This window comes from Streptomyces sp. AM6-12, assembly GCF_044327085.1.
In the GTDB taxonomy this organism is placed as follows: Bacteria; Actinomycetota; Actinomycetes; order Streptomycetales; family Streptomycetaceae; genus Streptomyces.
Window position 1 is genome coordinate 1751852 of the sequence record NZ_JBIQWN010000001.1, and the last position, 456900, is coordinate 2208751.

At 71.8% G+C, this 456900-nt stretch carries 380 protein-coding genes, 7 tRNA genes, 3 rRNA genes, 5 pseudogenes and 2 riboswitches; of the genes and pseudogenes, 129 read left to right on the forward strand and 266 right to left on the reverse strand.

From position 1 onward, the window contains the following. Nucleotides 1-238 precede the first annotated feature (238 nt). The gene (locus tag ACE4Q9_RS07825; protein WP_397983504.1) at nucleotides 239-982 is read left to right on the forward strand and encodes a GntR family transcriptional regulator; all 744 of its coding nucleotides are present in this window, start codon (nucleotides 239-241) and stop codon (nucleotides 980-982) included. Between the two features lie 6 nt (nucleotides 983-988). Here ACE4Q9_RS07825 and ACE4Q9_RS07830 read toward each other — a convergent pair whose 3' ends face one another. The 12 genes from ACE4Q9_RS07830 to ACE4Q9_RS07885 form a co-directional block, all read right to left on the reverse strand. Next, nucleotides 989-2557, reverse strand: a complete 1569-nt coding sequence (locus tag ACE4Q9_RS07830) for an MmgE/PrpD family protein (RefSeq protein ID WP_397983505.1) — start codon at nucleotides 2555-2557, stop codon at nucleotides 989-991. Nucleotides 2558-2718: 161 nt separating this feature from the next. Then, a complete protein-coding gene (locus ACE4Q9_RS07835; RefSeq protein WP_397983506.1) occupies nucleotides 2719-3087 on the reverse strand; it encodes a nuclear transport factor 2 family protein in 369 nt (122 codons plus the stop codon). Nucleotides 3088-3139: 52 nt separating this feature from the next. Continuing rightward, the gene (locus ACE4Q9_RS07840; protein ID WP_397983507.1) at nucleotides 3140-4090 is read right to left on the reverse strand and encodes a diacylglycerol/lipid kinase family protein; all 951 of its coding nucleotides are present in this window, start codon (nucleotides 4088-4090) and stop codon (nucleotides 3140-3142) included. Nucleotides 4091-4274: 184 nt separating this feature from the next. Further along, a complete protein-coding gene (locus ACE4Q9_RS07845) occupies nucleotides 4275-5471 on the reverse strand; it encodes a cytochrome P450 (RefSeq protein ID WP_397983508.1) in 1197 nt (398 codons plus the stop codon). 223 nt (nucleotides 5472-5694) lie between these two features. Further along, nucleotides 5695-7188: an MFS transporter gene (locus tag ACE4Q9_RS07850; RefSeq protein ID WP_397983509.1), complete on the reverse strand. Its 1494-nt coding sequence runs from the start codon at nucleotides 7186-7188 to the stop codon at nucleotides 5695-5697. 95 nt (nucleotides 7189-7283) lie between these two features. Further along, nucleotides 7284-8765, reverse strand: a complete 1482-nt coding sequence (locus ACE4Q9_RS07855) for an MFS transporter (RefSeq protein ID WP_397983510.1) — start codon at nucleotides 8763-8765, stop codon at nucleotides 7284-7286. A 52-nt stretch (nucleotides 8766-8817) separates the two neighbouring features. Next, nucleotides 8818-9828 (reverse strand): ketoacyl-ACP synthase III family protein, encoded by a 1011-nt coding sequence (locus tag ACE4Q9_RS07860; protein ID WP_397983511.1) that lies wholly within the window; start codon nucleotides 9826-9828, stop codon nucleotides 8818-8820. A 132-nt stretch (nucleotides 9829-9960) separates the two neighbouring features. After that, a complete protein-coding gene (locus tag ACE4Q9_RS07865; protein WP_397987152.1) occupies nucleotides 9961-10728 on the reverse strand; it encodes a thioesterase II family protein in 768 nt (255 codons plus the stop codon). A gap of 29 nt (nucleotides 10729-10757) precedes the next feature. Then, nucleotides 10758-11756: an LLM class flavin-dependent oxidoreductase gene (locus tag ACE4Q9_RS07870; RefSeq protein ID WP_397983512.1), complete on the reverse strand. Its 999-nt coding sequence runs from the start codon at nucleotides 11754-11756 to the stop codon at nucleotides 10758-10760. 38 nt (nucleotides 11757-11794) lie between these two features. Continuing rightward, complete coding sequence (locus ACE4Q9_RS07875; RefSeq protein ID WP_397983513.1) at nucleotides 11795-13396, reverse strand: fatty acid--CoA ligase; 1602 nt, start codon at nucleotides 13394-13396, stop codon at nucleotides 11795-11797. Nucleotides 13397-13430: 34 nt separating this feature from the next. Next, nucleotides 13431-19118: an SDR family oxidoreductase gene (locus tag ACE4Q9_RS07880; protein WP_397983514.1), complete on the reverse strand. Its 5688-nt coding sequence runs from the start codon at nucleotides 19116-19118 to the stop codon at nucleotides 13431-13433. 11 nt (nucleotides 19119-19129) lie between these two features. Beyond that, nucleotides 19130-19438: an acyl carrier protein gene (locus tag ACE4Q9_RS07885; protein WP_397983515.1), complete on the reverse strand. Its 309-nt coding sequence runs from the start codon at nucleotides 19436-19438 to the stop codon at nucleotides 19130-19132. 143 nt (nucleotides 19439-19581) lie between these two features. Here ACE4Q9_RS07885 and ACE4Q9_RS07890 point away from each other — a divergent pair, with 143 nt between their 5' ends. The 12 genes from ACE4Q9_RS07890 (at nucleotide 19582) to serS (ending at nucleotide 31722) form a co-directional block, all read left to right on the forward strand. Then, entirely contained in the window at nucleotides 19582-21213 is a 1632-nt protein-coding gene (locus ACE4Q9_RS07890) for an aldehyde dehydrogenase family protein (protein ID WP_397983516.1), read from the forward strand. A gap of 27 nt (nucleotides 21214-21240) precedes the next feature. After that, nucleotides 21241-22383 carry an acyl-CoA dehydrogenase gene (locus tag ACE4Q9_RS07895; protein ID WP_397983517.1) on the forward strand — a complete coding sequence of 381 codons (1143 nt, stop codon included), beginning with the start codon at nucleotides 21241-21243 and terminating at the stop codon, nucleotides 22381-22383. Nucleotides 22384-22518: 135 nt separating this feature from the next. Then, on the forward strand, nucleotides 22519-23814 hold the full coding sequence (locus tag ACE4Q9_RS07900; RefSeq protein WP_397983518.1) for an aspartate aminotransferase family protein: 1296 nt from the start codon (nucleotides 22519-22521) through the stop codon (nucleotides 23812-23814). 2 nt (nucleotides 23815-23816) lie between these two features. Then, complete coding sequence (locus ACE4Q9_RS07905; RefSeq protein WP_397983519.1) at nucleotides 23817-24299, forward strand: type II toxin-antitoxin system RatA family toxin; 483 nt, start codon at nucleotides 23817-23819, stop codon at nucleotides 24297-24299. Nucleotides 24300-24320: 21 nt separating this feature from the next. After that, a complete protein-coding gene (locus ACE4Q9_RS07910) occupies nucleotides 24321-24854 on the forward strand; it encodes a hypothetical protein (protein ID WP_397983520.1) in 534 nt (177 codons plus the stop codon). Further along, entirely contained in the window at nucleotides 24851-25399 is a 549-nt protein-coding gene (locus ACE4Q9_RS07915) for a flavin reductase family protein (protein WP_397983521.1), read from the forward strand. Before ACE4Q9_RS07910 ends, ACE4Q9_RS07915 begins: the two co-directional genes overlap by 4 nt. Then, entirely contained in the window at nucleotides 25396-26376 is a 981-nt protein-coding gene (locus ACE4Q9_RS07920; RefSeq protein WP_397983522.1) for a VlmB-like protein, read from the forward strand. The genes ACE4Q9_RS07915 and ACE4Q9_RS07920 overlap by 4 nt, the downstream gene beginning before the upstream one ends. Next, nucleotides 26373-27380 carry a beta-ketoacyl-ACP synthase III gene (locus tag ACE4Q9_RS07925; protein ID WP_397983523.1) on the forward strand — a complete coding sequence of 336 codons (1008 nt, stop codon included), beginning with the start codon at nucleotides 26373-26375 and terminating at the stop codon, nucleotides 27378-27380. The genes ACE4Q9_RS07920 and ACE4Q9_RS07925 overlap by 4 nt, the downstream gene beginning before the upstream one ends. Before the next feature lie 35 nt (nucleotides 27381-27415). After that, the gene (locus tag ACE4Q9_RS07930; protein ID WP_397983524.1) at nucleotides 27416-27646 is read left to right on the forward strand and encodes a phosphopantetheine-binding protein; all 231 of its coding nucleotides are present in this window, start codon (nucleotides 27416-27418) and stop codon (nucleotides 27644-27646) included. Further along, nucleotides 27646-28866 (forward strand): beta-ketoacyl-[acyl-carrier-protein] synthase family protein, encoded by a 1221-nt coding sequence (locus ACE4Q9_RS07935; protein ID WP_397983525.1) that lies wholly within the window; start codon nucleotides 27646-27648, stop codon nucleotides 28864-28866. Before ACE4Q9_RS07930 ends, ACE4Q9_RS07935 begins: the two co-directional genes overlap by 1 nt. Before the next feature lie 110 nt (nucleotides 28867-28976). Next, nucleotides 28977-30461, forward strand: coding sequence for an APC family permease (locus ACE4Q9_RS07940; protein WP_397983526.1), 1485 nt, complete (start codon nucleotides 28977-28979; stop codon nucleotides 30459-30461). Next, complete coding sequence (serS, locus tag ACE4Q9_RS07945) at nucleotides 30445-31722, forward strand: serine--tRNA ligase (RefSeq protein ID WP_397983527.1); 1278 nt, start codon at nucleotides 30445-30447, stop codon at nucleotides 31720-31722. The genes ACE4Q9_RS07940 and serS overlap by 17 nt, the downstream gene beginning before the upstream one ends. A gap of 76 nt (nucleotides 31723-31798) precedes the next feature. Here serS and fabI read toward each other — a convergent pair whose 3' ends face one another. The 6 genes from fabI to ACE4Q9_RS07975 form a co-directional block, all read right to left on the reverse strand. Beyond that, nucleotides 31799-32566: an enoyl-ACP reductase FabI gene (gene fabI, locus ACE4Q9_RS07950; RefSeq protein ID WP_397983528.1), complete on the reverse strand. Its 768-nt coding sequence runs from the start codon at nucleotides 32564-32566 to the stop codon at nucleotides 31799-31801. Next, the gene (gene fdxA, locus ACE4Q9_RS07955; RefSeq protein ID WP_397983529.1) at nucleotides 32563-32889 is read right to left on the reverse strand and encodes a ferredoxin; all 327 of its coding nucleotides are present in this window, start codon (nucleotides 32887-32889) and stop codon (nucleotides 32563-32565) included. The genes fabI and fdxA overlap by 4 nt, the downstream gene beginning before the upstream one ends. Before the next feature lie 28 nt (nucleotides 32890-32917). Further along, a complete protein-coding gene (locus ACE4Q9_RS07960) occupies nucleotides 32918-34291 on the reverse strand; it encodes an MFS transporter (protein WP_397983530.1) in 1374 nt (457 codons plus the stop codon). Nucleotides 34292-34435: 144 nt separating this feature from the next. Beyond that, nucleotides 34436-35536: a fatty acid desaturase family protein gene (locus tag ACE4Q9_RS07965; protein WP_397983531.1), complete on the reverse strand. Its 1101-nt coding sequence runs from the start codon at nucleotides 35534-35536 to the stop codon at nucleotides 34436-34438. Nucleotides 35537-35833: 297 nt separating this feature from the next. Further along, nucleotides 35834-35983, reverse strand: a complete 150-nt coding sequence (locus ACE4Q9_RS07970) for a hypothetical protein (RefSeq protein ID WP_397983532.1) — start codon at nucleotides 35981-35983, stop codon at nucleotides 35834-35836. Nucleotides 35984-36020: 37 nt separating this feature from the next. Continuing rightward, nucleotides 36021-37028 carry a DUF2156 domain-containing protein gene (locus tag ACE4Q9_RS07975; protein WP_397983533.1) on the reverse strand — a complete coding sequence of 336 codons (1008 nt, stop codon included), beginning with the start codon at nucleotides 37026-37028 and terminating at the stop codon, nucleotides 36021-36023. Nucleotides 37029-37204: 176 nt separating this feature from the next. Between ACE4Q9_RS07975 and ACE4Q9_RS07980 the strand changes: the two genes are divergently transcribed. The 4 genes from ACE4Q9_RS07980 (at nucleotide 37205) to ACE4Q9_RS07995 (ending at nucleotide 40294) form a co-directional block, all read left to right on the forward strand. Continuing rightward, nucleotides 37205-37298, forward strand: a tRNA-Gly gene (locus ACE4Q9_RS07980). Nucleotides 37299-37585: 287 nt separating this feature from the next. Continuing rightward, on the forward strand, nucleotides 37586-38383 hold the full coding sequence (locus tag ACE4Q9_RS07985) for a BTAD domain-containing putative transcriptional regulator (protein ID WP_397983534.1): 798 nt from the start codon (nucleotides 37586-37588) through the stop codon (nucleotides 38381-38383). A 154-nt stretch (nucleotides 38384-38537) separates the two neighbouring features. Further along, nucleotides 38538-40082, forward strand: coding sequence for an acyl-CoA carboxylase subunit beta (locus tag ACE4Q9_RS07990; RefSeq protein ID WP_397983535.1), 1545 nt, complete (start codon nucleotides 38538-38540; stop codon nucleotides 40080-40082). Nucleotides 40083-40093: 11 nt separating this feature from the next. After that, on the forward strand, nucleotides 40094-40294 hold the full coding sequence (locus ACE4Q9_RS07995; RefSeq protein WP_397983536.1) for an acyl-CoA carboxylase subunit epsilon: 201 nt from the start codon (nucleotides 40094-40096) through the stop codon (nucleotides 40292-40294). Nucleotides 40295-40375: 81 nt separating this feature from the next. On the opposite strand, the gene ACE4Q9_RS08000 is transcribed toward ACE4Q9_RS07995, so the two are convergent. The 3 genes from ACE4Q9_RS08000 to ACE4Q9_RS08010 form a co-directional block, all read right to left on the reverse strand. After that, entirely contained in the window at nucleotides 40376-40828 is a 453-nt protein-coding gene (locus ACE4Q9_RS08000; protein WP_397983537.1) for a DUF6299 family protein, read from the reverse strand. Nucleotides 40829-40919: 91 nt separating this feature from the next. Continuing rightward, nucleotides 40920-41318: a RidA family protein gene (locus tag ACE4Q9_RS08005; protein ID WP_397983538.1), complete on the reverse strand. Its 399-nt coding sequence runs from the start codon at nucleotides 41316-41318 to the stop codon at nucleotides 40920-40922. Beyond that, nucleotides 41315-42448, reverse strand: coding sequence for an acyl-CoA dehydrogenase family protein (locus ACE4Q9_RS08010; RefSeq protein WP_397983539.1), 1134 nt, complete (start codon nucleotides 42446-42448; stop codon nucleotides 41315-41317). Before ACE4Q9_RS08010 ends, ACE4Q9_RS08005 begins: the two co-directional genes overlap by 4 nt. A gap of 150 nt (nucleotides 42449-42598) precedes the next feature. Here ACE4Q9_RS08010 and ACE4Q9_RS08015 point away from each other — a divergent pair, with 150 nt between their 5' ends. Continuing rightward, nucleotides 42599-44191, forward strand: coding sequence for an AMP-binding protein (locus tag ACE4Q9_RS08015; RefSeq protein WP_397983540.1), 1593 nt, complete (start codon nucleotides 42599-42601; stop codon nucleotides 44189-44191). A 15-nt stretch (nucleotides 44192-44206) separates the two neighbouring features. Next, nucleotides 44207-45025, forward strand: coding sequence for a PaaX family transcriptional regulator C-terminal domain-containing protein (locus tag ACE4Q9_RS08020; protein ID WP_397983541.1), 819 nt, complete (start codon nucleotides 44207-44209; stop codon nucleotides 45023-45025). 7 nt (nucleotides 45026-45032) lie between these two features. Here the strand turns inward: ACE4Q9_RS08020 and ACE4Q9_RS08025 are convergent, their stop codons facing one another. Continuing rightward, nucleotides 45033-45443: a hypothetical protein gene (locus ACE4Q9_RS08025; RefSeq protein WP_397983542.1), complete on the reverse strand. Its 411-nt coding sequence runs from the start codon at nucleotides 45441-45443 to the stop codon at nucleotides 45033-45035. Nucleotides 45444-45746: 303 nt separating this feature from the next. Here ACE4Q9_RS08025 and ACE4Q9_RS08030 point away from each other — a divergent pair, with 303 nt between their 5' ends. Next, nucleotides 45747-46049 carry a hypothetical protein gene (locus tag ACE4Q9_RS08030; RefSeq protein ID WP_397983543.1) on the forward strand — a complete coding sequence of 101 codons (303 nt, stop codon included), beginning with the start codon at nucleotides 45747-45749 and terminating at the stop codon, nucleotides 46047-46049. 262 nt (nucleotides 46050-46311) lie between these two features. On the opposite strand, the gene ACE4Q9_RS08035 is transcribed toward ACE4Q9_RS08030, so the two are convergent. From ACE4Q9_RS08035 to ACE4Q9_RS08045, 3 genes are all read right to left on the reverse strand, one after another. Continuing rightward, the gene (locus ACE4Q9_RS08035; protein WP_397983544.1) at nucleotides 46312-46533 is read right to left on the reverse strand and encodes a hypothetical protein; all 222 of its coding nucleotides are present in this window, start codon (nucleotides 46531-46533) and stop codon (nucleotides 46312-46314) included. A 414-nt stretch (nucleotides 46534-46947) separates the two neighbouring features. Continuing rightward, nucleotides 46948-49491: a bifunctional salicylyl-CoA 5-hydroxylase/oxidoreductase gene (locus tag ACE4Q9_RS08040; RefSeq protein WP_397983545.1), complete on the reverse strand. Its 2544-nt coding sequence runs from the start codon at nucleotides 49489-49491 to the stop codon at nucleotides 46948-46950. A gap of 6 nt (nucleotides 49492-49497) precedes the next feature. Further along, nucleotides 49498-50325, reverse strand: coding sequence for an enoyl-CoA hydratase family protein (locus tag ACE4Q9_RS08045; protein WP_397983546.1), 828 nt, complete (start codon nucleotides 50323-50325; stop codon nucleotides 49498-49500). Between the two features lie 307 nt (nucleotides 50326-50632). Here ACE4Q9_RS08045 and ACE4Q9_RS08050 point away from each other — a divergent pair, with 307 nt between their 5' ends. Continuing rightward, on the forward strand, nucleotides 50633-51136 hold the full coding sequence (locus ACE4Q9_RS08050; protein ID WP_397983547.1) for an ATP-binding protein: 504 nt from the start codon (nucleotides 50633-50635) through the stop codon (nucleotides 51134-51136). Here ACE4Q9_RS08050 and ACE4Q9_RS08055 read toward each other — a convergent pair. The 5 genes from ACE4Q9_RS08055 to ACE4Q9_RS08075 form a co-directional block, all read right to left on the reverse strand. Further along, entirely contained in the window at nucleotides 51096-52559 is a 1464-nt protein-coding gene (locus ACE4Q9_RS08055; protein ID WP_397983548.1) for an amino acid permease, read from the reverse strand. The two genes, ACE4Q9_RS08050 and ACE4Q9_RS08055, sit on opposite strands and share 41 nt — an antisense overlap. 185 nt (nucleotides 52560-52744) lie before the next feature. Then, on the reverse strand, nucleotides 52745-53755 hold the full coding sequence (argF, locus tag ACE4Q9_RS08060) for an ornithine carbamoyltransferase (RefSeq protein WP_397983549.1): 1011 nt from the start codon (nucleotides 53753-53755) through the stop codon (nucleotides 52745-52747). A gap of 87 nt (nucleotides 53756-53842) precedes the next feature. Next, nucleotides 53843-55066: an arginine deiminase gene (locus ACE4Q9_RS08065; protein ID WP_397983550.1), complete on the reverse strand. Its 1224-nt coding sequence runs from the start codon at nucleotides 55064-55066 to the stop codon at nucleotides 53843-53845. A gap of 202 nt (nucleotides 55067-55268) precedes the next feature. Then, nucleotides 55269-57809, reverse strand: coding sequence for a polynucleotide kinase-phosphatase (locus tag ACE4Q9_RS08070; RefSeq protein WP_397983551.1), 2541 nt, complete (start codon nucleotides 57807-57809; stop codon nucleotides 55269-55271). Then, on the reverse strand, nucleotides 57806-59269 hold the full coding sequence (locus ACE4Q9_RS08075) for a 3' terminal RNA ribose 2'-O-methyltransferase Hen1 (RefSeq protein WP_397983552.1): 1464 nt from the start codon (nucleotides 59267-59269) through the stop codon (nucleotides 57806-57808). The genes ACE4Q9_RS08070 and ACE4Q9_RS08075 overlap by 4 nt, the downstream gene beginning before the upstream one ends. A gap of 103 nt (nucleotides 59270-59372) precedes the next feature. On the opposite strand from ACE4Q9_RS08075, the gene ACE4Q9_RS08080 reads away from it, so the two are divergent. Continuing rightward, nucleotides 59373-60296 carry an LLM class F420-dependent oxidoreductase gene (locus ACE4Q9_RS08080; RefSeq protein ID WP_397983553.1) on the forward strand — a complete coding sequence of 308 codons (924 nt, stop codon included), beginning with the start codon at nucleotides 59373-59375 and terminating at the stop codon, nucleotides 60294-60296. Nucleotides 60297-60392: 96 nt separating this feature from the next. Here ACE4Q9_RS08080 and ACE4Q9_RS08085 read toward each other — a convergent pair whose 3' ends face one another. The 4 genes from ACE4Q9_RS08085 to ACE4Q9_RS08100 all read right to left on the reverse strand — a co-directional run bounded on the left by ACE4Q9_RS08085 (nucleotide 60393) and on the right by ACE4Q9_RS08100 (nucleotide 63134). Then, the gene (locus ACE4Q9_RS08085; protein WP_397983554.1) at nucleotides 60393-60893 is read right to left on the reverse strand and encodes a DUF6099 family protein; all 501 of its coding nucleotides are present in this window, start codon (nucleotides 60891-60893) and stop codon (nucleotides 60393-60395) included. Nucleotides 60894-61075: 182 nt separating this feature from the next. Beyond that, complete coding sequence (locus tag ACE4Q9_RS08090) at nucleotides 61076-61408, reverse strand: nucleotide pyrophosphohydrolase (protein WP_397983555.1); 333 nt, start codon at nucleotides 61406-61408, stop codon at nucleotides 61076-61078. Further along, nucleotides 61392-62600: an AAA family ATPase gene (locus tag ACE4Q9_RS08095; RefSeq protein ID WP_397983556.1), complete on the reverse strand. Its 1209-nt coding sequence runs from the start codon at nucleotides 62598-62600 to the stop codon at nucleotides 61392-61394. The genes ACE4Q9_RS08090 and ACE4Q9_RS08095 overlap by 17 nt, the downstream gene beginning before the upstream one ends. Before the next feature lie 126 nt (nucleotides 62601-62726). Continuing rightward, nucleotides 62727-63134 carry a cell division protein SepF gene (locus tag ACE4Q9_RS08100; protein WP_397983557.1) on the reverse strand — a complete coding sequence of 136 codons (408 nt, stop codon included), beginning with the start codon at nucleotides 63132-63134 and terminating at the stop codon, nucleotides 62727-62729. 204 nt (nucleotides 63135-63338) lie between these two features. Between ACE4Q9_RS08100 and ACE4Q9_RS08105 the strand changes: the two genes are divergently transcribed. From ACE4Q9_RS08105 to meaB, 4 genes are all read left to right on the forward strand, one after another. Further along, complete coding sequence (locus ACE4Q9_RS08105) at nucleotides 63339-65102, forward strand: hypothetical protein (RefSeq protein WP_397983558.1); 1764 nt, start codon at nucleotides 63339-63341, stop codon at nucleotides 65100-65102. Nucleotides 65103-65267: 165 nt separating this feature from the next. Continuing rightward, nucleotides 65268-67067, forward strand: coding sequence for a methylmalonyl-CoA mutase family protein (locus ACE4Q9_RS08110; RefSeq protein WP_397983559.1), 1800 nt, complete (start codon nucleotides 65268-65270; stop codon nucleotides 67065-67067). Further along, nucleotides 67067-69241, forward strand: coding sequence for a methylmalonyl-CoA mutase (gene scpA, locus ACE4Q9_RS08115; protein WP_397983560.1), 2175 nt, complete (start codon nucleotides 67067-67069; stop codon nucleotides 69239-69241). The genes ACE4Q9_RS08110 and scpA overlap by 1 nt, the downstream gene beginning before the upstream one ends. A gap of 7 nt (nucleotides 69242-69248) precedes the next feature. Next, nucleotides 69249-70256, forward strand: coding sequence for a methylmalonyl Co-A mutase-associated GTPase MeaB (meaB, locus tag ACE4Q9_RS08120; protein WP_397983561.1), 1008 nt, complete (start codon nucleotides 69249-69251; stop codon nucleotides 70254-70256). On the opposite strand, the gene ACE4Q9_RS08125 is transcribed toward meaB, so the two are convergent. After that, nucleotides 70249-70938: an ANTAR domain-containing protein gene (locus tag ACE4Q9_RS08125; protein WP_397983562.1), complete on the reverse strand. Its 690-nt coding sequence runs from the start codon at nucleotides 70936-70938 to the stop codon at nucleotides 70249-70251. The two genes, meaB and ACE4Q9_RS08125, sit on opposite strands and share 8 nt — an antisense overlap. 940 nt (nucleotides 70939-71878) lie before the next feature. Here ACE4Q9_RS08125 and ACE4Q9_RS08130 point away from each other — a divergent pair. Together ACE4Q9_RS08130 and ACE4Q9_RS08135 are read left to right on the forward strand one after the other, a co-directional pair. Further along, nucleotides 71879-73213, forward strand: coding sequence for a PP2C family protein-serine/threonine phosphatase (locus ACE4Q9_RS08130; RefSeq protein ID WP_397983563.1), 1335 nt, complete (start codon nucleotides 71879-71881; stop codon nucleotides 73211-73213). A 116-nt stretch (nucleotides 73214-73329) separates the two neighbouring features. Further along, the gene (locus ACE4Q9_RS08135; protein ID WP_397983564.1) at nucleotides 73330-74391 is read left to right on the forward strand and encodes an MASE1 domain-containing protein; all 1062 of its coding nucleotides are present in this window, start codon (nucleotides 73330-73332) and stop codon (nucleotides 74389-74391) included. Nucleotides 74392-74448: 57 nt separating this feature from the next. On the opposite strand, the gene ACE4Q9_RS08140 is transcribed toward ACE4Q9_RS08135, so the two are convergent. Then, nucleotides 74449-75390 (reverse strand): amidohydrolase family protein, encoded by a 942-nt coding sequence (locus ACE4Q9_RS08140; protein WP_397983565.1) that lies wholly within the window; start codon nucleotides 75388-75390, stop codon nucleotides 74449-74451. 58 nt (nucleotides 75391-75448) lie between these two features. Between ACE4Q9_RS08140 and ACE4Q9_RS08145 the strand changes: the two genes are divergently transcribed. Next, the gene (locus ACE4Q9_RS08145; protein WP_397983566.1) at nucleotides 75449-76213 is read left to right on the forward strand and encodes a MarR family transcriptional regulator; all 765 of its coding nucleotides are present in this window, start codon (nucleotides 75449-75451) and stop codon (nucleotides 76211-76213) included. A 50-nt stretch (nucleotides 76214-76263) separates the two neighbouring features. Continuing rightward, nucleotides 76264-77034 (forward strand): maleylpyruvate isomerase N-terminal domain-containing protein, encoded by a 771-nt coding sequence (locus ACE4Q9_RS08150; RefSeq protein WP_397983567.1) that lies wholly within the window; start codon nucleotides 76264-76266, stop codon nucleotides 77032-77034. A 41-nt stretch (nucleotides 77035-77075) separates the two neighbouring features. On the opposite strand, the gene ACE4Q9_RS08155 is transcribed toward ACE4Q9_RS08150, so the two are convergent. The 4 genes from ACE4Q9_RS08155 to ACE4Q9_RS08170 form a co-directional block, all read right to left on the reverse strand. Then, entirely contained in the window at nucleotides 77076-77726 is a 651-nt protein-coding gene (locus tag ACE4Q9_RS08155) for an HAD family hydrolase (protein ID WP_397983568.1), read from the reverse strand. A gap of 183 nt (nucleotides 77727-77909) precedes the next feature. Continuing rightward, nucleotides 77910-78098 (reverse strand): hypothetical protein, encoded by a 189-nt coding sequence (locus ACE4Q9_RS08160; protein WP_397983569.1) that lies wholly within the window; start codon nucleotides 78096-78098, stop codon nucleotides 77910-77912. A gap of 119 nt (nucleotides 78099-78217) precedes the next feature. After that, nucleotides 78218-78715 carry a sigma-70 family RNA polymerase sigma factor gene (locus ACE4Q9_RS08165; RefSeq protein WP_397983570.1) on the reverse strand — a complete coding sequence of 166 codons (498 nt, stop codon included), beginning with the start codon at nucleotides 78713-78715 and terminating at the stop codon, nucleotides 78218-78220. Between the two features lie 276 nt (nucleotides 78716-78991). Then, a complete protein-coding gene (locus tag ACE4Q9_RS08170; protein WP_397983571.1) occupies nucleotides 78992-79141 on the reverse strand; it encodes a hypothetical protein in 150 nt (49 codons plus the stop codon). A gap of 569 nt (nucleotides 79142-79710) precedes the next feature. Here ACE4Q9_RS08170 and ACE4Q9_RS08175 point away from each other — a divergent pair. Continuing rightward, the gene (locus ACE4Q9_RS08175) at nucleotides 79711-80028 is read left to right on the forward strand and encodes a hypothetical protein (RefSeq protein WP_397983572.1); all 318 of its coding nucleotides are present in this window, start codon (nucleotides 79711-79713) and stop codon (nucleotides 80026-80028) included. Between the two features lie 74 nt (nucleotides 80029-80102). On the opposite strand, the gene ACE4Q9_RS08180 is transcribed toward ACE4Q9_RS08175, so the two are convergent. Then, nucleotides 80103-82610 (reverse strand): SdrD B-like domain-containing protein, encoded by a 2508-nt coding sequence (locus tag ACE4Q9_RS08180; protein WP_397983573.1) that lies wholly within the window; start codon nucleotides 82608-82610, stop codon nucleotides 80103-80105. A gap of 242 nt (nucleotides 82611-82852) precedes the next feature. Between ACE4Q9_RS08180 and ACE4Q9_RS08185 the strand changes: the two genes are divergently transcribed. Then, a complete protein-coding gene (locus ACE4Q9_RS08185; RefSeq protein WP_397987153.1) occupies nucleotides 82853-83590 on the forward strand; it encodes a hypothetical protein in 738 nt (245 codons plus the stop codon). A 40-nt stretch (nucleotides 83591-83630) separates the two neighbouring features. Here ACE4Q9_RS08185 and ACE4Q9_RS08190 read toward each other — a convergent pair whose 3' ends face one another. Beyond that, nucleotides 83631-84974, reverse strand: a complete 1344-nt coding sequence (locus tag ACE4Q9_RS08190; protein WP_397983574.1) for a right-handed parallel beta-helix repeat-containing protein — start codon at nucleotides 84972-84974, stop codon at nucleotides 83631-83633. An 87-nt stretch (nucleotides 84975-85061) separates the two neighbouring features. On the opposite strand from ACE4Q9_RS08190, the gene ACE4Q9_RS08195 reads away from it, so the two are divergent. Continuing rightward, nucleotides 85062-86243, forward strand: a complete 1182-nt coding sequence (locus ACE4Q9_RS08195; protein WP_397983575.1) for a Dyp-type peroxidase — start codon at nucleotides 85062-85064, stop codon at nucleotides 86241-86243. Nucleotides 86244-86404: 161 nt separating this feature from the next. Here ACE4Q9_RS08195 and ACE4Q9_RS08200 read toward each other — a convergent pair whose 3' ends face one another. Then, entirely contained in the window at nucleotides 86405-87142 is a 738-nt protein-coding gene (locus tag ACE4Q9_RS08200) for a DUF4232 domain-containing protein (protein WP_397983576.1), read from the reverse strand. Between the two features lie 183 nt (nucleotides 87143-87325). On the opposite strand from ACE4Q9_RS08200, the gene ACE4Q9_RS08205 reads away from it, so the two are divergent. After that, entirely contained in the window at nucleotides 87326-88717 is a 1392-nt protein-coding gene (locus tag ACE4Q9_RS08205; protein WP_397983577.1) for a hypothetical protein, read from the forward strand. Nucleotides 88718-88889: 172 nt separating this feature from the next. Then, on the forward strand, nucleotides 88890-89927 hold the full coding sequence (locus ACE4Q9_RS08210; protein WP_397983578.1) for an NlpC/P60 family protein: 1038 nt from the start codon (nucleotides 88890-88892) through the stop codon (nucleotides 89925-89927). Nucleotides 89928-89958: 31 nt separating this feature from the next. On the opposite strand, the gene ACE4Q9_RS08215 is transcribed toward ACE4Q9_RS08210, so the two are convergent. After that, a complete protein-coding gene (locus ACE4Q9_RS08215; protein ID WP_397983579.1) occupies nucleotides 89959-90498 on the reverse strand; it encodes a phenolic acid decarboxylase in 540 nt (179 codons plus the stop codon). A gap of 137 nt (nucleotides 90499-90635) precedes the next feature. Here ACE4Q9_RS08215 and ACE4Q9_RS08220 point away from each other — a divergent pair, with 137 nt between their 5' ends. Then, nucleotides 90636-91169: a MarR family winged helix-turn-helix transcriptional regulator gene (locus ACE4Q9_RS08220; protein ID WP_397983580.1), complete on the forward strand. Its 534-nt coding sequence runs from the start codon at nucleotides 90636-90638 to the stop codon at nucleotides 91167-91169. 218 nt (nucleotides 91170-91387) lie between these two features. Here ACE4Q9_RS08220 and ACE4Q9_RS08225 read toward each other — a convergent pair whose 3' ends face one another. Then, on the reverse strand, nucleotides 91388-91987 hold the full coding sequence (locus ACE4Q9_RS08225) for a TetR/AcrR family transcriptional regulator (RefSeq protein ID WP_397983581.1): 600 nt from the start codon (nucleotides 91985-91987) through the stop codon (nucleotides 91388-91390). 111 nt (nucleotides 91988-92098) lie between these two features. On the opposite strand from ACE4Q9_RS08225, the gene ACE4Q9_RS08230 reads away from it, so the two are divergent. Beyond that, nucleotides 92099-92668, forward strand: a complete 570-nt coding sequence (locus tag ACE4Q9_RS08230) for a hypothetical protein (RefSeq protein WP_397983582.1) — start codon at nucleotides 92099-92101, stop codon at nucleotides 92666-92668. 208 nt (nucleotides 92669-92876) lie between these two features. Here the strand turns inward: ACE4Q9_RS08230 and ACE4Q9_RS08235 are convergent, their stop codons facing one another. Beyond that, on the reverse strand, nucleotides 92877-93998 hold the full coding sequence (locus tag ACE4Q9_RS08235; RefSeq protein WP_397983583.1) for an FAD-dependent oxidoreductase: 1122 nt from the start codon (nucleotides 93996-93998) through the stop codon (nucleotides 92877-92879). Nucleotides 93999-94351: 353 nt separating this feature from the next. Here ACE4Q9_RS08235 and ACE4Q9_RS08240 point away from each other — a divergent pair, with 353 nt between their 5' ends. Then, on the forward strand, nucleotides 94352-94897 hold the full coding sequence (locus tag ACE4Q9_RS08240) for a peptidase inhibitor family I36 protein (protein ID WP_397983584.1): 546 nt from the start codon (nucleotides 94352-94354) through the stop codon (nucleotides 94895-94897). 180 nt (nucleotides 94898-95077) lie between these two features. Continuing rightward, complete coding sequence (locus tag ACE4Q9_RS08245; protein ID WP_397983585.1) at nucleotides 95078-95860, forward strand: NmrA family NAD(P)-binding protein; 783 nt, start codon at nucleotides 95078-95080, stop codon at nucleotides 95858-95860. Between the two features lie 96 nt (nucleotides 95861-95956). Here ACE4Q9_RS08245 and ACE4Q9_RS08250 read toward each other — a convergent pair whose 3' ends face one another. Further along, a complete protein-coding gene (locus ACE4Q9_RS08250) occupies nucleotides 95957-97285 on the reverse strand; it encodes a class I SAM-dependent RNA methyltransferase (protein WP_397983586.1) in 1329 nt (442 codons plus the stop codon). Nucleotides 97286-97462: 177 nt separating this feature from the next. Further along, nucleotides 97463-99619, reverse strand: a complete 2157-nt coding sequence (locus tag ACE4Q9_RS08255) for an APC family permease (protein WP_397983587.1) — start codon at nucleotides 99617-99619, stop codon at nucleotides 97463-97465. Nucleotides 99620-100040: 421 nt separating this feature from the next. On the opposite strand from ACE4Q9_RS08255, the gene ACE4Q9_RS08260 reads away from it, so the two are divergent. Both ACE4Q9_RS08260 and ACE4Q9_RS08265 read left to right on the forward strand, forming a co-directional pair. Then, nucleotides 100041-100712: a potassium channel family protein gene (locus tag ACE4Q9_RS08260; RefSeq protein ID WP_397983588.1), complete on the forward strand. Its 672-nt coding sequence runs from the start codon at nucleotides 100041-100043 to the stop codon at nucleotides 100710-100712. Further along, entirely contained in the window at nucleotides 100712-101386 is a 675-nt protein-coding gene (locus tag ACE4Q9_RS08265; RefSeq protein WP_397983589.1) for a potassium channel family protein, read from the forward strand. Before ACE4Q9_RS08260 ends, ACE4Q9_RS08265 begins: the two co-directional genes overlap by 1 nt. A gap of 191 nt (nucleotides 101387-101577) precedes the next feature. Here ACE4Q9_RS08265 and ACE4Q9_RS08270 read toward each other — a convergent pair whose 3' ends face one another. The 7 genes from ACE4Q9_RS08270 to ACE4Q9_RS08300 all read right to left on the reverse strand — a co-directional run bounded on the left by ACE4Q9_RS08270 (nucleotide 101578) and on the right by ACE4Q9_RS08300 (nucleotide 108249). After that, on the reverse strand, nucleotides 101578-102375 hold the full coding sequence (locus tag ACE4Q9_RS08270; RefSeq protein WP_397983590.1) for a DUF3159 domain-containing protein: 798 nt from the start codon (nucleotides 102373-102375) through the stop codon (nucleotides 101578-101580). A 3-nt stretch (nucleotides 102376-102378) separates the two neighbouring features. After that, the gene (locus ACE4Q9_RS08275; protein ID WP_078967283.1) at nucleotides 102379-102777 is read right to left on the reverse strand and encodes an OB-fold nucleic acid binding domain-containing protein; all 399 of its coding nucleotides are present in this window, start codon (nucleotides 102775-102777) and stop codon (nucleotides 102379-102381) included. A gap of 68 nt (nucleotides 102778-102845) precedes the next feature. Further along, the gene (locus ACE4Q9_RS08280; RefSeq protein WP_397983591.1) at nucleotides 102846-103559 is read right to left on the reverse strand and encodes a response regulator; all 714 of its coding nucleotides are present in this window, start codon (nucleotides 103557-103559) and stop codon (nucleotides 102846-102848) included. Then, a complete protein-coding gene (locus ACE4Q9_RS08285) occupies nucleotides 103553-106147 on the reverse strand; it encodes an ATP-binding protein (protein ID WP_397983592.1) in 2595 nt (864 codons plus the stop codon). Before ACE4Q9_RS08285 ends, ACE4Q9_RS08280 begins: the two co-directional genes overlap by 7 nt. A gap of 194 nt (nucleotides 106148-106341) precedes the next feature. Beyond that, nucleotides 106342-107106 carry a DUF3710 domain-containing protein gene (locus tag ACE4Q9_RS08290; RefSeq protein ID WP_397983593.1) on the reverse strand — a complete coding sequence of 255 codons (765 nt, stop codon included), beginning with the start codon at nucleotides 107104-107106 and terminating at the stop codon, nucleotides 106342-106344. A 1-nt stretch (nucleotide 107107) separates the two neighbouring features. Then, the gene (gene dut, locus ACE4Q9_RS08295; protein ID WP_397983594.1) at nucleotides 107108-107668 is read right to left on the reverse strand and encodes a dUTP diphosphatase; all 561 of its coding nucleotides are present in this window, start codon (nucleotides 107666-107668) and stop codon (nucleotides 107108-107110) included. After that, nucleotides 107665-108249 (reverse strand): PaaI family thioesterase, encoded by a 585-nt coding sequence (locus ACE4Q9_RS08300; protein WP_397983595.1) that lies wholly within the window; start codon nucleotides 108247-108249, stop codon nucleotides 107665-107667. The genes dut and ACE4Q9_RS08300 overlap by 4 nt, the downstream gene beginning before the upstream one ends. 58 nt (nucleotides 108250-108307) lie before the next feature. Between ACE4Q9_RS08300 and ACE4Q9_RS08305 the strand changes: the two genes are divergently transcribed. Next, a complete protein-coding gene (locus ACE4Q9_RS08305; protein WP_397983596.1) occupies nucleotides 108308-108790 on the forward strand; it encodes a DUF3093 domain-containing protein in 483 nt (160 codons plus the stop codon). An 84-nt stretch (nucleotides 108791-108874) separates the two neighbouring features. Here the strand turns inward: ACE4Q9_RS08305 and ACE4Q9_RS08310 are convergent, their stop codons facing one another. The 4 genes from ACE4Q9_RS08310 to ACE4Q9_RS08325 form a co-directional block, all read right to left on the reverse strand. Beyond that, a complete protein-coding gene (locus ACE4Q9_RS08310; RefSeq protein WP_397983597.1) occupies nucleotides 108875-109789 on the reverse strand; it encodes a hypothetical protein in 915 nt (304 codons plus the stop codon). A gap of 13 nt (nucleotides 109790-109802) precedes the next feature. Further along, a complete protein-coding gene (locus tag ACE4Q9_RS08315) occupies nucleotides 109803-110099 on the reverse strand; it encodes a DUF4193 domain-containing protein (protein ID WP_037654155.1) in 297 nt (98 codons plus the stop codon). A 414-nt stretch (nucleotides 110100-110513) separates the two neighbouring features. Continuing rightward, nucleotides 110514-111761, reverse strand: coding sequence for a sensor histidine kinase (locus ACE4Q9_RS08320; RefSeq protein ID WP_397983598.1), 1248 nt, complete (start codon nucleotides 111759-111761; stop codon nucleotides 110514-110516). Between the two features lie 6 nt (nucleotides 111762-111767). After that, nucleotides 111768-112421 (reverse strand): response regulator transcription factor, encoded by a 654-nt coding sequence (locus tag ACE4Q9_RS08325; RefSeq protein WP_111580853.1) that lies wholly within the window; start codon nucleotides 112419-112421, stop codon nucleotides 111768-111770. Nucleotides 112422-112830: 409 nt separating this feature from the next. Here ACE4Q9_RS08325 and ACE4Q9_RS08330 point away from each other — a divergent pair, with 409 nt between their 5' ends. After that, nucleotides 112831-113004, forward strand: a complete 174-nt coding sequence (locus ACE4Q9_RS08330; protein ID WP_164932606.1) for a hypothetical protein — start codon at nucleotides 112831-112833, stop codon at nucleotides 113002-113004. A gap of 137 nt (nucleotides 113005-113141) precedes the next feature. On the opposite strand, the gene ACE4Q9_RS08335 is transcribed toward ACE4Q9_RS08330, so the two are convergent. Both ACE4Q9_RS08335 and ACE4Q9_RS08340 read right to left on the reverse strand, forming a co-directional pair. Beyond that, nucleotides 113142-113957, reverse strand: a complete 816-nt coding sequence (locus ACE4Q9_RS08335; RefSeq protein ID WP_397983599.1) for an inositol monophosphatase family protein — start codon at nucleotides 113955-113957, stop codon at nucleotides 113142-113144. Nucleotides 113958-113965: 8 nt separating this feature from the next. Beyond that, nucleotides 113966-115093, reverse strand: a complete 1128-nt coding sequence (locus ACE4Q9_RS08340) for a ferrochelatase (RefSeq protein WP_397983600.1) — start codon at nucleotides 115091-115093, stop codon at nucleotides 113966-113968. 171 nt (nucleotides 115094-115264) lie between these two features. Here ACE4Q9_RS08340 and ACE4Q9_RS08345 point away from each other — a divergent pair, with 171 nt between their 5' ends. Continuing rightward, nucleotides 115265-116515 carry an MFS transporter gene (locus tag ACE4Q9_RS08345; RefSeq protein WP_397983601.1) on the forward strand — a complete coding sequence of 417 codons (1251 nt, stop codon included), beginning with the start codon at nucleotides 115265-115267 and terminating at the stop codon, nucleotides 116513-116515. Beyond that, nucleotides 116463-117794, forward strand: coding sequence for a D-arabinono-1,4-lactone oxidase (locus ACE4Q9_RS08350; protein ID WP_397983602.1), 1332 nt, complete (start codon nucleotides 116463-116465; stop codon nucleotides 117792-117794). The genes ACE4Q9_RS08345 and ACE4Q9_RS08350 overlap by 53 nt, the downstream gene beginning before the upstream one ends. Here the strand turns inward: ACE4Q9_RS08350 and ACE4Q9_RS08355 are convergent. After that, on the reverse strand, nucleotides 117718-118506 hold the full coding sequence (locus tag ACE4Q9_RS08355; RefSeq protein ID WP_397983603.1) for a hypothetical protein: 789 nt from the start codon (nucleotides 118504-118506) through the stop codon (nucleotides 117718-117720). The two genes, ACE4Q9_RS08350 and ACE4Q9_RS08355, sit on opposite strands and share 77 nt — an antisense overlap. Before the next feature lie 479 nt (nucleotides 118507-118985). On the opposite strand from ACE4Q9_RS08355, the gene sepH reads away from it, so the two are divergent. Further along, nucleotides 118986-120029, forward strand: coding sequence for a septation protein SepH (gene sepH / locus ACE4Q9_RS08360; RefSeq protein WP_397983604.1), 1044 nt, complete (start codon nucleotides 118986-118988; stop codon nucleotides 120027-120029). A 69-nt stretch (nucleotides 120030-120098) separates the two neighbouring features. On the opposite strand, the gene ACE4Q9_RS08365 is transcribed toward sepH, so the two are convergent. Further along, on the reverse strand, nucleotides 120099-120950 hold the full coding sequence (locus ACE4Q9_RS08365) for a sulfurtransferase (protein ID WP_397983605.1): 852 nt from the start codon (nucleotides 120948-120950) through the stop codon (nucleotides 120099-120101). 346 nt (nucleotides 120951-121296) lie between these two features. On the opposite strand from ACE4Q9_RS08365, the gene ACE4Q9_RS08370 reads away from it, so the two are divergent. Continuing rightward, the gene (locus ACE4Q9_RS08370) at nucleotides 121297-122088 is read left to right on the forward strand and encodes a VOC family protein (protein WP_397983606.1); all 792 of its coding nucleotides are present in this window, start codon (nucleotides 121297-121299) and stop codon (nucleotides 122086-122088) included. 813 nt (nucleotides 122089-122901) lie between these two features. Here ACE4Q9_RS08370 and ACE4Q9_RS08375 read toward each other — a convergent pair. The 5 genes from ACE4Q9_RS08375 to ACE4Q9_RS08395 all read right to left on the reverse strand — a co-directional run bounded on the left by ACE4Q9_RS08375 (nucleotide 122902) and on the right by ACE4Q9_RS08395 (nucleotide 128765). After that, nucleotides 122902-123552 carry a thymidine kinase gene (locus ACE4Q9_RS08375; protein ID WP_397983607.1) on the reverse strand — a complete coding sequence of 217 codons (651 nt, stop codon included), beginning with the start codon at nucleotides 123550-123552 and terminating at the stop codon, nucleotides 122902-122904. 55 nt (nucleotides 123553-123607) lie between these two features. Beyond that, nucleotides 123608-124798, reverse strand: coding sequence for an alkaline phosphatase family protein (locus ACE4Q9_RS08380; RefSeq protein ID WP_397983608.1), 1191 nt, complete (start codon nucleotides 124796-124798; stop codon nucleotides 123608-123610). Next, on the reverse strand, nucleotides 124798-125394 hold the full coding sequence (locus ACE4Q9_RS08385; RefSeq protein ID WP_397983609.1) for a DUF5998 family protein: 597 nt from the start codon (nucleotides 125392-125394) through the stop codon (nucleotides 124798-124800). The genes ACE4Q9_RS08380 and ACE4Q9_RS08385 overlap by 1 nt, the downstream gene beginning before the upstream one ends. Nucleotides 125395-125608: 214 nt before the next feature. Continuing rightward, nucleotides 125609-125827, reverse strand: a complete 219-nt coding sequence (locus ACE4Q9_RS08390) for a hypothetical protein (protein ID WP_397983610.1) — start codon at nucleotides 125825-125827, stop codon at nucleotides 125609-125611. A 10-nt stretch (nucleotides 125828-125837) separates the two neighbouring features. Then, the gene (locus ACE4Q9_RS08395) at nucleotides 125838-128765 is read right to left on the reverse strand and encodes a GNAT family N-acetyltransferase (protein WP_397983611.1); all 2928 of its coding nucleotides are present in this window, start codon (nucleotides 128763-128765) and stop codon (nucleotides 125838-125840) included. Nucleotides 128766-128910: 145 nt separating this feature from the next. On the opposite strand from ACE4Q9_RS08395, the gene ACE4Q9_RS08400 reads away from it, so the two are divergent. Continuing rightward, nucleotides 128911-129192, forward strand: coding sequence for an HPr family phosphocarrier protein (locus ACE4Q9_RS08400; protein WP_037654141.1), 282 nt, complete (start codon nucleotides 128911-128913; stop codon nucleotides 129190-129192). Nucleotides 129193-129523: 331 nt separating this feature from the next. Here ACE4Q9_RS08400 and ACE4Q9_RS08405 read toward each other — a convergent pair whose 3' ends face one another. From ACE4Q9_RS08405 to ACE4Q9_RS08420, 4 genes are all read right to left on the reverse strand, one after another. After that, complete coding sequence (locus ACE4Q9_RS08405; RefSeq protein ID WP_397983612.1) at nucleotides 129524-130210, reverse strand: GntR family transcriptional regulator; 687 nt, start codon at nucleotides 130208-130210, stop codon at nucleotides 129524-129526. Between the two features lie 197 nt (nucleotides 130211-130407). Beyond that, nucleotides 130408-131151, reverse strand: a complete 744-nt coding sequence (locus tag ACE4Q9_RS08410) for a M23 family metallopeptidase (RefSeq protein WP_397983613.1) — start codon at nucleotides 131149-131151, stop codon at nucleotides 130408-130410. A 13-nt stretch (nucleotides 131152-131164) separates the two neighbouring features. Next, nucleotides 131165-131325, reverse strand: a riboswitch (cyclic di-AMP (ydaO/yuaA leader). 275 nt (nucleotides 131326-131600) lie between these two features. Then, complete coding sequence (locus ACE4Q9_RS08415; RefSeq protein WP_397987154.1) at nucleotides 131601-132971, reverse strand: M16 family metallopeptidase; 1371 nt, start codon at nucleotides 132969-132971, stop codon at nucleotides 131601-131603. Nucleotides 132972-132988: 17 nt separating this feature from the next. Next, complete coding sequence (locus tag ACE4Q9_RS08420) at nucleotides 132989-134383, reverse strand: M16 family metallopeptidase (protein ID WP_397983614.1); 1395 nt, start codon at nucleotides 134381-134383, stop codon at nucleotides 132989-132991. Between the two features lie 318 nt (nucleotides 134384-134701). On the opposite strand from ACE4Q9_RS08420, the gene ACE4Q9_RS08425 reads away from it, so the two are divergent. Continuing rightward, on the forward strand, nucleotides 134702-137161 hold the full coding sequence (locus ACE4Q9_RS08425; protein ID WP_397983615.1) for a DNA topoisomerase (ATP-hydrolyzing) subunit A: 2460 nt from the start codon (nucleotides 134702-134704) through the stop codon (nucleotides 137159-137161). On the opposite strand, the gene ACE4Q9_RS08430 is transcribed toward ACE4Q9_RS08425, so the two are convergent. Both ACE4Q9_RS08430 and ACE4Q9_RS08435 read right to left on the reverse strand, forming a co-directional pair. Beyond that, the gene (locus ACE4Q9_RS08430; RefSeq protein WP_397983616.1) at nucleotides 137158-138285 is read right to left on the reverse strand and encodes a CobW family GTP-binding protein; all 1128 of its coding nucleotides are present in this window, start codon (nucleotides 138283-138285) and stop codon (nucleotides 137158-137160) included. The genes ACE4Q9_RS08425 and ACE4Q9_RS08430 overlap by 4 nt on opposite strands. Nucleotides 138286-138601: 316 nt before the next feature. Further along, nucleotides 138602-139765, reverse strand: coding sequence for a citrate synthase/methylcitrate synthase (locus ACE4Q9_RS08435; protein ID WP_397983617.1), 1164 nt, complete (start codon nucleotides 139763-139765; stop codon nucleotides 138602-138604). Nucleotides 139766-139887: 122 nt separating this feature from the next. Here ACE4Q9_RS08435 and ACE4Q9_RS08440 point away from each other — a divergent pair, with 122 nt between their 5' ends. The 3 genes from ACE4Q9_RS08440 to ACE4Q9_RS08450 all read left to right on the forward strand — a co-directional run bounded on the left by ACE4Q9_RS08440 (nucleotide 139888) and on the right by ACE4Q9_RS08450 (nucleotide 143912). Continuing rightward, nucleotides 139888-141150: a citrate synthase gene (locus ACE4Q9_RS08440; RefSeq protein WP_397983618.1), complete on the forward strand. Its 1263-nt coding sequence runs from the start codon at nucleotides 139888-139890 to the stop codon at nucleotides 141148-141150. 119 nt (nucleotides 141151-141269) lie between these two features. Continuing rightward, the gene (locus ACE4Q9_RS08445; protein ID WP_397983619.1) at nucleotides 141270-142211 is read left to right on the forward strand and encodes a sucrase ferredoxin; all 942 of its coding nucleotides are present in this window, start codon (nucleotides 141270-141272) and stop codon (nucleotides 142209-142211) included. A gap of 36 nt (nucleotides 142212-142247) precedes the next feature. After that, a complete protein-coding gene (locus ACE4Q9_RS08450; protein ID WP_397983620.1) occupies nucleotides 142248-143912 on the forward strand; it encodes an ATP-binding protein in 1665 nt (554 codons plus the stop codon). A gap of 21 nt (nucleotides 143913-143933) precedes the next feature. On the opposite strand, the gene ACE4Q9_RS08455 is transcribed toward ACE4Q9_RS08450, so the two are convergent. The 3 genes from ACE4Q9_RS08455 to ACE4Q9_RS08465 all read right to left on the reverse strand — a co-directional run bounded on the left by ACE4Q9_RS08455 (nucleotide 143934) and on the right by ACE4Q9_RS08465 (nucleotide 146764). Beyond that, nucleotides 143934-144986 carry an ABC transporter substrate-binding protein gene (locus ACE4Q9_RS08455; protein ID WP_397983621.1) on the reverse strand — a complete coding sequence of 351 codons (1053 nt, stop codon included), beginning with the start codon at nucleotides 144984-144986 and terminating at the stop codon, nucleotides 143934-143936. Nucleotides 144987-145095: 109 nt separating this feature from the next. Further along, complete coding sequence (locus tag ACE4Q9_RS08460; RefSeq protein WP_397983622.1) at nucleotides 145096-145959, reverse strand: ABC transporter permease; 864 nt, start codon at nucleotides 145957-145959, stop codon at nucleotides 145096-145098. Continuing rightward, a complete protein-coding gene (locus ACE4Q9_RS08465; RefSeq protein WP_397983623.1) occupies nucleotides 145949-146764 on the reverse strand; it encodes an ABC transporter ATP-binding protein in 816 nt (271 codons plus the stop codon). Before ACE4Q9_RS08465 ends, ACE4Q9_RS08460 begins: the two co-directional genes overlap by 11 nt. 157 nt (nucleotides 146765-146921) lie before the next feature. Here ACE4Q9_RS08465 and ACE4Q9_RS08470 point away from each other — a divergent pair, with 157 nt between their 5' ends. After that, complete coding sequence (locus ACE4Q9_RS08470; protein ID WP_397983624.1) at nucleotides 146922-147614, forward strand: response regulator; 693 nt, start codon at nucleotides 146922-146924, stop codon at nucleotides 147612-147614. A gap of 18 nt (nucleotides 147615-147632) precedes the next feature. On the opposite strand, the gene ACE4Q9_RS08475 is transcribed toward ACE4Q9_RS08470, so the two are convergent. The 6 genes from ACE4Q9_RS08475 to ACE4Q9_RS08500 all read right to left on the reverse strand — a co-directional run bounded on the left by ACE4Q9_RS08475 (nucleotide 147633) and on the right by ACE4Q9_RS08500 (nucleotide 155516). Further along, nucleotides 147633-149237 carry a cation acetate symporter gene (locus ACE4Q9_RS08475; RefSeq protein WP_397983625.1) on the reverse strand — a complete coding sequence of 535 codons (1605 nt, stop codon included), beginning with the start codon at nucleotides 149235-149237 and terminating at the stop codon, nucleotides 147633-147635. Then, complete coding sequence (locus ACE4Q9_RS08480; RefSeq protein WP_397983626.1) at nucleotides 149234-149782, reverse strand: DUF485 domain-containing protein; 549 nt, start codon at nucleotides 149780-149782, stop codon at nucleotides 149234-149236. The genes ACE4Q9_RS08475 and ACE4Q9_RS08480 overlap by 4 nt, the downstream gene beginning before the upstream one ends. A 70-nt stretch (nucleotides 149783-149852) precedes the next feature. After that, nucleotides 149853-150551 carry a response regulator gene (locus tag ACE4Q9_RS08485; RefSeq protein ID WP_397983627.1) on the reverse strand — a complete coding sequence of 233 codons (699 nt, stop codon included), beginning with the start codon at nucleotides 150549-150551 and terminating at the stop codon, nucleotides 149853-149855. Then, nucleotides 150548-151699, reverse strand: coding sequence for a sensor histidine kinase (locus ACE4Q9_RS08490; protein ID WP_397983628.1), 1152 nt, complete (start codon nucleotides 151697-151699; stop codon nucleotides 150548-150550). Before ACE4Q9_RS08490 ends, ACE4Q9_RS08485 begins: the two co-directional genes overlap by 4 nt. Further along, nucleotides 151696-152247 carry a DUF1453 domain-containing protein gene (locus ACE4Q9_RS08495; protein WP_397983629.1) on the reverse strand — a complete coding sequence of 184 codons (552 nt, stop codon included), beginning with the start codon at nucleotides 152245-152247 and terminating at the stop codon, nucleotides 151696-151698. The genes ACE4Q9_RS08490 and ACE4Q9_RS08495 overlap by 4 nt, the downstream gene beginning before the upstream one ends. A gap of 1145 nt (nucleotides 152248-153392) precedes the next feature. Then, a complete protein-coding gene (locus ACE4Q9_RS08500; protein ID WP_397983630.1) occupies nucleotides 153393-155516 on the reverse strand; it encodes a type IIA DNA topoisomerase subunit B in 2124 nt (707 codons plus the stop codon). Nucleotides 155517-155955: 439 nt separating this feature from the next. Between ACE4Q9_RS08500 and ACE4Q9_RS08505 the strand changes: the two genes are divergently transcribed. Then, a complete protein-coding gene (locus tag ACE4Q9_RS08505) occupies nucleotides 155956-156189 on the forward strand; it encodes a hypothetical protein (protein WP_397983631.1) in 234 nt (77 codons plus the stop codon). A gap of 109 nt (nucleotides 156190-156298) precedes the next feature. Here ACE4Q9_RS08505 and ACE4Q9_RS08510 read toward each other — a convergent pair whose 3' ends face one another. From ACE4Q9_RS08510 to ACE4Q9_RS08535, 6 genes are all read right to left on the reverse strand, one after another. Then, nucleotides 156299-157195 (reverse strand): serine protease, encoded by an 897-nt coding sequence (locus ACE4Q9_RS08510; protein ID WP_397983632.1) that lies wholly within the window; start codon nucleotides 157193-157195, stop codon nucleotides 156299-156301. 142 nt (nucleotides 157196-157337) lie between these two features. Then, on the reverse strand, nucleotides 157338-158873 hold the full coding sequence (locus ACE4Q9_RS08515) for an RNA polymerase sigma factor (protein WP_397983633.1): 1536 nt from the start codon (nucleotides 158871-158873) through the stop codon (nucleotides 157338-157340). A gap of 407 nt (nucleotides 158874-159280) precedes the next feature. Next, entirely contained in the window at nucleotides 159281-160168 is an 888-nt protein-coding gene (locus ACE4Q9_RS08520) for a FadR/GntR family transcriptional regulator (protein WP_397983634.1), read from the reverse strand. Nucleotides 160169-160333: 165 nt separating this feature from the next. After that, nucleotides 160334-162532 carry an ATP-binding cassette domain-containing protein gene (locus ACE4Q9_RS08525; protein ID WP_397983635.1) on the reverse strand — a complete coding sequence of 733 codons (2199 nt, stop codon included), beginning with the start codon at nucleotides 162530-162532 and terminating at the stop codon, nucleotides 160334-160336. Nucleotides 162533-162673: 141 nt separating this feature from the next. After that, the gene (locus tag ACE4Q9_RS08530; RefSeq protein ID WP_397983636.1) at nucleotides 162674-163432 is read right to left on the reverse strand and encodes an NUDIX domain-containing protein; all 759 of its coding nucleotides are present in this window, start codon (nucleotides 163430-163432) and stop codon (nucleotides 162674-162676) included. 106 nt (nucleotides 163433-163538) lie between these two features. Then, complete coding sequence (locus tag ACE4Q9_RS08535; RefSeq protein ID WP_397983637.1) at nucleotides 163539-165077, reverse strand: DUF4192 family protein; 1539 nt, start codon at nucleotides 165075-165077, stop codon at nucleotides 163539-163541. 133 nt (nucleotides 165078-165210) lie between these two features. Between ACE4Q9_RS08535 and ACE4Q9_RS08540 the strand changes: the two genes are divergently transcribed. Both ACE4Q9_RS08540 and ACE4Q9_RS08545 read left to right on the forward strand, forming a co-directional pair. Then, on the forward strand, nucleotides 165211-167391 hold the full coding sequence (locus ACE4Q9_RS08540; RefSeq protein WP_397983638.1) for a RecQ family ATP-dependent DNA helicase: 2181 nt from the start codon (nucleotides 165211-165213) through the stop codon (nucleotides 167389-167391). A gap of 793 nt (nucleotides 167392-168184) precedes the next feature. Further along, on the forward strand, nucleotides 168185-168799 hold the full coding sequence (locus ACE4Q9_RS08545) for a hypothetical protein (RefSeq protein ID WP_397983639.1): 615 nt from the start codon (nucleotides 168185-168187) through the stop codon (nucleotides 168797-168799). Between the two features lie 176 nt (nucleotides 168800-168975). Here ACE4Q9_RS08545 and ACE4Q9_RS08550 read toward each other — a convergent pair whose 3' ends face one another. From ACE4Q9_RS08550 to ACE4Q9_RS08565, 4 genes are all read right to left on the reverse strand, one after another. Beyond that, the gene (locus ACE4Q9_RS08550; protein ID WP_397983640.1) at nucleotides 168976-169599 is read right to left on the reverse strand and encodes a hypothetical protein; all 624 of its coding nucleotides are present in this window, start codon (nucleotides 169597-169599) and stop codon (nucleotides 168976-168978) included. Between the two features lie 69 nt (nucleotides 169600-169668). Next, entirely contained in the window at nucleotides 169669-170370 is a 702-nt protein-coding gene (locus ACE4Q9_RS08555) for a ribonuclease HII (protein ID WP_397983641.1), read from the reverse strand. Nucleotides 170371-170698: 328 nt separating this feature from the next. Further along, nucleotides 170699-172141, reverse strand: a complete 1443-nt coding sequence (locus ACE4Q9_RS08560) for an MFS transporter (RefSeq protein ID WP_397983642.1) — start codon at nucleotides 172139-172141, stop codon at nucleotides 170699-170701. A 167-nt stretch (nucleotides 172142-172308) separates the two neighbouring features. Further along, entirely contained in the window at nucleotides 172309-172968 is a 660-nt protein-coding gene (locus tag ACE4Q9_RS08565) for a TetR family transcriptional regulator C-terminal domain-containing protein (RefSeq protein WP_397983643.1), read from the reverse strand. A 263-nt stretch (nucleotides 172969-173231) separates the two neighbouring features. Here ACE4Q9_RS08565 and ACE4Q9_RS08570 point away from each other — a divergent pair, with 263 nt between their 5' ends. After that, a complete protein-coding gene (locus ACE4Q9_RS08570; protein ID WP_397983644.1) occupies nucleotides 173232-177314 on the forward strand; it encodes a type I polyketide synthase in 4083 nt (1360 codons plus the stop codon). 161 nt (nucleotides 177315-177475) lie between these two features. Here ACE4Q9_RS08570 and ACE4Q9_RS08575 read toward each other — a convergent pair whose 3' ends face one another. From ACE4Q9_RS08575 to ACE4Q9_RS08585, 3 genes are all read right to left on the reverse strand, one after another. Then, entirely contained in the window at nucleotides 177476-178381 is a 906-nt protein-coding gene (locus tag ACE4Q9_RS08575) for an ADP-ribosylglycohydrolase family protein (RefSeq protein WP_397983645.1), read from the reverse strand. Nucleotides 178382-178393: 12 nt separating this feature from the next. Beyond that, a complete protein-coding gene (locus tag ACE4Q9_RS08580) occupies nucleotides 178394-179053 on the reverse strand; it encodes a histidine phosphatase family protein (RefSeq protein ID WP_397983646.1) in 660 nt (219 codons plus the stop codon). 181 nt (nucleotides 179054-179234) lie between these two features. After that, nucleotides 179235-179840 carry a YdbC family protein gene (locus ACE4Q9_RS08585; protein WP_397983647.1) on the reverse strand — a complete coding sequence of 202 codons (606 nt, stop codon included), beginning with the start codon at nucleotides 179838-179840 and terminating at the stop codon, nucleotides 179235-179237. 150 nt (nucleotides 179841-179990) lie between these two features. Here ACE4Q9_RS08585 and ACE4Q9_RS08590 point away from each other — a divergent pair, with 150 nt between their 5' ends. Next, on the forward strand, nucleotides 179991-180524 hold the full coding sequence (locus tag ACE4Q9_RS08590) for a TerD family protein (protein ID WP_397983648.1): 534 nt from the start codon (nucleotides 179991-179993) through the stop codon (nucleotides 180522-180524). Nucleotides 180525-180652: 128 nt separating this feature from the next. Here the strand turns inward: ACE4Q9_RS08590 and ACE4Q9_RS08595 are convergent, their stop codons facing one another. Both ACE4Q9_RS08595 and nrdR read right to left on the reverse strand, forming a co-directional pair. Beyond that, nucleotides 180653-183550, reverse strand: a complete 2898-nt coding sequence (locus tag ACE4Q9_RS08595) for a vitamin B12-dependent ribonucleotide reductase (protein WP_397983649.1) — start codon at nucleotides 183548-183550, stop codon at nucleotides 180653-180655. A gap of 164 nt (nucleotides 183551-183714) precedes the next feature. Next, the gene (nrdR, locus tag ACE4Q9_RS08600; protein WP_397983650.1) at nucleotides 183715-184287 is read right to left on the reverse strand and encodes a transcriptional regulator NrdR; all 573 of its coding nucleotides are present in this window, start codon (nucleotides 184285-184287) and stop codon (nucleotides 183715-183717) included. A 608-nt stretch (nucleotides 184288-184895) separates the two neighbouring features. On the opposite strand from nrdR, the gene lexA reads away from it, so the two are divergent. Then, nucleotides 184896-185675, forward strand: coding sequence for a transcriptional repressor LexA (lexA, locus tag ACE4Q9_RS08605; RefSeq protein WP_037663236.1), 780 nt, complete (start codon nucleotides 184896-184898; stop codon nucleotides 185673-185675). Between the two features lie 118 nt (nucleotides 185676-185793). On the opposite strand, the gene ACE4Q9_RS08610 is transcribed toward lexA, so the two are convergent. From ACE4Q9_RS08610 to ACE4Q9_RS08625, 4 genes are all read right to left on the reverse strand, one after another. Next, nucleotides 185794-187779, reverse strand: coding sequence for an ATP-dependent DNA helicase (locus tag ACE4Q9_RS08610; protein WP_397983651.1), 1986 nt, complete (start codon nucleotides 187777-187779; stop codon nucleotides 185794-185796). Between the two features lie 87 nt (nucleotides 187780-187866). After that, nucleotides 187867-188532, reverse strand: coding sequence for a GNAT family N-acetyltransferase (locus ACE4Q9_RS08615; protein ID WP_397983652.1), 666 nt, complete (start codon nucleotides 188530-188532; stop codon nucleotides 187867-187869). 31 nt (nucleotides 188533-188563) lie between these two features. Next, nucleotides 188564-190519: an IucA/IucC family protein gene (locus ACE4Q9_RS08620; protein ID WP_397983653.1), complete on the reverse strand. Its 1956-nt coding sequence runs from the start codon at nucleotides 190517-190519 to the stop codon at nucleotides 188564-188566. A 107-nt stretch (nucleotides 190520-190626) separates the two neighbouring features. After that, complete coding sequence (locus tag ACE4Q9_RS08625) at nucleotides 190627-192198, reverse strand: diaminobutyrate--2-oxoglutarate transaminase family protein (RefSeq protein WP_397983654.1); 1572 nt, start codon at nucleotides 192196-192198, stop codon at nucleotides 190627-190629. Between the two features lie 305 nt (nucleotides 192199-192503). On the opposite strand from ACE4Q9_RS08625, the gene ACE4Q9_RS08630 reads away from it, so the two are divergent. Continuing rightward, nucleotides 192504-193733, forward strand: coding sequence for a trypsin-like serine peptidase (locus tag ACE4Q9_RS08630; RefSeq protein WP_397983655.1), 1230 nt, complete (start codon nucleotides 192504-192506; stop codon nucleotides 193731-193733). A 110-nt stretch (nucleotides 193734-193843) separates the two neighbouring features. On the opposite strand, the gene hflX is transcribed toward ACE4Q9_RS08630, so the two are convergent. The 6 genes from hflX to miaA all read right to left on the reverse strand — a co-directional run bounded on the left by hflX (nucleotide 193844) and on the right by miaA (nucleotide 202415). Continuing rightward, a complete protein-coding gene (gene hflX / locus ACE4Q9_RS08635; RefSeq protein ID WP_397983656.1) occupies nucleotides 193844-195334 on the reverse strand; it encodes a GTPase HflX in 1491 nt (496 codons plus the stop codon). A gap of 214 nt (nucleotides 195335-195548) precedes the next feature. Then, nucleotides 195549-197135 carry a M1 family metallopeptidase gene (locus ACE4Q9_RS08640; protein ID WP_397983657.1) on the reverse strand — a complete coding sequence of 529 codons (1587 nt, stop codon included), beginning with the start codon at nucleotides 197133-197135 and terminating at the stop codon, nucleotides 195549-195551. A gap of 181 nt (nucleotides 197136-197316) precedes the next feature. Then, a complete protein-coding gene (locus tag ACE4Q9_RS08645) occupies nucleotides 197317-199509 on the reverse strand; it encodes a RelA/SpoT family protein (protein ID WP_397983658.1) in 2193 nt (730 codons plus the stop codon). Nucleotides 199510-199792: 283 nt separating this feature from the next. Further along, on the reverse strand, nucleotides 199793-200662 hold the full coding sequence (gene dapF / locus ACE4Q9_RS08650) for a diaminopimelate epimerase (protein WP_397983659.1): 870 nt from the start codon (nucleotides 200660-200662) through the stop codon (nucleotides 199793-199795). A gap of 82 nt (nucleotides 200663-200744) precedes the next feature. Further along, on the reverse strand, nucleotides 200745-201374 hold the full coding sequence (locus ACE4Q9_RS08655; RefSeq protein WP_397983660.1) for a hypothetical protein: 630 nt from the start codon (nucleotides 201372-201374) through the stop codon (nucleotides 200745-200747). 102 nt (nucleotides 201375-201476) lie between these two features. Further along, nucleotides 201477-202415: a tRNA (adenosine(37)-N6)-dimethylallyltransferase MiaA gene (miaA, locus tag ACE4Q9_RS08660; protein WP_397983661.1), complete on the reverse strand. Its 939-nt coding sequence runs from the start codon at nucleotides 202413-202415 to the stop codon at nucleotides 201477-201479. 252 nt (nucleotides 202416-202667) lie between these two features. Here miaA and ACE4Q9_RS08665 point away from each other — a divergent pair, with 252 nt between their 5' ends. Further along, nucleotides 202668-202952 carry an antitoxin gene (locus ACE4Q9_RS08665; protein WP_397983662.1) on the forward strand — a complete coding sequence of 95 codons (285 nt, stop codon included), beginning with the start codon at nucleotides 202668-202670 and terminating at the stop codon, nucleotides 202950-202952. Between the two features lie 19 nt (nucleotides 202953-202971). On the opposite strand, the gene ACE4Q9_RS08670 is transcribed toward ACE4Q9_RS08665, so the two are convergent. Continuing rightward, nucleotides 202972-203685 carry a class III extradiol dioxygenase subunit B-like domain-containing protein gene (locus ACE4Q9_RS08670; RefSeq protein ID WP_397983663.1) on the reverse strand — a complete coding sequence of 238 codons (714 nt, stop codon included), beginning with the start codon at nucleotides 203683-203685 and terminating at the stop codon, nucleotides 202972-202974. A gap of 284 nt (nucleotides 203686-203969) precedes the next feature. Continuing rightward, the gene (gene miaB, locus ACE4Q9_RS08675) at nucleotides 203970-205496 is read right to left on the reverse strand and encodes a tRNA (N6-isopentenyl adenosine(37)-C2)-methylthiotransferase MiaB (RefSeq protein WP_397983664.1); all 1527 of its coding nucleotides are present in this window, start codon (nucleotides 205494-205496) and stop codon (nucleotides 203970-203972) included. Nucleotides 205497-205737: 241 nt separating this feature from the next. Here miaB and ACE4Q9_RS08680 point away from each other — a divergent pair. The 3 genes and pseudogenes from ACE4Q9_RS08680 to ACE4Q9_RS08690 form a co-directional block, all read left to right on the forward strand. Beyond that, nucleotides 205738-205848: pseudogene (locus tag ACE4Q9_RS08680) on the forward strand (hypothetical protein); the annotation flags it as partial. 306 nt (nucleotides 205849-206154) lie between these two features. Further along, on the forward strand, nucleotides 206155-206514 hold the full coding sequence (locus ACE4Q9_RS08685; protein WP_397987155.1) for a DUF6204 family protein: 360 nt from the start codon (nucleotides 206155-206157) through the stop codon (nucleotides 206512-206514). Between the two features lie 78 nt (nucleotides 206515-206592). Further along, complete coding sequence (locus tag ACE4Q9_RS08690) at nucleotides 206593-207033, forward strand: MarR family winged helix-turn-helix transcriptional regulator (RefSeq protein ID WP_397983665.1); 441 nt, start codon at nucleotides 206593-206595, stop codon at nucleotides 207031-207033. A gap of 30 nt (nucleotides 207034-207063) precedes the next feature. Here ACE4Q9_RS08690 and ACE4Q9_RS08695 read toward each other — a convergent pair whose 3' ends face one another. Next, complete coding sequence (locus ACE4Q9_RS08695; RefSeq protein ID WP_397983666.1) at nucleotides 207064-207495, reverse strand: MazG nucleotide pyrophosphohydrolase domain-containing protein; 432 nt, start codon at nucleotides 207493-207495, stop codon at nucleotides 207064-207066. Between the two features lie 174 nt (nucleotides 207496-207669). On the opposite strand from ACE4Q9_RS08695, the gene ACE4Q9_RS08700 reads away from it, so the two are divergent. Continuing rightward, nucleotides 207670-208668, forward strand: coding sequence for a TAXI family TRAP transporter solute-binding subunit (locus ACE4Q9_RS08700; RefSeq protein WP_397983667.1), 999 nt, complete (start codon nucleotides 207670-207672; stop codon nucleotides 208666-208668). Here the strand turns inward: ACE4Q9_RS08700 and ACE4Q9_RS08705 are convergent. Continuing rightward, entirely contained in the window at nucleotides 208658-210058 is a 1401-nt protein-coding gene (locus ACE4Q9_RS08705; protein WP_397983668.1) for an ATP-binding protein, read from the reverse strand. The genes ACE4Q9_RS08700 and ACE4Q9_RS08705 overlap by 11 nt on opposite strands. Nucleotides 210059-210068: 10 nt before the next feature. Then, nucleotides 210069-210755: a response regulator transcription factor gene (locus ACE4Q9_RS08710; RefSeq protein WP_397983669.1), complete on the reverse strand. Its 687-nt coding sequence runs from the start codon at nucleotides 210753-210755 to the stop codon at nucleotides 210069-210071. 293 nt (nucleotides 210756-211048) lie between these two features. Between ACE4Q9_RS08710 and ACE4Q9_RS08715 the strand changes: the two genes are divergently transcribed. From ACE4Q9_RS08715 to ACE4Q9_RS08750, 8 genes are all read left to right on the forward strand, one after another. Beyond that, nucleotides 211049-211825 (forward strand): amino acid ABC transporter ATP-binding protein, encoded by a 777-nt coding sequence (locus tag ACE4Q9_RS08715; protein WP_397983670.1) that lies wholly within the window; start codon nucleotides 211049-211051, stop codon nucleotides 211823-211825. An 82-nt stretch (nucleotides 211826-211907) separates the two neighbouring features. Continuing rightward, the gene (locus tag ACE4Q9_RS08720) at nucleotides 211908-212738 is read left to right on the forward strand and encodes a glutamate ABC transporter substrate-binding protein (protein ID WP_397983671.1); all 831 of its coding nucleotides are present in this window, start codon (nucleotides 211908-211910) and stop codon (nucleotides 212736-212738) included. Nucleotides 212739-212814: 76 nt separating this feature from the next. Further along, nucleotides 212815-213480, forward strand: a complete 666-nt coding sequence (locus tag ACE4Q9_RS08725; RefSeq protein ID WP_397983672.1) for an amino acid ABC transporter permease — start codon at nucleotides 212815-212817, stop codon at nucleotides 213478-213480. Beyond that, the gene (locus ACE4Q9_RS08730) at nucleotides 213477-214412 is read left to right on the forward strand and encodes an amino acid ABC transporter permease (protein ID WP_397983673.1); all 936 of its coding nucleotides are present in this window, start codon (nucleotides 213477-213479) and stop codon (nucleotides 214410-214412) included. Before ACE4Q9_RS08725 ends, ACE4Q9_RS08730 begins: the two co-directional genes overlap by 4 nt. A 179-nt stretch (nucleotides 214413-214591) precedes the next feature. After that, complete coding sequence (locus ACE4Q9_RS08735) at nucleotides 214592-216187, forward strand: FAD-dependent monooxygenase (RefSeq protein ID WP_397983674.1); 1596 nt, start codon at nucleotides 214592-214594, stop codon at nucleotides 216185-216187. A gap of 298 nt (nucleotides 216188-216485) precedes the next feature. After that, nucleotides 216486-216533, forward strand: a complete 48-nt coding sequence (locus ACE4Q9_RS08740) for a hypothetical protein (RefSeq protein ID WP_309506048.1) — start codon at nucleotides 216486-216488, stop codon at nucleotides 216531-216533. A gap of 68 nt (nucleotides 216534-216601) precedes the next feature. Further along, a complete protein-coding gene (locus ACE4Q9_RS08745; protein WP_397983675.1) occupies nucleotides 216602-217147 on the forward strand; it encodes a cysteine dioxygenase in 546 nt (181 codons plus the stop codon). Continuing rightward, entirely contained in the window at nucleotides 217144-217557 is a 414-nt protein-coding gene (locus ACE4Q9_RS08750) for a rhodanese-like domain-containing protein (protein ID WP_397983676.1), read from the forward strand. Before ACE4Q9_RS08745 ends, ACE4Q9_RS08750 begins: the two co-directional genes overlap by 4 nt. 85 nt (nucleotides 217558-217642) lie before the next feature. On the opposite strand, the gene recX is transcribed toward ACE4Q9_RS08750, so the two are convergent. From recX to ACE4Q9_RS08780, 6 genes are all read right to left on the reverse strand, one after another. Further along, nucleotides 217643-218455, reverse strand: coding sequence for a recombination regulator RecX (gene recX / locus ACE4Q9_RS08755; protein WP_397983677.1), 813 nt, complete (start codon nucleotides 218453-218455; stop codon nucleotides 217643-217645). A 2-nt stretch (nucleotides 218456-218457) separates the two neighbouring features. Beyond that, nucleotides 218458-219579, reverse strand: coding sequence for a recombinase RecA (gene recA / locus ACE4Q9_RS08760; protein WP_397983678.1), 1122 nt, complete (start codon nucleotides 219577-219579; stop codon nucleotides 218458-218460). A gap of 257 nt (nucleotides 219580-219836) precedes the next feature. Then, complete coding sequence (locus tag ACE4Q9_RS08765) at nucleotides 219837-221111, reverse strand: AI-2E family transporter (protein WP_397983679.1); 1275 nt, start codon at nucleotides 221109-221111, stop codon at nucleotides 219837-219839. A 135-nt stretch (nucleotides 221112-221246) separates the two neighbouring features. Then, nucleotides 221247-221441 (reverse strand): DUF3046 domain-containing protein, encoded by a 195-nt coding sequence (locus tag ACE4Q9_RS08770; RefSeq protein WP_397983680.1) that lies wholly within the window; start codon nucleotides 221439-221441, stop codon nucleotides 221247-221249. Between the two features lie 167 nt (nucleotides 221442-221608). Next, a complete protein-coding gene (locus ACE4Q9_RS08775; RefSeq protein WP_397983681.1) occupies nucleotides 221609-222721 on the reverse strand; it encodes a 4-hydroxy-3-methylbut-2-enyl diphosphate reductase in 1113 nt (370 codons plus the stop codon). Nucleotides 222722-222898: 177 nt separating this feature from the next. Further along, entirely contained in the window at nucleotides 222899-224371 is a 1473-nt protein-coding gene (locus tag ACE4Q9_RS08780) for a hypothetical protein (protein WP_397983682.1), read from the reverse strand. 214 nt (nucleotides 224372-224585) lie between these two features. Between ACE4Q9_RS08780 and ACE4Q9_RS08785 the strand changes: the two genes are divergently transcribed. From ACE4Q9_RS08785 to ACE4Q9_RS08820, 8 genes are all read left to right on the forward strand, one after another. After that, complete coding sequence (locus ACE4Q9_RS08785; protein ID WP_397983683.1) at nucleotides 224586-225569, forward strand: ACP S-malonyltransferase; 984 nt, start codon at nucleotides 224586-224588, stop codon at nucleotides 225567-225569. A gap of 61 nt (nucleotides 225570-225630) precedes the next feature. Then, the gene (locus ACE4Q9_RS08790) at nucleotides 225631-227481 is read left to right on the forward strand and encodes an acyl-CoA dehydrogenase (protein WP_397983684.1); all 1851 of its coding nucleotides are present in this window, start codon (nucleotides 225631-225633) and stop codon (nucleotides 227479-227481) included. Further along, a complete protein-coding gene (locus ACE4Q9_RS08795; RefSeq protein ID WP_397983685.1) occupies nucleotides 227478-228575 on the forward strand; it encodes a 3-oxoacyl-ACP synthase III family protein in 1098 nt (365 codons plus the stop codon). Before ACE4Q9_RS08790 ends, ACE4Q9_RS08795 begins: the two co-directional genes overlap by 4 nt. Then, on the forward strand, nucleotides 228572-229498 hold the full coding sequence (locus ACE4Q9_RS08800; protein WP_397983686.1) for an SDR family NAD(P)-dependent oxidoreductase: 927 nt from the start codon (nucleotides 228572-228574) through the stop codon (nucleotides 229496-229498). The genes ACE4Q9_RS08795 and ACE4Q9_RS08800 overlap by 4 nt, the downstream gene beginning before the upstream one ends. Nucleotides 229499-229508: 10 nt before the next feature. Further along, complete coding sequence (locus ACE4Q9_RS08805; RefSeq protein WP_397983687.1) at nucleotides 229509-230600, forward strand: beta-ketoacyl-ACP synthase III; 1092 nt, start codon at nucleotides 229509-229511, stop codon at nucleotides 230598-230600. Further along, complete coding sequence (locus ACE4Q9_RS08810) at nucleotides 230597-230866, forward strand: acyl carrier protein (RefSeq protein WP_397983688.1); 270 nt, start codon at nucleotides 230597-230599, stop codon at nucleotides 230864-230866. Before ACE4Q9_RS08805 ends, ACE4Q9_RS08810 begins: the two co-directional genes overlap by 4 nt. Then, nucleotides 230863-232086, forward strand: coding sequence for a beta-ketoacyl-[acyl-carrier-protein] synthase family protein (locus tag ACE4Q9_RS08815; protein ID WP_397983689.1), 1224 nt, complete (start codon nucleotides 230863-230865; stop codon nucleotides 232084-232086). Before ACE4Q9_RS08810 ends, ACE4Q9_RS08815 begins: the two co-directional genes overlap by 4 nt. A 135-nt stretch (nucleotides 232087-232221) precedes the next feature. Beyond that, a complete protein-coding gene (locus ACE4Q9_RS08820) occupies nucleotides 232222-233226 on the forward strand; it encodes a hypothetical protein (protein ID WP_397983690.1) in 1005 nt (334 codons plus the stop codon). A 102-nt stretch (nucleotides 233227-233328) separates the two neighbouring features. Here the strand turns inward: ACE4Q9_RS08820 and ACE4Q9_RS08825 are convergent, their stop codons facing one another. The 3 genes from ACE4Q9_RS08825 to ACE4Q9_RS08835 are packed head-to-tail and all read right to left on the reverse strand — an operon-like array spanning nucleotide 233329 to nucleotide 235425. Next, nucleotides 233329-233637 (reverse strand): AzlD domain-containing protein, encoded by a 309-nt coding sequence (locus tag ACE4Q9_RS08825; RefSeq protein WP_397983691.1) that lies wholly within the window; start codon nucleotides 233635-233637, stop codon nucleotides 233329-233331. Then, nucleotides 233634-234461: an AzlC family ABC transporter permease gene (locus ACE4Q9_RS08830; protein ID WP_397983692.1), complete on the reverse strand. Its 828-nt coding sequence runs from the start codon at nucleotides 234459-234461 to the stop codon at nucleotides 233634-233636. Before ACE4Q9_RS08830 ends, ACE4Q9_RS08825 begins: the two co-directional genes overlap by 4 nt. A 22-nt stretch (nucleotides 234462-234483) precedes the next feature. Further along, on the reverse strand, nucleotides 234484-235425 hold the full coding sequence (locus ACE4Q9_RS08835) for an AraC family transcriptional regulator (RefSeq protein WP_397983693.1): 942 nt from the start codon (nucleotides 235423-235425) through the stop codon (nucleotides 234484-234486). Nucleotides 235426-235534: 109 nt separating this feature from the next. Between ACE4Q9_RS08835 and ACE4Q9_RS08840 the strand changes: the two genes are divergently transcribed. Together ACE4Q9_RS08840 and ACE4Q9_RS08845 are read left to right on the forward strand one after the other, a co-directional pair. After that, nucleotides 235535-240502, forward strand: a complete 4968-nt coding sequence (locus tag ACE4Q9_RS08840; protein ID WP_397983694.1) for an ATP-dependent helicase — start codon at nucleotides 235535-235537, stop codon at nucleotides 240500-240502. A gap of 547 nt (nucleotides 240503-241049) precedes the next feature. Beyond that, nucleotides 241050-241895, forward strand: coding sequence for an Fpg/Nei family DNA glycosylase (locus ACE4Q9_RS08845; RefSeq protein WP_397983695.1), 846 nt, complete (start codon nucleotides 241050-241052; stop codon nucleotides 241893-241895). Nucleotides 241896-241964: 69 nt separating this feature from the next. Here ACE4Q9_RS08845 and ACE4Q9_RS08850 read toward each other — a convergent pair whose 3' ends face one another. From ACE4Q9_RS08850 to ACE4Q9_RS08895, 10 genes are all read right to left on the reverse strand, one after another. Continuing rightward, a complete protein-coding gene (locus ACE4Q9_RS08850; protein WP_397983696.1) occupies nucleotides 241965-242252 on the reverse strand; it encodes a hypothetical protein in 288 nt (95 codons plus the stop codon). Between the two features lie 59 nt (nucleotides 242253-242311). Continuing rightward, nucleotides 242312-242782 carry a Dps family protein gene (locus tag ACE4Q9_RS08855; RefSeq protein WP_397983697.1) on the reverse strand — a complete coding sequence of 157 codons (471 nt, stop codon included), beginning with the start codon at nucleotides 242780-242782 and terminating at the stop codon, nucleotides 242312-242314. A gap of 185 nt (nucleotides 242783-242967) precedes the next feature. After that, nucleotides 242968-243342, reverse strand: a complete 375-nt coding sequence (locus ACE4Q9_RS08860) for a helix-turn-helix domain-containing protein (RefSeq protein ID WP_070026017.1) — start codon at nucleotides 243340-243342, stop codon at nucleotides 242968-242970. A 109-nt stretch (nucleotides 243343-243451) separates the two neighbouring features. After that, nucleotides 243452-243997 carry a CinA family protein gene (locus ACE4Q9_RS08865; protein ID WP_397983698.1) on the reverse strand — a complete coding sequence of 182 codons (546 nt, stop codon included), beginning with the start codon at nucleotides 243995-243997 and terminating at the stop codon, nucleotides 243452-243454. Further along, nucleotides 243994-244869, reverse strand: coding sequence for a CDP-diacylglycerol--glycerol-3-phosphate 3-phosphatidyltransferase (pgsA, locus tag ACE4Q9_RS08870; RefSeq protein WP_397983699.1), 876 nt, complete (start codon nucleotides 244867-244869; stop codon nucleotides 243994-243996). Before pgsA ends, ACE4Q9_RS08865 begins: the two co-directional genes overlap by 4 nt. Beyond that, nucleotides 244866-246338: a 30S ribosomal protein S12 methylthiotransferase RimO gene (gene rimO / locus ACE4Q9_RS08875; protein ID WP_397983700.1), complete on the reverse strand. Its 1473-nt coding sequence runs from the start codon at nucleotides 246336-246338 to the stop codon at nucleotides 244866-244868. The genes pgsA and rimO overlap by 4 nt, the downstream gene beginning before the upstream one ends. A 92-nt stretch (nucleotides 246339-246430) precedes the next feature. Next, nucleotides 246431-247273 (reverse strand): helix-turn-helix domain-containing protein, encoded by an 843-nt coding sequence (locus tag ACE4Q9_RS08880; RefSeq protein ID WP_397983701.1) that lies wholly within the window; start codon nucleotides 247271-247273, stop codon nucleotides 246431-246433. Between the two features lie 335 nt (nucleotides 247274-247608). Then, nucleotides 247609-250410, reverse strand: a complete 2802-nt coding sequence (locus ACE4Q9_RS08885) for a DNA translocase FtsK (protein ID WP_397983702.1) — start codon at nucleotides 250408-250410, stop codon at nucleotides 247609-247611. Between the two features lie 124 nt (nucleotides 250411-250534). Then, nucleotides 250535-251215 (reverse strand): two-component system response regulator, encoded by a 681-nt coding sequence (locus ACE4Q9_RS08890; protein ID WP_397983703.1) that lies wholly within the window; start codon nucleotides 251213-251215, stop codon nucleotides 250535-250537. A gap of 274 nt (nucleotides 251216-251489) precedes the next feature. Further along, a complete protein-coding gene (locus tag ACE4Q9_RS08895; RefSeq protein WP_397983704.1) occupies nucleotides 251490-256949 on the reverse strand; it encodes a HAMP domain-containing protein in 5460 nt (1819 codons plus the stop codon). A gap of 409 nt (nucleotides 256950-257358) precedes the next feature. Here ACE4Q9_RS08895 and ACE4Q9_RS08900 point away from each other — a divergent pair, with 409 nt between their 5' ends. Beyond that, nucleotides 257359-260121, forward strand: a complete 2763-nt coding sequence (locus ACE4Q9_RS08900) for a SpoIIE family protein phosphatase (RefSeq protein ID WP_397983705.1) — start codon at nucleotides 257359-257361, stop codon at nucleotides 260119-260121. A 73-nt stretch (nucleotides 260122-260194) separates the two neighbouring features. Here the strand turns inward: ACE4Q9_RS08900 and ACE4Q9_RS08905 are convergent. From ACE4Q9_RS08905 to thyX, 8 genes are all read right to left on the reverse strand, one after another. Further along, a tRNA-Thr gene (locus ACE4Q9_RS08905) sits at nucleotides 260195-260267 on the reverse strand. Nucleotides 260268-260351: 84 nt separating this feature from the next. Further along, nucleotides 260352-261014, reverse strand: coding sequence for a DegT/DnrJ/EryC1/StrS family aminotransferase (locus tag ACE4Q9_RS08910; protein WP_397987156.1), 663 nt, complete (start codon nucleotides 261012-261014; stop codon nucleotides 260352-260354). Between the two features lie 114 nt (nucleotides 261015-261128). Continuing rightward, nucleotides 261129-261245: ribosomal RNA gene (gene rrf / locus ACE4Q9_RS08915) — 5S ribosomal RNA — on the reverse strand. Between the two features lie 76 nt (nucleotides 261246-261321). Further along, nucleotides 261322-264442, reverse strand: a 23S ribosomal RNA gene (locus ACE4Q9_RS08920). A 280-nt stretch (nucleotides 264443-264722) separates the two neighbouring features. Next, nucleotides 264723-266247 (reverse strand): 16S ribosomal RNA (locus tag ACE4Q9_RS08925). Together the 16S, 23S and 5S rRNA genes form the textbook arrangement of a ribosomal RNA operon. A gap of 485 nt (nucleotides 266248-266732) precedes the next feature. Further along, nucleotides 266733-268418 carry a ribonuclease J gene (locus ACE4Q9_RS08930; RefSeq protein WP_397983706.1) on the reverse strand — a complete coding sequence of 562 codons (1686 nt, stop codon included), beginning with the start codon at nucleotides 268416-268418 and terminating at the stop codon, nucleotides 266733-266735. A gap of 204 nt (nucleotides 268419-268622) precedes the next feature. Continuing rightward, nucleotides 268623-269522: a 4-hydroxy-tetrahydrodipicolinate synthase gene (gene dapA / locus ACE4Q9_RS08935; RefSeq protein WP_397983707.1), complete on the reverse strand. Its 900-nt coding sequence runs from the start codon at nucleotides 269520-269522 to the stop codon at nucleotides 268623-268625. 237 nt (nucleotides 269523-269759) lie between these two features. Further along, a complete protein-coding gene (gene thyX / locus ACE4Q9_RS08940; protein ID WP_397983708.1) occupies nucleotides 269760-270488 on the reverse strand; it encodes an FAD-dependent thymidylate synthase in 729 nt (242 codons plus the stop codon). A gap of 196 nt (nucleotides 270489-270684) precedes the next feature. Between thyX and ACE4Q9_RS08945 the strand changes: the two genes are divergently transcribed. Both ACE4Q9_RS08945 and ACE4Q9_RS08950 read left to right on the forward strand, forming a co-directional pair. After that, complete coding sequence (locus tag ACE4Q9_RS08945; RefSeq protein ID WP_397983709.1) at nucleotides 270685-270921, forward strand: hypothetical protein; 237 nt, start codon at nucleotides 270685-270687, stop codon at nucleotides 270919-270921. Nucleotides 270922-271011: 90 nt separating this feature from the next. Then, the gene (locus tag ACE4Q9_RS08950) at nucleotides 271012-271569 is read left to right on the forward strand and encodes a hypothetical protein (RefSeq protein ID WP_397983710.1); all 558 of its coding nucleotides are present in this window, start codon (nucleotides 271012-271014) and stop codon (nucleotides 271567-271569) included. A 171-nt stretch (nucleotides 271570-271740) separates the two neighbouring features. Here the strand turns inward: ACE4Q9_RS08950 and ACE4Q9_RS08955 are convergent, their stop codons facing one another. The 5 genes from ACE4Q9_RS08955 to rpsO form a co-directional block, all read right to left on the reverse strand. Next, nucleotides 271741-272196 (reverse strand): hypothetical protein, encoded by a 456-nt coding sequence (locus ACE4Q9_RS08955; RefSeq protein ID WP_397983711.1) that lies wholly within the window; start codon nucleotides 272194-272196, stop codon nucleotides 271741-271743. Between the two features lie 14 nt (nucleotides 272197-272210). Next, on the reverse strand, nucleotides 272211-272963 hold the full coding sequence (gene dapB / locus ACE4Q9_RS08960; protein ID WP_397983712.1) for a 4-hydroxy-tetrahydrodipicolinate reductase: 753 nt from the start codon (nucleotides 272961-272963) through the stop codon (nucleotides 272211-272213). 51 nt (nucleotides 272964-273014) lie between these two features. Then, nucleotides 273015-274394 (reverse strand): M16 family metallopeptidase, encoded by a 1380-nt coding sequence (locus ACE4Q9_RS08965; RefSeq protein ID WP_397983713.1) that lies wholly within the window; start codon nucleotides 274392-274394, stop codon nucleotides 273015-273017. After that, nucleotides 274391-276607 (reverse strand): polyribonucleotide nucleotidyltransferase, encoded by a 2217-nt coding sequence (locus tag ACE4Q9_RS08970; protein ID WP_397983714.1) that lies wholly within the window; start codon nucleotides 276605-276607, stop codon nucleotides 274391-274393. Before ACE4Q9_RS08970 ends, ACE4Q9_RS08965 begins: the two co-directional genes overlap by 4 nt. Nucleotides 276608-276941: 334 nt before the next feature. Next, nucleotides 276942-277229 carry a 30S ribosomal protein S15 gene (gene rpsO / locus ACE4Q9_RS08975; protein ID WP_030177470.1) on the reverse strand — a complete coding sequence of 96 codons (288 nt, stop codon included), beginning with the start codon at nucleotides 277227-277229 and terminating at the stop codon, nucleotides 276942-276944. 282 nt (nucleotides 277230-277511) lie between these two features. Between rpsO and ACE4Q9_RS08980 the strand changes: the two genes are divergently transcribed. Beyond that, complete coding sequence (locus ACE4Q9_RS08980) at nucleotides 277512-277805, forward strand: DUF397 domain-containing protein (protein WP_397983715.1); 294 nt, start codon at nucleotides 277512-277514, stop codon at nucleotides 277803-277805. An 84-nt stretch (nucleotides 277806-277889) separates the two neighbouring features. Here the strand turns inward: ACE4Q9_RS08980 and ACE4Q9_RS08985 are convergent, their stop codons facing one another. Both ACE4Q9_RS08985 and eccD read right to left on the reverse strand, forming a co-directional pair. Further along, on the reverse strand, nucleotides 277890-279380 hold the full coding sequence (locus ACE4Q9_RS08985; RefSeq protein ID WP_397983716.1) for a PQQ-binding-like beta-propeller repeat protein: 1491 nt from the start codon (nucleotides 279378-279380) through the stop codon (nucleotides 277890-277892). A 64-nt stretch (nucleotides 279381-279444) separates the two neighbouring features. Continuing rightward, nucleotides 279445-280938, reverse strand: coding sequence for a type VII secretion integral membrane protein EccD (gene eccD, locus ACE4Q9_RS08990; protein WP_397983717.1), 1494 nt, complete (start codon nucleotides 280936-280938; stop codon nucleotides 279445-279447). A gap of 306 nt (nucleotides 280939-281244) precedes the next feature. Here eccD and eccCa point away from each other — a divergent pair, with 306 nt between their 5' ends. Further along, the gene (gene eccCa / locus ACE4Q9_RS08995) at nucleotides 281245-285210 is read left to right on the forward strand and encodes a type VII secretion protein EccCa (RefSeq protein ID WP_397983718.1); all 3966 of its coding nucleotides are present in this window, start codon (nucleotides 281245-281247) and stop codon (nucleotides 285208-285210) included. 189 nt (nucleotides 285211-285399) lie between these two features. Here the strand turns inward: eccCa and ACE4Q9_RS09000 are convergent, their stop codons facing one another. The 7 genes from ACE4Q9_RS09000 to eccB form a co-directional block, all read right to left on the reverse strand. Continuing rightward, entirely contained in the window at nucleotides 285400-285702 is a 303-nt protein-coding gene (locus ACE4Q9_RS09000; protein ID WP_397983719.1) for a WXG100 family type VII secretion target, read from the reverse strand. 31 nt (nucleotides 285703-285733) lie between these two features. Further along, entirely contained in the window at nucleotides 285734-286072 is a 339-nt protein-coding gene (locus tag ACE4Q9_RS09005; protein ID WP_397983720.1) for a WXG100 family type VII secretion target, read from the reverse strand. An 80-nt stretch (nucleotides 286073-286152) separates the two neighbouring features. Further along, nucleotides 286153-287352: a S8 family serine peptidase gene (locus ACE4Q9_RS09010; RefSeq protein ID WP_397983721.1), complete on the reverse strand. Its 1200-nt coding sequence runs from the start codon at nucleotides 287350-287352 to the stop codon at nucleotides 286153-286155. A 28-nt stretch (nucleotides 287353-287380) separates the two neighbouring features. Then, a complete protein-coding gene (locus ACE4Q9_RS09015) occupies nucleotides 287381-289078 on the reverse strand; it encodes a hypothetical protein (RefSeq protein ID WP_397983722.1) in 1698 nt (565 codons plus the stop codon). Then, nucleotides 289078-289509: a hypothetical protein gene (locus tag ACE4Q9_RS09020; RefSeq protein ID WP_397983723.1), complete on the reverse strand. Its 432-nt coding sequence runs from the start codon at nucleotides 289507-289509 to the stop codon at nucleotides 289078-289080. The genes ACE4Q9_RS09015 and ACE4Q9_RS09020 overlap by 1 nt, the downstream gene beginning before the upstream one ends. A gap of 153 nt (nucleotides 289510-289662) precedes the next feature. After that, the gene (gene mycP / locus ACE4Q9_RS09025; RefSeq protein WP_397983724.1) at nucleotides 289663-290910 is read right to left on the reverse strand and encodes a type VII secretion-associated serine protease mycosin; all 1248 of its coding nucleotides are present in this window, start codon (nucleotides 290908-290910) and stop codon (nucleotides 289663-289665) included. A 10-nt stretch (nucleotides 290911-290920) separates the two neighbouring features. Beyond that, on the reverse strand, nucleotides 290921-292450 hold the full coding sequence (gene eccB, locus ACE4Q9_RS09030; protein WP_397983725.1) for a type VII secretion protein EccB: 1530 nt from the start codon (nucleotides 292448-292450) through the stop codon (nucleotides 290921-290923). 363 nt (nucleotides 292451-292813) lie between these two features. Between eccB and eccE the strand changes: the two genes are divergently transcribed. The 3 genes from eccE (at nucleotide 292814) to ACE4Q9_RS09045 (ending at nucleotide 298046) form a co-directional block, all read left to right on the forward strand. Further along, nucleotides 292814-293986, forward strand: a complete 1173-nt coding sequence (gene eccE / locus ACE4Q9_RS09035; protein ID WP_397983726.1) for a type VII secretion protein EccE — start codon at nucleotides 292814-292816, stop codon at nucleotides 293984-293986. 5 nt (nucleotides 293987-293991) lie between these two features. After that, on the forward strand, nucleotides 293992-294759 hold the full coding sequence (locus ACE4Q9_RS09040; RefSeq protein ID WP_397987157.1) for a hypothetical protein: 768 nt from the start codon (nucleotides 293992-293994) through the stop codon (nucleotides 294757-294759). 311 nt (nucleotides 294760-295070) lie between these two features. Continuing rightward, nucleotides 295071-298046, forward strand: coding sequence for an SCO5717 family growth-regulating ATPase (locus ACE4Q9_RS09045; protein ID WP_397983727.1), 2976 nt, complete (start codon nucleotides 295071-295073; stop codon nucleotides 298044-298046). 85 nt (nucleotides 298047-298131) lie between these two features. Here ACE4Q9_RS09045 and ACE4Q9_RS09050 read toward each other — a convergent pair whose 3' ends face one another. From ACE4Q9_RS09050 to rimP, 9 genes are all read right to left on the reverse strand, one after another. Beyond that, nucleotides 298132-299079 (reverse strand): bifunctional riboflavin kinase/FAD synthetase, encoded by a 948-nt coding sequence (locus ACE4Q9_RS09050; protein WP_397983728.1) that lies wholly within the window; start codon nucleotides 299077-299079, stop codon nucleotides 298132-298134. Nucleotides 299080-299219: 140 nt separating this feature from the next. Further along, on the reverse strand, nucleotides 299220-303104 hold the full coding sequence (locus ACE4Q9_RS09055; RefSeq protein WP_397983729.1) for a trypsin-like peptidase domain-containing protein: 3885 nt from the start codon (nucleotides 303102-303104) through the stop codon (nucleotides 299220-299222). A 358-nt stretch (nucleotides 303105-303462) separates the two neighbouring features. Then, on the reverse strand, nucleotides 303463-304368 hold the full coding sequence (gene truB, locus ACE4Q9_RS09060; protein ID WP_397983730.1) for a tRNA pseudouridine(55) synthase TruB: 906 nt from the start codon (nucleotides 304366-304368) through the stop codon (nucleotides 303463-303465). Then, nucleotides 304365-304817 (reverse strand): 30S ribosome-binding factor RbfA, encoded by a 453-nt coding sequence (gene rbfA / locus ACE4Q9_RS09065; protein WP_397983731.1) that lies wholly within the window; start codon nucleotides 304815-304817, stop codon nucleotides 304365-304367. Before rbfA ends, truB begins: the two co-directional genes overlap by 4 nt. A 66-nt stretch (nucleotides 304818-304883) precedes the next feature. Beyond that, a complete protein-coding gene (locus tag ACE4Q9_RS09070; protein ID WP_355152423.1) occupies nucleotides 304884-305177 on the reverse strand; it encodes a DUF503 domain-containing protein in 294 nt (97 codons plus the stop codon). A 633-nt stretch (nucleotides 305178-305810) separates the two neighbouring features. Continuing rightward, the gene (gene infB / locus ACE4Q9_RS09075; protein ID WP_397983732.1) at nucleotides 305811-308849 is read right to left on the reverse strand and encodes a translation initiation factor IF-2; all 3039 of its coding nucleotides are present in this window, start codon (nucleotides 308847-308849) and stop codon (nucleotides 305811-305813) included. Nucleotides 308850-308993: 144 nt separating this feature from the next. Then, entirely contained in the window at nucleotides 308994-309290 is a 297-nt protein-coding gene (locus tag ACE4Q9_RS09080) for a YlxR family protein (protein ID WP_397983733.1), read from the reverse strand. Nucleotides 309291-309401: 111 nt separating this feature from the next. Then, the gene (nusA, locus tag ACE4Q9_RS09085; protein WP_397983734.1) at nucleotides 309402-310388 is read right to left on the reverse strand and encodes a transcription termination factor NusA; all 987 of its coding nucleotides are present in this window, start codon (nucleotides 310386-310388) and stop codon (nucleotides 309402-309404) included. Between the two features lie 2 nt (nucleotides 310389-310390). Continuing rightward, nucleotides 310391-310897: a ribosome maturation factor RimP gene (rimP, locus tag ACE4Q9_RS09090; protein WP_397983735.1), complete on the reverse strand. Its 507-nt coding sequence runs from the start codon at nucleotides 310895-310897 to the stop codon at nucleotides 310391-310393. Nucleotides 310898-311123: 226 nt separating this feature from the next. Between rimP and ACE4Q9_RS09095 the strand changes: the two genes are divergently transcribed. From ACE4Q9_RS09095 to ACE4Q9_RS09105, 3 genes are read left to right on the forward strand one after another with little or no spacing between them, the layout of a single operon-like run. Then, nucleotides 311124-311642 (forward strand): hypothetical protein, encoded by a 519-nt coding sequence (locus ACE4Q9_RS09095; RefSeq protein WP_397983736.1) that lies wholly within the window; start codon nucleotides 311124-311126, stop codon nucleotides 311640-311642. Next, nucleotides 311639-312160: a ferritin-like domain-containing protein gene (locus ACE4Q9_RS09100; protein WP_397983737.1), complete on the forward strand. Its 522-nt coding sequence runs from the start codon at nucleotides 311639-311641 to the stop codon at nucleotides 312158-312160. The genes ACE4Q9_RS09095 and ACE4Q9_RS09100 overlap by 4 nt, the downstream gene beginning before the upstream one ends. A gap of 49 nt (nucleotides 312161-312209) precedes the next feature. Beyond that, nucleotides 312210-313118, forward strand: a complete 909-nt coding sequence (locus ACE4Q9_RS09105) for an aminoglycoside phosphotransferase family protein (protein WP_397983738.1) — start codon at nucleotides 312210-312212, stop codon at nucleotides 313116-313118. 16 nt (nucleotides 313119-313134) lie between these two features. Here the strand turns inward: ACE4Q9_RS09105 and ACE4Q9_RS09110 are convergent, their stop codons facing one another. The 10 genes from ACE4Q9_RS09110 to ACE4Q9_RS09155 all read right to left on the reverse strand — a co-directional run bounded on the left by ACE4Q9_RS09110 (nucleotide 313135) and on the right by ACE4Q9_RS09155 (nucleotide 320183). Next, a complete protein-coding gene (locus tag ACE4Q9_RS09110) occupies nucleotides 313135-313875 on the reverse strand; it encodes a class I SAM-dependent methyltransferase (RefSeq protein ID WP_397983739.1) in 741 nt (246 codons plus the stop codon). Nucleotides 313876-313964: 89 nt separating this feature from the next. Next, on the reverse strand, nucleotides 313965-315668 hold the full coding sequence (locus ACE4Q9_RS09115; RefSeq protein ID WP_397983740.1) for a proline--tRNA ligase: 1704 nt from the start codon (nucleotides 315666-315668) through the stop codon (nucleotides 313965-313967). Nucleotides 315669-315750: 82 nt separating this feature from the next. Beyond that, nucleotides 315751-316281 carry a GNAT family N-acetyltransferase gene (locus tag ACE4Q9_RS09120; protein WP_397983741.1) on the reverse strand — a complete coding sequence of 177 codons (531 nt, stop codon included), beginning with the start codon at nucleotides 316279-316281 and terminating at the stop codon, nucleotides 315751-315753. Nucleotides 316282-316300: 19 nt separating this feature from the next. Beyond that, nucleotides 316301-317149, reverse strand: coding sequence for a GNAT family N-acetyltransferase (locus ACE4Q9_RS09125; RefSeq protein ID WP_397987158.1), 849 nt, complete (start codon nucleotides 317147-317149; stop codon nucleotides 316301-316303). 139 nt (nucleotides 317150-317288) lie between these two features. Beyond that, a complete protein-coding gene (locus ACE4Q9_RS09130) occupies nucleotides 317289-317663 on the reverse strand; it encodes a hypothetical protein (protein ID WP_397983742.1) in 375 nt (124 codons plus the stop codon). A gap of 40 nt (nucleotides 317664-317703) precedes the next feature. After that, the gene (locus tag ACE4Q9_RS09135) at nucleotides 317704-317997 is read right to left on the reverse strand and encodes a hypothetical protein (RefSeq protein WP_397983743.1); all 294 of its coding nucleotides are present in this window, start codon (nucleotides 317995-317997) and stop codon (nucleotides 317704-317706) included. A 330-nt stretch (nucleotides 317998-318327) separates the two neighbouring features. Further along, a complete protein-coding gene (locus ACE4Q9_RS09140) occupies nucleotides 318328-318585 on the reverse strand; it encodes a DUF397 domain-containing protein (RefSeq protein WP_397983744.1) in 258 nt (85 codons plus the stop codon). A gap of 83 nt (nucleotides 318586-318668) precedes the next feature. Then, nucleotides 318669-319085 (reverse strand): hypothetical protein, encoded by a 417-nt coding sequence (locus ACE4Q9_RS09145; RefSeq protein ID WP_397983745.1) that lies wholly within the window; start codon nucleotides 319083-319085, stop codon nucleotides 318669-318671. 4 nt (nucleotides 319086-319089) lie between these two features. Continuing rightward, nucleotides 319090-319347, reverse strand: coding sequence for a DUF397 domain-containing protein (locus tag ACE4Q9_RS09150; protein WP_397983746.1), 258 nt, complete (start codon nucleotides 319345-319347; stop codon nucleotides 319090-319092). Further along, nucleotides 319344-320183, reverse strand: coding sequence for a helix-turn-helix transcriptional regulator (locus ACE4Q9_RS09155; RefSeq protein ID WP_397987159.1), 840 nt, complete (start codon nucleotides 320181-320183; stop codon nucleotides 319344-319346). The genes ACE4Q9_RS09150 and ACE4Q9_RS09155 overlap by 4 nt, the downstream gene beginning before the upstream one ends. Nucleotides 320184-320352: 169 nt before the next feature. On the opposite strand from ACE4Q9_RS09155, the gene ACE4Q9_RS09160 reads away from it, so the two are divergent. Then, nucleotides 320353-320739: an ATP-binding protein gene (locus ACE4Q9_RS09160; RefSeq protein WP_397983747.1), complete on the forward strand. Its 387-nt coding sequence runs from the start codon at nucleotides 320353-320355 to the stop codon at nucleotides 320737-320739. Between the two features lie 22 nt (nucleotides 320740-320761). Here the strand turns inward: ACE4Q9_RS09160 and ispG are convergent, their stop codons facing one another. The 7 genes from ispG to ACE4Q9_RS09195 form a co-directional block, all read right to left on the reverse strand. After that, nucleotides 320762-321919, reverse strand: coding sequence for a flavodoxin-dependent (E)-4-hydroxy-3-methylbut-2-enyl-diphosphate synthase (gene ispG / locus ACE4Q9_RS09165; protein ID WP_397983748.1), 1158 nt, complete (start codon nucleotides 321917-321919; stop codon nucleotides 320762-320764). 194 nt (nucleotides 321920-322113) lie between these two features. Further along, nucleotides 322114-323418: a M50 family metallopeptidase gene (locus ACE4Q9_RS09170; protein ID WP_397983749.1), complete on the reverse strand. Its 1305-nt coding sequence runs from the start codon at nucleotides 323416-323418 to the stop codon at nucleotides 322114-322116. Continuing rightward, nucleotides 323415-324686 carry a 1-deoxy-D-xylulose-5-phosphate reductoisomerase gene (gene dxr / locus ACE4Q9_RS09175; RefSeq protein WP_397983750.1) on the reverse strand — a complete coding sequence of 424 codons (1272 nt, stop codon included), beginning with the start codon at nucleotides 324684-324686 and terminating at the stop codon, nucleotides 323415-323417. The genes ACE4Q9_RS09170 and dxr overlap by 4 nt, the downstream gene beginning before the upstream one ends. Before the next feature lie 214 nt (nucleotides 324687-324900). After that, the gene (locus ACE4Q9_RS09180; protein ID WP_397983751.1) at nucleotides 324901-326838 is read right to left on the reverse strand and encodes an acyl-CoA dehydrogenase family protein; all 1938 of its coding nucleotides are present in this window, start codon (nucleotides 326836-326838) and stop codon (nucleotides 324901-324903) included. A 381-nt stretch (nucleotides 326839-327219) separates the two neighbouring features. After that, the gene (locus ACE4Q9_RS09185) at nucleotides 327220-328665 is read right to left on the reverse strand and encodes an aldehyde dehydrogenase family protein (protein WP_397983752.1); all 1446 of its coding nucleotides are present in this window, start codon (nucleotides 328663-328665) and stop codon (nucleotides 327220-327222) included. 129 nt (nucleotides 328666-328794) lie between these two features. Then, on the reverse strand, nucleotides 328795-330384 hold the full coding sequence (locus ACE4Q9_RS09190) for a PucR family transcriptional regulator (RefSeq protein ID WP_397983753.1): 1590 nt from the start codon (nucleotides 330382-330384) through the stop codon (nucleotides 328795-328797). Nucleotides 330385-330477: 93 nt separating this feature from the next. Then, complete coding sequence (locus tag ACE4Q9_RS09195) at nucleotides 330478-332604, reverse strand: ATP-binding protein (RefSeq protein ID WP_397983754.1); 2127 nt, start codon at nucleotides 332602-332604, stop codon at nucleotides 330478-330480. 247 nt (nucleotides 332605-332851) lie between these two features. Here ACE4Q9_RS09195 and gabT point away from each other — a divergent pair, with 247 nt between their 5' ends. Beyond that, nucleotides 332852-334186 carry a 4-aminobutyrate--2-oxoglutarate transaminase gene (gene gabT / locus ACE4Q9_RS09200; RefSeq protein WP_397983755.1) on the forward strand — a complete coding sequence of 445 codons (1335 nt, stop codon included), beginning with the start codon at nucleotides 332852-332854 and terminating at the stop codon, nucleotides 334184-334186. A gap of 411 nt (nucleotides 334187-334597) precedes the next feature. Further along, complete coding sequence (locus ACE4Q9_RS09205) at nucleotides 334598-335272, forward strand: phosphatase PAP2 family protein (RefSeq protein WP_397983756.1); 675 nt, start codon at nucleotides 334598-334600, stop codon at nucleotides 335270-335272. On the opposite strand, the gene ACE4Q9_RS09210 is transcribed toward ACE4Q9_RS09205, so the two are convergent. From ACE4Q9_RS09210 to ACE4Q9_RS09245, 8 genes are all read right to left on the reverse strand, one after another. Continuing rightward, a complete protein-coding gene (locus ACE4Q9_RS09210; RefSeq protein WP_397983757.1) occupies nucleotides 335211-337025 on the reverse strand; it encodes a chitinase in 1815 nt (604 codons plus the stop codon). The genes ACE4Q9_RS09205 and ACE4Q9_RS09210 overlap by 62 nt on opposite strands. A gap of 85 nt (nucleotides 337026-337110) precedes the next feature. Next, nucleotides 337111-337569 carry a hypothetical protein gene (locus tag ACE4Q9_RS09215; RefSeq protein ID WP_397983758.1) on the reverse strand — a complete coding sequence of 153 codons (459 nt, stop codon included), beginning with the start codon at nucleotides 337567-337569 and terminating at the stop codon, nucleotides 337111-337113. Nucleotides 337570-337693: 124 nt separating this feature from the next. Further along, entirely contained in the window at nucleotides 337694-339124 is a 1431-nt protein-coding gene (locus tag ACE4Q9_RS09220; RefSeq protein ID WP_397983759.1) for an NAD(P)/FAD-dependent oxidoreductase, read from the reverse strand. A 55-nt stretch (nucleotides 339125-339179) separates the two neighbouring features. Beyond that, nucleotides 339180-339980, reverse strand: coding sequence for an ABC transporter permease (locus tag ACE4Q9_RS09225; protein WP_397983760.1), 801 nt, complete (start codon nucleotides 339978-339980; stop codon nucleotides 339180-339182). Continuing rightward, a complete protein-coding gene (locus tag ACE4Q9_RS09230) occupies nucleotides 339981-340910 on the reverse strand; it encodes an ABC transporter permease (RefSeq protein ID WP_397983761.1) in 930 nt (309 codons plus the stop codon). It abuts the gene before it with no gap. After that, the gene (locus ACE4Q9_RS09235) at nucleotides 340910-342055 is read right to left on the reverse strand and encodes an ABC transporter ATP-binding protein (RefSeq protein ID WP_397987160.1); all 1146 of its coding nucleotides are present in this window, start codon (nucleotides 342053-342055) and stop codon (nucleotides 340910-340912) included. The genes ACE4Q9_RS09230 and ACE4Q9_RS09235 overlap by 1 nt, the downstream gene beginning before the upstream one ends. Before the next feature lie 8 nt (nucleotides 342056-342063). Continuing rightward, complete coding sequence (locus ACE4Q9_RS09240) at nucleotides 342064-343311, reverse strand: PotD/PotF family extracellular solute-binding protein (protein ID WP_397983762.1); 1248 nt, start codon at nucleotides 343309-343311, stop codon at nucleotides 342064-342066. Nucleotides 343312-343417: 106 nt separating this feature from the next. Further along, nucleotides 343418-344953 carry a gamma-aminobutyraldehyde dehydrogenase gene (locus tag ACE4Q9_RS09245; protein WP_397983763.1) on the reverse strand — a complete coding sequence of 512 codons (1536 nt, stop codon included), beginning with the start codon at nucleotides 344951-344953 and terminating at the stop codon, nucleotides 343418-343420. 209 nt (nucleotides 344954-345162) lie between these two features. Between ACE4Q9_RS09245 and ACE4Q9_RS09250 the strand changes: the two genes are divergently transcribed. Further along, entirely contained in the window at nucleotides 345163-345720 is a 558-nt protein-coding gene (locus ACE4Q9_RS09250) for an NADAR family protein (RefSeq protein WP_397983764.1), read from the forward strand. Between the two features lie 197 nt (nucleotides 345721-345917). Here the strand turns inward: ACE4Q9_RS09250 and ACE4Q9_RS09255 are convergent, their stop codons facing one another. Then, on the reverse strand, nucleotides 345918-346658 hold the full coding sequence (locus ACE4Q9_RS09255; protein WP_397983765.1) for a DUF4190 domain-containing protein: 741 nt from the start codon (nucleotides 346656-346658) through the stop codon (nucleotides 345918-345920). Nucleotides 346659-346983: 325 nt separating this feature from the next. Between ACE4Q9_RS09255 and ACE4Q9_RS09260 the strand changes: the two are divergent. Further along, nucleotides 346984-348128, forward strand: a pseudogene (locus ACE4Q9_RS09260) (adenosine deaminase). A 20-nt stretch (nucleotides 348129-348148) separates the two neighbouring features. Then, complete coding sequence (locus tag ACE4Q9_RS09265; protein WP_397983766.1) at nucleotides 348149-348832, forward strand: glycerophosphodiester phosphodiesterase; 684 nt, start codon at nucleotides 348149-348151, stop codon at nucleotides 348830-348832. A 24-nt stretch (nucleotides 348833-348856) separates the two neighbouring features. On the opposite strand, the pseudogene ACE4Q9_RS09270 reads toward ACE4Q9_RS09265, so the two are convergent. Beyond that, nucleotides 348857-349092 (reverse strand): annotated as a pseudogene (locus tag ACE4Q9_RS09270) (hypothetical protein); the annotation flags it as partial. Nucleotides 349093-349338: 246 nt separating this feature from the next. Between ACE4Q9_RS09270 and ACE4Q9_RS09275 the strand changes: the two are divergent. Genes ACE4Q9_RS09275 through ACE4Q9_RS09295 form a run of 5 tightly spaced genes read left to right on the forward strand, consistent with a single transcriptional unit; the run spans nucleotide 349339 to nucleotide 353799 of the window. Beyond that, nucleotides 349339-349662, forward strand: coding sequence for a hypothetical protein (locus ACE4Q9_RS09275; protein ID WP_397987161.1), 324 nt, complete (start codon nucleotides 349339-349341; stop codon nucleotides 349660-349662). 30 nt (nucleotides 349663-349692) lie between these two features. Further along, complete coding sequence (locus tag ACE4Q9_RS09280) at nucleotides 349693-350670, forward strand: GNAT family N-acetyltransferase (protein WP_397983767.1); 978 nt, start codon at nucleotides 349693-349695, stop codon at nucleotides 350668-350670. Beyond that, nucleotides 350667-351983, forward strand: coding sequence for an ABC transporter substrate-binding protein (locus ACE4Q9_RS09285; RefSeq protein WP_397983768.1), 1317 nt, complete (start codon nucleotides 350667-350669; stop codon nucleotides 351981-351983). Before ACE4Q9_RS09280 ends, ACE4Q9_RS09285 begins: the two co-directional genes overlap by 4 nt. Then, on the forward strand, nucleotides 351980-352933 hold the full coding sequence (locus ACE4Q9_RS09290) for a carbohydrate ABC transporter permease (RefSeq protein ID WP_397983769.1): 954 nt from the start codon (nucleotides 351980-351982) through the stop codon (nucleotides 352931-352933). Before ACE4Q9_RS09285 ends, ACE4Q9_RS09290 begins: the two co-directional genes overlap by 4 nt. Beyond that, nucleotides 352930-353799 (forward strand): carbohydrate ABC transporter permease, encoded by an 870-nt coding sequence (locus tag ACE4Q9_RS09295; RefSeq protein WP_397983770.1) that lies wholly within the window; start codon nucleotides 352930-352932, stop codon nucleotides 353797-353799. The genes ACE4Q9_RS09290 and ACE4Q9_RS09295 overlap by 4 nt, the downstream gene beginning before the upstream one ends. Here the strand turns inward: ACE4Q9_RS09295 and ACE4Q9_RS09300 are convergent. From ACE4Q9_RS09300 to ACE4Q9_RS09310, 3 genes are all read right to left on the reverse strand, one after another. Further along, on the reverse strand, nucleotides 353792-354247 hold the full coding sequence (locus ACE4Q9_RS09300) for a hypothetical protein (protein WP_397983771.1): 456 nt from the start codon (nucleotides 354245-354247) through the stop codon (nucleotides 353792-353794). The two genes, ACE4Q9_RS09295 and ACE4Q9_RS09300, sit on opposite strands and share 8 nt — an antisense overlap. A 9-nt stretch (nucleotides 354248-354256) precedes the next feature. Further along, complete coding sequence (locus ACE4Q9_RS09305; RefSeq protein WP_397983772.1) at nucleotides 354257-355444, reverse strand: spermidine/putrescine ABC transporter substrate-binding protein; 1188 nt, start codon at nucleotides 355442-355444, stop codon at nucleotides 354257-354259. A 162-nt stretch (nucleotides 355445-355606) separates the two neighbouring features. Next, complete coding sequence (locus ACE4Q9_RS09310; protein WP_397983773.1) at nucleotides 355607-357043, reverse strand: gamma-aminobutyraldehyde dehydrogenase; 1437 nt, start codon at nucleotides 357041-357043, stop codon at nucleotides 355607-355609. 205 nt (nucleotides 357044-357248) lie between these two features. On the opposite strand from ACE4Q9_RS09310, the gene ACE4Q9_RS09315 reads away from it, so the two are divergent. The 4 genes from ACE4Q9_RS09315 to ACE4Q9_RS09330 all read left to right on the forward strand — a co-directional run bounded on the left by ACE4Q9_RS09315 (nucleotide 357249) and on the right by ACE4Q9_RS09330 (nucleotide 361371). Then, a complete protein-coding gene (locus ACE4Q9_RS09315; protein WP_145485556.1) occupies nucleotides 357249-357767 on the forward strand; it encodes an Lrp/AsnC family transcriptional regulator in 519 nt (172 codons plus the stop codon). Beyond that, nucleotides 357752-359134, forward strand: a complete 1383-nt coding sequence (locus tag ACE4Q9_RS09320) for an aspartate aminotransferase family protein (RefSeq protein ID WP_397983774.1) — start codon at nucleotides 357752-357754, stop codon at nucleotides 359132-359134. Before ACE4Q9_RS09315 ends, ACE4Q9_RS09320 begins: the two co-directional genes overlap by 16 nt. Before the next feature lie 192 nt (nucleotides 359135-359326). Beyond that, a complete protein-coding gene (locus ACE4Q9_RS09325; protein WP_397983775.1) occupies nucleotides 359327-360067 on the forward strand; it encodes an ABC transporter ATP-binding protein in 741 nt (246 codons plus the stop codon). Beyond that, the gene (locus tag ACE4Q9_RS09330) at nucleotides 360049-361371 is read left to right on the forward strand and encodes a hypothetical protein (RefSeq protein ID WP_397983776.1); all 1323 of its coding nucleotides are present in this window, start codon (nucleotides 360049-360051) and stop codon (nucleotides 361369-361371) included. Before ACE4Q9_RS09325 ends, ACE4Q9_RS09330 begins: the two co-directional genes overlap by 19 nt. A gap of 128 nt (nucleotides 361372-361499) precedes the next feature. On the opposite strand, the gene ACE4Q9_RS09335 is transcribed toward ACE4Q9_RS09330, so the two are convergent. The 11 genes from ACE4Q9_RS09335 to rpsB form a co-directional block, all read right to left on the reverse strand. Beyond that, nucleotides 361500-362297: a maleylpyruvate isomerase family mycothiol-dependent enzyme gene (locus tag ACE4Q9_RS09335; protein ID WP_397983777.1), complete on the reverse strand. Its 798-nt coding sequence runs from the start codon at nucleotides 362295-362297 to the stop codon at nucleotides 361500-361502. Between the two features lie 24 nt (nucleotides 362298-362321). Next, complete coding sequence (locus tag ACE4Q9_RS09340) at nucleotides 362322-363338, reverse strand: ABC transporter ATP-binding protein (RefSeq protein ID WP_397983778.1); 1017 nt, start codon at nucleotides 363336-363338, stop codon at nucleotides 362322-362324. Beyond that, nucleotides 363338-364939 carry an ABC transporter permease gene (locus ACE4Q9_RS09345; RefSeq protein ID WP_397987162.1) on the reverse strand — a complete coding sequence of 534 codons (1602 nt, stop codon included), beginning with the start codon at nucleotides 364937-364939 and terminating at the stop codon, nucleotides 363338-363340. Before ACE4Q9_RS09345 ends, ACE4Q9_RS09340 begins: the two co-directional genes overlap by 1 nt. Nucleotides 364940-364986: 47 nt before the next feature. Next, the gene (locus ACE4Q9_RS09350) at nucleotides 364987-366057 is read right to left on the reverse strand and encodes a thiamine ABC transporter substrate binding subunit (protein WP_397983779.1); all 1071 of its coding nucleotides are present in this window, start codon (nucleotides 366055-366057) and stop codon (nucleotides 364987-364989) included. Nucleotides 366058-366127: 70 nt separating this feature from the next. Further along, nucleotides 366128-366234: riboswitch (TPP riboswitch) on the reverse strand. A 72-nt stretch (nucleotides 366235-366306) separates the two neighbouring features. Then, complete coding sequence (gene rlmN, locus ACE4Q9_RS09355) at nucleotides 366307-367413, reverse strand: 23S rRNA (adenine(2503)-C(2))-methyltransferase RlmN (RefSeq protein WP_397983780.1); 1107 nt, start codon at nucleotides 367411-367413, stop codon at nucleotides 366307-366309. A 108-nt stretch (nucleotides 367414-367521) separates the two neighbouring features. After that, nucleotides 367522-368298 carry a VOC family protein gene (locus ACE4Q9_RS09360; protein WP_397983781.1) on the reverse strand — a complete coding sequence of 259 codons (777 nt, stop codon included), beginning with the start codon at nucleotides 368296-368298 and terminating at the stop codon, nucleotides 367522-367524. 233 nt (nucleotides 368299-368531) lie between these two features. Next, on the reverse strand, nucleotides 368532-369794 hold the full coding sequence (locus tag ACE4Q9_RS09365) for a phosphatidate cytidylyltransferase (RefSeq protein WP_397987163.1): 1263 nt from the start codon (nucleotides 369792-369794) through the stop codon (nucleotides 368532-368534). A 140-nt stretch (nucleotides 369795-369934) separates the two neighbouring features. Continuing rightward, entirely contained in the window at nucleotides 369935-370492 is a 558-nt protein-coding gene (frr, locus tag ACE4Q9_RS09370; RefSeq protein ID WP_397983782.1) for a ribosome recycling factor, read from the reverse strand. Between the two features lie 187 nt (nucleotides 370493-370679). Then, nucleotides 370680-371438, reverse strand: a complete 759-nt coding sequence (gene pyrH, locus ACE4Q9_RS09375) for a UMP kinase (protein WP_046421052.1) — start codon at nucleotides 371436-371438, stop codon at nucleotides 370680-370682. Nucleotides 371439-371642: 204 nt separating this feature from the next. Next, nucleotides 371643-372479 (reverse strand): translation elongation factor Ts, encoded by an 837-nt coding sequence (tsf, locus tag ACE4Q9_RS09380; protein ID WP_397983783.1) that lies wholly within the window; start codon nucleotides 372477-372479, stop codon nucleotides 371643-371645. 159 nt (nucleotides 372480-372638) lie between these two features. After that, nucleotides 372639-373574 (reverse strand): 30S ribosomal protein S2, encoded by a 936-nt coding sequence (rpsB, locus tag ACE4Q9_RS09385; RefSeq protein WP_397983784.1) that lies wholly within the window; start codon nucleotides 373572-373574, stop codon nucleotides 372639-372641. Between the two features lie 273 nt (nucleotides 373575-373847). Between rpsB and ACE4Q9_RS09390 the strand changes: the two genes are divergently transcribed. Further along, a complete protein-coding gene (locus ACE4Q9_RS09390) occupies nucleotides 373848-374417 on the forward strand; it encodes a peptidoglycan DD-metalloendopeptidase family protein (protein WP_397983785.1) in 570 nt (189 codons plus the stop codon). Between the two features lie 19 nt (nucleotides 374418-374436). On the opposite strand, the gene ACE4Q9_RS09395 is transcribed toward ACE4Q9_RS09390, so the two are convergent. From ACE4Q9_RS09395 to ACE4Q9_RS09410, 4 genes and pseudogenes are all read right to left on the reverse strand, one after another. Continuing rightward, on the reverse strand, nucleotides 374437-374991 hold the full coding sequence (locus ACE4Q9_RS09395) for a TetR/AcrR family transcriptional regulator (protein WP_397987164.1): 555 nt from the start codon (nucleotides 374989-374991) through the stop codon (nucleotides 374437-374439). A 65-nt stretch (nucleotides 374992-375056) separates the two neighbouring features. Further along, nucleotides 375057-375899: an RNA polymerase sigma factor WhiG gene (whiG, locus tag ACE4Q9_RS09400; protein WP_397983786.1), complete on the reverse strand. Its 843-nt coding sequence runs from the start codon at nucleotides 375897-375899 to the stop codon at nucleotides 375057-375059. A 325-nt stretch (nucleotides 375900-376224) separates the two neighbouring features. Further along, the gene (gene dprA, locus ACE4Q9_RS09405) at nucleotides 376225-377400 is read right to left on the reverse strand and encodes a DNA-processing protein DprA (protein ID WP_397983787.1); all 1176 of its coding nucleotides are present in this window, start codon (nucleotides 377398-377400) and stop codon (nucleotides 376225-376227) included. Further along, nucleotides 377397-378056: pseudogene (locus ACE4Q9_RS09410) on the reverse strand (ATP-binding protein); the annotation flags it as partial. The pseudogene ACE4Q9_RS09410 and the gene dprA, both read right to left, overlap by 4 nt. Before the next feature lie 354 nt (nucleotides 378057-378410). Here ACE4Q9_RS09410 and ACE4Q9_RS09415 point away from each other — a divergent pair. Continuing rightward, complete coding sequence (locus tag ACE4Q9_RS09415; protein WP_397987165.1) at nucleotides 378411-379028, forward strand: HNH endonuclease; 618 nt, start codon at nucleotides 378411-378413, stop codon at nucleotides 379026-379028. Here ACE4Q9_RS09415 and ACE4Q9_RS09420 read toward each other — a convergent pair. From ACE4Q9_RS09420 to ACE4Q9_RS09500, 17 genes and pseudogenes are all read right to left on the reverse strand, one after another. Then, nucleotides 379025-379588 carry a DUF6262 family protein gene (locus ACE4Q9_RS09420; protein ID WP_397983788.1) on the reverse strand — a complete coding sequence of 188 codons (564 nt, stop codon included), beginning with the start codon at nucleotides 379586-379588 and terminating at the stop codon, nucleotides 379025-379027. The genes ACE4Q9_RS09415 and ACE4Q9_RS09420 overlap by 4 nt on opposite strands. Then, nucleotides 379585-382191: a tyrosine-type recombinase/integrase gene (locus ACE4Q9_RS09425; RefSeq protein ID WP_397983789.1), complete on the reverse strand. Its 2607-nt coding sequence runs from the start codon at nucleotides 382189-382191 to the stop codon at nucleotides 379585-379587. The genes ACE4Q9_RS09420 and ACE4Q9_RS09425 overlap by 4 nt, the downstream gene beginning before the upstream one ends. Then, entirely contained in the window at nucleotides 382188-383381 is a 1194-nt protein-coding gene (locus ACE4Q9_RS09430; RefSeq protein ID WP_397983790.1) for a tyrosine-type recombinase/integrase, read from the reverse strand. Before ACE4Q9_RS09430 ends, ACE4Q9_RS09425 begins: the two co-directional genes overlap by 4 nt. Nucleotides 383382-383506: 125 nt before the next feature. Further along, a pseudogene (locus ACE4Q9_RS09435) lies at nucleotides 383507-384493 on the reverse strand (YifB family Mg chelatase-like AAA ATPase); the annotation flags it as partial. Next, a complete protein-coding gene (locus ACE4Q9_RS09440; protein WP_397983791.1) occupies nucleotides 384494-384856 on the reverse strand; it encodes a YraN family protein in 363 nt (120 codons plus the stop codon). A 127-nt stretch (nucleotides 384857-384983) separates the two neighbouring features. Then, on the reverse strand, nucleotides 384984-385292 hold the full coding sequence (locus tag ACE4Q9_RS09445) for a DUF2469 domain-containing protein (RefSeq protein WP_014675276.1): 309 nt from the start codon (nucleotides 385290-385292) through the stop codon (nucleotides 384984-384986). 56 nt (nucleotides 385293-385348) lie between these two features. Beyond that, nucleotides 385349-385870 carry an NUDIX hydrolase gene (locus tag ACE4Q9_RS09450; RefSeq protein ID WP_397983792.1) on the reverse strand — a complete coding sequence of 174 codons (522 nt, stop codon included), beginning with the start codon at nucleotides 385868-385870 and terminating at the stop codon, nucleotides 385349-385351. After that, complete coding sequence (gene lepB / locus ACE4Q9_RS09455) at nucleotides 385860-386642, reverse strand: signal peptidase I (RefSeq protein ID WP_397983793.1); 783 nt, start codon at nucleotides 386640-386642, stop codon at nucleotides 385860-385862. The genes ACE4Q9_RS09450 and lepB (ACE4Q9_RS09455) overlap by 11 nt, the downstream gene beginning before the upstream one ends. 111 nt (nucleotides 386643-386753) lie before the next feature. Beyond that, nucleotides 386754-387761: a signal peptidase I gene (lepB, locus tag ACE4Q9_RS09460; RefSeq protein WP_397983794.1), complete on the reverse strand. Its 1008-nt coding sequence runs from the start codon at nucleotides 387759-387761 to the stop codon at nucleotides 386754-386756. Further along, nucleotides 387649-388740, reverse strand: coding sequence for a signal peptidase I (lepB, locus tag ACE4Q9_RS09465; RefSeq protein ID WP_397983795.1), 1092 nt, complete (start codon nucleotides 388738-388740; stop codon nucleotides 387649-387651). Before lepB (ACE4Q9_RS09465) ends, lepB (ACE4Q9_RS09460) begins: the two co-directional genes overlap by 113 nt. Continuing rightward, nucleotides 388733-389431, reverse strand: coding sequence for a signal peptidase I (lepB, locus tag ACE4Q9_RS09470; RefSeq protein WP_397983796.1), 699 nt, complete (start codon nucleotides 389429-389431; stop codon nucleotides 388733-388735). Before lepB (ACE4Q9_RS09470) ends, lepB (ACE4Q9_RS09465) begins: the two co-directional genes overlap by 8 nt. Nucleotides 389432-389476: 45 nt before the next feature. Continuing rightward, complete coding sequence (gene rplS / locus ACE4Q9_RS09475; protein WP_397983797.1) at nucleotides 389477-389827, reverse strand: 50S ribosomal protein L19; 351 nt, start codon at nucleotides 389825-389827, stop codon at nucleotides 389477-389479. 135 nt (nucleotides 389828-389962) lie between these two features. Further along, a complete protein-coding gene (gene trmD / locus ACE4Q9_RS09480) occupies nucleotides 389963-390796 on the reverse strand; it encodes a tRNA (guanosine(37)-N1)-methyltransferase TrmD (protein WP_397983798.1) in 834 nt (277 codons plus the stop codon). After that, on the reverse strand, nucleotides 390796-391392 hold the full coding sequence (gene rimM, locus ACE4Q9_RS09485; protein WP_397983799.1) for a ribosome maturation factor RimM: 597 nt from the start codon (nucleotides 391390-391392) through the stop codon (nucleotides 390796-390798). Before rimM ends, trmD begins: the two co-directional genes overlap by 1 nt. Nucleotides 391393-391550: 158 nt before the next feature. Then, on the reverse strand, nucleotides 391551-391790 hold the full coding sequence (locus tag ACE4Q9_RS09490) for an RNA-binding protein (protein ID WP_029385578.1): 240 nt from the start codon (nucleotides 391788-391790) through the stop codon (nucleotides 391551-391553). 5 nt (nucleotides 391791-391795) lie between these two features. Then, nucleotides 391796-392215: a 30S ribosomal protein S16 gene (gene rpsP / locus ACE4Q9_RS09495; RefSeq protein WP_145485580.1), complete on the reverse strand. Its 420-nt coding sequence runs from the start codon at nucleotides 392213-392215 to the stop codon at nucleotides 391796-391798. A gap of 280 nt (nucleotides 392216-392495) precedes the next feature. Next, nucleotides 392496-393092: a hypothetical protein gene (locus ACE4Q9_RS09500; protein WP_397983800.1), complete on the reverse strand. Its 597-nt coding sequence runs from the start codon at nucleotides 393090-393092 to the stop codon at nucleotides 392496-392498. 526 nt (nucleotides 393093-393618) lie between these two features. Here ACE4Q9_RS09500 and ACE4Q9_RS09505 point away from each other — a divergent pair. Continuing rightward, complete coding sequence (locus ACE4Q9_RS09505; protein WP_397983801.1) at nucleotides 393619-394458, forward strand: class I SAM-dependent methyltransferase; 840 nt, start codon at nucleotides 393619-393621, stop codon at nucleotides 394456-394458. A 43-nt stretch (nucleotides 394459-394501) separates the two neighbouring features. Here ACE4Q9_RS09505 and ftsH read toward each other — a convergent pair whose 3' ends face one another. The 6 genes from ftsH to ACE4Q9_RS09535 all read right to left on the reverse strand — a co-directional run bounded on the left by ftsH (nucleotide 394502) and on the right by ACE4Q9_RS09535 (nucleotide 404226). After that, nucleotides 394502-396445 (reverse strand): ATP-dependent zinc metalloprotease FtsH, encoded by a 1944-nt coding sequence (ftsH, locus tag ACE4Q9_RS09510; protein WP_397983802.1) that lies wholly within the window; start codon nucleotides 396443-396445, stop codon nucleotides 394502-394504. 141 nt (nucleotides 396446-396586) lie between these two features. Further along, the gene (gene ffh, locus ACE4Q9_RS09515) at nucleotides 396587-398140 is read right to left on the reverse strand and encodes a signal recognition particle protein (protein ID WP_397983803.1); all 1554 of its coding nucleotides are present in this window, start codon (nucleotides 398138-398140) and stop codon (nucleotides 396587-396589) included. A gap of 99 nt (nucleotides 398141-398239) precedes the next feature. Then, nucleotides 398240-400699 (reverse strand): [protein-PII] uridylyltransferase, encoded by a 2460-nt coding sequence (locus ACE4Q9_RS09520; RefSeq protein WP_397983804.1) that lies wholly within the window; start codon nucleotides 400697-400699, stop codon nucleotides 398240-398242. Between the two features lie 67 nt (nucleotides 400700-400766). After that, nucleotides 400767-401105 carry a P-II family nitrogen regulator gene (locus ACE4Q9_RS09525; protein WP_397983805.1) on the reverse strand — a complete coding sequence of 113 codons (339 nt, stop codon included), beginning with the start codon at nucleotides 401103-401105 and terminating at the stop codon, nucleotides 400767-400769. Beyond that, entirely contained in the window at nucleotides 401102-402478 is a 1377-nt protein-coding gene (locus tag ACE4Q9_RS09530) for an ammonium transporter (RefSeq protein ID WP_397983806.1), read from the reverse strand. Before ACE4Q9_RS09530 ends, ACE4Q9_RS09525 begins: the two co-directional genes overlap by 4 nt. Before the next feature lie 272 nt (nucleotides 402479-402750). Further along, nucleotides 402751-404226 (reverse strand): hypothetical protein, encoded by a 1476-nt coding sequence (locus ACE4Q9_RS09535; protein WP_397983807.1) that lies wholly within the window; start codon nucleotides 404224-404226, stop codon nucleotides 402751-402753. Nucleotides 404227-404729: 503 nt separating this feature from the next. Between ACE4Q9_RS09535 and ACE4Q9_RS09540 the strand changes: the two genes are divergently transcribed. Continuing rightward, nucleotides 404730-405392 carry a bifunctional DNA primase/polymerase gene (locus tag ACE4Q9_RS09540; protein ID WP_397983808.1) on the forward strand — a complete coding sequence of 221 codons (663 nt, stop codon included), beginning with the start codon at nucleotides 404730-404732 and terminating at the stop codon, nucleotides 405390-405392. 181 nt (nucleotides 405393-405573) lie between these two features. Here ACE4Q9_RS09540 and ftsY read toward each other — a convergent pair whose 3' ends face one another. Further along, nucleotides 405574-406779 carry a signal recognition particle-docking protein FtsY gene (gene ftsY / locus ACE4Q9_RS09545; protein WP_397983809.1) on the reverse strand — a complete coding sequence of 402 codons (1206 nt, stop codon included), beginning with the start codon at nucleotides 406777-406779 and terminating at the stop codon, nucleotides 405574-405576. Nucleotides 406780-406950: 171 nt separating this feature from the next. Between ftsY and ACE4Q9_RS09550 the strand changes: the two genes are divergently transcribed. Then, the gene (locus ACE4Q9_RS09550) at nucleotides 406951-408438 is read left to right on the forward strand and encodes a cytosine permease (RefSeq protein WP_397983810.1); all 1488 of its coding nucleotides are present in this window, start codon (nucleotides 406951-406953) and stop codon (nucleotides 408436-408438) included. A 346-nt stretch (nucleotides 408439-408784) separates the two neighbouring features. After that, entirely contained in the window at nucleotides 408785-409123 is a 339-nt protein-coding gene (locus ACE4Q9_RS09555; RefSeq protein ID WP_397983811.1) for a hypothetical protein, read from the forward strand. 238 nt (nucleotides 409124-409361) lie between these two features. Here ACE4Q9_RS09555 and ACE4Q9_RS09560 read toward each other — a convergent pair whose 3' ends face one another. The 4 genes from ACE4Q9_RS09560 to ACE4Q9_RS09575 all read right to left on the reverse strand — a co-directional run bounded on the left by ACE4Q9_RS09560 (nucleotide 409362) and on the right by ACE4Q9_RS09575 (nucleotide 415738). Continuing rightward, entirely contained in the window at nucleotides 409362-410780 is a 1419-nt protein-coding gene (locus ACE4Q9_RS09560; protein WP_397983812.1) for a sugar porter family MFS transporter, read from the reverse strand. A gap of 249 nt (nucleotides 410781-411029) precedes the next feature. Further along, a complete protein-coding gene (smc, locus tag ACE4Q9_RS09565) occupies nucleotides 411030-414638 on the reverse strand; it encodes a chromosome segregation protein SMC (protein ID WP_397983813.1) in 3609 nt (1202 codons plus the stop codon). A 241-nt stretch (nucleotides 414639-414879) separates the two neighbouring features. After that, nucleotides 414880-415083, reverse strand: a complete 204-nt coding sequence (locus ACE4Q9_RS09570) for a hypothetical protein (protein ID WP_023546484.1) — start codon at nucleotides 415081-415083, stop codon at nucleotides 414880-414882. A gap of 373 nt (nucleotides 415084-415456) precedes the next feature. Beyond that, on the reverse strand, nucleotides 415457-415738 hold the full coding sequence (locus ACE4Q9_RS09575) for an acylphosphatase (protein ID WP_397983814.1): 282 nt from the start codon (nucleotides 415736-415738) through the stop codon (nucleotides 415457-415459). A gap of 133 nt (nucleotides 415739-415871) precedes the next feature. Between ACE4Q9_RS09575 and ACE4Q9_RS09580 the strand changes: the two genes are divergently transcribed. Next, on the forward strand, nucleotides 415872-417323 hold the full coding sequence (locus ACE4Q9_RS09580) for a CAP domain-containing protein (RefSeq protein WP_397983815.1): 1452 nt from the start codon (nucleotides 415872-415874) through the stop codon (nucleotides 417321-417323). Between the two features lie 66 nt (nucleotides 417324-417389). Here the strand turns inward: ACE4Q9_RS09580 and ACE4Q9_RS09585 are convergent, their stop codons facing one another. Then, complete coding sequence (locus tag ACE4Q9_RS09585; RefSeq protein WP_397983816.1) at nucleotides 417390-417974, reverse strand: flavodoxin family protein; 585 nt, start codon at nucleotides 417972-417974, stop codon at nucleotides 417390-417392. Nucleotides 417975-418078: 104 nt separating this feature from the next. Between ACE4Q9_RS09585 and ACE4Q9_RS09590 the strand changes: the two genes are divergently transcribed. Further along, nucleotides 418079-418474 carry a winged helix-turn-helix transcriptional regulator gene (locus ACE4Q9_RS09590; protein ID WP_397983817.1) on the forward strand — a complete coding sequence of 132 codons (396 nt, stop codon included), beginning with the start codon at nucleotides 418079-418081 and terminating at the stop codon, nucleotides 418472-418474. Here ACE4Q9_RS09590 and mutM read toward each other — a convergent pair. From mutM to recG, 8 genes are all read right to left on the reverse strand, one after another. Further along, on the reverse strand, nucleotides 418447-419307 hold the full coding sequence (mutM, locus tag ACE4Q9_RS09595) for a bifunctional DNA-formamidopyrimidine glycosylase/DNA-(apurinic or apyrimidinic site) lyase (RefSeq protein ID WP_397983818.1): 861 nt from the start codon (nucleotides 419305-419307) through the stop codon (nucleotides 418447-418449). The genes ACE4Q9_RS09590 and mutM overlap by 28 nt on opposite strands. Nucleotides 419308-419430: 123 nt before the next feature. Continuing rightward, nucleotides 419431-420270, reverse strand: a complete 840-nt coding sequence (gene rnc, locus ACE4Q9_RS09600) for a ribonuclease III (protein WP_397983819.1) — start codon at nucleotides 420268-420270, stop codon at nucleotides 419431-419433. 7 nt (nucleotides 420271-420277) lie between these two features. Then, nucleotides 420278-420451 (reverse strand): 50S ribosomal protein L32, encoded by a 174-nt coding sequence (gene rpmF, locus ACE4Q9_RS09605; protein WP_003951102.1) that lies wholly within the window; start codon nucleotides 420449-420451, stop codon nucleotides 420278-420280. 2 nt (nucleotides 420452-420453) lie between these two features. Further along, nucleotides 420454-421098, reverse strand: coding sequence for a YceD family protein (locus ACE4Q9_RS09610; protein WP_397983820.1), 645 nt, complete (start codon nucleotides 421096-421098; stop codon nucleotides 420454-420456). A 153-nt stretch (nucleotides 421099-421251) separates the two neighbouring features. Next, nucleotides 421252-422463: a cell division initiation protein gene (locus tag ACE4Q9_RS09615; RefSeq protein WP_397983821.1), complete on the reverse strand. Its 1212-nt coding sequence runs from the start codon at nucleotides 422461-422463 to the stop codon at nucleotides 421252-421254. A 64-nt stretch (nucleotides 422464-422527) separates the two neighbouring features. Beyond that, nucleotides 422528-423007 carry a pantetheine-phosphate adenylyltransferase gene (gene coaD / locus ACE4Q9_RS09620; protein WP_397987166.1) on the reverse strand — a complete coding sequence of 160 codons (480 nt, stop codon included), beginning with the start codon at nucleotides 423005-423007 and terminating at the stop codon, nucleotides 422528-422530. A 26-nt stretch (nucleotides 423008-423033) separates the two neighbouring features. Next, the gene (gene rsmD, locus ACE4Q9_RS09625; RefSeq protein ID WP_397983822.1) at nucleotides 423034-423621 is read right to left on the reverse strand and encodes a 16S rRNA (guanine(966)-N(2))-methyltransferase RsmD; all 588 of its coding nucleotides are present in this window, start codon (nucleotides 423619-423621) and stop codon (nucleotides 423034-423036) included. Nucleotides 423622-423718: 97 nt separating this feature from the next. Beyond that, nucleotides 423719-425947 carry an ATP-dependent DNA helicase RecG gene (recG, locus tag ACE4Q9_RS09630; protein WP_397983823.1) on the reverse strand — a complete coding sequence of 743 codons (2229 nt, stop codon included), beginning with the start codon at nucleotides 425945-425947 and terminating at the stop codon, nucleotides 423719-423721. Between the two features lie 201 nt (nucleotides 425948-426148). Here recG and ACE4Q9_RS09635 point away from each other — a divergent pair, with 201 nt between their 5' ends. Next, nucleotides 426149-427984, forward strand: a complete 1836-nt coding sequence (locus tag ACE4Q9_RS09635) for an HSP90 family protein (RefSeq protein ID WP_397987167.1) — start codon at nucleotides 426149-426151, stop codon at nucleotides 427982-427984. Next, nucleotides 427977-430832: a tetratricopeptide repeat protein gene (locus ACE4Q9_RS09640; protein ID WP_397983824.1), complete on the forward strand. Its 2856-nt coding sequence runs from the start codon at nucleotides 427977-427979 to the stop codon at nucleotides 430830-430832. The genes ACE4Q9_RS09635 and ACE4Q9_RS09640 overlap by 8 nt, the downstream gene beginning before the upstream one ends. Before the next feature lie 251 nt (nucleotides 430833-431083). Here the strand turns inward: ACE4Q9_RS09640 and ACE4Q9_RS09645 are convergent, their stop codons facing one another. After that, nucleotides 431084-432790, reverse strand: a complete 1707-nt coding sequence (locus ACE4Q9_RS09645) for a DAK2 domain-containing protein (RefSeq protein WP_397983825.1) — start codon at nucleotides 432788-432790, stop codon at nucleotides 431084-431086. Nucleotides 432791-433045: 255 nt separating this feature from the next. Between ACE4Q9_RS09645 and rpmB the strand changes: the two genes are divergently transcribed. Then, nucleotides 433046-433231 (forward strand): 50S ribosomal protein L28, encoded by a 186-nt coding sequence (rpmB, locus tag ACE4Q9_RS09650; protein ID WP_004924906.1) that lies wholly within the window; start codon nucleotides 433046-433048, stop codon nucleotides 433229-433231. 107 nt (nucleotides 433232-433338) lie between these two features. Here the strand turns inward: rpmB and ACE4Q9_RS09655 are convergent, their stop codons facing one another. Further along, on the reverse strand, nucleotides 433339-433815 hold the full coding sequence (locus ACE4Q9_RS09655; RefSeq protein ID WP_397983826.1) for a MarR family winged helix-turn-helix transcriptional regulator: 477 nt from the start codon (nucleotides 433813-433815) through the stop codon (nucleotides 433339-433341). Nucleotides 433816-433859: 44 nt separating this feature from the next. On the opposite strand from ACE4Q9_RS09655, the gene ACE4Q9_RS09660 reads away from it, so the two are divergent. Then, nucleotides 433860-434774 (forward strand): alpha/beta hydrolase, encoded by a 915-nt coding sequence (locus ACE4Q9_RS09660; RefSeq protein ID WP_397983827.1) that lies wholly within the window; start codon nucleotides 433860-433862, stop codon nucleotides 434772-434774. Nucleotides 434775-434817: 43 nt separating this feature from the next. On the opposite strand, the gene thiD is transcribed toward ACE4Q9_RS09660, so the two are convergent. Both thiD and ACE4Q9_RS09670 read right to left on the reverse strand, forming a co-directional pair. Beyond that, nucleotides 434818-435612 carry a bifunctional hydroxymethylpyrimidine kinase/phosphomethylpyrimidine kinase gene (gene thiD / locus ACE4Q9_RS09665; protein WP_397983828.1) on the reverse strand — a complete coding sequence of 265 codons (795 nt, stop codon included), beginning with the start codon at nucleotides 435610-435612 and terminating at the stop codon, nucleotides 434818-434820. Further along, a complete protein-coding gene (locus tag ACE4Q9_RS09670; RefSeq protein ID WP_148025275.1) occupies nucleotides 435609-436574 on the reverse strand; it encodes a thiamine-phosphate kinase in 966 nt (321 codons plus the stop codon). Before ACE4Q9_RS09670 ends, thiD begins: the two co-directional genes overlap by 4 nt. Nucleotides 436575-436828: 254 nt before the next feature. On the opposite strand from ACE4Q9_RS09670, the gene ACE4Q9_RS09675 reads away from it, so the two are divergent. Both ACE4Q9_RS09675 and ACE4Q9_RS09680 read left to right on the forward strand, forming a co-directional pair. Continuing rightward, complete coding sequence (locus tag ACE4Q9_RS09675) at nucleotides 436829-437062, forward strand: Lrp/AsnC family transcriptional regulator (RefSeq protein WP_037654619.1); 234 nt, start codon at nucleotides 436829-436831, stop codon at nucleotides 437060-437062. Nucleotides 437063-437082: 20 nt separating this feature from the next. After that, nucleotides 437083-437613, forward strand: a complete 531-nt coding sequence (locus ACE4Q9_RS09680) for a DUF3515 domain-containing protein (protein WP_397983829.1) — start codon at nucleotides 437083-437085, stop codon at nucleotides 437611-437613. A 13-nt stretch (nucleotides 437614-437626) separates the two neighbouring features. Here the strand turns inward: ACE4Q9_RS09680 and ACE4Q9_RS09685 are convergent, their stop codons facing one another. From ACE4Q9_RS09685 to ACE4Q9_RS09695, 3 genes are all read right to left on the reverse strand, one after another. Beyond that, nucleotides 437627-438784: a D-alanine--D-alanine ligase family protein gene (locus ACE4Q9_RS09685; protein ID WP_397983830.1), complete on the reverse strand. Its 1158-nt coding sequence runs from the start codon at nucleotides 438782-438784 to the stop codon at nucleotides 437627-437629. 124 nt (nucleotides 438785-438908) lie between these two features. Further along, nucleotides 438909-439919 (reverse strand): NAD(P)H-dependent glycerol-3-phosphate dehydrogenase, encoded by a 1011-nt coding sequence (locus tag ACE4Q9_RS09690; protein WP_397983831.1) that lies wholly within the window; start codon nucleotides 439917-439919, stop codon nucleotides 438909-438911. Beyond that, entirely contained in the window at nucleotides 439916-440686 is a 771-nt protein-coding gene (locus tag ACE4Q9_RS09695) for a lysophospholipid acyltransferase family protein (RefSeq protein ID WP_397983832.1), read from the reverse strand. The genes ACE4Q9_RS09690 and ACE4Q9_RS09695 overlap by 4 nt, the downstream gene beginning before the upstream one ends. Nucleotides 440687-440850: 164 nt before the next feature. Between ACE4Q9_RS09695 and cofC the strand changes: the two genes are divergently transcribed. Both cofC and ACE4Q9_RS09705 read left to right on the forward strand, forming a co-directional pair. Continuing rightward, nucleotides 440851-441489: a 2-phospho-L-lactate guanylyltransferase gene (gene cofC, locus ACE4Q9_RS09700; RefSeq protein WP_397983833.1), complete on the forward strand. Its 639-nt coding sequence runs from the start codon at nucleotides 440851-440853 to the stop codon at nucleotides 441487-441489. Between the two features lie 97 nt (nucleotides 441490-441586). Next, nucleotides 441587-441790 carry a hypothetical protein gene (locus tag ACE4Q9_RS09705; protein WP_397983834.1) on the forward strand — a complete coding sequence of 68 codons (204 nt, stop codon included), beginning with the start codon at nucleotides 441587-441589 and terminating at the stop codon, nucleotides 441788-441790. A gap of 81 nt (nucleotides 441791-441871) precedes the next feature. On the opposite strand, the gene ACE4Q9_RS09710 is transcribed toward ACE4Q9_RS09705, so the two are convergent. The 4 genes from ACE4Q9_RS09710 to leuC all read right to left on the reverse strand — a co-directional run bounded on the left by ACE4Q9_RS09710 (nucleotide 441872) and on the right by leuC (nucleotide 445188). Beyond that, nucleotides 441872-442519, reverse strand: a complete 648-nt coding sequence (locus ACE4Q9_RS09710; RefSeq protein ID WP_397983835.1) for an HU family DNA-binding protein — start codon at nucleotides 442517-442519, stop codon at nucleotides 441872-441874. A 136-nt stretch (nucleotides 442520-442655) separates the two neighbouring features. Continuing rightward, nucleotides 442656-442886 carry a hypothetical protein gene (locus ACE4Q9_RS09715; RefSeq protein ID WP_360739798.1) on the reverse strand — a complete coding sequence of 77 codons (231 nt, stop codon included), beginning with the start codon at nucleotides 442884-442886 and terminating at the stop codon, nucleotides 442656-442658. 277 nt (nucleotides 442887-443163) lie between these two features. Then, nucleotides 443164-443757, reverse strand: a complete 594-nt coding sequence (gene leuD, locus ACE4Q9_RS09720; protein ID WP_397983836.1) for a 3-isopropylmalate dehydratase small subunit — start codon at nucleotides 443755-443757, stop codon at nucleotides 443164-443166. Nucleotides 443758-443763: 6 nt separating this feature from the next. After that, nucleotides 443764-445188 carry a 3-isopropylmalate dehydratase large subunit gene (leuC, locus tag ACE4Q9_RS09725; protein WP_397983837.1) on the reverse strand — a complete coding sequence of 475 codons (1425 nt, stop codon included), beginning with the start codon at nucleotides 445186-445188 and terminating at the stop codon, nucleotides 443764-443766. Nucleotides 445189-445375: 187 nt separating this feature from the next. Between leuC and ndgR the strand changes: the two genes are divergently transcribed. Next, complete coding sequence (gene ndgR, locus ACE4Q9_RS09730; RefSeq protein WP_046427375.1) at nucleotides 445376-446092, forward strand: IclR family transcriptional regulator NdgR; 717 nt, start codon at nucleotides 445376-445378, stop codon at nucleotides 446090-446092. Between the two features lie 88 nt (nucleotides 446093-446180). On the opposite strand, the gene ACE4Q9_RS09735 is transcribed toward ndgR, so the two are convergent. Then, on the reverse strand, nucleotides 446181-446717 hold the full coding sequence (locus ACE4Q9_RS09735) for a DUF4188 domain-containing protein (RefSeq protein ID WP_397983838.1): 537 nt from the start codon (nucleotides 446715-446717) through the stop codon (nucleotides 446181-446183). A gap of 43 nt (nucleotides 446718-446760) precedes the next feature. On the opposite strand from ACE4Q9_RS09735, the gene ACE4Q9_RS09740 reads away from it, so the two are divergent. Next, complete coding sequence (locus tag ACE4Q9_RS09740; RefSeq protein WP_397983839.1) at nucleotides 446761-447405, forward strand: MerR family transcriptional regulator; 645 nt, start codon at nucleotides 446761-446763, stop codon at nucleotides 447403-447405. Nucleotides 447406-447459: 54 nt separating this feature from the next. Here ACE4Q9_RS09740 and ACE4Q9_RS09745 read toward each other — a convergent pair. The 9 genes from ACE4Q9_RS09745 to ACE4Q9_RS09785 all read right to left on the reverse strand — a co-directional run bounded on the left by ACE4Q9_RS09745 (nucleotide 447460) and on the right by ACE4Q9_RS09785 (nucleotide 451767). Beyond that, a tRNA-Glu gene (locus tag ACE4Q9_RS09745) sits at nucleotides 447460-447532 on the reverse strand. Nucleotides 447533-447560: 28 nt separating this feature from the next. Then, a tRNA-Gln gene (locus ACE4Q9_RS09750) sits at nucleotides 447561-447632 on the reverse strand. Nucleotides 447633-447652: 20 nt separating this feature from the next. Next, nucleotides 447653-447725 (reverse strand) — tRNA-Glu (locus ACE4Q9_RS09755). A 28-nt stretch (nucleotides 447726-447753) separates the two neighbouring features. Continuing rightward, nucleotides 447754-447826: transfer RNA gene (locus ACE4Q9_RS09760), tRNA-Glu, on the reverse strand. Nucleotides 447827-447847: 21 nt separating this feature from the next. Further along, nucleotides 447848-447919, reverse strand: a tRNA-Gln gene (locus ACE4Q9_RS09765). Nucleotides 447920-448011: 92 nt separating this feature from the next. Continuing rightward, nucleotides 448012-448743, reverse strand: a complete 732-nt coding sequence (locus ACE4Q9_RS09770; RefSeq protein ID WP_397983840.1) for an HAD family hydrolase — start codon at nucleotides 448741-448743, stop codon at nucleotides 448012-448014. Between the two features lie 151 nt (nucleotides 448744-448894). Next, nucleotides 448895-450385 carry a glutamate--tRNA ligase gene (gene gltX / locus ACE4Q9_RS09775; protein ID WP_397983841.1) on the reverse strand — a complete coding sequence of 497 codons (1491 nt, stop codon included), beginning with the start codon at nucleotides 450383-450385 and terminating at the stop codon, nucleotides 448895-448897. Next, nucleotides 450378-451163 (reverse strand): fumarylacetoacetate hydrolase family protein, encoded by a 786-nt coding sequence (locus tag ACE4Q9_RS09780; RefSeq protein ID WP_397983842.1) that lies wholly within the window; start codon nucleotides 451161-451163, stop codon nucleotides 450378-450380. The genes gltX and ACE4Q9_RS09780 overlap by 8 nt, the downstream gene beginning before the upstream one ends. Nucleotides 451164-451572: 409 nt before the next feature. Next, nucleotides 451573-451767, reverse strand: a complete 195-nt coding sequence (locus ACE4Q9_RS09785) for a hypothetical protein (protein WP_397983843.1) — start codon at nucleotides 451765-451767, stop codon at nucleotides 451573-451575. Between the two features lie 583 nt (nucleotides 451768-452350). Between ACE4Q9_RS09785 and ACE4Q9_RS09790 the strand changes: the two genes are divergently transcribed. Beyond that, nucleotides 452351-456454 (forward strand): nitrate- and nitrite sensing domain-containing protein, encoded by a 4104-nt coding sequence (locus ACE4Q9_RS09790; protein WP_397983844.1) that lies wholly within the window; start codon nucleotides 452351-452353, stop codon nucleotides 456452-456454. 9 nt (nucleotides 456455-456463) lie between these two features. Then, entirely contained in the window at nucleotides 456464-456877 is a 414-nt protein-coding gene (locus ACE4Q9_RS09795; protein ID WP_023546525.1) for a roadblock/LC7 domain-containing protein, read from the forward strand. Nucleotides 456878-456900: the final 23 nt, after the last annotated feature.

Here is a 456900-nt window from a genome sequence, read left to right on the forward strand (position 1 = left end):
CTGGCCACTAATGGTGTAGACCAGTACGGTGGAGCTTGGCCTAGACCTTTCGGGGTGTCAAGGGTGGTCCGGGCGGCGGATGGAGGCCGTTACGAGAAAGTCACCGGAGGGGTTTCGTCCGGTTCTCCGCCATCCCCCGGCCCGGTCCGTCCCTTTCGCCCGGTCCGTTCAGTTGGACTAGACCATAGGGCACTTGCTCGCTATAACGGGAGCCCACCGACACGGCCGGAAGGCAGGCATGACCACCGATGTCAGCGGCGCGCGCGTGCCGAAGTACTACCGGATCAAGCAGCGGCTGCTCGCCATGACCGAGGCGCTCCAGCCCGGCGCGGCGGTACCGGCGGAGCGTGTGCTCGCCGAGCGGTTCGACACCTCTCGGACGACCGTGCGGCAGGCGCTCCAGGAGCTGGTCGGGGAAGGGCGGCTGGACCGGATCCAGGGCAAGGGTACGTTCGTGGCGCAGCCGAAGCTGTACCGGACGCTGCAACTGACCTCGCACACCGAGGACATGCGGGCCCAGGGGCTGTCGCCCGCCTCGCAGGTGCTCGATGTCGGGGAGGTGCCCGCGGACGAGCGGCTGGCGGGGCTGCTGGGGGTCGCCGTGGGGGAAAGGGTGCTGCGGATCGAGCGGCTGCGGCTGGCCGGCGGGGAGCCGATGGCGATCGAGACGACGCATCTGTCGGCGCGGCGGTTTCCGGGGCTACAGGGGGTGCTGGCCTCGTGTCCGTCGCTGTACACGGCGTTGGCGGAGGTGTACGGGGTGCGGTTGTCCTCGGCCGACGAGACGATCGAGACATCGCTGTCGACGCCTCGGGAGGCGGCGCTGCTGGCGACGGACGTGGGGTTGCCGATGCTGCTGATGTCCCGGCACTCGCGGGATGCGCAGGGGGTGCCGGTGGAGTGGGTGCGGTCGGTCTACCGGGGGTCGCGGTACAAGTTCGTGGCGACGCTGCGGCGGCCGGCGGGGTGGGGCGCGCGGTAAGCGGCGTCAGTCCAGGAACGCCGTCTCTATCCAGCGCCGGACCGCCGAAGGGCGCATGCGGTGGAGGCGGTCCACCGTGTCGGCGACCTCCTGGGGGCCGCCCACGGAAAGGAACTTCTCCCGTACGAGGTCGGTGTGGGAGGCGCGGGTGTCGGGGCCCGCGGCGCCGATGGGGATCAGACGGGTGCGGGAGACCGTACGGCCGTCGGTCAGGCGGACGGTGACGCGGGCGCCGGTCGCCTTGGTGGAGCGGGAGAAGTCGCGGTTGTCGGCACGGACCGCGCCGACCAGGTCCACCAGTTCGTCGCCGCCGAAGCCGCGCAGCCACGGCACCGCCAGCTCCCCCGCCTCCCGTACCGCCTCCCCGAACGGGGCGTCCGACAGGAAGAGTTCGCGGGTCATCTCGGTGTCGTGCTCCAGCCGGATCCGCTTGGCCAGCGCCCAGCGGTCGAGGTCGTCCACGGCGGGCGAGGAGAAGTCGTCCACGGAGAACTCACCGGTGAGCAGGGTGGTCGCCACGGGGTACGGCACGTCCAGGACCAGCGCGCCGAGCGGGGAACCCGGCCCGGTGACGTAGCGGGCGGCCCGCTCCCCCGCGAACAGGGTGTACAGAGACGCCTCCACGACGACCTCGGCCACGTCCTGCGGGCGCAGCGGGCCCAGTTCGCGGTGGATCTCGGCCGCGCAGTCCACGGCCGCGTCGATGCCGGGGCCGCCGGGGTGCATCTTGAAGGAGAGGGTGTCGGTGTGCCAGCGCCGGCCGAGGCCCTTGGCGACCGCCTGCGGCAGCGGGACGGTGGCGAAGCGGGCGAGGAAGCCGTCGCTGTGCTCCATGATGTCGGGTGCGCCGCGCAGCCCGGCGTACGCCGCGTCACAGGCGTCCATCGCGGTGCGCACCGGCGTGAAGGTGTTGAACAGCCGGGCGTCACTGGCCAGGAAGGCGCGCATCAGGGGCCAGTTGGGCATGGCGAAGGCCAGTCCGAAGGCGTTCTCGTACAGGCTCGCGGAGGCCCGGTCGGCGTGCAGTCGCCCGGCGACCGCGCCGGCCAGATGGGTGTGCACGGCGCTCTGGCCGCGCAGCGGTCCCAGGGTCGCGGAGGCGGTGATGCGGGCCGCGCACTCGTTGGCCACGACGACCGAGGTCAGCAGGGAGAGACCGTCCAGGCGGCGGGCGTAGGCGAAGGCGAGGGGCACGGCGACCGTGGAGTTGGACAGGTGCCCGGCGTACGCGGTGTCGTCCAGGTTGAGCCAGGAGCCGAGCGCGGCGAAAACCCCGGCGGCCTGACGGGGGTCGCGCTGCATGGGGTGCCCGAAGGCGGCCACCAGCTTGCGGCCCAGGGGGTGCTGGAGTCCGGCCCGGATGGAGGCGATCTGCGAGAGCACCTGGCTCGCGGCGAGCTTGAGCACCCGGCACGGCACGGCCTGCGGGCGCAAGGTGGCGGCCCAGTGCGACAGTTCGCGCAGCGGGGTGTCCGTGCCGGCAAGGTGGCGGGCGGCCGGGGACGACGCCTCGGCCTGCTCGGCCCAGTCGTCGCACAGCGCCCGGGCGACGCTCTCCGCGAGGACGGCGGTCATGGCGGGTACCTTCCGTGCGTGCGTCGAAGGGGAGGACCGCGGCGCCCGGCACATCGAAGTGGAGGACCACGGTCCCCGGCACGTCGAGGTGGCGGACGCCGGTCCCCGACACGGGTGCGGGAGCACCGGATCGACCGGTGCTCCCGCGACGCGTGCCGGTGTTACGCGGCCGGGACCTTGTCCAGGAAGCCGTAGACGGCCTTGATCTTGCCGGCCTCGTCGGCGACGAGGACGTCGAAGCCGATGGCGACCGGCTCGGCGCCCGGCTCGGTCACCAGGCCCCACTGGAAGCGGGCCTGGTTGTGGTGGGCGTCGACGGTGCCGTGCAGCTCGAAGGAGAGGCCCTTGAACTGGTCGCGGGCGCCGGCCACCACAGCCGCGAAGCCCTCGTGACCCTCGACCGCGGCCAGCGGGTCGATGTACGGGGCGTCGGCGGTGAACAGCTCGGCGATGGCCGCGGCGCGCTTGTCGGCGTCCGCCTCGTTCCAGATGGCGAGGTAGCGGGTGACGGTGGTGGTCAGGTCGCTCATGCGGGCGATCTCCTTTTTGGGTGGTGCTTCTTCGGTTCTTCGGACGGTTGGTTCAGGGGGTGGCAGGCGCCCACACGGGGAGGGCTCCGGGGAGCACCTCGAAGGTGGCCGCGGCGCCGATGCCGGGTTGGTACTCACCGTCGTGCTCCAGCGGGAGGCGGCGGCCGTCGGTGCGTTCCACGGTGATCCGGCGGCCCCGTGCGTACACGGTCGCCGGATGGGTCATGTGGGCGGCGTTCAAGGTCAGTTCGGGGACCTCGGCCGCCGTGATGTCGCCGCCGATGACGCAGACGTCGAGCAGTCCGTCGTCGAGCAGCGAGTCGGGCAGCACGTGGAAGCGGCCGCCGCGGTAGGGGCCGCCGCCGACGTTGGCGAGGACGGTGGGGCCCTCGTGCACGATCCGTCCGTCGACCGTGACCCGGCCGGGGTACGGCTCGTACCCGTCGGCGGTGTCGGCGAAGGCGCGGACATAGCGTTCGCGACCCTTGAGCGGCACCTGCTTCGCGGTGATCAGCGCGTCCGCGATGACCCCCGAACAGGCGCCCAGGTACACGCAGTTGCGGGTCTCCATCAGGCGTGCCAGGTCGAGCCTGCGCAGCCGGGCGGTGCCGCCGACGCCGTGGTCGGTGAGGATCGCCTTGAGCGCCTCGCTCCAGGGCCGCTCGCCCCACAGCATCTTGTAGCCGGAGTTGCCGGTGCCGCCGGGCACCACCGCGAGGCTGGCCCCGTGGTCGGCCGGCACCAGTCCCTGGACGGCCTCGCGGACCGTGCCGTCGCCGCCGATGGCGACGATCAGGTCGGGGGCGTCGTCGGTGCGCTCCAGGGAGCGGCGTACGGCGACGGTCGCGTCCCCCGGTCCGCTGGTCTGGTGGACCTCGGCCCGCTCCAGGTAGGACGCGCACAACTCCCTGACCTGGCGCACGAGTTCTGGGCTGTGACTGCCGGAGGCCGGGTTGGCCAGGATCAGGGCCCTGGTGGGTCCGGGGGCTGCGGTGTCTGCCATGACGGGCGCTCTCCTCACGTCGGACGCACCGGCGGTGGACGGAACACGGATGACTCTGCCAAGCGGTCCTGACCTGGCACTGACACGCTACTGACGCGTTGTCATGCACCCTCCGGGGCCCGTACCGGACGACCGCCCCGGTGACGGGTACCCGCACCGGGCCCGCCATCGGGGCGCTCCGGCGTCACCAGGTGACCGGCAGCTCCTGGAGCCCGTACACGATCGTGTTCTCGCGGAAGCGGACGTCCTCCGGCTCCACCGCCAGGCGCAGCGACGGGAAGCGGGTGAACAGGGCCTTGAGGCAGACCTCAAGCTCCATCCGGGCCAGGGAGGCGCCCGGACACAGATGGGGGCCGAAGCCGAAGGCGAGGTGGCCGGAGGCGTTGCGGTGGATGTCGACCTCGCCGGCGCCGGGGTAGACCGATTCGTCGTGGTTGGCCGCGGGGATGGCGACGATCACGCCGTCCCCCTTGCGGATGGTCGCGCCGCCCAGTTCGACCTCGGCCACGGCCGCCCGCACCTGGTTGTCCTGGGAGATGGACCAGTAGCGCAGCAGCTCCTCCACGGCCGGCTTGAACAGGCTCTCGTCCGCGCGGAGTTCGGCGAGCTGGGCGGGGTCGCGCAGCAGGCTGAGGACGCTGAGGCTGATCTGGTGGGCGGTGGTCTCGTGCCCGGCGACGAGGAAGAACCTGGCCATGGCCACCAGCTCCTGGTGGGACAGCTCGCCGGTGCCGACGTACTTGGTGGCGAGCCGGCTGATCAGGTCGTCCCGCGGTTCGGCGGTGCGCCGGGCGACGAGCCCGTCGAGGAACTCGGTCATCGCGGTGAACGCCGCGTACGTCTCCTCGGGCCCGGCCTCCTGGGAGAGGATGACCTGGCTCTGCTCGGTGAAGTCCGCCTCGTCCTGCTCGGGCACGCCGAGCATGCGGGCGATGACCAGTGAGGGCAGCCGGATGGCGAAGTTCGCCACCAGGTCGACCGGCTTCGGCCCGCGCGCCAGCTCGTCCAGCAGGCCCTCGACGAGGAGTTCCACCTCGGGGCGCAGGGCGCGGGTGCGGCGGGCGGTGAATTCGGTCAGGGCCATCCGGCGCAGCCTGCCGTGCTCCGGGTCGTCCATGCGGCTGAAGGACATCACGCCCGGCTCGGGCGGCAGCTGGATGCGGATCGGGAAGCCGGGCTGCTGGTCGTCGGCGCTGAACCGGTTGTCGTTGAGCACCTGGCGCACATCCGCGTGCCGGGTGACCAGCCAGGCCTCGCCGCCTCTTATGCGCACTCTCGACGGCGCTTGCCCGCGCAGTTCCGCGTAGGCGTCCGGCGGCCCGTAGGGGCACGACCGGGGCATGGGCCAGTCCGGCAGGGTTCGCTGCTCACATGCGGACATTCGGGGTTCCCTCCGTTGGCTGAAACTCAGCGTTGGAAGCACATCCTGGTGAGCGGCGCTGACGGAAATCTGACGGGTTACTGACTCGTTATCAGCTGGTAAACGTCTGCTTTTCCGGGGGCAAAACGGGTGGCGGGCGGGCGGTTGGCGGACGGTGCGGAAAAACGGAACGGGGGCCGGCGCGCTCGGCGCCGACCCCCGTCGGGGCGGAGTGCGGGGCGGGTCAGGCGGCCGCGGCCACCGCGCCCGCCTCCGCCGCCTTCGGCCGCGGCAGCAGCTGCACCAGGCAGGCGACCGCGACGCAGATCCCTGCCTGGACCAGCAGTCCGGTGCTGAAGGCGTGGGCGTAGGAGTGCGCGGTGACGTGTGGTCCGGCGACGCCGAAGAAGACCACGCCGAGCACCGCGATGCCGATCGCGTTGCCCATCTCCTGGGCCGTGGAGAACACACCGGACGCGGCGGCCGCGTGGTGCGGGGCGACGCCGGCCAGGACCAGCGAGGCGAGCGGGGCGATCACGAAGCCCATGCCGAGACCGGCCACGACCATGGCCGGAATGCACCAGGCCACGTTCCCGGTGCTGTCCAGGTGCCATGCGGTTTCGGCCAGCCCCAGGTTGCCGACCGCCTGGAGCACCGCGCCGAGCGCGAGCACCTGCTTGCCGAGCTTGGCCGCGACCTTGGGCGACTGCGCGGAGCCGAGGAAGAAACCGAGGCCGAGCGGCATGAACAGCAGCCCGGACTTGAGCGCGGACAGGCCGCGGCCCTCCTGGAGGTACAGCGCGAGGACCAGGAAGAAGGAGGCCATCGCGGCGAAGAACACCAGCAGGGAGACGACGCCGATGCCGAACGCGCGGTCCTCGAACAGGCTCGGGTGGATCAGCGGCGACCCGTCACGGGCGGCCTTGCGGCGCTGGGTCCACCAGAACGCGGCCAGCAGCGGCACGGCCGCGATCAGGCACTCCCACGTCCAGGTCGGCCAGCCCTGCTCGCGGCCCTGGACCAGCGGCAGCACGATGGCGGTGAGACCGGCGGTCACCAGGACCACACCGGTCCAGTCGAGGCCGGTACGGCCCTCCGCGCGGGATTCGGGGACCAGCTTCGGGGTGAGCAGCAGGACGACGGCGCCGATGGGGGCGTTGATCAGGAAGATGGTCCGCCAGTCCCAGCCGAAGAGGTCGGCCTTGATCAGCAGACCGCCGATCAGCTGGCCGAACACCGCGGAGGCGCCCATCGTGATGCCGTACGCGTTGAACGCGGCGACCCTGGCCTTGCCGGTGTAGGCGGTGGTCAGGATGCCGAGGACCTGCGGGATGACCAGCGCGGCGGCGGCGCCCTGGACGGCGCGGGCCGCGATCAGCTCGGCCATGTTCGGGGCGATGCCGCAGGCCAGCGAGGCCACTGCGAACAGGGCCAGGCCGACGGCGAACACCTTGCGGCGGCCGTACAGGTCGCCGAGCCGGCCGCCGGTGATGAGCATCGCGGACAGACCGATGTTGAAGGTCGCCGCCACCAGCTGGATCTCGGCGCTGGTGGCGTGCATGTCCCGCTGGAGCGAGGGGATGGCCACATTGACGATGAAGAAGTCGATGTTGGCGATGAACAGGCCGAGCAACACCACGAGGAGAGCTCCCCAGGCGGGCTTGCCGCCGGTTTCCCCCTGGTCCGTTGCCGGCACGGACTCGGCAGTTCTGCCGGTCGGTTCCGCTTCGGTGGTCATGGTCGAACTCCTCTGTGGTGCGCTGAGGGCGCGTCCGTCGGCGGACGCGCGGAACGGGGCCGGCGGCGGGCCCGCGCACGGGCCTGCCGCACGGCTCAGGACGTGGGCGCCTTCTTGGGCGGGCGCGGGAACAGCTGGACCAGGGCGGCCACCCCGAGCGCGAACGGCACGAGCAGGTAGACGCTGGCCCGGAAGGCGTCGGCGAAGGCGTCGGGGCCGGTGCCGCGGCCGAGGACGTGGTAGAAGACCACGCCCACCAGCGCGACGCCGATCGCGCCGCCGACCTGGTTGGCCGTGGACAGCACGCCGGAGGCCGCGCCCGCGTAGCGCGGGTCGGTGCCGGCGAGGGCCACGGTGGCCAGCGGTGCCATCACCATGGCCATGCCGGCGCCGCCGACCAGCAGCCCCGGCACCAGCCAGGCGACCGGGCCGTGGGTGCCGATGTGCTCCACGGCGGCGTACAGCCCGATCAGGCTCGCCGTCAGCACCAGCGCGCCGACCGCGAGGGTCTGCCGGCCGAGCACCGCGGCGATCTGCTTGGCGGTCAGCGAGACGCCGAGGAAGCCGACGCCGAGCGGCAGGAAGACCAGGCCGGAGTCGAGCGCGCTGAGCCCGCAGCCCTGCTGGAGGTAGAGAGCGAGCACCAGGAAGAACGACGCCATGCCCGAGTAGTAGACGACGGCCGTGCTCACCCCGACGGTGAAGGAACGCTGGCGGAACAGCGCCGGGTTGACGAGCGGGCCGCGGTCGGCCGCCGCCAGCCGCCGCTGGTAGAGCGCGAACAGGGCGAGCAGCACCGGGGAGGCGGCCAGGCACACCCAGGTCCACTCCGGCCAGCCCTCCTGCTGGCCCTCGGCGAGCGGCAGGACGACGGCGACCAGGCCCGCGGAGACCAGCAGCATGCCGAGCGGGTCGAGGCGGGACTTGCCCTGTGCCCTGGACTCGGGCACCACGCGGGGCGCGAAGACCAGCGCGGCGATGCCGATGGGCACATTGACCAGGAAGCAGGTGCGCCAGCTGAGCCCGGCGATGTCCAGGTGGATCAGCACACCGCCGATGAGCTGCCCGAACACCCCGGCGAGCCCCATCGTCAGCCCGAAGGCGTTGAAGGCGCGGACGCGGGCGGGCCCGCTGTAGACGGTGCCGATGATGGCGAGGACCTGGGGGCCCATCAGAGCGGAGGCGAGGCCCTGGGCGACGCGGGCCGCCACCAGCTGCCCGGCGGTGGGCGCGCTGCCGGCCCAGGCCGAGGAGAGGGTGAACAGGGCCACGCCGATCAGGAACATCCGGCGGCGGCCGTAGAGGTCGCCGAGCCGGCCGCCGGTGATCAGTCCGGCCGCGTACGCGAGCGCGTACCCGGCGACGATGAACTCCACGGCGGACGAACTGGCGTGCAGGTCACGCTGGGTGGCCGGGATCGCCACGTTGACGATGAACACGTCGAGGGTGATGACGAAGGTGCCGATCAGGATGATCGGCAGCATCGCCCAGTGCGGGCCCGCGGGCTGCGCTGGTGCGGCGGCGGGCGGGTTCCCGTTCTGCTCCGGGGCGGCTTCCCGGGGTTCTTGTAGGGCCATGACGGCCGTTCCTTTCATCGGTCGGCGGGGGACTGAGGAGCCGCCCCTCCCGTCACCAGGACGGGGTGTGCAGGATCTCCAGTACGGCTGCGGAGAAGCTGAAGCCCGCCCCGGCCGCGACGACGAGGACGAGGTCGCCCGGTCCGACGGCGCGCTCCAGGACGAGGTGTTCGAGGCCGAGGAACTGGTCGCCGGGGCCGACGTGCCCGTACTTGCGGCCGACTTCCCAGGTGCTCTGCTTCTCCGTGAAGCCCAGCAGGTCGAAGTTCTCGGGGGTCTTGTTGCGGTGGACGTGCGGGGTGACGACGCGGGAGATGTCCTCGGTGGTCACGCCGGCCTCGGCCAGCACGCGCTTGGTGGTGGACATCAGGGCGGCCTCGTAGCGCTCCCAGGAGCCCTCGGCCTCCGGGGTGGCCGCGTGCTGCCTGCCGCGTTCGATCAGCCGTACCTCGGGGCCGGGCTGGAGGGCGAAGGGTTCCAGGCCCCGGTTCCAGCGCTCCAGCGAGTTGTCGGCGCCCAGGGTGGCGGCGATCACCCGGGCGAAGCCGGTGCGCCCGGACACCAGCAGGGCGCTGCCGCCGTCCGCGAAGATCAGGTTCATCTGGATGTTCCAGCGGTCCACCCAGGGCGCGGCGAACCGGTCGCCGGTGGTGAGCAGCACCTCGGTGGCGAGGCCGGAGGTGATGTAGCCGGCGGCCAGGCTCAGGGAGCCGACGGCGGCGTTGCAGCGCTGCTGGAGGTCGAAGCCGGGGACGCCGGGGCCGACGGTCTCGTTCGCGACGTAGGCCGCGGCGGGCCACATGTCGTGGCCCTGGTAGCTGCCGGAGGAGTGCAGGACGAGGCCGACGTCCGCGGGTGCGATGCCGGAGCGTTCGACGGCGAGGCGGCCCGCGCGTACGGCCATCTCGGGGCCGGAGAGTTCGTCGGAGACGGCGATGTTCTCGAAGCCGAGGTCGCGGTGCTCCTCGTCCACGAGGCCCTCGGCGGCGGCCTGGGCCACCGTGATCGTGTCCGGTATCCATGACCCGGCCGACGCGATGAAGAGGTCTTTGTCGAATCTCATGCTGCTGCTTCTCTCTCGGATGGGTGGCCTCGGCAGTACGTCGGGGAGAGACCGACGAGCGCCGTGTCGGCGGGCCGTCTGTCACCTTCTCGCAGCCCGCTGACACGGCGCTGACGCGCGCCCTTCCCCCGGTCAGCTCACGGCGGTGGCCACGGTCCGCTGGAGCCGGTGTGCGAAGTGGGCGGTGACGGCCTGCGCGTGCGTGTCGATGTAGAAGTGGCCGCCCTCGTACTCGTTGTGTCCCAGGTACGTCGGGGTGCGCGCGGCCCAGTGGGTCATGGCGTCCGGGGTCTCCTGGAGCGGGTCGCTGCGACCGCCGTAGGAGGCGAGCGGGCAGCTGACGCCGGCGCCGTCGTCGTCGTAGTCCCCGGCGACCCTGAGGTCGGAGCGCAGGGCGGGCACGACCAGGGCGAGCATCTCGGGGTTGTCGTAGACCTCGGCCGGGAAGGAGCCCAACTTCTTTATCCACTCGATGAGTTCGGGCTCCGGCATCCGGCTCTGCTCCTCGGTCGGCTTGAAGAAGCCGATCGGCGACCAGCCGGACATGCCGATCATCGCGGGGGCCGGGCCGCCCTCCTCCTCCATACGGATGGCGAGCCGGAAGGCGAGCTGCGCCCCGAGGCAGTGCCCGAAGAAGGCGAACGGGCGGTCGTCCAGGTCGTCGAGGACCGCCTCGTGCAGGGCTTCGAGCAGCGGCCAGAAGTTCTCGTACGTCTCCTCCTCGCGACGGTTGTGCCGGCCGGGGAGGGTGACGGCCTGCGGGGAGATGTCCGGCGGCAGCAGGCGTTCCCAGTCGCGGTAGATGATGGCGCCGCTGCCCGCGTGGGGCAGCAGGAACAGCCGGATGGAGGCGTCGGGCGAGGGCTCCACGGGGTGGAACCAGTGTCCCGCGCTGGACATCTGGCTGCCGGCGGTGCCGATGGCAGTGGTCACGACTGCGTACTCCCTACGGTGGGTGCGGGGCCGAGGGCGCGTACCGCGGGCAGCAGCACCTCGGCGATCTCCTTCAACTGGGGCTCCGGGTCGAGGGATCCGATGCGGATCACCAAGTGCCGGGCGCCGGCCCGGACATAGCCGGCGAGCCACTGCGCGCACTTCTCTGCGCTGCCCCAGGCGTACGCCTGGATGGTGCGCATCTGCTCCAGCGAGCGGCCGTAGTAGTGGCTGATGTAGTGCTCCAACTCGGCCTCGGCGGCGGTCTCGTCGCTGTTCACGGTGACCGTGGCGTACAGGCCGGGGACCACCGTGCGCCCGGCCTCGGCGGCGAGTTCGCCGAGGCGGGCGGCGGCGCGGCCGTAGGCGTCGACGTCCGGCAGGAAGGGGAGCCAGCCGTCGTAGCGGGTGGCGGCGCGGGCGAGCACCTTGGGGGTGTCGCTGCCGGCCAGCCACAGCGGCGGCCCGCCGGGCACGGCGGGCGAGGGCAGCCGGTCCAGGTTCTCGGCCTGCCAGAACCTGCCCTCGAACTCGGTGGGTTCGCCGTCCTCGCCGGAGCGCCAGGCGGCGCGCCAGAGCGCGGCGATCTCGTCCAGGCGGCCGACGCGGCCCTGGAAGGAGGCGCCGACGGACTCGAACTCGGCCTCGGTCTCGGCCATCGGGAAGCCCGAACCCAGGCCCAGGATCAGCCGGTCGGCGGCCACGTGGCTGAGGCTCGCGATCATGTTGGCGCCGATGAGCGGGTGGCGCAGGGCGGGGGTGAGGGCGGCGGTGCCGACGGTGATGCGGCGCGTCGCGGCGGCGGCGGCCGACAGGACGACCAGGGGGTCGAGGCGGGGGCGGGCGGTGAGGGAGTCGCCGGCCCACAGGGAGTCGAAGCCGAGGGCTTCCGCGTTCCGGGCGAAGTCCAGCAGCGGGGCGGCGGCGTAGGTGCCGTTGATGGCCTGCTCGCGGGTGGGCAGGAGGATGCCGATCCGCAGCGGTTCGGTACTCATGAACGTGTCACTCTCCGCGGGGAGGTCGGGGAACGTGGTCATACGGCACTCCCGGCAGCGGTCCTGGTCTCCGCCGTCAGCCGCTCGCGCACCGCGCGGCGCAGGATCTTGCCCGAGGGGTTGCGGGGCAGGGAGTCGGCGAAGTGGTAGGTGCCGGGGATCTTGTAGTCGGCGATCCGGCCGCGCAGCGACAGCAGGAGTTCGCGGGGGGTCGCCCGGGCACCGGGGCGCAGGACGACCACCGCGTGCACGCTCTCGCCCCAGCGGTCGTCGGGCAGCCCCACCACGGCCGCGTCCTCGACCGCCGGGTGCGCGGCGAGGGCCTTCTCGACCTCAGCCGGGTAGATGTTCTGCCCGGCGACGATGATCGTGTCGTTGATGCGGTCGCACAGGTGGAGGTAGCCGTCCTCGTCGAGGAAGCCGGCGTCGCCCATGTGCAGCCACTCCCCCACCAGGGTGCCGGCGGTGGCCTCGGGCAGGTTCCAGTAGCCGAGCATCCGGGCGGGGGTGCGCACACAGACCTGGCCGATCTCGCCGGGCGGCAGGCTCTCGCCGTCGGGGCCGACCACCTTGATCTCGTTGCCGGGGCAGGGCAGGCCCACCGAGACCAGCCGGGTGCTGCCGGTGTGGTGCTCGCCGGGCGGCAGGCAGACCGCGACGCTGCCGGTCTCGGTGCTGGCGTAGATCTGCGCGAACTCGCAGCGGTAGGTCTCCAGGCACTGCTTGAGCAGCGTCTCGGACATGGGCGCCGCGCCGTAGGCGATCTTGCGAAGGGAGGTGAACGCCTCGGGTCCGGCGCCGCGTTCGGCGGCCATCGCCTGGAGCATCGCGGGTGCGGCGAAGGTGGTGGTGACGCCGTGCTCGCGGATGAGGCGGACGGCTTCCTGCGGGTCGAACTGCGGCATGATCACATTGGTGCCGCCGGCGTTGAAGGTGTGCAGGAACCAGCCGATCCCGGCGACGCCGAAGCCCGGCAGGGAGATCAGGGCGACGTCCTCGGGCAGCCAGTCGATCCAGTCCACACCCTGCGCGCGGCTGGCGTGCGGCAGGGTGAAGAAGCTGCGGTGGGCGAGGATCGCCCCCTTGGGCAGCCCGGTGGTGCCGCTGGTGTAGATCTGGATGACGGCGTCGTCGGGTCCGGTGCCGGGCGCCGGGTCGGTCTCGGGCTGGTCGGCGGCCCAGGCGAGCAGCCCGGCGCCGCGAGCGGGTTCGCCGTCGGCGTCGGTGCCGTCGACCCGGATCACCCGGCGCAGTCCGCGCAGTTGGGACCGTACGGCGGCCACGGTGTCCCAGAACTCGTCGTCCACGAAGATCAGCGTGGCGCCGGAGTCGCGCAGGATGTGGTCGACCTCGTTCGGGGTGAGACGCCAGTTGACCGGCACCAGGACGGCGCCCGCCTTGGCGCAGGCGATCATCACGAGGTAGTAGGTGGCGGACTCGCGGCCGAGGTAGGCGACCCGGTCGCCGCGCCGGACCCCGCTGGTGGCGAGGGCGTGGGCGGCGCGGTTGCTGTCGCGGTGCAGCTTGTCGTAGGTGGTGACGTGCCCCTCGCAGATGATCGCCGGGTGGTCGGGGCGGGTGCCGGCGTGGGCGCGGGCGGAGTGGTGGAGCGTCCAGCGCTCCCTCGGTATGTCGCTCATGGTGGTGTGCCGTCTCTGTCGAACTGTCCGACCGTCACGCCGCCGGCGCCGGGACGAGCTGCCCGTCGATGAACCGGGCGAGCGCGCGGACCGTGGGATGGTCGTGGGTGAGGGAGGCCGGCAGGGGCAGCCGGAACGACTGCTCCAGTGCGGCCTTGACCTGCTGGGCCATCAGGGAGTCCAGGCCCAGCGACACGAACTCGCTGTTCAGGTCCAGCTCATCGCCCTCCTCCAGGTGCAGGACGGCGCCGACCTTCTCGCTCACCACGCCGGTGACGGCGGCGAGCCGTTCGGCGTCGGGGAGCGCGGTGAGGGCGGTCAGGTCGAGGCCGGTGCCGTCCTCGCCGCCCCGGCGGGCGAGCCGGTCGTAGAAGAGGTCGCCGTTGACGCTGCCGGAGACGTAGCGGTCCCAGTCGAACTCGCCGACGATCCGCTGGGTGCGGGGGCGGCCCCAGAGCCGGGCCAGGGTGTCCAGGGCGCGGGTCGGGGAGAAGAAGCGGACGCCGCTGCGTTCGATCTCCTGGCTGAGGTGCTCCTCCAGGCGGGCGGACATGCCGACCCGTGCCCAGGCGCCCCAGTTGACCGACAGGCCCGGCACCCCGCGCCGGCCGCGCCATTCGGCGAGCGCGTCGAGCCCGGCGCTGGCGGCGGCGTAGTGGCCCTGGGTGGCGCCGCCGAGGACGGAGGCGATGGAGGAGTAGGTGACGAAGAACTCCAGCTCGGGGAAGGAGCTTTCGGCGGCCTCGTGCAGCAGCCAGCCGCCGTACGCCTTCGCCGCGAGCTGGGCGTCGATGGACTCCCAGGTCAGCTCGGAGATCAGCTTCTTGTCGTAGGACCCGGCGGCGTGCACGATCCCGCCGAGCGGGCGGGAGCCCGCCTGGAGGTGCCGGACCAGCCGCTCGACGTCTCCCGGCCGGGAGATGTCGGCGCGTACGACGTCGATCTCGGCGTCGGCCGCGAGGTCGGCGAGGACCGGGGCGGCCTCCTCGGTGGCCTTGCCGCTGCGGCTGACCAGGGTGAGGTGGCGGGCGCCGAGCGCGGCCAGTTTGCGGGCGGTGACCAGGCCGAGGCCGCCGAGGCCGCCGGTGACCAGGTAGGTGCGGTCGGGGCGGAGTCCGGCGGGGGTCTCGGCGGCCGGCTCGGGCCGCTCCTCGAGGTCCGCGGGCAGGGTCACCCAGGCCGGTCCCGCCGGGTCGGACAGGGCGGTGCGCAGGGCCTCGCCGGTCTCGTCGAGGCGGAAGTGTTCGGCCGGGTCGTCGTCGCGGCCGGCCGGTACGACGGCGACCGCGGGCACGGTGAGGGTGGCGCGGAAGGTCCCGTCGTGCCGTACGAGGACCTCGTCGCCCGGCGCGAACCCGGTGCCGGCACCGGCGGCCATCACGCTTCCTCGGGCCAACTGGCCCAACAGCGGGGCGGGTTCCGGCTCGCCGGTCTCCTCGGCGCGTTCGGCGCGCCCGGTGTCCAGGGCGGTGCGGGCGTCCTCGGCGGTCAGGCCGACGGCGCTCACCCGGATCTGGACCTCGTCCGCCGCCGGGGCCCGGTCGGTGACCGGCACGAGCACCAGGTCGGACAGGTCGCCGGAGTCGGGGGCGCGCAGCTCGAAACCCCCGGACCAGGTGAGGCTGGCGTCACCGGCGAGCAGCCGGCGCACATAGCGGCGGCCCGGCCGGTGGGCGACCTGGTACTCGCCGGCCGGTTCGGCCCGCCACTCCTCGGCGAGCGGGGCGAGGCCACTGCCGGGGGCGAGGTCGACCAGGGTGGCCCGGTACTGGGCGTACTCGGTGAGCAGCACCCGGCCGAAACCCCACAGGGTGGCGGCTCCCAGGTGGCCGCCGTCACCGGCCGGGTCACCGGGCAGCCACTGGGCGCCCTCGGTGACCAGCCACAGCCTCGGCGGCCGGTGCGCGCTCTCCAACGCGCCGACGAGGGAGAGGAGTTCGCGGTAGTTGTCCTCGCACTCGGCGCGCAGCCGCTCGGTGGACATCGGGCCGGGGCGCCGGCGCCACAGCCGGCAGATGTCGGTGACGGTGGGGTCCTCCAGGGCGGCCTTGAGGTCGGTGAGGTCGGGCAGCCAGGTGACCTTGAGACCGGGTTCGCCGGCCAGTTCGGCGGCGCGTGCGGCCGAGGGGTCGAGGAGGACGACGTGCCGGGCGGCGGGGGCGCCGCCGCGGGCGGGCAGGGCGCGGCGCACCCACTCGGGGCGGTGCAGGAACTGGCGGCGGCCGGCGCGGCCCTCGGGGCGGGCCATGCGCACCCCGAGGAGTTCGGCGACCGGGTCGCCGTTCTCCAGGAGCAGCACGTCGGCGAGGCGCCGGTCCTGTTCGCCGCGGACCCGCGCGAGGACCCGCAGCTGCTCGCCGCGCGGCTTGCGGAAGTGCCGTACGGAGGCGATCTCGCGGGGCACGAACACCGGGCCCTCGGGGTCGAGGACGACCAGCGCCTGCACGGCGGCCTCCAGCAGCTCGGCCGGGACGTGCTCGACGGCACTGGCGTCGCGGCCGGTGAGCTCGCCGGTGACCAGGCCGTCGCCGTGCCGGGCGGCCTTGAGCAGCAGTCGCATGCGGGGGCCCTGGGGGCGGCCGACGGAGGCGAGGTCGGTGTAGATGTCCTCGTCGTCGATGTGCTGGGCGGCCGGGGCGAGCCCCGCGTCCAGCTCGGCCAGTTCGGAGACCGGCACCAGGGGTTCGGGGTCGGCGGCGACCATGGCGGTGGCGTGCAGGTTCTCCTCGCCGCCGACCAGGGTGTACACCTCGACCTCGGCGCCGCCGCCGGGGCGCGGCCGCCACCGGGTGGTGAGCGCGGTGACCGTCTCGGCGGCCAGTTCGAGGGGGGCGAGCAGTTTGAGGTCGTGGACGGCGTTGCGGGCGTGGCCCTGCACCGCGTCCTGCACCGCGAACAGCAGGTCGACGTAGGCGCCGGCGGGCAGCACGGTGCGATCGTCGGCGGCGAGGTCGGCCAGCGCGCCCAGCTCCTCGGCGGTGAACTCGGCGGTGAACTCCCGTACCCCGCTGGCGAATCGCTCCTCGGTGCCGAGCAGCGGGTGGCGGGCGGTGCCGCCGGCGGCGGAGCGGCGGGGGGTGACGGAGGGCAGCCAGTAGCGCTTGCGCTGGAAGGCGTACGTCGGCAGGTCCACCCGCCGGGGGGCGGGGTGCCCGGCGTGGTAGCCGTCCCAGGCGACGGTGAGCCCGGCGGCGTAGTACTCGGCGAGGGCGGTGAGCGTCGTCGCGGTGGTGGTGTCGCGGCGGCGCAGGCTGGCCAGCCAGACGTGGTCCTCGACGGTGACCGAGCGGCGGGCGAGCGCGGTGAGCCCGGCCTGCGGGCCGACCTCGATCAGGGCGTGCCGGCCGCGCCTGGCGACGGCGCGGATGCCGTCGAGGAAGCGCACGGGCTCGCCGATGTGCCGCACCCAGTAGCCGATGTTGCCGATCTCGCGGAAGCGGGCGAGGCGTCCGGTGACGTTCGAGATGAGGCTGATCTTCGGCTCGTGGAACTCGATGCCGTCGAGGGCGGCGCGGAAGTCGTCGTAGACCTCGGCCATCAGCGGGGAGTGGAAGGCGTGCGAGACCTTCAGGCGCTCGACGCGCACGCCCCGCCCGGCGAGGACGGCGCTCACCTCGTCCAGGGCCGCGACGCCGCCCGAGATCACCGTCTGGTCGGGGGCGTTCACCCCGGCGACGGCCAGGTCCTCGTGGCCCTCCAGGAGCGGGGCGACGTCCTCCAGCGGCGCGGAGACGGCGGCCATGCCGCCCTCGGCGGTGACGGCCTGCATCAGCCGGGCGCGGGCGGCGACCAGCCTGACGGCGTCCGGGAGGCTGAACAGGCCGGCCACGGCGGCGGCGACGACCTCGCCGATGCTGTGTCCGATGAGCACGTTGGGCTTCGCGCCCCACGCCATCCACTGCTGGGCGAGCGCGTACTCCAGGGTGAACAGGGCGGGCTGGGTGTACTCGGTGCGGTCGATGGCCTCGGGGTCGGCGGCGGTGCCGAGCAGCAGCTCGCGCACCGAGCGGCCGAGGTGGGCGGCGAACAGCTCGTCGCAGGCGTCGACGTGGGCGCGGAAGACGGGCAGTGCCGCGTACAGGGCGGCGCCCATGCCGGCGTACTGGGAGCCCTGGCCGGTGAACATGAACGCGGTCTTGCGGATGCCGGTCGGACCCTCGTGCTCCCGCTCTGCGGCCTTGTCGAGGAGCTTGACGAGGGCGGCGCGGTCGGCGACGGGGGCGGCGATCCGGTAGGGGTGGTGGGCGCGGGTGGTGTTGGCGCTGTGGCAGAGCGCGGCGATGGACGTCTCGGGCTTCTCGTCCAGCAACGCCCGGTACTGGGCGGCGAGTTCGCGCAGGGCGCCCGCGTTCTTCGCGGAGAGGGTGAACAGCGGGGCGGCGCCGGGGAGTTCGGTCTCCTCGGAGGGGCGCTGCGGCGCCTCCTCCAGGACCACGGCGCCGATCGTCCCGGCGAAGCCGAAGCTGTTGACGACCGCGCGCTTGACCTCGGCCTTCCAGGGCTCGCACGCGGTGGGCACCCGCAGCGGGTACAGGTCCCAGGGGATGCGCCCGGAGGGGCTGTTCAGGTTGATGTGCGGGTAGATGGTGCCCGAGCGCAGCATGAGCACCGTCTTGATGACACCGACGATGCCGGAGGCCGGCTCCATGTGGCCGAGGTTCGTCTTCACCGAACCGACCACCACGGGCTGGTCCTTGGTGTGCGAGTCCACGAACACGTCGCCGATGGCGCCGAATTCGATGGGGTCGCCGAGCGGGGTGCCGGTGCCGTGCGCCTCGACGTAGCTGATGTCCTCGGGCTTGAGGTGGGCCGCCGCCAGCGCGCCACGGATGACCTTCTCCTGGGCGGGTCCGTTGGGCACGGTCAGGCCGGCGCTGTCGCCGTCCTGGCCGACGGCGGTGCCGCGGACCAGGGCGAGCACCCGGTCGCCGTCGCGTTCGGCGTCACAGAGCCGCTTGAGGACGACGATGCCGCAGCCCTCGGCGCGCGCGTATCCGTCGGCGGCTTCGTCGAAGGTCTTGCACTGGCCGTCCGGGGACAGCATCTGCGCGTTGGAGAACATCACCGGGATGCGCGGGTGGTGCAGGGCGTTGACGCCGCCGCACAGCGCGATGTCCGTCTCGCCGCCGCGCAGCGCCTGCACGGCCAGGTGCAGGGCGACCAGCGAGGAGGAGCAGGCGGTGTCCACGCTCATGCTCGGGCCGCGCCAGCCCAGGAAGTAGGAGAGCCGCCCGGAGAGCGGGAACATGGTGATGCCGGAGGCGAGGTGGCCGTCCAGCTCCTCGTACGGCAGCGAGTCCAGCTCCAGCGCGTAGTCGATGGAGCTGGCGCCGATGTAGACGCCGCCGTTGCCGCGGCGCAGCGGCGCGGGGTCGATGCCGGCGTGCTCCAGCGCCTGCCAGGCGGTCTCCAGCAGCAGCCGCTGCTGGGGGTCCATGTACCGGGCTTCCTTCGGGGAGATGTTGAAGAAGCCCGCGTCGAACAGGTCGATGCGGTCGAGGAACCCGCCGGCCGAGGCGCGGATCTTGCCCTTGTCGTCGGGGCCCTCGGGGGTGAACGCCTCGACGTCCCACCGGTCGGTGGGGATGGGGCGGATCCCGCTGCGGCCCTCGCGCAGAAAGTCGTCGAACTCGTCGGGCGAGCCGCTGCCGCCGGGGAACCGCAGACCGATTCCGACGATCGCTACCGGCTCGGGGGCCTGCGCTGATTCCGTACGCGGCATGGAACGACTCCTCAAGCTTCCTGGACGGCCTGGGTCAGGTGGTCGACGAGGTGGGTGATGGTCGGCTCGTTGAAAAGCACGTTGACGTTGATCGACAGGTCCAGGAGCTGTTCCAGGCTCTGGCGTATCTCGGTCAGGCGCAGCGAGGTGAGCCCGAGGTCGAAGTAGGAGATGTCGACGGGGAGGTCCTCGGAATCGTCCATGAGGAGAACGGCCTTGAATTTCCGCAGGACGATTGTCTCGATTTCCTCGGTCAGTTCACTGCGCGGCAGCTCGCGCAACCGCTGGATGGTGCTGTCGACGGGTGACATGCGGCTCATGCAAGCAGCGGCGGCTGACGCCCCACTGACGGCCGTGGCGGGGCGGGTTGGCTGGATCAGTCGGGTGTCAGCGCCGGATCAGATTCCGCTGTCACGCTCGCCTTGCTTCAAGAAATCCACACGCCATATCCGAAAGGCTGAAGATGCTTCGCGAAGCCGCGCAGGAGGAGAGTGCTGAGGCACCTTCCGGATTGAAGAGTTACGACCTCTACATCGCGGGCAAGGACGTCGCCGGCGACGGCTGGGTGTACACCGTCAGCGGGCGTTCGCTGCTGGAAGACGTGTTCACCAGCGTGAGCCTGAAGCGCTCCCTCGAACAGGACCCGGAGTCCGAGGCGGCCAAGCACCCGTACGTGGTGGGGCGTTGCGCCATCGCCGACGACGCCTCCATCGACCTGGCCACCCAGGCGGCCGCCGCTGCCGCCGCCGACTGGGCGGCCGTTCCGCTGGAGCGGCGGATGCGGCTCGGCACCCGGTTCCGCGAGGAACTGATCAAGCACGAGGACGAGTTCCTGCGGATGCTGGTCGCCGAGTCCCACCCGGTCAAGCTCGCTCGCTGGGAGCTGAGCTGCCTGCTCCAGATCTACGCGCCGGGCTCCCTGCGCTGGTACGACAAGCAGATGCGGGTGGAGAAGGAGTACAACGGCCGCCGGCTGATCCTGCACCGCCAGCCCGACGGAGTGGTCGCCTTCAACCCGCCGCAGAACGCCCCGCTGCCGAGCGCCGCGCTGTGCGTGCTGGCGCTGATGGCCGGCAACGCGGTGGTCGTACGGGCCCCGCGCAGCATCGCGCTGTCCACCATGTGGCTGCTGCGCGACATCGTCGCCCCGCTGCTGGAGGAGTTCGACGCCCCGCCCGGCGTGCTCAACGCGGTCTGCTCCAACCCGAAGCAGACCATGGACCGCTGGATCGCGGACCCGCTGATCAACGACATCTTCTACATCGGCGGCAGCCAGGAGGGCCTGCGCTTCGAGCAGCAGTGCGTGGCCCACGGCAAGAAGCCGATCCTCGAACTCGCCGGCAACGACGGCATCGTGGTGTGGAAGGACGCCGACGTGAAGTGGGCGGCCGAGGCGATCACGGAGGCGTTCTACGGCTCCGGGCAGATCTGCATGGTGCCCAACTACGTGCTGGCCCACCCGGATGTCGCCGAGGCGCTGATCGCCGAGGTCAAGGAGCAGGTCAAGGGCATCAAGCCGGGTCTGCCCGAGGAGGAGGACGTGCTGCTGTCGCCGGTGCGGCGCAGCGAGCGGTTCTTCCGGCTGCTGCGCCAGGCGCTGGACAACGGCGCCGAGCTGGTCACCGGCGGCAACCGCACCGAGGTGGACGGCACGGTCTCGGAGACCGGCGTGTTCCTCCAGCCGACGGTGGTGCGGGTGGACGGCCTGGACCGGGCACGGACGTACGACGTGGTCCGCGAGGAGACGTTCTTCCCGCTGATCCCGATCGTGGTGGCCGAGCGCGACCATGACGACGCCCTGCTCGAATCGTTCCTCCAGTTCGTCAACAGCAACGACTACGGGCTGCGCAACTCCCTGTGGTCCCGCTCGGACCACGTGGTCGAGACGTTCGTGCGGCGCACCGTCAACGGCGGCCTGCTGAAGGTCAACGACTCCCACATCGGCTTCCTGCCCTACCTGCCGAGCCACGGCGGCACCGGCCGCACCGGCGGCGCGTTCGGCGAGGCCAACTACCCGATGCTCAAGACCTCCCACGTCCAGGGAGTCAGCATCGCCCGCGACGTGAGCCCGTACGACGCGGTCTTCGGCGCCTGAACCCACCCCGTACCCGGAGGTTTTCCCGTGCGTTCCCTCGATGTCGCCCGGACCGTGTGCGAGCGGTTCCATCCGGGACTGCTCAAGGAACTGGAGCAACTCCCGTACCAGGAACGGGAGAAACCCGGCAGTCCGGTGATCGACCTGTTCCGCATCCACGGCGGTGTGGGCCTGCTGATCCCCGAGAGCTACGGCGGCCACGGCGCGGCCCCGCTGGAGGCGCTGCGGGTGCAGCTGGCCCTCGGCGCGCTCTCGCCCTCGCTGGTCGCGGCCGTCTCCATGCACCACTTCACCGCGGCCATGCTGTACTCGCTGGCCGTCAAGTCGGGCCGGCTCACCGACGCGCAGACCCGGCTGCTGCACCAGATCGTGCCCGACCAGCAGGTGCTGGCCTCCGGCTGGTCGGAGGGCCGTACCGCGCAGAACATCCTCAAGCCGGCGGTGACCGCGCGCCCGGTGGAGGGCGGCTTCCTGCTCTCCGGCTCCAAGAAGCCGTGCAGCCTGTCCCGTTCGATGAGCCTGCTGACCGCCTCCACCGCGATCCACGGCGAGGACGGCGGCGAGCCCGAGCTGGCGCTCGCCCTGGTCCCGGCCGACGCGCCGGGCCTCACGGTGCACCGGTTCTGGGGCAACGACCTGCTGGCCGGCGCCGAGAGCGACGAGGTGCGCCTGGAGGACGTGTTCGTGCCCGGCGAGATGGTGGTGCGGGCCGGCGCGGACGACCCCACACGGCTGGACGACCTCCAGTCCGCCGGGTTCGTCTGGTTCGAGATGCTGATCTCCGCGGGGTACGCGGGCGCGGCGGCGGCGCTGGTCGAGCAGGTGCTCACCCGCAAGCGGGGCAGCGCGGACGCGCGGGCCGCCCTCGCCGTCGACATGGAGGCGGCGCTGGCCCTCCTGGAGGGCGTGGCGCGGGGCACCGGGCGCGAGCCGGGCGACGAGGAGTCGGTGGCGCGGGTGCTCGTGGCCCGGTACGCGGTGCAGAACGCGCTGCCGGGGATCGTGGCGCGGGCGCTGGAGCTGCTCGGCGGGATGGACTTCATCACGAACTCGGCGTTCGCGCAGGCCGCGGCCGCGACGCGGGCGCTGGCCTTCCACCCGCCGTCCCGGATCGCCGCGTCGGAGCCGTTGCTGACGTACTTCGACGGAGGGCCGTTGGTTCTCGCGTAGTTCGTCGGCTGCGGCCCGGATGTGGCTGGTCGCGCCCGCGCGGCGGAGCCGCACATCGAACAGAGCCCCGCGCCCCTTCGGGGGCGCCCATATCACCGGCGTCCAGAAGTCCCCCTCTCTTGGAGTGAGTGACACGTGACCGTCTTGCACGATTCCCCCCACGCGCCCGTCGTCGACGACGAGGCCGAGATCCTCAACCTGTACCGGGCCCACCTGAGCAAGGGGCGGGCCACGCTCGCCGAGTTGTTCGGCAGCCATATGGAGGTGGCGTCCGAGGGCGCCTGGCTCACCACCAGTGACGGTGAGCGCTTCCTGAACGCGGGCGGCTACGGCGTGTTCATCATGGGCGCCCGGCACCCGATCGTCATGGAGGAGGTGGAGCGCCAGCTGCGCACCCACCCCACCGCGACCCGCATCCTGCTGGAGCCGACGGTCGCCCGCGCCGCCGAGGCGCTGGTGTCGGTGCTGCCCGCCGGGCTCGACCGGGTGCACTTCGCGCTGTCCGGCGCCGAGGCGGTGGAGACCGGTCTGAAGCTGGCCCGCGCGGGCGGCTTCAAGCGGACCGTCTCGATGCGCGGCGGCTACCACGGCAAGACGCTGGGCGCCCTGTCGGCCACCGCCAAGGACGTCTACCAGGCGCCGTTCCGCCCGCTGATCCCCGATTTCCTGCACCTGCCGTTCGGCGACGCCGACGCCCTGGAGGCCGAGCTGAGGGCCCATCCGGGCGAGGTCTGCGTGATCCTGGAGCCGGTCCAGGGCGAGGGCGGCGTGATCATCCCGCCCAAGGGCTACCTCAAGCGGGTCGAGGAACTGGTCCGCGAGTACGAGGGCTTCCTCATCCTCGACGAGGTGCAGTCCGGGTTCGGGCGGCTCGGCGAGTGGTGGGGCGCCGACCTCGAAGGCGTCGTACCGGACGTGCTGCTGGCCGGCAAGGCGCTCGGCGGCGGGGTGATGCCGGTGTCCGCGGCCATCGCCACCCGCAAGGCGTTCCGCCCCTTCGACAAGGACCCCTACGTCCACACCGCCACCTTCTCCGGGCAGCCGGTGCTGATGGCCGCGGTGATGGGCGCGGTCCGCGCCGTCAAGGAGGAGCGCCTGGTCACCCGGTCCATGGACCTCGGTGCCCGGCTGCTGCCGCGGATCGCGGAGGTCGCCCACCGCAACATCCCCGAGCTGGTGGTGGACGTCCGCGGCCAGGGGCTGCTCATCGGCGTGGAGCTGGTCGAGGCGGGCCTCGCCGGCGAGCTGCTGATCGAGCTGTTCAACCACGGCGTCGTCGCCAACCACTCCATGAACGGCAGCTCGGTGGTCCGGTTCACCCCGCCCGCCGTGCTGAACGACACCGACCTCGACTACCTCGTCAACTCCTTCGACCTGGCCACCCGAGACCTCATCAAGGGCGCGGCCACTATGCCGGAAGGCGGTAACTGATCGTGCGGCACGTCGAACTGGAAGCCCTGATACCCGCGGAGCAGGCCGAGGAGGTGCTGCACGCCGTACGGCGCTGGGAGAAGTACCCCGACCTCGCGCCGCACGTCAACGCGACCACCGTGCACTCCGCGTACCCCGAGCCCAAGCCCTCCTCCAGCTGGGAGCTGCACTTCCGCAGCGGACTGCTGCGCTGGACCGAGGACGACACGGTGCTGCCGGAGGCGGGCGAGATCCGCTTCGAGCAGTCCGACGGCGACTTCGACTCGTTCACCGGGGTCTGGTCGGTCAAGCAGAACGGCGCGGACGTCGCCGTCCGCTTCGACGCCGACTTCGACTTCGGCATCCCGAGCCTGGAGGGCATCCTCGACCCGATCGCCGAGCGGGTCATCAAGGAGACCGTCGCCTGGGCCCTGACCGGTCTGTACCCGGCCGTGCGCATCCAGGGCGGCATCGAGCTGAACACGCCCGCCACGGTCGGCGCGTAGCACCGGCCGAAGGAGCTGACCATGGACCAGGCGAACCCCTTCGAGACGCCCCGCACGTACTCGCTGCACCGCGCCGAGTACCTGGTGGGCCTCGCGGTCACCACCGGGATGATCATCTACCACTTCGGTGACATCCGCTGGCTGCCGGCGCTCGGGCTGTTCCTGTACATCGACCTGATCGGCTACATCCCCGGCGCCATCGCCTTCCGCAAGAGCGGCGGCCGGCCGATCCACAAGGCGTACTACGTCCTCTACAACGTCATGCACAGCCTCATCACCCAGGGCGCGGTCGCCGCGCTGTGGTGCCTGCTGGTCAAGCCGGAGTGGGCGCTGCTGGTGCTGCCGTTCCATCTCTTCGGCGACCGGGGCCTGTTCGGCAACTTCATGAAGTCCTTCGCGCTGCCCTTCGAGCCGGTGCGCCAGGAGGGTTACCTCCGCCTCCTGGACGACCTGGGCCTGCCGCACCCCAAGCCGGTCGGGCACGCGATGGACCCGGTGCCCGTCGGGCACGTCCCCGCGCGTCCCGTCGTCCGCGAGACGGAGGCCGTACGATGACCACCGCCGCGACCCCGGTGCGCCGGGCGGTGCGCCAGGACCCCGCCGAGCGCCGGCGGGCCCTGTACCACCTGGCCTCCCCGGTGTCCGTGCTCACCACGGGCCCCGAGGAACGGATGCACGGCACCACCGCGAGCACCGTCACCCTGGTCTCGCGCGCGCCCCTGCTGGTCGGGGTGGTGCTGCGGGCGGGCTCGTCCTTCGCCCGCCTCGCCGCCGCCGAGGGCCGGTTCGCGATCAATGTGCTCGGCGGTGAACAGGCCGACGTGGCACGGCGGTTCGCCGACAGCTCCCGGCCCGACGGCAGCGCGGCCTTCGCCGGCCTCGCCTGGACCGCCGACCGCTACGCCCAGGCCCCGCTGATCGCGGGCGCCCTCGCCCACTACGTCTGCCGGTTCCACTCCGCGCACCCCGCGGGCGACAGCGAGCTGCTGCTCGGCCATGTCGTCCGGGCCACCGCGGACGAGGGCCTGCCGCTGCTCAGCTACACCGGCGGGCTGTTCGCCGGTTCCCTGCGTCCGGCGAAGGAGACCGCCGCATCATGACCGCACCCGTTGCCCCCGAGGCCGACTGGGAGAAGGCCCCCGGCCTGCTGGACGGCGCGAAGGAACTCACCCTCGGCCCCGAGGAGTGCGACCTCGCCTACTGGTTCACCTCCGTCGCCCAGGGCACCCTGCGCGACCGGGGTGCCACCGGCCACCACGTGGACGCCCTCACCCCCGACTTCCTGAAGGCCCCCGGCCCGCTGCGCGAGGCGCTGATCCTGGAGTTCGGCTTCCGGGCCCTCTCCGAGGAGCTGGCCACCCGGCTGCTCGGCCACTACGTGACCATCGCGCCCGGCATCCCCGAGATGGAGTTCTACGCCACCCAGCTGATCGACGAGGCCCGGCACGCCCGTGTCTTCCGCCAGCACCTGGTGGACCTCGGCATCCCGCAGAGCGCCCTGCTGCGGGAGATCGAGGAGATGTCCCGGGACTACCGCAAGCGGGTGCTGAACCCGGTGGTGGACTTCACCCTGGACATCGTCCGCGACAAGGCCGACTTCGCCGGCGGCGTCGGCGTGTTCGCCATCATCATCGAGGGCGTCCTCGCCCCCGCGGCCGAGCTGAGCGAGCGCAAGTGGACCCCGCTGTCCCCGGCGACCGGCGAGATCTCCCGCGGCACCGCCATCGACGAGATCCGCCACCTCACCGTGGCCAGCACCATCCTGCGCGACCACCTCGTCGCGCACCCCGAGTACACCCCCCGGCTGCTGGAGATCCTGCGCTCGGGCGTCAGGCTGTGGGACGAGCTGCCGGACCGGGAGTTCGTCATCCACCGCGAGGAGCTGTTCCAGGACGGCATGTTCAAGCACGCCGACCTGATCGGCGACTACGAGGTCTGGCCGGGCGTCCGCCTGCTCGACACCACGCCCGACCAGCGCTACGACATGGCCGAGCAGTGGACCGACGAGATGGCCGAGGTCCGTATGGAGTACATGGGCCTGCCGGTCGAGGTCCTCGCCTCGGGGGCCGGCGCATGAGTACCGGGCGGGCGGCGGTCGTCACCGGGATCGGCTCGTACGTCCCGCCCAACATCGTCACCAACGAGGACCTCTCGCAGCGCCTCGACACCTCCGACGAATGGATCCGCACCCGTACCGGCATCGCCGAGCGGTTCTACATCTCCCCCGGCACCTCCACCGGGGACCTCGCGGTGGAGGCGGGGCTGCGGGCCCTGAAGTCGGCGGGCGACGAGCAGGTCGGCGCGGTGGTGCTCGCCACCACCACCCCGGACCAGCCGTGCCCCGCGACCGCCCCCCAGGTGGCCGCGCGGCTCGGACTCGGCCAGGTGCCCGCCTTCGACGTGGCGGCCGTCTGCTCCGGGTTCCTGTACGGCCTCGCGTCCGCCGCCGGGCTGATCGCCGCGGGGATCGCCGACAGCGTGCTGCTGATCGCCGCCGACGCCTTCACCACGATCATCAACCCGGAGGACCGCACCACCGCCGTGATCTTCGCGGACGGCGCGGGCGCGGTGGTGCTGCGGGCCGGCTCGCCCGACGAGCCCGGTGCGCTCGGGCCGCTGGTGCTCGGCAGCGACGGCGAGCTGAGCCATCTGATCGAGGTCCCGGCGGGCGGCTCCAAGCAGCGCTCCTCGGGCCGCCCGGCCGCCCCGGAGGACCACTACTTCCGGATGCTCGGCCGGGACACGTACCGGCACGCGGTGGAGCGTATGACCAGCGCGTCCACCGAGGCCGTCGAGCGGGCCGGCTGGCGTCTGGACGACGTCGACCGGTTCGGGGCGCACCAGGCCAACGCCCGGATCCTGGACGCGGTCTCGGACCGGCTCGGCATCCCCCCGGAGCGGCAGCTCAGCAATATCGCGCGGGTCGGCAACACCGGTGCCGCCTCGATCCCGCTGCTGCTCGCGGAGGCCACCGCCGACGGCCGGCTCACGGCGGGGGACCGGGTGCTGCTCACCGCGTTCGGCGGCGGGCTGTCCTGGGGCGCGGCCACCGTCGTCTGGCCCGAGCTCCAGACCATCTGACCGATCGTCAGGAAAGACCTTCGAAAGGAACCGACATGCTGGAGCAGCTCAAGGAAATTCTGTCCAACAAGCTCAAGGTGTCGCCCGAGGCCATCACCCCCGAGGCCACGCGGGAGGACATCGAGCTGGACTCGCTGGCCGTCGTGGAGCTGTCGCTGCTGCTGAAGTCCGAGCTGGACCTGGACATCAGCGACGACGACCTGCTCGAAGCCGACACCGTGGCCGACATGGTCCGGCTGATGGAGGAGCGGAGCGCGAAGGTCTGATGGCCGCGATGGACATCGCCGTCACCGGGCTCGGTCTGATCACCCCCGGCGGGATCGGGGTCGGACCGAGCTGGGCGGCGGTCTGCGACGGCAGGCCGGCCGCGGCCCTCGATCCGGTGCTGGCCGACAATCCCGTACAGATCTCCTGCCGGGTGCCCGACTTCGACCCCGAGCGCCTGCTCAGCGCGCGCCGGGCCCACCGTCTGGACCGGTTCGTGCAGTTCGCGCTGGTCGCCGCGCACGAGGCGGTGGCCGACGCGGGCCTGGACCCGCAGACCTGGGACGGCGCCCGCGTGGGCGTGGTCCTCGGCTGCGCCGACGGCGGTCCGGGCACGGTCGAGGAACAGCACCATGTGCTGCGCGAGCAGGGCGCGGACCGGGTGTCGCCGCTGCTGCTGCCGATGCAGCTGCCGAACATGCTGGCCGGTCAGACGGCCATCGAGTTCGGGGCGACCGGACCCAACCTGGTGGTGGCCACCGCGTGCGCGTCCGGCGCGACGGCCATCGGCACCGCCCGGGACCTGCTGGCCCTCGGCCGCTGCGACATCGTGCTGGCCGGCGGCAGCGAGGCCATGATCACCCCGCTGGTCATGGCCGGGTTCGCCCAGATGGGCGCGCTGTCCAGGCGGCACGACGACCCGGCGTCCGCGTCCCGCCCCTTCGACGCCGACCGCGACGGGTTCGTGGCCGGCGAGGGGGCCGGGATCCTGGTGATGGAGCGCGTCGCCGACGCGCGGGCCCGTGGCGCGCACATCCACGGGCGGATCATCGGGTACGGCGCCACGGCCGACGCCCACCACATGACGTCGCCGCATCCCGAGGGCGCCGGCATCGAGGCGGCGGTCCGCGCGGCGCTCGCCGACGCGGGGGCGGACCCCGACGACGTCGAGCACGTCAACGCGCACGGTACGTCGACGCCGCTCAACGACCTGTCCGAGGCACGGATGATCCAGCGGACGCTGCGCGGCGATCCGGTGGTGACGTCCACGAAGGGGGTCACCGGGCATCTGCTGGGGGCGGCGGGGGCGGTCGAGGCCGCGTTCACCGTACTCAGCGTGGAGCACGAAATCATCCCGCCCACCGCCAACTTGGTGATGCCGGACTCCCGGATGGAGATCAAGCTGGCGCAGACCCTGACCGAGATGCCGATCGATCTGGCGCTGAGCAATTCCCTCGGATTCGGGGGGCAGAACACCGCTCTGGCGATCGCGCCCGCCTGAGCAGCCGCCCCGCGTCGCAACAGCCGTCCGCCGAGAACGTTCCGCGGGCGGCTGTCGGCCTTACGTCACCCCCCACAGTCCCCACCTCTCTCCCCATGTCTGGAGCCCCCATGTCCACCACCAGTGGTTCGCCGCCCGTGTCGGGGCGGCTCGGTACGGCGCACATTCTGTTTCTCATCGTCGCCGCCGCGGCACCGCTGTCCGCGATGGTCGGTACGGTCCCGCTCGCGTTCGCGTTCGGGGACGGCGCCGGGGTGCCGGCGGCGTTCCTGTTCGCCGGGGTGACCCTGCTGTGCTTCTCGGCCGGGTACGCGGTCAGCGCCCGGCGCACCGGCGGGTCCGGCGGGTTCTACGCCTCCGTCGCCGACGGGCTCGGCCGGCCCCCGGCGGTCGCGGCCGGATACCTGGCCCTGCTGTCGTACAACTGCGCGACCATCGGACTGGCCGGTGCGCTCGGATACTTCACCCAGCTCGTCCTCGCCGCCCACGGGTTGACGGTGTCCTGGGAGTGGTGCGCGGCGGTCGGGCTGGTGCTGACCGCGGTGCTCGGCTACCGGGAGATCGCGCTCAGCGCCCGCGTGCTGGCCCTGCTGATGCTGGGCGAGATCGGGGTGCTCGCGGCCCTGGACGTGGCGATCCTCGTCCGGCACGGACTGCACGCGCTGCCCGCCGCCTCCTTCTCCCCGCACACCGCCGCCGGCCCCGGCGTCGGTGTCTCGCTGATGTTCGCGTTCGTGTCCTTCATCGGGTTCGAGTCGGCGGCGCTGTACGGCAAGGAGGCGCGCGACCCGGAGCGCAGCGTGCCCCGCGCGACGTACGCGGCCGCCGCGCTGATCGCCGGGTTCTACGCGCTGACCAGCTGGCTCGCGGTGGGCGCGATCGGCCCGGACCATGTGCGCGAGGTCGCGGGCAAGCAGATGGGCGACCTGTTCTTCGGACTCGGCGACGACTTCCTCGGCACCGCGGGCAGCACCATGCTCCAAGTCCTGCTGTGCACCAGCCTGTTCGCGGCGACGCTGGCCCTGCACAGCGCCGCCAACCGCTATGCCCAGGTCCTCGCCCAGGACGGGCTGCTCCCCCGCACCCTGGCCGCCGAGCACGCCCGGCACGGCTCCCCGCACCGGGCGAGCGTCTGGCAGAGCGTGCTGACCGCGCTGGTGCTGGCCGGGTTCGCGGTCGCGGGCCTGGACCCGTACGCCGACCTGACCACCAGCATGCTGGGTCTCGGCACCCTCGGCATCGTCACGCTCCAGGCGCTGGCCGCGCTCTCCGTGCTCGGGCTGCGGCTGCGCGCCGGGCACGGGCACTGGTGGAAGGAGACCCTCGCCCCGCTGCTGGGCTTCGCCGGGCTCGCCGCCTCCGTGTGGCTGGTGGTCGGCAACTTCGACATGCTCACCGGCTCGCCCTCGAAGGTGATCGCCGCGCTGCCCTGGCTGCTGCCGCTGGTCGCGCTCGGCGGGCTCCTCTACGCGCTCCGGCTGCGCACGGCCCACCCGCTGCGCTACCGGCTGCTCGGCACCCGGCACACCGCCGCCCCCGCCACCCCCGACCTCTCCCCCGCCCCGTCAGGAGACCGCCATGCACGATCCCAATGAGCTGATCGAGGCCGGCGAGGACGCCAGGCGCCGCCTGGCCCGCCGCCGCTACGACCTCGACCTGGACGCGGTGGGCGGTGCGCTGCGCGCCCGTTCGGCCGCCAACGCCGAGGTGACCCGGCTGCGCACCGAGCTGAACAGGACGGCAAAGGCGCGCCGTTCGGGCCCGCCCAGCGAGACGGAGAAGGAGGCCGCCCGCGCGCTGCGGGCCGAGGTGCAGCAGGCGGAGGCGCTCGCCCGGGTGGCGGCGCGGGAGCTGACCGAGATGCTGCTCGGCATCCCCAACCTGCCGCTGGACAGCGTCCCGGACGGCGACTCCGAGAAGGAGGCCGTGGAGGTGCGGCGGGGCGGTCCCGCGCCGCGCCCGGCCAAGGGCGCCCGGCACCACGCCGAGATCGGCGAGGCCCTCGGCATCCTCGACCCGCCGACCGCGGCCAAGCTGTCCGGCGCCCGGTTCAGCGTGGCACACGGCGCCGGGGCCCGTCTGGAGCGCGCCCTCGCCGACTTCTTCCTCGACCTGCACACCCGCGAGCACGGCTACACCGAGCAGTCGGTGCCGTTCCTGGTCTCCCGCGACACCATGACCGGCACCGGACAACTCCCCAAGTTCGAAGAGGACTTGTTCCGCACCCAGGTCGGGGAGCGGGAGCTGTTCCTGATCCCGACGGCCGAGGTGCCGCTGACCAACCTGGTCTCCGGGGAACTGCTGGACGCGCGGGCGCTGCCGTACGCCTTCACCGCCCGCACCCCCTGCTTCCGCGCGGAGGCGGGGGCGTACGGCCGCGACACCCGCGGTGTGCTGCGGCTGCACCAGTTCGAGAAGGTGGAGCTGGTACGGATCTGCGCGCCCGAAGAGGCGCAGGAGCAGCTGGAGTTGATGGTCGGACACGCGGAGGAGTGCCTGCGCCGGCTCGAACTGTCCTTCCGAACGGTGCTGCTGCCGGCGGGCGACATGGGCTTCTCGGCGCGGATGACGTACGACATCGAGGTGTGGCTGCCGGGCGGTGACGCCTTCCGGGAGATCTCCTCGGTGTCCGACTGCGGCACCTTCCAGGCGCGGCGCGCGGACATCCGGGTCAAGCGGGCCGACGGCCGCAAGACACCGGCCGCCACGTTGAACGGCTCGGCGCTGCCGATCGGGCGGACGGTGGCGGCGCTCCTGGAGCAGGGCGTGCAGGACGACGGTTCGGTGCTGCTGCCGGACGCGCTGGTGCCGTACACCGGGTTCCGGCGGATCCTGCCGGGCGGCGCGACCGAGTGACACCACGGGAAGGGGGCGGGTGCCGACCCGGCACCCGCCCCCTTCCCGTGTCCGCGCCGAGGGCGCTCGGGGCGTCTCAGGCGCCCATCATGTGCACCCCGCCGTCCACGTGGACGATCTCGCCGGTGGTGCGCGGGAAGAAGTCCGACAGCAGGGCGACGACCCCGCGGGCGGCCGGCTCGGGGTCGGTGAGGTCCCAGCCGGCCGGGGCCCGTCCGGTGGTCCACACGTCGGCCAGTTCGCCGAAGCCGGGGATGGACTTGGCGGCCATGGAGCGCAGCGGGCCGGCCGCGACCAGGTTGCTGCGGATGCCGAACTCGCCCAGGTCGCGGGCGAGATAGCGGCTGGTGGACTCCAGCGCGGCCTTGGCGACGCCCATCCAGTCGTAGTGCGGCCAGGCCACGGACGCGTCGAAGGTGAGCCCGACGACCGAGCCACCGCGCCGCTTGAGGAGCGGGAGGCAGGCGGTGGTCAGGGACTTGAGGGAGTACGCCGAGACGTGCACGGCGGTCGAGACGTCGTCCCAGGTGCCGCCCAGGAAGTCGAAGGCGCCCTGCGGTCCGAAGGCGATGGAGTGCACCACGCCGTCGAGGCCGTCGGTGTGCGCGCCGAGCCGTTCGGCGAGGGTGTCCAGCTGGTCCTGGTCGGTGACGTCCAGCTCGATGACGGGGGCGGGCTTCGGAAGCTTCTGCGCGAACCGCTCGATCAGGGAGAGCCGCCCGAACCCGGTGAGCAGCACCTCGGCGCCCTCTTCCTGGGCGATCCTGGCCACGTGGAAGGCGATGGAGGCGTCCGTGACCACGCCGGTCACCAGGACGCGCTTGCCCGCGAGGATGCCGCTCATGCCGTCACCTTCTTGGGCAGGGCCGCCACCAGCGGGGAGTCGTGGTCCTGGGGGCCGAGCGTGCCGCCGCCGCCGGGCGAGCCGAGGGCGGCGAAGAAGTCGGCGTTGGAGGTGGCGTGGTCGTCGCCCCACTCCTCGGGCATGTCGTCCGCGAAGTAGATGGCGTCGACCGGGCACACCGGCTCGCAGGCGCCGCAGTCCACGCATTCGTCCGGATGGATGTACAGGGCGCGGCGGCCCTCGTAGATGCAGTCCACGGGGCATTCGTCGACGCAGGAGCGGTCCTTGATGTCGACGCAGGGCAGTCCTATGACGTAGGCCATGCTCAACTCCTTGCTGAGTAAGGGTCGTTCACTTCAGGGACACACCGGTGGTGCGCTCGCCGAGGGTGAGCACCGTGACGGCGAGGACGGCCATGGCGGCGGCGATGACGCCGAACAGTGCGCCGGGGCCGTGCGCGTCGAGGACCGGCAGCAGTGCGAACGGCAGGGCGCCCGCGCTGAGTTTCGACAGCGAGTACGCGGCGCCCGCGGCGGTGGCCCGGATCTCGGTCGGGTACTGCTCGGAGAGGTACACGTGCGACACGCTGGAGAAGACGTTGCTGAACAGGGTGTACGCGAAGCCGCACAGCACGATGAGTTCGGCGGAGGAGGCGTAGGCGAAGCCCAGGCCCGCGACCACCATCGCGGCGGCCGAGACGGCGACGAGGGTACGGCGCTCCACGCGGTCCACGACCGGCAGGACGAGCGCGGAGCCCACCGGGTAGCCGAGGAAGGAGAGCGCGGTGAAGCCGAGCCCGGCGACGACGCCGTAGCCCTTGGCGGCGACGATCTGCGGGGCGAGGGTGCCGAAGCCGTAGTAGCCGACGGTGGACAGGATGCAGAACACCCACAGCACGAGGGTGCGGCGCAGCAGACCGGGCCGGAAGATGTCGCGCAGCCGGGTGTCCCGCGCGGGGCCCGCGGTGTCCTGCCGCGCGGCGGGCGGGGCCGGCGGGAACCCCTGCCGGGCGGCCTCGGCCTCCAGGCGGGCAACGAGCCGGTCGGCCTCCTCGGTGCGGCCGGTGGCGGCGAGCCAGCGCGGGGACTCGATCAGCTGGCGGCGGAGCACCCAGACGACGGCGGAGCCGAGGGCGCCGAGCACGAACAGCCAGCGCCAGCCGGCCACCCCGAGCGGGGACAGCGGCACCAGCCACAGGGCGGCGAAGCCGACCGCGGGCACCCCGCAGAAGGCGAGGGTGTACGCCCAGGCGATGAACCGGCCGCGCTTGGCGGCGGGCAGCACATCCGCCAGATAGCAGTCCGAGAGGGCCTGCTCGGCACCGATGCCGAGACCGGCGAAGAAGCGGGTGACGATCAGCCAGGCGGCGTTCGGCGCGAAGGCGCCGAGCAGGGAACAGGCCGAGTAGATCGCCAGGTTGACCAGGAAGGCCCGACGCCGGCCGAACCGGTCCGCGATCCGGCCGAGCGTCAGGGATCCGATGAACTGGCCGACGAACGCGGAGGCCAGGACGAGTTTGAGCGAGGTCGTGCCGAAGCCGAAGTCGCTCTGGAGCACCTTGCCGATGGTGCCGGAGAGGTTGTTCTCGAAGGTGTCGAAGAACAGACCGACACCGATGACCGCGGTGAGTCTTCGGTGCAGGGGAGTGATCGGCATGCGGTCCAGGCGGGCGCCGATCGGGGCGGGAGCGGTGCGACCGCCGGCCGCGGCGGTGGTCTGGGACATGGGGCTGGCTCCTTGGAAACTGCTGTCGCACGCTGTCGCAGTGCTTCTGGGGAAGGAACCGCCCGGGTCACCGGCGGACCCGGGCGTGCGGCCCGGGGGCCAGGTGTGGGGGTAGGTCAGGGACGGGCAAGGGGAGTTGGGGGATCAGGCCGTTTCCATGGCCTGGCGGCGGATCTGCTCCTCCACGTCACCGCGCCGCACCGGCGCGCTGACCTTGTGCAGGAAGGAGGCGACCTCGCGGTACGAGCGCCAGAAGCCGACCTCGTGGTACGGCACACCGCGTTCGGCGCAGTACTGCATGGTCAGTTCGCGGGCGCGCGGCAGGTTCTTCTGCGGCATGGCCGGGAACAGATGGTGCTCGACCTGGTAGTTGAGGCCGCCGTAGAGGAAGTCGATGAGCAGGCTGGGGCGGATGTTGCGGGACGTGAGGACCTGCCGCTCCAGCCAGTCCAGGGTCTCCTCCTCGCCGTCGCGGACCTCCATGCCCTTGTGGTTCGGGGCGAAGATCATGCCGAAGTACACGCCGAGGGCGGCGTGCTGGACGACGATGAAGGCGACCGCGAGCTCCGGGGACAGGACGGTGAAGACGCAGGTGAGGTAGACGGCGGCGCGCAGCAGGATGAGGGAGGTCTCCAGCGCGGGCCGCTTGGTCTTGCCACCGGTGATGGACTTGACCGCGGTCTTGAGCATCTTGAAGCCCTCGAGCACCAGCAGCACGAAGAACATCACGCTCTGGTAGCGCACCACGAACTTCTGGGTGCCCTTGCGGGTCGGGTACTGCTTGATGTCGAAGATGGCGGTGCGCCGGCCGATGTCCGGGTCCATGTCGAGGTGGTTGGGGTTGGAGTGGTGCCGGTTGTGGTGGTTGACCCACCAGCCGTAGCTGACCCCGTTGACCAGGTTGGCGTGCACGTACCCGACGGCGGACGCGGCCTTCTTGCTGCGGAACATGGCCTTGTGGCCGGCGTCGTGCCACATGAACGCCGACTGGCCGCCGCACAGGCCCATCCACACGGCGGTGAGCAGCTGCCACCAGGTGTCGCCCAGTTCGAAGAAGGCGATGAACCCGACGCCCAGCAAGGCGGTGTTGAGGGCGAGCTTGCCCACGTAGTAGCGCGGGTCCAGATCGAGGAGACCCTCGGCCTTGACCCGTTTGAGCAGTTCGGCGAAGGTGGCCGACGCGCCGGTGCGTTCGCCGCCCGGTGCGGCCGCGGCCACGGCTTCCTGTATGTGCGGACGCTGCATGCGTTGCTCTCCTTGGGAGAAAGTGCCCGATAGCGGGCGGCGGCGCCGCTGCCCCGCGGACCTGCGGACCTGCGGGCGCCGCGAGTCGACTTCAGCTCCCGCGTGGCGTCACCGCCGCGGGCTGTGGCCCGCCCGGCGGACCCGGGCGACGGGAGCGCAGTGCGGCGCTCCCGGACCCGGACCACCGGGCGAACGTGCGTCCAGCGTTCCGTGCGGCACTGATGTGGCACTGATGCCGGTCTGATCGGGCCACCCTCGCCCCGTCGGCCGGCACCGGGCGGCCGCCCGCGCGGCCACTCAGGCGGTCGCCTCGGCGCGCAGCCGCTCGTCCAGGGCACGCACCGCGGCGTCGGCGGTTTCGGCGACCCCGGTGTCGTCGGGGGCGCCGATGACGGCCATCAGCTGCTCGACGACGGCGTGCGAGAGCTCCTCGGTGGACTGGCTCATTTCAGCTTCTCCTGTCTGTCAGTTCACTGATGGGTAGTCAGAACGCCTTGCAGGCGCGGAAGATGTGCGCGAAGCCGGGCAGCGAGGCCTGCGGTCCGTCGAAGGCGACGTACTCGGGGATCAGCACGTCGGGGGCCCACTTCTGCTTGTACGACAGCTGGGTCTGCGCCGGGTACAGCGCCGCGCCCTCGGCCCACAGGGCGTGCATCAGCCACTGGAACGCCGGGCTGTGGCCGTCGAGTTCGTGCTCGGCGTCCAGCCCGGTGAACGGCGTGAAGCCGAAGTGCAGCCAGTCGACGCCCTCGGCGCGGAAGATCTCGATGGCGTGCGCGTTGATGGCCTCCATCAGGCCCGGCGAGCCCTCGGGGATGCGGCGGCTGAGGTCGTGCATCCAGCCGGCCCGGCTGCCGTAGACCGGCGAGTAGGAGATGTAGGCGACCGGCTCGCCGTCGATGGTGCCGCTGAACAGCCGGCGCTGCGCCTGGGCGGGCCCGCCGATCTGGCCGACCAGGAACTCCAGTTGCTGCGCGCCGCCCTTGGAGCCGAGCCACGCCTTGTCGATCACGGCGATGTCGTCGGCGACCTCGGCCGCGTCGACCTCCTGGATCTGGAGGCCGTTGCGCAGGGCGCGGGAGATCTTGTTGCGCAGCTGCATGAACTTGGTGCCGCGCAGCGTGAAGTCCTCCAGGCCGACCGCCCAGGAGGCGCCGATCTGGTTGACGACGCAGCCGCGCGCCGCGTACCGCTCGGCGTCGGCGCGCTGGAGCTGCACCCCGACCAGGCCCAGGCCCTCGCCGCGGACGTGGTCCCGGAAGGCGTCCAGGAGGGTGCCGTAGTCCGCCTCGGCCGCGAACGGGCCGCCGAACTGCACGGCCCAGCGGCCGGTGCGACGGTAGACGACGACACCGTCCACGCCGGGGACGGTGAAGACGCTGTTTCCGCTGTTGAGCGCGAGGAAGGAACTCGGGTTCTCGCTCGCGGTGTGGGTGCGTATCGCGTTGAGAATCAGACTGTCTGTACCGGTCTCGGTGGTGGTCGCGGTCATTCCCTTACCCCTTTCGGGTGCGTATTCCGTCAAAGGGAGTACAGCACCGTAACGTTGCTCCGGAAAAGAGCAGTTGGGCATTCATTTACCTGCGTCAGAACCGCGTCAGCTTTCCGTCAGCCGTCACTGCCAATGTGGTTGACGTGAACGGCACCGGAATCCGGCGCCGGACACGGGGAGAGGTGCCCGGAGTGGCCGATCGGGGACCGTGTGCACCACACTGGTCGGGCCCAGCGGCCCGCGCAGGTTCGAATCCTGCCCTCTCCGCCACGGCCGGAACCATGGCTGGACGCGCTTCCCGCCCCGGACGGTGGGAAATCGCAGGCGTCCGTCCGTGAATTCGGCATCACCAGCCGGCGCCCCCGAGAATACGCTCGGGCGCCGGCACCACCCAGAAGCCGCCGGCCGCCCCCCGTCCCGGCGGAACTAACGCCCCGGCGGGCCGCGGTACAGGTCGAGGCCCGCCGGGGCATGGCGCGTTCGGCGAATTCTTTCTTGCACGGCAGCACCGCTTCGGAAAAACCGTCGGCGAGGAATTGTCAGCTAGGGGGAGAGATATGCTCAGGTTCTCCATTCTCGGGGCGCTGGAGATACGCACCGCCGCCGGTGAGGCGGACGTCTGCGGCGATCTTCAGCGCACTCTGGTGCAGACCCTGCTGGTCAGCGAGGGCCGGCCGGTGTCCGGGGAGAGCCTGGCGGAGGAGATGTGGGGCGAGGCGCTGCCGGACCACCGGGCCAACGCCCTCCAGGCCCACATCAGCCGGCTGCGGCGCAGGCTGCGCGCGCTGGAGCCGGAGCGCCCGGCCTCACGGGTGACCATCCATCCGGCCGGCTACCGGCTCAGCGTCGGCGAGGGCGAGCTGGACGCGGCCGAGTTCGTCCGGGCCGTACGGCAGGCCGAGTCGGCCGGGCCCGAGGACGCCGAGCGCACCGCCCGGATGCTCGGCGAGGCGCTCGCGCTGTGGCGGGGCCCGGTGTTCGGCGGCTTCCCCGGCGGCACCATGTGCCAGCTCGCCGGGGCGCGGTACGAGGAGTACCGGATGCGCGCGATGGAACTGCGCTTCGACGCCGAACTGCGCCTGGGCAGGCACGCGTCCGTACTCGCGGAGCTGGCCGAGGCGCACACCAACCATTCGCTGCGCGAGCGATTCTGCGAGCAGCTGATGGTCGCCCTGTACTGCTCGGGCCGGCAGGCCGACGCGCTCGACGTGTTCCGCCGGATGCGCCGCAGGCTGGACGAGGAGCTGGGGATACAGCCCTCGCCCGCGCTGCGCAAGGTGGAGCTGGCGATCCTCTCGCACGATCCGGCGCTCACGGGTGAGCCGCTGGCTCCGACGGCGCTGCTGCCGGTGTGAGGGGGCCCGGCGCGGGGGTGCGGGGCCGGACCGTAAGCGGCCCGTCAGCGCCCGGTCAGAGCGCGTTGCCACGATCGGCTCCGGGTGCCCCGAGCGGCGGCCCGGCGCGGGCAGCGTCCGATGTCACGTCACCTCACCGCAGAGGCAGGCAGAGATGAAGTCCCACATCGCGGAACTGGCCGGCATACGCGAGAGCGTGCTCGCCGGCCCGAGCGAGAAGGCGACCGAGGCGCAGCACGCCAAGGGCAAGCTGACGGCGCGGGAGCGGATCGAGCTGCTCCTGGACCCGGGGTCCTTCCAGGAGGTCGAGCAGTTGCGCCGGCACCGGGCGACCGGGTTCGGCCTGGAGGCGAAGAAGCCGTACACCGACGGTGTGATCACCGGCTGGGGCACGGTCGAGGGCCGTACCGTCTTCGTCTACGCGCACGACTTCCGGATCTTCGGCGGCGCCCTCGGCGAGGCGCACGCCACCAAGATCCACAAGATCATGGACATGGCCATCGCGGCCGGCGCCCCCCTGGTCTCCCTGAACGACGGCGCGGGCGCCCGCATCCAGGAGGGCGTGACCGCGCTCGCGGGCTACGGCGGCATCTTCCGCCGGAACACGGCCGCCTCCGGGGTGATCCCGCAGATCTCCGTGATGCTGGGCCCCTGCGCGGGCGGCGCCGCCTACTCCCCCGCGCTGACCGACTTCGTCTTCATGGTCCGCGAGACCTCGCAGATGTTCATCACGGGCCCGGACGTGGTCAAGGCGGTCACCGGCGAGGAGATCACGCAGAACGGGCTGGGCGGCGCGGACGTCCACGCCGAGACGAGCGGTGTGTGCCACTTCGCCTACGACGACGAGGAGACCTGCCTGGAGGAGGTCCGCTACCTCCTGTCGCTGCTGCCGGGCAACAACCGCGAGAACCCGCCGCGCGTGGAGTGCTCCGACCCGGCCGACCGGCGCTGCGAGGCGCTGGCCGATCTGGTGCCGGAGGACGGCAACCGGCCGTACGACATGACGAAGGTGATCGAGGAGATCGTCGACGACGGCGAGTACCTGGAGGTCCACCAGCGCTGGGCCCGCAACATCATCTGCGCGCTGGCCCGCCTCGACGGCCAGGTCGTCGGCATCATCGCCAACCAGCCGCAGACCCTCGCCGGGGTCCTCGACATCGAGGCGTCCGAAAAGGCCGCGCGTTTCGTGCAGATGTGCGACGCGTTCAGCATCCCGCTGGTCACCCTGCTGGACGTGCCGGGCTTCCTGCCGGGCGTCGGCCAGGAGCACGGCGGCATCATCCGCCGGGGCGCGAAGCTGCTGTACGCCTACTGCAACGCGACCGTGCCGAGGATCTCGCTGATCCTGCGCAAGGCGTACGGCGGCGCGTACATCGTCATGGACTCCCAGTCGATCGGCGCGGACCTGACGTTCGCCTGGCCGACGAACGAGATCGCGGTGATGGGCGCGGAGGGCGCGGCCAACGTCATCTTCCGCCGTCAGATCGCCGGCGCCGAGGACCCCGAGGCCACCCGCGCCCGGCTGGTCAAGGAGTACAAGTCCGAGCTGATGCACCCCTATTACGCCGCCGAGCGCGGCCTCGTCGACGACGTCATCGACCCGGCCGAGACCCGTGAGGTCCTGGTGCGGTCGCTGGCGATGCTCCGCACGAAGCACGCGGAGAGCCCCGCCCGCAAGCACGGCAACCCCCCTCAATGACGGAGGTCCCCATGCCCGTGTCCACCCCCTCCCCCACTCCGCCCATCCGGGTCGAGAAGGGCGAAGCCACCGACGAGGAACTGGCCGCCCTGACCGTCCTGCTGCTCAGCCGCACCGCCCTCGCGGGCCCCGGCACCGAGGCGTCCTCTCCGGGCACCACCTCCTGGCGCCCGCATTCCTTCCACGCGCCGCACAGCTGGCAGCGGGCGTAGACCACCGGGGCGGCCCAGGGGGCACGTCACCTGGAGAGGTGCCGCCTCCCCTGGGCCCCGCCTCGCGTGTGGCGGCCCGGTTCACCCCTGGGCCAGGGTGATGTCCTGGTCGGCGGTGGCGTGGAACACCGGCAGCGGGACCAGCCCCATCGGACGCAGCTCCATCACCGTGGCCTGGACGTGGGCCGCGCCGGACCGGAGGGTCTCGCTGGTGACGGTGCCGGAGTTGGACCAGGTGTGCGTCGTACCGTCGCACCGCGCGGCGGTGCCGCCGATGCCGTGCCGCACGCGGGGGTCGCGCTGGCTCAGGGAGGACGTGACGAACACCGGTCCGGTGCCGCCGGTGCAGCGGTAGGTGCCGGTCAGGGTGACGGTGCCGTCGGCGGCGAGGCGGCCGACCGTCTCGACGGTGACGGACTCGCCGGGCGCGGCCTGGGCCGGCCCCGCGGCGAGGGCCAGCAGGGCGGCGGCGCCGAGGGCCGCGGCGAGGACGGAGCGGGCCGGGCGGTCGGCGTGGGCTGAGTGGACGGGCATGGATACCTCCAGGTTTGTACCGTTTCGGCGGTCTCCACTGGTACCCGTCACCCACCCCGACGGGTGTGACCGTCACCCGCCCGGTGGCGCGTCACGGCAGTACGGCGAACCCGTCCAGCTCCACCAGTGCCGTTTCGTCCCACAGTCGTACGACCTGAACGACGGCCATCGCCGGGTAGTCCCGGCCCGCCGCCGCCCGCCACAGCCGCCCCAGTTCCCGCGCCTGCGCGCGGTACGCGGCGACGTCCGTGGCGTACACCGTGACCCGCGCCAGATCCGCGGGGGTGCCGCCGGCCGCGCGCAGGGCGGTGAGCAGATTGCCCAGCGCCCGCTCGAACTGCTCGGCCAGGGTGTCGCCGGTGATCTTCCCGTCGGCGTCGAGCGCGGTCTGTCCGGCGAGGAACACCACCCTGGAGCCGGTGGCGACGACGGCGTGCGCGAACCCCGTGGGCGGCGACAGCTCGGGCGGGTTGACGCGTTCGGTCGTCACCGGGCCTCCTGCTCATGGGCGGCGTACAACTCCTTGGCGATGATGCCCCGTTGGACCTCGCTCGCCCCCTCGTAGATGCGCGGCGCCCGCACCTCGCGGTAGAGGTGCTCGAGCAGATGGCCGCACTGGAGGGCGCGCGCGCCGTGCAACTGCACGGCAGTGTCCACGACATACTGCGCGACCTCCGTGGCGAGCAGCTTGGCCATCGCGGAGCGGCGGGGCACATCGGGCGCGCCCTCGTCGTACGCGCTCGCCGCCGCGTACACCATCAGCCGGGCCGCCTCGGTGCGCAGCGCCATCTCCGCGACCTGGTGGGACACCGCCTGGAGGTCCATCAACTTACCCTTGAACGCCTGCCGTTGACGTGTGTGCGCGACGGTCGCGTCCAGCGCCGCCTGCGCCATGCCCACCGCGAAGGCCCCGACGCTGGGCCGGAAGAGATTGAGCGTCCCCATGGCGACGGTGAAGCCCCGGTCGACCTCGCCGAGCACATCCTCGGAGGTGACCGGAACGGCGTCGAAGTCGAGCGCGCCGATGGGGTGCGGGGAGATCATCTCCAGTGCGCGGCCGGTGAGTCCGGGCCGGTCGGCGGGGACCAGGAACGCCGTCACACCGCGGGCGCCGGCGCGTGGTGCGGTGCGCGCGAAGACGGTGTAGAAGTCGGCCTCGGGCGCGTTGGAGATCCAGCACTTCTCCCCCGTCAGCCGCCACTGGCCCGGCCCGCGGGCCTCGGCCGCGAGCGCCAGCGCGGCCGCGTCCGAGCCGGCGTCCGGCTCGCTCAGCGCGAAGGCCGCGACCGCGCCCCCGTCCGCGACCCGCGGCAGCCAGCGCTCGCGCTGGGCCGCGCTGCCGTGCGCGTGTACCGGATGGGCGCCGAGCCCTTGGAGGGCGAGCGCGGTCTCCGCCTCCGTACAGCCCTGCGCCAACGACTCGCGCATCAGGCACAGATCGAGCGCGCCGGACGTGAACAGCAACTCCAACAGGCCGAGTTGGCCCAGCTCGGCCAGGAGCGGCCGGTTGACGCGGCCGGGTGCGCCCTTGTCGGCGAGCGGGCGCAGCCGTTCGGCGGCGAGCGACCGCAGCCGCGCGCACCAGGCCAGCCGCTCCGGTTCGAGTGAGAAAGCGGGCACTGCCGGTCCTCCCTCCGGGACGGACCACGGCGACCGTCCACCCGCACGACGTTATCGCGCACAGTTGACTGCCGTCACCAACACGATACGCTCCAACCACGAGCCCACCAGGAATGCCCGTCCGGACGTCCGTCACGGCAAGGGGGCGCCATGCATCTCTCGGCCCATGTGGACACCTTCGCGCGCGACCACCTCCCGCCGCCACAGGAGTGGCCCGAGCTGCGCTTCGACCTCCCGGAGCTGCGCTACCCCGCCCGGCTGAACTGCGCGGTGGAACTCCTCGGCCACACCGACGGCGCCCGCCCGGCCTTCCGCACCCCGGACGGGCCCGTGTGGACGTACGCCGAGCTGCGCGCGCGGGTCGACCGGATCGCGCATCTGCTCACCGGCGAGCTGGGCGTCGTCCCCGGCAACCGGGTGCTGCTGCGCGGCCCCACCACCCCCTGGCTCGCGGCCTGCTGGCTCGCGGTGCTGAAGGCGGGCGCGGTCGCGGTCACCGTGCTGGCCCAGCAGCGCCCGCACGAACTGGCGACCATCTGCGAGATCGCGCGGGTGGGCCACGCGCTGTGCGACGCGCGCGCGGTGGAGGACCTGGCGAAGGCCCGGATACCGGGGCTGCGCATCACGACGTACGGCGGGGACACCCCCGACGACCTCCTCCGCCGCGCCGCGCCCGCGGCCCCCTACCCGGCGGTGGACACCGCATGTGACGACGTCGCCCTGATCGCCTTCACCTCGGGCACCACGGGTCGCCCGAAGGGGTGCATGCACTTCCACCGGGACGTGCTGGCGATCGCCGACACCTTCTCCCGGCACGTCCTGCGCCCCCGCCCCGACGACGTCTTCGCCGGCAGCCCCCCGCTGGGCTTCACCTTCGGCCTCGGCGGGCTGGTGGTCTTCCCGCTGCGGGCGGGCGCGAGCACGCTCCTGCTGGAACAGTCCGGGCCCCGCCGGCTGCTTCCCGCGATCGCCGAACACCGCGTCTCGGTCCTGTTCACCGCCCCGACCGCCTACCGCGCCATGCTGGACGAGCTGGACGGCCACGACGTCTCCTCGCTACGGCGCTGTGTGTCGGCCGGGGAGAACCTGCCGGCGGCGACCTGGCGGGCGTGGCACGAGCGCACCGGGGTGCGGATCATCAACGGCATCGGCGCGACCGAGCTGCTGCACATCTTCGTCTCCGCCGCGGACGACGGGATAAGACCGGGCACCACGGGCGTGCCGGTGCCGGGCTGGCAGGCACGGGTGCAGCGGCCGGACGGCACCCCGCTGCCCGACGGCGAACCCGGACTGCTGGCCGTGCGCGGCCCGGTCGGCTGCCGTTATCTGGCCGATCCCCGCCAGCGCCAGTACGTGCGCGGCGGCTGGAACATCACCGGCGACACGTACGTCCGCGATCCCGACGGCTACCTCCGTTACGTGGCCCGCGCCGACGACATGATCATATCGGCGGGGTACAACATCGCGGGGCCCGAGGTGGAGGACGCGCTGCTGCGCCATCCGGACGTGGTGGAGACGGCGGTGGTCGGCCGCCCCGACGCGGCACGCGGACAGGTGGCGGTCGCCTACACGGTGCTGCGGGAGGGCGCGCGCCGCGACCCGGAGGCGCTGCGCGCCTTCCTGACCTCGGAACTCGCGCCGTACAAATGTCCGCGCGAGTTCGTCTTCCTTCCCGCCCTTCCCCGCACCGCCACCGGCAAGTTGCAGCGGTTCCGCCTGCGCACCCCTGGTGACCAGGCGTGATGCCGACGACCTAAGATGATCATCGTGTCCGAGCAGCACGCACCCAGGTCTCTCATCGTCACGCTCTACGGCGCGTACGGCCGCTCCATGCCGGGCCCGATGCCCGTCGCCGAGCTGATCCGACTGCTGGCCGCGGTCGGCGTGGACGCGCCCTCCGTCCGCTCCTCGGTGTCCCGCCTCAAGCGCCGCGGACTGCTCCTGCCCGCCCGCACGGAGACGGGCGCCGCGGGGTACGAACTCTCGCCCGAGGCCGTCCAGTTGATGGAGGACGGCGACCGCCGCATCTACGCCGCCGCGCCGCCCGAGGACGCGGGCTGGGTGCTCGCGGTGTTCTCGGTGCCGGAGACCGAACGCCAGAAGCGCCATGTGCTGCGCTCCCGGCTGGCCTCCCTGGGCTTCGGCACGGCGGCCCCCGGCGTCTGGATCGCCCCCTCGCGGCTGTACGAGGAGACCGAACACACCCTGCGCCGACTGCACTTGGACCCGTACGTCGACTTCTTCCGCGGCGAGCACCTGGGCTTCACCCCGACCCCGGAGGCGGTCGCCCGCTGGTGGGACCTGGAGTCGATCGCCAAGGAACACCTGCGCTTCCTGGACACCCACGCCCCTCTCCTCCGGGCCTGGGAACGCCGCACGGACACCCCGCCGGAGGATGCCTACCGCGACTACCTCCTCACCCTCGACTCCTGGCGCCATCTGCCCTACGCCGACCCCGGACTCCCCACCGACCTGCTTCCCGCCGACTGGCCGGGCGTGCGCTCCTCGGCGGTGTTCCGGGCGCTGCACGACCGACTGCGGGACAGGGGCGCGGAGTTCGCGCTGAACCCGACCTGACCTGCCGTCAGATCCGACCGCCGGTGAGCCGGGTGATCGGGCCGTGCGTACGACGCCCCGCCCGGCGCCCGGCGAGATACGACACCGCGGTCACAGCCGCGAGCCCCGCTCCCGCCCCGGCGGCGACGGCCTTCCGGCCGGCGACCATCGTCCACGCCGTCCTGGCCAGGCCGGCGGCCCGTCCGGAGGCGGCGACGACGACCTGCCGACCGGCCTGGACCCGCTCGGCCGCACCGCGCACCACCGCGGCGCCCGTCCCCGCCGTACGCTCCGCCGCGCTCACGGCAGCCGACGCCACGTCATCCGACTTCTCGGCCGCCTTCTCCGCCGCCTGCGACGCCGGAGCGGTCACCTTCGCGGTGGCCCGCCGGGCCTTGGATACCGAATTCTGCTGCGTGTCACTGTTCGTCTGACTCATGAACTCCGCGTTGCCGCTGGCGCGGAGGGCAAACCCGTTCACGGGGTGCCGCCGACGCCGGCCGCCGTCGACGCCGTGGGACGGTGGTCTCGTGACCGATCCGGAGCGCGTCGCGGCGGAGATCGGGGAGGACATCCGAGGGCTCGACGAACGTGCTGCCTCGCGGCGCCACTTCCGTCATGCCGACGAGGGCGGCGGTCTGCGGTACGTCGAAGTGGTGCCCGATCGCGGCGGTCCGGCGTTCGCCTCTTGTCCCGAGGTCCCGCCGCCCGCCCGCCGCGGGCGTACTGCTTGGATCGGATCATGGATCCTGTGGGCGGGGCGGGCGAGGCGCAACAGAAGGCGGCGGTTGCCGTCTGGTTCGGTGGGGCGTCCGTGGGGTGCTGGTTCTGTTGCCCGTTCTGGGCTCTGGTCTCCTGCGGCGCGCTGCCGCTGGCCCTGATCGGCCTGGTGCGGTCCTGGGTCGAGTACCGGGCGTCGGGAGCGGGGCGGGCGAGCAGGCGGCGAGCCGTCGCGGGCGGCGGGTTGTCTCTGCTGGGGGCGACGGCGGCCATCGCCTACCTGGTGTTCCTGGCCCGCCACCCGGAGCTTCCCGTCCAGGGATAGGCGTTCAAGTGGGGCTAGGCCGCCCTGGGGCGCGGCCTGCGGATGTCCGAGGCGGGTGGCTCGGCGTCGTCCGCCGGGAAGGTGTCGGCCTCACCGAAGTCGGGGGCCTGGAAGGGGTTGGTCGCCGGGGGCGGCGACGCCTCGGTAGGGCGGTGGGGCCGGCCTTCCGGGGCGGAGAACAGTGACGTCGAGTCGATGGGAGGGCTCTCTTTCGTGACAGGTCCCCGAGGGGGCCTGGTGTGCCGTGCCGGGCACAGCGGTACTACAGCTTGGTCATCTTGGCGTACGGGCTCAAGATCCGCATCTGCGAGGAGCCGAAGTCGACGAGCGCCGCGACGCCCTCTTCGATGCCGATCACGCGGCCGAGGCCGTACATGTCGTGCGTGACCTGGTCGCCCAGGGCGAAGTGCTTGGGGACCGGCGCGACCGGGGCCTTGAAGGGGCTCGTCGGCAGATGGCGCTTCGGTGCGGAGGGCTTTGTCATGACTCATTATGCGCCTTCGCGCACCCCGTTTGCTGTGGCCGTCGGCACAGTTCGTTGCGGGCACCTCGTGGCATGCCGCTGACCTGCGGTTTCGAGATGTAACGCGACAAAATTGGACCGAGGTCCAACCTCATGGGGGCCGCGGCGATTCGGGCTGTACGCCATCTGGGGGACGCGCGGGCGTGCGAGGCAGGAGCGGCGGGGCAGGGGGCTGCGTGGAGCGGTCCGGGGAAGGCGGGCCGCTGGCGGCCGGCGCCGGGCGGTCGGTGCCACTAACGGACCGCGCCGGGAGAGCGATCGACCTGAATCCCACTTCCGCCAGGAACCACACCGTGTGGTCCCCGCGCCTGCGGGGGTGGTCCCTCCCCCGCGGGAGCGGCGTAGTAGGGCTCGGCGTGCTCCGCGGAGGGGGGATCAGTCGTCCAGTGACAGGCGGGGTTTGGGGGTGTCCGTGCGGCCGGTTTGGGGGCGGCGGTTGCCGGCGTGGTAGGGGGTGGGCCAGTGGATGCCGGGGCCGGTGTAGGACTGTTCGGCGGCGGCGTGCAGGGTCCAGTTGGGGTCGTAGAGGTGGGGGCGGCCCAGTGCGCACAGGTCGGTGCGGCCCGCCAGGATCAGGGAGTTGACGTCGTCCCAGGAGGAGATCGCGCCCACGGCGATCACCGGGACCCGGACCTCGTGGCGGATGCGGTCGGCGAACGGGGTCTGGTAGGAGCGGCCGAACTCCGGCCGCTCGTCGGAGACGACCTGGCCGGTGGAGACGTCGATCGCGTCGGCGCCGTGCGCGGCGAAGGCGCGGGCGATCTCGACCGCGTCCTCGTCACTCGTGCCGCCCTCGGCCCAGTCGGTGGCGGAGACGCGGACCGTCATCGGGCGTTCGGCGGGCCATACCGAGCGGACCGCGTCGAAGACCTCCAGCGGGAAGCGCAGGCGCCGCTCCAGTGAGCCGCCGTACGCGTCGGTGCGGCCGTTGGTGAGGGGGGACAGGAAACTGGACAGCAGGTAGCCGTGGGCGCAGTGCAGTTCGAGCAGGTCGAAGCCGACACGGGCGGCGCGCCACGCGGCCGAGGTGAACTGCTCGCGGATGTCGGTGAGTTGGGCGCGGGTCAGTTCGCGGGGAAGCTGGCTGTCCGGGCGGTAGCGCAGCGGGGAGGGAGCCACGATCGGCCAGTTGCCGCTCGGCAGCGGCTCGTCGATCCCCTCCCACATCAGCTTGGTCGAGCCCTTGCGGCCCGAGTGCCCCAGCTGCACGCCGATCGCCGTGCCCGGTGCCTGCCGGTGCACGAAGCCGGTGATCCGCCGCCACGCCTCCGCCTGGCGGCCGGTGTAGAGGCCGGCGCAGCCGGGGGTGATGCGGCCCTGCTCGCTCACGCACACCATCTCGGTTATGACCAGCGCCGCGCCGCCGAGCGCGCGGGCGCCGAGGTGGACGAGGTGGAAGTCGCCGGGCACGCCGTCGGTGGCCGAGTACATGTCCATCGGCGAGACGACGACCCGGTTGCGCAGGGTCAGCCCGCGCAGCCGGAACGGGGTGAACATCGGGGGCGTGCCGGGCGGGCAGCCGAACTCGCGCTCCACGGACTCGGTGAAGCGGGCGTCGCGCAGCCGGAGGTTGTCGTGGGTGACGCGGCGGCTGCGGGTGAGCAGGTTGAAGGCAAACTGGCGGGACGGCTGGTCCCGGTACCGGCGCACGTTCTCGAACCATTCCAGGCTCGCCCGCGCGGCCCGCTGGGTCGAGGCGACGACGGGCTTGCGTTCCGCCTCGTACGCCGCCAACGCGGCCGGTACGTCCGGCTGTTCACGCAGGCAGGCGGCGAGCGCCAGCGCGTCCTCGACGGCCAGTTTGGTGCCGGAGCCGATGGAGAAGTGGGCGGTGTGGGCGGCGTCGCCGATCAGCACGAGGTTGCCGTGCGACCAGCGGTCGTTGACCACCGTACGGAAGGTCGTCCAGGCGGAGTTGTTGGAGCGCAGGGGGCGGCCGCGCAGCGCCTCCGCGAAGATCTTGGCGCAGCGGTCGGTCGATTCGCGCGGGTCCATCTCGTCGTACCCGGCCGCCCGCCAGACCTCTTCGCGCATCTCGATGATGACCGTGGAGGCGTCCGGCGAGAACGGGTAGCCGTGCAGCTGCATCACGCCGGGCTCGGTCTCGGCGATCTCGAAGCGGAAGGAGTCGAAGGCGAAGTCGGCGGCGAGCCAGATGTAGCGGCAGCGGTGGCCGGTGATCTCGGGGCGGAAGACGTCTGCGTAGGTCTGGCGGGTGGTGCTGTGGACTCCGTCGGCTGCGACGACCAGGTCGTAGGCGGCGGTGAGGTCCCGGACGGGCGGGGCCTGGGTGCGGAACTCGATCCGGACGCCGAGGTCCTGGCAGCGGGTGTGCAGGATCTCCAGGAGGCGGTGCCGGCCGAGGGCGGCGAAGCCGTGGCCGCCGGAGGTGTGGCGGGTGCCGCGGTGGACGATGTCGATGTCGTCCCAGCGGACGAAGTGCCGTTGCAGTGCCTCGTAGACGACCGGGTCGGCGTGTTCGATGCCGCCCAGGGTCTCGTCGGAGAGAACCACGCCGAAGCCGAAGGTCTCGTCGGGGGCGTTGCGCTCCCAGACGGTGACCTCACGGGCGGGGTCGAGGCGTTTGAGGAGGGCGGCGGCGTACAGGCCGCCGGGACCGCCGCCGACGATCGCGACTCGTGGCGGGTGGCCGGCCGCCGCCGACGGTCGCGGAACCACCGAGACCTGCCGCGCCCGCTCAGGCGGCTGCGCGGTCGCCGTGTCCTGCCCCACCCGCTCAGGCGGGTGCGGGGCCGCCGCGACCTGACCAGCCTGCTCGGGCGGGTGCGCGGCCGCCGTGCCCTGACCCGCGCGCTCAGACAGCTGCGGGGCCGCCGCGGCCTGCCCCACCCGCGCGGCGGTGGACGCATCTCGACCGCGGCCCCGCATTGCTGGGGTCGGTGCACCTGACGTCGGCATGAAAGGTCACCTTCCCTGCCATTTGGGGGGCCGTTTCTCCGTGAAGGACGCGTGGAACTCCCGGTAGTCCTCGCCGTTCATCAGCAGCGCCTGCGTCGCCGCGTCCAGTTCGACCGACGCGGCCAGCGGCATGTCCAGCTCCGCCGTCAGCAGCGCCTTCGTCTGGGCGTGGGCCAGGGCCGGCCCGTCGGCCAGGCGGCGGGCCAGCGCGCCCGCGGCCTCGTCGGCATGGCCCTCCTCGGTCAGTTCGCTGATCAGGCCGATCCGCTCGGCCTCGGGGGCGCGGACCGGCTCGCCCAGCATCAGCAGGCGGGTGGCGTGGCCGAGGCCGACGACGCGGGGCAGCAGATAGGCCGCGCCCATGTCGCCGCCGGACAGGCCGACGCGGGTGAAGAGGAAGGCGAAGCGGGCGCTCGGATCGGCGACCCGGAAGTCGGCCGCGAGGGCGAGGACCGCGCCGGCGCCCGCCGCGACCCCGTGGACGGCGGCGATCACCGGGAACGGGCATTCGCGGATCGCCCGTACCACCTGGCCGGTCATCCGGTTGAAGTCGAGGAGCTGGGCGGTGTCCAGGGCGAGGGTGGCGCCGATGATCTCGTCCACGTCGCCGCCGGAGCAGAACCCGCGCCCCTCGCCGGCCAGCACCAGGGCGCGCACCGCGCGCTCGCGGGACAGCTCGGCCAGCAGGTCGCGCAGGTCGGCGTAGGCGCCGAAGGTGAGGGCGTTGAGCTTGTCGGGGCGGGCGAGGGTGACCGTGGCGACCCCGTCGGCGATCCGGAGGCGCAGGTGCTCCCAGTCGGCGGTGCGGCGGGCGGAGCCGGTGAAGGGACTCATGACGTGCGGCCTCCCTTGGGTGGCGGTGCCGTACGTTGCGCGGTCCCTCGAAGCTATCACTTGTTTGTGACTGTCGTCACGAGTGCGCGACAGGCCGGGGAAGCGGTGGGCGACTTCCAGCCGGATCGCGCCGACTGTCACCGGTCTGCTCCAGCGCCGTAACAGCGGGCTCCGGCGGGCGAGGCGGGGCGCCGGGCGGGGTAGGGCGTCCGGTACCGGGGGCGACGGCCTCCGGCGCGGGCCGCCGGCCATTTCGGACGACCGGGCCCGTACCATTCCTACAGTCGAAAGCAGGACAGCCTGCTCCATGAACGGACTCGCCTTGCACGAACGCCCCGCCCGCCCGTCGCCGGGCCACCGCCCCTCGTCGAGTCACCGCGCGACGCCCCTGTGGTCGGCCTCCTGGCGGTTGGCGCTGCCGCACACCACCGCGGCGGTGCCGGCGGCCCGTGCCCTGGTGCGTTCGGCCTTCTCCGAGGTGGCGCACGCCGCCGACCGCGACACGGCGGAGCTGCTCACGGCCGAGCTGGTGGCCAACGCGGTGGAGCACACCGCGGGCCGGGGTCCGATAGAGCTGGTGGTGGAGCTGCTGCCGACCGGCTGCCAGGTCGAGGTGCACGACCCCGACCCCGCGCCGCCCGGCGGGCTGACCCGGCCGGTGCTGGAGGAGCCCGATCCCTGGCAGGAGGGCGGGCGCGGGCTGCTGCTGATCCGCGCCCTGAGCGCCTCCTGCGGACACCGCCCCACCCCGAGGGGCAAGGCGGTGTGGTTCACGCTTCCTGCGGTTCCCGCTCCGCGCCGTCCGCTGTGACACCGGCCCGGTCCGCCGCGGCGGCTAGGTCGCGGCCCAGCGTGGAGTGCCGGCGCCCGTAGGCGACGTACACGGCGAAGCCCACCGCGAGGAACACCGCGAACTGGAGCCAGGTGTGCCAGCCGGTTTCGAACATCAGGTACAGGCAGAAGGCGATGCCGAGCAGCGGGCCCACCGGGTAGAGCGGGACGCGGAAGCTGCGGCTCAGGCCCGGCTCGCGGCGGCGCAGGGTCATCACCGCGAGGTTCACCACGGCCATGATCGCGAGGGTGCCGATGGTGCACAGGTTCATCACCGCGTCGAGCGAGGCGAAGGCCGCCGGGAGCGCGAAGACGACGGCGACGATCAGCGTGCCCGCGACCGGCGTGGAGGTCTTCGGGGAGACCTTCTCGAAGACGCGCGGGATCAGGCCGTCGCGGGACATCGACATCAGGATGCGGGTCTGGCCGTACATCACCGCGAGGACCACGGAGGCGATGGCGACGACCGCGCCGAAGGCGATCACGCCGCCGCCGATGGTGGAGCCGGTGACCTCGTTGACGACGTAGGACAGGGCGGCCGGGCGGCCCGCGACCTGCTTGCCGCCGATGGCGCCGATGGCCGCGAGCGCGACCGCGCAGTACAGCAGCGTCACGATGCCCATGCAGACCATGATCGCGACGGGGATGTCACGGCGGGGGTTCTTGGCCTCCTCGCCGGCGGTGGTGATCGCGTCGAAGCCGATGTACGAGAAGAACGCGGCGGTGGTGCCCGCGCCGATGCCGCCGAGGCCGGCCGGGGAGAACGGAGTGAGGTTCCCGTGCTTGAAGGCGCTGTAGCCGATGGCGCAGAAGGCGATCAGGATCACCAGCTTGACGGCGGCCATGGCGGCGGTCGCGCCGGCGCTCTCGCGCACGCCGCGCACCAGCAGCACGGAGGCCATGGCGATCACGAGCACCGCGGGGAGGTTGACGATGCCGCCGTCGCCCGGCCCCGCCGACAGCACGGCGGGCAGCTGCCAGCCGACGAGGCTGTGCAGCAGCTCGTTGACGTACTGGCTCCAGCCGACCGCGACGGCCGAGATGGAGATGCCGTACTCCAGCAGCAGGCACCAGCCGACCAGGAAGGCGGTGGACTCGCCGAGACCGGCGTAGGCGAAGGAGTACGAGGAGCCGGAGACCGGGATCGCGCCGCCCAGCTCCGCGAAGGAGAAGGCGGTGAACACGCAGGTGATCGCGGCGAGGACGAAGGAGACGACGACGGCGGGGCCGGCCTGGGCGACGGAGTCGGAGAGGCCGACGAAGATGCCGGTGCCGACGATGGCGCCGACGCCGAAGCAGATGAGCTGGAAGAGGCCCATCGTGCGTTGCAGGCCGTGTCCCTCGCGGTCGGCACCGGATTCGGCGACGAGCAGGTGGGGGGACTTGATGCGAGGAGCGGGCATTGCGGGTGGTGCTCGTTTCTGGTGGTGCGGGCGGCCGGATGACGACCGCCGGTGCGAGCGGCGGGTGCGACGGGATGCGTCGCGGGTGCGAGCGACGGGACGACGGTCGCGCCAGTGGCCCCGCCACGTGGGTGGTCGCGAGGCCGCCGATCAGGATAATCCCTGGTCGGGGGCGGTTACCAGGGTCAGCGGCCGAGTGTGGCGACCAGCACGGCCTTGATGGTGTGCAGCCGGTTCTCGGCCTCGTCGAAGACGACGGAGTGCGCCGATTCGAACACCTCGTCGGTGACTTCCAGGGAGGTCAGGCCGTACGCCTCGTGGATCTCGCGGCCGACTCGGGTGCCGAGGTCGTGGAAGGCGGGCAGGCAGTGCAGGAACCGGACGTCCGGATTGCCGGTGGCGCGCAGCACGTCCATGGTCACGGCGTACGGCGCGAGTGCCTTGATCCGCTCGGCCCAGACCTCCTTGGGCTCCCCCATGGAGACCCAGACGTCGGTGGCGACGAAATCGGCGCCGCGCACGCCCTCGGCGATGTCCTCGGTCAGCGTGAGCACCGCGCCGCTGGTCTTCGCCAGCTCGCGGGCGCGGGCCACGATCTCGGGGTCGGGCCAGTACTGCTCGGGCGCCACGATCCGCACGTCCATCCCGAGCAGGGCGCCGGTGACCAGGTAGGAGTTGCCCATGTTGAAGCGGGCGTCGCCGAGGTAGGCGAAGGCGGTCTTTGTCAGCGGCTTGGCGCAGTGCTCGGTCATGGTGAGCACGTCGGCCAGCATCTGGGTGGGGTGCCAGTCGTCGGTGAGGCCGTTGTAGACGGGCACGCCGGCGAACGCGGCGAGCTCCTCGACCTTGGCCTGGCTGTCGCCGCGGTACTCGATGCCGTCGAACATCCGGCCGAGCACGCGGGCGGTGTCCGCCACGGACTCCTTGTGCCCGATCTGTGAGCCGGACGGGTCCAGGTACGTCGTACGGGCGCCCTGGTCGGCGGCCGCGACCTCGAACGCGCAGCGGGTGCGCGTCGAGGTCTTCTCGAAGATCAGCGCGATGTTGCGGCCCCGGAGGAACTGGACCTCGGCCCCGGCCCGCTTGGCGGCCTTCAGCTCGGCGGCCAGCTCGACCAGACCGCGGAACTCCTCCCCGGTGAAGTCCAGCTCCTTGAGGAAGTGGCGGCCGGCGAGGGCGGTCGGGACTGTCGCCATGAGGGCGCTCCAGGGGTACGACTGACAGGACTCTGGAATTCTATACGACCGATAGTAAGTTTATGCAGTCCTGTCCGGTGCGCCTCCTCACACAGGATCCCGTTCCACCGGACAGCTCATGCACCGGGGGCCTCCCCTGCCCCGCCCCAGCTCGCTGCCCGGGATCTCGATGACCTCGATGCCCCGCTTGCGCAGATGGGTGTTGGTGGTGGAGTTGCGCTCGTAGGCGACGACGACGCCGGGTTCGACGGCGAGCACGTTGCAGCCGTCGTCCCACTGCTCGCGCTCGGCCGCGTGCACGTCCTGGGTGGCGGTCAGCACCCGGATCTCGCCGAGCCCGAGGGCGGCGGCGATCGCGCGGTGCATGTGCTCCGGCGGGTGGTCGGTGACCTTCAGCTCCTTCTCGCCCGCCCCCGGCTCGATGGTGTACGAGCGCAGCATGCCGAGCCCGGCGTACTGGGTGAAGGTGTCGCCGTCGACCATCGTCATCACCGTGTCGAGGTGCATGAAGGCGCGCCGCTTGGGCATGTCCAGCGCGACGATCGTCCGGGCGGAGCCGGCCGCGAACAGCTTGTGCGCGAGCATCTCCACGGCCTGCGGGGTGGTGCGCTCGCTCATCCCGACGAGGACCGCGCCGTTGCCGATCACCAGGACGTCGCCGCCCTCGATGGTGGAGGGGTAGTCGGCCTGCCCCTCGGACCAGAGGTGGAAGCGCTCCTCGCGGAAGACCGGGTGGTGCCGGTAGATCGCCTCGAAGTGGACGGTCTCGCGCTGCCGGGCGGGCAGCCGCATGGCGTTGATGGCGACCCCGTCGTAGATCCAGGCGGAGGTGTCGCGGGTGAAGAGGTGGTTGGGCAGCGGGGCGAGGAGGAAGTCGTCCAGCTCCATCACATGGAAGCGGACGGAGGTCGGCTCGGCGTGCGCCGCCAGGAACTCCCGCTTGGTCATGCCGCCGACGAGGGCCTCGGCCAGCTCCCGCGCGGGCAGGTTCTCGAAGGCGGCGCGCAGATGGGCGGTGGCGAGGGGGCCGTACTCCCGCTCGTCGAAGACGCGGTCCAGGACCAGGGTGCGGGCCTCGGGCAGCGCCAGGGTCTCGACCAGCAGATCGCCGAAGAGGTGGACGGCGACGCCCCGGTCGCGCAGCACGTCGGCGAACCCGTCGTGCTCGGCGCGGGCCCGGCGCACCCAGAGGACGTCGTCGAAGAGGAGGGCGTCCTTGTTGCTGGGGGTGAGCCTTTTGAGCTCGAGATCGGGCCGGTGCAGGATGACGCGGCGCAGCCGCCCGGCCTCGGAGTCGACATGGAATCCCATGTGACCATCCTGACCACCGGGGACCGGATTCACCCGCCCCTCGGCCATTTCGGAGCGCTCTTGTTGCGACTTCAGTTCGATCCCCGGCCCCCGACGCTTCTCCTCTCCTTGACGACAAGGGGTGGCCCCCGGCTTGTCCACCTCGGCGCCTGGGGCCACAAGACCGCCGGATACCGGTGACGGCATCCGGCGCGGGGCCGCCCTACAGCCGTGGGTCCACTGGTTCGGACTCCAGGGCCAGGACGCCGAAGACCGCCTCGTGGATCCGCCACAGCGGCTCACCCGCGGCCAGCCGGTCCAGCGCTTCCAGGCCGAGGGCGTACTCGCGCAGGGCGAGGGAGCGCTTGTGGTTGAGGAAGCGGCGGCGCAGGCGGTCGAGGTTGTCGGGGCGGGTGTACTCGGGGCCGTAGATGATCCGGAGGTACTCGCGGCCCCGGCACTTGATGCCGGGCTGGACCAGGCGGCCGTCCGGGCGGTGGGCCAGCGCGGTGAGGGGCTTGACCACCATGCCCTCGCCGCCGCGGCCGGTCATCTCCAGCCACCAGTCGACGCCCGCCGCGACCGACTCGGGGTCGCCCGTGTCGACGTACAGGCGGCGGGTGGTGGCCAGCAGGCCGGTGCCGTCGTGCTCCACCAGGCGGTCCAGCAGCGCCAGTTGCTCGTCGTGCGGGAGCCCGGCGAGGCTGCGGCCCTCGGTGGCGAGGATCTGGAAGGGGGCGAGGCGCACCCCGGCGAGGCCGTCGGTGGGCCAGCAGTAGCGGCGGTAGGCGGTGGTGAACGCGGCGGCGTCCGAGGCGCGTTCGCGCTGCCGGTCCAGCAGCCCGCCCACCTCCACGCCGCGCGACGCAGCCGCCTCCAGCGCGGCCAGCGCGGCCGGGAACACCGCCCCGGCCGCCGCGCCGACGGCCGCGTACTGGCTGCGCAGCAGGCCCGCCGCCTTCAGCGACCACGGCATCAGCTCGGCGTCCAGCAGCAGCCAGTCCGTGTCCAGTCCGGACCACAGACCGGCGTCCGAGACGGCCGTGCGCAGGCCGGCGAGGATCTCCTCCGTCATCGGCTCGTCGTCGAAGAAGGGGCGCCCGGTACGGGTGTACAGCGCGCCCGTGGGCCCCTCCACACCGAACCGCTTCGCCGCCGTCGCCGCGTCCCGGCACACCAGGACCACGGCCCGCGAGCCCATGTGCTTCTCCTCGCACACCACCCGCGCCACCCCGTCCGCCGCGTACTGCGCGAACGCCTCCCGCGGGTGCTCCAGGTAGCCGTCCACCGCGGAGGTGGCCGTCGGCGCCATGGTCGGCGGCAGGTACGGCAGCAGGCGCGGGTCGATCGCGAAGCGGCTCATGACCTCCAGGGCCGCCGCCGCGTTCTCCTCGCGGACCGCGACCATGCCCGCGTGCCGGGTCTCGACCGCCCGGCGCCCCCGCACGTCGGCGAGGTCCAGCGGGCGTCCGTCCGCTCCGCCGGGCGCCTCGGCGCGCAGCGGGCGCGCCGGCTCGTACCAGACACGCTCGGCCGGTACGTCGACCAGCTCCCGCTCCGGCCAGCGCAGCGCGGTCAGCTTGCCGCCGAAGACGGCGCCGGTGTCCAGGCAGATGGTGTTGTTGAGCCAGCTCGCCTCCGGCACCGGGGTGTGGCCGTAGACGACCGCGGCCCGGCCCCGGTAGTCCTCCGCCCACGGGTAGCGCACGGGCAACCCGAACTCGTCGGTCTCGCCGGTGGTGTCGCCGTACAGCGCGTGCGAGCGGACCCGGCCGGAGGTACGGCCTTGGTACTTCTCGGGCAGTCCGGCGTGGCAGACGACGAGCTTGCCGCCGTCGAGGACGTAGTGGCTGACCAGCCCGTCGAGGAACGTCCGCACCCGCGCCCGGAACTCCTCGCTCTCGCCCTCCATCTGGGCGATGGTCTCGGCGAGGCCGTGGGTGTGCTGGACCTTGCGGCCCTTGAGGTAACGGCCGTACTTGTTCTCGTGGTTGCCCGGCACGCACAGCGCGTGGCCGGCCTCGGCCATCGACATCACGCGGCGCAGCACGCCCGGCGAGTCCGGGCCCCGGTCGACGAGGTCGCCGACGAAGACGGCGGTGCGGCCCTCGGGGTGGACGCCGTCCACGTAGCCCAGCTTGCCGAGCAGCGACTCCAGTTCGGCGGAGCAGCCGTGGATGTCGCCGATGATGTCGAAGGGGCCGGTGAGGTGGGTGAGGTCGTTGAAGCGCTTCTCGGTGACGACGGTGGCGCTCTCGGCCTCCTCGACGCCGCGCAGCACATGCACCTTGCGGAAGCCCTCGCGCTCCAGGTGCCGCAGCGAGCGCCGCAGTTCGCGGATGTGCCGCTGGATGACCCGGCGCGGCATGTCGGCGCGGTCGGTGCGGGCCGCGTTGCGCTCGGCGCACACCTCCTCCGGCATGTCCAGGACGATGGCGATGGGCAGCACGTCGTACCGCCTGGCCAGTTCGATCAGCTGACGGCGGCTGTCCTGCTGCACGCTGGTGGCGTCCACGACGGTGCGGCGCCCGGCGGCGAGCCGCTTGCCGGCGATGTAGTGCAGGACGTCGAAGGCGTCGCGGGAGGCGCCCTGGTCGTTCTCGTCGTCGCTGACCAGGCCGCGGCAGAAGTCGGAGGAGATCACCTCGGTGGGCTTGAAGTGCCGTCGGGCGAAGGTGGACTTGCCGGAGCCGGAGGCGCCGACGAGGACCACGAGGGAGAGGTCGGTGACGGGAAGGACCCGTCCGTCAGGTGTTCCGGTCATGCCGCCTTCGCCTCCTTCTCGGCGCGGATGGTGAACAGGGCCAGCTGGGTGGGCGGTCCCACCTCGGGGTCGTCGGGGCCGACGGGCGCGAACTCCACGTCGTAACCGTGCCGTTCGGCGACTTCGGCGGCCCAGGCGCGGAACTCGGCGCGGGTCCACTCGAAGCGGTGGTCGCCGTGCCGGACGTGTCCGGCGGGCAGGGTCTCCCAGCGGACGTTGTACTCGACGTTCGGGGTGGTCACGACGACCGTGCGGGGGCGGGCGTGCCCGAACACGGCGTACTCCAGGGCGGGCAACCGGGGCAGGTCGAGGTGTTCGACGACCTCGCTGAGCACGGCGGCGTCGTAGCCCTTGAGCCGCTTGTCGGTGTAGGCGAGCGAGCCCTGTATCAACTGGACGCGGGACGCCTGCCGTTCGCCCATGCGGTCGAGCTTGAGCCGCCGGGAGGCGATGGTGAGCGCCCGCACCGACACGTCGACGCCGACGATCTCGGTGAAGCGGACGTCCTTCAGCAGTTCCTGCACCAACTGCCCCTGGCCGCAGCCGAGGTCGAGCACGCGGGCGGCGCCGCGGGCGCGCAGCGCGGTGACGATCGCGTCCCGGCGCTGGACCGCGAGCGGGGTCGGCCTCTCCTCCGCCTCGGTCTCCTCGCCGACCGCGTTGTCGATCGCCTCGACCTCGCTGTCGTCGGCCTCGGCGAGCCGCACCAGCTCCAGCGCCTCGCGCGCCTGCCGGGTCAGCGACCAGCGGCGGGAGAGATAGCGGCTGGTGATCAGCTGCTGCTCCGGGTGGCCGGGCAGCCAGCCCTCGCCGGCCCGCAGCAGCTTGTCGACCTCGTCGGCGGAGACCCAGTAGTGCTTGGCGTCGTCGAGGACCGGCAGCAGGACGTACAGGTGGCGCAGCGCCTCGGCGAGGGTCAGCGTCGCGGATTCGAGCACGAGCCGGACGTACCGCGAGGCGCCCCACTGCGGGAACTCGGTGTCCAGCGGCACCGGTTGGGCGTCCACGCGCCAGCTCAGCGGCACGAACAGCCGGTGGACGAGCGGCGCGCCGCCGCGGGCCGGCAGGACGGGGACCTCGATGCGCAGCGGCAGCGGGGCGGCGGCCCGCTCGGGGCGGGCGGCGCACACCCCGCGCATGGCGCTGGAGAAGACGGCGCTCAGCGCGACGGCGAGGAGGGAGGAGGCGGCGTAGGGGCGGTCGTTGACGTACTGCGCGAGTGCCGCGTCGGGGGCGCCGCCGCGGCCCTTGCCCTTGCCGCGCCGCACCAGCGCCGCGGGATCGGTCTCCAGCAGCAGGGCGGCCGTGCAGCGCGCGTCCTCCGCCTCGGGGTAGAAGACGTGCGCGGTTCCGTAGGACGTGGAGAAGCGCTGCGATTTGCCCGGGTGCTTGTGCAGCAGGTACCCGAGGTCGGTGGCCGGGTGGGCGGCGTCGCCGCTGAGGGAGATCGTCAGGAACACGTGTCCGAGTCTGGCGCTCCGGTCACCCCGCTGACCACCGGTTTTCACGCCGCTCGGCGGCCTTCTGCGTGGTTGCGTACGCAACGGCATGCATGATGGACGTATGGATCTCCGAGTCTTCACCGAACCCCAGCAGGGCGCGACCTACGACACGCTCCTGCGCGTCGCCCAGACCGCCGAGGAACTCGGCTACGACGCCTTTTTCCGTTCTGACCATTACCTCCACATGGGCAACGTGGACGGGCTGCCCGGCCCCACAGACGCCTGGATCACTCTCGCCGGCATCGCGCGGGAGACGAGCCGCATCCGGCTCGGCACCCTGATGACGGCCGGCACCTTCCGCCTCCCCGGCGTGCTGGCCATCCAGGTGGCGCAGGTCGACCAGATGTCCGGCGGCCGGGTGGAGCTGGGCCTCGGCTCGGGGTGGTACGAGGAGGAGCACAAGGCGTACGGCATTCCGTTCCCGAAGGAGAAGTTCGGGCGGCTGGAGGAGCAGCTGGCGATCGTCACCGGGCTGTGGGAGACACCGGTCGGCGAGCGGTTCAGCTACGACGGCTCGTACTACCAGTTGCAGGACTCCCCCGCGCTGCCGAAGCCGGCGCAGCGCCGGGTGCCGGTGCTCATCGGCGGTCACGGCGCCAAGCGCACTCCGGCGCTGGCGGCGAAGTACGCCACCGAGTTCAACATCCCCTTCGCCTCCGTGGAGGACAGCGAGCGGCAGTTCGGCCGGGTGCGGGCGGCGGCCGAGGAGCGCGGGCGCAAGGGTGACGACCTGGTGTACTCCAACGCGCTGGTCGTCTGTGTCGGCAAGAACGACGCCGAGGTCAAGCGGCGGGCGGAGGCCATCGGCCGCGAGGTGGAGGAGCTGAAGGCCAACGGTCTCGCGGGCTCCCCGGCGGAGGTCGTGGAGAAGCTGGGCCGCTATGCGGCGGTGGGTTCGCGGCGGGTCTACCTCCAGCTGCTGGACCTGGACGACCTGGCCCACCTGGAGCTGATCGCGTCCGAGGTCATGCCGCAGCTCGGCTGAGGTCCGGCCGACGCCGGCACCGTCGCCCCGCGGGCGGTGCCGCGCGCCCGATGCGGGATCGGTGCGCGAACCGTCGTACAGAACCCCGCGCGGCGGCTACGCGCAGGGGGCGCCCCCGAAGGGGCTGCGCTGGTTGTCGTTCGCCGAGGTCACCTCCTCACGCGCGGCCAGCTTGCGCAGCATCTCGCGGACGCGGTCGCGCGACTCGTCGGCCGCGTCGATCGCCTCCATGCACTGCCAGTACGTCGTCTCGTCCGCCGCGGCGCTGGCCATGCCGACCAGGGCCATGCCGACCTCGCCGAGCAGCCCGCCGAGGCAGAGCAGGGTCTCGCGGGCGTCCTCCAGCCGGGTGAGCTGGGCGGCGCGCAGATCGCCGGGGTCCAGTTCGGGCGGGTCGAGGGCGCCGCAGCCCCGGCCCGCCAGCTCGGTCAGCCCGAGCGCCTCGCCGCGCAGCTCCGGCGGTCCGGAGACCGCGAGCCTGCTGCCGATCGCCTGGGCGAGGGCCTGTGCCTGCCACACCTCCGCCATCAACTCACGTGTGTCCGCGCCGTTCGCCAGGGCTCTCCTGCTGGTGAGGATGAGTCGTACCGCGTCCATCCGTCGCCCCCGTCCCTTCACGCACTCGCTCGTACGTTCACTGACTCTCCTGTCCACTACCCAGAGTGAGGGCCGTTGGTGCGAAAAGCTAGAGGAAGCCCGAAATCTGGGGACAACAATTCGGATTCGACAGGTGAATTGACTGCGGAGAGTGATAACGGAACCGGGGCGTCCGCCTGTTGTCAGTCTCCGGGCGCCGGAAAGCGGTGTTCGTTGCGGTCGATCTTCTCGGACAGGGCGGTCAGCGGGTCGATGTCCAGGACCGCGCAGAACTGGAGGAGATAGGCGAGGACGTCGGCGACCTCGTCGCGGACGCGGTGCGCGGTGGCCGGGTCGGACATCACCCGAGCCGACTCCTCGGGGGTCAACCACTGGAAGATCTCGACCAGTTCGGAGCTCTCCACGCTCAGCGCGGAGGCGAGGTTCTTGGGGGTGTGGTACTGCCCCCAGTTCCGGGCGGCGGCGAACTCGGTGAGCCTGCGCTGGAGTCGGGGGAGGTCAGGGTGTTCCGTCACCCTTCAGGTGTACCACTGTGACACCCTCGGCCCCCGCGCACCAGGAGGCGTCCTGCACCGCCGCGACCAGCCGGATGTGCCCGTGCCCGCCCATCGCGGCCGCGAGGCGCAGCAGGGACCGGCGCTGGGCCGGGTCGAGGGAGCGGTCGAAGCCGTCGGCGAGGACGGTGAGGCAGCGCAGGGCGTCGGGAACCTCGCCGGGCGGGTCCATGGCCAGCACGCCGGGACCGGTCAGCAGCACCAGCGTGAGGGCCAGGTAGCGCAGTTCGCCCTCGCCGAGGCGGGCCAGCTGGGTGCGGTGGCCGTCGCCGCGGTCGAGCAGGGCGCGCACCGTGCCGCCGGCGAGCGGTTCGGCGATCAGGTCGTCCACCGGGCCCGCGCAGCCCGCGCGCAGCGCCTCGACCAGCCGGCCGTGCCGGCGGGCGCACTCGGCGCGGGTGCGCCACAGCACGTCGGCGAGGTTGTCGCAGCCGGGCATCAGGCGACCGGAGCCGGTGGGCACGGGGGTGCGCATGCAGTCCGGGCGGGGGTCGCAGACGAAGACCGAGCGCAGGGCGACGACCATCTGCTCGGCGGCGGCCAGCACCCTGCGCTGTCCGTCCGTCTTGCCGGCCACGCGCAGCGGGAGCAGGGCGGTGCCGAGGCGGTCGTCGGGCAGCGGCGCGCGGGTCACCGGTGCGGTCCCCGCGGTGTGCCAGGCGGCCTGGACGGCGCGGCGCTCCGGGTCGCGCAACGCGGTCTGGAGCAGGACGAGTTCGCCCGCGGTCAGCCGTTCGCCCACGATCCGCGGCTGCGGTTCGGCCTGTACGGCGAGGTCGAGCCGGACCGGGCCCTCGGCGCCGTCGGCCGTACAGCCGATCCGGAAGCCCCGCCGCCCCTCGCCGTCGGGCCGGGCCCGCTCGGGGACGCAGGCGGCCGGGTCGGGGAACGCCTCCACGAGCGGCGCGCCCCCGGCGAGCCGGGCCAGTGCCTCGTACGCGGCCAGCGCGGTCGTCTTCCCCGATCCGCTGGGGCCCGCGAACACCGTGACCGCCCCCAGCGGGAAGCCCGCGCCCCGGTGTCCGGCGAACGCCGACAGCCGCAGCTCGGTGATCCGGGGCCGTACGTCGAGGGACTCGGGCGGCTCCGGCACGGCGGTCCCGCCGAGCACCTCGACTACCGGCGGCTCGGCGGACGCGAAAGGCATGACCATGCCCGGAACGTAGAGCTCCGCCGAGGGGGCGAACCGTTTACCCGGCGGATGTTCCCACGTTCGGGGGCGTTCACGGCAACAACGGGGACCCGGCTTCACCCGGTGGAGCGACGCGAGGGCCCCGGCTCACGCCGTCCCCTCCATCAGCCCGCTGACCTCCGTGCCCGGCGGCGTCAGCAGGAAGACGTTGCGGTCCACCCGGTGCATCCCGCTGCCCAGGCCGAAGACGACGCCGGTGCTGAAGTCGAGGACCCGCTTGGCGACATCGCCCTCGGCGCCGGACAGGTCGAGGAGGACGGGCGCGCCCGCCATCACCGTCTCGGCGACCTCGCGCGCGTCGGCGAAGACATTGACCCGCAGGACCACGAAGCGGCGCCGGGTCTCGGTCTCGTCGTCCGGGAGGGAGCGGTGGTTGACCGCGGAGGGCCACGCGTCGCGGCCCCTCAGTGGCACGACCTGGGCGAGCCCTTCCCACTGTTCATCGGTGACGTCGTAACGGCTCACCGGCTCCCCCCGACCTGACTCGCTTTCCATGCCTGCACCAGCCAATTCTTACGCCAAGTCACCCGTTCGGCCCAACAGCGACACACAGCGACACGGAAGCGGTCGGTCCGGTGGCGCGAACACCGCCCCAATCTTGGCCAGATGTGCGAATATGCCCGCTTCTTACCTCCCTCATACCGGACTCTTCACCGCTGGTCGAGCACCGGTCACGCACCGCCGCTAGCGTCCGGTCCCGTGCACTTGGCAGAAACACAGCAGGTGACGCCCGGCCGGCGGACGCAGTCGGCGGTGTCCGCCGTACCCGGACCGCGCACGGGGTCGCCCGACGGCCCGGCGCAGTGGCATCGCGTCCTCACGGTCCTGGCCGACGTGAGCCTCTTCATCGGCACCCGCTCCCTGTGGACCCAGGCGGCCACGCACCGCCTCGTCCTCGGCGGGGTCATCTCCCTCTGTTACGCGGCGATCCTGGTGACCGGCGTCCTCGCGCTCACCGTCCGCCGGGCCCGTTCACTGGCCCGCCTGGACCTGGTGGTGCTGGCGACCGCGGTCACCCTCGCCCTGTGCGGCTGGGCGCTGAACCACGGCGGCGGCGACGAGGCGCTCCTGACCACGCAGGCCGCCAGGGAACTCGTCCACGGGCACCAGATGTACGACCATCCCTGGCCCTGGCTGTTCCGCATCAGGGGCGTCGCCCTGACCGCGACGACGACCGGCGGGTACGACTACACGTACGGCTATCCCCCGCTCGCGCCGCTGCTCACCGTCCCGTTCCTGTGGCTGGGCCACGGCGGCGCCCCGGCGACGGCGGTGGCCACCCTCGCGCTGATCGCGGGCACGATCGCGCTGTGGCGGATGGTCCCGGCGCAGTGGCGGTCGGCGGTCACGCTGGTCTGCCTCGGCTCCGGTCTGCTGACCAGCTACGGCCGCCAGGGCTACCCGGCGATCCTCGCCCTCGCGCTGCTGATCCCGGTGGTGGTCCGCTGGCCCCGGCTCGGCGCGCGCGGCCGGCTGGGCGCCTTTGGGATCGCCCGTGCCGGCTGCCTCGGCGCGGCCTGCGCGGCCCAGCAACTCCCCTGGTTCGTCGCGCCGTTCCTGCTCGCCGGGATCTACGCGGTGCGCCGGGGCGAGCTGGGCGGCCGCGCGGCCGCGCGCGTGGTACTGCGGATCACCGGGATCGCCGTCCTGGCTTTCCTGCTGGCCGACGCCTATCTGATCGTCACCGAGCCCGGACCGTGGCTGCGCGGCATCGTGCTGCCGCTGACCCAGGGCGCCGTGCTGCACGGCCAGGGCATCGTCGGCATCTCCCTGTACTTCACCCATGGCAGCGACCGGCTCGACTGGTACGGGCACGCGAGCATGCTGCTGGCCGCCGCCCTGCTGGCCCTGTTCGTGCTGTTCGTGCGGCGCCTCGGACCGGCCGCGACCGTGCTGCCCTGGTGCGCGTTCTTCCTGGCGACACGCTCGCAGGACGGCTACTACCTGATGATGACCCCGCTGTGGCTGGCGGCGGCGGTCACCGCGCCCCTGCCGGAGTTCGCGGGCGCCTGGCAGCCCCGGCCGCGCTTCCTGGCGGGCCCGGCACGCAGGCCCGCCCGGCTCGCCGCCGTCCCGGTGCTGCTCGCGCCCGCGCTGATCAGCGCGGTCCTCGCGGCCACCGGAAGCCCGCCGCTGCGGATGGACATCGCGGCGGTACGGCCCCTCGCCCCCGACGCGATCTCCGCGGTGACCCTGAAAGTCGCCAACACCGGCGACGAGGCGCTCACCCCGCACTACATGCTCACCACCGGCCAGGGCATGAGCCGCTACTGGCCGCTCGCCCACGGCCCGGCCACCATCCCGGCGCACACCACGGCGAGCGTCCAACTGCGCGCTCCCACCGGCCGCTTCACGCTCCCGGGGAAGCGGAACACCCGGCTGCGGCTGCGCGCCTTCACCGGCGGACCCCAGACGCTCTCCACCAGGGACGTACGCCCCTCCGAGCTGCGCGTCAAGGGCTGAACGCCGCCCCGCGACCCCCGCGGCCCGGCCGTCGTCCCGGCCGGGCCGCTCCGTCGTACCAGGGCGTTCACCCGCCGGAGCGGCGCGGGCCACAACCGCAAGGGGAGAAAACTCACAAGCGAATGCTCTGCACTCTTTTGAGCCCCCTGGCCTAGCATCCGAGCCATGACGGTCCTGCCTGACGACGGGCTCCCACTGGCCGCCGAGTTCCCTGACGCGACACACGAGCAGTGGCAACGCCTGGTCGAGGGTGTGCTGCGCAAGTCGGGCAAGGAAGTCTCGGGCGCGGCAGCTGAGGACGCTCTGTCCACGACCCTGGAGGACGGGCTGCGCACCCGTCCCCTGTACACGGCGCGCGACACCGCGCCCGACCCCGGTCTGCCGGGCTTCGCCCCGTATCTGCGGGGTGCGCGCCCCGAGGGCCAGATCGCGGGCGGCTGGGACGTACGCCAGCGGCACACGGCGCTCGCCGACGGCGCGGTCCTCGCCGACCTGGAGAACGGCGGCACCTCGCTGTGGCTGGTGCTCGGCGAGGGCGGCATCCCGCTCGCCGACCTGGGCCGGGCCCTGGAGGGCGTCTACCTGGACCTCGCGCCCGTCGTGCTGGACGCAGGGCGGGACACCGAGCGGGCCGCCGAGGCGCTGCTCGGCCTGTACGCGGACAACGGCGTCGAACCGACGGCCGTACGCGGCAATCTGGGCGGCGACCCGCTCGGTTACGAGGCCCGCACCGGCACCGCGCAGGACCTCGCGCCGTACGCCGAGCTGGCCGCGCGCTGCGCCGAGGACTATCCGGGACTGCGCGCGCTGACCGTGGACGCGCTGCCGTACCACGAGGCCGGCGGCTCGGCCGCGCAGGAGCTCGGCGCCTCGCTCGCCACCGGCGTGGCCTATCTGCGGGCGCTGACCGAGGCGGGCCTGAGCATCGAACAGGCCGCCGGTCAGCTGGAGTTCCGGTACGCGGCCACCGCCGACCAGTTCCTGACCATCGCCAAGCTGCGCGCGGCGCGCCGGCTGTGGGCGCGGGTCGCGGAGGTCAGCGGCGCGCCCGGCGCCCAGACCCAGCACGCGGTCACGTCCCCGGTGATGATGACCCGCCGCGACCCGTGGGTGAACATGCTGCGCACCACGGTCGCGACGCTCGCCGCCGGGGTGGGCGGCGCCGACTCCGTGACGGTGCTGCCGTTCGACCACGCGCTCGGCCTGCCGGACGCGTTCGCCCGGCGCATCGCCCGCAACACCTCCACGATCCTGATCGAGGAGTCGTACCTCGCGCGGGTCATCGACCCGGCGGGCGGCTCCTGGTACGTGGAGCGGCTCACCGACGAACTCGCCCAGGCCGCCTGGGAGTTCTTCCGGACCATCGAGCGCGACGGCGGCCAGGCGGCCGTGCTGCGCTCCGGGCGGCTGCGCACCGACCTCGCCACTACCTGGGCGGAGCGCTCCAAGAAGCTCGCCCGGCGGCGCGAACCCATCACCGGGGTCAGCGAGTTCCCGCTGCTGGCCGAGAAGCCGGTGGAGCGCGAGCCCGCGCCGCGGCCGCCGTCCGGCGGACTGCCGCGGGTGCGCCGGGACGAGGCGTTCGAGGAGCTGCGGGCGCGTTCCGACGCCCATCTCGCGGCGACCGGCGCCCGCCCGCGGATCTACCTCGCCACGCTCGGCTCGCCCTCCGAGTACACCGCGCGGGCCTCCTTCGCCGCCAACCTGTTCCAGGCCGGCGGCATCGAGCCGGTCACCGGGGGGACCTTCGAGGACAGCGGCGCCACCGAGGCCGTGCTGTGCTCCAGCGACGCCGGGTACGCCGAACACGCCGAGAAGACCGCCGCGTCGCTGCGCGCCGCCGGCGCCCGGCACCTGTTCCTGGCGGGCCGGGGCGAGTACGCCGGTGTCGACTCGTACGTCTTCGCGGGCTGCGACGCCGTCGATGTGCTGTCCGCGACTCTCGAGCGCATGGGAGTGTCCTGATGGGAATCCCCGACTTCTCCGGCATCGAGCTGGGGACCCCGGTGGCCGGCGGCAGCGCCGAGGAGTGGCAGGCGGCCGTCAAGCGGGCCACCGGCGGCGCCGAGCCGCTGTGGGAGACCCCGGAGGGCATCGGGGTCAAGCCGCTGTACACCGGGCGTGACCTGGAGGGTCTGGACTTCCTGGACACCTATCCGGGCATCGCGCCGTACCTGCGCGGCCCGTACCCGACGATGTACGTCAACCAGCCCTGGACGATCCGCCAGTACGCGGGCTTCTCCACCGCCGAGGAGTCCAACGCCTTCTACCGGCGCAACCTGGCGGCGGGCCAGAAGGGCCTGTCGGTCGCCTTCGACCTGCCCACGCACCGCGGTTACGACAGCGACCACCCGCGGGTGACCGGCGATGTCGGCATGGCGGGCGTGGCGATCGACTCGATCTACGACATGCGGCAGCTGTTCGACGGGATCCCGCTGGACAAGATGACGGTGTCGATGACGATGAACGGCGCTGTGCTGCCGGTGCTGGCGCTGTACATCGTGGCGGCGGAGGAACAGGGCGTACCGCCCGAGAAGCTGGCCGGGACCATCCAGAACGACATCCTCAAGGAGTTCATGGTCCGCAACACCTACATCTATCCGCCGAAGCCGTCGATGCGGATCATCTCCGACATCTTCGCGTACACCTCGCAGCGGATGCCGCGCTACAACTCCATCTCGATCTCCGGGTATCACATCCAGGAGGCGGGTGCGACGGCGGATCTGGAGCTGGCGTACACCCTCGCGGACGGGGTGGAGTACATCCGCGCGGGGCGTGAAGCCGGCCTGGACGTGGACGCGTTCGCGCCGCGCCTGTCGTTCTTCTGGGCGATCGGCATGAACTTCTTCATGGAGGTCGCCAAGCTCCGGGCGGCCCGGCTGCTGTGGGCCAAGCTGGTCTCCCAGTTCGAGCCGGAGAACACCAAGTCCCTTTCCCTGCGCACCCATTCGCAGACCTCGGGCTGGTCGCTGACCGCGCAGGACGTCTTCAACAACGTCACGCGCACCTGCGTGGAGGCGATGGCCGCGACCCAGGGCCACACCCAGTCGCTGCACACCAACGCCCTGGACGAGGCGCTGGCGCTGCCCACCGACTTCTCGGCACGCATCGCCCGCAACACCCAGCTGCTCATCCAGCAGGAGTCGGGCACCACCCGCGTCATCGACCCGTGGGGTGGCAGCGCGTACGTGGAGCGGCTGACGTACGACCTCGCCCGCCGGGCCTGGGCGCACATCCAGGAGGTGGAGCAGGCGGGCGGCATGGCGCAGGCCATCGACGCCGGCATCCCCAAGCTGCGCGTGGAGGAGTCGGCGGCCCGTGTGCAGGCCCGCATCGACTCCGGACGGCAGCCGGTGATCGGCGTCAACAAGTACCGGGTGGACAGCGACGAGCAGATCGACGTGCTCAAGGTCGACAACTCCTCGGTGCGCGCGCAGCAGATCGAGAAGCTGCGCCGGTTGCGCGCGGAGCGGGACGAACAGGCGTGCCGGGACGCGCTGGACGCGCTCACCCGCGCCGCCGAGGGCACCGGGAACCTGCTGGAGCTGGCGGTGCGCGCGGCCCGCGCCAAGGCGACCGTCGGCGAGATCTCCGACGCGCTGGAGAAGGTGTACGGGCGGCACGCGAGCCAGATCCGTACGATCTCCGGCGTGTACCGCAACGAAGCAGGCGAGTCCCCGTCGGTGGACCGCACCCGTGCCCTGGTGGACGCGTTCGAGGAGGCGGAGGGGCGCCGGCCGCGCATCCTGGTCGCCAAGATGGGCCAGGACGGCCATGACCGGGGCCAGAAGGTGATCGCGACGGCGTTCGCCGACCTCGGCTTCGACGTGGACGTCGGCCCGCTGTTCCAGACGCCGGACGAGGTCGCCCGGCAGGCGGTCGAGGCGGATGTGCACGTGGTCGGCGTGTCCTCGCTGGCCGCCGGTCACCTCACCCTGGTACCGGCGCTGCGCGAGAGGCTGGCGGAGGAGGGCCGCGAGGACATCATGGTCGTGGTCGGCGGGGTGATCCCGCCGCAGGACGTGCCCACGCTCCTGGAGATGGGCGCCACGGCCGTGTTCCCGCCCGGCACGGTGATCCCGGACGCGGCGCACGACCTGGTCCGGCGCCTGGCGGCCGACCTCGGCCACGAGCTCTAGGGCTCCGATGGCCCCGATCGATCTCGACACGTACGTGAAGGGTGTGCTCGACGGGAAGCGGGCCCTGGTGGCCCGCGCCATCACGCTCGTCGAGTCCACCCGGCCGCAACACCGGGTGCTGGCGCAGGAGTTGCTGACCAGGCTGCTGCCGCACAGTGGCCGGGCCCGGCGGATCGGCATCAGCGGGGTGCCGGGGGTCGGCAAGTCGACGTTCATCGACGCGTTCGGCACCATGCTGACCTCGCTGGGCCACCGGGTCGCCGTCCTCGCCGTCGACCCCTCCTCGACCCGCACCGGCGGCTCCATCCTCGGCGACAAGACGCGGATGGAGCGGCTTTCGGTCGACCCGGCGGCCTTCGTGCGGCCCTCCCCCAGCGCGGGCACGCTGGGCGGGGTCGCGAAGGCCACCCGTGAGTCGATCGTGGTGATGGAGGCGGCGGGCTACGACGTGATCCTCGTGGAGACCGTCGGCGTCGGGCAGTCGGAGACGGCGGTCGCCGACATGGTCGACTCCTTCCTGCTGCTCACCCTGGCGCGCACCGGCGACCAGCTGCAGGGCATCAAGAAGGGCGTCCTGGAGCTGGCCGACGTGATCGCCGTCAACAAGGCGGACGGCCCGCACGAGCGCGACGCGCGGGCGGCTGCGCGGGAGTTGGCGGGCGCGCTGCGGCTGATGCACGGCAAGGAAGCGTTCTGGACCCCGCCGGTACTGCATTGCAGCGCACGCGAATCCACCGGCCTCGGCACGGTGTGGGAACGGCTGGAGCAGCACCGGACGCTGCTCGACTCGACCGGCCGGCTCACCGCCAAGCGGCGCGACCAGCAGGTCGACTGGACTTGGGCGATGGTCCGCGACGAACTGCTCGGCCGGCTGCACGCGGACCCGGCGGTCCGCGCGGTGGCACCGGAGCTCGAACGGCAGGTCAGGGACGGGGCGTTGACGGCGACGCTGGCGGCGGAACGGATCCTGGGCGCGTTCGAGGGCGGCGCGGGCGGTCCGGGTACGGCTAGCTGAGTCCGCCCCGCTCGCAGATCTGCCGCGCCACTTCCCGGAGTTTGATGTTCTTGTCCTGGGAGTAGCGGCGCAGCACCTTGAAGGCCTGCTCCTCGGTGAGGTCGTGGCTGCCCATGAGGATGCCCATGGCCTCGCCGATGACATGCCGGGTGGCGACGGCCTGCTCCAGCTGGGCGTGGGTGCGGGCACTGGAGAAGGCGACGGCGGCGTGCGAGGCGAGCAGCCAGCCGGCCGTCTCGCTGGCCTCGCCGAAGGCGCCCGGCTCGCGGGAGTAGATGTTCAGGGCGCCGAGGTCCTCCTCCTCGGTGTAGAGCAGGAAGCCCATCATGCTGCCGAGGCCGAGCTTGCGGGCCTCGGACACGTATCTGGGCCAGCCGGGATGGGGCTCACGGAAGTCGGTGATCCGGAACACCCGCTCGTCGCTCTCGGGGCGGGCGACGTCGTAGCAGGGGCCTTCCTGGAGGCGCTCCTGCAACTCGTCGCTGTCGATCACCAGCTGGTCGGTGGGCGCGAGGGTGCGCACGCCCTTGGCGTGCAGGATGAGAATGCCGGCCGCGTCGCAGCCAGGGACGAGCTCGGTGGCGGAACAGGTGATCCGCTCCAGGGTGTCGCTCACCGTGTCCTGTGCCAGCAGCTCTCTGGCCAGCTTGGCCATCCGCTCGGCGAACATGCGCCAGTCCATCGCGCTCCTCTCCACCCCGCCTCCCCAGACCGTCCACCTGCCCTCTTTCCACCATCGCATCCCTGCGGGGGCCTGGCTGAGTGGGACACGAGGGCGGGGGAACGGGGCCCGGGGAAGCGCACGGGTCGAGGGAGCGGGGGTGGGGGGCGGAGAGCGGAGGAGGCGGCGGCGAGATTCGCGCGTGCCCGGTTGTCGGGGCATGGTCCTCGATGCGGATGGAGGCGGCGGACCCGATGGGGGCGGGCCGGGGCCGCTGTCGCGCGGCGCGAGCAGCGCCGCGGGGCTCTCGCGTTCCACCAGCCGGGGTCTGAGCAGGCCATCCTCCCCGGCAGGGGCTCGCCTCCTCGAACGCGGGATGCGGGATGCGGGGAACCGGGCAGTGCCGGCGGTCCGTGCGCGGGGCGGCCGGTCGGTGCGGGGGTTCCCCGATCAGCCACCGCGGGGACCAGCCGGCCGGCCCCACGGCGGGGGCGGCGTCCGGGTACCGCCGGTGGTCGGGATGCGGTGGTGTGGTCGGGCTGCATGCGTCAGACGCCCAGGTGGCGGGGGCCGTGGCGAGGAGGGTGCCGTGGTGGTCGGTGGACGGCCGCCGGCCGGGTCACCTCGACGCCTTCGGTACGGCCCCCGCGTTCGCGTCCGGTTGCCGCCTCAACTGGGCTGATGGAGCGAGGGGTTGCCCCTTCCGCCGCCACCGGGCCCGGCCGTGGCCGGGGGTCCGGGGCGCCGGGGCGGGGCGGGCCTGGGCCGCACCGTTCACGGTCCGTCCGCGTGTCGCTGCGGCGGACGGGCGGCGGGACGGCGCACACTGCCCTATTTTTTGATAGATGACCGAAAGGCCGGTTCCGCCGCTCCACGCCCCGGCCTCTGATGACTCAGGGTCACTCCAGGAGGGCGCGATGTACCGCTCCGAGACCGGACGACCGGCCGCGGGGAGCCCCTGATGGGCGGCACGGAGAACGGGGCGTCGCCGAAGCAGCCGGACGACTCCGACCTGCATGTCCGGCTACGGTCCGAGCTGGGCCGCATGGACGAGCAGATGCGGGGCCTGCTGGACGCCATGGACCGGCTCCAGGGCCTGCTCGACGCGGTGGTGGCCATCACCCGCGAGAACGAGCTGCCCTCGGTCCTGTTCCGCATCGTGACCACCGCCATGGACCTGGTGGGCGCCCGCTACGGGGCCCTCGGCGTGCTCGCCCCCTCCGGCGACGAGCTGGAGCAGTTCATCACCGCCGGTCTCACCGACGAGGAGCGGGCCGCCCTCGCGGGCACCGACTTCCCCCACGGCCGGGGCGTCCTCGGAGAGCTGATCCACCACCCGGAGCCGCTGCGGGTCGAGGACATCGCGGCCCATCCGTCCTCCGTGGGCTTCCCGCCCAACCATCCCTACATGGGCACCCTGCTCGGCGTCGCCGTCAGCGTCCGCGGCGAGATCTACGGCGACCTCTACCTCTCCGAGCGCTCGGACGGGCAGCCCTTCGACGCCGACGACGAGAGCGTGGTCATCGCCCTGGCCGGCGCCGCCGGCATCGCCATCGAGAACGTCCGCCTGTTCGAACGGATCCGCGAGGGCGCCGAGCAGTTCCAGCGCCTGCTCCTGCCCACCCTGCCCGATCTGCGTCCCTTCACCGCCGCCGCGGTCTACCGGCCGGCCGCCGAGCCCAGCCAGCTCGGCGGTGACTGGTACGACGCCATCCCGCTGCGCGGCAACGCGGTGGCGGTCGTCATCGGTGACGTGGTCGGCCACGATCTGCCGGCCGCGGCAGCGATGGCCTCCATCCGCAATATGCTGCGCGCCCTGCTGTTCGACCGGAGCAGCCCGCCCGGCACCATCCTGTCCCAACTGGATCACACCCTTCAGGCCATCGCCGAGAACCCGATCACCACCACCACACTGGCCCGAATCGAACCGGACGAGGCGGGCTGGCGGCTGTCCTGGAGCTCCGCCGGCCACGTCCCGCACCTGGTGGTCGCGCCGGGCCGCCCGGCGGAGTACCTGTTCGCCGAGCCGGGACTGCCGCTCGGCGTCGATCCCGCGGTGTCCCGCCCCGACCACTCCTGTTCCGTGCCACCGGGCGCCACCGTGGTCTTCTTCACCGACGGGCTGGTCGAACACCCCGACCGCCCGATCGACCAGAGCCTGGCCGAACTGGCCGCACTCGCTGACGAGTACGCCTCCCTCCCCCTGGACGATTTCGTCCACGCCCTCGCCGACCACCACCCCAGCGACGGTCACGACGACATGGCCGTCCTGGCCCTGCGCACCCCGCCGGCCTGACCCGGCGCCGCCCCGCCCGCTCCCCTCCGCCGGGCCCGGCCGGCCTCTGCCATGGAGGATCGCCGGGATCCGGCGGATGATGGTGGCCGGGGCGGTGTCGATGCGGAGGTCGCCCCATGACGGTCGCGCGGCATGCAGGACTCCGGCGCGGCGGTGTCGCCGTCCTGGAGATCTGCGCCCTCGCGGCCCTGTACTACGGCTCCGCCAAGCTGGGGCTGCTCCAGCAACTGGTGCGCAGCCAGGTCACCCCCTTGTGGCCGCCGACCGGTATCGCCGTGGCGGCCCTGCTGCTGCGCGGTCCGCGGATCTGGCCCGGCATCGCGCTCGGCGCGCTGCTGGCCAACCTCTCGCTCGGGCCGTCGGGCGCCGCCCTGTTCCTGATCGTCGTGGGCAACACCCTCGCGCCGCTGTGTTCGTACGCCCTCCTGAGGCGTGCGGGGTTCCGCATCGGACTGGACCGGCTGCACGACGCGCTCGCGCTGATCTTCCTCGGCGCCTTCGCCGGGATGCTGGTCAGCGCGACGGCCGGCAGCGGGACGCTGGTCCTCACCGGGGCCCTGGGCCCCGACCGGTTCTGGCCCACCTGGTGGGTCTGGTGGACCGGCGACGCGATGGGCGTGCTGGTGGTGACACCGGTGCTGCTGGTGCTGCGCCGGGCGTGGCCGCCCAGGCCGGTGGTGCCGGCCCGCTGGGCGGAGGTGCTGCTGCTCCTCGCGGCCACCGCGTGCGTCGGGGTCGTCGACACCGGCAGGACCCCCCTCCTCTTCCTCGGCTTCCCGCTGCTGATCTGGGCCGCCTTCCGCTTCCGGCTGGCCGGGGCCGCACCCGTCGCCCTCGCCGTGTCGACCTTCGCGATCATCGCCGCGACCCATGGCTCGGGCCCGTTCGCCGAGCACGGCATGCTCGGCGACATGGTCACCCTCCAGGCCTACAACGCTTCCTCCGCCCTGACCGGCTTGCTCGTGGCGGCGGCCGTCACCGAGCGGGACAGATCGCAGAAGGAGATCGCGCGGGCCTGCGGCCACCTCGCCGATCTGGTGTCCCGGCTCTCCGACACCGGCACCAAGCCGGTGCCGCCCACCACCGCCGCAAGCCCCGCCCCCAGCGTGGAGCGCCAGTACTACCGATCGACCCACCGACCGGCCCCGCCGCCACGCAGACCCGCCGACCCGAGCTGAGCTTGAGACGAAGAGCGCGGCCAGGGACCGTACCCCCTATCTCCGCCGGGCCGGCGGTCAGGCCGCCGCGAGTCTCGGGAAGAGAACCTCCGCGTTGCCCCGGTTGATCGCGTCGAGCTGTCCCGGCTCGAAACCGTCGTAGCCGTCGAGCATCGAGTCGAAAAGGGTGCCGTACTCCTCCGCCGCGAAGGGCCAGTCGCTGCCGTAGAGGACATGGCCGGGAGCGGCGAAGGCGAGCAGGGAGGGCAGGGCGGAGGGGCTGGCGGACAGGGCGGTGTCGAAGTAGAAGCGCCGCAGGTCGGCCAGGACGCCCTCGGGGGTGGTGCCGGGGCGGAACTGGGCGCCGATGGTGAATCGCCAGGCCGCGTAGGGCAGGAAGCCGCCCGCGTGGGAGAGGATCACCTTCATCCGGGTGTGCCGGCTCATCACGCCGTTGAGCGTCATGTGCAGCGCGGTGCGGGTGGTGTCGAAGGGGAAGTCGACGACGGGGCCGGGCAGGCCGTCGAGCATGGGCAGCGGCGAGCCGGTGGGGTGGATGAACACCACGGCGCCCCTGGCGTCCAGCTCGGCCCAGAGTGGGGCGAACTCCTTGTCGCCGAGGTAGCGGCCGTGGACGTTGGACATGAGCACCACGCCGTCGGCGTGCAGTTCGTCCAGTGCGTACGCCGTCTCGGCGAGCGCGCCGTCCACGTCCGGCAGGGGGAGGCTCGCGAACAGTCCGAAGCGGTCGGGGCGGTCCTTGACCAGCTCCGCGGCGTGTTCGTTGACATTCCGGGCCAGCGCGCGGGCCTCCGCGTCGTCGCCGAAATGCGTGCCCGGTGAGCTGACCGAGAGCACGCCGGTGGCGATCGAGCGGCGGTCCATCATCGCGATCGCGCTGTCCGCGTCCCATGCGGGCGTGGGCCAGCCGGCGGCCGTGGCGCCATGCCGCTCCATCACCTCCCGATAGGCACCGGGGATCAGGTGCTGATGGACATCGATGCGTCGAGAAGCAGCCATTCTCTCCTACCCTCCTAACATTTAGCTTGCTAACGATTGCTTTGCTAAAGTAGCAGCCATGAGCGACAGACGCAACAGCCTTCGCGCCGCCGAGCGGCCGACGCCGGACCGCACCCGGTCGAGCGCGGGGACCCCGCAGTCGGCGGCGCAAGGCCCCCCGTCGGCCACGGACGGCCCACGGTCGGCCTCCAAGACCCCCCGGTCGACCACGGACGCCCCCCGCCCGACCGCCGACGCGCCCCGACCGGCCACGGACACCGCGCAGCCCGCAGCGGATCGCGCCCGGTCGGCGGCAGACCCCGACCAGCCGGCGGCGGATCGCGCCCAGCGGACGCCAGGCGCCGACCAGCCGGAAGCGGATCACGCCCGGTCGGCGGCGCACGGTGACATAGGAGCGGAGGAGATCTCCCAGGCGGCCGACGCCCTCTTCTTCGCGATGCGCCGGGCTCGTTCGACCGGCGCCGAGCACTACGGCGGCCTCTCCCTCCCCCAGGTCGCCCTCCTCGAACCCCTGGCCACGGAGAAGGACCTGCCGGTGGGCCGGCTGGCAAGCAGCGCGGGCGTCAGCGTCCCGACCGCGACCCGGATGCTCCAGCAGCTGGAGGGGAAGGGGATCGTCGCCCGGCGCCGCTCCCCCGAGGACGAACGACGCGTTCTGGTCAGCCTCACCGACGACGGCGCCGAGCGGCTCGCCGGGCTCCGGGGCCACCTGCGCGAGCGCCAGGCACGCGCCTACGAAGCGTTCACCCCGGCCGAACGCGCCCTGCTGGTCACGCTGCTGCACCGGCTCACGGATCTGGTCGCCGACACGGGCAGCGGCTGAACCCCTCCGGCCGGTTTGACCGGCCCCCCGCCCCGGTTACCCATGGCCGCATGATCCCCAACGAGGTCGCCGAGACCCTGCCGGAGCTCGTCCCCTTCGTCCGCGCCGTACAGGCGCGGCGGCCCGACGACGGCACCTGGTGCGAGGCGTGGACGGTCCGGGACGTGCTGGTCCACCAGACGGGCAACGCCGGGGAAATGGCCCGCGTGCTGGAGGCGTTCCTCGCGGGCGCGCCCGTCGAGACCCGCGGTTTCGACCGCGAGCTTCCCTACCGCCGCCTCTTGGACGCCGACCTCTGGTCCGCCTTCCTACGCAACTGCGCGCACCTGACGGACATCGCCGCGGCCGCCGCGCGGGACCTCTCGCCGGACACGGAGATCACCTGGACCGGCCGGACCGTGACGGCGCCCTTCTTCGCCGAACACATGCGTGAGGAACTGATCCTGCACCGCTGGGACCTGACCGGAGACGACCGTACGGCGGTACGCGCGCTGGACGAGCCCTGGATGACGGAACACAGCGTGGTCTCCGTCGGCCGCCCCCTGCTGGCTCGTGGCCGCGCCGCCCTGAAGCTCGCCCCGGACGAACGGCTCGAAGCCCGGCTGCGCACTCCCGGCACGGACGACATCGTGCTGACCGCCGACGCCGACACCGCCGGCGTCCGCCTGGCCGCCCCCGAGGGCCCCGCCGCCATCGAGAGCGACGCGGCCACCCGGCTCCTCCTGCTGTGGGGCCGCCGCCCGGCCGACCCCTCCCGCTGGCACAGCGCCGCGGGACCGGAGACCCTGCGCCGGGTGCGGACCCTGCTGGGCGGCTACTGACCGCCGCCTACCCGGCGGCTCGTGAACCCCCGTGCGGAGTTTTACTGTTCGGCGAGGAGCGCGGGCAGCTTGCGCATGTCGTGGAAGACGACGGTGCCGGGCCCCGCAAGGCGCTCGGCGGGCGTCAGTCCGCCTGCGTACCCGAACGCACGCATCCCCGCGGCGCGCGCCGCCCGCACACCGGGCGCGCTGTCCTCGACCACCGCACAGGCGGCGGGCTCGACCCCCATACTCCGGGCGGCGTGGAGGAACAGGTCCGGCGCCGGCTTGCCGCGGGCGACCTCGGCGGCGCTGTAGATGCGGCCCGCGAAACGGTCGTAGAGTCCGGTACGGCCCAAGGTGTGCCGCATCTTGTCGTGTGACCCGCTGGAGGCCACGCAGGTCGGCAGCGTGAGCGTGTCGAGGGCCTCCACCAGCCCGGCCACGGGGGTGAGTTCGGCGTCGACGGCCTGGCGGTGCCGTTCCTCGAACCGCCGCGCCCAGATCGCGGCGGTCTCCGTGCCCAGCCGTTCGGCGACCTGCTCGCGGATCGCGGCGTGCGAGCGGCCGATGAACCGGCCGACCACCTCGTCCTCACTCAACGCCCAGCCCAGTTCCGCGCCGAGGGCGACCTGGAGGCGGACGGCGATGCGCTCGCTGTCGACCAGTACGCCATCGCAGTCGAATATGACGAGTTCGATCGGCTTGATCATCCCGGCAGGATAGACGCCTGCCCGGCGTGCCGCCCCCTCTCCCCCGAGGGGGCGGCACGCCGGGCGTGGTGTCCAGCTGTCGCGGCACTACTCGTCCGAGGCCGGGTCCGTCCCCCGTGCGGATCTGCCCTCGAATCCCCCGCGTGTTCCCTCACCCCGACCGCTGGCCGTACTGACTTACCGTCAGCAGATGGGCAGCGAAAGCGAGTCGCCCGAGACGATTACGGCGTCTCGGTCGTCCTCCTCCAGCTGGTCCTCTACGCGATCCAGCAGCGCCTCCCAGCTCACCGGATCAATCTGCGTCGGGGGCTGCCGAGTTGGTGCCCGGCATGCCGCCGCCGCCTGGCGGAGCAGTTCGAATGTCTGGTACATCCCGCGTATTCCCTCCCGAGGTGCGCGTGTGGGCCTTGTTCTTCTTCCGGGTCGCTAGGACCCAACCTGGGCTCACGGGAGGCGACATGGGCCCCCTCCCGTGAGTCCGAGTAGCGGCACTAGCTCGTCACGTCGCCCAGCACCTCGTCGTAGATCGTTTCCTTGTAGGGCTCCAGGGCCTTGCACACGTCCTTGAACCGGCGGCCCACCGTATGCCGGTCGATCTCGAGGTGGCGCGCGATCTCCGCCTGGTTGAGGCCCTCGATGATGGCGAGCCTGCCGACCGGGTACAGCCGGTCCGTCAACTTCTCGGCGAGGAACCGGTCGATGGCCTTGAGACGGACCTCCCGTGCGTGGTCGCCCTCGTCCGCCTCGACCGGCAGCTCGGGGAACTCGTGCACCGGGGACGAGAGATCGCGGTCCCTGCCGCGCGCCGCGTCCGCGATGACGTCGCGCATCACCTTGCGCGCGAAGGCCCGTCCGCCGTCCCGCCGGTCGAGCACGAAGTCCGGCCTCGACCAGGCGCGCACCAGTTGGAGCACGCAGCTCTGCACCAGGTCCTCCAGCAGGTACTGCATGCGCGCCTGGCGCACCATGCCTTCGAGGAACGGCTTCAAGCGCCCCAGCTCCTCGACCTGTTCCGCCGTGAGTCGTCGGCGGGGCTTGGGCTCCGGGGCGGGACGGGCGCCGGGGACGGGGTCCGGCGGGGTACTCGGTGGGTCGTTCGGCTCCGTCGGCCCTCGAACGTCGGGGGCGTTGCGCATAGGGACCAGTCCTTCCCGTCAGTCAGCCAAGTCGTCACTTCCCTGCGGCAGTTCACCGCTCATCCCTCCATGCCGTGGGGCGGGGTCCGTACGGTGCATTCTCGGCGCACGAGTTCCGGAAGCCGGCGCTCACCCCAGCACCTGGAGCACGAAGACCGCGACGCCGGCGCCCACGAGCAGGGCGACCCCGAGCGGCGGATCGAGAAAGGCGACGTAGGTGACCAGCCCCGCGACGACCAGGATCAGCAGGGCACGTTGAAGCTTGTGGATGGGGTCCATTCGGGCTGCTCCAGGGAGAGTTACGACACCGGTTCCGGTCCGCTGCGACCGGTCACCCGGCACTTCACCTGAGCAGGCCGCACGAGCAGCCCCCGAGGGAGCGCGCCGCAGGGTGACCATCCTCACCTCCCCGCACGCGCCTACCGCACCCCGCCTTCAAAGACGTCGGGGGAAAGCCGTTGTGGAAAGTGAGTAGGCTGCGGTGCCGTTCCTCAGAGATGTCATGCCCATTTGAAAGGCCGCAGTTGAGCACGCCACCGTCGTATCCCGATCCCCGGCAGATGCAGGGGTCGTATCCGCAGGCTCCGGGTCCGTATCAGCAGCCGCAGGCGCCGGGGCCGTATGCCCAGGTGCCGGGGCCGTACGCGCCCGTGCCGGAGTCCTATGCGCAGCCCGGAGCGGTCCAGTACGCGCCCGCTCCGGGGCCGTATCAGCAGGCGCCCGCGTCCGTTCCCGGTCCGTATCAGCACCCGATGCCGGTCGGTGGGGCGATGCAGGCGTGTCAGCTGTGCGGGGCGGGGCCCGCAGCGCAGGTCACGGTGCGGGGGCATCAGGGCATGATCGTGATCATGCGTTCCCTGCGCCGCCGGGGGATGATGTGCCGTCCCTGCGCGCTGGCCACCTTCCGGGAGATGCAGGCCAACACGCTGGTGCAGGGGTGGTGGGGGCCGATGTCCCTGGTCATCACGCCCATCACGCTGCTGATCAATCTCGGTGCCCTGTCCACGATCCGCCGGATACCCGAGCCGGTCGTGGCCGGGCACCGGCCTCCGCTGAATCCGGGCAAGCCGGTGTTCAAGCGGCCGCAGGGCATCGTGGGCCTGGTCCCGCTGCTGGGGGTGCTCGGCATGGTGCTGCTCGTCGTCATCGGCATGGCGGCCGGTTAGGGCGACGAAGAGACTGCGTCGAGGCTGACGGGCCGGTGCTTCGGGCACCGGCCCGTCTTCCGTAGGGTCGGTCGTCAGCGGTGGTGCCTGGCGCGCCACTTGCGGCCCGCGTAGACGCATCCCGCGCCCGCGCAGAGCAGCAGGGCGACCAGGGAAAGGGTCCTTCCCATGCCGGCCAGGCCGGTGCTGGCGAGGGGACCGCCGCCGCCCTGGTTGGTGCCGCCCGGTGCCGGAGCCGGGGACGCCCCGGTGGTCGGCGGCGCCGAGGACGAGGGGGCGGACGCCGTGGGCGACGGGGTGGGAGCCGGCGGCTTGGCCTTGGGGACGTACACGCCGGCGTCGATGGTGTGGTCGACCCCGCCCGGCTTCGCGGGTGCCGTGACCGGCGCCTGGCCGCTGCACAACCGGCCGGTGGTCGGCGGGGTCACGTTGGAGTCGTGGGCCCGGTCGTCGCCGGCCCGCGGGAGGGTGAACCGCAGTGCGGTGGCGGCGGGTCGGCCGGGCACCTCGCTGGTGTCCGCGGTGCACACGTCGAACCGTACGGTGTACTTCGCGCCGGGCGTCAGCTGGTAGTCGGCGCCGACCCCGCCGAAGTAGTACTCGCCGTCGGCATCCGTCTTGGTGCTGGCGACCTGCTTGCCGTGGGCGTCCAGCAGGTCGATCGTCGCGCCCGGCAGCAGCACCTGCCCGGCGTCCTGGATGCCGTTGTGGTCGCCGTCGTACCACACCACGTTGCCGATCTGGACCGGCGCGTTCGCCGCGGCGTACGCGATGTCGCCGAGGCCGCCGGCCTTGCCGAACCCGTTCTGGTTCGGTCCGATGAACTGGTAGGCGTTGGCGGCCGGGTCGTTGCCGGGTCCGGCGCCGGTGGTGATGTCGTAGTAGCCGGTGCCGTCGGTGATGACGTTGCCGGTCGGGTCCATCTGCGTGCTGACGACCCACTGCTGCTGCGGGATGTAGGCGACCGAGCCCAGCGAGGACTCCTGGTGCGGTCCGGGCTGCGTCGCGGAGCCGCCGTTCGGGAAGAAGTCGCCCGGAAAGTACTCGGTGACGCCCGCTGCCTCGGCGCCGTCTACCGCGGGAGCCGCGTGGTCGGGGCAGGCGCCGGTGCCTTCCCAGTCGTACCCGCCGGCGGGCTTGGCGCAGGCCATGTTGATGTCGCCGCCGGACATGCCGTTCTCGGGGTCGTCGTTCGACGGCCTGGGGTCGAGGCCGCCCCAGCTGACGATGTCCATGAACCGGTCGCGGAAGCCGAGGATCAGCGAGCCGTCGCGGGCGAAGGCCATGCTGGCGAGTTCCGGCTGCGGGTCGATCATCGTGCCGTTCAGCTTGAAGCTGTCCCAGTCCTTGAGGCTGCCGTTCCACGGGTTCCAGAAGTGGGACTGCGGGAAGGCGGCGTCGCTGCTGAGCACGTCGCCGCGCTGGTCGGTCAGCGTGTGGGTCAGCACCGGGGCGAACCGCTTGCCGTCGTAGGCGTAGACGACGGCCTTCAGGTCGTCGCGCTTCTGGGTGCTCTCCGCGTCGCACACACCGCCGACGTACAGGGTGTTGTCGTGGGTGGTCAGGCCGAAGGGCCGCCAGTCGCCGGAGGCCGCGCAGCCCGGATCGGGGATCGGCACGGTCGCCTTGGGCGCCGAGGCCCGCGTCCCGGTCGCGTCGAAGCTCACCAGCGCCCGCGTGCGCAGGTTCACCGCGTACAGCGTCGAGCCGTCCTCGGACAGGGCCAGCCCGCCGATGCTCTCCTTGCCCGGCGCGTCGGTGAAGCCCGCGTCCTTGATCAGGCGCGCGGTGTCGTGCGGGGTGACCGAGGCGCCCGGCACCTTCGCGAACAGCTTCGGGGCGCCCCCGCCGGCGGCCGGCACGGTGTAGATCGCGTCGCCGCCGTCGGGGCCGTACCTGGTGTAGCGGCGGGCGAACTCGGCCTGGAAGAGGCGCTGTCGGTCCTTGTCGTAGGCGAGCCCGAAGGTGGTGCCCACCTGGTCCTGGGTGTCGAGTACGGACGGACACGCCGTCTTTTCGGGGCAGTTGCCGCGGGCGCTGGTGCCGAAGGCGACCAGGGAGCGGGTGTCCGTCCCGCTGCCGCCGCTCTGGATCGGCACGAAGTACCGGGAGTTGGGCAGAGCGTAGTCGGCCGCGTCCCAGACGCCGGTGATCACCGAGGCGTCCTTGCCGCCCGAGACGTCCACGAAAGAGGTGAAGCTGTCGAAGTGGTTCGCCGCCGTCGAGGCCGGCGCGGCCCGGAGATAGCCGCTGTAGGGGGCCGGGACGCTGACGTCGACGCGGTACCGGCCGCCGGTCAGTTCGGCCGACGGCTGGACGACGACTTTTCCGGTGGCGTCGGTGACGCCGGTGACGTGATGTCCGGCGGGGTCGGTGACGTCGACCTTCATGCCGCGCTGTGGCACGTCCATGGCCGTGTTGATGACGCCGGTGCCGAAGAAGTCCCGCAGTGTCTCGACGGTCAGTGTGCCGTCGGTGGTGGCGGCGCCGGCCTGCCCGGCGCCCGTCGCGATCGTACCGGTGGCGCCGCCCATCAATAACAGACCGGACAGCCCCACCCGCAGCAGCCTACGTAATGGCATCGCATTCCTTTGCGTTGTCTGCGTCGTCGCCCGACTCGGCGAAATGACGGCAACCCCCGTAAGGAGAGTACAAGTTGACGGGCCGTCATAGAACGGAAACGAGGAAATGGGAGACGCTCGGGCAAAAACTGTTAGCGTCGCGCCGCGTGTGGACCAAGAGACGCGTGCGGACCGGGGAAAACGAGCGGGGCCTTGGGCGGGGAGCGACGGAGGGGCACCGCCGGTGGCCGCGATTACCGTGGATCGCGGGCGGGGTCGCCCTCGCGGTCGCCGCGGCGGCTACGGCGTTCCTCCTCCTCGGCGGCGGTGAGCCGGCCGGCCGGCGACCGCTGACGCCGGACGAGGCGAACCGGCTGGCGGTCACCCGCTTCCTCAACTACCAGGCGGGCGGACGCGCGATGACGATCACCGTGCCGGGCGCCGCCGGCGGGCTGGTCGTCACCGGGTCCGTCGACTACCGCGCGGGGATCGGGTACGGGGTGGTGCGCGGCACCGGACGCGACACGTCCAGCGACGGGCTGATCCAGTGGACGGCCGCCACCGTGCTCGTCCACCCCATGACCGGTGCCCCGGACTCGGCGCCGCCCGTGCCGCCCGCGTCCGGCTGGTACCGCCGCCCGCTCCTGAAGTCCGGCAGCGCGCTGGACAGTTCGCTGGCCATCGCGCTGGGCCTGGGCAGCGACCGGCCGGACAACGCGGAGTTGCTGCCGCAGAACGGCGCGGCGATGGTCGGGCGGGACACGGTGCGCGGTCATTCGGTAGAGATCATGACCGGACCGAACGCTCGTACCGAGTCCGGGAATTCGCCCGGCTCCGAAGCCAATACCGGGGAGGACGTGCGCTATTGGATCGGTGTGGACGGGACGATGTACCGGGTGCGGGTCGGCGTGGCCTCCGAGTCGCGGCCGGTCGTCATCGATTTCGACACCCGGAAATACGTACCCCTCCGGCCCGCCCCCGGCGTTTCAGCTGCGGGGTAGTCGCCCGCTCCCGCGGCCGTCCCGATCGCCGGCCGCCCGCTCAAGAGGTGTGCACCCGCGCCGCGTCGGCGAGCAGAGACGGCGGCGGCAGCGGGACGCTCGTGAGGTCCGGGAGCGCGGGCACGGCCGGCACCTCGGTGGCGCCGGTGGTGGTGGCACCCGGGAACTGCGGCTGCGGGCCGGGCGCGACCACCTCGGTGAACGGGATGCCCCCGGGGGCCGCCGGGGACCGCCAAGTGCCGGACGGCGTAGGTGAGTCGGGAGCGAGCGGACAGGATGCCGTCACCGCGAGCCGCGCGGGCACGGTCGTCCGCAGCGTGTTGCCGTGCAGGCAGTTGCCCTTGCCATGGGTCGCGGTGGGGAACGTCCAGCCGACGTCGACACCGTTGGCGGCGAAGGTGTTGTCCGTGATCCGGTTGCCGTCGGGCGGCACGTCGGCGGTCGCGGTGATCACCAGCCCGGCGTTGGTGTTGTCGGTGATCCGGTTGCGGAGGAACCGGTTGTCGCCGCCGCCGTCGACACCGATGCCGATCCCCCAGCCGCCGTCGGCCTGTTCGGGGGTCCGTGCCTGCTGGTTGTCCGCGATCAGGTTGCCGGCGACGACGGCACCGCGCTGCGGGAGCAGCTTCTCCTGGTGGTCGGAGTCGGTGGTCAGACCGACGCGGTTGCCGGCGAGGCGGTTGCCGACGACGTACAGGTCGCCGCCGGCGTTGGTGCCCTCGTACCCGACCGCGTTGAGCTCGGCGATGTTGTCGCGCACCACGACGCGGCACGGCTTGCACTGCCCGACGTAGATCCCTGAGTCGGCGCCGCCCGAGGTGTAGGAGTGCTCGATGACGCCGTTCTGGGCGGAGAACGCGTAGATGCCGTACAGCCCGTTGCGGGTCGCGGTCACGTACGAGACCAGGAAGGACTTCAGGAAGGTGACGGGCTCGTCCCCGGTGTCGTAGCCGCCGCTGCGGCCCGGCAGTCCGGCGACCGCCGCCGCGGAGCCGGTCACCAGCACACCGTTCTGCGTGTTGTTCCGCACGGTCAAATTCTCCACGGCCACGCCGGGCGCCGCGACGACGACACCGTTCGGCTGGCGCAGCCGCCCGTCGATGACGACCTTGTCGCGGGAGGTGCCGCGCAGGGTGATGCGCGGCGTCCTGAGCCGCACCGACTCGTGGTAGACGCCGGGTGCGACCAGGACCAGGTCGCCGGGCCGGGCCAGGGACACCGCCGCCGAGATGGTCGGGGCGTCGGAGGGCACTCGGATCGTGACCCGCGCGCCCTCCGGCCGCCGGCCCTTGCCCGAGCCGCCGTCGCCGCCACAGCCGGCCACCAGGGCGAGCGCGCCGAGCGCCAACGCCGCCATCACGCGAAGAGGAGCTGATCGAGGCATGGTCCCAGTCTGGCAGCGGCGCGAATTCCGCGCTGGAATACGGGAGTTGACCAGCAGGGGCGTCTCCGGTGTGGCACCCTGCACTCCATGCGCCGAGCCGATCACCGCCCGTCACGCCGCGCGTTCCTCGATGCCACCGGCGCCCTGATGGCCGCCGGTCTCACGGCCGGGTGCACGGCCGAGTCCGCAGGCTCCGGGCGGCACGGCGCCCCGGCGGCACCGGCGTCTCCGGCTCCGGTCCCGGCGCTGGGCCGGCATCAGGCTGGTGTCGCGCTCCCCCAGCCGGCCCAGGGCAATCTGCTGGTCGTGGTGGCCGACCTCGGTACGGGCGTGAGCCCCGGCGCGCTGCTGGCCGAACTCGGCGCGGCCATCCGTACGTTGACGGCGGGGACCGACCCCCGGCTGCTGGGCCTGGCTCCGGGCGACCTCACCGTGACCGTCGGCGTGGGCCCCCGGCTGGTGCGCGCGGCCGGTGCCGCCCTGCCCGGCGCGGCCGACCTGCCCGGCACGACCGACCTGCCGCGGTTCTCCCGCGAACGGATCGCCCCCCACGAGCGCGGCGGTGACCTGCTGCTCCAGATCTGCGCGAGCGACCCGCTGGTCGTCCCGGTCGCCGCCGCCGCGCTCCTGGAGCGGGCCGGTGACCGGGTCCGGGAACGCTGGCGGCAGTCGGGGCGCCGCGGTCCGAACGTGCCCGTGGGCAAGGATCTCGCCGCGCCGCGCAACCTGCTCGGCTTCATCGACGGCATCGTGGGCCCGCACAGCGCCGCCGAACAGCGGCGCGACCTGTGGCTGGCCGGGCCGCCCGCGGTCGCCGGGGGCACCCTCGCCGTCGTACGACGCATGGAGCTGGACCTGCGGCGGTTCGCCGCGCTGTCCGTCGCCGAGCAGGAGGCGGTCTTCGGGCGGCGCCGGGCCAGCGGGGTGCCGCTCTCCGGGGGCACGGTCGCCGCGGGCCCGGACCTCGGCGCCAAGACCCCCGACGGCCGCTACCTCGTCCCCGCGGACGCCCATGCGCGCAGGGCACACGCCACCGTGGTCGGCGTCGGCCTCATGCTCCGCCGCTCCTACAGCATCGACGCGCCCGCCCCCGGTCTGCTGTTCATCAGCTTCCAGAACGACCTGCGGACGTTCACCGCCACGCTCACGCACATGGACGCGGCCGACGCGCTGCTGGGGTTCACGACGACGACGGCCAGTGCGACGTTCCTGATCCTGCCCGGCTTCGACCGCCAACGGGCGCTGGGGAGCGGGTTGTTCGCCAGGTAGTGGGTGAGGTTGTGGGGTGGCGAGGGTGTGGGGGTGGTGCCGTGATGCGGACGCGCGGTCACGCCGGCGACACCGGCGTGGGCCTGCAGCGTGGCGCCGACGCCGGTGTGACCATGGGTGCGTGACGAGCCCCGGCCCGCCACACCCTCCCCCGCAGGGGATCAGAAGTCGTCCGCGCCGTTGCGCAGTTCGGGGGTCCAGTAGCCGGTGAGGGCCTTGGCCGGGTCGACGGCGATGCCGGCGCTGCCGGGCGCGGTGACCGCGATGACCGTCGGGTCGCCGGCGAGCATGACGGAGAACGCCGACACGGGCTCGTTGTCCTCCTCGCGCCCGCCGTCCGACAGCTTGACCAGGGCGTAGGCCGGCTCTCCCGCCGCGAGCACGACCGGCGCCTCCGGCTTGCTCTTGGCGACGGCCGGCACGTCCTGCTTGTGGCTCTCCAGGAACTGGATGTGCGGGAAGCTCGTCATGCGGCAGGAGTGGCCGGAGGTGATCTTCGCCGTGAGGACGATGTGGGTGTACGGCGCGCCGCCCTGCATGGCCGCGGTGATGTGGACGTCCCGTGCGGCGCAGACCGGGGTGGAGGCGTTCACCTGCTCCCCGGACGTGCCGGCCGTGCCGGTGGAGCCGCCGGTGACCTTGGTGCCGCTGGCGGAACCGGCCGAGTCCGAGGAGCCGTTCGCCCCCGTCGAGCCGGAAGCTCCGCTAGAACCGGCCGAGTTGGCCGACCCCGCCGTACCGGACGCGTCGCTCCCCTTGCTGCCCGGCGACTGGGCGGAGACCGAAGAGGCCGGGGTGGGCGCCGACTTGGTGTCCCCTTCGCCCTGGCAGGCGGTGAGGGACAGGGCGAGGGCCGTGCCCGCGGCGGCGAGCAGGGCGGTGCGGCGAAGCGTGTTCATGGAGAGTTCCCCCGTGAGTGGCGTGAGTGGTGAAGGGCCGAGGCTCAGTTGCCTCGGCCGAGGTTCGTGCTGTGCGTGTCCCGCCGTACTCCTCGCCCTTCCCAGCCGTTAGTCGGACGGCGGGATGAGCGGAGGCGGACGGCAGGGCGTGCGGCGCCGTAGGGCAGGGTGCTGCGATACCCCGTGCGGCAGAGTGGTGCGGAGCCGTACGACGAGGCGGTCGCCTGCGCCGAGGAACTGACCGACGCCGGGCTGCTCCAGAGCGACCCCGCCGCCGAGCGGTACCGCTTCCACGACCTGCTCAGGCTCTACGCGGCCGAGCAGGTCGCGGTCGAGGACGGCCCCGAGACCCGCGACGCCGCCCTCGACCGGACCGCCCACTGGATGCTGCGCCGGGCCACCGCCGCCGCGCTGCACTTCGACGTGGAACACGACCGGAGCGCGGCGCCTGGCGACGGACAGGGGCGGGCGACGACGGACCTGCCGGTGACGACCGGTTCAGAGGCACCCTCGCACCAGCAGGCGCCCGTCGACCCGCACGGACCCGTGGACCCGCACGGACCCGTAAACCCGCAGGCGCCCGTGGACCCGCAGGCGCCCGTGGACCCATACGCCACCTCCGACCCGTACGGCACCTCCGCCCCCTACGGCGACCCCGACCCGGACGGAGCCCCCGCCGGCCGTGAGGAGGCGCGGGCCTGGCTGGAGGCCGAGCGTGCCCAGTGGCTCGCCGCGCTGCGCCGGGCCCGTGACACCGGCCGGCACCGGCAGGTCCTGGACGCCGCGCAGGCGATGCACTGGTTCTCCGACCTCAACCAGCACTGGGAGCAGTGGGTGGAGGTGTTCCAGCGCTCCGCCGACTCCGCCCGCCTGCTGGGCAGCAGGCGGGACGAGGCGATCCACCTCAACTACCTCGCCTGGGCCCACAACATGTGCGTCTACGACCCGCACTCCGCCCTGACCGCCGCGGACGCCGCGCTCGTGGCGGCCCGCGAGTGCGGAGACGGCCTTCAGGAAGGCTGGGCCCTCGGCTACGGCGCGGGCGCGCTGCACCGGCAGGGGCGGGTGCCGGAGGCGCAGGCGCGGCTGCGCGCGGCGGCCGACTGCCTGGCCCCGCAGGAGTCCGCGCAGGCGCGGCTGGCCGAGCTGACCATCCTCAACTCCCTGGGCACCCTGCTCCGCCAGGCCGGCGATCCGGCCGGGGCCCTGGAGACCCACCGCCGCAGCGAGCGGATCTGCCGGGCGGGGGTTCCGGGCCGCACGGACGAGCTGATCGCGCTGTATCACGCGGTCGCCCGCCAGCAGATCGGCAACGACCTGGCCGCCCTGGAGCGCTGGGCCGAGGCCGAGGCCCCGCTCCGCCAGGCCCTCACCGCCTTCGAGGACGCCCAGATGCCGGCCTGGGCCGGCCCCGCCCGCCTCGACCTGGGCCATGTCCTCAGCGCCCTGGGTCACCCGGACGCCCGGCCGACGCTGCTCACCGCCCGCGACAACCTCACCGACCTGCGCAGCCCCCGTCAGGCGGAGGCCGCCGCGGCCCTGACGGCCCTGGACGAGGCCAAGGCCACCCGGTGAGGGGCAGCCATCGCACAGCCACTCTTCCTTCCAAACGTTTGATCCAAAGGTAAGAAAGTCATTAAGGTCAGGCCCCAACCCCTCGTTCAGTGCTCACTCAGACCGAGTGACAGCGGCGGGTCCCGCCCACCGCAGGTTCCGGCAGGCGGCTGAAGGAGCAAGGAGTTCCCCTGTGGCCTCCCACCGTCGACCCAAGCAGCCCAGCCGAACGCGTGTCACCGTCCTGACCGGCGCGGCGGCCGCCGCCGTGGCGTTGAGCGCACAGGCCGCCAACGCCGCTCCGGGCGCGAAGCCCGGCAAGGACGAGGTCAGGGCGAAGGTCGACAAGCTCTACGAGCGGGCCGAGCAGGCGACCGAGAAGTACAACGGCGCCAAGGAGCGGCAGCAGAAGCTCCAGAAGGAGATCTCCGCGATCCAGGACGGTGTCGCCCGCGGCCAGCAGGAGCTGAACGCACTGCGGGACGGGCTGGGTTCGCTGGCCAGCGCGCAGTACCGCTCCGGCGGCATCGACGCCTCGGTCCAGCTCTTTCTCTCCTCCGACCCGGACGGCTTCCTGGACAGGGCTGCCACGCTCGACCAGTTGAGCGGCCGGCAGCTCGCCGCCCTGAAGAAGATCCAGGGCAAGCAGCGCGAACTCGCCCAGCGGCGCGCCGAGGCCACCGAGAAGCTCAAGGACCTCGCCACCACCCGCACCGAGCTGGGCGCGAAGAAGCAGGAGATGCAGGGCAAGCTCGCCGAGGCGCAGAAGCTGCTCAACACGCTCACGGCCAAGGAGAAGTCGGCCCTCGCCGAGGAGCAGCAGCGGGCCGGCCGCTCCGCCACCGAGCGGGTGCGGCTCGGCGACGACAGCTCCGCCTCCGGCCGGGCCGCCGCCGCCTTCTCCGCCGCCCGGAGCCAGCTCGGCAAGCCGTACTTCCGCGGCGCCACCGGCCTCGCCTCGTACGACTGCTCGGGCCTGACCTCCTGGGCCTACGCGCAGGCCGGCGTCCACATACCGCGCACCTCGGAGGAGCAGGCGGGCATCGGCACCCGCCTCACCCGGAGCCAACTCCAGGTCGGTGACCTGGTGTTCTTCTTCAACGACCTGCACCACGTCGGCCTCTACGCGGGCAACGGCCAGATCCTGCACGCCCCGCGCACCGGCACGGTCGTACGGTACGAGTCGATGGACACCATCGGCGGCCCGTTCATGTTCGGCGTGCGGGTCTGAACCGCCCCTGAGCGTGCCGGGCCGCCGTCTTTCAGTTGGTGCGGTCGGCGAAGCCCCGGGGCAGGTCCTCGGGGCCCACCGCGACGACGCTCTCGTCGTTCTCGCCGACGTACTCGAACAGGGTGATGCGGGCGAACTCCGGGACGACGTAGATCGGATAGGTGGGTCCGGCGTCCCGGTAGGCGCGCATCTCCTCCAGGTGGTCGTTCTGGTAGAGCACCGTCTTGCCGCCGTCCTGCTCGATCCACTGCGGGAAGAAGATCGTGCCGTGCAGGACCCGCCGACGGGGCAGCACGTTGACGACGACCGAGGTGCCGGTCGGTTCGTTCCAGGACACCTTGTAGACGTCGTCGGCGAGCCGCACCAGGTCGACCTCCTGGTCCTTCACCCAGCGGCCGCCGACCATCCCGGAGTGGATGCGGTAGTCGATGGTCGTGGCGTTCTTCACGTACATCTCGTACTGCCAGCCGTTGGCGTACGTGTAGATGAACCGGTGCCCGACGATGCCGGACAGATCCTGCGGCGGGACGGGGTTCTCGACGGTCGTCGGGGTGTCGTGCTCGGTGGTCATCGTGGTGCTCCTTGCCGTGCTGCGAGCGGTCACCCGCCGGCGTGGGGTTCGGCCGGTCCGGTGCCCTCAACGTGCATGCCACTTTGCCACAAAACCTGTTTGTAACAAAACATTATCTGCTCAGTGCACAATGGAGCATGCGCAACACAAAAAGAGCGGCGGACGGGGTGGCCGGCCGCGGTGCAGCAGGGACACCGGAGGCCGCGCGCGTCGCGGCGGGACTGGGCGGGCTCCTGGGACCGCTGCGGCGTGCCGTCCTGCGCGCCACCCGCAACGCCGAGGGACTGCCCGACCTGCCGGAAGCGCAGATCGAACTGCTGCGGGCGCTGTCCTCCTCGCCCGAGGGTCTCAGCCCCGGCGCCGCGGCCACACGCGTGCGGGTGGCACCGTCCACCGTGAGCAACCTGGTCCGGGCGATGTCCGCCGCACGGCTCGTGGAGCGGGTCCGGCCCGAGCACGACCAACGGGCCGTGGTGCTCACCGCGTCGGACGAAGCCCTGCACCTGCTGGAGCGCTACGACCGGGCCAGCACCAAGGCCCTCACCCGCGTCGTGGAGGAGCTGTCCGACGCCGACCGCGCGGCGCTGCACCAGGCACTACCGGCCCTGAACCGGCTGGTTACGGCACTGGAGACCGGCGACAGCACCCGGCCGGACCCGGCCGGACCCTGATCAGGGGCCGACACGCCGTCGGGCGGGACCCCAGGCCGCGAGATCGGCCGCAGAACGGTGGGCGCCGACCCAGCCGAGGAAGAACCAGGTCGTGCCTGGGATGGCGCGACCGACGGCGGATTCGCGGTGGGCGTCGTCAGCTTGCCGGCGGCGCAGCAGGCGGTGGGCAACCGGGGGCCGGGCAGTGGGATGGCCGCCTGGGACCACCTCAGGCGGGCTCAGCCTGCCGCATGTGCCGCGGAGCGGGCCCGCAGTATTCCTTCGACGCCCTCCATGAACGTCTCGGTGATCAGCCCTGGATCGGAGAGGCACCCCGCGGCCATGGCTCCGTCCCGGAGCATGACGAAGTGCCGCCCTGCCGGCTCGGCAGGCGCGTTTCCGACCTGCGTCAGCAGGCCCGTGACGGTGTCGGAGAACCACTGCCGGTGCGCGAGAACGGCTTGGTGAATCGGATGCGCCGGATCGGGATACTCGGCCGCGGCGTTGAGGAAGGCACAGCCGCGGAAGCCCTCCGACCGGATGCCGTCGGCGATGGCGCGGCCGACCGCGCGCACCTTGTCAGCCGGCGTTCGAGCACCCTCCTGGGCAGCCGACAGCTGCGCCCTGATGCCCTGGTCGGCCTGTTCCAGGTAGGCAAGGACGAGATCCTCCTTGCCGGAGAAGTGGCGGTACAGGGTCGCCCGCGTCACCTGCGCTTCCGCGATGATCCGGTCGACACCGACGGAGTGAATCCCCTCCGCGTAGAAGATCCTTACCGCCGTCCCGAGCAGCCGCGCTCGCGCCTCGGATGTGCCGCTCTCTTTTGTCTTCCGGTTCATGGCACCCACCCTACAACCGAGGGAGAACGTTCGGTCTTGACAGGTCGGCCGACACGCTCGACGATACGACGAGACCGAACGTTCTCCCTCATCGTGAGAGGCGGTTCCGCCATGAACACCGTCACCCAGCCCCTCCCCACCGCCCCGGCAGAGCTCCCCTCAGCTCTGCGCAGGCTGTATCTCCTGCGTTTCGCGTTCGCCGCCGTCCGGGCCGCCCTGCTGTTCACGGCGGCCGACAGGCTGGGCCCGCTCAGCGGCACGCTGCTGGTGCTCTATCCCCTCTTCGACGCGGCCTGCGCGGTGATCGACCTGCGGTCGGCTCGGGCGGCCGACGGCGCGGTAAGGAGGCTGGCCGTGAACATCGCGCTCAGCGTGCTCACCGGCATCGCTCTGGCCGTCGCGCTCACCTCCGGCATCCCGGCGGTCCTGCGGGTCTGGGGCGTCTGGGCCGTCACGGCAGGCATCACCCAACTTGCCGTGGGCCTGGTCCGACGCCGGATGGGAGGGCAGTGGCCGATGCTCGTGAGCGGGGCCATCTCCGCCCTCGCCGGTGCGAGCTTCTTCCTCCAGGCCGGCAAGGACGGAGCCTCGCTCACGAATCTCGCCGGGTACGCCTTCCTCGGCGGCGTCTTCTTCCTCATCTCCGCCCTTCGCCTCGGGGCCACGGAGCGCAAGGACTGAACGCCCGGCGGCTCGCCCCCCGCCGGAACCGGCCTGCGATCTGGGGCCATGCCCTGGTCGGGCGTCGCCCATCGACGAGCGGGGTCCGGGCAGTGCCGTGCAGCCACCGTGCGATCTCCAAGAGTCGAGACGACCGCCGATGATCACGCGATGGCCGTGCCCGTTCCCTGCCGCGTCCGCGGCAAGATCGTGAACCCTGACTGGAATATCAGGAGCGATCGAACAGAGTGACTACGCTCTGCGGCGCTTCCCGGCCGAAGAAGGTCTCCAGGTTTCGCGCCGAGCGGCTGGCGGCGTCGCCACTACGCGGGAAAAGCCGATCTTCGTACGCGGTGAGCGCGATCTCGATGTCGGGTTCCTCGACCAGCTTGCCCGCCAGGTCCGCACCGTCGTACATGGCGAGGTTCGCGCCCTCCCCGGCGAAGGGTGACATCAGATGCGCGGCGTCGCCGACGAGCGTCACGCCGGGCACCCTGTCCCATTCGAGACCGACGGGCAGCGCGTGGATGGGTCGGAGCCGCGGTTCCACGTCGCTCCGCGTCACGAAGGCGGTGAGCAGCGGCGACCAGCCATCGAACTCGTCGGCGAGTCGGCGGAGACCGGCGCACGGGTCGCCGAAGTCGAGCGACCTCATCCACTCCTCGGGCTTGTTCAGCGCCACGTATCCGCGCACGTGCCCGTCGGCGCAGCGATGCGCGATGATGCCTTTGCCCGGCGCGACCGCCATCAGCGTGCCCCTGCCGATCGCGGCCACGCCCGCCCGGCAGTGCCGGTCGTCCGCGGCGAGGGCGATCTCGACGAAGCAGGTTCCGCTGTAGACAGGCCTGGCGGGGGTGAGCAGCGGACGCACCTTCGACCAGGCACCGTCCGCGCCGACGACGATGTCGGCGCGCGTGGCGGAACCTTCCGCGAAGGTGAGGACACAGCCGCCCTCCGGAAGGTACCGGACCGAGGTGACCTTGCGACCCCACCGGACCGTCCCAGGGGCCAACGAGTCGATGATCAGGCGCCTGAGTTCGCCACGGTCCACCTCAGGACGGGCCGAACCGGGGTCCGCAGGCATGTCGAACAGGATCGTGCCGTCGCGGTCGACCACACGCTTGGCGTCCTCGCCCGGACGGACAAGAGTCAGGAACTCGTCGTACAGACCAGCTGCGCGAAGCGCGACCTGTCCGGTCTCCTCGTGGATGTCCAGCAGGCCGCCCTGTGCACGGGTCGTCGCCGAAGCCTCGCCCTCGTAGATCGTCGCGGCGACGCCGTGAGCCTGGAGCACCCGCGCGAGCGTCAGCCCGCCCAGTCCCGCTCCGACAATGGCGATGGTCTTCTGCATGCTGCGCTCCTCTGTATCGCCGGCACGTGCCGGCGATGGTCAGCGCCAGATGCGGGCGGCGTGCCCGATCTCGGCAAGGAGACGCTCACCGATCAGAACCATCTGCATCGATGTACGAGCGACGTCCGGCGGGTGGACCGCGGGACATCGTTTTTCGCGACCTCGCGACTATAGCCCGGCCTGCGCCATCCGCTCGGAAGGCACCGCCCGTCTGCTCTACGCGGGCGCCAACGGTCCCCCGGTTACGGCGACGGCAGGCGACGCGTTCACCCTGTAGGAGGCCCGTCACTCGTTCCGGTCACTGCCCGGCACGACACGCTGATGATCGGTCGGAGTCAGTGGACGATGCCGTAGTGCTCGACGAGAGGCTGGCCCGCCTCGCCGCAGTCGTTTCCCATCGTCCCGACACCGACCGGAAAATCTTTCCCGTGAAGCGTCCGACCGCCGTTCTGGCCGCTGCGCTGCTCGCCGCCGGAGCCCTTGCCACCGCCCCCACCCCCGCATCGGCCACATCGGCCACATCGGCCGGCGACTGTCCTGCCGGAAGCTTCTGCGTGTGGACCGGGCCGGACTTCACGGGCCAACGGGTTGTCTTCAGCGGCGACGACGCGGAGTGGGAAGACAACGTGTCGCGCCAGGACGCCTCCTGGGCCAACCGCGCCCTGTCCGGCCCCGGAGTCAAGGACCACGTCGCCGTCTACAGCGGGCCCGACTACACAGGCAGCATCACTCTCTGCCTCGAGCCCGGCCAGGAGATCTCTGGCAACCGCTCGGCTGCCGGTCGAGGGGTGTCAAGCCGCTGGACGATGTCCTGCCGACCCACGTCCGACCACGCAACGCCCGGTCGATCCCGGTACGTCGCCCTCGGTGGCCCCACTGATATACGCCGCGTCAAATGAGCGTCCTGGCAGTGAATTGGCGACACGGTCCCACGTACAGGGAGGGGCACTTCAGCCTCTTCCACGGTCCCCGCGCACGCAGGGCCGGGGCCACTCGCGGGAGCCGGCGTCTCCTGCGCACTGCGATGCGGCCCCGCCCGCGTCACCGACCTCGTTCAGACCGTCCTCATCCCAGCAGCCATGCCCGTCGACAGCGATACCGTCCTGGTCACCGGAGCCACCGGCCGACAAGGCGGGGCCACGGCCCGCGCACTCCTGGCCGCCGGGATACCCGTACGTGCACTCGTACGCGATCCGCGGTCGAGGCCCGTACGGGCGATCGAGGCGCTGGGCGCGGAACTGGTACGCGCGGACCTTTCCGACCGGACCACCCTCGGCCCGGCACTCGAAGGGGTCCGCGCCGTGTTCTCCGTGCAGATGCCGCCGATGACCGAGACCACTGTGGACTTCGCGGGCGAGCTCACCCAGGCCACCAATCTCCGGGCCCCCGGCTGGGCCGAAGGCCGCTGGACGGCGATGGCCGGCTACTTCCCCACCAAGCAGGCGATCCTGGAGGCGGTACGTGATGCGGGCTTCGCCCGCTGGACGGTGATCAAGCCCGCCTTCTTCATGGAAAACCTTCTCCTGCTGGCACTTCGGGGGCACCGCAGCGGCCTGCTGACGGTACTGAAACCGGATACCGAACTGGCCCTGGACTCCGACCGGTTCCAGCAAGTGGAACTGGAACTGGCCGGCGACCTGCGCACGATGGCACAGATTGCGCAGACCTTGTCCGCCGCCTGGGGCGTGCCCGTGAGCGCGCCTTCCATGAGCCTGGTAGAGGCCCTCGACGCGGGCATGCCGGTCCTCCAGCCCGCCCGGCCCGAATGCGCCCAGAAGCTGGGCATTCCGACCACCACCTTCGCCGAGTGGGCGGATGAGCAGCTGGCAGCCGTGTCCGGCCATGAACCTCCGGCGCGGTGACCTCCGGCAGCGCCCGCCGGGACCGATGCCGGATTCGCCGCGCTCCTGTGCGACGGCCACGGCTTAGCGGGCACCACCGGCTCGCAAAACCGCAGGTCAGGAGCCCTTCGCGGTCGGCTCGAGAATGGCGACGCACTCCACGTGATGCGTCATCGGAAACAAGTCGAACGCCCGCAGCATCCGCACCCGGTACCCGTTCTCCCCGAAGTACCCCAGGTCCCGTGCCAGTGCCGCCGGGTCGCAGGCGACGTAGGCGATGCGGCGGGCGCGCAGGGATGCGAGGTGTTTGACCGTGTCGCGGCCTGCACCGGCGCGTGGGGGGTCGAGGACGATCAGGTCGACCTCGGTGATGCCCGTGCGCGGGAGGACGGATTCGACCTTGCCCTGTTCGATGCGGACGCGGGGGAAGTCGGCCAGGTTGTGGCGCGCGTCCTCGACCGCGCGCTTGCCGGACTCGATGCCGAGGACCGCGCCCTTGTCGCCGAGGCGGTCGGCGAGGGCGCCGGCGAAGAGGCCGACGCCGCAGTAGAGGTCGAGGGCCATCTCGCCCTTGCGCGGGAGCAGGCCCTGCATCACCGCGGTGACGAGGGTGTCCGCCGCCTTCGGGTGGACCTGCCAGAAGCCGCCGGCGCCGACGCGGTGGGTGCGGCCGTCCGCGCGCTCGCGGACGAAGGGGCGGCCGTGGACGCGGTGCACGCCGCCGGTCTTCTCGTCGACCCGCATGACCGAGACCGGCTTGTCCAGCTCGACCAGGGGCAGGCGGCCGCCCGGACGCGGGGTGAGGATCACCTGGCGGTCCTGGGAGCCCGTCGCCGCGATCGCCTCGACCGACTCCATGCCGGCCCACTCGTGCTTCTCGATGCCCAGCTCGGACACGCCCGGCGCCGCGATCATGCAGTGGTCGATGCGCTCGACCTCGTGCGAGCGGTGCCGGCGCAGGCCCGCGTGGCCCTCGGCGTCGACGGCGTACTGCACCCGCGTGCGCCACTGCGGTACCTCGCCGGCGGGCAGCTTGTCGCCCTCGGCCGGGACCACCGTGCCGTCCCAGCCCGCCTCCTCCGGGGTGAGGCCCGCCAGGCGCCTGAGCTGCTCGGCGAGGACGTCCGCCTTCAGCCGGCGCTGAGCGCCCGGCTTGGCGTGCTGCCAGTCGCAGCCGCCGCAGCGACCGGGCCCGGCGAAGGGGCAGGGAGCCTCGATGCGGTCCTTGGACGCCTCCAGGATCCGTACGGCGTCCGCGCGCAGGAACCGCGCGCCCTCCTCGCCCTCGGTCACCTTCGCCACCACCCGCTCGCCGGGCAGCGCGTGCCGGACGAACAGCACCTGGCCCTCGGCGGTACGGGCGATGCAGTGGCCGCCATGGGCGACGGGGCCGATCTCGACCTCGTACTCCTCGCCCACCAGAGACGTGGTCGGTTCTGCCTGCATGGTGGGTGACTCCAGAGGATCGGGTTCGCGGCGGCACAGGGACGGCGGCGAAGGCTGCCGAGCTGCTAAGACGGGTCCGGGGCGGTCGAGCGCAGCCCGGTGGACCGACAACAGCCCACCAGTCTACGGCCTCGCCGCCCCTCCCTCGTACCCCGGCGCCGGTGTCCCGGCGCCCCGTCAGTCCTTCGCCGACGAGCCCGACGTGCCCGCCGAGCCCGGCAAGCCCGAAGACTCCGCCGAGCCGGACGATCCCGCCGAGCCCGAGGGTTCGGCCGGCTCCGACGACCCCGACGGCTCCACCGGCTCCTTGGGCCGCACCGCCGCCGGTCCGCGGCGGACCGCGCCGGGCGCGCTCCACTCCTGGCGCCTGCGGGCCCGCATCTTGGCCGCCTCGGAGGAGGCCAGCTGGTAGGGCACCGAAGTGACCATCACACCGGGCGTGAACAACAGACGGCCCTTGAGGCGCAGGGCGCTCTGGTTGTGCAGCAGGTGCTCGTACCAGTGGCCGACCACGTACTCGGGGATGATCACCGACACCGCGTCGCGCGGGGACTCCTTGCGCAGGCCCTTGACGTACTCGATCACCGGCCGGGTGACCTCACGGTACGGCGAGTCGAGGACCTTCAGCGGTACGTCGATGCCGCGCCGCTCCCACTCCTCGCGCAGCGCCTTGGTCTCGGCCGGGTCCACGTTGACCGTGAGCGCCTCCAGGCCGTCGGAGCGCATCAGCTTGGCGTAGGCCAGGGCCCGCAGCGTCGGGCGGTGGATCTTGGAGATCAGCACCACGGAGTGCACACGGGACGGGCGGACCAGGTCGTCGTCCGGCTCCTCGGGCGCGGCGATCTCCTCGGCGACGCGGTCGTAGTGCTTGCGGATCGCGGTCATGGTCGCGAAGAAGATGCACATGCCCAGCAGGGCCACCCAGGCGCCGTGCGTGAACTTGGTGACCAGGACGACGACCAGCACCAGGCCGGTGAGGAAGGCACCGAAGGTGTTGATCGCCCGCGAGCGCATCATGTGGCGCCGCTTGGCCTGGTCCTTCTCGACCGCGAGGTGGCGGTTCCAGTGCCGGACCATGCCGGTCTGGCTCAGCGTGAAGGACACGAACACGCCGACGATGTAGAGCTGGATCAGGCGCGTGGAGTCGGCGCCGTAGATCACGGTCAGCAGCGCGGCGGCGCCGGCGAGCAGCACGATGCCGTTGGAGAAGGCGAGCCGGTCGCCGCGGGTGTGCAGCTGGCGGGGCAGGTAGCGGTCCTGGGCGAGGATCGAGCCGAGCAGCGGGAAGCCGTTGTACGCGGTGTTGGCCGCGAGGAACAGCACCAGCGCGGTGGCGGCCGCCAAGAGCACGAACAGGAAGCTGCCCTTGCCGAAGACCGCCTCGGCGACCTGGGAGATCACCGGGTTCTGGACGTAGCCGGAACCGATCGGGTGGCCGTTGTGCAGCAGGTCGGTGGCCGGATTCTCGGCCATGCGGACCTTGGTCACCGCGGCCAGCGCGATGATGCCGCAGAACATGGTGACGGCCAGCAGGCCCATCGCCGCGAGGGTGGTCGCCGCGTTCTTGGACTTCGGCTTGCGGAAGGCCGGCACGCCGTTGGAGATGGCCTCGACGCCGGTCAGGGCGGCACAGCCGGAGGAGAAGGCGCGCAGCAGCAGGAAGACCAGCGCGAAGCCCGCGAGGCCCTGGTGCTCGGCCCTGATGTGGAAGTCGGCGGTCGGCGCCCGCATGGTGTCGCCGAGCACCAGGCCGCGGAACGCGCCCCACAGGATCATGACGAAGACGCCGCCGACGAACACGTACGTGGGGATCGCGAAGAGTTTGCCGGACTCCTTGACGCCGCGCAGGTTCATCAGCGTCAGCAGGACGATCACCACGGTCGCGCAGAGCACCTTGTGCTCGACCACGAACGGGATGGCCGAGCCGAGGTTCTCGATGCCGGAGGCGATGGAGACGGCGACCGTCAGCACGTAGTCCACGAGCAGGGCGCTCGCCACCGTGAGGCCGGCCTTGGGGCCGAGGTTGGTGGTCGCCACCTCGTAGTCGCCGCCACCGCTCGGGTAGGCGTGCACGTTCTGGCGGTAGGAGGCGACCACGGTGAACATCAGCACGACGACCGCGACGGCGATCCAGGGGCTGAAGTGGTACGCCGACACGCCCGCGATGGACAGGACCAGCAGAACCTCCCCCGGCGCGTAGGCGACGGAGGACAGCGGGTCGGAGGCGAAGACGGGGAGTGCGATGCGCTTGGGCAGGAGGGTTTCCCCCAGCCGGTCACTGCGCAGTGCGCGCCCGATCAGGATCCGTTTGGGCACGTCGGTCAGTTTGGACACGAGAGAGGATCGTAAGCCTTCGAACTGGCAGCCGCCCACCCTGTCCGCAATATCTTCCCCATGGGTGAACTCCGCGGCGGTGTGATGTACGGATTCCGTGGCGCGGGCTCGGGTCGTGTCTAGATGGCAAACCCCGCCTGTCGCCGACCTCTGGAGGCCCCATGCCGCCGACTCCTGAGCTGATCGGAGCGGTGCTCGCCCTGGTCTGCCTCGGAATCCTGACCGTGTGCAGCGTGCGCAGCATCACTCGAAGACGAGCGGATGAGCCTCTGTAAGCCCGTGTGACGCCCGTGTGAGCCCGGTGCGCGGGGCTACCCAGGGCACGGGGGTGCCCGGTGAGGGTGATGCGTGTGTAGCTTAAGCGACGGTCTGAGAACCTGTTAAGGCCAAGCCAACGACTCTTGACTTCGGAAGGACGGTCGTGCACATCGTCATCATGGGCTGCGGGCGAGTCGGCTCCGCTCTCGCCCAGACCCTGGAACAACAGGGGCACACGGTCGCCGTGATCGACCAGGACCCGACCGCCTTCCGTCGGCTGGGACCGGGATTCGGGGGCCGCCGGGTCACCGGAGTCGGCTTCGACCAGGACACCCTGCGTGAGGCGGGGATCGAGGAGGCGGGCGCCTTCGCCGCCGTCTCCAGCGGCGACAACTCCAACATCATCTCCGCGCGGGTCGCGCGCGAGATGTTCGGCGTGGAGAACGTGGCCGCCCGTATCTACGACCCCCGGCGCGCCGAGGTCTACCAGCGCCTCGGCATCCCGACCGTGGCCACGGTCCGCTGGACCGCCGACCAGATGCTGCGCCGGCTGCTGCCCTCCGGGGCCGAGCCGTTGTGGCGGGACCCGACCGGCGGGGTGCAGCTCGCCGAGGTGCACGCCTCCCCGAAGTGGGTCGGCCACAAGATCAGCAAGATGCAGGAGGACACGGGCGTCCGGGTGGCGTTCCTGACCCGGCTGGGCGAGGCGATCCTGCCGACCTCCCAGACGGTGCTCCAGGAAGGCGACCTCGTGCACGTGATGATGCGGACGGACGACGTGGAGACGGTCGAGGCGGCGTTCGCCGGGGGCCCGGAAGAGGAGGGCGGTCACTGATGAGGGTCGCCATTGCCGGAGCCGGCGCCGTCGGCCGCTCGATCGCCGGCGAGCTGCTGGAGAACGGCCACGAGATCCTGCTCATCGACAAGGCCCCGACCGCCATCTCGGTGGAGCGGGTACCGCAGGCGGAGTGGCTGCTGGCCGACGCCTGTGAGATCACCTCCCTGGACGAGGCGGCGCTCCAGCGCTGCAACGTGGTGATCGCGGCCACCGGTGACGACAAGGTCAACCTGGTGGTGTCGCTGCTCGCCAAGACGGAGTACGGCGTTCCGCGTGTCGTCGCACGGGTGAACAACCCCAAGAACGAGTGGCTGTTCAACGAGGCATGGGGCGTGGACGTGGCCGTCTCCACGCCGCGGCTGATGTCCGCCCTGGTCGAGGAGGCGGTGAGCGTCGGCGACCTGGTGCGGCTGCTGCGCTTCAGCCACGGCGACGCCAACCTGGTGGAGCTGACGCTGCCCGAGGAGTCGGCCCTGGCCGGCACCCAGGTCGGGGATGTGCGCTGGCCCGAGGACACCTCGCTGGTGACCATCATCCGGGGCACCCGCGTGCTGACGCCGTCCCGCGAGGACTCCCTGGAGCCGGGCGACGAGCTGCTGTTCGTGGCGGCGCAGGCCCGCGAGGAGCAGCTGGAGGAACTGTTGTCGGTGCGCAGGCAGGAAGAAGCCTGACGGGCCCGACGGCCTCGGACACGCGGAAGGGCGCCCTTGCCGGCAAGGGCGCCCTTCCGCGTCGTAGCGACGCATACGGTGCGGCGCGGTCACGGTCCGTCCCGGCGGCCGTTCACGGTACGGCGGGCACGGCCGCGGCGACCGCATACGGTACGGCGGTCAGGTCGCGGCGACTCTCTGCGGTGCGGCCCTCACGCCTGCCTGCGATGGCGGCCCGGCATGGTCTCGGTCTCGCCGCCCTCCGCGGCCAGCGCGGCCTTGCGTTCCTTCTCCGCCTTCTCGGCCTGCTCCTCGGCCTCCATCTCCGCGAAGACGTCGATCGGGGCGGGTGCCTTGGCGAGGAAGACCCAGGTGAGCCAGACGGCCAGCAGGAAGGGCGGGATCTTCAGGGCGACGAGGACCCAGCCGAGCCGGGTGGTGTCGGACCACCAGTACAGCGGGAAGAGGATCGCGCACTTGGCGAGCAGGATCAGGCCCCAGGCCCAACTCGACTTCGCGTACGCCTTCTTGCGGCCCGGATTGCGGGTGCGCCAGGAGAGGTTCTCCTTGAAGACCGGGCCCAGCACGACGCCGATCAACGGGACGCCGAGCAGGGTGGTGACGATGTAGGCGAGCGCCAGACCCAGCGTGTAGAGCATGCCGGGCAGGTAGAAGTCCTTGGCGTTGCCGGTGAACATGGCGAACACCACGCCGAAGACCACGCCGAACACGCCGCTGAAGGCGTGCTTGACGGTGTCCTTCATGGCGAGCCGGACCACGACCAGCACCAGGGACACGGCCAGCGCGGCGATCGCCGAGAGGTGCAGGTTCTTGTCGATCGTGAAGATCGCGACGAACAGCAGGCCCGGCACGACCGTCTCGACCATGCCGCGAACGCCGCCGAACGCCTCGAACAGCGCCGCCTCCGTCACCGCACGGGCGTCGCCGTCGCCGGACGCGCCGGGTGGGGTCTGGTCGGTGTCTTCGGTCGGCTTGTCGAGGGACGTCACCGGCTACTCCCGTCCGAGGGGTCGCAGTTCGTACTTCGGGTTGAAAAGCACCCGGCGGCCCCGGCTCAGCGAGATCCGGCCCGATGCGATCAGCTTGCGCCCCGGTTCTATGCCCACGATGGAACGCCTGCCGAGCCACACCACGTCCAGCGCCGCGGAGCCGTCGAACAGCTCGGCTTCCAGGGCCGGGACTCCGGCGCGCGGACGCAGGGTGACCGTGCGCAAGGTACCAGTTACGGTGACGATCTGCCGGTCCTGGCAGTCGCCGATCTTCGTACAACCCGCCGTCTCGGCGTCCTCGCGCAGTTCCTCGGACTCCAGGTCCTCCTGGGAGGTGGAGAGCCGGTCGAGCATGCGCCGGAACCGGCCGGCCGGCTTTTCGGAACGAGGAACAGCACTCATATCTGAAGCGTACCGGGGCCCACCGACAGCGCCGTATCCCCGCTCACACTTCCCCCGTACGGGCCTTGTCACTTCTCGAACCGGTACCCCATTCCGGGCTCGGTGATGAAGTGCTTCGGGTGCGAGGGGTCGGCCTCCAGCTTGCGGCGCAACTGCGCCATGTAGACGCGCAGGTAGTTCGTCTCGGTCCCGTACGACGGCCCCCACACCTCCTGGAGAAGCTGCTTCTGGCTGACCAGGCGGCCGGTGTTGCGGACCAGCACCTCCAGGAGGTGCCACTCCGTGGGGGTGAGCCGGACGTCGCGCCCGCCGCGGTTGACCTTCTTGGCGGCCAGATCGACGGCGAACCCCTCGGTCTCCACGGTGGTCACGTCGTCCTCGCCGGCGCCGACCGGCTCGGCGCGGCGTACGGCGGCGCGCAGCCGGGCCAGCAGTTCGTCCATGCCGAAGGGCTTGGTGACGTAGTCGTCGGCGCCCGCGTCCAGGGCCTCGACCTTCTCGTCGGAGGAGTGGCGCGCGGACAGCACCAGGATCGGCACCCGGGTCCAGCCGCGCAGGCCCCTGATCACCTCGACGCCGTCCATGTCGGGCAGGCCCAGGTCGAGGACGACCACGTCGGGGTGGCGGGAGGCGGCGAGGTCGAGGGCGGTCCTGCCGTCGGCGGCCGCGTCGACGTCGTACTTGCGTGCCTTGAGGTTGATCACGAGGGCGCGCACGATCTGCGGCTCGTCGTCGACCACGAGGACCCGCGTGGGGGTGCGGTCCCCGCTCGGGCTCAGCATAGGGTCTGCCTTTCTGGTTCCGCGCCGGCCGGCCCGCCGTGGGCCGGGGCGGGGGTGGACGCCGTTTCGGTGGACTGTGTCGCCGGCTGCCGCCCGTGGACGCTGCGCAGGCTCAGCACCATGGTGAGGCCGCCGCCGGGCGTGTCCTCCGCGGTCAGGGTTCCGCCCATGGCCTCGGCGAAGCCGCGGGCGACCGCGAGGCCGAGCCCGACGCCCGCGCCGCGCGGTGCGTCGCCGTAGCGCTGGAAGGGTTCGAAGATCCGGTCCTTGGCCGCGTCCGGTACACCGGGGCCGCGGTCCACCACGCGGACCTCCACCCGGTCGGCGAGGGCGCTGGCGGAGACCAGGACGCGCCGGCCGCGCGGGCTGTACTTGACGGCGTTCTCCACCAGGTTGGCCACCGAGCGCTCCAGCAGGCCGGGGTCGGCCAGGATCATCGGCAGGGTCTCGGGCACGTCCAGGTCGACGCTGTCCTCCGGCACGCCGCCCAGGGCCATCGGCACGACCTCGTCCACGTCGATCTCGCGGATCAGCGGGGTGACGGTGCCGGTCTGGAGGCGGGACATGTCCAGGAGGTTGCCGACGAGGTGGTCGAGCCGGTCGGCGCCCTCCTCGATGCCCTCCAGCAGCTCGGCGCGGTCCTCCTCGGACCAGTCGACGTCGGCGGAGCGCAGCGAGGAGACGGCGGCCTTGATCCCCGCCAGCGGGGTGCGCAGATCGTGGCTGACGGCGGCCAGCAGGGCGGTGCGGATGCGGTTGCCCTCGGCGAGGGTCCGGGCGCGCTCGGCCTCCTCCTGGAGGCGCCTGCGGTCGAGGACGACGGCGGCCTGGGCGCCGAAGGCGGCGAGCACCCTGCGGTCCTCGGCGGGCAGTACCCGGCCGGTCAGGGCGAGCGCCATGTGGTCGCCGACGGGCATGTCGACGTCGGCGTCCTCGGGGCGCTCCAGGACGGGCCCGAAGCCGGCCCGGCCCGCGCAGGTCCACGGTTCGACGTCGCTCTGCCGCTCCAGCAGGGCCGCCGACTCCATGGCGAAGGTCTCGCGCAGCCGCTCCAGCAGTTCCTCCAGGCTGGTCTCGCCGCGCAGCACGTTGCCGGCCAGGAAGGACAGGATCTCGGACTCGGCGCGCAGCCGGGCCGCCTGGTGGGTGCGGCGGGCGGCGAGGTCCACCACGGAGGCGACCGACACGGCGACGCCGAAGAAGATCACTATGGCGACGATGTTCTTCGGGTCGGCGATGGTCCAGCGGTGCAGCGGCGGTGTGTAGAAGTAGTTCAGCAGCAAAGAGCCGAACGCCACCGAGGCGAGGGCGGGCAGCAGGCCGCCGAGCAGGGCCGCCGCGACCGTGACGGCCAGGAACAGCAGCATGTCGTTGGCGAGGCCGATGTCGACGGTGTTCAGCAGCAGCGCGAGCACGACCGGGCCGACCAGCCCCATGGCCCAGCCCGAGAGGATCCGGGTCCGGCCGAGCCGGGCGCCGCGGGCCACGGGCAGTCCACGGCCCTTGGCGACCTCCTCGTGGGTGACGATGTGGACGTCGAGGTCGGGGCCGGACTCGCGGGCGACGGTGGCGCCGACGCCGGGTCCGAAGACGTACTGCCAGGCCTTGCGGCGCGAGGAGCCGAGCACGATCTGGGTGGCGTTGACGCCGCGCGCGAAGTCCAGGAGCGCGGCCGGGATGTCGTCGCCGACCACGTGGTGGAAGGTGCCGCCGAGGTCCTCCACCAGGGTGCGCTGGACGGCGAGTTCCTTCGGGGAGGCGGCGGTCAGCCCGTCGCTGCGGGCGATGTAGACGGCGAGCACCTCGCCGCCCGCGCCCTTCTCGGCGAGCCGGGCGGCCCGGCGGATGAGCGTACGGCCCTCGGGGCCGCCGGTCAGCCCGACCACGATCCGCTCCCGCGAACCCCAGATCTTCGAGACCCGGTGCTCGCTGCGGTACTGGTTCAGGTACTCGTCCACCCGGTCGGCGACCCACAGCAGCGCCAGCTCGCGCAGGGCGGTGAGGTTGCCGGGGCGGAAGTAGTTGGAGAGCGCCGCGTCGACCTTGTCGGGCTGGTAGATGTTGCCGTGCGCCATCCGGCGACGCAGCGCCTCCGGGGACATGTCGACCAGCTCGATCTGGTCGGCGCGCCGTACCACCTCGTCGGGCACGGTCTCGCGCTGGCGCACCCCGGTGATGGACTCGACCACGTCGCCGAGTGATTCCAGGTGCTGGATATTGACGGTCGAGATGACGTCGATCCCGGCGGCGAGCAGTTCCCCGACGTCCTGCCAGCGCTTGGCGTTGCGCGAGCCGGGGATGTTCGTGTGCGCGAGTTCGTCCACCAGGGCGATGGCGGGCGCCCTGCGCAGCACGGCGTCGACGTCCATCTCCCCGAAGACGCCCCCGCGGTACTCCAGCTCCTTGCGGGGCACCTGTTCGAGGCCGTGCAGCATCACCTCGGTGCGCGGCCGGCCGTGGTGCTCCACGAACGCCACGACGCAGTCCGCGCCGCGCTCGACGCGCCGGTGCGCCTCGGCGAGCATCGCGTACGTCTTTCCGACCCCCGGCGCCGCCCCGAGATAGATCCGCAGCTTCCCGCGTGCCATGGCTCCATTGTCTTCCGCTCATCCCTGCCTACGCAGCGTCGACCTTACGGCCAACGATGGGGACAAACGGGACGGGGGCAGGCGTATGAGAGCACTTTGACGGAACCCTGATGGGTCGGGGCTCCCCCGCCGCGCGCCGGCGCGAGAAACGGGCCGCACCCCGCGAGGGCGCGACCCGTCCATGCGGAAAGCCGTCAGCGGACTTCGGTGATCTCCGGCCCCCGCTGAAGCTGTCCCATGCCCCCGGAGAACCGCGAGCCCTCTTCCTGCTGGACTCCCTCGGGAACCATCTGGGCGTCGTTCGGGAGCTTGAGGACGATCGGGTCGCGAGGCGCCATCGGGCCCTCGCCGCGGACCACGACCGTGTCCCGGAAGATCTGCTCCAGCAGCCCGGCGGCCTGGGGCTGCACCGCGCCCTGCCCGGAGATCACACCACGCAGGAACCAGCGGGGCCCGTCCACACCGACGAACCGCACCACCTGGAAGCCGCTGGTGCCGTCCGGCAGCTGCACCGGCACCTGGGCCCGCAGCTCCCAGCCGAGCGGGCCCTCGACCTCGTCGACGATGCCGCCCTGCTGGGTGATCCCGGACGCGATCTCCTCACGGACCTCGCCCCAGATGCCCTCGCGCTTGGGCGCGGCGAAGGCCTGGAGCTGGATGGCGCTGTCGTTCAGGACGACGGTCGCGGCGACGATCGCGTCACCCGCGACCTCGACCCGCAACTCCATGCCGTCCACGCCCGGCACGAACAGTCCGCCGAGGTCCACGCGGCCCTCGGCCGGGTCGCGCACCTCGGTGCTGTCCCACGGCCCGTCGGGCCGCGGCTCGGGCTCCAGCCGGACGCGCTCGCGCTCGGCCTCCGCTTCCTCGTCCGCCTCGGTGTCGACGCTGTCGACGACCTGCTCGGCCTCGCCGGCCGCGTCCTCGGCGGCACCCTTCTTGTTGCGACGTCCGAACACGTCACTGTCCTTCCCGGTCGGATACGACCGAAGCGTATCGATTCCCACCCGTCGGGCCGCCCTCGGCGGACCGACCGCTTGTGCCGCTCTCGTCGCCCACCGCGGCATGGCCACCGGTGGACCCGAAGCCCCCTTCGGCCCGCGCCGAGCCGGGAAGTTCCGCGACCTCCTGGAAGCGGACCCTCTCGACTTGCTGGACGACCAGTTGGGCAATCCGGTCGAAGCGCTCGAACCGCACGCTGTCGCGCGGGTCGAGATTCACCACGATCACCTTGATCTCCCCACGGTACCCGGCATCAACCGTCCCCGGGGCATTCACCAGGGCGACACCGCAGCGGGCGGCGAGACCGGAACGGGGGTGCACGAAGGCCGCGTACCCCTCGGGAAGGGCGATCGACACTCCCGTGGGCAGCACGGTCCGCTCGCCGGGAGCCAGTTCGCACGTCTCGGTGGTGCGCAGATCGGCGCCGGCGTCGCCGGGGTGCTCGTACGACGGAAGCGGGACGTCCGGGTCCACGCGCCGGATCAGCACGTCCAGCGGGGGGCGGCCGGCGGCGCTCACGGGTTCACCTCGAAGGCGCGGGCCCGGCGGACGTGGTCGGGGTCGCTCATCGCGGCCTGGATCTCCTCCGGGCGGCCGTGGTCGATGAAGTGGTCGACCTTCACCTCGACGAAGAGTGCGTCGGCGCGGACGGCGACCGGTCCGTCGGGGCCGTCGAGGCGGCCGACGGCGCTGGAGTAGATCTTGCGCCCGGCGACTGCGGTGACCTCGGCCGACAGATGGAGCGTGCTGCCGACCGGAACGGGCCGTACGAAGTCCGTTTCCAGGCGTCCGGTCACGGCGATGGTGCGCAGCAGCCAGTTCAGCGAGCCCAGGGTCTCGTCCAGGGCGGTGGCCAGCACGCCGCCGTGGGCGAGGCCGGGAGCGCCCTGGTGGGCGGCCTGGACGGTGAACTCGGCGGTCAGGGTGACGCCCTCGCCGGCCCGCGCCTCCAGGTGCAGCCCGTGCGGCTGGCCCGGACCGCAGCCGAAACAGTGCTCGTAGTGGGCGCCGAGAAGTTCCCCGGGCGCGGGCGCGTCGGGGTGCCGTACCGGTTTCACCGCGTCGGCCGGGGGCTGAAGACTCATGGAACTACCACTCACGAGCGCAGACCTTACCCGCGCGTCGGGCGCCACAGGATCCCGTGCCAAGCTTGGTTTCATGCAGCACTCCGCCACCCCGTACGAAGAACGCCTCACCGCCCCGCGCTCGTGGTGGCTGATCAGCTTTCTGGTCGGCGTCTCCTTCGCCCTGATCCTGTTCCCGTTCGGCACCCTGCCGATCCTGGGCGGCCTGGTCGGCGGTACGGCCGCGGCCGCGGTGGTCGCCAGTTCGTACGGCTCCCCGCGCATCCGTGTGGTCGGCGACTCGCTGATCGCGGGCGAGGCGAGGATCCCGGTGTCGGCGCTGGGCGAGACGGAGGTGCTGGACCAGGAGGAGACCCGCGCCTGGCGCACCTACAAGGCCGATGTCCGCGCGTTCCTGCTGCTGCGCGCATACATCCCGAGGGCGCTGCGGGTGATCGTCACGGACCCGGAGGACCCCACGCCCTACCTGTATCTGTCGACGCGTGAGCCGGAGCGGCTGGCGGCGGCGATCGAGGCGGCGAAGAAGGCGAACGCCCACAGCCCGGCGGAGAGCTAGGAACCGGCCCCTCGGCGAGTCCGCTGGATGGGGCCAGGGAGGCCGGAGAGGGCCCGGCAGGGGCTTCAGGGGGCTCGGGGCGGGTCAGGGGCCCTTGTGCGGACCGCGCAGTCTCAGGGGCTTGGCAGGCTGCTCCAGGGGCGGCAGCTGCTCCAGCTCCTCCCAGGGCACCTGGATCTTGCGCAGGTCGGCGCGGATGCGGGCGGCGAGTCTTCTGGTGTCCCGGCGGTTCAGGACCGCCCCGACCGCGGCGCCCACCATGAACGGCATCAGTGTGGGCATGTCCCGCACCATCCGCTTCATGATCTGCTGGCGCAGTTCGCGCTTCATGCGGCCGCCGAGGGCCGCGTCGTACGTCGACGGCTTCGTCACGTCGACGCCGCGCTCCCCCGACCAGGAGGACAGGTACGCGGTGCTGCGGACCTTGAGGTTGCCGGGCGGGCGGACGCCGTAGACCTCGTGCAGTTCCGCGATGAGTTTCAGTTCGACCGCCGCGACCCCGGTGATCTCCGTGGCCAGTTCGGTCGGCAGGGCGGGTGGCACGGGCAGCATCGCCGCCGCACCGACCCCGGCCCCGATGGTCGAGGTGCCGGCCGCGGCGCCCGCCACCAGCTTGTCGGCCAGCTCCTCGGGTCCGAGACCGGGGAACTGCCTGCGCAGGGTCGCGAGGTCGCGTACGGGCACCCGCGGGGCGATGTCGATGACACGGTCCGCGAGGTACGCCAGGCCCGCACGAGCGCGGTCGCCGCTCCTGCGGGCGCCTTCCCGGGCGACGGCCCGGGCCTTGCCGCCGATGACCCGTGCCTGTCGCCTGGCGATGGGCACGGGTCGCCGCTTGGGCGCCGGGTGGTCGGCCCGGTCCGCCGTCGGTTCGAGCGGGGCTCCCGCGTCCGGGGAGCCACGCTCGTCGTCACGCGCGCCGAGTGGGTCGTCGAGCGGCCCTTGGTCCGCTTTCCGCAGGGGGAAGCGGCGCTTCCGGGGAGGGGTCGAGCCAGTCATGGCCGACCCGTCCTCAGTCGCAGTCGCGGCAGATCGGCTGACCGTTCTTCTCGCGGGCCAGCTGGCTGCGGTGGTGCACCAGGAAGCAGCTCATGCAGGTGAACTCGTCCTGCTGCTTGGGCAGGACCCGGACGGCCAGCTCTTCGTTCGAGAGGTCCGCTCCGGGCAGTTCCAGGCCCTCGGCGGCCTCGAACTCGTCGACGTCCACCGCGGAGGTGGTCTTGTCGTTCCGTCGAGCCTTCAGCTCCTCCAGGCTGTCCGAGTCGACGTCATCGTCGGTCTTGCGTGGAGTGTCGTAGTCGGTTGCCATATCGCTCTCCCCCTCTGGGTGTCTGCGGTGTCTCCAGCGCACGTAACGCGTGAGAGGCCGGACTTGTGCCCGACCTGAGGCGGAGATTTTGCCTCACATCAAGGGCTGTTACTCAATCGACACCCAACCCGATCCCTCAAGAGTGATCGGCTTGGATGGCGGTGAGGACCGTACACGCTTCGAATACCGCACCTCAAAGGCGCCTCATCGTGTACTTCCCGTGATCAAGAGCCCTGAAAACCAGGACTTTTCAGGCTTTCTGTCCCCTGTCAGGATCACTGACAGTACATGGCCGGAAATCCGCCCATGTGATCGATCACACAGACACAAGCCCATTCGGCCTCTGGAAAATTCCGCGTGAAGCGAACATCTCCCGCGTGTGTCGGTGGTTCGGGTGACTGATCGGGCGGTGGATCACAGGGGAAGTGTCACACGCATCACGAGGCCACCGCCCTCACGGGGCCGCGCCACGATGTGTCCGCCGTGCGCCCTGGCCACGGACCGCACGATGGACAGCCCGAGGCCGACGCCCTTGTCGCTGCCCGTGCGCTCGGTGCGCAGCCGTCTGAAGGGCTCGAAGAGGTTGTCGATCTCGTACGCCGGCACCACCGGACCGGTGTTCGAGACGGTGAGCACCGCCTGTCCGTGCTGGATCTCGGTGTCCACCTCGACCCATCCCGCCTCGGCCACGTTGTACCGCACGGCGTTCTGTACGAGGTTCAGCGCGATCCGCTCCAGGAGCACGCCGTTTCCCTGCACCACGGCGGGTTCGCGCTCGCCGCGGATCTCCACGCCCTTGGCCTCCGCCTCGGTGCGCACCTGGTCGATGGCCTGGGAGGCGACCTCGGCCAGGTCGACCGGTTTGCGCTCCACGATCTGGTTGTCGCTGCGGGCGAGCAGCAGCAGGCCCTCCACCAGCTGCTCGCTGCGCTCATTGGTGGCCAGCAGGGTCTTGCCGAGCTGCTGGAGCTCCACCGGGGCGCCGGGATCGGAGAGGTGCACCTCCAGGAGCGTGCGGTTGATCGCGAGCGGGGTGCGCAGTTCGTGCGAGGCGTTGCCGACGAAGCGCTGCTGGGCGGTGAAGGCCCGCTGAAGACGCTCCAGCATCTCGTCGAAGGTGTCCGCCAGCTCCTTGAGCTCGTCGTCCGGGCCGTCCAGCTCGATCCGGCGGGACAGGTCGGAGCCGGCCACCGCGCGGGCGGTGCGGGTGATCCGGCCGAGCGGCGACAGCACCCGGCCGGCCATCGCGTACCCGAACGCGAAGGCGATCACGGCGAGGCCCAGCAGGGCCAGCAGGGAGCGGCTGAGCAGGTTGTCCAGCGCGGCCTGGCGCTGGTGGTCCACGCACCGGCTGATCGCGTCGTTGAAGTCCGCCAGCGGCAGGCTGGTGGTGTTGATCGCGGGGCAGTTGTCACTGGAGACCTTCAGCTCCTGGAAGCTGACGATCTTGAACAGCGGCTGGTTGCCGGTGCTGATGGCCTGCGCGGCGAGCAGGTAGATGATCGACAGCAGCAGGATGCCGGCGATCAGGAACATGCCGCCGTACAGCAGCGTGAGCCGTATGCGGATGGTGGGCCGCAGCCAGGGCAGGGGCGGCTGGGGGCGCCGGGGGTCCCAGGTGGGCTTGGGGGGCGCCTGCGGATGCGCGGGGGTCGTGGCCATCGCCGGTCAGATCCGGTAGCCGGAGCCGGGCACGGTGACGATCACGGGGGGCTCGCCGAGCTTGCGGCGCAGGGTCATGACCGTCACCCGGACCACGTTGGTGAACGGGTCGGTGTTCTCGTCCCAGGCCTTCTCCAGCAGCTGTTCCGCCGAGACGACCGCGCCCTCGCTGCGCATCAGGACCTCCAGGACCGCGAACTCCTTGGGCGCGAGCTGGACCTCCTTGCCGTCGCGGAACACCTCGCGGCGGTTGGGGTCCAGCTTGATGCCGGCGCGCTCCAGGACCGGCGGCAGGGGCATGCTGGTGCGGCGGCCGAGGGCGCGCACGCGGGCGATCAGCTCGCTGAACGCGAACGGCTTGGGCAGATAGTCGTCGGCCCCGATCTCCAGGCCCTCCACACGGTCGCTGACGTCACCGGAGGCGGTGAGCATGAGCACGCGGGTGGGCATGCCCAGCTCGACGATCTTGCGGCAGACGTCGTCGCCGTGCACGAGCGGGAGGTCGCGGTCGAGGACGACCACGTCGTAGTCGTTGACGCCGATGCGCTCCAGGGCGGCCGCACCGTCGTACACGACGTCGACGGCCATGGCCTCCCGGCGCAGTCCGGTGGCCACCGCATCGGCGAGCAACTGCTCGTCCTCGACGACGAGTACGCGCACGTCCCTTGTCCTTCCTGTGTCCACCCGCGTAGCGCTTCCGGGGCGCGGGCGCGGGCAGGGGTGTTCGTGGAGTGTGACCTCCATCCTGCCCTTTTCGGCCATAAGTCGGCTGTAAGCGGGGTCCGGGCGCAGGGACGGGCGGCCCGGAGCGGGAATACGAGATTTTCTCCGCCGCCGAGGTTTCCCGGATCGGGAGCGGGGGGAGGACGGGTTTACACCCCGCGATCACGCTCTGCATGTGCCGCAGCACCATGCGGTATCACGCGATCCGCTTGTGCAGGGCGGGCGCGGGTGTCCGGCACCGTAGCCGCCCGGCCGGGCGCGCCGGGCATCTGCGAGACGTGATCGTCCTTTCCCACGGCACACCCCCGTGCCACCGACCCACCGACCCAGGACGAGGGGGCGCAGCATGGACGCTTTCACCGCAGGACTCCTCCAGCGCATAAAGACGACCGAGTCCGACCTGTCGCGGGCCCGTGACGAGGGCGACGACTTCCTCGTGGAGGTGGAGCAGGCAGAGCTGGACGACCTGCGCCGCCTCGCCGCCGAACACGGCGTGGAGGTCGGCGCGACCCGCGTCTGATCCGCCCGGAGCCACAGGCTCCGATCCGCCCGAACGCACAGGCACGGCACCGGCACGCGAAAGGACCCCGGCGAATCCAGCGCCGGGGTCCTTTCGCGTCGTCCGGAGGACGCTCCGGAGCGCTCCGGGGGCGGCCGTCAGTCGTGCCAGGCGCCGAAGTCCTCCAGCAGCCCCTGGAGGGGCTCGAAGACGCCCGGCGTCCCCGCGACCGTCAGCTCCCGTGACGGGGCCTGTGCGGGCCGTCCACCGGTCATGGCGCCCGCCTCACGGGCGATGAGGTCCCCCGCCGCGTAGTCCCACGGGTTCAGTCCGCGCTCGTAGTAGCCGTCGAGCCGGCCGCAGGCCACGTCGCACAGGTCGATGGCCGCGGAGCCGCCCCGCCGGATGTCCCGGACCAGCGGGACGATCCGGGCGGCCACCTGGGCCTGGTGGGCCCGCACGTCGGTGACGTAGTTGAAGCCGGTGGAGACGAGCGCCTGGTCCAGCGGGGGCGCGGGGCGGCAGGCGAGCGCCCGTTCGCCCTCCCACGCGCCGGTGGCCCAGGCGCCGCCGCCGCGCACCGCGTGGTACGTCTCGCCGCGCATCGGGGCCGCGACGACCCCGGCGACGGTCTCGCCGTCCAGCTCGGCGGCGATGGACACCGCCCAGGTGGGCAGGCCGTAGAGGTAGTTCACGGTGCCGTCGAGCGGATCGATCACCCAGCGCACGCCGCTGGTGCCGGCGGCGGACGCGCCCTCCTCGCCGAGGAAGCCGTCGTCGGGGCGCTGCCCGGAGATCAGATCGGTGATCAGCTTCTCGGCCGCGATGTCCATCTCGGTGACGACGTCGATCGGGCTGGACTTGGTCCGTGCCACCGCGAGGTCGGCCGGGCGGCCGTCCCGCAGCAGCTCGCCGGCGCGGCGGGCGGCCTCCTGGGCCAGCCGCAGCAGGTCCTGGTGCAGGGCGTCGGTCACGGGTCTCCTCACGCGTAGGGGCTGTCGGCGCCGGCGGCGGCCGGGCGGGGCGTCCGGGCGGGGCAGCAGCCGACCGGGCAGAGGTGGTGGCTCGCGCCCAGGGTGCCCAGGGCGCACGGGGTGATGTCCTGGCCGCGCTCGACGGCTGCGCGCTCCAGGATCAGCTCGCGCACGGCGGCGGCGAACCGGGGGTCGGCGCCCACGGTGGCCGAGCGGCGCACCGGCAGGCCCAGCTCCCGCGCCTTGGCGGTGGCCTCGGTGTCGAGGTCGTACAGGACCTCCATGTGGTCGGAGACGAAGCCGATGGGGGCCATGACGACCGCCGGGACACCGGCCGCGTGCCGCTCCTCCAGGTGGTCGCAGATGTCGGGCTCCAGCCACGGGATGTGCGGGGCGCCGGAGCGGGACTGGTAGACGAGGCGCCAGGGGTGGTCCACGCCGGTGCGCTCGCGGACGGCGTCGGCGATCAGCTGGGCCACCTCCAGGTGCTCCTCGACGTAGGCGCCGCCCTCGCCGTGGGCCTCGACGGGGCCGGAGGTGTCGGCGGCGGCCGTGGGGATGGAGTGGGTGCTGAAGGCGATGTGGGCGCCGTCGCGGACGTCCTCGGGGAGGTCGGCGAGGGAGCGCAGCACGCCGTCGATCATGGGCTCGACGAAGCCGGGGTGGTTGAAGTAGTGCCGCAGCTTGCCGACCCTCGGCAGTTCCAGGCCCTCCGCCTGGAGGGTGGCCAGCGCGTCGGCGAGGTTCTCGCGGTACTGGCGGCAACCGGAGTAGGAGGCGTAGGCGCTGGTGGCGAGGACCAGGATGCGGCGGCGGCCGTCGGCCACCATCTCCCGCAGGGTGTCGGTCAGGTACGGCGCCCAGTTGCGGTTGCCCCAGTAGACCGGCAGATCGAGGCCGTGCTCGGCGAAGTCCTCGCGCAGGGCCTTCAGGAGGGCGCGGTTCTGGCCGTTGATGGGGCTGATTCCGCCGAACTGGAAGTAGTGCTGTCCGACTTCCTTCAGGCGTTCCTTCGGGATGCCGCGTCCGCGGGTGACGTTCTCCAGGAAGGGGACCACGTCGTCGGGGCCTTCGGGGCCGCCGAAGGAGAGCAGGAGCAGGGCGTCGTACGGGGTGGCATCGAGCGCGTCTGGCATGTCTCGATCCTGCCACCCGGTACCGAGGGCCCGGCAACCGCGGGATGAAGAGTCGAGATCCAGCGGGTTTATACCGGATTTTCCCCAGCCGAAACCGAGTGCACTTAGGTTCCCCTAACTCGTAAGCTGTATCCACCGCATTCGCGCCTTACGGACCGCCTCGGAGACCACGTGCCCAGCCCCTACAGAGCCCTCTTCGACGTGCCCGGCACCAGGGCCTTCTCGGCCGCGGGGCTCCTCGGCCGGATGCCGCTGTCCATGATGGGCATCGGCGTCGTCACGATGATCTCCCAGCTCACCGGGCGCTACGGGCTCGCGGGCGCGCTGTCGGCCACCATCGCGCTGTCCGCCGCTGTGCTCGGACCCCAGGTCTCCCGGCTGGTGGACCGGCACGGGCAGAGCCGGGTGCTGCGCCCGGCCACCCTGGTGGCGCTCGCCGCGGCCGCCGGGCTGCTGCTGGCCGCGCACTTCCGGTGGCCGGACTGGGTGCTGTTCGCCTGCGCCGCCGGGATCGGCGCGGTGCCGAGCCTGGGCGCGATGATCCGGGCCCGCTGGGCCGCCCTGTACCGGGGCACGCCCAAGCTGCACACCGCCTACTCGTTCGAGTCGGTCATGGACGAGATCTGCTTCGTCTTCGGGCCGATCATCTCCATCGGCCTGTGCACGATCTGGTTCCCGGAGGCCGGCCCCCTGCTCGCCGCCGTCTTCCTGGCGGCCGGCGTGTGCTGGCTGACCGCCCAGCGCGCCACCGGGCCGGAGCCGCATCCGGGCGAGCGGCACGGCGGGGGCACCGCGCTGCGCTCGCCGGGGCTCCAGGTGCTGGTGGCGACCTTCGTGGCGACCGGTGCGATCTTCGGCTCGGTGGACGTGGTCACGGTGGCCTTCGCCGACGAACGCGGCCACAAGGGCACCGCGAGCGTGGTGCTCGCCCTGTACGCGGCCGGTTCCTGTCTGGCCGGCGCGGTCTTCGGGCTGCTGCGGCTCTCCGGGTCGGCGGAGCGCCGCTGGCTCCTGGGCGTGGCCGCCATGGCCGTGAGTATGATCCCCCTCCTACTGGTCGGAAACCTGCCGCTTCTGGCCGTGGCGCTGTTCGTTGCGGGGCTGTCCATCGCACCGACGATGATCACGACGATGTCCCTCATCGAAAAGCACGTACCTCGCGCGCAGCTCACCGAGGGCATGACCTGGGTGAGCACCGGCCTCGCGGTCGGCGTGGCGCTCGGTTCCTCGCTGGCCGGCTCGGTGATCGACGCCGCCGGGGCGCGCGCCGGGTACGGGGTCCCGGTGCTCTCCGGGGCCGTCGCGGTCGTGGTCGGTTTCCTCGGGTACCGCCGGCTGCGCAGGCCGGTCGCGGGTCGGGGAGGAACCGTTGAGCAGCACGGCGAACGGGAAGACGAGCGGCGCGAACGGCACATGGCGTAACTGGGGCGGGAACATCGCGGCCCGGCCCGCCCGGCAGGTCGCGCCGGCCTCGGTCGGGGAACTGGCGGCGGCGGTGCGCCGGGCGCGGGAGGACGGGCTGGCGGTGAAGGCCGTCGGCACCGGGCACTCCTTCACCTCGATCGCGGCCACCGACGGTCTGTCGATACGCCCTCAACTCTTGACCGGTATACGCACCATCGACCGGGATGCCATGACGGTCACGGTCGAGGCGGGCACCCCGCTCAAGCGACTCAATGCGGCGCTGGCGCGCGAGGGTCTGTCGCTCACCAACATGGGCGACATCATGGAGCAGACGGTCTCCGGGGCGACCAGCACTGGCACGCATGGCACGGGCCACGACTCCGCCTCCCTCGCCGCCCAGATCAAGGGCCTCGAACTCGTCACGGCGGACGGCTCGGTGCTCACCTGCTCCGCTACGGAGCACCCGGAGGTCTTCGCCGCCGCCCGGCTGGGGCTCGGCGCGCTCGGCATCGTCACCGCGATCACCTTCGCCGTGGAGCCGCTGTTCCTGCTCACGGCGCGCGAGGAGCCCATGTCCCTGGACCGGGTCCTGGCCGAGTTCGATCAACTCTGGGCGGAGAACGAGCACTTCGAGTTCTACTGGTTCCCGCACACCGGCAACACCAACACCAAGCGCAACAACCGCAGCGCGGGCCCCGAGCGGCCCCTCGGGCAGTTGTCCGGCTGGTTCGAGGACGAGTTCCTCTCCAACGGCCTCTTCCAGGTGACCCAGTGGGTCGGCCGGGCGGCGCCCGCGAGCATCCCCGGCATCGCGAAGGTCTCCAGCAGGGTGCTGTCCGCGCGGACGTACACCGACATCCCGTACAAGGTCTTCACCTCGCCGCGCCGGGTGCGGTTCGTGGAGATGGAGTACGCCGTGCCGCGCGCGGCCCTGGTGGAGACGCTGCGCGAGCTGAAGGCCATGGTGGAGCGCTCGGGCCTGCGCGTCAGCTTCCCGGTGGAGGTGCGCACCGCACCGGCCGACGACATCACCCTGTCCACCGCCTCGGGCCGGGACAGCGCCTACATCGCGGTCCACATGTACCGGGGCACGCCGTACCAGTCGTACTTCACCGCCGCCGAGCGCGTCTTCACCGCGCACGAGGGCCGACCGCACTGGGGGAAGGTGCACACGCGGGACGCGGAATACCTCGCGCGGGTGTATCCGCGGTTCGCCGAGTTCACGGCGTTGCGGGACCGTCTGGACCCGGAACGTCTGTTCCGGAACGACTACTTGCGGAGGGTGCTGGGGTCGTAGCCGCCCCGGCGGAGCCGCTGGGCGTCGGGGCCGGGGAGGCCTGGTCCCCGCCGTCCTTCCCGTCGGGCGAGGTGCTCGGGGCGGGCGACGAGGAGCCCCCCGTACCGCCGCCGGAGCCGGTGCCGGTGCCAGTGCCGGTGCCCGAGCTGGCCGCCGGGTCCGTGCCGGCGCCCGGAGCCGGGGCGCCGCCGTCGGACGAGTCGCCTGCGCCCGGGGAGGTGTGCGGGGGGAGCCGGCCAGGGTCGTCCGTCCGGTGGACGCCGGAGCCCCGGCCGCCGACGGCGTCGCCGACCGTCGTACCGGTACCGCCGCTGAAGCTGCTGCCGGACACCAGTTCGTACGTCGTGATGCCGCCCATCGTCACCCCGAACACGAGAGCGGCCGCGACCAGCGGACGCCGCCAGCTCTTGACCCGCGCGCGGTAGACGGTGCCGGCGGAGAACTCGCCCTCGGCGGACGGGTCCTGCGCCGGGGACGCGGCGGCCGGTTTCTTCACCACCCGCAACTGCTCCCCGGTCCGCCGGAAGAAGTGCTGGAAGAGAGAGCCGCCGCAGGTGGCGATCACGCTGACGACACCGGCGCCGAGGATCGTGCCGTACACGCCGAAGGAGGAGGCCAGCTTCGCCGCGATGACGGCCGCGAGGGCGCTGCCGGCCACCTGCGCGACGCTCAGGTCGATCCGCTTCCGCTGCGCATCGGGTGTTTCGCGCATACCCGGAACTTGCCTGCCTTTCCCGTACTTGATCGACATCGGGGTACTGATCGCATGGGATAGGGACGTATGCGCGAAACCGATAGTTCCGTTTCCGGGGATTGCGTGAACTTCGCCACGTTCATGATCCACAAAACCGGTTGCGCGCGGCTCGGAGTCATCCCTTGCCGGAAGTTGGGCGGCGCGCCAATCCACGCACGTGGCCCGAATGGAGTACTGTTGCGAGCCCTGGGTCCGGCCTCCCACCAGGGTGTCCGCGGCCACCAAGGACCGCCGGGAGGGGCTAGTTGCACAGGGTGACGGACTTGGTCACTTAGCGTGGCGAACTGGTAACCGTGCCATAACGGCGACCCAGGGCCCGCGCCCGACACGCCGGGCAACTCGGCAAGGTTGTGGCAGGCTGCACCCGGGCAGGCCACACTCGACTAGCGGAAGCAGCGACGCACGTGACGTCGGCAGGCACCACCCGGGAGGTCCCCATGCCCGAACTGCGTGTCGTGGCCGTCTCGAATGACGGCACACGGCTGGTGCTGAAGGCTGCCGACTCTACGGAGTACACGCTTCCGATCGACGAGCGGCTGCGCGCCGCCGTGCGCGGAGACCGGCCGCGTCTCGGCCAGATCGAGATCGAGGTCGAGAGCCATCTGCGCCCCCGTGACATCCAGGCGAGGATACGAGCCGGTGCCACCGCGGAAGAAGTCGCACAGCTCGCGGGCATCCCCGTCGACCGGGTGCGGCGCTTCGAGGGGCCGGTGCTGGCCGAGCGCGCCTTCATGGCCGAGCGGGCCCGCAAGACCCCCGTCCGCCGCCCCGGCGAGAACTCGGGACCGCTGCTCGGCGAGGCCGTCCAGGAACGGCTGTTGCTGCGCGGCGCCGAGAAGGACACCGTGCAGTGGGACTCCTGGCGCCGCGACGACGGCACCTGGGAGGTGCTGCTCGTCTACCGGGTCGCGGGCGAACCGCACTCGGCGAGCTGGACGTACGACCCGCCCCGGCGGCTGGTCCAGGCCGTGGACGACGAGGCGCGCTCGCTGATCGGCGAGTCCGACGACCTCGCCGTACCGGAGCCGAGCTTCCCGTTCGTCCCGCGCATCGCCCGGCTGCCGCGCGAACGCTCGATGGACCGCGCCTTCGACCGGCAGACCGACCGCGAGCGGCCGAGCCTGCCCGCGCAGTCGGCCGAGCCCGCCGAGGAGACCGCCGGCGAACGGGACTCGCTGACCAGCCTGTTGGAGGCGGTGCCGTCCTTCCGCGGCGACATGGTGGTGCCGGAGCGCTCCCCGGAGAGCCCGGACGAGCCCGACGAGGAGGCCGCGGTGGAGGAGCCGCCGGCGCCCGCCGCCTCGGCCGGTTCGGCCTACGCGGATGTCCTCATGCCCCGCTCGGTCAGCAGCCACCGCGACCGGCTGACCGGCGCCACGGACCGCCAGGCCGAGGCCGACGGAGTGCGCCCCGGCCGCCGCGCGGCCGTCCCGAGCTGGGACGAGATCGTGTTCGGCACCCGCCGCAAGAAGCAGGAGTAAACCGTCGCACGACGCCAAGAGGGGCGGGACACCCAGGTGTTCCGCCCCTCTCCTGCGCCGCCCTGGCGGCTACTGCGGGTCGGCGCCCACCGCCACCGGCCGGGAGGGGTCCGCGGACCACTCCGACCACGAACCCACGTACAGGGCCGCCGGGATGCCCGCCACCGCGAGGGCCAGGACCTCATGGGCTCCGGACACGCCCGAGCCGCAGTAGACGCCCACCGGCGCGTCGGAGGAGACCCCGAGGGCCTTGAAGCGGTCCTTCAGCTCGACCGCGGGCAGGAAGCGGCCGTCGGGGCCCACGTTCTCCGTGGTCGGCGCCGAGACCGCGCCGGGGATGTGGCCGCCGACCCGGTCCACGGGCTCCACCTCGCCCCGGTACCGCTCCCCCGCGCGGGCGTCCAGCAGCACACCCGTGCGGGCCAGTTCGGCGGCTCCGTCCGCGTCCAGCAGACCGTCCGGGGCCGGCGCCGGCACGAAGTCGCCCTCGGCCGGATCGGGCACCTCGGTGGACAACTCCCCCGTCCAGGACGGCAACCCGCCGTCGAGGACCCGCACGTCCGGGTGACCCGTCCAGTGCAGCATCCACCACGCGCGGGCGGCGGCCCAGCCCTGCCCGCCGTCGTACACGACGACCGGACGGCTCGCCGACACGCCCGCGCGGCGCATCGCGGCGCCGAACTCGGCGAGGTCCGGCAGCGGATGGCGGCCGTGCTCGCCCGGCGCCCCGGCCAACTCCCGGTCCAGATCGACGAAGACCGCGCCCGGGATGTGCCCGGCCGCGTACTCGGCCCGGCCGTCGAAGGGCGGAGCGCCCGCCGCCTTCGCCAGGCTCAACTGCCAGCGTACGTCCAGCAGGACTGGGGGCGCCTCGCCGGCGAGCGCCTCGGCGAGTTCGGGTGCGGTGATGATGACTGTCATGCCGCCATGCATACGCCAGGGGTGGCCACGGCGTCCAGGTGCGGCTACTCTGCTCGGCCGGGCAGGCTCGATCACGAGCCGTAGGGGATCGAGCACACGCCGTACACCCGGCGAACATCCGTCGGACCTCCGTCGGACATCGTCAGAAAGCGGCGAAAGACGTCAGCCCAGGCATTCTTCCGGAAGACACCGCCGATCCGGCGGCGCGGCGACACGACAGGGCCGTGCGACCGTGGAGGATGCGGACACACCGGTACGGGCGTACGCGCCGGCGGCGTGCACACACCTGCCGGAGAAGCGGAAGCGACACGGCCACCGCACAAGGGGGCCGGGGAGAGAGTGATCGATGACCGAGGCACGGGAGTCGGCCGGTCCGCAGGCGCTGCGCGCGCCCGGCACACCCTGCTGGGTGAGTCTGATGGCGCACCGGCTCACCGCCACCGAGGAGTTCTACGGAGAGCTGTTCGGCTGGGAGTTCCGGCCGGGCCCGCAGCAGCTCGGGCCGTACGTGCGGGCGTTGCTCGACGGGCGCGAGGTGGCCGGCATGGGCCAGCTGCCGCCGGAGAACCTGCTGCCGATCGCCTGGACGCCCTATCTCGCCTCGGCCGACGTGGACCGCACGGCCGAGGCGGTACGGCTGTGCGGGGGCACCGTGGCGGTCGGCCCGCTGGACGCGGCCGAGGCCGGGCGGCTGGCCATCGCGGCGGACCCCTCGGGCGCGGTGTTCGGCATCTGGCAGGCGCCCGCGCATCTCGCCCCGGCGGTCACCGGGGTGCCGGGCGCACCCGCGTGGAACGAGCTGCTGACGTTTGAGACGGAGAGCGTCGCCAAGTTCTACGCGAGTGTGTTCGGGTACGAGACGGAGCCCGTGGTGTCCGCCGGGTTCGACTACGTGACCCTGCGCGTCGGCGGGCGCCCGGTGGCCGGACTGCACGGCGTGGGCCACGGGCTGCCGCGGGACCGGGGGCCGTACTGGGCGACCTATTTCGAGGTGGCCGACATCGCGGAGACACTGCGTCAGGTGACGGGCCTCGGCGGCCTGATCCTCCGCCCGGCCCATGAGGGCCCGCACGGACGGGTGGCCACGGTGGCGGACCCGGAGGGTGCGGTGTTTTCGTTGCTCCAGGAACCACACTGAGCGCCGCGCCGCTGGCCGCTGAGCTGCTGAGTTGCTGAGCGCCGGATGCTGGGCCCCGGCTCGCGCCGAGCGCTGCGGGAGGTTCGGCGAGTGATGGGGGCTCGGCGAGCGGTCGGGCGGCCCGGCGAGTGATGGGGGCTCGGCAAGTGGTTGGGAGGCCCAGAGGCAGGCTGGGAGGCCCGGCGAGCGGTGGGGCCCCGGCGACTGGTCGGAAGGCCCGGCCGCTCCCAACTCACGCCAAGCGCTGCGGGAGAACCGGCGACCAGTCGGGGGGCTTGGCGAACGGTCGCGACGCCCGGCGGCAGGCCGGGAGGTCCGGCGAGCGGTGGGGGCTCCAGCGAATGGTCGGGAGGCATGGCGGCAGGCCGGGAGGCCCGGCGAACGGTAGGGAGGCCCGGCCACTCCCGGCTCGCGCCAAGCACTGCGGGAGACCCGGCGACCGGTCGGAGACTCGGCGAACGGTCGGGAGACCAGGCGAGCGGTTGGGGCCCCGGCGAGCCGGCGGGAGATGTGGTGGCAGGCCGGGAGGCCCGGCGAGTGGTCGAGAGGCCCGGCCGCTCCCAACTCGCGCCAAGCGCTGCGGGAGACCCGGCGACCGGTCGGGGGCTCGGCGAACGGTCGGGACGTCCGGCGGCAGGCCGGGAGGCCCAACGAGCGGCTGGGGCCCCGGCGAGCCGGCGGGAGACGTGGCGGCAGGCCAGGGTCGAACGGTCGGGACGTCCGGCAGCAGGCCGGGAGGCCCGGAGAACGGCTGGGCCCCGGCGAGCCGGCGGGAGGCGGGGCGGCAGGCCAGGAGACCGGCGAACGGTGGGGTCAGGGGGAGGAGACGGGGAGGACGTCCGGGGACAGGGCCGCCGCGCGGGCCGTCGCGGCGGTCATGCGGCGCCGGTGGTGGCGGCGGCACAACACCTCGTAACCGACCTCGTCCGCCGCCTGGTTGACGTCCCCGACGACGACCTGGGCACCCTCGACCACCATCTGGCCACCGACCGTACGGGCGTTGTGCGTGGCGCGGGCGCCGCACCAGCACAGCGCCTCCACCTGGAGCACCTCGATGCGGTCGGCCAGCTCCACCAGCCGCTGCGAGCCGGGAAAGAGCTTGGAGCGGAAGTCGGTGGTGATACCGAAGGCGAAGACGTCCACCCCGAGGTCGTCCACCACGCGCGCCAGCTGGTCGATCTGCACCGGCGCGAGGAACTGCGCCTCGTCCGCGATCACATAGTCGATCCGGCCGCCCTGCGAGAGGTGGTCCACGATGTACACGTAGAGGTCCTGGGCGTCGGCGACCTCCACCGCATCGGTGACCAGGCCGAGACGCGAGGACAGCTTGCCCGCGCCCGCGCGGTCGTTGCGGGTGAATATCATCCCGGCCAGGCCCCGCGCGGAGCGGTTGTGCTCGATCTGGAGAGCCAGCGTCGACTTCCCGCAGTCCATCGTTCCGGAGAAGAACACCAGCTCGGGCATGAGGAGTTGAGCACCTTTCGGTGAGGGGGCGGATGAGGCGGAGAGGGGCGGCGGGTCAGGAACGTACTTCGAGCAGCGGGACCAACTGCTCCACGGGCGTCATCGAACCGTGGTTGCCGACCAGCGCGGACTCCTTGGGCTCCCGCTCGGAGGCGATGATCAGGACGTCGTCGCACGCGGCCGCGATCACATCGCCGAGCCGGTCGTACACCCGCTCATCCACATGCGGCCCGAACCAGCCGGCCTCGATCGCCTCGTCGCGCGAGGCCACCCAGAACTGCTCGCCGAGCACCTCGCGCCAGCAGGTCAGCACGTCGCTCCGGGCGCCCGGCACCGCGTACACATGGCGGGCCCGGCCCTCGCCGCCCAGCAGGGCGACCCCGGCGCTCAGTTCCCAGTCCGTGTCGAAGTCGAAGCGGTGCTCCTCGTCGAACGGCACGTCGATCATGCCGTGGTCGGCGGTCACGTAGAGCGCGCTGCGCGGGGGCAGCTGCTCGGCGAGGCGCTGGGCGAGCCGGTCGACGCACATCAGCTGGCCGCGCCAGGTGTCGGAGGCGACGCCGTAGCGGTGGCCCGCGCCGTCCAGTTCGGCGTAGTACGTGTACACCAGCGAGCGGTCCCCGGCGGCCAGTTGCTCGGCCGCGAGGTCCATCCGCTCCTCGCCGGACAGCCTGCCGTGGAAGGTGCCGCCGCTGAGCGCGACCTTGGTGAGCGGCGTGTGCTGAAACGTCGGCGAGGAGACCTGGGCCGCGTGCACCCCGGCGGCGTGGGCCAGCTGGAAGACGGTGGGGTACGGCTGCCAGCGGCCCGGATCGGTGTACGGCTGCCAGCGGAGCTGGTTCATCAGCGCGCCGGTGGCCGGGTCGCGGACCGTGTAGCCGGGCAGGCCGTGGGCGCCGGGGGGCAGGCCGGTGCCGACGGAGGCGAGGGAGGTCGCGGTGGTCGCCGGGTAGCCGGCGGTGAGCGGCCGGCCGGTGCCGCCGCGCGAGCTGCCGAGCAGCGAGGTGAGGAAGGGCGCCTCGTCGGGGTGGGCGCGCAGCTGCTCCCAGCCGAGGCCGTCGACCAGGAAGACGCAGGCCCGGTCGACCGGGGCCAGCTCCGTGATCGCCGCGGTGGTACCGGGGACGCCCATGCCCGCGGCGAGGGTGGGGAGCAGGTCGGCGAGGGAGCCGGTGCCGTACTCGGGCAGCGGTGCGCCGGACAGGGCGAGGGGTTCCGGGTGGCCCCAGGCGGAGAGCTGGGACATCAGCGGTCGAGGTCCGCGGTCGCCTCGGAAAGGGCCTGTGCGAAGGCGAGCGCCTCGCGCACCGTCTCGGGGCCGTCGCCGGCCTCGCTGACGCGCAGGCTGAGGTCGTCCGCCGTGGAGTTGCCCGTGTAGCCGTGGTCGGCGTCGCAGTTGGGGTCGCCGCAGGCGGCGGGCTCCAGGTCGATCCGGCTGACCGCGCCCCAGCCGATGGTCAGCACGACCTCGCGGGGCAGGGTGCCCGGTGTGTACTGCTCGGGGTTGGCGACCACCCGGCTGAGCACGACGGACGAGATCCGGCCGAGCTTCACGGACTCGGTGGAGGTAGTGGCGTACGGCGTCGGGGAGGTGCCGTCGGCGGCCTGCTCGTCGGTGTGGCTGACGATGAAGCGGTTGGCGGTGAGGACCAGGACGGTCACATGGCGGCGCACCTCGTTCTGGTCGAACGTGGTCTCCTGGTGGACCAGGTACGACCGGATGGGCTCGCCGCCCACGGCGGCCTCCACCGCCTCGGCCACGAGGGCCGGGTAGTAGCCGCTGCGCTCGATCGCCGCTCGCAGCCCCTGGGTCGTCGTACTGGTCTTGGCCATGGCGTCCATCCTAGTGCGTGGACGGGGGCACTCCGGGCCAACGGGGCGTGCGGTGGGAGGGGGGCCGGAGTGTCTCCCGGTCAGGTGCCTTCCCGCTTCTCGGGACGCGGCCCGTGCCGGATCTCCACCCGCTCGACGGCGATCAGACAGGACACGGGTTCGATTCCACCGGCGTCCGCCTCGAACGCGACGAGCACGGGGGGCGCCTGCCCGAGGGACCGGATCAGGCGGCCGGTCTCGTCGGGGGTGGGGGGGGACGGAAGACGGGGTCCTGGAAGGCGAGCGGGCAGGATACGAGGCCGGGGGCGACGAAGACGACTTCCAGGGCGTGGTGGTACGTGAGGTCGTACCCGGCGGCCAGGCGCAGCGCCCCGGCGTCCCAGCCCCGCACCTCCCAGTCCCACCAGCTGCCCTCGGGGAGTCGGTGGCCGGCGATCTCCATGGGGGCGCGCTCAGTAGGCCGGCATGGTGCGCGGGCCGTGGTCGTCGCGGGCGGGCGGGGGTGCGAGCCGTACGGTCGCGCCGAGGACGCTCGCGCCGTGCGGGGCCACGACGACCGGTTCCAGGGTGACGGCGACCACCTCGGGGTGGTCGTCGACCAGGCGGGAGACCCGCAGCAGCAGCTCCTCCAGGGCGGGGGAGTCCACGGGGGTGGAGCCGCGCCAGCCGAACAGCAGGGGCGCGGTGCGGATCGCGCGCACCAGCGAGGTCGCCTCCCGGTCGGTGACCGGGATCAGCCGGTGCGCCGTGTCGTCCAGCAGCTGGGAGGCCGCGCCGGCGAGCCCGAAGGACAGCACGGCCCCGGCCGCCGGGTCGATCACGGCGCGTACGACGGTGTCGACGCCTCGGGGCGCCATCCCCTGCACCACCGGCCGGATCTCCTCCGGCTTGCCGAACAGCTCGGTCAACTCCGCGTACACCCGCCGCAGTTGGTCCTCGTCCGCCAGGTCCAGGCGGACGCCGCCCAGGTCGGCGCGGTGCCGCAGGTGGGGGGCGGTCGCCTTCAGGGCCACGGGGTAGCCGAGGGCACGGGCGGCGTCGGCGGCGGCGTCGGGGGTGGGCGCGGGAAGCGCGCGGCGCACCCGGATGCCGTACTTCGCGAGCAGTTCGCAGGTCTGCGCGTCCGAGATGGTGAGCCCCTCGCCGCGCTCCAACAACTCCCCGATCAGCCGCGCGGCGCCCTTCTCGTCGATGTCCTCGTACTCCGGCACCCGTCCGGGCTCGGCCGCCTCCCGCCGCCACTGCCCGTACCGGACCGCCTCGGCGAGCGCGCGTACGGCGCGTTCGGCGGCGGGGTAGGCGGGGATGAGGCGGGTGCCTTCGGGGGGCGTCGGGGGTGCGGGGGGCGGGGTGGTGCCTGCCGACTCCGCGGTGGGTGCCCTTTCCGCTCCCGCGGTGGACAGCTTTCCCGCTCCCGCGGTGGGCGGCTTCTCCTCACCCGCGGTGCCCGCGGTGCCCGCGGTGCCGGCGGTGACCTCGACGCTGAGGGCCCTGTCCGCGGCCTGTGGTGCCGTACTCGCCGCCGCCGACAACGCCTCAGCCAGCCCGCCCAGCTCCACATGCACCACCAGCACCGGCTTCCCCGGCACCCGGGCGGCGGCCGACCGCAGCGCCTCCGCCAGCTCAGCGTCTCCCGGCGACGCCTCCCCGATCGCGGGTATCGCCGTCACCACGACGGAGTCGTTCGTCTCGTCGGCCAGCGCCGCGCTCAGTGCCCGGTGGAAGTCCTCCGGCGTCGCCCCGGTCGTCAGGTCGAGCGGCCGCGACGGGCGCAGCCCCTCCGCGATGCACCGGTCGTACGTCAGCACGCCAAGGGACTCGGAGTTCCCGAGGATCGCCACCCTGGGCCCGGCGGGCAGCGGCTGCCGGGCGAGCAGCAGTCCGGCGTCGACCAGCTCCGTGATGGTGTCCACCCGGATGACCCCGGCCTGCCGCAGCAGCGCGGAGACCGTCGCGTGCGGCAGCCGCGTGGCGCGCACCGCGTGGCCCTGCGGTGCGGTGCCCGTCCCCTGCACCACGACCAACGGCTTCGCCGCCGCCGTCCGCCGGGCGAGCCGGGTGAACTTGCGCGGGTTGCCGATGCTCTCCAGGTACATGAGGACGACGTCGGTGTCCGGGTCCTCGTACCAGTACTGGAGGACGTCGTTGCCGGACACGTCCGCCCGGTTGCCCGCGGAGACGAACGTGGAGACGCCGGTGACCCCGGTGACACCGCCGCCGCGCCGGTGCAGCCGGGACAGCAGGGCGATGCCGATGGCGCCGGACTGGGCGAACATGCCGATGCGGCCGGGGCGCGGCATCTCGGGGGCGAGGGAGGCGTTCAGCCGTACGTCCGGGGCGGTGTTGATGACGCCGAACGCGTTGGGCCCGATGATCCGCATGCCGTACGCCCGTGCCTGCTGCACGAGCGCCCGCTGCCGCTCCTTGCCCTCGGGGCCGCTCTCGGCGTACCCGGCGCTGAGCACCACGATCCCCTGGACGCCGTGTTCCCCGCACTCGGCGACCACCGCGGGCACGTGCTCGGCCGGTACGGCGACGACGGCGAGGTCCACCGGGGCGCCGACGTCCCGCACACAGCGGTAGGCGGCCACCCCGTCGACCTCGGCGAGGTCTGCGGGGAACGCCCTGTTCACGGCGTACAGCCGGCCCGCGTACCCGGCGTCGCGGATGTTGGCCAGAACGCCGCGGCCGACCCCGCCGAGCGCGCGGCCGACGCCGATGACCGCGACGGAGCCGGGCGCGAGCAGCCGCTGCACCGAGCGCGCCTCGGCCCGCTGCTCGCGCGCGTGCTGCACGGCGAGGGCGCGGTCGGTGGGTTCGAGGTCCAGCTCCAGGCGTACGACGCCGTCCTCGAAGCTGCGCTTCTGGGTGTACCCGGCGTCCGTGAACACCTTGATCATCTTGGTGTTGGCGGGCAGCACCTCGGCGGCGAAGCGGCGGATGCCCCGCTCGCGGGCGACAGCCGCGATGTGTTCGAGGAGGGCGGAGGCGACCCCCCGGCCCTGGTGGGCGTCCTGCACCAGGAAGGCGACCTCGGCCTCGTCGGCGGGACCGGACGCGGGCGCGCCGCCTGCCCCTATGCGGTCGTAGCGCACCGTCGCGATGAACTCGCCGCCCACGGTGGCCGCGAGGCCCACCCGGTCCACGAAGTCGTGGTGCGTGAAGCGGTGGACGTCCTTGGCGGACAGCCGGGGGTAAGGGGCGAAGAAGCGGTAGTACTTGGACTCGTCCGAGACCTGCTCGTAGAAGTGGACCAGGCGGTCGGCGTCGTCGACGGTGATGGGCCGGATGCGGGCGGTGCCTCCGTCCCGCAGCACCACGTCCGCCTCCCAGTGCGCCGGGTACTCGTACCGGCCCTGCGGTTCCGCCGAGGTTCGCATGGGGCCCAGCGTACGGCTCGCGTCCGACAACGGCGCGGGGCAGTCTGTGGAGCACGGCGGAGGGGGTGCGCAGCCCCTCTTCTGGCACGCTTCACGATATGGAACACTGGTCTAGACAACCCTGAACAGTGAAGGGCAGCAACACATGGCTGAGCGCCGCGTCAACGTCGGCTGGGCCGAGGGTCTTCACGCCCGCCCCGCCTCCATCTTCGTCCGGGCCGCCACGGCCGCAGGCATCCCGGTGACGATCTGCAAGGCCGGCGGCACCCCGGTCAACGCGGCCTCCATGCTGGGCGTTCTGGGCCTGGGCGCCCAGGGCGGCGAGGAGATCGTGCTCGCCTCCGACGCCGAGGGCGCGGACGCCGCCCTGGACCGGCTGGCCAAGCTGGTCGCCGAGGGCCTGGAGGAGCTGCCCGAGACGGTCTGAGCGGCCTGGGCGGCGAGTGGCCTGAGCCGTCCGGGGCGGGCCGGGACCGGGCTGACTCCAGGACAGTCCGGGCCGCAGCCGGGCCGGGAAGTCCGGGCCGCAGCCGGGCCGGTTAGTCCGGGCTCTGTACGGGCCGTGTCCGGGTCCGAGAAGTCCGGGCCGGATTCGTGAAGCCGCGTCATCCCTCAGCGGGTGGCGCGGCTTCCGTGTTTTCCGGGCGTCGTCGTATCGGCCACGCCGGGAATTCCGGGTGGGCCGCCTCCAGGAATTCAGGGCGCCCGGAAATACACGCTCGCCGAATATTCCCACCACTTTGTATACGGCACCCGTGTTAATTCCACGCACCGGACATGTTTACGGCATGTTGCGAAGCCCGCGCACGCGCCGCGGCCCCGGGCAGCCGCAGCCGGTGCGCCGCCGTCGCCCGCTCCGTGTGCAGCGCGGTCACCGCGCGGGCGCGCTCACTGTCGCCGCGCGCCACCGCGTCCACGATCGCGCCGTGCTCGGCCCAGGTGCCGGGCGCGTCCGGCGGCGCGTCCACCGTGTACATCCAGGCGATCTTGTGGCGCAGCTGCACGAGTGCCGAGGTCAGCGAGGGGCTGCCGCAGGACTGGGCCAGCGTCTCGTGGAACCAGCCGTCCAGGGCGCGCAGGTCCTCGCTGCCGCCCCTCCTGGCACGCTCCTGGCCCAGCCGGACCAGGCCGCGCAGCACCTTCAGATGGGCCTCGCTGCGGCGCCGGGCGGCCCGCGCGGCGCCGAGCGGCTCCAGGAGCAGCCGCATCTCCAGCAGGTCGGCCGCCTCCTGCTCGGTCGGTTCGGCCACGCAGGCGCCCGCGTGCCGGCGCGTCACCACGAAGCCCTCCGCCTCCAGGGTGCGCAGGGCCTCGCGCACGGGGACGCGCGAGACGCCGTAGCGGCGGGCGAGCACCTCCTCGGTGAGCCGGCTCCCGCGTTCGAGGGCGCCTGCGACGATATCGTCCCGGATCGCCGTGCACACCGATTGCGCCGGAATACGCATGACCGACCTCCGCCTTAATGCCCGCGACACGACGCCGACGACGAACGCGTGTTTTCCGTGACTCTATTCCACCGGGCCGCAATTTCCGACGGCGGGCCTCGATCCATGGATATCTTTTGGACAGGGCCGGGCGAGAACGTCCGGGAAAGGCGAAAGCCCCGGCCGGGTGGGCGGGGCTTTCGGTGCCGTGCGGTCGGTCAGACGTTCACGCCGTGGCCGCGCAGGTACGCGATGGGGTCGACGTCAGAGCCGTAGCCGGGGCCGGTGCGCGCCTCGAAGTGCAGATGGGGGCCGGTGACGTTGCCGGTCGCGCCGGACAGGGCGATCTGCTGGCCCGCGGTGACCTGCTGGCCCACCGTGACCCCGATGGACGACAGATGGCCGTACTGGGTGTACATGCCATCGGCCATGCGGAGCACGATCTGGTTGCCGTACGCCCCGCCCCAGCCGGTGGAGACGACCGTGCCGGCGCCGACCGCGTGCACGGGGGTGCCGGTCATCGCGTGGAAGTCGATACCGGTGTGGGAGCCGGAGGACCACAGGGAGCTGCTCGCCTTGTAGCCGGTGGACACGTAGGAGTGCGCGATCGGGGCGACGAAGGCGTTCAGCCGCTTGCGCTCGGCCTCGCGGGCGGCGCGTGCCCTGGCCTCGTGGGCCTCCTTCGCGCGCACGGCGGCGGCTTTCTCGGCCGCCTCGTGCTCGGCGATCCGCTGCTGGGCGACGGCCTGGGCGTCGATGTGCTCGGCGAGGTCGTCGCTCGCGGTGAGCACCGGGGTGAGGCCGGTCTGCTCGACGGGGGTCTCGGCGGCGAGCGCCGGGGACGCGGCGAGGGTGCCGATGACACCGGTGGTGGTCAGGGCCACGACACCGGCCGCCTGGGCGGTGGTGCGCTTGACCCGGCCGGGCTTGCGGTGCTTCCCGGTGGCGCATGCGAACGCCATGTGCGTGGCTGTTCCTTTCCTTCCCTCTCGCCTACCGGGTTAGCTGACGGGTTCGGAGCAGGAAGGTCTCCTACGGGCCCGGCGCTCGCGCGCGGACGGGCCCGATTCACCCCAGGGACAGGTGGGTCCCCGGCTCCCCTGGCTCGCGCCTCGGGGACTCGGCGATGGCTGTCCGGTGCCGCGGCTGCGGCGCACTGCCCGACGGACAACCCGGACGACGCTAAGCGGACCGGCCGCCAATCCTCAAACAGAAGGCGGCTTTTGTAGCGCATCCCACAGGGCAGACAGGAAACCTCCCCCCTAATCCGGACATCTTGGGAAGGGAGTGGAACGAAGTGGGCCCTGACGACCCGTAGGCCATCAGGGCCCCATCGCCGTCAGGGCCACCCCCTGTCGGGGCCTGATCCGCTGCCCGGGCACCGCCCCCAGGGGGCTGCCCTCGCGGGTGGTTACTCCGCCGCCACCACGGTGACCGCGCCGATGCCCAGCGCCTCGACCGGCGCCTTGATCTGGGACGCGTCACCCACGAGAACCGTCACCAGGCGGTCCACCGGGAAGGCGTTGACGACCGCCGCGGTGGCCTCCACGGTGCCCGTCGCGGCCAACTGCCGGTAGAGCGTCGCCTGGAAGTCGTCGGGAAGGTGCTGCTCCACCTGGTCGGCGAGCGTGCCCGCGACGGCCGCCGCGGTCTCGTACTTCAGCGGCGCGACCCCGACGAGGTTCTGCACGGCGACGTCCCGCTCGGCGTCGGTCAGGCCCTCCGCCGCGAGGGTGCGCAGCACCTTCCACAGGTCGTCCAGCGCCGGACCGGTGTTGGGGGTGTCCACGGAGCCGCTGATGGCCAGCATGGAGGCACCGTTGCCGTCGGGTCCGGAGCGGAGCACCTGCCCGAACGCGCGCACCCCGTAGGTGTAGCCCTTCTCCTCGCGCAGCACGCGGTCCAGGCGGGAGGTGAGGGTGCCGCCGAGGCAGTAGGTGCCGAGCACCTGGGCGGGCCACATCCGGTCGTGCCGGTCCGGGCCGACGCGGCCGATGAGCAGTTGCGTCTGGACGGCGCCGGGCCGGTCCACGATGACGACACGCCCGGTGTCGTCGGCCGTCACGGCGGGCACCGGGCGGGGCGTGCCCGGCGTGCCGGTCCAGGCGCCCAGGGTCTCGCCGAGCAGGGCTGCCAGGTCGATGCCGGTGAGGTCGCCGACCACGACCGCGGTGGCGGTGGCGGGGCGCACATGGCGGTCGTAGAAGGCGCGTACGGCGGCCGCGTCGATCTTCTCGACCGTCTCCTCGGTGCCCTGGCGCGGCCGGGACATGCGCGCGGTGGCCGGGAACAGCTCCTTGGAGAGTTCCTTGGCGGCCCGGCGGGCGGGGCTGGCCAGCTCGTGCGGGATCTCGTCCAGGCGGTTGCGGACCAGCCGCTCGACTTCATTCTCGGCGAAGGCGGGAGCACGCAGCGCGTCGGCGACCAGGCCGAGGCCCTTGGCCAGGCGCGAGGCGGGGACCTCCAGGCTGATCCGGACGCCGGGGTGGTCGGCGTGCGCGTCCAGGGTGGCGCCCGCGCGCTCCAGCTCGGCGGCGAACTCCTCGGCGGAGTGCTTGTCGGTGCCCTCGGAGAAGGCGCGCGCCATGATGGTGGCGACGCCGTCCAGGCCGGCCGGCTCGGCGTCCAGGGGGGCGTCCAGGAGCACCTCGACGGCGACGACCTGCTGGCCGGGTCGGTGGCAGCGCAGCACGGTCAGGCCGTTGTCGAGCGCGCCGCGCTCGGGGGCCGGGAAGGCCCACGGCTTCGCTGCGCCGGCCTGCGGCTGAGGGTGGAAGTCCATGGTGGCGAGCTGCTCGGTCACTTGGCCGTCTCCTCGTTCTCGTTTCCGGCCTCTACGGTGGCCTCCGACTCCGGGTCCTCGGGCAGATCGGCGTCCTCGACGGCCTGCGGGGACTTCGGCTCGTAGACCAGGACCGCGCGGTTGTCGGGGCGCAGCCGGGCCTTGGCGACCTCCCTGACCTCCTCGGGGGTGACCTCCAGGATGCGCTGCACGGCGTTCAGGGCGAGCTGCGGATCGCCGAACAGGACGGCGTAGCGGCACAGTTCGTCGGCGCGGCCGGCGACGGTGCCGAGCCGGTCCAGCCATTCGCGCTCCAACTGGGCCTGGGCGCGCTCCATCTCCTCCGCGGTGGGGCCCTCCTCGGCGAACCGGGCCAGCTCCTCGTCGATGGCCCGCTCGATGACCGGCACCTCGACGTCGCCGGAAGTCTTCACGTCCAGCCAGCCCATGGAGGGCGCGCCGGCCAGGCGCAGCAGCCCGAAGCCGGCCGCGACGGCCGTACGGTCGCGCCGCACCAGCCGGTTGTACAGCCGGGAGGACTCGCCGCCGCCGAGGACGGTCAGGGCGAGGTCGGCCGCGTCGCACACGCGCGTGCCGTCCTGCGGCAGCCGGTAGGCGGCCATGAGGGCGCGCGCCGGGACCTCCTCCACGACGACCTCGCGTAGCTCCTCGCCGATGACGTCCGGCAGGGAGCCGTCACGGGGCGCGGGCTTGCCGTCGTGGGCCGGAATGGAGCCGAAGTACTTCTCGATCCAGGCGAGGGTCTGCTCGGGGTCGATGTCGCCGACCACGGAGAGCACCGCGTTGTTCGGCGCGTAGTAGGTGCGGAAGAACTGGCGGGCGTCCTCCAGGGTGGCCGCGTCCAGGTCCGCCATGGAGCCGATCGGCGTGTGGTGGTACGGGTGGCCCTCGGGGTACGACAGGGCGGTCAGCTTCTCGAAGGCGGTGCCGTAGGGGACGTTGTCGTAGCGCTGGCGGCGCTCGTTCTTGACGACGTCGCGCTGGTTCTCCATGGACTCGTCGTCCAGGGCGGTCAGCAGCGAACCCATGCGGTCGGCCTCCAGCCAGAGCGCGAGCTCCAGCTGGTGGGCGGGCATGGTCTCGAAGTAGTTGGTGCGCTCGAAGCTGGTGGTGCCGTTGAGCGAGCCGCCGGCGCCCTGCACCAGCTCGAAGTGGCCGTTGCCCTTGACCTGCCCGGAACCCTGGAACATCAGGTGCTCGAAAAGGTGGGCCAGGCCGGTGCGCCCCTTGACCTCGTGGCGGGAGCCGACGTCGTACCAGAGGCAGACCGCCGCCACGGGGGTCAGGTGGTCCTCGGAGAGCACCACGCGCAGACCGTTGGCCAGGCGATGCTCGGTCGCTGTCAGGCCCCCGGAGCCTGCCTCGGCTGTGGTCGTGTGACCCATGGGCATGTACGTCCCTTCGCGAGCGGAGGCGGTCGTGAAACCGCGGTTTTCCTGCCGTTCCTGCCACTGTATGCAAAGCGTGCGGGGCCCCGGTGAAGTTCCCGCGGCACGTACGCCGACAGCGGATCGCGTAGCCTGCCTCGCACCCGGATCCGGTGATCGTCCGGGGCACCGGGCGAGCCGCGCGGACCGGGGCGCCGGTCCGGGTTGTCAGTGCCCCGGTCCACAATGGTCCGCGACAGATTTGTCAGACGCTTCAGCACGAGCGAGCCGAAGGGTGCGCGCCCCGAAGGCGAGCGATCAGATCAGGAGGAGCCGGCAGCGATGGCCCGCCGCAGCACGAAGACCCCGCCGCCCGACGATTCGTACGAGGAGAAGATCCTCGACATCGACGTCGTGGACGAGATGCGTGGCTCCTACCTCGAGTACGCCTACTCGGTCATCTACTCGCGCGCCCTGCCGGACGCCCGTGACGGCCTCAAGCCGGTGCACCGCCGGATCGTCTACCAGATGAACGAGATGGGCCTGCGCCCCGAACGCGGCTATGTGAAGTGCGCGCGCGTCGTCGGCGAGGTCATGGGCAAGCTGCACCCGCACGGCGACGCGTCGATCTACGACGCCCTGGTGCGCATGGCCCAGCCCTTCTCCATGCGGCTGCCGCTGGTCGACGGCCACGGCAACTTCGGCTCGCTGGGCAATGACGACCCGCCGGCCGCCATGCGGTACACCGAGTGCCGGATGGCCGAGGCCACGAGCCTGATGACCGAGTCGATCGACGAGGACACGGTCGACTTCGCGCCGAACTACGACGGCCAGGAGCAGGAGCCGGTGGCCCTGCCCGCCGCCTTCCCGAACCTGCTGGTCAACGGCTCCTCGGGGATCGCGGTCGGCATGGCGACCAACATGCCGCCGCACAACCTGCGCGAGGTCGTGGCCGCCGCCCGCCATCTGATCAGGAACCCGAACGCGGACCTGGACGCGCTGATGAAGCACGTCCCCGGCCCCGACCTGCCCACCGGCGGCCGGATCGTCGGCCTGGACGGCATCCGGGACGCGTACGCGACCGGCCGTGGCACCTTCAAGATGCGCGCGACGGTCTCGGTCGAGCCGGTGACCGCCCGCCGCAAGGGCCTGGTGGTCACCGAACTGCCGTTCGCGGTCGGCCCGGAGAAGGTCATCGCGAAGATCAAGGACCTGGTCAACGCGAAGAAGGTCCAGGGCATCGCCGACGTCAAGGACCTCACCGACCGCGAGCACGGGCTGCGCCTGGTCATCGAGATCAAGAACGGCTTCGTGCCCGAGGCCATCCTGGAGCAGCTCTACAAGCTGACGCCGATGGAGGAGTCCTTCGGCATCAACAACGTGGCTTTGGTGGACGGCCAGCCGCTCACCCTGGGCCTGAAGGAGCTGCTCGAGGTCTACCTCGACCACCGCTTCAACGTGGTGCGCAGGCGCAGCGAGTTCCGCCGCGCCAAGAAGAGCGACCGGCTGCACCTGGTCGAGGGTCTGCTGACCGCCCTGGTCGACATCGACGAGGTCATCCGGCTGATCAGGTCCAGCGACAACTCGGCGCAGGCCAAGGAGCGCCTGATGGGGCGCTTCTCGCTGAGCGAGGTACAGACGCAGTACATCCTCGACACGCCGCTGCGCCGGCTCACCAAGTACGACCGCATCGAGCTGGAGGCGGAGAAGGACAAGCTCACCGCGGAGATCGCGGAGCTGACCCGGATCCTGGACTCCGACCAGGAGCTGCGCAAGCTGGTCTCGGCCGAACTGGCCGCCGTGGCCAAGAAGTTCGGCACCGACCGGCGCACCGTCCTGCTGGAGTCCGGCGGCGCCCCGGCGGCCACCGTGCCGCTCCAGGTGGCCGACGACCCGTGCCGGGTGCTGCTGTCCTCCACGGGCCTGCTGGCGCGTACGGCGACCGCCGAGCCGTTCCCCGACCAGGCGGGCGGCAAGCGGGTCAAGCACGACGTGATCGTCTCGGCGGTGCCGGCGACGGCGCGCGGTGAGATCGGCGCGGTGACCTCGTCGGGCCGGCTGCTGCGGATCAACGTGGTCGACCTGCCGCAGCTGCCCGAGGCGACGGGCGCGCCGAACCTCTCCGGAGGCGCGCCGCTCGCGGAGTTCGTCTCCCTGGAGGACGACGAGACGGTGGTCTGCCTGACCACGCTGGACGAGTCCTCCCCCGGTCTCGCGCTCGGTACCGAGCAGGGCGTGGTCAAGCGCGTGGTGCCGGACTACCCGTCCAACAAGGGCGAGTTGGAGGTCATCACGCTCAAGGAGGGCGACCGGATCGTCGGCGCGGTGGAGCTGCGCACCGGCGAGGAGGACCTGGTCTTCATCACGGACGACGCGCAACTGCTGCGTTTCCAGTCCTCGATCGTCCGTCCGCAGGGCCGTCCGGCGGGCGGCATGGCGGGCATCAAGCTCGCCGAGGGCGCGAAGGTCATCTGCTTCACGGCCGTCGACCCGGCCGCCGACGCGGCGGTCTTCACGGTGGCCGGCTCGCGCGGCACCCTGGACGACTCGGTGCAGACGACGGCCAAGCTGACCCCGTTCGACCAGTACCCGCGCAAGGGCCGGGCGACCGGCGGCGTGCGCTGCCAGCGGTTCCTGAAGGGCGAGGACTGTCTGGCGCTGGCCTGGGCGGGCCCGGTGCCGGCGCGCGCCGCGCAGAAGAACGGCACCCCGGCCGAACTGCCGGACCCGGACCCGCGCCGGGACGGCTCGGGCACCTCGCTGCCGAAGACGGTGTCGGTGATCGCGGGGCCGGTCTTCTAGACCAGCCAGTCGCCGCGGGGCTCCGGGCCGGGTTCGTCCTCGGTGCCCTGCACATAGCGCAGGACGCCCCACATGCCGTGCTCGTCGGCGTGCGGGGCGTCGCTCTCGCAGCCCTTCAGCTCCTTGCCGAGCGCCTCGGTGTCGATGCCGGAACCGATCAGCACCAGCTGGGTGCGGCGGGGCTCGGCGGGGGCCCAGGGCTCGGGGTAGAAGCGCAGGAACCGGCCGACGGCGTGCATGGTGTACCGGTTGCGGGTGTCGTTGGGCCCGAGGGCGACGTGGCCCTTGATCCGGTACAGACCCTCGGGTCGGCTGTCCAGGAACCGCATCAGACGGCGCGGGTCCAGGGCGACGTCGGAGGTGAACGACAGGCTGTCGTAGCCGGTGTGCAGGTGTCCGGCGTGGCCGCCCGCGCCGAGGCCGTCCGCGTCGTGGGCGTCGTCGTGGTCGTGCAGGTCGTCGAAGGACAGCTGGCCGATGCGTTCCTCGCTCGGTCGGCAGTCGAAGAGGAACTCCGGGTCGACGCGCCCGTAGGTCGTCGGGACGACGGCGGCCCGGTCGGTCAGCGACCCCGCCAGGGCGAGCACCCGTTCGGGGTCCGCGGCCCGGTCCACCTTGTTGACGACCACCAGGTCGGCGAGGGCGAGGTGCCGGTCGATCTCGGGGTGCCGCGCGCGCGTGTCGTCGAACTCGGCGGCGTCCACGACCTCGACGAGGCCGCCGTAGACGATGCCGGGGTGCTCGCTGGCCAGCACCATCCGCACCAGCTCCTGGGGTTCGGCGAGTCCGCTGGCCTCGATGACGATCACGTCGACACCGGCCTCGGGCGCGGCGAGCTTGGCCAGGTAGACGTCGAGTTCACTGGCGTCCACGGCGCAGCACAGGCAGCCGTTGCCGAGGGAGACGGTGGAGTCGCCGAGGGCGCCCGCGACGGCCAGCGCGTCGATCTCTATGGCGCCGAAGTCATTGACGATCGCCCCGATCCTGCTGCCCGCGCTGCGGTGCAGCAGGTGGTTGAGGAGCGTGGTCTTCCCCGACCCGAGGAATCCGGCGAGGACGACGACCGGGATCTGCGGCTGAGGACGACGGCTGCCGTCCGTGCTGTGCACCAAGCTGTTCCCCAAGGGGCGACCTTTCTCCTGCGAACGGGCTGAGGACCAGGATAAAAGGGCCGTGGGAGGCGGAAGGGCGCCGAGAGCGGGGGCAGCGGGGACACGGGCCGCGGAGGGCGGCTGAAGGGTCCCGGGAGCCGGCGGGGCGCTGGGGACCCATTGCCGGGGGTCGGGAGCCCGCCGCGGGGCGGCGGGGTTCCGCTGCCGCTGCCGGAGCATGGGGGCCTGCCGCCGGAGCGCAGAGGATCCCGCCGCCGGGGCGGACAGCCGCGAAGCAGGGCAGATCACGCGGCGGAAGGACCCGGCGTCCGGCCGGCGGGGCGGCCCGTCAGGCGGCGGGTATCGCGGCCGCCGGTTCGGGGCCCACATAGCGCGCCGCCGGGCGGATGATCTTCGGGTCGGCCGCCTGTTCCAGGATGTTGGCGCTCCAGCCCACCACGCGGGCCGCCGCGAAGGTGGGGGTGAACATCTCCCGCGGCAGACCGCACAGTTCCATGACCACACCGGCGTAGAACTCGACATTGGTGTGGAGTTCGCGGCCCGGTTTCAGCTCGGCGAGGACGGCCTCGACCCGGCGTTCGACCTCCACCGCGAACTCCACCCGCGGGCCGCCGAAACCGAGGGCGATCTCCCGGAGCATCCGGGAACGCGGGTCCTCCGTGCGGTAGACGGCGTGTCCGAAGCCCATGATCCGCTCGCCGGCCAGTACCCGGCCCCGTATCCAGGTGTCGACGCGCTCCGGCGTGCCGATCGCGTCCAGGGTGTCCAGGGCTCGGCTGGGCGCGCCTCCGTGCAGCGGACCGGACAGCGCGCCCACGGCACCGGTGAGACAGGCCGCCGTGTCGGCGCCGGTGGAGGCGATGACGCGAGCCGTGAAGGTTGACGCATTGAACCCATGGTCAATGGTGGAGATCAAGTATTGCTCGATCGCACGGGCCCGGCGCGGATCCGGTACCGAACCGGTCAACATGTACAGGTAGTTGGCCGCGTAGGGCAGATCCTCACGCGGCTCCACGGGATCCAGTCCCTGCCCCAGTCGGTACAGGGCGGTGAGCAGCGTGGGTACGGCGGCGCAGGCGGCGAGGGCGTCGGCGCGGCGCCCGGCGGCGTCCAGGTCGTACAGCGGCCGGAACCCGCGCGCCGCGCCCAGCAGGGACAGCGCGGTGCGCAGGCCGGCCAGCGGGCCGGAGGCGTGGCTGGCGGCGGCGATCGCGGGCAGGCTCGCGCGGACCCCCTCGGGCAGCCGCCGCAGCGCCGCGGTCTCGGCGGCGAAGGTGGCGCCGCGCCCGGCGTCGGGGAGCGTGCCGTGCACGAGCAGGTGCCAGACGTCCTCGAAACGGCGGGTGCGCGCGAGGTCGACCGCGGAGTACTGCCGGTAGTGGTAGAAGCCCTCCCGCCCCCGGACGTCGCCGATCTCGGTCTCGGTGACGACGACACCGGCGAGACCGCGCGGGACGTCGACGAGGGGTGTGGCGGTCCTGTTGATGGCCATGACTGTCCTCCTTTAGCTTGATCCGACTGTCCACTATTGACGAATCAGCTGTCAATATTGATTGAATCAACTCAAGTAGCGACGGGTCATCAAGATGTGCAGAGACCGCTACCGTGGCCCCCATGCGCGATCACGAACCCGCCCCCAACCGACCGGGGCGAAGGCTGACCACCAAGGAAACCGCCGAACTGCTCGGTGTGAAGCCCGAGACGGTGTACGCGTACGTCAGCCGGGGCCTGCTGAGCAGCAAGCGGGAGCCCGGTGGCCGCGCCAGCACCTTCGAGGCGCGCGAGGTGGAGGAACTGGCCCGGCGCAACCGCCGTGAGAGCGCCGGGATTCCGGGCTCCGGCGGCGATCTCTCGGTGCGCACCCGGATCACGCTGATCGAGGCGGACCGTTACTACTACCGGGGCGTGGACGCCACCGAACTGGCCGCCCGCCACCCCTACGAGGAGGTCGCGGAGTGGCTGTGGACCGGCCGGCTCGTGTCCGGTACGGCCTTCGCCGCGCCGGAGGCGACCGTGCGCGCCGCCGGCTGGGCCGTGGAGTCGCTGCCCGAGCACACCTCCCCCATCGACCGGCTGCGGGTCGCGACGATCGCCGCGGCGGCCGAGGACCCGCTGCGCTTCGACCTGTCCGCGGAGGCCGTCCTGAACACGGCGCGCGTGCTCATCCCCACGCTCGTCGACGCGCTGCCGCCCATCGCGAGCGACCCCGGCCGCGACGCGTCGCTGGCCCACCGCCTGTGGTCGCGGCTGACCGCCCGCCCGGCGGACGAGGACGCCGTGCGCGTGCTGGATGTCGCGCTGGCCCTGCTCGCCGACCACGACCTGGCCGCCTCCACGCTCGCGGTCCGGGTCGCCGCGTCCGCGCGGGCGCACGCCTACGCGGCCGTCTCGGCGGGTCTCGGCGTCCTGGAGGGCCCGCTGCACGGTGCCAGCAGCGGGCTGGCCCACCGGCTCCTGCTGGACGTGCTCGAACTGGGCAACGCGGCCCCGGTGATCGCCGGGGAACTGCGCGCGGGGCGCCGCATCCCCGGACTCGGCCACCGCCTCTACACCGGCGAGGACCCCCGTGCGCAGGTCCTGTTCGGCCTGCTGGAGCGGCTCCCGCGCGCGGAGCCGGCCCTACTCGCCGCCCGCGACATCGTCACCACGACCGCCCGGCACACCCCGCTGCACGCTAATGTCGACCTGGCGCTCGCGGTATTCACCTCCTCCTTCGGCATGCCGGCCACCGCCGGCGAGACGATCTTCGCCGTCGCCCGCACGGCGGGCTGGATCGCGCACGCCCTGGAGGAGTACGGCGAGCGCCCGCTGCGCATGCGCCCCGTCGGCCACTACATCGGCCCGCGCCCGCCGCAGCCCTTCCCCGAGGCCGACTGAGACACCGCGCGTCGTCTCCCTGAGCCACGCCCCCTCCGGGAGGCCGCCGCCCTTCCATGAGCACGACACGGGCCCCGGCCGGAAGTCGCCCTCGCCGGAGTCAGGTTAGGCTCACCTCTGTGAGTAGGTGCGCGTCCGTCTCCCTCAGCCTCGACGAGCCCGTTTCGGCGACGGCGGCCACGGCGAGCACGTGGCTGCTCCTGGAGCAGCCCGGCCCGTGGGGTGCCAAGGCGCTCACTTCGAGCCATCTGGACCCGGCGGTCGGCCGCGCGCTGGAGCGGGCCACCGAGGGCACCGGCGTGCGCGTGGCCCTCATCCGGCGCCCCGGCCGCCACGCGGACCCCGGCACCCCCGAGATCCGCCAGGTCTACGCCGCCCACACCGTGCCGGGGCGGACCTGGCTGCGCTCGGCCGCCACGCGCGATCCCCGGCACCTCCTCGACCTGGACCTCGCGGCCCTCGGCGCGGGCGATCACCGTTCCTTCGACGCGGTGCTCGGCGGGCGTCCGCACACCGGCGACCCGCTCGCGCTCGTGTGCACCAACGGCAAGCGCGACCGCTGCTGCGCCCTGCTGGGCCGCCCGCTCGCCACCGAGCTCGCCGCGTCGGGGGAAGAGGGCGTCTGGGAGGTCACCCATCTGGGTGGACATCGCTTCGCGCCGACGGTACTCGTACTGCCGTACGGCTACGCCTACGGCCGTGCCGAGGCACACACCCTCAAGAAGGCCCTGGACGACGTCCGGGAGGGCCGGGTGGCCGTCGCGGGGTGCCGCGGCTGCTCCGCCTTCGAACGCCCAGGTCAGGCGGCCGAACTGGCAGTGCGTGAGGTGGTCGGCGAATACCGGGCGGGAGTGCTGGGCGTCGTGCGGACCGACGGCGCGGCGCCGCGCTGGGCGGTCACCGTCGCCCATGCCGACGGCCGCCGCTGGCGGGTCACCGTGACACGCGGCGTGTCGCTGCCGCCGCGCCCGGAAAGCTGCGGCGCGTCGGTGCTCGGCACGCCGGCGCGGATGACCGTCGTCGCGGTGCGCGAGCTGCGGCCGACGGCGCTGGCGAGCTGAACCGCGCGGCGGGCGCACCCCGTACTGTCGTCCCCCATGAGCCCCACTTTCTCCGCACGCCGTCTGCGCCTCGGGATGCCACGGCGGGTGTTCTCGCAGGTGCTGCTCATGCAGGTGACGATCGCCGCGGGCGTCGCGGTGCTCGTGACCGGCCTGTTCCTGGCGCCGCTGAGCAAACAGCTGGACCACGAGGCGATGCGCCGCGCGCTGGCCATCGCCGAGACCACGGCCCAGGACCCGCAGATCGCCCAGGGGCTGCTCACCACACCGCCGACCGAGGACGGCCCGGTGCAGCGGGAGGCCGAGCGGATCCGGCGGGCCACGCACGCCGAGTACATCGTGGTCCTGGACCGGCACTGGGTGCGCTGGTCGCACCCGACCACCTCGCAGATCGGCCGCAAGGTCTCCACGAGCCCTTCCGAGGCCCTGAAGGGCAAGGAGGTCATGGAGATCGACCGGGGCACCCTGGGACGCTCCGCGCGCGGCAAGGTGCCGCTGTACGACGGCCGCCACCGCCTGATCGGGGCGGTTTCCGTCGGCATCGCCTACGACAGCGTGCGCGCCCGGCTGATCGGCGTCATCCCGGGACTGCTGGCCTACGCCGGGGGCGCCCTCGCGGTGGGCGCGCTGGCGGCCTGGCTGATCGCCCGCCGGGTGCACCGGCAGACCCGTGACCTGGCCTTCTCCGATATCTCGGCGCTGCTCGCGGAGCGCGAGGCGATGCTGCACGGCATCCGTGAGGGCGTCGTCGCCCTGGACCAGGGCGGCCGGATCCGGCTGCTCAACGACGAGGCGCGGCGGCTGCTGGGCATCGGCGACGAGGCCGTGGGCCGCACCCCCGACGAGGCGCTCGGCGAGGGCCGTACCACCGATGTGCTCGCCGGGCGGGTGACCGGCACCGATCTGCTGACGGTGCGCGGGCCGCGGGTGCTGGTCGCCAACCGCATGCCCACCGACGACGGCGGAGCGGTCGCCACCCTGCGCGACCGCACCGAACTGGAGCAACTGGGGCGCGAACTCGACTCCACGCGCGGGCTGATCGACGCCCTGCGCGCCCAGGACCACGAGCACGCCAACCGGATGCACACCCTGCTCGGGCTGCTGGAACTGGAGATGTACGACGACGCGGTGGAGTTCGTCGGGGAGGTGGTCGGGGATCACCGGGTCACCGCCGAACAGGTCACCGAGAAGGTCCAGGACCCGCTGCTGGCCGCCCTGCTGGTCGGCAAGGCGACCGTGGCGGCCGAGCGCGGGGTCGCGCTGTGGGTGTCGGAACGCAGCAGGCTTCCGGACCGGCTGGTCGATTCGCGGGGCCTGGTCACGGTCGTCGGCAACCTGGTGGACAACGCGCTGGACGCGGTCGCGGGCACCCCGCACGCGCGCGTGGAGGTCGAGTTGCGCGTCGAGGGCCGTACGGTCGTGCTCAGGGTGCGGGACACCGGGCCCGGAGTGCCGCTGGACCAGCGGGAGTTGGTCTTCACCGAGGGGTGGTCCACCAAGCAGGTACCGGCGCACGGCAAGCGGGGCCTCGGGCTGTCACTGGTGCGCCGGCTCGCCGAACGCCAGGGCGGCAGCGCGACCGTGGACACCGCGGGCGGGGGCGGTGCCGAGTTCACGGTGGTGCTGCCGGAGGCGCTGCGGGAGCCGGAGCTGGAGCCCGGACCCGGACGGGAGCCCGAGCCCACGGCACGCACCAGTTGACGACGTTGACTGTCCGCCGTACTACTTGACCGCCTTGGCGAACTCGGTCGTGTACGTCTTGCTCAGGTCGACGTTCGCGTTCTTGATGTTGGGGTTGAACGCCTTGAGCACCTTCTCCACGGTCTCCGGGCCGTTCTCCGGCATCACGCCGTCGTCGGTGAACATGGGCAGGGTGGCCTTGATGGACTGGGTGTAGAGCGCCTTGTCGCCCTGGGAGTAGTCGGCGGGCATCTTGGCGGCTATCTCGTCGGCGCTGTGGGTGGACATCCACTTGAGCGTCTTGACGAATGCGTTGACCAACTTTTGGACGGTGTCCTTGTGTCCGTTCACCCAGTCCGTCTGCATGTACAGACTTGACGACGGGTACGGCCCGCCCAGCGCCTGCTGCGAACCCTCGGGGGTGCGCATGTCGAGCAGGATCTTCCCGGCCTTCTTGTCGAGGATCGTCGCCACGGTCGGGTCGGTGGTCATACCGCCGTCGATCGAGCCCCTCTGGAGTGCCGCGATGAAGGTCGGTCCCGCGCCCACTGCGACCGGTGTGAACTCGCTGACGTCCACGCCGTTCTTGACCGCCAGGTACTTGGTGAGGAAGTCGGTGGAGGAGCCGAGCCCGGTCACGCCCAGTTTGCGGCCCTTGAAGTCCTTGGGCGACGCGATGTCGCCCGCGGCCTTGTTGGAGACGACCTCCACCTCGCCCGGCGCGCGTGAGAACTGCACGACCGACTCGACCGACTTGCCCTTCACCTGGAGGTCGAGGGTGTGGTCGTAGAAGCCGACCGCGCCCTGTACCTGGCCGGCGACGAGCGCGGTCTCGGCCTGGACCCCGGCGGGCTCGGACATGAGCTGGACGTTCAGGCCCTCGTCCTGGAAATAGCCCAGACGCTGGGTGAGCATGGCGGGCATGTAGATGACCTTGTCGAGGCCACCGACCATGATCTTGACGCTCTCGCCCTTGCCGCCGCCCCCGCCGGAGCCGGCCGCGGAACCGGCCGTGTCGTTGGCACAGGCGGTGAGCGAGGACAGGGCGAGCAGGCCGGCGGCGGCCAGGGAGGCGTGTCTGGCGGTCTTGCGCATGGCGGTTCACGTCCTTGTGAGAGGGCGGTGCGGGTGAGGTGTGGGGGCTTGGCCCTGCGACGCCCGGTGGTGGCGCGAGCGGGGCCGTCCGGCTGCCGGAACCGGCGGGTCAGCCGTCCGAACCGGCGGGCTTCCAGCGGAAGATGCGCCGCTCGGCGAAGGTCAGCAGGCCTTCGGCGGCGAGGGCGACGACGGCGAGGATGACCATCGCGGCGTACACACCGGCCGCGTTGAAGGTGTTCTGCGACTGCGCGACGAGCAGGCCGATGCCCTTGGTCGCGCCGATGTACTCGCCGACGATCGCGCCGATCAGCGCGAAGCCGAAGCTGACATGGAGGCTGGTGAAGATCCAGGAGGTGGCCGAGGGGATGACGACCTGGAGGGTGACCCTGCGGTCGCTCGCACCCAGGATGCGGGCGTTGGCCACCAGATTGCGGTCCACCTCACGGGCACCCTGGAAGGCGTTGAAGAACACCGGGAAGAAGACCAGCACCACGGCGGAGGCGACCTTGGAGGACGGGCCGAGTCCGAACCAGATCAGGAAGATGGGGGCGAGGACGATCCGGGGTATCGAGTTGAGCACCTTGATGTATGGACCAAGCACCTCGGCGAGCAGGCCGATCCGGCCCAGCGCGATGCCGAGCAGGACACCGGCGACCACGCCCACGAGCCAGCCGAGCAGTGCCTCGTAGAGGGTGTACCAGACCTGCTCGCCCAGGGAGCCGAGCGCGGTGCCGTGCATGACCCAGGTGGATATCTGGTCCCAGATCTTGGAAGGCATCGAGAAGTTGAACGGATCGATGACCTTCGCCCGCGACAGCGCCTCCCACAGACCGAGCACGGCGACCAGGAGCACCACCCGCGCGGAGTTGACCAGGAGCTTGCGGCGGCGGGCGGCTTGGGCCCGGCTCTGCGCGCGGTCGGTCATCTTGGCGGTGCCGGCGACCGGGGTGTCGAGAACCTCAGGCGACATGGGCGGCGCCCCTCTCGCGGGTGATGCGGATCTCTTCGCCGAGCGACTCCCAGATCTCCCGGTAGATCTCGATGAAGTGCGGTTCGAGGCGCACCGACTCGACCTTGCGCGGGCGCGGCAGATCGATCTCGAAGACCTGCTTGACGGTCGCGGGCCCCGCCGTCATCACGACGACCTTGTCGGCCAGCGCGATGGACTCTTCCAGGTCGTGGGTGACGAAGACGACCGAGGCGCCGGTGCCCTCCCACAGCTCCAGCAGTTCGTCCGACATCAACGCACGGGTCTGCACGTCGAGCGCCGAGAAGGGCTCGTCCATCAGCAGGATCTCGGGGTCGTTGACAAAGGTGGCGGCGAGGGCGACGCGCTTGCGCTGGCCACCGGAGAGCTGGTGCGGGTAGCGGTCCTCGAAGGCGGCGAGCCCGACCCGGGCCAGCCACTCGCGGGCCTTCTGCCGGGCCTCCGCCTTGGGGACGCCCCGGAAGCGGGGGCCCGCCATGACGTTCGACAGGACGGTGCGCCAGGGGAAGGTGGCGTCCTGCTGGAAGACGAAGCCGACCTTGTCGCCGACGCCGCGGACCGGCTCCCCGGCGACCGTCACCTCGCCCTCCGTGGGCTCCTCCAGCCCGCTGACCAGGGTCAGCGTGGTGGACTTGCCGCAGCCGGTCGGCCCCACGACGGCCACGAACTCACCGCGTCCCACGGTGAGATCCAGGCCGCGCACGGCCGTGTGCAGTCCCCCGGAGGGGGTTCTGAAGGTCTTGCTCGCGCCCCGCAACTCGATGGCGGGGCCGGTGTGTGCGCTCATGGCCGGGACGGTAGGTCGGCCCGGCCACGAGCAGCAGTCTTGTGTGCACAAGGCGTTCTTTTGCTCGCAAGAAGCTGTTGTGCTCGTTTTGCTCGCGCTACAACTGCGGAGCCGCACAGGCGGGCCGGACGCCCGCCGGCCTTGAAGGAGAGGCCTGATGATTGACGTCCTGGTGGTCGACGACGACTTCCGCGTCGCTGAGATAAACGCCAAATACGTGGGAAAGGTTCCGGGCTTCCGGGTGGCCGCCCGCGCGCACAACGCCGCCCAGGCGCTGGCCGCCGTGGAGCGCGGCGCCATCGATCTGGTGCTGCTCGACCACTATCTGCCCGACCGTACCGGCCTGGAACTCGTCCACCGTATGCGGGAACAGGGCCATGGCGCGGACGTCATCATGATCACGGCGGCCGGCGATGTCGCCACCGTCCAGCAGGCGATGCGCCTGGGCGCCCTGCACTACCTGGTGAAGCCGTTCACCTTCGCCGCGCTCCGCACCCGTCTCGACTCCTATGCCGCGCTGCGCCGCACGGTCGACCGGATGGGCGGCCGGGGCGTGGCGGGCCAGGAACAGGTGGACCGGATCTTCGGGGCGCTGCGCACGGCCCCGGCTCCGTCCGCGCCCGGCCTGCCGAGCGGTCACACCGCGCCCACGACGGACCTGATATGCGACGTCCTGTACGACGCCGACCATCCGCTCTCCGCCCACGAGGTCGCCGCCCGCACCGGCCTGAGCCGCTCCACGGCTCAGCGCTACCTCCGCCACCTGGAACAGGCCGGCCGCCTGCGCCTCTCCCTGAAGTACGGCGACACCGGACGCCCGGAGCACCGGTACGCGTGGGTGGCGCCGTGACGGTGCCGGCCTGGCCCGCTAGACGGCGCCGGCCCCGGTGAGGGAGCGCACCTCCGTCTCGGCGAACTTGGCCTCGTCCGGGATCTCGTCCGAGGTGACCGTGCCCAGCCAGCCGGCGAGGAAGCCCAGCGGGATGGAGACGACGCCCGGATTCTGCAACGGGAAGTACTGGAAGTCGACGCCGGGGAACAGCGAGCCGGGGCAGCCGGACACCACCGGGGACAGCAGCACGAGCCCGAGCGCCGGGACCAGGCCGCCGTACACGGCCCACACCGCGCCACGGGTGGTGAAGCCGGACCAGAACAGCGAGTACATCAGCACCGGCAGATTGGCCGACGCGGCGACCGCGAAGGCGAGTCCGACCAGGTAGGCGACATTGAGGTCGCGGGCCAGCAGCCCGAGCGCGATCGCCACGACACCGATCCCGACGGCGGCGAACCGCGCCACGGTCACCTCACGGTGTGCCCCGCCCTTCCGCCCGTGGTGCGTGCGGCGGAGGGAGGCGTACAGATCGTGGGCCACGGAGGCGGAGGAGGCGAGCGTGATGCCGGCGACCACCGCGAGGATCGTGGCGAAGGCGACGGCGGCGACCACCGCGAAGAGAACCGTTCCGCCAGTGGAGCCCGCGCCGCCGCCCAGGTCAAGGGCGAGCAGCGGCATCGCCGTGTTCCCGGCCGCGTTCGAGGCCCGCAGGGCACCCGGCCCCACGACCGCCGCCGCCCCGAACCCGAGGACGATCGTCAGCAGGTAGAACCCGCCGATCAGGCCGATCGACCACACCGCGGAACGGCGGGCGGCGCGCGCGGTCGGCACCGTGTAGAAGCGGGACAGGATGTGCGGCAGCCCCGCGGTGCCCAGCACCAGCGCGAGCCCCAGGCTGATGAAGTCGAGGCGGGCGGTCCAGCTCCCGCCGTACTTCAGGCCGGGCGCCAGGAAGGCAATCCCGTGACCGCTGCGCTGCGCGGCCGTGACCAGCAACCGGTCGATGTCGCCATGGAACCGCAGCAGAAGGAGCACGGTCAGGGCGAGCGTCCCGCCGAGCACCAGCACCGCCTTCACGATCTGGATCCAGGTGGTGGCCCGCATCCCGCCCAGCGACACATAGATCACCATGAGCGCGCCGACCCCGATGACCGTCCACGCCCGAGCCGGTCCGCTCGTGCGCCCCAGCAGCAGCGCCACCAGGCTGCCCGCGCCGACCATCTGCGCCACCAGGTAGAGCACGGACACCACGACCGACGACATCCCCGCCGCGATCCGCACCGGGCGCTCGTTCATCCGCGCGGCCACCACGTCGGCCAGGGTGAACCGGCCGCAGTTGCGCACCAGTTCGGCGACCAGGAACAGCACCACCAGCCACGCCACGAGAAATCCCACCACATACAGCAGCCCGTCGTAGCCGTACAGCGCGATGAGCCCCGTGACACCCAGGAAGGAGGCCGCCGAGATGTAGTCGCCCGTGATGGCAAAACCATTCTCCATCGGGGAGAACAGCCGGCCGCCCGTGTAGAACTCCTCCGCCGAACCGTGCCTCCGCCGGCTCACCCACGTGGTGATCCCGAGGGTGACCGCGACGAACCCGCTGAACAGCAGCAGCGCCAGCGTCTGATGGCCTCCGGTCACCGCGCACCTCCCCGTGTCTCGCGGGTCAACTCCTGGGTGTCCCAGCGCAGTTCCAGCGCGGCCCTGTCCCGCCGCAGCCGCGCGTGCCGGGCGTAGGCCCAGGTGAGCAGGAACGTGGTGAGGAACTGCCCCAGCCCCGCGAGCATCGCCACGTTCACCGCGCCCACCACAGGGCGTGCCATCAGCCCCGGTGCGGTGGTCGCCGCAACGACATACGCCACGTACCAGCTCAGGAAGACCGCGACCCCCGGCACTACGAACCGCCGGTATCTGCCGCGCACTTCACAGAAGGCCGCGCTGCGCTGCACCTCGACGTACACATCGCGGACGGGATCCGCCGCCGTGTCCCGTTCCCCGCGGGCGGCGGGCACGGCCGGCGCGGACAACCCTGCACCGTACGGCTCGTCCCAGCCCAGGGCTGCCGGGTCGTGCCAGGGGTCCTGGTACCGCCTGTCGCGGGTGGGTGCGCCGTGGTCCCTCCGGTGCTCGGCCGAACGCTCGGGACCGTCCCCTGCTCCGCGGGCACGATCATCGCTTGACTGCATGCCCAAGGATGGACAGACCGGGAAGTTCCTCGACTCTTCTTCTCCGGGACCTTCACCCCATCAGGTGACCTCACCCCGCGGGCGGTCGCACCAGCCCCTTGGCGTAGGCGTAACGCACCGCCTGCGCCCGATCCTTGAGGCCCGTCTTCGCGAACAGGTTGTTGATATGCGTCTTCACCGTCGCGGTCGAGACATGCAGTCTGCGGGCGATGTCCTGGTTGCTGAGACCCTCGGCGATCAGCACCAGGACCTCGGTCTCCCGCACGGTCAGCCCGTCCGGAGGGACCGGAGCCGCAGGCACGACCGCGGCCGGCTGGGGCTCGGCCTGCGACAGCCGCTCCAGCAGACGGCGCTGCACGCTCGGCGACAGCCCCGCTTCCCCCGACAGCACGCTCTCCACGGCCCGGACGATCTCCTCGCCGCCCGCGTCCTTGGTCAGATACCCCCGCGCACCGGCCCGCAGCGCGGGGAACAGGGACTCGTCGTCGGCGTACGTGGTGAGCACCACCACCTGGGTTCCGGGGTACTGCTCCCGGATCCGCCGGGTGGCCTCCACCCCGTCGCAGCGGGGCATCCTGAGGTCCATCAGGACGACGTCCGGGGCGAGTTCCCCGACCAGCCGCACCGCCTCCTCGCCGTCCCCCGCGGCACCGACGACCTCGACCCCCGGCAGCAGTCCGAGCAACATCACGATGCCTTCCCGGACGACGGTCTGATCGTCGGCGACCACCACCCGCGCCGGCTTTTTCTCCTCCTCGGGCTCGGTCATACGGGCACCTTCAGCGTCACCACGAACCCCTCCTCGTCCGGCCCCGCGTCCAGCGAGCCGCCGAGCAGTTCGGCGCGCTCGCGCATACCGAGCAGACCGTACCCGCCGCCGGAGGAGGTGAGGTCGCCGGGCCGTCCGCCCGAGTCGCGTACGTTCAGCGTCACCTGGTGGTCGCTGTAGTCGAGACGCAGGTCCACCTTGGCGCCCTGGGCGTGTTTGCGGACGTTCGTCAGCGCCTCCTGGGCGACCCGGCGCACGGCCTGGGACGCCTCGGCCGGCAGGGGCCTGGGCTCACCCGTGACGGTGACCGCCGCGCCCTCGGCCCCGCTGACGAGTTCGCCGAGGAAGTCCTCCAGGGGTGTCAGTTCGCCCCGCAGCGCGGACAGCGCCTGTCTGGTCTCGGCGAGACCGTCGCGGGCCATGCCGCGGGCGGCCACCACCCGCTCCAGGATCCGCTCGCGGTCGGCGCCCTGCTCGATCAGCAGTCGGGCCGCCTCCAGGTGGACAAGCTGTGCGGAGAGGCTGTGGGCCAGCACGTCGTGGATCTCACGGGCGATCCTGGCCCGCTCGGCGAATGCCGCGGACTCGGCCTCGGCGACTCTCGCGGCCCGCTCCTGGTCGAGCAGCCGCTGCGCGTTGCCGCGCGCTTCGGCGTCCAGCCGCAGGACGTAGCCGGCGAGGGCCATGCCCGTCACCGAGGCGGCGGTGGTCAGCCAGACGTCGTTGTTGAACGCGGAGTACGCGGCGAGGCCCGCCGAGGTGACCGGCGTCGCGGCAGCGAGTGGGAGGCGCTCCAGGGCGGTGATCCCGCAGCCGCACCACAGGACGAGGGCCAGTGCCCTGAATCCGGTGGCCTCGGCGGCGACCGCGATGCCCATGAGCGTGGCCAGCAGGAGAAGGGAGGGAAGCAGCCGGTGCTGATAGGTGGTGCGGAAGAAGGCCCAGGCGAGGAATCCGGCGGCGACGACGCCGGCGAGGGCGGCGACCGCGGTCCAGGCGCCTACATGCTTCTGGTTGTACGCGCCCCACAGCAGCAGGCCGATCACCAGAGCCCTGACCGCCCAGGCGAGCAGGCGGCGGGGGCGGGTGCTTCCGGCGCGGCCGAGCGCTTCTTTGGAGGGCCACCGCGTCCAGGCGTTCCCGGTCACACGCGCTCCCTTCCCGCGGGCCTGCCGTCACCGTACGCCGCGGCGGGGCGGCTCGTGGTGCCGAGGGGCTGGGTGGTCAGAAGCGTACGACTGGCGAGGTTGCTCGCCCGCCAGGTCAGGATCCCGGCGCGGACCAGCAGGGAGGCCGCGAAGCCAAGGAGCAGGGCGGAGCTGGGCTGGTGCAGGCCGAGGGCGGCGCCGATGGCGTAGACGCCGATGCGCAGGGCGATGCCGGCGATCCAGACGGCGGCGCTCGCCTTGGTGCCCTTGCTCCACACCGCGCCGTCCGGCTCCGTCCAGACGTGGGTGGTCCAGGCCCAGCCCGCGCCCATGGCGAGGCCGATGAGGAGTTCCACGGCGAGCAGTGCGGCGGACTCGACACGGTGCTGGGCGTCGAGGATGCCGGGCTCGCGCAGCGCTATGACGCCGAGGATCAGCGGCAGCAGCCACCAGCGGCGGTCCGTGTCGATCGGGCGTGCGCGGAACTGTCGCACCAGCACGAGCGCGACGACGGCCACGACCACCAGCGCGTTGGTGAGCCCCACCATCAGATCCTCCGTGAGTGAGAAGTCGGTTGCCGGGAGCGGCGCTGCCCGACGCTTCGAAGTTACGGAAATTCGCAGGTCGGGAGATCGGAGCCGGGGTGGATCACAGGTGGAGTTCTTCGAGGGAGCGCCTCCACCCAGGGGTGGAGATGAGGCCGGCAGGGTCCGGTCGGGGTGCCTGTGGATGCAGGTGAGGGTGCGGGCTTGGGGTTGATCGGCTGCGGGGGCGCGAGGGCTCGGCGGATCTTGGCGGGGCGAGGGGGGCGAGCCTCGGAGCGGGCGGCAGTCGGAAGGAGTGGCGGTCGGAAGGAGCCGCGGTCGGACAATGCTTGGGCGGGTCCGCCCGACTGCCCAGCTGGCTGGCTGCTGGCTGCTGGCTGCTGGCTGCTGGCTGCTGGCTGCTGGCTGCTGGCTGCTGGCTGCTGGCTGCTGGCTGGGGCAGGTTGAGGGGCGAGGGGGCTTGGGGTGACGGGTGGGCCGGACTGGGGGGGGTGGGGTGGGTGAGAGGCTGGCGGGGACAGCGTGGGCCCGCATCGGCGGACAGGCTGTGTGGGGGCGCGATGCGGGCCTCGTCCAAGGCCGCCGTACCGCAAGGTGAACAACGAGGGTGGCAGACCGGGGCCAGCCTATGCAGGCCCGCGCAGTGAGGTGGACCGGCTCGGGAACTGACGCCTGGGCCGGTCCCTGCACCGGGCCACGCGGAGACGTCCGAGCTCACCGCAGCCCACGCTCGCCCGAGCGCAGCCCCGTGCGAGCCACACCCCATCAGCGCGCCCGATTCGATGCGCGTCGCCTCGTCAGCGCGCCCTCACCCGATCCGGGACGGGGCATGCCGCTCCGGTCCATGGGGTGTTCCCCGCGGGGATCGTGGCGTTGAGGGGCGCCTTGACCGCCACGACGCCCTCTGGACCCTGCCACGACCGCCCCGCCACACGCCCGTCCACGGCCACCCCGCCACACAGCCGTACGGCGGTCCTCCGCCAAACCGCCCCCAGCCAGAGCAATCCCGCCCCAGCGAGATCACTCACCGCGACCAGACCTCCGCAGCGGCCCGCAGCCAGGCCACCCCCCGCAGCCAGAACCCCGCAGCGGCCCGCCCCAGCCAGGTCACGCACTGCGACCCGCCCCGGCCCGGCCCGCCGCAGGTGTCACGCGTCGATACGCGACCGGTCCAGCGTCGCCGCCGAGCTGGAGATGAACTCCTTGCGGGGAGCCACGTCGTTGCCCATCAGAAGGTCGAAGACCTGTTCGGCGGCTTCGAGGTCGGAGAGGTTGATGCGGCGCAGGGTGCGGTGGCGGGGGTCCATGGTGGTCTCGGCCAGCTGGTCGGCGTCCATCTCGCCGAGGCCCTTGTAGCGCTGGATGGAGTCCTTGTAGCGGATGCCCTTGGTCTGAAACTCCATGAGCTTGTCCCGCAGCTCGCGGTCCGAGTACGTGTAGACGTACTTGTCCTGGCCCTTCTTCGGCTGGACGATCTCGATGCGGTGCAGCGGCGGCACCGCGGCGAAGACACGGCCGGCCTCGACCATGGGCCGCATGTAGCGCTGGAACAGCGTGAGCAGCAGGCACCGGATGTGGGAGCCGTCCACATCGGCGTCGGTCATCATGATGATCTTGCCGTAGCGGGCCTGGTCGATGTCGAAGGTACGGCCCGAGCCCGCTCCTATGACCTGGATGATCGCACCGCACTCGGCGTTCTTGAGCATGTCGGTCACGGACGAACGCTGCACGTTGAGGATCTTGCCGCGGATCGGCAGCAGCGCCTGGAACTCGGAGTTGCGCGCGAGCTTGGCAGTGCCGAGCGCGGAGTCGCCCTCGACGATGAACAGCTCGCTGCGGTCGACGTCGTCGCTGCGGCAGTCGGCGAGCTTGGCCGGCAGGGACGAGGACTCCAGGGCGGTCTTCCGCCGCTGGGCGTCCTTGTGCTGGCGGGCCGCGACACGCGTCCTGGCGGCGGCGACCACCTTCTCCATGACGACGCGGGCCTGGGCGGCGGCGTCCCGCTTGGTGGCGGTCAGGAACGCCTTCAGCTCCCTGGTGACCACCTGGTTCACGATGCGGCGGGCTGCCGAGGTGCCGAGCACTTCCTTCGTCTGGCCCTCGAACTGCGGCTCGGCCAGGCGCACCGTGACGACCGCGGTGAGGCCTTCCAGGGCATCGTCCTTGACGATGTTGTCCTCGGCCACGCGCAGCATCTTCTTGGCGCGCAGCACGTCGTTCATCGTCTGGGTGAGGGCCTGCTCGAAGCCGGAGACGTGGGTGCCGCCCTTGGGGGTGGCGATGATGTTGACGAAGGACCTGAGGGTCGTGTCGTAACCCGTGCCCCAGCGCAGCGCGATGTCGACGCCCAGCTCGCGGGCGACCTCGGTCGGGGTCATCTGGCCGTGCTCGTCCAGGACGGGGACGGTCTCCTTGAAGGTGCCCTTGCCGGAGAAGCGGAGCACGTCGCACACCGGCTTGTCGCTCGCCAGGTACTCGCAGAACTCGCTGATGCCGCCGTCGAAGCGGAAGGACTCCTCGCCCTTGCTGCCGCCCTCGCCCAGGCCGTACTCGTCGCGGACGACGATGGTCAGGCCGGGCACCAGGAAGGCGGTCTGCCGGGCGCGCTGGTGCAGCGTGTCGAGGTTGAGCTTGGCGTCCTTGAGGAAGATCTGCCGGTCCGCCCAGTAGCGCACGCGCGTGCCGGTGCGGGTCTTGGGGATCTTCTTGGCCTTGCGCAGGCCGCTCTTGGCCTCGAACTTCGCGTCCGCGCCGGCGCCCGAGAAGGCGCCCGGCACGCCGCGCCTGAAGCTGATGGCGTGGGTGTTGCCGTTGCGGTCCACCTCGACGTCGAGGCGGGCGGAGAGGGCGTTGACCACGGAGGCGCCGACGCCGTGCAGACCGCCGGAGGCGGCGTACGAACCGCCGCCGAACTTGCCGCCCGCGTGGAGCTTGGTCATGACGACCTCGACGCCGGACAGGCCGGTCTTGGGCTCCACGTCCACCGGGATACCGCGGCCGTTGTCGCGGACCTCCACGGACGCGTCGTCGTGGAGGATCACCTCGATGTGGTCGCAGTAGCCGCCGAGGGCTTCGTCCACCGAGTTGTCGATGATCTCCCACAGGCAGTGCATCAGACCGCGGCTGTCGGTCGAGCCGATGTACATGCCGGGGCGCTTGCGCACGGCCTCGAGGCCCTCGAGGACGAGCAGGTGCCGCGCGGTGTAGTTGGAACCGTCGCGGTCTGCTCCTGCCAGCAGCGCTGTGGACGGCACGGACGTATCGGCGGTCACGCGGTTCGCTCCTCGCTGAATTTCAGGTTGCCCCCTTCTGGGTAAGGGGGAGGCTTCGGTTGCCCGTCAGAGGGTACCGAGGCCTGGTAGAGCCGGTGTAACGCCACCCTCGTCGGTTCCACAGACTAGTCCAGACTCGCATGCACGTTCGATCCTTCGATGGGGTGAAGCGCATATCACGTTCCCTTGGAGGCATGAACCATTTAGGCTCCGGGCACGTCCTCATGAACAACCGGCAACCCGGCCGGGAGGATCGAGATACTAGACAGCGCGAACCCGTAAGCACCCCAACACGCACTACGGCACATTCGCCGCCAACCGGCAGCAGACAGCCGCCCCGGAAAGATTTTTTCGAGGAAAAGCCACGAGCGGGAACGTTTTCGGGCTGGTTGGATGTTGACCCTGGTACGACAGCTCGTCGAGCTAGAGAAGAGGCGACGTGACTACTGTTCTGACCCCCGCGAGCCCGCTGACGGCCGCTGATCGCTGCGACCGCTGCGGCGCCCAGGCATACCTGCGCGTCGTCTTGCTCAGCGGCGGAGAGCTGCTCTTCTGCGCCCACCACGGGCGCAAGTTCGAGCCGGAACTCAAGAAGATCGCCGCTGAGATACAGGACGAGACGGAGCGGCTGACGACTGCCCCGAGCAGCACCGCCCCCGAAGAGGAACGCTGAATCTCGCACGTACGACGAGCCAGCACCGGCGCAGGCCGATGAACGGGCGGTCGCTCCGCGAAGGAGCGGCCGCCCGTGCTCATACCCTCATGACGCCCGCGAAGGCCCCTCAGGCCCCCCTGCGGGCCCTCCCGCGGGCTTCCGCGGGCGCTTTTCCGTCCCCGCCGTCGCGGCCTGTCCCCAGGGCACGTACGACCTCGGAGACGCGCGTGTAGACGCCGGGGCTCCCGGCCCGTCCGCAGCCACTGCCCCAGGACACCAGCCCGATCAGCCGCCCGCCTGCCACCAGCGGGCCACCGCTGTCCCCCTGACAGGCGTCCGGACCACCGGCGGCCTCTCCCGCGCAGAGCATGCTCTCGGCCCGGTAGACGCCGTCCGGGCCGCCCGGATAGGCACGGGCGCAGCGGTCGTCGACGAGCACATGCACATCGGCCGCGTGCAGCCGGTGCGCGTAGGCGCCGCCGCCCGTCAGGTCGCCCCAGCCGGAGACCAGGGCCTTGGTGCCCGGCGCGTAGGCCGGGTCGCCGGGGCCCGCCATGCCGATGACCGCGCCCTGCGGCAGCGGCTCGGCGAGCGTGACGACGGCGAAGTCGCCGGAGTTCGTCGCGCTGTCGAAGCCGGGGTTGACCCGGACGGACCGTACGGCGATCTCCTGGCCCTCGTCGGACAGCAGGTCGGTGCGGCCCGCGATGACCTTGAGGTCGCGCACGCGGTCGGGGGGTGCCCCGAGTACGTCGGCGTTCATGCAGTGGGCGGCCGTGAGCACCGTGGTGCGGGCGATCGCCACGCCGCCGCAGAACTGGCCCGCACGGGTGCCTCCGAACCGGTCACGGCTGGACAGCGCCACTGTCCACGGGGCCTGCGAGACATCGATGGGGAATCCCCCCACGACCACGCTCCGGACCGCCGTGGGCGACGCCGGGAACGCGCTCACCAGGGGTATGGCGGTCACGGTGGCCGCGAGGATGAGCGACCGGATCAGTGCGCGGCCAAGGGAACGACGCATGCCGACTCCTCACTCAGGGTGTGAACTGGGAAACCCAGAGTGATCCACATGGTCTGCGCGCGCAGCACGAAGGCCCGGCTCCCGCGAGGGGACCGGGCCTTCGGCGTCGTACGACCGGCCCGCGAGCGGCCGGAGCGGCGGACTAGTCGAGGTAGTCGCGCAGCACCTGGGAGCGCGACGGGTGGCGCAGCTTCGACATGGTCTTGGACTCGATCTGGCGGATGCGCTCACGCGTCACGCCGTAGACCTTGCCGATCTCGTCCAGGGTCTTCGGCTGGCCGTCGGTGAGGCCGAAGCGCATGGAGACGACGCCGGCCTCGCGCTCGGAGAGAGTGTCCAGGACCGAGTGCAGCTGCTCCTGGAGGAGGGTGAAGCTGACGGCGTCCGCAGGGACGACGGCCTCGGAGTCCTCGATGAGGTCACCGAACTCGCTGTCGCCGTCCTCGCCCAGGGGGGTGTGCAGGGAGATGGGCTCGCGGCCGTACTTCTGGACCTCGATGACCTTTTCCGGGGTCATGTCGAGTTCCTTGGCCAGCTCCTCCGGGGTGGGCTCGCGGCCCAGGTCCTGGAGCATCTGGCGCTGCACGCGGGCGAGCTTGTTGATGACCTCGACCATGTGCACCGGGATACGGATGGTGCGGGCCTGGTCGGCCATGGCGCGGGTGATCGCCTGACGGATCCACCAGGTGGCGTACGTGGAGAACTTGTAGCCCTTGGTGTAGTCGAACTTCTCGACGGCACGGATCAGACCGAGGTTGCCCTCCTGGATGAGGTCCAGGAAGAGCATGCCGCGGCCGGTGTAGCGCTTGGCCAGGGAGACCACCAGACGGAGGTTGGCCTCCAGCAGGTGGTTCTTGGCGCGGCGGCCGTCCTCGGCGATGATCTCCAGCTCGCGCTTGAGCTTCGGGGCGAGCTTGTCGGCGTTGGCGAGCTTGTCCTCCGCGAACAGACCGGCCTCGATGCGCTTGGCGAGCTCGACCTCCTGCTCGGCGTTGAGCAGGGGGACCTTGCCGATCTGCTTCAGGTAGTCCTTGACCGGGTCGGCGGTGGCGCCGGCCGCGGCGACCTGCTGGGCGGGCGCGTCGTCCTCGTCCTCGTCGGACAGGACGAAGCCCGCGTTCTCGGCGCCCTCGGGCTCGTCGCCGACCTTGGTGTCCTCGAGGACCTCGTCCTCGAGAATCTCGGCGTCGTCCTTCTTGCCCGTGGTCTTCTTGGCCGCCGTCTTCTTGGCGGTGGTCTTCTTGGCAACCGTCTTCTTGGCGGTCGTCTTCTTGGCCGCCGCCTTCTTGGCGGGCGATGCCTCTTCGGCGGGATCGGCCGGGGTGGCGGACGCCGCGGGGGCGGCCGTGGTGGCGGTGGCCTTCCTGGTGGTCACCGTCTTCGCCGCGACCGTCTTGGTGGCGGTGCGCTTGGCCGGGCTTTTCGCTGCGACGCTCTTTCGGGTGCGCTTGGGCTCTGCTGCACTGACCATCAGCGTCACACCCTCTTCCTCAAGAATCTGGTTGAGGCTGCGCAGTACGTTCTTCCACTGAGTGGCCGGAATCTGGTCAGCTTCGAAGGCCCGACGCACATCGTCGCCGGCGATCTGCCCCTCAGCCTTTCCCCGCTCAATGAGCGCCATGACAGAGACGGACTCGGCGATCTCCGGCGGGAGCGTACGGGATGTGCTGGCCGACACGAACAACCTCTCGGAACGTTGGAAAACGGCTTCCGGCACCGTCCACTGCGGACGGGAACCGACCACCGGCCTGGGGATGGGCCGACGGCGCGGGCGCGGGCCGGGAAGATGCACAGCGCCATGTCTGGCGTCCGTATTCCCTTCGCGGCTGTCACCTCTTAGGTCATCGCGCTGTTCCCATGAGTGTTACGCCCATTCTGCGTGGCCCGAGTCACACCCCGTAAGCGAACAAAGAAGGTCAGATGCGGCCAAAAGATGTCGCCCGGCGCACCACCGGACCCCGCCGGACTCCTGAGGGTCCGGCGGGGTCCGGCGGTGGCGGGTACGACGACAGGCACCTGGGCCCGAAGCGCCATGGGAACCACGAGGGCGCCGCACACCGGCGGACCGCGCCGCCCTTGAGCGGGTCAGTGCTCGCGCGGGGCGGGAACCACCCGTTCCACCTCGGGGTGGGCGGTGAGCAGCTGGCGCATGGCTGCCTCCGCGGCGCCGCCGTCGCCGGTGCCGATGGCGTCGACGATGCGCGCGTGCTGGGCGAGGGACGCGTCGTTCGGCCGGTCGCAGGCCGTGACCGGGCCGCCGGAGACCTGGAGGGCGGCGCCGACGATGCCGGAGAGGTGCTCCAGCATGCGGTTGCCCGCGATCTGGATGAGCAGCGCGTGGAACTCGGTGTCGGCGCGCGAGTACGTGAGCGCGTCGCCCTGTGCCATGGCGTGGCTCATGATCTCGACCATGTCGGACAGGCGCTGCTGCACCTCCTCGCGGCCGTGTCCGGCGGCGAGACGGGCGGCGAGCGGCTCGATGGACCAGCGCAGCTCGCTGAGCTCGCGGCGCTGGTCGTCGCGCTGGGGGCCGAAGGCCCGCCACTCGATGATGTCCGGGTCGAGGAGGTTCCAGTCGCTGACCGGGCGCACGCGCGTGCCGACGTTCGGCCGGGCGCTGACCAGGCCCTTGGCCTCCAGGACGCGGAGGGATTCACGGACGACGGTGCGGGAGACCTCGAAGCGCTGGCCGATCTCCTCGGGCACCAGCGGGCGGTCCGCGCCCAGGTCGCCGGAGACGATCATCTGGCCCAGCTGCTGGACGAGTTGGCCGTGCAGCCCGCGGCCGCGGCTGCCCGCCGGCCGCCGGCTGACCCGGCCCAGCTCGGATTCGCCTCCGTCCCAGGCGGGCGCTCCGACGCGGTCGCCCACCGGGGCTTCGCCGTAGGAGTAGCGGTCGAGTTCGCCCGGACCGACGAGACCTGAGTCGGTGGAACGGGCGGCGGTCATCATGGTGTGCGCAAGGGTACTCACGGATCCTTTGTCGGCGTCGTCTCCAACTCCCTTGAGGTCTTTGGTGAAAAGCACACGAAAGGGTGATCGCTCACCCCGTCGCAATTGACGCCTTATCGGAAAGAAACGAGCCGCCCGCGGGGAGTTGTGGGCACAAGCGGCATCAGAACCGTAAGAGGCGTGGTCTCAGGCCCTGGCGCGCACGGTCGTGAACAGATAAGCGCACAGCAGTGCCGCCAGGGACAACGCCATTGCACCGCCGACGGGTTGGAGGAACAGCCGCGCCACCGCGAGCAGGTACCGGTCCCCTCCGAAGGGCCACGGCAGCAGGAACACCTCCCGCGTCCGCGCCGGGAGATCGGCCACCGTGTGCTCGGCCGGGCCCCGGAACGCCGTGCGCAGGAGGGGTACGACGGCCACGGGTACGGCGAGGACGGCGGCGAGCCCGCCCGAGGTTGACCGGAAGACGCCCGACGCGAGCACGCCGGCCCAGGCGCACCCGGTGCCGAGGGCGAGCCAACTCGCGGCCAGCGGGAGCCAGTCGTCGGGAACCTGGGTCAGCTCCCTGCCGTAGACGAGGTAGAGCGCTTCGGCGTCGCAGCCCGCGACGAGGAAGGCGAGCAGTATGGCGGTCGCGCCGGAGACGAGGAGTTTCGCGGCAAGTAGCCCGAGCCGGCGGGGCACGGTGCCGCGGTCGGCCGCGAGGGCGGGGTGGCGGAACTCGTCCCCGAAGGACAGCGCCCCGAGCAGCCCGGCGGCGAGCGCGGCGGGGGGCAGCGGCAGTTCCCGTGGCCAGGCCGCGAACAGCCGCGCCTGCGGGGTGTGGCCGATTCCGGCCAGCGCCACGGCGGTGAGCACGGACAACACGAGCGCCACGCCGCAGATCAGCCATCCGGTGCCGACGCCCATGGCCCGCCGCAGCTCATAGCGCAGGGGGCGCAGAGGGGTGGGGGCTGGGCGGACGGAGATGGGGGGCGGGAGGGGGGAGTGCGGGTCGAAGGCCCGGACGCTGTCGTCGCCGCCGGTCCGGGGCTCGGGGTCCGCCCGCCATGGCCGACGGACGGCCGGAGTTCTGGCGCCGGGCAGGAGGGTGCGGAGGGCGGAGATACGGGTGGGGGCGATACGGGTGAGGGTGATGAATGTGGAAGTGGTGCGAGTGAGGGCGGTGTGGGTGAGGGTGGTGCGTGTGTCGGTGGTTTCCGGCCGTGCGGGCCGGCGGGGAGTGGTCTCGGCGTCGACGGCCACGCGTGCTCCGGCCCGCGGCGGGGCCGCGGTGGCTTCGGCCGCCGAGGTCGAGGTGGTCGAAAGGGCGGGCGCTGGAGAGGAGTTGGGCCGGGGTGGGCTCTGCGGGAAGGAGGCCGAGGCGGTGGATTCCGTGTGTGCCATGGCGGGCGGCTCCGGGACGGAGAAGCCGAACACGGTCTTCCCGCGCTCCGGTGGCGTACGGCCGGTCGCCGGGCCGCCCGCGGTCGGCGCGCGGTCGGACACTGCGCCGGCTGTACCGGAGCCGGGCCCCATGTCGCCCACTTCGTCGGCGAGTTGGTGGACGAGGATGCCGTGCCGGAAGGCCGTCTCACCGATGACCGCGGTCGTGGTGCCGTACACGGAGAGGCGGTTGCCGTCCTCGCGGACCACCTCGACGGAACGGCGGCCGGTGCGGGCCTCCTTGGCGATCGCGGCCGCGAGGCGCCCCGCGTAGGGGCTGCGCACGGCCACGCGCGGGCGCAGCCGGGTTCGGGCGAACTCCCCGGCCTCCTGGTCGGCGACGAGTCTGCCGGCGTCGAGCGTGATCACCCGGTCGGCGATGTGCGCGGCTTCCCTGGGGTCGCCGGTGGTCGTCAGCACGGTGCCGCCCTGGTCGGCGTGGGCGCGCAGCATGCCGTGCAGCCACTGGGCCTCGGCGGGCGAGAGGCCGGCCGCGGGATCGTCCAGGACGAGCGTGTGCGGGTCGGTCAGCAGGGCACATGCCAGACCGAGCCTGCGGTCCATGCCGCGCGAGAGCGTGCCGAGGCGTTCCTCGCGGAAGCTGACGAGGCCGACCGCTTCGAGGGCCTCGTCGGCGCGGCGCCCCGGCACGCCCGACGCCGCGCACAGCATGCGCAGATGACCGCGGACCGAGCGGGCCGGATGCCCCGGTACGTCGCCGAGCAGCACGCCGACCTCGCGCGCCGGATGGGGGATCCGGTACAGGGGCCGGCCCCTGAAGTAGGTGATGCCGCGACCCGGTCGCAGGGCGAGCATCAGCCTCAGCGCCGTGGTCTTGCCCGCGCCCGCGGCCCCCAGGAGCACGGTGATCTGTCCGGCGCGCGCTTCGAAGGAGACGTTGTCGACGGCGGGCGGCCGCGCCTTGCGGGGGGTGCTGGTCAGTCCGAAGGCTTGGATCACTCGCAGCAAGATAGCGTGCGATGTCTTGTTTTTTGGTGTATGGGACGATTTAAAGAAGAACGCCATGCCCGCGCGCCGGTCCCTGTCCGCCGTTCGGCGCAAGAAGGGCCCGGTTTCCGCCCACGGCCGGGCGCTCGCCGGTCAGACTTCGGGGCGCAGCATCGGCGGGTTCAGCAGCGTGGCGCCACCGGCCCGGAACAGCTGGGCCGGACGGCCGCCCTGGCGTGTGGTGGTGCCTCCCGTCGGAACGAGGAACCCCGGCGTCCCGGTGACCTTGCGGTGGAAGTTGCGCGGGTCGAGGGCCACCCCCCACACCGCTTCGTACACCCGGCGCAGCTCGCCGACGGTGAACTCGGGCGGGCAGAACGCGGTGGCCAGCGACGAGTACTCGATCTTGGAGCGGGCCCGCTCCACGCCGTCGGCGAGGATCTGGGCGTGGTCGAAGGCCAGCGGGGCGACGGGCTCGCCGTCGCGGCCGTAACCGCCCTGCTGGAGCAGTTCCTCGACCGGGGCCCAGCGGGCGTTGCTGGCGTCGCCGCCCGCGCGGGGTGCGGGCAGGTCGGGGGCGAGCGCGAGGTGTGCGACGCTGACCACCCGCATGCGCGGGTCCCGTCCGGGGTCGCCGTAGGTGGCGAGTTGCTCCAGGTGCGCTCCGTTGTCCTGCGCGGGGGCCGAGGGGTCGTGCGCGTGCAGCCCGGTCTCCTCGGCCAGTTCTCGCGCCGCCGCCTGGTTCAGGTCCTCGTCGGCCCGCACGAAGCCACCGGGCAGTGCCCACCGCCCCTGGAAGGGCGGCTCGCCCCGGCGTACCGCCAACGCGCACAGCGAATGACGGCGAACGGTCAGCACGACCAGGTCCACGGTGACGGCGAAGGGCGGAAAGGCTGACGGGTCGTAGGGCATACCGCGATCATAGTCGTCTGCCTGACGATAAACACGTCCTTCCCTGGTGGGCACCGCCGGTGCTTCCGCTTCGTCGCGTTATGGGGCGGGCCGTCTCCCGCCCCGTTCAGGTCGCGGTTTCCTCCGTTCCCTCGGTGCGGATACGGGTGCCCGCCGGGTGCCGGGTGCCCGGCCGCGCGGCGTGGCCGGGGGCCGGACCGGGGCCCGTCGGCCCAAGTCGCCGACCGGGCACGCGGGCGGCGCGGGGGCCGTCCCCGGCGGCGGCGACGGCGGACCGCAGCCGGCGGCGTCGACGGATACGCGCGGCCGGATCCGGCGCGTCGGCCGGTACCGCTTCAGGGGTCGGTGACGCGTCCATCGGGTCCGTCGGGCCTTCGGTCGCCGGTTTCGTGGCCGTCGGATGGGCGGGCTCCGGAGGCGTGACCGTGAGGTTGGCAGGTGCCGGTTCCGCGGCCGTCCGATTCGCGGGCGGCGCCTGGGGGTTCGCGGACGGCGCGTCTCCCTCCGCGGGTTCCGTGCCCGGCGCTCCCCCGGTCCGTGCCGGCCGCAGGCAGCGGCGGATCGACTCCACGTCCAGTCCGTCATTGCACGCCTGGTGCAGGAGGCGCGCGAAAAGGTAGTCCGGGTCGGCTGCCATGGCCATGGCCAGGGCCTCGCGGGCCTCCAGTTCGTCGCCGGTGGACCAGGCGACCCAGCCCGCCAGGGTCAGCGGAGCGGCGGCGTGCTCGGCGTACGGTCCGACGCAGCGGCGGGCCAGGGTGCGCCAGAGCCGGAGCGCCGGGGCCGCCTCGTCGCCCTCCATCCACGCGGCGGCGCGGTCGCGGGTGTTGCGGTCCTGGAGGCCCAGGATCAGTCGTGCCGCCTCGTCGTGTCCGATCAGGCCGTCGTCGCGCAGGTCGGCCGGGAGGGTGCCCGCCACCGGGGGCGCCGAGGCGAGGCGCTGGAGGGCGCGCTCGGCGAGGACGATGGTCTCCTCGGCCACCTCCGCGCGGCCCGCCTCGTCGAGGATGCGGGGCACCAGCGCCACCCCGGCCGCGTCGAGGGCGGCCTCCTGCTCCCGCGCCGCGGCTGCCTCCCAGGGTTGCAGGCGGGCGCGCAACTCCTTGAGCGTCCCCCGGACTTGAAGGCCGGCGTAGGTGGCCGCGGCGGCGAGGACGGAGGTGCCGGGCAGCCCCATCGGCGTACCGTCCTCGGGGCAGCAGCCCTCGACGGGGCAGCAGTACGACCAGTAGCGGCCGTCGGAGACGCACAGTGCCTCGATGACCGGCACGTCGAGGTCGCCGCACTGGACGCGCAGCAGCTGGACGAGGCGGGCGAGACGGCGTTTGACGTCCCGGCCGCGCTCTCCCGGCGCGGGTTCCTGGCAGACGTAGGCCACCATCTGTTCGGGTTTGGCGCCCCGCCGCTCGCTGCCGGTCACCAGGCCCCTGGCCAGTTGCCGCGCGGCCTCTTCCCAGTCCTCTTCGTGCTCGGGGATGCCGAGCCGGGCCCGGCCGCCGAACCTGCCCTTGCCTCCGCTGTCGTGCAGGGCGACCAGGACCATGCTGTCCTCCGGCCGGTAGCCCAGCAGATAGGGGAGGGCGTCGGCCAGTTCGGCCGCGGAGCGCAGGGTGATCTGCGCGGTGGTGTCGCTGTGATTCGTCATGCGCCGACGATCTCGCGGATCCGTCGATCCCGCTCGGGCCTGTGGATAAGTCGAATCAGGGACACGACAAGGCGTCGAGGGTTGTCCACAGATCCGCCGCCGGCCCGCCCGTTCGTCGCTCCCGTCCTGTTGTATGGAACGCATGGAGCACGAGCACACGAGCAACGCGGATCTCCGGGCACGGGCGGACGCCGTCCTCGCCCGGCTCGTCGGGGACGCCACGGGCGCCGCCCGGCTGCGCGAGGACCAGTGGCGGGCGATCGAGGCGCTGGTCGCCGAGCGGCGCCGGGCGCTGGTCGTACAGCGCACGGGATGGGGCAAGTCCGCGGTGTACTTCGTGGCGACCTCGCTGCTGCGGGCCCGCGGCAGCGGGCCGACGGTGATCGTCTCGCCGCTGCTCGCGCTCATGCGCAACCAGGTGGAGGCGGCGGCCCGCGCCGGCATCCACGCCCGGACCATCAACTCCTCGAACACCGAGGAGTGGGAGGACGTGCAGGCCGCCATCGCCGCCGGGGAGGTCGACGTCCTGCTGGTCTCGCCCGAGCGGCTCAACAACCCCGACTTCCGCGATCAGGTCCTGCCCAAGCTGTCCGCGGCGACCGGGCTGCTGGTCGTGGACGAGGCGCACTGCATCTCCGACTGGGGCCATGACTTCCGCCCCGACTACCGGCGGCTGCGCACCATGCTGGCCGACCTCCCGCCCGGCGTCCCCGTGCTGGCCACGACGGCGACGGCCAACGCGCGCGTGACCGCCGATGTCGCCGAGCAGCTGGGCACCGGCGGCAACTCCGACGCGCTGGTGCTGCGCGGCCCGCTGGACCGGGAGAGCCTGAGCCTGGGCGTGCTGCGGCTGCCGGACGCGGCGCACCGGATGGCCTGGCTCGCCGATCACCTCGACGACCTGCCGGGCTCCGGGATCGTCTACACCCTCACCGTCGCCGCCGCCGAGGAGGTCACCGCGTTTTTGCGACAGCGGGGCCACACCGTCGCCTCGTACACGGGCCGGACGGAGAACGCGGAACGGCAGCAGGCGGAGGAGGACCTGCTCGCCAACCGGGTCAAGGCACTGGTCGCCACCTCCGCGCTCGGCATGGGCTTCGACAAGCCCGACCTCGGTTTCGTGGTCCATCTCGGCTCGCCCGCCTCCCCCATCGCCTACTACCAGCAGGTGGGCCGGGCCGGCCGCGGGGTCGAGCACGCGGAGGTGCTGCTGCTGCCGGGCCGGGAGGACGAGGCGATCTGGGAGTACTTCGCCTCGCTCGCCTTCCCCTCCGAGGACCTGGTGCGGCGCACCCTGGACGTCCTCGCCCACGCGGACGGACCGCTGTCGCTGCCCGCGCTGGAGCCCCTGGTCGAGCTGCGCCGCTCCCGGCTGGAGACCATGCTCAAGGTCCTCGACGTGGACGGGGCGGTGCGCCGGGTCAAGGGCGGCTGGCTCGCGACCGGGCAGCCGTGGTCGTACGACGCCGAGCGGTACGCGTGGGTGGCGCGGCAGCGGGCGGCCGAGCAGCAGGCGATGCGGGCGTACGCGAGCACCACCGAGTGCCGGATGGAGTTCCTGCAACGGCAGCTGGACGACGAGGGGGCCAAGCCGTGCGGGCGCTGCGACAACTGCGCGGGGCCGCGCTTCACGGCCGACGCCTCCTCGGCGGCGCTGGACGCGGCGCGCGGCGATCTGGGGCGCGCGGGGGTGGAGGTGGAGCCCCGGCGGATGTGGCCGACGGGGCTGGGCGCCATCGGGATCGACCTCAAGGGACGTATTCCGGCTGGTGAGCAGGTGGCGCCGGGGCGGGCGCTGGGGCGGCTCTCGGACATCGGCTGGGGCAACCGGCTCCGCCCGCTGCTCGCGCCGCGGACGCCGGACGGGCCCGTGCCGGACGACGTGGCCCGCGCCGTGATCGAGGTGCTGGCCGACTGGGCCAAGGGGCCCGGCGGCTGGGCGCCCGGTGCCGGGGGTGCCCAGCCGAGACCGGTGGGGGTGGTCACCGTCGCCTCACGCAGCCGGCCCCTGCTCGTCCACTCGCTGGGCATGCGGATCGCGGAGACCGGGCGGCTGCCGCTGCTGGGGTCCGTGGCGTACGACGAGGACGCGCCCCGGATGTCGCGCAGCAACAGCGCGCAGCGGCTCAAGGCGCTCGACGGCACGCTGGTGGTACCGCCCGCCCTCGCGGCGGCGCTGGCCGGGGCGGACGGTCCGGTGCTGCTGGTCGACGACTTCACGGAGACCGGCTGGACCCTCGCGGTCGCGGCGCGTCTGCTGCGCCGCGCCGGTGCGAAGGGGGTGTTGCCGCTCGTGCTCGCGATTCAGGGTTGACCTGGGTGAGGGACGCCCGGCCCCAGGAGCCAGGGGTTGTTCGCCCCGAGGGCCGGACGGTGATCGGGCCACCGAAAGCAGGGACGATCGGCAATCGGCCTGAAGGTGGGCTGGCGACCCATAGGTCAGGCGTAGTTCGACCCGAGGGCCAGGCGACGACAGACCCGAGGGCCAGGCGCTGATCGTCCCGACGGTCAAGCGGCATTCGACCCCAGGGCCAGACGGCGACCGCCCCGCCCGCCCAAGCAGCACCCGACCCCACCACCAGACCACCACCGCCCCGCCCGCCCAAGCAGCACCCGACCCCACGGCCAGACGGCGATCGCTCCGAAGGCGGGGTGGCGATCGGCGCAAAGGCCAGACGGTGAACGGCCGCCAGGTCGGGCGGCGTTCGGCCGGAAGGCGAGATGGCGTTCGACCGGAAGATCAGACGGTGAACGGCCCCGAGGGCCAGACGGTTACTGACGTTGTAGTCGTGGTGTCGTCGGTGTGAGCCACCCGCCTGCAAGATCAGTAACGGCCTGAGGGCCACGCGGTGTCCGGGGTACCCGTCCTGGAGACGCGCGAGCGCCCCATGCGTCATCCGCCCGAGCCGTGGGTAGGGATATAAGCCACGCACCACCCGATACCCGGCGGCAGCCCCAATTGCTCGTTGCCGCATTCCAGTTCGACAGGAAGAATTGAGATCCGCTCCCCGCACGGCCCGGCCGTGATCCGGTCGGGCTTCGCTGCGGTGCGCGGTCCCCGAATCCGACCTCGCCCGTTGTGTGGGCGCGTAGCCGAAGGGAGGAACGTGACCTTCGGATTCGCCTCGTCCCCGGCGGCCTCGTTGACGACGTCCACCGCTTCCGCCAGCCGTGTGCTGGAGCCGGCGGAGTGGGCCGCCGCGGGAATCCCGCTGCTGCGCAACCCGCGCGAGGTCGTCAGCGGACTGCACGCCCGGCATCAGCCGCGGCCGTCCACCGCGGTCGTGGCCGTCCTCGATCCGGACGAACGGCTGTGCGCCAGCGCGTCGTTCACCCGCCGGGCCGCTCCCGCGGACGGCTGGATGTTCCGCAACGCCCTGCTGTCCCAGCTGCGCCGGGTCATACCGCACGACCTGCGCCGCCGTACCCCGGTGCGCACCGCCGTCCTGCTCTACTGCCGTGAGGGCGACGCGCGTTGGACCGAGGAGGACGGCGCCTGGATGTGGGGGCTGCGCGACGCCTGCACGCTGCACGGGCTGCGGTGCGGTGCGTACATCACGCTGACCCACGACGGCTGGCAGGTGCTGGGCGAGGGGCGCGGTGGCCGCCGTCCGCACGCGCACTCGGCGCCGGAGCCGTTCGCCACGGCGGATGCCCCGCCGCCCGTACCGCGCACCGGCGGACCGGTCTCCGAGGTCCTGCGCCGCGCGGCGGCCCGCTGAGGAACGGCGCGGGTCCGGCAGTCCGACGCGCCTTCACCACCGGAAAACCCCAGGCCGGCACCGGGGAAGGCGGCAACCGCCCCACGGCCGGCGCCGAAAGACGCACGGCATGCCGGAGGGCGCACCGTGCGGTGCCCCCTCGGGCGGCCGCCGGCTCCCGGAGTCCGGCGGGTGGTTCAGGCGCCGGTGCCGAGGGCCGCATTGATCTGCTGCGGGTCGCCGCAGACGATCAGCAGGGCCTTGGCTCGGGCATGGGCCAGCGAGAGGACGTCGGCGGAGGGGGCACCCCCGTTGACGGCCACGACGACCACCGGGCGCGAGGCGGCGCGGGAGGCGATGGCGGCGTCCGTGTAGAAGACGTCGTCACCCGCGTCGTGCTGCGCCCAGTAGGCGGCTTCGCCGAAGGACAGCTCGTGCTCGGCCCACGGATGCTGGGCACCCGTGGTGATCACGAGCACGTCGCCGGGGGCGCGGCCCGAGTCCAGCAGCAGGTCGACGGCCTCCTCGGCGGCGTCGATCGCACCCTCGGCCGAGGCCGGGATCAGCTGGATCTGCGGACCCGCGACCGCGGTGGAGGCAGCGGGACCGGAGGGACCGGGCTTGGCCGGAGCCACGTCACGCGGCGTGCGCTGCACCGGCGGCGTAGGCCGCTGAGGGCCGGGACGACCGGGGCGGGACGGCGCCGCGGGACGGGGGCCGGGTACGGGGCGAGGGGTCGGGGCGGTGCGGCCGCTGGCCGGCGTGACGCGGGGACCCTGGGCACTCTCGTGAATCTGAGGCTCCTCGGGAATGAGAGGCATGAGCTGATTTTTATCAAACGTTGAGGTGGCGCTGATGAACGGGGTGGCACATCAGTGCGATCGGAACCGTCAGAAGTCGAAGCCGAGCTGGCCCTCGATTTCCGGAACGCTTCCGTCCGCCCAGTTGCGGGCCTTCTTGAGGTGCCGCCACTGGGGCAGCGCATCAAGATACGCCCACGACAAACGGTGGTGCGGGGTGGGGCCCCGCTCCTCCAGTGCGGCCTTGTGCACGGGCGACGGATACCCGGCGTTGTCCGCAAACCCGAAGTCTGCATGGTCGACAGCCAGTTCGGCCATCATTTTGTCGCGCTGAACCTTGGCGATCACCGAGGCCGCCGCGACGGCGACGCACGAGCGATCGCCCTTGATCACCGTGCGCACCTGCCACGGGGCACCGAGATAGTCGTGCTTTCCGTCGAGGATCACGGCGTCGGGGCGGACCGGCAGGGCGTCCAGGGCGCGGACCGCGGCGAGCCGCAGTGCGGCCGTCATCCCCATGCCGTCGATCTCCTCGGGGGAAGCATGCCCCAGCGCGTAGGCCGTCACCCACGACCGCAGGATCTCGTCCAGGGCGGTGCGCCGCTTGACGGTCAGCAGCTTGGAGTCGGTCAGGCCCGCGGGCGGTCGACGCAGTCCGGTGATCGCCGCGCAGACGGTGACGGGCCCGGCCCAGGCGCCGCGCCCCACCTCGTCGACACCGGCGATGACCTTCGCTCCGGTCGTGGCACGCAGGGAGCGCTCGACGGTGTGAGTGGGAGGTTCGTACGGCATGGCGCCCTTAGGTTACGCCGCCGGGGGCGCCGGCCGACACCCCGGTCGCCCGGAGAGCGGTGAAAGCGCCAGACGACGGGGCCGTAGCGGAATCCACTTCACCGGATTCGCGACAGCATATCGAGTGGGCCCGTCGTCCTGGTGGCCGCGGGAGGGCGAGAGAGGAGGAGCACCGGCCGTTCCCGGATGCCCGGATTGAACTTCCTCACACCGGCGTTGCCCCGGGGGCACGCACTCGTCGGCCGCCCCGGCCTCGCCCGTCCCACAGGCGGGCCCTCCCGAGTCCGATCGCGTCCGCGAATCACACCTCGGCTCAGGGGTCGGCAGGTCAGGCGGTCTCCTTGCGCGGGACGTACCGGATGCTGAGGATGATGACGGCGAGGAAGCACAGCGCCACCAGGACGACGCTCAGACGCAGGCCGAGCAGGGTGTCGGGCATGCCGATCAGGGAGCCGAGCAGCGCCACGCCCATCGCCATGCCCACCTGGCGGGCGGTGTTGAGGACACCGGAGCCGAGGCCGGCGTAGGCCGGGTCGATGGCCAGCAGCGCGGCGGCGTTCAGGCTCGGGGAGAACACGCCGCAGCCGAGGCCGGTCAGACCGGTGCCGACGGCGAACAGCGGCCAGCTTCCCTGGTCGGTGACGCCCAGGAGCAGGGTGCTGCCGACCAGGGAGGACAGGGCGCCGGTCCACAGCAGGAACCGCGGGCCGCGGTGCACGAGGTGGCGGTTGAGGACGATGGTGCCGAAGACCCAGGCGACGGAGAAGGGCAGGAAGTACACGCCGGTCCGCTCGGCGCTCAGGCCCCACCGCTGCTGGAGGTAGATGGCGAGCATGAACTGGAGCCCGTAGCCGCCGAACTGGAAGGCGAAGCCGTTGGTGACGGAGGCGGAGAAGGCGGCACGGCGGAAGACGGCCGGCGGAAGCATCGGGTGCGGGGAGCGGGCCTCGACGGCGACGAACGCGACGGCGGTCAGCACCGAGACAGCCAGCAGCAGGAGCGGGACAGGGGCGGCCCAGCCCAGCGAACCGCCCTCGATGAGGTAGGCGACGCTCGCGGAGAGGGCGGTGATGCCGGTCAGCTGGCCGGGCAGGTCGGCGCGGGACCCGCGGCGGGGGGTCTCACGGGCGTGGCGCCGGGCGAGGTGGAGGGTGACCAGGCCGACGGGCACGTTGATGACGAAGATCGAGCGCCAGCCGAACAGTTCGGTCAGGGCGCCGCCGCCGAGCGGGCCGGCGACGAGGGCGAGGCCGCCGGTGGCACCCCAGACCGTGATGGCCTTGGCGCGCTCCAGCGGGTCGGGGTAGGTGCGGGCGATGATGGCCAGGGTGGTGGGCAGCAGACCGCCGGCCGCGATGCCCTGGAGGAAGCGGGCCACGACCAGGACGGTCAGGTTCGGGCTGAGCGCGCACAGCAGGGAGGCGGCGGTGAACGCGGCGAGCGAGGAGACGAACAGCCGGCGCGCCCCCCAGCGGTCGCTGATGCTGCCCGCCGTGAGCAGGAGGGCGGCCAGCGGGATGGTGTAGCTGGTGACGACCCACTGAAGGGCCGCCATCGAGCCGTGGACGTCGCGTTCGATGGCGGGCAGGGCGATGTTCAGGGCGCTGCCGTCCAGCAGGATCATGAAGAAACCCAGGCAGACGGCGGCGAGGGCGAGCGCGGTGTGGCGCGCGGCGGGCGCCTGGTCGGCCGACGGTAAGGACGGGGGTGCGGCCGGAGGTGCGGGCGTGGGTGTGGGTGGGGTTACGGCCGGAGGTGGGGGCGGGGTCACGGCCGGAGGTGCGGGCGCGGGCGCGGACGGGGCTACGGCCGCAGGCGCAGGCAGGGCCACGGCCGGAGACGCAGGCGCGGGCGCGGGCGCGGGCGCTGCTACGGCCGCAGGTGTGGGCGGGACTGTCGGCTGCCGCGTCGCGTTCGTCGGTGTGCCGGGGACGGTGGTCATGACGGGAGCCCTCTTTCGGTCGGGATGCGGTGCGGTGCGGTGACGTGCGAGGGCGAGCGGGGTCGGGGGTGGGCCTCAAGCCGCGCCAGGGCACTCTTCGCGGCCTCAGTGGCCCGGCGGAACGCCGACGGGTCCCGCTGGGCACGGGCGAGCACGTAGCCGCCCTCGACCGTGGCGATGACGAGCGAGGCCATGGCCGCGGCATCGGTGTCCGCGCGCAGTTCGCCGTCCCGTACACCCTCGGTGAGCACATCGGCGATGCGCTGGTGCAGCCATGCGAAGAACTCGGCTACGGGAGCCCGGAGTTGATCGTCGGCGACGACGTCGGGGTCCTGGACGAGCCGGCCGACGCGGCAGCCGCCGAGCGGGGCGCGTTCCATGTCGAGGAAGGCACCGAGGCGCTCCAACGCCGTCGTACCGCTGCCGAGCGCCGCCTGAGTGGCACGGCGCAGTTGCTCCGCAGAGTGCCGGATGGCGGCGGCGGCCAGGTCGGCCTTGCCGGAGAAGTGGTGGTACATGCTCCCCTGTCCGGCGCGGGAGCGTTTCTGGATCATCGCCGGGCTGGTGGCCGCGTAGCCGCGTTCCCACAGCAGTTCGGCGGCGGCCTCGACGAGGAGGACCTTGGTCGGCTTCATGCCGGCGGCTGTCGACTTCACACCGTGACCGTACATACTAGTAGGTACAGAACGCAAGGCCGGGCACCCATCCCGCACCGTCACCGCAGCCGACGACCCCGATCGCGCAACGCGGTCCCGCATACCGAGACAATCCCTGAGACACCGATATAAGCCTCGGGGTCAAACTTGGTCGCCGGTGTAACTTTGCATCGCACTTGCACCGCGCACCTCAACCCGCCCCGCCCTCCCTCGGCGCGGCGGTCGTGTTTGTTCTCATCGGCCCTGATCGAAGGTGAACGTACGTGGAGCGCTTCCCGTGCGCAGGTGGCGTCCCCATAGCCGTCGTCGGCATGGGGTGCCGCTTTCCGCGCGCCAACAGCATCGCGGAATTCTGGGATCTCCTGATGGCCAACTCCGAGGCCGTGACCCGGATCCCCGAGGACCGGTTCGACATCGACGACCACTACGCCGGCCGGACTCCCGCACCCGGCAAGACCGTCTCCCGCGACGGCGGCTTCCTCGATGACGCCTTCTCCTTCGACGCGGCGTTCTTCGGGATCTCGCCGGTCGAGGCCAGGAGCATGGACCCGCAGCAGCGGATCCTGCTGCACGTCGTATGGGAGGCGCTGGAGTCGGCGGGGATCGCGCCGGCCGGCCTGGCCGGTTCCCGCACCGGGGTGTTCGTCGGCCAGGCGACCGCCGAGTACGGCGAATCCGGCCGCCCCGCCGAGGGCCCCGGAGTCCGCGACACCGTGGGCGGGCGCCTGCGGGCGGTCACCGCGGGCCGTGTCTCCTACGCGCTCGACCTGCGCGGTCCGAGCCTGGTGCTGGACACGGCGTGCTCCTCCTCGCTGGTGGCGGTGCACGCCGCCCGGCAGAGCCTGCTGACCGGGGAGAGCGACCTGGCGATCGCGGCGGGCGTCAACATCATCGTGTCCCCGCAGGACTCCATCGCGTACTCGCAGGGCGGCATGCTCTCGCCGGACGGCCGGTGCCGGTTCGGCGACGCGTCGGCCGACGGGTTCGTACGCAGCGAGGGCGTCGGCGCGATCGTGCTCAAGCCGCTGCCGGACGCGCTGCGCGACGGCGACCCCGTGCTCGCCCAGCTGCTCGGCAGCGCGGTCACCAACGACGGCCAGGGCAGCGGGCTGTTGCTGAAGCCCGCGGTCTCCGGCCAGGTGCAGATGCTGCGTGAGGCGTGCCGCAGCGCGGGGATCGAACCGGCCCAGCTGGACTACGTCGAGGCGCACGGCACCGGCACGCCGACCGGCGACACCGTGGAACTGCGGGCGCTGGCCGAGGCGGTGGGCCGCGAACGGCCGTTGCGGTGCGGCTCCGTGAAGACCAACATCGGACACGCGGAGGCCGCCGCCGGCATCGCCGGGCTGATCAAGACGGTGCTGATCGCCCGCCACGGCGTCATTCCCGCCTCCCTGCACCTGTCCGACCCGCACCCGCTGCTCGCCGGCGAGCGGCCGGCCGTCCGCGTCGTCACCGAGAACACTCCGCTCGCCAAGGCCGGTCCGCGGGGGCTGCTGGGCGTCAGCTCCTTCGGCCTGTCCGGCACCAACGCCCATGTGGTCGTAGGCGAGTTCACCGATGAGCGGCCACCGGCCGCACAGACCGCGCCGGTGGCCGGGGGCCCCCGTCTCCTGGTCCTCTCCGCCCGTTCGGCCGCGGCGCTGCGGCGCCTGGCGGCGTCGTACGCGGACCACCTCGGACCGGGCGGCGCGGGCCGCGGACAGGCGCTCGGCGACATCTGCGCGACCGCGGCGACGCGCCGCGACGCGGGTCCGCACCGGCTGTGGGCCATCGGTGCCTCACACGACCAACTCGCTTCAGTGCTGAGGGCGTTGGCGTCCGGTGAGCGCACGTCCGATGGCGGATTCGGCGAGGCGGGGTTCACGGGGCCGCGGCGCCGCGTCTTCGTCTTCTCCGGGCAGGGTTCGCAGTGGCTCGGCATGGGCCGCGGCCTGCTCGCCGCGAACGAGGCGTTCCGGACCACGCTGCGCGCCTGCGACCGGGTGGTGCGCGAGGAACTGGGCTGGTCCGTCGAAGAGTTGCTGACGCGGGAGGCCGACCGGTTCCCCGGCGGGGTGGAGTTCGTCCAGCCCACGCTGTGGGCGGTGCAGGTGGCGCTGGCGGCGGCCTGGCGGGATCTCGGCGTGGAGCCGGAGGTGTGCGTCGGGCACAGCATGGGCGAGGTGGCGGCGGCCTGCGTCAGCGGTGCGCTGTCGCTGCGGGACGCGGCGGCGGTGATCTGCCGCCGCAGCCGGCTGATGCGGCGGGTGGCGGGCGAAGGTGCCATGCTCGTCGTGGAGTTGCCCGCCGACCGGGCCCGCGAGGCCGTGGCCCGGACGCCGTCGGTGTGCGTGGCCGCCGAGAACTCCCCCACCTGCACCGTGCTCGCGGGCGACCCGGACGCCCTCGCGGAGCTCTCCGCCCGGCTGGAGGCGGACGGGGTGCTGTGCCGCCCGGTGGACGTCGACGTGGCCTCGCACTCCCCGCAGATGCGCCCACTGCACGCCGAACTGGCGGCAGACCTGGCAGGGTTGTCGCCCCGGGCCGCCGACACCGCACTGTTCTCCACCGTCCGCTGCTCCCCCGTGACCGGTGCCGAGCTGGACGCCGGCTACTGGGCGGACAACCTCTGCGAACCGGTGCGGTTCCACGCGTCCGTACGACAACTCGCCGACCGAAGCGACGGGTTGGAGAGCGTCTTCCTGGAGATCAGCCCCCACCCGGTGCTCACCGCCTCGGTCACCGACACGCTCACGGCCGACGGGGCGCCCGGCACCGCCGTACCGTCGCTGCGGCGCGACACCGACGAGGCGGCCGAACTCCTGCGCGGCGCGGGCAAGTTCTTCGCGGCCGGCGGCCCGGTGGACTGGTCGCGGTGGTACGGCACTCCGGTACGGCCGGTACCGCTCCCCCATTACCCGTGGGAGCGCACCGAGTTCCGGCAGGCACCGGCCGCCCCGCGCCCGGCACCGGAGCCCCTCGTCGGCCGGGTGGATCTTGGCCGGTGGGGCATCGCCGCCTGGGCGGAGCAGTTGGGCGTGGCCGGGGCGGCGGTGTTGCCGCCCGCCGTGCAGATCGCCGCCGTACTCGACGCGGCCGCGCGGCACCTTCCCGAGGCGATGTTCGCGGTACGGGACGTACGGCTCGCCCCCGCCCCCGTCCTGCTCCCCGACCCCGAGGCGGCCGTGCTCGCCATCGCGCTGGAGCGGTCCGGTGACACCTGGCGGGCGGTCGTGGAACTGGAGCAGCCGGACGGCGCCGCGGGGATCTTCTGCTCCTCGGCGCGGCTGTGCCCGGTGGACGACAGCGACGGCCGCCGGGCGCCGGGCGAACTGGACCGTGCCCTGGCCCGCTGCCGGCAGTACCTGTCCGCCGCCGGATTCCGTCGACTCGCCCTCGGCTACGGCCTGGAGCTCGCCGACACGTCCGGCGCGGTGGAGCAGCTGTGGCGACGGCGCGGCGAGGCGGTGGCGCGGATCCGGCCGGCCAAACCGGCGCCGGGGCTGTGGGAGACGGCACTGCTGCCGCTGCTCGCGGCCTGGCCCGAGGCGCGCCGGACCGGGGAGGCGGACCGCGGTTTCCTGCCCACCGGTTTCGAGAGCGTCCAGCTTTACGGTGAGCTGCCGGACGACTTCTGGAGCCTGGCCGCCGTCACCGCGGGGCCCGGCCCGGACGAGGCGCGCGGTGAAGTGCTGGTGCTCGACGGGGAAGGGCGGGTGCTGGCGGAGTTCCGAGGGATCTCCCTGCGCCGTCCGGGGCACCCGCGGTATCCGGGGCACCCGCGGCGTCCGGGACGGCAGGGCCGTCCGGTGGCGTCCTCGCTGGCCGGCGCGCTGCCGGTGCGGCTGCCCCCGCTCGGCGTGTCGCTGCTGGACGCCCCTCTCCTGGGCCCCGCGCGGCCGCTGCTGTCCCGGTTCGCCACCATGATCCGGCCACCGGCGGCCGGGCGGTGGCTACGGCTCGACGAGCACCCGGCGGAACGGTCCGCGCCACGCCCGGTGGAGCGGTCAGCTCCGGGCCCGGTGGAGCAACGCGCCATGATCCCGGCGCACACCGGCGAGGCTCGGGCGACCGCCCCGCACCCGCGGCCCCCGCACGCGGAGCCCCCGTACCCGCACCCCTCGCCCACGGACCCCGCCGGCATGCTGATCGCCGCCGCCTGCGAGGTGCTCGGTGTCGCCAGGGCCGATCTCGACGTGCGCCGGTCGCTGCGCGATCTCGGGCTCGACTCGCTCATGGCCGTCCAGCTGCGCAACCGGCTGAAGACCGGCTGCGGGGTGGACATCACCGCGGGACGGCTGCTGGGCGGGGAGAGCCTGGAGCGGATCGTCCGGGACCTGGCGGTGGGAGCGGCGCCCGTGTGATCCGGGGCGGTCGGCTGATTCCCTGCGGCAGGGCAGCAGTTCAGGGCCGTCGCGCCGAACCGGCGTGACGGCCCCGGCACTTGTCGCGCTGCCGGACCCGCCCCGCACCCACGGACGATCCCCCACGCCAACTACCCGCACCTCAAGCGGACTTCCGCCGGTCAGGCTGCTCCCGGCACCCAGTCGGGCAGTGCCTCGGTCCGCTGTGTCCACTCGGCGGGCGGTGCCCCCGCCTTGCCCGCGGCGAGGACGCCGCCCACGATCGCGCAGGTGGTGTCCACGTCGCCGCCCACCCGTGCCGTCGTCCAGAACGCCGTCTCGAAGTCGCCGAGACCGCGCGCGGCGGACCACAGGGCGAAGGGCACGGTGTCATGGGCGGTCCTACGGCGTCCGCAGCCCAGCACGGCGGCGACGGTGGCGGCGTCGCCGTAGTCGAGCATGTCGCGGGCGCGGCGCAGGCCCTGGCCGACCGCGCTCTTGGGGACGAGCGCGATCACGCCGTCGAGGAGCGCCTCGGGGGCGGGCGGGCCGTCCGGGGAACCGGCCAGGGCCGCGGCCGCCGCCACCGCCATGGCGCCGACCACCGCTTCCCGGTGCTGGTGCGTGGGGTAGGCGGAGATCTCGGCCTGGTGGGTGGCCTGCTCCGGGTCGTCGGCGTACCAGGCGCCCAGGGGCGCGGTGCGCATGGCCGCGCCGCTGCCCCAGGAGCCGCGCCCGTGGAAGAGGGCGGCGGCGGGCCCGCGCCAGTCCTCGCCCTGGCGGACGAGGTTCAGCAGCCGGCTCGCGGTGGGGCCGTAGCCCCGGTCCGGGTCGTGGTGCTCGGCGAAGGAGTGGGCGAGGGCCTCCTGGTCGATGCGCTGGTGGGTGGCGAGCACGGCGAGGACCGAGCAGGCCATCTCGGTGTCGTCCGTCCATGGCCAGGGGCCGGGCGGCAGTTCGCGGCGCTTGAGCAGGGGGTGCCGGGCCGGGACGAAGAACTGGGCGCCCAGGGCGTCGCCGACGGCCAGTCCGCGCAGGCTCGCCAGGGCGCGCTCAAGGCGTCCGCGGGAGGAGAAGTGTGCGGTCATCGCTCCCCCACTCTATCCGGTGGCCCAGTCCGGCACCGGTTCACGCCAGCGCTCGAAGGGCCGGTCGAGGGTGTAGCGGCCGTCCTCCCCGAGGACGAGCATCCGCATCTCGGCGTTGTCCGGATTGGACAGGGATTCGAATTCGGCGACCGTCCAGTGGAACCAGCGCATGCAGAACAGCCGCATCGCGAGGCCGTGGGTCACCAGGAGCACGTTGGGCGGATGGTCGGGGGCCTCGAAGCTGCGGAACAGGCTCTCCAGGAAGCCGCCGACCCGGTCGTAGACGTCGGCGCCGGACTCGCCCTGCGGGAAGCGGAAGAAGAAGTGGCCGTAGGCGTCGCGGTAGGCCTTCTGGAGGCGTACGTCGTCGCGGTCCTGCCAGTTGCCCCAGTCCTGCTCGCGCAGCCGGGGCTCCTCGCGCACGCGTATGAGGTCGGGGTCGAGGGCGAAGGCGCGCAGGGTCTCGTGGGTACGGCGGTACGGCGAGACGTACACGCTCACCCGTTCGGAGCCGAACAGCTCCCGGAGCCTCTCGCCGGTCTCCTCGGCCTGCCGCCGGCCGAGGTCGGTCAGCGCCAGGGCGTGGTCCGGCTCGCGCTCGTACACGGAGTCGTCGGTGTTGCCGGTGGACTCGCCGTGCCGGACGAGGACGATGCGCCGTGGTCGTGCCATGCCGAAACCCTAGATCGGGGGGCGGCGAACCGGTGAATCGTACGGGGCCCATACAGCGCACGTCACACCTCCGAATTCCGGACCGACCGGCTGGTATCTGGTGTCGGACGGTCCAGGACGGCTACGGCTGATGCCAGAGAGTCCGGGACGGCCGGGGCCTGGACGATCGGGACGGCCGGGGTCAGACGATCCAGGACGGCTCCAGGTCGACGATGTCCCCGGAGAGGGCCGCGATGTCCGCCTCGGTCTGGGCGCGCAGGGCGAGGCGCTCGATCCGTTCGGTGCGGTACTTGCCGTGTTCGGCGGCGGCCCGCCACATCGAGAGGATCAGGAACTCCTGCTCGGGGGCCTCGCCGAACATCCCGCGGATCATGCCGGGCGAGCCCGCCATGGCCGGGTTCCAGACCTTCTCCTGCATGAGGGTGAAGTGCTCCACCCGTTCCTCGCGGACCCGGCACAGGGCGAGTCTGAGCAGGTCGGAATCGGTGAAGCGGGGTTCGAAGCCGGTCTTCACGTCGAAGCGGTACTCGAACAGTTTGACCTGGGCGTCTTTGAAGGTGCCCACCTGGGCGGCGGCGAGGCGGTCGTGGGAGCGGGCCATGAAGGAGTCGTAGAAGGCGCGGCTCTCCCAGAAGGCGACGATGTGCGCCACGTCGGGCCGCCGCCGGCTCCAGCCCCCGCCCTGCCCCCGGAAACCCGGCTCTCCGGGAAGCCCCGCCCATTTCCGCTGCCCCCGCTCGAACCCCCGGCGGTCCACCACGGTGCAGCGAATCCACTTGACCAGCACCGCGCCATCGTAAGGCCAGCGGACATGGCGCCGGTCACACTCCGGAGGAGTTCGTCCGCGCGCGTGGAGGCGGGTACGTGGCACGATGGGCAAGGTTCCTCGGCCGCATGGGAGTTGGGGACGAGGTGCGCACAGGGAAGGGGAGGCCCGGTGACCGGTTTCAGCAAGGGGATGCGCAAGGTCGAGGTCGCGCTCAAGTGGGACCCCAGTCCCGCGGGTACGCCGCCCACCGATCTCGACATCATTGCCGCGACCTTCGACGCGCGGGATCCCTACGGAGCCCCGGCGTACCTGGTGCACTTCGACAGCCGCTCGCCCGACGGCACCATCTTCCTCAACCGTGACAGCACCGACGGGCGGGGCTTCGGCTGGGACGAGGTGATGACCCTGGAGGTCGACCGGCTCAGCGAGCGCTACGGCCGTGTGGTGGTGGGTGTCGTCATCCAGCAGCAGCCCGCGCGCCGTACGTTCTCCGGTGTCCTCAACCCCGCGATGCGCGTCCGCGAGGGATACACCGTGCTGTCCGAGGACGACTTCACCTCGGTGCACGACGCCACCGCCGCCACCATCGCCGAGTTCGTGCGCAACGACTCCGGTGAATGGATCTTCCACCCCGGCGTCCACGGCTTCCACGAGGCCCCGGAGGACTTCACACGGGTGATGGGCCGGGCGCACCAGGCCTGACCGCCACGCGGGGTGCGGGCCGCCCTCCGCCTCGGCCGCGGTGGGCCGGCACGGCCGCCCGCCCGACGGCGAAGGGGCGCCGGCCAGTCGGCCGGCGCCCCTCACTTCAGCGGGTCACTCGCGGAGCGTCAGCTGCAACCGCTCGTCGAGCCGCAGCCCTCGCAGATGTAGCAGGAGCCGGCGCGCTGCATCTTGGTGCCGCAGGAGAAGCAGAGCGGGGCGTCGGCCTGGATGCCCAGCTGCATCTCCACCAGCTCGGCGCTGGTGTGGGCCTGCTTCGGGGCGGGCTTCACGGACTCGGCCTCGGCCTTCGGGGCCGCGACGGCCTTCGGCTCCTGGGCGCGGGGCGCCGACTGGGCCAGGCCCTCGACGTCGACCTCGTCGTCGGCCGGCTCGTAGGAACCGGTCTCCAGGTGCCGCTGGCGCTCCTCGGCGGAGTGGATGCCGAGCGCGGAGCGGGTCTCGAAGGGCAGGAAGTCCAGCGCCAGGCGGCGGAAGATGTAGTCCACGATGGACTGCGCCATCCGCACGTCCGGGTCGTCCGTCATACCGGCCGGCTCGAAGCGCATGTTGGTGAACTTCGAGACGTACGTCTCCAGCGGCACGCCGTACTGGAGGCCGACGGAGACCGCGATGGAGAAGGCGTCCATCATGCCCGCGAGGGTCGAGCCCTGCTTGGACATCTTCAGGAAGACCTCGCCGAGACCGTCGTCCGGGTAGGAGTTGGCGGTCATGTAGCCCTCGGCGCCACCGACGGTGAACGACGTGGTGATGCCGGGACGACCCTTCGGGAGGCGCTTGCGGACCGGGCGGTACTCGACGACCTTCTCGACCGCGGTACGGATCGTGTCCTCGGCCTTCTCGGCGATCTCGGCCTTCTCCTCCTCCTTCTTCTTGGCGGAGAGCGGCTGGCCGACCTTGCAGTTGTCCCGGTAGATCGCGAGCGCCTTGACGCCGAGCTTCCAGGCCTCGAAGTAGATCTCCTCGACCTCCTCGACGGTCGCCGTCTCCGGCATGTTGACCGTCTTGGAGATCGCGCCGGAGATCCAGGGCTGGATCGCGGCCATCATGCGGACGTGGCCCATCGGGGAGATGGCCCGCTCGCCCATGGCGCAGTCGAAGACCTCGTAGTGCTCCTGCTTGAGACCGGGGGCGTCGATCACATTGCCGTTCTCGGCGATGTGGGCGACGATCGCCTCGATCTGCTCCTCCTGGTAGCCCAGGCGGCGCAGGGCCTGCGGCACGGTGCCGTTGACGATCTGCATCGAGCCGCCGCCGACGAGCTTCTTGAACTTCACGAGCGCGAGGTCGGGCTCGACGCCGGTGGTGTCGCAGGACATCGCCAGACCGATGGTGCCGGTCGGGGCGAGCACGGACGCCTGGGAGTTGCGGAAGCCGTTCTTCTCGCCGAGGCGGACCACGTCCTGCCAGGCCTCCGTGGCGGCGGCCCACACCGGGGTGTCCAGGTCGTCCATGCGGACGGCCTTGCCGTTGGCGTCCGCGTGCTGCTTCATGACGCGCTGGTGGGCGTCGGCGTTGCGGGCGTAGCCGTCGTACGGGCCGACGACCGCGGCCAGTTCGGCGGAGCGGCGGTAGGCGGTGCCGGTCATCAGCGAGGTGATGGAGCCGGCCAGGGCGCGGCCGCCCTCGGAGTCGTACGCGTGGCCGGTGGCCATCAGCAGGGCGCCGAGGTTGGCGTAGCCGATGCCGAGCTGGCGGAAGGCGCGGGTGTTCTCGCCGATCTTCTGGGTCGGGAAGTCCGCGAAGCAGATCGAGATGTCCATCGCGGTGATGACCAGCTCGACGACCTTCTGGAAGCGCTCGGTCTCGAAGGACTGGTGGCCCTGGCCGTCGTCCTCGAGGAACTTCATCAGGTTCAGCGAGGCGAGGTTGCAGGACGTGTTGTCCAGGTGCATGTACTCGCTGCACGGGTTCGACGCGGTGATCCGGCCGGACTCGGGGCAGGTGTGCCAGTTGTTGATCGTGTCGTCGTACTGGATGCCCGGGTCGGCGCAGGCCCACGCTGCCTCGGCGATCTTGCGGAACAGCGACTTGGCGTCGACCTCCTCGATGACCTCGCCGGTCATCCGGGCACGCAGCCCGAAGTCGCCGCCCGCCTCGACGGCCTTCATGAACTCGTCGTTCACGCGGACCGAGTTGTTGGCGTTCTGGTACTGGACGGAGGCGATGTCGTCGCCGCCCAGGTCCATGTCGAAGCCCGCGTCGCGCAGGACGCGGATCTTCTCCTCCTCCTTGACCTTGGTCTCGATGAAGTCCTCGATGTCGGGGTGGTCGACGTCGAGCACGACCATCTTGGCGGCGCGGCGGGTGGCGCCACCGGACTTGATGGTGCCGGCGGAGGCGTCGGCGCCGCGCATGAAGGAGACCGGTCCCGAGGCGTTGCCGCCGGAGGAGAGCAGTTCCTTGGAGGAGCGGATGCGGGAGAGGTTCAGGCCGGCGCCGGAGCCGCCCTTGAAGATCATGCCCTCTTCCTTGTACCAGTCGAGGATCGACTCCATGGAGTCGTCGACGGACAGGATGAAGCAGGCGGAGACCTGCTGGGGCTGCGGGGTGCCGACGTTGAACCAGACCGGGCTGTTGAAGCTGAAGATCTGGTGCAGGAGCGCGTAGGCGAGCTCGTGCTCGAAGATCTCCGCGTCGGCGGGCGAGGCGAAGTACTTGTGGTCCTCACCGGCCTTCCGGTACGTCTTCACGATGCGGTCGATCAGCTGCTTGAGGCTGGTCTCGCGCTGCGGGGTGCCGACGGCACCGCGGAAGTACTTGCTGGTGACGATGTTGACCGCGTTCACCGACCAGAAGTCGGGGAACTCGACGCCACGCTGCTCGAAGTTGACCGAGCCGTCGCGCCAGTTGGTCATGACGACGTCACGGCTCACCCACTCGACCTCGTCGTACGGGTGCACGCCGGGGGTGGTGTGGATGCGCTCGATGTGCAGTCCCTTGGTGCCCGCCTTGCCGCCCTTGGCTCGGGAACCTCGTGCCGGACCGCTCGCCGTCTCTGTCATGCCGCCTCCCTGATACGGGCAAAACGCCCTGAAGTGCCCCGATGTTCCCGTGGCACGGTGTTCTGTCATGTGTCGCGGGCACCCTCAGCTGCCACCCGCGACAGGTCTTCGGTCGCCGCTTCCCGCGGCCGGAGTCCGGGCCCTCCCCCGGTCTCCCGCGCCGGTCAGTCGGCGGCTTGCGCGGGCTGGGGGACCTGGGAGGTCCCGCTGGTCCCGCGTTCGTCTTCCTGGCTCCCCGCGGCCCGTGGGGCCGCCTTGTCCGTCTCGTCCGCCGCACCCCCGGCGGTGCCGGGCATCGCCTGCCGCAGCTCCGCGATGGCGGCCTCGAAGTCGTCGAGCGAGTCGAACGCCCGGTAGACCGAGGCGAACCGCAGATAGGCGACGAGGTCGAGCTCCTGCAACGGGCCGAGTATGGCCAGACCCACGTCGTGGGTGGTCAGCTCGGCGCTGCCGGTGGCCCGCACCGCCTCCTCGACGCGCTGGCCGAGCTGGGCGAGCGCGTCCTCGGTGACTGGCCGGCCCTGGCACGCCTTGCGCACGCCGTTGATGACCTTGGTACGGCTGAAGGGCTCGGTGACGCCGGACCGCTTCACCACCATGAGCGAGCACGTCTCCACGGTCGTGAAACGACGGGAGCAGTCGGGGCACTGGCGGCGCCTGCGGATCGACGTGCCGTCGTCGGTCGTACGACTGTCGACCACACGGCTGTCGGGGTGCCTGCAGAAGGGGCAGTGCATGATCTCCAACCCTCCTCACAGCAGACTCGATAGCCTCGCCGAGCCCCATGGGCCTCGCGAAGCAGCCCTAAGCATAGGCGATCGTCGAGCCGTCTCCGACCCGGGTCACCACAACTTGTGGGCCGCTGTAGCCATCCAACCACTAGATGTGGGGATCGGCTTATTCCCCGAGGCCGGATCGCGTGTCGCGCGGGCATGGCCGGGGAGGAGCGCTTCACGGGGCGCCGGACGACCCGTCCGGAAGGACACGCGGGGGCGGAGCCGTACCCCTGTGGCGGTTGCGGGGATACCGTGGGCGCCGCACGGAGGACGCGTAGGACTCCGGTGCGGAACGGGCCCCTCGTCCGGGCGGGACGGGTCCCGGATGGCAGACTGGGGAAGCGCTCACGAGGTCGGCGACCCCGACGGGAAAGAGTACAACGCACGACAAAGAGCACTTTGTCCCGCCCCGCTCCCTGCCCGTGCCGCACTCGCACCGCGTCGGCCCATACACCCAAACACGCAATCACAACAGGTGAATCGCACTTTTTCACTCGAACGTGTGTTTGGCGCAACCTTTCGAAAGCAACTACCGTTGTCCAGCAGGGAGACCATCGAGAGGGGCCGACGTGACCACCACCGCAGACAGTGCCACCATCACCGCCCAGGACCGCTCCCAGGGCCGGGTCGAGCCGGTACATGCGATGAACGAAGCCACGAATCCCGAGGGGCCCCGGCGCTCCCTGCCGGGCCGACCTCCAGGCATCCGGGCGGACAGCTCCGGACTCACCGACCGGCAGCGCCGGGTGATCGAGGTCATCAGGGACTCCGTGCAGCGGCGCGGGTACCCGCCGTCCATGCGGGAGATCGGCCAGGCCGTCGGCCTCTCCAGCACCTCCTCCGTGGCGCACCAGCTGATGGCGCTGGAGCGCAAGGGCTTCCTGCGCCGCGACCCGCACCGCCCGCGCGCCTACGAGGTGCGCGGCTCCGACCAGGCCGTGTCGGTGCAGCCCACCGACACCAGCGGCAAGCCCGCCGCGTCGTACGTCCCGCTGGTCGGCCGGATCGCCGCCGGCGGGCCGATCCTCGCGGAGGAGTCCGTGGAGGACGTCTTCCCGCTCCCCCGCCAGCTGGTGGGCGACGGTGAGCTGTTCGTCCTCAAGGTGGTCGGCGACTCCATGATCGAGGCCGCGATCTGCGACGGCGACTGGGTCACCGTGCGCCGCCAGCCGGTCGCGGAGAACGGCGACATCGTGGCCGCCATGCTCGACGGCGAGGCCACGGTGAAGCGCTTCAAGCGCGAGGACGGCCACGTCTGGCTCCTCCCGCACAACGCGGCCTACGAGCCGATCCCCGGCGACGACGCCACCATCCTGGGCAAGGTGGTCGCCGTACTGCGGCGCGTGTGACGCCCGCGGCGAGCGGCCCCCCCGCTCGCTCCCTGACCGGGCCCCGGAACCTCTGCGCCGGTTCCGGGGCCCTGCCTTTGCCTCCGGGATCCTGCCTCGACCCAAGGCTCGGTGGGCCCTACGCGGGGCTTCCGGCCTCCGCCTGCTGCGCCGCCGCGTCGATCGCCGCGAGCGACCTGCGGGCCTGGTTGGGGTCCGTGGTGTACCAGAAGTCCGGCAGGGACGCCTTGAGGTACGAGCCGTACCGCGCCGTGGCAAGACGCTGGTCCAGTACGGCGACCACGCCCCGGTCCCCCGACGCGCGGACCAGCCGGCCGGCGCCCTGGGCCATCAGCAGGGCGGCATGGGTGGCGGCCACCGCCATGAACCCGTTGCCCCCCGCGTCCTCCACCGCCTTCTGGCGGGCGCTCATCAGCGGATCGTCCGGGCGCGGGAAGGGGATCTTGTCCATGACGACCAGCTGGCAGCTGGGTCCGGGTACGTCCACGCCCTGCCACAGCGACAGCGTGCCGAAGAGGCAGGTCTTCGGATCGGCCGCGAAGTTCTTGATCAGCTCGCCGAGCGTCTCCTCGCCCTGGAGCAGGATCGGGTACTCGGGGATGCGCGAGCGCAGTTCCTCGGCGGCGAGCTGCGCGGCCCGCATGGAGGAGAACAGCCCGAGGGTACGGCCGCCGGCCGCCTGGATCAGCTCCGCCAGCTCGTCCAGCATGTCGCCGCGCTCGCCGTCCCGCGCGGGGCGGGCCAGATGCTTGGCGACGTACAGGATGCCCTGCTTGCGGTAGTCGAAGGGGGAGCCGACGTCGATGCCCTTCCACTGCGGCAGGTCCTCGCCCTCGGCGCCCTCGGGGCCGAGCCCCAGCGAGGCGCCCACCCCGTTGAAGTCGCCGCCGAGCTTGAGGGTCGCGGAGGTGAGGACGACCGCACGGTCGGCGAACAGCTTCTCCCGCAGCAGTCCCGAGACGGACATGGGGGCGACGCGCAGGGAGGCGCCGAAGCGGTCGTGCCGTTCGTACCAGACGACGTCCCACTCCGAGCCGTTCAGCACGCGTTCCGCCACGTCGTGGACCGACTCGACCGAGGCCAGGGCCTGCTTGCGGACGGCGTCCTCGTCCTGGACGGACTTGTCGCGGGTGGCGCCGATCGCGGAGATGACCGTACGCGAGGCGTCCCGCAGCGTCATCAGGGCGTAGCCGAGGTCCTCCGGGATCTCCTCCAGGCGGCCCGGCAGGGCCAGCTCCATCAGCCGCTCGAAGCCCTCGGCGGCGGTCTGGAGCTGGTCGGCCGCCTTCTCGTTGACGAGTTTCGCGGCGCGGCGCACGGCCCGGTTGACCTGGCCGGGGGTCAGCTCGCCGGTGGCGACGCCGGTGACACGGGAGACGAGCTCATGGGCCTCGTCCACGATCAGCACCTCGTGCTGCGGCAGCACCGGGGCGCCCTCGATGGCGTCGATGGCCAGCAGCGCGTGGTTGGTGACGACGACCTCGGCGAGCTTGGCGCGCTCGCGGGCCGCCTCCGCGAAGCACTCGGCGCCGTACGCGCACTTGGTGGCGCCCAGGCACTCCCGCGAGGAGACCGAGACCTGCGCCCAGGCGCGGTCCGAGACGCCGGGGGTGAGGTCGTCCCGGTCGCCGGTCTCCGTCTCGTCCGACCAGTCCCGCAGCCGCAGCAGGTCCTGGCCCAGTTTGCTGGTGGGCGCGGCGGCCTCGAACTGGTCGAAGAGGCCGTCCTCCTCGTCCTGGGGCATGCCTTCGTGCAGCCGGTGCAGGCACAGGTAGTTGGAGCGGCCCTTGAGCATCGCGAACTCGGGGCGGCGGCGCAGCAGCGGGTGCAGCGCGTCGACCGTGCGCGGCAGGTCGCGCTCGACGAGCTGGCGCTGGAGGGCGAGGGTGGCCGTCGCCACGACCACTCTCTCCCCGTGCGCGAGCGCGGGCACGAGGTAGCCGAGCGACTTTCCGGTGCCGGTGCCGGCCTGGACCAGCAGATGGGATCCGTCGTCGATCGCCTCGGCGACCGCTTCGGCCATGGTCACCTGGCCGGGGCGCTCCGTGCCGCCGACCGCGGCGACGGCGGCGTGCAGGAGTTCGGGGAGGGAGGGCTTCGTCATAGCCCGACCACCCTACGGCCCGGCACCGACAATCGGAGGCCGTTCACACCCATCGTGCACCCATCGTGAGAACTCGCTCACTCTGCGCTACAGCACATCGCGCAGCACCCGGTCCCGGATCATGAGGGCGGCGCGCTTGTCCGGCAGGTCGACCTCGGCGGCGTACCGGAATCCGGCGCCGAGGAACGCGGCGAGCGAGGGGGTGTTGCGGTGATCGGGTTCGGCCACGACGCGGGCGCAGGCGGGGCGCCGGTCGAGGATCAGGTCGGCCACGGCGCGCAGCAGCGCGGAGCCGAGCCCCCGGCCCCGGTCGCCCGCGGCGCCGAGGAGCAGGTGGATGCCGGTGTCGTGGGGCAGGACCGGGCAGTGCAGGGCCAGCGGGTCGAGGTCGGCGCGGTAGATCTCCCAGTAGCTCATCGGGGTGCCGTCCAGCACGCCGAGGCAGGGCACGCTCCGTCCGTCGCCGTCGAGTTGGGCGCGCAGGTGGTCCGCGGTGCGGTGGCGGGGCCCGGCCAGTTCCCAGAACTCGGCGACGGCGGGGTCGTTCATCCAGGCGTGCACGAGCGGGAGGTCCCGGTCGAGGCGGATGGGGATCAACTGGAAGGTGCCGACGGGGGTCCGGACCGGTTCCCAGGGGGTGCGGACGCCGTCGAGGAGGTCGTCGGCGGTTCCCTCCAGGAGATCACCTGTCATCCCTTCGCCGAAGAGGTCCAGGAACTCGGTGGGGGCGGTGCGCACGTCGGTGGGCGGCACGGCGGGTTCCTCTCTGCTCTGCCCAAGGGCCTTACGGGTGGAGGGGGTTGGCGATGGTGACGTACACGGACTGGGTGTCGACCGGGCCGACGAGTTCGTCGAGACCGTGCAGCCGCGTCAGCAGGTTGGCCTTGCAGCGCAGGACGGGCGAGTCGAGCAGCCGGGCGGGCAGCGGGGTGCGCAGGGCCGCGGGGCCGGTGGCGAGACCGGTGAGGAAGCGGCGGAACGCGGCGAGCAGCAGCCGTTCGTCGGCGAGGCGCTGGGAGCCGAGGGCGCCGATCAGGCCGAACACGTTGTTGACGGCGAGGTAGTAGGCGAAGCGTTCGTCGGCGACCTCGTCGGAGACGAAGGTGTCGCTGTGTTCGCCGATGCCGGGCAGCCGGGCGTCGAGTTCGGCGCGGCGGGAGGCGCGGAAGTAGTAGCCCTGGTTGTCCCGGTAGCGGCCGCCCCTGGGCCAGCCGTCGCGGTCGAGCAGGACGAGGGTGTTCTGCTGGTGCGCTTCGAGGGCGATACCGGCCTCGGCGTCCAGCCAGAGAACGGGGCGGACGACCTGCTCCAGGTAGCGCAGGAACCACTCCGTGGCGACGGCGGCGACGGGACGGCCGGTACGGGCGGCGAGCCGGGCGACGAGCAGCGCGAGCCGGGAGCGCATCGGCGGGACGGGGGCAGTGGCCGTACCGGAGGAGATGGCGGCATCGAAGGCGGTCCCGGCACCGGGGGCGGTCTTCGTACCGGGGGTGGCTCCCATCCGGTCGAGTGGGCGGGGCGAGACGAGTCCGGCGAGGCAGCCGGCGTCGTCGGCCGGGGTGAAGGGGTTGTGCCGGATCATCACGTCGAGGCCGGGCACCGGCCGCCCGTCCGGGTCGTCCACGGCGAGCCACGCCGGGTCGCGCACGATGTCGAAGCCGGGGTGGGCGGCGCTCCACTGCCTGGACAGGCCCGCGCGCAGCAGCCGGTGCACCTCGACGCCGCGCCGCAGCTCCTTGCGCAGGTTCTCGCGGCGGGAGTTGGTGATGCGCAGGCCCAGCGACAGCTTGAGCATGGCGGGCGCGCCGGAGCGGTAGACGGTGCGCACGGAGGAGGTGGGGTGCCAGGCGGGGCCGTGTGCGCCGAGGTCTCTGAGGAGTCCGGCGTCGAACAGGGCGGCGACGGGGGCGCGGTGCCGTGCCTCGCGGGCCTGCCAGGGGTGCAGCGGGAGGGCGGTGTACCCGTCGGGCAGGGGCAGGGCGGTGCCGGCCAGGTGCCGGACGAGGTGGTCGGCGGGGACGGGACGGCCGCGTTCGGTCCAGGCCGACTCGGTGGCGAGCAGACTGGGCGCCACCGCCAGCCAGTGCAGCGGGAAGGAGCCGCGCGACTCCGGGGAGTAGAGGGGGACTTCAGACTCAGTCAGGCCCTCGCGGCTCTTGGGGGTGGGGTGCAGGGGGTGGCCGAGGAGGAGGGCCTGTTCGGCGCCGAGGAAGAGGTCGGGGCCGTCGGCGGGGTGGGCGCGCCGGTGGCGGACGAAGACGGCGGTACGACGCAGGGAGTCGGCGACCCGTGCCACGAGGTCGCCGTCGTCGCCGCCCGTGCTCTCCCTGGTGAGCAGCGCCGCGAGGGTGACGGCGTCGACGGGCCGGGCGGTCTCGGGGGCGTCGGCGAACCGGGGCGGGCCGAAGCGGTGCCAGCCGGTCGGGGACCAGTAGCGGACCGGGACGAGCAGGCGGGTGCCGGTGGCGGGCAGCGCGATGCGCAGGGTGCCGGTCGTCGGGGCGGGCAGGCCGGTCTCCCGTACCCAGCAGCGCAGCAGGTTCTCCACGGCGGCGGCCCCCGCCGCGGCGGCGGCGTCGGGGTCGTCCAGCGCCTCCGGGCCGGGCTCGGTGTGCCGGCTCGGGTCCACGGTCCGCCGGCGCTGCTGCGGAACCGCCTCGGCGTACGGCGCGCCCGTCCCGGCGGCTCCCGGTTCATCGGGGGCTCCGGAACGGCCGTCGGGGGTGGGGGTGGCGTTCAAGACGGCTCCTCGGGGCGTGAGCGGGTCGGGCACGGGGTGTCGACGGGGCCGGGACGGGCGGCCCTGGGGACGCGGCAGTGGGTGGCGCGGGGTGCCTGCCCGCGCGCTCAGTCGGTGCGGCGGACCGGGCCGTGCGCCTCGGCCTCGCGGGCCACCGCCCCCACCGCGTCGGTCAGCCGGTCCAGTACGGCACTCGTCTGCTCGTCGGTGATCGTCAGCGGCGGCAGCAGCCGGACCACCGAGGAGTGCCGCCCGCCGAGTTCCACGATGAGCCCCCGCCGCAGGCACTCGCGCTGGACGGCGGCGGCGAGTCCGGGAGCGGCGGGCCGGGGAGCGCGGGCGGGCTCGCCGGGGAAGGCCACGGCACCGGAGTCGTAGGCACCGGGCTTCACCTGGAGAGGAGCGGCACCGGAGTCGTAACCGCCGGGCTTCCCCTCGAAGGGAGCGGCACCGGAGTCGTAGCCGCCGGGTCCCCCGCCGGCGGGCGCGGCGCCACGGCCGTCACCGACGTGCTCGACGTGGCCCGCCACCGCCCCCGCCGGCTCCACCAGTTCCACCCCGATCATCAGCCCCCGCCCCCGGACCTCCCCCACGCACGCCAACCCTCCGATGTCGGCTCGCAGTTGCGCCATGATCCGCGCTCCGAGCCGGTCCGCGCGCTCCGCCAGGCCGTTCTCCCGGACGTACGCGAGCGTCGCCGTGCCCGCCGCCATCGCGAGTTGGTTGCCGCGGAACGTGCCCGCGTGGGCGCCCGGTTGCCAGACGTCGAGGTCGTCGCGGTAGACGATGACGGCCAGCGGGAGGCTGCCGCCGATGGCCTTGGAGAGGACCATGACGTCGGGGGTGATGCCGCTGTGGTCGACCGCCCAGAAGGCCCCGGTGCGGCCGACGCCGGTCTGCACCTCGTCGGCGATCAGCGGGATGCCGCGGTCGGCGGTGACGCGGCGCATCCGGCGCAGCCAGTCGTCCGGGGCCGGGTGCACCCCGCCCTCGCCCTGCACCGGTTCGAGGATCATCCCGGCGGGCAGCGGCACCCCGGACTTGGGGTCGTCGAGGAGCGACTCGGTCCAGCGCGCGGCGAGTTCGGCGCCGTACGGGCTGCCGACGCCGAAGGGGCAGCGGTAGTCCTGCGGGTAGGGCAGCCGGACGGCCCGGACCTCGGACGCGCCGCCGGAGACGGCCAGCGCGCCCTCGGTCATGCCGTGGTACGCGCCGGTGAAGGCGAGGAGTCCGGTGCGGCCCGTCGCGGCCCGGACCAGTTTGAGCGCGGCCTCGACCGCGTCCGTCCCGGCCGGCCCGCAGAACTGCACCCGCGCCCGCCCGGCGAGACCCGCCGGGAGGGTGCGGAACAGCTCGGTGATGAACGCGTCCTTGACCGGGGTCGCGAGGTCGAGGACCGACAACGGGGCACCGGAATCGAGGACTTGGCGCACGGCGGCCAGGACCACCGGGTGATTGTGGCCGAGCGCGAGCGTGCCCGCGCCGGAGAGGCAGTCCAGGTAGCGGCGGCCGTCCGCACCCTCGATGGTCAGCCCGCGCGCCCGCACGGGCACGATGGGCAGGGCCCGCGCGTAGGTGCGCGCCGAGGACTCGCGCGCCGACTGGCGCCGCAGAATCCCCTCGTGCGCGGCGCCCGCCGGCCCCTGCGTCTCTTCCGCCAACGACTCGGTCACGGCCACGGCTGGCTGTCCTCCCGCTGCATTCAGGCGAGTTGATCCACGGGGCCAAGGACAGACAGCGGGCCCCCCACCGCCTACAACCGCTCACCGTGCCCCGGAGTCACGGCCTGACCCGGACCGATACGCGAGCCCACGCGCCGCTCGTAGCGAAACCGTTGCCGTTCCGGCGAAAGTCCCGGCCGCCGAACGCATAGGGTGTGATGCCGTTCCGAAAGGTCTCTGCACCGGCTCGAACTCTCCGTGAGGAGGCCGCCGGTGCCCTGGCCGAGCGCCGAAGTTCCGTCATCCTACGGGGAGTCACGAGCATGCGATCCATACGGCCGTCGTCCACCACCCGGCGAGAAGGGGGCAAGCGCACCCGCCGCGCCTCGACCTCGCTGGCGGCGGTCGCCCTCGCCTCGGCGCTGGCGCTGACCGCCACCGCCTGCGGCGGCGACGACCAAGCCGACGGCAACCCGTCCGCCTCCGCCGCCGCGATCGGCACCGGCGACGGAAAGATCAAGATCCCGGACGATGTGCGCCGCAAGCTCAAGGAGCACGGGATCGACATCGACAAGTGGAAGAACGGCGCCTGGAAGGACTGGAACCGCAAGGACTGGCTGCGCGAGGCCAACGACTTCATCAACCCGGTCATCAAGGGCCTGTGGGACCCGAACCGGATGCGGCACGCGGGCGACCCGGACAAGGGCGTCGACGACAACGACATCTCCGGTGACCAGGGCGTGACCGACCCGACGCCGCAGCCGGTGAAGGCGCGACAGGTCGCGGCGCCCTACCACGCCAGCGCGGCCACCTCGGGCAAGGTGTTCTTCGACTCCCCCGAGGGCCACATGGTCTGCTCGGGCACGGTCGTGGAGGACCCCGCGCACCCCGGCAAGTCCAACCTGGTGTGGACGGCGGGCCACTGTGTGCACGCCGGCAAGAGCGGCGGCTGGTACCGCAACCTCGCCTTCGTGCCGTCGTACAACAACGCGGCGCAGTCGGTCGGCCAGCTCCAGCACGCCACCCGCGCGCAGATCGCGCCGTACGGCGTCTGGTGGGCGGACGCGGCGCAGACCTCCCAGCAGTGGATCGACAAGGGCGGCGAGACCGGCGGCGACGGAGCACCGTACGACTTCGCGGTCATCCATGTGACGCCGGAGCAGGGCAACGGCGGCAAGTCACTGGAGGAGACGGTCGGCGGGGCGCTGCCGGTGGACTTCGACGCGCCGGCCGTGCCGAAGGTGCCGCACATGACGGCCTCGGGCTACCCGGCGGCGCCGCCGTACGACGGCCAGCTGCTGTACCAGTGCGAGGACAAGCCGGGCCGGCTGTCGATGAACCAGGCCGACCCGACGATGTACCGGATCGGCTGCACCATGACCGGTGGCGCCTCGGGCGGCGGCTGGGTGGAGACCGGCTCCGACGGCAAGCCGGCGCTGGTGTCCAACACCTCGATCGGCCCGGTGACCTCCGGCTGGCTCGCGGGTCCCCGCTTCGGCGATGTGGCCAAGGGCGTGTACAAGTCGGTCAGCGACAAATTCGCCGGGCAGTAGTCCTCGCCATCACGGACCGCGCGACGCTCGTAGGCCGTGACTGTACGACCGTATGACGTAGGCCCGCCGCCCCCCGAGGGGACGGCGGGCCTACGTGCTGCTGCCGTGGGTCAGCCCGCGGAGACCGGTGTGTACGGCGCGAGGTCCGCGGCCAGTTCCTCGTGCACCCGGACCTTGAGCAGGGTGCCCTCCGCGGTGTGCTCCTCGGAGATCACCTCGCCCTCGCTGTGGGCGCGGGCGACCAGCTTGCCGTGGGTGTACGGCACCAGCACCTCGACCTCGACCTCGGGACGCGGCAGCTCCGCGTCGATCAGCGCGAGCAGCTCGGCGATGCCCTGACCGGTGCGGGCCGAGACCGCGATGGAGCGCTTCTCGACGCGCAGCAGCCGCTGGAGGACCAGCGGGTCGGCCGCGTCCGCCTTGTTGATCACGACGATCTCGGGCACGCCGGTGGCGCCGACGTCCCGGATGACCTCGCGCACGGCGGCGAGCTGCTCCTCGGGGGTCGGGTGCGAGCCGTCCACCACATGCAGGATCAGGTCGGAGTCGCCGACCTCCTCCATGGTGGAGCGGAACGCCTCGACCAGGTGGTGGGGCAGGTGCCGGACGAAGCCGACGGTGTCCGCCAGGGTGTACAGGCGGCCGCTCGGGGTCTCCGCGCGGCGCACGGTCGGGTCCAGGGTCGCGAACAGCGCGTTCTCGACCAGGACGCCGGCGCCGGTGAGCCGGTTGAGCAGGGAGGACTTGCCGGCGTTGGTGTAACCGGCGATGGCGACGGAGGGCACCTTGTTGCGGCGGCGCTCCTGGCGCTTGATCTCGCGGCCGGTCTTCATGTCCGCGATCTCCCGGCGCATCTTCGCCATCTTCTCGCGGATGCGGCGCCGGTCCGTCTCGATCTTGGTCTCACCGGGACCACGCGTGGCGAGGCCGCCGCGACCGCCACCCATCTGCCGGGACAGCGACTGGCCCCAGCCGCGCAGCCTCGGCAGCATGTACTGCATCTGGGCGAGCGCGACCTGCGCCTTGCCCTCGCGGGACTTGGCGTGCTGGGCGAAGATGTCCAGGATCAGGGCGGTGCGGTCGATGACCTTGACCTTGACCACGTCCTCCAGCTGGATCAGCTGGCCGGGACTCAGCTCACCGTCGCAGATCACGGTGTCCGCGCCCGATTCGAGGACGATGTCGCGCAGCTCCAGGGCCTTGCCGGAGCCGATGTAGGTGGCCGCGTCGGGCTTGTCGCGGCGCTGGATGACGCCGTCGAGCACGAGCGCGCCCGCGGTCTCCGCGAGGGCGGCCAGCTCCGCGAGGGAGTTGTCCGCGTCCTGCGCGGTGCCGGTGGTCCACACGCCGACGAGCACGACCCGCTCCAGGCGGAGCTGGCGGTACTCGACCTCGGTGACGTCCTCCAGCTCGGTGGACAGACCCGCCACGCGGCGCAGGGCCGCGCGCTCGGAGCGGTCGAACTGGTCGCCGTCCCGCTCTCCGTCGATCTCGTAGCTCCAGGCGACGTCCTCTTCCATCAGGGCATCGGCCCGAAGATTCTCGGGGTGGGCGTGCGCCGTGCGCTTGGCGTCCTGGGAAGGGGAAGAAGAGGAGGTCATTGGATCCTTACGTCGATGGGAGTGCCGTGAGGCCGTCGGTGCGGCGGCCCGGCCGGGCCGCTCGTCCTGGTCAACGCTCGGGTACCCCGGTAGATTCCCGTGTCCCGCGCGGCGCCGACCCGAAGATGTTCGCACGAGCCGCCGCACCGCGTCACCGGGTTATCGCGGCGCGCAGCGGCAGCCGTCACCCTTGTGCGTGCCGAACCTGCCGCGGTCACCGGCGGGCCGGGCGCTTGGTGGCCTTCCCGGACTTGGCGGGCGGGTCGGCCGGTTTCCAGTCGGGGTGGCCCGGCATCGGCGGGGTCTTGTCGCCGTACAGCCAGTCGTGCAGGAAGCCGGTGAGGTCCCGGCCGGCGACCTGGGAGGCCAGCTTGATGAAATCGCCGGTGGAGGCGTTGGCGTCGCGGTGGTCGCGGACCCAGAGCCGCTCCAGCCGCTCGAAGGCCGGGCGGCCGATCTCCTGCCGCAGGGCGTAGAGGGCGAGGGCCGCGCCGTCGTAGACGCTGGGCCGGAAGATGCTGATCTTCTGGCCGGGCTCGGGCAGCTTGGGCCGGGCGGGCGGTCCGCCGGAGGCGCGCCAGCCGTCGGAGGCGCCGTAGGCGGCCTTCATCCGGTCGATCATGGGCTGGTGGCCCTCCTCCTGCGCGTACAGGGCCTCGTACCAGGTCGCGTGCCCCTCGTTCAGCCACACGTCCGACCAGGTGGCGGGGCTGACGCTGTCGCCGAACCACTGGTGGGACAGCTCATGCACCATGACCGACTCCACGTACCACTTGGGGTAGCCGGGCTCGGTGAACAGCTTCTTCTCGAAGAGGGAGAGGGTCTGTGTCTCCAGTTCGAACCCGGTGGTGGCGTTCGCCATGATCACGCCGTACGTCTCGAACGGGTACGTGCCGACCTTGCTCTCCATCCAGGCGACCTGGTCGGGCGTCTTGGCGAGCCAGGGTTCGAGGGTCTTGCGGTCGGCGCTGGGCACCACGTCGCGCAGCGGCAGTCCGTGGGGGCCCTCGCGGCGCGGCACGGCGGAGCGGCCGATGGACACCTGGGCGAGCTCGGTGGCCATGGGGTGCTCGGTGCGGTAGGTCCAGGTGGTGCTGGAGCCGGTGCGCTTCGAGCCGATGGGCAGGCCGTTGGCGACCACCGTGTAGGCGTTGGGCGCGGTGACCCGGAAGGTGAACATCGCCTTGTCGGACGGGTGGTCGTTGCACGGGAAGACCAGGTGGGCGGCGTCGGCCTGGTTCGCCATGACGAGGCCGTCGGTGGTGGGCACCCAGCCGCCGTCGCCCTTCTGGTCCCCGGTGGGCCGGGGGTCGCTGGTGTGCCGCACGGTGATCCGGACCCAGTCACCCCGGCGCAGCGGGTGGGCGGGGGTGACGACCAGGTCCTCCCCCGCACTGGCGAAGTCCGCGGGCACACCGTCGACCTCGACGGAGCGGACGGTGCCGCGCGCGAAGTCCAGGTTGAGGCGGTCCAGGTCGGCGGTGACCCAGGCGTCGATGGTGGTGACGGCCTGGAGCGGCTTGTCGTCGCTGCCGGGGTAGGTCAGGTCAAGGTCGTACGACGCGACGTCGTAGCCGGGGTTGCCCAGTGTGGGGTACAGCCGGTCACCGATGCCGAGCGGCACGGGCGGCGCGGCCGCGCCGAGCAGACACAGGGAGCAGAGGGAGGCGGCGGAGGCGAGCAGGGCGCCCTTACGGCGGCGGAGGGCCGTCCGCTGCCGGGGGGCGGGGGCGGGGGCGGGGGCGGCCCGGTGGTGGGAGGCGGGGCCGGGGGCGGCGCGGTGGCGGGGGGTGAGCAGCATGGACCACGGCTACCAGCGCCCGCGCGCCGTACGGCGGCGACGCGCGCCCGTCCCACCCGAACGGATTGCCTCCGGTGAGCGGGCCGACCGAACGGCGTGCCCCGCGTGAGCAGGACGCCCGGAAGCATGGCCTCGGGTAAGCGGCAGGCCCGAAAGGACCCCTTGCTACGGCGTTCGCTCGCTACGGCGTCCGCGAGGCAGGGGTCTGGTGCCGGGTGCGGCTCACGTCGTACACGCCCGGAACGTCCCGCATGGCGCGCATGAGGGCCGGCAGGCCCGAGGCGTCGGGGAGCTGGAGGGTGTAGGTGTGCCGCACCCGCTGCTCGCTCGGCGGTTCCACCGTGGCGGAGACGATGTCGCCGCCCGCCAGTGCGATGGCCTCGGTGAGGTCGGCGAGCAGACCCCGACGGCCGAACGATTCGGCGACCAGGGTGACCCGGCACGCTGTGCTCTCCCCCCAGCGCACTCCGATCTCGGTGCGCCCCCTGCTCTTCATGTGCGCCACCGCCGCGCACTCCACGCGGTGCACGGTCACCACTCCCCCGCGTACCGGGAAGCCGGTGATCTCGTCGGGCGGCACGGGCGTACAGCAGCCGGCGAGGCGTACGGCGGCGCCGGGGCGGTCGGTGCGGACGTCGGCGCCCTGGGTGCGTCCCGCGGGCCCGGTCTCGTAGGCGTGCCGGTCCGGGAAGTCGGCGTCGGCGCGGTAGCCGGCCGGCTCCTCGGCGGGCGCGCCGCCGCCGGGGTGGGTGGCCAGCCAGCGCTGGATGGCGATGCGCGCGGCCGGGGTGTGGGCGTGCTCCAGCCACTCGCGGGAGGGCTCCGAGGCGGGATCCTGGCCCATCAGGAGTTCGACGGTGTCGCCGTCCTCGAGGACCGTGCTCAGCGTGGCGAGGCGGCCGTTGACGCGGGCGCCGATGCAGGCGTGCGCGTCCTCGCCGTACTGCCCGTAGGCCGCGTCCACGCAACTGGCGCCCTCGGGCAGGCCCAGGGTGCCGCCGTCCGGGCGGAAGACGGTGATCTCGCGGTCCTGGGCGAGGTCCTCGCGCAGGGTGGACCAGAAGGTGTCGGGGTCGGGCGCGGCCTGCTGCCACTCCAGGAGGCGGGAGAGCCAGCCGGGCCGGGTGGGGTCGGCGCGCTCGCCGTCGGCGGGGTCGTCGGGGGCGGGGTCGTCGGGGGCGGCGGTGCCGGAGGCGTAGGGGTTGCCGAGCGCGACGACGCCGGCCTCGGCGACCTTGTGCATCTGGTGGGTGCGGATGAGGACTTCGACCACCTGTCCGTCGGGGCGGGCCACGGCCGTGTGCAGCGACTGGTACAGGTTGAACTTCGGTACGGCGATGAAGTCCTTGAACTCCGAGACCACCGGCGTCATACAGGTGTGCAACTCGCCGAGCACGCCGTAACAGTCGGCGTCCTCGCCCACCAGCACCAGCAGCCGGCCGAAGTCGGTGCCGCGCAACTGCCCGCGTTTACGGGCCACTCGGTGCACGGAGACGAAGTGGCGCGGACGGGTGAGGACTTCGGCGGTGATACCGGCCTCGCGCAGCACCGCCCGCATCTCGTCGGCGACCTCGGCGAGCGGGTCGGCGGTGCGGGCGGCGTTCCGCGCGATGAGTTCCCTGGTGTGCTCGTACTCCTCGGGGTGGAGGATGGCGAAGACCAGGTCCTCCAGTTCGGTCTTCAGGGCCTGGACGCCGAGGCGTTCGGCGAGCGGGATGAGGACGTCGCGGGTGACGCCCGCGATCCGCGCCTGTTTCTCGGGGCGCATCACGCCGAGGGTGCGCATGTTGTGCAGCCGGTCGGCGAGTTTGATCGACATCACGCGCACGTCGCTGCCGGTGGCGACGAGCATCTTGCGGAAGGTCTCGGGTTCGGCGGCGGCGCCGTAGTCGACCTTCTCCAGCTTGGTGACGCCGTCGACCAGGTAGCGGACCTCCTCGCCGAACTGCTCGCCGACCTGATCCAGCGTCACCTCGGTGTCCTCGACGGTGTCGTGCAGCAGCGAGGCCGTCAACGTCGTCGTCTCGGCCCCGAGTTCGGCGAGGATGAGGGTCACCGCGAGGGGGTGGGTGATGTACGGCTCGCCGCTCTTGCGCATCTGGCCGCGGTGCGAGGACTCGGCCAGCACGTAGGCGCGGCGCAGGGGTTCGAGGTCGGCGTCGGGATGGTGGGCGCGGTGCGCCTCCACCACATGGCCGATCGCGTCGGGCAGTCTGTCGCGGGCGGCGGGCCCGAGCAGCGCGGCCCGGCCGAGCCGGCGCAGGTCGATCCTGGGCCGGGACTTCCGGCGCACCGTCGCGGGCGCCACGGCGGCCTTCGCGGCCGTGGGCACTACCGGGACCGGGGTCGAAGGGTTCGTGGCCTCCGCACTCATGGGCACCTCCGGCTCGTGGACCGGCGGACGGATCCCCAGGGCATGCGCGGCGCAGGGCGCCGACGCTCCCCCGTCCGTGCCGGTGCTTGATGCTATCGAGCCCACCACGTGCGGCAGACCGCCTCTCGCCGAGCGTGAAACGGATCACCCATTCGAGCGACGAAAAGGAGGTTTAGATTTTGCGCCACCTGCCCTCCCATCGCCCGTGGATTCGATCCGGCCCCGGTACCGGGAACCCCTGCTCCGGGGTGTCCGAGGCCGCCACGGGGGCGGTTCCAGAAGGTCAGCGAAGCGCGTTTTCCAGCCACTCGGGGTCGATCTCGCCCTCGGCGACGATCACCGCGGGTCCGGTCATCTCGATCTGCCCGTCCGGCCGTTCGGTGATGACCAGCCGGCCGCCGGGCAGGTCCACGGTGTACGTCGCCGGGGTACCGGTGACGGCCGGGTCGGCGCCGTCGCGGCGGGCGGCGGCCACGGCGACGGCGCAGGCGCCGGTGCCGCAGGAGCGGGTCTCGCCGGAGCCGCGCTCGTGCACCCGCATCGCGACATGGCGGGGGCCGCGGTCCACGACGAACTCCACGTTGACACCCTCCGGGTAGGCGCTCTCGGGGCTGACCGGCGGCGGGGTGTACAGGTTTCCGGCGTGTGCGAGGTCGGCGACGAAGGCGACCGCGTGCGGGTTGCCCATGTTGACGTTCCGCGCGGGCCAGTCGCGCTCGCCGACGCGCACCGTGACGTCCCCTTCGGGGAGGCGGGCACTGCCCATGCCGACGGTCACGTCCCCGTCCTTGGCGATGTGCACGCTCTTGACGCCGCCGCGGGTGGCGATGGTCAGATCGCCCTCGGCGGCATGCCCGGCGTGCTGGAGGTAGCGGGCGAAGACGCGGACGCCGTTGCCGCACATCTCGGCGATCGAGCCGTCGCTGTTGCGGTAGTCCATGAACCACTCGGCCTCGCCGGCCATCCCCCGCGCCTCGGGGTGCGCGGCGGAGCGCACCACGTGCAGCACGCCGTCGCCGCCGATGCCGGCCCGGCGGTCGCACAGGGCGGTCACGGCGGCCGGGGACAGCTCGATGGCGTTGTCGGGGTCCGGGACGATCACGAAGTCGTTCTCCGTACCGTGCCCCTTGAGGAAGGCGATCCGCGTGCTCATTCCTCGATCGTACGGGGTGGGTACGACAGCGGTCCTACGGCGGCTGCGGCGACCGTCGGTGCACGGAACCCTGGGCGCGCGGTCAGCGCAGGCGGGCGACCCGCCAGACGGCGAGTACGGCCACCACGGCGACCAGCAGGGCGTAGCCGAGGACGACGCGCCAGTCCGGGCGGCGGCCGGAGCCGCGCGGGGGCAGCCCGGGCCAGGTGTAGCCGACGCGGCGGGCGGCCATCATGCCCCAGCCCGCGGCGCAGCAGCAGATCAGCAGGCCGAGCATCGCGATGACCGCGCCGCTGTCGCCGTCGAAGGCGAGCGGGAAGGCGAACATCAGGGAGCCGACGGCGGACAGTCCCACGATGGGCGCGAGCTGCCAGATACGCAGCCGGCGCTGCGGGCGCAGCTCGACCTCGACCTCGGGGCCGCTGCTGTACATCTCCTCGGGCGCCGGGCCGTCGGCGGTCACGCCGTCCGCGCTCTCGTCGGGCCCGTCCTCGGCGAGCCGGTCCCCGGCTTCTGCCTCGGCCTCTGCGAGGGGATGCGCGCCCTCGGCCGGCCCAAGCTCGCCCGCTGCCCGGAAATCGTCCTGGAGATCGTCCCGGAAGCCGTCTTGAAGGTCTTCCTGCAGACCCTCGTCCCGGTCCGATCGGTCACCCTCGGTGGTGACGTGCTCAGCACCTGATGCGGTGTCGCGAGGGCCGGCCTCCATCGCCACGCGCCCTCCCAACTAGGACTCCACTTGGTCGATCGAAGCACGATGATGGCACGGCGCCGGAGGCGCCGATGACCGGCGGCGCATCCCGATGCCATCACGTGATCAGGCTGTAACCGGTCGTTCGACCAACGTCAGGGCCTGCCGCGGAAGTTCCCCGCGGTCGGCTTCGGCGCCGCTCAGCCAGTGCACACGCGGGTCGCGGCGGAACCAGGAATCCTGCCGGCGCGCGAAGCGCTTGGTGGCGCGTACGGTCTCCGCACGCGCCTCCGCTTCGGTGCACTCCCCGGCGAGCGCCGCGAGTACCTGCTGGTATCCCAGCGCGCGCGACGCCGTGCGCCCCTCGCGCAACCCCTGCGCCTCCAGGGCCCGCACCTCGTCCACGAGACCGGCGTCCCACATCCGGTCGACACGCCGGGTGATCCGGTCGTCAAGCTCCGGGCGGGCCACGTCGACGCCGATCTGGACGGTGTCGTAGACCGAGTCGTGGCCGGGGAGGTTGGCGGTGAAGGGCTGGCCGGTGATCTCGATCACTTCCAGGGCGCGGACGATACGGCGGCCGTTGCCGGGCAGGATCGCGCGGGCGGCCTCGGGGTCGGCGGCGGCCAGGCGGGCGTGCAGGGCGCCGGAGCCGCGCAGCGCCAGTTCCTCCTCCAGGCGGGCGCGGACCTCGGGGTCGGTGCCGGGGAACTCCAGGTTGTCGACGGCGCCGCGGACGTACAGCCCGGAGCCGCCGACGAGGACCGGCCAGCGGCCCTCGGCGAGCAGCGCGTCGATGTGGCCGCGGGCCAGCTTCTGGTACTCGGCGACCGAGGCGGTGACCGTGACGTCCCAGACATCCAGGAGGTGGTGCGGTACGCCGCCGCGCTCCTCGGGCGTCAGCTTGGCGGTGCCGATGTCCATCCCCCGGTAGAGCTGCATCGAGTCGGCGTTGACGACCTCGCCGCCGAGTTGCTGGGCCAGGAAGACGCCCAGATCGGACTTTCCGGCCGCAGTGGGTCCGACGACGGCGATGACGCGGGGGGAGGGGGATGCGCTGCTCACCGCCCCAGTCTCGCAAACCTCGCGGCGGGGTCTCGAACGAGCTACGTGACAAAGCCGGTCGCCGGGTCGTTACCCGAGGTGAGGTGCCGTGTGCGGGCGGTCCGCGACGGTGACCCCGGGCGGCGCGGCCGTACGCACCGCGTGACGCGGGAAACTCCCCGCGCGAGTACCGTATGGAGGGGATATGGGCGTGATTTCACGGCTCCTGGGCAGGGTGTCCGCAGGGAGCCGTTTCGCGAGGGAAGGTTGATCATGGGTCTGTTCGACAACATGAAGGCCAAGCTCGGCCCGGCCAAGGACAAGGTGTCCGACCTCGCGCGCCAGCACGGCGACAAGGTGCAGCAGGGCCTCGACAAGGCCGCCAAGGCCGTGGACGAGCGGACCAAGCACAAGTACAGCGACAAGATCCAGGCGGGCACGGGCAAGGCGAAGGACGCCATGGACCGTCTGGCCCACATGGACGAGCACCCGGAGGGCACACCGGGCGCCCAGCCGAATCCCCCTACGCCGCCGCAGGGGCCGCCGCCGGCCTCGTGAGCCGGTTGGACCGGGTCCGTCAGGCCCAGGTCGCGACCAGGTACCCCACGCCGTACGGCGCGTCCTCGTACAGCAGGCTGCCGTCGAGGTTAGTGCCCTCGGCGGCGCCGGCCAGGATCTGCCAGGGGGCGCGGCCGGAGGACTTCAGGGTGCGGGCGAGGTCGGCGTCCAGGGACCGCAGGGCCGGGAGGTCGGCCGTGGCCAGGGCGCGGGCGGCTGCCGCGTCGTAGGGGGCCGCGCGTTCGTCCAGGTAGCCCGGAGCCTTGACCGTGCGGCAGGCGCTGCCGTCGCCCAGGACGAGAAGGGCCACGCGGCTGGCCCGGTCCGCGAGTTCCCGGCCGGTCTCGGCGCAGCGCGCCGGCGTGCGCGTCTCCTCGGCGCCGAGGCCCTCGATGGGGGCGTCCGCCCAGCCGGTCCGCGCCAGCAGCCAGGCGCCGACGGCCAGCGAGGACGGCAGCTCGCGCGCCGTCGCAGGGTCCTGGCCGGTCCCCAGGCGGACGTCCAGGGCGACGCCGTACCCCCGGAACGAACCCGGCGCGCCCGGCGGGTACGGGCCGCCCTCGCCCGGCCCGGCCGGCCCGACGACCACCAGCAGGTCAGGGCGGGCGGCCGCGAGCACGCCCAGCGCGTCCGTACAGGCCGCGCGCGCGGTGTCCAGTTCGGGTGCGGCGCCCGCGGCGACCTCGGGCACGAGCAGCGGCGGGCAGGGGCAGACGGCGGCGGCGACAAGCATGGTCGGCAGGGTAACCCGGCCGCGGCGGGTGCGGGCAGCCCGGCTGACACCGCACACCTGCGCGCCCGGCGTCAGCCGCGCCTATGACCCGACCAGTGCGTCAGTCCCGTCTCATGGCCCGACCGGCGCGTCAGCCGCGTCTCATGGTCAGCCCGGCGTCAGCCGCGTCCCACCACCCGACCGACCGCCGGTTCCGAGCGGTGGTTCCGGGCGACGGCCCGAGCCGTCGGCCCACTCGACCGCGCACCCGCTGGTCACCCCGTCCGCACCCCTCGAGCGCCGCCTCAGTCGCAGCCGCACCCGCTCGCCGCCGCCGGCAGCGGCGCCGGAACGCCGACCTTCGGCAGGCCCAGCATCACGCCGGCCGGCTTGGCGGCCTCGGCGGCCGTGCGCTTCTCCCAGGCGTCGCCGGCGCGCGTGCGGCGCACGGCGAGGGCCGGCCCCTCGGCGAGGAGGTGGTGCGGGGCGGCGTACGTCACCTCGACGGTGACCACGTCACCGGGCCGTACCTCCTGTTCCGGCTTGGTGAAGTGGACCAGTCGGTTGTCGGGGGCGCGGCCGGAGAGGCGGTGCGTGGCGCCGTCCTTGCGGCCCTCGCCCTCCGCGACCATCAGCTCCAGCGTGCGGCCGACCTGCTTCTTGTTCTCCTCCCAGGAGATCTCCTCCTGGAGGGCGACCAGCCGCTCGTACCGCGCCTGGACGACCTCCTTGGGGATCTGGTCGTCCATGGTCGCGGCCGGGGTGCCGGGCCGCTTGGAGTACTGGAAGGTGAAGGCCTGCGCGAACCGCGCCTCGCGCACGACGTGCAGCGTCTCCTCGAAGTCCGCCTCTGTCTCGCCGGGGAAGCCCACGATGATGTCGGTGGTGATCGCCGCGTGCGGGATCGCGGCGCGCACCTTCTCGATGATCCCGAGGTACCGCTCCTGCCGGTAGGAGCGGCGCATCGCCTTCAGGACGGTGTCCGATCCTGACTGGAGCGGCATGTGCAGCTGGGGCATCACGTTCGGCGTCTCGGCCATGGCGGCGATGACGTCGTCGGTGAAGTCACGCGGGTGCGGGGAGGTGAAACGGACCCGCTCCAGGCCCTCGATCTTCCCGCAGGCGCGCAGCAGCTTGCTGAAGGCCTCGCGGTCGCCGATGTCGGAGCCGTACGCGTTGACGTTCTGGCCGAGCAGCGTGATCTCCGAGACGCCCTCGGCTACCAGCGCCTCGACCTCGGCGAGGATGTCTCCGGGCCGCCGGTCCTTCTCCTTGCCGCGCAGCGCGGGGACGATGCAGAAGGTGCAGGTGTTGTTGCAGCCGACGGAGATCGACACCCAGGCGGCGTACGCGCTCTCGCGCCGCGTCGGCAGCGTGGAGGGGAACGCCTCCAGCGACTCGGCGATCTCGACCTGCGCCTCCTCCTGGACGCGGGCGCGCTCCAGCAGCACCGGCAGCTTGCCGATGTTGTGCGTGCCGAAGACGACGTCGACCCAGGGTGCCTTGCGCACGATGGTGTCGCGGTCCTTCTGCGCGAGGCAGCCGCCGACCGCGATCTGCATGCCGGGCCGGGAGGCCTTGCGCGGCGCGAGCCGGCCGAGGTTGCCGTACAGCCGGTTGTCGGCGTTCTCCCGCACCGCGCACGTGTTGAAGACGACGACGTCCGCGTCGCCGTCGGCGTCCTCCGGCGCCCGCACGTACCCGGCCTCTTCCAGCAGTCCGGCCAATCGCTCGGAATCGTGGACGTTCATCTGGCACCCATAGGTGCGGATCTCGTAGCTCTTGGGTGCGGGCACGTCCACTGCGGGGCTCCGGTCGCTGCTGCTGGTCATGGCTCAAGGGTAGGCGGTCCGGGGGACGGCTTCGCCGCCCCGTTCACCGGGGCGCCCTTCCGGACTGGCCTCTTGGCGACACGTCCTCCGAGCCGCCTGAGCGGCACGCGCCCCCCGAGCCGCAGCGCGCCGTGCTGACCTTCGCCGCTGCCTGCCTGGTGCTCGTCGTGATCCCCGGCCCCGACCAGGCCCTGATGACCCGCAACGCGCTGGCCGGGGGGTGCGGGGCCGGCTGCTGACCATGCTCGGCGGGGTGCTCGGCCTGAACGTCCATGTCGCCGCGGCCTCGCTCGGCGTCTCCGCCCTGCTGCTGGCCTCCGCCACCGCCTTCGCCGTGCCGAAGGTGGTGGGGGCGGCCTACCTGGTCCGGATGGGCTTCGCGACCCTGCGCGGCGCCCGGCGGACTCTGCAGGACGGCACCCCGGACGACGGCGCCGAAGCCGGTACGGCACCCCGTGCGGGCCAGGGCCGCGTACGTGACCAGCGTGGACCGGCTCGGCCGGATACTGCGCCGACCGCGGGTGCGGGCCCGCGTCGAGCAGGTGACGGGGCTGCTGCTGATCGGTTTCGCGGCCCGACGCGCCCTTCAGTAACCCGCGTTGAGCCGGGCGGGAAAAGCCGGTGGAGAACCGCGCCCCGGCATGCCTATGGTCGGCGGATGAACACACGGACCTTCCGCGTCACCGTGCGCGGTGTCTTCGACGGCCTCACCGACGACCAGCGGGCCGCGCTGCTCGCCGAAGCCGCCGCCCATGACGTGCTGCACGCCGCCTTCACCCCCGAGGGCAGCCTGACCTACGACATCGCCGCCCGGCCGGCCTTCGTCTTCCGCTTCTCGGACACCGGGGAGGAAGAGGAGGACATCCTGGAGGCGACCGAGCGCGCCGAGACGGCGGCCGTGGCATGGCTGACCGAGCGTGGCTACGGCTTCAAGAACCTCCGCTCCTCCGCCGAGGACCTCTCCCAGGCCCCGTTGAGCAAACGCCAGCGCCGCGCGGCCCGTTCGCCCGGTACGTGACGCCTTCGCACACATCCACCCCCTAAACTTGACTACTCAAGGAAGTCGCAAGGAGCTGTTTCCGGATGGACACGGACCATGAGTGACGCCCTGGACGCGGCCCTGCGTCTGGTGCGGGCCCAGGCGGCGCTCGTACGGCGGTTCGACGCCCGGCTCGGCGGGCTGCACGGGGTGAGCCTCGCCGACTTCACCCTGCTGCTCCGGCTCGGACAGGCGACAGGCGGCCGGATGCGCCGCGTCGACCTCGCGGAGGCGCTGGGGCTGACGGCCTCCGGGGTCACCCGCGCGCTCGCTCCCCTGGAGCGGATCGGGCTGGTGACCAGGGAACCGGACGCGCGGGACGCGCGCGTGGCCTACGCCTCGCTGACCGGCACGGGCCGGACCCGCCTGACGGAGATGCTGGCCACGGCCGAGGAAACCGCCGAGGACCTCTTCACCGCCCCGGCCTGGCGAGAGGAGGAAATTCCCCTGCTCGCGAGCCTGTTGACCCGACTGGGCGGCACCGGCGCGCGGCCCTGAGCCGCGGCGGCGGCACCCTGGCCGAAGGGGCTACTGGGCGCCCGTACGCGTGGCGTCCTCCCGCGCCGCGGGTATCCAGCCCTGGCGGCGCAGGACCGACGACACGTCCGGTGCCCGGTAGTGCTCGCCCTTGAGGACCTTGCCGTCGGCGCGGCGGCTGACCTGTCCGTCCGGGCCGAGCTTGCTCATGTTGGCGCGGTGGATCTCGGCGATCACCTGGTCCAGGTCGATGCCGTGGACCAGGGCGGTGCCGTACGCGACGTACACCACGTCGGCCAGTTCGTGTGCCAGCTTGTCCAGCGGGCCGTCGACGGAGACCTCGCCGACCTCCGCGGCCTCTTCGGCGAGCATGTCCCAGCGATGGGCGGCCAGTTCGGGCGAGACCTCGGTGGGCGTGCTGCGGGCGTCCAGGCCGAAGGCGCGGTGGAACTCACGGACGAGATCGGCGGGCGAAGTGCTCATGCGTCGACTTTAACGGCCCCCACTGACAACGCCCGCCGCCCGACCGTCTCCTCCGGTCCTGGGCAGACCGTCCCCTCCGGCCCCGGACCGCCGACCGCCTTCCGCCCCCGCCTGCGGCCCACCTCACAGCCCCGGACCTGGTCAGTGTCGTACCTCGGATGGCAGGATCGCCGCATGTCCAAGCTGTTCGCGCGCGTCGGCAGGCGCCGGGCGCTGCCGGCCGTGGCCGCCGGTGCCGTCGTCCTCGGTCTGCTGCTGTGGTGGCTGCTGCCGCTGGGCGAGAAGCCGCCGGGCGGCACGATCGTCTTCAGCACCGGCACGCCCAAGGGCGTCTACCAGGAGTACGGTGAGCGGCTGCGCGCCGAACTGGCCAAGGACATGCCGGGCCTGAAGGTGAAGCTCCTCAACAGCGCGGGCTCCCAGGAGAACGTGCGGCGGGTGGCGACCGGGCAGGCCGACTTCACCATCGCGGCGGCCGACGCGGTGCAGACGTACCAGCTCGGGCACGGCAGCGGCGCACGGAACCTGCGCGGAGTGGCCCGGCTCTACGACGACTACGTGCATCTCGTCGTGCGCAGCGACTCGGACATCCACGGCATCGCCGATCTGCGGCACAAGCGGGTGGCGACCGGACTGCCCGACTCGGGCGTGAAGCTGATCGCCGACCGGGTGCTGCGGGCCGCCGGCATCGACCCGCGCACGGACATCACCCCCTCAGCCGACGGCATAGACACCGGGCCCGGCCGGCTGCAACAGGGCGCGATCGACGCGTTCTTCTGGTCGGGCGGCCTGCCCACCAAGGGACTGGTCACGCTGGCCAGGAAGGGCGCCTTCCGGTTCATCCCGATCGACGCCGACCTCGTCACCAAGCTGCACGCACAGGGCGAGGACACGCGCTACTACCGGGCCACCAACATGCCCGAGTCGGCGTATCCGGGCGTCCAGCACGGCGTCCAGGTGCCGACGGTCGCGGTGTCCAACCTGCTGATCACCCGCGCGGACATGGACCCCCGGCTCACCGAATGGGTGACCCGTACCGTGATCAAGAGCCGCGACGGCATCGGCGCCCATGTCCACTCCGCCCAGCTGGTCGACCTGCGCACCGCCATCTACACCGACCCCCTCCCGCTCCAGGAGGGCGCCCGCCGCTACTACCGCTCGGTCAAGCCCTGAACCTCGGCACCGACACCGTCACCCGCAGTCCCCGCGGCTCGTTGGGACCGTAGGCGATCGAGCCGCCGCCCGCCTCCAGGAGGGCGCGGGTGATGGACAGGCCGAGCCCGGACCCCTTGACGTTCTGGTGGCGGCCGCTGCGCCAGAACCGGTCGCCCACGCGCGCGAGTTCCTCCTCGGTGAGGCCGGGCCCGGTGTCGGTGACGACGACCCTGGAGGTGTCCCCTTCGGACGAGACGGAGACCCGCACGGCGCCGCCCTCGGGGGTGAACTTCACCGCGTTGTCGATCACCGCGTCCAGCGCGCTGGACAGGGTGATCGGGTCGGCCCAGCCGGTGGTGGCCGGGCAGTCGCCGGTCAGCCGGACCCCCTTGGCCTCGGCGGCCGGCGTCCAGGCGGCCAGCCGGTCCTCGGCGAGCGCGCCGATGTCGGTCAGGCTCAGATCGGCCTCGGCGTGCTCGGCGAGCGCCAGGTCGAGCAGGTCGTCCAGGACGTGAGCGAGGCGCTTGCCCTCGGTGCGCACCGAGGCGATCTCCGCGTTGTCCTCCGGGAGTTCGAGCGCGAGCAGTTCGATGCGCAGCAGCAGCGCGGACAGCGGGTTGCGCAGCTGGTGGGAGGCGTCCGCGACGAACGCGCGCTGCTGTTCGAGGACTTCCTCGACGTGGTCCGCCATCTCGTTGAACGAGTGGGCGAGGCGCCGGAGTTCCGGGGGTCCGCCGGCTGCCGCGACGCGGGATTTCAGCCGCCCGGTGGCGATGTCGTGGGTGGTGGCGTCCAGTACCCGTACGGGTCGCAGCACCCACCCGGTGAGCCGCAGTGCGGCGCCGACGGCGAGCAGCATGGCGGCGATCTCGCCGGCCCCGATGAGCAGCCAGCCGTGCAGGATGCGCCCGCGCAGCGGCCCGGTGGGCGAGTCGGTGACGACGACCGCGATCACGTCCCCGTCCCGGATCACCGGTGAGGCGACCACCAGCCGGCTGTCCCGCCAGGGCCATGCCTGCTGCGGGTCGTGGCTGCGCCGGCTGAGCAGCGCCTCGTCGAACGCCTCCCGCACCTCCCCCGCCGGCGGTACGAACCAGTCGCCGGGCGCGTTGGCCATGGCGGAGCCGTTGCGGTAGAAGACCCCGGCACGTATGCCGTAGACGTCGTAGTAGCTGTCGAGTTCGCTGCGCAGGGTCTCCCAGCGCTCGTCCGTGCCGGTGCGCTGGGAGCCGCCGGGGCCCTCGGTGACGAACTGGGCGAGCGCGGCGAAGCGTGCCGTGTCGTCGATCCGGTCGACCACGACCCGCTGCTGCTCGGACGCGGCCATGCTGACGGCGAGCGGGACGCCCAGGGCGAGGAGTACGGCCGCCATCAGAACGATGAGCAGCGGCAGCAGCCGTGTGCGCACGCGATCCCCGCTAGGTGGCCGGGGCGACGAGCCGGTAGCCGACGCCGCGGACGGTCTCGATGAGCGCGGGCAGCCGCAGCTTGGCGCGCAGCGAGGCGACGTGCACCTCCAGGGTGCGTCCGGTGCCCTCCCAACTGGTCTGCCAGACCTCGCTGATGATCTGCTCCCGCCGGAAGACCACTCCGGGGCGCTGGGCGAGCAGCGCCAGCAGGTCGAACTCTTTGCGGGTGAGCTGGACGACCGCGCCGTCCACGCTGACCTGGCGGGTGGGCAGTTCGATGCGCACCGGGCCGAGGTGCAGCAGGTCGTCGCCGGCCTGGGCGGGGTCCTCGTGGGCGGTGCGCCGGCTGACGGCGTGGATCCGGGCGAGCAGTTCCCCGGTGTCGTACGGCTTCACCACGTAGTCGTCGGCGCCCAGGTTGAGCCCGTGTATGCGGGAGCGGACGTCGGAGCGGGCGGTGACCATGATCACCGGGGTGCCGGTGCGTTTGCGGATCTTGCCGCAGACCTCGTAGCCGTCCTGGTCGGGCAGGCCCAGGTCGAGCAGGACCACGCCGAAGCCGTCGCTCTCGGGGACGAGGGCGCGCAGGGCCTCCTCGCCGTTGCGCGCGTGGGTGACATCGAAACCGTGCCTGGTCAGCACGGCGGAGAGGGCCGCGGCGACGTGGTTGTCGTCCTCGACGAGCAGCAGTCTCATTCCGGCCCCCTCCGGTTCAGTGGTCGTACGGACATCGTTTATCCGCCTTGCAGATCATGCGCCCGCACGCGGGCACCATGGCAGTGACGCCGATGGAGCAGGACGTCGTCAAGTGGCTCCCGGTTGCCCGTGGCTTCCGTTATGCGGCCGATACGCATCCTGACGGGTGCCGCTACGAGATGTGCACGGCGGCTACCGGATCGTGATGCTCAGATCTCCCTCAGATGTGATGACGCAGGTCACAGGCCGTCATTACTGTCCTCCGAAACCGAGGAGGACGGAGCCGTGAAGCGATGACCGAAGTATCGGTGGCCAAGGAGGACAAGGCCGCGTCCGACGAACTGGTCGTCCTGAGCAGCGTCAACAAGCACTTCGGCGCGTTGCACGTGCTCCAGGACATCGACCTGACGATCGACCGTGGCGAGGTCGTGGTCGTCATCGGGCCCTCCGGGTCCGGGAAGTCGACTCTGTGCCGCACCATCAACCGCCTGGAGACGATCGACTCGGGCACCATCACGATCGACGGCAAGCCCCTGCCGCACGAGGGCCGGGAGCTGGCGCGGCTGCGCGCCGACGTCGGGATGGTCTTCCAGTCCTTCAACCTCTTCGCGCACAAGACCGTGCTCGAGAACGTGGTGCTGGGTCAGGTCAAGGTCCGCAAGGCCGACAAGAAGCAGGCCGAGGAGAAGGCGCGGGCCCTGCTCGACCGGGTCGGTGTGGGCACCCAGGCCGACAAGTACCCCGCTCAGCTGTCCGGCGGTCAGCAGCAGCGTGTCGCCATCGCGCGGGCGCTGGCGATGGACCCGAAGATCATGCTGTTCGACGAGCCGACCTCGGCCCTCGACCCCGAGATGATCAACGAGGTCCTGGACGTCATGCGGCAACTCGCCCGTGAGGGCATGACGATGGTCGTCGTCACCCACGAGATGGGCTTCGCGCGGTCGGCCGCGCATCGTGTGGTCTTCATGGCCGACGGCCGGATCGTCGAGGAAGCCGCGCCCGAGCAGTTCTTCAGCAACCCGCGCAGCGACCGGGCCAAGGACTTCCTGTCCAAGATCCTGCACCACTGAGGCCGCGGGCGGCCGTCGCAGGCGCCCAGGGGTCGAATTCTCCGACGGGCCTCGTCCCTCACCACTTCGAAGGATGTTCAGCATGCAGCTCCGCAAGGTCACCGCCGCCTCGGCCGCCGTCCTCGCCCTCGGTCTCGCCGCCACCGCGTGCGGCGGTGGCAAGGACGACAACGGATCCTCCGGCGGCAAGAAGATCGCCATCGGCATCAAGTTCGACCAGCCCGGTCTCGGCCAGCAGACGCCCCAGGGCTACGCGGGTTTCGATGTCGACGTGGCCACCTATGTCGCCAGGAAGCTCGGCTACGGCCCCGACCAGATCGAGTGGAAGCAGTCCAAGAGCGCGGACCGCGAGACCATGCTCCAGCGCGGTGACGTCCAGTTCATCGCCGCCACGTACTCGATCACCCCCGAGCGCGAGCAGAAGGTCGACTTCGCCGGCCCGTACCTGCTGGCACACCAGGACGTGCTGCTGCGCGCCGACGAGACGGCCATCAAGGCGCCGAAGGACCTTAACGGCAAGAAGCTGTGTTCGGTCTCCGGCTCGACCTCGGCCCAGAACCTCAAGGCCAAGCTGAACCTCAAGACCGACCTGGTGACCTACCCGACCTACTCGGCCTGTCTCTCGGGTCTCCAGAGCGGCGCCATCGACGCCCTCACCACGGACGACTCGATCCTCGCCGGTTACGCCGCCCAGGCCCAGTTCAAGGGCAAGTTCAAGCTCGGCGGCTTCAAGATGACCAATGAGAACTACGGGATCGGCGTCAAGAAGGGCAGCGACCTCAAGGCGAAGATCAACAAGGCCCTCCAGTCCATGGTCTCCGACGGCTCCTGGGCCGCGGCCGTGAAGAAGAACTTCGGCCCGGCCGACTACAAGAACGAGCCCGCGCCGAAGATCGGCGACGTCAAGAGCTGAGGCAACGCCCTGCCGGTGCGCCGCCGCCCACGGCGGCGCACCGTGGGCATCCCTACACGCGGAAGCGCGGGAGATCGTGTTCGACTTTCTTGGACATTACGACGTACTGGGCGCCTTCTGGACGACGGTGCAGCTCACCCTGCTGTCGGCCGTGGGCTCCCTGGTCTGGGGCACTCTGCTGGCCGCCATGCGGGTGGGCCCGGTACCGCTGATGCGCGGTTTCGGCACCGCCTACGTGAACATCGTGCGGAACATCCCGCTCACGGTGATCATCCTGTTCTCCTCGCTCGGTCTGAACCAGACGCTGGGCATCAGCCTGGGCGCCAAGGGCTTCGACGCGATCAACTTCCGGCTGGCCGTGCTCGGTCTGATCGTCTACACCTCGGCCTTCGTGTGCGAGGCGATCCGGGCCGGCATCAACACGGTGCCGGTCGGCCAGGCGGAGGCCGCCCGGGCCATCGGCCTCAGCTTCTCCCAGGTGCTGGGCCTGGTCGTGCTCCCGCAGGCGTTCCGCGCGACCGTCGGACCGCTGACCAACGTACTGATCGCGCTGACGAAGAACACGACGGTGGCCGCCGCGATCAACGTGGCGGAGGCGGCCCTGCTGATGAAGAAGATGATCGAGAACGAGGCGCAGCTGATGTCGATCTCGGCGGTCATCGCCTTCGGCTTCGTCTGCCTGACCCTGCCGACCGGCCTGATCCTCGGCTGGGTGGGCAAGAAGGTGGCGGTGAAGCGATGACTTCCGTCCTGTACGACACTCCGGGACCGCGCGCCAAGCGGCGCAACGTCCTGTACACGGCGGCCTTCCTGGTCGTCCTCGCGGCCCTCGTCTGGTGGGTTTACAGCGCCCTGAGCGACAAAGGCCAGCTGAACTGGGCGCTGTGGAAGCCGTTCTTCTCCGGCTCCGAGGCGTACAGCACGTACATCTGGCCGGGTCTCCAGAAGACCCTGGAGGCGGCGGCGCTGGCGATGGTCATCGCGCTTCCGCTGGGCGCGGTCCTCGGCATCGCCCGGCTCTCGGACCACACCTGGGTGCGCGTGATCGCCGCGGTCGTGGTCGAGTTCTTCCGCGCGATCCCCGTACTGGTCCTGATGATCTTCGGGCTCGCGCTGTTCGCCCAGTACACCGGCGTCAGTTCGGACGACCGGCCGTTCTACGCGGTCGTCACCGGCCTGGTGCTGTACAACGCGTCGGTGCTCGCCGAGATCGTCCGCGCGGGCATCCTCTCGCTGCCCAAGGGCCAGTCCGAGGCGTCCCTGGCGATCGGTCTGCGCAAGGGCCAGATGATGCGGCTGGTGCTGCTGCCGCAGTCGGTCACCGTGATGCTCCCGGCGATCGTCAGCCAGTTGGTGGTCATCGTGAAGGACACCGCCCTCGGCGGCGCGGTCCTCACCTTCCCCGAACTGCTGAACTCGGCCAACACGATGAGCGGCTACTACGGCAACTTCATCGCCTCGCTCACCGTCGTGGCCGTGATCTACGTGCTCATCAACTTCTCGCTGACCTCCTTCGCGCACTGGCTGGAGGGCCGGCTGCGGCGGGGCAGGAAGTCGGCCGGCGCGGTGCTGGGTGCGCAGGACGTGGCGGACATCGCGGGTACGGCGGCGACCGGCGCGGATCCGGCCGGATCCGTCTCCGGTATCGATGACATCACCGGCACCAAGAAATGACGATCATTTAATTTGCACGATTCGGCCGGGGGCAGTGGCATGATCGCCACTGCCCCCGAGGGTCACTTGACGCATACTCCCCCAATGGGTTGCATACCTTTTGTGATCGTGCACCCGGCCTCACCTTGCTGTTCACCCATCGCCACCGAGGCATCACCGCGGACAGGGGGCGTCGCGCCGTGGACCCGGTGATCATCGTCGGAGCGGGGCCCGTCGGGCTCACGCTCGCCCTGGCGCTGGCCCGCCAGGAGGTGCCGTCCGTCGTCCTGGACGAGGGACCCGGCAAGGAGGAAGCCCGGCCGGCGCGCACCGTCGTGCTGCGCGAGGACACCGCCGCGCTGCTGGAACGGCTGACCGGGGCGGCCCTCGACCACCACGGCGTGCGCTGGACCGGCTGGCGTTCGCTGCGCCGCCGGCAGGTGGTGGGCGAGATCGCCTTCGCCCCGGACGAGCCCGCCCCGGTGCACATCGCCCAGCATGTGATCACCGGCCTGCTGCGGTCGGCCGCCGCCGGCCAGCCGCTGGTGGAGATCGCCACCGACAGCCGGCTGGACGCGATCGAGCAAGAGCCCTCCGGCGTCACCGCGCACACCCGTGGCCCCAAGGGCACCTGGTGGCGCGGGAGTTACCTGGTGGGCTGCGACGGCACCCGCTCGACCGTGCGCAAACTCCAGGACATCCGCTTTCCCGGCCGTACGGCGGTGGAGCGGCACGCGGTCGCCGCGCTGCGCACGGAACTCCCCGGGGAGGGGCAGGCGTTGCTGCACCGGGTGCCGCCATGGCGGTCGTCCGGGCCCTTCGCCGGGGAGGTGACCGCGCGCCCCCTCCCGGACGGCGCCTGGCGCCTGGACTGGCTGCTGCCGCCGGGCAAGGACCTGGTCACGCCCGAACTGCTGGTGGCCCGCATCCGCGAGACCCTCGCGGGCTGGACCGACGGCTCCACACCGCCGTACGAACTGCTGGACACCGGCGTCCACACCGTGCACCACCGGCTGGCCCGGCGGTGGCGCGACGGCCGGGTCTTCCTCGCCGGCGACGCGGCGCACCTGCTCGGCGCGCTGGGCACGCAGGGGCTCGACGAGGGGCTGCGGGACGCCGACAACCTCTCCTGGAAACTGGCCGCCGCCTGGCACCACGGGCCGCACGAGGCGCTGCTCGACAGCTACCAGGCCGAGCGGCGCGCGGTGGTCGCCGCCCGGCTGCGCGCCGCCGACCAGGCACTGCCGGGGCTGCGCGGCGGGGGCGCGCTGCGGCAGATCGTGCCCGGTACGGCCCGCGGCCACGACGCGCTCCTCACCGACGGCCACCTGGGCCGCGGGGCGCTCGGCGCGCCGGGGGCGTACACGGAGTCCCCCCTTACGCCCGGCCGCCTCCAGGGTGAGATCCCGGTGGACACCGGGCCCGGCGCCCCGGTGACCGACGTCCGTGTCACGGCGGAGGACGGCTCCTTCGTCCGCCTCCGCGACCGCCTCGGCCGCGGTTCACTGCTCGTCGTGCTGATCGCTCCCGGCACCGGTGTCTGGGACCGCAAGCACTGGGTGTCCGCGGGGGTGATGCCCCGGCTGGCCGCCGCGGTGACGGCGCTGCCGCACCCCGCCGAGCTGCTGGTCGCCGAGGCGTATCCGGGCGCCCCGGCCCACAGCGTCCTCCTCGTCCGCCCCGACGGCCACCTGGTCACCACCTTCAACGGCGTCCGCCCCGCCGACCTCTACTCGGCAGCGGAGGCGACGGTGGGCGGAGTGGTGCGGGAGGGGGTGGAGGCGGGGGTGGGGTGATGGGGGGCCGGGGGCTGCCGGGGTGGGGGCTCGGGGGCGCTTTGATGAGGCTGAAGTCCGCCCAGGATGCGCGCTGGATGGCAGGGTGAGGCAGGGGCGTGGGGAGGTGAACTCGGTGGTGTGCGGGACGCCGGAGCCGCTGCCGTTCGTTTGCTCGCTCCCCCTCGCTCCCCCGCGCTCGCTCCCCCGCGCCGTCACCCTCCGTCCACATCGTGACCGTCTGTTGACCGGGTTTTCGGTGGCGTGCTGTACTCCCGTCGTGACCGACACCTGTGTGCGCCTGTGGCGGAGGGTCCATATGGACCTCGTCCGCTACGCGGGCTGTGTGTGTCGGCCGTCCTGCTGAATTCGCATCCCCTTTCCTCCGGGCGCCGTCGTGCGCCCGTTCCGCGAACCCTCTTCAGGACGGTGCACGTGTCCCTCTCGTCTGCCTCGACGTCTCCTTCGGCGTCCCCCGCCGCCGGCTCCGCGCCGACCCAGGCGGACCTCCTCGCGTTCGTACGGCGCACGGCGGCCGACGCCGAACTGCTCGCCTCTCTCCCGCTCGATCCGGAGGGCCGCACCTGGGTGCGGCTGGAGGGGCCCGGCGGCAGCGAGGCCTGGCTGATCGGCTGGCCGCCCGGTGCCGGCACCGGGTGGCACGACCACGCCGAATCCGTCGGCGCCTTCCTCACCGCCTCGGGCGAGCTCAAGGAGAACTCGCTCGCCGCCCGGCTGCCCACCGACGGCTGGAAGACCCTGGAACTCACCGAGGGCGTGGACCGCGAACGCCGGCTGCCCGCCGGACAGGGCCGCGCCTTCGGCCGCCACCATGTGCACGAGGTCCTCAACGAGTCCCCCGACCGACACGCGATCTCCGTCCACGCCTACTACCCGCCGCTCCCCCGCATCCGCCGCTACAGTCGCTCGGGCCAGGTGCTGCGCCTGGAGCAGGTCGAACGCCCGGAGGACTGGCAGTGAGCGCCGCCCCGCACCCCCACCCGGTCGGCATCGACGCGTTGCTGGAGCGGGTCCGCACCGGCTACCGGCGCATCGAGGCGCGGGAGGCGTACGACACGGCGCGCACTGGTGAGGCTCTGCTGGTCGACATCCGGTACGCGGCCCTGCGCGAGCGGGACGGGCTGATCCCCGGCGCCGTCGTCGTCGAGCGCAACGAACTGGAGTGGCGCCTCGACCCGCAGGGCAGCCACCGCCTCCCCGAGGCCACGAGCCACGATCTGCGCATCGTGGTGATCTGCAACGAGGGCTACGCCTCCTCCCTCGCCGCGGTCTCCCTCCACCAACTCGGCCTGCACCGGGCCACCGACCTGGTGGGCGGCTTCCAGTCCTGGCGCTCGACCGGTCTGCCGGTGACCCTGCCGGGGGCGTGACGACCGGCGCCCCTGGCAGGTCGACCCGGCACTGAACGCGCTGAGCACGGCGAACGCGACACCGCCGCCGACAGTGCCAGCGCGTTCAGAAGTCGGACGTCTCGCCGAGGAAGTCCGTGTCCTCGCCCTCTTCCTCCAGGGCGCGGCGGACGATGCGCAGGGACATGCCCTCGGAGTAGCCCTTGCGGGCGAGCATGCCGGCGAGGCGGCGGATGCGCTTGTCGCGGTCCAGACCCCAAGTGGCGCGCAGCTTGCGGGCGACGAGTTCCCGGGCGGTCTCCTCCTCCTGGTCGGAGTCGAGCCGTCCGACGGCCTCCTCGATCAGCGCCGAGTCGACCCCCTTGGTGCGCAGCTCCCGTGCGAGGGCCCGCCGGGCCAGCCCCCGGCCGTGGTGCCGGGACTCCACCCAGGCGTCCGCGAACGCGCCGTCGTCGATCAGCCCGACCTCCTCGAACCGCGACAGCACCTCCTCGGCCACGTCCTCGGGGATCTCCCGCTTGCGCAGGGCGTCCGCGAGCTGCTTGCGGGTGCGTGGGGTCCCGGTGAGCAGGCGCAGACAGATCGCCCGTGCCCGCTCAGCCGGGTCCCCTGAAGACTCCCCCTGCTCGGCCCTCGACGAGGAGGGGGTGCCTTCGTCCTCACCGGGCGGCTCCCCGAAGCCGCGCCGTCGGCGGCCGCGCCCCCGGCGACCGGTCGAGCCGCCCCCGTGCGGCTCGCCGCCCCCTTCGCCCGGCCAGGCACCGTCTCCGTACCCGCCCACCCCGTATCCGCCGTCTCCACCGGTCGCGTACGCGTCGTCACCGCCCGGAGCAGGGGCCGGCCAGCCCCCGGTGCCCCTCCCCCGTGAGGCACCGGGGGTGGCGTGCTCGTACTCGGACCAGTCGGTTCGTCGTGTCACGGTCAGCTCTTGGCAGCGGCGGCCTTGGGCTTGGTGGCCTTGGCGGCCTGGGCGGCCGTCTTGGCGGTGTCCTCGGCCGGGGCGGCACCCGCGGCGTCCGCACCGGGCTCGGCCGACGGCTCCTCCGGCCGGACACCCACACCCAGCTTCTCCTTGATCTTCTTCTCGATCTCGTTGGCCAGGTCGGGGTTGTCCTTGAGGAAGTTGCGCGCGTTCTCCTTGCCCTGGCCGAGCTGGTCGCCCTCGTACGTGTACCAGGCGCCGGCCTTGCGGACGAAGCCGTGCTCCACGCCCATGTCGATCAGGCCGCCCTCGCGGCTGATGCCCTGGCCGTAGAGGATGTCGAACTCGGCCTGCTTGAAGGGGGGCGCGACCTTGTTCTTGACGACCTTGCAGCGGGTTCGGTTGCCGACCGCCTCGGTGCCGTCCTTCAGGGTCTCGATGCGGCGGATGTCGATGCGCACCGAGGCGTAGAACTTCAGCGCCCGGCCACCGGTCGTGGTCTCCGGGGAGCCGAACATGACGCCGATCTTCTCGCGGAGCTGGTTGATGAAGATGGCGGTGGTCTTGGACTGGTTGAGCGCGCTGGTGATCTTCCGCAGCGCCTGGCTCATCAGACGGGCCTGGAGACCGACGTGGCTGTCGCCCATCTCGCCCTCGATCTCCGCGCGCGGCACGAGCGCGGCGACGGAGTCGATGACGATCAGGTCGAGCGCGCCGGAGCGGACCAGCATGTCCACGATCTCCAGCGCCTGCTCGCCGTTGTCCGGCTGGGAGAGGATCAGGTTGTCGATGTCGACGCCCAGCTTGCGCGCGTACTCGGGGTCGAGGGCGTGCTCGGCGTCCACGAACGCGACCTGGCCGCCGGCCTTCTGCGCGTTCGCCACGGCGTGCAGCGTCAGGGTCGTCTTACCGGAGGACTCCGGTCCGTAGATCTCCACGACGCGGCCGCGCGGCAGGCCGCCGACGCCGAGGGCCACGTCGAGCGCGGTCGAACCGGTCGAGATGACCTCGATGGGCTCCTTCGACCGCTCGCCCATGCGCATGACCGCGCCCTTGCCGAATTGCCGTTCAATCTGTGCGAGGGCGGCGTCGAGCGCCTTCTCGCGGTCGGTTCCTGCCATGGGTTCCACCCGGTTTGCTTGAGTCGATCGCTTCACGTCAAAGACGCTAGCGCCTGCCACTGACAATGCGTCCCGACATCGGCCCGGCCTGTGGATAACCAGGGTGCATATCTACCCAAACCACGACCTAACCCCCGGTCCACAGCCGCGCCGGAGCCTTCATAAGAATGGATGTTCGATTTTCGTGTCAAGCGACACCCCGAGCGGTGCCAGAGCGAAGACGAACCGGTTGCGCCCCCGAGCCGGGAAGGGCGGCGCTAGCGCCGGGTGCGCGTGGACCTGAGGCGGGCGAGGAGGCCGGGGGTGGTCTGGGGACGCGGGTGGTGTCCGTGTACGCGGGGGTCGTCGGTGACGTCGTAGCGCTTGACGTAGGCGCCCAGGAAGGCCTGAAGGGTGGCCACCGCGGGGATGGAGATCAGCGCGCCGACGGCGCCCAGCAGCGCCGTACCCACGATGACCGAGCCGAAGGCGACGGCGGGGTGGATGTCGACGCTCTTGGCGGTCAGCTTGGGCTGGAGCATGTAGTTCTCGAACTGCTGGTAGATCACGACGAAGACCAGCACCCACACCGCGTACCAAGGGGCGACGGTGAACGCGATCAGCATCGGCAGCGCGCCCGCGAGATAGGTGCCGATGGTGGGGACGAACTGCGAGACCAGCCCCACCCAGACACCGAGCACGGGCGCGTACGGCACGCCCAGGGCTTGCAGCAGGATGTAGTGCGCGATGCCGGAGACGAGCGCCATGAGGCCGCGCGAGTAGAGGTAGCCACCCGTCTTGTCGACGGCTATCTCCCAGGCGCGCAGCACCTCGGACTGGCGCGCGGGCGGCAGCACCGAGCACAGGGCGCGGCGCAGCCGGGGGCCGTCGGCCGCGAAGTAGAACGAGAACAGCGCGATGGTCAGCAGCTGGAAGAGGCCGCCGAGCACCTGCTGGGACACGTCGAGGACACCGGCCGCGCTGTTCTGCGCGTACTTGCGCAGCCAGTCGGAGTGGAGCAGCCCCTCCTGGACGTCGACCCGTCTGAGGTTGGCGTGGAAGGTCTGGTTGATCCAGTGGATGAGCGAGTCCAGGTAGTCCGGGAAGCCCTCGATCATCTTGATGATCTGGCCGGCCAGCATCGAGCCGAGCAGGGTGACGAATCCCGCGGCGGCGATGGTGAGCAGGAAGAAGACGAGGAAGGTGGCGAGGCCCCTGCGCATGCCGCGGGCGGCCATCCGGCTCACCGCGGGCTCGACCGCCAGGGCCAGGAAGAACGCGATCAGGATGTTGATCAGCAGCCCGGTGAGCTGGTGGAAGGCCCAGCTGCCCAGCTGGAAGGCGGCGATCAGCGCGAGCGCGAGCACCATGGCGCGCGGCAGCCAGCGCGGCATGCGGCCGTCCGCCACAGGACCATCCGGCATACGACCGTCGGTCATGCGACCGTCCGGCGTGACGGCACCCGGAGCCGGCGGCCGGTCGGTCGTCGCCGTCGGGTCGGCCGGTGCCGTGGGCCGGGTCGGCTGCTCGGTGTCCTCGTCAGTACGTGCCACGCGCCAAGTCTCGCCCACCCCACCGACAAACGGCGCCCACCTGCGGCTTTCGTGACCGATCAGTGCCGTAGCGTCGACTTCACACTGTACTTACCGGGCATTTCGCCCCATACCGCCGGGGATTCGGCGGCAGGCTCAGCGCCGCTCCCCTGGCACGTCCATGACGGCGCACACCACGCGCCACACGTCCTTGGCGTCCCAGCCGGCGTCCAGCGCCTCGTTCACCGTGCGGCCGCCCAGTTCCGACATCACGTGATCGCGGGCGAAGGTCTCGGCGTACCCCTGACCGAAGTGTTCCGCCATCCGCTGCCAGAAGACCGTCAACCGCATGAATCCCGCTCCATACCCGCTGTGACCTGAACGTTTCCCGCCTCTCGCACCCTCGCTCACCCGCGTCGGACAGGAAGCGCGTGCCTGTACGCAGCGAAGAACGCGTGTACGTAGGAAGCGTAGAACGAGAGCGGGCGTGCGGCGGGGCCCGTGAGCGGGTCGTGCGGTCAGGGCACCGCGGACGAGCGGGGCACCAGAAGTGGCTCCGGGTAGGAGCGGACCTCGCGGCGGATGTGGCTCGCGGGGCCCAGGCCGTTCATGATCCGGCCGATCTCCCGCCGTCCGCGCCCGTCGGGCGTGGCGTCCACGAGGGTGATCGTCGCCGCGTCGATGTCCTGCGGGCGCAGGCTCGTCGGCGTGGTGACGTCGTGCACCCGCAGCTTGGCCTCGGCGGCCTGGGACACGGCGGTCCGGACGGCGGGGGCCGAGCGGCCTCCGGCGACCAGCAGGGTGTCGGACTGGCTCAGCGCGGCGGCGACCGCCGTGTGGAGGTCCTCCATGGTGTAGCACCACTCCGAGGGGTGCTGGCCGCGCAGCCGGGGGTACCGCCGTCGCAGCACCTTGAGGATGGCCGCCACCTCGGAGACGACGGACCCCGGTGTCACCACGAACGCGAGCCGGTCCGGATCGCCGACGGCGACGGCCTCCGCCTCCTGCCGGGAGCGCACCGCGACCGGCGCGGCGCCGGTGGTCCGCGCCCGCCAGGGCGGCGGCCCGGCGGCCTGGGAACCCACGACGACGATCTCGTCCCCCCGGTCCGCTAACCGGTGCAGCGCGCTGTTCGCGTTCCGCGTCGCGGGGCACGCACGGGTCGCCGGGCACCCGCACGACTCCCAGGAGGGGGCGGCGGCCTGCGCGGGCACGGAAGCCGCGGGCGGCCGGGCGTCGGCGGTGGTGGTCGGGGCCATGACGTACAGCAGCCTGCGAGTCCGCAGGACGGCCCGGAAGGAGTCGATCTGCCGGCCCGCCAAGGCCAGCGCCGCCGAGTCCTTCGCGTCCGCCGCCAGGGCCAGGCCGTGATGGCCTCCCTCGGGTCTCTCGTAGGTGACGGCGAAGACCGTGGTCGCGGCGTCGGGCAGGTGTGTGTGCAGACACGTCGCCGGCAGGGCCCGGTTCCGCGGCACGAGCCCGCTGTTGCGGGTCAGTGCCGCGAGCAGGCCGTGGGCGGGGCAGTCGACCCGGCCGCGCGCGGGGTGGGTGAAGGACGTGGCGACCGTGAGAGTGCCGGGAGGGACGCGCAGGGTGGCGCGGAAGACTTCGGACAGGACGCTGCGGTTCATTTTCCTGCTGTCGTACGAAGGGATGAGTGGCCGGGGTACGGCGCTGCCATCCAACCGGCGTGATCGCCCGTCCCTCCACCGCCGGTCCGGTTTTCACCCTCCTGGAGCAGTCGGGCGGGGACGCGGGCGGGGTCTCGTGCTATGGGATCGGACCAGGGGCTCGGCGGCCGGTCCACATCAACGGTCGGTCCCCGCATGCCCGTTGCCGCTGCCGTTGCCACCGCCGCCCTCGCCAGCCCCGTTCCGGTGATCCTGGCCGGTCCTGGAGTGGGCCACGCGCGCGCGGGCCAGCACCGCCGCCGCGGCGGGGTGGGCCGAGTGCGGCCGGAGCGCGGCGTGCAGGGCGCGCAGCCGGTCGTCGGCGCGGGCGCTGTGGATGTGCGGGTACACGTCGAGGAAGTCCTGCCACGTGTTGCAGGCCTGGTCGAGGTGGCCCGCCGAGAGCTGGGTCTCGGCCAGTTCGGCGGCGGCCAGTGCCGCGGACCGCCACTCCTCGGCGGGCCGGTACCGCCGGGAGAGCTGGAAGGCCCGGACGGCGGCGTTCAGATCACCCGCGCTCCTGGCCACGACGGCCTGCTGGAGCGCGAGGGAGCCCTGGTGGAAGGCGCCGACAGAGGTGGCACCGCTCGCGGATCTCTCCAGGCACCGCTCGGCCGAGGTGAGGAGCCCGGCGGCCCCCGATCCACCGGCCGCCGCGCGCGCCACCGCCAACTGGCCGTAGAGGAAAGCCTGCTGGTGCGGGGGTACGTACCGGACGCCGATGTGTACGGCATTCTCGGCGAGGTCCTGGGCCTCGGCGAACCGCCCCAGGGCGTGCGCCTGCACGCTCAGCCCGCGCAGACCGAGCGCCCGCCCTACCGGATCGCCCGCCTCGGCTGCCAGTTGAATGCTCGTCAGGTACAAGCGCTGGGCGGCGACATGGTGGTTCATGTCGAAGTGGGCGAACGCGCACAGGTAGGCGAGCTGGGCGGCCACGGTGAACAACTCGCGTCGTACGGCGGGTTTCATGTCGCATCGCAGCCAAGGCAGCAGCGTGGTCGACAGGTACTGGCGCAGCGGGACGCGGACCGCCCCGGAGCCGAAGGTGCTGTCCGTCCGCGAGAAGAGGGTGAGGAGTTCCCGCGCGGAGGCCACCTGGTTCATACCGATGCGGCCCGGCGGGTCGGAGGCAGGGGCAGGGGCGAAGGCGGGGGCGGGGGCGGCGGGGCCGGTGGCGGGATCCGGCGGCTGCGGTTCGATGGGCGGGAACGGCTCGTGCGGTCCGGCCGCCGTCGGCAGGGCGTAGGGATCGGCCAGGACGAGACCGCATCGGCAGGTGCCGTGCAGTATCCGGTCCAGGCGTGCCACGGCGTCTCCTTCGCCCGTGCTCTCCCCGTCGGGGCTCGGCCGGCCGGGGGCGAGGAGCCCAGTGTCCTCCGCCCGTACCCGCCTGTCGAGGCGTCGCGAGAGGGCCAGCGCGACGAGCTGGGGCACGGGAGGGCGCGGGCGGCTGCCCGCCAGCCAGTGGGCGACCGTCGTGCGGTCGTAGCGGTACGGGGTTCCCTGGGCGGCGCCCAGGGCGTTGACCTCGCGGGCGAGCCGGGCACCGCTCCAGCGCGCCTCGGCCAGGAGTATCCGCAGGGCCTGGTTCGGAGTACGGGGCGATCGCACGTTGCTTGTCCTGTCCCGAGCGACCGGTCGTCAGTACGAACGTTCAACGCCATTTCGTGTTCAACAGGTTCGCCCCCTTGCGGGGCCATATTCACGCCTTCGGTTCCGGCAGGCTCGAAACGCGCCAAGAGCCGCGGCGACCACAGCCCCCGCGGGACCCCCGACCACCACGTGTCCCGCGCGCATCGCCCCCTTGATCGAAGGAAAGTGCCCGATGTCCACCCGTTCCACCCACGGACTTCCTTCCCGGCCCTCAGGGAAGCGTCCCGTTCATCTGTTCCCCGGACAAGGTGACTTCTCCGTCACTTCTCTGGTCCGCGCGGTACGGACCGCCGATGTCGTACGCGACGCCGTAGGCGAGGTTTTCGGAGAACTCGACGGCATAGCCGCCGAACACGATCTGCCCCTCCTTGCGGCGCGGTTGCTGGGCTCCCGGCCTCCGGGCACGCGCGAACTGGCCGAGGCGCCCGCCGGAACGCTGCAACTCGCCGCATACGGTGCCTCGGTGGCGGTCCACCGGGCGCTGAGCCGTGTCTACGGGCCGCCGGCGGCGGTCGTCGGCGTCAGCTTCGGGGAGATCGCGGCGGTCGCCGCCGCCGGGGTGCTCACGGTGGCGGACGGGGCGCGTGCCGCCCTCGACCTCGCGCAGGTCCTGGCCTTCTGTCCGGGCGGGCTGACCGTGCTCGGCTGCCCGGAGGAGCAGGCAGGCAGGCTGCTCGCGGTGGCCGGGGCCGCGGACACGGTGGTGGCGGTGGTCAACGACGACCGCTCGGTGGTGGTCTCCGGCCCGCACGCCGACCTCGTCCGGGTGGAGAAGACGGCGGAGGAACTGGGCGTGTCCGCCGTCCGGCTGCGGCTGCCGTTCTCCTCGCACCATCCCGCGCTCGCCCCGCAGGCCGAGGCGTTCGCCACCCTGCTGCGCGCCTACCCCTGGTCCAAGGCCCGCTGCCCGGTGTTCTCCGCCGTGGCCCGGCGCTCCTACCTGCCGGACGACGATCCCCGGCTGGGCCTGGCGGACTGCCTGGTCAAACCCGCCGTCGTACCCGCCGTGCTGCACCAGCTGCACACCTGCCGCCCGGACATGCTCCTGGAGGCCGGCACGGGGGACGCGCTGGCGACCTCGGCGCGCCGGGTGCTGGACCCGTGCGGCGGCCCGCCGGTCCACGCACCGCTGACGGACCTCGACTTCGCCTGGTGACACCCACCCCCTCGTAGCGCCACCTCCACCGGTGACCCCCTCTTCCCCCGGAGGCCCACCCATGCTCACCGACACCCTGCCCGCCACCGCCTGCGCCGAACTGCACCGGATCCTGCACGGCCCGTGCCCGCCCGAAGTCCTCTCCAGGCTGCGCACCGGAACAACCACCGGCACCGACGCCGGCACCCGCTCGTCCCGCGGTGCCCAACTGCTGCACGTGTTGGGCCTGATGGGGCAGACCCTCCCGCCTCCGGAGAAGATCTTCGAGGACCCGGCGCGGCTCGCCGCCGTCCACGCCTGGGCCGCCGTCACCGACCCGCCGCTGTGCCTGGCCGCGCTGGTGCACCACACGCTCTGCCTCGGGTCCATGATCCAACTCGGCTCGTATCCCGCGTATCTGGCGGAGCGCATGGCGGCCCTGACCGCCGGCCGCGCCAAGGGCGTCTACCTGATCACCGAGGCCGGTCAGGCGAACAGCCATCTGGCGACGCGGACTTGTGCCAGGTACGACCCGGCCGCCAGGGAGTTCGTCCTGGACACTCCGGATCCGGAGGCCGCGAAGTTCGGCAGCGCGGGCACGCTGGACGTCCCCCAGACGGCGGTGGTGCTCGCCCGACTGTTCATCGACGGCACCGACCGGGGGGTCTTCGGCTTCGTGGTCGACCTGACCGACGGCACCGGGCCGCTGCCCGGCATCGAGATCTCCTCGCCGATCGAACTGGGCGCGCTGCCCCTGGACTACGTCCTCGTACGGTTCCGGCGGCTGCGGGTGCCCACGGCCCACTGGCTGGCCGACGGGGCGGCCATCGGCGCGGACGGCACCTTCCGCGACCCGGCCGGATCCACCGAGCGCCGGCTTCAGCGCACCCTGCGGGTGGGCCAGGGGCTGTGGGCGCTCATGCCCGCCGTGGCCGCCGCGACCGCCCGCCAGTCCGCCGTACAGGCCGTCAACTACGCGCGGCAGCGCCGTACGCAGAGCCGGCTGGCACCGGGCGCGCCGCTGCTGTCGTACCGGACCCAGCAGCGCGCGGTGCTCGGCGCGCTGGCCGACGCCTTCGCCCTGACCTGCGCCGCGCACGGGGCCCGCGCCCTGTGGACGCGGTCTCTCGCCGCGCCCTCGGACGGCGACGGTGCCGACACGATGGGGTTCACCCCCTGGACCGCCGTCAACCGGCCGCTCGCCGCGTACAAGGCCGCCACCGTCCGGCTCGCCGCCGAAGTGAGCGCGGAATGCCAGCGCCGGTGCGGCTTCTCCGGCCACCTGGACGTCAACCGGCTGGCCAGCTACCACGGCTTCCACCACGCCTTCGACACGGCGGGCGGGGACAGCCGGCTCATCCTGTACGACATCGGGCGCTCCCTGGTCGAGGAGAGCGCGGGCGCACCCGCACCGGCCGGCGGCGCGGCGCGGCCCCCGTCCGCCTCCCCCTCCTGGTGGCCGGATCTCGCCCGCACCCACCGGGCCAGGCTCACCGCCCACCTCGCGGCGCGGCTGCGCGCCCCGGAGCGCGGTGCCCCGTTCGACGCCTGGAACCCGCTGCTGGAGGACGCGGGCCTGCTCGGCGAGCTGTACGCCGACGGCCTGATGGCCGGGGACGTCGTACGCGTGCTCGGCGAGGTGCGCGACGAGAGCGCGCGCGCCGTCCTGGCCCCGCTGGCCGCCCTGCACGGGGCGATGGCCGCCCGCCGCTGGTCCGCCTCGCTGCTCGCGCACGAGACCCTGCGGCCCGCGGACGTGCGGGCGCTCACCGATGTCATCGACCACCTCTGCGACGGACTGCGCCCGCATCTCCCCCTGCTCACCGAGGCGTTCGTGCACGGCGCCGGGGCGACGGACGCCCCACTGGCCGCGGCCGACTACAACGCCGCGCTGCGGGCCACGCTCACCTGGATCCAAGGAGCCCTCACATGACGTACACCCGCCCTATCGGCGTCCTGGGCATGGGCACCTATCTTCCCTCGACGGTCCGCACCAACGCGGAGGTGGCCGAAGGCGCCGGTGTCACACCGGAATGGATCAGCGAGCGCACGGGGGTCCGCGCGCGCCATGTCGCCGCGCCGGGCGAGGCCGCCTCCGACCTGGCGGCGCACGCGGTCCGCGCGGCGGTGAGGGCCGCCGGGCTCGACATGGCCGACATCGGCCTGCTGATCTGCGGTACCTCGACCCCCGACGAGCTGGGCCCGGCCACCGCCTGCCGGATCCAGACGCTGACCGGAGCCGCCCGCGCGGTCGCGCTCGACGTCAGCGCCGCCTGCTCGGGCTGGCTGTTCGCCGCCAAGGTGGCCCACGACTGGCTGCGCACGGCCGAGGAGGGCACCCGGTACGCGGTCGCCGTCGGCGTCGAGACGTACTCCCGGTTCCTCGATCCGGCCGACCGGGGCACCGCCGTCCTGTTCGCCGACGGAGCGGCGGCCGCCGTCCTCGGACCGGTGGCCGAGCCCGGCGGGTTCGCGCAGTTCCGGCTGGGCTCGGACGGCGCGCTCGCCGACCGCGTGCTCATTCCCGCGGGCGGCAGCCGGAGGCCGGCCAGCGCGGCCACGCTCGCCGGGCGCGACCACTTCATCCGCATGGACGGCCGCGCCATCGGCCGGTTCATCACGGACGTCTTCCCCCGCCTGATCACCGACGCCCTCGACCGGGCGGGGCTGGCCCTGGAGGACGTCGACTGTGTCGTCGCCCACCAGCCAAACCCGGTACTGCTGCGGCGGATCGGGGCCGACCTCGGCATCCCGGACGACCGTCTCGTGGTCGTCGGCGACGAGGTGGGCAACATCGGCGCCGCCAGCACGCCGTACGCCCTGGCACGCGCCGTCGACACCCGGCCGCTGAAACCCGGCGACCGGGTCCTGCTGGCCGCCTTCGGCGCCGGGATGACCTGGGGCAGCGCCCTGCTCACCTGGAGCGGCGCGCCCGCCGTCGCCGCGGACCCGGCGGCCGGCCCGGAAACCGTACCGTCCGCCGCCCGTTCGGCCGGACGGTCCACCTCACAAGGAGCCGCTCGATGAACGCCACGGACCACTCAACGGACATCACGGGCCGCTCGGCCAGCGCCCTGAGCCACTCGGCGAATGCCCTGGCCCACCCGGCGAGCGCCCTGGACCTGTTCCGCCTGGACGACGCGCGCGCGTTGGTGACCGGCGCCTCACGGGGCATCGGCAGGGCGGTCGCCGAGGCACTCGCCGACGCCGGATGCGAACTGGCGCTGACCGCGCGGACCCTGCCCGCTCTGGAGGACACCGTGCGCGCGGTGCAGGACCGGGGCCGCAAGGCCGTCGTCCTGGACGGGGACCTCGCCCAGCCGGGCGTCGCCGAGGCGCTGATCGAGCGGGCGAGCACGGCGCTGGGCGGCCTGGACATCGTCGTCCACAACGCGGGCACCCTGCCGACCGCGGCCGACGGCACCCCCCTGATGGCCCCCCTCCAGCACGCCCGCCAGCAGGACTGGGAGGCAGTCGTCGCCGTCAATCTCAACGCCACGGCCGCCCTGTGCCGGGCAGCGTACCCGCACCTGGCCGCGTCCTCGCGCGCCAGTCTGATCCTGATGTCCTCGGCCGCCGGGCTCGTCGGCGCTCCGATGATGGAGGCGTACGCCGCGACCAAGGCGGCCCAGATATCGCTCACGCGCAGTCTCGCGGTGGGCTGGGCGCGGCAGGGCATCCGCGTCAACGCCCTGTGCCCCGGCTGGGTACGCACCGACATGACCGCCTTCGCCAGCGCGCCGGGCCCGGTGTCCGACTGGCTCACCAGCCATGTGCCGATGGGCCGTTGGGCCGATGTGGACGAGGTGGTCGGAGCCGCGGTCTTCCTCGCCGCCCCCGCCTCCTCCATGGTCACCGGGCACGCGCTCGTCGTGGACGGCGGACTGTCCGTCGCCGACGGCGGCCTGGCCGGTCACCCCAAGCCCCCCTCGCCCTTCGCCGCGGAGTGAGTGACCACCTTTGACTGAAACCCCCCTCACCCTCACGCGCCCGGCGGACACCACCACCGCCGTCATCACCGGCATCGGCGCCTGCCTCCCGCCGCGCGTGGTCGACAACGACACCGTGATCGCGCGCGGCGGGCTGCGCACGGACGACACCTGGATCAGGGAGCGCACCGGTATCGCCCGCCGGCGGCACGCGGACGCCGGCACCAGCACCGGGGACCTCGCCGTCGGCGCCGGCCGGGCGGCCCTCGCCTCGGCCGGAGACCCGCGGCCCGAGACGCTGCTGCTGGCCACCGGCACGCCCGACCACCCCTGCCCGGCCACCGCGCCCGCCGTGGCGCACCGGCTCGGTCTGGACGGCATACCGGCCTTCGACCTCTCCGCGGTCTGCTCCGGCTTCCTCTACGCCCTGGCCATGGCCACCGCGCTGATCCGCGCCGGCAGCTGCGGCACCGTGCTGGTGATCGCCTCCGACACCTACACCACCATCGTCAACCCGCTCGACCGGGAGACCGCGCCGATCTTCGGCGACGGGGCGGGCGCGGTCCTCGTCACCACGGGCCAGGCCGGTGAACCCGGCGCCGTGGGCGCCGTCGACCTCGGGTCCGACGGCGGCGGCGCCGACCTCATCACCATCCCCTACGGCGGCTCCCGGCACCCCCGCCACCTGCCCGGCACCGACCCGGACGGACACTTTTTCCGCATGCGGGGCCGCGCGGTCTACGCGCAGGCGGTCCGCCACATGACCCGGTCCGCCGGCACCGCGCTGCGCGGGGCCGGCTGGGCGCCGGACACCGTACGGGCCTTCGTCGGCCACCAGGCCAACCAGCGCATCCTGGACTCGGTCGCCGACCGGCTGGGGATCGAGCCCGCGCACCGGTTCGGCAACATCGGGGAGCTGGGCAACACCGCGGCCGCCTCCATCCCGCTGGTGCTGGCCGATCCCGCGGTCCACGCCCGCGTCAAACCCGGCGAACGCGCGCTGCTGACCGCCTTCGGCGGCGGTCTGACCTGGGCCTCCGCCACCCTCCACTGGCCGGACGCCGAACCTGTTTCGGAGCGGCCGGCCGACCATCCATCCGCCTCTTCGAGGAGCGACTCGTGAACCGTGTCTACGACCGTCTCGTGACCCTGCTGCACAACAAGTTCGAGGTCCCCGCCGACCGCATCGAGCCCGCCGCCACCCTGGGCGCCCTCGACCTGGACTCCCTCGCCGTGGTGGAGCTGTACGTCACCCTCCAGGAGGAGTGGGGGATCGCGCTGGACGACTCGGCGGCGTCCGCCGAGCTGACCGTCGCGGAGGTGGCCCGCGCGGTGAGCGAGCAACTCGCCCTGGACGGACCGGTGCCGGACGACGGAAGCGGACGGTGAGCGACCGGATCGCCGTCACCGGGCTCGGACTGGTGACGGCGGGCGGGATCGGAACCGGCGCCACCTGGCAGACCCTGTGCGCGGGCCGGCCGGCGGCACGCACCGATCCCGCCCTGGCCGGCGGCCCGGTGACCATGTCGTGCCGCGTGCCCCCGCCGGAGGCGGGTCCGGGCCGGCTCTGGCGGTTCGACCCCGCCACCCGCTTTCTGCTCACCGCCGCCCAAGAGGCCCTGGACAGCGCCGGTTTGGCGCCCGCGCGGTGGGATCCGGCACGGGTGGCGGTGGTCGTGGGCAGCGCGGCGGGCGGGGTCGGCACGCTGGAGGCCCAGCACCGCAAGCTGCTCACCGCCGGTCACGGTGTCCTCTCTCCGATGACGCTGCCCGCGTTCCTGCCCAACATGGCGGCGGGCCAACTTGCCCTGCAACTGGGGGTCACGGGCCCCTCCCTCCAGACCTCCACGGCCTGCGCGTCGGGCGCGACGGCAGCCGTCACGGCCTGCCTGCTGCTGGCCGCCGGTGCCTGCGACATCGCCATCGCCGCCGGGACCGACGCCATGGTGACCCCGCTGTGCGCGTCCGCCTTCGCCAAACTCGGCGCCCTGTCGCGCCGGGACCACGCCCCCGGACAGGCCTCCCGCCCCTTCGACAAGGGCCGCGACGGCTTCGTGCTGGGGGAGGGCTGCGGCGTGCTGATCCTGGAACGCGAGCCGCACGCACGGGCCCGCGGTGCCGCGCCGATGGCGCTGCTCACCGGTCACGGCAGCACCAGCGACGCCCACCATCCCACGGCGCCGCACCCCGAGGGGGCGGGGCTGCGGGCGGCCACCACGGCGGCGCTGGCCGCGGCGGGCGCGGGCCCCGACGACGTCGACCACATCAACGCCCACGGGACGAGCACCCGCCTCAACGACGCGGTGGAGGCGGCCGTGATCAGAGACCTCTACCCCCGCAGGCCCCCCTCGGTCACCTCGGCCAAGGGCGTCCTGGGGCACACCATGGGGGCGGCGGGCGCCATCGAGGCCGCTGTCACCGTGCTGACCATCGTGCACGGGACGGCGCCTCCCACGGCGAACTTCTCCGCGCCCGACGACACCACCGCCGGCCTGCACATCGTCACCGGCGCGCCCCGTTCCCAGCCTGTCCGTCTCGCCCTCAGCCACTCCCTGGGCTTCGGGGGCCACAACACGGTCCTCGCGTTCGCGGCGCCGTCGTACGCGTGACAAGGAAAGGAGGGCAATCTCCGAGACCGTGTCCGAAGAGACCGTCAACCGCGTGAATCCGGTACCCCGCCCCTGAGAGTGGGGCCCGCCCAGGGACCGCTTGCCACGGCCGCATTCCGTCCTACGGTCTGACGCATGGCCGAAACCGGAGCTTCCCCACTCCCCTGCACGCCCCCGGCGCCTTCCCCGCTGTTCAGCGCCGAACAGTTCATGTGGCTCACCGCGCGCGTGCTGGAGCAGCGCCTTTTCGCGTACCACTTCCTGCGCGGCACCCCGGACGCGGTGGAGGCGGCCCTGGACGCCTACCGCAACGAGGACGGCGGTTACGGGCACGCGCTCGACCCCGATCTGCGCGGACCCGTGAGTCAGCCCCTGCACACCGCGCACGCCCTGCGCGTCCTGGACGCCGTCGGGCGCTGCGGCGGACAGCGGGTGGAACGCGTGTGCCGCTACCTGACGTCCGTCTCCACGGCGGACGGCGCACTACCCGCGGTCCATCCGAGCGGGCGCGGGTATCCGGCGGCACCGCTCGTCCACGGCTCTCCGACGGCCTCGGACGCGCCCGTCCAGGCCGGCTCCCGCGGCTCGCTGGCGACCACCGGTCCCGTGGTGGGACTGCTGCACCGAAACGAGGTGTGGCACGCCTGGCTGTTCCGGGCCACCGACTTCTGCTGGCAGGCCGTGGCAGACCTGGAGCTGCCGCGTCCTTACGAGGTGCTGGCCGCGGTGGCCTTCCTGGACTCCGTTCCCGACCGCCCGCGCGCGGAGGCCGCCGCGGACCGGCTGGGCCGCCTGGTGCGCGCACAGCGGCTCGTCGTACTGGACCCGGACCGCCCGGCGCCGCCCGGCCATGCCGCAGGCGTGCACCATGTCCCCCAGCAAGCGGCGCACCGGGGTGCTCCGGGCGCGCGCCACTATCCGCACGATGTCGCCCAGAGCCCCGCCTCACTCGCGCGCGCCTGGTTCACCGACGACGAGATGGCCCGGTCCCTTGACCATCTGGCCGCCGGGCAGCAGGAGGACGGGGGCTGGCCGGCCCGCCGCCGTCCGTGGGCACCGGTCCCCGCCTTCGAAGCGCGCGCCCTGGCGACGATCGAGGCGCTGTGCACCCTGCGGGCGTACGGCCGCTTCGTGGGCTGATCCGGTTCAAACCCGGTGCGGGTTCGCACCTGGTGCCGGTGTCGAAGCCGGGGCCGGGGCGGTTTCGGGGCCGATATACGTGCGGACCCGATGTACGAGGGCTCAGCCGCCGAGGGCGCGGACGCCCGCCGTCACCAGTACGGCCGCGGCGACGACCACCAGGAACGGCGCGCGCAGTACGAGGGCCACGGCAGCCGCTCCCAGCCCCGCGGCCCTGGCGTCCAGCGTCAGCGCGTGCCCCTGGGCGAACGTCTGCTGTGCGGTGAGCGCGGCGAGGAGGGCGACGGGCAGCAGCGCGGCGAGCCGCCGTACGACGGGCCGTTCGATGACGTGGGCCGGTACCAGCAGACCCGCGAGCTTGACGGCGTAGCAGCCGAGCACGGTCAGCCCGATCGCGATCCAGGTGTTCACCGGCCCTCCTCCCCGGCCTTGTCCAACGAGGTCTCCTTCACGCCGTTCGATCCCTCCGGGGTTTCGTGCGGAAATTTCCGCAGAGCGGGGCCGGCCGGCGCGCGGCCTGGGTCTCCTTTTCCGCGCCGCCCCGACATGAACAGGGCGAACGGTGCGGCCAGCGCCGCCACCAGGACCGGCACCCCGGCCGGGAGCACGGGCAGCAGACCGAGGCCCAGCAGCACCGCGAGGCCCGCGACCGCGCGCTCGGTGGCCGTCCTCAGCATCGGCGCGAGCAGGGCCAGGAACACCGCGGGGCCGGCCGCGTCCAGCCCCCAGGCGCGCGTGTCGCCGATGGCCTTGGCGCCCAGGGCGCCGAGCAGGGTGGTGAGGTTCCACAGCACGTAGAGGGTGAGTCCGGTGACCGTGAAGCCGATCCGCGCGGCGCGCCGGGTGGGCTGCGCCAGGGTGACCGCCGTCGTCTCGTCGATCACCCACTGGGCGGCGAACGGCCGCACCGCGCGCGGAAGGGCGAGGAGCTGCGAAAGCCGCAGCCCGTAGAAGGCGTTGCGCACGCCCAGGAAGAAGGCGCCGGCCGCCGCCGTGTACGGGTTTCCCCCGGCGGCCAGGGCGCCGACGAGGGCGAACTGGGAGGCGCCGGTGAACACCAGAAGGCTGAGCGCGCAGGTCTGGAGGAGTCCGAGTCCGCCGCCCGCGGAGGTCACCCCGAAGGCGAACCCGGACAGTCCCACGGCGACACCGACTCCGAGGGCGTCCCGTACGACCGCCGCGTCGGGCTTGGCCGCGTCGTCCGCCATGTCCACTGATGCTGTCTGCTGTGCCACTCGGGGACCGTACGGGCGCACATCAGACCGCGTCTTGTACGTTCTTGCGCTCCAGCGTGTTCGCGCGCCCGCGTACGCCGCCGCGTTCGCGCTGGTAGGCGCCCGGCGGCACGCCGACGATCCGGGCGAAGTGCCGGTTGAGGTGCGGCTGGTCGGTGAAGCCGACGGCGACGGCCGCCTCGGCGGGCCGGGCGCCGGTGTCCAGGAGCAGGCGCGCGCGGCGCACCCGGGCGTCGGTCAGCCAGGCGTGCGGGGGCATGCCGTAGCTGGCGCGGAAGGCCCGCAGCAGCGCGAACGGACTGGTCCCCAGCTCGGTGGCGAGCCGCTCCAGGGTCGGCGGCTCGGCCATGCGTTCCTCGAGCACGGCCCGCGCGCGGGCCGCGATCCGCGCCCCCGCCGTGCGCACCCGCCGCTCGGGCAGCGTGCCGCCGTTCAGCCGGAGCAGCCGGGTGACTGCGACCCGGAGCAGGGTGTCGGCGGCCAGCGCGTTGCCCTCCTCGGCGGCGCGCAGCACCTGGTGGACGAGGCGGCCGGTGGCGGGGTCGTCGAGGACGGGACTGACGAAGCCGGGGCTGCCGCGCAGGGTACTGGTCTCGGCCGCTATCGCCTGCACCACCTCGGGCGCCGGGTAGATCGCGCCGTACCGCCAGCCCTCCGGCACCCCGGCCCGGCCGGTGTGCGGGGTGTCCGGGTTGACCAGCGCGAGGGCCCCCGCGCCCGCGGACACGTCGGAACCGCCGTGGTGGAACACCTCGACGCCGTCCGCGATGGCGGCGATCACGAAGTTCTCGTGGGTGTGTCGGACGAACGTCTTGTGGACGTACCGGGCGCGCAGCAGGTCGACGCGGGGCAGTTCCTCGTAGCACCAGTGCCGCGCCCGCTCCACCGCCCGGCCCGCCCGGTCGCGGGGCGGACGGTCATCGCGGGGCGAGCGGTCATCGCGCGGTCCAGCCGTGCCTGTCATGGGTCCATTGTCCGCCGCTGCGGCCTGGCCCTGCCCCTCACCCGCGCGCCACGACGGGGCGTTTGCCCAGGTCAGCACGATTGTCAGTGGTCGGGTGCAGGATGGACGCATGGTCAGCTCCGCACACCGGGCCCTCGACGGCTTCTCCCCCGCGACCCGCGGCTGGTTCACGGGGGCCTTCTCCGCGCCCACCGCGGCCCAAGCGGGCGCGTGGGAGGCCATTCAGGCGGGTTCGGACGTGCTGGTGGTCGCCCCGACCGGCTCCGGCAAGACGCTGGCCGCCTTCCTCGCCGCCCTGGACCAGCTCGCCTCCACCCCGCCCCCGGCCGACCCGCGCAAGCGCTGCCGGGTGCTGTACGTGTCACCGCTGAAGGCTCTCGCCGTCGACGTCGAGCGCAATCTGCGCAGCCCGCTGACCGGGATCCGCCAGGAGTCCGTCCGCCTCGGTCTGCCGGAGCCCGAGATCAAGGTCGGCATCCGCTCCGGCGACACCCCGGCCGCCGAGCGCCGCGCCCTGTCCACACGCCCGCCGGACATCCTGATCACCACCCCCGAGTCGCTTTTCCTGATGCTGACCTCCGCCACCCGCGACGCGCTCACGGGCGTGGAGACGGTGATCCTGGACGAGGTGCACGCGGTCGCGGGCACCAAGCGCGGCGCCCATCTCGCGCTCACCCTGGAGCGCCTCGACGAGCTGCTGCCGAAGCCGGCCCGCCGGATCGGCCTGTCGGCGACCGTGCGCCCGGTGGACGAGATCGCGCGCTATCTCTCGCCGCGCCGCAAGGTGGAGATCGTCCAGCCGGAGTCCGGCAAGGAGTTCGACCTCTCGGTCGTCGTGCCGGTCGAGGACATGGGCGAGCTGGGGGGCTCCCCGGCCACCGACGCGGCCGACGGCGGGGAACGGCCGTCGATCTGGCCGCATGTGGAGGAGCGGATCGCCGACCTGGTCCAGTCGCACCGCTCCACCATCGTCTTCGCCAACTCCCGCCGGCTGGCCGAGCGCCTGTGCAACCGGCTCAACGAGATCGCGTACGAGCGCGCGACGGGCGAGCCACTGGCGGAGCACCACTCCCCGGCCCAGCTCATGGGCGGCTCGGGCGCGGCCCAGGGCGCGCCCCCGGTGATCGCCCGCGCCCACCACGGCTCGGTGTCCAAGGAGCAGCGCGCACTGGTCGAGGAGGACCTGAAGGCGGGCCGGCTGCCCGCCGTGGTCGCCACCTCCAGCCTGGAGCTGGGCATCGACATGGGCGCCGTCGATCTCGTCGTCCAGGTGGAGTCCCCGCCCTCGGTGGCCTCGGGGCTCCAGCGCGTCGGCCGCGCCGGACACCAGGTGGGCGCGGTCTCCACCGGTGTGGTCTTTCCCAAGTACCGGGGCGACCTGGTGCAGGCGGCCGTGGTGACCGAGCGGATGCGTACGGGCGCCATCGAGTCCCTCAAGGTGCCCACGAACCCCCTGGACGTGCTCGCGCAGCAGCTCGTCGCCATGACGGCCCTGGACTCCTGGCAGTTCGACGACTCGCTCGCCCTGGTCCGCCGCGCGGCCCCCTTCGCCTCGCTCCCGGAGTCGGCGTTCACCGCGGTCCTCGACATGCTCGCCGGCCGCTACCCCTCGGACGCGTTCGCGGAACTGCGCCCCCGCGTGGTGTGGGACCGCGTGGCCGGCACCATCACCGGCCGGCCCGGCGCCCAGCGGCTGGCCGTCACCTCCGGCGGCACCATCCCGGACCGCGGCCTGTTCGGGGTCTTCCTCGCCGGATCCGACCCCAAGAAGGGCGGCGGCCGGGTCGGCGAGCTGGACGAGGAGATGGTCTACGAGTCCCGCGTGGGCGACGTCTTCACCCTGGGCACCAGTTCCTGGCGCATCGAGGACATCACCCGCGACCGGGTCCTGGTCTCCCCCGCGCCGGGCGTGCCGGGCCGGCTGCCCTTCTGGAAGGGCGACCAGCTCGGCCGCCCGCTCGAACTGGGGCGCGCGGTCGGCGCGTTCCTGCGCGAGGTCGGCTCGCTGCCCGAGGACGACGCCCGGCCGCGCCTGCTCGCCGCGGGCCTGGACACCTGGGCGGCGGACAACGTACTGGCGTATCTGCGGGAGCAGCGCGAGGCCTGCGGCCATGTCCCGGACGACCGTACGATCGTCGTGGAGCGCTTCCGCGACGAACTGGGCGACTGGCGGGTCGTCGTCCACTCCCCCTTCGGCGCCCAGGTGCACGCCCCCTGGGCCCTCGCGCTCGGCGCCCGGCTGTCCGAGCGGTACGGCATGGACGCCCAGGTGATGCACGCCGACGACGGCATCGTGCTGCGCCTGCCCGACGCCGACCTGATGGGCCTGGACCTGCTCGACCAGGAGTCTGTGAAGCCGGGCGCGCCCTTCCCCGCGGACAGCGAGCAGGCCCCGGTGGGCGCGGCGGACGTCGCCTTCGACAAGGGCGAGGTCGACCAGGTGGTCACCGAGCAGGTCGGCGGCTCTGCCCTGTTCGCCTCCCGGTTCCGCGAGTGCGCGGCGCGCGCCCTGCTGCTGCCGCGCCGTAGTCCCGGCAAGCGCACCCCGCTGTGGCAGCAGCGCCAGCGCGCGGCCCAACTGCTCCAGGTAGCGAGCGAGTTCGGCTCGTTCCCGATCGTCCTGGAGGCCGTCCGCGAATGCCTCCAGGACGTCTTCGACGTGCCGGGCCTGGCCGAGCTGATGGGCGACATCGAGTCCCGCAAGGTGCGGCTGGTCGAGGTCACCACCCCGGAGCCGTCCCCCTTCGCCCGCTCCCTGCTGTTCGGGTACGTCGCCCAGTTCCTGTACGAGGGCGACTCCCCGCTGGCCGAGCGCCGGGCCGCCGCGCTCTCCCTGGACTCCCGGCTGCTGGCCGAACTGCTCGGCCAGGCGGAGCTGCGCGAACTGCTCGACGCCGAGGTGCTGACCGAGCTGGAGCGCGAACTCCAGTGGCTCACCGAGGACCGCCGGATCAAGGACGTGGAGGGCGTCGCCGACGTACTGCGGCTGCTCGGCCCGCTCACCGAGGCGGAGTTGGTCGCGCGGGGCGCCGATCCGCACTGGGTGCGGGAGCTGGCCGGGGCCCGCCGGGCGATCAAGGTCCGGATCTCCGGCGCCGACCACTGGGCGGCGATCGAGGACGCGGGCCGGCTGCGCGACGCGCTCGGCACCGCGCTGCCCGTCGGCGTGCCCGAAGCGTTCACCGAACCGGTCAAGGACCCCTTGGGCGACCTCCTCGCCCGCTATGCCCGTACGCACGGCCCGTTCACCTCGGCCACCGCCGCCGACCGCTTCGGCCTGGGCGTGGCGATCACCGACGGCGCCCTCCAGCGGCTCGCCGCGAGCGGCCGGGTGGTGCAGGGCGAGTTCCATCCGGCGGGCATCGGCCAGGAGTGGTGCGACGCCACGGTGCTGCGGCGACTGCGCCGCCGCTCCCTGGCCGCGCTGCGGCACGAACTGGAGCCCGTACCGCCCGCCGCGCTCGCCCAGTTCCTGCCGCAGTGGCAGCACATCGGCAAGGGGCACGGTCTGCGCGGCGTCGACGGACTGGTGCGCGCGATCGAGCAGTTGCAGGGCGCCTCCGTGCCCGCCTCCGCGCTGGAGAAGCTGGTCCTGCCGTCGCGGGTGGCGAACTACACGCCGTCGATGCTGGACGAGTTGACCGCCGCCGGCGAGGTGGTGTGGGCCGGCGCGGGCGCCCTGCCCGGCAAGGACGGCTGGGTCTCGCTCTATCTCGCGGACGCGGCACCCCTGTTGCTCCCGCCGCCGCACCCGCTGGAGCTGACGGCGCTGCACCAGTCCGTCCTGGACGCGCTGTCGGGTGGTTACGGCCTGTTCTTCCGGCAGATCGCCGACCAGGTCCGCGCCACCACGCACCCCGACGCCACCGATCCCCAACTGGCCGACACCCTCTGGGACCTGGCCTGGTCGGGCCGGCTCACCAACGACACGCTGGCACCGCTGCGCGCCCTGCTGGGCTCGGGCCGTACGGCGGGTTCGACCGCCCACCGTGCCAAACGCACGGTGCCGCGCGGCCGGTACGGCTCCCTGACGGCCGCGGCGCGTACGGCGTCCCGTACCGGCCCACCGACCGTCGCGGGTCGCTGGTCCCTGCTGCCCGCGGCCGAGCCGGACCCCACCGTGCGCGCGCACGCGCTGGCCCGCACCCTGCTGGACCGGCACGGCGTGGTGACCCGCGGGGCCGTCGCCGCGGAGGGCGTGGAGGGCGGTTTCTCGGCGGTGTACCGGGTGCTGTCCGCCTTCGAGGACAGCGGCCAGGCCAGGCGCGGTTACGTGGTCGAGGGGCTCGGCGCGGCCCAGTTCGCCATGGACGGCGCGGTGGACCGGCTGCGCGCGGTGTCCAACGCGCGGGACCGCGGCGAGCCCCTGCCCGCCCCGGCGACCGTCTTCCCGGCACCCGGATTCACCGATCCGAACGGCTTCCCTGCCACCGACGACGGCCCGCACGGCCACACCGCGTCCCCTTCCGCCGCCGACGCCGGCTTCGCCCACCCCGGTCTCGACGGCGACTTCACCTGGCCGCCGGCCGACCCCGGCGGCCGGGAATCCCCCCGCGACCTCGCCGACCCCTTCGCCGCCCCCGGCTACGGCGGCCCACGGGGCGGGGGAGCCACCGGCTACGGCTCGGGCTCCGCTTGGGGGGACCCCGGCCCGCAGCGGACCCGTGGCCGGGACCGTGCCGCCGACTCCCGTGCCGTCGTCCTCGCCGCGGCCGACCCGGCGAACGCGTACGGCGCGGCCCTGTCCTGGCCCGAGCCGCCGACCGGCGCCGGACACAAGCCGGGCCGCAAGGCGGGCTCCCTGGTCGTCCTGGTGGAGGGCGAGCTGACGCTGTACATGGAGCGCGGCGGCAAGACCCTGCTTGCCTGGCCGATCACCCCGGACACCGGGGCCACGGACGACCCCCGCCTGCGGACGGCCGCCGAAACCCTGGCCGCCGCCGCCCGCGCCGGCTCCCTCGGCACGGTCACCGTGGAACGGATCAACGGCACCTCCGCCCTGACCTCCCCCATAGGAACCCTCCTTGAATCAGCGGGTTTCGTGGCCACTCCGCGGGGCCTGCGGCTGAGAGCGTGAACCGACACGGGCGGACGGCCCAGCCGACGACTTGGGGCCGTGGGCCTCAAGGTCCACGAGGGCTGGGTTCGGGGGGCCTGGGGGCGGGGAGCTGGGCTCGGCGGGCCCCAGGTTCCGGGCCCAGGCCTCGGAGGCGCCGCCCCGAAGGACCGCCAGGCCCGGAGGGCCGCCAGCCATCCAACACGCGCCAGGCCGTCCGGCCGCTGAACCTCGGAGGGCTCGGGCATGGAAATCCTGGGCGTGTGGGGCTTTTAAGCCTCGGGGCTCCAGGCCCACGGAGCCGCTCATACCGAGGCCCGCCGCCAGGCCGGGCAGCGCCAAGGACGGGAGGCCAGCCAAAGGACGGGAGGCCGCCAACCGAATCATCAGACTGGGGACCATCTGGCGGACATGCCCGTCTGAGGACCGGGTCGCACCAAGCCTCGGGGCCAGCCGCACGGACCCAGAAGGCCGCATGGACCGGGACCACAGACGAGTCAGGTGGCGTCCGCCGACCCCCACCGCCCTCCCGCGCCGCCCTCTCTCCCCGCCGTGGCACCCTTGACCCATGCCCGAAGGTGACACGGTCTGGCGGGCCGCGCGGCGGTTGCATGAGGCGCTCGCCGGTGAGGTGCTGTCCCGCAGCGACTTCCGGGTGCCGAAGTACGCGACCGTCGATCTCACCGGCCGTCGGGTACTGAGCACCATCCCGCGCGGCAAACACCTGCTCACCCGGTTCGAGGGCGGCCTCACCCTGCACACGCATCTGCGCATGGAAGGCGCGTGGAAGGTGTACGGCGCGGGCGAGCGCTGGCGCGGCGGTCCGGGGCACCAGATCCGCGCGATCCTCGGCACCGTCGACCGGACCGCCGTCGGCTACCGCCTCCAAGTCCTCGAACTGCTGCGCACCACCGAGGAGGAGCGGGTGGTGGGCCACCTCGGTCCCGATCTGCTCGGCCCCGACTGGGACCCGCAGCGCGCGCTGGCCAATCTGCGCACGGATCCCGCCCGCCCCCTCGGCGAGGCCCTGCTCGACCAGCGCAATCTGGCCGGAATCGGCAACATCTACAAGAGCGAGCTGTGCTTCCTGCTCGGTGCCACCCCCTGGCTGCCCGTCGGCGCGCTCCCCGCGGACCGTGCCGAGAAGCTGCCGGAACTCGCCCGCCGGCTGCTGGAGGCCAACCGCGACCGCCCGGTCCGCCAGACCACCGGCCTGCGCCACCAGGACCTGTTCGTGTACGGCCGCGCGCCCCGCCCCTGTCTGCGCTGCCACACCCCGGTCCGCGTGGCCGACCAAGGCGACGGCTCCCAGGACCGCCCCACCTACTGGTGCCCCACCTGCCAGACCGGACCCGCCCCGGCGCCGGGCGCCCCCCAGCGCTGGCGCGAGCGCCACCGCCGTACCCCCACCTGAAAATCCTGAAGAACCAGACCAACCTGAAGGACAAGCCGGAAAACCTGCCGACCCGGCGAGCCCGACGGCTCACGGATCGGAGACTCCCCCCGGCCGACCCTGCGCGGAAAGCCCATCGGCACCGGCACCGGCCTCCCCCGCCCGCCACGCCGCCGCCCATCTCCCCGGTATCAGCACCCCCGCCGCCTTCCCCCGCGGCGCGCAGTGCACCGGCAGCACGCTGAGCCCCCACCCGCCGGCCGCGACGGCGCCCTCCAGCACTCCCGCGCCCTGTCCGAGGGCGAGCCGCAGCACGGCCCACCACCACACCGCGCCGCACACCAGCGCCACGGCCCAGCGCACCGGCCGCCCCGTCATGCCCACCACCTCCCGCCGGACGCCGGCTCACACCCGCTTTCCGGCGGCACCGGCGGACGCTACGCGTTCTCCGCCTGGAACATCCAGTGATGCTTCTCCAGGTCGGCGGTGATCTGGATGAAGATGTCCTGGGACACCGGGTCCGGTTCCTCGGTCGCGTGGACGCGCTCCCGCATCCGGGTGATGACAGCGCCGAGGGCGTCCACCATCGTCCCGACCGCGTCCCCGTCCTTGATCCAGCCCGATGGGGCGGTCTTGATGCCGCTGGTCGAGGACACCGTGGCGGCGCGGCCGTCGGGCGGGACGCCCAGCGCCGAGGCGCGCTCGGCCACCGTGTCGGAGTGGGTGCGGGCGGAGGCGACCACCTCGTCCAGCTGGAGGTGGACGGAGCGGAAGCGCGGCCCGACGATGTTCCAGTGGATCTGCTTGGCGACCAGGGAGAGGTCGACCAGGTCGACGAGGGCGCCCTGGAGCGCCTCGGCCACGGTCTTCAGGTCCGCGTCGGCCAACGGGCTCTTCACGACGTACATCCGCTTCCTCCGGCGCTCCGGCGGCCCTCACGGCCGGCATGTCCCTCCACCATGACCGCCCCACCGGACTCCGGCAAACGGACGAAGCCCCGGCCGCGCTTCCCGGTTCGCCCGAGAAGCCCGGTCGGGGCCTCGCCATGTCTGGCTGTGTCTGGCCGTGCCCGTCGGGCGCGGTGCCGCGTGTGTCAGGCGGCGACCACGTCCACCGCCTTCGCGGGCGCCTTGATGGTCACCCGTTCCGGTGGCACACCGGTCACCGAGACGGAACCCAGCATCGGACGGACCGGCGTGGGTACGGGCTCGGTGGCCGCGGCGGACTGGGCCAGTTCGGCGAGCGCCAGTTCGTCGCTCACTTCACGCATGAGTTCCGACATCCGTACGTCCAGCGCGTCGCAGATGGCGGAGAGCAGCTCGGAGGAAGCCTCCTTCTGCCCCCGCTCCACCTCGGAGAGATAGCCGAGTGAGACTCGGGCGGACGAGGAGACTTCGCGCAGAGTACGGCCCTGGCGTTGGCGCTGCCGACGCAGCACGTCACCCAGCAGGCGACGGAGCAGAATCATCGGTGGCTCCCTCCTCGGACCGCGTAGCCGCATCCTTCTCGCCCCACCGTACCGCCTCGCGCTGCGGCCGTGCGGGGAGCGATGTCGTGTTCACTCAGGGCTGCAAACATCAAAACCCCCCGTTCCGTTCCGTATCCTGTGCCCGCTCATTCCCGAACTGTTCGCCCGCGATCCGCTCCAGGAGCAGTGCGAGTACGCTCCGTACACTCTCCCTACGGATTTCCGTACGGCTGCCGTTCAACCGCAGGGCCTCCACTTTTCCGCCACCGGCGGAAGCCGCGGCGGCCGTCAGCGGGCCGTCAGCGGCCACGAAGACCGTGCCGACCGGCTGGCCGTCCTGTGGGTCGGGGCCCGCGACACCGGTGGTCGCGATGCCCCAGTCGGCGTCCAGTGCCTTGCGCACCCCGGCCGCCATCTGGGCCGCGACCTGCGGGTCCACCGCTCCGCGCCGCTCCAGCAAGGCCGCGTCGACGCCCAGCAGCCGGTGCTTGAGCTCCGTGGCGTAGGCCGTGACCGAGCCGCGGAACACCTTGGAGGCTCCGGGCACCGCGGTGATCTCCGCCGCCACCAGGCCACCCGTGAGCGACTCGGCGACCGCGAGCGTCTCGCCCCTCACCGTCAGTAGTCGCACCAGTTCGGTGGCCGGGGAACTCACGCTTCCGTCTCCTCCAACGCCGCCGCGCGCTCGGCGATTCCCTGCCTGCGCAGCACAATGGCTTGTCTTACATAGTCGAGACCGGTCACAACGGTCAGCACGACCGCCGCGGCCATCACCCAGAACCGCAGGGTGGCCAGCCATCCGGTCAGCGCCAGCACATACATGCCGACGGCCACGCCCTGGGTCAGGGTCTTCAGCTTGCCGCCGCGGCTGGCCGGGATCACGCCATAGCGAATGACCAGAAAACGCATCAGGGTGATGCCGAGTTCCCGGCCGAGGATCACGATCGTCACCCACCACGGCAGATCGCCGAGGGAGGACAGGCAGATCAGCGCCGCGCCCATGATCGCCTTGTCGGCGATGGGGTCGGCGATCTTGCCGAAGTCGGTGACCAGGTTGTAGGTGCGCGCGAGATGACCGTCGAACAGGTCGGTGATCATGGCGATGGCGAAGGCGGCCCAGGCCAGCGAGCGCCAGGCCGGGTCGTAGCCGCCGTTCGCCAGCATCAGCGCCACGAAGCCGGGCACCAGGACCAGCCGCAGCATGGTCAGCAGATTGGCGACATTCCATACGCTCGCCTGGTTGACCGCCGCCGCCGTGATCTTGCCACCGCGCGCCGGCCTGCCCTCGGTCGCCGCCTCGGTGCCGGCGGCGGACCGGCCGGGAGCAGACCCGGTGGCGGCGGAACGCTCGGAACCGGACCGGTCGAAGCCGGACCCTTCGGCAGCGGACCGCTCGGCAGCGGCTTCACCGGGCGCGGACGCGGAACCGGAGACCTCGGACGCAACGCCGTTGTCAGCGGCGGCGGTGCTCCGCGCGCCCCGCGCGCCGGAGGAGCCGCCCGCGGCGGATGCCGGGACTCCGGTCATCTGCCCGCCTCCTCACTACACGCGAGCGAGCCGGTCAGCGGCTCGGCCACCAGGTCGACACCCTCCGTACCGACCACCTTCGCCTCGACCATACGTCCGACGGCGAGGCCCTCGCCGCTCGTGAGCAGCACCTGGCCGTCGGTCTCGGGCGCCTGGTGCGCGCCGCGGCCGTAGACGCCCTCCTGTTCGTCCAACGACTCCACCAGGACGTGCACGCTCTCGCCGACGCGCTCCTCGGCGCGCTGCGAGACCAGTTCCTCGGCCAGCCGGGAGATGTGGGCCAGGCGCTCGGCCACCACGTCCTCGTCCAGCTTGTTCTCGTAGGTGGCCGCCTCGGTGCCCTCCTCGTCGGAGTAGCCGAAGACGCCGATGGCGTCCAGGCGGGCACCGGTCAGGAAGCGCTCCAGTTCGGCGAGGTCCGACTCGCTCTCGCCGGGGAAGCCGACGATGAAGTTGGAGCGCACACCGGCCTCGGGGGCCTTGGAGCGGATGGTGTCGAGCAGTTCCAGGAAGCGGTCGGTGTCGCCGAAGCGGCGCATGGAGCGCAGCACGCCGGGCGCCGAGTGCTGGAAGGACAGGTCGAAGTACGGCGCGACCTTGGGCGTCGAGGTGAGGACGTCGATCAGTCCGGGGCGCATCTCGGCCGGCTGGAGGTAGCTCACCCGGACCCGCTCGATGCCGTCGATCCCGGCCAGCTCGGGCAGCAGGGACTCCAGCAGGCGGATGTCGCCGAGGTCCTTGCCGTACGACGTGTTGTTCTCGGAGACCAGCATGATCTCCTTCACGCCCTGCTCGGCCAGCCAGCGCGACTCGTTGAGGACGTCGCTGGGGCGGCGGGAGATGAAGGAGCCGCGGAAGGACGGGATGGCGCAGAAGGAGCAGCGCCGGTCGCAGCCGGAGGCGAGCTTCACCGAGGCGACCGGGGCGCCGTCCAGGCGGCGGCGCAGCGGCGCGCGGGGTCCGGAGGCGGGCGCGACGCCCTCGGGCAGGTCGGCGGGGCCATGGCCGGGCAGCGCGACCGAGGAGGCGGAGTCCTGGCGCTCGGCCGGGCTGATCGGCAGCAGCTTGCGGCGGTCGCGCGGGGTGTGCGAGGCGTGGATGCCGCCGGACAGGATGGTCTGGAGGCGGTCGGAGATGTCGGTGTAGTCGTCGAAGCCGAGCACACCGTCGGCCTCGGGCAGCGCCTCGGCCAGTTCCTTGCCGTACCGCTCCGCCATGCAGCCCACCGCCACGACGGCCTGGGTTCTGCCATGGTTCTTGAGGTCGTTGGCCTCGAGGAGGGCGTCGACGGAGTCCTTCTTGGCGGCCTCGACGAAGCCACAGGTGTTGACGACGGCGACGTCGGCGTCCGCGGCGTCCTCGACCAGCTGCCAGCCGTCCGCCTCCAAACGGCCTGCGAGCTCCTCGGAATCCACCTCGTTACGAGCGCAGCCGAGAGTGACGAGTGCGACGGTACGGCGTTCAGGCATGGGCTCAAGAGTACTTTGTCTCACCGACAGCCCATGTCGACGGGTTGGCCGAACTCGGCCGACCCCGTCGGCGGGGCGCGGGGCGGGCCGGATCAGCCCGCGACGGGGTCGCCCTTGGTGTACGTCAGGCGCTCCACGGCGCCGGGCCGGAAGTTGTTCTGGATCTTCTTGCCGTTGACGTACAGCTCGATCGCGCCCGCGTCGCCGAGGATCAGATCGATCTTGGTGCTGTCCTGGAAGGTCTTGGACTGGCCCTTGTCCAGCAGGCCGTCGAAAAGCATCCGCCCGTTGTGGTCCTTGGCCGAGATCCAGCTGCGTCCGCTGGGCGCGCTGACCTGGACCGTCACCTTGTCCTGCGGGGCGGCGGCGATGGCGCTGTCGGTGGGTCCGGGGCTCGGCGCGGTGGACTTCTGCCTGGTCGGCGCGGACGAGGCCGCCTTGCCGGCGGCGGGCGTGGAGCCCTCGGCGAGCTGTGACTTGGCGTCACTGCCGCCGTCGCCGCCCTTGACCGCGTTGAAGCCGACGAAACCGATCACCACGACGATCGCGGCGACCATCGCCGCGGTCCAGTTGGGCCCCCGGCGCTCGGGGCGGATGCGCTCGGCCTCGAACAGGGGCGCGGCCGGGGTGGGCGCGGGCCGGCCGCCGTGCTCGGCGTCGTACTGGGCGACCAGCGGCTCGGGATCGAGATGGACGGCCCTGGCCAGGTTTCGGATGTGGCCGCGCGCATAGACGGCGCCGCCGCAGGGGCCGAAGTCGTCCGCCTCGATGGCGTGCACGATGGCCAGGCGGACACGAGTGGCGCTGCTGACGTCGTCCACGGTGAGCCCGGCCGCGATCCGCGCCTGACGGAGGGCACGGCCCACGGAGATTCGGGCTTCCTGGGACTCGTCTGGGAAGGGACGCTCGTCTTCAGGGGAGTTGCCGAGGGACACGGGGGCGCCTTTCGAGCGTGTAGCCACCTGTGCTGGAAGCTCAGTCTAGGGGGGGTACGAAAGGGTGGGGCAACCGGGCGGGTCGAACTTCTACGCCATCGGAATGGCCCGACACTCCGAGGGCTGGACAGGCGGATACCCCAGGGCGGGACGCTTACCTGTCCTCTCGCTCAACTTGACGTGGGACAAAGGGAAACGGTTGCCCGCCGCTCTCTAACGGGTGGATCACGGCGGGCACGGACGGAGCATGACGGCAGGGTCGGTCACGCCGGAACGGACCCGTCCCGGCGTACGTCACCCGGCCTTCGTGATGCGGAACCGGGCGGCTCTTATTACTATCCCTCGGATTCGCCGCGAATCACGGCGAGCACGCCGTCCAGTTCGTCCGGTTTCACCAGAACGTCACGCGCCTTGGAGCCCTCGCTGGGTCCCACGATGTTGCGGGACTCCATGAGGTCCATCAGCCGGCCCGCCTTGGCGAAGCCGACCCGCAGCTTGCGCTGGAGCATGGACGTGGACCCGAACTGGGTGGAGACGACGAGTTCGGCCGCCTGGCACAGCAGGTCGAGGTCGTCGCCGATGTCCTCGTCGATCTCCTTCTTCTGCTTGGTGCCGACCGTGACGTCGTCCCGGAAGACCGGCGCCATCTGCTCCTTGCAGTGCCGTACGACCGCCGCGACCTCCTCCTCGGTCACGAACGCGCCCTGCATACGGGTGGGCTTGTTGGCGCCCATCGGCAGGAAGAGGCCGTCGCCCTTGCCGATCAGCTTCTCGGCGCCGGGCTGGTCCAGGATGACGCGGGAGTCGGCCAGCGAGGAGGTGGCGAAGGCGAGCCGGGAGGGCACGTTGGCCTTGATCAGACCGGTGACCACGTCCACGGAGGGGCGCTGGGTGGCGAGCACCAGGTGGATACCGGCGGCACGCGCGAGCTGGGTGATGCGCACGATCGCGTCCTCGACGTCGCGCGGCGCGACCATCATCAGGTCGGCCAGCTCGTCCACGATCACCAGCAGGTACGGGTACGGCTGGAGCTCGCGCTCGCTGCCCTCGGGCGGCTTGACCTTGCCCTCGCGCACGGCCCGGTTGAAGTCGTCGATGTGCCGGTAGCCGTAGGCCGCGAGGTCGTCGTAGCGCAGGTCCATCTCGCGCACCACCCACTGGAGCGCCTCGGCGGCCCGCTTGGGGTTGGTGATGATCGGCGTGATCAGGTGCGGGATGCCCTCGTAGGCGGTCAGCTCGACCCGCTTGGGGTCGACCAGGATCATCCGCACGTCCTCCGGGGTCGCCCGCATCATGATCGAGGTGATCAGGCAGTTGATGCAGGACGACTTGCCGGAGCCGGTGGCGCCGGCGACCAGCATGTGCGGCATCTTCGCCAGCGAGTGCATGACGTAGCCGCCCTCGACGTCCTTGCCGAAGGCGACCAGCATCGGGTCGTCGTCCTCGGCGGACTCCGCGAGGCGCAGCACATCGCCGAGGTTGACCATCTCGCGGTCGGTGTTCGGGATCTCGATGCCCACCGCGGACTTGCCGGGAATGGGGCTGATGATCCGCACGTCCGGGCTGGCGACGGCGTACGCGATGTTCTTGGCGAGCGCGGTGATCCGCTCCACCTTCACGGCCGGGCCGAGTTCGACCTCGTAGCGGGTGACCGTCGGGCCGCGGGTGAAGCCGGTGACGGCCGCGTCGACCTTGAACTCGGTGAAGACCTGGGTGAGCGAGGCCACTATGGCGTCGTTGGCCTCGCTGCGGGCCTTGCCGGGGCCGCCGCGCACCAGCAGGTCAAGGGCGGGCAGCGCGTAGGTGACGTCACCGGCCAGCCGCAGCTGCTCCGCGCGCGCGGGCAGCTCGCGGGGCTGCTCGGGGGCCTTCTTCGTGAGGTCGGGTACGAGGGAGCCGGTGTCCTGCCCGGGGAGGGCGGCCGGTACGGGCTTGGCGGCCGGCTTGGCGACCGGAGCCGCGGTCGGCTTGGCGGTCGGCTCGGGCGCCGGGGCGGCGGGCGCTTCCGGGTCCGGCACCGGCGTGGTCTCCTCGCGGTCGCCGGTGCTGACGCCCTGGGTGAGATCGGCGACCAGCGGGGAGGGCGGCATGCCGTGCAGGACGGCACCGTCGAGGGCGGCGGCCGCAGCGGCGGCGACGTCCACGGCGTCCATCCGGCGCCGCGGGTCCGGCTGGGGCACCGCGGAGCGCCTGGGACGGCCACGGCGACGCGAGAGGGCCTCTTCCTCGGCCTGATCGGGGTCGTAGGCCCGAGGCCCGGCCGAGCGCCCGCGGGAGCGCGCGGGCAGCGCCTCGCGCCACTGCTCCTCGTAGCGCTCGTCGTCCTCGCCGAACTCCTCCGGCTCGTGCTCGTGCAGCACGCCGAGGCGCACCCCGAGGGCACGCAGCCGCTGCGGGATGGCGTTCACGGGGGTGGCGGTCACCACGAGCAGCCCGAAGACGGTCACCAGCACCAGCAGGGGCACGGCGAGCATCTCGGTCATGGTGTACGTCAGCGGGGTGGCCGCCGCCCAGCCGATGAGGCCGCCGGCGTCCCTTATGGCCTGCATGCCGTCGCTGCGGGCGGGTGATCCGCACGCGATGTGGACCTGGCCGAGCACGCCGATCAGGAGCGCGGACAGACCGATCACGATCCGGCCGTTGGCCTCCGGCTTCTCCGGGTGCCGGATGAGTCGTACGGCGATCACCGCGAGCAGTATCGGCACCAGCAGGTCGAGCCGGCCGAACGCCCCGGTGACCAGGACCTCCACCAGGTCGCCGACGGGGCCCTTGAGGTCGGCCCAGGTGCCGGCGGCGACGATCAGCGCGATGCCGAACAGCAGCAGCGCCACGCCGTCCTTGCGGTGAGCCGGGTCGAGATTCCTGGCGCCCTGCCCTATGCCGCGGAAGACGGCGCCGACCGCGTGCGCGAGACCGAGCCAGAGGGCGCGCACCAGGCGGTACACGCCCCCGGAGGGGCTGGGCGCCGGCTTCGGCGGTGCCTTCTTGACCACGGCCTTGCGGGCGGGCGCCTTCCTCGCGGGCGCCTTTCCCGCCGGGGCCCGCTTCGCGGCGGCGGCCTTCTTCGCCGGACCCTTCGCGGGAGCGGCCGCCTTCTTCGCGGGCTGCTTCTTGGCTGCGGAGGGACGTGAGGCCATGGGTGTGAGGTTACCGGGGGAGACGACGGTGGACACGTGTGCCCACAGCTTCACCCGTTCGTGTCGCCCTTGCCGGGGCGCGGAGCTGACGCGGGCTCATGGGCAACGGGGGCCTCGGCACGGCTCAGTTGCTCGGCGGCACCGCGGGGCCGCCCGTGCCGGTGCCCGGCTCCAGGGCGTCGAGCGCGCGGCGCAGTCCGGTGAGCTTGCGCTCCAGATGGGCCGCCGTGGCCACCGCGGCCGCGTCCGCCGAGTCGTCGTCCAGCTGTTTGGACAGCGCCTCGGCCTGCTCCTCGACGGCCGCGAGCCGCGCGGACAGCTCGGCGAGCAATCCGGCCGACTCCTTGCCGCCGACCGCGCCCTTGCCGCCGCCCTCCAACTGGAGCCGCAGCAGCGCCGCCTGCTCCCGCAGCTGACAGTTCTTCATGTACAGCTCGACGAACACCGAGACCTTGGCGCGCAGCACCCACGGGTCGAACGGCTTGGAGATGTAGTCCACCGCGCCGGCCGCGTAACCCCGGAAGGTGTGGTGCGGGCCGTGGTTGATCGCCGTGAGGAAGATGATCGGGATGTCGCGGGTCCGCTCGCGCCGCTTGATGTGCGCCGCGGTCTCGAACCCGTCCATGCCCGGCATCTGGACGTCCAGGAGAATGACCGCGAAATCGTCCGTGAGCAGCGCTTTGAGCGCTTCCTCCCCGCTCGATGCCCGCACCAGCGTCTGATCGAGCGCAGAGAGGATGGCCTCCAGCGCCAGCAGATTCTCCGGCCGGTCATCGACCAGGAGGATCTTGGCCTTCTGCACCATGGCCCGCCCTCCTCGCCCCGGCGGTACACCGGGCGCCGCCCCAGGGGACGACTCCCTTTCGCCGCCCGTCCTTGTGCCGGTCATCGTAGCCGCACCCCGCTTGTCGCCACACCCTGTCACCGCGATGTCACCGTGCACACAACGGAAACGAGGCGGGAACCCCGATGGTTCCCGGAACCCCACGTTCCCATACGTCCCCAGTCACCTTAAGCGAACAACTCCGCACACCGGCCAGGGGTTCCCGGGCTGTTCACACAGTGGTCGGCCGATCCCGTCACTTCCCCCCCATCCAGTGCTGGAGCACGCCCAGCAGATTGTCCGAGTCGACCGGCTTGGTCACATAGTCGGACGCGCCCGCCTCGATGGCCTTCTCCCGGTCGCCCTTCATCGCCTTCGCGGTCAGGGCGATGATCGGCAGCCCGGCGAACTGCGGCATCCTGCGGATCGCCGTGGTCGTCGCATAGCCGTCCATCTCGGGCATCATGATGTCCATCAGGACGACCGCCGCGTCGTCGTGCTGCTCCAACACCTCGATGCCCTCGCGGCCGTTCTCGGCGTACAGCACCGACAGGCCGTGCTGCTCCAGGACGCTGGTGAGCGCGAAGACATTGCGGATGTCGTCGTCGACGATCAGCACCTTCTGTCCGCCGAAACGCACCCCTCGCGCGGACTGCGGCTCGCCGTCCTGCTCGGGCGCCGCCGACCGCTGCCCGTCCCGCTGCTCGCCCTGCGGCAGGCTCCGCCTGCGCCGCCGGAAGAGAGCCGCGGGCCCGTTCTGCATCTCCAGGTACGACTTGACCTCGGCCGGCGTCTCGATCTCGGAGGCGGAGAGCTGCGAGGACTGCTCCGCCTCGGAGGCCGCGAGGTCGCCGGCCTCCAGCGGGGGCACCGACTGCTGGTAGCCCTGCGGCGGCAGCTCGCTCGGGTACAGCGGCAGGTACAGCGTGAACGTGGAGCCGCGGCCCGGTTCGCTCTGCGCGTGGATCTCACCGCCGAGCAGCTGCGCGATCTCCCGCGAGATCGACAGGCCGAGCCCGGTGCCGCCGTACTTGCGGCTGGTGGTGCCGTCCGCCTGCTTGAACGCCTCGAAGATCACCCGCATCTTGCTGGCCGCGATCCCGATGCCGGTGTCCGTCACCGAGAACGCGATCAGCTCGCCGTCCGGATCGGTGAGCGACCCGGCCTCCAGCAACTGCTCCCGGATGTTCTGCGGCACATCCGCGCCCGCCGGCCGGATGACCAGTTCCACCGACCCGGAGTCGGTGAACTTCACCGCGTTGGACAGCAGGTTGCGCAGCACCTGGAGCAGCCGCTGCTCGTCGGTGTGCAGCGTCGCGGGCAGCTCCGGCGAGACCCGCACCGACAGGTCCAGGCCCTTCTCCGCGGTCAGCGGCCGGAAGGTGGCCTCCACGTAGTCCACGAGCTGGACGAGCGCGATCCTGGTCGGCGAGACGTCCATCTTGCCCGCCTCGACCTTCGCGAGGTCCAGGATGTCGTTGATCAGCTGGAGCAGATCGGATCCCGCGCCGTGGATGGTCTCGGCGAACTCGACCTGCTTGGGCGAGAGATTGCCCTCGGCGTTGTCGGCGAGCAGCTTGGCCAGGATCAGCAGCGAGTTCAGCGGCGTGCGCAGCTCGTGCGACATGTTGGCCAGGAACTCGCTCTTGTAGCGCATGGAGACCGCGAGCTGCTCGGCACGCTCCTCCAGGACCTGCCGCGCCTCCTCGATCTCGGTGTTCTTCACCTCGATGTCCCGGTTCTGCCGGGCCAGCAGCTCGGCCTTCTCCTCCAGTTCGGCGTTGGAGTTCTGGAGCGCCTGCTGCCGGCTCTCCAGCTCCGCCGAGCGCTCGCGCAGTTGCTCGGTCAGCTCCTGCGACTGCTTCAGCAGCTGCTCGGTCTTGGTGTTGACCGAGATGGTGTTGACGCTGGTCGCGATCACCTCGGCGATCTGGTTGAGGAAGTCTTTCTGGATCTGCGTGAACGGCGTGAAGGAGGCCAGTTCGATCACGCCGAGCACGGTGTCCTCGAACAGCACCGGCAACACGATCACCTGGGCGGGCGGGGCCTCGCCGAGCCCGGAGGAGATCTTCAGATAACCATTCGGCGCGTCCGAGACCAGGATGGTGCGCTTCTCCTGGGCGGCCGTACCGACCAGCGCCTCACCCGGCCGGAACGACGTCGGCATGGAGCCCATCGAGTAGCCGTACGAGCCCAGCATCCGCAGCTCGTAGGCGTCCTTGCCGTCACCGGCGTCCTTGCCCTCCACCAGCGGCATGGCCAGGAAGAACGCGCCGTGCTGCGCGGAGACCACCGGCGTCAGCTCGCTCATGATCAGCGAGGCCACGTCCTGGAGGTCGCGGCGGCCCTGCATGAGCGCGGAGATGCGGGCCAGGTTGCCCTTGAGCCAGTCCTGCTCCTTGTTGGCGATCGTGGTGTCCCGTAGGTTCGCGATCATCTTGTTGATGTAGTCCTGGAGTTCCTGGATCTCGCCGGACGCGTCGACGTCGATCTTCAGGTTCAGGTCGCCGCGGGTCACCGCGGTCGCGACCCGCGCGATGGCGCGCACCTGCCGGGTCAGGTTCCCGGCCATCTCGTTCACCGACTCCGTCAGGTCCCGCCAGGTGCCGTCCACGTCGCGCACCCGCGCCTGACCGCCCAACTGACCCTCGGTGCCCACCTCGCGGGCCACGCGCGTGACCTCCTCGGCGAAGCTGGACAGCTGGTCGACCATCGTGTTGATCGTCGTCTTCAGCTCCAGGATCTCGCCGCGGGCATCGATGTCGATCTTCTTGGTCAGGTCGCCCTTGGCGATCGCCGTGGTGACCATCGCGATGTTGCGCACCTGACCGGTCAGGTTGGACGCCATCTGGTTCACCGACTCGGTGAGGTCCTTCCAGGTGCCCGCCACGCCCGGCACATGCGCCTGGCCGCCCAGGATGCCGTCCGTGCCCACCTCGCGGGCCACCTTGGTGACCTGGTCGGCGAACGAACTCAGCGTCTTGACCATCGTGTTGATGGTGTCGGCGAGCTGCGCGACCTCACCGCTCGCCTCGATCGTCACCTGCCGCGTCAGGTCACCGTTGGCCACTGCCGAGGCCACCTGGGAGATGTTGCGCACCTGCATGGTCAGGTTGTTGGCCATCAGGTTGACGTTGTCGCTCAGGTCCTTCCAGATGCCCGTGACGCCCGGCACGTGCGCCTGGCCGCCGAGCATGCCCTCGGTCCCCACCTCACGGGCCACCCGCGTCACCTGCTCGGCGAAGGACGACAGCTGTACGACCATGGTGTTGACGGTCGTGACCAGCTCCAGGATCTCGCCCTTGGCGTCCACCGTGATCTTCTTCGACAGGTCGCCCTTGGCGACCGCGGTCGTGACCTCGGCGATGTTGCGCACCTGGATCGTCAGGTTGTTCGCCATGAAGTTCACCGACTGGGTGAGGTCCTTCCAGGTGCCGGAGACCCCCTGCACCTCGGCCTGACCGCCCAGGATGCCCTCCGTGCCCACCTCACGGGCCACCCTGGTGACCTCCTGGGCGAACGACGACAGCTGGTCCACCATCGTGTTCAGGGTGTTCTTCAGCTCCAGGATCTCCCCGCGCGCGTCCACGGTGATCTTCTGGGAGAGGTCACCGCCCGCCACCGCGGTGGCCACCTGTGCGATGTTGCGCACCTGGGCCGTCAGGTTCCCGGCCATGCCGTTCACCGAGTCCGTCAGGTCCCGCCACACACCGGCGACGCCGGGCACCTGCGCCTGACCGCCGAGCCGGCCCTCCGTGCCCACCTCACGCGCCACCCGCGTCACCTGGTCGGCGAACGCGGACAGCTGATCGACCATGGTGTTGATCGTGTTCTTCAGCTCAAGGATCTCGCCCCGCGCGTCCACGTCGATCTTCTGCGACAGATCGCCGTTGGCCACCGCCGTCGTCACCTGGGCGATATTGCGCACCTGGGACGTGAGGTTTCCGGCCATGAAGTTGACGGAGTCCGTCAGCTCCTTCCAGGTGCCCGACACGCCGTCCACCCTGGCCTGACCGCCGAGCCGGCCCTCCGTACCCACGTCCCGCGCCATCCGCGTGACCTGGTCGGCGAAGCTCGACAACTGGTCCACCATGGTGTTCACGGTGTTCTTCAGCTTCAGCATCTCGCCGGAGACGTCCACCGTGACCTTCTGCGACAGATCGCCGTTGGCCACCGCCGTCGTCACCTGGGCGATATTGCGCACCTGGCCGGTTAGGTTTCGGAACGCGGTGTTGACCGAGTCGGTCAGGTCCTTCCACGTCCCCGCCGCGCCCGGCACCTGCGCCTGACCGCCCAGCTCGCCCTCGACGCCGATCTCCCGCGCGACCCGCGTCACCTCGGCACCGAAAGACGACAGCTGGTCCACCATCCCGTTGACGGTGTTCTTCAGCTCCAGCATCTCGCCGGCCACGTCCACCGTGACCTTCTGCGACAGATCGCCGTTGGCCACCGCGGTCGTCACGGCGGCGATGTCCCGCACCTGGGTCGTCAGGTTCCGGAACACCGTGTTGACGGAATCCGTCAGGTCCTTCCAGGTACCGGCCGCGCCCGGCACGTTCGCCTGACCGCCGAGGCGGCCCTCCGCGCCGACCTCGTTGGCCACGCGCGTGACCTCGTCCGCGAAGATCCGCAGCGTCTCGGTCATCTGGTTGATCGTCTGGGCGAGCTGCGCCACCTCGCCGCGCGCCTGCACCGTCACCTTCTGCGACAGGTCACCGTTCGCCACCGCCGTGGTGACCTGCGAGATCCCGCGCACCTGGGCGGTGAGGTTGCCCGCCATCGTGTTGACGGAGTCGGTCAGCTCCTTCCACACGCCGGCCACCTCGGGCACCTGCGCGCGACCGCCGAGGATGCCCTCGGTGCCCACCTCACGGGCCACCCGCGTGACCTCCGAGGAGAAGGCCGAAAGCTGGTCCACCATCGTGTTGACGGTGTTCTTCAGCTCCAGCATCTCGCCCGCGACGTGCACGGTCACCTTGCGCGACAGATCACCCTTGGCGACCGCCGTCGTCACCAGGGCGATGTCCCGCACCTGCGCGGTGAGCCGGTCCGCCATCGTGTTGACGGACTCCGTCAGGTCCTTCCAGGAACCCGACATGCCACGCACCCGCGCCTGCCCGCCGAGCTTGCCCTCGGTGCCGACCTCGCTGGCCACCCGCGTGACCTCGTCGGTGAACGTCGACAACTGGTCGACCAGGTTGTTGACGGTACGGCCGACCTTCAGGAACTCACCCCGCAGCGGATGCCCGGTGCCGCCGTCCGGCGCCTGCGTCCGCAGCTCCATGCGCGGCGACAGATCGCCCTCAGCGACCGCGGTGAGCACCCGGCCGACCTCGGAGACCGGTCGTACGAGATCGTCCACCAGCGCGTTGGAGTGGTCGATCGCCGTCGCCCAGGAGCCCTCGCACGCCCCCGTCTCCAGCCGTTCCGTGAGTTTTCCCTCACGGCCCACCATGCGCCGTACCCGCGACAGCTCTCCGGTCAGGTGCAGATTGCGGTCGGCCACCTCGTTGAAGACCGCCGCGATCTCCGACATCACCCCGTCCCCGGAGACCGTCAGCCGCTTGCGGAAGTTGCCGTCACGCATCGACACGAGGGCCGCCAGCAGCCGGTTCAGGGCAGCCGTGTCCACCTCGGTGGTGCCGCCACTCCTGCCCAGGGACGGTCCGCCCTTCGCGCGCGTCTTCGTGCCACGCGTCGCTGCGCCAGACTCCACTGTGTCCCTCCCGGGGATTCGACCCTTACTGCCCTGGCGGGACGCTTCCGTACGGCACGCCGGTGCTCGGCATACCGGTTACGTCCGCGTACCGGTTACTGCTGCGTATGTCTGCCCGACGAGATCCGGCCACACCAAGGTCTGCTGCCCGCCGTTCACGGAACACACGCGGCACGACCCGACCTCCGTCAGAAGCTTGCCCAGTGTTTCACCCTGCCCGAACCAGGCCATAACAGTTCGGCAGCTTCGCACATCGTCCGCACACCCTGGGGGGTAAACACCGGCGACCGGCCCCCGCTCGGACGGCGAAGGTAAGTAACCTTGCATCCGGCTGTCCAGCCGCACCGGTCCCGTCCGGCCTGGGCGGTGGCACCAGTACGAGCGGGCATCGGAGGGGCGGCCGCAGACCATGACCACCGGACTGATCCCGGGGGGACCGCCCCCGGAGCCGCAGCCGACCGACGCGACGATGCCGCAGCAGCGGGTCGAGCCGGCCGGCCCGTCCGTCCTGCCCGTCGACAACCGGCCGAGGAGTTCTGTGATCACCGCGCGCGCGGCCGCCAGTTTCGAGCCCGTAGGACGATCCGTGGCGACCGCCCGGTCCTTCGTCCGCGACACCCTCCAGGGATGGGGCTTCGCCGACATCGTCGACGACGCCGTCGTCCTCACGAGCGAACTGGTGACCAACGCGGTCGTGCACGCCGGCACCCACGCGGAGGTGCTCTGCCTGCGCACCGAGGACGGGGTGCGCGTCGAGGTCTCCGACCACTACCCCGAGCGCGAGGTCCCGCTCCAGAACTCCGCCAGTCCCATGGCCAGCCCCGATCGCGAGGGCGGCCGCGGCCTCCAGCTCTGCGCCGCCCTGGCCACCCGCTGGGGCGTCGACTACACGCCGACCCACAAGCACGTCTGGTTCCAGCTCAACCTGCCCGAACGCGCCGTCGGCACCCGCACCGCCGGCCCCGCCCTCCCCGCCGACCTGCTGCCGGTGGCCGACGGCCGGGTCCGCGTCGCCGTCCTCCAGATCGACCGCAAGGGCGCCATCACCTCGTGGAACGAGGACGCGGAGGACCTCTTCGGCCACCCGGCAGCCGAGGCCGTCGGCCGGCCGCTGACCGAACTCGCCGCCTGGCCGCACACTCCGGGCACCAGCACCGGCATCGCCGAGGCCCTCCAGCTCTCCCGCTGGGAGGGCAGCTACGGCATGCGCGGCGCCGACGGCCGCGTCGTCCAGGTGTACGCCTCCCACCTGCGGGTCCGGGACAACGGCGGCGAGCCCTCCACCGTGTGCCTGCTGGTGCGCGACGAGGAGCGCGCCGTGCTCCAGACACCCACCCGGGTCCCGGCCGGTGACCAGGGCACCGCGCAGGACGGCCAGAGCACCGACCCCTTCGAGGTCTTCATCGGCTCCCCCGCCCCCGACGACCTCGACGGCCTGCTCCAGCGCACCGTGGAACGCGCCCGCGACATGCTCGACGGCGACTCCGCGTTCCTGCTGCTGGCCACCGACGACGAGACCGAGCTGGAGGTGCGCGCCTCCACCGGGCTGCCCTCCGCCCGCCAGCGCTTCGCCCGCGTCCCCGTGGAGGCCGGCCCCGGCCGCTACGGCTCCGCGCGCATGCCCGCCGTCCACGACGACCTCAGCGCCGTCCCCGGCGCCGTCCCCCTGCTCGGCGGCACCGGCATGCGCTCGGTCGTCACCGTCCCGCTCAAGGTCGAGGGCCGGCTCACCGGCTCCCTCGGCGTCGCGGCCGAGGCACCGGGCAGATTCTCCAACGAGGAGGCGCTGCGCCTCCAGTTCGCCGCCGACCGCATCGCCCTGGCCGTGGAATCGGCGCGCCTCGGCGAGCTGGAACGGCTGCGGCGCGGCTCCCTGAGCTTCCTCGTCGAGGCATCCGACCTGCTGGCCGGCACCCTCGACCGCGACCAGACGCTGGCCCTCATGGCCCAGATGACGGTCCCCACCCTGGCCACCTGGTGCGCCGTCTACACCATCGCCGACCAGGCCTCGGACCCGTATCTGTCGTACGTGCTGCACGAGGACGAGGAACTCATCGACGGCATCAAGTCGTTGCTGTCGAAGGTCGCCCCGCCCGACCCGGTGCCGACGCCCGGCGCCCGTGTGTGGACGATTCCGGGCGAGGTCGCCCACCAGGCCGCTCTGCGCACCTCCATGCGCTCCCTGGGCCTGGCCGCGGGGCCCACGCACAGGATCACCGCGGGCATCGGCCCGACCCTCGCCACGGCCTCCGCGGTCGGTGGCGAAACGGTCGTCCTGCCGCTCGTCGCCCGTAACCGCGTCATCGGCATGCTGGTCCTCGGCAAGCCCGCCGACGAACACTTCCGCCAGGAGATCCTGGAGCTGGCCGAGGACCTGTCCCGCCGGGCCGCGCTCGCCCTGGACAACGCCCGCCTGTACTCGGAACGCACAGCCATCAGCCAGGCCCTCCAGCGCAGCCTGCTGCCGCCCGGCACCCCGCACATCGACGGCGTCGAGGTGGAGGTCATCTACCGCGCGGCCGGCGAGGGCAACGAGGTGGGCGGCGACTTCTACGACCTCTTCCCCATCGGCGACGGCGCCTACGGCTTCGCCATCGGGGACGTCTGCGGTACGGGACCCAACGCGGCGGCGGTCACCGGCCTCGCCCGGCACGCCCTGCGCCTGCTGGCCCGCGAGGGCCTCAGCGGCCCCGCCGTCCTGGAACGGCTGAACTCGGCCATCCTCGACGAGGGCGACCGCAGCCGTTTCCTGACGCTCCTTTACGGCGAGCTGCGGCCCCAGCCGGACGGCAGCGCCGAGCTGAAGGTGGTCTGCGCCGGGCATCCGCTGCCGCTGCGCCTGCGCCAGGACGGCACGGTCACTCCGGCCGCCGAACCGCAGCCCCTGCTGGGCGTCATCGAGGACCTGGAGCTGTACGAGGAAACGGTCACCCTGGACGCCGGCGATGTGCTGCTCTGTGTCACGGACGGCGTCACGGAGCGCCGCGAGGGCTCCCGCATGCTGGGCGACGACGGCCTCGCCGACGTCCTCACCGCCTGTACCGGTCTGACGGCGGGCGCGGTCGCGGCGCGCATCATGCGCGCGGTGGAGCGCTTCGCCTCCGACGCCCCGTCCGACGACATGGCCATTCTGGCGATGCGGGTTCCGGGACTGGACCCCAACGAGAGCTGAGCCGGGGCGGCTTGCGGCCGCCCCGGAACACGAAAAAGACCCCACCCGAAAGGGTGGGGTCTTTCTTTTGCCGAGCCCCCAAACGGAATCGAACCGTTGACCTTCTCCTTACCATGGAGACGCTCTGCCGACTGAGCTATAGGGGCTTGTCGTTTTCGAGGTTTCCCTCGCGGCGACAAAGAAACTGTACCCCGAACCGGCCCGTCTTCCCAAATTCGTTCGGGAGCCGGTCAGAAGGCGGGTTGGAGCAGTCCGCCGAGGGCGTTGCAGGCCGCGGCGACGCGCTGCATCTCCCGCTTGGTCAGCGCAGCGTCGACGGGCAGCGCTAGTGTCTCGTCGGCGGCCCGTTCGGTCTGCGGCAGCGATACGCACCGGCGGAATTCAGGCAGCCGGTGCACGGGCGTCTTCACCGGCACCCGGCAGTCGACCCCCCTGGCCCGCAGGGCGCGTGCGAAGGCGTCCCGGTCCGGCCGGCCGTTGCCGGGCACCCGCACCACGTACTGCTGGTAGGTGTGCCCGTCCCCGCCATCCGGGGTCCGTACGCCCTTCAGCTTGGCGTCCAAGTAGGCCGCCCGCTCCCGCCGTTGAGCGGTCTCGTCGTACGGCACCTCGGACTCGCCCTGTTCCAGGACCAGCAGCTCGTGCCGCTGCCCGAGGGCATGCAGCCGCTTGATGTCGGCCCGCCGGCCGAAGCGGTGGACGACAACGACGGCCGCGGTGCGGGGAGTTATCGCCGCCTCGACCGCCGCGGGATCCAGGCAGTAGGTCACGGGGTCTATGTCGGCGAACACGGGGAGCGCGCCGGCCAGGGCAACTGCCTCGGCGACCTCGACGTTCCCGAAGGCCGGTACGACGACCTCGTCACCGACTCCGACACCGGCCGCCCTGAGCATTGCGGAGGTTCCCATGCAAGGGATGCTCGGTGCGCGGGGTGAACGACACGTTACGCAGAACAAAAAAAGGTCGGACCCTGAACCGAAGTTCAGGGTCCGACCTTTTGAATGATTGTTCGGCGGCGTCCTACTCTCCCACAGGGTCCCCCCTGCAGTACCATCGGCGCTGAAAGGCTTAGCTTCCGGGTTCGGAATGTAACCGGGCGTTTCCCTAACGCTATAACCACCGAAACACTATGAAACTATCAACAACCGGCACTTTTGATTGTTCGTGGTTTCAGAACCAACACAGTGGACGCGAGTAACTGAGGACAAGCCCTCGGCCTATTAGTACCGGTCACCTCCACCAGTCACCTGGCTTCCAGATCCGGCCTATCAACCCAGTCGTCTACTGGGAGCCTTACCCCATCAAGTGGGTGGGAGTCCTCATCTCGAAGCAGGCTTCCCGCTTAGATGCTTTCAGCGGTTATCCCTCCCGAACGTAGCCAACCAGCCATGCCCTTGGCAGAACAACTGGCACACCAGAGGTTCGTCCGTCCCGGTCCTCTCGTACTAGGGACAGCCCTTCTCAAGACTCCTACGCGCACAGCGGATAGGGACCGAACTGTCTCACGACGTTCTAAACCCAGCTCGCGTACCGCTTTAATGGGCGAACAGCCCAACCCTTGGGACCGACTCCAGCCCCAGGATGCGACGAGCCGACATCGAGGTGCCAAACCATCCCGTCGATATGGACTCTTGGGGAAGATCAGCCTGTTATCCCCGGGGTACCTTTTATCCGTTGAGCGACGGCGCTTCCACAAGCCACCGCCGGATCACTAGTCCCGACTTTCGTCCCTGCTCGACCCGTCGGTCTCACAGTCAAGCTCCCTTGTGCACTTACACTCAACACCTGATTACCAACCAGGCTGAGGGAACCTTTGGGCGCCTCCGTTACCCTTTAGGAGGCAACCGCCCCAGTTAAACTACCCATCAGACACTGTCCCTGATCCGGATCACGGACCCAGGTTAGACATCCAGCACGACCAGACTGGTATTTCAACGACGACTCCACCCACACTGGCGTATGAGCTTCACAGTCTCCCAGCTATCCTACACAAGCCGAACCGAACACCAATATCAAACTGTAGTAAAGGTCCCGGGGTCTTTCCGTCCTGCTGCGCGAAACGAGCATCTTTACTCGTAGTGCAATTTCACCGGGCCTATGGTTGAGACAGTCGAGAAGTCGTTACGCCATTCGTGCAGGTCGGAACTTACCCGACAAGGAATTTCGCTACCTTAGGATGGTTATAGTTACCACCGCCGTTTACTGGCGCTTAAGTTCTCAGCTTCGCCCCACCGAAATGGAGCTAACCGGTCCCCTTAACGTTCCAGCACCGGGCAGGCGTCAGTCCGTATACATCGCCTTACGGCTTCGCACGGACCTGTGTTTTTAGTAAACAGTCGCTTCTCGCTGGTCTCTGCGGCCACCCCCAGCTCAGACCGTAAAGATCGTCACCAGGTGTGGCCCCCCTTCTCCCGAAGTTACGGGGGCATTTTGCCGAGTTCCTTAACCATAGTTCACCCGAACGCCTCGGTATTCTCTACCTGACCACCTGAGTCGGTTTAGGGTACGGGCCGCCATGAAACTCGCTAGAGGCTTTTCTCGACAGCATAGGATCATCCACTTCACCACAATCGGCTCGGCATCAGGTCTCAGCCGTTATGCAAGGCGGATTTACCTACCTTGCGGCCTACACCCTTACCCCGGGACAACCACCGCCCGGGATGGACTACCTTCCTGCGTCACCCCATCACTCACCTACTAACCGCTTGGTCCGGCGGCTCCACCACTCCCCTCAACTCCGAAGAGATCAGGGCGGCTTCACGGCCTTAGCATCACGATGCTCGATGTTTGACGCTTCACAGCGGGTACCGGAATATCAACCGGTTATCCATCGACTACGCCTGTCGGCCTCGCCTTAGGTCCCGACTTACCCTGGGCAGATCAGCTTGACCCAGGAACCCTTAGTCAATCGGCGCACACGTTTCTCACGTGTGAATCGCTACTCATGCCTGCATTCTCACTCGTCAACCGTCCACAACTACCTTCCGGTGCTGCTTCACCCGGCAGACGACGCTCCCCTACCCATCACAACACCCGTTAGGGCTATATGCTGCAATGACACGACTTCGGCGGTACGCTTGAGCCCCGCTACATTGTCGGCGCGGAATCACTAGACCAGTGAGCTATTACGCACTCTTTCAAGGGTGGCTGCTTCTAAGCCAACCTCCTGGTTGTCTGTGCGACTCCACATCCTTTCCCACTTAGCGTACGCTTAGGGGCCTTAGTCGATGCTCTGGGCTGTTTCCCTCTCGACCATGGAGCTTATCCCCCACAGTCTCACTGCCGTGCTCTCACTTACCGGCATTCGGAGTTTGGCTAAGGTCAGTAACCCGGTAGGGCCCATCGCCTATCCAGTGCTCTACCTCCGGCAAGAAACACACGACGCTGCACCTAAATGCATTTCGGGGAGAACCAGCTATCACGGAGTTTGATTGGCCTTTCACCCCTAACCACAGGTCATCCCCCAGGTTTTCAACCCTGGTGGGTTCGGTCCTCCACGAAGTCTTACCTCCGCTTCAACCTGCCCATGGCTAGATCACTCCGCTTCGGGTCTTGAGCGTGCTACTCAACCGCCCTATTCGGACTCGCTTTCGCTACGGCTTCCCCACACGGGTTAACCTCGCAACACACCGCAAACTCGCAGGCTCATTCTTCAAAAGGCACGCAGTCACGAGATGCAGCAAGCTGCATCCGACGCTCCCACGGCTTGTAGGCACACGGTTTCAGGTACTATTTCACTCCCCTCCCGGGGTACTTTTCACCATTCCCTCACGGTACTATCCGCTATCGGTCACCAGGGAATATTTAGGCTTAGCGGGTGGTCCCGCCAGATTCACACGGGATTTCTCGGGCCCCGTGCTACTTGGGTGTCTCTCAAGCAAGCCGCTGACATTTCAACTACGGGGGTCTTACCCTCTACGCCGGACCTTTCGCATGTCCTTCGTCTACATCAACGGTTTATAACTCGCCCTACGGCCGGCAGACCGTAGAAGAGAGATCCCACAACCCCGCACACGCAACCCCTGCCGGGTCTCACACGCATACGGTTTGGCCTCATCCGGTTTCGCTCGCCACTACTCCCGGAATCACGGTTGTTTTCTCTTCCTGAGGGTACTGAGATGTTTCACTTCCCCTCGTTCCCTCCACTTGCCCTATGTGTTCAGGCAAGGGTGACAGCCCATGACGACTGCCGGGTTTCCCCATTCGGAAACCCCCGGATCAAAGCCTGGTTGACGACTCCCCGGGGACTATCGCGGCCTCCCACGTCCTTCATCGGTTCCTGGTGCCAAGGCATCCACCGTGCGCCCTTAAAAACTTGGCCACAGATGCTCGCGTCCACTGTGCAGTTCTCAAACAACGACCAGCCACCCATCACCCCGAACCCACCAACGAGTCCGAGTGCACTGGGGCCGGCAACTGAGGAAAAGATCATTCCCTCAGACACCCAACAGCGTGCCCGACACCCTCCGCTGCATCCTTCATCCGTTCCACGCCGAAGCAGTACTAGGAAGAGAAGCCATCCGAAGTGTGCCGAGTAGTCAACGTTCCACCCATGAGCAACCGTGCAAGACACTTGCTTGCAGTCGGCTATTGCTCCTTAGAAAGGAGGTGATCCAGCCGCACCTTCCGGTACGGCTACCTTGTTACGACTTCGTCCCAATCGCTGGTCCCACCTTCGACAGCTCCCTCCCACAAGGGGTTGGGCCACCGGCTTCGGGTGTTACCGACTTTCGTGACGTGACGGGCGGTGTGTACAAGGCCCGGGAACGTATTCACCGCAGCAATGCTGATCTGCGATTACTAGCGACTCCGACTTCATGGGGTCGAGTTGCAGACCCCAATCCGAACTGAGACCGGCTTTTTGAGATTCGCTCCACCTCACGGTATCGCAGCTCATTGTACCGGCCATTGTAGCACGTGTGCAGCCCAAGACATAAGGGGCATGATGACTTGACGTCGTCCCCACCTTCCTCCGAGTTGACCCCGGCGGTCTCCCGTGAGTCCCCAGCACCACAAGGGCCTGCTGGCAACACGGGACAAGGGTTGCGCTCGTTGCGGGACTTAACCCAACATCTCACGACACGAGCTGACGACAGCCATGCACCACCTGTACACCGACCACAAGGGGGGCACTATCTCTAATGCTTTCCGGTGTATGTCAAGCCTTGGTAAGGTTCTTCGCGTTGCGTCGAATTAAGCCACATGCTCCGCCGCTTGTGCGGGCCCCCGTCAATTCCTTTGAGTTTTAGCCTTGCGGCCGTACTCCCCAGGCGGGGCACTTAATGCGTTAGCTGCGGCACGGACAACGTGGAATGTTGCCCACACCTAGTGCCCACCGTTTACGGCGTGGACTACCAGGGTATCTAATCCTGTTCGCTCCCCACGCTTTCGCTCCTCAGCGTCAGTATCGGCCCAGAGATCCGCCTTCGCCACCGGTGTTCCTCCTGATATCTGCGCATTTCACCGCTACACCAGGAATTCCGATCTCCCCTACCGAACTCTAGCCTGCCCGTATCGACTGCAGACCCGGGGTTAAGCCCCGGGCTTTCACAACCGACGTGACAAGCCGCCTACGAGCTCTTTACGCCCAATAATTCCGGACAACGCTTGCGCCCTACGTATTACCGCGGCTGCTGGCACGTAGTTAGCCGGCGCTTCTTCTGCAGGTACCGTCACTCTCGCTTCTTCCCTGCTGAAAGAGGTTTACAACCCGAAGGCCGTCATCCCTCACGCGGCGTCGCTGCATCAGGCTTTCGCCCATTGTGCAATATTCCCCACTGCTGCCTCCCGTAGGAGTCTGGGCCGTGTCTCAGTCCCAGTGTGGCCGGTCGCCCTCTCAGGCCGGCTACCCGTCGTCGCCTTGGTGAGCCGTTACCTCACCAACAAGCTGATAGGCCGCGGGCTCATCCTGCACCGCCGGAGCTTTACACCGTCAAGGATGCCCAAGACGGTCATATCCGGTATTAGACCCCGTTTCCAGGGCTTGTCCCAGAGTGCAGGGCAGATTGCCCACGTGTTACTCACCCGTTCGCCACTAATCCACCCCGAAGGGCTTCATCGTTCGACTTGCATGTGTTAAGCACGCCGCCAGCGTTCGTCCTGAGCCAGGATCAAACTCTCCGTGAATGTTTACCGGTAATCCGGTACGACACCACGAGAGCGGAACGGTCGGAGGAATAGTCCGACCGTTCACAGCGTCCTCGCTGTGTTTATTTCAAAGGAACCTCGACCATCGGTGATCCGATGGACGGGGTATCAACATATCTGGCGTTGACTTTTGGCACGCTGTTGAGTTCTCAAGGAACGGTCGCTTCCTTTGTACTCACCCTCTCGGGCTTTCCTCCGGGCTTCCCTTCGGTGTTTCCGACTCTATCAGATCTTTTCTCGATCCGATTTCCTCGGTGCTTTCCAGGTTCCCGCTCTCGCGTTTCCCTTTCCGGCGGTTCCGACTTTATCAGAAGTTCTGAGCCGGATTTCCCGGCCGGTCCGGGGCACCTTGTCCGGCACGTGAAGTGCTGGGGTTCCCAGCCCGGCGGGGTCGTAAACGTACTGGAGCGGGGCGCCCCGATGCAAATCGAGGTGCCCCGCTCCAGGTCCGAGCCGACGGGTCGTCAGACCTCCACGACCACGGGCAGGATCATCGGCCTGCGGCGGTAGTTGTCCGAGACCCACTTGCCGAGGGTGCGGCGGATCAGCTGCTGGAGCTGGTGGGGCTCCACGACACCGTCCTGAGCGGACCGCTCCAGGACCTCGTTGATCTTCGGGACGACCTCGGTGAAGGCCGTGTCCTCGATGCCCGAGCCGCGGGCCTGGATGTGCGGGCCGCCGGTGATCTTGCCGGTGGAGGAGTCCACCACCACGAAGACCGAGATGATGCCCTCGTCACCGAGGATCTTGCGGTCCTTGAGCGCGGGCTCGCCCACATCGCCGACGGAAAGCCCGTCGACGTAGACGTAGCCGGCCTGGACCTTGCCGGAGATCTTGGCCTTGCCCTCGACCAGGTCCACCACCACGCCGTCCTCGGCGATGACGATCCGGTCGTGCGGGACGCCCGTGAGCGCGCCCAGCTCGGCGTTGGCGCGCAGATGGCGCCATTCGCCGTGCACCGGCATCAGGTTCTTCGGGCGGCAGATGTTGTAGAAGTACAGCAGCTCGCCCGCGGAGGCATGGCCGGAAACATGCACCTTGGCGTTGCCCTTGTGGACGACGTTGGCGCCCCAGCGGGTCAGGCCGTTGATCACGCGGTAGACCGCGTTCTCGTTTCCGGGGATCAGCGACGAGGCCAGGATGACCGTGTCGCCGTCGACGATGCGGATCTGGTGGTCGCGGTTGGCCATCCGGGACAGCGCCGCCATCGGCTCGCCCTGAGAGCCCGTGCAGACCAGGACCACCTCGTGGTCGGGCAGGTCGTCCAGCGTCCTGACGTCGACCACCAGGCCCGGCGGCACCTTCAGGTAGCCGAGGTCGCGGGCGATGCCCATGTTGCGGACCATGGAGCGGCCGACGAAGGCGACCCGGCGGCCGTACTCGTGCGCGGCGTCCAGAATCTGCTGGATGCGGTGGACGTGGCTGGCGAAGCTCGCCACGATGATGCGCTTGCGGGCGCCGGCGAAGACCGTGCGCAGCACGCTGGAGATGTCCCGCTCGTGCGGCGTGAATCCGGGGACCTCGGCGTTCGTGGAGTCGCTCAGCAGGAGGTCGATGCCCTCCTCGCTGAGCCGCGCGAACGCGTGCAGGTCGGTGAGGCGGTTGTCCAGCGGCAGCTGGTCCATCTTGAAGTCGCCGGTGTGCACCACCATGCCCGCGGGGGTGCGGATGGCGACGGCCAGGGCGTCCGGGATGGAGTGGTTGACGGCGATGAACTCGCAGTCGAAGGGGCCGATGCGCTCGCGGTTCCCCTCGGCCACCTCCAGGGTGTACGGCCGGATGCGGTGCTCCTGGAGCTTGGCCTCGATCAGCGCGAGGGTCAGCTTGGAGCCGATCAGCGGGATGTCCGGCTTCTCGCGGAGCAGGAAGGGAACGCCGCCGATGTGGTCCTCGTGGCCATGAGTGAGGACGATGCCCTCGATGTCGTCGAGACGGTCCCGGATCGACGAGAAGTCCGGCAGGATCAGGTCGATTCCGGGCTGCTCCTCCTCGGGGAAGAGCACTCCGCAGTCGACGATGAGCAGACGGCCGCCGTACTCGAAGACCGTCATGTTCCGGCCGATCTCGCCGAGACCGCCGAGCGGGGTGACCCTCAGGCCGCCAGCGGGGAGCGGCGGGGGCGGGCCGAGTTCAGGGTGCGGATGACTCAAAAGACTCTCCTCAACCACACGCGCCACGTACCGGTACGGCACGTGGCGCGCATGACGTTCGTGCGAAGCAGTTGTCGTTGGTGGTGCGGGCACCGGTGGCCCGCCGTATTCGGTTGTGGTGTCTTCAGTTGTGAAGCTCCGGGAGCCGCTGGAGCCTTTGGAGCTTCTGGACCACGAGGGTCCGGGTGGTGCTGAAGTCTGTTGCTAGAGCTGTACCCCGCCGGCAGCAAGATCGATCTTGAGCTGGGCGATCTCCTCGGGCGAACACTCGACCATGGGCGAGCGCAGCGGGCCGCCGGGCAGTCCGAGCAGGTCGAGCGCGGCCTTGGTGGTCATGACGCCCTGGGTGCGGAACATGCCGGTGTAGACCGGGAGCAGCTTCTGGTGGATCTCGGTGGCCTTGACGACGTCACCGGAGGTGTACGCATCGACCAGGGCGCGCAGGTCCGGGGTGACCAGGTGGCCGACGACCGAGACGAAGCCGACCGCGCCCACGGACAGCAGGGGCAGGTTCAGCATGTCGTCGCCGGAGTACCAGGCGAGTCCGGACTGGGCGATGGCCCAGCTGGCGCGGCCGAGGTCGCCCTTGGCGTCCTTGTTGGCGACGATCCGGGGGTGCTCGGCGAGCCGGACGAGGGTCTCGGTGTTGATCGGGACGCCGCTGCGGCCGGGGATGTCGTAGAGCATGTTCGGCAGGCCGGTCGCGTCGGCGACGGCCGTGAAGTGCCGGTACAGGCCCTCCTGCGGGGGCTTGTTGTAGTACGGCGTGACGACCAGGAGGCCGTGGGCGCCGATGCGCTCGGCCTCGCGGGCCAGTTCGATGCTGTGGTGGGTGTCGTTGGTGCCGACCCCGGCCAAGACGTGGGCGCGGTCGCCGACCGCTGCCAGGACGGCTCGTACGAGGTCCGCTTTCTCCGCGTCGCTGGTGGTGGGGGACTCGCCGGTGGTCCCGTTGACGATCAGGCCGTCGTTGCCTGCGTCCACCAGGTGGGCGGCGAGCCGCTGCGCGCCGTCGAGGTCGAGTGCGCCGTCCGCCGTGAAGGGCGTGACCATGGCGGTGAGGACCCGCCCGAAGGGGGTCTGCGGAGTCGAGGTCGGAGCCATGGGTAACACGCTACTCGGTGCGCCCTGCGCGGTCTGCCCTTGGGGGTCCGGGCAAATCAGGACAAAAGTGGAACCCGGCACTGCCTGCTCGGGGGTTCAAGCAGTGCCGGGTCCGTTTGATCAGGCTAGATGAACTTCTCTAAATGCCGCAATACGGACACTTCAGGAGGCTGACCCGCACATCCGTTCCGCGCGGTGGAACAGGGCCGTGGGCGGCCCTTTCGTCCAGGGGCCTGGTTACGGGGCGACGCGGCCGTTCGCGTTGTAGGCGGCGTACGTCAGCGGCATGAGCTTCGCCCACTCCGCCTCCATCTTCTCGCCCACCATCTCGATCTCTCGCTGCGGGAAGGAGGGCACCTTGGCCAGTTCGTGCTGGGTGCGCAGGCCGAGGAAGTGCATCAGGGAGCGCGCGTTGCAGGTGGCGTACATCGAGGAGTACAGGCCGACGGGAAGCACCGAACGGGCGACCTCCCGGGCGACACCCTCGGCGAGAAGCTGCTGGTAGGCGGCGTACGACTGCTCGTACGACGCCTCCAGGGTGCCCTTGACGGCGGCGTGCTGCTCCGGGGTGCCCTCGACGAAGACGTACTTGCCGGGGCGGCCCTGCTGTACGAGCTTGCGGGAGGCGTCTGGGACGTAGAAGACGGGCTCCAGCTCCCGGTAGCGGCCGGACTCCTCGTTGTAGGACCAGCCCACGCGGTGCCGCATGAACTCGCGGAAGACGAAGATCGGGGCGCTGATGAAGAAGGTCATGGAGTTGTGCTCGAACGGGCTGCCGTGCCGGTCGCGCATCAGGTAGTTGATCAGGCCCTTGGAGCGCTCGGGGTCCTTCTTCAGCTCGTCCAGGGACTGCTCGCCGGCGGTGGAGACGCGGGCGGCGAAGAGGACGTCGGCGTCCGAAGCGCTGGACTTCACCAGCTCGACGGTGACATCGCTGCGGAACGTGAGCGACTCGGGGGTGGTCACGGGGGTTGGGGTCCTTCCCTCACTTCGGTGGTTCGCGCCCACCTTACGGGGCACCCGCCGGGGCCGGAGCGGGGCCTCACCCCGAAAAACGCGCCGACGATTTTTTCCGACATGGGCACCTTTTGCGGTACTCGATCGTCTGTACCGGTGAGACCCGCACGTTCGATGCTGAAACGGGAAAGGAGTGGCAACCGCGATGTCCCGCCGGCGTGAGCCCGTACCCTTCGCCTTCCTCACCGAGGGCGATACGTTCCGCAGCAATGTGACTCCCCCGCCGCGGCAGCGAGGGTCCTTCGGCGAGATAGCCGGGCGCTGGCTGCTGGCGCTGACCGTCGTGGCCGGGCTGGTGGGTGCGCTGCTCGTCGGCATGCCGGCGCTGTCCACGCCGGCCGATCCGCCGACGCCGCAGTCCCAGGCGTCCCAGGGGCACTGACCCTTACGGCGGTTCCGGGCTGGTGAGCGGGCAGGCGGCCGGATAGCCTCACCGGGCACAGCCCCCGCGAGCAGCGAGTGAGGAACCGCCGTGCCCCTGCCCTTCCTGACGGCCGACCGTCCCTTCGAGGTGGCCTCCGAGAGCGCATTGCCGTACGACGACCGGGACCGCTGGCGGCGTCCCTACCGGCCCGGCCCCTGGCGGGTGGGAGTGGCGGCGCTGGTGCTGATGGTGGCGTCGTTCGTGCTGTTCGCGGTGGTGCTGATCGCGGTGACCGGGTCCTCGTCGTCCGCGGCGGTGGTGCTCGGTATCGGCCTGGTGGTGATCGCCGGCGCGCTGCGGTTGCTGCGGGTGGGGGTGTGGGTGAGTCCGCGGGGAGTACGGCAGGTCGGGTTGCTGAGGACGCGGACGGTGCCGTGGGCGCGGGTGGGGTCGGTGCGGACGGTGCAGCAGCCGGTGCGCTGGCTGGGGATGCCGAGGACGGTGCAGGGGCAGGCCCTGGTGCTGGTCCGGGAGGACCGGGCGGCGGGGGACGCGGGGGTGCTGCTGACGACGGCGTCGCTGGACTTTCTCAACCGGCCGGCGGGGTTTGACCGGGCGGCGGATGCGGTGGAGGCGTGGGCCGCGGAGAACTCACGGGGCCGCTGATTCCGGGGACCCTTGGGGTGGCCTGGGCGGGGGTTGGGTCGCGTGCCGCCCCAGCGGCACGACTGCCCGCGGCTATGGCGGCCGGCCGGAGCGCCCCTTCAGGGGCGCGGGGAACTGCGCGATCAGCCACCGCGCACCCGCGGATGTGAAGTCGACCGGTGCTCCGCGAGGTCAGACGTCCGTCGGGACGCGGCCCGCGTGCAGGGCGATGGCTCGTTGCATGGCCTTGCGAGCGCGAGGCGTGTCGCGGGCGTCGTGGTAGGCGACCGCCAGGCGGAACCAGCAGCGCCAGTCGTCCGGCGACGCCTCCGTCTCGGCCTTGCGGCGGGCGAAGACCTCGTCGGCCGAGTCGCGGTCGATACGGCCGCCCGCCGTGCGCTTGAGCTCGTCCACCGGCAGGCCTCCCTCCGCGTCGAGTTCGGCGGCGAGCTGGTTGGCCCGCCGGACGAACTGGGTGTTCTTCCACAGGAACCACAGGCCGATGACCGGCAGGATCAGCACCGCGATCCCGAAGGTCACGGTGAGGGCCGTACCGGCCTCTATGAGCAGCACGCCGCGGCTGCCGACCAGGACGAAGTAGAAGACCAGGACGGCGGCCGTGACAAGGTAGTTGATCTTCGCGCGCATGGCAGGGGGTGTTCTCAGCTCAGGTCGAGGAAGTGCTCGAGGCCGAAGGTCAGGCCCGGAGTGGTGACCACGCGGCGTGCGCCGAGCAGGATGCCCGGCATGAAGCTGCTGTGGTGCAGGGAGTCGTGCCGGATGGTGAGGGTCTCGCCCTCGGCGCCGAGCAGCACCTCCTGGTGGGCCAGGAGGCCGCGCAGCCGTACGGCGTGCACGGGGACGCCGTCCACGTCGGCGCCGCGGGCGCCGTCGAGCGCGGTGACCGTGGCGTCCGGGGCCGGCACGGTGCCGGCGGCGCGGCGGGCCTCGGCGATGAGCTGCGCCGTGCGCGTGGCCGTGCCGGACGGCGCGTCGACCTTGTTGGGGTGGTGCAGCTCGACCACCTCGACCGACTCGAAGTAGGGCGCCGCGAGCTGCGCGAACTTCATGGTCAGCACGGCCCCGATGGAGAAGTTCGGGGCGATGAGCACGCCGGTTTCCGGGGACTGGCCGAGCCAGCCCGTCAGCTGCGCGAGGCGGTCCTCGGTCCAGCCGGTCGTGCCGACGACCGCGTGGATGCCGTGGCGCACGCAGAAGTCGAGGTTGCCCATGACCGAGGCGGGAGTGGTCAGTTCGACGGCGACCTGGGCGCCGGTCTCCGCCAGCGTCTCCAGCTTGTCGCCGCGGCCGAGGGCGGCCACCAGCTCCATGTCCTCGGCGGCCTCGACCGCCTTGACCGCCTCGGACCCGATCCGGCCCCTGGCCCCGAGGACCGCCACGCGCAGCTTGCTCATCCTTGCTTCCTCACGATCCTTGCTGACTTGCCGACTTGTCGATTCCGAAGGTCAGGCGACGGCGTCGTGCAGTCGCGCGGCCTGTTTGTCCTTGAGCGGGCCGATGACCGACAGCGACGGGCGCCTGCCCAGGATGTCGCGGGCGACCGCGCGGACCTCGTCCGGGGTGACCGCGGCTATCTTCGCCAGCATGTCGTCCACCGACATCTGCTCGCCCCAGCACAGCTCGCTCTTGCCGATGCGGTTCATCAGCGCGCCGGTGTCCTCCAGACCGAGGACCGTGGAGCCGCGCAACTGGCCGATGGCGCGGGCGATCTCGTCGTCGGTCAGCCCGTTGGCGGCGACCTGGTCGAGTTCGTCGCGGCAGATCCGCAGCACGTCGTGCACCTGGCTGGGACGGCAGCCGGCGTAGACGCCGAACAGGCCGCAGTCGGCGAAGCCGGAGGTGTACGAGTACACGCTGTAGGCCAGGCCGCGCTTCTCCCGGACCTCCTGGAAGAGGCGCGAGGACATACCGCCGCCGAGAGCGGTGTTGAGGACGCCCATGGCCCAGCGCCGGTCGTCGGTGCGGGCGAGACCCGGCATGCCGAGGACGACATGGGCCTGTTCGGTCTTGCGGCCGAGCAGTTCGACCTTGCCGGAGGTGCGGATCGTACGGCTGCCGTCGCGCGGGCCGATGGGCTGTGCGTCCGGGTTCTTCAGCGCGCCCGCCTTCTCGAAGGCCGCGCGGACCTGTCGTACGACCTTGTTGTGGTCGATGTTGCCGGCACAGGCGACCACGAGGTGGGTCGGGTCGTAGTGCTTCTTGTAGAAGCGGCGGATGCGGTCGGCGGTCAGGGCGTTGACGGTGTCGACGGTGCCGAGGACGGGGCGGCCGAGGGCGTTGTCGCCGAACATGGTGTGCGCGAACAGGTCGTGCACGCAGTCGCCGGGGTCGTCCTCGGTCATCGCGATCTCTTCGAGGATCGCGCCGCGTTCGACGTCAACGTCCTCCTCGACGATGAGCGAGCCGGTCAGCATGTCGCAGACGACGTCGATGGCCAGCGGCAGGTCGGTGTCGAGCACGCGTGCGTAGTAGCACGTGTACTCCTTGGCCGTGAACGCGTTCATCTCGCCGCCGACGGCATCGATGGCGGCGGAGATGTCCAGTGCGGAGCGGCGCTCGGTGCCCTTGAAGAGCAGGTGCTCCAGGTAGTGCGTGGCGCCGTTCAGGGACGGGGTCTCGTCGCGGGAGCCGACGTGCGCCCAGATGCCGAAGGTCGCGGAGCGGACGGAGGGCAGGGTCTCGGTGACGACGCGCAGGCCACCGGGGAGGGTGGTCTTGCGGACGGTGCCGATGCCGCCGGTGCCCTTGATGAGGGATTGGGTACGGGCGACGGCCCGCGCCTCCGAAGAGGGGCGGGCCGTCACCTGTGAGCTACGGGACGTCACTGCTCGGCGTCGTCCTTCGCCTCGTCGCCGTCCTCGCCCTCGATCACCGGGACGAGGGAGAGCTTGCCGCGCGAGTCGATCTCGGCGATCTCGACCTGGACCTTCTGGCCCACGCCGAGAACGTCCTCGACGTTCTCCACTCGCTTGCCGCCGGCGAGCTTGCGGATCTGCGAGATGTGCAGCAGACCGTCCTTGCCGGGCAGCAGGGAGACGAACGCGCCGAAGGTGGTGGTCTTGACGACCGTACCCAGGTAGCGCTCGCCGACCTCGGGCATCGTCGGGTTGGCGATGCCGTTGATCGTGGCGCGGGCGGCCTCGGCCGAGGGACCGTCGGCGGCACCGATGTAGATGGTGCCGTCGTCCTCGATGGTGATCTCGGCGCCCGTGTCCTCCTGGATCTGGTTGATCATCTTGCCCTTGGGGCCGATGACCTCACCGATCTTGTCGACCGGGATCTTGACGGTGATGATCCGCGGGGCGTGCGGGCTCATCTCGTCGGGCCGGTCGATGGCCTCCATCATCACGTCGAGGATGTGCAGGCGGGCGTCGCGGGCCTGCTTGAGGGCCGCGGCGAGGACGGAGGCCGGGATGCCGTCCAGCTTGGTGTCGAGCTGGAGGGCGGTCACGAACTCCTTGGTGCCGGCGACCTTGAAGTCCATGTCGCCGAAGGCGTCCTCCGCACCGAGGATGTCGGTGAGGGTGACGTAGTGCGTCTCGCCGTCGATCTCCTGGGAGATCAGACCCATGGCGATGCCGGCGACGGGGGCCTTCAGCGGCACACCGGCGTTCAGCAGCGACATGGTGGAGGCGCAGACCGAGCCCATGGACGTCGAACCGTTGGAGCCGAGGGCCTCGGACACCTGGCGGATCGCGTAGGGGAACTCCTCGCGGGTCGGCAGCACCGGCACGAGGGCGCGCTCGGCGAGGGCACCGTGGCCGATCTCGCGGCGCTTCGGGGAGCCGACGCGGCCGGTCTCGCCGGTGGAGTACGGCGGGAAGTTGTAGTTGTGCATGTAACGCTTGCGGGTCACCGGGGAGAGGGTGTCCAGCTGCTGCTCCATGCGGAGCATGTTGAGGGTGGTGACGCCCAGGATCTGGGTCTCGCCACGCTCGAACAGCGCGGAGCCGTGCACCCGCGGGATGGCCTCGACCTCGGCGGCGAGCGTACGGATGTCCGTGACGCCGCGGCCGTCGATGCGCTTCTTCTCCTTGATGACGCGCTCACGGACCAGGGCCTTGGTCAGCGAGCGGTACGCGGCGGAGATCTCCTTCTCGCGGCCCTCGAACTCCGGGAGGAGCTTCTCGGCGGCCAGCGCCTTGACGCGGTCCAGCTCGGCCTCGCGCTCCTGCTTGCCGGCGATGGTGAGCGCCTGGGCGAGCTCGGGCTTGACCGCGGCGGTCAGGGCCTCCAGCACGTCGTCCTGGTAGTCCAGGAAGATCGGGAACTCGCCGGTCGGCTTGGCGGCCTTGGCGGCGAGGTCGGCCTGGGCGCGGCAGAGGACCTTGATGAACGGCTTCGCGGCCTCCAGGCCGGCGGCGACGACCTCCTCGGTCGGCGCCTCGACACCGCCCTCGACCAGCTTGATGGTCTTCTCGGTGGCCTCGGCCTCGACCATCATGATCGCGACGTCGCCGTCCTCCAGGACGCGGCCCGCGACGACCATGTCGAAGACGGCGTCCTCGAGCTCGGTGTGCGTTGGGAAGGCGACCCACTGACCGCGGATCAGCGCGACGCGGACGCCGCCGATCGGGCCGGAGAAGGGCAGACCGGCCAGCTGGGTGGACGCGGACGCGGCGTTGATCGCGACGACGTCGTACAGGTGGTCGGGGTTGAGCGCCATGACCGTACAGACGACCTGGATCTCGTTGCGCAGGCCCTTCTTGAAGGACGGGCGCAGCGGGCGGTCGATCAGGCGGCAGGTGAGGATCGCGTCCTCGGAGGGGCGGCCCTCGCGGCGGAAGAAGCTGCCGGGGATCTTGCCGGCGGCGTACATCCGCTCCTCGACGTCCACCGTGAGGGGGAAGAAGTCGAGCTGGTCCTTGGGGTTCTTGGAGGCGGTGGTGGCCGACAGCACCATGGTGTCGTCGTCCAGGTAGGCCACGGCGGAGCCGGCGGCCTGCTTGGCCAGGCGGCCCGTCTCGAAGCGGATGGTGCGGGTACCGAAGGCGCCGTTGTCGATGACGGCCTCGGCGTAGTGGGTCTCGTTCTCCACTAGCGTTTTCTCCGTTGCTTATCGTCTTTTGTCCCTGGCCTGCCCGTGTGGCAGGGGGACGGTGGTGGAGAAGCGCGCCTGGTGCGGGCCGGTCTTCGATCGAAGCACCCGGGGTTCGCTTCCCCCCGGGGGCCACTACCGAGGACCGGCGGCGGCGTGGTGCGCTTCTCCTCGTCTTGTGTCGTGCGTTCTTGCGTACTGCGTTCTTGCCCGGTGCGTTCTTGCGTTGTGCTACCACACTACAAAGCGTGAGTGACACCGCGCACGTTTCCGCACGTACAGCAAAGGGAGCGGCCCCCGAGTTCTGTCGGGAACCGCTCCCCTCACGGCGTCCTTACTTGGCGCCGGCCGCACCGCGGCGGATGCCGAGGCGGTCGACCAGCGCACGGAAGCGCTGGATGTCCTTCTTCGCCAGGTACTGCAGCAGGCGACGGCGCTGACCGACCAGGATCAGCAGGCCACGACGGCTGTGGTGGTCGTGCTTGTGGGTCTTGAGGTGCTCGGTCAGGTCGGAGATCCGACGGGACAGCAGAGCGACCTGGACCTCGGGGGAGCCGGTGTCACCCTCCTTGGTACCGAACTCGCCGATGATCTGCTTCTTCGTAGCGGCGTCGAGCGACACGCGTACTCCTCATAGTCTGTTGAGGCCACCGAGTGCCCCCGGTCTGCGTCTCGGGGGAGCTTCCGTGACTCGGAAGGCGGGGATCCGCTGCGCGCGGCCTCCAGGGCACGGGGCTCCGGGGGTGCGTACACGAACGGCCGTCACTCAGGGTACCAGGCAGCGGCGGGCCCGTTTCCCCCGGTCGGCGAACCCCTCCGGGGAGCGGCGTGCGGCCACTAGGGTGAGCACCAGGACTGTACGTCACCGGGACCGTACGTTATGTCGGGAAGGGGTCGCCGCGAGATGGCGGAAACGGAAGCCGAGATCAAGGCACGCAAGGAGCGCGAACGCGACGAGCTGTACGCGCTCGACATCTCGGACGTCGAGTGGCACTGCGCTCCGGGCACCGAGGAGCACGAGGAGCGCGTCGAGATCGCGTACCTCCCCGAGGGGGCCGTGGCCATGCGGTCCTCCCTCGACCCGGACACGGTGCTGCGCTACACCGAGGCGGAGTGGCGGGCGTTCGTGCTGGGGGCGCGGGACGGCGAGTTCGACCTGAAGCCGATGGCGCACAACGGGGGGCTGGACGTCCAGTAGGGGCGCCGGGAACGACGGAAGGGGCGGCACACCCTGGGGGTGCCGCCCCTTCCGTCTGCGCGGGCTCGGTTCAGCTGTGCGGGGTCAGTGCTTGAGGCCGGCGGTGCCGACGCCGAACACCGAGACGACCGAGCCTGCCTTGCGCCAGTCGTCGAACTCCAACTGGTAAGGGGCGAAGAACGCGTGGCCCTGCTGGTACAGGATGAACGAGAACTCGGGGTTGTCCTCCACTTTCCCCCCGTACTTGATGTCTCCCTGAGGCACGTGGAACAAGAGATACGGGGTCTCCTTGCCGGTGCGGGGGTTCCAGTCGACGATGGCCGCGGGCTGCACGTCGTCCAGGCTGCTGCGGTAGAGGATCAAGTCGTCGCCGTTCATGCGGACGGGGAGGACGTTCTGGAATGGCCGGCCCTGGAAGGTGGCGACGGCCGTGCCCTTCCGGACGTCGAATGCCGTGATGTGGTTGGCGGGCTTGAAGATGCCGACCGAGTCCTTGCTCATGACGAAGACCCGGTCGCGGCCGACCGCGATGCCCGTGCACTTGTCGACGACTCCGAAGCCGTCCGCGGGGGCGCACTCGGGCTCGTACTTCTTCAGCGAGATGGTGGCCTGGAGCTCGCCCGTGCCGGGGTTCAGGGTGATCAGGTCCGTGACCATGATGTCCCCGGCCGCGATGGCGATCACGGGCGGGTCGGAGGACGGCAGGTACACCCTTTGGACGCCTTTGCTGACCGGATACCGCCAGACGACCCTGCCGCTGCGCGGTTCGAGCTTCTCCACCCGGTAGGTCTTCTCGTCGGCCTGCTTGCAGGTGACCAGGGCCAGCAGGACGGGGCCCCCGACGTAGCCCGTGTCGTGGCACTGGGAGGTGGCGAGGGTGGTGTTCCACAGCCGCCTGCCGCTGTCCATGTCGTACGCGACCGAGCCCTCTCCCCAGGCGACGGCCACGACACCGCGGGTCAGGGCGACGTTCATGACGGAGAAGTCGGCGAAGTCGGCGGACGGCATCTTCTGCTTCCACAGCTGCTTGCCGGTGCCGAGATCGAACACGAGCACTTGGTCGCAGCTGTCCTTCGCCGACTGGACGACGACCGCGGTGCGGCCGTCGACGGTGACGTCATGGCTGACGGCGCAGAGGGGGCCGTCGAGGTGCAGGGTCCAGGCCGTGTTGTCGGGGTCCAGCGAATAGCCGATCTTGTAGCCGGTGATCCGGTTGGAGACGCCCCGCGCGACGATCTTGCCCGTGGCCCAGAGACCGGGCGAGTACCGGAAACGGCCCTTGGGGACCTTCTCCTCGTGGTTGACGACGGTCTGGCCCTCCGGGGAGACGGGCGGCTTCTCCGTGCTCAGGCGGTTGTCGCGCACGTCGTCCGGGGACTGCCGGGCCGGCTTGGCGTCGGCCGGGCCCTTTCGGTCGCCGGACGAGTGGTACCAGAACACACCGGCGCCGACACACAGCACGATCGCCACGGCCGCGGCGATGGCCCCCAGGAGGCGTCGGCGTCGTCGGCTGCGCGACTCGTCGGCCGCCAGCGCGGACTGTGTGTATGCGGACGGGGGCGGGCCGAAGCTCACGCTGCGAGGTCCTTCTCTTCGCCGCCTCGCCGGGGGCGGGCGGTCCGGCGGTACGGGGCCCGGGTCACTTGCTGGTCATCGCGCGGGCGGCCGAGTACACGTCGAACACGGCGAGCGCGAGGGGGACCAGCGTGAGGAGGACGAAGCCCTCGACGATCTCCAGGAACCGTCCCCAGAAGGGGCTCAGGCCCCGGCGCGGGACGATGAGCCCGACGGCCGCCACGAGGGCCGCGCCGCCCGCGATCGCCGCGGCGAGCCAGATGGCGCGGATGTCGAGGCCGGAGCGGTCGCCGGTGAGCGCGTCACGCAGGATGGACTGCGGCGGATTGAGCGCCAGTCCGAGGCCGAGCAGCACGAGCGAGCCGAGCCCGGCCGCCAGGAGCGGGGCGACCTGTCCGGTGTAGCGGAACAGCTGGGCGCGCATCAGCAGGGCCAGGGCCGTGGCGAGGGCGAGCAGCTGGGCCCAGATGTCGTCGGAGAAGCCGAGTACCGCGCAGGAGGCGAGGGCGGTCAGCGCGCAGCCGCCGACGAGCCCGACGAGGATCTCGTGGCCGCGGCGGGCCTGTGCCTCGATCCGCTTCAGGTCGACCGGCTCCTGTACGACGGTCTCCGTGCCGTAGGCGCTGCTCTGGGCGGAGTTCGGCGGCTCGAAGCCGATGGGCAGCCGGGCGAAACGCATGGACATCCCCGGCAGGAAGGCCAGGCCGCCGACCGCGAGGGGCGCGCACAGGGCGGCGATGTCCTTGGGTGTCCAGTGCACGAGGACGGCCGTGAACACCGTGACCAGGCCGAGCGCGGACGCGAGGACGAAGGCGACGAACGGGGCGTCCCCGCCGGGTGTGCACAGGGTCAGTACGACCGAGGCGAGCAGGACGGCCGCGCACGCGAGCAGGAACTGGAGTTTGCCGACGCCCTGGCCGTGCGCCAGGGTGAGGAGGCCGGAGCCGGCCACACCGGCGTTGGGCAGGGCACCGAGGCCCAGGGCGATCGCGGAGCCCCGGTCGTCGTAGACCCGGCCGCGGACGGCGGCGAAGACGACGAGGAGCACTCCGGCGACGCCCGCGAGGACGCCGGGCAGGCTGTGCATGTCGTGCCGGGGGTCGGCCTGCCAGGCGACGAAGGCGAGCAGGGCGGACAGGACGCCCGCGCCGACGAGACCGCCGACGCGGGTGAGGTCGTCGCTCCACAGGGTGCGATGCCGGGTCACCGAGGAGGCGACCGCCTCGGAGACGTCGTCGAAGACGGCCGGCGGCAGCGACTCGGAGAAGGGCCGCAGGGTGAGCAGTTCGCCGTCGAGGATCCGCTGTGCGGCGAAGGAGCGCGCGCTGTCGAGGACGGTGCCGTCCCGGCGCACCAGGTGGTAGCCGACCGGGGCGCCCTCGGCGGGGTCCTGCCGGGAGAGCCGGAGGATCTCCGGGTAGATGTCGGCGACCGGGATGTCGTCGGGCAGCGCGACGTCGATCCGGCTGTCGGGCGCGACGATCGTGACCCGGCAGAAACCGAGCCCCGACCCCGTTCCGGTGCCGGGCAGCGCTGTTCCCGTGGCCGTCGTGCTCACCTCGTACTCCCCCTCAGTGATGATCCTGCGTCCGTGATGTGAAAATCCCGCGCCCCTCCCCGCCTGGAATTCCCGGGAATCGACGCAGCGGGCGCCGACCGGCTCCGCCAGGGGTGGCACGCGATGACGCCTCGCACGGAATACCCCGGTTCACGGGGTTTGTTCGCGTGTGCTCAAGCGAACACCCGGCACCCTACCCCGCACCGCTGACTCATGGAGTCAGTAGGATCACGCGGCGGCCTGCGTCCGTCCGTCAACGGGGGGCGGACCTCATTCTTGGGGCCTGGCAAAGGGAATTGGGGAGCAGTGAGCCACATCGTCGTGAAGCGCCCGCCGCGGGCGCTGCCGTCCGAAGTGCCCACGGGGGAGGTCGTTCTCCAGCCTCCTCCGGAATTGCCGCGGGGGCCGCAGGAAAGCGTCCTCATGCAATTGCTGCCGACGCTCGGTATGGGCGGCTCCGTGGTCTTCTTCTTCACGAACGGGCAGCCGTTCATGAAGATCATGGGCATGGTGATGATCGCGTCGACGGTCGGCATGTCCATCGCGATGATCATCCGCTTCCGGCGCGGTTCGCAGGGCCAACTCGCCGATGTGCGGCGCGACTACATGCGGTATCTGTCGGGGACCCGCGGCGCGGCCGTGGACACCGCGAAGGCACAGCGCGACGCGCAGTACTACCTGCATCCCTCGCCCGAACAGTTGTGGGCGCTGGTCGCCGAGGGCAGCCGGGTCTGGGAACGCAGGCCGGGTGACGAGGACTTCGCCCAGGTGCGCATCGGACTGGGCTCCCAGGAGCTGGCCACCCCCCTCATCGCGCCCGAGACCGGCCCGCCAGGCCGGCTGGAACCACTCACGGCCGGGGCCATGGAGCGATTCCTCGACGTCCACGGCACCCTGAACGATCTGCCGATGGCCGTATCTCTGCGCGCCTTCTACCACGTCACCGTCAGCGGCGACGCGGAGTGCGCGCGCTCGACCGTGCGTGCCCTCACCGGCTCGCTGGCCGCGCTGCACTCCCCCGAGGACCTGATCGTCGCGGTGCTGGCCGGCCGTGAGGCGCTGCCGCGCTGGGAGTGGGTCAAGTGGCTGCCGCACGCCCAGGCGCCGGACGCGGTGGACGGGGCGGGCACCCGGCGGCTGATCGGTCCCGACGCCCGCGAGCTGGAAACGCTGCTCGCCGACCGTCTGGCCGGCCGCCCCCGGTTCCACCCGAGCGGCGCGCCGCTCCTGGAGGAGCCCCATATCGTCGTCGTACTCGACGGGGTGTCCCTGCCGCCGGACTCCGTCCTGTCCAACATGGAGGGGCTGCAAGGCGTCACGGTGATCGAGGTCGTGCCCGGAGAGCCCACCGGCGCCCGCGGCGACCTCGCGGTCGTCGCCCAGAGCGGCCTCCTGCGCCTGGAGTCGGCGGACGGTGAGGTCTACGAGGGCACGCCGGACGCCCTGTCGTACGAGTCCGCCGAGGCCCTCGCCCGGCAGCTGGCCCCGTTGCGGCTGGCCTCCGGCGGTGACGACGACGAACCACTGCTGGCGAACCTGGAGTTCACCGAGCTGCTGAACCTCGGTGACGCGGCGTCCGTCGATCCGCAGCGCACCTGGCGGCCGCGGGGGCTGGCCGAGCGCCTGCGGGTGCCGATCGGTGTCGGTCCCGACGGCCGGCCCGTGATGCTGGACCTCAAGGAGGCCGCGCAGGAGGGCATGGGCCCGCACGGCCTGTGCGTGGGCGCGACCGGTTCCGGCAAGTCGGAACTGCTGCGCACCCTGGTACTGGGCCTCGCGGTCACCCACTCCTCGGAGACCCTGAACTTCGTCCTCGCCGACTTCAAGGGCGGCGCCACCTTCGCCGGCATGGCCCAGATGCCGCACGTGGCGGCGGTCATCACCAACCTGGCCGACGACCTCACGCTCGTCGACCGCATGGGCGACTCGATCCGCGGCGAGCTGAACCGCCGCCAGGAGATGCTGCGCGACGCGGGCAACTACGCCAACATCCACGACTACGAGAAGGCGCGCGCGGCCGGCGCCCCGCTCCAGCCGATCCCCTCGCTCGTGCTGGTGATCGACGAGTTCAGCGAACTGCTGACGGCCAAGCCGGACTTCATCGAGATGTTCGTGCAGATCGGCCGCATCGGCCGTTCGCTGGGCGTGCACCTGCTGCTGGCCTCGCAGCGCCTGGAGGAGGGCCGGCTGCGCGGCCTGGAGACGTATCTGTCGTACCGGATCGGTCTGCGCACCTTCTCCGCGGCCGAGTCCCGCGCGGCGCTCGGCGTCCCGGACGCCTACGAGCTGCCGAACGTGCCCGGTTCCGGTTTCCTGAAGTTCGGCACCGACGAAATGGTGCGGTTCAAGGCGGCGTACGTCTCCGGGGTGTACCGCTCCGGGGGCAGGCAGGGCGCTGCGGCCGGGGGTCCGCTGCCCGTCGAACGGCGCGCGGTGCTGTTCACGGCCGCGGAGGTGCCCGTGCACTACGCGCCGGTGCCGAAGCAGCGCACGGAGTCGGCGGCGCAGGTCGACGACGCGCTCGCGGACACGGTGCTCGATGTGATCGTGCGCCGGCTGGAGGCGCAGGGGCCCGCGGCGCACCGGGTGTGGCTGCCGCCGCTGGACAGCCCGCCCTCGCTGGACGGGCTGCTGCCCAAGCTCACGGCCGTCCAGGGGCGCGGGCTCACCCAGCCGGATTACGAGGGTGCGGGACGCCTTGTCGTACCGGTGGGCCTCGTCGACAAGCCGTACGAGCAGCGCCGTGAGCCGCTGTGGCTCGACTTCTCAGGTGCCGCGGGCCATTTGCAGCTCCTGGGCGGCCCGCAGTCCGGCAAGTCCACCCTGCTCCGGTCGCTGATCTGCTCCTTCGCGCTGACGCACACGCCGCACGAGGTGCAGATCTACGGTCTCGACTTCGGTGGCGGTGGCATGGCGGCGGTGTCCGGTCTGCCGCACGTGGGCGGGATCGCCTCCCGGTTGGACCCTGAGCGGGTGCGCCGTACGGTGGCCGAGGTCTACGGCGTGCTGCGGCGCCGCGAGGAGTACTTCCGGACGTCGGGCATCGCCTCGATCCAGGACTTCCGCACCCGGCGCGCCCGCGGCGAGATCTCGGTCACGGACCAGCCGTGGGGCGACGTCTTCCTGGTCATCGACGGCTGGGGAAACTTCCGCACCGACTACGACAGTCTGGAGCCGGTCGTCCTGGACATCGCCGCGCGCGGCCTCGGTTACGGCATCCACCTGGTGCTGACGGCGTCGCGCTCGATGGAGGTCCGCGCCAACCTCAAGGACCATCTGATGAACCGCCTGGAGTTGCGGCTCGGTGACACCATGGACTCCGAGATCGACCGCAAGGTGGCGGCGAACGTGCCCGCGGGGGTGCCCGGCCGCGGTGTGTCGCCGCAGAAGCTGCACTTCATGGCGGCGGTGCCGCGGATCGACGGCCTGACGTCCGACACGGACCTGGCGGATGCGACGGCCGCGCTGGCGGCCGAGGTCTCCCGGCACTGGCAGGCGCCGGGGGCGCCGCAGGTGCGGATGCTGCCGCGCGAACTCCCCGTGGCGCAACTGCCCGCGGGAGACCGGTTCCCCCGGCAGGGGGTCGCCTTCGGCATCGACGAGAACGACCTGGAACCGGTGTTCGCCGACTTCGAGACGGACCCCTTCTTCATGGTCTTCGGCGAGAGCGAGTCGGGTAAGTCGAACCTGCTGCGGCTCCTGATCAGGCAGCTGACGCAGCGCTATTCGGGCGACGAGGCGAAGTTCTTCGTGGTCGACAACCGGCGTTCGCTGCTGGATGTCACCCCGGCCTCGCATCTGGCCGAGTACATCCCGATGTCCAACGCCATGGACCACCACATGGTGGCCCTCGCCGACCTGATGAAACGGCGTACGCCCACGGCCGATGTGACGGCCCAGCAGCTGCGGGAGCGCAGTTGGTGGCGCGGTCCGACGGTGTACGTGGTGGTGGACGACTACGACCTGGTGTCGACGTCCAGCGGAAACCCGCTGAGCGGCCTCACCGATCTGCTGCCGTTCGCCCGTGACGTCGGCGTGCGGTTCATCATCGCCCGGTCGACCGCGGGCGCGGGCCGGGCATCGTTCGAGGCGTTCATGCAGCGGATGATGGAGCTGGGCGCGCAAGGCGTGGTGCTGGCCGGCGACCCGAGCGAGGGCGACATCCTCGGCGGCGTGCGGCCGCGGCCGATGCCGGCGGGCCGGGGCGTCTTCGTGTCGCGCAGGCGGGGGAAGATGCTGGTGCAGACGGGGTTGGTGGACGCGGAGTACTGAGGATTCCGCGGGAACGGCGGAGGGGCCGGAGCCGGACGCGTTCGTCCGGCTCCGGCCCCTCGGTCGCTTCGCGGCTGCGGCGGTCGGCGACAGTGACGGTGACAGCGGTCGGCGCGCTGTCGGCGAAAACACCGAGGGGTGGGCACCTCCCGCGCGTGCCCACCCCTCGCCGTTCTCGCGGCGTTCGGCTTACTCGAAGTAGCTGGCGCCCTTGAGGTCGCCGCCGCGGTAGTCGCCGCCGGCCGCGTGCACCCGCTGGGTGATGGACATCAGCGCCTGGTGGATGCCACTGGCGTGCTGGTCCCACTTCACGGACTTTCGCTGGAACGCGTCGTACGCCTCGCCGCCCCAGCCCTCGGCCGCGTCGTGTACCGCCTTCTTCAGCGCGCCGAGGTCGTCCTCGAGCTGCTTTGCCACGTTGCCCAGCTCGGTGGTGAGCGCGTCCAACGCACCGTACTTGACAGCCAGGTCCTGATAGTGCGGAGTGGTCATGTCTTCCTCTTTCTCGGGTGATCGATCGTGGTCAGTACAGGTTCAGCGCGGAGGTGCTCGCGCCGGCGTCGACCTCGATCTTGTTGATCGTCGAGTGGAGCTCGTCCTCGAGCTTGGTCTTTTCCTTCTGGTTGAGGTTGATCCCCTGGAGGAAGTCCTCGAGCATGCGGCCGATGGCGGCCATGTGCTCGTTGATCTCGTGCTGCTTGGTCTTGAACGCGTTGGAGCCCTGACCCGTCCAGTGGGTCTCGATCATGTCGATCGTGCCCTGGAGCCGACCGAGGCACTTGGTGACGGAGTCGTAGCGGTCGATGACGTTCTGCTCGAGCTTTTTCGCGTGCTCATCTACAAACTTACGGCCGTCGGCCATTGCGGCACTCCCCTTCGTGAGAGCGAGCTGTGCTTTCTTGACTGCGCATCACCGGGTGGTGACGCCTTTCCTGTGAACCGTCAGGCACGTCGTCGCGACCGGTTCACGGCGAAGGCCGCGCCACCGATCACCACGAGTGCGGCGGCGGCTCCGACGACCCACGTCAGTGTGTTGCCGGACGACTTCGAGCTGGTGTCGGCCGCGGAGGTCGTGCGGCCGGGGGTGGGCTTGGCGGAGGCCGGGGGGGACGATTTCGGCTTGGCGATCCCGTCCTCCACAGCGAGCGGATCGACGTTCGCCGGGCCGGGGTCGTAGTGGGGGTTCTCCAGCACCTTGCGGGGGCGGACGATGCCGTAGCCGAGGTAGTTGCTGGGAGTGTCCTTGGGCCACGTCCGGCTGGCAGTGTCGATCAGCGAGCGGAGGACCTGGTTGGCGGTCCAGTCCGGGTGGGCTGACCAGATGAGTGCGGCGGAGGCCGAGGCGATGGCCGTGGCATCACTGGTGCCGTACCCATGAGGGCAGTACGACTGGAACTTCGCGTTACACCATGCCGGCAAGTTCACGCCAGGGGCCGCCAGATCGACGGAGGAGCCGTGGTTCGAGAACTTTCCCACCGTTGCGGTCTTGTCAACGGCAGAGACGCCGACGACGTAGGGATACGAGGCCGGGTACATGTCCTTGTTGCTCGTCTCGGCGTCATTGCCGGTGCCCGCGAACATCAGCTTGCCCTTGGAGGCTGCGTATTTGATCGCCGCCTGCACGTCGTCGTAGCTGATGTCGTCGGCGAAGGACATGTTGATGATCTTCACGTCACTGTCGGCGATGGCCTTGATCACCGCAGCCGGGTCGGGAGCCTTGTTCTCCTCGGACAAATTCATCCCCCGTACCGCGACCCGGTAGGGCACGATCTTGGCGTCCGGAGCAAGGCCCTTCATTCCGCCACCGTGACCGGTTCCGGCGATGATTTCAGCCATGGTCGTACCGTGGCCGGTGATGTCCTTCGTGGCTCCGTAGGAAAGGGACTTCGGCACTTCGCCGGCCAGCACCTGCCCCTGCAGGGAGGGGGTCGACGGGTTGACGCCCGAGTCGACGACGGCGACCTTGACCCCCTTGCCCGTGCTCGTCTTCCACATCTCGTCGGCCTTCATCGCCGACAGGTACCACTGCTGCGACTGGACGTCGGCGGCAGCCGCGCTGGGGGCCAGGCCCACCGGCAGAGCCATCAGTGCGCCGAGCGCTGCACACGCGGCGGTCAGTCGTCTCGTGCTCGCTGACAACATGCCTCTCGTACGTCCTCGCTTCATCTCGTTACTCGGTCTCCGGCGCCTGCCGCCGGCGCGACTTCTTGTCGTCGCGGTGCCGTGTGGAGCGTCGGGCCGCCGGGCGGCCCGGCACGTGCTCGTCGGAGACACGAGCGCCGTTCCTGACCGTCGGTGTCTTGCCGTTGGGCGCCACGGGCCTACCCGCGGCCTGCGCCTCAGCACCCTCCGGATCGGCCGCCCGGATCACCCCGCGCTGGCCGGGTCGCTCGACGGCACGCGCGTCACGCGCGGCGGGCTCACCGCCGATGACCTTGCCGCGCGGCACCCGCGAGCCGTTGACGCCCTTCGCGGAGGGCGTGGTCGGCCGGCCACCGATGACACCGCCAGTGCGTGCCGCCCCAGTCGGGCCCGTCTCACCGATGCGCTCGCCGGGCACGCCCACGGTCCGAGGCGTGCCGCCGACGATGCCGCGGCCGACCGGGCCCCGGCCCACCGGAGCCTTGCCCATGGGGGACTGCCCCATGGGGGACTGCCCCGTGGGGGTCCTGCCCATCGGCGACACCGGACCGCGCGCGCCCACCTGACCGGGAACGACGGACTGCCGCACCCCACTGATGGGGCCGCGCCCCGCACCGGCTCCGGCCTCCGGTTCCTCGACAGCGGGTACGGCCGTCCGCGACGGCCCGACCGGGCCCCGGACGCCACCCGCTCCAGCGCGTGGCACGGGCATGCCCACCGGTGGGACCACGGGGCCGGTGGGGGAGGGAGCGATCGGCCCCCCACCACCGCCACCAGAACCGGGTGCGGTCGGCGGCGCGACCGGCACCGTCGGCTTCGTGTCCGGAGGCAGGCTGTTGGTGCTGTCGATGTGGGTGCCGACGTGCTGGGCCGGGTCCACGTGGACATGCTGCTCCGGCGGCAGGACCACATGGTGGAGCTTCGTCCCAGGGTCGCTCGCGACTGCACCGGGGCCGGCCGGAGCGGAGACGGCGTGCTCGTGCTCGTGCACCTGCCTGCTCCCGGACCCGTGCGCAAGAGACGTCTGGCCTGCCCCGGCGCCGTTGTCGCTCACCGGGGTTGCAGAAGCCATCGGCACCCCCATGTCCGGCATCTTCCCGAACTTGGGCTCGCTCAGCCCCCGCAGGTTCCCCTCCGAGACCGCGTAGTACGACGCCAGACGGTTCATCTGGTTGATGGCCTCTTGGCGGTGGTTCTCGACCATCTGGGCCTGTATGCCACCCGGATCCAACTTGGCCTGCTCGCCCGGCAGAATGCCCTTGGGCCGGTTGTCACGGGGCGGCATGGAGCTGCGTACGGAGGCGAGTCCCATGCTGGCCGCGGACACCTGGGTGGCCACGTTGTCCGCGAATCCGCCGAGGTCGTAAGCGTGGTTGACGAGGTCGCCGGCCCAGCTGTGGAACGCGGTGGCCGCCTCACCATGCCAGTCGATCCGGCCGATGTTCTGCAGGAGTTCACCGGCGGCGTTCCAGATGGCGTCCCGTGCGTCCCAGAAGCCGTTGGCGGCGTTCTCCAGGTCCTCCGGCTTCGCGGCATGCACCATGTCGATCATGTCGTTCAGCTGGTGGTTCTCGAAGTCGCTGACCGTGCAGCCACCGCCCGCTTTGTTGAGGCTCGGCGCGGCGCACTGGTGCTTGTTCATGGCCAACTGCTCTTGCTTGAACTGCTGGTCGGCCCCCCAGCGATCGAACTGGTGCACGTCCGGCTGCTTGTTGTGATCGCCCATCAGAAGCCCCTGTCGGATCGCTTGCCGACGGTGTGGTTCCGGTGCTGCTGATCCTTCCGCTCATCGCCGTACTTCTCGTTGATCTCCATGCGGATCTCGTGGAACCGCCGCCGCTCGTCGTCGTCCAGATTCGCGAAACCGATGTCCGCGCCGTGCACGGCGATCTGCATCGCCTCGATCTGTAGCGTCAGCGACTTGGAGAGCGTCACGAGGCGGTCGTGGACCCGCGTGTACTGGCTGTGCAGACCGGTGGCCTCGGGGAAGCCGCCGTGGCCGCAGAACGAATCGGCGGCGAGCGTGTGCATCGCCACTTTCTTCGCCGCGCCGGGCGAACGCTCGAAAGTGTCGAGCACCCCGTCCACACGTGTCTTAAAGGTCTTCAGTGCCTCAAGACCGACCTTCAGTCCGCCCGTGCCGTCGTCAGGCCGCACGTCGCGCCACCCCCGTTTCCGTCCCCTGCTCGGGGCGGCAGCGGTCCCCAAGCGTTCGTCTTCGCAACGCAGTCACTGTAGTCAACGTGACTGACACCCCCCAACTGACTTGTGTGACAAGTCTGCTGTGGCCCGGCGGCCTTCACGCATCTTTCACGCCGCTGACCGCCCCGGACCGCCGTCCGCCGTCCTTCTGCGGGCGTCACGGATCGCCACGGCCACCCCCGCCAGGGCCGCCACCAGCACGGCCGCCCCGACGGCCACGTACGTCGCCAGTCGGGCGTTGCGTTCGTCGGCCGTCTCGCCGAGCACCAGCCGGGCCGGGGTCGGCGCCTGGGCGTGACTGAGGCCCTCGTGCGGGTCTGGCTTCTCGATGGTGTGCTCGTCGTCCGTCAGGGCGCGGACCGGGTCGACGACGCCCCAGCCGACCAGCATGTCGTGCCCGGCGACCGAGCGCTCCGCGGTCTGCTCGATCTGGGCGACGATCTCGCGCGCCGTCCAGCCGGGGTGCTTCGCCTTGATGAGCGCGGCGACACCGGCCACGTACGGGGCCGAGAAACTCGTGCCGTTGTCCGAACAGTGGCCGCCCTTGGGCACGGTGGAGATCATGTCGACGCCGGGGGCTGCGACGCCCACGAAGTCGCCGGACTGGGAGAAGGACGCGCGCTCGTTGTTGCGGTCGGATGCGGCGACCGCCAGGACACCCGGATAGGACGCCGGGTACGTCAGCTTGACGTTGCCGTCGAGGCCGTCGTTGCCCGCGGAGGCCACCACCACGATCTGGTGCGCCAGGGCGTCGTCGATCGCGCGGCGCAGGCCGTCGGCCGGCTGTATGGCGTTCGCGGTGTCCTGGGAGATGTTGATGACCTGGGCCTTCACCTTGATCGCGTGCTCGATCGCCTGGGCGAGGGTGGCCGCGGTGCCGTCACCTTCCGCGTCGTTCTGCTTGATGGGAATGATGGTCGCCTCGGGTGCGAGACCGACGAATCCCGTTCCCTGCATGGGCCGGGCGGCGATGATGCCCGCGACGCGGGTGCCGTGTCCGACGGTGTCCGTCGTGCCGTTCGCCTTGCCGCGGTCGATCTTCTGGCCCTTGGTGTTCTTCGCCGGCAGGAAGTTGGCGCCGCTCGACGCGTCCACCACGTGGGCGAGTTGAGGGTTCTGGGTGTCCACGCCGGTGTCGATGACCGCGACGCGCACGTCCTTGCCCTTGGACTGGTTCCACAGCTCGTCCAGCAACACACGCTGGAGGGCCCAGGGGCGCCCGGAGTACACCTTGTTCGGGAAGTTGCACTGGTCGGCGAAGGAGTCGGCGGCGGCCGGCGGGGCCGGAGCGACAGCGGCGGTGCACAGCGTGGCGGCCGCGATCACCGCGGTACGGAGCAGACGCGGGTACGACACGTGGCTCCTCCTACGAACCCTGCGGCTGGCTCGCCGCGGTGGTCGACAGGCGCGGGCCGGTGGGCAGGAACACCGACCACGGTGCCGGGATCGGGGCGGGTTCGAGACCGGCGTACCCGAGCCGGGTCTGGGCCAGTTGGGCCTCTTGCTGGAGTTCCTTGCGCTGCTTGTCCGTCATGCCGTACTCGATGCCCTTGGAGTCGGTGTCGGCGTTCGACTGCATGGCGTAGCGCAGGCCCGTGTCGGTGACGAGGAAGACACCGCCGACCTTGGTGTCCGTGCCCTGGAACTGGCGGTAGAGCTGGCCGGAGCCGGGGGTCACGTAGGCGCTCGACGATCCGGTGGGCAGTTCGGCGGGGAAGTCGCTGCCGGCCCAGGTGCTGAGGGTCGTGTCGCCGTTGCCGGGGGCGACGTGGTCGAGGACGTTGCAGACGGTGTCGCGGCTGCCGCTCGCGGTGCCCGCGTCGTTGACGACCTTCGGGGCCAGACTCGGCCACTTGCGGTCGGCCGCGAACGCGGTCGAACCCGGTACGAAGGCGCCCGCGCTGACGTCGAGCGCCTTGCTCGCCTGGCCGAGACCGACGAGGGCCTTGCTGTTGAGGAGCAGCCTCGCGGTGAAGTCCGAGACGGGCAGGACCTTGCCCTGTTCGACGACGTACAACTGCTGGCGGTCGCCGTTGGGGGCGCGCAGCACCATGCCGACCTTGTTCGCGGCGTCCGGCAGGCTGCCTGGGACGCCGGCGGGCGCGCCCGCGGTTCCCTCGATCCGGGGAAAGGTGATCGGGTCGCCGGAGTGCAGGGTGTCGAGCCAGTCCCGCGAGACACGCTCGGGCTGCCGGCCGGCGCCGACGAGGGTGCGCAGCAGCAGCTCGTCGTCCTTGTCGACCGCGTACGCCGTGCCGTGGGCGTCCACGATGTAGCGCTGCCCGTCCGGGGCGGCGACGTACATGATGTCCCCGCCGGCGAGCTTCTCGCGGGCTCCCTCGGTCTTCTTCCTGTCGCGGGCGGCGAGCACGAACGCCGCCTTCTGGATGGCCCTGCCGCCCGCGCTCGGGCGCTCGCAGACGGCCCAGCGCTTGGGCGCGCCGGCCTCCTGGCTGGAGGGCAGGCGGTCGGGGGCGTACGGGATGCCGATGGTGACGCCGTGCGGGATCTTGCCGTTGTCGAGGATCGACTCGTCGACGGTGACCACGTCGCCCTTGCCGTCGGCGAGGAGAAGCTTCGCCGACGCCATGTTGAGCACGGGGTGCAGCTGGGTCTTGCCGTCGGTCTTGAGGACGACGTACCGGGTGGTCGACTTGCTGGCGATGATCACCTTTTCGCCCGGAGTGTCCCAGCCCTGCGGTGCGGTCGGACGGAACATCCCCCAGGCGCCGAACACGGCCATGACGACCACTCCGACGATGGTGCCGGGCAGGATCGCCCGCAGCGGCTTGGGGGCCGCTTCCTCAGAGCCGTCGGAGGAGGGCTGGACGAACGCCGCGAGCATGCGCTGCTTCGCAAAGGTGTAGGCGTTGAGTTGATCCCGCCGAGATGCCATCTGCCCCTGATTCTCCCCGTGTGGCCGTCCGGATACCGGTCGAAGACCACCGTCTCCGGCACGCCGTTGTCGGACCGAGCCCCTACTATGCCTGGTGGCTGGGCGGTTCCGTGGAGCGGGTAGGGTACCGGGGCCCTCGAGGGCACCGCTCAGGGGCCGCACGGCAGGGAGTTGTAAGGAAAATGGGGGGATGAGTTGAGGGCTTCCGGGACGCGGTCTCGTACGCGCCGGCAAGAACGGGGAACCGGCCCCTCGACGGCCGGTGAGCGGCCGGCGGCAGCTCGGCAAGTGCCGCCCGGGCAACGGCGACTCCCGGATCCGGCGGGTCCGGGCGCCCGCCCGACGCTGTCCGGTTCATTCCGCATGCAACGGCTCGTCCTGCCGGAACTCGCGTTGGCCCTGCTTGTCGTCGGGTGGGTCATCGGCCCGTTCGCCCTGGTGCCCGCCGCGATCGTCGCCGTACTGCTGGTCGCCCTCGCGTTCGTCCGGCGGCGCGGCCGGTCGCTGCCCGAATGGCTGATCACCGCGCGGGAGTTGAAGGCCCGCAAGCACCGGGCCGCGAGCACCCCGATACCGCCGGGCACCGAACCATCGCTGGTGCCCGCGCTCGAATGCGAGCCGAGCCTGCGCACGTACGCGTACGGCGGGCGCGACCGCCGCCCCGTCGGCATCGTCGGTGACGGCACCTTCGTCACCGCGGTGCTCCAGGTGGAGGCCGACGCGACCGCGTTGCGGGCGGAGCGGAGCCGGCAGCCATTGCCGTTGGGGCTGGTGCGGGACGCGCTGGAGGTGGACGGGATACGGCTGGAGTCGGCACAGGTCGTGCTGCACACGCAGCCCGCGCCCGCGCTGCACCTGCCGCAGCAGTCGGTGGCCGTCGCCAACTACCTGCCGTTGCAGGAGCAGACCGGCGCCCCGGCCGTACGGATCACCTGGATCGCGCTGAAGCTGGACCCGGAGGCGTGCGCGGAGGCGGTGGCCGCGCGCGGGGGTGGGCTGCTCGGGGCGCAGAAGTGCGTCGTGCGCGCCGCGGACCATCTGGCGAGCCGGCTGACCGGGGCGGGCTTTAGGGCCCGGGTGCTCGACGAGGAGGAGCTGATCGCCGCGCTCGCCACCTCGGCCTGCGCCAATCCGCTGGTCACCGCGGAGGCGGGGCGCGGCGAGACGCGGGAGCGGCGCACGGAGGAGTCCGCGCGCAGCTGGCGCTGCGACAACCGGCGGCACACCACCTACTGGGTGCGGCGCTGGCCCCCGCTGGGCGGCGGGCGCGGCGAGTCCCTGCCGCAGCTGGTCGCGAAGGTCACGGCGGTGCCGGCGCTGGCCACCACCTTCAGCCTCACCCTCGCGCCCGGCGACCGGCAGGAGGTGTCGCTGTGCGGGCACCTGCGGGTGACCGGCCGCAGCGATGACGAACTCGTCGCGGCGCGGCGGGCGTTGGAGGCGGCGGCCCGCGAGGCCGGTGCCGGTCTGGCCCGCCTCGACCGCGAGCAACTGCCCGGCATGCTGGCCACTTTGCCCCTCGGAGGTGCGCGGTGACGACGATTCCCACGGCTTCCCCCGGCCCGCTTCAGGCGGCGGACGGCACCGGACCGCGCGGCCTCGGCGAGCGGCTGCGGCACGGGCTCGGGCTGCTCGGCCCCCGGCACGGCCGGCACGCGCTGTCCGCCCAGCTGCTCGACGCTCTCGCGCTGCCCATCGGCGACGACGGTGTGGTGGCCGGTGTGGACGCCGAGGGCCAGCCCGCCGTGCTGGGCATCAACCGGCCGACGCCGTACGACGTGGTGCTGATCGGCGGCCTGTGGACGGCGCAGGTACTGGCGCTGCGCGCGGCGGCCACCGGGGCGCGGGTGGCCGTGGAGACCGGCCGGCCGCAGGCCTGGATGCAGATGGTGCACGCCATGGGCGGCGGGCAGAACGGGCTGTCGGTGTACGACGTCGGGCGCGTCCCCCCGCAGGGTGCCTCGGCCGGTACGCCGGTCGTGGTGGTGCGGGACTGCGGCATGCGGCCCCCGCGCGGCCGGGTGGCGTCGGGGCCCTGGCAGTCGGTGCTGACCCTGCTGCCGTATCTCAGCCCGGTCGCGCCCCGGCTGCTGCGCCAGGCCAGGCTCGCCGGTATCCAGCGGGTCTCGCCGGACGAGGCCGCCGAACTCGGCCGCACCATGGGGCTGACGCGCACCGAGGTGGAGTCGCTGCCCGCGCTGCCGGACGGTGTCACCCTGTGGTGTACCGACCGGGACCGGCAATATGTGCTGACCCAACCGACCGACGCCGAGACCGGGTTGCTGGGCACACCGCGACGCATGGACTGAATTGCCCTTGCCTGTTCGGTTTGCTCGTTTTCCCTACCCTTCCCGTTCGCCGGTTCCCTTCCGGTTGCTCCCGGTTTCGTGCCACAACTCGGGGAGCGGGCCGGGGGCTTCGCCCTGCCTTCCGGCCTCGTGTGCGCGAGCCGAGAAGCGGGCGGCCCTGCCAGGGGGCGGCTCGTGGTGATTAGGCTGGGAGCGGGCGTGACGGCAGGACCCGTGGACCGGGCTGCCCCTGACGACTACGGACGACTCGAACGACACGACATGGTCGCCCCGCCACGGCATGAGGGTGCTCGACCACACCAGGAGGAACTGTGAGCAGCGATCGGGACGGGACGCGCGGGGGCTGGGCCACACCCGGCGATGACCAGCCCGACGCGGAGGCCGTCGAGACCACCGGCGAGTTCACCATCGACTACGCTCCCCCGGCCTGGTACACGCAGAACGCGTCCGGCACGGGCGCCGCCGGCAGTTCGATCGGGGGCGCGGGGGGCGTGACCGGCGCGGGCGGGTACGCCGAGCAGGGCGGCACCGACGGGGCGGGGGCCTCGGGAGCTGCGGCTGCCTCCGTTTCCTCCGGCGCGTCCGGGTTTCCGCCGTTTCCCTCGTCGGGGAGTGCGGGGGGCGCGGATGCCGGGGTGGTGCCACCGCCGGTCGGAACCCCGGCCGTTGGCGCCCCGCCGGTCGGAACCCCGCCCGTTGGCGCCCCGCCGGTCGGTGCGCCGTCCGTCGGTACGGCGGCGCACGGGGCGCCGTTCGCTCCGCCGATGCCGCCACCCGTGCCGCCGCAGGCTCCGGTGGGGCCCGCGCGGTCGTTCGGCGATTCCGTTCCGGTGCCCAGCCTGCCCGACGGGTTCGAGCTCCAGCAGCCGCAGGGCCGGCCTGTCCAGCCCGAGGACTCGCCCGTCGAGCCCGAGACGGGCAACGGGGACCTGGAGAGCGGGGCGACCATGCGGTTCTCCGCCGTCGCTCTGAAGCGCGAGATGGCCGAGATCGCCGAACGCGCCGCCGCGCTCCAGAAGGCTGCCGCCGAGTCCGGCACGGAGGAACGGAGCGAGTCCGAGCCCGAGGTGGAGGCCGAGGCGGAGACCGCGAGTGCCGGGGACGGTGCTTCCGGCGTCGCGTCCGGTGCCGGTGGCGAGCGGGACGCGGGGGACGGTGAGGCCGCCGGGCAGGGTGAGGGCGGTGCCTCGCCGGAGAACCCGGAGAGCACGGACGGGAACGGGGGCACGGCCGCCGACGGCGCGGTGACGGGCGACGGCGTGGCGAACGCCGTGGACGCGGACTCCGCGCCGGCTGACTCCGGCCCCGCACCGGATGGCTCCGGCCGGGAAGCGACCGCGCGGGAGGGCGCCGCCGAGAACGTCCGGGACGCCGCCCCGCAGAACCCCGCGCCCCAGGACGCGGCACCGCAGGACGCCGCCCCGCAGAACCACGTACCCCAGAACGTCGCCCCTCAGGACGCCGCCGGGCAGCCCGCTCCCCCGGTGCCGCAGGACTTCCCGGCCGCCTGGACGCCGCCGCCCGCGCCGCAGAACGGTGTGCCCCCGCTGCCGCCGTCGTACCAGCCCGCCGCCCCGGCCCCGGCGAACCAGTGGCCCGCGCAGCAGCCCCTGCCGCCGCAGGCGGGACCGCAGCCACCCGCGCCCCAGCAGCCCGGTCCGGCGCAGGGGCCGCAGCCGCCGTTCCAGCCGCAGGCGCCCCAGCCCGCGCCCGCCGCCTGGAACCAGCCGAACCAGCAGGGGCAGCCCCCGCAGCCCAACCAGCACGGACAGCCCCCGCAGCCCCCGCAGCCGAACCACCCCGGCATGCCCATGGCGCCCGCCCAGCCGGGCCCCCAGGGCGTGCCGCAGCCGAACCAAGCTGGCGGCTACGCCTTCCCGCCGGGACCGGCGCCCCAGCCCCCGGCGCCCAACGCGCCCGCCCAGCAGGGCGGTTACGGCTTCCCGCCGCAGCCCCAGCCCGAGGCCCCGCAGCCCCCCGTCGACCCACGCGCCGGGGCCGCCTGGCCGCAGGCGGTCCAGCACGACCAGCGGCAGCCCACCAACCCCGGTGCCGCGCCGCTGGGTTACACCGCGGCGGTGGAGCTGTCCGCGGACCGGCTGCTCAACAACCGCCGGCAGAAGGCGCGCAGTGGGCGGCCCACGGCGGGCGGGTCCCGGTTCAAGCTCGGCGGCAAGAAGGAGGAGGCCGAGCGGCAGCGCAAGTTGGAGCTGATCCGCACGCCGGTGCTGTCCTGCTACCGGATCGCGGTCATCAGCCTCAAGGGTGGCGTGGGCAAGACCACCACGACCACCGCGCTTGGCTCCACCCTCGCCACCGAGCGGCAGGACAAGATCCTCGCCATCGACGCCAACCCGGACGCCGGCACGCTCGGCCGGCGGGTGCGCCGGGAGACCGGGGCCACCATCCGCGACCTGGTCCAGGCGATCCCGTACCTGAACTCGTACATGGACATCCGCCGGTTCACCTCGCAGGCGCCCTCCGGTCTGGAGATCATCGCCAACGACGTGGACCCGGCCGTCTCGACCACGTTCAACGACGAGGACTACCGGCGCGCGATCGACGTGCTCGGCCGCCAGTACCCGATCATCCTCACCGACTCCGGCACCGGTCTGCTGTACAGCGCCATGCGCGGGGTGCTCGACCTCGCCGACCAGCTGATCATCATCTCGACGCCGTCCGTGGACGGTGCGTCCAGCGCCAGTACGACGCTGGACTGGCTGGCCGCGCACGGGTACTCCGACCTGGTGTCCCGCTCGCTGACCGTGATCTCCGGGGTCCGCGAGACCGGCAAGATGATCAAGGTCGAGGACATCGTGTCGCACTTCGAGACCCGCACCCGCGGGGTCGTGGTCGTGCCCTTCGACGAGCATCTGGCCGCCGGTGCCGAGGTGGACCTCGACATGATGCGGCCGCGCACCCGCGAGGCGTACTTCAACCTCGCCGCGATGATCGCCGAGGACTTCGTACGGCACCAGCAGGCGCACGGGCTGTGGACCAGCGACGGCAACCCGCCGCCGATGGCCGCCCCGCCGATGCCGGGCCAGCAGCAGACGCCGGCCCAGGGCCAGCCCTACCCCCAGCCCTATCCACAGGGACCGGGACAGCAGTACCCCGGCCAGCCCTACCCGCCCCAGGCGCCGCAGCCCCAGCAGCCCTACCCGCCTCAGCAGCAACAGCAGCAACAGCAGCCGGGCCAGCCGGTGCCGCAGCCCTACCCCCCGCAGCCGGGCCAGCCGTACCCCGGCCAGCCCTACCCCCAGGGTCAGCCCCCGCAGCAGCCGTGACCCGGCGGCCGTAGCGGCATGACGAAGGGCGGCCGGTGCTCCACGCACCGGCCGCCCTTCGTCGTCGTAACAAACTCCGCCGCCGCTACCCCTCCGCCGCCACGATCTCCCGGCACCGCTTCACGTCCGCCGCCATCTGTTCGAGCAGCGCCTCCAGCGAGTCGAACTTCGCCTGGCCGCGGACGTAGGCGACGAAGTCGACGGCGACGTGCAGGCCGTACAGGTCGAGGCCGACGCGGTCGATGGCGTACGCCTCCACCGTGCGCTCGGTGCCGTCGAACTGCGGGTTCGTGCCCACCGAGATGGCGGCCGGCATGATCTCGCCTTGGGCGTGCAGATAACCGGCGTACACGCCGTCGGCGGGGGTCGCGGTGTGCGGCAGGGTCTCGACGTTGGCCGTGGGGAAGCCCAGCTCACGGCCGCGCTGGGCGCCGCGCACCACGACGCCCTCCACCCGGTGCGGGCGGCCCAGGATCTCGCGGGCGCCCTCGACGTCGCCCTCGGCGACCAGCCGCCGGGTCAGGGTCGAGGAGAACGGCCGCCCGCCGCCCGCCGCGCCGGACACGTACAGGTCGATGACCTCGACCTCGAAGTCGTAGACCTTGCCCTGTTCGGCGAGGAACTCGACGTTGCCGGCCGCCTTGTGGCCGAAGCGGAAGTTCGGGCCCTCCACGACCGCCTTGGCGTGCAGCTTGTCCACCAGGACCTTGACCACGAAGTCGGCGGGCGACAGCCTGGAGAACTCGCTGGTGAAGGGGAGGATCAGCACCGCGTCGACGCCCAGTTCGGCCATCAGCTCGCAGCGGCGGTGATGCGGGGCGAGCAGCGGCGGGTGGCTGCCGGGGCGCACGACCTCGCTGGGGTGCGGGTCGAAGGTGACGACGACGGCCCGGACGCCCAGCTCGCGGGCGCGGTCGACGGCGTGCTTGATGATCAGCTGGTGGCCGCGGTGGACACCGTCGTAGGAACCGATGGTGACGACGCTGCGCCCCCAGTCCTCGGGGATGTCCTCCAAGCCACGCCAGCGCTGCACTGTGACCGCTCCTCGAACCCGTGTCCGTGTCTACCTTGACGATTGTGCAGGTCTAAGGGTGCCATGCCGGGTGGCCGGGGCCCGCATCGGCGGGGGCGCTGTGACCCGGCGCACGTCGCCGGGGCAGCTCGGGGGCGGTATCAGGCCGGTACCCGCGCGCCCCCGAGGATTTCCAGGGTGCGGCGGGTGCTGGGGCCCACCACGGCGGCCCACTCGTCCGGGGCGTCGGCGAGCCAGCGGGTCATCCGGGCGGCGAAGCCGGGGACGTGCCGGCCGAGGTCGGCCAGGGCGCGGTCGAAGCGGGTGGCGCCCTCGGGGGTGCGGCCCAGGAGCAGCCCGGTGCGGTGGACGAGGGCGCGGACCTCTTCCACGGAACGGGATCCCGATTCCACCGCTCCCCGACCGGCTTCCAAGACCTCCTGAACGGCGCCCGAGGCCGCCGGACCGGTTTCCGGGACGGCCGACCCGGTTTCCGAGACCGCCAAACCGGCTTCCGAGACCGCCGGACCGGTTTCCGAGACCGCCGGACCGGTTTCCGAGACCGCCGCGTGCACCACGGCGACCAGCACCGACGGCTCCTTCTCGCGGGCGAGCAGGAAGTCCAGGAGTTCGGCGCGCGGCGAGCCGGGGACGCGGGTGCCGGGGGCGGCGAGGACGGTGGCGAGGGCGGCCCGCAGCGGTTCGGAGCCTTCCCTGAGCAGGCCGGTGACCAGCGGGAACAGCACAGGGCGGGCGGCGGGGTCGGGTTCCAGCCGGTGCTCGACGGCGGTGGCGATCCGACCGGCGGTCTCCGGGTGCGGGCGTGCCGCCTCCCGCAGCAGGCTCGCGGCGGCGCGGGCGAGGGCCGGGGTGGTGACATCGGCGAGCAGACGGCGCAGGCAGTCGGCCGCCTCCCGGTGCGGGCCGCGCAGCCGGGTGCGGAAGGCGTCCAGGACGGATTCCGGGTGGGTGGGGAGGGCGAGGAGCAGGGCGGTCGCGGGGACGAGCGGATCGCCGTCGGCGAAGTGGCGCAGCGCGTCGGCCAGATGCCGGTCGCGGAACCGCGGGTCGCCGGCCAGGACGGCGTGGGCGCCGCCGTGCAGGGCGTGGTCGGCGGGGCGGGCCAGCACGGCGCGCGCGGCCCGGCACAGCAGCTCGCGGTCCCCGGCCCCGCGCACATGCGGGGCGGCGCGCAGCGCGAGCGTCACCGCGGCCGGGTGCCGGGCGGACCGCTCGTCCCGCGCCCAGCGGTACACGGCCCGGCACAGCGCCGACGGCTCCTCCTCGGCGAGCACGGTGAGCAGCTCCTCCGCGTGCCGGTGCCCGCTCTCGGCCAGCGCCTCCGTAAGAGAGTCCAGCGCGCCGTGCCGATGGGTGTGCAGCAGGGCCTGCGCGGCGGTCGCCACGGTGGCGTGCGGGGCGGCGGGCAACGGCCGCTCGTCCTCGAACCACCGGGTCAGACACGGCTGTACGGCATCGGGCGCGGCCGCCAGCAACCGGGCGACGGCGTCGAGGTACCGCTCCCCCGGCGCCCCCGCGACCGGCCCACCGCCCGCACGCGCCGCACCCGCAGCCGGCACACCCGCGCCCGCCGTACCCGCAGTCAGCGCACCCGCACCCGGCGCTCCCGCGCCCGCACCCGAGGCCGACCCGCCCCCACCGGACGGCCGCGCACGCACCCTCGACGCGCCCGGCGCCGGGTCGGCGAGGACCAGCCGGCGCAGCAGGTCCAGGCGCCCCGCCATGGAAAGGGGCAGGCCGGTCCAGAAGGCGGGCCCGAACTCCACTGGCACCGGCCGCAGTTCGCGCCGCCAGGCCACCACACGCTCGGCGAGCAGCCGCAGCACCTCGGTGTACGGCGTCGCGTCCGGCACCTGTCCCAGGGCCCCGGCGAGCAGTCGGGCGGCCCACCAGGACTCGGTGTCCAGATCCAACGCGTCCACCAACTCGCGCAGCTGGAAAGCGAGTTGGCGGGAGCCCTGGCGGCGGCCGAGGTGCAGCAGGGCCTGGACGACGGGCCCGGCGCGATGGCGCGGCACCGGCGCCGCGTCCGCGTCCGCATCCACATCCACCAGCTCCGCTCCGGAGTCACGGGCGCGGTGCACCAGGGTCTGCACGGCTTCGTCCAGGTCGAGGTGCAGGCCCTGGAGCCAGTCGGCCAGTTCCTCGTGGGCGAAGCGGTAGCCCCGCCCGGCCGGCACGAGCAGGCCCTCGGCGAGCACGGCCGGGGCCCAGCCGGTGCCGCCGCCGAGCCGCTCGGGGGCCTGCCCCCACGGGAACACCGCCTCGAAGGACGCCCGGTCCAGTTCCCCCTGCGCCGCCCCGAGGCTGAGCCGGGCGGCCTCGTGCACCTGTCCGGCGACCCGCGCGGCGAGCCGTCGTACGGCCGTGCCGCGCAGCCCCCGCTCGGCGGCGAGCCGCACCGCGATGCGCAGGCACACCAGGTCGAGATGGGCCGCGAACACCTCGTGCCGGTCGACGGGACCGGCGAACGGCGCCGTCCGCAGTACGGCCCACACCTCCGACAGCAGCCGCAGGGTGAGCGGGTGCCGGGCGTCCCGCGCGGCGAGCAGGCCCTCGGGAAGCCCGTACCGCACCCGCGCCTGCTCGGCCTCCCGCGCATCCAGGTCACCAAGTACGACCGCCCGTGCTGGAGTTGAGGCAAACCCGGCCTGCTCCCAGTACTCCTCCCGGCAGGCCACCACCAGACGGGCGCCGGTCCGCCGTAGCCAGCCGAGGGTGCCCTCGGTCCATTCGGAAAGGCGCCGGGCCAGGGCCGGGGGCATCTCCTCGGGGCCGTCGAGGAGGAGCAGGAGGGGCCGGCCCGCGCGGGCGGTGAGGTGTTCGGGAGTGAGGTCGCCGAGGTCGGGGTCGAGGCGGCGGGCGGCGGCGATGATGCGGGCGGCCCGGCGCAGGGCGCGGTGGGCGGCGTCGGCCAGCGAGCCGTCGCGCTCCTCCAGATCGGCGCCGCGCAGCCACAGCGTCGGCGCGGCGGCGCGGGCGCGGCGAGCGGCCAGCGCCGCGAGTTCCGTCGTACGACCGGTGCCCGGTGCGCCGACCAGACCGAGCACGCACCGCTCGCCCTCGTCCGCGAAGACGGCCAACTCCTCTGCCACCGCGGGGCGTTCGACCGGCTGCACCAGGGCCCTGGGCGGGCCGTCCTGGCCCACCGAGGTGGCGGTCAGTTCCAGGACGCCGGCGAGGTTGAGGTCGGCGCCGTACGCGGGCACGGTGGCCGCGTTGCGGGCGAGCAACTCGGCGAGGGGGCCGTCGGCGGCGCGCGGCGGCACCGCGAAGCCGGCGTCGCGGTGGGGGGCGTGCAGGACGGTGCCGAGGACGCCGAGGACCGCGCCCGTACGCGCGTCCACCACAGGGCCGCCGGCCGCCCCGCCGCCGGGGCGCAGCGCGTCCCGGCCCGCCGTCCCGATGGCCAGCTCCAGCGCGTCGCCGATCAGATGACGGCCGTACGACACCTCGGCGGCGGCCAGCACCCGCGCCTCGCGCCAGATCCCGGCGGCGAGCCGTACGTAGGTGCCGGCCGCGACGCTCGCCCGGCCGCTCAGCGGCAGCGGCGGCACGTCCAGGCCCTCGGTGCGCACCAGGGCCAGGTTCCGGCCGGGCAGCCCGGTCACGTCCTCGGCGCCGACCACGCGGGTGCGGTCCCCGGCGCGCAGCACCAGCCGGTCGAGGCCGTCGACGGCTTCGTGGCTGGTGAGGAGGGTGCCGTGGTGGTCGGCGAGGAAGCCGGTGCCGCGGGTGCGGCCGGCGGGGTCCTGGATGTGAACCAGCGGGTCGGCGGTGCGGGCGTCCGCGAAGGGGGCGGGGTCCGTACGGCGGATGCCCACCAGGGCGCCTACCGGGTGCGGGTGGGACGTGCTGATCACTCGCGCGCCGCGCGCTCCGCCCGAGCCGGCGCTGTCCGCGCGGGCGGCCTCGGTGCGGGCGGCCTCGGTGCGGACGGTCTCCACGTGGCCGGTCTCCGCATGGGCGGCCTCCGTGCGGACGGCCTCCGTGTGGGCGGCGAACGGTCCCGTCGCGTCCGTCATGTCACCCGTGCCGTGCGCCGTGGCCCCGCGGGCGCTGCCGGTTCGCGGGTCTCCTGCCGTCATCGTCCTGCCTTCCCGCCTTGCCCGTGCCTGTGGCGACGGTAGGCGGATGAAGATCGGCGAGGCGGCCGCTCGGGGAACGCGCCCCCTTCCGCTCCCCCGGTTCACTCCGAGCGCCTGCCCGGACGGGTGAATCGGCGGGGGCGGCTGGATAACCCTAGGGGTGGGGGAAGTGGGGGGACCGTGGAGCGGCGGCAGGGGCGTACCCCCGTGCCGGCCGCCGCTCCACGGCAAAGGCCCTCGCGCGGACGAAGGCCACCGCTCAAGCGAAGACCACCGCTCAGGCGAAGGCCACCGCTCAGGCGAACACGGCCAGGCTCTTGGCCTTGCCCTTGTGCAGTTCGACGAGTGCCAGGAAGCGGCCCTCGGGGCCGAACACGGCGACGGGTCCGGCGTCCGCGTACTCGTCGGGCATCTCCAGGCGGACCCCGTTCAGCAGCAGTCTGGCGCGCCTGGCGTCTACCTCCCAGCGCGGGAAGGCGGCCCCGGCGGCCTCGGCGATCGGCATCACGGTCAGCTCCTGCTGGAGCTGGTCCAGCGTCCTCGCCGAGTCGAGCTTGTACGGCCCGACGCGCGTGCGGCGCAGCGCGGTGAGGTGTCCGCCGACGCCCAGGCCGGCGCCCAGGTCGCGGGCGAGCGCGCGGATGTAGGTGCCGGAGGAGCAGACGACGGAGACGACCAGGTCGAGGACGGGGGTGCCGTCCTCGGCGACGGCGTCCCTGACGTCGTACACCGTGAAGGACGAGACGGTCACCGGGCGAGCCGGGATCTCGAAGTCCTCGCCCTCGCGGGCCCGCTTGTACGACCGTACGCCGTCGATCTTGATGGCGCTGACCTTGGACGGCACCTGCATGATGTCGCCGGACAGCTTGGCGATGCCGGCGTCGATGGCCTCGCGGGTCACCCTGGAGGCGTCGGTGGACGAGATGATCTCGCCCTCCGCGTCATCGGTGAGGGTGTCCTGGCCGAGCCGTACGGTGCCCAGGTACTCCTTCTCGGTCAGCGCGAGGTGGCCGAGGAGCTTGGTGGCGCGCTCGACGCCGAGGACCAGCACGCCGGTGGCCATCGGGTCGAGGGTGCCGGCGTGGCCGACGCGGCGGGTCCTGGCGATCCCGCGCATCTTGGCGACCACGTCGTGCGAAGTGAAGCCCGACGGCTTGTCGACGATGACAAGGCCGTCGGGCGTGGTGTGCTTCTGCGTCATTCCGCGGCGTCGCCGTCCGTCTCGTCGTCGGCGGGCTTGCGGTAGGGGTCCGCGCCGCCGGCGTAGGCGGCGCCCGCGGAGGTCTCCCGCACCTTGGCGTCGGACTGCCGGGCCTTGTCGAGGAGGTCCTCGATGGTCCGGGCGGTGTCCGGCAGGGCGTCCGCGACGAAGGTGAGGGTCGGGGTGAACTTCACCCCGGCCGCGCGGCCGACCTCGGAGCGCAGGATGCCCTTGGCGCTCTCCAGGCCCGCAGCGGCGGCCTTCCGCTCCTCTTCGTCCCCGTACACCGTGTAGAAGACGGTCGCCTCCCGCAGGTCACCCGTCACGCGGGTGTCCGTGATGGTGACGTGCGAGCCGAGCCGCGGGTCCTTGATCCCGCGCTGCAGCTTCTGGGCAACCACCTCTCGGATGAGGTCCGCCAGCCTTTTCGCCCGCGCGTTGTCGGCCACTGGTCCAGCTCCCGTTCTTTCCTGATTCCTTGGTCTTTGATCCGCGGTCTTCGTCCGCGGTCCGGGTCAGTCGTCGTCGCCGTGGAAGCGGCGGCGCACGGACAGCAGCTCCACCTCGGGGCGGGCGGCGACCAACCGTTCGCACCGGTCCAGTACGTCCGTGAGGTGCGCCGCGTCTCCGGAGACCACGGCGAGGCCGATGATCGCCCGTCGGTGGAGGTCCATGTGGTCCACCTCGGCCGCGCTCACGGCGTACTTCCGCTGGAGTTCGGCGACGATCGGGCGGACGACGGAACGCTTCTCCTTCAGCGAGTGGACGTCGCCGAGGAGGAGGTCGAAGGACAGGGTCCCCACGTACATGTATGTTGCCGGTTCACCCGCCGGTACGGGATCGATGGCCCCTGCCGGGTGGCCGGGGGACATCAAGAAACGGTACCGCGTGCGGGCCGGTGCCTCGACAGGGTTTCCGCCGCCCACCCCGACTCGGTCGGCTGCGAGGCCGGGAAACGAGCGGATGGCCGCAGGCCAGGGATGGAGCGGAGCCCGAGCATCGAAGCCCCACAGCGCGCGCCGTCCCGAGCGACAGACCGTCGGCCGAGGACGACCGAACCAGGACCCGGAACCGCTGCCCGACCGTGCCACGCGGACCCGCTCGACATCTGAGGCCCCGGCCCAGCGGACCAGGCTCAGAGCCGAACCCACCGGCCACGTGCCCGAAGACCGCTCGGCCGGCCGCGGACCACAGTCCCGGCCCACCACCGGCCAACGGCCGCAAGCCCCCAGCGGGCCAGCGGCTCGAGGGCTGTCGCGGGCCGCAGATGTACCGCCTCGCCCCATCGACAGACCACAAGCCGGACACCCCGGAGCACCGCTCCGAGCCGTCCGGCCCCTGTCCAGCCGACCGAGTCGGGTGGGTGGGCGAAGGAGGGGCGGAAGGAAACGGCACCGCCGGCCGACGGGAACCCCCGTCGGCCAGCGCGCACCGTCACTCCGTCACGCCCGCGGCTTCTCCCGCATCTCGTACGTCGCGATGATGTCGTCGACCTTGATGTCGTTGAAGTTCCCGAGGTTGATACCGCCCTCGAAGCCTTCGCGGATCTCGGTGACGTCGTCCTTGAAGCGACGCAGGCCCTCGATGGTGAGGTTCTCCGCGACCACCTTGCCGTCGCGCAGCAGGCGCGCCTTGGTGTTGCGGCGGACCTCGCCGGACCTGACGAGCACACCGGCGAGGTTGCCCAGCTTGGACGAGCGGAAGACCTCGCGGATCTCCGCCGTACCCAGCTCGACCTCTTCGTACTCCGGCTTGAGCATGCCCTTGAGGGCCGCCTCGATCTCCTCGATCGCCTGGTAGATGACCGAGTAGTACCGGACGTCGACGCCCTCGCGCTCCGCCATCTGCGCGGCACGGCCGGCCGCACGGACGTTGAAGCCGATGACGATGGCGTCGGAGCCCATCGCCAGGTCGATGTCGGACTCCGTGACCGCACCGACACCGCGGTGCAGGACGCGGATGTCGACCTCTTCGCCGACGTCCAGCTGGAGCAGCGAGGACTCGAGGGCCTCGACCGAACCGGAAGCGTCACCCTTGATGATCAGGTTCAGCTGCTGGACCTCGCCGGCCTTGAGCACCTTGTCCAGGTCCTCGAGGGAGACACGGCGCGTGCGCTTCGCGAAGGCCGCGTTGCGCTCGCGGGCGGCGCGCTTCTCCGCGATCTGACGGGCCGTACGGTCCTCGTCCACCACGATGAAGTTGTCGCCGGCACCCGGGACGTTGGTCAGGCCCAGGACCTGGACCGGCGTCGACGGGCCCGCCTCGGACACGTTGTTGCCGCTGTCGTCCAGCATCGCGCGGACACGGCCGTACGCGTCGCCGACCACCATGGTGTCGCCGACCCGCAGCGTGCCTCGCTGCACCAGGACCGTGGCGACCGCACCGCGGCCGCGGTCCAGGCGGGACTCGATCGAGATGCCCTGCGCGTCCTGGTGCGGGTTGGCCCGCAGGTCGAGCGAGGCGTCGGCCGTGAGGATCACGGCCTCCAGCAGCGAGTCGATGTGCAGACCCTGCTTGGCGGAGATGTCGACGAACATCGTGTCGCCGCCGTACTCCTCGGCCACCAGGCCGTACTCGGTCAGCTGACCGCGCACCTTGGTCGGGTCCGCGCCCTCGACGTCGATCTTGTTGACCGCGACCACGATCGGCACGTCGGCCGCCTTGGCGTGGTTGAGCGCCTCGACCGTCTGCGGCATGACGCCGTCGTTGGCCGCGACGACCAGGATCGCGATGTCCGTCGACTTCGCACCGCGGGCACGCATGGCGGTGAACGCCTCGTGACCCGGGGTGTCGATGAAGGTGATCGCGCGGTCCTCGCCGTTGACCTGGGTCGCGACCTGGTAGGCACCGATGTGCTGGGTGATGCCGCCGGCCTCGCCCGCGATGACGTTCGTCTTGCGGATGGCGTCGAGCAGCCGGGTCTTACCGTGGTCGACGTGACCCATGACGGTCACGACCGGCGGACGGACGACCAGGTCCTCCTCGGTGCCCTCGTCCTCGCCGAACTCCAGGTCGAAGGACTCGAGCAGCTCGCGGTCCTCCTCCTCGGGGCTGACGATCTGGACGTTGTAGTTCATCTCGTCGGCCAGGAGCTGCAGCGTCTCGTCGGAGACGGACTGCGTGGCCGTGACCATCTCGCCGAGGTTCATCATGACCGCGACGAGGGACGCCGGGTTGGCGTTGATCTTCTCCGCGAAGTCGGTGAGCGACGCGCCGCGGGAGAGACGGATGGTCTCGCCGTTGCCGCGCGGCAGCATCACGCCGCCGACGCTCGGGGCCTGCATGGCCTCGTACTCCTGGCGACGCTGCCGCTTCGACTTGCGGCCACGACGCGCGGGACCACCGGGACGGCCGAAGGCGCCCTGCGTGCCACCACGGCCGCCGGGACCACCGGGACGGCCACCGAAGCCGGGACGACCGCCGCCACCGGGGCCGCCGCCGAAGCCGCCGCCACCGCCACCGGGACGACCGGCGAAACCGCCGCCGCCACCCGGACGGGCACCGCCGCCACCGCCGCCGGGACGACCGGCGAAGCCGGGACGACCGCCGCCGCCACCGCCGCCGGGACGACCGGCACCGGCCGGACCGCGGCCACCGGGGCCGGGACGCGGGCCGGCAGCGGGACGCTGCGGCATCATGCCGGGGTTCGGACGCGGACCGCCCGGACGCGGGGCGCCGCCCTGCGGACGGGGCATCGAGCCCGGAGTCGGACGGGGACCGCCGGGAGCCTGCGGACGCGGACCGCCGCCCTGGGCGCCGGGCGCCTGCGGACGGGGACCGGCGCCGGGGGCGCCGCCGGGACGCGGGCCACCCTGCGGACGGGGCGCCTGCGGGCGCGCCATGCCGGTGGAGCCGCCGGAGGTGAAGGGGTTGTTACCCGGGCGCGGGCCGGAGGGACGGGCACCCGGACGCGGGGCCTGACCACCGGGACGGGGCGCGCCCTGACCCGGACGGGCCTGACCCTGGCCGGAGGCCGGACGGCCACCGGGCTTGGGGGCGCCGGGACGGGCGCCGCCGGGACGCGGACCCTGCGCGGCCGGGGCCTGCGGGGTCTGGGCGGCGGGGGCGGCCGGCGGAGCGGTGAACTCCGGGGCGGCCGGAGCCGGACGCGGCGCGGGCTTGGGGCCCGGAACCGGACGCGGACCCGGAGCCGGCGCGGAGGCCGCGGGAGCCGCCGGGGCCGCCGGCTGCTGCGCGGCGGGCGTCGGGGGCTTGGGCGCCGGCGGCCTCGGGGCAGCCGGACGTGCCGCCTGCGCCGGAGAGGGCGCGGCGGGCTTGGGGGAAGCCTTGCGCGGGGCGGGCTTGGCGGACTTGCCGCTGCCACCACCCTGGAAGGCGTCGGTCAGCTTGCGTACAACCGGCGCTTCGATGGTCGAAGACGCCGAACGGACGAATTCACCGAGTTCCTGGAGCTTGGCCATGACGACCTTGCTCTCGACACCGAACTCCTTGGCGAGTTCGTAGACCCGGACCTTAGCCACTTCGCTCCTTTGAGGTCCGGGTGAAGCCGGACCGTCGCTAGTTCATGGGCGTACTCATCGCGTACTCATCGAGTGCTCATCGCAATCTCGACCTGCTTTCGACTCGCGAGGTACCAAGCCGCACGGGGTTCCGTGCGGCATGTCTTACGGCGTTGCCTGCTCGGCAACTGTCGCCTGCTCGACGTATCGGCGCAACGCCTTTGTGTCGAGCGCGGCCGGGGCGCGCAGTGCCCTCGGCAACGCCCGGCGGCGTACCGCCTGGTCGACACAGACCAGGGCGGGGTGCACATAAGCACCCCGGCCGGGCAGCGTACCGCGCGGATCGGGGACGCATTCGCCCTCTCTCCGCACGATCCGCAGGAGATCGTTCTTGGCCGCCCGCTCCCGGCACCCCACACAGGTGCGTTCAGGGCATGCTCCGGCATGCGTCCGGCCAGACACGGCTAAGTCTACCTCCCCGCACCGACCTCACCCCTGTGGGGGAAAGATCGAACGGCTGTTGTCCCATTCCAAGCCATCCGCGGCCTGGATCATTCCCTGGTGGCGGCGCGCCTACTCCGCGGGCTGCTCGGTGTCGGGCCGGATGTCGATGCGCCAGCCGGTGAGCCGGGCGGCGAGGCGGGCGTTCTGCCCCTCCTTGCCGATCGCCAGCGAGAGCTGGTAGTCCGGCACGGTCACCCGCGCGGAGCGGGAGGCGAGGTCCACGACCTCCACCTTGCTCACCCGAGCGGGTGACAGGGCGTTCGCCACCATCTCCGCCGGGTCGTCCGACCAGTCGACGATGTCGATCTTCTCGCCGTTCAGCTCGCCCATCACATTGCGGACCCGGCCGCCCATGGGGCCGATGCAGGCGCCCTTGGCGTTCAGACCCGAGCGGGTGGAGCGGACGGCGATCTTGGTGCGGTGGCCGGCCTCGCGGGCGATGGCGGCGATCTCCACCGAACCGTCGGCGATCTCCGGCACCTCCAGGGCGAACAGCTTCTTCACCAGGTTCGGGTGGGTGCGCGAGAGCGTCACGGAGGGTCCGCGCACGCCCTTGGCGACCCGGACCACGTACGACCGCAGGCGCTGGCCGTGCGGGTAGGTCTCGCCGGGCACCTGCTCCTGCACCGGCAGGATGGCCTCCAGCTTGCCGATGTCCACCAGCACGTTCTTCGGGTCGCGGCCCTGCTGGACCACGCCGGTGACGATGTCGCCCTCACGCCCCGCGTACTCGCCGAGCGTCGCGTCGTCCTCGGCGTCGCGCAGGCGCTGAAGGATCACCTGCTTGGCGGTGGTGGCGGCGATGCGGCCGAAGCCCGAGGGGGTGTCGTCGAACTCCCGCGGCTCCTGCCCCTCCGCCAGGTCCTCGGGGTCCTCCTTCGCCCACACGGTCACATGACCGGTCCCCCGGTCGAGCTCCACGCGCGCGTGCCGGCGGCTTCCCTCGGTGCGGTGGTAGGCGATGAGGAGGGCCGACTCGATCGCTTCGACCAGCAGGTCGAAGGAGATCTCCTTCTCCCTGACCAAGCCCCGCAGGGCGCTCATGTCGATGTCCACGGCTACGCCTCCTCCTCTTCCTTGTCCTTCTTGTCCTTGCGGTTGAACTCGACCTGCACGCGCGCCTTGGCGATCTCCGGGAAGGCGATCCGGCGGGTGGTGGCCTTGCGGCCCTTGACGCCGGGGACCTCGGCGTCGAGGCCCTCCTCGTCCACGGCGAGGATGCGCGCGACCAGTTCGCCGCCCTCGGTGAGCTGGAACTTCACGAGCCGGTCCACGGCGCGCACGAAGTGCCGGTGTTCGGTGAGGGAGCGCTCCGCGCCGGGGGTCCCGACCTCCAGGTCGTACGCGGTGTCACCCATCGCGTCGGTCTCGTCCAGCTTCGCCGAGAGCGCACGGCTCACATCGGCGATCGCGTCCAGGTCCGCCCCGGAGTCCGAGTCGACGACCACGCGCAGCACCCGCTTGCGTCCGACGGAGTCGATCGCGATCTCTTCGAGATCCAGCCCCTGGGAGGTGACGAGCGGTTCCAGCAGCTCTCGCAGCCTCTCGCTCTGGGTGGTGCTCATCCGGGTGACTCCTCGGCCGCGTGTGCTGTTGTGGGATGGGTCGCGTGTCTGGTCAAAGGGTATCCGGTCGCGGGGAGTGTTGCCGTCCACCTGTGGACAACCCCGCGCGGGACGGGTGAGGCCGGGCGGTGCCGGTGACTGGTATCGGACACATGCGCGGGTACGGTGATCACGCGCGCTCGCTCGCCGCACTTCTTGTCGTACGAGTTCCCCGAGGACGTCTGCCGTGCCGTACCCCTCGCCACCGCGTTTCCCCTCGGGGCCGCGCGTCCGCAGAAGAACCCTGCTGGCCTCGGCCGCCGGTACCGCCCTGCTCGCGGGCTGCACGTCCGGCGCGGATTCCGGCGACGACGCCTCGGCCACCGCGCGGGCCCGTGCGGCGGCCGCCGCGGACAGCACCGCGCTGCTGGCCCGCTACGACGCCGTGCTCACCGCGTTCCCGGACCTCGCGGAGCGGTTGCGCCCGCTGCGCGCGGAGGTCGCGGCCCATGTCGCCGCGTTCACGGAGGGTTCGACCCCCACGGCGACCCCCTCGGGCTCCGCCTCCCCCACCCCCTCGCCCGCTCCCGTGCCGGCGAGAGGGAAGGACGCCCTCGCCTCGCTGGCCGCCGCCGAGCGGGCGCTCGCCGACCGGCGGGCCAGGGCGCTGCTGGACGTGCCGGGCGAGCCGGCCCGGCTGCTGGCCTCGACGGCGGCGGCCGGTGCCGCGCACGCGTACCTGCTGACGACGGGGGCGGCGAAGTGAGCGACGACGGCGAGAAGGCCGAACTGACCGCCCTCCAGGCCGCGTTGGCGGCGGAGCACGCGGCGGTGTACGGGTACGGCGTCGTCGGCGGCCGGGTGGACGACGGGCGCCGGGGCGAGGCGAAGGCGGCGTACGACGCCCACCGGGCCCGGCGGGACGCCCTGACCCGCGAGGTGCGGGACCTGGGCGGCCGGCCGGTGGCGGCGAGCGCGGCCTACGCCCTGCCGTTCGCGGTGCGCGACGCGGCCGACGCGGTACGGCTCGCCGCGCGGCTCGAGGAGCGGGTGGCCGGGGTCTACGCCGACCTGGTGCGCTCGGCGTCCGGCGCGCGGCGTGCCTCGGCGGCGGAGGCGCTGCGGGAGGCGGCGGTGCGGGCGGTGGCCTGGAGCGGACGGAGCGTAGCCTTCCCTGGGCTCGCCGAGCGGGCGGGCGAGGGGACGGGGACCGGTACGGACACGGGGACCGGTACGGGGGCCGTGGGCGCGGGGCCGTCGGGGTCCGTGTCGCCGGCCCGCTGAGGCTTGCAGGGCCGAGGCTTACAGGACTGAGGAAGGGAACGGCTCGCGCATGGCTTTCGAACCGCCGCGGCGCCTGGTGCGGGCGCTCGGGGAGAGCGCCCCGGCCGGGGACGACTGGCTGGCCGGGCTGCCCGAGCTGGCCGAACGGGCCGTTTCGCGGCGGGAGTTGACCGTCGAGCGGGTGCAGGTGCCGGGGGGCCGCAGCAGCCTGGTGGTGCTGGTGCGGCGGGCGGACGGCGGCCCGGCGGTGCTGAAGCTGGCCCCGCCCAGGGCCCGGCCGGAGAGCGAGCGGGCGGCGCTGGCGCACTGGGCCGGGCGGGGTGCCGTACAGCTGCTGGAGTCGGACGCGCAGGACAGCGCGGAGGGGGCGCTGCTGCTGGAACGGCTGCACCCCGATGTCTCGGTGCGGTCGCTGCCGGAGGCGAAGGCGCTGCTGGAGGCGGCGGGCGCGCTGCGGCGGCTGTGGGTGGAGCCGCCTGCGGACCACGCGTTCGAGACCGTCGCCGAGCGCACCGGGCGGCAGGCGGTGGCGATGCGGGCGGGCGCGGAGCGGGAGCCGGAGGCGGCGCCCCTGGTGGACGCGGCGCTGGCAGCACGGGAGGAGTTGCTCGCGGCGCCACCGGAGGAGCGGCTGCTGCACGGAACGTTCCGGCAGAGCAAGGTGCTCGCCGGGGACCGGCTGCCGTGGCTGGCGGTGGGCCCGGACCCGGTGGTCGGGGAGCACGCGTTCGACCTGGCGCGGCTGGTCCGGGACCGGGTGGAGGACCTGATCGCCTCACCCGCCGGCGCGTCCATCACCCGGCGCCGGATCAAGCGCCTCGCGGAGTCCCTGGAGGTGGACCAGGAACGGCTGCGGGGGTGGACGCTGTTCCGGGCGGTGGAGTCCGGGGTGCGTGCGGTGCGGGTCGGCAGGCCGCGGGACGGGGAGTTGCTGCTGGAGTTCGCCGGGTGGCTTTAGGCGGCGGTGGCGGTGTTCACGGTTTGCGGGTCACCCAGATCATTTCCGCCGGCCAGCGGTGTCCCCAGTCGGGCGGGTCGGTCTGGTTGTAGCCGTTGGGCGTCGCGGGTTCGGGCCGCGGTTCGATGAGGTCGTCGATGACGAGGCCGGCGCCGCGCAGGACCCTGATCCAGTCGCCGTAGGTGAGCTGGTAGCTGGTCGCGCCGTCGTCCTCGGCGATGGCCTGCAGCCCGAAGTAGTCCTGGTGCAGCGTCGTGGTCACGCGGTCGGCGGCTTCGTCGTAGCAGGCTTCGAGCCAGGGGCTGGCGACGTTGAACACCAGACGGCCGCCGCGGCGCAGGACACGTGCGGCCTGCGGGACGGCCAGGTGCGGAGGCGCCCAGCTGAGCCCGCCGTAGTCACAGAACACCAGGTCGAAGGTGTCGGCGGCGAACGGGAGGTGTTCGGCGGCGCCCTGCACCAGTGGGTAGCGGGCCGCTCCCCTCGCGCGGGCCGCCGCGGCGAGCTGGGCCTCGGACAGGTCGAGCCCGACCACGCGGGCCCCCTCGGCGGCGAGCGCCCTGGACCACTGGCCGGCGCCGCAGCCGAGTTCGAGGACGCGCTTGCCGGTGACGTCGCCCAGGGCGCCCAGGTGCGCGTCGGGGATGGCGTACGTGCCCCACAGCCGGGGGGCGGCGCCGATCTGCGGGTCGTGCGCGCGCTGGTAGGCGCTGCTGAACCGATTCCAGAACCGCCGGTTGGCGGGGATGCTGTCCACGCGCCGACTCCAGCACCGCCCGCCGGGTACGGTCAACGCAATTGGCGGTGCCCCCGCACCTCTTCGGGCGCGGGGGCACAGAGCCGGGGTTACGCCGTGAGGCGCGCGAGCGCGTCCTCGACCGAGACTTCCTCGCGTTCGCCCGTCTTGCGGTCCTTCAGTTCCAGGACGCCCTCGGCCGCGCGGCGGCCGGCGACGAGGATCTGGGGGACGCCGATCAGTTCGGCGTCGGTGAACTTGACGCCCGGAGAGACGCCCGCGCGGTCGTCGACCAGGACGCGGACGCCCGCGGCGGCCAGCTTGCCGGCCACGTCGAGGGCCAGCTCGGTCTGGAGGGCCTTGCCGGCGGCGACCACGTGCACGTCGGCCGGGGCGATCTCCTTGGGCCAGCACAGGCCCTGCTCGTCCGCGGTCTGCTCGGCGAGCGCGGCGACGGCGCGGGAGACGCCGATGCCGTAGGAGCCCATGGTGACCCGGACGGGCTTGCCGTTCTGGCCGAGGACGTCGAGCTTGAGGGCGTCGGCGTACTTGCGGCCCAGCTGGAAGATGTGGCCGATCTCGATCGCGCGGTCCAGCTTCAGGCCGGTGCCGCAGGCGGGGCAGGGGTCGCCCTCCTGTACGACCACGACGTCCACGTACTCGTCGACCTCGAAGTCGCGCCCGGCGACGACGTTCTTCGCGTGGGTGTCCGCCTTGTTCGCACCGGTGATCCAGGCGGTGCCGGGGGCCACGCGCGGGTCGGCGATGTACTTCACCTTCTCGCCCAGGCCCTGCGGACCGACGTAGCCGCGCACCAGGTCGGGGCGGTCCGCGAAGTCCGCCTCGGTGACCATCTCGACGGCGGCGGGCGCGAAGTGCTCCTCCACCTTGCCCATGTCCACCTCGCGGTCGCCGGGCACGCCCACCGCGACGATCTCGCCGTCCACCTTGACCAGCAGGTTCTTCAGCGTGTCGGATGCCCGCACGCCGAGCGAGGCGGCCAGCGTCTCGATGGTCGGGGTGCCGGGCGTGGGGATCTCCTCCAGCGCGGGCACGGCGGAGCCGTCGACGGGCTGGAGCGCGTAGTGGACCGCCTCGGTGTTCGCGGCGAAGTCGCAGTTCGGGCAGTCCGCGAAGGTGTCCTCGCCGGCCCCGGCGGGGGCCAGGAACTCCTCCGACTTGGAGCCGCCCATCGCACCGGCGGTGGCCGCGACGATGCGGTAGTCCAGGCCGAGGCGCGCGAAGATCCGCTGGTAGGCCTCGCGGTGCAGGGCGTACGCCTCGGCGAGGCCCTCGTCCGCGGTGTCGAAGGAGTACGAGTCCTTCATCAGGAACTCACGGCCGCGCAGGATGCCGGCGCGGGGGCGGGCCTCGTCGCGGAACTTGGACTGGATCTGGTAGAGGATCACCGGCAGGTCCTTGTAGGACGTGCACTGGTCCTTGACCAGCAGGGTGAAGATCTCCTCGTGGGTGGGGCCGAGGAGGTAGTCGCCGCCCTTGCGGTCCTTGAGCCGGAACAGTTCCTGGCCGTACTCGTCCCAGCGGCCGGTGGCGTCGTACGGCTCGCGGGGCAGCAGCGCGGGCAGCAGCACCTCCTGGGCGCCGATGGCGTCCATCTCCTCGCGTACGACGCGCTCCACGTTGGCGAGGACCTTCTTGCCCAGGGGCAGCCAGGACCAGATGCCGGCGGCGGTGCGGCGGACGTACCCGGCGCGGACGAGGAGCTTGTGGCTGAGGACCTCGGCGTCCGCCGGGTCGTCGCGCAGCGTCTTCGCCATCAACTGGGACATGCGCTGGACCTGTGCGTTGGCCATGGTTCTCGTACTCCTACAGATAACCGGTGATGGCATAGGAGGTTAGCCGGGCTTGCCGGGCGGGCGGAAATCGGTTAACGCCCTATCGCCTGCGCAGCGGCAGCGGGGCCCCCATGACGGCGTACGGGCGCGGGGCGCTCGGGAAGTGGACGCGGCGGGCGAGGTCGACGTAGCCCAGGGAGTGGTAGAGGCCGCGGGCGGGGCTGTCGGTGTCGATCGCGGAGAGGATCGAGCGGGGTTCGGCGGCCGAGTCGGTGATCCGGGTGATCAGGCGGCGGCCGATGCCCCGGTTCTGGTGGTCCGGGTGGACGTGCAGCTCGGTGATCACGAAGGAGTCGTCCAGCCAGGAGTCGTTGCCCGCCGCGCGCAGGTACGGCTCGACGACCGTGGACCACCAGTGGGTGCGGGAGTTCGGCATGCCGTAGACGAAGCCGACGAGGAGCCCGCCGACGCTCGCGCCGAGGGCCCGCGCGCCCGGGAACTGCATGTGCCGCTGGACGATCTGGCGCCGTACGGCGACTTCGTCCGGGCCGAGGCCGAACGCCAGCGCTTGGACCGCCAGGGCCTCGTCCACGCGGGCCGCCAGGTCCAGGGGGCCGATCGCTAGATCCATGCCGGGAGCGTATCCGGGTTCAGAACAGCACACTCATGAAGGCGCCGATCTCCTGGAAGCCCACCCTGCGGTAGGTGCGGCGCGCGGCGGTGTTGAAGTCGTTGACGTACAGACTGACCACGGGGGCGACGTCCGCGAGGGCGTAGCGCAGGACCGCCGCCATGGCCGGGGCGGCGATGCCCTTGCCCCGGTGCTCGGGGGCCACCCACACGCCCTGGATCTGGCATGCCTGGGCGGTGGCCGCGCCGATCTCGGCCTTGAAGACGACCTTGCCGTCCTGGTCGAGCCGGGCGAAGGCCCGTCCGGCGCCGACGAGTTCGGCGACCCGGGCCTGGTAGAGCAGTCCGCCGTCCCCCGCCAGCGGGGAGACGCCGACCTCCTCGGTGAACATGGCCACGCACGCCGGCATGATCGTCTCCATCTCGTCCTTGCGGACGCGGCGGACGTAGGGGTCCGGGGCGATGTCGTCGGGCATGCGGTCGGTGACCATCAGCGGCTGGTGGGGCCGGACGTCGCGGGCCGGGCCCCAGTGGGGTTCCAGGAGCCGCCACAGCGCGGAGGTGGCGTCGGCGGGGCCGACGATGGAGGAGCAGCGCCGCCCGGCCCGCCGGGCACGGTCGGCGAAGCCGCGTACGGCGCGGGGGGTGGCGCAGATCGGGACCAGGTTGGCGCCCGCATAGCACAGGGACGTGAGCATGCCGTCCTCGTACCAGCCCCACATCTCGCCGCCGAGCCGCCAGGGGTCGAGCCCGGCGATCCGGACGCGCGCGGTCACGAAGGCATTCGCGACCGGCTCGCGGTCCAGGACCGCGAGCGCGGCGTCGAGGTCGCTCGGTTCGAGCACCCGTGAGGTGGTCTGGGTCAACAAGTGCGGGGGCCTCACCCTGGGATTGTGCTGGTCGTGGCACTGTACCTCGTGCGAATGCGCTGCGCTCCGGGTCCGTCCGGGCAAGCGGCCCGACGACGGATCTGCTGTTCCGCCGGGGATTATCGGGTGGTCGAATTCGTCACTCGGAGGGCACCCGCGCGAGCGTCAGGCGCCCATCATGCGTGTATTCGATCAGCATCCGGTCATCGACAGAGAACAGCCACACATCCGCACTTGTGTACAGGATGTCCTCGGCACGCCTTTTTACGTGCCCTCCGGGAAGCGCGACAGCCGGGACCGCAGCATTGCCCCAGAAAATAACCCACAGGGTTTCCGGTGAGGCGAGGCTCGCCAGCCAGCCCCGCACCATCTCCGCCGCCTCGCGTCCTCCGGAGGTGAACTCCTGGTCCACGAACGCGGCGGTCTCCCAGTCGATGCCCTCCCAGGCGGAGTGGGGAAACCTGTTCAGGCTGCACGCCTCGAAATCGCCCGATTCCTTTTTCTCGAGAATCATCAGATCCTGACGCTCCTCAGGATTCAGAGCACCCAGGAGATCATCGAGTCGCCGTCTGCCGCTTCCGAAGCATGTCCGCTTCCGTTCCGTCCCACCGTAATGCATAGCGGGCCTCGCCCTTTCCTATGGCCACATCGATGTACGGAGGGGGGCCGGGCAGGGTGACGTCGGTCTGCGGCAGGTACACCTTGCCGGTGACCAGTCGACCGGGTCGGTGTTGTCGTCCTCGACGCAGGCGGACTCCGTCGAAGTCGAACAGCGCGCGGAACCCGCCCGCGTCGCCCGCCGCCCTGGCCACCGCACCGCCGCCGCCCAGCAGCCCCCCGAACTCCATCCCGGACACCGCGGAGTCGCTGACCTCGTCCAGGTCGAAGCCTTGCTCTCACCCGTGGCCATCGAGACCGGCTGGGTCACCGCCAGGTCCACCGTGACCGACTCGATACCGCCGATCGCGGCCGTGGCGAGCGTGGTGCCCGTCATCGTCGCCACCTCGGTCGACACGGCCACGCCCGGACTGCTCGCGAGTTCCACGATCCCCGCCGTGGCGGAGGCCGCGGCGGCCTCCGAGATTCCGGCCGTGAAGACGGCCAGCGCCTGTAATGGCGGCGCCGGTACGGGTCGTTACAGGCGGAGATCGCCTCGCCCTTGGTGTCTAAAACTCCACTCAAGACCGCACGAGCCCCAGGAAGGACTGCCAGCCGGTGGTGGGGACGGAGAGGGTGGGGGCGGTGGTGGGGTTCTGCTTGGAGTCGCGGATGTGGATGGTGGTGGGGCAGGTGGCGATCTCGACGCATTCGCCGCCGCCGCCGCTGCTGTAGCTCGACTTGTGCCAGGTGAGGGCGACTTCGAGGCACTGGCCGCCATCGCCCTGGCTGTAACTGCTCTTGAACCAGGTCAGGTCCGACGGCTTTTCGACGTTCATGTCTCTCCCAGCAACTTGTCTACGAATGCCAGCGATTCGCGCGGGGGCAGGGTCTGGGCACGCAGGATCCCGTTGCACGGTATCTATCGCGGTTTCACCGTCCATTTCTCCGGAACGAGTGGTGCGGGCATCAGGTACGCGGCGAAGGCGATCTGGCACAGGACCTGCAACACCAGCGGCTGGGGATAGTCCGCCCCCACGAGCGGCCACGCGAAGAACACCATCGGGAAGGCCAGCGTCGCCCGGAACGTGGTGACCTCCATCCGCCGGTGAGCCAGGCCCGCGAGGAGGGCGAGGAGCAGCGTCGGTATGCCGGTGATGGCGAGCACGCCCAAGCTGAACCACATGATGTCGGTGTACGAGTCCTCCCGGGACGCGAGGAGCGCGATGACCACCCATGTCACGGCATGCAGGACCACATACGTCAGGACGCATCGCCCGACCCGCTCCAGCACCCGGCGCACGCCAGGACCGGCCGGGGACACCGTGCCTTGCGTCACCGGCTCAGCCATGAACCAGGCCCAGGAACGCCTGCCACGCGGTTGTCGGGACGGAGAGGGTGGGGGCGGTGGTGGGGTTCTGCTTGGAGTCGCGGACGTGGATGGTGGTGGGGCAGGTGGCGATCTCGACGCACTCGCCGCCGTCGCCATCGCTGTAGCTTGACTTGCGCCAGGTGAGGGCGACTTCGAGGCACTGGCCGCCACTGCCACTGCTGTAGCTGCTCTTGAACCACATTAGGTTCGACGGCTTTTCGACGTTCATGTCTCTCCCAGCAACTTTTCTACGAATGCCAGCGATTCGCGTGGGGGCAGGGCCTGGGCACGCAGGATCCCGTACTGCTCCTCTGCCTCCCTGACGGCCTTGCGCTCAGTAAGGAGGCGGCTGTGCTTGTGAGCCTCCACGTAGGCGATCCTGCGCCCTTTCGCCGTCTCGATCAAGGTAAATGGGCCATCGAGCGCGGCGTGCTCCTCCCGAGCATCCGGCATGATCTGGATCTCCACGTTACGCCGTTGCCCGGTGAGCAGGACTTGCTCCAACTGGCCGCGCATCGTCGCCGGTCCACCCCACCCCTTGCGTAGGAGTGCTTCCTCCATCACGAAGCTGATGGTGGGCGCAGGCTTCCGCTCGAAGATCTCCTGCCTGGCCAGTCGCGCGGCAACTCGCTGCTCGATGGTGTCCTCGTCCAACAGGGGTCGCCACATTCTGAAGACAGCCCTCGCGTAGTCCTCCGTCTGTAACAAGCCGTTGATCACCAGCGCGTCGTACACATGCCACCCGACCGCTTCCCTCTCCAGCTTCGCCGCATCCTGGAAGAACGCCGGATACTGCGCCCTGTCCATGTCCTCGATGAAGTCGACCAGCATCCCGCCCGCGCCCAGCACCTCATCCGCCTGCCGGATGAACTTCGCGTTCGGGATGCGCCTGCCCACCTCGTACGACGTGATCGTCGCGGCGGAGTACCCCGTGCGGTCCCCCAACTCCCCGCGGTCCACGCCCGCTCGGAGGCGCACCCGCTTCAGCACCCGTCCGAAGACGAGCGGAATGCCCGAGCCCGGTGCTTTCTGGCCGTCCAGGTCTTCCTGTGCTTCCTCGCTCATGTACACCCCCAATGCCCTCGCGCCGCCCTCGGTCACGGTTGCGCGCGTGTACAGCGGCACCTCGCCCTTGTACAACGCCTGGTGGTCGGGGTGCGGCCGCTGTTCAACGCTACTGAGCGTGCGGGACCGTAACGGCGTGAAATCAGAAATCTCCACCCAGGAATTCGCCATGCGCTTCACCTCCACCCCGCGCGGCGCGCGGCTCGCCCGGCGGCTGGTCTCGCTGCGGCTGCACGAGTGGGGGCATCCGTACGACGGCCGGGTCAACGAGGCCGTCACGCTGATCGCGGCCGAGTTAGCCGCCAACGCCGTACGGCACGGGCACGTACCCGGACGGGACTTCCATCTGCGGCTCGCGGCTCAGGACGGGACCGTACGGCTGGAGGTCTCCGACACCCGGAGCGAGCGGCTGCCCGAGCCCCGGGTGCCGTGCGGGGAGTCCGGGTGGGGGCTGGTCCTGGTGGAGGCGCTCGCGGACAAGTGGGGGGTGGCGCCCCGGCAGCCCGGCAAGACGGTCTGGGCGGAGGTACGGCCGAGTCCCGCCACCGGGCGGTGACGGGACTCGTGATGCCGTACGGTCAGCCCGCGACCGAGACGGAGGGCTCGCCGGACTCGACGCCGTCGTCCTGCATCTTCTCGGCCAGCTTCATGGCCTCCTCGATCAGGGTCTCGACGATCTTGGACTCGGGGACGGTCTTGATGACCTCACCCTTGACGAAGATCTGGCCCTTGCCGTTGCCGGAGGCGACGCCGAGGTCGGCCTCGCGGGCCTCGCCGGGGCCGTTGACGACGCAGCCCATGACGGCGACGCGGAGCGGGACGTCCATGCCGGTGAGGCCCGCGGTGACCTCCTCGGCGAGCTTGTAGACGTCGACCTGGGCGCGGCCGCAGGAGGGGCAGGAGACGATCTCCAGGCCGCGCTGGCGCAGGTTCAGGGACTCCAGGATCTGGATGCCGACCTTGATCTCCTCGACCGGAGGGGCCGACAGGGAGACGCGGATCGTGTCGCCGATGCCCTCGGAGAGCAGCGCGCCGAAGGCGACGGCCGACTTGATGGTGCCCTGGAAGGCGGGACCGGCCTCGGTGACGCCGAGGTGGAGGGGGTAGTCGCACTGGGCGGCGAGCTGGCGGTAGGCCTCGATCATCACGACCGGGTCGTTGTGCTTGACCGAGATCTTGATGTCGCGGAAGTCGTGCTCCTCGAAGAGGGAGGCTTCCCACAGGGCGCTCTCGACCAGCGCCTCCGGGGTGGCCTTGCCGTACTTCTGGAGCAGGCGGCGGTCCAGGGAGCCCGCGTTCACGCCGATGCGGATCGGGGTGCCGTGCTCCTTGGCGGCCTGGGCGATCTCCTTGACCTGGTCGTCGAACTTCTTGATGTTGCCGGGGTTCACCCGGACCGCGGCGCAGCCCGCCTCGATGGCGGCGAAGACGTACTTGGGCTGGAAGTGAATGTCCGCGATGACGGGGATCTGGGACTTCTTGGCGATGGTGGCCAGCGCGTCGGCGTCGTCCTGGGTGGGGCAGGCCACGCGGACGATCTGGCAGCCGGACGCGGTCAGCTCGGCGATCTGCTGGAGGGTGGCGCCGATGTCGGACGTGCGGGTGGTGGTCATGGACTGGACCGAGACGGGCGCGTCTCCGCCGACCGGCACGCTACCGACCTGGATCTGCCGGCTCTTGCGGCGCTCGGCGAGCTTGGTCGGAACGGACGGCATGCCGAGAGAAATCGCAGTCATCTGCTGTGCAACCCCAAGTCGTGGATCAAGATCCGGCCCCGTGCTACGGCGGGCTCCGGCATCCGAGATTACGGCACCGGCGTGTGCGCGGGCACATCCCACCCTGAGAAACCCCCTCTTTGGGGGGCGGCCGGGCGCGGCACGGAAGCGGCCCGGAACCCCAGGGGTTCCGGGCCGCCGTGCGGGCCGTACGGCTAGGAGATCTTGACCGGGTTGACGACGTCCGCGATGAGCACCAGGACGGTGAAGCAGACGAAGATCCCGGCCACCACGTAGGCCACCGGCATCAGCTTGGCCACGTCGAACGGGCCGGGGTCCGGGCGGCGCAGCACGCGGGCCAGGTTGCGCCGCAGCGCCTCCCACAGGGCGCCGGCGATGTGGCCGCCGTCGAGCGGGAGCAGCGGGAGCATGTTGAACAGGAACAGCGAGAGGTTGAACCCGGCGAGCAGCATCACGAACATCGCCACCTGCTGGGAGGCGGGGATGTCCAGGGTGGCGATGTCGCCGGTGATGCGGGCCGCGCCGACGATGCCCATCGGGGAGTCCGGCTGGCGCGGGGCGTTGTCGAACGCGGCGTCCCACAGGGCCGGGATCTTGCCGGGCAGGGCGGCGAGGGAGTCGACGGCGTCGCCGACCCGGTCGGTCATCCAGGTCACGGAGTCGCCGAAGCCCTGCTTCTGGACGCCGGTGGCGGAGCTGAAGCCGAGGAAGCCGGCCTTCACGTACTTGCCCTGCTCGTAGGTGCCACTGGAGTCCTTCTTGGCGACCAGGTTGGTGGCGATCTTCGCGTGCAGGGTCAGCTGCCGGCCGTCGCGCTCGACGACGATCGGCACCTGCTTGCCCGCGCTGTCGCGGATCAGGTCGGAGAGGGTGTTCCAGTCCTTGGTGGGCTTGCCGGCGAAGGAGACGATCTTGTCGCGCTTCTGGATGCCGGCGGCCGCGGCCGGGGAGGCCGGGTCGGACTTCTTGCAGGTGTCGCGGTTCTCGCTCTGCGCGATGACGCAGGGGGAGACGGAGGCGACGGTGGTGGTCTGCTGCTGGATGCCGAAGCCCATGAGCACAGTGAAGAACAGGGCGATCGCGAGGATCAGGTTCATGAACGGGCCCGCGAACATGACGATGACGCGCTTCCACGGCTTGCGCGTGTAGAACATGCGCGTCTCGTCGCCGGGCTGGAGCTCCTCGTAGGCCGCCGAGCGGGCGTCCTCGATCATGCCGCGCCAGGGCGAGGTGGAACGGGCCGAGATCCGGCCCGCGTTGTCCGGCGGGAACATGCCGATCATGCGGATGTAGCCGCCGAGCGGGATCGCTTTGATGCCGTACTCGGTGTCGCCCTTCTTGCGCGACCAGACGGTGGGGCCGAAGCCGACCATGTACTGCGGGACGCGGATGCCGAAGAGTTTGGCCGTCGACAGATGTCCCAGCTCGTGCCACGCGATCGAGACGAGCAGACCGAACGCGAAGACCAGTATGCCGAGGATGAACATCAAGGTCGTCATGCACGCGCCTCCGCGGTCGCCGTCGTGGCTGTGATCTCACGGGCCCGGGTCCGCGCCCAGGTCTCCGCTTCGAGGACGTCCGACACGGTGAGTGAAGTTCCCGTTCCCGGTGTGCCGTGTTCCTCGACCACGCGGGTGACGGTCTCCATGATCCCGTTGAAGGGCAGCACGCCGTCCAGGAAGGCCGCGACGCACTCCTCGTTGGCGGCATTGAACACCGCCGGGGCCGTCCCCGCGAGCCGTCCGACGTGCCGGGCGAGATCCACCGAGGGGAAGGCCTCGTTGTCCAGCGGGAAGAACTCCCAGGTGGAAGCCTTGCTCCAGTCGAAGGCGGGCGCGGCGTCCGGAACCCGTTCGGGCCAGCCGAGGCCGATGGCGATCGGGCCCCGCATGTCGGGCGGCGTGGCCTGGGCGAGGGTCGAGCCGTCGGTGAACTCGACCATCGAGTGGACGTACGACTGCGGGTGCACGACCACCTCGATGCGGTCGAACGGGATGTCGTACAGCAGGTGCGCCTCGATGACCTCCAGGCCCTTGTTGACCAGGGTCGCGGAGTTGACCGTGATCACCGGGCCCATCGCCCAGGTGGGGTGGGCGAGGGCGTCCTGGACGGTGACGTGCGCGAGGTCCGCCTTCGTACGACCGCGGAAGGGGCCGCCGGAGGCGGTGACGACCAGCTTGCGTACGTCGGCACGGGTGCCGGCGGCGAGCGCCTGGAAGAGGGCGGCGTGCTCGGAGTCGACCGGGATGATCTGGCCGGGCTTGGCCAGCGCGGTGACCAGCGGGCCGCCGACGATCAGCGACTCCTTGTTGGCGAGCGCGAGGGTACGGCCCGCCTCCAGGGCGGCGAGGGTCGGCGCGAGGCCGATGGAGCCGGTGATGCCGTTCAGCACGGTGTGGCAGTCGGAGGCGGCCACCTCGGTGGCCGCCCGCGGTCCGGCGAGGATCTCGGGCAGCGGCTCACCGGGGCCGTACGCGGCGGCGAGCGCCTCGCGCAGGGCCGGTACGACGTCCTCGCGGGCGACCGCGACGGTGCGCACCCGCAGCCGGTGCGCCTGCTCGGCGAGGAGCGCGACCCGGCCGCCGTTGGCGGACAGCGCGGTGACGCGGAAGCGGTCGGGGTTGCGCAGCACGAGGTCGATGGCCTGGGTGCCGATGGATCCGGTGGAGCCGAGGACCACCACGTCCTTGGGGCCGTCGCCCGCGAGGGGGTCGTAGACGAGGTGGGGGTCGGCGAGGGGTGCCGGACGGGCAGGGCTGTCGGTCATCCCCCCATTGTGGCCGCACGCGGTGACGGTCTGGACAGGGTGTCCCCTCAGGGAGTACGTCCGAGTGCGGAGTGAGGGTGAGAATCCTGTGAGGGATGGGGGCTCAGGGACACCTCGAACCACCGGTATGTCTTCCCGGACGTCACGATCGGCGCCGGGAAGTACATGAAGATCCACACAGCTCCGGCAGGGACGTACTGCTGAGCGGCACCCGTCAGCCGCCGTAGGGCCTGCGGGCGTTGGCCCGTGAGGAGGGTCCGGGGGTCGCGTCGGCGATCCACGGGCCGTCCTCCGAGGGGTCCACGATCCCCTCCTCCAGCCAGGTGTAGGCGCCGCCGAGGACGCCCTTGACGACCGTGCGGTCGAGGTCGTCGGTGTTGGTCCACAGCCGGCCGAACAGCTCCTCGACGCGGACGCGGGCCTGGCGGCAGAAGGCGTCGGCGAGCTGGTAGGCCTCCCGGCCGTGCTCGTCGCGGGTGCGCAGCCGCTCGGCCCGTACGCAGGCCGCGCTCATCGCGAACAGCTCGGCGCCGATGTCCACGATCCGCCCGAGGAAGCCCTGCTTGGTCTCCATCCGGCCCTGCCAGCGGGACATGCCGTAGAAGGTGGCGCGGGCCAGCCTGCGGGCCGTGCGCTCGATGTAGCGCAGATGGCAGGACAGGTCGACGCCGTGCCGGAACTCGCCGTACGAGGTGGGAAGTTGGCCCGGACCGGCGACGAGCTTCGGCAGCCACCTGGCGTAGAAGACACCGGCCTGCGCGCCCGCTTTCGCCTTCTCCGGCAGGGACTTGGCCGGATCGATGAGGTCGCCGGCGACGGAGAGGTGCGCGTCCACCGCCTCGCGGGCGATCAGCAGGTGCATGATCTCCGTGGAGCCCTCGAAGATCCGGTTGATGCGCAGATCGCGCAGCATCTGCTCGGCGGGCACGGCCCGTTCGCCGCGCGCCTTGAGTGACTCGGCCGTCTCGTAACCGCGCCCGCCGCGGATCTGGACCAGCTCATCGGCCATCTTCCAGGCCATCTCGGAGCCGTAGAGCTTGGCGAGGGCGGCCTCGATGCGGATGTCGTTGCGGTCCTCGTCGGCCATCTGGGAGGAGAGGTCGAGCACCGCCTCCAGGGCGAAGGTGGTCGCCGCGATGAAACCGATCTTGGCGCCGACGGCTTCGTGCAGCGCGACGGGCTTGCCCCACTGCTCGCGCTCCGCCGACCATTCACGGGCGATTTTCAGACACCACTTCCCGGCGCCCGCGCACATCGCGGGCAGCGAGAGGCGGCCGGTGTTGAGGGTGGTGAGCGCGATCTTCAGACCGGCGCCCTCGGGGCCGATGCGGTGCGCGGCCGGCACCCGCACCCGGTGGAAGCGGGTCACGCCGTTCTCGATGCCGCGCAGCCCCATGAAGGCGTTGCGGTGCTCGACCGTGACGCCCTCGGAGTCCGCCTCCACGACGAAGGCGGTGATGCCGCCCTTGTGCCCCTCGGACTTCGGCACCCGCGCCATGACGACGAGGAGATCGGCGACGACGCCGTTGGTCGTCCACAGCTTGACTCCGTCGAGGACGTACTCGTCCCCGTCCGGCACGGCGGTGGTCGCGAGCCGCGCCGGGTCCGAGCCGACGTCGGGCTCGGTGAGCAGGAAGGCGGAGATGTCGGTACGGGCGCAGCGCGGCAGGAAGGCCTGCTTCTGCTCCCGCGTGCCGAACATCTTCAGCGGCTGGGGCACGCCGATCGACTGGTGCGCGGAGAGCAGGGCGCCGACGGCGGGGCTCACGGAGCCGACCAGGGCGAGGGCCTTGTTGTAGTAGAGCTGGGTGAGGCCGAGACCGCCGTACTCCGGGTCGATCTTCATCCCGAGGGCGCCGAGTTCCTTCAGGCCCGCGACGACCTCGTCGGGGATACGGGCCTCGCGCTCGATCCGTGCCGAGTCGATCTCCGTCTCGCAGAAGGCGCGCAGCTTGGCCAGGAACTCCTCGCCGCGCCGCACGGACTCCTCCGCGGGCATCGGGTGCGGGTGCACGAGGTCGAGCCGGAAGCGCCCGAGGAACAGCTCCTTGGCGAAGCTGGGCTTGTGCCAGTCCCGCTCCCGCGCGGCCTCCGCGACCTCGCGGGCCTCGCGCTCGGTGACGGTGCTGCGGTGCTCGGTGGGGGCGGACATGGGATCACCTCGCCGCGAGGAGGAACCGACCGGGGCGGTGCGCTGCCGACCGGGGCTACTGGCTCGTTGGTACCCGAAAAGAAACGCCCCCGCCACCCCTCGCGGGGGCGGGCGGGGCTGTTCGGGTCGTTTCCGGGGGGGCCGGTGACGGCCAGGTGTGCCGCTCGCGTGGCGTCGTCGTCATCGGTCGTCGGACGCTGTCGTCCGCATCCGGCATGGTCCCCCCGGTTCCGTCCGGCTTTCGGAGGGCGCCGGCGTCCATCCCCCGCGAAGGCCCCCGGACGTGCAAGGGAACGGCCGCAGCCCCCGCACAGTGGGCTGCGGCCGTTCCGGTTTCCGACCTGTCCGTGGCAGGTCAGCTCTGGGTGACCCGATGGCAGGTCAGAGGGCGAGGCCCGTCAGGACGAGGACGCGCTCGTAGGTGTAGTCCTCCATCGCGGAGCGGACGCCCTCGCGGCCGACGCCGGACTGCTTGGCACCGCCGTAGGGCATCTGGTCGGCGCGGTAGGACGGGACGTCGCCGATGATGACGCCGCCGACCTCAAGGGCGCGGTGGGCGCGGAAGGCGGCCTGGAGGTCGTGGGTGAACACGCCCGCCTGGAGGCCGTACTTGGAGTCGTTGACCGCGGCGAACGCCTCGGCCTCGCCGTTCACCTTCTGCACGCTGAGGACCGGTCCGAAGACCTCCTCCCGGGCGAGGGTGACGTCCGAGGGCAGGTCGGTGAGGACGGTCGGCGCGTACGAGGCGCCGTCGCGGTCGCCGCCGGTGAGCAGCGTGGCGCCGGCCTCCACGGCCTCCTTGACCCAGGACTCCACGCGCTGGGCGGCGTCCTCGCTGACCAGCGGGCCGACATCGGTCTTGGGGTCGCTCGGGTCGCCGGTGACCTGGGCCTCGACGGCGGCCACGATGCGCGGCAGCAGCCGGTCGTACACCGGGGCGTCCACGATCACGCGTTGCACGGAGATGCAGGACTGGCCGCCCTGGTAGTTGGAGAAGGTCGCGATGCGGTTCGCGGCCCAGTCCAGGTCGGCGTCCGAGGAGAAGTCGCCGAGGACGACGGCCGCGCCGTTGCCGCCCAGCTCCAGCGTGCAGTGCTTGCGCGGCACCGAGTCCATGATCGCGTAGCCGACCTTCTCGGAACCGGTGAAGGAGATGACCGGCAGGCGCTCGTCCTGGACCAGGGCGGGCATCTTCTCGTTGGCGACCGGCAGGATCGACCAGGAGCCGGCCGGCAGGTCGGTCTCGGCGAGCAGTTCGCCGATGACCAGGCCGGACAGGGGGGTGGCCGGGGCCGGCTTGAGGATGATCGGGGCGCCGGCCGCGATCGCCGGGGCGACCTTGTGGGCGCACAGGTTCAGCGGGAAGTTGAACGGCGCGATGCCGAGCACGACGCCCTTCGGGAAGCGCCGGACCAGCGCGAGCCGGCCCTCGCCGCCGCCGTCGGTGTCGAGTCGCTGGGCCTCGCCGCCGTTGAACCGGCGGGCCTCCTCGGCGGCCCAGCGGAACACCGAGGCGGCACGGCCGACCTCACCGCGGGCCCACTTGATGGGCTTGCCGTTCTCGGCGGAGATCAGCCGGCCGATCTCCTCGGTGCGCTCGGTCAGGCGCTTGGCCACGTGGTCGAGGGCGGCGGCCCGTACGTGCGCGGGGGTGGCGGCGAACTCGTCCCGGACGGCGTACGCGGCGGCCACGGCCTCCTCGACCTGGGCGTCGGTCGGCACGCTGACGGTGCCGACGAGCCGGCCGTCCCACGACGAGGTGACGTCGAAGGTGGTGTCGCCGGTGACCTGGCGGCCGGCGAGCCAGAAGGCGTGGGTGGAAGTCATGTGCGATTCCCGGCCTTTCCGCGTTTGGGGGAGTCCTTGGCTTTCGTGCTCCACGGTAGGGCGGCGGGGGCCGGGGGTCGCTTGTCCGTGCCGTAGCAGTAGCCGCCGTGGCCACTACTGATTGGACTACTACTGGTCGGTCGCGGTGGCCTTCAGCGCGAGCCACAGCTCCATGCGCACGTCGGGGTCGTCCAGGGAGCGCCCGAGGATCTCCTCGACCCGGCGCATCCGGTAGCGCAGGGTGTGCCGGTGCACGCCCAGGTCGGCGGCGGCCGCGTCCCACTGACCGTGCCGGGAGAGCCAGGCGCGCAGGGAGGCCACCAGGTCGCCGCGGCCGGTGGCGTCGTGCTCGTACAGCGCGCGCAGCAGCCCGTCGGCGAACGCCTTCACCGCGTCGTCGGCGAGCAGCGGCAGCACGGAGCCGGCGGCCAGCTGCTCGTGCTCGACCAGGACCCGGCCGCGGCGCCGGGCCACCGACAGGGACTGCTCGGCCTGTTTGTAGGCGGCCGCGGCGGCGATGGGACCGGCCGGCGCGGACAGGCCCACGACGAATTCGTCCTCGTCCGCGGCCGTGTGCTCGGGGCTGGTGCGGGCCGCCTCCAGCTCCGCCGCGCGGGCGGCGCAGGCGGCCACCGCCGCGCCGCCGTCCGCGGCCAGGACGACGAGCCGCTCGCCCTCCGGCACCACGAGGACCGCCTCGCCGGAGCGCGCGGCGGCGGCCTCCAGGGTCTCCGCGAGGGTGCCGAGCCGATCGGCGCCGGCCCCGCGCGCCGCGGGCACGGACTCGGCGACGATCATCCGGAACGGCGCGTCCAGCAGCCTGCCGTACAGGTCGCCGGCGACGGCGCGGGCGTGGTCGGGTTCCCCGGCGAGCAGCATGCGCAGGACGGCGGTGCCGATGCGCTGCTCGGCGGCGTGCAGGGAGCGGGAGCGCTCGGTGGTGAGGGTGAGCAGGGCGATGGCGGAATGTACGGCGTACCGCTCGGCGGTGCCCGGCGCGGCGGCGGTGCCGACGGCGAGGGCGGCGCGGGTGCGGCGGCCGGTGCCCAGGGAGTGCAGCTCGACGCGGTCCTCGTGCTCGGGGCCGCCGACCACGGAGGAGGCGGGGGCGGGCCGCTCCCGGAGCCGTTCCACCTCGCCGGTGAGGCGGGCGGCGCGGCGGCCGGCCCAGTCGGGGGCGGCGGCGACGACGGTGCCGGAGGCGTCGTAGAGCGCGGCCCAGCCGTCGACCTGGGCCGCGAGGGCGGTGAGCAGGCCTTCGGGGCCGGCGTTCAGGGCCTGCTTGGTCAGCTCGCGCTGGGCGGCGAAGCCGGCGGTGACGGCGCGGTACTGGTCGGCGGCGATGGCGGCGGAGACGGCCTTGCTGATGGCGAGGAAGGGGGTGCGGCGAGGGACCTCGAGGAGCGGCAGGGGTTCGTTCGCGCAGGCGTCGACGAGGGCCTTGGGGATCTCCTCGTAGTTCACCCCGACGGCGAAGCCGAGCCCGACGACGCCGGCGCCGGCGAGGCGGTGCACGTACCGGCGCATGGCCTCCGGGTCCTCGGCGTCCAGCTTGAGCGCGGTGATCAGGAGGAGTTCGCCGCCCTCCATGTACGGCACGGGGTCGGCGAGCTCGCTGACGTGCGCCCAGCGCACGGGCACGTCGAGGCGGTCGGCGCCGGCCCGGACGGTCAGCTTCAGCGCCGAGTGGTGGACGAGTGAGGCGAGCGTCGGGGGCATGGTGCCTTCACGGTGACGGGGATCTGTCTTGGCCGCCGCGTACCAACGACCACCCTCGATTCTGCCTCACCGTACGATCCCCCGCCGCCGCCTTCACCCCCTCAGATCCACCAGCAACGGCGGCGCGTGCTCCCCCCGCACACTGGTCAACGACAACACGGCGTGCCCGGCGGGAACCCCGTGCGCCAACTCGGAGGCGGACCAGCGTTCGCGTTCTACTTGGCGGACGGTGACGGCGCGGGCGGTGGGCGCCTTGCCGGTGATGGCCCTGCGCACCATGTGGACGGCCTTGCCGGCCGGGGTCTCGGCGATGATCTGTCGGTCGGTGACGTCCCGCGTCTCCGTCCACTCCTTTCCCCACACCTCGGCGAAGTCCTGCCCGTCCCAGGGGGTGAGCCCGGACAGCGCCATCCGGCAGCCGACGGTGCCGAGCAGCGGGCCGCGCAGCGGTCGGGGCACGTCGTCCAGGGTGCGCAGGGTGAGCACCGCGCCGGCGTTCGCCGACCGCAGCCGCTGGATGCCGCGCACGGCCTCCGGGGTGACGACACCGGTGGCGTCGTCCAAAATCAGGCAGGCGAACAGCGACCGGTCCTCGCGGACCGCCACGGCGGCCGTGAACTGGGCGAGCACCAGCCGCGCCAGGATCCGGGAGGCGTCGGCGTGGCCCCGCTGCGGCAGGTCGATGCGCACCCGGACCGGGTGGTCGAGCGCCTTAAGCGAGAACGGCCGGGTGCTCCCGGAGGTGTCGAAGAAGGAGGCGAAGGCGGGCCGGTCGAGCAGAGCGATCCGGTCGGCGAGCACGCTGCCGATGTCGCCGGGGTGGGCCATCTGCCGCTCCCTGGCGTCCAGTTCGCGCAGCAGCGACTCGTGGCTGGTGCCCGTCAGCGCCTTGCGCAGGGCGTTCAGCGGGCCGGCCCCGCCGTCGAGGAGACCGCGCAGCTCGGGCACGGAGGGGAAGCGGCCGTGGACGGCACGGAAGGGTCCGAGCAACTGGGCGAGGATGGTGGTGGAGCGGCGGCTGTCGCTGCCCGGATGCGGGTCGGCCAGGTCGCCGACGAGGGCCTCGGCCAGTATGACGGCGGCTTCGTCGGGGTCGGTCGTGCCGCCGTACAGGTCGAGGTCGTAGGCGGAATCCGGCTGGCCGACGCGGATCACGACGTCGTACGACTCCGCCGGGCCGAGACCCGCGCCGGCCGCGCCGACGACCACGACCGAGGCGCGGCCCGCGAGGGCGTGCAGGCACAGCGACTCGGCGAGCGGCCGAACCAGGGTGCCTGTCTTGCCGGAGCCGGCCGGGCCGACGGCCAGCAGGGAGGTGCCGAGCAGGTCGGGGCCGAGACCGAGACCGGTGCCGCGGTAGTGGTAGGGGTTGCGGGGGTCGTCGGCGGTGGCGCCGAGCCGGACCTGGCCGGTGAGCAGGTCGTGCCTCGCCTGGCGGACGGGCAGGTCGCGCTGGCCGGAGGGGTGCGCGCAGGCGGCGGAGCCGTCCTGCACCACGGCTCCGGTGAACGCGGCCAGGCTGTGCCGCCCCGACCGCACCGCCTGCCAGGCCCGGTCGATCCGGGCGTGGTCCACGTCCCGCATCAGCCCGGCCTTCGCCTCCCGCGCCAGCCGCTCGGCAGCCTCCTGCGCCCCGGCGGCACGAAGGTGGGGGAACTCGGCGGGGTCGTGGTCGGGGGCCGGCGGACGCTCGGACACCGGCAGGGCGGGCCGCCAGGCGGGCGGACCGTACCGGCGCCAGACCTCGCCCCAGCGGCCGAGGCGGCCGACGACGACCAGCACGAAGACGACGACGAGGAGGGAGTAGCCGTCCCACAGGATGGCCTGCGCGACCGCGCTGTCGCTGTTCTGCCAGGAGTCCGGAGCGAGCAGGCGGACCGGCAGCACCCACCAGCTGCCGAGATAGCCGTGCGACAGCAGGGACCACACCAGCCAGGCCACGAGGAAGGCAATCAGCGCGCCGCCGATCAGCTGGTGGCCGGAGGTCCGCTCGGGCTCCTGCCGGGGGCGGCTGCGGTGCCCGAACCGCCAGACTCCGGGCGAGGCCTCGGGGCGGGGTGTACGCAGCCAGGTCAGGAAGGCCGTGCCGTCGGGCCTGGGCGGTGCCCCCGGTGGGGCCGTCGGTCTCGGGGGCGGTGCTGGTGATTCCAAGGGGCGTGCCGGGTGAGGGAGTGGGCCGGGTTGGATTTTGTGCGTGTTGTGGGTTTCGTCGTTGTGCATCCGCCCTGCCCCCTGACCAGCCGTTCCGTCCACCGTCAGCGAGCAATCTAGTGCCTGCGGAGGGGAGTTAGGGGGTTGCGGGGCCGGGTGGGGCGCCGAGGGGCCCGTACGGTCGTACGTTCGCTATGTCCACCACGGACAACCGCGGCACCGCACAACGCCCACATGGAGCATGCCCACCTGTCCGCACCCGTCTTAGCCTGCGAGAAAAGAAGGCAAGCGTCCGTAATACCCCCAGGAGCCCCGCATGACCGCACTTCCGCAGGAGCGCCGCGTCGTCACCGCCATCCCCGGCCCGAAGTCGCAGGAGCTTCAGGCCCGCCGCACCGCCGTGGTCGCCCAGGGCGTGGGCTCCACGCTGCCGGTCTTCGTCACGCGCGCCGGCGGCGGTGTCATCGAGGACGTGGACGGCAACAGCCTGATCGACTTCGGCTCCGGTATCGCCGTGACCAGCGTCGGCGCCTCCGCCGAGGCCGTCGTACGCCGCGCCTCCGCCCAGCTCGCCGACTTCACCCACACCTGTTTCATGGTCACCCCGTACGAGGGCTACGTGGCCGTCGCCGAGGCGCTGGCCGAGCTGACGCCGGGTGACCACGCCAAGAAGTCCGCGCTGTTCAATTCCGGCGCCGAGGCCGTCGAGAACGCCGTCAAGATCGCGCGCGCGTACACCAAGCGGCAGGCCGTCGTCGTGTTCGACCACGGGTACCACGGGCGCACCAACCTCACCATGGCGCTGACGGCGAAGAACATGCCATACAAGCACGGCTTCGGCCCGTTCGCGCCCGAGGTGTACCGCGTCCCGGTCGCCTACGGCTACCGCTGGCCGACCGGTGCGGAGAACGCCGGTCCGGAGGCCGCCAAGCAGGCCATCGACCAGATCACCAAGCAGGTCGGCCCGGACAACGTGGCCGCGATCATCATCGAGCCGGTGCTCGGCGAGGGCGGCTTCATCGAGCCGGCCAAGGGCTTCCTGCCCGCGATCCGCCAGTTCGCCGCGGACAACGGGATCGTCTTCGTCGCCGACGAGATCCAGTCCGGGTTCTGCCGGACCGGGCAGTGGTTCGCCTGCGAGGACGAGGGCATCGTCCCGGACCTGATCACCACCGCCAAGGGCATCGCCGGTGGTCTGCCGCTCGCCGCGGTGACCGGCCGCGCGGAGATCATGGACGCGGCGCACGCCGGCGGCCTCGGCGGCACGTACGGCGGCAACCCGGTTGCCTGCGCCGGTGCGCTCGGCGCCATCGAGACCATGAAGGAGCTGGACCTCAACGCGAAGGCCAAGCGCATCGAGGAGGTCATGAAGGGCCGCCTCACCGCCATGGCCGAGAAGTTCGACGTCATCGGCGAGGTCCGCGGCCGCGGCGCGATGATCGCCATCGAGCTGGTCAAGGACCGCGCCACCAAGGAGCCCGACCCCGAGGCCACCGCCGCGCTGGCCAAGGCCTGCCACGCCGAGGGCGTCCTGGTCCTGACCTGCGGCACCTACGGCAACGTGGTGCGCTTCCTGCCCCCGCTGGTGATCGGCGAGGACCTGCTGAACGAGGGTCTGGACGTCGTGGAGCAGGCGCTGGCCCGCATCTGAGGCCCCGGAATCCGGCTGCGGCAGGCCGTGTGAAGAAGGTGTGCGGGGTGCATGTCGGGACGGGAATCCGTCTGCCCAAGCGCCCCGGCCTGCCGTAGGTTCTACCCAGATGAGAGATACACCCCGTCCACGGGGGACCGTGGACGACCCCAGGCCGGGGCCTCCCCAGCTTCGACCTGGTCGTGCCTTCGCGCACACAACCGGCGCCTGACGCCGGGATCTCCTCACCGATCGGACGGTCGCCGCCCCAAACCCCCCGGGGCGTGCGACGTTCCGGTCCGGACGGCCGCCCCGTGACCACCCCCCCTGTTCCGGGGCGGCCGGCCTCCTTCTCCGGGCCCGCTCGCGCACACGACCCGGTACCGACCCCGGGTACGGCCCCTCCCCCGCCCGCCTGCCAAGCTGGCCCCCGTGTCGCACCCCGCCCGCCCCGGCCGCCGCGCCCTCCTCCTCGGCGTCCCGGCCGTCCTCTTCCTGCTGATCACCTGGCAGGTCGTCGGCCACGGCCCGCTGCTGCGCGCGGACGCCCGGCTCAGCCGGGACCTGGTCCACCCGGACGGGTTCGCGCAGTTTCTCTCCGACCTCGGCGACGTCCAGGTCGCCGTCCCGGTCCTCGTCGCCGCCATCGGGTACGCCCTGTGGCGGGGCCGCGCCGCCGGACACCCGCGCTGGTGGCTGCCGCCCCTCGCGGCCGCCGCCCTGATGGCGCTGCTCCCGGCGCTGGTGGTGCCGCTCAAGGACTGGGCCGCCCGGCCGGGGACCCCCGCCGTGCCCCCGGCCACCGGCTACTACCCCTCCGGGCACACGGCGACCGCCGCCGTGGCCTACGGCTGCGCGACCCTCCTGCTGCTGCCCTGGCTGCGCACCCGCGCCGCCCGCCGCACCGCCCGCGCGCTCTGCGCCGCCCTGGTCCTCGGCACCTCGTACGGCCTGGTCCGCCACGGCTACCACTGGCCGCTGGACGTGCTGGCCGGCTGGTGCCTGAGCGCGGTCCTGCTGACCGCGCTCAGCGCGCTGCCGGGGTTCAGCGGAAGTAGCCGTCGAACGTCTTCTGGAACTCCCAGTCCGAGTAGCGGTCCCAGTTGATCGACCAGGTCATCAGGCCGCGCAGATCCGGCCAGGTGCCATGGGTGGCGTACGAGCCGCAGTTCGTCTTCTTCGTCAGGCAGTCCAGGGTCTTGGTGACCTCGGCCGGAGCGACGTAGCCGTTGCCCGCGTTGGTGGAGGCGGGCATGCCGATCGCCACCTGGTCCGGGCGCAGCGGGGGGAAGACGTTGTCCGGGTCGCCGGCCACCGGGAAGCCGGTGAGGAGCATGTCGGTCATGGCGATGTGGAAGTCGGCGCCGCCCATGGAGTGGTACTGGTTGTCCAGGCCCATGATCGGGCCGGAGTTGTAGTCCTGGACGTGCAGCAGGGTGAGGTCGTCGCGCAGGGCGTAGATCACCGGGAGGTAGGCGCCGCAGCGCGGGTCCTGGCCGCCCCATTTGCCGGTGCCGTAGTACTGGTAGCCGTTCTGCACGAAGAAGGTCTCCGGGGCCATGGTGAGGACGAACTTCGCGCCGTACTTCGCCTTCAGCGTCTTCAGTGCCGAGATGAGGTTGACGATCACGGGCGTGGTGGGGTTCTTGAAGTCCGTGTCGCTGGTGTCCAGGGACAGGGAGTGGCCCTCGAAGTCGATGTCGAGGCCGTCGAGCCCGTAGGTGTCGATGATCTTCGAGACGGAGGCGACGAAGGCGTCGCGGGCCGCCGTGGTGGTGAGCTGGACCTGGCCGTTCTGGCCGCCGATGGAGATCAGCACCTTCTTGCCGGCCGCCTGCTTGGCCTTGATCGCCGCCTTGAAGTCGGCGTCGCTCTCCGCGTTCGGGCAGTCGGTGACCGGGCAGCGGGTGAACTCGACGTCCCCGGAGGTCGGGGAGGTGGGTTCGGCGAAGGCCAGGTCGATGACGTCCCAGCTGTCGGGGACGTCCGCGAGCCGGGTGTAGCCGGAGCCGTTGGCGAAGCTGGAGTGGAGGTAGCCGACGAGGGCGTGCGCCGGGAGACCGGCGGACCCGCCGCCCGGGCCGCCGCCCGACCCGCCGGCGCTCGTCGTCACGACCACCGCCGCCGACCTCGCGGACTCCCCCGCGTCGTCGACCGCCGTGACCTGGAAGCTGTACGCCGTCGAGGCCGTGAGCCCGGTGACGGTGGCCGAAGTCCCGCTCGCGGACTGGACCTTGACGCCATCGCGGTAGACCGCGTACCCCGTGGCGCCGGGCACCGCGGACCAGGACAGGGCGACGGAGGTCGCGGTGACGGAGGAGGCGGTCAACCCGGCGGGTACGGCGGGCGGTTGGGCGGTGCCGCCGGGGCCGGTGAGCGAGAGGTCGTCGGCGTCGTAGGCGCCGGTGCCGTACCAACCGTGGGTGTACACCGTGACCTTGGTGGTCGAGGGTCCGGTGGTGAAGGTGGTGCTCAGCCGCTGCCAGTCCGGGGCCGACTGGGTCCAGGTGGAGACGTCGGTGGTGCCGGTACCGCTCGCGCCCAGGTAGACGTACGAGCCCCGGACGTAACCGGCCAGCGTGTACGGGGAGTTGGGCTGGACGCTCACCGTCTGCGCGCACTGGGCGTCGTCGCTGCCCGCCGGGGTGGCCTGGAGCGCGGAACTTCCGCTGTGCACCGGTGAGTCGACCGTCGTACCGGAGGAGGCGGAGCAGTTCCAGCCGGAGAGGCCGGACTCGAATCCGCCGTTCTGGAGCACGTCCGCGTCGGCCGCGCGGGCGGCCGATGAGAGCGCGGTGAGGCCGGGCACGGCGAGGGCCGCGGCCGTGAGCAGGGCGAGCAGGGGGCTGGAGCGGTCCACAAGAGCCTCCGGGCAGGGGGGAGTTGGAGGGTGGAACGGCACTCAATTTGGTCCAGACCAATCCCGGTGTCAAGACGCACGCGCGCTACTCGTCCTCCTCCGGCCCCAGCACCAGGCGCGCCGCCGCCTCGTGCATCGCCAGTTCCAGCAGCGCCGCGTCGGTCAGCGTGCCCGAGCCGTCCGGCGGCACCAGCCAGCGCACCCCCCGGCTCGCCCGGCCCGGATGCGGTACGACGATCCAGGTGCCGTTCCCCGCGGTGCGCACCCCGGTGCCCAGCCAGCGCTCCGCCGTGCCCGGCGGCACGAAGAACCCGACCCGGTTGTCGCCGAAGTCGGCGAGCACCGGGCCGGGGCGGCCGAGCATCCGGGTCAGCACGTCCAGCGTCGGATGGCCCAGGTGGGCCGGGAGGATCAGCACGTCCCAGGCGCGGCCCGCGGGCAGCAGCGCGACCCCGTGCGGATTGCGCTCCCACTCCCGGCGGCACCCCCGCGGGTCCGGCGCCACGGACGCCAGCCACTCCACCGCCGTCTTCGTCCCGCTCATCGAAAGGCCTCCCGCTCTCCTTTGCGGGCGGCGCGGGCGCGCCGCCTCGGCAGGAGAGAGGGAGGCCGTACCGGAGCATTACGCGGGTTCCGGAACCCCTAGGGAGTGACCTGGGTCACGCGAACTAGCTGTCGAACCCGAGGCCCAGCTTGTCCATCGTGCGCAGCCACAGGTTGCGGCGGCCGCCGTGCGCGTCCGCGCGGGCCAGCGACCACTTGGTGAGGGCGATACCGGTCCAGGCGAACGGCTCGGGCGGGAACGGCAGCGGCCGCTTGCGCACCATCTCCAGCTCGGTGCGCTCGGTGCGCTCCCCGTCCAGCAGGTCGAGCATCACGTCCGCGCCGAAGCGGGTCGCGCCGACACCGAGACCGGTGAAGCCCGCCGCGTAGGCCACCTTGTCCTGGTGGGCGGTGCCGAAGAAGGCCGAGAAGCGGGAGCAGGTGTCGATTGCGCCGCCCCAGGCGTGGGTGAAGCGGACGCCCTCCAGCTGCGGGAAGCAGGTGAAGAAGTGCCCGGCGAGCTTGGCATAGGTCTCGGGACGGTCGTCGTACTCCGCCCGCACCCGGCCGCCGTAGTGGTGGATGGCGTCGTAACCGCCCCACAGGATCCGGTTGTCGGCGGACAGCCGGAAGTAGTGGAACTGGTTGGCGCTGTCGCCGAGCCCCTGCCGGCCCTGCCAGCCGATCTCCGCGAGCTGCCCCTCGCTCAGCGGCTCGGTCATCAGCGCGTAGTCGTAGACCGGGACGGTGTACGAGCGCACCCGGCGCAGCAGGCTCGGGAAGATGTTGGTGCCGAGCGCGACCTTGCGGGCGCGCACGGCGCCGTAGGGGGTGCGGACGGCCATCCCGGCGCCGTACGGCTTGAGGGTGAGCGCGGGCGTGTGCTCGTACACCCGCACCCCGAGCCGGACGCACGCCTGCTTCAGGCCCCAGGCGAGCTTCGCCGGATGCAGCATGGCCACGCCCCGGCGGTCCCACAGGCCCGCCTTGAAGGTCGGCGAGTTCACCTCGGCGCGCACGGCGTCCTCGTCCAGGAAGTCCATCCCGTCCGCGAGGCCCTGCTCCTGGAGCTCCTTGTGCCAGTCGCGCAGCTCCCAGGCCTGGTAGGTCTCGGTGGCGACGTCGATCTCGCCGGTGCGCTCGAACTCGCAGTCGATGCCGTGCCGGGCGATGGCCGCCTCGATCTCGTCCAGGTTGCGCCGGCCCAGCTCCTCCAGCTTGTGGATCTCGTCGGACCAGCGGGTCAGCCCGTTGGCCAGGCCGTGGGTGAGGGAGGCGGCGCAGAAGCCGCCGTTGCGGCCGGAGGCGGCCCAGCCCACCTCGCGGCCTTCCAGCAGGACCACGTCCCGCCGCGGGTCGCGCTCCTTGGCGTTGAGCGCGGTCCACAGCCCGCTGTAGCCGCCGCCGACGACCAGCAGGTCGCAGGTCTCGGAGCCGGTGAGGGCGGGCTCGGGCGCCGGCTTGCCGGGGTCTTCCAGCCAGTACGGGACCGGCTGGGCTTCGGAGAGAGAGGCGATCCAGTTGTCTCGGCCACGATTCATGGCGCTTGGGGCCATGATTTCAACTCCCTACAGAGCTTTTACGCGCATTTCGGCTGCGCGCTTTTCGGTGTTACGCCTTCTGGCTGTTACGGCGATTGTTGATCAGCATCGACACCAGCACCAGCACCACGGCGAGCAGGAACATGGCCGTACCGATCACATTGATCTGAACGGGCGTTCCGCGCTGCGCCGAGCCCCAGACGAACATGGGGAAGGTGACGGTCGATCCCGCGTTGAAATTGGTGATGATGAAATCGTCGAAGGAGAGCGCGAAGGACAGCAGCGCGCCCGCGGCGATTCCGGGTGCCGCGATCGGCAGGGTGACCCGCAGGAAGGTCTGCGCGGGCCCGGCGTACAGGTCCCGTGCGGCCTCCTCCAGACGCGGGTCCATCGACATCACACGCGCCTTGACCGCGGTGACGACGAAGCTCAGACAGAACATGATGTGGGCGATCAGGATCGTCCAGAAGCCCAGCTGGGCGCCCATGTTGAGGAACAGGGTGAGCAGCGAGGCGGCCATGACGACCTCGGGCATCGCCATCGGCAGGAAGATCAGCGAGTTGATGGCGCCGCGGGCGCGGAAGCGGTAGCGGACCAGCGCGAAGGCGATCATCGTGCCGAGGATGGTGGCGCCCAGCGTCGCCCAGACGGCGATCTGGAGGCTGAGCGACAGCGAATTGCACATGTCGGCGACGCCGCACGGCTGTTTCCAGGCGTCCAGCGAGAACTGCTGCCACTGGTAGTTGAAGCGCCCCTTCGGTTTGTTGAAGGAGAACACGGTGACGATGACGTTCGGCAGCAGCAGATACGCGAGGGTGAGAAGTCCCGCGATGACGACGAGATGGCGCTTGAGCCAGTTGACGACGGGCATTTAGACCAGGTCCTCCGTCCCGGACCGGCGGATGTAGATCGTCACCATGGCCAGGATCGCGGCCATGAGGATGAAGGAGAGGGCCGCCGCCGTCGGATAGTCCAGGATGCGCAGGAACTGCGTCTGGATCACATTGCCGATCATGCGGGTGTCGGTGGAGCCGAGAAGTTCGGAGTTGACGTAGTCGCCGGCGGCCGGGATGAAGGTCAGCAGGGTGCCGGAGACCACGCCCGGCATCGACAGCGGGAAGGTCACCTTGCGGAAGGTGGTCGACGGCTTGGCGTACAGGTCGCCGGCCGCCTCGTGCAGCCGGCCGTCGATCCGCTCCAGCGAGGTGTACAGCGGCAGGATCATGAACGGCAGGAAGTTGTACGTCAGTCCGCACACCACCGCGAGCGGGGTGGCCAGCACCCGGTCGCCGGCCGTCCAGCCGAGGAAGTTGGTGAGGTCCAGGATGTGCAGCGAGTTCAGCGCGTGCACCACGGGGCCGTTGTCGGCGAGGATCGTCTTCCAGGCCAGGGTGCGGATCAGGAAGCTGGTGAAGAACGGCGCGATCACCAGGATCATGATCAGGTTGCGCCAGCGGCCCGCGCGGAAGGCGATCAGGTAGGCCAGCGGGTAACCGAGCAGCAGGCACAGCACGGTGGCACCGGCGGCGTAGAAGATGGACCTCAGGAACTGGGGCCAGTACTCGGACAGCGCGTTCCAGTAGGTCGCGAAGTGCCAGGTGACCTTGTAGCCCTCCTCCAGGGAGCCCGTCTGCACGGACGTGGAGGCCTGGTAGACCAGCGGCAGCGCGAAGAAGACGACCAGCCACAGGATGCCGGGCAGCAGCAGCCAGTACGGCGTGAACCGGCCGCGCTTGCGCGGCGGCTTGGCCGCGCCTTCGGCGGGGGCGAGCGGCGGGGGCGCCTCGGTGAGCGTCGACATCAGGCGGCGACCTCTTCCCCGGTGCCCGCGTCGATGGCCTGGTGCGCGTCCAGGCCGAAGGTGTGCGCGGGGCTCCAGTGCAGGACCACGTCGGCGCCGGGGACCAGACGGGCGTCCCGCTCGACGTTCTGGACGTAGACCGAGAGTTCGGCGCAGGCGGGGCTGTCGATGACGTACTGCGTGGAGACGCCGATGAAGCTGGCGTCGGCGATCGTGCCGGTGAGGCGGTTGCGGCCCTCGGGGATGGAGCCCGCGTCGTCGGCGTGGGCGAGCGCGATCTTCTCGGGGCGGATGCCGACCAGCACCTTGCCGTCGGCCGGGGCGGGCGCGCTGCATCGCGCGGCGGGCAGCACCAGCTTGTCGCCGGCGGCCTTGAGCACGATGTCGTCGCCGCTCCTGGTGTCGACCTCGGCCTCGATCAGGTTGGAGGTGCCGAGGAAGTTGGCGACGAAGGTCGTCTTCGGGTTCTCGTACAGGTCGGTGGGGGCGCCGAGCTGTTCGACGCGGCCGCCGTTCATCACCGCGACCGTGTCGGCCATGGTCATGGCCTCCTCCTGGTCGTGCGTGACGTGGATGAAGGTGATGCCGACCTCGGTCTGGATGCGCTTGAGCTCCAGCTGCATCTGGCGGCGCAGCTTGAGGTCGAGGGCGCCGAGCGGCTCGTCGAGCAGCAGCACCTTGGGGTGGTTGATCAGCGCGCGGGCGACGGCGACGCGCTGCTGCTGGCCGCCGGAGAGCTGGTGCGGCTTCTTGCGCGCCTGCTCGCCGAGCTGGACCAGGTCCAGCATGTCCTCGACCTGCTTCTTGACGCTCTTGATGCCACGTCGGCGCAGCCCGAAGGCGACGTTCTCGAAGATGTCGAGGTGCGGGAAGAGGGCGTAGGACTGGAAGACCGTGTTCACGGGCCTCTTGTACGGCGGCAGGTGGGTGACGTCCTGGTCGCCGAGGTGCACGGTGCCGCTGGTCGGCTCCTCCAGGCCCGCGATCATGCGCAGGGTGGTGGTCTTCCCGCAGCCGGAGGCGCCGAGCAGGGCGAAGAAGGAGCCCTGGGGCACGGTCAGGTCCAGCGGGTGTACGGCGGTGAAGGCGCCGTAGGTCTTGCCGATACCGGAGAGGCGGACGTCGCCGCTGTTGTCTGTCGTCATCGTGGTCGTCACGCCCCTGTGAGCTTGGAGAACTTCTGCTGGTAGGCGGTCTCTTCCTTCTGCGTCAGGGCGCGGAAGGGATGGGACTTCGCCTGCATGGCCTTGTCGGGCACGATCAGCGGATTGCTCGCGGCCGACTTGTCGATTTTCGCGAGGTAGGGAACGACTCCCGCAACGGGGCTCACGTAATTGACGTAGGCGGCGAGTTCGGCGGCGGGCTCGGGCTGGTAGTAGTAGTCGATCAGCCGCTCGGCGTTGGTCTTGTGGCGCGCCTTGTTGGGGACCAGCAGGTTGTCGGTCGACGTCATGTAGCCGCTGTCCGGGATGAGGTAGCCGACGTCCGGGTTGTCGGCCTGGAGCTGGACGATGTCGCCGCCCCAGGCGACGCAGGCGGCGATGTCGCCCTTGGCCAGGTCGGAGGTGTAGTCGTTGCCGGTGAAGCGGCGGATCTGGCCCTTGTCGACGGCCTTCTGTAGGCGGGCGATGGCCGCGTCGTAGTCGTCGTCGGTGACCTTCGCCGGGTCCTTGCCGAGGTCCAGCAGGACCATGCCGATGGTGTCGCGCATCTCGGTCAGGAAGCTGACCCGGCCCTTGAGCCTGGGATTGTCCAGGAGGTCGGAGACCGACTTCACCTCGACGCCGTCGAGCGCCTTCTTGTTGAAGGCGATGACGGTGGAGATGCCCTGCCAGGGATAGGAGTAGGCGCGGCCGGGGTCCCAGTCGGGGGCGCGGAACTGGTCCGAGAGGTTGGCGAAGGCGTGCGGCAGGTTGGCCGGGTCCAGTTTCTGGACGTAACCGAGCCGGATCATGCGGGCGGCCAGCCAGTCGGTGAGGACGATCAGGTCGCGGCCGGTGTCCTGGCCCGCGGCGAGTTCCGGCTGGATCTTGCCGAAGAACTCGTCGTTGTCGTTGATGTCCTCGGTGTACTTGACCTGGATGCCGGTCCGCTTGGCGAACGCGTCGAGCGTGGGGTGGTGTTTGCCCGAGTCGTCCACGTCGATGTACTCGGGCCAGTTGGAGAAGTTGACGACCTTCTCCTTGGCCGAGTGGTCGTCGGCGGACACACCGCCCTGGTTCTTGCTCGCGGCGGGGATGCCGCAGGCGCTCAGGGTCCCGAGACCGCCGATCGCGAGGGCGCCCCCGGCGGAGGCGCGCAGCAGCGAACGGCGGGTCGGCGCGGCCCTGCCGCCGCTGAAACTCCGGCGTACGGCGGCCGATTCGACCGGCGTCGGCCGGTCGGGCTCGTAACTTCCCATGCGCGTGGTGGCCTTTCGGGAGGGGAGGGGGTGCCCGGTGGAGGGGACGGGCGTCGTACCCGGTGGAGCGCACCGCGGGCGGGGGTCCCGCGGCCGGGGGCGGCTCCTACCGGTCCCCGAAGATCGTGCGGTGCCAGTCCTTGCGGACCACCGCCGTGTTGTCGAACATTACGTGCTTGACCTGCGTGTATTCCTCGAAGGAGTACATCGACATGTCCTTGCCGAAGCCGGAGGCCTTGTAACCGCCGTGCGGCATCTCGCTGATGATCGGGATGTGATCGTTGATCCAGACGCAGCCCGCCTTGATGTCGCGGGTGGCGCGGTTGGCCCGGTAGACGCTGCCGCTCCAGGCGGAGGCGGCGAGGCCGTACGGGGTGTCGTTGGCGAGCCGGATGCCCTCGTCGTCGGTGTCGAAGGGCAGGACGACCAGGACCGGTCCGAAGATCTCGGACTGGACGATCTCGCTGTCCTGGGCGGCGCCGGCGATGAGGGTGGGCCGGTAGTAGGCGCCCTTGGCCAGGTCGCCGCCGGGGGCCTCGCCGCCGGTGACCACGCGGGCGTAGGAGCGGGCGCGGTCCACGAAGCCGGCGACGCGGTCGCGCTGGGCGTGCGAGATGAGCGGCCCGAGGTCGGTGCCGGGGGCGAACGGGTCGCCGAGCCGCACGGTCTCCATCAGGGCGGCGGTGCGCTCCACGAACGCCTCGTACAGCGGGCGCTGGACATAGGCGCGGGTGGCGGCGGTGCAGTCCTGGCCGGTGTTGATGAGCGCGCCGGCCACGGCCCCGTTGACGGCGGCGTCCAGGTCGGCGTCGTCGAACACGACGAACGGGGCCTTGCCGCCCAGCTCCAGGTGGAGCCGCTTGACGGTGGCGGTGGCGACCTCGGCGACGCGCTTGCCGACGCCGGTGGAGCCGGTGAAGGAGGTCATGGCCACATCGGGGTGCCCGACCAAGTGCTCACCGGCCTCCTTGCCGGTGCCGGTGACGATGTTGATAACGCCGTCCGGCAGGCCCGCGACGGTGGCGGCCTGGGCGAACAGCAGCGAGGTCAGCGGGGTCAGCTCGGCGGGCTTGAGCACGATGGTGTTGCCCGCGGCGATCGCCGGGAGCACCTTCCAGGCAGCCATCTGGAGCGGGTAGTTCCACGGCGCGATGGACCCGACGACACCGATCGGCTCGCGCCGGACGTACGACGTGTGGTCGCCGGAGTACTCACCGGCGGACTGCCCCTGGAGGTGGCGGGCGGCGCCCGCGAAGAAGGCGGTGTTGTCGACGGTGCCGGGGACGTCGAACTCGCGGCTGAGCTTGAGCGGCTTGCCGCACTGGAGCGACTCCGCGCGGGCGAAGTCCTCGGCGCGCTCGGCGAGCACGGCGGCGAAGCGGTGCAGGGCGTCCGAGCGCTCGCCCGGAGTGGCCGACGCCCAGCCCGGAAAGGCCGCGCGGGCGGCGGCGACGGCCGCGTCCACGTCGTCGGTGCCGGCCAGGTCGTAGGTGTGGACCTCGGTGCCGGTGGCCGGGTCGACCACGGCGTGGCGACGCCCCGAGGTGCCCTTGGTCAGACGGCCGGCGATGTACTGAGCGCCTTCCGCGAAACGGTCCGCTGCGGGAAATCGTTCCTGGCTGGCGGTGCCCGGGTTGTGCATGTCGCTCTCCTCCGCCGATCACCCCCGTCCCAGAGGTGGGTGGCGTAGCTCCAGCTCGATTTGAGTGCCGATCCTGACAGAGCTATTAGCCTCCAACAAGTGATTCCGTTGTTGCCTTTTGGTTACGCGACGGAATCTGTCGACCAGGTGTCGAGTCGGGCGAGGAAAAGCCGGACGGAGTGTCAGTGGTGCGTGCCAGACTCGCGTGCATGGGGAGGATCGACGGGCTCGAAGCCCTGGTCAGCGAGGTCCGGGCGGGGTCCCGGATCAGGTACCTGCACTTCTGGGGCCACCGGCCCCGGCCGGACGGCCGCATCGGCGCGAGCTGCCTGAGCCAGTGGTGGCCCTCACCCTTCGTGGTCGACGGCAGGCGGTACGCGACGGCGGAGCACTGGATGATGGCCGCCAAGGCCCGGCTGTTCGGCGACGCCGAGGCCGAGCGTCATGTCCTCGCCGCGGCGCACCCGGCACAGGCCAAGAAGGCGGGCCGGCTGGTCCGCGGCTTCGACGAGGCGATATGGGAGCGGGAGCGGTTCCGGATCGTGGTCGAGGGCAGCGTCCACAAGTTCGCCGCCGACCCGGCGCTGCGCGCGTTCCTGCTGGGCACGGGCGAGCGGGTGCTGGTCGAGGCGAGCCCGGTGGACCGCGTGTGGGGCATCGGCCTGACGGCGGACGACGAGGCGGCGGACGATCCGGCCCGCTGGCGGGGCCTGAACCTGCTGGGCTTCGTGCTGATGGAGGCGCGGGCGGAGCTGGCGGGGAGATAGGTACGGGGGCCGGGGGCTCGGGGCGGCGGGGGCGCAGATGCGGGGGCTCGGGACGCCGGGGGGCTTGAGGCGCCGGGGCTCGGGTGCCGGGGGCTCGGGTACGGCGATGCCCGCCGGACGGGTCCTGCGGTCCGGCGGGCATCGACCGGAGCGTGCGCTCCGGGACGGGACCCGCGCTATGCGGCCCCGTCGCGGGATCAGCGCTGCGCCACCGCCACCGGGACGGAGTGCAGGGAGCCGTAGTACGGATCGGTGTCCCTGCTCTCGTTGAAGGCGGTGACACCGATCACGATCATCAGCACGATCATGCCGATGCCGACGATGATGCCGATGACGCCCATGACCAGACCAGCCTGGGCCTGCCCCTGGTTCGTGGCCTCGCCGCGCTCGACCCGGCGCCGCCCCTTGACGCCGAAGACCACCGCGAGGATGCCCAGCACCACCGAGAGGACGCCGTACAGGCAGAACAGGCAGATCGACAGGATGCCGAGCACCATCGCCGCGGTGCCCATGCCGTTCTGCGGTGCCATCGGCATGCCCGTCCAGCCGTAGCTCCCGGCGGCCGGGTAGCCGGGGTAGCCGGGGTAGCCGTAGCCGCCGGCGGGCGGCGCGGACGCCGGGGGTACACCGGGGCCGGTGGGCGCGATCGGCGGGGGCGGCACCGGCTCACCCGTGCCGGGGGCGCCGAACGCGGGCGGGGTGGGGGCGCCGAAGCCCTGGGCGGGCGGGGCCGGCGGCGCGAAGTTGGGCTGGGCGTACCCACCGGTCGGCAGGTCGGTCACGGTGGCCTGGTCGTGCACGGACGGCGGCTGGACCGGGGGCTGCCCCGCACCCGGCGCGGCGGGCTGGTCCTTGTTCAGCGACAGCCCCTGCTCGGGTGGCGCCCACGGGTCGTGGCCGCCGCCGGCCGCCCCACTCGACTGCGTTCCGTCTGACACGGGTACTTCCCCCTTGGTCGTTCGTCCCGCCATGCTACGGCCTTCCCGCCCCACCCCGGCCGGCCGGTCCCACCGCCCCGGCACCGTCGCCGACCGCCCCGACCAGCCGGTCCTCCGCACTGACACCGGGCTTCCTGACACCGGCGTCCTGGCCCCGGACCTGCTGACACCGGGCCTCCTGACGCCGGGGTCGCCACGGCCGTACGGTTCCCGCCGCCTTCCCCGTGGCCGAACCGCTCGCGCCGCCTCCTCGGCTCCCGGCCGCCCCCTCGCCCCTCGCTCCCCTCACTCCGCCTCGCCCCCTCCCCTCGCCCGCCCGCCTACGATGGCCTCTGACGATCAGCCGATCACCCGCGCCGCGCCCGTAAGGGCCCGTCGGCGCCCTGCCTCGGGGAGGACCCCTTGTCCGACAGTTCCGTACCGGCCGCCGGGCACGCCGACCGCGATCTGCGCGCGTTCATCGCCGGACTGCCCAAGGCCGAACTGCACGTGCACCACGTGGGCTCCGCCTCCCCCCGCATCGTCTCCGAGCTGGCCGCCCGGCACCGCGACTCCAGGGTCCCCAGCGATCCCGAGGCCCTCGCCGAGTACTTCACCTTCACCGACTTCGCGCACTTCATCGAGGTGTACCTGTCGGTGGTGGACCTGATCCGCACCCCGGAGGACGTCCGGCTGCTCACCTACGAGGTGGCCCGCGACCTGGCCCGCCAGCAGGTGCGCTACGCCGAGCTGACCCTCACCCCGTTCTCCTCCACCCGGCGCGGCATAGACGAGCGCGCCTTCATGGAGGCGATCGAGGACGCCCGCAAGAGCGCGGAGGCCGAGTTCGGCACCGTGCTGCGCTGGTGCTTCGACATCCCCGGTGAGGCCGGCTTGCAGTCGGCAGAGGAGACGGTACGGCTCGCCACCGACGACCGGATCCGCCCGGAGGGCCTGGTGTCGTTCGGGCTGGGCGGCCCCGAGATCGGCGTGCCCCGCCCGCAGTTCAAGCCGTTCTTCGACCAGGCCATCGCGGCCGGTCTGCGCTCGGTCCCGCACTCCGGCGAGACCACCGGACCGCAGTCGGTGTGGGACGCGCTGAACGAGCTGGGCGCCGAGCGCATCGGGCACGGCACCAGCTCCGCGCAGGACCCGGCGCTGCTCGCGCACCTCGCCGAGCGGCGCATCCCGCTGGAGGTCTGCCCGACCTCCAACATCGCCACCCGCGCGGTGCGCACCCTGGACGAGCACCCGATCCGGCAGTTCGCCGAGGCCGGGGTGCTGATCACGGTCAACTCCGACGACCCGCCGATGTTCGGCACCGACCTCAACAACGAGTACGCGGTGGCCGCTCGCCTCCTCGACCTGGACGAGCGCGGTGTCGTGGACCTCGCCAAGAACGCGGTCGAGGCGTCCTTCCTGGACGCGGCGGGCAAGGCACGGCTCACGGCGGAGATCGACACGTACACCGCCGCCCGGCTCGCGGGCTGAGGCGCACCACAATGGGGGCCATGCAGACCGTGACCGCCGTGGCCCACCGCGGCGACCCCTACCGCTTCCGTGAGAACACCCTCGACTCGCTGCGCTCCGGTCTCGACCGGGGCGCGGACGCCGTCGAGCTCGATGTCCGGCTCACCCGCGACGGCGTGCCCGTGCTGCTGCACGACGACACGCTCGAACGGCTGTGGGAGGTGGGGCGGCCGCTGAGCGCGCTGTCCGCCGAGGAGGTGCGCGGGCTCACCGGCGGCGGGGTGCCGACGCTGGCCGAGGCGCTCGCCGCGACCGGTGACGGCCGGGTGATGGTGGACCTGTGCGGGCGGGTGACGCGGCGGACGATGGAGCGGATCCTGGACGTGGTCCGGCAGAGCGGGGCCGGGGACCGGGTGTACTACAGCGCGGGCGCGGAGACGATGCTCACCGTGCGCGCCGCCGACCCGGCCGCGGAGATCGCGCTGACCTGGACCACGCTGGCCCCGCCCCGCCCCGCGCTGCTCGCCGCGATCAACCCCCGCTGGCTCAACTACCGCTTCTCCCTGGTCGACCGGGACCTGGTCGCCCGTGTGCACCGGGACGGCCGGCTCGTCTCCGTGTGGACACCGGACACCCGGCGCTCGCTGCGCCGGCTGATGGAGCTGGGCGTCGACTCGATCACCACGAACCGCATCGACGTCCTGCACGACCTGCGCTCCCGCTAGCGAGACGTCCCGGCAACTCCCCCGACCGTAGAGGACGAACGGGTACTTCGCGTCGACGGCGTCGAGCCCGTCCCGCACCCGTCCGGTCCAGCCCGCCAGCCCGGCAGCCATTCCGGCACCCCCACCGCCCGCAACCCGCTTTGTGTCCAGCGCAGTTCGTGCACCAGCGGAAAGGCCGTGGCCCCGCTCAGCACCAGGCACACCACGAAGAAGACCAGCCAGCCGCGAATGCCCTTCAGGAGGGCGGCTCTGTCACTCATGGGCAGAGCCTACGCCTGAGTTGAACGCGTTCAAAACATGGTGGGGGCGAGGGGGCGGTGCCGTCAATCACGCCGCACTCCCCCACATGCCTGTACATTTCGGACGACCGTTTCGAGAGGTGACCGGCAGACGGGGCGAGGGATGAGCGCGGACGGACGTGGCACGGTGGAGACCGGGCTCGCGCGCCTGTGCGCGGCGTCCGGACTCGCCGGGGGCGGCCGGGCCGCGTCTGACCGCTCTTCGAGATCGTCGGCGCCCCCTGCCCCGACGCCCGCCGCACACCCGCGCTCACCGAACTCGCCCTGCCCGGAAGCAACTTCCGTGAACTGCGCCAGATCCCGACCTTCCGCAAGCACGCCGGGCGGCCCCTGCGCGCGGTGCGGCTCCGTGTCGCCGACCAAGCCGCGTTCCGGCCCGTGCGCACCACCGCCGCCATGCTCGCCACCCTCCGCCGCCGCTACCCGGACGACTTCGCCTGGCACCGCGCGGACGGCGCGTATGTCATCGACCTGCTCCCGCCCACACCACCGGCCGCCCGGGCGGGCGACGGCGTACTGCTGTATCCCTGAGCCGCGCCGCCGGGAAGGACGGACCCGTCGATGACAGCAACTCCGGTGACCGGTACGGAGATCCGGGGGTTCCGGCCAGGTGACGGGCCGTCGCTGGTGGCCGCCTGGTGCCGCGGTGCCCCGGCGGATCCGATCGCCCCCGACCGCTTCCGCACCCTCGTCCTGCTCGACGCCAACTTCGACCCCGCGGGACTGCGGGTCGCCGTGGCCGGTGGCCGGGTCGTCGGCGCCGCCTACGCGGTGCGCCGGCTGACCCCGGTCCACGGCACCGACCTGGAGCCGGAGCAGGGCTGGATCCCGTTCTTCTTCGTCGACCCGGCCGCCCGCGGGCAGGGCCTCGGCCGCCGGCTGCTGACCGACTCCCTCGACTGGCTGGGCGCGCACGGCCGTACCACCGTGGACTTCTCCTCGTACACCCCGAACTACCTGCTCCCCGGCCTGGACGCCGAGACCTACCCGGAGGCGGCGAAGCTCCTCGACTCGCTCGGGTTCCGGACGCTGTACGAGGCCGCGGCGATGGACCGCTCGCTCGTCGGCCACCGGATGCCGGACGCCGTCGCCCGCCGCCGGGACGAACTGGCCTCGCTGGGTTACCGGTTCGGCACTCCGGCCGACGACGACCTGGTGGAGCTGATCGCGCTCGCCGGGAGCCGCTTCAGCCGGGACTGGGCGCGGGCGATCCGGGAATGCCTGGCGGGCGGGGCCCCGCCGGACCGGATCGTCGTCGTCCGGGAGCCCGGAGGGCGGCTGGTGGGCTGGGCGATGCACGGGGCGTACGAGTCGGCGCTGGAGCGGTTCGGCCCGTTCGGGGTGCTGGCGGAGATGCGCGGCACCGGGCTCGGCAAGGTCCTGCTCCACCTGGTCCTGGCCCGGATGCGGGCGCACGGCGCGCACGGGGCGTGGTTCCTGTGGACCGGCGAGCGGTCACCGGCGGGCCACCTCTACCGCGACGCCGGCTTCAGCACGACCCGGAGGTTCCGGGTGCTGCGCCGGGAGGCCGCCCGGTGACGCGGCCCCGACCCGGCCTGAACCGGCGGCACTTCGCCCTCGCGCTGCCCTCCGCCCTGCTCACCGCGGGCTGCGCCGCACCCCGCCGGGGCACCGGCCACCCCGGCGACCCGATCGTCCTCACCCTGCTCACGCACTACTCCAGCGGGGTCCTGAAGACGGCACTCCAGGAGCCGGTGGACGAGTGGAACGCCACGCACGACCGGGTCAAGGTCCGGGCGAGAGCGGTGGAGTGCACCGATCTGCTGACCACGGTCATGGTCCGGCAGGCGGCCGGCCAGGGCGCCGACATCATCCAGCCGTACTGCCTGTGGACCGGCCAGCTCGTCCGGGCCGGTGTGCTGCGGCCCGCCCCGCCCGAGCACGCGGCTCAGATCCGGCGCGGCTACAGCACGGCCGCGGTCGGCGCCGCGTCGTACGGGGGGCGCGTCTACGGCTATCCCACCGAGGCGCAGACGTACGCCCTCTACTACAACGCCCGGCTGCTGCGCGCCGCCGGAATCGACCGACCACCGCGCACCTGGCCCGAGTTGACCGAGGCCGCCGAGCGCACCACACGCCGGGACCGGTACGGCAACACACTGGTGCAGGGGTTCGGCCTCTCGCTGTACGACGACTCCACCACCGTCGGCCAGACCCTCGCCCTGCTCAGCGCGGCCGGGGGCACGTTCGTCGCCGCGGACGGCCGGAGCACCGCGATCGACTCGCCGGCCGGGCAGGCGGTGTTCGAGCTGGAGCACCGCCTGGTGAGCCGGGGGGCGAGCGCGCCCGGCGTCAACGTCTACCAGGCGTTCCCCGCCGGTCAGGTGGCCATGGTGATCGGCGCGGGCTGGTGGACCGGTAGCCTGAAACCGCTGATGGGCGCGGGGTACCGGGAGGTCGGCGTCGCCCCCGTGCCCGTCCCCGAGGCCGGCCGGAAGCCCGCCACGCTCGGCACCGGGTTCCTGCTCGGGGTCAACGCGGCCAGCCGGTTCCCGCGCGAGGCATGGGAGTTCCTGCGCTGGCTCAACGCGGAGCGGACGGGCGCGCGGGGCGTGACCCGCATGAGCGCCCTCCAGGTCTCGGTGGGCTCGCTCACCGGTCGGGCCGACGACATGCGGGCGCTGCTCGGCAGGGGCGGGGACCGGAATCTGCGGCCGTTCCTGGACGCGCTGGCGTACGCGGTGCCGGAGCCGAACATGCCGGGCGCACAGCAGGCCAAGTCGCTGCTGCGGGCGAACATCGAGGCGCTGTGGACCGGTCAGCAGTCGGTCGGGGAGGCGCTGCGCAGCACGCGCCGGCAGGTCGATCGGGAGGTGTCGCGCCTGTGGTGAACACGCTCGCGCCGGAGCGGGCCGGGCCTCCCGCCGCCCGCGCCCTGCTGCCGGGGGCCGGCCTCGCGGCCCGCGCCCGGCGCCGCCAGACGGTGGTCGGCTATCTCTTCCTCGCCCCGGTCCTGCTGTTCTTCGCGGCCTTCCTCGTCCTGCCGCTCGCCTTCGCCCTGCTGCTGTCGGTGTCGCGCTGGTCCGGCTTCGACCTCGGGGACATCCGGCCGGTCGGCCTGGCCAACTTCACGGGGCTGTTCGCGGCCGGCTCGACGTTCCTCACGCCGGTCCTCACCAACACGGTGCTGTTCGCGCTGGGCACGGTGGTCATCGCGCTCGCGGGCTCGGTGCTCGTCGCCACCTGTATCGACCGGCTGCGGTTCCAGGGGCTGTGGCGGACGCTGTACTTCCTGCCGATGGTGACGACCGTGGTCGCCGTCGGCAATGTGTGGAAGTACATGTACGAGCCGGGCGGTCTCGTCGACGGCGTCCTCAACGCCCTGGGGTTCGGCTCGGTCGCCTTCCTCCAGGACCCGCGCACGGCGCTGCCCGCGGTGGTCGTCGTACAGGCGTGGGCCTCGGCGGGGTCGGCGATCCTCGTCCTGACGGCGGGGCTGAAGTCGATCCCGCGCTCGTACTACGAGGCGGCGGCGCTGGACGGGGCCGGGCCCGGCACGACCTTCTGGAAGATCACGCTGCCGCTGCTGCGGCCGTCGCTGCTGTTCGTGTGCGTCACCCAATTCCTCACCGGGCTCCAGTCGTTCGCGCTGATCACGGTGATGACCAAGGGCGGCCCCGGCGACGCGACGGCGGTGGCGGCGCTGGAGATGTACCGGCAGGCCTTCTCGTACGGCGACTGGGGTACGGCGAGCGCGGCGGCGTTCGTACTGTTCCTGGTGGTGCTGGTGATCACGCTGGCGCAGTTGTGGCTGTTCCGGCGCAGCGGGGAGGACGCGTGAGAGGCCGCCGCCCGCCGTGGGTGTCGTACCTCCTGGTCGTGACCGGTGCCGTGCTCATGGTGGTGCCGTTCCTCGACATGGTGATGACGTCCTTCAAGGGGCCGGGTGAGTCGGGGAAGCTGCCGTACCGCTTCCTGCCGAAGGGGTTCGGCTTCGGCAACTACCGTGCGGCGCTGGACCAGTTGGATCTGCCGGTGCTGTTCCGCAACAGCGTCACCGCGACGGCGCTGATCACCGGCTCGGTGCTGCTCACCTCGTCGCTCGCCGGTTACGCGCTGGCCAAACTCCGGTTCCCAGGGCGGGACTTCGTCTTCCGGCTGGTGCTGGCGACGATGATGTTCCCGCCGTTCCTCTTCTTCATCCCGCACTTCCTGATCCTGGTGCACTGGCCGCTGGCGGGCGGCAACGACCTGCTGGGGCAGGGCGGGGCGGGGCTGACCGTCAGCATCGTGGCGCTCGCGATGCCGTTCCTCGTCAACGGCTTCGGGATCTTCCTGGTGCGCCAGTTCATGCTCTCCATCCCGGACGAGATCCTGGAGGCCGCCCGCCTCGACGGCGCGGGCGAGTTCACCCTCTGGTGGCGCGTCGTCCTGCCCCAGACCAAGCCGGTCCTCGTCACCCTCGCCCTGCTGACCTTCGTGGACGCCTGGAACGAGTACATCTGGGCCCTGCTGATCTCCACCGCGAATCCGGGCGTGATGACCCTGCCGGTGGGCATCCAGCTCCTCCAGGACTACGTCGATCCCACCCGCACCATGCCGGTCGTGATGGCCGGTCTCGTCCTGAGCGTCCTCCCGGTCCTCGCCCTCTTCCTCCTGCTCCAGAAGCACTACATCCGCGGGGTGATGCTCAGCGGCCTCAAGTGAGGTCCCAGCGCGCGTCCAGATCCGCGCAGCGGACGGTGATCGAGGCGTCGGTGAGCGCGATCTCGTGCGTGCAGCCGCCGTCCGAGTCCGGGAGGATCTCGTCCAGCAGCACGGTGTCGACGAGCAGCCAGTCGAGAGAGCGGTGGTGGTCGACGGCGAAGTGCCGTACACCCGAGTAGACGATGCGCAGCCCCGCCTCGTGCTTCCACCGGTTGGGCGCGAACTCCAGCACCAGCTCGCCGCTCTTGTCGGTGGCGAGGTGGATCCCGGACAGCTCCAGGTCCTTCACACAGCGCGTGGCGCCGGGAATGTCGTAATGCCCCGGATCACAGGCGAAGTTCCGCGCGCCGGGCGGCAACTCGTCGCGGATCCTCGGTAGTTCCTCCAGGTACGCCCTGGGATCCACGAAGAACCCGTGGTTCTGCCAGACTGCGGTGACGTGCTGCATCAGCGTCCTTCACAGGCCCACGATCCGGTTCCAGCGCCGGGCGAACTCCACTCGTTCCGTGGAGGTGATGTCGCGGGCGATGGCGAGGCGGGAGCGCATCGTGGAGTCGGGGAAGATCAGCGGGTTGCCGGCGAGCGCCGCGGTGTCCTTGTCGGAGGAGTCCGCGAGGACCTCCTTGGCGGCCGGGACCGGACAGACGTAGTTGACCCAGGTGGCCAGCTTCGCGGCGACCTCGGGCTGGTAGTAGTAGTCGATCAGGCGCTCGGCGTTGGCCTTGTGCGCGGCGCGGTCGGGGATCATCAGGGAGTCCGACCACAGCTCGGCGCCCTCCTCGGGGACGACGAAGCGGATGTCGGGGTTGTCCGCCTGGAGCTGGATGACGTCACCCGAGTACGCCTGACAGGCCAGCACATCGCCGCTGACCAGGTCCTTGGTGTAGTCGTTGCCGGTGAAGCGGCGGATCTGGCCCCGCCGGACCTGCCGTTCCACCTCGTCGCACATGGTGTGGAAGTCGTGCGCGGTCCAGCGGGTGATGTCCACGCCGTTGCCCTGCATCAGCAGCGCGAAGGACTCGTCCAGGCCGGACAGCAGGGTGACCCGGCCCTTGAGGTCGGGCGCCCACAGGTCCTTGACCGCGCGGATCTCACGGCCGAGCTTCTTGCGGTTGTAGGCGATGCCGGTGATGCCGGACTGCCAGGGCACGGTGAACCGGCGGCCCTTGTCGAAGGCGGGCGTGCGCAGCAATGGGTCGAGGTACTTCGCCACGTTCGGCTGGTGCGCGCGGTCCATCTGCTGCACCCAGCCCAGCCGTACGAACCGGGCGCACATCCAGTCGCTGATGACGATCAGGTCGCGGCCGGTGGACTGGTGGTTCATCAGCGCGGGGCTGATCTTGCCGAAGAACTCGTCGTTGTCGTTGATCTCCTCGACGTACTCCACCCGTATCCCGGTGCGCTTCTCGAACGCCTCCAGGGTGGGCCTGCGGTTCGGGTTCTTGTCGTCGGTGTCGATGTAGAGCGGCCAGTTCGCCCAGGTCAGCCGGTGATCGGCGGACTCGTCGCTCACCGAGCGGTCGCCCGGCCGGACGTAGGCGGCGGGCACTCCACAGCCGGCCAGCGCGCCGAGCGCGGCGGTGCCGCCGAGCGCGCGCAGCAGGGAACGGCGGGAGAGGGACGTACGCGAAGAAGTCTGGGGCACCCCGGAAGGATGCCGCCGACTCGTCCGGACGCACAATCGACGCTGCGTCGAGCGGGGAGCGCCCTGTCCGACACCTTGTCGATCAGCGCAGTTCACCAAAAGGGCGGCCCCCGCACAGGAGGGTGCACCTGTGCGGGGGCCGCCGGGGACGTTCCGGGACGGCTAGCCCAGCGACGTCATCACGTGCTTGATCCGGGTGTAGTCCTCGAAGCCGTACGCCGAGAGGTCCTTGCCGTAGCCGGACTTCTTGAAGCCGCCGTGCGGCATCTCCGCGACCAGCGGGATGTGGGTGTTGATCCACACGCAGCCGAAGTCCATCTTCTTGGACATGCGCATCGCGCGGGCGTGGTCCTTGGTCCACACCGAGGAGGCCAGGGCGTACTCCACGCCGTTGGCATACTCGACGGCCTGGTCCTCGTCCGTGAAGGACTGGACGGTGATGACCGGGCCGAAGACCTCCTTCTGGATGATCTCGTCGTCCTGCTTGACGCCGGAGACCACGGTCGGTGCGAAGAAGTAGCCCGTGTCGCCGACCCGCTTCCCGCCGGCCTCCACGCGCGCGTGCGCGGGCAGCCGCTCGATGAAGCCCTCGACCTGCTTGAGCTGGTTGGGGTTGTTCAGCGGGCCGTAGAGCACGTCCTCGTCGTCCGGCTGGCCGGTCTTCGTCTCCTCGGCGGCCTTGGCCAGCGCGGCGACGAACTCGTCGTGGATCGACTCGTGGACAAGGACGCGGCAGGCGGCCGTACAGTCCTGGCCGGCGTTGAAGAAGCCCGCCATCGCGATGTCCTCGACGGCCTTGGCGATGTCGGTGTCCTCGAAGACGACGACCGGCGCCTTGCCGCCCAGCTCCAGGTGGACCCGCTTGAGGTCCTTGGACGCGGACTCGGCGACCGACATGCCGGCGCGCACGGAGCCGGTGATGGAGGCCATGGCCGGGGTCTTGTGCTCGACCATCAGGCGGCCGGTGTCGCGGTCGCCGCAGATGACGTTGAAGACGCCCTTGGGCAGCACCGAGCCGATGATCTCCGCGATCAGTACCGAGGAGGCGGGGGTGGTGTCGGAGGGCTTGAGGACGACCGTGTTGCCCGCGGCGAGCGCCGGGGCGAACTTCCACACGGCCATCATCATCGGGTAGTTCCAGGGCGCGACCTGGGCGCAGACGCCGATCGGCTCTCGGCGGATGATCGAGGTCAGCCCCTCCATGTACTCGCCGGCCGAGCGGCCCTCCAGCATCCGTGCCGCACCGGCGAAGAAGCGGATCTGGTCGACCATCGGCGGGATCTCCTCGGAGCGGGTGAGCCCGATGGGCTTGCCCGTGTTCTCCACCTCGGCCGCGATCAGCTCCTCGGCCCGCTCCTCGAACGCGTCGGCGATCTTCAGCAGGGCCCGCTGGCGCTCGGCCGGCGTGGCGTCGCGCCAGGCCGGAAAGGCGCGGGCGGCGGCCTCCATGGCGGCGTCCACGTCCGCCGGTCCGGACAGCGGCGCGGTCGCGTACGCCTCGCCGGTCGCGGGGTTGACCACCTCGGTGGTCCGTCCGTCGGCGGCGTCCCGGAACTCACCGTCGATGTAGTTGCGCAGACGACGCAGCTCGGTGCTCACTGCCGGCCTCCTGATCTGGTTCGAGGGTTCGAGCGGTCCAGTGCGGACGGCCGGTGCAGCTGTCCGATCACTGAGACACCCCACCCTAGTCGGCACCCCCACGTTTTCAACACCCCTGGCGGCGCCACTTCTGCGAAATCCGCACGCTTTGATCCTCCAGACAACGAATTTCATCGATTGGGGCTTGCGAAACTGACGAGACCTCGTGCACAGTGAGCGCGTGGCCAGTCGAAGCGCAGACCAGAGGGACTCGTCCCGCGAGTCCAGGAACGGCACCCCGCAGCTGGATGCCGTCTCCCTCGCCATCATTCAGCAGCTCCAGGAGGACGGCCGCCGGCCGTACGCCGCGATCGGCAAGGCCGTCGGCCTGTCGGAGGCGGCCGTGCGCCAGCGCGTCCAGAAGCTGCTGGACCAGGGCGTGATGCAGATCGTCGCCGTCACGGACCCGCTCACCGTGGGCTTCCGCCGGCAGGCGATGGTGGGCATCCACGTCGAGGGCGATGTCGAGTCGATCGCTGACGTGCTGACTGACATGTCGGAAGTCGAGTACGTGGTGATGACCGCGGGCTCGTTCGACATCCTCGCCGAGATCGTCTGCGAGGACGACGACCACCTGCTGGACGTCATCAACAAACGCATCCGGGCACTGCCCGGAGTGCGCTCCACCGAAAGCTTCGTGTACATGAAGCTGAAGAAGCAGACCTACATGTGGGGAACCCGATAACCGTGACCCAGAAGGACCTCAGCCGCACCGCGTACGACCACCTGTGGATGCACTTCACCCGCATGTCCTCGTACGAGAACTCTCCCGTCCCGACGATCGTCCGGGGCGAGGGCACCTACGTCTACGACGACAAGGGCAAGCGCTACCTCGACGGTCTCGCGGGCCTGTTCGTGGTCCAGGCCGGGCACGGCCGCACGGAGCTCGCCGAGACCGCGTTCAAGCAGGCCCAGGAGCTGGCCTTCTTCCCGGTGTGGTCGTACGCCCACCCGAAGGCCGTCGAACTCGCCGAGCGCCTCGCCGACTACGCCCCCGGTGACCTGAACAAGGTCTTCTTCACCACCGGCGGCGGCGAGGCGGTCGAGACCGCCTGGAAGCTGGCCAAGCAGTACTTCAAGCTGACCGGCAAGCCCACCAAGTACAAGGTCATCTCCCGCGCGGTCGCCTACCACGGCACCCCGCAGGGCGCCCTGTCCATCACCGGCCTGCCGGGCCTGAAGGCCCCCTTCGAGCCGCTGGTGCCGGGCGCGCACAAGGTGCCCAACACCAACATCTACCGCGCGCCGATCTTCGGCGACGACCCGGAGGCCTTCGGCCGCTGGGCCGCCGACCAGATCGAGCAAGAGATCCTGTTCGAGGGCCCGGACACCGTCGCCGCGGTCTTCCTGGAGCCGGTGCAGAACGCCGGCGGCTGCTTCCCGCCGCCGCCCGGCTACTTCCAGCGCGTGCGCGAGATCTGCGACAAGTACGACGTGCTGCTCGTCTCCGACGAGGTCATCTGCGCCTTCGGCCGCCTCGGCACGATGTTCGCGTGCGACAAGTTCGGCTACGTCCCGGACATGATCACCTGCGCCAAGGGCATGACCTCGGGCTACTCCCCGATCGGCGCCTGCATCGTCTCCGACCGCCTGGCCGAGCCGTTCTACCAGGGTGACAACACCTTCCTGCACGGCTACACCTTCGGCGGCCACCCGGTCTCCGCGGCCGTGGGCCTCGCCAACCTCGACCTGTTCGAGCGCGAGAACCTCAACCAGCACGTGCTGGACAACGAGGGCAACTTCCTTCAGACGCTGCAGAAGCTGCACGACCTGCCGATCGTCGGCGACGTCCGCGGCAACGGCTTCTTCTACGGCATCGAGCTGGTGAAGGACAAGGCCACCAAGGAGTCCTTCAGCGACGAGGAGACCGAGCGCGTCCTGTACGGCTTCCTCTCCAAGGCGCTGTTCGACAACGGCCTGTACTGCCGTGCCGACGACCGCGGCGACCCGGTCATCCAGCTCGCCCCGCCGCTGATCTCCAACCAGGAGACCTTCGACGAGATCGAGCAGATCCTGCGCGCCACCCTCACGGAGGCGTGGACCAAGCTGTAATCAGCTGACGGTGTGACCGCGACCGGCCCCGGAGCCGCCCGTTCGAGTGAGAACGGCGGCCCGGGGCCGTGTGCTGTCCGGCCACCGTCCGGCGGCTGCCTAGCGTGCCAGTGACCGATCGGCCCTGCCTTCGTTCCCCCATATGGAGGAACGGGGCACGGGAAAACGGATCAGGAACCGAGGTGTACGCCCATGGAGGCTCCGCCGGACAACGACGTGCTGTGGGCACGGTCCCTGCACTTCACGCACCCCGACGGCTCCCCCGGACTCGCCGGGGTCTCGCTCGGCGTCCGGGAGGGCGAGATCCTCGCCCTCAGCGGCCCCCGCGGCAGCGGCAAGACGACCCTGCTGCGCTGCCTGTCCGGCCTGGAGCCGGTGCAGGAGGGCGAGGTCTGGTTCAACAGCACGCCCGTGCACACCCTCGGCCCGGCGCAGCGCGAGCGGCTGCGCCGCGACCGCTTCTGCTGGATCGGCCCCGAGCCGGCCCTGGTCCCCGAGCTGAACGCCTGGGAGAACACCGCGCTGCCGCTGATGCTGCGCGGCACCAGCCGCCGCCGGGCCAAGACCACCGCGCTGGAGTGGCTGGAGCGCCTCGACGTCGGGGAGCTGGCCCGCAAGCGTCCGCACCGGCTGCGCCAGTCCGAGCGCCAGCGGATCTCCATCGCCCGCGCGCTCGCCCCGGCGCCCACCGTGCTGTTCGCCGACGAACCGAGCGCCCCGCTGCACCGCGCCGACCGCGGCCATGTGCTGCGCACCCTCACCAGCGCCGCCCGCTCGCACGGCATCACCGTGCTGCTGGCCACCCACGACCCGGAGACCGCGGCCTTCGCCGACCGCACGGTGAACCTGCTGGACGGCAGGCCGGTGCGGACCGTACACCTGCCGGAGGTCCCCGACGCGGAAGGCCGGGCCGCGTGCTCGATCTCCGTCTGACCCGCGCGGCCCGGCCCGCCGTCCAGCTGCGCCGCCTGCTGGTGGCGGCGGCCTCGGCGGGCACCGGGTTCCTACTGCTGTCCTGCCTCGGCTACGCCCTGAAACACCCCGAGTCCGCGAGCGCGGGCGCGCTGCGGCTGGCCTGGTGCGTGGTGCCGGCCGCCGCGACGGTGTACCTCGCGCTCGCCGTGGCCCGCACCGATCCCGGCACCCGCCCGCGCCCTGGACTGTCCGCGCTCGGCCTCGGACCGGCCCGGCTGATGGCCGTCTCCGCCCTGGTCACGGCCCTGTCCACCACCCTGGGCTCGCTCCTCGCGCTCTCCCTCTTCCTGCATCTGCGCGGCGACCTGACGGGACTGCCGTTCGACGGCGCGGCGGCGTCCTTCCTGGCCGCCGGCAAGCACCTGCCCCGCGCGGCGACCCTGACCCTGCTGGCGGTGGTACCGGGGGTGACGACGGTCGCGGTGGCGGTGGCGCTGCGCCCGCGGGACCCCCGGCCGCCGGCCCGGCCGCAGCGGAGGTACCTGCCGTTCGTACGACAGGCCGGTGCTCCGGATGCGTCCGGCCGGGCCACCGGGGCGGCACCGGCGGGCGCCGGGGGCACCCTCTCCGGGGACGGCACCGGGCGGACGCCGGGCGGCGTGATCGACCCCCGGTTCACGCCCCCGCCGGTCGCGAAGCCGGCCGACGACGACAAGGGGCCCGGCGACCCCCCCGCCGGGCTCCCCTGGGCGGTCGCCCTCCTCGCCGCCGGCCTCACCGCCCAGGCGTACGCGGGCCGCACGCCCCCCGCCCCCACCTTCACCACCTTCCCCGCCAGCACCGGCCTCTTCCTCCTCGGCTGGCTCCTCACCGCGCTCGGCCTGGTCTTCGCCGCCCCCGGCCTCACCCATCTGTGCGGCCGTCTCCTCCAGTGCGCCCGCCCCGGCGCGCTCCGCCTCCTCGCGGGCCGCGGCCTGATGGCGGAGGCCACCAGGATCGGCCGCCCCCTCGGCATCCTGTGCGCGGTGACCGCCGCCGGGTATGCCATGACCACCCTGTACCGCGCCCCCGCCCGCGCCCTCGGCCCGCTGAGCGCCCTCGGCGCGCTGGTCGTCACCGGCTGCGCCTTCGCCACGCTGCTGACCGTGGCCGTCGAGACCCGCCAGCACCGCGCCGAGACCACCACCGCCCTGCTGCGCCTCGGCGCCCCCACGAGGGTGTTGCGCGGCGCCGCCGCCCTGCGCGCGCTCGTCCTGCTGGCCTTCTTCACTCCGCTCACCCTGGCGATCGCCGCGCTGGCCGCGTTTCCCCTGACCCGCTGAACGCCCGGCCGCCCGCTCCGCCGGGCCTCCCCGCGCCCCGGATGCAGGCCACTCCAAGGGGCGCGGGGAACCGCGCGATCAACCGGCGAGCGGCCGTACCCGGCACTCGGGACGTACCCCCACGGCGCTCAGCCGAAGTTCGTGTTCTCCAGCCAGAACTCCAGCACCGCACGCTCACCCACGACGTCGAGACCCGGAGTGTCCAGCGGCAGCCGGCGGTAGAAGGCGAGCAGCACGGACGTGAGCGGCCCCCGCAACGCGACCGTCGCCTTCTCGTGACCGCGCCGCCAGCTCACACCGTCCTCGCCCATCTCGACCAGCCACTCGGCGTTCAGCTCCGGCCCGGCGTCGGTGGCGTGCAGATGGATGCTCCGGCCGGGCGCGCGCAGTTCGGCGGCCCACTCCCGCGCGCCGGTGCGCTGCACCCACTGCACCAGTTCCAGCCACTCGTCCAGCGCGTCGGCGGCGATGTCGGCCGCGACGTCGTACGGCGCCCCGGTGGTGAGCGCCGCGTCGGCGCGGTGGACGGTGATCTCATGGGTCATCCGGCGCGCCCAGAAGCCGCTGGTGGCGGGGCCGGTCCAGCTCCACACCCTGGCCTCGGGGCCCGCCTCGCGCAGCGCGCCGACGAGCAGCTCGCCGGTGTCCGCCAGCCACGCGTCCAGCGCCGCCGCATCGCCCCGCGCCTCGGGGCCGCCGCCGAGCGGGACCCGGTCCGTCGGGATCATCTCCTGCGCCCGCTCCCGCACCACCGTGCCGGACCAGCGCAGGGCGCCACCCATATGCCGTACGAGCTGTTCCAGCGACCACTCCGGGCAGGTCGGCACGGTGGCCGACAGATCCGCGCCGGAGGTGATCAGTTCCCTCAACTGCCCCACCTGAAGGGCGATTTCATCGCAGTAGCGGTCGTGCGCGAGGTAGGTCATGGGCCCACCCTAGGCGGCCGGTGATCAGTCGAGCACGACGATTTCGGCCGCGTCGAACTCCGCGCCCACCGTGTCGCCCGTCTCCGGTGCGTCCCGCAGCGCGCAGGCCGCTTCCAGCCGGGGGCCGTCCTCCGGCTGGAGGTGGACGGCGACATGGGTGCCCTTGAAGGTGCGGGCGGCGACGGTGCAGGTCAGCCCGGTGCCGACGGGAACGAGCCGTACGCCGGCGGGCCGGACCAGCAGCGTCCGGGGGCCCTGCGGGGCGTCCTTTGGCACCGGCAGCTTGCCCCAGGGGCCCTCGGCGACCGCGCCCGCGACCGTCGCCGGGACCACGTTCTCGAAGCCGAGGAAGCGGGCCACGAACGCGTCGGCGGGGCGCCGCCAGACGTCGAGTGGCGTGCCGGACTGGGCGATCCGGCCGTCCCGCATCACCACCACCCGGTCGGCCAGCGCGAACGCCTCGCCCTGGTCGTGGGTGACGGCGAGCACGGTCGTGCCCAACCGCCCGAAGAGTTCGCGGAGTTCGACCACGAGGCGTTCGCGCAGGGAGCGGTCGAGCTGGCCGAGGGGTTCGTCCAGCATCAGCAGCCGGGGCCGGGGAGCGAGCGCGCGGGCGAGGGCGACGCGCTGCTGCTCGCCGCCGGACAGCCCGGCCACCGCCCGGCGGGCGGCGCCCGGCAGTCCGACCAGTTCCAGCAACTCGCCCACCCGTGCGTCCCGTTCGCCCTTCGGCACGCCGTGCATCCGCAGCCCGAACGCCACGTTGGCGCCCACGTCGCGCTGCGGAAAGAGCTGGTGGTCCTGGAACATCAGGCCGACCCCGCGCCGGTGCGCGGGCACCCCGCCCTGGTCCCGTCCGGCGAGCGCGATCCGCCCGGCGTCCAGGGGCTGGAGCCCGGCGACGGCGCGCAGCAGGGTGGACTTGCCGCTGCCGCTGGGCCCGAGGACGCAGACCACCTCGTGCTCGGCGACCTCCAGACCCACCGCGTCCAGCACGGGCCGCCCGCCGAAGCGCACGGTCGCGCCCTCGATGCTCAGCATCAGAACTCCCCGGTCCGGTCGGTGCGCAGCCGCTCCAAGAGGAGCAGGGCGGCGGCGCACACCACCATCAGAATGGTCGAAAGGGCCATCGCCTGGCCGTAGTTGAGGTCGCCGGGGCGGCTGAGCAGCCGGGCCACGGCGACCGGCAGGGTCGGGTTGTCGGGCCGCGCGATGAACACGGTCGCGCCGAACTCGCCCAGCGAGACGGCGAACGCGAAACCGGCCGCGACCAGCAACGCCCGCCGCACCAGCGGCAGATCGATCTCCCGCCACACCCGCCAGGGCGAGGCCCCGAGCACGGCCGCCGCCTCCCGCAGCCGGGCGTCCACCGCGCGCAGCACCGGCAGCATGGTGCGCACCACGAAGGGGGCGCCGACCAGGGCCTGCGCGAGCGGAACCAGGATCCAGGACTGGCGCAGGTCCAGCGGCGGTTTGTCGAGGGCGATCAGGAAGCCGAAGCCGACGGTCACGGCGGACACGCCGAGCGGCAGCATCAGCAGCGCGTCGAAGCCCCGTACCAGCCGGCCCGCGTCGCGGCGGGCCAGCGCGGCGGCGGCGAGAGAGCCGATCAGCACGGCGATGGCGGTGGCCGCGACGGCGTACTGGAGCGAGGTCCACACCGCGTGCACCGGCGCCACCAGGAACGTACCGCCGTCGGTGCGGGTCAGCGCCCGGTAGTAGCCGAAGCCGGGGGCGTCCAGGGAGCGGCGGACGAGGACGGCGAGCGGCAGCACCAGGAGCAGCGCGACGCCGGCGAGGACGCCCGCGAGCAGCGCCCACTGCCCCGCGCCGCGCGGCCGCCGGGCGGTGGTGCCGGGGTCGACCAGGCGCAGGGCGGTCTCCCGGCGGCGTACCGTCCAGGCGTGGACGCCGAGGACGGCGCCGACGGCGGCGAACTGGACGAGGGTCAGGACGGCGGCCGTGCCCAGGTCGAAGATCTCGGAGGTCTGCCGGTAGATCTCCACTTCGAGGGTGGAGAAGGTGGGGCCGCCGAGGATCTGGACCACGCCGAAGGAGGTGAAGGTGAACAGGAACACCATCAGCGCGGCGGCGGCCACGGCGGGCGCGAGGGCGGGCAGGGTCACCTTGCGCCACGCGGCGAACGGGGAGGCGCCGAGCATCCGCGCGGCCTCCTCCTGACGCGGGTCGAGCTGGGCCCACAGCCCGCCCACGGTCCGTACGACGACGGCGTAGTTGAAGAAGACGTGCGCGAGCAGGATCGCCCACACGGTGGTGTCCAGCCGTACGCCCCACAGCTGGTCGAGCAGTCCGCCGTGGCCGACGAGGGCGAGGAAGGCGCTGCCGGCGACGACGGTGGGCAGTACGAACGGGACGGTGACGACGGCCCGCAGCACCTGTTTGCCGGGGAAGTCGAGGCGGGCGAAGACGAACGCGGCGGGCAGCGCGAGCAGCAGGGTGAGCGCGGTGGAGGCGAGCGCCTGCCAGGTGGTGAACCACAGCACGTGCCGGATGTCCGGCCGGCCGACCACGTCCGCGATCCGCCCGAGGTGCCAGGCGCCGCCGGTCTTCAGGCCGCGCGCCACGATCGCGGCGACGGGCCAGGCGAAGAACACCGCGAAGAACGCGACGGGCAGGGCCATCAGCCCCAGCCGCGCCGCGCTCCCGCGCCAGGTCCGCCCGCGGGCGGTCACTTCAGTACGAGTGACGTCCACGTCTTGACCCACTGATCACGGTCGGCGGCGATCTTCTCGGGGGCCATGGTCTCGGGGTGCGGGGCCGGGGGACCGTACTTGGTGAAGTCGGCGGGCACCGCGGCCCCCGCGACGACCGGGTAGACGTACATGTTCAGCGGCATGTCCTGCTGGAACTCCCGGGAGACCAGGAAGTCGAGGAACGCCTTGGCGCCCTTGGGGTTCCGCGCGTTGCTGAGCAGCCCGGCGAACTCGATCTGGCGGAAGCAGGTGCCGGTCGCCACGCCGGTCGGGGCGGTGGCGGGGCGCTTCTTGGCGTAGATCACCTCGGCGGGCGGGGAGGAGGCGTACGACACGACGAGCGGCCGGTCGCCGCCGGCCTTCCTGCCACCGGAGGAGCCGGAGAACTCCTGGTCGTAGGCCTGCTCCCAGCCGTCGACGACCTTGACGCCGTTGGCCTTGAGCTTCTTCCAGTAGTCCTGCCAGCCGTTGTCGCCGAACCGCGCGGCGCTGCCGAGCAGGAAGCCGAGGCCGGGCGAGGCGGTGGCCGGGTTCTCGGTGACGAGGAGGTTCTTGTACTGGGGCTTGACGAGGTCGGCGTACGACTGCGGCGGCGTCAGGTGGTGCTTGCCGAAGTACGCCTTGTCGTAGTTGACGCAGATGTCGCCGTAGTCGACGGGGGTGACGCGGTGCTTGCCGTCGAGCTGGTACCGGGCGCCGACCTTGTCCAGGCCCTTGGCGGTGTACGGCTGGAACAGGCCGTTGTCGAGGGCGCGGGAGAGAAGGGTGTTGTCGACGCCGAAGAGGACGTCGCCCTGGGGGTCGTCCTTGGTCAGGATGGCCTTGTTGACGGCCTGTCCGGCGTCGCCGTCCTTGAGGACGCGGACCTGGTACCCGGACCGCTTCTCGAAGTCCGCGAGGACGCTCTTGGAGACGGCCCACGAGTCATGGCTGACGAGGGTGACGGTCTTGGCGTCCGCCTTGCTCTGGCCCTGGGTCGTGCCGCACGCGGACAGCGCGAGCAGGCCGAGCCCGACCGCCGCGGCCACGCAGGTCTTGTTGTGCACTTGGTTGTCCTCCTGGGGTTGGCCAGGAAGAACGCGGCCCTGCCCGGAAGACCCGGACAGGGCGCAACAGCTTGAGTAGTGACCGAACTTCCTACCCAGAATGACCTGGGCGAGGTTCAGAGGGTCTGCGGCCTGGTGCCGCACTCTCAGCGCTGTGGCGCTCCCCTGTCGGAATATGAAGATGTCGAGACTGCTTCTTCGGCTTCTTCGACTGCTTCAATGGTGAAGAAGCGTTGGAACGGGCTCAGACTACCGCTCGGTGGCGGCGAGCTGACCACAGGCTCCGTCGATCTCCTGGCCACGGGTGTCCCGGATCGTCACCGGCACACCGTGCGCGGCGATCGCGTCCACGAACGCCTTCTCGTCCTCGGGCCGCGAGGCCGTCCACTTGGAGCCCGGAGTCGGGTTCAGCGGGATGAGGTTGACGTGCACGGGCCGGCCCTTGAGCAGCCGGCCGAGGCGGTCGCCGCGCCACGCCTGGTCGTTGATGTCGCGGATGAGCGCGTACTCGATCGACAGCCGGCGCCCGCTCTTCTCGGCGTACTCGAACCCGGCGTCCAGCACCTCGCGCACCTTCCACCGTGTGTTCACGGGGACGAGGGTGTCGCGCAGTTCGTCGTCGGGGGCGTGCAGGGAGATCGCCAACCGGCACTTGAAGCCCTCGTCGGCGAACCGGTGGATGGCCGGCACCAGGCCGACGGTGGAGACGGTGATGCCGCGCTGGGACAGGCCGAGGCCGTCCGGCGCCGGGTCGGTGAGCGCGCGGATGGCGCCGACGACGCGGTTGTAGTTGGCGAGCGGCTCGCCCATGCCCATGAACACGATGTTGGACAGCCGCGCCGGGCCGCCCGGCACCTCGCCGTCGCGCAGCGCCCGCATGCCGTCCACGATCTGGTGGACGATCTCCGCGGTGGACAGATTGCGGTCCAGGCCCGCCTGCCCGGTCGCGCAGAACGGGCAGTTCATGCCGCAGCCCGCCTGCGAGCTGATGCACATGGTGACCCGGTCCGGGTACCGCATCAGCACGGACTCCACGAGGGTCCCGTCGAACAGCTTCCACAGCGTCTTGCGGGTGGTGCCCTCGTCGGTCGACAGATGCCGGACGACCGTCATCAGCTCCGGGAACAGCGCCTCGCGCAGCTTCTGCCGGGAGCCGGCCGGGATGTCGGTCCACTGCTCGGGGTCGTGCGCGTACCGAGCGAAGTAGTGCTGCGAGAGCTGCTTGGCACGGAACGGCTTCTCACCGATCCCGGCCACCGCTTCCTTGCGCTCCGCGGGCGAGAGATCGGCGAGATGCCGCGGCGGCTTCTTGGCTCCGCGCGGCGCGACAAAGGTGAGTTCTCCGGGCTTGGGCATGGTGGTACCAGTGTCGCAGATCCAATCGGGTGACCTGCGGCCGCAGCTTGTGGTGCTCGTCGCGGGCGGGCCGGGCCGTTCGGCTGGGGGCCGGTCGGTGTGGGTGGTTCACATCGGCGTCGGTTTGATCATGGCGAAGGGGGCGCCCTGGGGGTCGGCGACCACCGTCATCCGGCCGGCCATCATGTCGAAGGGCGGGGCGAGGACCGTGCCGCCGCTTCTGACCAGGGCGTCCACGGTGGAGTCGACGTCGTCGACCGCGAAGTAGGCCAGCCAGTGGGCGGGGGTGCCGGGCGGGTCGCCGGCGAGCTGGGTGACGCCGCCGACCGCGCGGCCGCCGACCATCAGCGCCCAGTAGGCGTCCGCGCCCTCCATGGGCTCGATCTCGATGCCGAACGCCTCGCCGTAGAAGGCGGTGGCGCCGGGTACGTCGCTGGTGTGCAGCTCGTTCCAGGTCAGCGCGCCGGCCTCGTTGACGACTTGGGCGCCGTGGAAGTCGCCGGGCTGCCAGGCGCCGAAGACCGCGCCCTGCGGGTCGGCGGCGATCAGCATCCGGCCCAGGCTGCCGACGTCCATCGCCGGGACGAGCAGGGTGCCGCCCGCGGAGACGATCGCGTCCTGGGTGGCCTGGGCGTCGGTGGTGGCCAGGTAGCTGGTCCAGACGGTCGGCGGCGGTTCCGGCATGTCCTGGGGCTTCGGGCCGAGGCCCGCCACGGGCTTGCCGTGCAGCTCGCAGACCGTGTACCCGCCGAACTCGGCCGGTCCCGGCTGCCCCTGCCAGCCGAGCAGGTCGCGGTAGAAGTCCAGCGCGGCCTGCTGGTCCGAGGCCATCAGGTCGACCCAGCACGGGGTACCGGTCGCGTACGGGGTGGTGACGTCGGGCATCTCTCGCTCTCCCTACCAGGGGACCAGGGGGCCACGGGACCAAGGACCAGGGTGGCCACGCCACGGGTCGTTCTTTGTCACCATCGTGTGGCCAAACGTGATCGCCCGCCCGTCGGAGCAAAGCGGCGCCGGCGAGGGGCCGGACGAGCGGGCGGTCGTACGACGACGGGCCCCCGCCCTGTTCCCAGGGTGGGGGCCCGTACGGCCGCGACGACGCGCGGCAGGAGGTTTCGTCAGGCGGAGCCGACGAAGACCACCAGCAGGAGCCAGACCACCGGCGCCGTCGGCAGCAGGGAGTCCAGGCGGTCCATGATGCCGCCGTGGCCCGGCAGCAGGGTGCCCATGTCCTTGATGCCCAGATCGCGCTTGATCATGGATTCGCCGAGGTCGCCCAGGGTGGCGCTGGCCGCGACCGCGAGGCCCAGCAGCAGGCCCTGCCACCAGTGGCCGCCGTCGATCAGGAACTGCATGCACAGCGCGCCCGCGACCATCGAGAAGGACACCGCGCCGAGCAGGCCCTCGCGGGTCTTGCCGGGGCTGATCCGCGGGGCGAGCTTGTGCTTGCCGAAGCGCCAGCCGACGGCATAGGCGCCGGTGTCGCTGACGACGGTGAGCAGCAGGAAGGTCAGGACCCGCCAGGGGCCGTCGGCCGCGGTCAGCATCAGGGCGACGAAGGTGGCCAGGAAGGGCACGTAGAACGCCGCGAAGACAGCGGCCGTGACGTCCTTGAGGTAGCCCTCCGGGGGTTCCGTCATCCGCCAGACCAGCACCGCGAGAGCGGTGAGGGCCATGGCGACCCACGCGCCCTCGGCACCGCGCACATAGCCGGCGACCACCATCGCGGCGCCGCCGACCGCGAGCGGTACGAGCGGCGCCTTGATCTCCTTGCGCTCCTGGAGCCTGCTGGTCAGCTCCCACAGGCCGACGACGACGGCGACCGCGATCACGCCGACGAACACGGCCTTGACGATGAACAGCGACGCGATGATCACCACGCCGAGTCCCACGCCGACGCCTATGGCCGCGCCGAGGTCGCGGCCCGCGCTTTTCTTCTGCGGCGCCGGCGTCGGCTGCGGGGCGTCGGGCATGGGCTCCGGATTCTGGCTCGGGCTCGGCGTCGGCTGGGGCGTCCCGTACGGGGGCTGCGGCTGTGCCCCGTAGGGCTGCTGCTGTCCCTGCTGCGGCTGGGGCGCGTACGGCTGCCGGGCCGGCTGCTCGTACGACGGCGGCGTCCCGGCCGGCGACCGCGTCCCGTAAGGGTCGTACGGCACCGCGTCCCCGGGCGGGTTCGGGGTGCCGTATCCGGGCTGCCGCTCGGGCGGCGGCTGCGTCCCGTAAGGGGGCTGGCCGCCGTACTGCGCCGGTGACCCGGACTGCGGTGGTGACCCGTACTGCGGCTGGGGCTCGTCCCGGAACAAGGGGCCGCTCAGCCGAGCAGCCCCCCGGGTGTCGTCCTGGTCTCCGCCATACACGGGTACGTCGGGCACGATGGGCATGGGGCGCGTCTGCTGCGCCTCGGGCGCATCGTACGCGGGACCCGCCGGGGCGGCCTCGCCCTGGACGGGCCCACCCTCGGTGGGCCCCCAGTAGCCGGTCCGCCCCGCCGGTGGCGGCGCCCCCCAGGAAGAGTCGCTCATCAGACTTCGAGCAGCTCCGATTCCTTGTGCTTGAGGAGCTCGTCCACCTGGGCGACGTACTTCGCCGTCAGGTCGTCCAGCTCCTTCTCCGCACGGCGGCCCTCGTCCTCGCCGATCTCGCCATCCTTGATCATCTTGTCGATGGCGTCCTTGGCCTTGCGGCGCACGGAACGGATGGAGACCTTGGCGTCCTCGGCCTTGCCCCTGGCGACCTTGATGTAGTCGCGGCGGCGCTCCTCGGTCAGCTCGGGGAACACCACCCGGATGATGTTGCCGTCATTGCTGGGGTTGACGCCCAGGTCGGAGTCGCGGATCGCCTGCTCGATGTTGCGCAGCGCGCTCTTGTCGAACGGTGTGACGACCGCCATCCGCGGCTCCGGCACGGAGAACGAGGCCAGCTGGTTGATCGGCGTCAGGGCGCCGTAGTAGTCGGCCACGATCTTGTTGAACATCGCCGGGTGCGCACGGCCGGTGCGGATCGCGGCGAAGTCCTCCTTGGCGACCACGACGGCCTTCTCCATCTTCTCCTCGGCTTCGAGGAGGGTCTCTTCGATCACCACTTGCTCCTGCGTGTCTTGAGTAAGGCCCGGCTGCGGTTCCTCGGTGGTCCGGCGGCCGGCTGCGTCGCGTCTTCTTCCTGCACGGTTCCCGACCGGCAGGACATTGTCCATCCCCCGGCCGAGGCGCGTGACGTCCGTCCCTCGGACAGGTGTCGTACCCCAGGGGGCGACGGGGGCGTGCCGGTCAGTTCCGGCTGCCGTGGTCACCCACCAGCGTGCCGATCTTCTCACCCTTGACGGCACGGGCGATATTGCCCTCCGCGAGAAGCTCGAAGACGAGGATCGGGAGCTTGTTGTCGCGGCACAGCGTGATCGCGGTGGCGTCGGCGACCTTCAGGTCCCGGGTGATGACCTCGCCGTAGCCGAGGGCGTCGAACTTGACGGCGTCGGGGTTGGTCTTGGGGTCGGAGTCGTAGACCCCGTCCACACCGTTCTTGCCCATGAGCAGCGCCTCGGCGTCGATCTCCAGGGCGCGCTGGGCGGCGGTGGTGTCGGTGGAGAAGTAGGGCATGCCCATACCGGCGCCGAAGATGACCACGCGGCCCTTCTCCAGGTGGCGCACGGCGCGCAGCGGGATGTACGGCTCGGCGACCTGGCCCATGGTGATGGCCGTCTGCACCCGGCTGTCGATGCCCTCCTTCTCCAGGAAGTCCTGGAGGGCGAGGCAGTTCATCACGGTGCCGAGCATGCCCATGTAGTCGGAGCGGGCGCGGTCCATGCCGCGCTGCTGGAGTTCGGCGCCGCGGAAGAAGTTGCCGCCGCCGATGACGACCGCGACCTGCGCTCCGTCCCGTACGACGGCCGCGATCTCGCGGGCGATCTTGTGCACCACGTCCGGGTCGACGCCCAGGCCGCCGCCTCCGGAGAACGCCTCTCCGGACAGCTTCAGCAGAAACCGGCCGCGTACTTTGCCGTCGTCGCTTTTCTGGGCCTTGTCGGTCATGGGAGATCCCGCCTCTTTCACGTGTTGCACATACGAAGAAGGCCATTGCCGGTGGGGTCGCATTTCGCTCCCATACGCGGCAATGGCCTCCTCGTCAGATCTGCTGCCGTCCGCCCCGCACTCGCGTGTGGCGGTGGTCGCGGACGACTGCTGTCGACCCTATCGGGATTTCTCCGCGGGTCGCGCGTCGATCGCGGTACGGACTCAGATGCCGACCTTGATGCGCGTGAAGCGCTTCAGGGTGACACCGGCCTCGTCCAGCACCTTCTGGACCGACTTCTTGTTGTCCAGCGCGTACGGCTGGCCCAGCAGGGTGGCGTCCTTGAAGAAGCCGTTGACGCGACCCTCGACGATCTTGGCGATCGCGGCCTCGGGCTTGCCCTCGGCGCGGGTCGTCTCCTCGGCGATGCGGCGCTCGGACTCGACGACCTCGGCCGGGACGTCCTCCTTGGCCAGGTACTTCGGCGCGAACGCGGCGATGTGCTGGGCGATGCCCTTGGCGACCTCGGCGTTCGGCTTGTCCAGCTCGACCAGGACACCGATCTGCGGGGGCAGGTCGGGCATGGTGCGGTGCATGTACGCGGTGACGTAGCCGTCGGAGAACTGCGCGAAGCGGTCCAGGACGATCTTCTCGCCGAGGTTGGCGTTGGCCTCGTCCACGAACGCCTGGACGGTCTTGCCGGGCTCGATCTCGGAGGCGAGCAGGGCCTCGATGTCGGCCGGGGAGGTCTTGGCGACGTGCTCGGCGATGGTCTTGGCCACGGCCTGGAACTTGTCACCCTTGGCGACGAAGTCCGTCTCGCACTTCAGCTCGACCAGGACGCCGGAGGAGTTGTCATCGGCGATGATGGAGACCACGGCGCCGTTCTCGGCGGAGCGGCCCTCGCGCTTGGCGACGCCCTTCTGGCCCTTGATGCGCAGCGCCTCGACGGCCTTGTCGACGTTGCCCTCGGCCTCGTCCAGCGCCTTCTTGCAGTCCATCATGCCGGCGCCCGTGAGCTCACGGAGCTTCTTGACGTCGGCGGCGGTGTAGTTCGCCATGAGTCAGTGAGTCTTTCTCGAAGTCTGGGAGATCTTCAGATCCGCACGGTTTGCGATCCACATGTAGCCGCGGAGCGCATACGTCGTACCGACCTATGGGTGAACAGCGGGGGCGGAGTTGATGTCGCCGCCCCCGCTGTCAAACGCTGACGCGGCGGATCAGGCCTGCTCGCCCTCGGCGGCCTTCTCCTCGGCCGGAGCGGCCTCGGCGGCGGGCGCCTCGGTGGCCGGAGCCTCGGTGGCCTCGGCGGCGGTGGCCTCGGCGGCCGGAGCCTCGGTGGCCTCGGCGGCGGTGGCCTCGGCGGCCGGAGCCTCGTCCTTCTTCTCACCCTCGAGCAGGTCGCGCTCCCACTCGGCGAGCGGCTCGCCGGCGGCCTTCTCGCCCTTGTCACCGGTGGCGACGCGAGAGCGGGAGATGAGGCCCTCGGCGACGGCGTCGGCGATCACGCGGGTGAGCAGGGTGACGGAGCGGATCGCGTCGTCGTTGCCCGGGATCTTGTAGTCGACCTCGTCGGGGTCGCAGTTGGTGTCGAGGATCGCGACGACCGGGATGTTCAGCTTCCGGGCCTCACCAACGGCGATGTGCTCCTTCTTGGTGTCCACGATCCAGACGGCGCTGGGCACCTTCTGCATCTCGCGGATACCGCCGAGGGTCTTCTCCAGCTTGGCCTTCTCGCGGGAGAGGACCAGCAGCTCCTTCTTGGTCAGACCGGAGGACGCGACGTCCTCGAAGTCGATCTGCTCGAGCTCCTTGAGGCGCTGCAGACGCTTGTAGACGGTCGAGAAGTTGGTGAGCATGCCGCCCAGCCAGCGCTGGTTGACGAAGGGCATGCCGACGCGGGTGGCCTGCTCGGCGATGGCCTCCTGCGCCTGCTTCTTCGTGCCGACGAACATGACCGTGCCGCCGTGGGCGACGGTCTCCTTGACGAACTCGTAGGCGCGGTCGATGTACGACAGCGACTGGAGCAGGTCGATGATGTAGATGCCGTTGCGCTCGGTGAAGATGAAGCGCTTCATCTTCGGGTTCCAGCGACGGGTCTGGTGACCGAAGTGGACGCCGCTCTCCAGCAGCTCCCGCATCGTGACGACGGCCATGGCCGTATCTCCTTGAGTTTCTCGGTTGTGCCGCGTCCGCCGGACGGCGGTCGCGCCTGACGCCCGCGTGCGCCGTGCCGCGAAGGACCGAGAGGCGCTTGGCAGGAACCGTTTCCGGATGCCGTACCGGGGCGTGCGAAGTCGACCCGGTGACCCGGATCGCCAGAAGAAGTGTACGGGACCGCCGGGCCACCAGGTGACGCGGTTGTCCACAACCGGGGAGTGGTCCACAGGTGAGGAGGCCCCGGCGGTGGGGTGCGGGACGGTGGGGGCATGCGACGACTTGTGTGGTGCGGGGCGGGGACGGTGGTTCTGGTGACGGCCCTGGCGCTGATCCTGTGCGGGCGCCGGGCCTGGGCGCAGCCGCCGCCAACGCCCCCGGCGGGGGCTCCGGCCGGGGTGCCGGCCATCGCGCGGGGCTGGCCGGTGGGGGTGCGGCCCGTGGTCCTGCGCGGCTGGCAGCCGCCGGCGACGCCGTACGGCCCCGGCCACCGCGGCGTGGACCTGGCGGCCGCCCCAGGAAGCCCGGTACGGGCGGTGGCGGCGGGCCGGGTGTCCTTCGCGGGCCGGGTGGCCGGGCGGGGAGTGGTGACGGTGGAGCTGAGGGGGACGGGGCTGCGGACGACGTACGAGCCGGTGCACCCCTCGGTGCCGGAGGGGGCGGACGTGGGGGCGGGGGACGCGGTCGGGGTGGTGGAGGCGGCGGGAGCGCACTGCGGTGCGCAGGCCTGTGTCCACTGGGGTCTGCTGCGGGGCGGGACCTATCTGAACCCGTTGGCCCTGCTGCCGCCGTGGCTGCTGGACAGGGGGCCGTCGCGACTGCTGCCGGTGCTCACGGGCTGAGCGCGGTCCCCGGCGGGGCTCAGCCCCGCACGCCCCGCAGCGCCATCCTGACTGCCGCGTCGGTCACCGCCGCCGGGTCCTCCGCGCCGAGCTCGATCCGCCGTACCGCCGCGTCCACGACGCCCTGGAGCAGCATCGCCGCCAGCCGCGGCTGCTCCTGCCCCAGCTCCCCCAGCGCCTCGACGATCATCGCGACCAGCTCGCCGTGCGCCGCCCTGATCTTCTCCCGCGCCCCGGCGTCCAGCTCGCTCGCGGAGATCGCCACGACCGCCCGGTGCCGGCGGTCCCCGACGAGGGCCAGCTGCCGGCGGACGTACGCCTCGACCTTCCCCTCCGGCGAGTCCGCGTGCTCCATGGCCGCGGCCACCTCCGCCGCCCACAGCGGGAAGTCGGCCTCGCACAGCTCCTCGACCACGGCCGCCCGCGAGCGGAAGTACTCGTACACGGAGGACCGCGCGAGGCCCGTGCGCTCGGCCAGCGCGGGGAAGGTCAGCGCCTCCGTCCCGCCCTCGGACAGCAGGGAACGAGCCGCGTCCAGCAGGGCGGCTCGCTGCATCGACCGGTGCTCGGCCACGGAGGCCGCTCGAATCCTTGGCACGTCGACCACTTTAGGACGCGCCCGCGTCCGGCGGTGTCCGCTCAGCGCCCGAAGCTCGCCAGCTTGGCCCGCAGCTGGAGCACCGATTTGGTGTGGATCTGGCTGACCCGGCTCTCGGTGACTCCGAGCACATTGCCGATCTCGGCGAGCGTGAGGCCCTCGTAGTAGTAGAGCGTGACGACCGTCTTCTCCCGCTCGGGCAGCGTGTTGATGGCCCGCGCGAGGAATCTGCGCAGCTCCCGGTCCTCGGCCACCTCCACGGGGTTGTCCGCGGCGGTGTCCTCCAGCGTGTCCATCAGGCTGAGCCGGTCCCCGCCGTCGCCGCCGACGTGCAGCAGCTCCTCCAGGGCGACCACGTTGGCGAGCGACAACTGGCTGAAGACGGCGTGCAGTTCGTCCACCTCCATGCCCAGCTCCGCGGCCACCTCGCTCTCGCTCGGGGTGCGCCGCAGCCGGGCCTCCAGGGTGGCGTAGGCGCGCTCGACATTGCGCGCCTTCTGCCGCACCGAGCGCGGGATCCAGTCCAGCGCCCGTAGCTCGTCGATCATGGCGCCGCGGATCCGGGTGATCGCGTACGTCTCGAACTTGATCTCCCGGTCGATGTCGAACTTCTCGATCGCGTCGATCAGCCCGAACACCCCGGAGGAGACGAAGTCGGCCTGCTCCACGTTGGGCGGCAGGCCGACGCTCACCCGGCCCGCCACGTATTTCACGAGCGGCGAGTAGTGCAGGATCAGCTGCTCCCGCAGCCGCTCGTCCCCCGTCGCCTTGTACGACCGCCACAGCTCGTCGAGCGTCGAGGGAGCGGGCGGCCGCACGCTGCCACCGTCGCGGGCGGCTGGGGGGATCGCCGCCCGGTCGGACCCGGAGGTGTGCTGGGGCATTCGTCGCCTTGTGCCGTTCTGCCGTGAAGTGCCGTCAAGTGCCGTGACTGTGAGTGCGGTGCAAAAAGGTGGTGGGCCGAAAGGGGCCGCCTGGGTGAGGTGTCGGTCTGATGTCGAGTTGGCGTGGTCTGTGCGGACGTCTTCGTGAGCGTAGCGTGACTGAGGAGTCGCGGTGTGCGAACGACGAGGCACCACCCGTGCGCGGGTCCCAAAGGCCCCTTCGGCATCACCTTCCGCAGCTCGCTCTGTGTGATGGCCGATGGGTGCCAACTCCGGGAAACTCCAAGGGCGTCGGGTGTTCCCCCGGACGGCCGAACACACTCGGTCAGCATGGGGGGCGCCCCGTCCGGGCCGAGATCACCGCCTGGCGTGTCAACTTCCAGCCATCGCCGTGTCGTTCGACGTATCCAAGTGCTCGGAGTTCGTACAGTCTCGCGATCGCCTCGTCCGGGGTGGTGCTGGCGGCCGCCGCGAGTTCCCCGGCGGGGGCCGCGCGGTCGCCGGGCAGCGCGGCGAGGACGGTTCTCGCGGCCGGGGTCAGCAGGTCGCGGGGCAGCACCGGGCCGGTGCGCGGCGGGGCCAGGTCGCCCATGTCGCCGACGAGTTCGGCCACCTCGGCGGCGTCCGTGACGAGGGTGGCCTCGCCGCGCAGCAGCTCGTGCACCCCGGCGCTGAGGGCGCTGGTGACCGGGCCCGGCACGCCCATGGTGTGTCTGCCCAGGCGCTGCGCGGCCCGCGCGGTGGCGAGCGAGCCGCTGCGGCAGGCGGCCTCCATGACGACGGTGCCCCTGGTCAGGGCGGCGATGACCCGGTTGCGCAGGATGAAGCGGCTCGGGGTCGGGTGGTCGCCCGGCGGCAGCTCGCCGATCACTAGGCCCTGCCCGGCGATCCGCTCGATCAGGGTGGTGTGGCCGCGGGGGTAGGGCCGGTCGACGCCGCTGGCCAGGACGGCGACGGTGGCTCCGCCGGCGGCGAGGGCGCCGCGGTGGGCGGCGGCGTCGATGCCGTAGGCGCCGCCGGAGACGACGACCCAGCCGCGCTCGGCGAGGCCGGCGGCGAGGGTCGCGGCGACATGGGTGCCGTACTCGGTGCAGGCGCGGGCGCCGACCACGGCGACGGAGCGCAGGGCCCACATGCGCAGGCTGGGGCGGCCGCGGACCCAGAGCCCGAGGGGGCGGGCGTCGGCGAGGTCGTCCAGTTGTCCCGGCCACTCGGGGGTGCCCGGCGCGACGAACCGGGCGCCCACCGCCCGCGCCCGGAGGAGGTCCCGCTCCGGCTCGGCGCGCGCGGCCCGCGCCAGGAGCCCGGCCCACCGCACCTTGCCGACCCCCGGCAACGGCTCACCCCCCGCCTTGATCCGCCGCACCACCTCCCCCACCCCGAACTCCCTCACCCACCGCCCCCCGACCTCATCCCCCGGCTCGATCACCCGCCCGAGGAAGACACGGCCGAGGGTTTCCTCGTCCAGCTTCCGGGGCGGGTTCTCCTCTCCTTCGCTCATGTCAGCGCGCCGATGGTCATCGGGACCCCGCGCGGGACGCCGGTGCGCAGGTGCAGGGCGAGGGCGACATCGCTCGCGTCCGGGCGGTCGTGTCCGACGAGGTCGGCGACCGTCCAGGCGACGCGCAGCACCCGGTCGATGCCGCGGGCGGTGAGCACGCCACGCTCCAGGTTGCGCTCGGCCTCGTCCATCGCGCCGGGGACGGACTGGAACCGGCTGCGCAGCTCCCTGCCGGGCACCTCGCTGTTGGTGCGCCAGGGAGTCCCGGCGAGGCGGGCGGCCGTACGCTGCCTGGCGCTCCGGACCCGGTCCGCGACGGTCGCCGTGGACTCTCCCCGAGCGCCCGGCGCGGTGAGCTGGGCGCGGGTGACCGCATCGACCTCGACGCGCAGGTCCACCCGGTCCAGGAGCGGGCCGGAGAGCCGGGCCTGGTAGCGGCGGATCGCCGAGGGCGGGCACTCGCACAGGGCGTCGCGCTGGGAGAAGCGGCCGCAGGGGCAGGGGTTGGCCGCCAGCACCATCAGGAAGCGTGCCGGAAAGCGGACCACTCCCGCGCTGCGCGCGATCACGACATGCCCGGCCTCCAGGGGCTGCCGCAGGGCGTCCAGGGTCTGGCTGTGGAACTCGGGGGCCTCGTCGTCTTTAGCGACTCCCTGAGCGACCGTATCGGGATTGACCTGCATTGATGCTTCGCGGTCATGTCTGAAGGGAGCCCGCTCGTCCTTGTTCATCGGAATTGTCAGTGCCTGATGCAAGTCTTGTTGGTCTCGTGACAACTACCAGTGATCGCAGGGGCAGTGATGGGCCAGGCAACCTCCAAGGATCGCGAGTGTGTGAAGTGTGGTCGGGTCTTTCGAGGCACCCATCTGCGCTGTGCTCCGTGTCAGACCACGGACAGAATCTGCGCGTCATGCAGTCGAGCGTTCCGTGGCCGGGGCTTGAAATGCGACCTGTGTCGCCGCAAGAACCGGACGTGCAGCGAGTGCAAACGGCCCTTCTTGGGCAACTCGATGCGGTGCTCTAGCTGCTGGGGCGGCCAGAAGGCTTGTGCCGAGTGCGGGACCCTGTTCAAGGGGACGAGCCACCGATGCCAGACCTGCCGGGCTGAGAAGCGCCACTGCGCCGAGTGTGAACGCCCCTTCAAGGGCCTGACGGCACTTTGCGGGATCTGCCAGGCAGTAGCGCGCGAGTGTGTCACCTGCGGCCGCTCCTTCCGCAGCCGCGATCGCCGCTGCGGTGTCTGTTACTGGAACGACCTTCCGCGGGAGCATCGGGCTGCTCGGCTGAGGTCTGCCCAGAACCGTCGCCGCGCACTGAAGCAGGCCGCGCAGGTTGACGGGCCAGTCCCCGCCGCGGAGTATGCGGCGATCCTCGCCTCGGGCCCGTGTGTCTACTGCGATGCTGCGGCTGAGCATGTGGACCATGTCCGCCCGCTCAGCAAGGGTGGGTGGGAGCACGAATCGAACCTCGTCCCGGCGTGCGAAGCCTGCAACCTGAGCAAATACAACACGCTGCTCGATCAGTGGATCCCCGACCGTGTCCTTCATGGCGTCCTGGCGTCACCGAAGGTCGCTGCCGAATACGCGCGCGTATCCGGTACGGACGGGGATCCCGCGAGCGCGGTTTAGCGGGTTTCCAGCAGCTCGGCTTCTAGGGCGGCGATGCGCTTGTCTGAGAATCGGAGGTTGGAGCGTGCGCCTTCGAGTCGTTCCTGGAGCTTGCGGTGCTCTTGAGTCAGTTGCTGGACTCGGTGCTTGAGGGTGGTGTTCTCGCTGATCAGGTGCTGGACGGACTCGCCGGGGACCATCTGGTCGAAGTCGCGGATCTGTCCCATGAGCTCGCCGATCCGTTGCCGCTGGACCAGGACCTCTTTCTGGGTGCGGGTGAGTTCTGCTTCGGCGTTCAGGGCCCGCTCGCGCCAGGTTGCTTCGATGCGCTCGTGTTCGGCCTGGCCGGCGGCAACACGTCGGCTGCGGCTGTCGGTGACGGCGTTTTGGACGAGTGCGCGAGCGTCCGTGTTCTCGTAGAGGAACGTGGAGGACACGTCGGCGCGTTCAGCGATGGCGCGGACGGTCAGGCGGCCGCGATCGCGGCGAAGCTGGCCGATTGCGGTGGTGACGCGGTCCAGCTTCTCTTTGGTCTGTGTGCGGCGGGCGGCGATGGCAGCCGCAGTGTTCGAGGGCCTCATGCGGGATCTCCTGCGTCTTGAAGACGGGCGAGTTCCTGTGCTCGGAACGCGGTGGCCCAGACCCGGCCGAAGTAGTCCTGAGGTCGGCGCAGGTCCAGCTCGAGGGCCTCGTCGAGGAGACCAACGGCTGCCAGGGCCTTCTCCAGGCCGCTGATCGCGAGGGCGGTGGGCTCGAAGAGGTCGTGGAGATAGTCCGCGGTGGCAGGGTCGGGCGCCCCTTCGGCGACCATGCGCCATTGCTCGCGTTTGCGGTGCCAGTAAACGAGGTCAGCGCCGGAGAGGACGAACTTGTCGCAGTTGTGGCAGTCCATGTTCCAGGGGCAGGCATTGCCGTCGACGACGGGCTGGAAGGTGCAGAAGCCGCCCTCGGCCGGGGTGGACCGGCGTGTGAGGTCGATGGCCAGCGCCTCGGCCTGTTCACGGGTCATGGGTTCGCCCGACGACAGGAGGAGACCTGGCTCGGCGGCTCCGGGCCCGGCGACCCACAGCGTGTTGAGGGCCTCGTTCAGCCTGGGGTCGGTGTTGGCGATGTGCGCGTAGTGCTCAGCCATGGCCTCGGAGACCTGTCCGAGGTAGCGCTTGACGTGGGAGAGGTTCGCGCCGGCCTTGAGGAGTTTGGTGGCCAGGGTGTGGCGGGCCTGGTGAGGGACGCCTCGGATGTCGAGTTCGTTGACCCAGGTGGAGAAGCCGGTCTGGAAGAAGCCGTAGCTGACGCTCCGCAGGGCGGCGCGATTGGTAGAGCGGCGGGGAAAGAGCGCGATGAGGGTTCGCTCTTCCGGGGTGGGCTTGCGCCCGAACCGTTCGACGAAGCGTTCGATGGTTTTGGCCTGGCGGACCTCAAGGCGGTCGACGAGCCGTTCGGGGATGCGGATTCCCTCGTCGAGATTCCCGACTTTGGTCTGGTCGTGCCAGAGCACGGGCAGGCCGTTGATCCGACCGAGGCACTCGAGCCGGAGTTTGATGATCTCGTTCGCGCGGCGGCCGGTGAAGACCAGGGCCTCCCAGATGTCCCGCAGGCCGCGGTCTTCGACGTCGTGCTGGTCGAGGAGTTTGAGGTTGTCGTCGGTGGCGAGTGCCCGGGCGACCTCGTCGGAGAACGGTTGGCGCCGGCCACCGCGCGAGGTTCCGCCGTTCGGGACGGCGGTGACGAAGCGGCGGTCGAGGCCGGCGGTGGTGGTGAGGCCCTCGTCCATGCCGAACCTGAGCAGTCGTCGGACACCTGTGAAGATCCGGCCGACCGCATCCGGGGTCACGCGGGGCTGTGTGCGGCCGCGGCCTCCGGGGTCTGTGTGCAGGCCGAGGGGCTCCAGTCCGTTGCGGCCCCGATGGCGCTGGTCCGCGACGAAGTCCAGCATGTGCTGCTCGGTCAGCCGTCGGGGGTCGTTGCCGCCCGCCGGTGCCTGCGCGTTCAGGTAGGCGCTGAGTTCGGTGCAGGCCCGGCGGATGGCCTTGAAGGTGGTCTGGGAACGGGGCGGCTTGTTTCGCATCAGGTTGTCGTAGAAGTCCCAGAGGATGTCCCGTAGCCAGGTCTGGGAGATGCCGGTCAGGTCGAAGTGACTGCTGCAGTTGGGGAAGATCACGCCGTAGTGGGCGGTCTCGAAGAACCCGGACTGCTTGGTGTCCTGGCGGGTGAAGTAGACGAGTCGCAGTTCGCCGAGCATCGCCTTGACGATCTTCTGGTGGTGGTCCGTGAGGCCGTCGAGGTCGAGATCAGTTAGGGAACTCGCATCGTGGTCACGGCAGTACTGGGCGATGCTCTGGATGAACCGCAGCGGCCAGTAGGCGCCTTCGATCACGGTCTGGGAATGGTGGGACAAGATCCACTGGAGCTCGGCCTTCACCAGCGGCCGCAGTCCGAGCAGGGAGAGGGTGCCCGTCATGCGGACGATGGCCGGAGCGGTCCGGCACCACTGGTTGAACGCCGCCTCGTTGCCGTAGGTGATCGGTCCGTGGCCGTGCGGGCCGGAACGCAGCGAGCCGTGCCGGCGGTCCGGGACCCGGGCGTCGCCCGGCCGGCCCTGGCGGTTGTAGAGGGTGCTGTGCCGGGAACACAGGCGGAGCGGGTGGGGATCGGCGAGTTCACTGCAGGCCAGCACCCGGCACTTGCCCATGCCGGGCAGCGATCTCTGGCGGGGCAGCCAGTCCTCGAGCTGCGGTTGCAGCCCCTTCTTGCGTTCATAGCGTTCCCAGCCGGTCCACCGTTTCGCGTGGACGGTGCAGAACCCCATGTGGCCGACGGCCGGCAGGTCCGGGCAGATCAGGCAGGGGCGGGGGTCGGACCAGCTCCGGGTCTGGAGCGGTTCGGCGATGTCGAGGAACGAGGTGTAGGTGGAGCCGTCCGCGCGGTGGGCCGCCCACTGGTCCTGGTGGCTGTGGCAGAGGTCCCAGTTGCCTTCCTTGCTCCGCTGGCAGTCCTCGACCTTGCATCGCCATCCGTAGGCGGGGTGGTCTCCGGGGATCTGGAGCACATCCCCGCGGAAGACGGGATCGAAGGAGGGGCCAGCGATGAGCGCGTGGAGGATCTCCAGGCGGTCGGCGACCGTGCGGGTGGCCGCGTGCTGGTTGACCAGCAGCGAGAGAACTGAGTGGGTGGTGGTCCTCATTCGGTGTCCCCCCAGACCTCGGTCAGGGCCGCGGAGAACTCCGGGGAGTGCAGGTCCGGGTGGCCGTAGACCTCGTCGACCATAGCGGCTGACGCCCAGTTGCCGACGGCCTTGGCCACGAGCGGGTCGCCTTTCGCCGCTTCCAGGACCTTCGACGTGGTCGTGTGCCGGAACGCGTGCGGCTTGATGCGGCCGGGCAGTTTGGCCCGCCGTCCCGCCCGCCGCAGCATTCCGCGGGCCGCGTCCGCAGTCCACGGTTCGCCGATGGCCGGGCCGGCCAGCTGGATGAGGAGCATGCCGTGACCTGCGGCGTGTTTTGCGTACTCGGTGGTCATGTACTTGAAGTAGGAGCTGACCATGGCCGGGCTCGCCCGGTAAATCTCACCGCCGCAGATCACCCCGTCGGTCAGGCGCCAGTCTTCCTTCCGCTTTGCCCTGGCCCGGTTGGGGTTGTTGTGGCGGTGGCAGACGTGGACGTGCGGGCTTTTGCACTCGCCGCAGGCCGCGTCCTCCCGCAGGTGCAGGTCGACCAGGTGGAAGCCGGTCAGGGCGCCGATCCTCAAGGTCGAGTCGGAGAGCCAGGTCACGACCATCGCGTCGCGGGCCGTGTTCACCGAGGCCAGCAGGTCCGGCCGGGCCCCGTCGGGCAGCATCTTCGGATGCCGGCGCCCCGGGCCCTTCCCCGGTGCCAACGGATTCGCTGCCATCGAGGTCTTCACATGCCCCAGGAAGGCCCTCCGGCGGTCCGCCGTGGTGGGCAGCCGCGTGACGTCCAGAGCCTCACGGAGGGTCTGATTGATGCCCCGCTTCACGCACTGGTGCAAGTAGAAGTTCTTCAGGACCGTCGCCGAGATCGACAGGGCAGAGGTGCCGTACGGACGCTTCGGGGGCAACCGCCACGGCTGCCCGTACGGCATCGGCACCTGTGCCCCCACCGCCCCCTGGTACCGCTGGAGGTCCTGGAGCGTGATCGTCTCCGTGGTCAGACTCTCGCGGAGACGCCACCGGAGGTGATCGACGAGGTAGTACGCGTACGGCTCCTGCGAACCCGAGCCCTCGTAGAGACGCAGATAGCTATCGGCTTCCTCGTCGGGCGTGTAGTCCGGCCAGAGAATCGAGAACGACCAGCTGCCGTCAACCCGTCTGACCTTCTGAACACGCAGGTCCTCCAGCACCAGATTGCTTCTCACCAGGGCTTCCCTCCGAGTCGTCCCGTACGGCACGAAGAGAAACAGATCGGTAGCTAAAGGTTGACGTGAAGCGGTCGTCCTTCACCTCAACGGGTGACACGGACGCTGAGTCGGTGCTCGCTAAAGTCCAGGAACAGCACACCGCGATGGGCGAGGGACACCGCCCCCGGACGCGCGATGCCGGGCCCACCGCCCACGAGTGACTGCATCGTCGCCGAGTGGTGCGGGGCGCAGTAGGGCGCGATGTCGATGAGCGGCTTGCCCGGTGGCAGCAGCCCCGCCACCGAGTGCACCGCCGTGACCTCCAGCGACTCCTCCCTGGTGAGCCTCGGCAGTACGGCGGGCAGGCGTTCGGCCAGCATCGTCTTGCCGGCGCCCGGCGGTCCCTCCAGGAACAGGTGGTGCCCGCCGGCGGCGGCCACCTCCACGGCCGTGCGGGCCGAGGTCTGGCCGACGACATCGGCCAGGTCGGGATCGGATTCGTGCTGGGCCGCGCCGAGGCTGCGCATGCCGGTGGCGGCGCCGGTGCCCGGCACCCGCAGCCCGGCCAGCAGCGGGTCCGGGCGGCCCTGTTCGTCGGCCTCCTCCTCGGGCACGGGTTCCTCGGCCAGCACCGCGATGAGCTGGCGCAGGCTGCGGACGCCGAGCACCGACACGCCGGGGACCAGCGCGGCCTCCGCGGCGGCGCACTCGGGCACGACCACCTGCTCGTAGCCCGCGTCGGCGGCGGCCAGCACGGCGGGCAGGATGCCGCGCACGGGGCGCACCCGGCCGTCCAGGCCCAGCTCGCCGATCATGACGATGTCGGCGAGCACGCGTGGGTCGATGCGTTCGGCGGCGCCGAGGACCGCGCAGGCCACGGCCAGGTCGAACCCGGAGCCGGCCTTCGGCACCGAGGCGGGGCTGAGCCCGACGGTGAGCTTCTTCTGCGGCCACTCGGCGCCGGAATTCACCACCGCCGCGCGCACCCTGTCCCTGCTCTCCGTCAGGCTCTTGTCCGGGAGGCCGACCAGGGTGAAGGCGGCGACGCCGGGTTCGAGGTCGGCTTGGACCTCGACGACCACGCCCTCGACGCCGACCAGGGCGACGGAGCAGGTGCGGGCGAATGCCATTCAGGCCACCCCCCGCGCGTGCTCGACCCGCGGGGCGCCGCGGCCGGGGACGAGGACACCGACCAGGTCGATGCGGACGCCGCCCGGTGGGGCGCCGCCGTGGGCGTGGATCCAGCGTTCCGCGAGGTCGCGCAGCCGGGTGGCCTTTTCCGGGGTCACCGCGGCCATGGGATGTTCGTAACGGCCGCCCGCGCGGGTCTTGACCTCGCAGACGACCAAGACCTCGCCGTCCCTGGCCACGATGTCGATCTCGCCGCTGCGCCCGGCGCGCCAGTTGCGCGCCAGGATCGTCATCCCGCCCTCGGCCAGCCGCCGGGCGGCCAGGTCCTCTCCGTACCTGCCGATCGCTTCTCGTGCGTTCATGTCGGCACCACCTCCGGCGCCAACCGTCACGCATCCACCCGAGGAAAGTGGATCTTGGTGGGCTGCCGGGTGGTTGTGGAAAACCCTGTCACCCGGACGGCGTAACCGAGCGCAAACGCGCAGGTCATCAGCCGCCCGGCAGTTCCAGGTCGCTCTTGTTCAGCTCCTCGATGTTCACGTCCTTGAACGTGAGCACCCGGACCTGCTTGACGAACCGGGCCGGCCGGTACATGTCCCAGACCCAGGCGTCGGCCATCGTCACCTCGAAGAACACCTCTCCCTGGACCGAGTGCACCTGCATCTCGTAGTCGTTGGTGAGGTAGAAGCGCCGTTCCGTCTCGATCACGTATTTGAACAGACCGACGACATCTCGGTACTCCCGGTAGAGCTTCAGCTCCATCTCGGTCTCGTACTTCTCGAGGTCCTCGGCGCTCATGGCATGTTCCCCTTCAGCCGTGCGATCCCCCCATTGTGCGCCAGTTCCCCTGGCTCTCAGACGATTTCCGTGTCGAGGGTCAGGGGGCCGGCCGGGGGACCCTCGTCGAGCAGCGTGCGCAGCAGCTCGGCGAGTCTGGTCGGATACACCGTCTCATGTGCCCGGCTCAGTTCCCGGCACGTCCACCAGCGCGCTCCGGCGACACTGCGCCGCTCCAGCTCCGTCAGGCCGGCCGGCGCCGTCGCGGTCTGGGTCGTACGGGCCAGGTAGTACCACTCGTCCTGGTCCCAGCGGCGGCCCGCGAACGGGAAGGAGCAGCGGCGCCGCCACAGCACCGGGCCGAGGTCGACCTCGGTGATGCCGGTCTCCTCGGCGAGTTCCCGCAGCGCCGCCTGGGCGCGGGTCTCGGCGCCCTCCACGCCGCCGCCGGGGGTGAACCACCAGTCGTCGGCGGGGTCGTCGGGCTCATGGCCGTGCAGCAGCAGGATGCGGTCCGCGGGGTCGAGCAGCACCACGCGGGCCACCTTGCGCAGGCCCCCTTCGTACGGCGGCTGCTCGCACCCGGGCTCAGCGGACACCGGCCGCCTCCGCGCGGGCCGTACGGGCGCGGGAGCGGCCGGCCCGCTTGGCGATCGGGCCGTAGGCGCCGCCGCCGAGGACGAGGACGGCGCCGGCCACGATCAGCAGCTCGATCGTGGAAAGCGGTCCCGGCCGCGACAGGGCGCCCAGCGCCTCGAACCCGGTGGGGCGCTTCAGCCCGCCCTTCCAGGGGAAGACGACGGCGTCCACGCGGGCGATCACGGCGGTGCGGGAGACGGTGCCCTTGGCGGCGTCCGTGAGGTGGGCGGTGGAGTCCAGGGAGCCCTGGCGTTCGTCGCCGAGCAGAAACAGCCGGCCCTTGGGCACGGTCACGGTCGGGAAGTTCTGGTTCTCGGCCGCGGTCCCCTCGGGCAGGTACGGCTCCTCGATCTGCTTGCCGTCGACGGTCAGCTTGCCGTCCGTGCAGCAGGAGACGGTGTCGCCGCCGACCGCGACCACGCGCTTGACCACGTCGGAGCCGGTGACCCAGCTGCTGTCGCGGAAGACGACCACATCGCCGCGGCGCACCTCGTCGCCGTCCACGCGCTGGGCGAGCACCCGGTCGCCCGCGTCGATGGTGGGGGTCATGGAGCTGGTGGGCACGGTGTACGGCCGATAGCTCACGGCCGCCCAGCCGAAGCCGCCGAGGAACAGCACCAGGCCCAGGGCCACGGCCACCCCGGACAGCCGCTGACCGAGCCGGCCGCCGGCCGCCGCCGTGCCGTTGCCGCCGCTGCGCGGGGCCGTACGCGTCGCACTCTCACCACCCATGGACCCGCACCCTACCTGTCGGTACCGAGCGTGGTCAGCCCCTCTTCCAGTACCTGGGGCACAGCTTTCCCGGAGCTTCACACGCGGTCCGGGGAAGCGTGGGCGGGGCGCTCAGCGCTGTCCGGCCGAGGACTTCGGCAGGGCGTCCGAGCGCAGCCGGTCCGCGCGCCTGCGCCGCCACACCACGACGGGGGCGACGGCCGCGACGGCGACGCCCTCGGGGGCGACCGTCAGGGACGCGGCGGAGGAGGACTGCTGGTTGCCCAGACCGGGCTGGTCGAAGGTGTCCGGGACGGGCAGGGTGCCCCAGTGGCTGATGGGCCAGGCCTTGACGATGGCGCGGCCGACGACCTTGTCGACGGGGACGAAGCCGTGGTTCTTGTCGGTCTGGTTGTAGCGCGAGTCCCGCGAGTTCTGCCGGTGGTCGCCCATCACCCACAGGTAGCCCTTGGGGACCTTCACCTTGAACTGGCCGCCCTGGTCGTCCTGGCTGCACGGGGTGTTGCCGGGGTAGACATACGGCTCGTTCAGCGCCTTGCCGTTGACCAGCAGGGGGCCGGTGCCCTTGCACTCGACGGTGTCGCCGCCGACGCCGATCACGCGCTTGATCAGGTCCTTCTCATTCGCGGAGGGCATCAGACCGACCCAGCTGAGGACCTTCTGCACCGCGTTCGGGTTCGGCGCGGGCTCGCCCGCCAGCCAGTCGTCCGGGTCGTGGAAGACGACGACCTCGCCGCGCTCGGGCTTGGAGCCGAACCACGGGGTGAGCTTGTCGACCAGGACGCGGTCGCCGATCTGGAGGGTGTTCTCCATCGAGGCGGAGGGGATCGAGAACGCCTGGACCAGGAAGGTCTTGATCAGCAGCGCCAGGACCAGCGCGATCACGACCAGGATCGGCAGCTCCTTCCAGAAGGAGCGCGGCTTCCTGGGCGGCGGCGGGGCATCGCCCGCGCCCGCGCTCCTGGAGCCCTGTCCGTCGCGCGGTGCGCCGTCGTCGCCCGCCGCTTCATTCCCGGTGGTCATGGCGCCGTCCGTACCTGAGTCGTCCGCCTCCGCGGGGTTCCCGCGGTGCTCCTCGCCGTCGTGACCCGACCGTGCGCCAACCGCCACATCCCCCACTCCAACTCCTTACTCCGTGCCGCCGCCCGCGCCACAGACGGCGCAGGCCCACCACTCCCATAACGAGCGGGAGTTCCGCAGGGGTCGGGAGTCGGGTCATTCCGTTCGGATTCTCATGGTCAACCCTATGCGACGGGGGCGGAGCGGCAGCCGCCCTCGTCCCGGCACGGGCAACGCTTGCAAAGGTTTTAGGTTCCTCCAGGCGCGTCCAGTGGCCGATCGGCCAGCCGATCCACATGGCCCGTCCGACCACCGATTTCACCGACACCGTTCCGCCGTACGGGGAGTTGCGGTGGTAGCGGGAGTCCGCGGACTCGCCCCGGTGGTCGCCCATCACCCACAGCCGGCCCTTCGGGACGGTGACGTCGAAGCGGATGTCAGACGGGTCGTTGCCCGGATAGAGGTAGTCCTTCTCGGACAGCGGAACGCCGTTGACGGTGATCCGCCCTTGCGCGTCGCAGCACTTCACATGGTCGCCGCCGACCCCGATGACCCGCTTGATCAGGTCCTTCTCATTGGAGGACGGCAGCAGCCCGATGAAGCTGAGGCCCTCCTTGAGCTGTTTGACGACGACCGGGTCCGGCTTCTGGGCGGCCTCCTCGCCCGCCAGCCAGCCGCCCGGGTCACGGAAGACGACGACGTCCCCGCGCTCGGGCTGGGAGCCGAACCACGGCGTCAGCTTGTCGACCAGGACGCGGTCGCCGACCCGGATCGTCTGCTCCATGGAGCCGGACGGGATCACGAAGGCCTGGACGAGGAAGGTCTTCAGTACCAGCGCGATCAGCACCGCGACTCCCACCAGAAGGGGGATCTCCCGGACGGCTGAACGTCTGCGCTTGCGCTTGACCTTGCGCTGGAGTTTCCGCCGTTCCGCGCGGGTGCGGCCGCCGCCGGGCGCGGAGCTGCGCCGGGAGGCGGCGGTGGCCGGCCCTGAGCCGGCCGGACCGGAGCTCGCGCGCGGCTTGCCGCGGTTACCCATGGGCGCCGCCCGTCGCCGCCGGCACACGCGCGTAGGCGGACGGCCGGGTCAGATGGGTCCAGTGGCGGTACGGCCAGACGATCCAGTCGGCCCGGCCGATGACGCGGCCGACCGGGATCATGCCGCCGCCCGGCGAGCCGAGGTGGTCGCGGGAGTCGCTGGAGTCGCTGCGGTGGTCACCGAGGACGAACAGGGTGCCCGGCGGCACCACGATGTTGAACGGCACGCTGGAGGGGCTGTCCCCGGGGTAGAGGAACGCCGATTCGTCGACCGCGCGGCCGTTCACGTCGATCCTCCCCCGCTTGTCGCAGCAGACCACATGGTCCCCGCCCACCCCGACGACCCGCTTGATGTAGTCGCCGTCCCCGAAATACCCGCTTCCGTCGAACACAATCACGTCCCCGCGGGCGGGTCCGGCGCCGAAGCGGTAGGTCAGCTTGTTCACGAGGACGCGGTCGCCGATCCGCAGTCCCTGCTCCATGGACCCGCTCGGGATCTGGAAGGGCTGCACCACGAAGGTGCTCAGCAGGAGCAGGAACACCAGGCAGGCGAAGAGGGTGAGGGTGACGCGGCCGCCCGGCAGCCATTCGGCGATCCGGGCCGGCAACGCGAAACGCGACCGCTCCTCCGGGTCCGGGGAATCCGGACGGGAGGTGCGGTCGCGCTTCGTCGGCTGTGCTTCGGTGTCCATCGGGGCGAGATGTTATCCGGCCCCGCTGTGACTCCGGGGAGGCGCTCAGTTCTCGCGCTTCTCCTTGATCTTCGCGGCCTTGCCGCGCAGCTCACGGAGGTAGTAGAGCTTGGCGCGGCGCACGTCACCACGGGTGACCAGCTCGATCTTCTCGACGATCGGGGTGTGCACCGGGAAGGTGCGCTCGACGCCGACGGAGAACGAGACCTTGCGGACCGTGAAGGTCTCGCGGACACCGGAGCCCTGGCGGCGGATCACGACGCCCTTGAACTGCTGCACACGGGAGCGGTTGCCCTCGATGACGCGCACGTGGACGTTGACCGTGTCACCCGGACGGAAGGCCGGGAGGTCGGTGCGCAGCGACGCGGAGTCGACGGTGTCGAGCAGGTGAGACATTTCGTCTGCTTTCTTCGCTGATGCCACAGGTCATCAACGGGACTGAAGAGGTACAGGTTGGTGCCGCGCGTGTCGGGTCGGGCGTCTTGTCCCCCTGTGGCAGGGGCGCACACCGGACGGGCGCACAGCAGCGGCCTATTCTTCCATGCCGGTGGCCCGGCGCCAAAATCGGCCGGACGAGTGACCGTCCGGGTCCGGTTCCCAGCCCAGGATGGACAGCATTTCGCGGTCCTTCTTGTCGAAGGCCTTCGGGTCGCAGCGCTCGATCAGATCGGGCCGGTTGAGGGTCGTACGGCGCAGGGCCTCGTCGCGGCGCCAGCGGGCGATCTTGCCGTGGTGGCCGCTGAGCAGCACGTCCGGGATGTCCCGGCCGCGCCAGGCGGGCGGCTTGGTGTAGACGGGGCCTTCCAGGAGGTTTGCCATGGCGCCGGGCGCGAAGGAGTCGTCGCGGTGGGACTCGGCGTTGCCGAGGACGCCGGGCAGCAGCCGGGCGACGGCCTCGGTGATGACGAGGACGGCCGCTTCGCCGCCGGCGAGGACGTAATCCCCGATGGAGACCTCGTAGACGGGCATCCGGGTGGCGTACTCGTCGAAGACACGCCGGTCGATGCCCTCGTAGCGGGCCGGTGTGAAGATCAGCCAGGGCCGCTCGGAGAGTTCCACGGCGAGTTCCTGGGTGAAGGGCCGGCCGCTCGGGGTGGGGACGAGCAGCGCGGGGCCGTGGGCGCCGGTCTCGTAGCCGTCGGCGAGGACGGTGTCGAGGGCGTCGCCCCAGGGCTCGGTCTTCATGACCATGCCGGGGCCGCCGCCGTACGGCGTGTCGTCGACCGTGTTGTGCCGGTCGTACGTCCATGCGCGCAGGTCGTGGACGTGCACGGCCAGCTGTCCGCGGTGCCGGGCCTTGCCGACGAGCGAGACGTTCAGGGGGTCCAGGTACTCGGGGAAGATGGTGACGACATCCAGGCGCATTACGCGTCTTCCCCCGGCTGGTCTTCCGTCGGCCGGCCTTCCGAAGACCGGTCTTCCTCCGGCTCGCGGCTGGAGGCGATCTCGGCGCGGTCGTCGATCAGGCCGGGCGGGGGCGTGATGACGGCCTTCTGCTCCTCCAGGTCGATCTCGGCGACGATCTCCTCCACGAAGGGGATCATGACCTCGGTGCCGTCCGGGCGCTCCACGATGAACAGGTCCTGCGAGGGCAGGTGCGAGATCTCGGTGATCCGGCCGACCTCCACGCCGTCCTCGGTGACCACGTCCAGGTCCATGAGCTGATGGTCGTAGTACTCGTCCTCGCCCTCCGGCAGCTCCTCCGGGTCCACGTCGGCGATCAGCAGGGTGTTGCGCAGGGCCTCGGCGCCGGTCCGGTCGGTGACGCCCGCGAAGCGCAGCAGCAGCCGGCCGCTGTGGACGCGGCCCGTCTCGATGGTCAGCGGCCCCGCCGACGCGGGATCCGTGGCGAGGACGGCGCCGGGGGCCAGCCTCAGCTCCGGCTCGTCCGTACGTACCTCGACGGTGACCTCGCCCTTGATGCCATGGGCACGGCCGACCCGTGCGACTACCAGCTGCACCGTTCCAATTCTCCTGTCATCTGCTGCGCATGTCCTGCTCGTACGACCGCGCTGTACGGCTGCGTCGTACGACCGCGTTGTACGACTGCTGCGGATACGACTGCGGGCCGGGGACGGCCCAGTGGCCCTCCCCGGCCCGAGCCGGTTGCGATGAAGCGTCAGCGGACGTTGTCCACGTCGACCAGGTCGACGCGGACACCGCGACCGCCGATGGCGCCCACGACGGTACGCAGAGCGCGCGCGGTGCGACCGTTGCGACCGATCACCTTGCCGAGGTCGTCGGGGTGGACCCGGACCTCGAGCACGCGCCCGCGGCGCAGGTTGCGCGAGGCGACCTGCACATCGTCAGGGTTGTCGACGATGCCCTTCACGAGGTGCTCAAGCGCCTCTTCGAGCATGCTGCTCAGGCCTCGGTCGACTCGGACTCAGCCGCGGCCTCGTCCTTCTTCTCAGCCTTCTTCTTCTGGGTGATGGCCTCACCCTTGGCGTCGTCGTCGCCACCGAGGGCGTCGAACGACGGACGGGCCGGCTTGGGCTCGGCGACGAGCAGCGGCGCGGGAGCCGGCTCGCCCTTGAACTTCTGCCAGTCGCCGGTCTTCTTCAGGATGGCGAGGACCGGCTCGGTCGGCTGGGCGCCGACGCCGAGCCAGTACGCCACGCGGTCGGCGTCCACCTCGATGACCGACGGGTTGTAGGTCGGGTGGTACTTGCCGATCTCCTCGATGGCCCGGCCGTCACGGCGGGTACGGGAGTCGGCGACGACGATGCGGTAGTGAGGCGAACGGATCTTGCCCAGACGCTTCAGCTTGATCTTGACTGCCACGGGAGTGGAATCTCCTGGTTTTGACGTGGGTGGGGCACGGCGCGTTGCCGCGTGGGGTTGCGGTACCCGTGTGCCCGACGGACGCGTCAGCCGGAGGAGAGAGGGGTCCTGTGCGGCTGTCGAGTACAGCCATCCATTCTGCCATACCCGGCGGACCCCTCCGGGCCGGGGTGCGCGTCCCGCGGCATCGCAGCCCGCGCCCGCTGGCCTGGGGTGCCGACGGGCGCGGTGCGGGGTCGTGGTGTGGGGTCCGGCACCCACGAGATGCCGGGGTGGAGGGTCAGGCGGCGCCTGACATTTCCGGGATGCGGAAGGGTTTGCCGCAGCCGCCGCAGACGATGGGTGCCTGGGCGAGGACGGAGGGGACCACACGGACGTTGCGACCGCACTCGCAGACGGCCTTGACGCGGACACCGCCGCCGGAGGAGCCATGGCGGGCGGCGGGACCCCGGAAGGTGCGGGAGGTGTCCTCCGTGGTGGCCGCCGAGTGCGCCTTGAGGGCGCGCTGGAGGCGCTCGATGGTCGGGCGGTAGCGCCGCTTCGCCTCGGGGTTGAGCGTGACCAGGGAGAAGCCGCTGCTGGGATGCGGTTCCTCGGGGTGGTCCAGGCCCAGCTCCTCGGCGATCGAGAGGAACCGTCGGTTGTGGTAGCGGCCGGCACGGGAGGTGTCGCGGACCCCGCGCGCGGCGGCGATGCCGTGGACTGCCTCATGGAGCAGCCGTTCGAAGGAGAGTTCGTGTCCGCAGGCGGAGGACGACTCTCCGATCAGGGACTCTGGCGCGGCGAGATCCGGCAGATCGGGGTGGTACCGCTGAATGTCGGCCCACGCCTGTGCCAGCTCTGCGGCGAGAACAGGTGGTGTCTGTGTCGTGCTCACGTAATGACAACGAGCGGGGGGCACGCTGTGTTCCTATTCCGGGGCATCCCAAATAATTTGCACGTACCCGTCAGTTGGCACTGATGCGTCCTGACGAGGGCGCGTGCGCCGATGTGCGGAGGAAGCCTCACAGCTCATCACAAGCCGGTGCGTAGGTGGCACTACGATTCGCCCAGTAGGCCCTGTCACGACGGTGGCCCGTGGCGGCGCAAGAGGCGATTCGGCCGCTCTCGGATTCCGGCCTCGTCTTCGGTCGGCGCCGCGACGGTCGCGACGTTACCGTGCGCGACCGCACCGCCCGGCACCGGCCCGTCCTCCGGTGTGATCACCGTAAGCACAGCGGGGTTGCCGGGATGTGAATTCTCGCCACACCGGCCCACCGCGGCCAAGCAGGCGCCCTCGACCCCTGGACGGCACCGCGAGGCGGGGGTTACCTGGCATACGTGAGTCGTCGCGAGGGCGGCGGGCACGGGGGCCACACAACCGGACGCAGCGGCGAACCGTCGGCGGATGGGGGCGCTTATCCATGACAGCTTCGCTCGTACGGCGGTATCCGCCGCACGTGGAACCCACAGCCCACGAGGAAGCGGAGGCACGCGCGCGCGACTGGGCCGAGATCCAGGAACGGATGCTCGTCCCGCTCCACGAGGCCGTGTACGAACGGCTCGACGTGGGCCCGGACACCCGTCTGTTCGGCCTGCGCTGCGGCTCCGGCCTCGCCCTTCTCCTGGCGGCCGCCCGCGGCGCCGCCGTCACCGGCACCGATCCCTCCCCCGAACTGCTCGCCCTCGCCCGCGAGCGGCTGCGCCCACCGGACGGCGGCGCCCCGCGCGCGGAACTCGGCCACGGCTCCCCCGCGGACACCGGAACCGCCGGATCGTACGACCTGATCACCGCACTCGACCCGATCCGCTGCCCCTCCGGCGATCCTCAGGAGTTCGCGGCCCTGCTCGCACAGGTCCTCCCCCGCACCGCCCCCGGTACCGCCGTGGTGCTCGCCGGCTGGGGTCCGCAGGAACGTTGCACCACCTCCAGCGTGCTCCGCGTCGCGGCGAAACTGGCTGATCCTTTGCGCAGTACCGGTGGCTGGCGCCCGGCCCGGCGGGACGACCTGGAGGAGGCCGCCCAGCGGGCGGGGCTGCGCCCGGACGGCTCCGGGCGGGTCTCCTGCCCGTTCGGATACGCCGACCCGGACAGCGCGGTGCGCGGACTGCTGTCGACCGGTCTGTTCGACGCGGCGATCGCGGCGACCGACGCCAAGCAGGTCGACAAGGAGCTGACGGAGGCCCTGCACCCGTACCGCCGCGCGGACGGCACGGTCTGGATGCCCAACGTCTTCCGCTATCTGATCGCGCGCGTCCCCTGAACCCGGTGAACCCGACAGGCCCGGCGGAGCCGGTGGACCCGGCTCACCGTGCCTCCTCGGGGTCCTTGGCCAGCCGGGTGATCCCGGCGATGCGGTACGCGTCCGCCTCCTCCAGCGTCTCGTGCTCCAGCAGCGCCCGCGCCAGCGCGTCCAGCTGGCCGCGGTGGTCCTGGAGTTTGCGCAGCGCCTCCTCGTAGCAGTCGTCCACGATCCGCCGCATCTCGGTGTCGATCACATCGAGCGTGCCCGGCGCCGCCGCGAGCCCGTACGCCTGCTGGGCGTCGCTCGGCAGCGCGGACAGCCGGCCGACCCGCTCGCTCATGCCCCAGCGGGCCACCATCGCGCGGGCGATGTTCGTCACCTGTTCGAGGTCGCTCTCCGCGCCCGTGGTGACCACGCCGTAGACGACCTCCTCCGCGGCCATGCCACCCAGCGCACCGATGATCCGACCGCGCAGGTACTCCTCCGAATGGGCGTAGCGCTCCACCTCGGGCGTGGACATCGTCACCCCGAGCGCCCGGCCGCGCGGCACGATGGTGATCTTGCGAACGGGGTCCGCGCCCGGCTGGAGCATGCCGAGCAGCGCGTGGCCGCTCTCGTGGTACGCCGTACGCCGCCGGTCCTCCTCCGGCATCACCAGGGTCCGCTCGGCACCCAGCTGGACCTTCTCCAGCGCCTCGGAGAGATTCGCGCCGGTCACCCGGTCCTGCTTCCGTTTGACCGCGAGCAGCGCCGCCTCGTTGGCCAGATTGGCGAGGTCCGCGCCCGTCATACCGGGGGTCGCGCGCGCCAGCCGGGCCAGGTCCACGTCCGGCTCCAGCGGCACGTCCCGCGTGTGGATGCGCAGGATCGCCTCACGGCCGGCACGGTCCGGCGGGGCCACCGTGACCACCCGGTCGAAGCGGCCGGGGCGGGTCAGCGCCGGGTCCAGGATGTCGGCGCGGTTGGTCGCCGCGATGACGATCACGCCCTCCGAGCCCGAGAAGCCGTCCATCTCGGTGAGGATCTGGTTGAGCGTCTGCTCCCGCTCGTCGTGCCCGCTCATGGCCGTACTGCCGCTGCGCGCCCGGCCGATGGTGTCGATCTCGTCGATGAAGATGATCGACGGCGCCACCTTGCGGGCCTCCGCGAACAGCTCGCGCACCCGCGACGCGCCGACACCGACGATCATCTCGATGAACTCCGACGCCGAGGCGGAGAAGAACGGCACCCCGGCCTCGCCCGCCACCGCCCGCGCGAGCAGTGTCTTCCCGGTGCCGGGCGGGCCCGCGAGCAGCACGCCCCGAGGCAGCTTGGCGCCCATCCTGCGGTAGGCGTCCGGGTGCTCCAGGAAGTCCACCACGTCGTCCAGCTCGCCCTTGACCTCGTCGATCCCGGCCACGTCCGCGAACGTCGTGCGCCGCGCGTCCGGCTCGGGCCCCACCGGCTTGGGCGGTGCCCGGCGCCCGAACAGACCGCCCGCGCCGGGCAGCGCGCCGCCGAGCCGCCGGGCGAAGAAGACCCACACCGCGACCAGGACCAGGATCGGGATCAGGGAGAGCAGCAGATTGGAGACGAAGCTGCGCTCCTGCACCACCGGCCGGGCGGTCACCGTGACGCCATGACTGCTCAGGTTCTGCCACAACCGGTCGTCCGCGAAGGCGGGGCGCTGCGTCTTGAACCGGGTGTACCGGCCGCCGCCCTCGGGGTTGTTCCGGGCGGTCTTCAACTGGCCCTGGATGGCGTCGCCCTTGGAGTAGATCGTGGCGACATTGCCCTCGGAGACCTGCCGGCTGAACTCGGTGTAGGAGATCGTCGGCTGATTGGCCTGGCCGAGGTAGTTCAGGCCGAAATAGGCCAGCAGGAAGACGATCACCGCGGTGACGAGGAGCCCCCACCACTTCCCGCCCCGCAGCCCTCCCCCACCGGAGCGCCGGGGCCCGTCGGGGGTGCCCTCGGCGCGCCACGGCTGCTCCGGGTCCTTGCGCGGGGGCGGCGCGTTGCTCATATAGGGACGTTAAGACAGATACCGGCGCACGGCACATGCTGAAGGGCGCCCCCCGGAAACAGGGGGCGCCCTTCAGCGTCGTACAGCCGTCATGTCCATCAGACGGCGGTCGTCATGTCATACGACCATGTCGTACGACCGTCAGCCCATGAACTTCTTGAACTCGTCCGGCAGCTCGAACTCCTCGGAGCCCTGCTGGGGCAGCTGGAAGGCGTTGCCGGCCTGGGCCGCCGCGGCCTCGCGGCGCTGGGCCTCCTCCAGCTCCTGCTGCCTGCGCTTCATCGGGTTGCCGGAGCGCTGCTTGCCCTTGGCCTTCTTCTGCTGCTTCTTCTGCCGGCCGGGGCCGCCGCCCATGCCCGGAATCCCCGGCATGCCCGGCATCCCGCCGCCCTGGGCCATCCGGGACATCATCTTGCGGGCCTCGAAGAACCGCTCGACCAGGCCCTTCACGGCGCTGACCTCGACGCCGGATCCCTTGGCGATACGGGCGCGGCGGGAGCCGTTGATGATCGTCGGGTCCTGGCGCTCGGCCGGGGTCATCGACTTGATGATCGCGGCGGTGCGGTCGACGTCGCGCTCGTCGATGTTCTGGATCTGGTCCTTGATCTGGCCCATGCCGGGCAGCATGCCGAGCAGCTTGCTGATCGAGCCCATCTTCCTGACCTGTTCCATCTGGGACAGGAAGTCGTCCAGGGTGAAGTCCTGGCCCTTCTTGGACGCCAGCTTGGAGGCCATCTTGGCGGCCTCTTCCTGGCTGAAGGTCTTCTCCGCCTGCTCGATCAGGGTGAGCAGGTCACCCATGTCGAGGATGCGGGAGGCCATCCGGTCCGGGTGGAACGCGTCGAAGTCGTCCAGCTTCTCGCCGTTCGACGCGAACATGATCGGCTTGCCGGTGATCTGCCGGATGGACAGCGCGGCACCACCGCGGGCGTCGCCGTCGAGCTTGGAGAGGACCACGCCGTCGAAGCCGACGCCGTCGCGGAACGCCTCGGCCGTGTTGACGGCGTCCTGGCCGATCATCGCATCGACGACGAAGAGGATCTCGTCCGGGGAGACCGCGTCGCGGATGTCCGCGGCCTGCTGCATCATCTCCTGGTCGATGCCCAGACGGCCGGCGGTGTCCACGATCACGATGTCGTGGACCTTGGACTTCGCGAACTCGATGGAGTCCTTGGCGACCTTGACCGGGTCGCCGACGCCGTTGCCCGGCTCCGGCGCGTACACGGCGACGCCCGCGCGCTCGGCGACGACGCTGAGCTGGTTGACCGCGTTGGGGCGCTGGAGGTCGCAGGCGACCAGCAGCGGGGAGTGACCCTGCTCCTTCAGCCAGCGGCCGAGCTTGCCCGCGAGGGTGGTCTTACCGGCACCCTGGAGACCCGCGAGCATGATCACGGTGGGCGGCTGCTTGGCGAAGCGCAGGCGCCGGGTCTCGCCACCGAGGATGGTCACCAGCTCGTCGTTGACGATCTTCACGATCTGCTGGGCGGGGTTCAGCGCCTTGGAGACCTCGGCGCCGAGGGCACGTTCCTTGACGTTCTTGATGAACGTGCGGACGACCGGAAGGGCCACGTCCGCTTCGAGGAGCGCGATGCGGATCTCGCGTGCCGTGGCGTCGATGTCCGCCTCGGACAACCGGCCCTTGCCGCGGAGGTTTTTGAAAGTCGCGCTGAGGCGGTCGGAGAGGGTATCGAACACGGTGGCGTCGGTCCTCGGGGTCGGAGGGATCTGGGCTGCCCTCCAGGGTATCCGGCCCGGCAGGGCATCAGTCCCCGCCCGTCGCATTCCCGGTGCGCGTCACGGTGTCCGCAGCGTCTCCTCCAGTGCCCTCGCCACCGAGGCCGCGTCCTGTTCCGGCAGGGGCTCGCCCGTGCCCGTCGTCACGTAGAAGGCGTCGACCGCGTTGGCGCCGAGTGTCGAGACGTGCATGCTGCGGACCCGGACGCCCGCCTTCTCCAGGGCGGTGCCGATGCGGTGCAGCAGGCCGGGGGCGTCCTGGGCGCGGACCTCGATCACGGTGGCGTGGTGGGAGGCGGCGGGGGCGACCGTCACGCGCGGCGGCGGGGCGAGCAGGCCCCGGCGCCTCGGGTAGGCGGCGTCGCGCTCGGCGAGACGGCCGGCGATGTCGAGGGAGCCGTCCAGGGCGCGCACCAGGTCGGCGCGGAGCCGGGTGGCCTCGGGCAGGGAGCCGTACTCGGCGGCGACCCGCCAGTCGAGCAGCAGCACCGGGCCGTCGCCGTCGTGCACGCCCCGCGGCAGCCGCAGGGTGCGCAGCTCGGCGGTGCGCACGGTGAGCCGGTGCATGGCGAGGACCCCGGCGACGGCGGGCAGCACGGCGCTCTGGTCGGGAACGGCGATGAGCAGCTCGACGCCGAGGGGCTCGGGCGCGCCGGGCGGTTCGTCGGCGGGCACCGGCTCGCTGCGGGCGCGCACGGCGAGGACCGGGCCGCCGGTACGGAACGCCTCGACGGCCAGGCGTTCCTGTTCGGCGGTGGGCGGGGTGGGCGCGGGTTCGTCCGGGACGTCGCCGGCCAGCAGCGCGCCGACGCGGCGGACCAGGTCGGCGACGAGGGAGCCGCGCCAGGTGGACCAGGCGGCGGGGCCGGTGGCGAGGGCGTCGGCCTCGGTGAGGGCGTGCAGGAGTTCCAGGGTGCCCTGGGTGCCGACGGCGTCGGCGACGGAGCGGACGGTGGCGGGGTCGTCCAGGTCGCGGCGGGTGGCCGTGTCGATCAGCAGGAGATGGTGGCGGACCAGCGTGGACAGGACGGCGGCGTCCTCGGGGTCGAAGCCGATGCGGGTGGCCACGTCCTTGGCGATGATCTCGCCGGCCACCGAGTGATCGCCGGGCCAGCCCTTGCCGATGTCGTGCAGGAGCGCGGCGACGAGGAGCAGGTCGGGGCGGTGGACGTGCCGGGTGAGGGCGGCGGCGCGGACGGCGGTCTCGATCAGGTGGCGGTCGACGGTCCAGATGTGGACGGCGTTGCGCTGGGGGCGGCAGCGGACCCGTTCCCAGTCCGGGAGGAGCCTGCTGATCAGCCCCTCGGCCTCCAGCGCCTCCCACACCTCGACGGTGGGGCGGCCGGAGCCGAGCAGGGTGACCAGTTGTTCGCGGGCCTCGGCGGGCCAGGGAGTGGGCAGCGGGCGGGCGGTCGCGGCCAGGCGGCGTACGGCGTACCGGGAGACCGGGAGGCCGGCCTGGGCGGCGGCGGCCGCGGCGCGCAGCGGGAGCACCGGGTCGCGTTCGGGGCGGGCGGCGCGGGCGAGGACCACCTCGCCGTCCTGTTCGACCACGCCCTCGGCCAGCGGGGATCGCTCGGCCACCTGTTTCCCGCCGCCCAGCATGGCGCGCAGGCGCGGCCGTACGGCGCGTGAGCGCAGCACGCGCCCCACCTCGCGCCAGGTGACGTCACCGGCGTAGGAGATGACGCGGGCCGCCTCGTAGACCTGCCGGAGCAGGGCGTCGGCGTCGAGCAGGCCCAGTTCGGCCGCTACCTGGTCCTGTTCCTGGAGGGCGAGCCGGTCGGTGGCGCGGCCGGTGCTCAGATGGAGGGCGTCGCGGACGTCGAGCAGGGTGCGGCGGGCCTCGGACAGGCCCTCGCGGGGGGCGTCGGCGAGCCAGGAGGCGGCGACGGCGCGCAGCGCGGTGGCGTCGCGCAGGCCGCCGCGGGCCTCCTTGAGGTCGGGTTCCAGGAGGAACCGCAACTCGCCCTGGCGGTCAGCGCGTTCGTCGCACAGCTCCTTCAGCTCGGGCAGCCGTTTGGGGGCCTGGTTGCGCCAGTCGGCGAGGACGGCGGTGCGCAGTCCGGCGGTCAGGCCGAGGTCGCCGGCGAGATGGCGGGCGTCCAGCAGGCCGAGCTGGACCTTGAGGTCCTCGCCGGCCGTCCTGCGGGCCTCGGCGAGAGTGCGGACGGAGTGGTCGAGGTCGAGGCCAAGGTCCCAGACGGGGTACCAGAGGCGGTCGGCGACGGCGGCGACGGCGGCGGGGTCGGAGCCGTCGTGCAGCAGCAGGAGGTCGAGGTCGCTGCGCGGGGACAGCTCCCCGCGGCCGTAGCCGCCGACGGCGACGAGCGAGATGCTCCGGGACCGGCCCGCCGCGGCGGTGAAGAGGGCGGCGAGCCAGCCGTCGGTCAGTTCGGCGAGGGCGGCGCGGCGCGGCGGCCCGGTCCGCGCCCCCTCGGTGAGGAGACGCAGCCGGGCCGCCGCGTAGCCGCTGGGTTCCGGGCCTTCGGCCGCTGTCCGCTCATCCGTTCCCGTCACCCGGCGACTCCCGTTCCGTTCGGTTTCCTGGGCTGGGCCTGGGTTTCCAGGCCTGATGTCGAAGGCGTCAGAGGGCGTCCGGGCCGCGTTCCCCGGTGCGGACGCGTACGGCCGTCTCGACCGGGACCGACCAGACCTTGCCGTCGCCGATCTTGCCGGTGCGGGCCGCCTTGACGATGGTCTCGATCAGTTCCTCGGCGTCGTCGTCCTCGGTGAGGACCTCGATGCGGATCTTGGGGACCAGGTCGACGGTGTACTCCGCGCCGCGGTAGACCTCGGTGTGGCCCCGCTGCCGGCCGTAGCCGCTGGCCTCGGTGACCGTCAGTCCGTGGACGCCGAAGGACTGAAGGGCTTCCTTGATCTCGTCGAGCCGGTACGGCTTGACGACGGCCGTGATGAGCTTCATGCGTCCACCTTCTTGGTCTGCTTCCCGCTCTTGCTGTCGTCCTGATTCTCCGGCCGCTTGCCGGCGGCTGCGGAGAGGGCGGAGCCGAGTACGCCGCCGCCGGCGCCGCTGAAGTCGTAGGCGCTCTCGGCGTGCTGGGCGCGGTCGATGCCGGAGACCTCCTCGTCCTGGGTGACGCGCATCCCGATGGTCTTGTCGAGGAGGAAGGCGAGGACCGCGGAGACGATCAGGGAGTAGGCGAGGACGGCGCCGACGCCGGCGCACTGCTTCCACAGCTGGGTGAAGGAGTGGTCGCCGTAGAAGACGCCGGTGGCGGTGGACTGGCCCGTGCCGCTGGCGAAGAAGCCGATGAGGAGGGAGCCGATGATGCCGCCGACCATGTGGACGCCGACGACGTCGAGGGAGTCGTCGTAGCCGAAGCGGAACTTCAGTCCGACGGCCGCGGCGCAGGCGACACCGGCGATGGCGCCGACGGCGATCGCGCCGAGCGGGGTGACGGCGCCGCCGGAGGGGGTGATGGCGACGAGGCCGGCCACCGCGCCGGAGGCGGCGCCGAGGGTGGTGCAGGCGCCGTGCCGGATCTTCTCGTAGCCGAGCCAGGCGAGCATGGCGGCGGCGGTGGCGATCTGGGTGTTGACGAACATCAGGGGGCCGACGCCGTCGTCGTTGCCGAGCCAGGAGCCGGCGTTGAAGCCGAACCAGCCGAACCACAGCAGACCGGAACCGAGCATGACCAGGGGCAGGCTGTGCGGGCGCATCGGGTCCTTCTTGAAGCCGACGCGCTTGCCGATGACCAGGATGACGCCGAGCCCCGCGGCGCCGGCGTTGATGTGGACCGCCGTACCGCCGGCGAAGTCGATCACGCCCAGCTTGTAGGCCCAGCCGCCGGCGCCCCAGACCCAGTGGGCGACCGGGAAGTAGACCAGGGTGGCCCACAGCACGAGGAAGACGGCCCAGGCGCTGAATTTCACCCGGTCGGCGAGGGCGCCGCTGATCAGGGCCGGTGTGATGATCGCGAACATCATCTGGAAGACGGCGAAGACGAAGACCGGGATGGTGTAGCCGGGCCACAGGTCCGTCTTGCCGATGCCGGTCCAGCCGACGTAGCCGGAGCTCCAGCCGATCAGGGAGCCGTGGTCCGTGCCGAAGCTCATCGAGAAGCCGTAGAGCACCCACAGGATGGTGACGATGCCCATGCTGATGAAGCTCATCATCAGCATGTTCAGGGTGCTCTTGACCCGGACCATGCCTCCGTAGAAGAAGGCCAGGCCCGGCGTCATGAGCAGCACCAGGGCGGAAGCAATGAGCATGAAGCCTGTGTTGGCGGACGACAGTTTGGGTGCGTCCGCCGCAAGCATGATGGCTGGGGCCATCGGCGTCTCCTCGTCGGTCTGGGCGCCCCGTGCGGGCGGTGCCTCAGCGGTCCGGTGGGGTGGCGTGGGGGCCGGTTATGCGCCAGAGACTGACGGAGCACCGTTTCCACGGAGGCCACCCGTTGTTTCACCGGGGTGACGAAGACGACCCGTGTGTTACGCGTGCATGAACCGGCCGCGGCGCGGGCCTCTCGATGACCTGGCGTTGGGGGAGCCGAGTCGGGCGGTTCGGGAGGTCCGGCCGCGGCCGGGGTTTCGGGGCGGGGTCCGGGTCAGACGGCCTCGGACTCGGGGAGGTCGACGGCGAGCTGTTCGGCGAGGTCGACCACGGCGGCGAGGTCGCCGTGGTCCCGCACGGCCGTGCCGACCGTCTTTCGGATACGGGTGTTCACGCGCTCGGAGCGGACCTTCTTGGCCACGGTCATCGCCCGCGAGGCGAACTCGGTGCCGGCCTCGGGCTCGCCCTGGAGCAGATGCACGGTGGCCATGCCGATCAGATTGAGGGCGTACGACCGCTGGTGCTCGCCGTCCTTGGCGAACAGGTCCACCGCGCGGCGCATCAGCGGCTCGGCGAGGGAGGCGTAGGCGGGGCTGCGGCCCGCGTGGTAGGCGAGGTCGCGGAAGGAGTGGGAGTTCTCCGCGTACAGCTCGGCCTCGGAGAAGAACCGGATCCAGTCGGGGTCCGGTTCGTCCCACTCCTGTGCCTCGGCGAAGGTGTCCTCGGCCATCCGCACCGCGCGATTGGTCCGCCCGGGCTGGCCCATGTTGGCGTAGGCGCGGGCCTCCATCGCATACAGCATGGCCTGGGTGCGCGGCCCGGCACAGTCGCGGCTGCCGTACTGGGCGAGGTGGATCAGCTCCAGGGCGTCGTCGGGCCGGCCGAGGTGGATCATCTGGCGGCTCATGCTGGAGAGGATGTACGAGCCGAGCGGCCGGTCCCCGGCCTCCTTGGCGGCGTGCAGCGCGAGGACGAAGTACTTCTGCGCGGTGGGCTGGAGCCCGACGTCGTACGACATCCAGCCGGCGAGTTCGGCCAGTTCGGCGGCGACCTTGAACAGCTTGCGGGTGGTGGCCTCGGGCTGGGGTTCCTGGAGCAGGTCGGTGACCTCGTGCAGCTGGCCGACGACGGCCTTGCGGCGCAGACCGCCGCCGCACTGGGCGTCCCACTGGCGGAACATCCGGGTGGTGGACTCCAGCAGGTCCAGCTCCGGCCTGGACAGGCGGCCGGGCCGGCGGGAGTCGGCGGGGGACTCGGGGGCGGGCGCGGCCGGGGTGCCGGGGGTGGGCACGAGCCAGCGCTGCATGGGCTCGATCAGGGAGGGGCCCGCGGACAGCGCGAGGGAGGTGCCGAGGAAGCCGCGCCGGGCGAGCATCAGGTCGCTGCGGGAGAACTCGCCGAGCTGGGCGACGGTCTGCGGGCCGGTCCAGGGCAGGTCCACACCGGAGGCGGCGGTCGACTGGCGGGCGGCGCGCAGGCCCAGGTCCTCGATGGAGACCACGCAGCCGAAGCGCTCGGAGAACAGCTCGGAGAGGATGCGCGGGATCGGTTCGCGCGGGTTCTCGCCGTCCAGCCAGCGGCGCACGCGGGAGGTGTCGGTGGAGATGTGGTTGGCGCCCAACTGGCGGGCCCTGCGGTTCACTTGGCGGGCCAGCTCGCCCTTGGACCAGCCGCTGCGCACGAACCACGAGCCGAGCAGCTCATTGGGGCGCTTGTCAGCGTTTGTCCCGCTTCCGCCATTGCCGCCCACTGGAACGCCCCCATCCCTGAGACCTCTTGCCGCCTGAGTGCGCCAAGCCCTATCAGAATGCCGGTAAACACGGCCCGGCGTCCCCCGGTTCCCAGCCTTCGAACGCGATACCGAGCCGTTCTCGGGCCCTTTTCGGGTTACCGCCGAGTCGCTTCCGGGTTGCCCCCGGCATACCCACGGGCGCATGTGCCCCGAGGATTTCGCACACTCACAGTAACCCCGTGATCACCGGCCCGGCCACGCGGATCAGAGAAACGCCACCATTCGCCACCCCTTCGAATGAACTCCCGGTCCGTCCCACGCGATTCACTTGACACAGGACGAACGGAAGCGGGCGGAGTGATGCGCAAAGGGGCGCATGAATCCCGGCGTGCCACCCGACATGCTTCAAAGCGCCGCCCCGGTTCCGTCACGGCCGGGGCATGCGGAGCCGTAGCGTTACGTTCCGCTTCCGTCTCGTTCCGTGTCGTAACCACCGGCGCGCTGGACCCGTTGGAGGGGGCATGGGCTTCACGATCGGCGGCATTCGCGAGATCCGCTCCGGCACGCGTCGGCGTGGCCGGCCGGCGGAGTGCACCACCGTCGCCGAGTTCACCGGGCTCTGGGGCTGGGACGTGGTGCCGGGTGCCCGGGCCGCGGCGGGCGCCTGCTCCTGCGGCTTCGCGGAGTGTCCCGAGCCGGGTGCGCATCCGCTCGGCTTCGCGCCCGAGGTGCCGGCCGGGGCCACGCTGGACGAGGTGACCAAGGCGTGGGCGGAGTTCCCCGGCGCCTCGGTGCTGCTGCCGGTGGGCCGCGCGTTCGACGTGGTGGAGGTCTCCGAGCCGGCCGGCCGGCGCGCCCTGGTCCGGCTGGAGCGGATGGGGCTGCCGCTGGGTCCGGTGGCCGTGACCCCCGAGGGCCGGGCCCAGTTCTTCGTGGCCACCGGCGCTGCGGCCGAGCTGCCCCGGCTGCTGTACCGCATGGGCTGGGACGACCCGCGCGCCCTGGATCTGCGCGGGCTCGGGCCGGGCGCGTACATCACCGCGCCGCCCAGCGACCGGGGCGGCCGGGGTCCGGTGCGCTGGCTGCGCCCGCCCGCCCTGGACTCCGCGACCCGTCCCCCGGCGGCCCGGCTGCTGCTGGGGACGCTGGCGTATGTGGCGCACCGGTCGGGGTCGCGGGCGTGAGGCGGCGGCAGGAAGACGGCCGGAGGCCGGAAAGCGCCTGAAGAGGGAACGACCGGAAGGCGCCGGCAGAAGAAGGCCGGAAGACACTCGCGGACGGCGGTCGGAAAGAGCGAAGTGCCCGTCCTCAACTGCACCTTGAGGGCGGGCACTTCTTCACGCCGAGGGGGGTGAATTTACCCCCTCAGTCTCCGATCAGCGCGTCCACGAACGCCTCCGGCTCGAACGGCGCCAGGTCGTCCGCGCCCTCGCCGAGCCCGATCAGCTTGACCGGCACGCCCAGCTCGCGCTGGACCGCGACCACGATGCCGCCCTTGGCGGTGCCGTCCAGCTTGGTCAGCACGATGCCGGTGATGTCCACGACCTCCGCGAACACCCGCGCCTGCACCAGGCCGTTCTGCCCGGTGGTGGCGTCCAGGACCAGCAGCACCTCGTCCAGCGGCGCGTGCTTCTCGACCACCCGCTTGACCTTGCCCAGCTCGTCCATGAGACCGGTCTTGGTGTGCAGCCTGCCCGCGGTGTCGATGAGGACGACGTCGACCCCCATCTCCTTGCCCTCCTTCACCGCGTCGAAGGCCACGGAGGCGGGGTCGCCGCCCTCCGGACCGCGCACGGTGTAGGCGCCGACCCGCTCGCCCCAGGTCTGGAGCTGGTCGGCGGCGGCGGCACGGAAGGTGTCGGCGGCGCCGAGCACCACGCTGCGGCCGTCGGCGACCAGGACGCGGGCGAGCTTGCCGGTGGTGGTGGTCTTGCCGGTGCCGTTGACGCCGACGACCATGACGATGCCGGGCTTGCGGTCGGCGGGCTCGGTCTTCACGGTGCGGTCGACATCGGTGCCGACCAGCTTGAGCAGCTCCTCGCGGAGCAGGCCGCGCAGTTCCTCGGGGGTTCGGGTGCCGAGCACCTTGACGCGCTCGCGCAGGCCCTCGACCAGCTCCTGGGTGGGCTGCACGCCGACGTCGGCGGTGAGCAGGGTGTCCTCGATCTCCTCCCAGGTGTCGTCGTCCAGGTGCTCGCGCGAGAGCAGCGTGAGCAGGCCCTTGCCGAGGGCGTTCTGGGAGCGGGACAGGCGGGTGCGGAGCCGGACGAGCCGGCCCGCGGTGGGCTCCGGGATCTCGATCTCGGGAGCCTCGACGGTGGGTGCGGGAGGCTCCTCTACGACGACCGGCGGGCCGCCCGGGAGATCCACCTCCTCGATCGTCCGGCGCGGTTCGTCGCGCGGCGTCTCGGCCTCTTCGCCGACATGCGGCTCGGCCGGGGGCGCGGTGATGTCGGGCGCCTTCGGGGGCGGCGGGGGCAGCGACTTCCGGCGTCGGCTGCCCACGATCAGCCCGCCGAGCGCACCGAGCACGACCACGGCGATGACTACAGCAAGGATGACGGTTTCCATAACGCGTCCCAGTATCGGCCATGGGTTCCGCCGGGACCGGGCTTGTGGCATCCTCCGAGAGACAAACGCCACGTTTGGCGAGGAGTCGGAGCAAAGTACGATGGTCCGGGCTGCGTTGACGCGCGTAGAGTCCGACCGTCCCCTTTCCCCATCTCTAGGGCACCTTTCCCCATGAGCAAAACCGTCGAGACCGAAGGCGCTCTCGAGACCCGCGGCATCGAGCAGGTCCCGGACCACGAGCGGACCGGCCGGACCCGTGAGCTGTTCCCGACCTGGGTCGGCGCCAACATCAGCGTGCTGCTGCTGACGATGGGCGCGAGCCTCGTCGTGGCGTACCACCTGAACATCTGGCAGGCGCTGGTCGTCGCCGTGGCGGCGCCCGTCGTGTCGTACGGCCTCGTCGGTCTGATCGGCATCGCCGGCAAGCGGGGCGGGGCGCCGGGCATGGCGCTGTCCCGCGCGGTGTTCGGACAGCGGGGCAACCTGCTGCCGGGCTCGCTGATCTGGGTGGCCCGCTGGGGCTGGGAGACGATCAACGCGGTGACCGGCGCCTACGCCATGCTCTCCATCCTGGACATCCTGTTCGGGATCAAGGGGAACAGCGTCCTGGACATGGTGACACTGCTGGTGTTCGTGGTGGCGACCTTCGCGATCTCCGGGCTCGGCATCAACGCCGTGCAGAAGTGCAACAAGTACGCCACCTACTTCTTCGGCGCCTTCTCGGTGCTGGTCCTGGTCTACCTGGCGGTGAAGACGGACTGGTCGAAGGTGATGGACCACAGCGCCGGTTCCACGGCCGCGGTGATCACCGGCATCGGCATGATCGCGGCCGGTGGCGTCAGCTGGATCCCGACGGCCCCGGACTTCACCCGCTACCTGCCGCGCACGGCCTCCTCCAAGGCGATCGTGGGTACGGCGGTCGGCGGCGCCGGGGTGGTCGTACTGCCGATGGTCCTGATGGGCGCGGTGATGGCGGTCGCCACTCCGGACCTGGCCTCGGCCACCGACCCGGTGTCCTTCCTGGGCAAGATCCTGCCGACGTGGATCGCGGTGCCGTACCTGTTCATCGCGCTGGTCGGCATGCTGCTGATCAACTCGATGTCGATGTACTCGGCGGGCTTCACCGCACAGACCCTCGGCTTCAAGGTGCCGCGGCACTGGGCGGTGTCGGTCAACGCCGTGATCTCGCTGGTCTTCGGCGGCGTGCTGATGCTGGTGGCGACGAGCTTCATGGGCTCCTTCATCGCCTTCCTCTCCTTGCTCGCGGTCGCGTTCTCCGCGTGGGTCGGCGTGTTCGGCGCGGACATGCTGCGCCGCACGGAGTACGACGGCCGGGCCATGGCCGACACCACGCGCACCAGCGCCTACTGGTACAAGGGCGGCTTCTCCCCCGCCGCCGTGGCCGCCTGGGCGATCGGCCTGGTCTCGGGCCTGCTGTTCACCACCTCGGACTGGTTCACCGGTCCGCTGGCCAAGAACAACGTCATCGGCCAGTACGGCCTCGGCTGGGTCGCGACGATCGTGATCTCGGGCGTGCTGTACATGGTGCTGCCGAAGCCGGGCGTCGAGGCTCCGGCGGACGCCGCGGAGACGGCCGGGTCCGCCGGGTCCGCCCCCGCCGCCAGCCCCACCGGCGAGCAGGCGACCGCCGCGGTCTGACCGGCGCTCGACGGGTTCAGTGGCCGCTCTTGTACGGGGCGGAACGCTACTGCCCTGCCCGGCACCTGACGGTATGTCAGCCACTTGCCCCCTCCGACGCCTCGCGTCGGAGGGGGTTTTGGCATGTCTCGGCGGCGGCGGGCTGAGCCGCGAGGATCTCCTCGAACGCGGTGCGGGAGCTGACGCCGGGGGGCGGACGTCAGGGCCGGCCCAGGTGGCCCCCTGCCCCGCGGGCGCGTTGGCGTTCGTACTGCTGTGGCGCACGCCGCGTCGGCGATGACGGCGGCCACCGAGAAGGACGCGTGGAACGGCCGTCGAGCCGACCGGGCGCTCCGAGGGGATGCAGGTGTGCGCCGGCAACCAGGAGCTCGTGGAGCGCGCGGACCTGGTGATCGTCGCCGTACGCGGTCAGGACCGGCACGAGGCGCCGGCCGGTGTGCGGGTGGGCGGTGACACGGCCGTCGTCCATGTGATGGCCGGGGTCGCTCACGACGAGCTGCGGCGGACCCTCGCCATCGAGGTGCCGAGGGTGCGGACGCTTCCGCTGCCCGCGGTGCGCGAGCGCCGGTCGGTCACGGTGGTGCACCCGTCGCACCTGGACGCGTGTTCGAGGGGATGGGCGGTGTGCTCCCCCGTCGCGGACGAGTCCGCCTTCGACGTCCTCTCGGCGCTGACGGGACCCTGACCACGCACTGCGCGTATCTCGCCGCGCTCACCTCGTGGGCCGCCGACCAGGGGCATCCCCGGCCGACGCCGAGCGGTACGACCGGGGCCTCTTCCAGGGCGCCGGGCGGGCGGGTGAAAGCCCTCGCCCCCGGACCGGGCAGTGGCCGGTCCGGGGGCGAGGGGAGATACGGGGAGAGGGGCAGCGGGGTCTGAAGGCCCTTCTCCCCGGGCTCGGGGACGCCTCGGGGTTACGGGGCTCAGCCCATCTCCTCCAGGGCCTTGCCCTTCGTCTCCTTGACGAACTTCAGGACGAAGGGGATGGAGAGGGCGGCGAACACCGTGTAGATGATGTACGTGCCGGAGAGGTTCCAGTCGGCCAGCGACGGGAAGCTCGCGGTGATCGCCCAGTTGGCGATCCACTGGGCGGCGGCGGCCACGCCCAGCGCGGCGGCGCGGAGCCGGTTCGGGAACATCTCGCCGAGCATGACCCAGACGACCACACCCCAGGACAGGGCGAAGAAGAGGACGAAGACGTGCGCCGCGATCAGGGCGACCCAGCCCTGGGTGGCAGGCAGCTTGCCGTCGACCAGGTGGTACGAGAACGCCCAGGCTTCCAGCGCCAGGCCGACGACCATACCGGTCGAGCCGATGAGCGCGAGCGGCTTGCGGCCGATCCGGTCCACGAAGATCATCGCGATCACGGTGCCGATGATGTTGATGATGGACGTGGTGAAGGAGTAGAAGAACGAGTCCGTCGGGTCGACGCCGACCGACTGCCACAGCGTCGAGGAGTAGTAGAACGCGACGTTGATGCCGACGAACTGCTGGAAGACCGACAGGCCGATGCCGACCCAGACGATCGGCTTGAAGAAGAAGCCGCCGCCCAGCAGGTCCTTGAAGGTGGAGCGGTGCTCGCTGCGCATCGCGTGCTCGATGTCGGCGACGCGCTTGTCCAGGTCGGCGCCCTTGCCCTCGACCTCGGCCAGGATCTCCTTGGCGCGCTCGCGCTTGCCGACGGACAGCAGGAAGCGCGGGGACTCCGGGATGGCGAAGGACAGCAGGCCGTACAGGGCGGCCGGGATCACCATGACGCCCAGCATGACCTGCCATGCCTCCAGGCCCATGAGGTGGCCGCGCTGGTTGCCGCCGGCGGCGTTCAGCAGGCCCCAGTTGACGAGCTGGGAGATGGCGATGCCGACGACGATCGCGGCCTGCTGGAAGGAGCCGAGCCGGCCGCGGTAGGCGGGCGGGGCGACCTCGGCGATGTAGGCGGGGCCGATCACGGAGGCCATGCCGATGGCGAATCCGCCGACGATGCGCCAGAAGGCGAGGTCCCACAGCGCGAAGGGCAGCGCGGAGCCGACGGCGCTGATCGTGAACAGCACGGCCGCGATCTGCATGCAGCGGATACGGCCGATCCGGTCGGCTATCCGGCCCGCGGTGGCGGCGCCGATGGCGCAGCCGATCAGGGCGATGGCGATGACCTGCGCGAGCCCGGCGGAGCCGATGTCGTAGCGGTCGCGGATGGCCTCGACGGCGCCGTTGATGACGGAGCTGTCGTAGCCGAAGAGGAAGCCGCCCATGGCCGCGGCCGCGGCGATGAAGATGACGTGCCCGAGATGTTCGGGATGAGCCGTCCCGGCTCCTGACTGAGGTGCCTGCGCTGTGCTGGTCACGTGAAACTCCTCGGGCCACGGCAACGCTGCCGGGGTGGGGTGAGCCCTTCCAGGTCTCCAGTGGCGCATACGTTCGCGCTACTTACACCTGAAGGAAAAAAGCAACGTTGCAGAGACTATGCCTTCAACTTTCGAAGTCAATAGGGGGAATGCTGTGAGTTAGGAGATACAGCACCTCGCTCCGTGTTCAAGAAATGAACAGGGAGTGAGGTGATCTTGATCGACGGTTGCAGTGGATCTTGAAATGGGTCAGCGCAGACGCTGCGAGATGACCTTCGACACACCGTCGCCCTGCATCGAGACGCCGTACAACGCGTCGGCCACCTCCATCGTGCGCTTCTGGTGCGTGATCACGATGAGCTGCGAGGACTCCTGCAACTCCTGCATGATCCGGATCAGCCGCTGGAGGTTGGTGTCGTCCAGGGCCGCCTCGACCTCGTCCATCACATAGAAGGGACTCGGCCGGGCCTTGAAGATCGACACCAGCAGCGCGACGGCCGTCAGCGACCGCTCGCCGCCCGAGAGCAGCGACAGCCGCTTGACCTTCTTGCCCGGCGGCCGCGCCTCGACGTCGACGCCCGTGGTGAGCATGTTGCCGGGGTCGGTGAGCACGAGCCTGCCCTCGCCGCCGGGGAACAGCCTGGCGAAGACGCCCTCGAACTCGCGTGCGGTGTCCCGGTAGGCCTCGGTGAAGACCTGCTCGACCCGCTCGTCGACCTCCTTCACCACTTGGAGCAGATCGGCGCGGGTCTTCTTCAGGTCCTCCAGCTGCTCGCTGAGGAACTTGTGCCGCTCCTCCAGCGCCGCGAACTCCTCCAGGGCCAGCGGATTGACCTTGCCGAGCTGCTGGTACGCCCGCTCGGCCGCCTTGAGCCGCTTCTCCTGCTCGGCCCGCACGAAGGGGCGCGGCTGGTTGCGGGGGTGGTCCGGGTCCTGAGGCAGCGCCTCGCCGTCGGCGGGGGGCGAGGGCGGCACGAGCTGGTGCGGCCCGTACTCCGTCTCCAGCCCCGCGGGTTCGACACCCAGCTCCTCCAGCGCCCTGGTCTCCAGCTGCTCGATCCGCAGCCGCTTCTCGGCGCCGAGTACCTCACCGCGGTGGACCGAATCCGTCAACTTGTCGAGTTCCGACTTCAGTTCACGTCCGGCGGTGCGGGCGGCGGCCAGTTCCTGCTCACGCCGGGCCTTCGCGGCCTCGGCGGCGGCGCGCTCCCGGTCGGCGCGGACGAGGGAGACCTCGACGTGCGCCAGCAGCTGCCGGGCGCCGTCGGCCACGGCCCGCGCGACCGCCGCCTCGTGGCGCAGCCGGGCCCGGCGCTGCTCGGCCCGCGCCCGCGCCTCGCGCTCCGCGCGGGCGGCGCGGTCGAGGGAGTCGGCGCGGCCGGCCAGCCCCTTGACCCGCTCCTCGTGGGTACGGACCTGGAGCCGGGCCTCCATCTCGGTCTGCCGCGCGTTGGCGCCGTCGGCGGAGAGCCGGTCGCGCACCGCGGTGTCCGGCTCCTCCTCGACCGGCGTCTCCTCGGCGACGGCGAGCCGCTCCGCCAGTTCCCCGGCCTCCGCCACGGCCTTGTCCAGCGCGTCCTGCGCCCGTGCGGCAGCGGCGGCGGAGCGCTCGGCCTCACCGGCGGCGGCGCGGGCCTCGCCCGCGAGGCGGCCGAGCCGCTGGGCGACGGTGGACTTCTCGCGGTCGGCCGCCCGGCGCCGTTCGCCCAGCTCCTCCACGAGGGCGGCGGCCGCGGTACGGCGTTCCGTCGCGCTGTTCTCCTCTTCGGCCAGCTCGGCGCAGCGGACGGACAGCTCCGCGAGTTCGGCGGCGGCTTCGTCCACGGAGGCCTGGACCTCCAGCAGGCTGGGGGCGCCGGCGGAGCCGCCGTGGGCGAAGTGGGCGCCGAGGAGGTCGCCGTCGGCGGTGACGGCGGTGAGGTGGGGGTGCGAGCGGATGAGGTCTTCGGCGGCGTCCAGGGTGTCGACGACGATGGTGTCGCGGAGGAGTCCGCGGAGGGCGGGCATCAGCTCGTCGGGGGCGCGGACGAGGTTTTCGGCGGGGATCGGTCCACTGCCGGTCGCGGGTGCTTCGTGGTCGCTCGCGCGGTGGAAGCCGCATGCCGGACAGCGCCCCGCGCCCCGTTGCGGCGCGTCTTCGGGGCCGGTGATGAGCAGGGCCGCCCGGCCGCCGTCCTGTTTGCGCAGCAGGCGGAGGGCATCGGCGGCCGCAGTCGGGTTGGTCACGGCGAGGGCGTCGGCGGCGGCGCCGAGGGCGGCGGCGAGGGGGATCTCGTAGCCGGGGGTGATGGTCAGGAGTTCCGCCGCCGGGCCGAGCAGGCCGGTGAGGGTCGAGCGGGCGTCGAGCAGTATGCCGGTGCCGTCCTTGCGGCGCAGGCCCAGGGCCAGGGCGTCGTGGCGGGCCTGGGTCGCGGCGCGGCGGCGCTCGGCGACGGTGGTGGCCTGACGGGCGGCGGTCAGGGCGGCCTCGGCGTCGGCCAGCTGCCGTTTCGCGGCCTCGTGACACCCGGTCAGGTCGGTGTCGTCCGCGTCGAGGCCGTCGACCTCGGCCTGGAGCGCCTCGTACTCCTCCTGGGCGCGCACTGCGCGGTCCTGGGCCTCGTCGCGGGCCGTGGCCAGCCGGTCGATCTCGGCCTGGGCGGCGGCGGCGCGCGAACGGGCCGCGCCCACCTGGCCGTTCAGCCGGGCCAGGCCCTCGCGGCGGTCGGCGATGGCGCGGGCCACGTCCTTGAGCCGGCGTTCCTCGACGGCCAGTGCCCGCTCCAGTTCGGCGCGGTGCGCGACCGTGTCGTCCAGGGCGTGCCGGGCCGCTTCCAGGGCGGCCTCCAGTTCGGCCTCCTGCTCGCGGACGCGGGCGGCCTCGCGCTCCAGGTCCTCGGGGTCGCGGCCGCGGCGCTCCTCGGGCGGTGCGGAGGTGGCGCTGGTGACCCTGGCGTCGGCCAGCGAGATGGTGCCGCGCACCCGCTCGGCCAGCTGGGACAGCTCGTACCAGGTCTGCTGGGCGCGCTGGAGGCGGGGCGCGAGCCGCCGTACCTCGTCCTCCAGGACGGACTCGCGGTGCAGGGCCTTGCGCAGCTCCTGCTCGGCGGCCTCCTTGCGTTCCTTGAGCGCGGCCTCGTCGGCGATCTCGGCGTCGAGCGCCTGGCGCAGCCGTACGAGGTCGTCGGCGAGCAGCCGCAGCCGGGCGTCGCGCAGGTCGGCCTGGATGACGGCGGCCCGGCGGGCCACCGCCGCCTGGCGGCCGAGGGGCTTGAGCTGGCGGCGCAGTTCGTCGGTGAGGTCCTGGACGCGGGCGAGGTTGGCCTGCATCGCGTCGAGTTTCCGCAGCGCCTTCTCCTTGCGCCTGCGGTGCTTGAGGACGCCGGCCGCCTCCTCGATGAAGGCGCGGCGGCCCATCGGATCGGCGTGCAGTACCGAGTCCAGCTGGCCCTGGCCGACGATGACGTGCATCTCGCGGCCGATACCGGAGTCGGAGAGCAGTTCCTGGATGTCGAGGAGGCGGCAGGTGTCGCCGTTGATCTGGTATTCGCTGCCGCCGTTGCGGAACATGATCCGCGTGATGGTGACCTCGGCGTACTCGATGGGCAGCGCCCCGTCGGAGTTGTCGATGGTCAAGGACACCTCGGCGCGGCCCAGCGGGGGGCGGCCGGTGGTGCCGGCGAAGATGACGTCCTCCATCTTGCCGCCGCGCAGCGACTTCGCGCCCTGCTCGCCCATGACCCAGCTCAGCGCGTCCACCACATTGGACTTGCCCGAGCCGTTCGGTCCGACGACGCAGGTGATTCCGGGTTCGAACCGGAGGGTGGTCGCGGAGGCGAACGACTTGAAGCCGCGCAGGGTCAGGGCCTTGAGGTGCACGCCGCTGGACTCTACCGGCCGCCGCTGTCTCACTCCATGAACGCCGGCGACCGCGGTTTCACTCCTGGACGCGCAGGGCACACCAGATGTTGAAGATGGTGAAAGGATGCGCGGGGGAAGAAAGAAGGGACGCCGAAGCGTCCCTTGCGATTCTGATGGACGGCCCCGGATGCCGGTCGTCCGATCTGTCGAGCGGTTGATACGGGCTGCCCAACCGCTGCCGTTGTCAGCGATGCAGCGATCAGGTGAGCGCAGGCTCCGCCTGGTGTGCGTCGATGCTCTCCATGATCCTGTCCTGAGAAGCGGCAGCCGTCAGCGCGTCGTTCTCCGCCTGGATCCTGACCAGCTCGGACTCCAGGTCCTGTACACGCTGCTGAAGCCGTCGCATCTCGGCGAGGAGTCGAGGGTCGGAGCCGCCGACGTAACCGAGAAGCGCCTTTGCCATGATGGATGGTCCTCCACACTGAGTGACCGACCGATGCGGTGTGGGTCGTGAGGGATTCGCACCCGCGGTGCTTGGCACATCCGAGTGTTGCTCTGCTGTTGTTCTCATGCCAAACAGCTAAGGTGCGCGGGGCTTTCAGCGTCTCACCAAAAAGTTTGACGGTCAACACGATCACACCCCGTATTGGCGGGCGAACCGGGGCGCGCGGCCGGAAAAGCACGGCGGCGCAGCGAGTCATCCGGGCCCTGGGGCGCAGCGATCAGCTGTACCTGCGGAGCCTGCCACGCTACGCCCTTCTTGGCAACCACCAGGCCGTTTCCACTCCCGGCCGGCGCGGGCGGGGGCGCGGCGGCCGGGGCCGGGCGGCTTCGGCTCAGCGGATCGCGAAGCTGTCGTAGCCGCCGCGGGGTGTGTCCCAGATCTCGGTGACGCCGTCCACCCGGCCGGGCGTGTCGGCCCCCTGGAGCCAGTCGAGCAGCCCCTCGCAGCGGTCGCGGGCGCCCTCCGCGACGACCTGGACCCGGCCGTCCGCCAAATTGAGAGCAAAACCACTCAAGCCGCCGATCTCCAGCGCCTTGGCACGGGTGAACCAGCGGAATCCCACGCCCTGCACGTGTCCGCGCACCCAGGCGATCAGTCGAACATCCTCACTCATGGGGGCAACCTAACCGTCGGGTGTCGTTCGGGACACATCGCCCTCGGAGGGCATGAGGTACCGTCCGCACGCGGGCGCCTCTCCGGGGAAATCCACTCGATCGAGTGGGTTGGGGCAGCCCGAAGCACCAAAGATGTACGAGGAAGAGGGCAAGGTCATGGGACGCCACCGACGCTCGGACGCCGGCCGCGCCGCGGGGAGCGACGACCCGCGCGCCTCGACCACGGGGAACGACGCCCCTCGCGCCTCGACCGCCGCGACCGACGATGCGATGTCCGCGCCCACGACACCGGTCGGTGGGCACGATCAGGCGTCCGCGCCCACCGCGCCGGCCGGGAGCCACGGCCCGGCCTCCACGCCCACCGGGAACCACCATCCGGCGGGCGGACCCACCGTGCCGACCGGCGGTCAGGATCCGGCCGCCGAGGCCACCGTGCCGACCGGCGGTCACGATCCGGCGTCCGTGTCCACCGTGCCGATACCGATGGGCACCGCGCCCTATCTGAATCCCGAGGCGTACGCGGCGGCGAAGGCCAAGGCGGACGCGTATCTCTTCGCGGCCGGGCCGGCGGAGCCGTTCGCGGGGGACGCGGGCTCGCCGTACGCGGGGGCGGACGCGGCCGGCGAGGGTGCCGCTGGTTCCGGGGAGCCCGCCCGTGGCAAGCGGCGGCCGAAGCAGGCCGGGCGCGCGGTGAGCATGACGCTGCTCGGGATGTGCGTGGCCGTCGCCCTGGGCACCGCCGCGGTGGCCGCGGGCGTGGTGCCGGGCTTCCAGGGCTACCGCCTCGACGGCAGCAGTCACACCGCCGGCGGCGACCGGGTCCGGGTGGCGGGCTCCCCCAGCAACACGGCGGACGCGCAGGGCGGCACCTCCGGCAGCGCGGAGAACGGCGGCACGGACACCGGCGGCACGGACAACGGCGGCGGTGGTACGGCGGCGGGTCGCGGCACCGGGCGGTCGCTCTCCTCCCCGGCCGCTCCTACACAGTCCTCGTCCCCGGCGCCCGGGAAATCCGCGTCGCCCACGCGCTCGGCCCCCGCCTCGCCGGCCCCCTCGAAGTCCGCTAAGCCCACTGCGCCCAGGACCACCCCGGCCGCCCCCGCCGCGCCGGAGCCCACGCCCTCCCCCAGCAGAGCGAAGCCGGGCCCGGCCCCGACGAAGACCGCAGCCCCCGCGCCGACCGTCCCGCCCGTGACCGTCTCCGCGCAGGCCGCCGCCGAGGCCGAGGTGCTGAAGCTGATCAACGACGAGCGGGCCAAGGCGGGCCTCGCCGCGCTGTCCGCGAACTCGGCGCTGACGAACCTGGCCGGGGCGTTCAGCGACGACATGGCGGCGCGGGGCTTCTTCTCCGACACCGACCCGGACGGCAAGTCGCCGTGGGACCGGGCGGCGGCGGCCGGGGTCAGCGGCCTGGGCGCCGAGAACATCGCGCGCGGTCCGGCGGACCCGGCGGCCGTGGTGAAGGCGTGGATGGCCAGCCCCGAGCACCGCGCCGACATCCTGAACCCCGCCTTCCACACCCTCGGCGTCGGCGTGCACTTCGGCGCGGGCGGACCCTGGTGGACGGCGGAATTCGGCAACTGAGTTCGGCGACCGGCTTCGGTGGCCGGGTTCGGCGGCCGAGCCGGACTCCCCCGCCCGGCGGCCGGGTCAGGCGGCGGCGCGGCCCCGCGCGAACGTGCGTGCCGTCTCCGCCACCCGGCGCCCGAGGTGCTCGGCCGTGGCGATGTCCGCCTTGTGCACGCCCTCGGGGCCCTGGTCGGTGTCGGTCTGGGCGGCGGCGCCGGTGAAGAAGCCGAGGCGGTTGAGGTCGTTCTCGGAGGCGGTGCTGCTGTTCCAGCCCGGAAGCAGACCGAGGTTGACCCAGTGCATGCCGTGCTGGGCGGCGAGCGTCTGGAAGAACTGGAGCGTGTGCAGCTTGTCGCCGCTCTTGGAGCCCGAGTTGGTGAACCCGGCGGCCAGCTTGCCCTGCCAGTCCTGGTCGGCCCAGCGCGAGGAGGTCGCCTCGCCGAAGACGTGGAAGGCGCCGGAGGCGGTGCCCATGTAGGTGGGCGAGCCGAAGACGATCGCGTCGGAGCGGTCGAGTATCCGCCACTGCTCCTCGGTGATCTCGTCCACCTTGATCAGATGCGCCTCGGCGCCCGCCTCGACGGCACCGGCGCGGACGGCCTCGGCCAGGACGGCGGTGTGGCCGTAGCCGGAGTGGTAGGCGATGGAAAGAACGGGGGTGGTCATGACTCTCCTCGGAAGGGCAGCTCAACAACGGCGAAGAAAGGAAAGCACTAACTTCTAGTTAGTGCAACCTGCTAGTTAGCGCTGCGTGGGCGTATCCTTGTGTCATGACCGGATGTCCCGAGGAGCGCGACCAGCTCGCCTACAGCGTCTTCGCCAAGGCGTGCCCCTCCCGCTGCACGCTGGAGAACGTCACGGGCCGCTGGGGCGGACTGACCCTCGGCGCGCTGTACGAAGGCTCGCTGCGCTTCAACGAGCTGCGCCGCCGCGTCGACGGCGTGAGCGAGAAGATGCTCTCCCAGACCCTGCACGCACTGGAGCGCGACGGCCTGGTGCACCGCGAGGCCCAGCCGACCAACCCGCCCCGCGTCGACTACGAGCTGACCCCGCTCGGCCGCGAGGTCGCCGGGCGCCTGCTCTCCCTCATCGAGTGCGTGGAGGGCGCGATGGACGAGGTGCTGGCCTCGCGCGAGCGTTACGACGCGGCGCGCGGCGCCCGCTGACACTTCGGGCAGAAGTAGCTGGAGCGGTTCATCCAGGGGCGGCGCCGTATGGGGGTGCCGCAGCGGCGGCAGGGCTCGCCCTCGCGGCCGTAGGCGTCGAGCGAACGGTCGAAGTAGCCCGACTCGCCGTTGACGTTGACGTACAGGCTGTCGAAGCTGGTGCCGCCCACGGCGAGCGCCGCGTTCATCACATCCCTGATGTGGCCGAGGAGTTCGGCCGTGACCGGACGGGTGAAGTGGGCGGTCGGACGCTCGTAGTGGATGCGGGCGCGCCAAAGGGCCTCGTCCGCGTAGATGTTGCCGACGCCGCTGATCAACGACTGGTCCAGCAGGGCCCGTTTGACGGTCGTGCGCTTGCGGCGCAGCGCCTGGTGGAAGGCGTCGTCGTCGAACAGCGCGTCGAGGGGATCGCGGGCGATGTGCGCGATGACGTCGGGCAGTCCGTCGGGGGTGTTGTCGTGCAACGACAGCCCGCCGAAGGTGCGTTGGTCCACGAACCGCAGCTCGGTGCCGAGCGAGTCGGCGAACCGGATGCGGATGCGCAGGTGCTTCTCGTCCGGCGCCTCCTGCGGCTGCACCAGCAGTTGCCCGCTCATCCCGAGGTGCGCCAGCACCGACTGGTTGGTCTCCTCCAGCGGCAGCCACAGGTACTTGCCGCGCCGGCTGGGGTCGCCGATGTGATGCCCCTTGAGCCGGTGCGCGAAGTCCTCGCCCCCGGCCACGTGCCGGCGTACGGCGCGCGGGTGCAGTACCTCGGTCTCGGCGACGGTGCGATGGGCCACCCACCGCGCCAGCCCCCGCCGGACGACCTCGACCTCGGGCAACTCGGGCATCGGGACCCCCGTGGGAAACGCGGTACGGAACGGAAGGACGCCCTGCGAACCAGAAGGGCGCCGGATGTGACGAGCGCCCGCCCCGTCCAAAGCCGGTGGGGCGGGCGCTCGGTGGAGCTGTCCTCAGGCGGTGGCGGACGACGTGTCGTCGTCCTTCACGGCGTGCACGGCGGCCTGCCTGGCCTCCGTCGCAGCCGTCGCCGCCTTGGCGCGCTCGTCCGCGGCGGCCTTGATGGCCCGCCAGGCGGACTCGGCGGCCTGCTGCTCCGCCTCCTTCTTGCTGCGGCCGGTGCCGGTGCCGTACGAGACGCCTCCGACGCGGGCGGCAGCAGTGAAGGTCTTCTCGTGGTCGGGGCCGGTCTCCGTGACCAGGTACTCGGGCACGCCGAGCCCCTCGATCGCGGTCAGCTCCTGGAGCGACGTCTTCCAGTCCAGGCCGGCGCCCAGGTTGGAGGACTTCTCGATCAGCGGGTCGAAGAGCCGGTGCACCAGCTCGGACGCCGCGTCGAGGCCCTGGTCGAGATAGACCGCGCCGATCACCGCTTCGAGGGTGTCGGCGAGGATGGACGCCTTGTCCCGGCCACCCGTGCCCTCTTCACCCCGGCCGAGCCGGATGAAGGCGCCCAGGTCGAGGCCGCGCCCCACCTCCGCCAGCGCACGCGAGTTGACCACCGCGGCCCGCAGCTTGGCCAGCTGGCCCTCGGGCAGGTCGGGGTGGGTGCGGTACAGCGTGTCCGTGACGACGAGGCCGAGCACGGAGTCCCCGAGGAACTCCAGCCGCTCGTTCGTCGGCAGACCGCCGTTCTCGTACGCGTAGGAACGGTGGGTGAGCGCACGCACCAGAAGGGCGGACTCGACCTGGTAGCCGAGCCGCCCTTCCAGAACTGTGTGGGACGAGGCCTGCGGACTACCCCCGCGCTGACGGGGACTAGCGGCATTCGCGTCTGTCATCGGGCCTCTCACCAACCGCTCAGACTTCGAGGACCTGGCGCTTGTTGTAGGTGCCGCAAGACGGGCACGCGATGTGCTGCTGCTTGGGCTCGTGGCAGCGCTCGCACGCAACCAGGGTGGGGACCGCAGCCTTCCACTGCGACCGGCGGTGGCGCGTGTTGCTGCGCGACATCTTCCGCTTCGGAACAGCCACGGCTACTTCTCCTGCTTCTCGTCGACGCCCGCTTCGGCGCCGCTCATCTCGTCCTTCTCGCCGTCCGTGGTGGTGCCGGCGAGTCCCTGCAAAGCCGCCCAACGGATGTCGACGGCGTCATGGTGGTGTTCCGGGTCGTCCGCGAGCCGCGCTCCGCACTCGGAGCACAGACCCGGGCAGTCTTCCCGGCACACCGGCTGCATCGGCAGTGCGAGCACCACCGCATCACGCAGCACTGGTTCGAGGTCGAAAAGACCGTCCTCGATGAAGAGCCTGTCCTCGTCGTCCTCGGCGTCGTCGCCCGGTTCCGCGATCACGCGGCCCCGGTCGTCGGCGTCAGGGTACGAGAACATCTCCTGGAAGTCCGCTTCGAGCTCCAGCTCGACCGGCTCCAGACACCTTACGCACTCCCCCTTGGCCGTTGCACGGGCGGTGCCTGTGACAAGCACCCCTTCCATGACCGACTCAAGCCGGAGGCCGAGTTCCACCGGGGTGCCTTCCGGCACTTCGATGACTCCCGGAATGCCGAGATCCCCGGGGGCGTCGATCTCGCGGGTCAGGCGCTGTAGCGCACCAGGACGCCGACCCAGCTCGTGGGTGTCGAACACGAGGGGGTTGCGGTGGTCGAGGCGGGCGTTGGAAGCCATTCCTGCTTTCGATCTGCGAACTCGGAGGGACACCGCCCGTCGGTGTTTCCGGGCGGCGGCGGTCGCGGACTGCTCCCTACGCGAAGTGTCAGGGCATGCGCGACCGAAGGGCCAGGATACTGGACCTTGCGCCCAGGGCCCAATCCGGCCCCGTCAGCGGCCCCCGCGCCCCTGCTCGTAGGCCCGCAGCTGCTCCGCGCTGATCATGCTGGTGTCGAAGAGGCTGGTCTCGTCCAGAGCGTAGTCCTGCTGCGCCTGTGGCTGCTGCGGGGCCTGGGGCGGCTGCTGGGCGTCGTAGGCGGGCTGCTGGGGGTAGCCGCCCTGGTATCCGTAGGGATCGGCCTGCTGGTACCCGTACGGGTCCTGCCCGCCGTAGCCGCCCTGCTGCGGGAAGCCGCCGTAGCCGGCCTGCTGCTGGTCGTAGGCGCCGTAGGCGGGCCCCGGCTCGTACGCCGGCTGCTCCGGCTGCTGCTGCGCGTACGCGGGCTCGGCGTGCGGCTCGTACGACGGCTCACTCCCCGCTTCGTACGACGGCTCACCCTCCGCTTCGTACGACGGCTCGGCCGCCGGTTCGTACCCCGTCCGGTCCGTCCGGGGCTCGTACGACGGCTGCTCCTGCCGGGCCGCCGGGCGTCCGGCGGGGGTGTCCGAGAGGGCGGCCAGGTCGGCGAGGTAGTCGGCGTCGCTGGAGTGCTGGAAGGTCGTGGTGTCGTCGGCGAGGGCGCCGAGGTCGTCGGTGGCGATCCGGCCGTGCAGCTTCTGCCGGCCGCGGCCGACCGCCTCCAGGGTCTTGGCGAGCACCGCCTCGAAGGCGCCCAGCTTGGTGTCCACGTACGCGTCGGCGTTGTGCCGCAGGATCTCGGGGTCGGGGCTGCGCTCGGGCGCGTCCTCGTCCTCGTAGCCGTTCTCGTCCAGGCCAGGACCGGTGCCGAGGAGCTTCTCGCGGCCGCGGCCGACCGAGCCGAGGGTCTTGGTGAGGACGACCTCGAAGTTGGCGAGCTTGGAGTCGACGTAGTCGTCGGCCTCGGCGCGGATCTCCTCGGCCTCCTGGCGGGCCTCGGTGAGGATCCGGTCGGCCTCGGCCTGGGAGCGGCGGGCGATCTCGGTGCCCGCGACCAGCGAGCCGCGCTCGGCGTGCGCGGTCTCGATGATCCGCTCGGCCTCCCGGCGGGCCTCCTCGACCATCTGCTCCCGGTCGCCGATCAGCTCCTGCGCCTGCGCGAGGGAGCCGGGCAGCGCCTGGCGCACCTCTTCCAGCATCGCGAGCAGCTCGGCGCGGTTGATCACACAGGACGCCGACATGGGCATGGCCCGCGCGCCGGCGACCGCGGAGACGATCTCGTCGAGCTTCTTCTGCACGTCCACCTGTGCTCGCCACTTCCTACAGCCGGATCGGAGACGGACGGGACGACTGTAGCCCCACGTCCCATCAGTCCTTGCGCAGCCGCCTGTTGAGGGCGTCGAGGACCTGCGGCGGGACCAGGTGGGAGACGTCGCCGCCCCAGGCCGCGACCTCCTTGACGAGCGAGGAGGACAGGAAGCTGTAGGTGGGGTTGGTCGGCACGAACAGCGTCTCGACGCCGGTGAGGCCGTTGTTCATCTGGGCCATCTGGAGCTCGTAGTCGAAGTCGCTGACGGCGCGCAGGCCCTTGACGATGGCGGGGATGTCGCGCTGCTTGCAGTAGTCCACGAGGAGGCCGTGGTGGGTCTCGACCCGTACGTTGGCGTACTCGGCGGTGACCTCGCGGATCAGCCCGACCCGCTCGTCGACCTCGAACAGGCCCTTCTTGGTCTGGTTGATCATCACCGCGACGTAGACCTCGTCGTACAGCCGGGAGGCTCGGGCGATGATGTCGAGATGTCCGTTGGTGATCGGGTCGAATGACCCGGGACAGACGGCGCGGCGCACTTGAGATCCCTCGCTCTCCGGTCCGGTCATCGTGCGTCTTCGCACGTAGAGGCGGCGCGACCGTACCAAAACGTTCCCTCGCCGTAACGACGGGACCGGATCGCCTCGAAGCCGTCCGGCCACCGGAATTCGCCGCCTCTGGTGCTGCGCTCCACGGTGACCAGCGCGTCCTCCGCGAGCCACCCCTCCGAGCGGAGTGTGAGCAGAATCTCCCGGAGATCGTCGTCGGTGACGGCGTAGGGGGGATCGAGGAAGACCAGGTCGTACGGGGCGGCGGGGGGCGCGGTGCGGATGACTTGTTCCGCTTTGCCCGCTCTGACCTCCGCGCCGGGCAGGCCGAGGTTCTTCACGTTCTCCCGGACGGTCCGCGCGGCGCGGGCGTCGGCCTCGACGAGGAGGGTGTGGCCCGCGCCGCGGGAGAGGGCTTCCAGGCCGACGGCGCCGGAGCCGGCGTAGAGGTCGAGGACGCGTTCGCCGCGCAGGGGGCCGCCCAGGAGGGACTGCCAGGTGGAGAAGAGACCTTCGCGTGCGCGGTCGGAGGTCGGCCGGGTCCCTGTGCCGGGCGGTACGCAGAGGCGGCGTCCGCCTGCCTTGCCGGCGATCACGCGGGTCATTTTCGTTCCTTGTCCGGGGGTGATTGCGTAGTCAGTCTGGCAGGCCGTTCGTCGTGGCCGCGCGCGGTACCCCGCGCCCCCGCGGGCGCGTTACCCCTCAGCCCTTCTCCAGGTACTGCTCCCTCTCCTCGTCCAGCAGCGCGTCCAGGGCGGTCCGCAGGCCCGGCAGCCGCTCCAGCTCCGGGTCCGCCGTCACCAGGGCCATCGCCTCCGCCCTCGCCTCCGCGATGACCTCCTCGTCCTCGATGACGGCGAGGACGCGCAGGCTGGAGCGGGCGCCGGACTGGGCCTGGCCGAGGACGTCGCCCTCGCGGCGCTGTTCGAGGTCGATGCGGGAGAGTTCGAAGCCGTCGAGGGTGGCGGCGACCGCGTTCAGCCGCTGGCGGGCGGGGCTGGCCTCGGGCATCTCGGTGACCAGGAGGCACAGACCGGGCGCGGAGCCGCGGCCCACCCGGCCGCGCAGTTGGTGGAGCTGGGAGACGCCGAAGCGGTCGGCGTCCATGATGACCATCACGGTGGCGTTCGGGACGTTCACGCCCACCTCGATGACGGTGGTGGCGACCAGGACGTCGGTCTCGCCCGCGGCGAAGCGGCGCATCACCGCGTCCTTGTCGTCGGGGTGCATACGACCGTGCAGCACCTCGACGCACAGGCCCTTGAGAGGGCCCTCGGCGAGTTGGCCGGCCACGTCGAGGACCGCGAGCGGGGGACGCTTCTCGGCCTCGTCCTCGGCGGACTTCTTCCTGGCCGCCTTCTTCGGGTCGGCCGCCTCGTCGATGTCGTCTCCGATCCGGGGGCAGACGACGTACGCCTGATGGCCGTTCTCCGCCTCCTCGCGCACCCGCTCCCAGGCGCGGGCCAGGAAGTGGGGCTTGTCGGCGGCCGGGACGACATGGCTGGCGATCGGGGAGCGGCCCGCCGGGAGTTGGTCGAGGACGGAGGTCTCCAGGTCGCCGAAGACGGTCATGGCGACCGTGCGCGGGATCGGGGTGGCCGTCATGACGAGGAGGTGCGGGGGCTGCTTGCCCTTGCCGCGCAGGGCGTCGCGCTGTTCCACGCCGAAGCGGTGCTGTTCGTCGACGACGACCAGGCCGAGGTCGTGGAACTGCACCTTGTCCTCGATCAGGGCGTGGGTGCCGATGACGATTCCGGCCTCGCCGGTGGCGAGGTCCAGCAGGGCCTTGCGGCGGGCGGCGGCGCCCATGGAGCCGGTCAGCAGCACCACCTTGGTGGCGTGCTCGGTGCCGCCCAGCATGCCGCCCTCGGCGAGGTCGCCCATCATCTCGGTGATCGACCGGTGGTGCTGCTGGGCCAGCACCTCGGTCGGCGCGAGCATCGCGGCCTGCCCGCCCGCGTCGACCACGGCGAGCATGGCGCGCAGGGCCACCAGCGTCTTGCCGCTGCCGACCTCGCCCTGGAGCAGCCGGTGCATGGGGTGTTCGGTGGCGAGACCGGCGAAGATCTCGCGGGAGACCTTCCGCTGGCCCTCGGTGAGGGTGAAGGGCAGCCGGTCGTCGAAGGCGGTGAGCAGGCCGTCGGGCTTGGGGTGGCGGGCGACCGCCGGGAGCTGGGCGTCCGCGTACCGGCGGCGGGCGAGGGCGACCTGGAGGACGAAGGCCTCGTCCCACTTGAGGCGGGCGCGGGCGGCGGCGATGTCGGCCTTGGTGGCCGGGCGGTGGATCCTGACCAGGGCCTCGGGGAGCGGGAGCAGCCCGCGGCCCTCGCGCAGGGCGGGCGGCAGCGGGTCCACGGCCTCCTGGGCGGCGGGCAGGACGGTCTGCACCGCCTTGCCGATCTTCCAGGACTCCAGTTTGGCGGTGGCCGGGTAGAGCGGGATCAGCGCGCCCGCCCAGGTCTCGGCGGTCTCCTCGCCGTCGCCCTTCAGCAACTCGTAGGCCGGGTGGGCGAGCTGGAGGCGGTGGTTGAAGACGGAGACCTTGCCGGCGAACATCGCGCGGGTGCCCGGCAGCAGGTCCTTGTGCGGTTTGTGCACGCCGTTGCCGAAGAAGACCAGCTGGAGGCGGCCGCTGCCGTCGGTGATGGTGACCTCCAGGCGCTGGCCCTTGCCGCGGGGCGCACGGGAGGAGGCGAAGGAGTGCAGGCGGGCGTCGGCGACCTGGGCGACCACGGTCACATGCTCGTCCATGGGGAGGTCGGCGAGGTGGGTGAGCTGGCCGCGCTCCTCGTACCTGCGCGGGTAGTGGTGCAAGAGGTCGCCGACGGTGTGCAGGCCGAGGTGCTCGGCCATCACCTTCGCGGTGGCGGGGCCGAGCACTGACTTCAGTGGCTGTTTCAGTGGTTCTTCCAGTGCGGGCACGGGATCCATTGCACACCACCGCACTGACAATGCCGCAGACGCCCGCCGGGCGGGTCCGGTCCATACTGTCGTACCGATCCGGGAAAGCCCTGGTCCGCGCGGCGGTTCCGGGCCTAGGATGGCGCGCTCCGGCCATCCTTCGCGGTCACCGCCCCCTGCTGCGGGACCGCCCGACCCGGCGCCGGGTCCTCCCCTTCCGGCGCAGTGACGATGGATTCCCAGACCTCACAGTCATCCCAGTCCTCCCAGTCGCCTCTCCCCCCGCACACGTTCCAGGTCGATCTGCGCGGTCTTGTCGACCTGCTCTCCCATCACCTCTACTCCAGCCCGAAGGTCTACCTGCGCGAGCTGCTCCAGAACGCCGTGGACGCCGTCACCGCCCGGCGGGCCCTCGCGCCCGACGCCCCGGCACAGGTGCGGCTGCACCCGGCGGACGGCGGCCTGCGCGTGGAGGACAGCGGCATCGGGCTCACCGAGTCGGACGTGCACGAGCTGCTGGCGACCATCGGGCGCAGCTCCAAGCGCGCCGAGGGACTCCAGGAGGCCCGCTCCGGCTTCCTCGGCCAGTTCGGCATCGGTCTGCTCGCCTGTTTCCTCGTCGCCGAGCGGATCCGCGTGGTCAGCCGCAGCGCCCGCACCCCCGGCGCGCCCCCGGTGGAGTGGACGGCGTGCGACGACGGCTCGTACACCGTGCGGACGCTGCCCGACGCGGCGCGTCCCGAGCCCGGTACGACGGTGCAGCTGACGCCCCGGCCCGGCGCCGCCGAGTGGCTCGCGCCCGAGCGGGTGCGCGCGCTGGCCCGCGACTTCGGCGCGCTGCTGCCTTACGACGTCCGGGTCGGCGAGGAGCGGATCGGCGAGCTGCCCGCGCCCTGGGACCGGTCGTATCCGAGCCCCGGCGCGCGCCGGGTGGCGCTGGCCCGGCACTGCCAGGAGCAGTTCGGGTTCGCGCCGCTGGACTCGATCGACCTGGCCGTGCCGCTGGCCGGGGTCCGCGGGGTGGCCTATGTGCTGCCATCGGCGGTGAGCCCGGCGCAGCGGGCGACGCACCGGGTGCATCTCAAGGGCATGCTGCTGACCGAGCGGGCCGAACAGCTGCTGCCCGACTGGGCGTTCTTCGTGCGCTGTGTGCTGGACACGGACAGCCTGCGGCCCACCGCCTCGCGCGAGTCGCTGTACGAGGACGAGACGCTGGCCGCCGTGCGGGACGCCCTCGGCGAGCGGATCCGCGGCTGGCTGACCGGGCTCGCGGCGGGTGACCCGGAGCGGCTCGCGGCGTTCCTCGCCGTGCACCACCTGGGGGTCAAGTCGCTGGCGCGGCACGACCACGAGATGCTGCGCACGATGCTGCCGTGGCTGCCGTTCGAGACGACCGACGGGCAGGTGTCGCTGGAGGAGTTCGCGCGCCGGCACCCGGTGGTGCACTTCACCCGCGGGGTGGAGGAGTACCGGCAGGTCGCGGCGATCGCCTCGGCGCAGGGCGTGGGCGTGGTCAACGGCGGTTACACGTACGACAGCGAGCTGATCGAGGCGCTGCCGTCGGTGCGGCCGGGCACGGTGGTCGCCGAGCTGGACGCGGACACCGTGACCGCGCACCTGGACGGCGTCGATCCGGGCGTGGAGCTGGCGCTCACCGGGTTCCTGGCGGCGGCGCGGGCGAAGCTGGACCCGCTGGGCTGCGATGTGGTGCTGCGCGCCTTCCATCCGCTGTCGGTGCCCGCGCTGCACCTGGACGACCGGTCGGCGCGGCACGAGCAGGCTCGCGCGGCGGCCGAGGAGCAGGCCGACGAGCTGTGGGCGGGCATCCTGGGTTCGCTGCGCGGCAGCGCGCCGCGCGCCCGGCTGGTGCTCAACCATCTCAACCCGCTGATCCGCAGGGTGAGTTCGCTCGGCGATCCGGAACTGATCGGCACCGCGGTCGAGTCGCTGTACGGACAGGCGCTGCTGAGGGCGCAGCGCCCGCTGCGGCCCGCGGACTCCGCGCTGCTGAACCGGGCGTTCATCGATCTGCTGGAGTGGGCGACGCGGGGGACGGCCGATGACTGAGATCACCGACCTGGCGGGACTGCGCCGGGAGATGGCGGAGAACGCCGGGCAGCCCGAGGGCCCGGCCCGCAACGCCCGCGCGGAGCGACTGCTGGCGGCGGCCGAGAGCTTGAACGTTCCGCTGGCCGTGATCGAGGCGCTCGGGCACCAGTTGAGCGTCTACAACTACAGCTCCGAGAAGGACAAGATGTTCGTCCCCTTCGCGCGGCTGCTGCGCATGTGGGACGAGCGCCCCGAGGACTTCGACGCGTACGAGACGCGGTCGCTGCACTGGGTCTTCAAGTGGATGTCGGCGGGCATGCTGGACCAGCCGCACATCCCGCTCGCCTCGATCGAGAAGTGGCTGGGCGAGATGGAGCACCGCTACCGGCTCGCCGGGTACTCCGAACGGGCCGTGCGTGGCGCCGAGTTCAGCGTGGCCGCGCACGTCGGGGACCTGGCGCGGGCGGAGCGGGCGTACGCCGCGTGGCTGGCCGCCGACCGGGACGAGATGGCCGACTGCCACGCCTGCGAGCTGTACGGACAGGGCCTGTGGCAGGTGGAGCGGGGCCGGGACGCCGAGGCGCTGGAGCTGTGGCGGCCGGTGCTGGAGGGCGAGTTCAGCTGTGCGCACGAGCCGCACGCGGTGCTCGCCGCGTCCCTGCTGCCGCTGCTGCGGCTGGGCCGCCTGGAGGACGCCCGCGCCCACCATCTGCGGGGGCTGCGGCTGGTGCGGCCCATGGAGAGCATGCGCGGCGCGTACGCCGAGCACGTGGAGTTCTGCGCGCTGAGCGGCAACGAGGCGCGTGGCCTTGAGCTGCTGGCCGAGCGGCCCGCCTATTTCACGGACACCGGGCAGCCGCGCAGCCGGCTGGACTTCCTGGCCGTGGTGGCGCTGCTGACCGGGCGCCTGACCGAGCTGGGCCTCGGCGCCGAGCGGGTGCCGGGGCCCGCCGGGCGCGCTTGGACGGCACGGGACCTCGCGGCCCACGCCCGCACCGAGGCGCTGGCCCTGGCCGCGCGGTTCGACGCGCGCAACGGCACGTCGTACGTGGGCGACCGGACGCGGGCGCGGATGGACCGGCGGCCGCTGGCGGACCGGCTCCCGCTGGGCGTCCGCACCGCGCGCCCGGCGCCCGCCGCCCCGCCGGCCGCTCCCCCGCCGGCACCGGCCGCGGAACCGTCCCTGCCCGCTCTCCTCGCCGAGGCGCACCGGCTGGCGGACACCCTGCGCCCGGAGGCGCTGGACGCCTGGGCCGCGGTGGGGCGCGCCGCGAGCGACGGTGAACTCTCCCCCGCCGACCGCGCGTTGGTCGCCGACCACGAGGCGATGTCCCGCGGCCCCGAGGGCGCCGAGCTGTTCGAGCGGGCGGCCGGACTGTACGCGGCGGCGGGCGATCCCGGCGAGGCGCTGGCGGCACGGGCCCGCGGCGCCTGCTTCCGGGCGCTGCGGGGCGAGCGGGACACGGCCCTGGTCCGGGTGAGCGGTCTGTGCGAGGAGGTCCTCGCGCTGTACGCCGCCGGGACCACCGGGGTGCGGCAGACCGCGTCGGTCCTGATGAGCCGGGCCCGCGTCCTGATGCACCGGGCGCGCTCCGGCGCGGGTGCCGCGCAGGAGGCGGACGCCGCCGTGCGCGAGGTGCTGAGCCTGATCGAGGGGCAGGAGGTGCGGGACGCGCGGCTGGCGGCGCGGATCGCGGAGTCCTGGGGCATGCTCGCCGAGCTGGCCGGGGCGGCCGGGGACGGTGCGCGGGCGGCGGAGCTGCTGCGGCGGGCCGTCGGGGAGTACGTGCGCGCCGGGCTGCCGTGGTGCGCGGTGGAGTACGAGGTCCACCTCGCCGCGCTGGCCGAGGAGGCCGGGGACCGGGAGGGGGCCGAGCGGGCGCTGCGGGCGGCGCTGGAGCACGGCGGCCGGTACGTGGAACCGGCGGGGCAGGTCCAGCTGCACCTGCGCATAGCCGAGTTGACGGCCGCGCGGGGGGACGTCGCGGCAGCCGCGGAGCACGCGCTCCAGGCCGCGCACTGGGCCGACGAGGCCGGGGAGTCCGGCACGTCGGGGGCCTGGGCGCGGCAGCAGCTCGGCGGATATCTGCTGCGGCGGGGGCGGTGCGCGGAGGCGGCCGAGGTGCTGGAGTCGGCGCTGGCCGACCTGAGCGCCGGGACGCACGGGGACGGGGCCGTCGTACAGGCCCGCTGGTGGCTCGGGGACTGTCTGGCGGAGCTGGGCGAGCACCGGGCGGCGGCCGAGCAGCGGCTGCTGGCCGCCGACATCGCCCGGCACTGGCCCGAGCAGCGCGATCACGCCACGCTCGCCCACCTCGCCGCGGACGCCCTCGCCGACGCGGGCCTGGCGGCGGAGGCCGGCCGGGCCTACGCCCGCGCGGGCGAGCTGTGGCGCTCCCTCGGCGACACCCGGCTCCTGGTCCGCTCGCTGCGGGCCCGCGCGTGGCTGGCGCTGGGAGAGGACGCGGAAGCGGAGACGGCCGGGGCGCTGATGGCCGAGGCCGTGGCGGTGTGCGAGCGCGCGCGGCGGGACGCGGCGGGCTCCCCCGCCCTGGCCGAGCTGACCCGTGAACTGGCCCAGACCCACCACCAGTTCGGCGACCTGCTCGCCCAGGCCGGGAAGCCGGACGCGGCCCCCTTCGACCGGGCGATCGCGCTGTTCGGCTCGCTCGGCGCGGCCGGGCTGCACGACCGTACCGGCACCGAACTCGCGGCGGCGGAACTGGCCGCAGAACTGGGCCGGCCCGCGCAGACGACGGCCCACGCCCGCGCGGTACTGGCCGCCTACGAGAACGCGGACGACACGGACGACACGGTCCGGGCACGCCGGGCGGCGGCGAACCGGCTGCTCCGAAGGGCGGAGTGAGCGGGGGCGGGGCGCCCGTCGAGCACCGAGGGGAACAGGGGGGCGTGGTCCTGGACCGGTGCGCCCACAGGAGGCGGGGGTGAGCCGGGGAGCGGCGTGCCGCGGGGCAGCCGAGCCGTACACGGGCCGGGCACGCCGCGCGGAGTTCCGGGGCGGGCCGGCGGGGCGGCGCGCCGGACGAGACGGCCGAGCCGAGGCCTCCGGGAAAGGGCGGCGCCGGGAGGACGCAGGGTGCGCCGGGGTCCGGTCGGTCACTCCACGCCGATGAGCAGCAGCGCTCCCTGGCGGCCGCCGTCGTACACCACCGTGTCCACGGCCAGGTAGGACTCCCGTACGCGGGTCTCCAGGTGCCCGGCGACGGTCTCGGGGGCCTCGGCGCCCATGACGAGGGTGACCAGTTCGCCACCGGCCTGGAGCATGCGGTCCAGGACGGTGACCGCGGTGGCGGTGACGTCCGTGCCGATCACCGCCACGTCGCCGTCGATCAGCCCGAGCACATCGCCGGCCTGGCAGATCCCGGCCGTGGTCCAGGACCGGTGCTCGGCGACGACGACCTCCGCGTACCGGGTGGCGCCCGCGGCCGAGGTCATCTGGACGACGTCCTCGTCGAACCGGCGCCCCGGCTCGGACACCGCGAGCGCCGCGATGCCCTGCACCGCCGAACGGGTCGGGATCAGCGCCACCCGGACCCCCTCGGCACGGGCCTGCTCGGCGGCCGCGGCCGCGGTGTCGCGCAGCTCGGCGTCGTTGGGCAGCAGCACCACCTCGCGCGCGTGGGCCCGCCGCACCGCCGCCAGCAGCTCCCCGCTGGCGGGCGGCTCGCCGGGGCGCGCGAGCACCGTGGTCGCACCGGCCTCGGTGTACAGCTCGGCGAGCCCCTGCCCCGGCACGACGGCCACGACGGCCCGCTGGGCCCGCTCGCGCGGGGGACGCGGCCCGCCCGTGTGCACGTCGCCGAGTCCGAAGTGCGTGATCCTGATCCGGTACGGGCGCCCGGCCTCCACGCCCGCCTCCACGGCGGCGCCCGCGTCGTCCACGTGCACATGGACGTTCCACAGCCCGTCGCCGCCGACCACCACCAGGGAGTCGCCGAGCGCGTCGAGGCGGGTGCGCAGCCGGGCCACGGCGGTGTCGTCGGCCTCCAGGAGGTAGATCACCTCGTAGGCCGGGCCACCGGGTCCGCCGTACCCGGCCGTCTCGGCGGCGCAGGCCCCGGCATCGGCCTCGGAGGCGGGTTTCGGTGTCTGTCCAGGTACGACACCCCCGACCGCTACGGCGTCCGCGGCCTCCCCCGCCCCCGGTGCCGCCTCCCCCGTGCACGCCTCCACCAGCGCGCCGAGCACCGCCACCAGACCGCTGCCCCCCGCGTCGACCACCCCGGCCCGCGCCAGGACGCCCAGCTGGGCCGGGGTCGCCGCCAGGGCCGTGCGGGCGCCCTCGTGGGCGGCGCGGGCGACCGTCCCGCAGTCGCCGTCGGCCCGCTCGGCCGCGTCGGCCGCGGCCGAGGCGACCGTCAGCACGGTGCCCTCGACCGGGTGCGCCACGGCCTGCCGGGCGGAGTCCGCCGCCCGGCGCAGGGCGAGCCGCAGCGCGGCACCGTCGCAGCGCGGCTCCGCGTCGTCCGCCGCGAGCACCTGGGCCATGCCGCGCAGCAGCTGGGCGAGGATCGTGCCGGAGTTGCCCCGCGCGCCGATGAGCGCCCCGTGGGCCATCGCGCGCACCGCGTCCGCGAGAGAGGGACCGGCGGGCTGCGTCTCGTACCCGGCGAACACGGCCTCCACGGCCGTCGCGGCGGACTCCAGGGTCAGATAGAGGTTGGTCCCGGTGTCGCCGTCGGCCACCGGATAGACGTTGATCGCGTCGATCTCCTCGCGTGCCCGTCCCAGGGCGCGCAGGGCCAGACCGCACCAGGTGCGCACCGCGAGACCATCGAGGAATGTCTGCGGCACCTGCGCCACCTGCGCCTCCCTGAACCGGCTTGACGTGGTCGCAGCGTAGACCCCGACGGGGTGCCCGCCGGAAGCGGGCCGGGGCGGGACCCCTCGCGACCATGGTAGTTTCGCTGTACCGAAGCAGGCTTGCTATGCTGCTCCGGTTGCCCGATCCGATCGGGCTCTCCCCCTGGCAACGCCAACCAGATCTCAGGTCGTACGATCTCGATCCCGGCATGCCGGGATTATCCGTAAGTGCATCTGAAGTCTTTGGAGTGACCCGTGGCTGCCAACTGCGACGTCTGCGGCAAGGGGCCGGGCTTCGGCAACAACATCTCGCACTCGCACCGCCGTACGCCCCGTCGCTGGAACCCGAACATCCAGCGTGTGCGTACCGTGGTGGGCGGGACGCCGAAGCGCGTGAACGCTTGCACCTCGTGCATCAAGGCCGGCAAGGTCTCGCGCTGACGCTACAGCTGAGCGCGCGGCCACTTGTTGGTTCGCTGCACTGAGCCGGTCCATCTCAGGATGGACCGGCTTTTTGCCATGCCCGGAAGCCGGATCATCCTCTCGTCTCAGCCCGTCGGCATGCCGACCTGCCGCCGCTCCAGGGCGGAACGCAGCCTGGAGAGGGCCACCGCGACGGCCGCCGCCGAAGAGGCGTCGATCACATCCCCCAGCAGTTCGGCCAGGGTCGCGCCGACCGTCTCCTCCGCCGCGGCGACGAGCCGCGCGCCCTCCCCGGTCAGGGCCAGCAGGGAGGAGCGGCGGTCGGCCGGGTTCGGCGTCCGGACCACCCAGCCCTGTTTCTCCAGCCGGTCGACGCTCTTGCTCGTCGCCCCGACGCCGATCGCGAACTCCGCCGCGAGATCCGCCACCCGCGCCCCTTCGTGATCGCGCAGGAAGCGCAGGGCCTCGAACTGCGAGGTGACGATCGCGTGCCGCGCGCGGAGCCGGTCGTTGAGGGCGTTGTAGAGCCGCGTCTCGCAGCGCACCAGGTCGGAGAAGATATCCAGAAGCCCGGCGGTGTCCCCGGTTGTTTTATATTCCACGGCATATAGTGTAGAGGAATTCACTAGCGAGGGGGGGCACACGCATGAGCAAGGAACAGCGGGCCCGGATCGACGCCATGCTGCGGCAACTGCGCCCCGCGGGGCCCCGGACGATCGAGGAGCTGCGGGCCGGGTTCGAGGCGCTGATGAGCGGGATGCCGGTGCCCGACGGCATCCGTACGACCCGGACCGTGCTCGGCGCCCGGCCCGCGCTGTGCGTCGCGCCGCAGGAGCGCCCGCGCGCCGGCACGATCCTGTACTTCCACGGCGGCGGCTGGGTGAGCGGCTCGCCCGAGACCTCCCTGGCGCTGACCGGACACCTCGTGGCCAGGACCGGCCGCACGGCGTACTCGCTGGACTACCGGCTGGCCCCCGAGCATCCGTTCCCGGCCGCGATCGAGGACACGCTCGGCGCCTACCGCGCCCTCCTCGACGGCGGCGCCGACCCGTCGGCCGTCGTGTTCGCCGGGGACTCCGCGGGCGGCGGGCTCGCCGTCACCACCTGCCTGGCCGCGCGGGACGCGGGTCTGCCGCTGCCCGCCGCGCTCCTGGCGTTCTCCCCCGGCCTGGACGCGACCCGCACCGGCGAGAGCATCGACACCAAGGCGGGCGTCGACCCGTTCTTCACCCGCGCGTCCGTCGAACACACCGGGGGGATGTACCTCGCGGGCGCCGACCCGCGTCAGCCCCTGCTCAGCCCGGCCGTCTGCGCCGATCTCGGTGGTCTGCCGCCGATGCTGCTCCAGGTGGGCACCAACGAGATCCTGCTAGACGACTCCACCCGCCTCGCCGCGCGCGCCAGGGCGGCCGGGGTGGACGTGATCCTGGACGTCACGGCCGATGTGCCGCACGTCTTCCAGTCGTTCGCCGGCTCCCTGGACGAGGCGGACGAGGCACTGGAGCGCGCGGTCCTCTTCCTCGACCAGCGCCTGCGTCACCTGAGCACGGCGGCGGCCTGAACCGGCTCGGGCACGGACCCGGCTCGGCTCGCGCGCGTCCCGCTCACTTCCTGAACCGCCACCCGTGATCCACCGGGCCGATCCCCGCGCCCAGCGCGAACCCCGCCGCGATCGCCCCGGTGACGTACTCCTTGGCCTCGGCGACCGCCGCCGGCACGGTCAGGCCCCGCGCCAGCCCGGCGGCGATGGCGGAGGCGAGCGTGCAGCCGGTGCCGTGGGTGTGCCGGTTGTCGTGGCGGGGGGCGCGCAGCCAGTGCTCACCCGCCGCGGTGCCGTCCGTCAGGAGGTCCACCGCGTCACCGGCCAGGTGCCCGCCCTTGATCAGCACCCAGCGCGGGCCGTAGGCCAGCACCGCGTCCGCGGCCCGGCGCAGATCGTCCTCCGACTCGACGCGGACGCCGGTGAGTTGGCGCACCTCGTCCAGGTTCGGGGTCGCCACGGCCGCCGCCGGGAGCAGCCGGGTGCGCACGGCGTCCAGGGCGGAGGCGGCGAGCAGCGCGTCGCCGTGCTTGGAGACGCCCACCGGGTCCACCACGGCGGGCGCGTCCGTGCCGGCGATCAACTCGGCCACCGTCTCGACCAGTTCGGCCGAGCCCAGCATGCCGGTCTTCACGGCCTGTACGCCGATGTCGTCCACCACGCTGCGGTACTGGGCCCGCACCGCCTCGGCCGGGAGTTCCCAGACGCCCTGCACACCAAGGGAGTTCTGCGCGGTCACCGCGGTGAGCACGCTCATCCCGTGCACGCCGAGCGCGAGCATCGTCTTGAGGTCGGCCTGGATCCCGGCGCCGCCGCCGGAGTCGGAGCCGGCCACCGTGAGCACCCGTGGCGGGGTCACGGCTCTATGTCCCCGAAGTGGTCCCAGCCGCCCGCGCTGGTCCAGGGCGCGCCGTCCACCGTCACCTGCGGCAGCGCGGAGGGGTTCAGGACCTCGCCGATGACCTTCCAGCGGGCCGGGAGCTTGGTGTCCGGCGGGAAGGTCGCCACGATCGCGTGGTCCTCGCCCCCGGTCAGCACCCACTGGAGCGGGTCCACGCCGACGGCCTGCCCGATGTCGTTCATCTGCGTGGGCACGTCGATCGCGCCGGAGCGGATGTCGATACGGACCTTGCTGGCCTCGGCGATATGGCCGAGGTCGGCGATCAGCCCGTCGCTCACGTCGCACATCGCGGTCGCGCCGAGCGAGGCGGCGGCCGGGCCCGCGTGGTACGGCGGCTCGGGGCGCCGGTGGGCCTCCACGAAGGCGCGCGGCGAGCGGAAGCCGCGGGAGAGCACCGCGTACCCGGCCGCGGACCAGCCCAGCCAGCCGGTGACGGCCACCAGGTCGCCGGGCTGGGCGCCGGCGCGGGTCACCGGCTCCTGGTTGCGCAGATCGCCGAGCGCGGTGATCGACACCGTGATGGTGTCGCCCCGTACGACATCCCCGCCGACCACGGCCGCGCCCGCGACCTGGCACTCGTCGCGCAGCCCGTCCATCATCTCGGTCGGCCAACTGACCGGGAGTTCGGCCGGCACCACCAGGCCCAGCAGCAGGGCGGTGGGTACGGCGCCCATCGCGGCGATGTCCGCGAGGTTCTGCGCGGCCGCCTTGCGCCCCACGTCGTAGGCCGTGGACCAGTCGCGGCGGAAGTGCCGCCCCTCCAGCAGGACGTCGGTGCTCGCCACCACCCGCCGGTCGGGCGCGGCCACCACGGCGGCGTCGTCACCCGGACCGATACGGACCGCCGGGGTGGTGGTGAGACGGGAGGTGAGCTCCCTGATGAGCCCGAATTCCCCGAGCTCACCAACCGTGCCCTTCATGTCCCTGACTCCCCTTCTCTGCCTTCGCCTGACCGTGCTGACTCGCGCCCCATCAGTGTCCCCGATACCGTCGAGATGACCCCGACGCGGTCGGGAACGGCCGCCGGTACGGTCCCGGACGACCGCCGACCTCCGTCGCGCCCGCACCCTGGCGCGCAAGCCCGGTTCCCGCAGGTCTCCCCGCGGGGAGCGGCGACGCGATACCGTGGCGTTCCTTTTCCCCACATGATCCTCGTGGCCGCCCTGGAGGTTCCGTGGTACAGGCGTACATCCTGATCCAGACGGAGGTCGGCAAGGCGTCGACCGTCGCCGAGACCATCAGCAAGATCCCTGGAGTGATCCAGGCCGAGGACGTCACGGGTCCGTACGACGTCATCGTGCGCGCCCAGTCCGAAACCGTCGACGAACTCGGTCGCATGGTGGTCGCCAAGGTCCAGCAAGTGGACGGCATCACCCGCACCCTGACCTGCCCGGTCGTGCACCTGTAGCCCCCGTCTACGCTTGGCCGGTGAACTTCTTCCGTCACCGGCCCCCCGCCCTGCTCGCCGCCCTGGCCGCGTCCGTGTCGCTGCTCGCGGTCGCGGGCTGCACCGCGGACGACGGCGCGGCGGTCGCGGTGCCTCGCCCCGACGCGAAGACCGCCCCGCTGTGCCGGAGTCTGCACACGGTGCTGCCCGCCACGGTGGACGGGCGGCGGCGTGCCGACCCCGAACCCCGGTCCGTCTACACGGCGGGCTGGGGAAACCCGGCGATCATACTGCGCTGCGGGATCGTCCGGCCGCCGAAGATGATCGACCCCAAGGTGGCCCAGGGCGAGGACCCCGACGCGATCGCGGGCGGGGTCAACGGCGTGGACTGGCTGATGGAGAAGCAGGGCGACGGCACCTGGCACTTCACGACGGCGGGCCGCAAGGCGTACGTGCAGGTGACCCTGCCGAAGAAGCTGTCGGGGCCGGACGACAGCGCCCAGGTCCTGGAGGACCTGGCCCCGGCCGTGAAGAAGGCCATCCCCACGGGGATGGCCTCCATGCGCGGCTAGCTCGCTCCGCCGGTCAGCGCAGTCCGGTGGACCTGCGCAGCGCGGCCTGGAGCAGGCGGTCGATCAGCTCGGGGTAGCCGACCCCGGTCGCCTGCCACATCTGCGGGTACATCGAGATCGGCGTGAAGCCGGGCAGCGTGTTGATCTCGTTGATCACGAACTCCCCGTCCCGCGTGAGGAAGAAGTCCGCGCGCACCAGCCCCTCGCAGGACGCCGCCTCGAACGCGTCCACCGCGAGCCGCTGGATCTCGGCGGTCTCCTCCGCGGTGAGCGGCGCCGGGACGATGCCGGGCGTGGAGTCGATGTACTTGGCCTCGAAGTCGTAGTACGCGTGCGCGTCCGGCGGCGGGATCTCCGCCGGGACCGAGGCGCGGGGGCCGTCCTCGAACTCCAGGACGCCGCACTCGATCTCGCGGCCGGTGATGGCCGCCTCGATCAGGATCTTCGGGTCGTGCGACTGCGCCTCGGCGATCGCCTCGTCGAGCCCGGACAGGTCGTCGACCTTGGTGATGCCGATGGACGAACCGGCCCGCGCGGGCTTCACGAACAGCGGCCATCCGTGCTCGCCGGCGAAGTCCACGATCTTCTTGCGCGCGGCGGCCTCGTCCCGCTGCCACTCGCGGGGCCGGATCACCACGTAGGGGCCGACCTTGAGCCCGAAGGAGGTGAAGACCCGCTTCATGTACTCCTTGTCCTGGCCGACGGCCGAGGCGAGCACGCCCGCGCCCACGTACGGCACCCCGGACAGCTCCAGCAGCCCCTGAAGGGTGCCGTCCTCGCCGTAGGGGCCGTGCAGCACCGGGAAGACGACGTCGACCTCGCCGAGCGCCTTCGGCACGGAGCCGGGTTCGCTGTAGACGACCTCGCGGCTGGTGGGGGCGACGGGGAGCACCACGTCCCCCTCGTGCGACTCCGCCAGGTCCTCGACGGCGGGCAGGGCGCGGTCGGTGATGGCCATCCGCTCCGGCTCGTCGGCCGTCAGCGCCCAGCGGCCGTCCCGCGTGATGCCGATCGGCAGGACGTCGTACTTCGTCCGGTCGATGGCCTTGAGGACGGCGCCGGCGGTGACCACGGAGATCCCGTGTTCGGAGCTGCGCCCACCGAACACGACGGCCACGCGGGGCTTGCGCGACGGCTGCTCAGGGCTCTGGGGAAGGTTCTCGGTGCTCATATCGCGTTGAGAGTACCTGTTGGCAGAGCCCGGATACAGCGTCGGCTCCGCCCCGGAACGCACAAAAACGGGCGGATTTCGCGCAGTGTCGCGGCATTTTCGCGCAGCGGTCCCGCGGTTTCGCTCAGCGTCGCTCGGGCTTCGCGCTGCGCGACATCAGCTCCTTCAGCGCGACGACCGGCGGCTTGCCCTCGTGCACGATGCCGACGACCGTCTCCGCGATCGGCATGTCGACGCCGTGCCTGCGGGCCAGATCGAGCACGGACTCGCAGGACTTGACGCCCTCCGCGGTCTGCTTGGTGACCGCGATGGTCTCCTCCAGTGTCATGCCCTTGCCGAGGTTGGTGCCGAAGGTGTGGTTGCGCGACAGCGGCGAGGAGCAGGTGGCCACCAGGTCGCCGAGACCGGCGAGACCGGAGAAGGTCAGCGGGTCCGCGCCGAGCACGACACCCAGCCGCGCGGTCTCCGCGAGGCCGCGGGTGATCAGCGAGCCCTTGGCGTTGTCGCCGAGCCCCATGCCGTCCGCGATGCCGACGGCGAGCCCGATGACGTTCTTCACCGCGCCGCCCAGCTCGCAGCCGACCACGTCGGTCTCGGTGTACGGCCGGAAGTACGGCGTGTGGCAGGCCGCCTGAAGCCGCCGGGCCACGGCCTCGTCGGCGCAGGCCACCACGGCGGCGGCGGGCATCCGGGCGGCGACCTCGCGGGCCAGGTTGGGCCCGGTGACGACGGCGACGCGCTCCGGGCCGACCTTCGCGACATCCTCGATGACCTCGCTCATCCGCATCGCGGAGCCCAGCTCGACGCCCTTCATCAGGGAGACGAGCACGGTGTCGGGAGCGAGCAGCGGAAGCCACTCGGCGAGGTTCCGGCGGAGGGTCTGGGAGGGGATGGCGAGGACGGTGAACTCCGCTTCGCGCAGCGCCTCGGCGGCGTCCGCGGTGGCGCGCAGGTTCTCCGGCAGCTCCACGCCGGGCAGGTAGTCGGGGTTGATCCGGGTGGAGTTGACCGTCTCGGCCAGCTCGGGCCGACGGGCCCACAGGGTCACGTCACAGCCGGCGTCGGCGAGCACCATGCCGAAGGCGGTGCCCCAGGAGCCGGTGCCCATGACGGCCACCCGCACAGGCGTGCTCACTTGTTCTGCTCCTCTTCCTGCCTGACCTTGTTCTGCTCCCGCGTACGGCGCCGCTGCTCGATGCGCTCGCGGCGCGGGTCGTACGGCGTCTCGGGCGCCTTCTCGCCGCGGATCTCCTCCAGGAGGCGGGTGATGGCCGCCATGATGACCTCGGTGGCCTCCTTCTGGAGGTCCGGGGTCATCTCCTTGTCGTAGAAGCGCGACAGGTCCACGGGCGGGCCCGCCAGCACGTGGTGGGTCTTGCGCGGGAAGAGGTTCGGCTTCTTCGCGTACGGCGGCAGCAGTTCGTTGGCGCCCCACTGGGCGACCGGGATCACCGGGCACTTGGTCTGCAGGGCCACCCGCGCGGCGCCGGTCTTGCCGGTCATGGGCCAGCCGTCGGGGTCGCGGGTCAGGGTGCCCTCGGGGTAGAAGGCGACGCACTCACCGCGCTCAACGGCATCGATCGCGGCGCGGAAGGCGCTCAGCGCGTCCGTGGACTCGCGGTAGACGGGAATCTGTCCGGTGCCGCGCATCGCGGCGCCCACGATTCCCTTCTTGAAAAGGCCGCTCTTGGCCAGGAATCGCGGAACCCGGCCGGTGTTGTACTGATAGTGCGCGTATGCGAAGGGGTCCACGTGGGAATTGTGGTTCACCACGGTGATAAATCCGTCCTCGGCCGGAATGTGCTCCATTCCACGCCAGTCCCGCTTGATCAGAACCACCAGTGGCGGTTTGCAGATCACCGCGGCGAAGCGGTACCAGAAGCCGATTCTGCGGCGGGGCACAAGGACACCTTCCTCTAGGGCTATCCACGGGGGGCTGACCCCGGCGCGGGCCGCACAAGTGTCGCCCCGGAGCGCCGGTCTGTCGAGAACACCGTACGCCCGACACGCCCCGCCCCTTCGGCTGCGGGTGACAATGATCGCGACGAGAGAGGGGCGGTACGCCGGTGCAGTGGACGTTGGTCATCCCCCTGAAGCCGCTGTCGCGGGCCAAGAGCAGGCTCGCGGACACCGCGGCGGACGCGGTGCGCCCCGGCCTGGTCCTCGCGTTCGCCCAGGACACGGTGGCCGCGGGGCTCGCGTGTGCGGGGGTCGGGGATGTGGTGGTCGTCACGGACGACCCCCGCGCCGGGCGCGAGCTGTCCGCGCTGGGCGCGCGGATCGTCCCGGACACCCCGGCGGGGGGCCTGAACGCGGCGCTGGCGCACGGGGTGGCCGCGGTACGGCGGGGGCACCCGCGGGCCGCGGTGGCCGCGCTGAACGCCGATCTGCCGGCGTTGCGGGCCGATGAGCTGGAGCGGGTGCTTTCCACCGCCGCGCAATTCCCGAGGTCTTTTCTCGCGGACGCGGCGGGGGTCGGTACGACATTGCTGGCGGCGCGCGCGGACCGGGAATTGGACCCGCTGTTCGGCCCCGAGTCACGGGCGCGGCACCGGGGATCCGGCGCGGAGGAACTTCTGCTGCGGGGTGTGGATTCGGTACGGCAGGACGTGGACACGGGTGCGGACCTGCGGGCGGCGCTCGCGCTGGGCGTCGGGCCGTATACGACCACGGCGTGCGCCGAATTGCTGGCACCCGGCGCCTGACCGGGCCGCTCACCGGCGGCCGAGGGGCGCGGGGAACCGCGCGATCAGCCACGACGGACCCGCACGCGGCCACGGACCACGCATTACCCTGAACCCCATGCAGGCGACCGCGTACACCTACGACAGCGAGACCCGCAGCGGGCAGGTGCTGCTCGACGACGGCACCCCCGTGCCCTTCGACGCCTCGGCGTTCGACCGCGGCGGTCTGCGGCTGCTGCGGCCCGGCCAGCGCGTGCGGATCGAGACGGAGGGTGCCGAAGACACCCTGCGGATCACGCTCGTAACGCTCCAGACCCTGTAACTCCCCTTACACACGCCGCGGGCCGGACTCCACCGGGAGTCCGGCCCGGCGCGCGTGAGTGCCCTGGCCCGCGACCTGCGCCTAGCGCGCGGCGGTCTTCTTCGCGGTGGTCTTGCGGGCCGTCGACTTCTTGGCCGGCGCCTTCTTCGCGGTGACCTTCTTCGCCGGGGCCTTCTTCGCGGTGGCCTTCTTGGCGGTGGTCTTCTTCGCCGTCGCGGTCTTGGCCGTCGCCGGCGCCTTCTTGGCGGTCGCCTTCTTCGCGGTGGTCTTCTTCGCCGCGGCGGGGGTGGTGGTGGTGGTCTTCTTCGCCGTCGTCTTCTTGGCGGTGGTCTTCTTCGCGGCCGCCTTCGCGGTCTTCTTCGCGGCGGCCTTCTTCACCGTCGCCGCGGCACCCCCGGTCAGGCTGCCCTTGGGCGCCTTCTTCACCGAGACCTCGCCGCCGCGCGGCAGCTTCTTCGAGCCGCTCACCAGGTCCTTGAAGCCCTGACCGGCGCGGAAACGCGGCACGGAGGTCTTCTTGACCCGAACCCGCTCGCCCGTCTGGGGGTTACGGGCGTACCGCGCGGGGCGGTCCACCTTCTCGAAGGACCCGAAACCGGTGACCGAGACCCGCTCGCCCGCGACGACCGCGCGGACGATGGCGTCCAGAACATGATCGACGGCTTCCGCCGCCTGCTGGCGGCCGCCAACCTTCTCGGCAATCGCTTCTACGAGCTGCGCCTTGTTCACGTCTTCCCCTTCGGAGACATCGCCAGAACGAATGTGTTCAAGCTTTTTCGCACGTTAGGCAGATATATACCGCAAATCAAACACGAAACGGGCTTATCACCCTTGTGCCGCAACAGGCTCGGCGCTCTCGGGCTGTTCAGCGGTCCTCGTCGGGGATCCGACCCTCGTCGAGGTCCGCGGTGAACCGCTCGAGCCGCCTTGCCGCACCGGCGAGATCGTGCTTGGCCGCAGCCGTAATGACCAGCAGCTTCCGGGTCAGCGCCATCCGTACGCCCTCCGGGACTTGCAGTGCGCGCACTTTTGCGTGCGCTTCCTTGAGTTGGTTCGCGACCGCCGTATAGAGCTGGAGTTGGCCGTCGTGTTCCATGCACAGATTGTGCCATCTGGGGCGAGTTGTCGCCTGCCCAGGGGGCAACTCCCGCCACAAATGGCCTTCCAGGCACTTGCGGAAGGCTCGATCCTCTGCCTCATTTACCCTGTCAACGCCCTTCATAACATGGGAAGTTGAGAGAACACCCAGCGCCATGGGGGTGTGTACGGACCCGAACATGCCTGTACCCCCGATCGGGGCGATCGGGGGTACAGACGGGTTCGTTGGGGTGGCCGAAACCCGACCCTCGCGGGGTTCGGGACAGGCTACCCGGTCAGCCCTGGAGGGTCTGCGGCTTGTAGGCGGGCCGGCGCTGCTCGTACGCGGCGATGTCCGCCTCGTTCCGGAGGGTGATGGAGATGTCGTCCAAGCCGTTCAGCAGCCGCCAGCGGGAGTTCTCGTCCAGCTCGAAGGAGGCGGTGACGCCCTCGGCACGCACCTCGCGCGCCTGGAGGTCCACCGTGATCTCGGCGCTCGGGTCGGCCTCGGTCAGCTCCCACAGCGCGTCCACGATCTTCTGCTCCAGAACCACGGTGAGCAGGCCGTTCTTCAGCGAGTTGCCCCGGAAGATGTCCGCGAAGCGGGAGGAGATCACGGCCTTGAAGCCGTAGTTCTGGAGCGCCCAGACGGCGTGCTCGCGGGAGGAGCCGGTGCCGAAGTCGGGGCCGGCGACCAGGACGGTGGCGCCCTGCCGCTCGGGGCGGTTGAGGATGAACTCGGGGTCTTTGCGCCAGGCCTCGAAAAGCCCGTCCTCGAACCCGTCCCGCGTCACCTTCTTGAGCCAGTGAGCGGGGATGATCTGGTCGGTGTCGACGTTGCTGCGGCGCAGCGGGACGGCCCGGCCGGTGTGGGTGGTGAAGGCTTCCATGGTTTCTCAGACTCCAGCGGGCGCGGGGGCGTCGGACAGGTCGGCGGGCGAGGCCAGGTGGCCCAGGACGGCGGTGGCCGCCGCGACCTGCGGCGACACCAGGTGGGTACGACCGCCCTTGCCCTGCCGGCCCTCGAAGTTGCGGTTGGAGGTGGAGGCGGAGCGCTCGCCCGGCGCCAGCTGGTCCGGGTTCATGCCCAGGCACATCGAGCAGCCCGCGTACCGCCACTCGGCGCCGGCCTCCTTGAAGACCACGTCCAGGCCCTCGGACGCCGCCTGGAGACCGACCCGCGCCGAGCCCGGCACGACCAGCATCCGTACGCCGTCGGCGACTTTGCGGCCCTTGAGGATCTCGGCGACGTTGCGCAGGTCCTCGATCCGGCCGTTGGTGCACGAACCTACGAAGACGGTGTCCACCGTGATGGAGCGCAGCGGCGCCCCGGCCTCCAACCCCATGTATTCCAGGGCCTTTTCGGCGGCCAGGCGCTCCGATGCGTCTTCGTACGAAGCCGGATCGGGGACGTGGGCCGAAAGCGGCGCGCCCTGGCCGGGGTTGGTGCCCCAGGTGACGAACGGGGACAGCGTGGCGGCGTCGATGACGACCTCGGCGTCAAATTCCGCGTCGTCGTCGGTGCGCAGCGTCTTCCAGTACGCGACGGCCGCGTCCCACTCGGCGCCCTCGGGGGCGTGCGGGCGGCCCTTGAGGTACTCGAAGGTGGTCTCGTCGGGGGCGATCATGCCCGCGCGGGCGCCGGCCTCGATCGACATGTTGCAGATGGTCATCCGGGCCTCCATCGAGAGCTTCTCGATGGCGGAGCCGCGGTACTCCAGGACGTAGCCCTGGCCGCCGCCGGTGCCGATCTTCGCGATGATCGCCAGGATCAGGTCCTTGGCGCTGACGCCCTCCGGCAGTTCGCCGTCGACGGTGATCGCCATGGTCTTCGGGCGGACCATCGGCAGCGTCTGGGTGGCCAGCACATGCTCGACCTGGGAGGTGCCGATGCCGAACGCCAGCGCGCCGAAGGCGCCGTGCGTGGAGGTGTGGGAGTCACCGCAGACCACGGTCGTGCCGGGCTGGGTCAGGCCCAGCTGGGGGCCGACCACGTGCACCACGCCCTGCTCGACGTCGCCCAGCGGGTGCAGCCGCACCCCGAACTCGGCGCAGTTCTTGCGCAGCGTCTCCAGCTGGGCGCGGGAGACCGGGTCGGCGATCGGCTTGTCGATGTCGAGGGTGGGGGTGTTGTGGTCCTCGGTCGCGATGGTGAGGTCGAGGCGGCGGACCCGGCGGCCGTTCTGGCGCAGCCCGTCGAAGGCCTGCGGGCTGGTCACCTCGTGCAGCAGGTGCAGATCGATGTAGAGGAGGTCGGGCTCGCCGTCGGCGCGCCGGACGACGTGGTCGTCCCAGACCTTTTCCGCGAGTGTCCTACCCATCGCTTTCCCTCCGGCCGGCATGCGTGCGCCGGCCCAACTAGAGATCTTGAGGACGGCGCCCGCGCCCCTGATTCCGGGCGTCCGCCGCCGGGCCCATCGATGGACGGGCCGCCGTGTGAATCCAGAGTGGCGCGTTCCGCGGAAAATTGAACTTGCGTTTCACAGAGTGAGACGTGAGTATCGTTGCATGGACAACAGTAGCGGCGTCGGCGTTCTGGACAAGGCGGCCCTCGTCCTGAGCGCTCTGGAGTCCGGTCCGGCCACCCTCGCGGGACTGGTCGGAGCCACCGGACTGGCACGACCCACGGCCCACCGCCTGGCCGTGGCCCTGGAACACCACCGCATGGTGGCGCGCGACATGCAGGGCCGGTTCATCCTCGGCCCGCGCCTCGCCGAGCTCGCGGCGGCGGCGGGCGAGGACCGCCTGCTGGCGACGGCGGGCCCGGTGCTCACCCACCTCCGCGATGTCACCGGCGAGAGCGCGCAGCTCTACCGGCGCCAGGGTGACATGCGGATCTGCGTGGCCGCGGCGGAGCGGCTGTCCGGCCTGCGGGACACCGTCCCGGTCGGCTCCACGCTCACGATGAAGGCCGGCTCCTCGGCACAGATCCTGCTGGCCTGGGAGGAGCCCGAGCGGCTGCACCGCGGACTCCAGGGCGCCCGCTTCACAGCGACGGCCCTGTCGGGCGTGCGGCGCCGCGGCTGGGCCCAGTCCATCGGTGAGCGCGAGCCGGGCGTCGCGTCCGTCTCGGCGCCCGTGCGCGGCCCCTCCAACCGCGTGGTGGCCGCCGTCTCCGTCTCGGGCCCCATCGAGCGCCTGACCCGCCATCCCGGCCGTATGCACGCCCAGGCCGTCATCGACGCCGCCACCCGCCTCTCCGAGGCCCTGCGCCGCACGGGCTGACGGCGACCGGTACGACGTGGACCGTCGGGAGCCGCCTCAACGCCGCGGCGGCTCCCGACCGACGGGAGCGGAGCCACTCACCCCCCCGTCAGTCGATCTTCTCCCCGGACCCGGCCTCCGCGGCCGTCTGTCCCGACCGGTACGCGAACCGGTCCTTCGCGTACCGCCCGCGCGCGGCGAGCGGCACCTGCCCGTGCGCCGCCGCCAGCCCGAACGGCGGCATGTCCGCGTAGATCGCCTCGTAGGACCCCTGCGGCACCACGTACGCCTCGTGCCAGATGCCGACCTCGCCGCGCAGCTTCCCGGCCCGCTCCATGCGGTTCAGCCGCGACCAGACCCTGTGGTGGAAGGCGTCGGGCGCCGTGGCGTAGGCGTACAGCTTCTCCTTGGACTCCCAGTACTGCACGACGTAGTACGTCCGCGGCGACGCCGTGAGCAGGATCTTCTCCCGCAGCCCCCGCTCCGGGTGCCGCGCCAGTTCCCGCAGCATGCGGAGCATCGCGAGCATCACCGGCACCCACCGGTGCACCGCCCGGAAGCGGTTGACGCGCATGCCGATCAACAGGACGACGACTTCGCCCTGCGCGTCGGCGGTCGTACGGGACACCATGGCTTCCCCCTTCATCGCGTGATTGGATAGTGCTCTTATCCAAGGAAGGGCGCAAGACATGCGGCTGGCCGAACTGAGCCGACGCAGTGGTGTCTCCACCGCGACGATCAAGTACTACCTGCGCGAGGGCCTGTTGCCGCCGGGCCGGCAGGTCAACGCGACCACGGCGGAGTACGACGAGGGGCATCTGCGCCGGCTGCGCCTGGTCCGGGCGATGATGCAGGTCGGCAGGCTGCCGGTGGCGAAGGTGCGCGAGGTGCTCGGGCACGTGGACGACGAGTCCCTGGGCAGCACGATCCGGCTGGGCGCGGCGCCCTGGGCGCTGCCGCAGGTCCCGGAGCCGGACGAGGACGACGCATGGGTGCGGGCCGCACGCCGGGAGGTCGAAGCGCTGCTCGGCCGGCTGGGCTGGGAGAACGCGATGCGGGTCTCGACGATCTCCCCCGCGTACCGCTCGCTGGTGGTGGCGGTGGCCGCGTTCCGCCGGCTCGGCTACGAGTGGGGGGCCGAACAGCTCGCGCCGTACGCGGAGTTGATGTACCGCACGGCCGTACGCGACCTGGACAACCTGGAGACGCTGCCGCCGGGGGCGGAGCGGGTCGAGTTCGCGGTCCTCGGGGCGATCCTCAACGAGCCGGCGCTGCGGGCGCTGCACCGGCTCGCACAGGAGGAGGAGACGGCCCGGCGGTACGGCTTCGAGTGAGCGGCGCCGGGAACGGGCGAAGGCCCCCCGCCGCAGCGGAGGGCCTTCGTTCTGTACCCCCGACCGGATTCGAACCGGCGCTACCGCCTTGAGAGGGCGGCGTGCTAGGCCGCTACACAACGGGGGCGTGGACCCTGCGTTTCCGCAGGTCCGAGCTGGTCTACCTGGACTCGAACCAAGACTAACTGAACCAGAATCAGTCGTGCTGCCAATTACACCATAGACCAATGATGGTTTAGACCAGTCGTACCCCCGACCGGATTCGAACCGGCGCTACCGCCTTGAGAGGGCGGCGTGCTAGGCCGCTACACAACGGGGGCCCTAGCGATCCCGAAAGATCAGGATCAGTACCCCCGACCGGATTCGAACCGGCGCTACTGCCTTGAGAGGGCAGCGTGCTAGGCCGCTACACAACGGGGGCTTTGCAGATAAGCTCTGCGAGCTGGCCTACCTGGACTCGAACCAAGACTAACTGAACCAGAATCAGTCGTGCTGCCAATTACACCATAGGCCACTGGAACTCAACCCCCTGGAGGGTTCTTGTTCTAGTTTTCGCTCCTCGGGGCTCCGGCCTTTCGGCCCGTTCCCCTCGGCGCAGGAAGAACATTACCCGAAGGTGGACGGGGCTCCAAAACGAGTATCCGAGCGCAGCAGCGCCGGGAGTTCGGACAGGCTCGCGATGCGGTGCACGACGGCGCCCCCGGCGTCCCGCGCGGGCGCCGTGCCCCGGTCGATCCACACGGACAGCAGCCCGGCCTCGGCCGCGCCCCGCCCGTCGATCTCCGGGTGGTCGCCCACGTACGCGACCTCGTGCGGGGCGAGGGACAGCGCCTCGCAGGCGGCCAGGAAGGCACCGGGCCGCGGCTTGGAGACACCCAGCTCGGCGGCGCACAGCACGGCCTCGAAGCGGTCCAGCAGGCCGAGGGTGCGCAGCTTGCGCTCCTGGACGGTGATGCTGGAGTTCGAGAGCACCGCGTGCCGGTGGGTGGGCACGAGCGCCGCCAGCGCGGGCAGCACGTCCGGGAACAGCCCCCAGGCGGCCTCGTAGTGACCCACGTACCGCTGGAACCAGGCCTCCGCCTCTGCGTCGTCCATCTCCGCCTCGACGAACGCCCGGACCCGGTCGCGGCGCTGTTCCTCGAAGCCGCACTCCCCCGCCGCGTACCGCGCCCACTGCCGGTCGGTGATCTCCCGCCACCGGGCCAGCGCGTCCTCCACCGCGCCGTAGCGCCCGAGCAGCCCCTCGGCGAGGAGGTGCGCCCGCATCCCGCTCCGGTCGGCGCTGGTGTAGTCGAAGAGTGTGTCGTCCACGTCCCAGACCACGGCTTGGATGCTCACGCCTCCGACCGTAACGCCGGGGGGCGGGGCGCGTCCGGGGAACGGCGGTTGTGGGGGCGGCGCGGTGAGAGTCGTCACATCGCTCAGGCCGGGTACGGCGAAGGGGCGGCGCCCGGAATTCGGGTGCCGCCCCTTCGCACGTGGTGGGCCTTTAGGCGGTGAGCCTCGTCAGGGCCGCGTCGATGCGGGCCAGGGTCGGCTCCTTGCCCAGGATCTCCAGGGACTCGAACAGCGGGAGGCCGACGGTGCGGCCGGTGACGGCGACGCGCACCGGGGCCTGCGCCTTGCCGAGCTTGAGGCCATGAGCCTCGCCCGCGGCCAGGACGGCCTCCTTGAGGGACTCGGCCGACGTCCAGTCCGCGGACTGGAGCTTCTCGCGGGCCGTGCGCAGCAGGGCGTCGCTGCCCTCCTTCATCGCCTTGGCCCAGGACGCCTCGTCGAAGACCGGCTCCGGCAGGAACAGGAAGTCGACGTTCTCGGTGATCTCGGATAGCACCTTCAGGCGGGTCTGGGCGTGCGGCGCGATGGCCTCCCACTTGGCCTCGTCGAACGCCTCCGGCGCCCAGGGGGCGAACGGGGCCTTCAGCCAGGGGCGGCAGCGCTCGGTGAACTCCTTCACATCCAGCATGCGGATGTGGTCGGCGTTGATCGCCTCGCACTTCTTCAGGTCGAAGCGCGCCGGGTTGGGGTTCACATCGGAGATCTCGAAGGCCGCGACCATCTCCTCGATCGTGAAGATGTCCTTGTCCGCGGAGAGCGACCAGCCCAGCAGGGACAGGTAGTTGAGCAGCCCCTCGGGCAGGAAGCCGCGCTCGCGGTAGAGGTTCAGCGAGGACTGCGGGTCACGCTTGGAGAGCTTCTTGTTGCCCTCGCCCATCACGTACGGCAGGTGGCCGAAGGCCGGGGTCTGCTTGGCGATGCCCAGCTCCGTCAGCGCCTTGTACAGCGCGATCTGGCGCGGGGTGGAGGAGAGCAGGTCCTCGCCGCGCAGCACGTGCGTGATCTCCATCAGCGCGTCGTCGACGGGGTTGACCAGCGTGTACAGCGGGGCGCCGTTGGCGCGCACGATGCCGTAGTCCGGGACGTTCTCCGGGGTGAAGGTCAGCTCGCCGCGCACCAGGTCGACGAAGGTGATCGTCTCGTCGGGCATCCGGAACCGGACGATCGGCTGCCGGCCCTCGGCCCGGTACCGCTCGACCTGCTCGGCGGACAGGTCGCGGCAGTGGCCGTCGTAGCCGGAGGGCTTGCCGGCGGCGCGGGCGGCCTCGCGGCGGGTGTCCAGCTCCTCCTGGGAGCAGTAGCAGTGGTAGGCGTACCCGCCGTCGAGGAGCTTCTGCGCGACATCGGCGTAGATGTCCATGCGCTGCGACTGCCGGTACGGCGCGTGCGGGCCGCCGATCTCGGGGCCCTCGTCCCAGTCGAAGCCGAGCCAGCGCATCGCGTCGAGCAGCTGGTTGTACGACTCCTCGGAGTCGCGGGCCGCGTCGGTGTCCTCGATGCGGAAGACCAGGGTGCCCTGGTGGTGCCGGGCGAACGCCCAGTTGAACAGGGCGGTGCGGACCAGGCCCACGTGGGGGTTACCGGTGGGCGAGGGACAGAAACGGACACGGACGGGAGACGGAGAGCCGGGTGCGCTAGCCACGCTTGACAACCTTGTTGGTGAGAGTGCCGATGCCTTCGATGGTGACGGCGACGTCGTCGCCGGCGTTCAGGGGGCCGACCCCCGCGGGGGTGCCGGTGAGGATGACGTCGCCGGGCAGCAGCGTCATGGCCTCGGTGATGTTGACGATCAGGTCCTCGATGGGGTGGATCATCTCGCTGGTGCGGCCCAGCTGGCGCTGCTCGCCGTTGACGGTGAGCTGCACGGTGAGGTCGTTGGCCCGCGCGAGGTCGATGTCCGTCTCCACCCAGGGGCCGAGCGGGCAGGAGCTGTCGAAGCCCTTGGCCCGCGCCCACTGCTTCTCGCGGCGCTGCACGTCGCGGGCGGTGACGTCGTTGGCGCAGGTGTAGCCGAAGATCACGTCCTTGACCCGCTCGCGGGGCACCTCGCGGCACATGCGGCCGATGACGACGGCCAGCTCGGCCTCGTGGTGCAGCTCCTCGGAGAAGGAGGGGTAGTGGATCTCGTCTCCGGGGCCGATCACCGAGGTGGACGGCTTGAAGAAGGCGAACGGGGCCTCGGGCACCTCGTGGCCCAGCTCCCGCGCGTGCTCGGCGTAGTTGCGGCCGAACGCCACGACCTTGTTGGGGAGGACCGGCGGGAGCAGCCTGACCTTGCTCAGCGGCACCTTCGTCCCGGACAGCTCGTGGTCGGCGAAGGGGATGCCCTTGATGATGTCGAGGACGAGTTCGTCCTCCTTGTCGCCCTCGACCGCGCCGAAGGCTACGTTCCCGTCGATGGAGAACCTGGCGATGCGCACGGGTGCTTGCGCCCCTCACTGAGAACCGGCGTACTGACGCCCAAGGTTAACCGCTCGGGCGGCCCGATGTTCGGCCGGGAGGGCATGGCGAGGGGTTTTCCCGGGGCCGTAATGCGCTTAAGGGGAATTCCCGTTTCCGGTGTTTTCGGGGGCGCCGACGGCAGGGCTTCGGATGCTCTCCACCTCGCTGAGCTGCGCTGATGGCATCTGCCCGGCTCGCGCTCCGGGGGCCGGGAAGGCTACGGCGCCCGCCGTAGCCGTCACCGATAAACGCGGCGGCGCGAATGCGCTGGAAAACATGTGCGGCCCGGCGCCCGGAGCCGCCGAAAAGACGAGCGCGGCCCGGAAGACCGTCGCAGTCGGTGGATCTTCCGGGCCGCGCTCGGGGCTCCCGCGGTCGCTTCGGCGGTCACTCGCCGGCGTTCGCCCCCGCGGTCTCGGGCAGGTCCATGAGGATGGTGCGCCGGGGGTTGGCCGTCTGGGCCGGGAGTTCGACGGACTGCTCCGGCAGCGCGGGCGTCTGCAGCTCGCCGGCGTCCTCGAGGTGCGCCAGGGTCGTGCGTCGCGGGTTGGCTATCTTGCGGAACATCATCGTCGTCTTCACGGTTGTCGGCGTCCTAGTCCTGTGTCGGCGGGTGACGGTACGGGGCGACAGATACGTCCCTCATGTAAAGCGTCAGGCTAAACATCCGATTCCCTGACCAACTCGCCAACCAGCCCTGATGGTTGTGTGATTTTGCTCACCAACAAGGGGACATATGGGTCAATTCCGGCCGACAATCCGCGCCAACGAAACGGACATTGGGGGTGGGAAGCCCCCATTCCGCTGCCGATCATGGCGACTGGGACACGTGCCACCGCGCGGCGACTCGCAGGGATACGTCCGTTATGGAGCAGATCGACTTCCACGACTGGTGACCCGACATGCACGCCCTGTCACGGTTGTCACAGCTCGGCACGCGGCCCTTGTTGGAGATCCGCCACTGTGCTGGAATTCCACGGACCGCCGCAGGATCGAGCCGGCGCAGGGGGCGCGACGCAGCGCCGAGTGGCGGCGAGAGCAAGGGGGAAACCAGCGCCGGTCACTCCAGACCACCGGGGGGCGTTTTCAGGGCGCCTTCCACGACGCCGACACCGTGTTCGTCCGCTCGCGCGGCCGGACGCCTGGTCCAGAGGTTGCGACGCTAGTGCAGGGACGTTTCAAGAGGGATGGCAGCGCTTCGGCGGAGCCGGAGCCGCACGACGGGACTGGCCCCATGAAGGGCAGCGCCTCTCCCCAGCACGCCCAGAACCCGGGCCCCACCCCGCCCGGTGAGGGCCCCGAGCGCGCACGCCCCGGCGCGTCGGCCGCCTCCTCCCCCAAGGGCTCGGCCGGCAAGGGCTCCTCCGGCAAGGGCTCCGCGAAGCCCGCGGGCAGCGCGCCGTCCGCGAAGCCCGCCCCGGCCGCGAAGTCGGCGGCGGTGCCCACGAGTTCCGGCTCCCGCATGGCGCTGCGCAACTGGCGCATCTCGACCCGTCTGGTCTCGCTGCTCGCGCTCCCCGTGGTCGCGGCGACCTCGCTGGGCGCACTGCGCATCAACGAGAACCTGAACGACATCCAGCAGCTCGACAACATGAAGCTGCTGACGGACATGACCAAGCAGGCCACCGAGCTGGCCGCCGCGCTCCAGGAGGAGCGCGACCAGTCCGCCGGTCCGCTCTCGCACGGCCTCAGCGCGAGCGACTACACGGTCAAGGGCTACCAGCAGAAGACCGACCGGGCCCGCGCCAACTTCCTCGACGCCTCCGAGCAGATCGACGAGGCCAGCAAGAACGGCCAGCTCCAGGGCGTGCGCGACGCGCTCGTCGGCCTCGCCAACCAGCTGGACGACCTGGCGAAGATCCGCCGGTCCGCCTACCAGTCCAAGGAGAACTCGACTCAGACCATCGAGTCGTACCACCGGCTGATCACCCAGCTGATCGACCTCTCCCAGGACATGGCCGAGGCGTCCAGCAACCCCGAGATGATCTCGCGCACCCGCGCCCTGGCGGCGTTCTCCACCGCCAAGGAGTACGCGTCCGTGCAGCGCGCGACCATCGCCGCGGCGCTGCCCTCGACCACCTCCAGCAAGGCCGACCTCTCGGAGAACGACCGCCTGTACGGCGAGTCGGCGTACGAGAGCGAGAACTCCGAGCTGGCGATCTTCCGCAAGATCTACGCGAGCCAGAACGCGGAGGAGCTGCTCAAGCCGATCGACGGCGGCAACAACCCGACGATCGAGTCCGCGGACACCTACGCCAAGCGCGCCTTCGCCCAGCGCGGCGGCCTGTCCGACCTGCCCCCGCGCTCCTACCGCGACTGGGTGGACGACAGCTCGACCAAGATCGAGCAGATGAAGAAGATCGAGCACACGCTGCTCGAGGACATGGAGCAGAAGGCACGCGAGCTCAAGAGCGCCACCCAGCGCGACGCCATCATCTCCGGTGTGCTGATCCTGCTGGTGCTCGGCGTCTCGCTGGTCGGCGCGTTCGTCGTGGCCCGCTCCATGATCCGCTCGCTGCGCCGGCTGCAGGAGACCGCCACCACGGTCGCCCAGGAACGCCTGCCCGAGCTGGTCAAGCAGCTCTCCGAGTCCGACCCGCAGGACGTGGACACCTCCGTGGAGTCGGTCGGTGTGCACTCCCGCGACGAGATCGGCCAGGTGGCCGCGGCCTTCGACGACGTGCACCGCGAGGCGGTCCGCCTCGCCGCCGAGCAGGCCCTGCTGCGGGGCAACGTCAACGCGATGTTCACCAACCTCTCGCGCCGCTCCCAGGGTCTGATCCAGCGCCAGCTGTCGCTCATCTCCGAACTGGAGTCCCGCGAGGCCGACCCGGACCAGCTCTCCTCGCTGTTCAAGCTGGACCACCTCGCCACCCGTATGCGCCGTAACGGCGAGAACCTCCTCGTCCTCGCCGGTGAGGAGCCGGGCCGCCGCTGGACCCGTCCGGTGCCGCTGGTCGACGTGCTGCGCGCCGCCGCCTCCGAGGTGGAGCAGTACGAGCGCATCGAGCTGGCCTCCGTGCCGACGACCGAGGTCGCCGGCCGGGTCGTCAACGACCTCGTGCACCTGCTCGCCGAGCTGCTGGAGAACGCCACCTCGTTCTCCTCCCCGCAGACCAAGGTCAAGGTCACCGGTCACGCGCTGCCCGACGGCCGGGTGCTGATCGAGATCCACGACACCGGTATCGGCCTCTCCCCCGAGGACCTCGCGGCGATCAACGAGCGGCTGGCCTCGCCGCCCACCGTGGACGTCTCCGTCTCCCGCCGCATGGGCCTGTTCGTGGTCGGCCGGCTCTCGCAGCGGCACGGCATCCGCATCCAGCTGCGCCCGTCCGACTCCGGTGGCACGACCGCGCTGGTCATGCTGCCCGTGGATGTCGCCCAGGGCGGCAAGAAGGCTCCCGGCAAGCCCGGCGGCCCCGGTGCGGTCGGCGGTCCGGCCGCGGCGCAGGCGGCAGCGGGCGCCGCGGCGGCCCGCCGCGGCGGCGCCGGTGCCGGTGCTCCCGGCGGTGGTCTGCTCGGCGGCGGCTCGCGCGGCCAGGTCAGCGCGGGGCAGGGTCCCCGAGCCGCGTTGCCCGGCACGGGCCAGGGCCAGGGCGGTCGTCCCGGCGGACCCGGTGGTGCGCGCGGTCCGCAGCGCGGCGGCCCCGGTACCCCCGGCGGCCCCGGTGCCCCCGGCGGCTTCGGTGCGCAGGCGCCGCACGCCCCGCAGAACCTCCAGGCCGCGAACCCGGCCGCCCCGCAGGGGCTCCAGGCCGCGAACCCGGCCGCCCCGCAGGGGCTCCAGGCCGCGAACCCGGCCGGGCCCCAGCAGGACCTGTTCGGCGGGCGCGGCTCCCAGCGCAACGCCGGTGGCGGCGCCGACCAGGGCCGTCAGCCCCAGCTGCCGCCGCGCGGCGGCCCGCGGGCCGAGCTGCCCGGCGGCGACTCCCGGCGCGGCCAGGACTGGGGCAACGGCCGGTCCTCCCTCGACACCCCGCGCGGCCACGACGAGCAGGACCCGACGGGGACCGCGCAGATGCCGGCGATCGACGACCGGCAGGGTCCGGGTTCGACCGCGCAGATGCCGCGGATAGATCCGCACGCTCCCGTCCCCACGGGCGACTTCGGCCGCCCCGAGCTGCCCGGCTCCCAGGGCGCGGACCAGTACGGCCGTACGGAACCGGCCCAGCAGACCGGCCAGTTCGCCCGGCCGGACACCACGGGCCAGTACCAGCGACCGGACGCCGGCCAGCACACCGGCCAGTTCCAGCGGCCCGACGCGGCGCAGCACACCGGCCAGTTCCCGCAGGCGGACGCGGGCCAGCACACCGGCCAGTTCCCGCAGGCGGACGCGGGCCAGCACACCGGCCAGTTCCCGCAGGCCGACGCGGGCCAGCACACCGGCCAGTTCCCGCAGGCCGACGCGGGCCAGCACACCGGCCAGTTCCCGCAGGCCCAACTCCCGCAGCAGACCGGCCAGTTCCCGCGCCCCGACGCTTCCCAGCAGACCGGGCAGTTCCCGCAGCCGGGGCGGTACGACGCTCCCGCCGGGCAGCAGGAGAGCGGCTCGTTCGTGCGCCCGGACGTCTTCGGGACGCCGGCCCGGCCGGAGGAGCCCGCCCAGGACACCGGCCGGTACGCGGCGCCGGGTGGCTACGACGGCGGCACCGGACAGCACGCGCTGCCCAACCGCCCCGACCCGGCGCACACCGGGCAGTTCGAGCTCCCGCAGCCGCCGGTCCGTGACGACTTCGGCGCCCCGCGCCCGCCGGCCCCGCAGCAGGTGCCAGCCCACCAGGAGCGCCCGGTGCGCGAGCCGGAGGCGCTGCCCCCGGCCACCGGTCCCGGTGACGGCCGTACCCCGCTGTTCGACACGCTGGAGACCAACTGGTTCCACGGCGCGGCCGGACAGCAGCAGGGTCAGCAGGGCCAGCAGCAGGACGCGCCCGCCGAGCAGCAGCCGCAGCCCGCGCCGCGCGAGGCGGCCGCCACCGGCTCATGGCGTGCCTCGCCGAACGACGAACTCGTGCGGCAGGCCGAGCGGGTGCGGCAGCCCGCCGCGGGCGGCATCACCACGTCCGGCCTGCCGCGCCGGGTGCCCAGGGCGAACCTCGTGCCGGGCACGGCTCAGCAGCAACAGCACCAAGCTGGTCCGCAGGTCTCCCGTGCGCCCGATGACGTACGCGGCCGGCTGACCAATCTCCGTCGGGGCATCGCACAGGGCCGTCAGGCCGGCAGCGGCCAGACCGGCAGCTACCCGAGCCCCACTCACCAGCAGGAGCGTTAGTTGAGTCCGATGAGCCAGGCGGCACAGAACCTGAACTGGTTGATCACCAACTTCGTGGACAACACACCCGGTGTGTCCCACACGGTGGTGGTCTCCGCCGACGGCCTGCTGCTGGCGATGTCCGAGGGCTTCCCGCGGGACCGCGCCGACCAGCTGGCGGCCGTCGCCTCCGGCCTGACCTCGCTGACGGCCGGGGCCTCCCGGATCTTCGAGGGCGGCACGGTGGCCCAGACGGTCGTGGAGATGGAGCGGGGGTTCCTCTTCCTGATGTCCGTCTCGGACGGGTCCTCCCTCGCGGTACTGGCCCACCCCGAGTGCGACATCGGCCTGGTCGGCTACGAGATGGCACTGCTCGTCGACCGCGCGGGGGCGGTACTCACCCCGGACCTGCGCGCCGAACTACAGGGCAGTCTGCTCCACTGACCGGCCCCGGCACCACACACCTC

What these genes read in the sequence shown, in the direction of transcription:
- ACE4Q9_RS07825 (WP_397983504.1), top strand. Translation starts at nt 239, where the DNA reads ATGACCACCGATGTCAGCGGCGCGCGCGTGCCGAAGTACTACCGGATC.
- ACE4Q9_RS07830 (WP_397983505.1), bottom strand. Translation starts at nt 2,557, where the DNA reads ATGACCGCCGTCCTCGCGGAGAGCGTCGCCCGGGCGCTGTGCGACGAC.
- ACE4Q9_RS07835 (WP_397983506.1), bottom strand. Translation starts at nt 3,087, where the DNA reads ATGAGCGACCTGACCACCACCGTCACCCGCTACCTCGCCATCTGGAAC.
- ACE4Q9_RS07840 (WP_397983507.1), bottom strand. Translation starts at nt 4,090, where the DNA reads ATGGCAGACACCGCAGCCCCCGGACCCACCAGGGCCCTGATCCTGGCC.
- ACE4Q9_RS07845 (WP_397983508.1), bottom strand. Translation starts at nt 5,471, where the DNA reads ATGTCCGCATGTGAGCAGCGAACCCTGCCGGACTGGCCCATGCCCCGG.
- ACE4Q9_RS07850 (WP_397983509.1), bottom strand. Translation starts at nt 7,188, where the DNA reads ATGACCACCGAAGCGGAACCGACCGGCAGAACTGCCGAGTCCGTGCCG.
- ACE4Q9_RS07855 (WP_397983510.1), bottom strand. Translation starts at nt 8,765, where the DNA reads ATGGCCCTACAAGAACCCCGGGAAGCCGCCCCGGAGCAGAACGGGAAC.
- ACE4Q9_RS07860 (WP_397983511.1), bottom strand. Translation starts at nt 9,828, where the DNA reads ATGAGATTCGACAAAGACCTCTTCATCGCGTCGGCCGGGTCATGGATA.
- ACE4Q9_RS07865 (WP_397987152.1), bottom strand. Translation starts at nt 10,728, where the DNA reads ATGTCCAGCGCGGGACACTGGTTCCACCCCGTGGAGCCCTCGCCCGAC.
- ACE4Q9_RS07870 (WP_397983512.1), bottom strand. Translation starts at nt 11,756, where the DNA reads ATGAGTACCGAACCGCTGCGGATCGGCATCCTCCTGCCCACCCGCGAG.
- ACE4Q9_RS07875 (WP_397983513.1), bottom strand. Translation starts at nt 13,396, where the DNA reads ATGAGCGACATACCGAGGGAGCGCTGGACGCTCCACCACTCCGCCCGC.
- ACE4Q9_RS07880 (WP_397983514.1), bottom strand. Translation starts at nt 19,118, where the DNA reads ATGCCGCGTACGGAATCAGCGCAGGCCCCCGAGCCGGTAGCGATCGTC.
- ACE4Q9_RS07885 (WP_397983515.1), bottom strand. Translation starts at nt 19,438, where the DNA reads ATGAGCCGCATGTCACCCGTCGACAGCACCATCCAGCGGTTGCGCGAG.
- ACE4Q9_RS07890 (WP_397983516.1), top strand. Translation starts at nt 19,582, where the DNA reads ATGCTTCGCGAAGCCGCGCAGGAGGAGAGTGCTGAGGCACCTTCCGGA.
- ACE4Q9_RS07910 (WP_397983520.1), top strand. Translation starts at nt 24,321, where the DNA reads ATGGACCAGGCGAACCCCTTCGAGACGCCCCGCACGTACTCGCTGCAC.
- ACE4Q9_RS07915 (WP_397983521.1), top strand. Translation starts at nt 24,851, where the DNA reads ATGACCACCGCCGCGACCCCGGTGCGCCGGGCGGTGCGCCAGGACCCC.
- ACE4Q9_RS07920 (WP_397983522.1), top strand. Translation starts at nt 25,396, where the DNA reads ATGACCGCACCCGTTGCCCCCGAGGCCGACTGGGAGAAGGCCCCCGGC.
- ACE4Q9_RS07925 (WP_397983523.1), top strand. Translation starts at nt 26,373, where the DNA reads ATGAGTACCGGGCGGGCGGCGGTCGTCACCGGGATCGGCTCGTACGTC.
- ACE4Q9_RS07930 (WP_397983524.1), top strand. Translation starts at nt 27,416, where the DNA reads ATGCTGGAGCAGCTCAAGGAAATTCTGTCCAACAAGCTCAAGGTGTCG.
- ACE4Q9_RS07935 (WP_397983525.1), top strand. Translation starts at nt 27,646, where the DNA reads ATGGCCGCGATGGACATCGCCGTCACCGGGCTCGGTCTGATCACCCCC.
- ACE4Q9_RS07940 (WP_397983526.1), top strand. Translation starts at nt 28,977, where the DNA reads ATGTCCACCACCAGTGGTTCGCCGCCCGTGTCGGGGCGGCTCGGTACG.
- serS (WP_397983527.1), top strand. Translation starts at nt 30,445, where the DNA reads ATGCACGATCCCAATGAGCTGATCGAGGCCGGCGAGGACGCCAGGCGC.
- fabI (WP_397983528.1), bottom strand. Translation starts at nt 32,566, where the DNA reads ATGAGCGGCATCCTCGCGGGCAAGCGCGTCCTGGTGACCGGCGTGGTC.
- fdxA (WP_397983529.1), bottom strand. Translation starts at nt 32,889, where the DNA reads ATGGCCTACGTCATAGGACTGCCCTGCGTCGACATCAAGGACCGCTCC.
- ACE4Q9_RS07960 (WP_397983530.1), bottom strand. Translation starts at nt 34,291, where the DNA reads ATGTCCCAGACCACCGCCGCGGCCGGCGGTCGCACCGCTCCCGCCCCG.
- ACE4Q9_RS07965 (WP_397983531.1), bottom strand. Translation starts at nt 35,536, where the DNA reads ATGCAGCGTCCGCACATACAGGAAGCCGTGGCCGCGGCCGCACCGGGC.
- ACE4Q9_RS07970 (WP_397983532.1), bottom strand. Translation starts at nt 35,983, where the DNA reads ATGAGCCAGTCCACCGAGGAGCTCTCGCACGCCGTCGTCGAGCAGCTG.
- ACE4Q9_RS07975 (WP_397983533.1), bottom strand. Translation starts at nt 37,028, where the DNA reads ATGACCGCGACCACCACCGAGACCGGTACAGACAGTCTGATTCTCAAC.
- ACE4Q9_RS07985 (WP_397983534.1), top strand. Translation starts at nt 37,586, where the DNA reads ATGCTCAGGTTCTCCATTCTCGGGGCGCTGGAGATACGCACCGCCGCC.
- ACE4Q9_RS07990 (WP_397983535.1), top strand. Translation starts at nt 38,538, where the DNA reads ATGAAGTCCCACATCGCGGAACTGGCCGGCATACGCGAGAGCGTGCTC.
- ACE4Q9_RS07995 (WP_397983536.1), top strand. Translation starts at nt 40,094, where the DNA reads ATGCCCGTGTCCACCCCCTCCCCCACTCCGCCCATCCGGGTCGAGAAG.
- ACE4Q9_RS08000 (WP_397983537.1), bottom strand. Translation starts at nt 40,828, where the DNA reads ATGCCCGTCCACTCAGCCCACGCCGACCGCCCGGCCCGCTCCGTCCTC.
- ACE4Q9_RS08015 (WP_397983540.1), top strand. Translation starts at nt 42,599, where the DNA reads ATGCATCTCTCGGCCCATGTGGACACCTTCGCGCGCGACCACCTCCCG.
- ACE4Q9_RS08020 (WP_397983541.1), top strand. Translation starts at nt 44,207, where the DNA reads ATGATCATCGTGTCCGAGCAGCACGCACCCAGGTCTCTCATCGTCACG.
- ACE4Q9_RS08025 (WP_397983542.1), bottom strand. Translation starts at nt 45,443, where the DNA reads ATGAGTCAGACGAACAGTGACACGCAGCAGAATTCGGTATCCAAGGCC.
- ACE4Q9_RS08030 (WP_397983543.1), top strand. Translation starts at nt 45,747, where the DNA reads ATGGATCCTGTGGGCGGGGCGGGCGAGGCGCAACAGAAGGCGGCGGTT.
- ACE4Q9_RS08035 (WP_397983544.1), bottom strand. Translation starts at nt 46,533, where the DNA reads ATGACAAAGCCCTCCGCACCGAAGCGCCATCTGCCGACGAGCCCCTTC.
- ACE4Q9_RS08040 (WP_397983545.1), bottom strand. Translation starts at nt 49,491, where the DNA reads ATGCCGACGTCAGGTGCACCGACCCCAGCAATGCGGGGCCGCGGTCGA.
- ACE4Q9_RS08045 (WP_397983546.1), bottom strand. Translation starts at nt 50,325, where the DNA reads ATGAGTCCCTTCACCGGCTCCGCCCGCCGCACCGCCGACTGGGAGCAC.
- ACE4Q9_RS08050 (WP_397983547.1), top strand. Translation starts at nt 50,633, where the DNA reads ATGAACGGACTCGCCTTGCACGAACGCCCCGCCCGCCCGTCGCCGGGC.
- ACE4Q9_RS08055 (WP_397983548.1), bottom strand. Translation starts at nt 52,559, where the DNA reads ATGCCCGCTCCTCGCATCAAGTCCCCCCACCTGCTCGTCGCCGAATCC.
- argF (WP_397983549.1), bottom strand. Translation starts at nt 53,755, where the DNA reads ATGGCGACAGTCCCGACCGCCCTCGCCGGCCGCCACTTCCTCAAGGAG.
- ACE4Q9_RS08065 (WP_397983550.1), bottom strand. Translation starts at nt 55,066, where the DNA reads ATGGGATTCCATGTCGACTCCGAGGCCGGGCGGCTGCGCCGCGTCATC.
- ACE4Q9_RS08070 (WP_397983551.1), bottom strand. Translation starts at nt 57,809, where the DNA reads ATGACCGGAACACCTGACGGACGGGTCCTTCCCGTCACCGACCTCTCC.
- ACE4Q9_RS08080 (WP_397983553.1), top strand. Translation starts at nt 59,373, where the DNA reads ATGGATCTCCGAGTCTTCACCGAACCCCAGCAGGGCGCGACCTACGAC.
- ACE4Q9_RS08085 (WP_397983554.1), bottom strand. Translation starts at nt 60,893, where the DNA reads ATGGACGCGGTACGACTCATCCTCACCAGCAGGAGAGCCCTGGCGAAC.
- ACE4Q9_RS08095 (WP_397983556.1), bottom strand. Translation starts at nt 62,600, where the DNA reads ATGGTCATGCCTTTCGCGTCCGCCGAGCCGCCGGTAGTCGAGGTGCTC.
- ACE4Q9_RS08100 (WP_397983557.1), bottom strand. Translation starts at nt 63,134, where the DNA reads ATGGAAAGCGAGTCAGGTCGGGGGGAGCCGGTGAGCCGTTACGACGTC.
- ACE4Q9_RS08110 (WP_397983559.1), top strand. Translation starts at nt 65,268, where the DNA reads ATGACGGTCCTGCCTGACGACGGGCTCCCACTGGCCGCCGAGTTCCCT.
- scpA (WP_397983560.1), top strand. Translation starts at nt 67,067, where the DNA reads ATGGGAATCCCCGACTTCTCCGGCATCGAGCTGGGGACCCCGGTGGCC.
- meaB (WP_397983561.1), top strand. Translation starts at nt 69,249, where the DNA reads ATGGCCCCGATCGATCTCGACACGTACGTGAAGGGTGTGCTCGACGGG.
- ACE4Q9_RS08125 (WP_397983562.1), bottom strand. Translation starts at nt 70,938, where the DNA reads ATGGACTGGCGCATGTTCGCCGAGCGGATGGCCAAGCTGGCCAGAGAG.
- ACE4Q9_RS08130 (WP_397983563.1), top strand. Translation starts at nt 71,879, where the DNA reads ATGGGCGGCACGGAGAACGGGGCGTCGCCGAAGCAGCCGGACGACTCC.
- ACE4Q9_RS08135 (WP_397983564.1), top strand. Translation starts at nt 73,330, where the DNA reads ATGACGGTCGCGCGGCATGCAGGACTCCGGCGCGGCGGTGTCGCCGTC.
- ACE4Q9_RS08140 (WP_397983565.1), bottom strand. Translation starts at nt 75,390, where the DNA reads ATGGCTGCTTCTCGACGCATCGATGTCCATCAGCACCTGATCCCCGGT.
- ACE4Q9_RS08145 (WP_397983566.1), top strand. Translation starts at nt 75,449, where the DNA reads ATGAGCGACAGACGCAACAGCCTTCGCGCCGCCGAGCGGCCGACGCCG.
- ACE4Q9_RS08150 (WP_397983567.1), top strand. Translation starts at nt 76,264, where the DNA reads ATGATCCCCAACGAGGTCGCCGAGACCCTGCCGGAGCTCGTCCCCTTC.
- ACE4Q9_RS08155 (WP_397983568.1), bottom strand. Translation starts at nt 77,726, where the DNA reads ATGATCAAGCCGATCGAACTCGTCATATTCGACTGCGATGGCGTACTG.
- ACE4Q9_RS08160 (WP_397983569.1), bottom strand. Translation starts at nt 78,098, where the DNA reads ATGTACCAGACATTCGAACTGCTCCGCCAGGCGGCGGCGGCATGCCGG.
- ACE4Q9_RS08170 (WP_397983571.1), bottom strand. Translation starts at nt 79,141, where the DNA reads ATGGACCCCATCCACAAGCTTCAACGTGCCCTGCTGATCCTGGTCGTC.
- ACE4Q9_RS08175 (WP_397983572.1), top strand. Translation starts at nt 79,711, where the DNA reads ATGCGTTCCCTGCGCCGCCGGGGGATGATGTGCCGTCCCTGCGCGCTG.
- ACE4Q9_RS08180 (WP_397983573.1), bottom strand. Translation starts at nt 82,610, where the DNA reads ATGCCATTACGTAGGCTGCTGCGGGTGGGGCTGTCCGGTCTGTTATTG.
- ACE4Q9_RS08190 (WP_397983574.1), bottom strand. Translation starts at nt 84,974, where the DNA reads ATGCCTCGATCAGCTCCTCTTCGCGTGATGGCGGCGTTGGCGCTCGGC.
- ACE4Q9_RS08195 (WP_397983575.1), top strand. Translation starts at nt 85,062, where the DNA reads ATGCGCCGAGCCGATCACCGCCCGTCACGCCGCGCGTTCCTCGATGCC.
- ACE4Q9_RS08200 (WP_397983576.1), bottom strand. Translation starts at nt 87,142, where the DNA reads ATGAACACGCTTCGCCGCACCGCCCTGCTCGCCGCCGCGGGCACGGCC.
- ACE4Q9_RS08215 (WP_397983579.1), bottom strand. Translation starts at nt 90,498, where the DNA reads ATGACCACCGAGCACGACACCCCGACGACCGTCGAGAACCCCGTCCCG.
- ACE4Q9_RS08220 (WP_397983580.1), top strand. Translation starts at nt 90,636, where the DNA reads ATGCGCAACACAAAAAGAGCGGCGGACGGGGTGGCCGGCCGCGGTGCA.
- ACE4Q9_RS08225 (WP_397983581.1), bottom strand. Translation starts at nt 91,987, where the DNA reads ATGAACCGGAAGACAAAAGAGAGCGGCACATCCGAGGCGCGAGCGCGG.
- ACE4Q9_RS08230 (WP_397983582.1), top strand. Translation starts at nt 92,099, where the DNA reads ATGAACACCGTCACCCAGCCCCTCCCCACCGCCCCGGCAGAGCTCCCC.
- ACE4Q9_RS08235 (WP_397983583.1), bottom strand. Translation starts at nt 93,998, where the DNA reads ATGCAGAAGACCATCGCCATTGTCGGAGCGGGACTGGGCGGGCTGACG.
- ACE4Q9_RS08245 (WP_397983585.1), top strand. Translation starts at nt 95,078, where the DNA reads ATGCCCGTCGACAGCGATACCGTCCTGGTCACCGGAGCCACCGGCCGA.
- ACE4Q9_RS08250 (WP_397983586.1), bottom strand. Translation starts at nt 97,285, where the DNA reads ATGCAGGCAGAACCGACCACGTCTCTGGTGGGCGAGGAGTACGAGGTC.
- ACE4Q9_RS08265 (WP_397983589.1), top strand. Translation starts at nt 100,712, where the DNA reads ATGAGGGTCGCCATTGCCGGAGCCGGCGCCGTCGGCCGCTCGATCGCC.
- ACE4Q9_RS08275 (WP_078967283.1), bottom strand. Translation starts at nt 102,777, where the DNA reads ATGAGTGCTGTTCCTCGTTCCGAAAAGCCGGCCGGCCGGTTCCGGCGC.
- ACE4Q9_RS08280 (WP_397983591.1), bottom strand. Translation starts at nt 103,559, where the DNA reads ATGCTGAGCCCGAGCGGGGACCGCACCCCCACGCGGGTCCTCGTGGTC.
- ACE4Q9_RS08285 (WP_397983592.1), bottom strand. Translation starts at nt 106,147, where the DNA reads ATGGCACGCGGGAAGCTGCGGATCTATCTCGGGGCGGCGCCGGGGGTC.
- ACE4Q9_RS08305 (WP_397983596.1), top strand. Translation starts at nt 108,308, where the DNA reads ATGCAGCACTCCGCCACCCCGTACGAAGAACGCCTCACCGCCCCGCGC.
- ACE4Q9_RS08310 (WP_397983597.1), bottom strand. Translation starts at nt 109,789, where the DNA reads ATGACTGGCTCGACCCCTCCCCGGAAGCGCCGCTTCCCCCTGCGGAAA.
- ACE4Q9_RS08315 (WP_037654155.1), bottom strand. Translation starts at nt 110,099, where the DNA reads ATGGCAACCGACTACGACACTCCACGCAAGACCGACGATGACGTCGAC.
- ACE4Q9_RS08320 (WP_397983598.1), bottom strand. Translation starts at nt 111,761, where the DNA reads ATGGCCACGACCCCCGCGCATCCGCAGGCGCCCCCCAAGCCCACCTGG.
- ACE4Q9_RS08330 (WP_164932606.1), top strand. Translation starts at nt 112,831, where the DNA reads ATGGACGCTTTCACCGCAGGACTCCTCCAGCGCATAAAGACGACCGAG.
- ACE4Q9_RS08340 (WP_397983600.1), bottom strand. Translation starts at nt 115,093, where the DNA reads ATGCCAGACGCGCTCGATGCCACCCCGTACGACGCCCTGCTCCTGCTC.
- ACE4Q9_RS08355 (WP_397983603.1), bottom strand. Translation starts at nt 118,506, where the DNA reads ATGCGCGAAACACCCGATGCGCAGCGGAAGCGGATCGACCTGAGCGTC.
- sepH (WP_397983604.1), top strand. Translation starts at nt 118,986, where the DNA reads ATGCCCGAACTGCGTGTCGTGGCCGTCTCGAATGACGGCACACGGCTG.
- ACE4Q9_RS08365 (WP_397983605.1), bottom strand. Translation starts at nt 120,950, where the DNA reads ATGACAGTCATCATCACCGCACCCGAACTCGCCGAGGCGCTCGCCGGC.
- ACE4Q9_RS08370 (WP_397983606.1), top strand. Translation starts at nt 121,297, where the DNA reads ATGACCGAGGCACGGGAGTCGGCCGGTCCGCAGGCGCTGCGCGCGCCC.
- ACE4Q9_RS08375 (WP_397983607.1), bottom strand. Translation starts at nt 123,552, where the DNA reads ATGCCCGAGCTGGTGTTCTTCTCCGGAACGATGGACTGCGGGAAGTCG.
- ACE4Q9_RS08380 (WP_397983608.1), bottom strand. Translation starts at nt 124,798, where the DNA reads ATGTCCCAGCTCTCCGCCTGGGGCCACCCGGAACCCCTCGCCCTGTCC.
- ACE4Q9_RS08385 (WP_397983609.1), bottom strand. Translation starts at nt 125,394, where the DNA reads ATGGACGCCATGGCCAAGACCAGTACGACGACCCAGGGGCTGCGAGCG.
- ACE4Q9_RS08390 (WP_397983610.1), bottom strand. Translation starts at nt 125,827, where the DNA reads ATGGAGATCGCCGGCCACCGACTCCCCGAGGGCAGCTGGTGGGACTGG.
- ACE4Q9_RS08395 (WP_397983611.1), bottom strand. Translation starts at nt 128,765, where the DNA reads ATGCGAACCTCGGCGGAACCGCAGGGCCGGTACGAGTACCCGGCGCAC.
- ACE4Q9_RS08400 (WP_037654141.1), top strand. Translation starts at nt 128,911, where the DNA reads ATGGCTGAGCGCCGCGTCAACGTCGGCTGGGCCGAGGGTCTTCACGCC.
- ACE4Q9_RS08405 (WP_397983612.1), bottom strand. Translation starts at nt 130,210, where the DNA reads ATGCGTATTCCGGCGCAATCGGTGTGCACGGCGATCCGGGACGATATC.
- ACE4Q9_RS08410 (WP_397983613.1), bottom strand. Translation starts at nt 131,151, where the DNA reads ATGGCGTTCGCATGCGCCACCGGGAAGCACCGCAAGCCCGGCCGGGTC.
- ACE4Q9_RS08415 (WP_397987154.1), bottom strand. Translation starts at nt 132,971, where the DNA reads ATGGACTTCCACCCTCAGCCGCAGGCCGGCGCAGCGAAGCCGTGGGCC.
- ACE4Q9_RS08420 (WP_397983614.1), bottom strand. Translation starts at nt 134,383, where the DNA reads ATGCCCATGGGTCACACGACCACAGCCGAGGCAGGCTCCGGGGGCCTG.
- ACE4Q9_RS08425 (WP_397983615.1), top strand. Translation starts at nt 134,702, where the DNA reads ATGGCCCGCCGCAGCACGAAGACCCCGCCGCCCGACGATTCGTACGAG.
- ACE4Q9_RS08435 (WP_397983617.1), bottom strand. Translation starts at nt 139,765, where the DNA reads ATGGCCATCAACAGGACCGCCACACCCCTCGTCGACGTCCCGCGCGGT.
- ACE4Q9_RS08440 (WP_397983618.1), top strand. Translation starts at nt 139,888, where the DNA reads ATGCGCGATCACGAACCCGCCCCCAACCGACCGGGGCGAAGGCTGACC.
- ACE4Q9_RS08450 (WP_397983620.1), top strand. Translation starts at nt 142,248, where the DNA reads ATGAGCCCCACTTTCTCCGCACGCCGTCTGCGCCTCGGGATGCCACGG.
- ACE4Q9_RS08455 (WP_397983621.1), bottom strand. Translation starts at nt 144,986, where the DNA reads ATGCGCAAGACCGCCAGACACGCCTCCCTGGCCGCCGCCGGCCTGCTC.
- ACE4Q9_RS08460 (WP_397983622.1), bottom strand. Translation starts at nt 145,959, where the DNA reads ATGTCGCCTGAGGTTCTCGACACCCCGGTCGCCGGCACCGCCAAGATG.
- ACE4Q9_RS08465 (WP_397983623.1), bottom strand. Translation starts at nt 146,764, where the DNA reads ATGAGCGCACACACCGGCCCCGCCATCGAGTTGCGGGGCGCGAGCAAG.
- ACE4Q9_RS08470 (WP_397983624.1), top strand. Translation starts at nt 146,922, where the DNA reads ATGATTGACGTCCTGGTGGTCGACGACGACTTCCGCGTCGCTGAGATA.
- ACE4Q9_RS08480 (WP_397983626.1), bottom strand. Translation starts at nt 149,782, where the DNA reads ATGCAGTCAAGCGATGATCGTGCCCGCGGAGCAGGGGACGGTCCCGAG.
- ACE4Q9_RS08485 (WP_397983627.1), bottom strand. Translation starts at nt 150,551, where the DNA reads ATGACCGAGCCCGAGGAGGAGAAAAAGCCGGCGCGGGTGGTGGTCGCC.
- ACE4Q9_RS08495 (WP_397983629.1), bottom strand. Translation starts at nt 152,247, where the DNA reads ATGGTGGGGCTCACCAACGCGCTGGTGGTCGTGGCCGTCGTCGCGCTC.
- ACE4Q9_RS08510 (WP_397983632.1), bottom strand. Translation starts at nt 157,195, where the DNA reads ATGCGTCGTTCCCTTGGCCGCGCACTGATCCGGTCGCTCATCCTCGCG.
- ACE4Q9_RS08530 (WP_397983636.1), bottom strand. Translation starts at nt 163,432, where the DNA reads ATGCCCTACGACCCGTCAGCCTTTCCGCCCTTCGCCGTCACCGTGGAC.
- ACE4Q9_RS08535 (WP_397983637.1), bottom strand. Translation starts at nt 165,077, where the DNA reads ATGACGAATCACAGCGACACCACCGCGCAGATCACCCTGCGCTCCGCG.
- ACE4Q9_RS08540 (WP_397983638.1), top strand. Translation starts at nt 165,211, where the DNA reads ATGGAACGCATGGAGCACGAGCACACGAGCAACGCGGATCTCCGGGCA.
- ACE4Q9_RS08550 (WP_397983640.1), bottom strand. Translation starts at nt 169,599, where the DNA reads ATGCCTCTCATTCCCGAGGAGCCTCAGATTCACGAGAGTGCCCAGGGT.
- ACE4Q9_RS08555 (WP_397983641.1), bottom strand. Translation starts at nt 170,370, where the DNA reads ATGCCGTACGAACCTCCCACTCACACCGTCGAGCGCTCCCTGCGTGCC.
- ACE4Q9_RS08575 (WP_397983645.1), bottom strand. Translation starts at nt 178,381, where the DNA reads ATGACCGCACACTTCTCCTCCCGCGGACGCCTTGAGCGCGCCCTGGCG.
- ACE4Q9_RS08580 (WP_397983646.1), bottom strand. Translation starts at nt 179,053, where the DNA reads ATGGCACGACCACGGCGCATCGTCCTCGTCCGGCACGGCGAGTCCACC.
- ACE4Q9_RS08595 (WP_397983649.1), bottom strand. Translation starts at nt 183,550, where the DNA reads ATGACAGAGACGGCGAGCGGTCCGGCACGAGGTTCCCGAGCCAAGGGC.
- nrdR (WP_397983650.1), bottom strand. Translation starts at nt 184,287, where the DNA reads ATGCACTGCCCCTTCTGCAGGCACCCCGACAGCCGTGTGGTCGACAGT.
- ACE4Q9_RS08610 (WP_397983651.1), bottom strand. Translation starts at nt 187,779, where the DNA reads ATGACGAAGCCCTCCCTCCCCGAACTCCTGCACGCCGCCGTCGCCGCG.
- ACE4Q9_RS08630 (WP_397983655.1), top strand. Translation starts at nt 192,504, where the DNA reads ATGCGATCCATACGGCCGTCGTCCACCACCCGGCGAGAAGGGGGCAAG.
- hflX (WP_397983656.1), bottom strand. Translation starts at nt 195,334, where the DNA reads ATGACCTCCTCTTCTTCCCCTTCCCAGGACGCCAAGCGCACGGCGCAC.
- ACE4Q9_RS08640 (WP_397983657.1), bottom strand. Translation starts at nt 197,135, where the DNA reads ATGCTGCTCACCCCCCGCCACCGCGCCGCCCCCGGCCCCGCCTCCCAC.
- ACE4Q9_RS08645 (WP_397983658.1), bottom strand. Translation starts at nt 199,509, where the DNA reads ATGAGTGCGGAGGCCACGAACCCTTCGACCCCGGTCCCGGTAGTGCCC.
- dapF (WP_397983659.1), bottom strand. Translation starts at nt 200,662, where the DNA reads ATGAGCACGCGGATCGCCTTCCTCAAGGGGCACGGTACGGAGAACGAC.
- ACE4Q9_RS08665 (WP_397983662.1), top strand. Translation starts at nt 202,668, where the DNA reads ATGGGTCTGTTCGACAACATGAAGGCCAAGCTCGGCCCGGCCAAGGAC.
- ACE4Q9_RS08670 (WP_397983663.1), bottom strand. Translation starts at nt 203,685, where the DNA reads ATGCTTGTCGCCGCCGCCGTCTGCCCCTGCCCGCCGCTGCTCGTGCCC.
- miaB (WP_397983664.1), bottom strand. Translation starts at nt 205,496, where the DNA reads ATGACCAGCAGCAGCGACCGGAGCCCCGCAGTGGACGTGCCCGCACCC.
- ACE4Q9_RS08685 (WP_397987155.1), top strand. Translation starts at nt 206,155, where the DNA reads ATGAACACACGGACCTTCCGCGTCACCGTGCGCGGTGTCTTCGACGGC.
- ACE4Q9_RS08690 (WP_397983665.1), top strand. Translation starts at nt 206,593, where the DNA reads ATGAGTGACGCCCTGGACGCGGCCCTGCGTCTGGTGCGGGCCCAGGCG.
- ACE4Q9_RS08695 (WP_397983666.1), bottom strand. Translation starts at nt 207,495, where the DNA reads ATGAGCACTTCGCCCGCCGATCTCGTCCGTGAGTTCCACCGCGCCTTC.
- ACE4Q9_RS08700 (WP_397983667.1), top strand. Translation starts at nt 207,670, where the DNA reads ATGTCCAAGCTGTTCGCGCGCGTCGGCAGGCGCCGGGCGCTGCCGGCC.
- ACE4Q9_RS08710 (WP_397983669.1), bottom strand. Translation starts at nt 210,755, where the DNA reads ATGAGACTGCTGCTCGTCGAGGACGACAACCACGTCGCCGCGGCCCTC.
- ACE4Q9_RS08715 (WP_397983670.1), top strand. Translation starts at nt 211,049, where the DNA reads ATGACCGAAGTATCGGTGGCCAAGGAGGACAAGGCCGCGTCCGACGAA.
- ACE4Q9_RS08720 (WP_397983671.1), top strand. Translation starts at nt 211,908, where the DNA reads ATGCAGCTCCGCAAGGTCACCGCCGCCTCGGCCGCCGTCCTCGCCCTC.
- ACE4Q9_RS08730 (WP_397983673.1), top strand. Translation starts at nt 213,477, where the DNA reads ATGACTTCCGTCCTGTACGACACTCCGGGACCGCGCGCCAAGCGGCGC.
- recA (WP_397983678.1), bottom strand. Translation starts at nt 219,579, where the DNA reads ATGGCAGGAACCGACCGCGAGAAGGCGCTCGACGCCGCCCTCGCACAG.
- ACE4Q9_RS08770 (WP_397983680.1), bottom strand. Translation starts at nt 221,441, where the DNA reads ATGCGGTTGACGGTCTTCTGGCAGCGGATGGCGGAACACTTCGGTCAG.
- ACE4Q9_RS08775 (WP_397983681.1), bottom strand. Translation starts at nt 222,721, where the DNA reads ATGAACCGCAGCGTCCTGTCCGAAGTCTTCCGCGCCACCCTGCGCGTC.
- ACE4Q9_RS08785 (WP_397983683.1), top strand. Translation starts at nt 224,586, where the DNA reads ATGTCCACCCGTTCCACCCACGGACTTCCTTCCCGGCCCTCAGGGAAG.
- ACE4Q9_RS08790 (WP_397983684.1), top strand. Translation starts at nt 225,631, where the DNA reads ATGCTCACCGACACCCTGCCCGCCACCGCCTGCGCCGAACTGCACCGG.
- ACE4Q9_RS08795 (WP_397983685.1), top strand. Translation starts at nt 227,478, where the DNA reads ATGACGTACACCCGCCCTATCGGCGTCCTGGGCATGGGCACCTATCTT.
- ACE4Q9_RS08800 (WP_397983686.1), top strand. Translation starts at nt 228,572, where the DNA reads ATGAACGCCACGGACCACTCAACGGACATCACGGGCCGCTCGGCCAGC.
- ACE4Q9_RS08820 (WP_397983690.1), top strand. Translation starts at nt 232,222, where the DNA reads ATGGCCGAAACCGGAGCTTCCCCACTCCCCTGCACGCCCCCGGCGCCT.
- ACE4Q9_RS08835 (WP_397983693.1), bottom strand. Translation starts at nt 235,425, where the DNA reads ATGACAGGCACGGCTGGACCGCGCGATGACCGCTCGCCCCGCGATGAC.
- ACE4Q9_RS08840 (WP_397983694.1), top strand. Translation starts at nt 235,535, where the DNA reads ATGGTCAGCTCCGCACACCGGGCCCTCGACGGCTTCTCCCCCGCGACC.
- ACE4Q9_RS08845 (WP_397983695.1), top strand. Translation starts at nt 241,050, where the DNA reads ATGCCCGAAGGTGACACGGTCTGGCGGGCCGCGCGGCGGTTGCATGAG.
- ACE4Q9_RS08850 (WP_397983696.1), bottom strand. Translation starts at nt 242,252, where the DNA reads ATGACGGGGCGGCCGGTGCGCTGGGCCGTGGCGCTGGTGTGCGGCGCG.
- ACE4Q9_RS08855 (WP_397983697.1), bottom strand. Translation starts at nt 242,782, where the DNA reads ATGTACGTCGTGAAGAGCCCGTTGGCCGACGCGGACCTGAAGACCGTG.
- ACE4Q9_RS08860 (WP_070026017.1), bottom strand. Translation starts at nt 243,342, where the DNA reads ATGATTCTGCTCCGTCGCCTGCTGGGTGACGTGCTGCGTCGGCAGCGC.
- pgsA (WP_397983699.1), bottom strand. Translation starts at nt 244,869, where the DNA reads ATGACCGGAGTCCCGGCATCCGCCGCGGGCGGCTCCTCCGGCGCGCGG.
- rimO (WP_397983700.1), bottom strand. Translation starts at nt 246,338, where the DNA reads ATGCCTGAACGCCGTACCGTCGCACTCGTCACTCTCGGCTGCGCTCGT.
- ACE4Q9_RS08885 (WP_397983702.1), bottom strand. Translation starts at nt 250,410, where the DNA reads ATGGCCTCACGTCCCTCCGCAGCCAAGAAGCAGCCCGCGAAGAAGGCG.
- ACE4Q9_RS08890 (WP_397983703.1), bottom strand. Translation starts at nt 251,215, where the DNA reads ATGGTGCAGAAGGCCAAGATCCTCCTGGTCGATGACCGGCCGGAGAAT.
- ACE4Q9_RS08900 (WP_397983705.1), top strand. Translation starts at nt 257,359, where the DNA reads ATGACCACCGGACTGATCCCGGGGGGACCGCCCCCGGAGCCGCAGCCG.
- ACE4Q9_RS08910 (WP_397987156.1), bottom strand. Translation starts at nt 261,014, where the DNA reads ATGCTCAGGGCGGCCGGTGTCGGAGTCGGTGACGAGGTCGTCGTACCG.
- dapA (WP_397983707.1), bottom strand. Translation starts at nt 269,522, where the DNA reads ATGGCTCCGACCTCGACTCCGCAGACCCCCTTCGGGCGGGTCCTCACC.
- ACE4Q9_RS08945 (WP_397983709.1), top strand. Translation starts at nt 270,685, where the DNA reads ATGTCCCGCCGGCGTGAGCCCGTACCCTTCGCCTTCCTCACCGAGGGC.
- ACE4Q9_RS08955 (WP_397983711.1), bottom strand. Translation starts at nt 272,196, where the DNA reads ATGCGCGCGAAGATCAACTACCTTGTCACGGCCGCCGTCCTGGTCTTC.
- dapB (WP_397983712.1), bottom strand. Translation starts at nt 272,963, where the DNA reads ATGAGCAAGCTGCGCGTGGCGGTCCTCGGGGCCAGGGGCCGGATCGGG.
- ACE4Q9_RS08980 (WP_397983715.1), top strand. Translation starts at nt 277,512, where the DNA reads ATGGCGGAAACGGAAGCCGAGATCAAGGCACGCAAGGAGCGCGAACGC.
- ACE4Q9_RS09000 (WP_397983719.1), bottom strand. Translation starts at nt 285,702, where the DNA reads ATGACCACTCCGCACTATCAGGACCTGGCTGTCAAGTACGGTGCGTTG.
- ACE4Q9_RS09005 (WP_397983720.1), bottom strand. Translation starts at nt 286,072, where the DNA reads ATGGCCGACGGCCGTAAGTTTGTAGATGAGCACGCGAAAAAGCTCGAG.
- ACE4Q9_RS09010 (WP_397983721.1), bottom strand. Translation starts at nt 287,352, where the DNA reads ATGTTGTCAGCGAGCACGAGACGACTGACCGCCGCGTGTGCAGCGCTC.
- ACE4Q9_RS09015 (WP_397983722.1), bottom strand. Translation starts at nt 289,078, where the DNA reads ATGGGCGATCACAACAAGCAGCCGGACGTGCACCAGTTCGATCGCTGG.
- eccB (WP_397983725.1), bottom strand. Translation starts at nt 292,450, where the DNA reads ATGGCATCTCGGCGGGATCAACTCAACGCCTACACCTTTGCGAAGCAG.
- eccE (WP_397983726.1), top strand. Translation starts at nt 292,814, where the DNA reads ATGCAACGGCTCGTCCTGCCGGAACTCGCGTTGGCCCTGCTTGTCGTC.
- ACE4Q9_RS09055 (WP_397983729.1), bottom strand. Translation starts at nt 303,104, where the DNA reads ATGACGGACGCGACGGGACCGTTCGCCGCCCACACGGAGGCCGTCCGC.
- truB (WP_397983730.1), bottom strand. Translation starts at nt 304,368, where the DNA reads ATGACGCAGAAGCACACCACGCCCGACGGCCTTGTCATCGTCGACAAG.
- ACE4Q9_RS09070 (WP_355152423.1), bottom strand. Translation starts at nt 305,177, where the DNA reads ATGTACGTGGGGACCCTGTCCTTCGACCTCCTCCTCGGCGACGTCCAC.
- rimP (WP_397983735.1), bottom strand. Translation starts at nt 310,897, where the DNA reads ATGAGCACCACCCAGAGCGAGAGGCTGCGAGAGCTGCTGGAACCGCTC.
- ACE4Q9_RS09105 (WP_397983738.1), top strand. Translation starts at nt 312,210, where the DNA reads ATGGCTTTCGAACCGCCGCGGCGCCTGGTGCGGGCGCTCGGGGAGAGC.
- ACE4Q9_RS09115 (WP_397983740.1), bottom strand. Translation starts at nt 315,668, where the DNA reads ATGGCCAACGCACAGGTCCAGCGCATGTCCCAGTTGATGGCGAAGACG.
- ACE4Q9_RS09120 (WP_397983741.1), bottom strand. Translation starts at nt 316,281, where the DNA reads ATGGATCTAGCGATCGGCCCCCTGGACCTGGCGGCCCGCGTGGACGAG.
- ACE4Q9_RS09130 (WP_397983742.1), bottom strand. Translation starts at nt 317,663, where the DNA reads ATGATTCTCGAGAAAAAGGAATCGGGCGATTTCGAGGCGTGCAGCCTG.
- ACE4Q9_RS09135 (WP_397983743.1), bottom strand. Translation starts at nt 317,997, where the DNA reads ATGGAGTTCGGGGGGCTGCTGGGCGGCGGCGGTGCGGTGGCCAGGGCG.
- ACE4Q9_RS09140 (WP_397983744.1), bottom strand. Translation starts at nt 318,585, where the DNA reads ATGAACGTCGAAAAGCCGTCGGACCTGACCTGGTTCAAGAGCAGTTAC.
- ACE4Q9_RS09150 (WP_397983746.1), bottom strand. Translation starts at nt 319,347, where the DNA reads ATGAACGTCGAAAAGCCGTCGAACCTAATGTGGTTCAAGAGCAGCTAC.
- ACE4Q9_RS09155 (WP_397987159.1), bottom strand. Translation starts at nt 320,183, where the DNA reads ATGAGCGAGGAAGCACAGGAAGACCTGGACGGCCAGAAAGCACCGGGC.
- ACE4Q9_RS09160 (WP_397983747.1), top strand. Translation starts at nt 320,353, where the DNA reads ATGCGCTTCACCTCCACCCCGCGCGGCGCGCGGCTCGCCCGGCGGCTG.
- ispG (WP_397983748.1), bottom strand. Translation starts at nt 321,919, where the DNA reads ATGACTGCGATTTCTCTCGGCATGCCGTCCGTTCCGACCAAGCTCGCC.
- ACE4Q9_RS09170 (WP_397983749.1), bottom strand. Translation starts at nt 323,418, where the DNA reads ATGACGACCTTGATGTTCATCCTCGGCATACTGGTCTTCGCGTTCGGT.
- dxr (WP_397983750.1), bottom strand. Translation starts at nt 324,686, where the DNA reads ATGACCGACAGCCCTGCCCGTCCGGCACCCCTCGCCGACCCCCACCTC.
- ACE4Q9_RS09180 (WP_397983751.1), bottom strand. Translation starts at nt 326,838, where the DNA reads ATGTCCGCCCCCACCGAGCACCGCAGCACCGTCACCGAGCGCGAGGCC.
- ACE4Q9_RS09185 (WP_397983752.1), bottom strand. Translation starts at nt 328,665, where the DNA reads ATGACTTCCACCCACGCCTTCTGGCTCGCCGGCCGCCAGGTCACCGGC.
- ACE4Q9_RS09190 (WP_397983753.1), bottom strand. Translation starts at nt 330,384, where the DNA reads ATGCCCCCGACGCTCGCCTCACTCGTCCACCACTCGGCGCTGAAGCTG.
- ACE4Q9_RS09195 (WP_397983754.1), bottom strand. Translation starts at nt 332,604, where the DNA reads ATGCACAACGACGAAACCCACAACACGCACAAAATCCAACCCGGCCCA.
- gabT (WP_397983755.1), top strand. Translation starts at nt 332,852, where the DNA reads ATGACCGCACTTCCGCAGGAGCGCCGCGTCGTCACCGCCATCCCCGGC.
- ACE4Q9_RS09215 (WP_397983758.1), bottom strand. Translation starts at nt 337,569, where the DNA reads ATGAGCGGGACGAAGACGGCGGTGGAGTGGCTGGCGTCCGTGGCGCCG.
- ACE4Q9_RS09220 (WP_397983759.1), bottom strand. Translation starts at nt 339,124, where the DNA reads ATGGCCCCAAGCGCCATGAATCGTGGCCGAGACAACTGGATCGCCTCT.
- ACE4Q9_RS09225 (WP_397983760.1), bottom strand. Translation starts at nt 339,980, where the DNA reads ATGCCCGTCGTCAACTGGCTCAAGCGCCATCTCGTCGTCATCGCGGGA.
- ACE4Q9_RS09230 (WP_397983761.1), bottom strand. Translation starts at nt 340,910, where the DNA reads ATGTCGACGCTCACCGAGGCGCCCCCGCCGCTCGCCCCCGCCGAAGGC.
- ACE4Q9_RS09235 (WP_397987160.1), bottom strand. Translation starts at nt 342,055, where the DNA reads ATGACGACAGACAACAGCGGCGACGTCCGCCTCTCCGGTATCGGCAAG.
- ACE4Q9_RS09240 (WP_397983762.1), bottom strand. Translation starts at nt 343,311, where the DNA reads ATGGGAAGTTACGAGCCCGACCGGCCGACGCCGGTCGAATCGGCCGCC.
- ACE4Q9_RS09245 (WP_397983763.1), bottom strand. Translation starts at nt 344,953, where the DNA reads ATGCACAACCCGGGCACCGCCAGCCAGGAACGATTTCCCGCAGCGGAC.
- ACE4Q9_RS09250 (WP_397983764.1), top strand. Translation starts at nt 345,163, where the DNA reads ATGGGGAGGATCGACGGGCTCGAAGCCCTGGTCAGCGAGGTCCGGGCG.
- ACE4Q9_RS09265 (WP_397983766.1), top strand. Translation starts at nt 348,149, where the DNA reads ATGCAGACCGTGACCGCCGTGGCCCACCGCGGCGACCCCTACCGCTTC.
- ACE4Q9_RS09280 (WP_397983767.1), top strand. Translation starts at nt 349,693, where the DNA reads ATGACAGCAACTCCGGTGACCGGTACGGAGATCCGGGGGTTCCGGCCA.
- ACE4Q9_RS09300 (WP_397983771.1), bottom strand. Translation starts at nt 354,247, where the DNA reads ATGCAGCACGTCACCGCAGTCTGGCAGAACCACGGGTTCTTCGTGGAT.
- ACE4Q9_RS09325 (WP_397983775.1), top strand. Translation starts at nt 359,327, where the DNA reads ATGGAGGCTCCGCCGGACAACGACGTGCTGTGGGCACGGTCCCTGCAC.
- ACE4Q9_RS09335 (WP_397983777.1), bottom strand. Translation starts at nt 362,297, where the DNA reads ATGACCTACCTCGCGCACGACCGCTACTGCGATGAAATCGCCCTTCAG.
- ACE4Q9_RS09340 (WP_397983778.1), bottom strand. Translation starts at nt 363,338, where the DNA reads ATGCTGAGCATCGAGGGCGCGACCGTGCGCTTCGGCGGGCGGCCCGTG.
- ACE4Q9_RS09345 (WP_397987162.1), bottom strand. Translation starts at nt 364,939, where the DNA reads ATGGCCCTGCCCGTCGCGTTCTTCGCGGTGTTCTTCGCCTGGCCCGTC.
- rlmN (WP_397983780.1), bottom strand. Translation starts at nt 367,413, where the DNA reads ATGCCCAAGCCCGGAGAACTCACCTTTGTCGCGCCGCGCGGAGCCAAG.
- ACE4Q9_RS09360 (WP_397983781.1), bottom strand. Translation starts at nt 368,298, where the DNA reads ATGCCCGACGTCACCACCCCGTACGCGACCGGTACCCCGTGCTGGGTC.
- ACE4Q9_RS09365 (WP_397987163.1), bottom strand. Translation starts at nt 369,794, where the DNA reads ATGCCCATCGTGCCCGACGTACCCGTGTATGGCGGAGACCAGGACGAC.
- pyrH (WP_046421052.1), bottom strand. Translation starts at nt 371,438, where the DNA reads ATGACCGACAAGGCCCAGAAAAGCGACGACGGCAAAGTACGCGGCCGG.
- tsf (WP_397983783.1), bottom strand. Translation starts at nt 372,479, where the DNA reads ATGGCGAACTACACCGCCGCCGACGTCAAGAAGCTCCGTGAGCTCACG.
- rpsB (WP_397983784.1), bottom strand. Translation starts at nt 373,574, where the DNA reads ATGGCCGTCGTCACGATGCGGGAGCTGCTGGAGAGCGGCGTCCACTTC.
- ACE4Q9_RS09390 (WP_397983785.1), top strand. Translation starts at nt 373,848, where the DNA reads ATGCGACGACTTGTGTGGTGCGGGGCGGGGACGGTGGTTCTGGTGACG.
- whiG (WP_397983786.1), bottom strand. Translation starts at nt 375,899, where the DNA reads ATGCCCCAGCACACCTCCGGGTCCGACCGGGCGGCGATCCCCCCAGCC.
- dprA (WP_397983787.1), bottom strand. Translation starts at nt 377,400, where the DNA reads ATGAGCGAAGGAGAGGAGAACCCGCCCCGGAAGCTGGACGAGGAAACC.
- ACE4Q9_RS09415 (WP_397987165.1), top strand. Translation starts at nt 378,411, where the DNA reads ATGCGGTGCTCTAGCTGCTGGGGCGGCCAGAAGGCTTGTGCCGAGTGC.
- ACE4Q9_RS09420 (WP_397983788.1), bottom strand. Translation starts at nt 379,588, where the DNA reads ATGAGGCCCTCGAACACTGCGGCTGCCATCGCCGCCCGCCGCACACAG.
- ACE4Q9_RS09425 (WP_397983789.1), bottom strand. Translation starts at nt 382,191, where the DNA reads ATGAGGACCACCACCCACTCAGTTCTCTCGCTGCTGGTCAACCAGCAC.
- ACE4Q9_RS09440 (WP_397983791.1), bottom strand. Translation starts at nt 384,856, where the DNA reads ATGAACGCACGAGAAGCGATCGGCAGGTACGGAGAGGACCTGGCCGCC.
- ACE4Q9_RS09445 (WP_014675276.1), bottom strand. Translation starts at nt 385,292, where the DNA reads ATGAGCGCCGAGGACCTCGAGAAGTACGAGACCGAGATGGAGCTGAAG.
- lepB (WP_397983793.1), bottom strand. Translation starts at nt 386,642, where the DNA reads ATGGGTGGTGAGAGTGCGACGCGTACGGCCCCGCGCAGCGGCGGCAAC.
- lepB (WP_397983795.1), bottom strand. Translation starts at nt 388,740, where the DNA reads ATGGGTAACCGCGGCAAGCCGCGCGCGAGCTCCGGTCCGGCCGGCTCA.
- lepB (WP_397983796.1), bottom strand. Translation starts at nt 389,431, where the DNA reads ATGGACACCGAAGCACAGCCGACGAAGCGCGACCGCACCTCCCGTCCG.
- rplS (WP_397983797.1), bottom strand. Translation starts at nt 389,827, where the DNA reads ATGTCTCACCTGCTCGACACCGTCGACTCCGCGTCGCTGCGCACCGAC.
- trmD (WP_397983798.1), bottom strand. Translation starts at nt 390,796, where the DNA reads ATGCGCCTGGATGTCGTCACCATCTTCCCCGAGTACCTGGACCCCCTG.
- ACE4Q9_RS09490 (WP_029385578.1), bottom strand. Translation starts at nt 391,790, where the DNA reads ATGCTCGAAGAGGCGCTTGAGCACCTCGTGAAGGGCATCGTCGACAAC.
- ACE4Q9_RS09505 (WP_397983801.1), top strand. Translation starts at nt 393,619, where the DNA reads ATGACAGCTTCGCTCGTACGGCGGTATCCGCCGCACGTGGAACCCACA.
- ftsH (WP_397983802.1), bottom strand. Translation starts at nt 396,445, where the DNA reads ATGAGCAACGCGCCGCCCCCGCGCAAGGACCCGGAGCAGCCGTGGCGC.
- ACE4Q9_RS09525 (WP_397983805.1), bottom strand. Translation starts at nt 401,105, where the DNA reads ATGAAGCTCATCACGGCCGTCGTCAAGCCGTACCGGCTCGACGAGATC.
- ACE4Q9_RS09530 (WP_397983806.1), bottom strand. Translation starts at nt 402,478, where the DNA reads ATGGCCCCAGCCATCATGCTTGCGGCGGACGCACCCAAACTGTCGTCC.
- ACE4Q9_RS09540 (WP_397983808.1), top strand. Translation starts at nt 404,730, where the DNA reads ATGGGCTTCACGATCGGCGGCATTCGCGAGATCCGCTCCGGCACGCGT.
- ftsY (WP_397983809.1), bottom strand. Translation starts at nt 406,779, where the DNA reads ATGGAAACCGTCATCCTTGCTGTAGTCATCGCCGTGGTCGTGCTCGGT.
- ACE4Q9_RS09550 (WP_397983810.1), top strand. Translation starts at nt 406,951, where the DNA reads ATGAGCAAAACCGTCGAGACCGAAGGCGCTCTCGAGACCCGCGGCATC.
- ACE4Q9_RS09570 (WP_023546484.1), bottom strand. Translation starts at nt 415,083, where the DNA reads ATGGCAAAGGCGCTTCTCGGTTACGTCGGCGGCTCCGACCCTCGACTC.
- ACE4Q9_RS09575 (WP_397983814.1), bottom strand. Translation starts at nt 415,738, where the DNA reads ATGAGTGAGGATGTTCGACTGATCGCCTGGGTGCGCGGACACGTGCAG.
- ACE4Q9_RS09580 (WP_397983815.1), top strand. Translation starts at nt 415,872, where the DNA reads ATGTACGAGGAAGAGGGCAAGGTCATGGGACGCCACCGACGCTCGGAC.
- ACE4Q9_RS09585 (WP_397983816.1), bottom strand. Translation starts at nt 417,974, where the DNA reads ATGACCACCCCCGTTCTTTCCATCGCCTACCACTCCGGCTACGGCCAC.
- ACE4Q9_RS09590 (WP_397983817.1), top strand. Translation starts at nt 418,079, where the DNA reads ATGACCGGATGTCCCGAGGAGCGCGACCAGCTCGCCTACAGCGTCTTC.
- mutM (WP_397983818.1), bottom strand. Translation starts at nt 419,307, where the DNA reads ATGCCCGAGTTGCCCGAGGTCGAGGTCGTCCGGCGGGGGCTGGCGCGG.
- ACE4Q9_RS09610 (WP_397983820.1), bottom strand. Translation starts at nt 421,098, where the DNA reads ATGGCTTCCAACGCCCGCCTCGACCACCGCAACCCCCTCGTGTTCGAC.
- rsmD (WP_397983822.1), bottom strand. Translation starts at nt 423,621, where the DNA reads ATGACCCGCGTGATCGCCGGCAAGGCAGGCGGACGCCGCCTCTGCGTA.
- recG (WP_397983823.1), bottom strand. Translation starts at nt 425,947, where the DNA reads ATGGATCCCGTGCCCGCACTGGAAGAACCACTGAAACAGCCACTGAAG.
- ACE4Q9_RS09635 (WP_397987167.1), top strand. Translation starts at nt 426,149, where the DNA reads ATGGATTCCCAGACCTCACAGTCATCCCAGTCCTCCCAGTCGCCTCTC.
- ACE4Q9_RS09640 (WP_397983824.1), top strand. Translation starts at nt 427,977, where the DNA reads ATGACTGAGATCACCGACCTGGCGGGACTGCGCCGGGAGATGGCGGAG.
- ACE4Q9_RS09660 (WP_397983827.1), top strand. Translation starts at nt 433,860, where the DNA reads ATGAGCAAGGAACAGCGGGCCCGGATCGACGCCATGCTGCGGCAACTG.
- ACE4Q9_RS09670 (WP_148025275.1), bottom strand. Translation starts at nt 436,574, where the DNA reads ATGAAGGGCACGGTTGGTGAGCTCGGGGAATTCGGGCTCATCAGGGAG.
- ACE4Q9_RS09685 (WP_397983830.1), bottom strand. Translation starts at nt 438,784, where the DNA reads ATGAGCACCGAGAACCTTCCCCAGAGCCCTGAGCAGCCGTCGCGCAAG.
- ACE4Q9_RS09705 (WP_397983834.1), top strand. Translation starts at nt 441,587, where the DNA reads ATGCAGGCGACCGCGTACACCTACGACAGCGAGACCCGCAGCGGGCAG.
- ACE4Q9_RS09715 (WP_360739798.1), bottom strand. Translation starts at nt 442,886, where the DNA reads ATGGAACACGACGGCCAACTCCAGCTCTATACGGCGGTCGCGAACCAA.
- leuD (WP_397983836.1), bottom strand. Translation starts at nt 443,757, where the DNA reads ATGGAAGCCTTCACCACCCACACCGGCCGGGCCGTCCCGCTGCGCCGC.
- leuC (WP_397983837.1), bottom strand. Translation starts at nt 445,188, where the DNA reads ATGGGTAGGACACTCGCGGAAAAGGTCTGGGACGACCACGTCGTCCGG.
- ndgR (WP_046427375.1), top strand. Translation starts at nt 445,376, where the DNA reads ATGGACAACAGTAGCGGCGTCGGCGTTCTGGACAAGGCGGCCCTCGTC.
- ACE4Q9_RS09735 (WP_397983838.1), bottom strand. Translation starts at nt 446,717, where the DNA reads ATGAAGGGGGAAGCCATGGTGTCCCGTACGACCGCCGACGCGCAGGGC.
- ACE4Q9_RS09740 (WP_397983839.1), top strand. Translation starts at nt 446,761, where the DNA reads ATGCGGCTGGCCGAACTGAGCCGACGCAGTGGTGTCTCCACCGCGACG.
- ACE4Q9_RS09795 (WP_023546525.1), top strand. Translation starts at nt 456,464, where the DNA reads ATGAGCCAGGCGGCACAGAACCTGAACTGGTTGATCACCAACTTCGTG.